The organism is Sphaerisporangium sp. NBC_01403 (assembly GCF_045040145.1).
GTDB classification, from domain to species: Bacteria; Actinomycetota; Actinomycetes; order Streptosporangiales; family Streptosporangiaceae; genus Sphaerisporangium; species Sphaerisporangium viridialbum.
This window is the reverse complement of record NZ_CP109534.1, coordinates 5945588-6406960: the sequence shown is the minus strand read 5'-3', so window position 1 is coordinate 6406960 and position 461373 is coordinate 5945588. Positions and strand designations below refer to the sequence as shown.

396 protein-coding genes, 4 tRNA genes, 3 rRNA genes, 7 pseudogenes, 3 CRISPR repeat arrays and 3 riboswitches (2 of these 416 only partly in view) are annotated in these 461373 nt (G+C 69.9%); of the genes and pseudogenes, 223 read left to right on the top strand and 187 right to left on the bottom strand.

What is annotated here, in order from left to right; translation table 11 throughout:
• Together OG589_RS28525 and OG589_RS28520 are read left to right on the top strand one after the other, a co-directional pair.
• Window positions 1–570 carry the 3' portion of an FAD-dependent monooxygenase gene (locus tag OG589_RS28525; protein ID WP_405140865.1) on the top strand. It extends 543 nt beyond the left edge of the window, so 570 of the gene's 1113 nt are visible here — the last part of the coding sequence; its start codon lies beyond the left edge, outside the window; the stop codon is at window positions 568–570.
• Between the two features lie 39 nt (window positions 571–609).
• Window positions 610–1110: a DUF523 domain-containing protein gene (locus OG589_RS28520; RefSeq protein WP_405140864.1), complete on the top strand. Its 501-nt coding sequence runs from the start codon at window positions 610–612 to the stop codon at window positions 1108–1110.
• A gap of 1 nt (window position 1111) precedes the next feature.
• On the opposite strand, the gene OG589_RS28515 is transcribed toward OG589_RS28520, so the two are convergent.
• The gene (locus tag OG589_RS28515; protein ID WP_405140863.1) at window positions 1112–2335 is read right to left on the bottom strand and encodes a DUF4032 domain-containing protein; all 1224 of its coding nucleotides are present in this window, start codon (window positions 2333–2335) and stop codon (window positions 1112–1114) included.
• 509 nt (window positions 2336–2844) lie between these two features.
• On the opposite strand from OG589_RS28515, the gene ngcE reads away from it, so the two are divergent.
• From ngcE to OG589_RS28500, 3 genes are read left to right on the top strand one after another with little or no spacing between them, the layout of a single operon-like run.
• Window positions 2845–4296 (top strand): N-acetylglucosamine/diacetylchitobiose ABC transporter substrate-binding protein, encoded by a 1452-nt coding sequence (gene ngcE / locus OG589_RS28510; protein ID WP_405140862.1) that lies wholly within the window; start codon window positions 2845–2847, stop codon window positions 4294–4296.
• 6 nt (window positions 4297–4302) lie between these two features.
• Complete coding sequence (locus OG589_RS28505) at window positions 4303–5256, top strand: carbohydrate ABC transporter permease (RefSeq protein WP_405140861.1); 954 nt, start codon at window positions 4303–4305, stop codon at window positions 5254–5256.
• The gene (locus tag OG589_RS28500; protein ID WP_405140860.1) at window positions 5256–6164 is read left to right on the top strand and encodes a carbohydrate ABC transporter permease; all 909 of its coding nucleotides are present in this window, start codon (window positions 5256–5258) and stop codon (window positions 6162–6164) included. Before OG589_RS28505 ends, OG589_RS28500 begins: the two co-directional genes overlap by 1 nt.
• A 3-nt stretch (window positions 6165–6167) precedes the next feature.
• Here the strand turns inward: OG589_RS28500 and OG589_RS28495 are convergent, their stop codons facing one another.
• Window positions 6168–7349, bottom strand: coding sequence for a PucR family transcriptional regulator (locus tag OG589_RS28495; protein ID WP_405140859.1), 1182 nt, complete (start codon window positions 7347–7349; stop codon window positions 6168–6170).
• Window positions 7350–7547: 198 nt separating this feature from the next.
• Between OG589_RS28495 and OG589_RS28490 the strand changes: the two genes are divergently transcribed.
• The 4 genes from OG589_RS28490 (at window position 7548) to OG589_RS28475 (ending at window position 11545) form a co-directional block, all read left to right on the top strand.
• Window positions 7548–9599 carry a M6 family metalloprotease domain-containing protein gene (locus tag OG589_RS28490; protein WP_405140858.1) on the top strand — a complete coding sequence of 684 codons (2052 nt, stop codon included), beginning with the start codon at window positions 7548–7550 and terminating at the stop codon, window positions 9597–9599.
• A 189-nt stretch (window positions 9600–9788) separates the two neighbouring features.
• Window positions 9789–10340: a carboxymuconolactone decarboxylase family protein gene (locus tag OG589_RS28485; protein ID WP_405140857.1), complete on the top strand. Its 552-nt coding sequence runs from the start codon at window positions 9789–9791 to the stop codon at window positions 10338–10340.
• Window positions 10341–10430: 90 nt separating this feature from the next.
• Window positions 10431–10724, top strand: a complete 294-nt coding sequence (locus tag OG589_RS28480; RefSeq protein WP_405140856.1) for a 4a-hydroxytetrahydrobiopterin dehydratase — start codon at window positions 10431–10433, stop codon at window positions 10722–10724.
• 41 nt (window positions 10725–10765) lie between these two features.
• Window positions 10766–11545, top strand: a complete 780-nt coding sequence (locus tag OG589_RS28475) for an acyl-CoA thioesterase domain-containing protein (protein WP_405140855.1) — start codon at window positions 10766–10768, stop codon at window positions 11543–11545.
• A gap of 149 nt (window positions 11546–11694) precedes the next feature.
• Here the strand turns inward: OG589_RS28475 and OG589_RS28470 are convergent, their stop codons facing one another.
• On the bottom strand, window positions 11695–12267 hold the full coding sequence (locus OG589_RS28470; protein ID WP_405140854.1) for a hypothetical protein: 573 nt from the start codon (window positions 12265–12267) through the stop codon (window positions 11695–11697).
• Window positions 12268–12759: 492 nt separating this feature from the next.
• Between OG589_RS28470 and OG589_RS28465 the strand changes: the two genes are divergently transcribed.
• Window positions 12760–13551, top strand: coding sequence for a class II aldolase/adducin family protein (locus OG589_RS28465; protein WP_405140853.1), 792 nt, complete (start codon window positions 12760–12762; stop codon window positions 13549–13551).
• Window positions 13552–13567: 16 nt separating this feature from the next.
• On the opposite strand, the gene OG589_RS28460 is transcribed toward OG589_RS28465, so the two are convergent.
• Entirely contained in the window at window positions 13568–14431 is an 864-nt protein-coding gene (locus tag OG589_RS28460) for a spermidine synthase (protein ID WP_405140852.1), read from the bottom strand.
• Between the two features lie 51 nt (window positions 14432–14482).
• Between OG589_RS28460 and OG589_RS28455 the strand changes: the two genes are divergently transcribed.
• Together OG589_RS28455 and OG589_RS28450 are read left to right on the top strand one after the other, a co-directional pair.
• Window positions 14483–15826, top strand: coding sequence for a penicillin-binding transpeptidase domain-containing protein (locus OG589_RS28455; protein ID WP_405140851.1), 1344 nt, complete (start codon window positions 14483–14485; stop codon window positions 15824–15826).
• A 76-nt stretch (window positions 15827–15902) separates the two neighbouring features.
• Window positions 15903–16574 (top strand): hemolysin III family protein, encoded by a 672-nt coding sequence (locus OG589_RS28450; RefSeq protein ID WP_405152143.1) that lies wholly within the window; start codon window positions 15903–15905, stop codon window positions 16572–16574.
• Here the strand turns inward: OG589_RS28450 and OG589_RS28445 are convergent.
• Window positions 16548–17768, bottom strand: coding sequence for a M20 family metallopeptidase (locus OG589_RS28445; RefSeq protein ID WP_405140850.1), 1221 nt, complete (start codon window positions 17766–17768; stop codon window positions 16548–16550). The two genes, OG589_RS28450 and OG589_RS28445, sit on opposite strands and share 27 nt — an antisense overlap.
• A gap of 223 nt (window positions 17769–17991) precedes the next feature.
• Between OG589_RS28445 and OG589_RS28440 the strand changes: the two genes are divergently transcribed.
• Together OG589_RS28440 and lat are read left to right on the top strand one after the other, a co-directional pair.
• Window positions 17992–18570 (top strand): HdeD family acid-resistance protein, encoded by a 579-nt coding sequence (locus tag OG589_RS28440; RefSeq protein ID WP_405140849.1) that lies wholly within the window; start codon window positions 17992–17994, stop codon window positions 18568–18570.
• Between the two features lie 119 nt (window positions 18571–18689).
• Complete coding sequence (gene lat / locus OG589_RS28435; RefSeq protein WP_405140848.1) at window positions 18690–19988, top strand: L-lysine 6-transaminase; 1299 nt, start codon at window positions 18690–18692, stop codon at window positions 19986–19988.
• A gap of 27 nt (window positions 19989–20015) precedes the next feature.
• On the opposite strand, the gene OG589_RS28430 is transcribed toward lat, so the two are convergent.
• From OG589_RS28430 to OG589_RS28400, 7 genes are all read right to left on the bottom strand, one after another.
• Entirely contained in the window at window positions 20016–20246 is a 231-nt protein-coding gene (locus tag OG589_RS28430) for a LuxR C-terminal-related transcriptional regulator (RefSeq protein WP_405140847.1), read from the bottom strand.
• 196 nt (window positions 20247–20442) lie between these two features.
• A tRNA-His gene (locus tag OG589_RS28425) sits at window positions 20443–20518 on the bottom strand.
• Window positions 20519–20591: 73 nt separating this feature from the next.
• Window positions 20592–21188 (bottom strand): oligoribonuclease, encoded by a 597-nt coding sequence (orn, locus tag OG589_RS28420; RefSeq protein ID WP_358555820.1) that lies wholly within the window; start codon window positions 21186–21188, stop codon window positions 20592–20594.
• A 21-nt stretch (window positions 21189–21209) separates the two neighbouring features.
• On the bottom strand, window positions 21210–22643 hold the full coding sequence (locus tag OG589_RS28415) for a DUF2510 domain-containing protein (protein WP_405140846.1): 1434 nt from the start codon (window positions 22641–22643) through the stop codon (window positions 21210–21212).
• 104 nt (window positions 22644–22747) lie between these two features.
• Window positions 22748–24238, bottom strand: a complete 1491-nt coding sequence (locus OG589_RS28410) for a hypothetical protein (protein ID WP_405140845.1) — start codon at window positions 24236–24238, stop codon at window positions 22748–22750.
• Window positions 24239–25876 carry a protein kinase domain-containing protein gene (locus tag OG589_RS28405; RefSeq protein ID WP_405140844.1) on the bottom strand — a complete coding sequence of 546 codons (1638 nt, stop codon included), beginning with the start codon at window positions 25874–25876 and terminating at the stop codon, window positions 24239–24241.
• A gap of 113 nt (window positions 25877–25989) precedes the next feature.
• Window positions 25990–26661 carry a pyridoxamine 5'-phosphate oxidase family protein gene (locus OG589_RS28400; protein ID WP_405140843.1) on the bottom strand — a complete coding sequence of 224 codons (672 nt, stop codon included), beginning with the start codon at window positions 26659–26661 and terminating at the stop codon, window positions 25990–25992.
• 67 nt (window positions 26662–26728) lie between these two features.
• Here OG589_RS28400 and OG589_RS28395 point away from each other — a divergent pair, with 67 nt between their 5' ends.
• The gene (locus OG589_RS28395) at window positions 26729–28132 is read left to right on the top strand and encodes a PLP-dependent aminotransferase family protein (RefSeq protein WP_405140842.1); all 1404 of its coding nucleotides are present in this window, start codon (window positions 26729–26731) and stop codon (window positions 28130–28132) included.
• Window positions 28133–28198: 66 nt separating this feature from the next.
• Here OG589_RS28395 and OG589_RS28390 read toward each other — a convergent pair whose 3' ends face one another.
• From OG589_RS28390 to OG589_RS28380, 3 genes are all read right to left on the bottom strand, one after another.
• A complete protein-coding gene (locus OG589_RS28390; RefSeq protein ID WP_405140841.1) occupies window positions 28199–29350 on the bottom strand; it encodes a DegT/DnrJ/EryC1/StrS family aminotransferase in 1152 nt (383 codons plus the stop codon).
• Window positions 29351–29427: 77 nt separating this feature from the next.
• Window positions 29428–30510: a GNAT family N-acetyltransferase gene (locus OG589_RS28385; RefSeq protein WP_405140840.1), complete on the bottom strand. Its 1083-nt coding sequence runs from the start codon at window positions 30508–30510 to the stop codon at window positions 29428–29430.
• Window positions 30511–30634: 124 nt separating this feature from the next.
• Window positions 30635–31168 (bottom strand): hypothetical protein, encoded by a 534-nt coding sequence (locus OG589_RS28380; protein WP_405140839.1) that lies wholly within the window; start codon window positions 31166–31168, stop codon window positions 30635–30637.
• 323 nt (window positions 31169–31491) lie between these two features.
• Here OG589_RS28380 and OG589_RS28375 point away from each other — a divergent pair, with 323 nt between their 5' ends.
• Window positions 31492–32877, top strand: coding sequence for a GH39 family glycosyl hydrolase (locus OG589_RS28375; RefSeq protein ID WP_405140838.1), 1386 nt, complete (start codon window positions 31492–31494; stop codon window positions 32875–32877).
• 75 nt (window positions 32878–32952) lie between these two features.
• Here the strand turns inward: OG589_RS28375 and OG589_RS28370 are convergent, their stop codons facing one another.
• The 9 genes from OG589_RS28370 to OG589_RS28330 all read right to left on the bottom strand — a co-directional run bounded on the left by OG589_RS28370 (window position 32953) and on the right by OG589_RS28330 (window position 46645).
• Window positions 32953–35694 (bottom strand): hypothetical protein, encoded by a 2742-nt coding sequence (locus OG589_RS28370; protein WP_405140837.1) that lies wholly within the window; start codon window positions 35692–35694, stop codon window positions 32953–32955.
• Window positions 35691–37082: a lipopolysaccharide biosynthesis protein gene (locus tag OG589_RS28365; protein ID WP_405140836.1), complete on the bottom strand. Its 1392-nt coding sequence runs from the start codon at window positions 37080–37082 to the stop codon at window positions 35691–35693. The genes OG589_RS28370 and OG589_RS28365 overlap by 4 nt, the downstream gene beginning before the upstream one ends.
• A gap of 49 nt (window positions 37083–37131) precedes the next feature.
• Window positions 37132–37932, bottom strand: a complete 801-nt coding sequence (locus OG589_RS28360) for a polysaccharide deacetylase family protein (RefSeq protein WP_405140835.1) — start codon at window positions 37930–37932, stop codon at window positions 37132–37134.
• A gap of 4 nt (window positions 37933–37936) precedes the next feature.
• Window positions 37937–38923 (bottom strand): glycosyltransferase family 2 protein, encoded by a 987-nt coding sequence (locus tag OG589_RS28355; protein ID WP_405140834.1) that lies wholly within the window; start codon window positions 38921–38923, stop codon window positions 37937–37939.
• Between the two features lie 5 nt (window positions 38924–38928).
• The gene (locus OG589_RS28350) at window positions 38929–39762 is read right to left on the bottom strand and encodes a glycosyltransferase family 2 protein (RefSeq protein WP_405140833.1); all 834 of its coding nucleotides are present in this window, start codon (window positions 39760–39762) and stop codon (window positions 38929–38931) included.
• A gap of 131 nt (window positions 39763–39893) precedes the next feature.
• Window positions 39894–41012 (bottom strand): GNAT family N-acetyltransferase, encoded by a 1119-nt coding sequence (locus tag OG589_RS28345; RefSeq protein ID WP_405140832.1) that lies wholly within the window; start codon window positions 41010–41012, stop codon window positions 39894–39896.
• A 627-nt stretch (window positions 41013–41639) separates the two neighbouring features.
• Window positions 41640–43277 carry an RNA polymerase sigma factor gene (locus OG589_RS28340; RefSeq protein ID WP_405140831.1) on the bottom strand — a complete coding sequence of 546 codons (1638 nt, stop codon included), beginning with the start codon at window positions 43275–43277 and terminating at the stop codon, window positions 41640–41642.
• Between the two features lie 339 nt (window positions 43278–43616).
• Window positions 43617–45422 carry a substrate-binding and VWA domain-containing protein gene (locus OG589_RS28335; RefSeq protein ID WP_405140830.1) on the bottom strand — a complete coding sequence of 602 codons (1806 nt, stop codon included), beginning with the start codon at window positions 45420–45422 and terminating at the stop codon, window positions 43617–43619.
• Between the two features lie 584 nt (window positions 45423–46006).
• A complete protein-coding gene (locus OG589_RS28330) occupies window positions 46007–46645 on the bottom strand; it encodes a hypothetical protein (protein WP_405140829.1) in 639 nt (212 codons plus the stop codon).
• A gap of 126 nt (window positions 46646–46771) precedes the next feature.
• On the opposite strand from OG589_RS28330, the gene OG589_RS28325 reads away from it, so the two are divergent.
• A complete protein-coding gene (locus tag OG589_RS28325; RefSeq protein WP_405140828.1) occupies window positions 46772–47545 on the top strand; it encodes a DUF4184 family protein in 774 nt (257 codons plus the stop codon).
• On the top strand, window positions 47538–48350 hold the full coding sequence (locus tag OG589_RS28320; RefSeq protein WP_405140827.1) for a TrmH family RNA methyltransferase: 813 nt from the start codon (window positions 47538–47540) through the stop codon (window positions 48348–48350). The genes OG589_RS28325 and OG589_RS28320 overlap by 8 nt, the downstream gene beginning before the upstream one ends.
• A 9-nt stretch (window positions 48351–48359) precedes the next feature.
• Here OG589_RS28320 and OG589_RS28315 read toward each other — a convergent pair whose 3' ends face one another.
• Window positions 48360–48650 (bottom strand): hypothetical protein, encoded by a 291-nt coding sequence (locus OG589_RS28315; protein ID WP_405140826.1) that lies wholly within the window; start codon window positions 48648–48650, stop codon window positions 48360–48362.
• A gap of 80 nt (window positions 48651–48730) precedes the next feature.
• Here OG589_RS28315 and OG589_RS28310 point away from each other — a divergent pair, with 80 nt between their 5' ends.
• Entirely contained in the window at window positions 48731–50032 is a 1302-nt protein-coding gene (locus OG589_RS28310; RefSeq protein WP_405140825.1) for an alpha/beta fold hydrolase, read from the top strand.
• On the opposite strand, the gene OG589_RS28305 is transcribed toward OG589_RS28310, so the two are convergent.
• On the bottom strand, window positions 49999–50547 hold the full coding sequence (locus OG589_RS28305; RefSeq protein WP_405140824.1) for a hypothetical protein: 549 nt from the start codon (window positions 50545–50547) through the stop codon (window positions 49999–50001). The two genes, OG589_RS28310 and OG589_RS28305, sit on opposite strands and share 34 nt — an antisense overlap.
• Between OG589_RS28305 and OG589_RS28300 the strand changes: the two genes are divergently transcribed.
• Window positions 50450–51133: an alpha/beta hydrolase gene (locus OG589_RS28300; protein WP_405140823.1), complete on the top strand. Its 684-nt coding sequence runs from the start codon at window positions 50450–50452 to the stop codon at window positions 51131–51133. The two genes, OG589_RS28305 and OG589_RS28300, sit on opposite strands and share 98 nt — an antisense overlap.
• Here the strand turns inward: OG589_RS28300 and OG589_RS28295 are convergent.
• Window positions 51123–51335: a DUF397 domain-containing protein gene (locus OG589_RS28295; protein WP_405140822.1), complete on the bottom strand. Its 213-nt coding sequence runs from the start codon at window positions 51333–51335 to the stop codon at window positions 51123–51125. The two genes, OG589_RS28300 and OG589_RS28295, sit on opposite strands and share 11 nt — an antisense overlap.
• Before the next feature lie 275 nt (window positions 51336–51610).
• Here OG589_RS28295 and OG589_RS28290 point away from each other — a divergent pair, with 275 nt between their 5' ends.
• Window positions 51611–52759: a DUF418 domain-containing protein gene (locus OG589_RS28290; RefSeq protein ID WP_405140821.1), complete on the top strand. Its 1149-nt coding sequence runs from the start codon at window positions 51611–51613 to the stop codon at window positions 52757–52759.
• Between the two features lie 369 nt (window positions 52760–53128).
• Window positions 53129–55300, top strand: coding sequence for a DUF222 domain-containing protein (locus tag OG589_RS28285; protein ID WP_405140820.1), 2172 nt, complete (start codon window positions 53129–53131; stop codon window positions 55298–55300).
• Window positions 55301–55495: 195 nt separating this feature from the next.
• On the opposite strand, the gene atzF is transcribed toward OG589_RS28285, so the two are convergent.
• The 5 genes from atzF to OG589_RS28260 all read right to left on the bottom strand — a co-directional run bounded on the left by atzF (window position 55496) and on the right by OG589_RS28260 (window position 61665).
• Window positions 55496–57475, bottom strand: a complete 1980-nt coding sequence (gene atzF, locus OG589_RS28280; protein ID WP_405140819.1) for an allophanate hydrolase — start codon at window positions 57473–57475, stop codon at window positions 55496–55498.
• Between the two features lie 285 nt (window positions 57476–57760).
• Complete coding sequence (locus OG589_RS28275) at window positions 57761–59341, bottom strand: hypothetical protein (RefSeq protein ID WP_405140818.1); 1581 nt, start codon at window positions 59339–59341, stop codon at window positions 57761–57763.
• 3 nt (window positions 59342–59344) lie between these two features.
• Window positions 59345–60025, bottom strand: a complete 681-nt coding sequence (locus OG589_RS28270) for a cysteine hydrolase family protein (RefSeq protein WP_405140817.1) — start codon at window positions 60023–60025, stop codon at window positions 59345–59347.
• Between the two features lie 114 nt (window positions 60026–60139).
• Window positions 60140–60787, bottom strand: coding sequence for a GntR family transcriptional regulator (locus tag OG589_RS28265; RefSeq protein ID WP_405140816.1), 648 nt, complete (start codon window positions 60785–60787; stop codon window positions 60140–60142).
• Between the two features lie 47 nt (window positions 60788–60834).
• The gene (locus OG589_RS28260) at window positions 60835–61665 is read right to left on the bottom strand and encodes a D-alanyl-D-alanine carboxypeptidase family protein (protein WP_405140815.1); all 831 of its coding nucleotides are present in this window, start codon (window positions 61663–61665) and stop codon (window positions 60835–60837) included.
• Window positions 61666–61778: 113 nt separating this feature from the next.
• Between OG589_RS28260 and OG589_RS28255 the strand changes: the two genes are divergently transcribed.
• Window positions 61779–62318, top strand: coding sequence for a hypothetical protein (locus OG589_RS28255; protein WP_405140814.1), 540 nt, complete (start codon window positions 61779–61781; stop codon window positions 62316–62318).
• Window positions 62319–62339: 21 nt separating this feature from the next.
• On the opposite strand, the gene OG589_RS28250 is transcribed toward OG589_RS28255, so the two are convergent.
• The 3 genes from OG589_RS28250 to OG589_RS28240 all read right to left on the bottom strand — a co-directional run bounded on the left by OG589_RS28250 (window position 62340) and on the right by OG589_RS28240 (window position 67826).
• On the bottom strand, window positions 62340–65708 hold the full coding sequence (locus OG589_RS28250) for a BTAD domain-containing putative transcriptional regulator (protein ID WP_405140813.1): 3369 nt from the start codon (window positions 65706–65708) through the stop codon (window positions 62340–62342).
• A gap of 126 nt (window positions 65709–65834) precedes the next feature.
• Window positions 65835–66899, bottom strand: coding sequence for a YbhN family protein (locus tag OG589_RS28245; protein ID WP_405140812.1), 1065 nt, complete (start codon window positions 66897–66899; stop codon window positions 65835–65837).
• Window positions 66900–66998: 99 nt separating this feature from the next.
• Window positions 66999–67826 (bottom strand): PIG-L deacetylase family protein, encoded by an 828-nt coding sequence (locus OG589_RS28240; RefSeq protein WP_405140811.1) that lies wholly within the window; start codon window positions 67824–67826, stop codon window positions 66999–67001.
• A 148-nt stretch (window positions 67827–67974) separates the two neighbouring features.
• On the opposite strand from OG589_RS28240, the gene OG589_RS28235 reads away from it, so the two are divergent.
• Window positions 67975–69108, top strand: coding sequence for a glycosyltransferase family 4 protein (locus OG589_RS28235; protein WP_405140810.1), 1134 nt, complete (start codon window positions 67975–67977; stop codon window positions 69106–69108).
• Between the two features lie 1110 nt (window positions 69109–70218).
• Here OG589_RS28235 and OG589_RS28230 read toward each other — a convergent pair.
• Complete coding sequence (locus OG589_RS28230; RefSeq protein WP_405140809.1) at window positions 70219–70602, bottom strand: hypothetical protein; 384 nt, start codon at window positions 70600–70602, stop codon at window positions 70219–70221.
• 789 nt (window positions 70603–71391) lie between these two features.
• On the opposite strand from OG589_RS28230, the gene OG589_RS28225 reads away from it, so the two are divergent.
• A complete protein-coding gene (locus OG589_RS28225; RefSeq protein ID WP_405140808.1) occupies window positions 71392–72996 on the top strand; it encodes a serine/threonine protein kinase in 1605 nt (534 codons plus the stop codon).
• Between the two features lie 23 nt (window positions 72997–73019).
• Here OG589_RS28225 and OG589_RS28220 read toward each other — a convergent pair whose 3' ends face one another.
• A complete protein-coding gene (locus tag OG589_RS28220; protein WP_405140807.1) occupies window positions 73020–73784 on the bottom strand; it encodes a TetR/AcrR family transcriptional regulator in 765 nt (254 codons plus the stop codon).
• A gap of 100 nt (window positions 73785–73884) precedes the next feature.
• Between OG589_RS28220 and OG589_RS28215 the strand changes: the two genes are divergently transcribed.
• On the top strand, window positions 73885–74634 hold the full coding sequence (locus tag OG589_RS28215) for a DUF2306 domain-containing protein (protein ID WP_405140806.1): 750 nt from the start codon (window positions 73885–73887) through the stop codon (window positions 74632–74634).
• A gap of 64 nt (window positions 74635–74698) precedes the next feature.
• On the opposite strand, the gene OG589_RS28210 is transcribed toward OG589_RS28215, so the two are convergent.
• Window positions 74699–75301, bottom strand: a complete 603-nt coding sequence (locus OG589_RS28210; RefSeq protein ID WP_405140805.1) for a Pycsar system effector family protein — start codon at window positions 75299–75301, stop codon at window positions 74699–74701.
• Between the two features lie 214 nt (window positions 75302–75515).
• On the opposite strand from OG589_RS28210, the gene OG589_RS28205 reads away from it, so the two are divergent.
• Entirely contained in the window at window positions 75516–76232 is a 717-nt protein-coding gene (locus tag OG589_RS28205) for a hypothetical protein (RefSeq protein WP_405140804.1), read from the top strand.
• A 32-nt stretch (window positions 76233–76264) separates the two neighbouring features.
• Here OG589_RS28205 and OG589_RS28200 read toward each other — a convergent pair whose 3' ends face one another.
• The 3 genes from OG589_RS28200 to OG589_RS28190 form a co-directional block, all read right to left on the bottom strand.
• Entirely contained in the window at window positions 76265–78373 is a 2109-nt protein-coding gene (locus OG589_RS28200) for a prolyl oligopeptidase family serine peptidase (protein WP_405140803.1), read from the bottom strand.
• Window positions 78374–78432: 59 nt separating this feature from the next.
• On the bottom strand, window positions 78433–79647 hold the full coding sequence (locus OG589_RS28195; RefSeq protein ID WP_405140802.1) for a hypothetical protein: 1215 nt from the start codon (window positions 79645–79647) through the stop codon (window positions 78433–78435).
• A 63-nt stretch (window positions 79648–79710) separates the two neighbouring features.
• Window positions 79711–80643: a nucleoside hydrolase gene (locus OG589_RS28190; RefSeq protein ID WP_405140801.1), complete on the bottom strand. Its 933-nt coding sequence runs from the start codon at window positions 80641–80643 to the stop codon at window positions 79711–79713.
• A 74-nt stretch (window positions 80644–80717) separates the two neighbouring features.
• On the opposite strand from OG589_RS28190, the gene OG589_RS28185 reads away from it, so the two are divergent.
• A complete protein-coding gene (locus tag OG589_RS28185; protein WP_405140800.1) occupies window positions 80718–81446 on the top strand; it encodes a DUF427 domain-containing protein in 729 nt (242 codons plus the stop codon).
• 69 nt (window positions 81447–81515) lie between these two features.
• Here OG589_RS28185 and OG589_RS28180 read toward each other — a convergent pair whose 3' ends face one another.
• Window positions 81516–81815, bottom strand: coding sequence for a hypothetical protein (locus tag OG589_RS28180; protein ID WP_405140799.1), 300 nt, complete (start codon window positions 81813–81815; stop codon window positions 81516–81518).
• A gap of 296 nt (window positions 81816–82111) precedes the next feature.
• Here OG589_RS28180 and OG589_RS28175 point away from each other — a divergent pair, with 296 nt between their 5' ends.
• From OG589_RS28175 to OG589_RS28145, 7 genes and pseudogenes are all read left to right on the top strand, one after another.
• On the top strand, window positions 82112–83536 hold the full coding sequence (locus OG589_RS28175; RefSeq protein ID WP_405140798.1) for a helix-turn-helix domain-containing protein: 1425 nt from the start codon (window positions 82112–82114) through the stop codon (window positions 83534–83536).
• Window positions 83533–84429, top strand: coding sequence for a phosphotransferase enzyme family protein (locus OG589_RS28170; RefSeq protein ID WP_405140797.1), 897 nt, complete (start codon window positions 83533–83535; stop codon window positions 84427–84429). The genes OG589_RS28175 and OG589_RS28170 overlap by 4 nt, the downstream gene beginning before the upstream one ends.
• A gap of 72 nt (window positions 84430–84501) precedes the next feature.
• Entirely contained in the window at window positions 84502–85659 is a 1158-nt protein-coding gene (gene pcaB, locus OG589_RS28165; protein ID WP_405140796.1) for a 3-carboxy-cis,cis-muconate cycloisomerase, read from the top strand.
• Between the two features lie 52 nt (window positions 85660–85711).
• Window positions 85712–86806, top strand: coding sequence for a 4-carboxymuconolactone decarboxylase (gene pcaC / locus OG589_RS28160; RefSeq protein WP_405140795.1), 1095 nt, complete (start codon window positions 85712–85714; stop codon window positions 86804–86806).
• 319 nt (window positions 86807–87125) lie between these two features.
• A complete protein-coding gene (locus tag OG589_RS28155) occupies window positions 87126–87329 on the top strand; it encodes a cold-shock protein (RefSeq protein ID WP_358548954.1) in 204 nt (67 codons plus the stop codon).
• A gap of 119 nt (window positions 87330–87448) precedes the next feature.
• A complete protein-coding gene (locus OG589_RS28150; protein WP_405140794.1) occupies window positions 87449–89182 on the top strand; it encodes an alpha-amylase family protein in 1734 nt (577 codons plus the stop codon).
• Between the two features lie 145 nt (window positions 89183–89327).
• A pseudogene (locus OG589_RS28145) lies at window positions 89328–89858 on the top strand (DUF998 domain-containing protein); the annotation flags it as partial.
• Window positions 89859–89918: 60 nt separating this feature from the next.
• On the opposite strand, the gene OG589_RS28140 reads toward OG589_RS28145, so the two are convergent.
• The 3 genes from OG589_RS28140 to OG589_RS28130 all read right to left on the bottom strand — a co-directional run bounded on the left by OG589_RS28140 (window position 89919) and on the right by OG589_RS28130 (window position 94523).
• A complete protein-coding gene (locus tag OG589_RS28140; protein ID WP_405140793.1) occupies window positions 89919–90917 on the bottom strand; it encodes a hypothetical protein in 999 nt (332 codons plus the stop codon).
• A 122-nt stretch (window positions 90918–91039) separates the two neighbouring features.
• Window positions 91040–92026 carry a malate dehydrogenase gene (locus OG589_RS28135; protein ID WP_405140792.1) on the bottom strand — a complete coding sequence of 329 codons (987 nt, stop codon included), beginning with the start codon at window positions 92024–92026 and terminating at the stop codon, window positions 91040–91042.
• A 151-nt stretch (window positions 92027–92177) separates the two neighbouring features.
• Window positions 92178–94523, bottom strand: a complete 2346-nt coding sequence (locus OG589_RS28130) for a Tex family protein (protein WP_405140791.1) — start codon at window positions 94521–94523, stop codon at window positions 92178–92180.
• A gap of 259 nt (window positions 94524–94782) precedes the next feature.
• Between OG589_RS28130 and OG589_RS28125 the strand changes: the two genes are divergently transcribed.
• On the top strand, window positions 94783–94986 hold the full coding sequence (locus tag OG589_RS28125; RefSeq protein WP_405140790.1) for an SHOCT domain-containing protein: 204 nt from the start codon (window positions 94783–94785) through the stop codon (window positions 94984–94986).
• Between the two features lie 30 nt (window positions 94987–95016).
• Here OG589_RS28125 and OG589_RS28120 read toward each other — a convergent pair whose 3' ends face one another.
• A complete protein-coding gene (locus OG589_RS28120; protein ID WP_405140789.1) occupies window positions 95017–96486 on the bottom strand; it encodes a condensation domain-containing protein in 1470 nt (489 codons plus the stop codon).
• A gap of 448 nt (window positions 96487–96934) precedes the next feature.
• On the opposite strand from OG589_RS28120, the gene OG589_RS28115 reads away from it, so the two are divergent.
• Genes OG589_RS28115 through OG589_RS28100 form a run of 4 tightly spaced genes read left to right on the top strand, consistent with a single transcriptional unit; the run spans window position 96935 to window position 103194 of the window.
• A complete protein-coding gene (locus tag OG589_RS28115) occupies window positions 96935–98470 on the top strand; it encodes a class I adenylate-forming enzyme family protein (protein WP_405140788.1) in 1536 nt (511 codons plus the stop codon).
• A complete protein-coding gene (locus OG589_RS28110; protein WP_405140787.1) occupies window positions 98451–101531 on the top strand; it encodes a non-ribosomal peptide synthetase in 3081 nt (1026 codons plus the stop codon). The genes OG589_RS28115 and OG589_RS28110 overlap by 20 nt, the downstream gene beginning before the upstream one ends.
• The gene (locus OG589_RS28105; protein ID WP_405140786.1) at window positions 101528–101830 is read left to right on the top strand and encodes a phosphopantetheine-binding protein; all 303 of its coding nucleotides are present in this window, start codon (window positions 101528–101530) and stop codon (window positions 101828–101830) included. Before OG589_RS28110 ends, OG589_RS28105 begins: the two co-directional genes overlap by 4 nt.
• Complete coding sequence (locus OG589_RS28100; protein ID WP_405140785.1) at window positions 101827–103194, top strand: condensation domain-containing protein; 1368 nt, start codon at window positions 101827–101829, stop codon at window positions 103192–103194. Before OG589_RS28105 ends, OG589_RS28100 begins: the two co-directional genes overlap by 4 nt.
• 64 nt (window positions 103195–103258) lie before the next feature.
• On the opposite strand, the gene OG589_RS28095 is transcribed toward OG589_RS28100, so the two are convergent.
• A complete protein-coding gene (locus tag OG589_RS28095; RefSeq protein WP_405140784.1) occupies window positions 103259–105232 on the bottom strand; it encodes a glycosyl hydrolase family 18 protein in 1974 nt (657 codons plus the stop codon).
• Between the two features lie 480 nt (window positions 105233–105712).
• Here OG589_RS28095 and OG589_RS28090 point away from each other — a divergent pair, with 480 nt between their 5' ends.
• Together OG589_RS28090 and OG589_RS28085 are read left to right on the top strand one after the other, a co-directional pair.
• Entirely contained in the window at window positions 105713–106495 is a 783-nt protein-coding gene (locus OG589_RS28090; RefSeq protein ID WP_405140783.1) for a maleylpyruvate isomerase family mycothiol-dependent enzyme, read from the top strand.
• 38 nt (window positions 106496–106533) lie between these two features.
• Entirely contained in the window at window positions 106534–107667 is a 1134-nt protein-coding gene (locus tag OG589_RS28085; protein ID WP_405140782.1) for a M20 family metallopeptidase, read from the top strand.
• Window positions 107668–107684: 17 nt separating this feature from the next.
• Here the strand turns inward: OG589_RS28085 and OG589_RS28080 are convergent, their stop codons facing one another.
• The 5 genes from OG589_RS28080 to OG589_RS28060 form a co-directional block, all read right to left on the bottom strand.
• Complete coding sequence (locus OG589_RS28080; protein ID WP_405140781.1) at window positions 107685–107882, bottom strand: hypothetical protein; 198 nt, start codon at window positions 107880–107882, stop codon at window positions 107685–107687.
• Window positions 107883–107968: 86 nt separating this feature from the next.
• Window positions 107969–108865, bottom strand: a complete 897-nt coding sequence (locus OG589_RS28075) for a hypothetical protein (protein WP_405140780.1) — start codon at window positions 108863–108865, stop codon at window positions 107969–107971.
• 16 nt (window positions 108866–108881) lie between these two features.
• Window positions 108882–109469 (bottom strand): hypothetical protein, encoded by a 588-nt coding sequence (locus OG589_RS28070; RefSeq protein ID WP_405140779.1) that lies wholly within the window; start codon window positions 109467–109469, stop codon window positions 108882–108884.
• 60 nt (window positions 109470–109529) lie between these two features.
• Window positions 109530–110684 (bottom strand): hypothetical protein, encoded by a 1155-nt coding sequence (locus OG589_RS28065; RefSeq protein WP_405140778.1) that lies wholly within the window; start codon window positions 110682–110684, stop codon window positions 109530–109532.
• Window positions 110674–111099, bottom strand: coding sequence for a hypothetical protein (locus tag OG589_RS28060; protein ID WP_405140777.1), 426 nt, complete (start codon window positions 111097–111099; stop codon window positions 110674–110676). The genes OG589_RS28065 and OG589_RS28060 overlap by 11 nt, the downstream gene beginning before the upstream one ends.
• A 520-nt stretch (window positions 111100–111619) precedes the next feature.
• On the opposite strand from OG589_RS28060, the gene OG589_RS28055 reads away from it, so the two are divergent.
• On the top strand, window positions 111620–112873 hold the full coding sequence (locus OG589_RS28055; protein ID WP_405140776.1) for a serine hydrolase domain-containing protein: 1254 nt from the start codon (window positions 111620–111622) through the stop codon (window positions 112871–112873).
• Here the strand turns inward: OG589_RS28055 and OG589_RS28050 are convergent.
• The 4 genes from OG589_RS28050 to OG589_RS28035 all read right to left on the bottom strand — a co-directional run bounded on the left by OG589_RS28050 (window position 112861) and on the right by OG589_RS28035 (window position 115989).
• On the bottom strand, window positions 112861–113202 hold the full coding sequence (locus OG589_RS28050; RefSeq protein WP_405140775.1) for a hypothetical protein: 342 nt from the start codon (window positions 113200–113202) through the stop codon (window positions 112861–112863). The two genes, OG589_RS28055 and OG589_RS28050, sit on opposite strands and share 13 nt — an antisense overlap.
• A gap of 114 nt (window positions 113203–113316) precedes the next feature.
• Complete coding sequence (locus OG589_RS28045) at window positions 113317–113700, bottom strand: MmcQ/YjbR family DNA-binding protein (RefSeq protein ID WP_405140774.1); 384 nt, start codon at window positions 113698–113700, stop codon at window positions 113317–113319.
• Window positions 113697–114158 carry a VOC family protein gene (locus tag OG589_RS28040; protein WP_405140773.1) on the bottom strand — a complete coding sequence of 154 codons (462 nt, stop codon included), beginning with the start codon at window positions 114156–114158 and terminating at the stop codon, window positions 113697–113699. The genes OG589_RS28045 and OG589_RS28040 overlap by 4 nt, the downstream gene beginning before the upstream one ends.
• Before the next feature lie 88 nt (window positions 114159–114246).
• Window positions 114247–115989 carry a SpoIIE family protein phosphatase gene (locus OG589_RS28035; RefSeq protein ID WP_405140772.1) on the bottom strand — a complete coding sequence of 581 codons (1743 nt, stop codon included), beginning with the start codon at window positions 115987–115989 and terminating at the stop codon, window positions 114247–114249.
• Window positions 115990–116428: 439 nt separating this feature from the next.
• Between OG589_RS28035 and OG589_RS28030 the strand changes: the two genes are divergently transcribed.
• From OG589_RS28030 to OG589_RS28020, 3 genes are read left to right on the top strand one after another with little or no spacing between them, the layout of a single operon-like run.
• Entirely contained in the window at window positions 116429–117385 is a 957-nt protein-coding gene (locus OG589_RS28030) for a methionine ABC transporter ATP-binding protein (RefSeq protein ID WP_405140771.1), read from the top strand.
• Window positions 117382–118038, top strand: coding sequence for a methionine ABC transporter permease (locus OG589_RS28025; protein ID WP_405140770.1), 657 nt, complete (start codon window positions 117382–117384; stop codon window positions 118036–118038). The genes OG589_RS28030 and OG589_RS28025 overlap by 4 nt, the downstream gene beginning before the upstream one ends.
• Before the next feature lie 53 nt (window positions 118039–118091).
• The gene (locus OG589_RS28020) at window positions 118092–118916 is read left to right on the top strand and encodes a MetQ/NlpA family ABC transporter substrate-binding protein (protein ID WP_405140769.1); all 825 of its coding nucleotides are present in this window, start codon (window positions 118092–118094) and stop codon (window positions 118914–118916) included.
• Here OG589_RS28020 and OG589_RS28015 read toward each other — a convergent pair whose 3' ends face one another.
• Window positions 118917–119540 carry a TetR/AcrR family transcriptional regulator gene (locus tag OG589_RS28015; protein ID WP_405140768.1) on the bottom strand — a complete coding sequence of 208 codons (624 nt, stop codon included), beginning with the start codon at window positions 119538–119540 and terminating at the stop codon, window positions 118917–118919.
• A 228-nt stretch (window positions 119541–119768) separates the two neighbouring features.
• Here OG589_RS28015 and paaZ point away from each other — a divergent pair, with 228 nt between their 5' ends.
• From paaZ to paaE, 6 genes are all read left to right on the top strand, one after another.
• Window positions 119769–121802, top strand: a complete 2034-nt coding sequence (paaZ, locus tag OG589_RS28010; RefSeq protein WP_405140767.1) for a phenylacetic acid degradation bifunctional protein PaaZ — start codon at window positions 119769–119771, stop codon at window positions 121800–121802.
• Between the two features lie 84 nt (window positions 121803–121886).
• Entirely contained in the window at window positions 121887–122849 is a 963-nt protein-coding gene (gene paaA / locus OG589_RS28005; RefSeq protein WP_405140766.1) for a 1,2-phenylacetyl-CoA epoxidase subunit PaaA, read from the top strand.
• On the top strand, window positions 122846–123127 hold the full coding sequence (gene paaB / locus OG589_RS28000) for a 1,2-phenylacetyl-CoA epoxidase subunit PaaB (protein ID WP_405140765.1): 282 nt from the start codon (window positions 122846–122848) through the stop codon (window positions 123125–123127). Before paaA ends, paaB begins: the two co-directional genes overlap by 4 nt.
• A 7-nt stretch (window positions 123128–123134) precedes the next feature.
• Window positions 123135–124034: a 1,2-phenylacetyl-CoA epoxidase subunit PaaC gene (gene paaC / locus OG589_RS27995; RefSeq protein ID WP_405140764.1), complete on the top strand. Its 900-nt coding sequence runs from the start codon at window positions 123135–123137 to the stop codon at window positions 124032–124034.
• Window positions 124028–124522 carry a 1,2-phenylacetyl-CoA epoxidase subunit PaaD gene (paaD, locus tag OG589_RS27990; protein WP_405140763.1) on the top strand — a complete coding sequence of 165 codons (495 nt, stop codon included), beginning with the start codon at window positions 124028–124030 and terminating at the stop codon, window positions 124520–124522. Before paaC ends, paaD begins: the two co-directional genes overlap by 7 nt.
• 7 nt (window positions 124523–124529) lie before the next feature.
• Entirely contained in the window at window positions 124530–125612 is a 1083-nt protein-coding gene (paaE, locus tag OG589_RS27985; protein WP_405152142.1) for a 1,2-phenylacetyl-CoA epoxidase subunit PaaE, read from the top strand.
• An 8-nt stretch (window positions 125613–125620) separates the two neighbouring features.
• On the opposite strand, the gene OG589_RS27980 is transcribed toward paaE, so the two are convergent.
• Window positions 125621–126187: a histidine phosphatase family protein gene (locus OG589_RS27980; RefSeq protein WP_405140762.1), complete on the bottom strand. Its 567-nt coding sequence runs from the start codon at window positions 126185–126187 to the stop codon at window positions 125621–125623.
• A gap of 81 nt (window positions 126188–126268) precedes the next feature.
• Window positions 126269–126382: riboswitch (cobalamin riboswitch) on the top strand.
• A gap of 34 nt (window positions 126383–126416) precedes the next feature.
• Here OG589_RS27980 and OG589_RS27975 point away from each other — a divergent pair.
• From OG589_RS27975 to OG589_RS27935, 9 genes are all read left to right on the top strand, one after another.
• Window positions 126417–126629, top strand: coding sequence for a CbtB domain-containing protein (locus OG589_RS27975; protein WP_405140761.1), 213 nt, complete (start codon window positions 126417–126419; stop codon window positions 126627–126629).
• 19 nt (window positions 126630–126648) lie between these two features.
• Window positions 126649–127410: a CbtA family protein gene (locus OG589_RS27970; RefSeq protein ID WP_405140760.1), complete on the top strand. Its 762-nt coding sequence runs from the start codon at window positions 126649–126651 to the stop codon at window positions 127408–127410.
• Window positions 127411–127455: 45 nt separating this feature from the next.
• Window positions 127456–129573, top strand: coding sequence for a putative cobaltochelatase (locus tag OG589_RS27965; protein WP_405140759.1), 2118 nt, complete (start codon window positions 127456–127458; stop codon window positions 129571–129573).
• Between the two features lie 33 nt (window positions 129574–129606).
• On the top strand, window positions 129607–130209 hold the full coding sequence (gene cobO / locus OG589_RS27960) for a cob(I)yrinic acid a,c-diamide adenosyltransferase (RefSeq protein WP_405140758.1): 603 nt from the start codon (window positions 129607–129609) through the stop codon (window positions 130207–130209).
• Window positions 130210–130273: 64 nt separating this feature from the next.
• Window positions 130274–131680: a cobyrinate a,c-diamide synthase gene (locus OG589_RS27955; RefSeq protein WP_405140757.1), complete on the top strand. Its 1407-nt coding sequence runs from the start codon at window positions 130274–130276 to the stop codon at window positions 131678–131680.
• Entirely contained in the window at window positions 131677–132897 is a 1221-nt protein-coding gene (gene cbiE, locus OG589_RS27950; RefSeq protein WP_405140756.1) for a precorrin-6y C5,15-methyltransferase (decarboxylating) subunit CbiE, read from the top strand. Before OG589_RS27955 ends, cbiE begins: the two co-directional genes overlap by 4 nt.
• Before the next feature lies 1 nt (window position 132898).
• Window positions 132899–133642 (top strand): precorrin-4 C(11)-methyltransferase, encoded by a 744-nt coding sequence (gene cobM / locus OG589_RS27945; protein ID WP_405140755.1) that lies wholly within the window; start codon window positions 132899–132901, stop codon window positions 133640–133642.
• A gap of 28 nt (window positions 133643–133670) precedes the next feature.
• The gene (locus OG589_RS27940; RefSeq protein ID WP_405140754.1) at window positions 133671–134297 is read left to right on the top strand and encodes a precorrin-8X methylmutase; all 627 of its coding nucleotides are present in this window, start codon (window positions 133671–133673) and stop codon (window positions 134295–134297) included.
• The gene (locus tag OG589_RS27935) at window positions 134294–135844 is read left to right on the top strand and encodes a precorrin-2 C(20)-methyltransferase (RefSeq protein ID WP_405140753.1); all 1551 of its coding nucleotides are present in this window, start codon (window positions 134294–134296) and stop codon (window positions 135842–135844) included. Before OG589_RS27940 ends, OG589_RS27935 begins: the two co-directional genes overlap by 4 nt.
• A gap of 4 nt (window positions 135845–135848) precedes the next feature.
• Here OG589_RS27935 and OG589_RS27930 read toward each other — a convergent pair whose 3' ends face one another.
• The gene (locus OG589_RS27930) at window positions 135849–136589 is read right to left on the bottom strand and encodes a cobalt-precorrin-6A reductase (RefSeq protein ID WP_405140752.1); all 741 of its coding nucleotides are present in this window, start codon (window positions 136587–136589) and stop codon (window positions 135849–135851) included.
• 176 nt (window positions 136590–136765) lie between these two features.
• Here OG589_RS27930 and OG589_RS27925 point away from each other — a divergent pair, with 176 nt between their 5' ends.
• Window positions 136766–137854 (top strand): cobalt-precorrin-5B (C(1))-methyltransferase, encoded by a 1089-nt coding sequence (locus tag OG589_RS27925; protein ID WP_405140751.1) that lies wholly within the window; start codon window positions 136766–136768, stop codon window positions 137852–137854.
• 24 nt (window positions 137855–137878) lie between these two features.
• Here the strand turns inward: OG589_RS27925 and cobG are convergent, their stop codons facing one another.
• Window positions 137879–139258 carry a precorrin-3B synthase gene (gene cobG, locus OG589_RS27920; RefSeq protein ID WP_405140750.1) on the bottom strand — a complete coding sequence of 460 codons (1380 nt, stop codon included), beginning with the start codon at window positions 139256–139258 and terminating at the stop codon, window positions 137879–137881.
• Between the two features lie 17 nt (window positions 139259–139275).
• Window positions 139276–139475: riboswitch (cobalamin riboswitch) on the top strand.
• A 33-nt stretch (window positions 139476–139508) separates the two neighbouring features.
• Between cobG and cobN the strand changes: the two genes are divergently transcribed.
• Together cobN and OG589_RS27910 are read left to right on the top strand one after the other, a co-directional pair.
• The gene (gene cobN / locus OG589_RS27915; RefSeq protein WP_405140749.1) at window positions 139509–143147 is read left to right on the top strand and encodes a cobaltochelatase subunit CobN; all 3639 of its coding nucleotides are present in this window, start codon (window positions 139509–139511) and stop codon (window positions 143145–143147) included.
• An 88-nt stretch (window positions 143148–143235) separates the two neighbouring features.
• Entirely contained in the window at window positions 143236–143847 is a 612-nt protein-coding gene (locus OG589_RS27910) for a nucleotidyltransferase domain-containing protein (RefSeq protein WP_405140748.1), read from the top strand.
• Here OG589_RS27910 and OG589_RS27905 read toward each other — a convergent pair whose 3' ends face one another.
• Window positions 143848–145110: an MFS transporter gene (locus tag OG589_RS27905; protein ID WP_405140747.1), complete on the bottom strand. Its 1263-nt coding sequence runs from the start codon at window positions 145108–145110 to the stop codon at window positions 143848–143850.
• Window positions 145111–145191: 81 nt separating this feature from the next.
• Between OG589_RS27905 and OG589_RS27900 the strand changes: the two genes are divergently transcribed.
• Window positions 145192–146064: a LysR family transcriptional regulator gene (locus OG589_RS27900; RefSeq protein WP_405140746.1), complete on the top strand. Its 873-nt coding sequence runs from the start codon at window positions 145192–145194 to the stop codon at window positions 146062–146064.
• Between the two features lie 9 nt (window positions 146065–146073).
• Here OG589_RS27900 and OG589_RS27895 read toward each other — a convergent pair whose 3' ends face one another.
• The 5 genes from OG589_RS27895 to OG589_RS27875 all read right to left on the bottom strand — a co-directional run bounded on the left by OG589_RS27895 (window position 146074) and on the right by OG589_RS27875 (window position 149723).
• Window positions 146074–146985: a transglutaminase-like domain-containing protein gene (locus OG589_RS27895; protein WP_405140745.1), complete on the bottom strand. Its 912-nt coding sequence runs from the start codon at window positions 146983–146985 to the stop codon at window positions 146074–146076.
• A 123-nt stretch (window positions 146986–147108) separates the two neighbouring features.
• The gene (locus OG589_RS27890) at window positions 147109–148110 is read right to left on the bottom strand and encodes a cation diffusion facilitator family transporter (RefSeq protein ID WP_405140744.1); all 1002 of its coding nucleotides are present in this window, start codon (window positions 148108–148110) and stop codon (window positions 147109–147111) included.
• Window positions 148103–148507: an ArsR/SmtB family transcription factor gene (locus tag OG589_RS27885; protein ID WP_405140743.1), complete on the bottom strand. Its 405-nt coding sequence runs from the start codon at window positions 148505–148507 to the stop codon at window positions 148103–148105. The genes OG589_RS27890 and OG589_RS27885 overlap by 8 nt, the downstream gene beginning before the upstream one ends.
• 136 nt (window positions 148508–148643) lie before the next feature.
• Window positions 148644–149228 carry a carbonic anhydrase gene (locus OG589_RS27880; RefSeq protein ID WP_405140742.1) on the bottom strand — a complete coding sequence of 195 codons (585 nt, stop codon included), beginning with the start codon at window positions 149226–149228 and terminating at the stop codon, window positions 148644–148646.
• 99 nt (window positions 149229–149327) lie between these two features.
• Entirely contained in the window at window positions 149328–149723 is a 396-nt protein-coding gene (locus OG589_RS27875; RefSeq protein WP_405140741.1) for a hypothetical protein, read from the bottom strand.
• A gap of 226 nt (window positions 149724–149949) precedes the next feature.
• Between OG589_RS27875 and OG589_RS27870 the strand changes: the two genes are divergently transcribed.
• Entirely contained in the window at window positions 149950–151176 is a 1227-nt protein-coding gene (locus tag OG589_RS27870) for an esterase-like activity of phytase family protein (RefSeq protein ID WP_405140740.1), read from the top strand.
• Window positions 151177–151277: 101 nt separating this feature from the next.
• Here OG589_RS27870 and OG589_RS27865 read toward each other — a convergent pair whose 3' ends face one another.
• Window positions 151278–153506, bottom strand: coding sequence for a sialidase family protein (locus tag OG589_RS27865; RefSeq protein WP_405140739.1), 2229 nt, complete (start codon window positions 153504–153506; stop codon window positions 151278–151280).
• Between the two features lie 99 nt (window positions 153507–153605).
• Window positions 153606–154730 (bottom strand): lytic polysaccharide monooxygenase, encoded by a 1125-nt coding sequence (locus OG589_RS27860; RefSeq protein ID WP_405140738.1) that lies wholly within the window; start codon window positions 154728–154730, stop codon window positions 153606–153608.
• A 388-nt stretch (window positions 154731–155118) separates the two neighbouring features.
• Between OG589_RS27860 and OG589_RS27855 the strand changes: the two genes are divergently transcribed.
• Both OG589_RS27855 and asnB read left to right on the top strand, forming a co-directional pair.
• On the top strand, window positions 155119–155745 hold the full coding sequence (locus OG589_RS27855) for a uridine kinase (protein ID WP_405140737.1): 627 nt from the start codon (window positions 155119–155121) through the stop codon (window positions 155743–155745).
• 106 nt (window positions 155746–155851) lie between these two features.
• Window positions 155852–157714 carry an asparagine synthase (glutamine-hydrolyzing) gene (asnB, locus tag OG589_RS27850; protein WP_405140736.1) on the top strand — a complete coding sequence of 621 codons (1863 nt, stop codon included), beginning with the start codon at window positions 155852–155854 and terminating at the stop codon, window positions 157712–157714.
• 15 nt (window positions 157715–157729) lie between these two features.
• Here asnB and OG589_RS27845 read toward each other — a convergent pair whose 3' ends face one another.
• The 3 genes from OG589_RS27845 to OG589_RS27835 form a co-directional block, all read right to left on the bottom strand.
• A complete protein-coding gene (locus tag OG589_RS27845; RefSeq protein WP_405140735.1) occupies window positions 157730–158155 on the bottom strand; it encodes a hypothetical protein in 426 nt (141 codons plus the stop codon).
• A 72-nt stretch (window positions 158156–158227) separates the two neighbouring features.
• Entirely contained in the window at window positions 158228–158878 is a 651-nt protein-coding gene (locus tag OG589_RS27840; protein WP_405140734.1) for a hemerythrin domain-containing protein, read from the bottom strand.
• A gap of 101 nt (window positions 158879–158979) precedes the next feature.
• Complete coding sequence (locus OG589_RS27835; RefSeq protein WP_405140733.1) at window positions 158980–159438, bottom strand: Fur family transcriptional regulator; 459 nt, start codon at window positions 159436–159438, stop codon at window positions 158980–158982.
• Window positions 159439–159640: 202 nt separating this feature from the next.
• Between OG589_RS27835 and OG589_RS27830 the strand changes: the two genes are divergently transcribed.
• Window positions 159641–160120 carry a hypothetical protein gene (locus OG589_RS27830; RefSeq protein ID WP_405140732.1) on the top strand — a complete coding sequence of 160 codons (480 nt, stop codon included), beginning with the start codon at window positions 159641–159643 and terminating at the stop codon, window positions 160118–160120.
• Window positions 160121–160211: 91 nt separating this feature from the next.
• Here the strand turns inward: OG589_RS27830 and OG589_RS27825 are convergent, their stop codons facing one another.
• Window positions 160212–160847 (bottom strand): DUF6461 domain-containing protein, encoded by a 636-nt coding sequence (locus OG589_RS27825; RefSeq protein ID WP_405140731.1) that lies wholly within the window; start codon window positions 160845–160847, stop codon window positions 160212–160214.
• Window positions 160848–161104: 257 nt separating this feature from the next.
• Between OG589_RS27825 and lysS the strand changes: the two genes are divergently transcribed.
• A complete protein-coding gene (gene lysS / locus OG589_RS27820; protein WP_405152141.1) occupies window positions 161105–162823 on the top strand; it encodes a lysine--tRNA ligase in 1719 nt (572 codons plus the stop codon).
• Between the two features lie 108 nt (window positions 162824–162931).
• Here lysS and OG589_RS27815 read toward each other — a convergent pair.
• Window positions 162932–163012 (bottom strand): annotated as a pseudogene (locus tag OG589_RS27815) (DUF397 domain-containing protein); the annotation flags it as partial.
• A 53-nt stretch (window positions 163013–163065) separates the two neighbouring features.
• Between OG589_RS27815 and OG589_RS27810 the strand changes: the two are divergent.
• From OG589_RS27810 to murQ, 10 genes are all read left to right on the top strand, one after another.
• Window positions 163066–163476 carry a VOC family protein gene (locus tag OG589_RS27810; protein WP_405140730.1) on the top strand — a complete coding sequence of 137 codons (411 nt, stop codon included), beginning with the start codon at window positions 163066–163068 and terminating at the stop codon, window positions 163474–163476.
• Window positions 163477–163594: 118 nt separating this feature from the next.
• A complete protein-coding gene (locus OG589_RS27805) occupies window positions 163595–164059 on the top strand; it encodes a helix-turn-helix transcriptional regulator (protein ID WP_405140729.1) in 465 nt (154 codons plus the stop codon).
• Window positions 164060–164206: 147 nt separating this feature from the next.
• Window positions 164207–165013 carry an SAM-dependent methyltransferase gene (locus OG589_RS27800; RefSeq protein WP_405140728.1) on the top strand — a complete coding sequence of 269 codons (807 nt, stop codon included), beginning with the start codon at window positions 164207–164209 and terminating at the stop codon, window positions 165011–165013.
• Between the two features lie 208 nt (window positions 165014–165221).
• Window positions 165222–167015, top strand: a complete 1794-nt coding sequence (locus tag OG589_RS27795) for an ABC transporter substrate-binding protein (protein ID WP_405140727.1) — start codon at window positions 165222–165224, stop codon at window positions 167013–167015.
• A complete protein-coding gene (locus OG589_RS27790; protein WP_405140726.1) occupies window positions 167012–168049 on the top strand; it encodes an ABC transporter permease in 1038 nt (345 codons plus the stop codon). Before OG589_RS27795 ends, OG589_RS27790 begins: the two co-directional genes overlap by 4 nt.
• The gene (locus tag OG589_RS27785; protein ID WP_405140725.1) at window positions 168046–168969 is read left to right on the top strand and encodes an ABC transporter permease; all 924 of its coding nucleotides are present in this window, start codon (window positions 168046–168048) and stop codon (window positions 168967–168969) included. The genes OG589_RS27790 and OG589_RS27785 overlap by 4 nt, the downstream gene beginning before the upstream one ends.
• Before the next feature lie 4 nt (window positions 168970–168973).
• Window positions 168974–170029 (top strand): ABC transporter ATP-binding protein, encoded by a 1056-nt coding sequence (locus tag OG589_RS27780; protein ID WP_405140724.1) that lies wholly within the window; start codon window positions 168974–168976, stop codon window positions 170027–170029.
• Complete coding sequence (locus tag OG589_RS27775; RefSeq protein WP_405140723.1) at window positions 170026–171033, top strand: ABC transporter ATP-binding protein; 1008 nt, start codon at window positions 170026–170028, stop codon at window positions 171031–171033. The genes OG589_RS27780 and OG589_RS27775 overlap by 4 nt, the downstream gene beginning before the upstream one ends.
• Entirely contained in the window at window positions 171030–171941 is a 912-nt protein-coding gene (locus OG589_RS27770; protein WP_405140722.1) for a GNAT family N-acetyltransferase, read from the top strand. The genes OG589_RS27775 and OG589_RS27770 overlap by 4 nt, the downstream gene beginning before the upstream one ends.
• Before the next feature lie 83 nt (window positions 171942–172024).
• Window positions 172025–172939, top strand: coding sequence for an N-acetylmuramic acid 6-phosphate etherase (gene murQ / locus OG589_RS27765; RefSeq protein WP_405140721.1), 915 nt, complete (start codon window positions 172025–172027; stop codon window positions 172937–172939).
• Window positions 172940–173067: 128 nt separating this feature from the next.
• Here murQ and OG589_RS27760 read toward each other — a convergent pair whose 3' ends face one another.
• The gene (locus tag OG589_RS27760; RefSeq protein ID WP_405140720.1) at window positions 173068–174249 is read right to left on the bottom strand and encodes an NAD(P)/FAD-dependent oxidoreductase; all 1182 of its coding nucleotides are present in this window, start codon (window positions 174247–174249) and stop codon (window positions 173068–173070) included.
• 168 nt (window positions 174250–174417) lie between these two features.
• On the opposite strand from OG589_RS27760, the gene OG589_RS27755 reads away from it, so the two are divergent.
• The 6 genes from OG589_RS27755 to OG589_RS27730 all read left to right on the top strand — a co-directional run bounded on the left by OG589_RS27755 (window position 174418) and on the right by OG589_RS27730 (window position 178559).
• Window positions 174418–175023, top strand: coding sequence for a GNAT family N-acetyltransferase (locus OG589_RS27755; protein WP_405140719.1), 606 nt, complete (start codon window positions 174418–174420; stop codon window positions 175021–175023).
• A 78-nt stretch (window positions 175024–175101) separates the two neighbouring features.
• The gene (locus OG589_RS27750) at window positions 175102–175464 is read left to right on the top strand and encodes a DUF488 domain-containing protein (RefSeq protein WP_405140718.1); all 363 of its coding nucleotides are present in this window, start codon (window positions 175102–175104) and stop codon (window positions 175462–175464) included.
• Between the two features lie 271 nt (window positions 175465–175735).
• Window positions 175736–176554, top strand: coding sequence for an SGNH/GDSL hydrolase family protein (locus OG589_RS27745; protein ID WP_405140717.1), 819 nt, complete (start codon window positions 175736–175738; stop codon window positions 176552–176554).
• A 176-nt stretch (window positions 176555–176730) separates the two neighbouring features.
• Window positions 176731–177093 carry a hypothetical protein gene (locus OG589_RS27740; RefSeq protein WP_405140716.1) on the top strand — a complete coding sequence of 121 codons (363 nt, stop codon included), beginning with the start codon at window positions 176731–176733 and terminating at the stop codon, window positions 177091–177093.
• 124 nt (window positions 177094–177217) lie between these two features.
• Window positions 177218–177772 (top strand): carboxymuconolactone decarboxylase family protein, encoded by a 555-nt coding sequence (locus OG589_RS27735; protein WP_405140715.1) that lies wholly within the window; start codon window positions 177218–177220, stop codon window positions 177770–177772.
• A 223-nt stretch (window positions 177773–177995) separates the two neighbouring features.
• Window positions 177996–178559, top strand: a complete 564-nt coding sequence (locus tag OG589_RS27730; protein WP_405140714.1) for a hemerythrin domain-containing protein — start codon at window positions 177996–177998, stop codon at window positions 178557–178559.
• Window positions 178560–178607: 48 nt separating this feature from the next.
• Here OG589_RS27730 and OG589_RS27725 read toward each other — a convergent pair whose 3' ends face one another.
• Entirely contained in the window at window positions 178608–179564 is a 957-nt protein-coding gene (locus tag OG589_RS27725) for a YbgA family protein (RefSeq protein WP_405140713.1), read from the bottom strand.
• Complete coding sequence (locus tag OG589_RS27720) at window positions 179561–179716, bottom strand: hypothetical protein (RefSeq protein WP_405140712.1); 156 nt, start codon at window positions 179714–179716, stop codon at window positions 179561–179563. Before OG589_RS27720 ends, OG589_RS27725 begins: the two co-directional genes overlap by 4 nt.
• Before the next feature lie 146 nt (window positions 179717–179862).
• Between OG589_RS27720 and crtI the strand changes: the two genes are divergently transcribed.
• A complete protein-coding gene (crtI, locus tag OG589_RS27715; protein WP_405140711.1) occupies window positions 179863–181326 on the top strand; it encodes a phytoene desaturase family protein in 1464 nt (487 codons plus the stop codon).
• A gap of 43 nt (window positions 181327–181369) precedes the next feature.
• A complete protein-coding gene (locus tag OG589_RS27710; RefSeq protein ID WP_405140710.1) occupies window positions 181370–182533 on the top strand; it encodes a lactate 2-monooxygenase in 1164 nt (387 codons plus the stop codon).
• A 36-nt stretch (window positions 182534–182569) separates the two neighbouring features.
• On the opposite strand, the gene OG589_RS27705 is transcribed toward OG589_RS27710, so the two are convergent.
• Window positions 182570–183193, bottom strand: a complete 624-nt coding sequence (locus OG589_RS27705) for a histidine phosphatase family protein (RefSeq protein ID WP_405140709.1) — start codon at window positions 183191–183193, stop codon at window positions 182570–182572.
• A gap of 684 nt (window positions 183194–183877) precedes the next feature.
• Between OG589_RS27705 and OG589_RS27700 the strand changes: the two genes are divergently transcribed.
• Complete coding sequence (locus OG589_RS27700; protein ID WP_405140708.1) at window positions 183878–184537, top strand: LuxR C-terminal-related transcriptional regulator; 660 nt, start codon at window positions 183878–183880, stop codon at window positions 184535–184537.
• A 207-nt stretch (window positions 184538–184744) separates the two neighbouring features.
• Here OG589_RS27700 and OG589_RS27695 read toward each other — a convergent pair whose 3' ends face one another.
• The 4 genes from OG589_RS27695 to OG589_RS27680 form a co-directional block, all read right to left on the bottom strand.
• A complete protein-coding gene (locus OG589_RS27695; protein ID WP_405140707.1) occupies window positions 184745–186211 on the bottom strand; it encodes a DUF1996 domain-containing protein in 1467 nt (488 codons plus the stop codon).
• A 363-nt stretch (window positions 186212–186574) separates the two neighbouring features.
• A complete protein-coding gene (locus tag OG589_RS27690; RefSeq protein ID WP_405140706.1) occupies window positions 186575–187519 on the bottom strand; it encodes an acyltransferase domain-containing protein in 945 nt (314 codons plus the stop codon).
• Between the two features lie 330 nt (window positions 187520–187849).
• Window positions 187850–188557 carry a creatininase family protein gene (locus tag OG589_RS27685; protein WP_405140705.1) on the bottom strand — a complete coding sequence of 236 codons (708 nt, stop codon included), beginning with the start codon at window positions 188555–188557 and terminating at the stop codon, window positions 187850–187852.
• A complete protein-coding gene (locus OG589_RS27680) occupies window positions 188554–189900 on the bottom strand; it encodes a helix-turn-helix domain-containing protein (protein WP_405140704.1) in 1347 nt (448 codons plus the stop codon). Before OG589_RS27680 ends, OG589_RS27685 begins: the two co-directional genes overlap by 4 nt.
• Window positions 189901–190050: 150 nt before the next feature.
• Between OG589_RS27680 and OG589_RS27675 the strand changes: the two genes are divergently transcribed.
• The 6 genes from OG589_RS27675 to OG589_RS27650 all read left to right on the top strand — a co-directional run bounded on the left by OG589_RS27675 (window position 190051) and on the right by OG589_RS27650 (window position 193748).
• Complete coding sequence (locus OG589_RS27675; protein ID WP_405140703.1) at window positions 190051–190611, top strand: hypothetical protein; 561 nt, start codon at window positions 190051–190053, stop codon at window positions 190609–190611.
• Window positions 190612–190746: 135 nt separating this feature from the next.
• Window positions 190747–190881 carry a hypothetical protein gene (locus tag OG589_RS27670; RefSeq protein WP_405140702.1) on the top strand — a complete coding sequence of 45 codons (135 nt, stop codon included), beginning with the start codon at window positions 190747–190749 and terminating at the stop codon, window positions 190879–190881.
• Between the two features lie 35 nt (window positions 190882–190916).
• Window positions 190917–191216, top strand: coding sequence for a hypothetical protein (locus OG589_RS27665; protein WP_405140701.1), 300 nt, complete (start codon window positions 190917–190919; stop codon window positions 191214–191216).
• Between the two features lie 12 nt (window positions 191217–191228).
• Window positions 191229–191741: an aspartyl/asparaginyl beta-hydroxylase domain-containing protein gene (locus OG589_RS27660; protein WP_405152140.1), complete on the top strand. Its 513-nt coding sequence runs from the start codon at window positions 191229–191231 to the stop codon at window positions 191739–191741.
• 13 nt (window positions 191742–191754) lie between these two features.
• A complete protein-coding gene (locus OG589_RS27655; protein WP_405140700.1) occupies window positions 191755–192633 on the top strand; it encodes a hypothetical protein in 879 nt (292 codons plus the stop codon).
• Window positions 192634–192779: 146 nt separating this feature from the next.
• On the top strand, window positions 192780–193748 hold the full coding sequence (locus OG589_RS27650; RefSeq protein ID WP_405140699.1) for a phosphotransferase family protein: 969 nt from the start codon (window positions 192780–192782) through the stop codon (window positions 193746–193748).
• Between the two features lie 107 nt (window positions 193749–193855).
• Here OG589_RS27650 and OG589_RS27645 read toward each other — a convergent pair whose 3' ends face one another.
• The 3 genes from OG589_RS27645 to OG589_RS27635 all read right to left on the bottom strand — a co-directional run bounded on the left by OG589_RS27645 (window position 193856) and on the right by OG589_RS27635 (window position 196120).
• A complete protein-coding gene (locus OG589_RS27645; RefSeq protein WP_405140698.1) occupies window positions 193856–194494 on the bottom strand; it encodes a plasmid pRiA4b ORF-3 family protein in 639 nt (212 codons plus the stop codon).
• 431 nt (window positions 194495–194925) lie between these two features.
• Complete coding sequence (locus tag OG589_RS27640; RefSeq protein WP_405140697.1) at window positions 194926–195804, bottom strand: hypothetical protein; 879 nt, start codon at window positions 195802–195804, stop codon at window positions 194926–194928.
• 4 nt (window positions 195805–195808) lie between these two features.
• The gene (locus OG589_RS27635) at window positions 195809–196120 is read right to left on the bottom strand and encodes a hypothetical protein (RefSeq protein WP_405152139.1); all 312 of its coding nucleotides are present in this window, start codon (window positions 196118–196120) and stop codon (window positions 195809–195811) included.
• Between the two features lie 101 nt (window positions 196121–196221).
• On the opposite strand from OG589_RS27635, the gene OG589_RS27630 reads away from it, so the two are divergent.
• Window positions 196222–196476 carry a hypothetical protein gene (locus OG589_RS27630; RefSeq protein WP_405140696.1) on the top strand — a complete coding sequence of 85 codons (255 nt, stop codon included), beginning with the start codon at window positions 196222–196224 and terminating at the stop codon, window positions 196474–196476.
• Window positions 196477–196506: 30 nt separating this feature from the next.
• Here OG589_RS27630 and OG589_RS27625 read toward each other — a convergent pair whose 3' ends face one another.
• From OG589_RS27625 to OG589_RS27600, 6 genes are all read right to left on the bottom strand, one after another.
• The gene (locus OG589_RS27625; RefSeq protein ID WP_405140695.1) at window positions 196507–197088 is read right to left on the bottom strand and encodes an NUDIX hydrolase; all 582 of its coding nucleotides are present in this window, start codon (window positions 197086–197088) and stop codon (window positions 196507–196509) included.
• A 3-nt stretch (window positions 197089–197091) separates the two neighbouring features.
• Window positions 197092–198207 carry an adenosylhomocysteinase gene (locus tag OG589_RS27620; protein ID WP_405140694.1) on the bottom strand — a complete coding sequence of 372 codons (1116 nt, stop codon included), beginning with the start codon at window positions 198205–198207 and terminating at the stop codon, window positions 197092–197094.
• 179 nt (window positions 198208–198386) lie between these two features.
• Window positions 198387–198620: a hypothetical protein gene (locus tag OG589_RS27615; protein WP_405140693.1), complete on the bottom strand. Its 234-nt coding sequence runs from the start codon at window positions 198618–198620 to the stop codon at window positions 198387–198389.
• Window positions 198617–199111 (bottom strand): ATP-binding protein, encoded by a 495-nt coding sequence (locus OG589_RS27610; protein WP_405140692.1) that lies wholly within the window; start codon window positions 199109–199111, stop codon window positions 198617–198619. Before OG589_RS27610 ends, OG589_RS27615 begins: the two co-directional genes overlap by 4 nt.
• A 186-nt stretch (window positions 199112–199297) precedes the next feature.
• Complete coding sequence (locus OG589_RS27605; protein WP_405140691.1) at window positions 199298–200065, bottom strand: GntR family transcriptional regulator; 768 nt, start codon at window positions 200063–200065, stop codon at window positions 199298–199300.
• Between the two features lie 3 nt (window positions 200066–200068).
• Entirely contained in the window at window positions 200069–200614 is a 546-nt protein-coding gene (locus OG589_RS27600; RefSeq protein ID WP_405140690.1) for a UTRA domain-containing protein, read from the bottom strand.
• Between the two features lie 267 nt (window positions 200615–200881).
• Here OG589_RS27600 and OG589_RS27595 point away from each other — a divergent pair, with 267 nt between their 5' ends.
• Window positions 200882–202255, top strand: a complete 1374-nt coding sequence (locus OG589_RS27595) for an IS1380 family transposase (protein ID WP_405140689.1) — start codon at window positions 200882–200884, stop codon at window positions 202253–202255.
• Between the two features lie 375 nt (window positions 202256–202630).
• The gene (locus OG589_RS27590; protein ID WP_405140688.1) at window positions 202631–203047 is read left to right on the top strand and encodes a TOTE conflict system archaeo-eukaryotic primase domain-containing protein; all 417 of its coding nucleotides are present in this window, start codon (window positions 202631–202633) and stop codon (window positions 203045–203047) included.
• Between the two features lie 373 nt (window positions 203048–203420).
• On the opposite strand, the gene OG589_RS27585 is transcribed toward OG589_RS27590, so the two are convergent.
• The 3 genes from OG589_RS27585 to OG589_RS27575 all read right to left on the bottom strand — a co-directional run bounded on the left by OG589_RS27585 (window position 203421) and on the right by OG589_RS27575 (window position 210183).
• Window positions 203421–204395: a NaeI family type II restriction endonuclease gene (locus OG589_RS27585; RefSeq protein ID WP_405140687.1), complete on the bottom strand. Its 975-nt coding sequence runs from the start codon at window positions 204393–204395 to the stop codon at window positions 203421–203423.
• Window positions 204396–204628: 233 nt separating this feature from the next.
• A complete protein-coding gene (locus OG589_RS27580) occupies window positions 204629–204889 on the bottom strand; it encodes an HNH endonuclease (RefSeq protein WP_405140686.1) in 261 nt (86 codons plus the stop codon).
• Window positions 204865–210183, bottom strand: a complete 5319-nt coding sequence (locus tag OG589_RS27575) for a sacsin N-terminal ATP-binding-like domain-containing protein (RefSeq protein WP_405140685.1) — start codon at window positions 210181–210183, stop codon at window positions 204865–204867. The genes OG589_RS27580 and OG589_RS27575 overlap by 25 nt, the downstream gene beginning before the upstream one ends.
• A 571-nt stretch (window positions 210184–210754) precedes the next feature.
• Here OG589_RS27575 and OG589_RS27570 point away from each other — a divergent pair.
• Window positions 210755–213022, top strand: coding sequence for an AAA family ATPase (locus tag OG589_RS27570; protein ID WP_405140684.1), 2268 nt, complete (start codon window positions 210755–210757; stop codon window positions 213020–213022).
• 66 nt (window positions 213023–213088) lie between these two features.
• Here the strand turns inward: OG589_RS27570 and OG589_RS27565 are convergent.
• From OG589_RS27565 to OG589_RS27545, 5 genes and pseudogenes are all read right to left on the bottom strand, one after another.
• Window positions 213089–213235: pseudogene (locus tag OG589_RS27565) on the bottom strand (DDE-type integrase/transposase/recombinase); the annotation flags it as partial.
• An 85-nt stretch (window positions 213236–213320) separates the two neighbouring features.
• Complete coding sequence (locus OG589_RS27560) at window positions 213321–218531, bottom strand: FtsK/SpoIIIE domain-containing protein (protein ID WP_405140683.1); 5211 nt, start codon at window positions 218529–218531, stop codon at window positions 213321–213323.
• A complete protein-coding gene (locus tag OG589_RS27555) occupies window positions 218512–220101 on the bottom strand; it encodes a hypothetical protein (protein ID WP_405140682.1) in 1590 nt (529 codons plus the stop codon). Before OG589_RS27555 ends, OG589_RS27560 begins: the two co-directional genes overlap by 20 nt.
• Window positions 220098–221909, bottom strand: coding sequence for a hypothetical protein (locus tag OG589_RS27550; RefSeq protein WP_405140681.1), 1812 nt, complete (start codon window positions 221907–221909; stop codon window positions 220098–220100). The genes OG589_RS27555 and OG589_RS27550 overlap by 4 nt, the downstream gene beginning before the upstream one ends.
• Before the next feature lie 62 nt (window positions 221910–221971).
• Window positions 221972–222778: a helix-turn-helix domain-containing protein gene (locus OG589_RS27545; protein ID WP_405140680.1), complete on the bottom strand. Its 807-nt coding sequence runs from the start codon at window positions 222776–222778 to the stop codon at window positions 221972–221974.
• 414 nt (window positions 222779–223192) lie between these two features.
• Here OG589_RS27545 and OG589_RS27540 point away from each other — a divergent pair, with 414 nt between their 5' ends.
• Window positions 223193–224122, top strand: a complete 930-nt coding sequence (locus tag OG589_RS27540) for a hypothetical protein (RefSeq protein ID WP_405140679.1) — start codon at window positions 223193–223195, stop codon at window positions 224120–224122.
• Window positions 224123–224565: 443 nt separating this feature from the next.
• Here the strand turns inward: OG589_RS27540 and OG589_RS27535 are convergent, their stop codons facing one another.
• From OG589_RS27535 to OG589_RS27525, 3 genes are all read right to left on the bottom strand, one after another.
• Complete coding sequence (locus tag OG589_RS27535; protein WP_405140678.1) at window positions 224566–225024, bottom strand: hypothetical protein; 459 nt, start codon at window positions 225022–225024, stop codon at window positions 224566–224568.
• Window positions 225025–225316: 292 nt separating this feature from the next.
• Window positions 225317–225523 carry a hypothetical protein gene (locus OG589_RS27530; RefSeq protein ID WP_405140677.1) on the bottom strand — a complete coding sequence of 69 codons (207 nt, stop codon included), beginning with the start codon at window positions 225521–225523 and terminating at the stop codon, window positions 225317–225319.
• A 786-nt stretch (window positions 225524–226309) separates the two neighbouring features.
• Window positions 226310–226567 carry a hypothetical protein gene (locus tag OG589_RS27525; RefSeq protein WP_405140676.1) on the bottom strand — a complete coding sequence of 86 codons (258 nt, stop codon included), beginning with the start codon at window positions 226565–226567 and terminating at the stop codon, window positions 226310–226312.
• Between the two features lie 306 nt (window positions 226568–226873).
• On the opposite strand from OG589_RS27525, the gene OG589_RS27520 reads away from it, so the two are divergent.
• Window positions 226874–227341, top strand: coding sequence for a hypothetical protein (locus tag OG589_RS27520; protein ID WP_405140675.1), 468 nt, complete (start codon window positions 226874–226876; stop codon window positions 227339–227341).
• Between the two features lie 125 nt (window positions 227342–227466).
• Here the strand turns inward: OG589_RS27520 and OG589_RS27515 are convergent, their stop codons facing one another.
• The 3 genes from OG589_RS27515 to OG589_RS27505 form a co-directional block, all read right to left on the bottom strand.
• Window positions 227467–227787 carry a hypothetical protein gene (locus tag OG589_RS27515; protein ID WP_405140674.1) on the bottom strand — a complete coding sequence of 107 codons (321 nt, stop codon included), beginning with the start codon at window positions 227785–227787 and terminating at the stop codon, window positions 227467–227469.
• Between the two features lie 501 nt (window positions 227788–228288).
• Window positions 228289–228543, bottom strand: coding sequence for a hypothetical protein (locus OG589_RS27510; protein ID WP_405152254.1), 255 nt, complete (start codon window positions 228541–228543; stop codon window positions 228289–228291).
• Window positions 228480–228998 carry an HAD family hydrolase gene (locus tag OG589_RS27505; RefSeq protein ID WP_405140673.1) on the bottom strand — a complete coding sequence of 173 codons (519 nt, stop codon included), beginning with the start codon at window positions 228996–228998 and terminating at the stop codon, window positions 228480–228482. Before OG589_RS27505 ends, OG589_RS27510 begins: the two co-directional genes overlap by 64 nt.
• Window positions 228999–229347: 349 nt before the next feature.
• Window positions 229348–230719: a CRISPR direct-repeat array (repeat unit 28 nt; unit sequence GGATCATCCCCGCAGGCGCGGGGTCGAC).
• Between the two features lie 158 nt (window positions 230720–230877).
• Between OG589_RS27505 and cas3 the strand changes: the two genes are divergently transcribed.
• The 9 genes from cas3 to cas2e all read left to right on the top strand — a co-directional run bounded on the left by cas3 (window position 230878) and on the right by cas2e (window position 240938).
• Window positions 230878–233709, top strand: coding sequence for a CRISPR-associated helicase Cas3' (cas3, locus tag OG589_RS27500; RefSeq protein ID WP_405140672.1), 2832 nt, complete (start codon window positions 230878–230880; stop codon window positions 233707–233709).
• An 84-nt stretch (window positions 233710–233793) separates the two neighbouring features.
• Window positions 233794–234246: a transposase gene (locus OG589_RS27495; protein WP_405140671.1), complete on the top strand. Its 453-nt coding sequence runs from the start codon at window positions 233794–233796 to the stop codon at window positions 234244–234246.
• A gap of 359 nt (window positions 234247–234605) precedes the next feature.
• Window positions 234606–236234, top strand: coding sequence for a type I-E CRISPR-associated protein Cse1/CasA (gene casA, locus OG589_RS27490; RefSeq protein WP_405140670.1), 1629 nt, complete (start codon window positions 234606–234608; stop codon window positions 236232–236234).
• 50 nt (window positions 236235–236284) lie between these two features.
• Window positions 236285–236878, top strand: a complete 594-nt coding sequence (casB, locus tag OG589_RS27485) for a type I-E CRISPR-associated protein Cse2/CasB (protein ID WP_405140669.1) — start codon at window positions 236285–236287, stop codon at window positions 236876–236878.
• Between the two features lie 36 nt (window positions 236879–236914).
• The gene (cas7e, locus tag OG589_RS27480) at window positions 236915–238036 is read left to right on the top strand and encodes a type I-E CRISPR-associated protein Cas7/Cse4/CasC (RefSeq protein WP_405140668.1); all 1122 of its coding nucleotides are present in this window, start codon (window positions 236915–236917) and stop codon (window positions 238034–238036) included.
• Complete coding sequence (gene cas5e, locus OG589_RS27475) at window positions 238021–238836, top strand: type I-E CRISPR-associated protein Cas5/CasD (protein WP_405140667.1); 816 nt, start codon at window positions 238021–238023, stop codon at window positions 238834–238836. Before cas7e ends, cas5e begins: the two co-directional genes overlap by 16 nt.
• 6 nt (window positions 238837–238842) lie before the next feature.
• The gene (cas6e, locus tag OG589_RS27470; RefSeq protein WP_405140666.1) at window positions 238843–239595 is read left to right on the top strand and encodes a type I-E CRISPR-associated protein Cas6/Cse3/CasE; all 753 of its coding nucleotides are present in this window, start codon (window positions 238843–238845) and stop codon (window positions 239593–239595) included.
• A gap of 6 nt (window positions 239596–239601) precedes the next feature.
• Window positions 239602–240633, top strand: coding sequence for a type I-E CRISPR-associated endonuclease Cas1e (gene cas1e / locus OG589_RS27465; RefSeq protein WP_405140665.1), 1032 nt, complete (start codon window positions 239602–239604; stop codon window positions 240631–240633).
• On the top strand, window positions 240630–240938 hold the full coding sequence (gene cas2e / locus OG589_RS27460) for a type I-E CRISPR-associated endoribonuclease Cas2e (RefSeq protein ID WP_405140664.1): 309 nt from the start codon (window positions 240630–240632) through the stop codon (window positions 240936–240938). The genes cas1e and cas2e overlap by 4 nt, the downstream gene beginning before the upstream one ends.
• An 18-nt stretch (window positions 240939–240956) precedes the next feature.
• A CRISPR array of direct repeats spans window positions 240957–242937; the repeat unit is 28 nt; unit sequence CTCGCCCCCGCGCACGCGGGGATGCTCC.
• A gap of 73 nt (window positions 242938–243010) precedes the next feature.
• Window positions 243011–244138: direct repeats of the CRISPR family, unit length 28 nt; unit sequence CTCGCCCCCGCGCACGCGGGGATGCTCC.
• 230 nt (window positions 244139–244368) lie between these two features.
• On the opposite strand, the gene OG589_RS27455 is transcribed toward cas2e, so the two are convergent.
• The 3 genes from OG589_RS27455 to OG589_RS27445 form a co-directional block, all read right to left on the bottom strand.
• The gene (locus OG589_RS27455; protein ID WP_405140663.1) at window positions 244369–244557 is read right to left on the bottom strand and encodes an HAD hydrolase-like protein; all 189 of its coding nucleotides are present in this window, start codon (window positions 244555–244557) and stop codon (window positions 244369–244371) included.
• Window positions 244554–244886 carry an HAD family hydrolase gene (locus OG589_RS27450; RefSeq protein WP_405140662.1) on the bottom strand — a complete coding sequence of 111 codons (333 nt, stop codon included), beginning with the start codon at window positions 244884–244886 and terminating at the stop codon, window positions 244554–244556. Before OG589_RS27450 ends, OG589_RS27455 begins: the two co-directional genes overlap by 4 nt.
• Before the next feature lie 650 nt (window positions 244887–245536).
• Window positions 245537–245845: a GntR family transcriptional regulator gene (locus OG589_RS27445; protein WP_405140661.1), complete on the bottom strand. Its 309-nt coding sequence runs from the start codon at window positions 245843–245845 to the stop codon at window positions 245537–245539.
• Window positions 245846–245952: 107 nt separating this feature from the next.
• Here OG589_RS27445 and OG589_RS27440 point away from each other — a divergent pair, with 107 nt between their 5' ends.
• Together OG589_RS27440 and OG589_RS27435 are read left to right on the top strand one after the other, a co-directional pair.
• Window positions 245953–246774, top strand: a complete 822-nt coding sequence (locus OG589_RS27440; RefSeq protein WP_405140660.1) for an SAM-dependent methyltransferase — start codon at window positions 245953–245955, stop codon at window positions 246772–246774.
• Window positions 246775–247113: 339 nt separating this feature from the next.
• A complete protein-coding gene (locus OG589_RS27435; RefSeq protein ID WP_405140659.1) occupies window positions 247114–247407 on the top strand; it encodes a hypothetical protein in 294 nt (97 codons plus the stop codon).
• Window positions 247408–247602: 195 nt separating this feature from the next.
• Here OG589_RS27435 and OG589_RS27430 read toward each other — a convergent pair whose 3' ends face one another.
• The 3 genes from OG589_RS27430 to OG589_RS27420 all read right to left on the bottom strand — a co-directional run bounded on the left by OG589_RS27430 (window position 247603) and on the right by OG589_RS27420 (window position 249905).
• The gene (locus OG589_RS27430) at window positions 247603–248190 is read right to left on the bottom strand and encodes a guanylate kinase (RefSeq protein ID WP_405140658.1); all 588 of its coding nucleotides are present in this window, start codon (window positions 248188–248190) and stop codon (window positions 247603–247605) included.
• A 20-nt stretch (window positions 248191–248210) separates the two neighbouring features.
• Window positions 248211–248951 (bottom strand): AAA family ATPase, encoded by a 741-nt coding sequence (locus tag OG589_RS27425; protein ID WP_405140657.1) that lies wholly within the window; start codon window positions 248949–248951, stop codon window positions 248211–248213.
• Between the two features lie 552 nt (window positions 248952–249503).
• Complete coding sequence (locus tag OG589_RS27420) at window positions 249504–249905, bottom strand: winged helix-turn-helix domain-containing protein (protein ID WP_405140656.1); 402 nt, start codon at window positions 249903–249905, stop codon at window positions 249504–249506.
• 138 nt (window positions 249906–250043) lie between these two features.
• Here OG589_RS27420 and OG589_RS27415 point away from each other — a divergent pair, with 138 nt between their 5' ends.
• The 10 genes from OG589_RS27415 (at window position 250044) to OG589_RS27370 (ending at window position 256459) form a co-directional block, all read left to right on the top strand.
• A complete protein-coding gene (locus OG589_RS27415; RefSeq protein WP_405140655.1) occupies window positions 250044–250394 on the top strand; it encodes a hypothetical protein in 351 nt (116 codons plus the stop codon).
• Entirely contained in the window at window positions 250394–251776 is a 1383-nt protein-coding gene (locus OG589_RS27410; protein ID WP_405140654.1) for an FtsK/SpoIIIE domain-containing protein, read from the top strand. Before OG589_RS27415 ends, OG589_RS27410 begins: the two co-directional genes overlap by 1 nt.
• 14 nt (window positions 251777–251790) lie before the next feature.
• A complete protein-coding gene (locus OG589_RS27405) occupies window positions 251791–252543 on the top strand; it encodes a DUF2637 domain-containing protein (RefSeq protein ID WP_405140653.1) in 753 nt (250 codons plus the stop codon).
• A 17-nt stretch (window positions 252544–252560) separates the two neighbouring features.
• Window positions 252561–252923, top strand: a complete 363-nt coding sequence (locus OG589_RS27400; RefSeq protein ID WP_405140652.1) for a hypothetical protein — start codon at window positions 252561–252563, stop codon at window positions 252921–252923.
• Between the two features lie 13 nt (window positions 252924–252936).
• Window positions 252937–253107: a hypothetical protein gene (locus OG589_RS27395; RefSeq protein WP_405140651.1), complete on the top strand. Its 171-nt coding sequence runs from the start codon at window positions 252937–252939 to the stop codon at window positions 253105–253107.
• Between the two features lie 4 nt (window positions 253108–253111).
• Window positions 253112–253234 (top strand): hypothetical protein, encoded by a 123-nt coding sequence (locus tag OG589_RS27390; protein ID WP_405140650.1) that lies wholly within the window; start codon window positions 253112–253114, stop codon window positions 253232–253234.
• A 138-nt stretch (window positions 253235–253372) separates the two neighbouring features.
• Window positions 253373–254725 carry a replication initiator gene (locus tag OG589_RS27385; RefSeq protein WP_405140649.1) on the top strand — a complete coding sequence of 451 codons (1353 nt, stop codon included), beginning with the start codon at window positions 253373–253375 and terminating at the stop codon, window positions 254723–254725.
• Window positions 254722–254913, top strand: a complete 192-nt coding sequence (locus OG589_RS27380; protein WP_405140648.1) for a helix-turn-helix transcriptional regulator — start codon at window positions 254722–254724, stop codon at window positions 254911–254913. The genes OG589_RS27385 and OG589_RS27380 overlap by 4 nt, the downstream gene beginning before the upstream one ends.
• On the top strand, window positions 254910–255101 hold the full coding sequence (locus OG589_RS27375) for a helix-turn-helix transcriptional regulator (protein ID WP_405140647.1): 192 nt from the start codon (window positions 254910–254912) through the stop codon (window positions 255099–255101). Before OG589_RS27380 ends, OG589_RS27375 begins: the two co-directional genes overlap by 4 nt.
• Before the next feature lie 14 nt (window positions 255102–255115).
• Window positions 255116–256459, top strand: coding sequence for a tyrosine-type recombinase/integrase (locus tag OG589_RS27370; RefSeq protein ID WP_405140646.1), 1344 nt, complete (start codon window positions 255116–255118; stop codon window positions 256457–256459).
• A 207-nt stretch (window positions 256460–256666) separates the two neighbouring features.
• Here OG589_RS27370 and OG589_RS27365 read toward each other — a convergent pair.
• The 3 genes from OG589_RS27365 to OG589_RS27355 form a co-directional block, all read right to left on the bottom strand.
• Window positions 256667–256740 (bottom strand) — tRNA-Arg (locus OG589_RS27365).
• Window positions 256741–256824: 84 nt separating this feature from the next.
• Window positions 256825–257568 (bottom strand): ZIP family metal transporter, encoded by a 744-nt coding sequence (locus OG589_RS27360; RefSeq protein ID WP_405140645.1) that lies wholly within the window; start codon window positions 257566–257568, stop codon window positions 256825–256827.
• A 50-nt stretch (window positions 257569–257618) separates the two neighbouring features.
• Window positions 257619–258602, bottom strand: a complete 984-nt coding sequence (locus tag OG589_RS27355; RefSeq protein ID WP_405140644.1) for a Gfo/Idh/MocA family protein — start codon at window positions 258600–258602, stop codon at window positions 257619–257621.
• 440 nt (window positions 258603–259042) lie between these two features.
• Here OG589_RS27355 and OG589_RS27350 point away from each other — a divergent pair, with 440 nt between their 5' ends.
• The 4 genes from OG589_RS27350 to OG589_RS27335 all read left to right on the top strand — a co-directional run bounded on the left by OG589_RS27350 (window position 259043) and on the right by OG589_RS27335 (window position 263349).
• Window positions 259043–259780 (top strand): phosphotransferase, encoded by a 738-nt coding sequence (locus OG589_RS27350; protein WP_405140643.1) that lies wholly within the window; start codon window positions 259043–259045, stop codon window positions 259778–259780.
• 366 nt (window positions 259781–260146) lie between these two features.
• Window positions 260147–261115, top strand: coding sequence for a cobalamin biosynthesis protein (locus OG589_RS27345; RefSeq protein ID WP_405140642.1), 969 nt, complete (start codon window positions 260147–260149; stop codon window positions 261113–261115).
• Between the two features lie 240 nt (window positions 261116–261355).
• Entirely contained in the window at window positions 261356–262852 is a 1497-nt protein-coding gene (locus OG589_RS27340; RefSeq protein ID WP_405140641.1) for a cobyric acid synthase, read from the top strand.
• A 113-nt stretch (window positions 262853–262965) separates the two neighbouring features.
• Entirely contained in the window at window positions 262966–263349 is a 384-nt protein-coding gene (locus OG589_RS27335; RefSeq protein ID WP_405140640.1) for a thiol-disulfide oxidoreductase DCC family protein, read from the top strand.
• 27 nt (window positions 263350–263376) lie between these two features.
• Here OG589_RS27335 and OG589_RS27330 read toward each other — a convergent pair whose 3' ends face one another.
• Entirely contained in the window at window positions 263377–264129 is a 753-nt protein-coding gene (locus tag OG589_RS27330; protein WP_405140639.1) for a haloacid dehalogenase type II, read from the bottom strand.
• Between the two features lie 494 nt (window positions 264130–264623).
• On the opposite strand from OG589_RS27330, the gene OG589_RS27325 reads away from it, so the two are divergent.
• From OG589_RS27325 to OG589_RS27305, 5 genes are all read left to right on the top strand, one after another.
• Entirely contained in the window at window positions 264624–265937 is a 1314-nt protein-coding gene (locus OG589_RS27325) for a sensor histidine kinase (protein WP_405140638.1), read from the top strand.
• Window positions 265938–266242: 305 nt separating this feature from the next.
• Window positions 266243–267148 carry an ABC transporter ATP-binding protein gene (locus OG589_RS27320; RefSeq protein ID WP_405140637.1) on the top strand — a complete coding sequence of 302 codons (906 nt, stop codon included), beginning with the start codon at window positions 266243–266245 and terminating at the stop codon, window positions 267146–267148.
• Entirely contained in the window at window positions 267129–267929 is an 801-nt protein-coding gene (locus OG589_RS27315) for an ABC transporter permease subunit (RefSeq protein WP_405140636.1), read from the top strand. Before OG589_RS27320 ends, OG589_RS27315 begins: the two co-directional genes overlap by 20 nt.
• Window positions 267929–268999, top strand: coding sequence for a PucR family transcriptional regulator (locus OG589_RS27310; RefSeq protein ID WP_405140635.1), 1071 nt, complete (start codon window positions 267929–267931; stop codon window positions 268997–268999). The genes OG589_RS27315 and OG589_RS27310 overlap by 1 nt, the downstream gene beginning before the upstream one ends.
• Before the next feature lie 174 nt (window positions 269000–269173).
• The gene (locus OG589_RS27305; RefSeq protein ID WP_405140634.1) at window positions 269174–269887 is read left to right on the top strand and encodes an SHOCT domain-containing protein; all 714 of its coding nucleotides are present in this window, start codon (window positions 269174–269176) and stop codon (window positions 269885–269887) included.
• A 144-nt stretch (window positions 269888–270031) separates the two neighbouring features.
• Here the strand turns inward: OG589_RS27305 and OG589_RS27300 are convergent, their stop codons facing one another.
• Window positions 270032–270994, bottom strand: coding sequence for a quinone oxidoreductase family protein (locus OG589_RS27300; RefSeq protein ID WP_405140633.1), 963 nt, complete (start codon window positions 270992–270994; stop codon window positions 270032–270034).
• Between the two features lie 200 nt (window positions 270995–271194).
• Here OG589_RS27300 and OG589_RS27295 point away from each other — a divergent pair, with 200 nt between their 5' ends.
• From OG589_RS27295 to OG589_RS27255, 9 genes and pseudogenes are all read left to right on the top strand, one after another.
• Window positions 271195–273660, top strand: coding sequence for a GH1 family beta-glucosidase (locus OG589_RS27295; RefSeq protein ID WP_405140632.1), 2466 nt, complete (start codon window positions 271195–271197; stop codon window positions 273658–273660).
• A gap of 234 nt (window positions 273661–273894) precedes the next feature.
• Complete coding sequence (locus OG589_RS27290) at window positions 273895–274143, top strand: hypothetical protein (protein WP_405140631.1); 249 nt, start codon at window positions 273895–273897, stop codon at window positions 274141–274143.
• Window positions 274140–274541 (top strand): DNA-binding protein, encoded by a 402-nt coding sequence (locus OG589_RS27285; RefSeq protein WP_405140630.1) that lies wholly within the window; start codon window positions 274140–274142, stop codon window positions 274539–274541. Before OG589_RS27290 ends, OG589_RS27285 begins: the two co-directional genes overlap by 4 nt.
• A gap of 151 nt (window positions 274542–274692) precedes the next feature.
• Window positions 274693–274833 carry a Scr1 family TA system antitoxin-like transcriptional regulator gene (locus OG589_RS27280; RefSeq protein WP_405140629.1) on the top strand — a complete coding sequence of 47 codons (141 nt, stop codon included), beginning with the start codon at window positions 274693–274695 and terminating at the stop codon, window positions 274831–274833.
• Between the two features lie 13 nt (window positions 274834–274846).
• Window positions 274847–275122 (top strand): hypothetical protein, encoded by a 276-nt coding sequence (locus tag OG589_RS27275; protein ID WP_405140628.1) that lies wholly within the window; start codon window positions 274847–274849, stop codon window positions 275120–275122.
• An 18-nt stretch (window positions 275123–275140) separates the two neighbouring features.
• Window positions 275141–275254 (top strand): annotated as a pseudogene (locus OG589_RS27270) (hypothetical protein); the annotation flags it as partial.
• A 210-nt stretch (window positions 275255–275464) separates the two neighbouring features.
• On the top strand, window positions 275465–275746 hold the full coding sequence (locus OG589_RS27265) for a hypothetical protein (protein ID WP_405140627.1): 282 nt from the start codon (window positions 275465–275467) through the stop codon (window positions 275744–275746).
• Between the two features lie 70 nt (window positions 275747–275816).
• Window positions 275817–276545, top strand: a complete 729-nt coding sequence (locus tag OG589_RS27260) for a Mut7-C RNAse domain-containing protein (RefSeq protein ID WP_405140626.1) — start codon at window positions 275817–275819, stop codon at window positions 276543–276545.
• A gap of 369 nt (window positions 276546–276914) precedes the next feature.
• On the top strand, window positions 276915–278261 hold the full coding sequence (locus OG589_RS27255; RefSeq protein WP_405140625.1) for an MFS transporter: 1347 nt from the start codon (window positions 276915–276917) through the stop codon (window positions 278259–278261).
• A 24-nt stretch (window positions 278262–278285) separates the two neighbouring features.
• On the opposite strand, the gene OG589_RS27250 is transcribed toward OG589_RS27255, so the two are convergent.
• From OG589_RS27250 to OG589_RS27230, 5 genes are all read right to left on the bottom strand, one after another.
• Window positions 278286–280190 (bottom strand): protein kinase domain-containing protein, encoded by a 1905-nt coding sequence (locus OG589_RS27250; protein WP_405140624.1) that lies wholly within the window; start codon window positions 280188–280190, stop codon window positions 278286–278288.
• Window positions 280191–280259: 69 nt separating this feature from the next.
• On the bottom strand, window positions 280260–281336 hold the full coding sequence (locus OG589_RS27245) for an ABC transporter ATP-binding protein (protein ID WP_405140623.1): 1077 nt from the start codon (window positions 281334–281336) through the stop codon (window positions 280260–280262).
• The gene (locus tag OG589_RS27240) at window positions 281333–282202 is read right to left on the bottom strand and encodes an ABC transporter permease (RefSeq protein ID WP_405140622.1); all 870 of its coding nucleotides are present in this window, start codon (window positions 282200–282202) and stop codon (window positions 281333–281335) included. Before OG589_RS27240 ends, OG589_RS27245 begins: the two co-directional genes overlap by 4 nt.
• Window positions 282203–282233: 31 nt before the next feature.
• Complete coding sequence (locus tag OG589_RS27235) at window positions 282234–283127, bottom strand: ABC transporter permease (protein ID WP_405140621.1); 894 nt, start codon at window positions 283125–283127, stop codon at window positions 282234–282236.
• Between the two features lie 11 nt (window positions 283128–283138).
• Window positions 283139–284260, bottom strand: coding sequence for an ABC transporter substrate-binding protein (locus OG589_RS27230; RefSeq protein WP_405140620.1), 1122 nt, complete (start codon window positions 284258–284260; stop codon window positions 283139–283141).
• A gap of 333 nt (window positions 284261–284593) precedes the next feature.
• Between OG589_RS27230 and OG589_RS27225 the strand changes: the two genes are divergently transcribed.
• Both OG589_RS27225 and OG589_RS27220 read left to right on the top strand, forming a co-directional pair.
• Window positions 284594–284860 carry a DUF6504 family protein gene (locus OG589_RS27225; RefSeq protein WP_405140619.1) on the top strand — a complete coding sequence of 89 codons (267 nt, stop codon included), beginning with the start codon at window positions 284594–284596 and terminating at the stop codon, window positions 284858–284860.
• Window positions 284860–288570, top strand: coding sequence for a DNA polymerase III subunit alpha (locus OG589_RS27220; RefSeq protein ID WP_405152138.1), 3711 nt, complete (start codon window positions 284860–284862; stop codon window positions 288568–288570). Before OG589_RS27225 ends, OG589_RS27220 begins: the two co-directional genes overlap by 1 nt.
• Here the strand turns inward: OG589_RS27220 and OG589_RS27215 are convergent.
• Together OG589_RS27215 and OG589_RS27210 are read right to left on the bottom strand one after the other, a co-directional pair.
• Window positions 288464–289141, bottom strand: a complete 678-nt coding sequence (locus OG589_RS27215; RefSeq protein WP_405140618.1) for a DUF4328 domain-containing protein — start codon at window positions 289139–289141, stop codon at window positions 288464–288466. The genes OG589_RS27220 and OG589_RS27215 overlap by 107 nt on opposite strands.
• Window positions 289142–289379: 238 nt before the next feature.
• The gene (locus tag OG589_RS27210; RefSeq protein ID WP_405140617.1) at window positions 289380–290024 is read right to left on the bottom strand and encodes a response regulator; all 645 of its coding nucleotides are present in this window, start codon (window positions 290022–290024) and stop codon (window positions 289380–289382) included.
• A gap of 190 nt (window positions 290025–290214) precedes the next feature.
• On the opposite strand from OG589_RS27210, the gene OG589_RS27205 reads away from it, so the two are divergent.
• Both OG589_RS27205 and OG589_RS27200 read left to right on the top strand, forming a co-directional pair.
• Window positions 290215–290967 carry an ABC transporter ATP-binding protein gene (locus OG589_RS27205; RefSeq protein ID WP_405140616.1) on the top strand — a complete coding sequence of 251 codons (753 nt, stop codon included), beginning with the start codon at window positions 290215–290217 and terminating at the stop codon, window positions 290965–290967.
• Window positions 290964–292694 (top strand): FtsX-like permease family protein, encoded by a 1731-nt coding sequence (locus tag OG589_RS27200; protein ID WP_405140615.1) that lies wholly within the window; start codon window positions 290964–290966, stop codon window positions 292692–292694. The genes OG589_RS27205 and OG589_RS27200 overlap by 4 nt, the downstream gene beginning before the upstream one ends.
• 44 nt (window positions 292695–292738) lie before the next feature.
• Here OG589_RS27200 and OG589_RS27195 read toward each other — a convergent pair whose 3' ends face one another.
• The gene (locus tag OG589_RS27195; protein ID WP_405140614.1) at window positions 292739–293590 is read right to left on the bottom strand and encodes a LysR family transcriptional regulator; all 852 of its coding nucleotides are present in this window, start codon (window positions 293588–293590) and stop codon (window positions 292739–292741) included.
• 82 nt (window positions 293591–293672) lie between these two features.
• Here OG589_RS27195 and OG589_RS27190 point away from each other — a divergent pair, with 82 nt between their 5' ends.
• Window positions 293673–294566: an MBL fold metallo-hydrolase gene (locus tag OG589_RS27190; RefSeq protein ID WP_405140613.1), complete on the top strand. Its 894-nt coding sequence runs from the start codon at window positions 293673–293675 to the stop codon at window positions 294564–294566.
• A gap of 81 nt (window positions 294567–294647) precedes the next feature.
• Here OG589_RS27190 and OG589_RS27185 read toward each other — a convergent pair whose 3' ends face one another.
• Window positions 294648–295553 carry an MvdC/MvdD family ATP grasp protein gene (locus OG589_RS27185; protein ID WP_405140612.1) on the bottom strand — a complete coding sequence of 302 codons (906 nt, stop codon included), beginning with the start codon at window positions 295551–295553 and terminating at the stop codon, window positions 294648–294650.
• Window positions 295554–295766: 213 nt separating this feature from the next.
• Between OG589_RS27185 and OG589_RS27180 the strand changes: the two genes are divergently transcribed.
• The 3 genes from OG589_RS27180 (at window position 295767) to OG589_RS27170 (ending at window position 298246) form a co-directional block, all read left to right on the top strand.
• Entirely contained in the window at window positions 295767–295940 is a 174-nt protein-coding gene (locus tag OG589_RS27180; RefSeq protein WP_405140611.1) for a putative leader peptide, read from the top strand.
• Window positions 295882–297033 (top strand): ABC transporter substrate-binding protein, encoded by a 1152-nt coding sequence (locus OG589_RS27175; RefSeq protein ID WP_405140610.1) that lies wholly within the window; start codon window positions 295882–295884, stop codon window positions 297031–297033. The genes OG589_RS27180 and OG589_RS27175 overlap by 59 nt, the downstream gene beginning before the upstream one ends.
• A 220-nt stretch (window positions 297034–297253) precedes the next feature.
• Window positions 297254–298246, top strand: coding sequence for an ABC transporter substrate-binding protein (locus OG589_RS27170; RefSeq protein WP_405140609.1), 993 nt, complete (start codon window positions 297254–297256; stop codon window positions 298244–298246).
• An 89-nt stretch (window positions 298247–298335) separates the two neighbouring features.
• On the opposite strand, the gene OG589_RS27165 is transcribed toward OG589_RS27170, so the two are convergent.
• The 6 genes from OG589_RS27165 to OG589_RS27140 form a co-directional block, all read right to left on the bottom strand.
• Entirely contained in the window at window positions 298336–298749 is a 414-nt protein-coding gene (locus tag OG589_RS27165) for a hypothetical protein (protein WP_405152137.1), read from the bottom strand.
• A 105-nt stretch (window positions 298750–298854) separates the two neighbouring features.
• Window positions 298855–299241 carry a YchJ family protein gene (locus OG589_RS27160; RefSeq protein WP_405140608.1) on the bottom strand — a complete coding sequence of 129 codons (387 nt, stop codon included), beginning with the start codon at window positions 299239–299241 and terminating at the stop codon, window positions 298855–298857.
• A gap of 139 nt (window positions 299242–299380) precedes the next feature.
• Window positions 299381–299617, bottom strand: coding sequence for a hypothetical protein (locus tag OG589_RS27155; RefSeq protein WP_405140607.1), 237 nt, complete (start codon window positions 299615–299617; stop codon window positions 299381–299383).
• 541 nt (window positions 299618–300158) lie between these two features.
• Window positions 300159–302012 carry a DUF262 domain-containing protein gene (locus OG589_RS27150; RefSeq protein ID WP_405140606.1) on the bottom strand — a complete coding sequence of 618 codons (1854 nt, stop codon included), beginning with the start codon at window positions 302010–302012 and terminating at the stop codon, window positions 300159–300161.
• Between the two features lie 459 nt (window positions 302013–302471).
• Window positions 302472–303491, bottom strand: a complete 1020-nt coding sequence (locus tag OG589_RS27145; RefSeq protein ID WP_405140605.1) for an LLM class F420-dependent oxidoreductase — start codon at window positions 303489–303491, stop codon at window positions 302472–302474.
• 70 nt (window positions 303492–303561) lie between these two features.
• Window positions 303562–304257: a FadR/GntR family transcriptional regulator gene (locus OG589_RS27140; protein WP_405140604.1), complete on the bottom strand. Its 696-nt coding sequence runs from the start codon at window positions 304255–304257 to the stop codon at window positions 303562–303564.
• A gap of 88 nt (window positions 304258–304345) precedes the next feature.
• Here OG589_RS27140 and OG589_RS27135 point away from each other — a divergent pair, with 88 nt between their 5' ends.
• From OG589_RS27135 to ettA, 17 genes are all read left to right on the top strand, one after another.
• Window positions 304346–305122: a (Fe-S)-binding protein gene (locus OG589_RS27135; RefSeq protein ID WP_405140603.1), complete on the top strand. Its 777-nt coding sequence runs from the start codon at window positions 304346–304348 to the stop codon at window positions 305120–305122.
• 19 nt (window positions 305123–305141) lie between these two features.
• Complete coding sequence (locus tag OG589_RS27130) at window positions 305142–306557, top strand: lactate utilization protein B (RefSeq protein ID WP_405140602.1); 1416 nt, start codon at window positions 305142–305144, stop codon at window positions 306555–306557.
• Entirely contained in the window at window positions 306554–307198 is a 645-nt protein-coding gene (locus OG589_RS27125) for a lactate utilization protein C (protein WP_405140601.1), read from the top strand. Before OG589_RS27130 ends, OG589_RS27125 begins: the two co-directional genes overlap by 4 nt.
• A 133-nt stretch (window positions 307199–307331) precedes the next feature.
• The gene (locus OG589_RS27120; protein WP_405140600.1) at window positions 307332–307772 is read left to right on the top strand and encodes a hypothetical protein; all 441 of its coding nucleotides are present in this window, start codon (window positions 307332–307334) and stop codon (window positions 307770–307772) included.
• Window positions 307769–308086: a winged helix-turn-helix domain-containing protein gene (locus OG589_RS27115; RefSeq protein ID WP_405140599.1), complete on the top strand. Its 318-nt coding sequence runs from the start codon at window positions 307769–307771 to the stop codon at window positions 308084–308086. The genes OG589_RS27120 and OG589_RS27115 overlap by 4 nt, the downstream gene beginning before the upstream one ends.
• The gene (locus tag OG589_RS27110; RefSeq protein ID WP_405140598.1) at window positions 308079–309005 is read left to right on the top strand and encodes an ABC transporter ATP-binding protein; all 927 of its coding nucleotides are present in this window, start codon (window positions 308079–308081) and stop codon (window positions 309003–309005) included. Before OG589_RS27115 ends, OG589_RS27110 begins: the two co-directional genes overlap by 8 nt.
• Window positions 309002–310174, top strand: a complete 1173-nt coding sequence (locus OG589_RS27105) for an ABC transporter permease (protein WP_405140597.1) — start codon at window positions 309002–309004, stop codon at window positions 310172–310174. The genes OG589_RS27110 and OG589_RS27105 overlap by 4 nt, the downstream gene beginning before the upstream one ends.
• A 205-nt stretch (window positions 310175–310379) precedes the next feature.
• Complete coding sequence (locus OG589_RS27100) at window positions 310380–311468, top strand: GNAT family N-acetyltransferase (RefSeq protein ID WP_405140596.1); 1089 nt, start codon at window positions 310380–310382, stop codon at window positions 311466–311468.
• 161 nt (window positions 311469–311629) lie between these two features.
• A complete protein-coding gene (locus tag OG589_RS27095; RefSeq protein WP_405140595.1) occupies window positions 311630–312739 on the top strand; it encodes a sirohydrochlorin chelatase in 1110 nt (369 codons plus the stop codon).
• A gap of 9 nt (window positions 312740–312748) precedes the next feature.
• Entirely contained in the window at window positions 312749–313873 is a 1125-nt protein-coding gene (gene cobT / locus OG589_RS27090) for a nicotinate-nucleotide--dimethylbenzimidazole phosphoribosyltransferase (RefSeq protein WP_405152136.1), read from the top strand.
• 143 nt (window positions 313874–314016) lie between these two features.
• Entirely contained in the window at window positions 314017–315042 is a 1026-nt protein-coding gene (gene speB, locus OG589_RS27085) for an agmatinase (RefSeq protein ID WP_405140594.1), read from the top strand.
• A gap of 55 nt (window positions 315043–315097) precedes the next feature.
• Window positions 315098–316333, top strand: a complete 1236-nt coding sequence (gene cobA / locus OG589_RS27080) for a uroporphyrinogen-III C-methyltransferase (RefSeq protein ID WP_405140593.1) — start codon at window positions 315098–315100, stop codon at window positions 316331–316333.
• Complete coding sequence (locus tag OG589_RS27075) at window positions 316330–319107, top strand: GTPase (RefSeq protein ID WP_405140592.1); 2778 nt, start codon at window positions 316330–316332, stop codon at window positions 319105–319107. Before cobA ends, OG589_RS27075 begins: the two co-directional genes overlap by 4 nt.
• Complete coding sequence (locus OG589_RS27070) at window positions 319104–320753, top strand: GTPase (RefSeq protein ID WP_405140591.1); 1650 nt, start codon at window positions 319104–319106, stop codon at window positions 320751–320753. Before OG589_RS27075 ends, OG589_RS27070 begins: the two co-directional genes overlap by 4 nt.
• A gap of 228 nt (window positions 320754–320981) precedes the next feature.
• Window positions 320982–322007, top strand: coding sequence for a single-stranded DNA-binding protein (locus OG589_RS27065; protein WP_405140590.1), 1026 nt, complete (start codon window positions 320982–320984; stop codon window positions 322005–322007).
• 658 nt (window positions 322008–322665) lie between these two features.
• Window positions 322666–323970: a GGDEF domain-containing protein gene (locus tag OG589_RS27060; protein ID WP_405140589.1), complete on the top strand. Its 1305-nt coding sequence runs from the start codon at window positions 322666–322668 to the stop codon at window positions 323968–323970.
• Between the two features lie 10 nt (window positions 323971–323980).
• A complete protein-coding gene (gene ettA, locus OG589_RS27055; protein WP_405140588.1) occupies window positions 323981–325645 on the top strand; it encodes an energy-dependent translational throttle protein EttA in 1665 nt (554 codons plus the stop codon).
• A 63-nt stretch (window positions 325646–325708) separates the two neighbouring features.
• Here the strand turns inward: ettA and OG589_RS27050 are convergent, their stop codons facing one another.
• The 4 genes from OG589_RS27050 to OG589_RS27035 form a co-directional block, all read right to left on the bottom strand.
• Entirely contained in the window at window positions 325709–327250 is a 1542-nt protein-coding gene (locus OG589_RS27050; RefSeq protein WP_405140587.1) for a glycoside hydrolase family 13 protein, read from the bottom strand.
• A 30-nt stretch (window positions 327251–327280) separates the two neighbouring features.
• Window positions 327281–327670: a globin gene (locus OG589_RS27045; protein ID WP_405140586.1), complete on the bottom strand. Its 390-nt coding sequence runs from the start codon at window positions 327668–327670 to the stop codon at window positions 327281–327283.
• Between the two features lie 13 nt (window positions 327671–327683).
• Window positions 327684–328694 carry a mechanosensitive ion channel family protein gene (locus OG589_RS27040; protein WP_405140585.1) on the bottom strand — a complete coding sequence of 337 codons (1011 nt, stop codon included), beginning with the start codon at window positions 328692–328694 and terminating at the stop codon, window positions 327684–327686.
• A gap of 442 nt (window positions 328695–329136) precedes the next feature.
• Window positions 329137–329406, bottom strand: a complete 270-nt coding sequence (locus OG589_RS27035; RefSeq protein ID WP_405140584.1) for a hypothetical protein — start codon at window positions 329404–329406, stop codon at window positions 329137–329139.
• A gap of 513 nt (window positions 329407–329919) precedes the next feature.
• Here OG589_RS27035 and OG589_RS27030 point away from each other — a divergent pair.
• The 3 genes from OG589_RS27030 to OG589_RS27020 all read left to right on the top strand — a co-directional run bounded on the left by OG589_RS27030 (window position 329920) and on the right by OG589_RS27020 (window position 333977).
• Window positions 329920–331293 (top strand): XRE family transcriptional regulator, encoded by a 1374-nt coding sequence (locus OG589_RS27030; RefSeq protein ID WP_405140583.1) that lies wholly within the window; start codon window positions 329920–329922, stop codon window positions 331291–331293.
• Complete coding sequence (locus tag OG589_RS27025) at window positions 331290–331787, top strand: GNAT family N-acetyltransferase (protein ID WP_405140582.1); 498 nt, start codon at window positions 331290–331292, stop codon at window positions 331785–331787. Before OG589_RS27030 ends, OG589_RS27025 begins: the two co-directional genes overlap by 4 nt.
• A gap of 168 nt (window positions 331788–331955) precedes the next feature.
• The gene (locus OG589_RS27020) at window positions 331956–333977 is read left to right on the top strand and encodes a tetratricopeptide repeat protein (RefSeq protein WP_405140581.1); all 2022 of its coding nucleotides are present in this window, start codon (window positions 331956–331958) and stop codon (window positions 333975–333977) included.
• Window positions 333978–333979: 2 nt separating this feature from the next.
• Here the strand turns inward: OG589_RS27020 and OG589_RS27015 are convergent, their stop codons facing one another.
• The 3 genes from OG589_RS27015 to OG589_RS27005 all read right to left on the bottom strand — a co-directional run bounded on the left by OG589_RS27015 (window position 333980) and on the right by OG589_RS27005 (window position 335214).
• Window positions 333980–334423 carry an NUDIX hydrolase gene (locus tag OG589_RS27015; protein ID WP_405152135.1) on the bottom strand — a complete coding sequence of 148 codons (444 nt, stop codon included), beginning with the start codon at window positions 334421–334423 and terminating at the stop codon, window positions 333980–333982.
• A gap of 71 nt (window positions 334424–334494) precedes the next feature.
• Window positions 334495–334956, bottom strand: coding sequence for a hypothetical protein (locus OG589_RS27010; protein ID WP_405140580.1), 462 nt, complete (start codon window positions 334954–334956; stop codon window positions 334495–334497).
• A gap of 96 nt (window positions 334957–335052) precedes the next feature.
• Complete coding sequence (locus tag OG589_RS27005) at window positions 335053–335214, bottom strand: hypothetical protein (protein WP_405140579.1); 162 nt, start codon at window positions 335212–335214, stop codon at window positions 335053–335055.
• 244 nt (window positions 335215–335458) lie between these two features.
• Between OG589_RS27005 and purU the strand changes: the two genes are divergently transcribed.
• Complete coding sequence (purU, locus tag OG589_RS27000; RefSeq protein ID WP_405140578.1) at window positions 335459–336307, top strand: formyltetrahydrofolate deformylase; 849 nt, start codon at window positions 335459–335461, stop codon at window positions 336305–336307.
• A 30-nt stretch (window positions 336308–336337) separates the two neighbouring features.
• Here purU and OG589_RS26995 read toward each other — a convergent pair whose 3' ends face one another.
• The gene (locus OG589_RS26995; RefSeq protein ID WP_405140577.1) at window positions 336338–338410 is read right to left on the bottom strand and encodes a prolyl oligopeptidase family protein; all 2073 of its coding nucleotides are present in this window, start codon (window positions 338408–338410) and stop codon (window positions 336338–336340) included.
• Between the two features lie 386 nt (window positions 338411–338796).
• On the opposite strand from OG589_RS26995, the gene OG589_RS26990 reads away from it, so the two are divergent.
• Both OG589_RS26990 and OG589_RS26985 read left to right on the top strand, forming a co-directional pair.
• On the top strand, window positions 338797–339306 hold the full coding sequence (locus tag OG589_RS26990) for an HNH endonuclease (protein ID WP_405152134.1): 510 nt from the start codon (window positions 338797–338799) through the stop codon (window positions 339304–339306).
• Window positions 339307–339562: 256 nt separating this feature from the next.
• Entirely contained in the window at window positions 339563–339775 is a 213-nt protein-coding gene (locus OG589_RS26985; protein WP_405140576.1) for a zinc ribbon domain-containing protein, read from the top strand.
• A gap of 36 nt (window positions 339776–339811) precedes the next feature.
• Here OG589_RS26985 and OG589_RS26980 read toward each other — a convergent pair whose 3' ends face one another.
• The 3 genes from OG589_RS26980 to OG589_RS26970 form a co-directional block, all read right to left on the bottom strand.
• Complete coding sequence (locus OG589_RS26980) at window positions 339812–340339, bottom strand: helix-turn-helix transcriptional regulator (RefSeq protein ID WP_405140575.1); 528 nt, start codon at window positions 340337–340339, stop codon at window positions 339812–339814.
• A gap of 184 nt (window positions 340340–340523) precedes the next feature.
• Window positions 340524–342365, bottom strand: coding sequence for a dihydroxy-acid dehydratase (ilvD, locus tag OG589_RS26975; protein WP_405140574.1), 1842 nt, complete (start codon window positions 342363–342365; stop codon window positions 340524–340526).
• Window positions 342366–342548: 183 nt separating this feature from the next.
• On the bottom strand, window positions 342549–343316 hold the full coding sequence (locus tag OG589_RS26970; protein WP_405140573.1) for a nuclease-related domain-containing protein: 768 nt from the start codon (window positions 343314–343316) through the stop codon (window positions 342549–342551).
• Between the two features lie 205 nt (window positions 343317–343521).
• On the opposite strand from OG589_RS26970, the gene OG589_RS26965 reads away from it, so the two are divergent.
• The gene (locus tag OG589_RS26965) at window positions 343522–344940 is read left to right on the top strand and encodes an amidase (RefSeq protein WP_405140572.1); all 1419 of its coding nucleotides are present in this window, start codon (window positions 343522–343524) and stop codon (window positions 344938–344940) included.
• Between the two features lie 7 nt (window positions 344941–344947).
• Here the strand turns inward: OG589_RS26965 and OG589_RS26960 are convergent, their stop codons facing one another.
• From OG589_RS26960 to pepN, 4 genes are all read right to left on the bottom strand, one after another.
• Window positions 344948–345940 (bottom strand): hypothetical protein, encoded by a 993-nt coding sequence (locus tag OG589_RS26960; RefSeq protein ID WP_405140571.1) that lies wholly within the window; start codon window positions 345938–345940, stop codon window positions 344948–344950.
• A gap of 12 nt (window positions 345941–345952) precedes the next feature.
• Window positions 345953–347812 (bottom strand): DUF2207 family protein, encoded by a 1860-nt coding sequence (locus OG589_RS26955; RefSeq protein WP_405140570.1) that lies wholly within the window; start codon window positions 347810–347812, stop codon window positions 345953–345955.
• Between the two features lie 12 nt (window positions 347813–347824).
• Window positions 347825–348376 (bottom strand): LemA family protein, encoded by a 552-nt coding sequence (locus tag OG589_RS26950; RefSeq protein ID WP_405140569.1) that lies wholly within the window; start codon window positions 348374–348376, stop codon window positions 347825–347827.
• Window positions 348377–348647: 271 nt separating this feature from the next.
• The gene (gene pepN, locus OG589_RS26945) at window positions 348648–351215 is read right to left on the bottom strand and encodes an aminopeptidase N (protein ID WP_405140568.1); all 2568 of its coding nucleotides are present in this window, start codon (window positions 351213–351215) and stop codon (window positions 348648–348650) included.
• A 252-nt stretch (window positions 351216–351467) separates the two neighbouring features.
• On the opposite strand from pepN, the gene OG589_RS26940 reads away from it, so the two are divergent.
• From OG589_RS26940 to OG589_RS26930, 3 genes are all read left to right on the top strand, one after another.
• Window positions 351468–352115: a disulfide bond formation protein DsbA gene (locus OG589_RS26940; protein ID WP_405140567.1), complete on the top strand. Its 648-nt coding sequence runs from the start codon at window positions 351468–351470 to the stop codon at window positions 352113–352115.
• A gap of 231 nt (window positions 352116–352346) precedes the next feature.
• Window positions 352347–353753 (top strand): aldehyde dehydrogenase family protein, encoded by a 1407-nt coding sequence (locus tag OG589_RS26935; RefSeq protein WP_405140566.1) that lies wholly within the window; start codon window positions 352347–352349, stop codon window positions 353751–353753.
• A gap of 21 nt (window positions 353754–353774) precedes the next feature.
• A complete protein-coding gene (locus OG589_RS26930) occupies window positions 353775–354272 on the top strand; it encodes a hypothetical protein (protein WP_405140565.1) in 498 nt (165 codons plus the stop codon).
• 94 nt (window positions 354273–354366) lie between these two features.
• Here the strand turns inward: OG589_RS26930 and def are convergent, their stop codons facing one another.
• Complete coding sequence (def, locus tag OG589_RS26925) at window positions 354367–354855, bottom strand: peptide deformylase (protein WP_405140564.1); 489 nt, start codon at window positions 354853–354855, stop codon at window positions 354367–354369.
• A gap of 134 nt (window positions 354856–354989) precedes the next feature.
• On the opposite strand from def, the gene OG589_RS26920 reads away from it, so the two are divergent.
• The gene (locus OG589_RS26920; protein ID WP_405140563.1) at window positions 354990–355460 is read left to right on the top strand and encodes a ribose-5-phosphate isomerase; all 471 of its coding nucleotides are present in this window, start codon (window positions 354990–354992) and stop codon (window positions 355458–355460) included.
• A 25-nt stretch (window positions 355461–355485) separates the two neighbouring features.
• Here the strand turns inward: OG589_RS26920 and OG589_RS26915 are convergent, their stop codons facing one another.
• Both OG589_RS26915 and OG589_RS26910 read right to left on the bottom strand, forming a co-directional pair.
• Complete coding sequence (locus tag OG589_RS26915) at window positions 355486–355677, bottom strand: hypothetical protein (RefSeq protein ID WP_405140562.1); 192 nt, start codon at window positions 355675–355677, stop codon at window positions 355486–355488.
• 42 nt (window positions 355678–355719) lie between these two features.
• The gene (locus OG589_RS26910; RefSeq protein ID WP_405140561.1) at window positions 355720–356961 is read right to left on the bottom strand and encodes a GNAT family N-acetyltransferase; all 1242 of its coding nucleotides are present in this window, start codon (window positions 356959–356961) and stop codon (window positions 355720–355722) included.
• 119 nt (window positions 356962–357080) lie between these two features.
• Here OG589_RS26910 and OG589_RS26905 point away from each other — a divergent pair, with 119 nt between their 5' ends.
• Complete coding sequence (locus OG589_RS26905) at window positions 357081–358199, top strand: PP2C family protein-serine/threonine phosphatase (RefSeq protein WP_405140560.1); 1119 nt, start codon at window positions 357081–357083, stop codon at window positions 358197–358199.
• A 12-nt stretch (window positions 358200–358211) separates the two neighbouring features.
• On the opposite strand, the gene OG589_RS26900 is transcribed toward OG589_RS26905, so the two are convergent.
• The gene (locus OG589_RS26900; RefSeq protein ID WP_405140559.1) at window positions 358212–358817 is read right to left on the bottom strand and encodes a LuxR C-terminal-related transcriptional regulator; all 606 of its coding nucleotides are present in this window, start codon (window positions 358815–358817) and stop codon (window positions 358212–358214) included.
• Between the two features lie 250 nt (window positions 358818–359067).
• Here OG589_RS26900 and OG589_RS26895 point away from each other — a divergent pair, with 250 nt between their 5' ends.
• Window positions 359068–360375: a M50 family metallopeptidase gene (locus OG589_RS26895; RefSeq protein WP_405140558.1), complete on the top strand. Its 1308-nt coding sequence runs from the start codon at window positions 359068–359070 to the stop codon at window positions 360373–360375.
• 68 nt (window positions 360376–360443) lie between these two features.
• Here the strand turns inward: OG589_RS26895 and OG589_RS26890 are convergent, their stop codons facing one another.
• The 3 genes from OG589_RS26890 to OG589_RS26880 all read right to left on the bottom strand — a co-directional run bounded on the left by OG589_RS26890 (window position 360444) and on the right by OG589_RS26880 (window position 363498).
• Window positions 360444–361364 (bottom strand): coiled-coil domain-containing protein, encoded by a 921-nt coding sequence (locus OG589_RS26890; RefSeq protein ID WP_405140557.1) that lies wholly within the window; start codon window positions 361362–361364, stop codon window positions 360444–360446.
• 55 nt (window positions 361365–361419) lie between these two features.
• A riboswitch (cyclic di-AMP (ydaO/yuaA leader) is annotated at window positions 361420–361555 on the bottom strand.
• A gap of 63 nt (window positions 361556–361618) precedes the next feature.
• Complete coding sequence (gene galT, locus OG589_RS26885; RefSeq protein ID WP_405140556.1) at window positions 361619–362701, bottom strand: galactose-1-phosphate uridylyltransferase; 1083 nt, start codon at window positions 362699–362701, stop codon at window positions 361619–361621.
• Window positions 362698–363498: a DeoR/GlpR family DNA-binding transcription regulator gene (locus tag OG589_RS26880; RefSeq protein ID WP_405140555.1), complete on the bottom strand. Its 801-nt coding sequence runs from the start codon at window positions 363496–363498 to the stop codon at window positions 362698–362700. The genes galT and OG589_RS26880 overlap by 4 nt, the downstream gene beginning before the upstream one ends.
• Window positions 363499–363565: 67 nt before the next feature.
• Between OG589_RS26880 and OG589_RS26875 the strand changes: the two genes are divergently transcribed.
• Window positions 363566–363766 (top strand): 50S ribosomal protein bL37, encoded by a 201-nt coding sequence (locus tag OG589_RS26875; RefSeq protein ID WP_405140554.1) that lies wholly within the window; start codon window positions 363566–363568, stop codon window positions 363764–363766.
• Here OG589_RS26875 and OG589_RS26870 read toward each other — a convergent pair.
• The 3 genes and pseudogenes from OG589_RS26870 to OG589_RS26860 all read right to left on the bottom strand — a co-directional run.
• Window positions 363704–363991: pseudogene (locus tag OG589_RS26870) on the bottom strand (maleylpyruvate isomerase N-terminal domain-containing protein); the annotation flags it as partial. The gene OG589_RS26875 and the pseudogene OG589_RS26870 sit on opposite strands and share 63 nt — an antisense overlap.
• Before the next feature lie 111 nt (window positions 363992–364102).
• The gene (locus OG589_RS26865) at window positions 364103–365458 is read right to left on the bottom strand and encodes a dihydrolipoyl dehydrogenase family protein (protein ID WP_405140553.1); all 1356 of its coding nucleotides are present in this window, start codon (window positions 365456–365458) and stop codon (window positions 364103–364105) included.
• A 303-nt stretch (window positions 365459–365761) separates the two neighbouring features.
• Complete coding sequence (locus OG589_RS26860) at window positions 365762–366703, bottom strand: sulfotransferase domain-containing protein (RefSeq protein WP_405140552.1); 942 nt, start codon at window positions 366701–366703, stop codon at window positions 365762–365764.
• Window positions 366704–366829: 126 nt separating this feature from the next.
• Between OG589_RS26860 and OG589_RS26855 the strand changes: the two genes are divergently transcribed.
• The 3 genes from OG589_RS26855 to OG589_RS26845 all read left to right on the top strand — a co-directional run bounded on the left by OG589_RS26855 (window position 366830) and on the right by OG589_RS26845 (window position 368189).
• Window positions 366830–367366: a GNAT family N-acetyltransferase gene (locus tag OG589_RS26855; protein ID WP_405140551.1), complete on the top strand. Its 537-nt coding sequence runs from the start codon at window positions 366830–366832 to the stop codon at window positions 367364–367366.
• Window positions 367367–367558: 192 nt separating this feature from the next.
• On the top strand, window positions 367559–367783 hold the full coding sequence (locus tag OG589_RS26850; protein WP_405140550.1) for a hypothetical protein: 225 nt from the start codon (window positions 367559–367561) through the stop codon (window positions 367781–367783).
• A gap of 7 nt (window positions 367784–367790) precedes the next feature.
• Entirely contained in the window at window positions 367791–368189 is a 399-nt protein-coding gene (locus OG589_RS26845) for a hypothetical protein (RefSeq protein WP_405140549.1), read from the top strand.
• Between the two features lie 351 nt (window positions 368190–368540).
• Here OG589_RS26845 and OG589_RS26840 read toward each other — a convergent pair.
• A tRNA-Gly gene (locus tag OG589_RS26840) sits at window positions 368541–368611 on the bottom strand.
• Between the two features lie 90 nt (window positions 368612–368701).
• Between OG589_RS26840 and OG589_RS26835 the strand changes: the two genes are divergently transcribed.
• Window positions 368702–368775: transfer RNA gene (locus OG589_RS26835), tRNA-Pro, on the top strand.
• Between the two features lie 163 nt (window positions 368776–368938).
• Here the strand turns inward: OG589_RS26835 and OG589_RS26830 are convergent.
• A complete protein-coding gene (locus tag OG589_RS26830; RefSeq protein ID WP_405152133.1) occupies window positions 368939–369319 on the bottom strand; it encodes an ATP-binding protein in 381 nt (126 codons plus the stop codon).
• Between the two features lie 395 nt (window positions 369320–369714).
• Here OG589_RS26830 and OG589_RS26825 point away from each other — a divergent pair, with 395 nt between their 5' ends.
• The 10 genes from OG589_RS26825 to rrf all read left to right on the top strand — a co-directional run bounded on the left by OG589_RS26825 (window position 369715) and on the right by rrf (window position 385857).
• Window positions 369715–370584 (top strand): helix-turn-helix domain-containing protein, encoded by an 870-nt coding sequence (locus tag OG589_RS26825; protein WP_405140548.1) that lies wholly within the window; start codon window positions 369715–369717, stop codon window positions 370582–370584.
• Between the two features lie 208 nt (window positions 370585–370792).
• Entirely contained in the window at window positions 370793–372166 is a 1374-nt protein-coding gene (tig, locus tag OG589_RS26820; RefSeq protein ID WP_405140547.1) for a trigger factor, read from the top strand.
• Window positions 372167–372415: 249 nt separating this feature from the next.
• The gene (locus tag OG589_RS26815) at window positions 372416–373984 is read left to right on the top strand and encodes a Na+/H+ antiporter (protein WP_405140546.1); all 1569 of its coding nucleotides are present in this window, start codon (window positions 372416–372418) and stop codon (window positions 373982–373984) included.
• Between the two features lie 117 nt (window positions 373985–374101).
• Window positions 374102–374746: a ClpP family protease gene (locus OG589_RS26810; protein WP_405140545.1), complete on the top strand. Its 645-nt coding sequence runs from the start codon at window positions 374102–374104 to the stop codon at window positions 374744–374746.
• An 11-nt stretch (window positions 374747–374757) separates the two neighbouring features.
• The gene (locus tag OG589_RS26805) at window positions 374758–375402 is read left to right on the top strand and encodes an ATP-dependent Clp protease proteolytic subunit (protein WP_405140544.1); all 645 of its coding nucleotides are present in this window, start codon (window positions 374758–374760) and stop codon (window positions 375400–375402) included.
• A 180-nt stretch (window positions 375403–375582) separates the two neighbouring features.
• Window positions 375583–376866 carry an ATP-dependent Clp protease ATP-binding subunit ClpX gene (gene clpX / locus OG589_RS26800; protein WP_392838701.1) on the top strand — a complete coding sequence of 428 codons (1284 nt, stop codon included), beginning with the start codon at window positions 375583–375585 and terminating at the stop codon, window positions 376864–376866.
• A gap of 280 nt (window positions 376867–377146) precedes the next feature.
• Complete coding sequence (locus OG589_RS26795; RefSeq protein WP_405140543.1) at window positions 377147–379747, top strand: valine--tRNA ligase; 2601 nt, start codon at window positions 377147–377149, stop codon at window positions 379745–379747.
• Window positions 379748–380415: 668 nt separating this feature from the next.
• Window positions 380416–381937, top strand: a 16S ribosomal RNA gene (locus tag OG589_RS26790).
• A gap of 480 nt (window positions 381938–382417) precedes the next feature.
• Window positions 382418–385554, top strand: a 23S ribosomal RNA gene (locus OG589_RS26785).
• A gap of 186 nt (window positions 385555–385740) precedes the next feature.
• Window positions 385741–385857 (top strand): 5S ribosomal RNA (rrf, locus tag OG589_RS26780).
• Together the 16S, 23S and 5S rRNA genes form the textbook arrangement of a ribosomal RNA operon.
• A gap of 501 nt (window positions 385858–386358) precedes the next feature.
• Here rrf and OG589_RS26775 read toward each other — a convergent pair.
• Window positions 386359–386988 carry a TetR/AcrR family transcriptional regulator gene (locus OG589_RS26775; RefSeq protein ID WP_405140542.1) on the bottom strand — a complete coding sequence of 210 codons (630 nt, stop codon included), beginning with the start codon at window positions 386986–386988 and terminating at the stop codon, window positions 386359–386361.
• Between the two features lie 102 nt (window positions 386989–387090).
• On the opposite strand from OG589_RS26775, the gene OG589_RS26770 reads away from it, so the two are divergent.
• Window positions 387091–388053: an oxidoreductase gene (locus OG589_RS26770; protein ID WP_405140541.1), complete on the top strand. Its 963-nt coding sequence runs from the start codon at window positions 387091–387093 to the stop codon at window positions 388051–388053.
• A gap of 534 nt (window positions 388054–388587) precedes the next feature.
• On the opposite strand, the gene OG589_RS26765 is transcribed toward OG589_RS26770, so the two are convergent.
• The 4 genes from OG589_RS26765 to OG589_RS26750 all read right to left on the bottom strand — a co-directional run bounded on the left by OG589_RS26765 (window position 388588) and on the right by OG589_RS26750 (window position 394093).
• Entirely contained in the window at window positions 388588–390054 is a 1467-nt protein-coding gene (locus OG589_RS26765) for a phosphodiester glycosidase family protein (protein ID WP_405140540.1), read from the bottom strand.
• Window positions 390055–390594: 540 nt separating this feature from the next.
• Entirely contained in the window at window positions 390595–391695 is a 1101-nt protein-coding gene (locus tag OG589_RS26760; RefSeq protein ID WP_405140539.1) for a P1 family peptidase, read from the bottom strand.
• On the bottom strand, window positions 391692–393302 hold the full coding sequence (locus OG589_RS26755) for a PucR family transcriptional regulator (protein ID WP_405140538.1): 1611 nt from the start codon (window positions 393300–393302) through the stop codon (window positions 391692–391694). Before OG589_RS26755 ends, OG589_RS26760 begins: the two co-directional genes overlap by 4 nt.
• Window positions 393303–393364: 62 nt before the next feature.
• The gene (locus tag OG589_RS26750) at window positions 393365–394093 is read right to left on the bottom strand and encodes a TetR/AcrR family transcriptional regulator C-terminal domain-containing protein (protein ID WP_405140537.1); all 729 of its coding nucleotides are present in this window, start codon (window positions 394091–394093) and stop codon (window positions 393365–393367) included.
• Between the two features lie 73 nt (window positions 394094–394166).
• Here OG589_RS26750 and OG589_RS26745 point away from each other — a divergent pair, with 73 nt between their 5' ends.
• From OG589_RS26745 to OG589_RS26725, 5 genes are all read left to right on the top strand, one after another.
• On the top strand, window positions 394167–395687 hold the full coding sequence (locus OG589_RS26745) for an MFS transporter (RefSeq protein WP_405140536.1): 1521 nt from the start codon (window positions 394167–394169) through the stop codon (window positions 395685–395687).
• A 194-nt stretch (window positions 395688–395881) separates the two neighbouring features.
• Window positions 395882–397180 (top strand): aspartate aminotransferase family protein, encoded by a 1299-nt coding sequence (locus OG589_RS26740; RefSeq protein ID WP_405140535.1) that lies wholly within the window; start codon window positions 395882–395884, stop codon window positions 397178–397180.
• Window positions 397177–398685, top strand: a complete 1509-nt coding sequence (locus OG589_RS26735) for a CoA-acylating methylmalonate-semialdehyde dehydrogenase (RefSeq protein WP_405140534.1) — start codon at window positions 397177–397179, stop codon at window positions 398683–398685. The genes OG589_RS26740 and OG589_RS26735 overlap by 4 nt, the downstream gene beginning before the upstream one ends.
• A gap of 1894 nt (window positions 398686–400579) precedes the next feature.
• A complete protein-coding gene (locus OG589_RS26730) occupies window positions 400580–401860 on the top strand; it encodes an extracellular solute-binding protein (RefSeq protein WP_405140533.1) in 1281 nt (426 codons plus the stop codon).
• A 283-nt stretch (window positions 401861–402143) separates the two neighbouring features.
• Window positions 402144–403382: a saccharopine dehydrogenase family protein gene (locus OG589_RS26725; protein ID WP_405140532.1), complete on the top strand. Its 1239-nt coding sequence runs from the start codon at window positions 402144–402146 to the stop codon at window positions 403380–403382.
• 66 nt (window positions 403383–403448) lie between these two features.
• Here OG589_RS26725 and OG589_RS26720 read toward each other — a convergent pair whose 3' ends face one another.
• Both OG589_RS26720 and gabT read right to left on the bottom strand, forming a co-directional pair.
• On the bottom strand, window positions 403449–403697 hold the full coding sequence (locus tag OG589_RS26720) for a hypothetical protein (protein WP_405140531.1): 249 nt from the start codon (window positions 403695–403697) through the stop codon (window positions 403449–403451).
• Between the two features lie 171 nt (window positions 403698–403868).
• Window positions 403869–405266, bottom strand: coding sequence for a 4-aminobutyrate--2-oxoglutarate transaminase (gene gabT, locus OG589_RS26715; protein ID WP_405140530.1), 1398 nt, complete (start codon window positions 405264–405266; stop codon window positions 403869–403871).
• A 109-nt stretch (window positions 405267–405375) separates the two neighbouring features.
• Here gabT and OG589_RS26710 point away from each other — a divergent pair, with 109 nt between their 5' ends.
• On the top strand, window positions 405376–406854 hold the full coding sequence (locus OG589_RS26710) for a PucR family transcriptional regulator (RefSeq protein WP_405140529.1): 1479 nt from the start codon (window positions 405376–405378) through the stop codon (window positions 406852–406854).
• On the opposite strand, the gene OG589_RS26705 is transcribed toward OG589_RS26710, so the two are convergent.
• Window positions 406851–407453: a TetR/AcrR family transcriptional regulator gene (locus OG589_RS26705; protein ID WP_405140528.1), complete on the bottom strand. Its 603-nt coding sequence runs from the start codon at window positions 407451–407453 to the stop codon at window positions 406851–406853. The two genes, OG589_RS26710 and OG589_RS26705, sit on opposite strands and share 4 nt — an antisense overlap.
• 270 nt (window positions 407454–407723) lie before the next feature.
• On the opposite strand from OG589_RS26705, the gene OG589_RS26700 reads away from it, so the two are divergent.
• Window positions 407724–409151, top strand: coding sequence for an aldehyde dehydrogenase family protein (locus OG589_RS26700; RefSeq protein WP_405140527.1), 1428 nt, complete (start codon window positions 407724–407726; stop codon window positions 409149–409151).
• A 73-nt stretch (window positions 409152–409224) separates the two neighbouring features.
• Here OG589_RS26700 and OG589_RS26695 read toward each other — a convergent pair whose 3' ends face one another.
• Window positions 409225–410364 (bottom strand): trypsin-like serine peptidase, encoded by a 1140-nt coding sequence (locus tag OG589_RS26695; protein WP_405140526.1) that lies wholly within the window; start codon window positions 410362–410364, stop codon window positions 409225–409227.
• Between the two features lie 51 nt (window positions 410365–410415).
• The gene (locus OG589_RS26690; protein ID WP_405140525.1) at window positions 410416–411543 is read right to left on the bottom strand and encodes a trypsin-like serine peptidase; all 1128 of its coding nucleotides are present in this window, start codon (window positions 411541–411543) and stop codon (window positions 410416–410418) included.
• A 324-nt stretch (window positions 411544–411867) separates the two neighbouring features.
• Between OG589_RS26690 and dxr the strand changes: the two genes are divergently transcribed.
• The 7 genes from dxr to OG589_RS26655 all read left to right on the top strand — a co-directional run bounded on the left by dxr (window position 411868) and on the right by OG589_RS26655 (window position 419455).
• Window positions 411868–413115: a 1-deoxy-D-xylulose-5-phosphate reductoisomerase gene (gene dxr, locus OG589_RS26685; protein ID WP_405140524.1), complete on the top strand. Its 1248-nt coding sequence runs from the start codon at window positions 411868–411870 to the stop codon at window positions 413113–413115.
• Between the two features lie 136 nt (window positions 413116–413251).
• Window positions 413252–414421, top strand: a complete 1170-nt coding sequence (gene ispG / locus OG589_RS26680; protein WP_405140523.1) for a flavodoxin-dependent (E)-4-hydroxy-3-methylbut-2-enyl-diphosphate synthase — start codon at window positions 413252–413254, stop codon at window positions 414419–414421.
• Window positions 414422–414580: 159 nt separating this feature from the next.
• Window positions 414581–415630, top strand: coding sequence for a PP2C family protein-serine/threonine phosphatase (locus OG589_RS26675; protein ID WP_405140522.1), 1050 nt, complete (start codon window positions 414581–414583; stop codon window positions 415628–415630).
• 341 nt (window positions 415631–415971) lie between these two features.
• Entirely contained in the window at window positions 415972–417387 is a 1416-nt protein-coding gene (locus OG589_RS26670) for an alpha/beta hydrolase (protein WP_405140521.1), read from the top strand.
• Between the two features lie 47 nt (window positions 417388–417434).
• Window positions 417435–418277, top strand: a complete 843-nt coding sequence (locus OG589_RS26665) for a GNAT family N-acetyltransferase (RefSeq protein ID WP_405152132.1) — start codon at window positions 417435–417437, stop codon at window positions 418275–418277.
• Between the two features lie 33 nt (window positions 418278–418310).
• A complete protein-coding gene (locus tag OG589_RS26660) occupies window positions 418311–419063 on the top strand; it encodes a HipA family kinase (RefSeq protein WP_405140520.1) in 753 nt (250 codons plus the stop codon).
• Complete coding sequence (locus tag OG589_RS26655) at window positions 419060–419455, top strand: DUF3037 domain-containing protein (RefSeq protein ID WP_405140519.1); 396 nt, start codon at window positions 419060–419062, stop codon at window positions 419453–419455. Before OG589_RS26660 ends, OG589_RS26655 begins: the two co-directional genes overlap by 4 nt.
• On the opposite strand, the gene OG589_RS26650 is transcribed toward OG589_RS26655, so the two are convergent.
• From OG589_RS26650 to OG589_RS26640, 3 genes are read right to left on the bottom strand one after another with little or no spacing between them, the layout of a single operon-like run.
• Window positions 419439–420323 (bottom strand): TIGR03619 family F420-dependent LLM class oxidoreductase, encoded by an 885-nt coding sequence (locus OG589_RS26650; protein ID WP_405140518.1) that lies wholly within the window; start codon window positions 420321–420323, stop codon window positions 419439–419441. The genes OG589_RS26655 and OG589_RS26650 overlap by 17 nt on opposite strands.
• A gap of 12 nt (window positions 420324–420335) precedes the next feature.
• A complete protein-coding gene (locus tag OG589_RS26645; protein ID WP_405140517.1) occupies window positions 420336–421583 on the bottom strand; it encodes an LLM class flavin-dependent oxidoreductase in 1248 nt (415 codons plus the stop codon).
• 13 nt (window positions 421584–421596) lie between these two features.
• Window positions 421597–422430: an alpha/beta fold hydrolase gene (locus tag OG589_RS26640; RefSeq protein ID WP_405140516.1), complete on the bottom strand. Its 834-nt coding sequence runs from the start codon at window positions 422428–422430 to the stop codon at window positions 421597–421599.
• A gap of 107 nt (window positions 422431–422537) precedes the next feature.
• Between OG589_RS26640 and OG589_RS26635 the strand changes: the two genes are divergently transcribed.
• Window positions 422538–423365 (top strand): LLM class F420-dependent oxidoreductase, encoded by an 828-nt coding sequence (locus tag OG589_RS26635; protein WP_405140515.1) that lies wholly within the window; start codon window positions 422538–422540, stop codon window positions 423363–423365.
• Here the strand turns inward: OG589_RS26635 and OG589_RS26630 are convergent.
• Together OG589_RS26630 and OG589_RS26625 are read right to left on the bottom strand one after the other, a co-directional pair.
• A complete protein-coding gene (locus OG589_RS26630) occupies window positions 423347–424678 on the bottom strand; it encodes an alkyl sulfatase dimerization domain-containing protein (protein WP_405140514.1) in 1332 nt (443 codons plus the stop codon). The two genes, OG589_RS26635 and OG589_RS26630, sit on opposite strands and share 19 nt — an antisense overlap.
• A 122-nt stretch (window positions 424679–424800) precedes the next feature.
• Window positions 424801–425214 (bottom strand): VOC family protein, encoded by a 414-nt coding sequence (locus tag OG589_RS26625; protein WP_405140513.1) that lies wholly within the window; start codon window positions 425212–425214, stop codon window positions 424801–424803.
• An 84-nt stretch (window positions 425215–425298) separates the two neighbouring features.
• On the opposite strand from OG589_RS26625, the gene OG589_RS26620 reads away from it, so the two are divergent.
• Together OG589_RS26620 and OG589_RS26615 are read left to right on the top strand one after the other, a co-directional pair.
• On the top strand, window positions 425299–426381 hold the full coding sequence (locus tag OG589_RS26620; protein WP_405140512.1) for a helix-turn-helix transcriptional regulator: 1083 nt from the start codon (window positions 425299–425301) through the stop codon (window positions 426379–426381).
• 617 nt (window positions 426382–426998) lie between these two features.
• Window positions 426999–428399 (top strand): DUF222 domain-containing protein, encoded by a 1401-nt coding sequence (locus OG589_RS26615; protein ID WP_405140511.1) that lies wholly within the window; start codon window positions 426999–427001, stop codon window positions 428397–428399.
• Between the two features lie 58 nt (window positions 428400–428457).
• Here the strand turns inward: OG589_RS26615 and murJ are convergent, their stop codons facing one another.
• Complete coding sequence (gene murJ / locus OG589_RS26610) at window positions 428458–430065, bottom strand: murein biosynthesis integral membrane protein MurJ (RefSeq protein ID WP_405140510.1); 1608 nt, start codon at window positions 430063–430065, stop codon at window positions 428458–428460.
• Between the two features lie 162 nt (window positions 430066–430227).
• On the opposite strand from murJ, the gene OG589_RS26605 reads away from it, so the two are divergent.
• Window positions 430228–431022, top strand: a complete 795-nt coding sequence (locus OG589_RS26605; RefSeq protein ID WP_405140509.1) for a hypothetical protein — start codon at window positions 430228–430230, stop codon at window positions 431020–431022.
• Between the two features lie 10 nt (window positions 431023–431032).
• On the opposite strand, the gene OG589_RS26600 is transcribed toward OG589_RS26605, so the two are convergent.
• Together OG589_RS26600 and OG589_RS26595 are read right to left on the bottom strand one after the other, a co-directional pair.
• On the bottom strand, window positions 431033–433738 hold the full coding sequence (locus tag OG589_RS26600) for a LuxR C-terminal-related transcriptional regulator (RefSeq protein WP_405140508.1): 2706 nt from the start codon (window positions 433736–433738) through the stop codon (window positions 431033–431035).
• A gap of 3 nt (window positions 433739–433741) precedes the next feature.
• On the bottom strand, window positions 433742–434308 hold the full coding sequence (locus OG589_RS26595) for a TetR/AcrR family transcriptional regulator (RefSeq protein ID WP_405140507.1): 567 nt from the start codon (window positions 434306–434308) through the stop codon (window positions 433742–433744).
• Window positions 434309–434445: 137 nt separating this feature from the next.
• Here OG589_RS26595 and OG589_RS26590 point away from each other — a divergent pair, with 137 nt between their 5' ends.
• On the top strand, window positions 434446–436701 hold the full coding sequence (locus OG589_RS26590) for an MMPL family transporter (RefSeq protein WP_405140506.1): 2256 nt from the start codon (window positions 434446–434448) through the stop codon (window positions 436699–436701).
• Between the two features lie 95 nt (window positions 436702–436796).
• Here OG589_RS26590 and OG589_RS26585 read toward each other — a convergent pair whose 3' ends face one another.
• The 3 genes from OG589_RS26585 to OG589_RS26575 all read right to left on the bottom strand — a co-directional run bounded on the left by OG589_RS26585 (window position 436797) and on the right by OG589_RS26575 (window position 439607).
• Complete coding sequence (locus OG589_RS26585; protein ID WP_405140505.1) at window positions 436797–437078, bottom strand: hypothetical protein; 282 nt, start codon at window positions 437076–437078, stop codon at window positions 436797–436799.
• A 104-nt stretch (window positions 437079–437182) separates the two neighbouring features.
• Window positions 437183–438286, bottom strand: a complete 1104-nt coding sequence (locus OG589_RS26580; protein ID WP_405140504.1) for an alcohol dehydrogenase catalytic domain-containing protein — start codon at window positions 438284–438286, stop codon at window positions 437183–437185.
• 85 nt (window positions 438287–438371) lie between these two features.
• Window positions 438372–439607, bottom strand: a complete 1236-nt coding sequence (locus OG589_RS26575) for an MFS transporter (RefSeq protein WP_405140503.1) — start codon at window positions 439605–439607, stop codon at window positions 438372–438374.
• A gap of 188 nt (window positions 439608–439795) precedes the next feature.
• On the opposite strand from OG589_RS26575, the gene OG589_RS26570 reads away from it, so the two are divergent.
• Genes OG589_RS26570 through OG589_RS26560 form a run of 3 tightly spaced genes read left to right on the top strand, consistent with a single transcriptional unit; the run spans window position 439796 to window position 442822 of the window.
• Window positions 439796–440941, top strand: a complete 1146-nt coding sequence (locus OG589_RS26570) for an acyl-CoA dehydrogenase family protein (RefSeq protein WP_405140502.1) — start codon at window positions 439796–439798, stop codon at window positions 440939–440941.
• The gene (locus OG589_RS26565) at window positions 440938–441948 is read left to right on the top strand and encodes an acyl-CoA dehydrogenase family protein (RefSeq protein ID WP_405140501.1); all 1011 of its coding nucleotides are present in this window, start codon (window positions 440938–440940) and stop codon (window positions 441946–441948) included. Before OG589_RS26570 ends, OG589_RS26565 begins: the two co-directional genes overlap by 4 nt.
• A 16-nt stretch (window positions 441949–441964) precedes the next feature.
• Window positions 441965–442822, top strand: a complete 858-nt coding sequence (locus OG589_RS26560; RefSeq protein WP_405140500.1) for a TIGR03619 family F420-dependent LLM class oxidoreductase — start codon at window positions 441965–441967, stop codon at window positions 442820–442822.
• A gap of 323 nt (window positions 442823–443145) precedes the next feature.
• On the opposite strand, the pseudogene OG589_RS26555 reads toward OG589_RS26560, so the two are convergent.
• Window positions 443146–443514, bottom strand: a pseudogene (locus OG589_RS26555) (CHAP domain-containing protein); the annotation flags it as partial.
• A gap of 288 nt (window positions 443515–443802) precedes the next feature.
• On the opposite strand from OG589_RS26555, the gene OG589_RS26550 reads away from it, so the two are divergent.
• Complete coding sequence (locus tag OG589_RS26550) at window positions 443803–444462, top strand: PaaI family thioesterase (RefSeq protein ID WP_405140499.1); 660 nt, start codon at window positions 443803–443805, stop codon at window positions 444460–444462.
• A 45-nt stretch (window positions 444463–444507) separates the two neighbouring features.
• Here OG589_RS26550 and OG589_RS26545 read toward each other — a convergent pair whose 3' ends face one another.
• A complete protein-coding gene (locus tag OG589_RS26545) occupies window positions 444508–445575 on the bottom strand; it encodes an alpha/beta hydrolase (protein WP_405140498.1) in 1068 nt (355 codons plus the stop codon).
• A gap of 274 nt (window positions 445576–445849) precedes the next feature.
• Between OG589_RS26545 and OG589_RS26540 the strand changes: the two genes are divergently transcribed.
• Together OG589_RS26540 and OG589_RS26535 are read left to right on the top strand one after the other, a co-directional pair.
• A complete protein-coding gene (locus OG589_RS26540) occupies window positions 445850–447658 on the top strand; it encodes a phosphatidylglycerol lysyltransferase domain-containing protein (protein ID WP_405140497.1) in 1809 nt (602 codons plus the stop codon).
• A 584-nt stretch (window positions 447659–448242) separates the two neighbouring features.
• The gene (locus OG589_RS26535; protein WP_405140496.1) at window positions 448243–449733 is read left to right on the top strand and encodes a hypothetical protein; all 1491 of its coding nucleotides are present in this window, start codon (window positions 448243–448245) and stop codon (window positions 449731–449733) included.
• Here OG589_RS26535 and OG589_RS26530 read toward each other — a convergent pair.
• Window positions 449723–451285 carry a hypothetical protein gene (locus OG589_RS26530; protein WP_405140495.1) on the bottom strand — a complete coding sequence of 521 codons (1563 nt, stop codon included), beginning with the start codon at window positions 451283–451285 and terminating at the stop codon, window positions 449723–449725. The two genes, OG589_RS26535 and OG589_RS26530, sit on opposite strands and share 11 nt — an antisense overlap.
• 334 nt (window positions 451286–451619) lie before the next feature.
• Here OG589_RS26530 and OG589_RS26525 point away from each other — a divergent pair, with 334 nt between their 5' ends.
• The gene (locus OG589_RS26525) at window positions 451620–452051 is read left to right on the top strand and encodes an ATP-binding protein (RefSeq protein ID WP_405140494.1); all 432 of its coding nucleotides are present in this window, start codon (window positions 451620–451622) and stop codon (window positions 452049–452051) included.
• Here the strand turns inward: OG589_RS26525 and OG589_RS26520 are convergent.
• From OG589_RS26520 to OG589_RS26500, 5 genes are read right to left on the bottom strand one after another with little or no spacing between them, the layout of a single operon-like run.
• Window positions 452045–452791, bottom strand: coding sequence for a glucose 1-dehydrogenase (locus OG589_RS26520; RefSeq protein WP_405140493.1), 747 nt, complete (start codon window positions 452789–452791; stop codon window positions 452045–452047). The two genes, OG589_RS26525 and OG589_RS26520, sit on opposite strands and share 7 nt — an antisense overlap.
• A 59-nt stretch (window positions 452792–452850) precedes the next feature.
• Complete coding sequence (locus OG589_RS26515) at window positions 452851–454962, bottom strand: acetate--CoA ligase family protein (protein ID WP_405140492.1); 2112 nt, start codon at window positions 454960–454962, stop codon at window positions 452851–452853.
• Window positions 454959–456548: a class I adenylate-forming enzyme family protein gene (locus OG589_RS26510; protein ID WP_405140491.1), complete on the bottom strand. Its 1590-nt coding sequence runs from the start codon at window positions 456546–456548 to the stop codon at window positions 454959–454961. Before OG589_RS26510 ends, OG589_RS26515 begins: the two co-directional genes overlap by 4 nt.
• Window positions 456549–456594: 46 nt before the next feature.
• On the bottom strand, window positions 456595–456948 hold the full coding sequence (locus tag OG589_RS26505) for a VOC family protein (protein ID WP_405140490.1): 354 nt from the start codon (window positions 456946–456948) through the stop codon (window positions 456595–456597).
• A complete protein-coding gene (locus tag OG589_RS26500) occupies window positions 456945–457310 on the bottom strand; it encodes a Zn-ribbon domain-containing OB-fold protein (RefSeq protein ID WP_405140489.1) in 366 nt (121 codons plus the stop codon). The genes OG589_RS26505 and OG589_RS26500 overlap by 4 nt, the downstream gene beginning before the upstream one ends.
• Before the next feature lie 78 nt (window positions 457311–457388).
• Between OG589_RS26500 and OG589_RS26495 the strand changes: the two genes are divergently transcribed.
• Window positions 457389–457628, top strand: coding sequence for a glycine zipper domain-containing protein (locus OG589_RS26495; RefSeq protein ID WP_405152131.1), 240 nt, complete (start codon window positions 457389–457391; stop codon window positions 457626–457628).
• Between the two features lie 1406 nt (window positions 457629–459034).
• On the opposite strand, the pseudogene OG589_RS26490 reads toward OG589_RS26495, so the two are convergent.
• Window positions 459035–459769 (bottom strand): annotated as a pseudogene (locus tag OG589_RS26490) (serine/threonine-protein kinase); the annotation flags it as partial.
• 192 nt (window positions 459770–459961) lie between these two features.
• On the opposite strand from OG589_RS26490, the gene OG589_RS26485 reads away from it, so the two are divergent.
• On the top strand, window positions 459962–460609 hold the full coding sequence (locus OG589_RS26485; protein ID WP_405140488.1) for an isochorismatase family cysteine hydrolase: 648 nt from the start codon (window positions 459962–459964) through the stop codon (window positions 460607–460609).
• A 17-nt stretch (window positions 460610–460626) separates the two neighbouring features.
• Window positions 460627–461373, top strand: the 5' portion of a protein-coding gene (locus OG589_RS26480; protein ID WP_405152130.1) for an SDR family NAD(P)-dependent oxidoreductase. 9 nt of this gene lie beyond the right edge of the window; 747 of the gene's 756 nt are visible here — the first part of the coding sequence; the start codon lies at window positions 460627–460629; its stop codon lies off the right edge, out of view.

Sequence of the window (461373 nt, the reverse complement as noted above, 5' to 3'; positions counted from 1 at the left end):
GCGATCTTCAGCGCGGACAACTTCCTGAACCTGGACAACTGGCAGGTCTGGTACAGGGAGGGCGACGCGGGCTACGGCATCTACCCGGTGCGCGGCAACACCGAGATCAGGGTCACGCTCGGCTTCGCGTCCGAGCCGCCCGGCCACGACTACGGCGACGCCGAGCGGCAGAAGAGGCTCGTCGCCGAGCGGCTGTCGGGCCTGCGCTGGGAGACCCCGAGGCTGCTGAAGGCCATGTGGGAGGCGCCGGACTTCTACTTCGACGCGATGGCCCAGATCCGCGCCGGCCGCTGGACGAAGGGCAGGGTGGCGCTGCTCGGCGACGCCGGCTACTGTCCCTCGCCGCTGTCCGGCCAGGGGACCAGCCTGGCGCTGGTGGGCGCCTACGTACTGGCCCAGGAGCTCGGCCGGGCGGGCGGTGACCACACCAAGGCGTTCGCCCGCTACGAGGAGCGCATGCGCCCGTTCGCCGACCTCAACCAGGCGCTCGCCACCGAGAACCCCGGCGGGGCCGCGTCCGAGGAGTCGATCGACCGTGCCAAGAACGCGATCTCGCTCGACGCCGGGTGAGCCTGCGTCCGGTACGGCCCTGCGAGCTAACGTGAAGGGATGGAGCGGATCCTCGTGAGCGCGTGCCTGATGGGGCGGCCGGTTCGCTTCGACGGGCGCGCGAAGACCGTCGACGACGCGCTGCTCGCGGGCTGGCGTGCCGAGGGGCGGCTGGTGCCGTTCTGCCCGGAGGTCGAGGGCGGGCTGCCCGTGCCGAGGCCGCCCGCGGAGATCGAGGGCGGCGTCGGCGGCGCGGCCGTGCTGGCCGGCGCGGCGCGCATCCTCACGCCCGACGGCTCCGACGTCACGCGGCACTTCCTCTCCGGGGCCTACTCCGCCCTCGCCCTGGCTCGCTCCATGGGCATCAGGATCGCCCTGCTGAAGGACGGAAGCCCGTCCTGCGGCAGCCTGCGCATCCACGACGGCACTTTCCGGGGAAGGGTCACCCCCGGCGCCGGGGTGACCGCGGCCCTGCTGGAGTCCGACGGCATCCGCGTGTACGGCGAGGACCGCATCGCGGAGGCCGCGGAGTACCTCGGCGAGCTGGAGGCCACCGTTTAGATCAGGGGCTCACCGGGTCCGCGGTGGAGTCGTCGCCGATGATGGCCTTCTCGTCCGGCTTGTACACCAGCACTGTGTCGACGTACGACCGCAGGGCCGCGTCCAGGCCGACGTCGCGGCCCTCGGCCTCTGACATGAACCACCGGTGGTCGAGCACCTCGTGGAAGAGCTGCGCGGGCTCCAGCTTGCCGCGCAGCTCCTGCGGGATCGCGTGCACCGTCGGCTGGAAGGTCTCGGCGAGCCAGCGGTGGGCGACGATCGCCTCGTCCTCGTGGCGGAGCCCCTTGGCCACCCGGAAGGAGTCGAGGTCGTTGAGCAGCCGTCTGGCCTGGTTCTCCTCGACGTCGAGCCCGGTGAGGCGGAGCAGGCGGCGCTGGTGGTGCCCGGCGTCCACGACCTTCGGCCGCACGATCAGCCGGGCGGTGCCCGCCTTGCGCCTGACCATCATCTCGGCGACGTCGAAGCCCAGCGAGTTCAGCCGCCGGATCCGCTGGTCGATGAGATGCCACTCGACGTCCTCGACGATCTCCTCCTGCGTGAGCTCGTCCCAGAGCCGGCGGTAGCGCTCGCAGAGCTGGTCGGCGAACGCGAGGGGGTCGATCGAGGGGTGCAGGAACCCGCCCGCCTCCAGGTCCAGCATCTCGCCATAAATGTTGACGTAGGCGACTTCGATGTCGTGGTTGCGCTGGCCCTCGCTGATCACCGGGTGCAGCTCGCCGGTCTCCGCGTCCACCAGGTACGCCGCGAACGCTCCCGCGTCCCGCCTGAAGAGGGTGTTGCTCAGCGAGCAGTCGCCCCAGTAGAACCCGGCCAGGTGCAGCCGTACGAGCAGCACGGCCAGCGCGTCCAGCAGGCGGATCAGCGTGTCGGGCCGCAGCGTGCCGGAGAGCATCGCCCGGTAGGGGAGCGAGAACTGCAGGTGCCGGGTGATCAGCGCCGAGTCCAGCGGCTCGCCGGCGGCATCCGTCCTGCCGGTGACGACGGCCACGGGCTCGACGGACGGGGTGTCGAGGCGGCTCAGGTCCCACAGGAGCTGGTACTCCCGCTTGGCGTACCGCTCGCTGATCTCCTTGATCGCGTAGACCCGTCCGGACAGCCGGGCGAACCGGACGACGTGCCGGGAGATGCCGCGCGGCAGCGTCACGAGGTGGTGCTCGGGCCAGTTCTCCAGGGGAAGGTCCCAAGGCAGACGGATGAGGTCGGGATCGCTGGGAGCGCCAGTCATCTGGAGCGGCAACCCTTTGCTCCTCGAATGTCGGAGATGTTGGGTTCGACGCTAGCCGCTCGGCACGTTCCGCCGCAGCCAGGTCCGCTCCGTGGACATCTCCGTGGACATCCGGGTCTCGCGTGGATGCCGAGGTCCCGCGCCCGCCGCCGACGCTGCGCGCTCGCGCCCTCACTTTCGGCGACCGGGCGGACCGGCCGGAGGGGCTGCCGACCGGACCTCTGACGGCATGACGGGCCGCCCCGACTTCACTGGTCTAGACCGGGTCAAAGGGGTGTCGATTCGGCTTCAATTTGTGCCATCATCGGCCGGTGACCTGTGCCGTTGTTAGGTTACGGAGGAGTTTCGCAAGGTGTCGGACGTCCCCCTTTGTCGCGGGTCGTTTGCTGGTCGGCTACAGCTCGATCACGGGTTGGCCCATACCACTTGACGCTGTACTGGGATGGACGTACGTTCCTCAAACGTTTAGGAAACTTTCCTAATTGATTGCCCCATTCCTGGAGGGTTGCATGTCCAACTCCGCCGGCACGCCCCGAGAGATCACCCGGCGGCAGATGCTCCGCCGGATCGGCCTCACCGCACTCGTCGCAGGTCCGGCGGCGAGCATGCTGAGCGCCTGCGCGACCAGCGGAGGCAGCTCCGCGGCCTCCCCGACCGCCGCGGGCAGCGGCGCCGCGACCTCGGCTGCCAACCCCTTCGGGGTCAAGGCGGACGCCCCCCTCGAAGTGGTCATCTTCAAGGGCGGTCTCGGCGACAGCTACGCCACCGACGTGCACGAGCCGCTGTACACGAAGGAGTTCCCGAAGGCCTCCGTCAAGCACGTCGCCACGCAGCAGATCGCCCAGACGCTGCAGCCCCGCTTCGCCAGCGGCGACGTCCCCGACTTCATCGCCAACTCCGGCTCCGACCTGATGGACAACGGCGCCCTGCAGACCGAGGGCCAGCTGCTCGACCTCACCCAGCTGTTCGACGCCCCCTCGCTCGACGACCCGAGCAAGAAGGTCAGGGACACGCTGATCCCCGGCACCGTCGAGTCCGGCCTCATCGCCGGCAAGCCGTACATCCTCAACTACGTCTCCAGCGGCTACGGCCTCTGGTACAACGGCAAGCTCTTCAAGGAGAAGGGCTGGACCCCGCCGAAGACGTTCGACGAGTTCAAGACCCTCTGCGAGACCATCAAGAAGGCCGGCATCACGCCGTACGCCTACGCGGGCAAGAACGCCTCCTACTACCAGTACTGGATGATCCTCATCACGGCGGCGAAGATCGAGGGCAACCAGCTCCTGATCGACATCGACAACCTCGAAGACGGCGCCTGGACCCGTGACTCCGTGAAGCAGTCGGCCGCCGCGTGGGCCGAAATAGGCAAGTACATGGACAAGAGCTACGAGGGCCTCATCCACACCGAGGTCCAGACCCGGCAGAACCAGGACAAGGTCGCTCTGTACCCGTCCGGCTCCTGGCTGGAGAACGAGCAGAAGAGCAACACGCCCGACACCTTCGAGTACGCCGTGACGCCGACCCCGAGCCTCACGCCGTCCGACAAGATGCCGTTCGAGGCCATCCGCTCCGCCGCGGGCGAGCCGTACATCATCCCCGCGAAGGGCAAGAACACCCCCGGCGCCCTCGAGTACGCCCGCATCATGCTCTCCAAGGAGGGTGCCAAGGGCTTCACCGAGAAGTCCGGCAGCCTCACCGTCGTCGTCGGCGCCGCCGAGGGCCTCTCGCTGTCCCCGGGCCTCAAGAGCATCAACGACGCCCAGACGGCCGCGGGCGCCAACATCGTCACCTACAGCAGCTTCGAGAACTGGTACAAGGAGCTGGAGACCGAGCTGCGCAAGCAGACCAACTCGCTGATGTTCGGCCGCATCTCCGCCGAGGAGTTCTGCGCCAAGATGCAGAAGAAGGCCGACGCGGTCAAGGCCGACTCCTCCACCACCAAGCAGAACCGGACGGTGTAGTAGATCATGCGGCAAGGCGACGGCGGGCTCGCCGGGAGGCTGCTCAACGCGAAGGCCAGGAAGTACGGGTTCATCTTCTCGTTCCTCGTGATCCCGTTGATCCTCTATGTGGTCTTCGTGATCAGCCCCTACGCGCAGGCGTTCTACATCTCGCTGACCAACTGGCGGGGGATCTCCGCGAATCCGCAGTTCATCGGGTTCGAGAACTTCACCCGCCTGCTGGACGACGACGTCTTCTGGGCGGCCGTGCGCCACCACGGGCTCCTGCTGCTCGCCATGCCGCTGATCACCATCGCGATCGCGCTGTTCTTCTCGTTCCTGCTGAACCTCGGAGGGGGCAGCAGGGGCGGGAGGATGACCGGGGTCTGGGGGTCGAAGTTCTACCGGGTGGTCTACTTCTTCCCCCAGGTCCTGGCCGTGGCCGTCGTGGGCGTCCTGTTCCAGGCGATCTACCGTCCCGACCAGACCGGCGTGCTGAACGGCATCCTGAAGTGGGTGGGCCTCAACCCGGTCGGCTGGCTGATCAACACCGACCTCGCCCTCTGGTCGATCATGGGCGTGGTGGTCTGGCAGTCCGTCGGCTTCTACGTCGTGCTGTTCTCCGCGGGGATGTCGGCCATCCCGAGCGACGTCTTCGAGGCGGCGGCCCTCGACGGGGCCGGCCGGTTCCGGCTCTTCTTCAGCATCACGCTCCCGCTGATCTGGGACACGATCCAGGTCGGCTGGGTATACCTCGGCATCGCGGCCTTCGACTGCTTCGCCCTGGTCCAGGTGCTCTCGGTCGATCGGGGCGGTCCCGACAACGCCACCACGGTCCTGCCCCTGGAGATCTGGCGCACGGCGTTCACCTTCTCCAAGTTCGGCTACGCCTCCGCGATGGGCGTGGCCCTGTTCTTCCTGACCATCACGTTCGCCGCGCTCAGCCTGCGCGTGACGCGCCGCGAGAGGATCGAGCTCTGATGATGGCGACCCAAACCGACGCGGTCCGGGTGGCCAACGCCTCGCACGCGGCCTCCCGGCGCCGGCGGAAGAACCCGGCGGGCGTCTTCGGGGCGCTCTCCCACGTCGCGCTGATCGTGTGGACGATCCTGGTCGTCGGCCCGATCCTGTGGACGTTCCTCGCGTCCTTCAAGACCAACCCCGAGATCGTCGGCGACGCGCCGCTCGCTCTGCCCGAGAGCTTCAGCTGGGCCTCCTGGGGCCGGGCCTGGGAGAAGGCCCACATCGGGCGGTACATGCTGAACACGGTCTTCGTGGTCGGCGTGAGCACGCTCTTCACGATGCTGTTCGGGTCGATGGCGGCGTACGTGCTGGCGCGCTACAGGTTCTTCGGCAACCGGGCGATCTACTACCTGTTCGTGTCGGGGCTGTCCTTCCCGGTGTTCCTGGCGCTGGTGCCGCTGTTCTTCGTGGTGCGGAACCTCGGCCTGATCGACACCCACCTCGGCGTGATCCTGGTCTACATCGCCTACTCGCTGCCGTTCACGGTGTTCTTCCTGACGGCGTTCTTCAAGACCCTGCCCAACTCGGTGGCGGAGGCGGCCATGATGGACGGCGCCTCGCACACCCGCACGTTCTTCCAGATCATGGTGCCGATGGCCAAGCCCGGCCTGATCAGCATCACGATCTTCAACATCCTCGGCCAGTGGAACCAGTACCTCCTGCCGATCGTGCTGCTGTCGGGCAGCGTCGAGGACAAGTGGGTGATCACCCAGGGCATCGCCAACATCAACACCACCGCCGGCTACGAGGCCGACTGGCCCGGCCTGTTCGCGGCGCTGAGCATGGCGATCATCCCGATGCTGATCGTCTACATCATCTTCCAGCGGCAGATCCAGTCCGGCCTCACCGCTGGAGCCGTCAAGTAGCCGTCAGGTGGCCGTACCTCGGCCGTGCGCCCGCGGGTAGCGGCCGAGGAGGCGGGCGAGCTTCAGGCTCAGGTGCAGCGTGAGCCGCTCGCCGCCGTCCCTGAGATCGGTGCCCGCCAGCTCCTCCACCCGCCGCAGGCGGTAGTAGAGCGAGGTCCTGTGCAGCCGGAGCCGTTCCGAGGTGGCGTGCGCGCTGCCGGCGAGGTCGAGGTAGACCTCCAGCGTCTCCAGCAGGGGCCGGTGGGTCTCGTCGGCGAGCAGGCGTTCGAGTCCTTCGTGGAGCTTCAGCGTGGCGGGCGGGAGCTGGGTCAGCAGCCGGTAGACGCCCAGGCGTGACCACTCGGCCGACGGCCCGAGGGCGGGCATCCGCGCCGCCACCTCGGCGGCCCGCGCGGCCTCCACGTACGACCCGGAGGCCTGGTCGAGGCGCGGCCGGGGCTCGCCCGTGCCCACCACCACAGGGAACTCCATCGCCGCGTGGATCTGCTCGGGGCGGGCGGCGCCTGAGAAGATCAGCACGGCATGGTCGTACCGTACGAGATGCAGCGTGCGCCTCGGCCCGAGCCTGTGCCGCACGGTCAGCAGGGCCCGTTCCATCGCCTCGCGCAACGGCTCGTCCACCTGGCCGTCCAGAAGGGGACGGGCGACCGCCACGGTGACCGGCTCGGACTGCGGGAAGCTGCCCGCCTCGATCAGGCTCCGCGCGCCCTCCTCCGCCGCGCCCGGGGTGCCGAGCAGCACGCTGGTGACCGCGTCCAGCTCCCGGTGCGCGGCGAGCCCGATGGCGAGGCTCTCGTGGAAGAGCGCGACCCCGACGGCCGAGGCCACCTCGGCCACGACGCCGATCTCCTCCTCCGACATCGGCGGGCCTGCGTCGATGAACCACAGGAAGCCGAGCAGCCGTCCGCCGTGCCGGGCGGGGACGCACACGCGGGGCAGCAGCCCGAGAGCGGCCGCGCCCGGCGTGCGGATGGGGCCCTGCGCATCGAAGATGCCGGCGGCGCGCAGCCACTCGCGTACCTCGGGAGTCGTCTCGCGGCGCAGGATGGAGTCGCGCCGTATGTCGTCGAGCGGCTCCTTCTGCCGGCTGTAGGCGAGCACGTGCTGTAACCGGTCCTCCAGCATTACGGCCCGGCCCAGTTGGACGGCCAGACCGTCCACAACGCGTTGCAGCCCGCTGGCCATCGAGAACCTCCTGAGCGGCGGGTTTCATCACCTGTAGGACAAACCCCCGCAACAGTCCCTACAGGTGACGGATGATCTCCGTCAATAGCGTCTGTAGCGTCACCCGCTGAGTGCCGGCCCAGACTTAGGGGTGACGCCGTGACCGAGTCGTCAATTCACCGCAGGAAAAGACGGCTGTCCGTATTGTTGTTAGCCATCGTGCTGGGTCCGGTAGGACTGGCAGCGGTCCCCGCCTCGGCGGAGCCGTCGCCCGACCCCGCGCACCCGTGGCAGGCCGATCACTGGCCGCAGCGCCAGCCCTGGCAGGAGCAGGAGCCGGCGGCCCTGTTCAAGGGCAAGCCCGGCGGCCCGACGCCGATCGACCCGCAGAACTGGAAGAACCCGGACCACATGACCTGGGAGGACGACTACAAGGGCGTCCCGGGCACCAACTGGTCCGATCCCGCGGGCAAGGGTTCCAAGCGCACGTTCAAGGGCGCGCTGGTGCTGCTCGACTACCCGAACCAGCCGTTCGTCGTCACCCAGCCGGCGAAGTCCACGGTGTTCGGCAACCCGAGCAACGAGGCGCACGACATCCCCCGTGACCAGGTGGCCAAGTTCTACCAGGACTTCCTCAACACCCCCGGAAAGCTGAACCGGGGTCACACCATCCACGAGTACTGGATGGAGGACTCCGGCGGCCGGTACGGCGTCGAGCTCAACGCCTTCGGGCCCTACAAGATGCCCGGCAAGTCCCACGAGTACGCCATGGAGTTCCAGGGCGGCACCGGCTGCCCGGCCGGGGACACCTGCAACCGCAACATCCGCACCGACGGGCGCGCCGCCTGGGCCACCGACGCCGGTGAGGCGGAGCTGAGCAAGTTCGACTTCGTCTTCTACCTCAGCGCGGGGCAGGACGAGTCGTCGACCTGGCAGGAGTTCGGGCCGATCAAGTTCCCCACGAAGGAGGAGGTGACCGACGACTTCGGGCCGCCGGACCCGAACCTCCCCAACTGGGCGAAGACGCGGTACGTGGACTGGACCTCCTGGGCCGCGGCGTCCACCATCTGGCCCAACGCCGGCGGTGGCTCCTCCACGCAGGCCGAGAGCTCCGGACAGGGCGTGTACGCCCACGAGTTCAGCCACATCCTGGGCATCGGCGACAACTACAACAACCCGTTCGGCGTGCCGCCGCGCCGCGCGTACACCGGCATCTGGGAGATGCTCAGCCGGGGCAGCTTCAACGGTCCCGGCGGCCCGCACAGCCGGTGGACGATCCCGCCCACCGGAGGCGGCTCGATGGGCGCCCAGCACATGCTCCGTAACAAGATCAAGCTGGAGATGGTGGACGAGCAGAACGTCTTGCGGCTCTCGCGGGAGGCGCTGGCCGACTCCGGCCTCGTCGTCGCCCGGGTGACGGCGCGTGAGGTGCAGCCCGGCAAGACCGATCTGTCCGGCGTGAACATCACCCTCGGCACCGGCGACCTCAGCCCGGCGTGCAGCACTCAGACCGACCCGCTGTGCGACGGCCGCGGCTACCAGAACTACACGATCGAGGTCGTGGACCGGGTCGGCTCCGACTCCTTCACGCCCGACTCCGGAGTGCTGCTGGCCAAGACCAAGAACCAGGACCAGGCGCCGTTCGAGTGGGTCATCGACGCCAACCCGCAGGACATCGGCATGACCGACTACGTCCTGCCGGACGGCACGCGGGTCCCGATCACGATCGGCGACTACCGGCAGCTGTCGGACGCCCTCTTCCACGCGGGCACCGACTCCGGCAGCGAGTACGAGTACGTCGACGAGGCCAACCGCCTGCACTTCTACGTGCTCGACCTCCAGCGCGACAAGAAGGGCACGCTGTCGTACACCGTCGCCGTCCGCTCCCTGGACGGTGCCGGTCCCCAGAAGCGGGGCGTCAGGGTGCTGCCCAGCGCCACGATCGCCAAGGGCACCGAGTGGGCGTCCTGCAGCTTCCCGATCACGAACACCGGCAAGGCCGCGACGCCCGCGGGCCAGCATCCCGAGGATGTCGGCTCGTACCTCAAGTCGGACGTCTACCGCCTCGCCACCACGGTGAGCGGCAAGGGCTGGACCACCTGGGTGCCCAACCAGCTCTCCACCCTTGAGTTCGGCAAGACGGCGCTCGTGCCGGTCTACGCCCAGCGCGCCAAGGGCGGCGACCACCTGGCGAAGCTGAAGCTCACCGCCACCTCCGAGAGCGACCCCTCCAAGAAGGCCACCGCCACCTGCCAGCTGGTGGGCATCTGACCATCTCCCTCCCTGACGACCCCGGTGGGTACGGCCTGACGTACCCACCGGGGTCGCCTTATGCCGGCACTTCCCCGTTCCGGGTGGATGGGTGAAGATGGGGCGAAGCTGATCGTCTAGGGTCGTGCGCCGGCGCGCCCACCGGCCGGGCTTTCCGGTGTGCCGCCCGCCTGGCCAGGGAAGGCTCACATGCCGCACATCGAGCTGGGGAACGACGCTCCGGGTATCCGTGGCCTGATGCAGTACCGCCCAGAGACGGGCAGGGTGCTGAGCGAGCTCGCGGAGACCCTGCTGCGCGACGACAACACGTTGTCGCGGGGCGAGCGCGAGCTCATCGCCTCCTACGTCTCCACTCTCAACCAGTGCAAGTTCTGCTCGGCCTCGCACTCGGCCTTCGCGGCGGCGCAGCTGCCCGGCGGCATGGAGACCGTCGTCCACGCCTGCTCGGACGTCGACGGCGCCCCGGTCTCCGGCAAGCTCAAGGCGCTGCTCCACATCGCGGGGGCGGTCCAGCGGCTCGGCACCGAGGTGACCGAGGACCACGTCGCCGCCGCCCGCGAGGCCGGCGCCACCGACGTGGAGATCCACGACACCGTGCTCATCGCCGCCGCCTTCTGCATGTACAACCGCTACGTGGACGGCCTTGGCACCTACGCCCCCGACGCCCCCGCCGCGTACGCCCACATGGCCGAGCAGATCGTCACCGACGGCTACCTGGCCCGCCTGTCCCCGCGGGGCTGAGCCGCACGCGCCGGAACGGCCGGACGCGCGAAACGCACCGGCCGTTCCGGACAGGCGACAACCCCGCCGGTCGCGTGAAAAACTCGTCCCATGGACAGGTTGGACGACGCGGCGATTTCCACCCGGCTCGACGAGATGCCCGAATGGCGCAGGGAGGGCGACGAGATCCGGCGCACGGTGGTCGCCCCCGACTTCCCGACGGCGATCGCCATCGTGAACGACGTGGCCGAGCAGGCCGAGCACCTCAACCACCATCCGGACATCGACATCCGGTGGCGGCGCCTGCACATCGCCCTCATGACCCACGACGCCGGCGGCCTCACCGACATGGACTTCAAGCTCGCCGCCCGCATCGACGCCATCGCCGCCGACCACGGCGCCTAGCAGCCGCTTGCCGTCGAGGGGTGACACTAGAATCTCGTTCTATGTCAGACGACAGGGCGTTTTTCGCGCTCAAGAACGGTGAGCTGGTCCCCGCTCCTCATGCCCGTAGCCCCTGGTCGGCGGACATGTTGCATGGACGTCTGCTCGGCGGTTTGGCCGCCCGGGCGCTTGAGGTGGAGTACGGCGATCCGGACTTCCACTTCGCCCGGCTGACCGTCGACCTGTTCCGCAACAGCCCCCTGCTGCCGCTGACCGTGGAGACGGTCCAGGTCAGGGAGGGGCGCAGGATCCGCGTAGCCGACGCCACCGTGCGTACCGGGCAGGGTGTGGTCGCGCGGGCCAGTGCGGTGCTCCTGCGCAAGGGTGAGCAGCCGCCGGGAGAGACGTGGCGGACTCCGGCCTGGGACGTGCCCGCTCCGGCCGAGCTGGGCCCGCCCCCGCTCGCCGAGTGGACGCCGCCCTTCGATCTCTGGCGGCTGACCGAATGGGCCGAGCCGGGGTCCAACCGGGCGTGGCTCAGGGAGACCCATCCCCTGGTCGAGGGCGAGGCGCTCTCACCTCTTGTACGCGTCGCGCTGGCCGCCGACTTCGCCAGCCCCCTCGGCAACTCCGGCACGGCCGGCCTGCACTTCATCAACGCGGACTACACGCTCACCCTCAGCCGCCTGCCACTCGGCGAGGACGTGGGCATGGAGTCGAACGGGCACCTCAGCGACGAGGGCATCGCGACCGCCCACTGCACGCTGCACGACACGGCGGGCCCGATCGGCTACTGCCTGGTAACCGCCGTGACCAACCCGGGAAGCCTCCTCGGCGGGTAGCCCAGTGGCCGACGGCTGGCGAAGGGCCCGATAAAAAGCGGCAAACCTGTGGGTTCACGCCGACGTGCCGGTGTCGTACGCTCTACGGGCGCCGGTCCTGGGTGGCAGCCGAGAGGCCGCCACCCAGAACCGGTATCCCTCGGTGGGGTTCAGCAGATCTGACCAGGACCCCGTTGGACGTCCACCGAGTCTGTTATCGCACTACCGGGGGGCATCGTCGGCGATATCCACCTGGATCTGCCGACGCTGCCCCCCACCGATTCCAGGTAGTCGGCCAGCTTGGTGGAGAGCACCACCGACCGGACGCGGAACCAGCTGTCCTCCGGTCCTTCCAGTGGCACGGTGATCTGCCACTCCTCGCCGACGATCCGGACGTCGGTGAAGAACGTGATCGCGCTGTCCGTCGCGTCGGTCTGTTGTACCGCTATCACCTGCTTCGTACCGGGCCGTGAGGTGCCGTGCCCGCTCACCCTCAGGCAGGGTGTGACCTTCGCGTGGGAGCCGTGCAGCGGGACGTCGATGCTTATCTCGTCGACGCCCGAGGGCCAGGTCTTGATCGCCTGAAGGACGAGGGCGGCCGTGACGGCGACCGCGACCCCGCTGCTGAATCCGAGGAGATGCCTGCCCGCCGCTCTTATGGCGCGATTCCCCCGTGTCGCCGGCGGAGCGGGCGAAGGCCCTTCTGCAGATGGTTCTGGACTTAAATGGTCGGTTAGTGTCATATCCCGCTGTGCCTCCATAATAGCGTTGATCCAACTGAGGCCACAGCGTAGGGCATGTAGATGGGGCAGCAGCAACTATGGCGGATATTTCATGAAAGATCATCGCTATACGTCTCTGAGCTGCACGGACATTAATTGGAATGGTGTTCGGGATGGTCGCCACAGAGCCGAGAATCGGGAGAAATGACCGGTTTGATCTGATTATCCTGATTCTTATCGACGGTCACGGGTGGCGTGGGTGACATGCGGAACATGCACTTGGAATCTGCAAATGCACGTGCAGATGTACGTGAAAGTGCCGGGTCCCTTAGGGGCGTAGCTCTTGATGAGGAAAGGCGTCTTACCAGATCCGCTAATCAAGCGTCAGGCGGGTTGAAGTGCTTATTGGGCGCTACGGACGCGGGTGTTCGATGATCACGTCTCTTCACCTATGCGGAGGCGCGGGGCATACTCGTGGGTAACCGACAGAAGTTCGGCAACGAGGAGACCCCCATGAGCCTCTCGGACCTGCGACCCGTGCCCGCCGAGCAGTTGACCTTCCGCCTTCCCCCGAAGTTCGAGAACGTGGCGGACGAGCGGCGCCACCGCCAGGAGCGGCTGGCCGCGGCGCTGCGGCTGTTCGGCCGGTTCGGCTTCGAGGAGGGCGTGGCCGGCCACATCACCGCCCGCGACCCCGAGCACCCCGACCACTTCTGGGTCAACCCCTTCGGGATGAGCTTCAAGCACGTCAAGGTGAGCGACCTGATCCTGGTGAACCATCGCGGGGAGGTCGTCGAGGGCCGCTACCACGTCAACCAGGCGGCGTTCGCCATCCACGCCATGGTCCACCAGGCCCGCCCGGACGCCGTGGCCGCCGCGCACAGCCACTCGGTGTACGGAAAGGCGCTCTCGTCACTCGGGCAGTGGCTCGAACCGCTGACCCAGGACGCGTGCGCGTTCTACGAGGACCACGGCCTGTTCGACGACTACACCGGCGTGGTGCTGGAGACCGAGGAGGGCCGGCGGATCGCCGGGGCCCTCGGCTCCCACAAGGCCGTCATCCTCCGCAACCACGGCCTGCTGACGGTCGGCGACTCGGTGGACGCCGCCGCCTGGTGGTTCATCACCATGGAGCGCTCGTCCCAGGCGCAGCTGCTGGCCAAGGCGGCCGGCCAGGTGGTGCCGATCTCACACGAGAACGCCAAGCTCACCCACGGCCAGATCGGTAACGACCTGGTGGGCTGGATCAACTTCCAGCCGCTCTACGACCAGATCACCGGCGCGGAGCCCGACCTGTTCGACTGAGCAGGCAGGGCCCGGCTCACTCGAACAGGGCGGCCGGGGGCACCGGGGAGACCACGGAGTCGCCGTCCCTGATCGGGGCCGCGCCCGCGACGAAGTTCACCAGCCCGTCCTCGTAGACGCACCGGGCCTGCGTCAGGCCGCCCGCCGCCTTCCTGATCAGGTCCTGGAGGGGCAGCGGCGCAGGGGAGGCGGCCACGATGAGGTTCCCGAACCGCCGCCCGCGCAGGACGCCGGGGTCGGCCATCAGCGCCACGTGGCGGAATGTGCCGCGCACGGTCGCGACGACGCGGCGCGCGAAGGCCAGCCCCTTGCCGTCGGCGATGTTGACCAGCAGCGTGCCGGAGTCCTTGAGCACGCGGGCGACGTCGCCCATGTACTCGGCCGTCGCGAGGTCGAGCGGCATGATCGCGCCGCTGAACGCGTCCAGGATGAACAGGTCGGCCGAGGCGTCGTGCAGGCCCGCGGCGGCCGAGCGGCCGTCGGCCACCCGCACCTTCAGCCGGGGCACGGACCGCAGGTGGAGCTGGTCCCTGACGAGCTGCACGAGCATGGCGTCGGGCTCGACCACGATGTGACGGGAGCCGGGCCTGACCGCCGCGATGTACCGGGGGAGCGTGCACGCCCCGGCGCCCACGTGGACGACGTCCAGCGGGCCGTCCTCGATCGCGTCGATGACGTCGGCCATGAGCCGGACGTACTCGAAGTCCAGATAGGTGGGATCCTCGAGGTCCACGTACGACTGGGGGACCCCCGCCATGCTGAGCAGCCAGCCGTTCGGCCGGTCCAGGTCGCGCAGGAGCTCCACCTCGCCCGAGTCCACCGGGTAGCGGCCGGGCAGGGGAGTCGCCTCCGCCTTGCGCTTGCCCACACGATCTCCCATTGCTTCTGATATATCGGGATGTGCCATACCCGGCACTCTTGGGAGAACCGTATGCGCCGCCGAGGACTGCTCGCTCTGGTCGTGGTGAGTCTCGTCATCGTCGCGGCGGCACTCGTGGCTCTGGTCGTCGACTCGCGCCGGGTCACGGGAAGCCCCCAGGCGACCGGCCAGGCGTACCTCGACGCCTGGGCGGCCGAGAACCTCGCCGAGATGCGCAAGCTGGTCGCGTCCCCGCCCCCCGACTTCCTGGACCAGCACCGGCGCCTCAGCACCGACCTGCAGATCCTGTCCATCAGGCTGACGCCCGGGGCGGTCGTGCGGCGGAGCGAGCAGTCCGCCGACATGCCGTTCGACGGGGCGAGGCAGATCGGGGAACTGGGACAGTGGAGGTTCTCCTCCGTGCTGCACCTCGCGGTCAGGGACGGCGGGTGGAAGGTCGTCTGGACGCCCGACACCCTCCACCCCGGGCTCGCGGCGAACGAGCGGCTGCGCATGACCGAGATCCCCGTGCCGGGGACCGACCTGCTCACCCGGCAGGGCAAGCCGCTGCCCCACGACAGCGGGGCCGAGAGGTACTTCCAGGATCTCACCGGCAAGGTCGACGACCTGTACGTGGATCCGCCGACGGGGTGGGCGATCGAGGCGGTGTCCTCCACGGGGAAGTCCCGGAGGCTCGTGGTGTTCCGCCAGGCCGCAGTGCGGACGTTCCGCACGACCCTCGACTGGTGGACGCAGGCCGCGGCGGCGCGGGCCATGGACGGCATCGCCGATCCCGCCGCCATCGTCGCGGTCAGGCCGTCCACGGGGGAGGTGCTGGCCGTGGCCGACCGGCTGCCGGGCCAGGGCGCCTTCTACAAGCCCTATCCGCCGGGTGCCGCCTTCGAGAGGCTCGGGCAGGAGGCGGAGGAGTTCGGGTTCGGGGGGAAGCTGAAGTCCGGCCTCGGCGGGGTCTGCGGCACCGTGCGGCGGGCCGGGGTCGGAGACGCGCCCGGCGCGGACGCCATCGGGCGGAACTCCGTGCGGGCCACCCCGCTGTGCATGGCGCTGGCCGCCGCCGCCGTCCAGAACGGCACATGGCGCCCGCCGAGGCTGATGTCGGAGGACGCCGTCGGACGGCTGGAGACCGACGGGCGTCCCAAGCCGAGAAAGCTGCCGCCGCAGGTGCTCGCCCCGTTGCGCTCGATGATGACGGCGGTCGTGACGGACGGGACGGCGGCCCCGTCGGGGCTGCCCGAGGGCGTCTCGGGCACGACCGGCACCGCGCCGGCCGCCTCGGGGCAGGACCACGCCTGGTTCGTCGGCTACCGGGGCGACCTCGCCTTCGCGGTGCTCGTCGAGCACGGCGGCGCGGGAGCCGCTGCCCCCATCGCCGCGCGCTTCCTCGACGCCCTTTGAGCGCGTGATCGAACTCACAACCTACGGCGGCGTAAGTTACGCTAGCGTAGGTTGTGAGGAGGTTGAGATGACCACAATGACCGCCGCCCCCGCCGTCTCCCCCGATCGAACGGTTCCCCCGCCGAAGCTGCGCGGCTGGCTGCACGCCGGGGCGTTGCCCGCGACGCTGATCGCCGGGTTCGTCCTCGTGGCCCTCGGGCCGACCCTGCAGGCCCGCCTCGCCGCCGCGATCTACGCGGTGACCTCGGGCCTGCTCTTCGGCGTCTCCGCGACCTACCACCGCGGCCGCCAGGCCTCCCGCCTGGCCGAGGTCCTGCGGCGGCTCGACCACGCCAACATCTACCTGATCATCGCGGGCACCTACACGCCCCTCGCGCTGCTCGCGCTGGACGGGCCGGTGCGGGTCGCCGTGCTCTCGGTGATCTGGGCGGGAGCCGTCGCCGGGGTCGTCTTCCGCTCGGTGTGGATGGGGGCGCCCCGCTGGCTCTACACGGCGCTCTACGTCGCGCTGGGCTGGACCGCCGTCTTCGTGATGCCCCAGCTGGTCGACGGCGCGGGGGTGGCCGCGGTCGTGCTCGTCATCGTGGGCGGCGTCCTCTACAGCCTCGGCGGCCTCGTCTACGGCCTGCGCCGCCCTGACCCCTCGCCGCGCTGGTTCGGCTTCCACGAGGTGTTCCACGCCTTCACCCTGGCCGCCTACGTGGCGCAGTACGTCGCGGTCTCACTGGTGGTCTACGCCGCCGGCTGAGGCCTCCCGGGCGAGCCTGCGGGCGGCCAGCTCGGCGTAGAGCGCCGCGCCGTCGGCCAGCACGGCGTCGTCGAAGGCCGCCTCCGGCGCGTGGTTGTAGGCGGCCTTCGACGGGTCGGCCCCCGTCGGGCAGGCGCCGAGGGCCACGAAAGCCGACGGCACCTCCTCGCAGACGAACGAGAAGTCCTCGGAGCCGGTGAACGGCTGGGGCGCCCTGACGAACCGCCGCTCGTCGAACACCTCACGTACGGTGGCGCCGACGAAGTCCGCCTCGGCCGCGCTGTTGACGGTGACGGGATAGCTCACGTCGTAGTCGGCCTCGACCTCCAGGCCGTGCGCGGCGGCGATGCCCCGCACGAGCGCCAGGACGCGCTCCTGGACGCGGCCGTGGGCCGCCTCGGAGAACGATCTGATCGTGGCCTCGAAGCGGGCCTCACCGGGGATGACGTTGTCGGCGGTGCCGGCGTGGAAGCTCCCCACGGTGACCACCACCGGATCGAACACGTCGAAGCCCCGCGTGACCATGGTCTGCAGCGCGGTGACCATCTCGCACGCGGCGGGGATCGGGTCGTTGGCCAGGTGCGGGGTCGAGCCGTGCCCGCCCGAGCCGCGCACGGTCACGACCAGCCGGTCCGCCGCCGCCATGATGGGGCCGCCCCTGCTGACGAAGACGCCCTGCGGAAGCAGCGAGCTGATCACGTGCAGGGCGTACGCGGCGACGGGACGGCGGCCGGAGGCGTCCAGCACGCCCTCCTCGATCATGATCTTCGCGCCGCCCGCGCCCTCCTCGCCGGGCTGGAACATGAAGACCACGTCGCCGGCCAGCCGGTCGCGCCGGGCGGCGAGCAGGTGCGCGGCGCCGGCCAGCATGGCGGTGTGCAGGTCGTGCCCGCAGGCGTGCATGCGCCCGGCCAGCTCGGAGACCACGGGGGAGCCGCTCCGCTCGGTCACGGGCAGCGCGTCCATGTCGCCGCGGAGCAGTACGGTCGGGCCGGGCTCCGCGCCGCGCAGCACGGCGGTGACCGAGCTCAGCCGCTCGCCGGTGGACACCTCGAGGGGCAGTCCCGCCAGCGCGCCGAGCACCTTCTCCTGGGTTCTCGGCAGGTCCAGGCCGAGCTCGGGCTCGCGGTGCAGCGCGTGGCGCAGCCGTACGAGCTCGCTGCTGATGTCTTCGGCGGCTTCGCGAAGTGACACCGACGTCCCTCCAAGGTCTCGTCCCTGACATGTCCACATATCAGCGGACTTCACACGATATTGCCGGGCTTGATAGGTGCTGGACAGCATTTGACGTCGATTTGGTCTGGTAACACCTCCTTTCCGGATATGAACGGAAACGTGGGGCTGGAGGTGGTCTTCGTGCCATGAGCGGATTGCCGATCATGGAGCCCTCGTCCCCGGCGCGACCTAGGAGGACGATATGCAAGATGTGCGGGCCGAGGTAGGCCACCACTGGTGGGTGCTCGCGGTGCGCGGTGCCTGCGCGATCCTGTTCGGCATCCTGGCCATCGTGTGGCCCCTGATCACGCTGGTCACCCTGGTGATCCTCTTCGGCGCCTTCGCGATCGTCAACGGGGTCTTCTCGCTCATCGGGGCGTTCCGGGGCGCCCATCCCGGCGAGTCGAGGATCTGGATGATCGTCTCGGGCGTCCTCGGCATCCTGGCCGGCATCGTCGCCTGGGTCTGGCCCGGGATCACGACGCTCGCGCTGCTCCTGCTGATCGCCGCCTACGCGGTCGTCATCGGCGCAGCGGAGATCATCGCGGCGATCAGGCGCAGGACGGCCGGCGACACAGACTGGACGCACGTGGTCAGCGGCGTGCTCGCGGTGATCTTCGGAATCCTGCTGTTCGCCTGGCCCGCGTCCGGCGCGCTCGCGCTGACCTGGCTGATCGGCATCTTCGCGATCGTGTACGGCGCCTCGCTGCTGTTCCTGGCCTTCCGGGTCAGAGACGTCGGCCACCGTGGGACCGCGGGGACGGCCGCGCACGTCGTCTAGAGCGCCGGCACAGAGAAAAGAATTAGTGCGACAGAGCCGAAGTGCCGGAAAGTATGAACATATGTGCCCGAGTAACGGGGAATAATCTGGCGTAAGTCCAGCTCCTCATGGGAGGGCACATGAGCGTCCTCGACCGTCTGGCCCGCCACCTCCTCGTCGACGGCTACCGTCTGGAGCTCGACCTCGAACGTAGCGGCGGATCATGGCTCGTGGACGCCGGCACCGGCCGCCGCTACCTCGACTTCTACACGTTCTTCGCCTCGGCCCCGCTCGGCGTGAACCCGTTCGACGACGATCCGGAGTTCCTGTCGCTGCTGGGCCGGATCGCCGCGAACAAGCCGGCGAACTCCGACCTCTACACGGTGCACCTCGCCGACTTCGCCGACACCTTCGCCCGGGTGCTCGGCGACCCGGAGCTGCCCCACCTGTTCTTCGTCGAGGGCGGCGCGCTGGCCGTCGAGAACGCCCTCAAATGCGCCTTCGACTGGAAGAGCCGCCTCAACGAGGCCGGCGGACGTCCCCGCGAGCTCGGGACCAAGGTGCTGCACCTCACGCGCGCCTTCCACGGCCGCAGCGGGTACACCCTGTCGCTGACCAACACCGAGCCGGCCAAGACCGACCGCTTCCCCGTCTTCGACTGGCCCAGGATCGAGGTGCCCGCGATCCACTTCGGCGACGTGGAGGCCGCCGAGGAGCGGTCGCTGGCCCAGGCCAGGGAGGCCTTCGACCGCCACCCCCACGACATCGCGTGCTTCATCGCCGAGCCCATCCAGGGCGAGGGCGGGGACAACCACATGCGTCCCGAGTTCCTGCGGGCCGTACAGGACCTGTGCCACGAGCGGGACGCGCTGTTCGTCCTGGACGAGGTGCAGACCGGCGCCGGCCTCACCGGCACGCCCTGGGCCTACCAGCAGCTCGGCCTGGCGCCCGACATCGTGGCCTTCGCCAAGAAGGTGCAGGTCGGCGGCATCATGGCCGGCCGCAGGGTGGACGAGGTCGAGGGCAACGTGTTCCAGGTGAGCGGACGGATCAACTCCACGTGGGGCGGCGGCCTCGTCGACATGGTGCGTTCGCGCAGGATGCTGGAGATCATCGAGCACGACGGGCTGATCGCCCGCGCGGGAGTGCTCGGGAAGAGCCTGCTCGACGGGCTGAGGGCGCTGGAGGAGGCGTTCCCCGGCCTGGTGCGCAACAGCAGGGGGAGGGGCCTCATGTGCGCCTTCGACGTCTGCTCAGGCAGGGACCGGCTGATAACCGCGCTCCGTGAAGACGAGGGGGTGCTCGTCCTGCCCTGCGGGGAGAAGTCCGTACGGCTGCGGCCCGCGCTCTCGGTCACCGCCGAGGAGATCGGCCACGGCCTCGCGGCGCTGGGCCGTGCGCTCACGGCCGTGCGGGACGCGGCGCCCGTGCCCGCCTGACGGCCGCCCGTGCTCGCGCACCCGCCCTCACCCGGACGCGTTTCCCCTCCACAGGCCGATGGCGGTCCCCCTGGAGTCCGCGCCCAGCTTGGAGTAGATGCGGTTGACGTGGTTCTTCACCGTCTTCTCGCTGAGGAACAACCGTTGTGCGATCTCTCCGTTCGAGTGGCCCGTCGCGATCAGCTCCATCACCTCGGCCTCGCGTTTGCTCAACCCGGTGTGCGCGTGCTCGTTGTACGTGGCGTCATCGACACTCATCCGGCCTCCGGTGGCACGAATCATTGTCAGATCGCCGAGCCCCCCGCGCTGGCGGCGTAGCGGTTCTGTGCGAGCATAGCCCGCCATTTCCATCTTTGGGGGACAAGCCGCCCGAAAAGGGCTGCTTTCCAGCTCAAGCAGGGGGTGTGCCGGAAAAGCACGATGGCCGGTCCGTCTGGACCGGCCATCGCCCGCTTGGGGTGAGTGATGGGACTTGAACCCACGACATCCAGGACCACAACCTGGCGCTCTGCCAACTGAGCTACACCCACCATGCCCCGCGGTCAGCACCGCGGCACAGGGAAAAGTGTAGCGGGCTTTGGGAGGTTCTGACGCCGTGGCGCGTCAAGATCCGGCGATGGCTTCGGCGACTTCGCGTGCGGTGGCCGAGTCGGGGCCCGGCTGGGGGACGAAGACGGCGGCGCGGTAGTACCTCATCTCCTGGACGCTCTCGGTGATGTCGGCCAGCGCGCGGTGGCCGCCCTGCTTGGCCGGGGAGGCGAAGTAGACGCGGGGATACCAGCGGCGGACCAGTTCCTTGACCGAGGAGACGTCGACCATGCGGTAGTGCAGGTAGGCGTCCACAGCGGGCATGTCACGGGCGATGAACGAACGGTCCGTCGAGATGGAGTTGCCGCACAGCGGCGCCTTCTTGGGCTCGGGAACATGCCGCCGGATGTACTCCAGCACCATGGACTCGGCCTCGGCGAGCGTCACGCCGTCGCCGAGGGCGGTGAGCAGGCCCGAGGAGGTGTGCATCTGGCGCACGACCTCCGACATCTGCTCCAGGGCCTCCCGCGGCGGCTTGATGACAACGTCCACGCCCTCGTCCAGCTGGTTCAGCTCGCCGTCGGTCACGACACACGCGACCTCGACCAGCGCGTCACGGCCGAGATCGAGCCCGGTCATCTCACAGTCGATCCAGACCAACAGGTCACTCATAATGCTCAGCGTAGTGCCCGGTCACGAGGCCTTGAGAGAGTCCAGTACGCGATCGATCACCGAGGTGTCCAAATTGTCCGGTACGGAGGCGTAAAGCATGGAAGGTCGCTGTCCGGAACCCTGGTCCACCAGAAGGATCATGCCCTCTTCCTTCCTGAACTTGTAGCCCGCCTTCTTGGCCTGGTCGGTGAAGTCCATCTCGAACCGCAGGATCCAGGCCTTCTTGCCGCTGACGTCGAGCGCGGCGTCCTTGATGATCTTTTTCTTGTGCGGAAGGCTGTAGAAGAACTTCCCGTAGTTCGTCAGGACGGTGCCGGCCACGTTGCGAAGATCCTGGGGCCCGGAGTAGTCGAAGACCTCCGGCAGCCGGCAGGTCAGGACCTGGCCGACCCAGTTGTTGTCCTGGCCGTCGAAGTTCTCCTGCGAGACGGCCTCGTAGCCGCTGGTCCACTGCGGGAAGTTCGGGTCGGCACGGCCGTTCCCGTTCAGGTCGGACCACTTCGGCACCGTCCACTCCGAGCCGGGGTAGGCGTACGACAGGCCCGTGCGGGGGTCGCTGATGATGTTGCCCTTGGGCTGCGGCAGCTCGGCCGGGAGGTCCGTGGTGCTCGGGTCCGGGGTGGGCGTGGTCTCCAGCGGCGGGGTGATCTGCGGGTCCGAGGGCTCGACGCTGGTGCTCGGCGCCGGGGTCTCCGCGGCGATCGGGGTGCTGTCACGGTTGACGACGCTGATGCCGATCACCAGGGCCACGACCAGGAGGATCACCACGGCGCCGCCGCCGATCACCCACGGCATCACGCTCTTCTTCGGCGGGGGACCCTGTGGGCCGAACTCCGGCACAGGGAACTGGGCCGTGCCGCCCTGGCCGCCCCACGGCTGCGGTCCCGTGGGGCCGCCGTACGGGCTGCCCGGCGCGCCGAGCGGTGTCGTCCCCTGCTGCGCGGGCGGGGCGAACTGGGCCGGCCCCTGCTGCGGGTACGGCCCCTGGGGCGGACCGGGCTGGGGATGCGGCCCCGTGCCGGGCTGAGGATGCGAGCCCGTGCCCATCTGCGGGTTCTGCCCCGTGCCGGGCTGAGGGTTCTGTCCTGTGCCGGGCTGGGGGTTCTGCGGGTAGGCCCCCGTGCCCGGCTGGAACTGCGGTCCCGTGCCCGGCTGGAACTGCGGTCCCGTGCCCGGCTGGAACTGGGGTCCCGTGCCCGGCTGGAACTGCGGGCCGGTCCCCGGCTGCGGCTGGGCTCCCGTGCCGGGCTGCGGGTGCTGTCCCGTCCCCGGCTGTCCCGTGCCGGGCTGCGTCCCGGCGCCGGGCTGTGCCCACTGGCCGGTGGTCACGGGCGCGCTCTGACCCGCCGGGCTCTCCAGCGGATGGGTGGCGTCGGTCCACTGCGTGCCGTCCCACCAACGCAGTTGGGGGCTTCCGTATGGGTCGGGGTACCAGCCGGCGGGGGTCTGCGTCATGCCCGTCAGAATAGTGACATTGCCGCTTATTGCGCATTTGGAGCGCAATGCTGGTCGTCATCCCCCGAACGCGTCAGGAATACCCGGTCCGGACGGTGAACGGGTCAGCACTTGTAGGTGAACGACGCTTTGTCCTCCAGGCGGGTGCCCGCGGCGACCGGCGAGAGCACGCGGAGCCGGGCCGTGAGCTTCTTGGTCCCACGGCCGCCCACGTCCCACTTGAGGCTGACCTGGTGGGTGGACTGCCCGGACGGCACGGAGTCGGTGTGCCTGACCGGCTGCTCGCCGCTGGGCAGCCACTCGTAGGACACCTGCCCCGCCGACCCGTTCGTGGTGATCACGCCGATGACGTTGACCGTGATGTCGCAGCCCTTGGCCTTCGGCGTCTTCACGTCGACCGCCGTGACCGCGAGCGGCTCGCCGCGCTGGAACCACAGGAAGAGCGCGGCCGCGATGATCAGCACGAAGAGCACGCCGGACCAGAGGGTGCCGCGCCTGCGGCGCCTGGGGGCCCGCCTCAGCCGCTCCTTGGCGGGCACGGTGACCTGCTCGCGCCCGGCCCGCCAGATCTGGGCGGCCGTCGTGTCGGCGGGCACCCCCGGGCCGAAGCGCATCTCACCGCTCCGCGCCGCCTCCGTGGGGCCGGTCGAGCCCACAGGCGGAGCCGTGCCGGCGGGCGCCCCGTCATACCCGGCCGCCGCGATCCCGGCGGCGCCCGCGACGGCGGCACCGCCCGCGGCCGCCGTGCCTGCCGTGCCCGCGTACTCTCCGGTGCCGGGCGTGTAGAGCAGGGTCACGACCTCGCCGCTCTCGGCGCCGTAGGGAGCGGACGGGCGCGGAGGCTCCTGGGTCGGCACGTCGCTCGCCGACCACCACTGGATGGTCCGTACGAGCCGCTCGCGGGTGATGAATCCCGTGGGAAGCAGGTCGCGCCCGCTGAGCAGGGCGTCGCGGGCGGCGCTGAGCCCGTGGGTGAGGGCGGTGGCCGCCGCCCGGTCGAACAGTTGCGCCGCGCGCGGGTCGCCCGCCGCCCAGCCGGCGGCGAGGCCCCGGGCCAGTGACGCCCACGCCGTGAGGTCGCGGTCGGGCGAGGGCTCCTCGCCCCTCAGGGCGAGGAGCAGCCCGCGCTCGGCCAGGACCGCGGTGCCGTCCTCGCCGATCACCACCGTGCCCGCGTGCAGGGCCCCGTGCGCGAGACCGGCCGCGTGGACGGCCAGCAGGGTCTGGGCGGTCTCCACCAGAACGGTGGCCGCGCTCCCGGAGTCCGGCGGGGAGACGCCGGGCCGTCCGGTCATCAGCTCGGCCAGGGACGGCGTGGCGGGGCGGCCGGCGAGCAGCCAGACCTCCCCACGCGCGGCCACGAGGTCGGCGATGGGCATCAGCCCCGTGAGGCCGCTCTGCGCCAGCCGCCGGTCCGCGGTGACCGCGGCGACGACCCGTTCTCTGGCGCCGGGGGCGGACATGGATCGCGGATCGAGCATGAGAGCCCCGCCGCGGGTGCCGTCAGGGCCGATCGCGTCGATCCACGTGCCCACCTCGCCCATGCGGGACCGGCCCGTGAGCCGGTATCCCGCGATGCTGTCGCCATCAGGCATCTACTGCCGCCTCCGGTGCCGTCCCGCCATGCGCTGTCTCAACGCAAGTGTGGCGGGTACGGCGGCGGCCGTCATCAGCCCGGCGGCGAAGGCGCCCTTGGGGTTCCTCTCCGGTGTCGACTCCGGCGAGGGCGTGTCGCCCCTCCCCGTCGGGGTGTTGGTCGGAGTCTGCTCGGGGTCGGGGGTCCTGCTCGGAGGGGCGGGCGAGGGAGTGGTGGCCGTCGGCGTCGGGGTGGGCTTCGGCTTCGGCTTGCCGGAGGGCAGCGGGTCGTCGACCTTCGGATCGGACTGGTCAGACTCGGACGGCGAGGGGCTGGGCGAGCCGGAGGGGGAGGCCTTGGGCGGCTTGGTGGGCTTCTTGCTCGGGGAGGGCTTCGGCGAGGCCGGCTTCTTGGTGGGGGGCGCGACCGTCGGGGCGGCGCCGGTGGTCTTGGTCGGCGCGGCCGAGGTGGGGTCCTCCGAGGGGGTCTCCGCCGGGTCCTCCGAGGGGGTCTCCACGGGGGAGTCGGCGATGGCGGGCTCGGGGGAGCCGGACTCCTCGCCGGTGTCCAGCGGGCTCGCGGAGGGCGTGGCGACCGTCGTCTGGGCCTGGAGCTTGGTGTCGCCGAGCGACCCCACCAGTACGGCGGTGATCGCTGAGATGACGGCCAGGCCGACCGCGCCCACCGCGATCTTGACGCTCAGCTTCTTCATGCCCCGTGCGGCGCCGCCGCCGAGGTCGGTGTCGGCGAGGGAGGTGCCGGCCGCGGGTGACTCGCCCGCGAGCGGGAACAGCAGCGCGAGGAGCCCCGCCAGGGCCGCCAGCCTGCGGCGCCCGCGGTCCTCCCAGTCCGGCCCGTACGCGTCGGCGGCGACCCTCTCCAGCTCGGCGAGGAACGAGTCGGCGCTCGCCGGACGGTCGGCGGGATGCTTGGCCAGCCCGCGCTCGACGAGGCCACGCAGCGGCGCGGGCACCTGGTCGACCGGGGGAGGCATCGACTGGTGCTGGCGGGCGAGCACCGCGATGTTCTGCGACTGGAAGGGGCGGGTGCCGGTGAGGCACTCGAAGAAGACGATGGTCGCGGCGTAGACGTCGGTGCTCGGACCGGCGGGGGCGCCCGCCCACTGCTCGGGCGCCATGTACGGCGGCGTGCCCGCGCCGCTCACGCCGTCGCCCGAGCGGACGGCGATGCCGAAGTCGATCAGCTTGCTGTGGCCGGTGCCCTCGATGACGACGTTCTCGGGCTTGAAGTCGCGGTGGACGACCCCGCTCATGTGCGCGGCGGCCAGCCCGAGCAGGGCGCCCTTGAGCAGGACGAGCGCCGCCTCGGCGCCGGTCGGCCCCTCGGAGCGCAGCATCGCGCGGAGCGAGACCCCGTCGACGAGCTCCATGACGATGGCCGCGCCGCCGTCGTTCTCGATGTACTCGTAGAACCGCGCCGCGTGGGCGCTGTCCATCAGTTCCAGCAGGCGTGCTTCGTGCCGGAAGCGGATGATGAATCCCGGATCGGCGCAGAGCTCGTCCGACAGATACTTGATCGCGACGTACGACTGGTCAGCTTCGTAGCGTGCCATGACGACACGTCCCGAGCCCCCGCTTCCGAGATCTCGGATCTCGGTATATCCGGGGACTCGCCATGCCCCCGTGTGGCCGTCCATGCGGTCTCCTTTTGTGGCCGGGCCCCCACCCATGACGCGAGAACGAATCCTAACGATGGCGTGGCTGATCCGTGATGTTTAAAAGGATATTCCGCATATTGTCGACACCATTGTCAGTATTTTCCGGCCGTCCCATCTCGGAGTCGTACTACCCGGCCGCGCTCGGCGATGTGGGCGGGCACGGGGATCCCCGGGGCGAGCGCGGGGTCGGGCTCGGGAGTGCCCCAGCTCACCTGGAGCGGCAGCACGCCCGCCCACACGGGCAGCGCGTAGTCCTCGTCGTCGTCCACGGGCGGGCCCTGGCGCACCTTGACCGACGCCTCGGACAGGGAGATCGCCAGCACGGCGGTGGCGGCCATCTCCTTGGCGACCGGCCGCCGCACGGTGTCCCACTGGCCGGGGGCCAGTTGCTCGGTGATCGCCCGCAGCGCGGCCAGCCGCTCGTCCGCGTCCTGCACGGCCCGCGCCGTGCCGTAGATCATGGCCGAGCGGTAGTTGACCGAGTGGTGGAAGGCCGAGCGGGCGAGCACGATGCCGTCGAGATGGGTCACGGTCACGCAGACCTCGCCGGCCGCGCGCAGCGAGGTGGCGCCCGTAGACCCGTGCAGGTAGAGCGTGTCGCCGATCCTGCCGTACCCCGTCGGGACCACCATCGGTGACCCGTCGACCACGACCCCGAGGTGGCAGATCAGCCCGGCGTCGAGGATGGCGTGGAGCTCGGAGCGGTCCGTGCGGCCCCGCCCCTTCGAACGGTTGAGGGCGGTGCGAGGAGTCGTGGAGAGCATGCCGCTAACGTAAGCACCAAGTGGACTGGTGGTGTATGTCCACTCGCGATCACTTCTGGGAGACCACTTGCGCGGCCATGTCGACCTTCCCCTCGCCCTCGACCGGGAAGCGCCGGTCCCGCTGGCCGTGCAGCTCGGCGACCAGCTGAGGGACGGCATGCGGGCGGGCGCGCTGAAGTCCGGCGAGCGCCTGCCGTCCAGCCGGGGGCTCGCCCGGCTGCTGGGCGTCAGCCGCACCGTCGTCACCGAGGCCTTCCAGCAGCTGTACGCCGAGGGGTGGCTGGAGGGACGGCACGGCTCCGGCACCTATGTGGCCGACTTCTCCCGCTTCACGACCACCTCCCGGAGCGCCGGGCACCCCGGCGCGAAGGCGCTTCCAACGGACGCGGAGGGCGAGGCGGCGCCGGGCGTTCCTGGCAGGGGGACGATCGACCTGCGTCCCGGGCGGCCGTGGGTGCTCGACTACGACCGAGCGGCCTGGCGGCGTGCCTGGCGCCGCGCGGCGGACCGGCCGCCCTCCGACGTCGTCGACCCCTACGGGCACCCGCGCCTGCGCGAACTGCTGGCCGACCACCTGCGCAGGGCGCGAGGGGTGCCCGTGGGCCCTGAGAACGTGCTGGTCACCCGGGGCACCGGCCATGGCATCGACCTGATCGCGGCCACCGTCCTGCGGCCGGGGGACGGCGCGGGGGTGGAGGAGCCGGGCTACCGCTCCGCCCGGCACGTCTTCGCGGCCAGGGGCGGCCGCATCGTGCCCTGCCCGGTGGACGAGCAGGGTGTCGTCCCCGCCGACCTCCCGGGCGACCTCCGCGTGCTCTACACCACCCCCGCGCACCAGTTCCCGCTGGGCGGGAGGCTGCCGATCCCCCGCAGGGAAGGTCTGCTGGCGTGGGCCCGCCGTACCGGGGCCCTGGTCGTGGAGGACGACTACGACGCCGAGTTCCGCTACGACGTGGCGCCGCTCCCGGCCCTGTACGGCCTCGACCCCGAGCGGGTCGTGCTGCTCGGCACGCTGTCGAAGTCGCTGGCTCCCGACGTGGGCATCGGCTGGCTGGTCGCCACGCCCGGCCTGCTCGCCGAGATCGCCCGCACGCGCAAGAGGCTGGCGGACCGTACGTCCGGGCCGGTCCAGGAGGCGGTCTCGGTGCTGCTCGAGGGCGGCGACCTCGACCGCCACCTGCGGCGCATGCGGCTGGAGTACGCGCGCCGCCGGGCCGCCATCGTCGAGATCCTCGGGCCGCTGGTGAGCGGAGACTCGGCCGGGCTCCACGTCTTCCTCAGGCTCCCGGAGGCGGCCGTCGGCCCCCTGGTCGCCGAGGCGGCCGCGCGCGGGGTGCTCCTGGACACGACGGTGCGGCACCACCACGGTCCGCCGCGCCACCACGGGCTGGTCATCGGGTACGGCTCGGCGTCCCTGGGCGAGGTGCGGAAGGCCTGCGCCGTCATCGCCGACCTCACCGCGAACGCGTGAGCCGCCGAGCACGGCGGCGTGATCCAACGAGGTGCGGCTCAGACGGCGGGGTTCAGGAGGTGCGGCTCAGGCGGCGTGGTCGAGGAGGCGGTCGCCCGGGGGCGGCGCCGGCCGCAGCGACTCGACGACCGGCAGGGCGCGCTCGGCGTACAGCGGGTCGACCGGGAGCACGTGCCGGGCCCACCACCGCGCGGCCTCGCGGTCGGGCGACGGTTCGACGAACGGCTCGGCGTAGTCGTCGTACGGCGGGTCGTAGAGGTAGCCCGTCGGGACGCCCCGGCGCTCCAGCGCGGCGATGGCCACGTCGCGGTCGGAGACGAGCAGCGGCACGCGGAAGAGCGGCTGGTCCACGTGGTCGAGCACCCCCCGCGCCACGGTGGGCAGCTCGGCCAGCCTGGCGACGCCCGCCAGCCTTCTCGCGCGCTCTCCCTGGAGGCGGGCCAGGCGCCGCCCCTGGTACCACCGCGCGACGGCGCCGCGTGAGCTTCGGTAGTCGTGCAGGTCGGCCTGGACCCAGGCGTCGAGCGCGGGCAGGCCTGGCGCCTGCGCGACCGCCGCGCGCAGCTCGTCCGGCCGCAGGGCGATGCGGTAGCCGTCGCGGGGCTCCTGGAGGCCCATGATCTGTGCGACGCGCATGGCGGGGCGGGCCATGTCGAGCTTGAGGGCGAGGCGGCGGCCGACGGAGGTGGCGACGCCGAAGAGGTCCTTGCGGAGGGCGCCGGGCTGGAGCAGCAGGTCGCGCTCGCGCTCCAGCGCTCGCCGGTCGGCGGCGCCGTCGACCACCAGCACGCCCCCTGACCCGGCCCCGGCGTGCTTGGAGAGGCTGAAGACCCCGGCGACGCCGAACGTGCCCACTGGCCTGCCGTCGACCGAGGTCTCGGCCGCGTGCGCGGCGTCCTCGATGACCACCAGCCCCGCCATGCCGAGCACGTCGTCCGGCAGGCCGTACAGGTTGGTGGTGAGCACCGCGTCGATGGTGCCCAGCAGGGCGCGCGCCATCTCGATGTTGCCGTCGAGGACGGAGATCGGCGCGATCACCGGGATGAGCCCGGCCGCGAGCACCAGGAAGAGGATCTCGTCGGCCGAGATGGGGGACATGAGCAGCCGCTGGCCGGGCGTGCACCAGTGCCGGAGGGCGAGATAGAGCCCCAGCCGGTTCGACGGCAGGTAGACGCTTTCGCGACCGGTACGGGCCGCGAGGAGTTTCTCGGGGCTCACTGCTCCTCTTTTCGCCGCCTCGCCCTTCGGCCGCCTGGACGGCCAGAGCAGCAAGGTAGCGCATGGCAGCCGCCCCGTTACGACGCGATGGAGGTACGGATCTTCCCGTAGGTCTTCAGTGCCAGGTCAGCGGTCTCCCGGAGCATCGAGTTGGCGAGGACCGTTCCACGTGCCTTCCGGACGGGCACGCGGACCAGCCAGTGAACTCCGGCCCCCGCGGTGGGCCGGGCGATGCGGCCCTCGGTGACCCAGAGCTCCCCGGTCTTGAGCTTCTCCTTGTACTCCTTCTCGCCGCGTCCCATGTCGATCAGGCGGATGCCGCTGCCGGCCGCGCGCTCGGCCATCGCGAGATGGTGGATCAGACCGGGGGAGTACTTGGCGAAGGCCGGGTCGTAGGCGGGGAACCAGCCGGCGAGGGTCGTCTTGGTGCGCAACCCGAAATGTCCGGCGACCGGGCGGCCGTCGACGTAGATCATGTCCAGCGAGCCGCCGAAGTGCTCGGTGTCGATCTGGAGAAGGCTCTCGACCAGGCGCAGGATCCACGGCCGCGAGAACCTGTCGGCGCGGCCGGTGCGGCGGTACTGGCCGGTCTTCCAGTCGATGAGGGTGCGCAGCACGGATCCGTCGGAGACCCCGTAGTCGTGGCGCAGCTCGCCGAAGTCGCGCTGGAGCTTGCGCGACTTGTACGCCGTGGACTTGTAGGTCTTGCCGGACACCTGCTTGAGCGTCTCGACGTACGCCTCGTAGCCGTCGGACAGGTCGATGACCGGCGACGGGTGGCGGGTGTGCTTGGCGGGGACCAGCGGCTGGCCCGACTGGAGGTGGTCGAACTCGAACACCGCGAGCCCGCAGGCCTTCATCAGCTCCTGCGGGTCGAGCTCGATGTCCTTGGCGTGGACCATGCCCTGAGCGTCGGTCAGCCCCGCCGCCATCGGCTTGCCGATGCCGAGCTGGTGGCGCTCGAAGGGGAAGAAGCCCACGATGTCGGCCCCGTCGCTCAGAACGGCCACGCGCGCCTGCTCCCGCACGCGGCCGGTCTCGATCGTGAACTCGGGGGAGAGGAAGGGGCTGTCCAACGCGGGATCGCCGCTTTGGAGCGCCCGCCACCGGGCCGCCTCGGTCGGGCCGAGTTCCCGAGGATGGACGACGGAGATGCGCATGGGCTCCTACTGGGTGGCGATGTGAGACGAGAGCGAGGCCCGCGCCTTTTACCCAGCTTGGTGCCTGGGATGTAATAGTACGATAAAGATCAGATCACGGTGCTGTCAGTGATCGCTGAAACCTCTATCGCTCTACTTTCTCCGAAGCGCATTCCTGGCCCATCTCCTGGCGGGGTCGCGGCACCTCCAGGGGCGGCACCTGCCCGCCCACGATGCGGTGGACGTCGATCGGCCCGGGGTCCCCCTCAGAGGTGCCCGGCACCTGGGAGTTCCCGAAGTGCCCGCCTCTGGCCCACACCCGGCGGCTGCCCTGCGCCGCCACCGAGTGCGGATAGGGGAGTGGGGGCCCGGCCGGCCAGCGGCGCGGGACCTCCCAGGAGTCCAGCCAGGCCAGGATGTCGTCCAGCCCGTCCAGCTTGGTCTCGGTGAAGGGCTCCTCCACCGACCCGAGCACGCGGATCTGCACGCAGATCCGGCCGTGCCGGTTGAGATCGCCCGGCAGGCCGCTCGCCGCCCGCGTGGGGGAGAGGGACTGCATGATCTGCCCGGTGACGGGATTCCACACCAGGTGGGCGGGACGTTTGATCTGTACGAGCCGCTGGGCCACGGATCTGGCCGAAACCCGATGGGGATCGGTCGGCCAAAGAAACCAGACCACCCGGGGAGCTCCTCCGAGCATGGGGCCGGAGTCCTCGAGAGCGGGAATTCGACTGGCGACGGGCAGCCATGCCTGGGCCACTGTGCCCCCTCAAATCCTCGGTCGCCGGGCTTTATACCCCTTTTGCGAAGCGGTTGACACCTAGTGATCTTGATTATTAGTTGAACGCCTGTGCGCGGACTTGGTTTCCGGGCTCCTTTTGGGGCAGTCTGCTGCCGTACGGTGGCCGTGACCTGGGGGCGGGATGACGGCGAGCCGATGTTCGTCGGCCGACATCAGAACCAATCAAGGGTTCTGCAAGCCTTAGTGGATACGGTGACTGAGTGTTGGAGAACAGCGGTCGGCACGCGAGGAGCCGCTACGTCCCCCGTGGGCCGGTCGCCGTCGGCGCCGGCCTCCTCGCCCTGGCCATGGTGGTCGGGCTCCTGGCCATCGCCGCCCACCGGGGCGGAGGCCGCTCCGACGGCGTGGCCGCCACGATCTTCGCCACGCCCGAGCCGCCTCCCACCCTGGAGCAGCCGCCCGTCGTGGACACCTGGCCGCGCTGGGGCGTCACCCACACGCAGTACAGCGCCGACAACGAGACCGAGCGTGTGCGCACGCGCGTGAGCGACCTGTTCTCCCGGGTCCCCATGCTCCAGAACCAGCACATCATGGGCTGGGGAGCCGGCAACCCCGAGCCCGCGCCGGGCAAGTACGACTTCCGCGACCTCGACCGCCGGGTCAAGCTCATGGCCGCCACCAAGTCGCAGCCGGTGCTGACGCTGTGCTGCGCCCCCGACTGGATGAAGGGCGGCGCCGAGGGCCGCACCAGCTGGGGCAAGATCGAGGTCGCCCCGCAGCGCGACCACTTCGACGACTTCGCCAGGCTCGCCGGCACGGTCGCCAAGCGCTACCCGACCGTCACGCACTTCATGGTCTGGAACGAGTTCAAGGGCTTCTGGGACGACGCGCACGCCAACTGGGATGTCGAGGCCTACACCGACCTCTACAACCGCGTCTACGACGCGGTGAAGGCCGCCAACCCCAAGGCGCAGGTCGGTGGCCCGTACATCCCGGTCGACAGCCACGTCTCCGCCACCAACGCCTCGAACGTCAGGGGGCCCTGGGGGGCGGTCGACAGCAAGACGCTCGACAGCGTCGAGTACTGGCTCAAGCACAAGAGGGGCGCCGACTTCATCGTGGTCGACGCCTCCTCGGCCACCAACGACCGCGGCCTGGTCCCCGACGAGTTCACGGCCGTCAAGAAGTTCTCCGCGGTCACCACCTGGCTGCGGCAGAAGAGCGGCGACCTGCCCGTCTGGTGGGCCGAGTGGTACGTCGCGCCCGACAGCATCGACTGGGACGAGCAGCACCGCACGGCGGTGCAGACGGTGGCCATGATGGAGTTCGCCAGGAGCGGGGCCGCCACGGCGCTCTACTGGAACCCCCAGCGCCAGGCGGGCGACGACTGCCCCGGCTGCCTGTGGTCGCCCGGCGAGGGCGAGGAGATGCCCATGGCCGGCGTGCTGAGCGGCTTCACCCGGTGGTTCCCCGCCGGAGCCCGGCTCGTCGACGTCCAGGTGTCCGACCCGAGGGTCCAGGTGCTCGCCGTCGACAACCAGATGATCATGGTGAACACGACGGACGGCCCGCTGTCCGTCGACGTCGACGGCAAGGCGTTCCAGCTCAACCGGTACGACGTCAGGTGGAGCGACCGAGGGCAGTGAGGCTACCCCCGGTACGGCATGCGTGAGGTTTCCCCCGGTATGACGTGAGCGACCGCGGTCGCTCACGTCAGCCCGTCAGCCCGTCAGGGTCACGAACCGCTCCACGATGACCGCCATCGCGGCCAGGGTCATGACGATGCCCAGGATGACCAGCTTCCGCCTGCCCTTCGGGGCGCGCTCGGTGCCGCGCAGCCTCGACAGCTCCGCCGCGAAGAGGGTGAAGACGGCCAGGGCCAGGGCGACCAGGCCGAGCGGCGTCCACGGCGTGGAGCGGTCGCCCACCATCGTCGCCGGCACGGGCGGCGGGATCTCCGACCCCTTCGGGTACGAGCGCAGCGTGTAGATGGCGGCGTCGGTGTTGGAGTAGACCCGCTTGAGGCTCGGTGAGGCGTCGAGCGCCGCGCGGAAACGCTCGCCCCACCCGGCCGGGAACCCGTGGTTCAGCTCCAGGTACGCCGCCTGGCCACGGCTGGTCATCAGGAAGCTGTTGGGCGGCTTGGCGCGCAACGCGGTCAGCACGCCGCTGAGGTCGGCGGAGTTCTCGTTGACGAGCGCCTGGTAGTACTCCACGCGGTCGATGTCGCGCTCGCGCCACGGGATCGTGGGGGTGACCTCCTCGCCGAGGATGGGGACCAGGTAGAACAGCCGGGCGCTCGGTCTGTCGTGGTCGTAGACGTAGTGCATGGCCGCGGCCTCGCCGGTCGTGACCCGCTCGAACTTCTCGTTGCCGTAGCGCGCCACCAGGAACGCGACCGACAGCGCCAGCGCGGTCACCGCCGCGAGCACCGCGGAGACGCGCCGCGTCGTCGCCGGATCGAACCGCAGGGGCCGTGGACGTCGCCTGACGGGCACGGTCTCGCCCTCGCGGGCGTCGCTGGTCTGCGCGGGAAGGTTCGGGAAGAAGGCGTACGCGCCCAGGATGCAGGCGGCGGGCAGGGCGAACATGTAGACGCGCAGCCCGATCTCGCCGCCGTAACTCTGCAGGCCGAGCGCCAGCACTGGCACGCACAGCAGCACCGCGGCGGTGCGGTCGCCGACGCCGCGCCGCAGCCGGCGCAGCAGGCCGATGGCGGCCAACAGCAGGATCACCCCGCAGATGGCGAGCCGCACCTTGAGCACGATGGCGTGCTGCGGGTCGGTGCCGACCAGCCGGTCTCCGGTGTTCTCCTGCAGGTTGGCGAAGATCTTGCCGATGCCGCCGAACAGCTCGTTGATCCGGCCGCTCCAGAACGGCGTCGCCTGGTAGTTGATCCAGGCGATCACGATCAGGCCGAGGAACACCGGGAGGGCGAGTGACAGGGTGCTGCGCCGCAGCAGGATCAGGCCGGTCAGCGCCCCCAGCATCATGAACGGCGTGATCTGGTGGGTCGCCGTGGTGGCCACGAACAGCCCAACGAGCAGCGTCAGCAGCACCACCCGGTCGGTCACGGTCGTCGGCCGCGCCGGCAGCTCGCCGGGCGACAGCCGGTCGAGCCTGGCCAGCATGCGCCGTACGAACCCCTTGGCGGGCAGCGGCGCGGTCCTCGGCTCCGCGCGGCCGAACCAGCGCATCAGGATCGCGATGAAGACCAGGTAGAGCGCGTAGGTGAAGCCCTGAGGCGAGAAGTAGTCCTGCCCGATCCACTGGACCAGGATGAACAGCAGCGCGGCGAACCACCGGGCCCTGGTGGTGGCCACGAGCTGGCGCAGGATCAGCACGAACGGCAGCAGGTAGAGCAGGTTCGAGACGAACGGCGTCCACTGCAGCACGGTCGAGGGGTCCTGGACGCCGGCGGCGCGCAGGACGAACCCGAACAGCGCGAAGAACCCGGGCCAGGCGAAGCGGGCGTCGAGGCCCGGCAGCGCCTCGCCGGCCCGGCCGATGTACTCGGCGAAGCCCGCGTGCACCCACGCGGTCGGGAAGCGCGGCTCGGCCTCGATGAGCGCCGCCGCCCCGTGCAGGGTGAACGTGATCGCCGCGAGCTGGAACAGCAGCAGGCCCTTGCGGTCGGTGTTCTGCGTCAGCGTCACGAAGAACGACACGATGATCAGGGCGATCGCCGCGAAGGCCGTCACCGGGAGCACCGAGACCAGCCCCAGGCCCTCGATCTTGTCGAGGTCGACGCCGCGCATGATGCCGTGCGGCACGCGCAGCGCCAGCACGTACATGACCAGGCCCTCGACGGTCAGCAGCGGCGGCAGCCACGAGGACGCGCTCGCCGCCAGCCGCGTGACCCGGGACGGCGCCACCTCGCCCCCGCGCGAAGCCGCCGTCTCCGGCGCGGCCTCCGCCGCCACGGCCACCGGCTCGGCCGTGGCCGTGGCCGTGGCCGTGGCCGTGGGTACGGGCGCGGGCTCGGCGGGGAGGGGCTTCGGAAGGACCGGAAGGGCCTGGGCCACGGCCGGCGTCGTGTCGAGAGTCTCGCGCTTCGGCTCGGCGGGCTCGCGCGGCTCGGCGGGCTTGTGTGGCTTGTCCGTCTTGCCGGGAGGCTGGGGCTTCGGCTCGGCCGTCTTGCGTGGCTCGGCCGTCTTGCGAGGAGGCTCGGGCTTCCGCTCGGCGGGTTTGGCGGGTTTGTCGAGTTTCAGGGGCTTCTCGGGTGCGGGGGAGGGTTGCACCGCCGGAGCGACGCTCGCCGGGAGCGGAAGCTGGATCACCTGGGTGGCGTCCTCGTCGTACGCCTCCTCCTCCGCCGCGCCCTTCTCGTCCCCGGAGGGAAGGATCGGCAGGGACACCGGGCGGGTCATCTCGGATGTGGTGTCGACGTCCACTTCCATGTCGTCGTCGGCGACCTTCGCCGCCGTCTCCTTTTTCACCTCGTTGCCCGTCCGTTGACTCACGTAGACCATGATGCGGCCTCGGGCGCCTCCCGCGCGCTCGCCGATTCCGGCGTTTCCCGGTGATTGAGAATCTCGCGGAGCCCACCGAAGATCAACAAGGCGACCAGGACCTCGCTGAACAGCAGCCCGTACCCGACCGAGGTGATGCCCGTCACCGGCAGCAGGATGAGCGAGGAGGACAGCACCAGGACCGCCAGGCCGATCTGGACCAGGGCGAGCTTGCGCGCCTGGCTGCGGGCGCGCAGCCCGCTCAGATAGATCTCGATGAGCACGCGGGGGAGCACGGCGAGGGCCATCAGCCGGAGCAGCGGCGTGCCGTGCTCGGAGAAGCCCGGTCCGAAGACCGAGAGGATCAGCGGTGCGGCGGCGAACGTGACGGCCGACACGGGCCCGATGATCAGGTACGAGCGGCGTAATGCCTGGCGGCAGTTCGCGGCCAGCCGTGACCGGTCGGTGGAGCCCTCCACGGTGAGGGAGGTGGCCATGTTGATGGCCAGCAGCTCGATCATCGCGCCCAGGGTCTGCGCCATGGCGAAGTAGCCGAACAGCTCCCCGCTGACCCGCGAGGCGACGTACACCGGGAGGAAGTAGACGATGGCCAGGATGGAGAACGCGCCCGGGTAGTCCCCCGCCAGGAAGCGGCCGACCTCGCGGAACCTCGGCGGCTTGGAGCCCTCGGGCGCCATCCGCGCGTGACGGGGCACGAGCACGCCGAAGATGAACAGGTTGATCGGGATCAGGGCGAGAGCGGTGGGGATGATCCACGAGACGTAGATGCCGTCGTCCGGCAGGGCTCCCGCCAGCGCGACCAGCAGCCCCATCTTCACCACGCCGAAGCACAGGCTGTTGACCGGCACCCACACGGCCTTGCGCATCCCGGCCAGCGCGACGTCCTGGAGGGTGAAGACCGACCAGACGGCCACCGAGGCGAGGAAGAACAGCCCGGGGCCCGCACCGGCCAGCGTGGAGTAGTTCTCCCCCCAGAACGGCAGCGTCAGCAGGAACCCACCCGCCGCCACGACGGCCGTGAGGGTGGCGACGAGGTAGCCCCGGCCGATCAGCGCGCCCGTGCGCCTGCCCGCCACGGGGATGAACCTGGCGAGGGCGCCGGTCAGGCCGAGCGCTATGAGCCCGGCGAACAGCCGCATCGCGGTGATCAGCGCCTGGCTGCGCCCGAAGTCCTCCGGGGTGTACAGCCGGGCGGCGAGCAGCCAGTAGCCCATGCCGAGGATCGCCGTGACGCCCGTGTTGGCCATCAGGGCGTACCCGTTGAGGAAGAGCGGGTTGCGCAGGTCGCGCAGGAGCCGCCGCCACAGGGCCGCCAGCCTTCCGGCGCCCTTGTCCGCGTCCGGCTGCTTCGGCCTGTCGCCGGCCACTGTGGTGTTCATGGTCGCGTCACCCCCCTCTTCGACGCGCGGCGTCTTCCCCGCGGTTACTTCACTCACGCCCGACCACGTGGCGCAGGCCGTACCGTGTGCGGCGCACCATCGCGTAACCCTTGGTCAGCGCGTGTTCCTTGAGATAGATCAGCGGCACGCCGCGCCCCTCGACGGCCCGGCGGAAGCGGTCCATGGTGGTGGACCGGCCCACGGTGAGCCGGGGCAGCGCCATCACGTCGCCTGAGTCGGCCGCGAGCGTGTTGGCCACGGCGCAGGCCGCCCAGTAGCCGGCCTTGCGCACCTCCCTGCGCACGCGGGTGCTGGAGTAGCCGTACGGGTAGGCCATCGTGGCGACCGGGCGCCCCACCTTGTCCTCCAGCAGGGCCTTGTTGCGCCGCAGCTCCTGGCGCAGCGCCGCGTCGGGGAGCTGGTCGAGCTGGGGGTGGCTGTGACTGTGCCCGGCGATCTCGATGCCGCAGGACACGGCCTCGCGCGCCTGGCTCCAGCACAGCATGCGGTCGAGGGGCTTGCCCGCCGCGTCGCCGCCCGCGTCGCTCACCCACCCGCTGGTCAGGAAGACCGTCGCGGGGAAACCCAGCTGCGCGAGGATCGGCAGGGCCTCGCCGTGGAAGTCGGCGTACCCGTCGTCGAAGGTCACGACCACGGGACGCTCGGGGGCCGGGGCGCCCCCCGTGCCGTACAGGGAGGCGACCAGGTCTCCCAGGGTCAGGGGGGTGAACCCGCGGTCCTTGAGGTAGGTCATCTGGGACTCGAACACCGAGGGACGTACCGCCAGCGGCCGGGTCGCGTTGTTCGGGCGATCGGTCACGGAGTGGTACATCAGGATCGGCACGCGCATGTGGTCACCGTTCGTGTTGGATGGATCGTCCCGCACGGTTCCCGCGCAGGCGCAGCCTGGCGGAGCCCACGGCGTACCCCCACGTCGTCCAGGCCAGACCGGTGACGATCGCCCCCGCTCTGGCCAGGCCGGCGAGATCGCCCCGCAGGGCGTCTCCCACGCCGCGAAGAGCGCCCATCGGCAGCGTCTTCATGGCGTGGGCGCGCTCGCTCGACAGCCCGTCGCCCGCGCCGACCTCCTGCGCGACCAGCGCCTTGGAGAGCCCTTCCGCGTAGCACCGGGAACGGAAATAGCGGAACGTGGCCCGCGACGCGGGCACTCGATGGCCGATGACCGCCCGGGGCTCGAACATCATGATCGAGCCCGGCCTGCGCTGGGAGAGCCGGATGCAGAACTCGGTCTCCTCGCAGCCCAGCGGGCGGCTCTTGCGACCTTGGACACTGCGGCCGATGCCGGAGTGGAACCCTCCGACCTCGCCCACCACCTCCCTGCGGAAGGCGGCGTTCCCCCCCATCACGTTGCGGATCGGCTTCCTCTCGGCCGGCAGGCCGCGATAGGTGCACCCGATGGTCCAGTCGAACTCCTCGGGGAACCATCGCGGCCGGTCGCCGTTGTCCCAAAGTGGTCTGGTCAACCCGCCGACCCCCACGACGGCCGGGGTGCCACCCCGCTCGACTGACATGGCATCCTCGAACGCGGCGAGCCACTCGGCGTCCGCGACGGCGTCATCGTCCAGGAAGGCCACGACGTCGCCGGAGGCGGTCGCCACCCCGGTGTTCTTGCCGCCGGACAGACCCCGCTCGTGGGAGTTCTCCACGACGATCGCGTCGGCGTACTCCCGCTTGAGCCTGAGGTGCAGGTCGGGGTTGTAGTCGACGACGAGGATCAGTTCGTACGGCTGACGCCTCTGGCTGCGCACCGACTGAACGGCGGCCCTGATGTCGTCCCACCGGTCTTCGGTGTAGACGCAGATGACGACGGAGATGTTCATCTCGGTTATGCCGCGCCCTGGTCGGCGGCCGGCTGGGCCGTGGGGGCGGGGGCGGCCTCGGTCATGGGACGGCGCCACTCACGCATGATCGTCTTGAGCACGCGCCAGCCGTCCCGCACGACGCGGAGGTTACTCTCGCCGTGGATGCGGCATCTCTCGTGGCTCGGCACCTCGTGCACGCGCAGCCCCGCTCTGGCCGCGCGGATGTTCAGCACCGTCTCCACCTCGAAGCCTTCGCAGTCGAGGTCGAGCACGTCGAGGTGACGCGCCCAGAAGGCGTTGTAGCCGTAGCACAGGTCGGTGTACCGGGTGCCGTAGATCCAGTTGACCAGCGTGCGCAGCACGCTGTTGCCGAGACGGCGGCTGACCGTGAGGTCGTCGCTGCCGCCACCGCTGGCGTACCGCGAGCCCTTGACGAAGTCGGCCCCGGTGACCAGCGCGCCGACGAAGTGGATGATCTCCCGGCCGTCGGTCGAGCCGTCGGCGTCGATCATCACGATGATGTCGCCGGTGCACTCGGCGAACCCGGTGCGGAGGGCGTCACCCTTGCCCTTGCCGCGCTGCTGGATCACGCGGAGGTTCGGGCGCAGGCGGCGGGCCACCGCCACGGTGTCGTCCGTGGAGTTGCCGTCGACGAGGACGATCTCGTGGATCCAGTGGGGCAGCGTGGCGAAAACGTGCGGAAGGTTCTCCGCTTCGTTCATGGCCGGTACGACCACGCTGACGGTCGGGGAAATGGCCAGGTGCGGTGTGAGAGGGGTGAAACGGTCCACTGCCGGCAGTGGCCTCAGGCTGTGAAGCTGAGGTTTCCCGTTGTGCTTGGTGATCTCGGGACTCATTTTGAGGGATGTCCTTCCGGGCGGTCTGACATCGGCGGCGACTGCCAATAGGACCGGCGCGACTGGACGGAGAGGGGTTTCTCCGCCCCGGTCAGATCAATAGAGGGTTTGTGCTCTTTTCGGGGAAGACTTCAGCTCGCCCCCGAAGGTTCCTTTTGTATGTTCTCGGGATGGATGGAGGTGCGGACCCGCCCGAACCCCTTCAGCAGGCGGTCGGCCAGCCGGTAGAGCGATGGACGGTCAACCACGATGTTGCGGGCCTTGTTCACAGGCGTCCGCCCCATCCAGTGGACGGCGGCCGTCGCCGACGGACGGGAGACCCGGCCCTCGGAGACGTGGATGACGCCGTTCTTGAGCCAGCCCTTGTACTCCCGGCCCCCCTTGCCCATGTCGACCTGGCCCAGGCCGTGAGAAGCGGCCTGCTCCGCCATGTGCAGGTGGTGCATTATGCCGGGGGAGTAGCGGGCGAACTCGGGGTCGTAGGCCGGGAACCACCCGACCAGCGTGTTGTGGGTGCGCAGGCCGAAATGACCCGCCACCGGGGTGTCCCCGGCGTAGAGCATGGTGAGCACGCCGCCGAACGACGGCGTGTCGGTGCCGTGCATCTCTTCGAGCAGCTCGACGATCCACGGCTGGGCGAACCGGTCGACCCGCCCGGTGCGGCGGTACTGGTCGGACTTCCAGCCGGTGAGGGTGTGCATCGACTCGGGGTCGGCCGCGCACCACTCCAGCCGGATCTCACCGTGCTCGCGGGCGAGCTTGCGCTCCTTGTATCGCACCGTCTTGTAGTTCTTGGGTGAGTTGGCGCGGACGTACTCGATGTAGGTGTCGAACCCGCCGGTGAGGTCCATCATCGGCACCGGGCGCACCGCCGACTCGTGCGGCGCCCAGGTGGGCTGGTCCGCGACCATGTGATCGAAGTCGAAGACCGAGAGGCCGCACGCCCGCAGGAGCTCACGGGCGGAGATGTCGAGGCCGGGGACCGAGATGAGCCCGTGGCAGGTGGTCAGCCAGCTGCCGAGGGGCTTGCCGATGGCGAAGGCGTGCCGCTCGAACGGGAGGAAGCCGACCACCTTGGCGTCGTCCTCGATGACGGCGACGCGCACGTACGAGCGGAGCCGGCCCAGGGCCAGCGCGAACTCGACCGAGAGAAAGGGGTTGTCCAGTGACGGAGCCGCGTGCTGTAGTTCACGCCAGCGGGTGAGCTCCGGCTCTCCGAGCTCCCCCGGCCGAACGACCGTGACTTTCACCTTGACCCGGCCCCCTGTTCGGTGTGCGCACTGCCGTTCCCCCGGTACAGAGACCGAAGAACCCACATGAATCCACCGAGCACCGCGACGGTGGCCACTCCCGCGCGAGGAGACCAAGCGTCGAACATAAGCATGGCCTCGGCTAACAGAACGTTTATAACGAGACTCGCGGCGGCGCCCACCGTTAGAGCCGCGAGAGGGTCACGATCACGCAACAGTCCTACGACCGATGCCCCCGGCACCACCAAAAGGAACAGAGGTGTCAGAATCAGGCGTGCCGGAGTATGGATATCGGCGAGCGCGATCACCGCTCCCGCGGCGCACGCGACCGCCAGCACCCATGTGAGCACTGCTCTGTTCGTACGCATCTCTCCTGGCTCCGCTGGTCAAGGCCGACTAAAGACATGGTTGATCGCTGCTCTCATATGACCAACCACGCTATGCGATCGTCAATGCCGACGCCCTACCCCGGTCAATGGTTTACCTAGACGAGGGTAAGAACCGTTGTGTAGTCAACCACGTCAGGCACGCCAACGACTGATGCCCCCGAGACCATTGGGGCGCCAGGGACCGGAGGGTCTTCAAAGGTACCCCTGGTTTGCCCCGGATGCGCGGTCGAGCCGGAATTCAGGTGGGTCCTCCGCTCGATTCCTCGCTCGGCGTGCCGGACGCGGACGGCTCAGGCGTGGGTGACTGGTCAGGCGGCGGATCGGAGGCGGGCGGCGGGTCCTGACCGTCCCATGACAGGTGACACGAGGCGCGGCCGGACGCGGAAGTCAAGGTCACAGTGCCCTCTCCCGCCTCTCCCGGCTCTCCGACGGCGACCGAGAGCCTTTCCTTCACGCCAGACTTGAGTACGCCCTGGCCGGGCGTCACGGCCAGGCCCCCCGTGGTGGTAGCCGTCCAGGAGACGGTCGCGTTACGCGCGGAGACAAGGATCACACCACCGCCCTCCGCGCCGAGCGCCCCCGGGCACGAGACGACGAGCTTGGCCGCGGGCGCGGGCGGCCGGGTGGGCGTGTTCGAGGGAGGGCGCGGCCTGCCGGTGGACGCGGCGGGGGCGGCGGCCGCGCTCCGGGTCGGTGACCTCTTCGCGGGGGTCGCGGTGGCGGGTGTGGGCGGCGGCGGCTCCGACGGGGACGGGGTGTCGTCGGGGTCGGGCCCGTAGCTGATCTGCAGTTCGCCGGGCGTCTGGCTCGGGAAGCGCAGGGTCTGCGTCAGCCCGTCCGGGGATGAGGGGCCCTGCCCGGTGGCGACGACCATGGCCCCGGTCGCCACCAGCACGCAGGCGACGGTGGCGAAGACGGGCGTCCTCCGGGAGGTCCTGCGGGCGTGCGCGACCCCGGTCCCGTACCGGGGGGTCTCCTGCTCGGGGGACGCGCGGTGGTCCTCCCGGGCTTCCCTGCCCCTGGACCGGCGCTCGGCTCCCACCGGGGGGAATCCGCTCTTGTCGAACCGGTCGGCCACCGCCATGATCGCCGTCCGTCCGGCGTCGCGCTCGGACTTGGCGCAGGTCTCGGCGACCCGGCGGCGCAGCGACAGGGGAGGGAAGGCCACGGGGATGGTGTCGAGCAGGCGCTCGGCCGACACCCGGCGGCGCCGCCCTTCCGTGCATTCCTTGCAGCCGATGATGTGCCTGGTGAGGCGCCGCCTCAGCTGCTGCGGGAGCGGGCCCTCGACGGAGTCGAGCAGCGCGGACAGATCGGGGCAGTGCGCGCGGCCGGTCCTGGCGAGGATGACCGCCGCGGCGGCGTTCTCCAGGTGGTCGCGGGCGCGGGCGAGACGGGTGCCGGTCTGCCGCGAGGTGAGGCCGAGCACGGCCCCGATCTCCGAGACGGTGAGCTCGTGCCGCAGCGCGAGGAGCAGGACGTCCCGCTCCTTGTGCCCCAGCTCCGCCAGGCCCTCGCGCACGATCGCCGCGAGCTCCGGATCCTCCTCGTCCCCTTCCAGGAACAGCTCCGGCGTGGTGCCGTGCGCGGGGGTGCGCCCGCGACGGGTGGTGCACTGGAAACGCGTCAGCGCGTACAGCCAGGCACGCGTGCGCGCCGGCTCGCGCAGCGCTCCTGCGCGGCCGTGGGCGGTGACGAGCGCGTCGTGCACGGAGTCCGCGGCGGCGTCGGTGTCGTGGAGCAGTGAATAGGCGTAGTCGTTGAGTCGGTCGGCATAAGCGTCGTAGAGGCCGTCAGCCGCGCGGCCGTCCGCTCGGCGCAGGGCCTCCAACATTCGCTGGTCGTCGGCACGGCCGACGGTCGGCCATCCGGGCACTGATCTTCCTCCCCGCAGGACGGGTACCTGGCATTTCGGTCGCGCACGCTCGCGAGAATTACCCCTGCCCGCGCCAGGCCCACACGCGTAGGACGTCCGTTCCCCTCGCCCGGTTCACCCGGGATTGTTTGATAATCATCGGGTATGACCTGGGAAAACAGGGTCGGATGGGACTGCTGAAACGGATGTTTCCTGGCGCGATAACTGAGGTGATGATCGGTGACGCGGGTAGGCGTCCACGGTGACACACCGCGATTCACTTCCGACAGGGGTAAAAGTAAAACGCCCGACTCCGGGCCCGTTAAAGGCCGGAATCGGGCGCTCGCGCGCGGGGCGCGTTTACTGCTGGGACGTGCTCCCATTGCAGTTGGGGGCGCACAGGCGGCGCGAGATGCCCTCCAGGAAGACCTTGCGGATCTCCAGGGCGTTGTTCGGGAAGAACGCCTGGCCCTGCGTGGCCTTGGCGATGGCCTGCATCTGCCGGCGGCCGGCCGCGTCGTTGGCGCCGAGGGCCACGATGATCACGCTGATCGGCTGCGTCTCGTCGAACTCCGTGCGGAGCTTCTTGAGGATCGCGGCGTTGGAGATGCCGCCCTCGGGGTCGTCGTTGCCCACGCCGTCGGTGAAGACCAGGATCGTATTGATCTTGTCGGCCTCGTACTCGGCCTTCATCTTGTCGTAGGCGGCGGCGAGCGTGTCGTTCAGACCGGTGTCCCCGGTGGCCTTCGCCTTTATCCGCGAGAGGGACTGGCCGATGACTTCCCGGCGGGTGGCACCGTTGATCTTGGCGCCGATGGGCCCGACGGGCACGACCTCGCGGTAGTCGACGCCCTTGCCGTTCAGGTTGGTGGAGAAGACCCAGGTGCCGATCTCGGTCTTGTCGGGGAAGAGCTTCAGTCCCTCGATCGCGGTCTGGGCGATCAGGTTCATGCGGTCGCCGGGGGCGCCGACGGCCGGCAGCGCCATGGTGCCGGAGATGTCCAGCAGGGCGAGGAGCCGGCCGCCCAGCTTGAGGCGGGACCACGCCTGCGAGAGCTTGGTCACCGAGGCCGCCTCGGGGACCTTGATGGCGCGCGGCGTCGCCGGGTTGAGCCCGTTCGCCTGGCTGATCACGCTCCCGCCCTTGCCGTCCGGGGTGCGGAAGCCGTACTGGCGGATGGTCTTCTTGGCCTCGGCGCCGGACAGCGCGGCGGCGAAGGTCTTGGCCGCGTCGCGGGTGGCCTGGTCCTTGGCGGTCACGACGACCGGGTAGTCGAGGCTGATCGTGCCCTCGGCCGGGTAGAGCGCGACGATCTCGCCCGGCTTGGTCTTGGCGTTGAACGCCCAGATGCCCTGCTCGGAGGCGATGCCGATCGGGACGCGGGACGACTGCTTCGCCATGGTGGCGAACATGTTCGCCGGGCTGTTCACGGCGTTCTCGGAGAGCTGCCTGAGCACTCCCACCAACTGGTCCTCGCCGGCGCCCGACGCCTGGAGGATGCCGGACCCGGCGAGCAGTGCGCTCAGCCCGGCGGCGTTGAGGGTGGGGTCGAGCGGAAGGACGCGGATCTTGCTCGCCAGGCCCTCGGGGTTCGCGGCGTTGGCGGCCGACATCAGGCCGCTCCAGCTCGGCTCGCCGAAGGCGCTCTGCAGCTTCTCGACGGCGGGCTTGGGAGCCGCCAGCACCACCGGCGAGCGGGCGATCGAGCCGACGGGCGCGGAGATGCCCGACCCCTTGGGCGTGGAGCGCAGCTTGGCGACCCACAGGCTGGAGTCCGGGATCCACAGGTCGGCGTCGAACTTGCCGGCGGTCGCGCCCGACCCGGCGATGGCGTTGGTGACGCCGGCGGGATCGCTCTCCTTGACCGTGACCGCGAAGCACTTGCCGTTCACGGGGGTGGTGTTCTTGGAGAAGTCGGCCGCGATCTTGCTGATGGCGGGCTCGATGTCGGGGGAGGCCACGACCTGGAGTGCGACCGGGCTGTCGCCGCAGGTCTTGTCACGGCTCATGATCACGTAAGCCGCGACGCCCAGCAGCACGGCGAGCGCCACGGCGCCCGCGAGGGGCACCAGCACCTTGCCCCGGCCCGCGCGACGGCGGCCGGACGGCTCGTGATAAGGGTTGTAGCCGCCCTCAAGCTCGTCTGTGCGGTGGCGTCCGCCCACGGTGTCCTCTTAAAGTGTCGATCTTTTCCGAACGTGGCGCGCTCTGCAGCGACCATATAGGGAGATCCCGGGTAATGCTTACGGAACCATAGCGTCAAGCCGGATACCGGCAAAACCGATCATTTCGTGCAGTGATTACCGTACGTACGAGTAACTTATGGCTGTGCTGTCCTCTCGCGATACATCTTGACAGTCGCCTGACGCGATGTATCGTGACGCAAAAGATCGCGACATTTCGCGCTTCGGTGTGGAATGCGGGTGTCGTACTCGGCTGGCAGGGGGTAGCGGCTCGTGTCGATGGTCATCGAGGGCCGCGACGCGGGGACGCACGGCCCCGCGACGGGGGTTGAGGGGTCCGTTCCGCTCCGAGGCGGCAGGAGCGAGAAGCGCCCGGACCTGCTGCTCATCGAGCTGGACGGGCACGGCTGCCCAGCGGAGGTCAGGCGGGCGCTCAGGGAGTCGGACTGCGTGCGCGAGGTGGTGATCGCCGGGCGCGTGTGCCGCGCGCTGGCGGACCCCGGCACCGCGCCCCGGGTGGCGGTCGCGCTGCGGGCTCAGGGGCTCGAACTCGCCGTGGTCATCCTTCAGTGGTGGCAGGAGTGGCCGCGCCAGGCGCTGCGGCCCTCGCGGACGGCCACGGCCGCCAGCATGAGCGCCACCGCCGGATCGAGCCACCACCAGCCGAACGAGGTGGCGGTCAGCCCCGCCAGCACGCCCCCGGCGAGCAGGGCGCAGAGCAGGTTCTGGGTGCCCTCGCCGGTCGTGGCGACCGAGCCGAGGCGGGCGCCGAGCCTGCGCTTGGCCACCCCGAGGAGCGGCATGCTCACCAGGCTGATCGTGGTGACGACGACGCCCAGCACCGTGGGCACCGACCGCTGACCCGACCCGAGGTCGTAGGCGACGTGAAGCACCAGATAGGGCGCGAGCAGCCAGAAGCTGACCGCCACGGCCTTCTGCGCCCGGTGCTCGGCGGTCGCGGAGTGGAGCCTGCGCCCGGTGAAGCGCCAGATGACGATCAGGCTCGCCAGCGCCTCCACGAGCGACGACCAGCCCCAGCCGATCAGGGCCACCGAATGGGCGGACAGGCCCGCCGCCAGCCCAAGGGAGCTCTCGGCGCCGAGCCAGACCAGCGTCGCGAACGAGAGCGTCCTGGCCAGGCGCGCGTCGCGAATCCACTGCGCCGGCGGGGCCGAGGGGCGCGCGTACGTACCTTGATCTGGCACGATGGCCCCCGATCGATCGAACCTGGCCCTGACAGCGGTGAGTAGCCTACCCGTTACAGATAGCGTCACGTCCCCGCCCGCGTAAAGCTGTGGACGGGCGGCGCGGGCCCCAAGCAAGGAGAGCCCGTGCCGTTCACGCCGAGCCACGTCGCGGCGGTGATCCCGCTCATTTCCTCGGCCCGGGTGCGCAAGGTGCTCGATCCCTGGGCGCTCGGCGTGGGCGCGATGGTGCCCGACCTGCCGATGTTCCTGCCCTACCTGGACGCCTACACCCGGTGGCACTCGCCCATCGGAGTGGTCACCGACGACGTGGTGGCGGTGTTCGTGCTGCTGGCGCTCCTGCAGTTCGTGTTCCGCGACCCGCTCACCGCGCTGCTGCCGCAGTCGCTCGCGGCGCGCATCGCCGCCCTGCCGGGGCCCGGCTGGCGGAGGTTCCCCGCCATCGCGCTCGGCGCCGCGGCGGGCGCGGCCACCCACGTCTTCTGGGACTCGTTCACCCACGACTGGGGCGCGCGGTTCTGGGGCTGGGCCTGGCTGACGGCCCCGGTGGCGGGATTCGTGAACGGCTACCGGCTCCTGCAGTACGGCTCGTCGGCGGTGGGCCTGGCCCTGGTCGGCTGGTGGCTGCTCCGCGCGCTGCGCCCCTCCGCCGGCAAACCGCTGCCGGCCCGGCTCGCGCTCCCGGGCCCGGTGCGCTGGGGCGTTCTGGCCTGTACGGGCCTCGGCGCCTGCTTGGCGGCCGCCGTATGGAGCTTCGTCGACCCGCCCAACCCCGTCTTCGGCTGGGCCGGGGTCATCACCAAGACCGGGGTCGGCCTGGTGGTGGGGTTCTGCGCCGTGCTCACCGTCTACGCGCTGCTCTGGCAGCTCGGGCGGGTCATACGCTTGTCCCGTGCCTGAGCTCATCCCCGTTTCCGACGCCGCCGACCCCCGGCTGGCCGACTACGTGCGGCTGCGCGACGTCGAGCTGCGCAAGAGCCTGGAGGCCGAGCGCGGCCTGTTCGTGGCGGAGGGCGAGAAGGTCATCCGGCGGGCCGTCGCGACCGGATACCCCGTCAGGTCGGTGCTGACGACACGCCGCTGGCTCCCCGGCCTGGAAGACGTGCTGGGCGACGCGCGGGTCTACCTGGTCTCGGACGAGGTGATGGAGGGCATAGCCGGCTTCGCCGTCCACCGGGGCGCCCTGGCGTCCATGGCGCGGCTGGAGCTTCCATCGGTGAAGACCCTGCTGGGGCAGGGGCCGCCGCGCCGGATCCTCGTCCTGGAAGACCTGGTGGACCACGGCAACGTCGGGGCGATCTTCAGGTGCGCGGCGGCTCTGGGCGTCGAGGCCGTGATCCTCTCGCCCCGGTGCGCCGACCCGCTGTACAGGAGATCGGTCAAGGTCTCGATGGGCGCGGTGTTCGCCGTGCCGTACGCGCGCATGGCCAACTGGTACGACGGGCTGGCCGAGCTGCGGGCCCTCGGCTTCCAGACCCTCGCCCTGACGCCCGACCAGTCGGTCGTTCCCATCGAGAAGGTCTCCATGGGGGAGCGGGTGGCGCTCATGCTCGGGTCCGAGGGCGACGGGCTGTCCTCGCGGTGGCTCCACGAGGCCGATCACGCCGTGTGCATCGCCATGAGCCCGGCGGCCATGGACCTCGGCGTCGACTCCCTCAACGTGGTCGCGGCGGCGGCGATCGCCTGCCACAGCCTCATGCGCTGACCCGGCTGGTTACCTTTTCCGGTATTCGGTGGCGTAGTAGAGGCCCGCGCCGAAAATGTTCAGGAAAAGGAGTATCGCCAGCCAGGTGTACCGCGCCTGCGGGTACAAGGTCGGATTTGCCGCCATATCGCGTGCCATCCATGCCCAGAAGACGAGGAGCGGCATGATTGCTATGAGCGGGATCAGCGGCATCAGTTGATTCATCGCGCACCCCGTTTCATGACTGATACTCTCATCGTGGCGAACGCTAACATCATTGAGGGCGGTCATGCCATGGCAACTGTTGACCTGCAGTCGCATCCAGTTCGTCGTGCGTGACGGGGTCGGCCACGGCCTCGCCGAGGCGGGCTCTCGCAAGGCCAGATCATGAGGAACACGTGATGTCGACAGAGCCGACGCCCACGGGCATGGCAGTCCTCGAAATGGCGCGGGCGGGACGCTTCGCGGAGATCCGCGACATGTTCGCGCCCCAGTTACGGGCGCTGGTGTCGGCCGAGGCGCTCCAGCTCGCCTGGGCGGCCGAGCTCGGCCGGCAGGGCCCGATCTCCTCCGTCGGCACGCCGGTGAGCGAGCCGGCCGGGCCGGGGACGGTCGTGGTCAAGATCCCCGTGACGTTCGAGCAGGGCGAGCTGACGGTGGTCGTATCGGTCGACGACGCCGGCCGGCTGACCGGGCTCCAGCTCGCGCCCGCCAGTGCCGCCAAGCCTGTCGAGCCGTGGGTGCCACCGGCGTACGCCGACCCCGGGACCTTCGACGAGCAGGACGTGACGGTCGGCTCCGGACCGCTCGCGGTGCCGGGCACCCTCACCCTGCCACGCCGGCCGGGACCGTACCCCGCCGTGGTGCTGCTCGCCGGTTCGGGGCCGGGAGACCGCGACGAGACGATCGGGCGGAACAAGCCGTTCAAGGACCTCGCGTGGGGGCTCGCCGGCCGGGGCATCGCCGTACTGCGCTTCGACAAGGTCACGTACGTCCACCGCGGTGTGGTCGCCGAGAATCCCGGCTTCACGCTCGAAGACGAGTACGTCCACCACGCGGTCGCGGCCGTCGAGCTGCTCCGGCGCCGGTCGGCGGTGGACCCCGCGCGGGTCTTCGTGCTCGGCCACAGCCTGGGCGGCACCGTCGCCCCGCGGGTGGCGGCCGGCGAGCCGTCCGTCGCCGGGCTGGTCATCCTGGCCGGCGGCACCCAGCCCCTGCACTGGGCCGCCGTCCGGCAGGTCCGCTACCTCGCGTCGCTGGACCCCGGCACGGCCGCCGCGGCGCAGCCCGCCGTCGAGGCGATGACCGCGCAGGCGAGGATGGTCGACAGCCCCGGCCTCTCCCCGTCGACACCGGCCGGTGAGCTGCCGTTCGGCGTGCCCGCGCCCTACTGGCTGGACCTGCGCGACTACGACCCGGTCGCGGTCGCCGCGACGCTGGACAGGCCGATGCTCATCCTCCAGGGCGGCCGCGACTACCAGGCGACCGTCGCCGACGACCTGGCCGGCTGGAAGGCCGGCCTCGCCCACCGCCCGGATGTCACCATCCGGGTGTACGACGCCGGCAACCACCTGTTCTTCCCCGGCACCGGCCCGTCGACGCCGGCGGAGTACGAGCCGGTGCAGCACGTGGACCCGGAGGTCGTCACCGACATAGCCGACTGGCTGCCTCAAAAGTCCGCGTTCGACGGCTCCGGACACTGACCGTAGACCGCGTCAAGGAGGTCGCGGGCGAACCGGCCGAGGTCGTCCAGCCCGGTGGCGGCCAGGGTGTCGTGGCCGCCTGACAGCAGGTGCGGGATGGCGGCATGCAGGGCCAGCGTGACGGCCGTGGCACGTTGCGGGGTGACGGGGAGCCCGGCGGCGCGCTGGGCGTGCTCGAATTCGGCGAAGTCGGCGGCGGCGATGGCGTCGAGTATGGCCGCCAGCCATGGCTTGCGCGCCGCTTCCGACTGGAGCTCCGAGTAGGCGAGCAGGCGAGGGCGGCCGGGCCCCGCGACGTTCTCGAGAAGCGTGCGCAGCATGGTCACCAGGCCGTCTCGATCGGCAGGCGCCTGTCTCGGCACTTCGCGGTACAGCTCGGCGCAGCGCTCGGCGATCGCCCGTAACAGGGCGTCTCTGGTGGGGGCGGCCGAGCACGCCCTGGCCGAGGGGCTGGGCGCGGGCTGGCGGTCCGCCCTCGACGTACGGCCGCGCCATCGCCTGCCGCTCGCCCGCATCCTGCTCAGGCCGGTCTTCACCCGCCGCCGAGACGTCGAGCGCGTCGCGGACATCGCTTACGGCGAGGCCGGTAGGAGGAACCTGCTCGACGTCTACCGGCACCGTTCCCGTCCGTCGGGTGGGCCCGTGCTGATCCACCTGCACGGAGGCCGGTACTACCGGGGCCGCAAGGACAGCCAGTCGCTGCCCCTGCTCTACCGGCTCGCCGGCCAGGGCTGGGTGTGCGTCAGCGCGAACTACCGCCTGCGGCCGGCCGCGCGGCATCCTGACCACCTGATAGACGTCAAGAGAGTGATCGCCTGGGTGCGCGAGCACGGCCGCGAGTACGGCGCCGATCCGGCGATGCTGTTCGTTTCCGGCAGCTCGGCAGGCGGGCACCGTGGAGAGCGCTCGGCTCTTCGCCGCCTCGTTGCGGAGCACCTCGGCCAATCCCGTCGTCTACGTCGAACTTCCAGGCGCTCAGCACGCGTTCGACCTGTTCCACTCGGTCCGGTTCGAGACGGTCGTGGACGCGGTGGAGGACTTCGCCGCCTGGGTGAGATCGCGCGAGAAGACGCGCCGGACGTAGCCTCGCTCAGGCGGTGAGGTCGCCGTCCTTCAGGCTGGTGCGGAAGGCGTTCCACTCGGCGGTGGTGAAACGTAGCACCGGGCCGTACGGGCGCTTGCTGTCGCGTACGGCTATTCGACTGCCGGACAACGCTGCGAGTTCCACGCAGTCGCCGCCGTTGCCACCGCTGTGTGAGGACTTCACCCAGTTGGCGTTGGTCAGGTCATCCATCATCCGCATCCATCGCCATGTACATGGCACCTTTTCGTCGTGTACGTGGCACCTTGGCTCGGAAGGGCCCGGAACCTTCCCGACGGCGCCATCCCCGGCACGCAGTGACCAGCACGTACCTCCAGACGCCCGCCCGCCGCTTGCGCGGGTCCGGCGACTCGAGCAGCGCCGGAAAGGCCGCGGCCCCCAACGGCGAATCTGGCATGAGAAGGACCGCCTTTGGTCGGCTTACATCGAGACCAAGGTTGGATGTGGGGTGCCGGAGCCTTTCCTAGCGTCGGATCATGACGGAAACCTTGACGCCACCCGCAAGCCGTGTCCACGAGGTCGACGCGGTGCGCGGCTTCGCACTGGCGGGCATCCTGGTGGCGAACATCGGCTTCCTCGCCGACCCTGGCTACGCGATGACGGGCACCATGCCCATCCCGGACGGGCCGGTGGCCATCGCCATCACCACCTTGGTCCTGACGAAGTTCTACATCATCTTCTCGTTCGTGTTCGGCTACTCGTTCACACTCCAAATGCGGGCCGCGGAGCGGGCGGGGGCGAGCGTGAAGGCCCGCACCCTGCGCCGGTGCCTGGGCCTGTTCGTGATCGGCGTGGTCCATGGGCTTCTGTTGTGGATCGGCGACATCCTTACCCTCTACGCCGTGCTTGGCCTGATTCTGCTGGCGTTCCGGAACATCAGGCCCAAGACCGCCGTCATCGTCGGATCGTCCATCATCGGCGTGTTGACGGTGTTCTGGCTGCTGCTGGCCTGGCTGAGCACCCTTGATCCCGCCGGCTCGCAGTCTCCGCCCGCGGACCCGGCCGAGGCCGCCCGGGTACTGGCGATGGCCACCAACGGGCCGCTGGAGTTCCTCAGGTTGCAGCTTGAGCTGTATCCGGGGTTGGCGGGCACAGTCTGGGTCTTCCAGGGCCCCATGGCGCTGGCACTGTTCCTGTTCGGCCTGGCGGCGGGCAAGGCGCGGCTGCTGGAGCAGCCCGAGCGCTGGTCACGCCTGCTCCCCGGCCTCCAGTGGCTCGGCTTCGGACTCGGCGTCCCCGGCGGGATCCTCTTCGCCTGGACGTCCGGCTCTGAGGGGCCGCTGGAGCTGGTCGGCATCGCGGTGAACAACATCACGTCGCTGCTGCTCGCCGCCGCCTACGTCGCCACCCTGCTGCGAGTGATCAAACGCTTCCCATCCGTGAGGCACGTGCTGGCCCCGGCGGGCCGGGTGGCCGCCTCCAACTACATCGGGCAGTCGGTGCTCACCTGTCTGGTCTTCACCGGCTACGGCCTGGCGCTGGCGGGCCGGCTGTCGCCGATCGCCGTGATGGGCGTCGCCCTCCTGATCTATACGGTCCTGCTGTGGCTCAGCGCGTGGTGGCTGCGGACTCACCGTTATGGACCTGTGGAGTATGGTCTGCGCCGCCTCACCAACTGGACCTGATCACAGCAGGCCGGCTGAATGGCGCAGCCAGCATCATGCCGTCCGAAGGGCACTAAGCCTGGTATTACGCTCGCCACCAGATCAAACTCAAGGCCGATTCAGCGTCGACGTGCTCGCCGGATAATCATCAGCGTGCGCACTGTGATGGCCTAGAGCCGCCTAGCGTTCGTAGCCATAGAGGCCAAAATCCGCTGCAAACTCCATTGGTTACGATAATTCTGGAGCTTTCCCAGATCGGGCAAACCGGCGAATCTCTGGATTTCAGCCTACCTAACGATCGTGCAATGGGGTGGGCCCGGGAATTGTCGGTGGGGGGCGATAGGTTGGTGACGGTTCTTGTTTTCCGATGAAATGGGGAGGTGCCTGGCGATGGCGACGGAAGCTGGGCAGATTTCCCTCGTGTCGGCGCTCTCGGCCGATACGCGAAAGGCGACAGGAGAGAACGCGCTCAGCGGATCAAGCCAGTGCACGATTCCGCAGGGCGCCGTCCGCGCCGGTGACAAGGCGTCGGCACGGGGGGTGCCGGTCGCGCCGGAGGCCTTGTTCGCGGACCTGTCCGGTGCCGAGCTGGCGGCGGCGCTGGCGGCGCTGGATGCCGGTGCGCTGCCCCGTGACGAGTTGGTCCATGCGGTGGCCGCCTGGCGTCGGCTGGCCTCGTGGGTCAAGGCGCGGGAGCTGGCTCTGGTCAATCTGCTTGCCGATCGGTTCGTCACCGACGGCCGTTATGGCCAGTCGTGGCGCGAGTGGTTGGAGGCGGAGCTGAGCTTGGGGCTGACCTTGACCGACTGGTCGGCCTCGGCTCTGGTCGAAACGGCCGCGACACTGCGAGACCGGCTCCCCGGCACGATGGCATCCCTGCTCGCCGGAGCGCTTGACGAGCCGCGAGTACGGGTGATCACAGAAGGCGTGAAGGGGCTGTCGGAGGCCGCTTGCGGCCGGGTAGAGGACGCCATTCTCGAACGTGCGCCCATGTTGACCACCGCCCAGTTGCGCAAGCTCGTGGCCGCCACGGTCGAAAGGGTCGCGGCCGAGGAGGCCGCCGCTCGGCGTAAGGCTTCCGAGCGGTCCCGGCGGGTGGAGTTCCGCAACGACGGTCAGGGCACCGCCGAGATCTTCGGGCTCAGTCTCCCGGCCGGGCCCGCGACCGCCGCCTATGACCGCGTGGACGCGATCGCGCGCGCGGCAAAACGAGCCGGCGACTCCCGCACGACCGACCAGTTGCGGAGCGACGTCTTCCTGGCCCTGCAGCTCGGTCTCCTCACCCCAGGTTCGTCCGAGGTCCCCAACTCAGCCGCCCTAGCCACCCTCAATCCCGATCATGACCATGACCATGTTCAGAGCGGCAGCGGGCGAGGCAGCGGGGTAGGAAACGGGCCAGGCAGCGGCGTTGGGAACGGCGCGGGCAGCGGGGCCAGCGGCCAGGCGGTCGTCTTCGCCGGCCCGCTGGACGAGGAAGGCATCCCTGTCCAGGCTCCGCCCGCCGACGACGCCGACATCCCAGCCCCCGACGAGCACCACATCGTCTACGAGCCTGATCGACAGGGCCTCCACGACCAGCGGAGCAAGCAAGCCCCGCCAGCCATGGCCCTCCCCAGGAAGGCCCCCGCAGGCCCAGCCCCCGGCGCCGAGGCCGAAATCAAACCCTGCTCCGGGGCCGAAGGGGAACGCTGGTCCGGGACCGAAGGCGAACGCTGGTCCGGGACCGAAGGCGAACGCTGGTCCGGGACCGAAGGCGAACGCTGGTCCGGGACCGGAGGTGGACGCTGGTCCAAGAGCGGGAACGCACGCTCGGGTGGCACCGGAGATGAAGGCTGGTCCGGGAGTGGAGGCGGCCACGGGGATGAGGGCGAAGGCAGACCCTGGCCCGAAACAAGGGACGGGCGCTGCTCCGGACCCGAACCCGAACCCGGACCTCGACCCGAACCTCGATCTGGAGCCGGACCTGAACCTGGACCTTTGTCCGAGGACGGGTTTCAGCCCAGCGGGTGGGGTGGCGTGCCCACGCCTCAGGGGTTGTTGGAGGCTGCCGCGCGCCAGTTGGGCGGTCCGCACCTGGTTGTCGGGCTGGACACCCTGCTAGGGCTGGCCGAGAAGCCCGGAGAGCTGGGCCGGTATGGATCACTGGTGGCGGACATCGCCCGGCAGATCGCCGATGACAGCATCCACACCGGTGTGAAGGTCTGCTGGACCGTCACCAACGACAACGGCGAGGCCGTCCACCACGGTGAGACGCGCTATCGGCCCGGCACGGTGCTGCGAAAACTCGTCAACGCGCGAGATCGCACTTGCAGGTTCCCCCGTTGCCGAAGACCGGCCTCCCGATGCGATCTTGACCACACCCTGGCCCACGACCAGGGCGGTGCCACCTGCCCATGCAATCTGGCCCCGCTCTGCCGGCGACATCACCGGCTCAAGCAGCTCGACGGCTGGGCTCTCATCCAGCCCCAGCCGGGCCTCATGGCGTGGATAACTCCATCGGGGCGCACGCATGTGGTGCACCCCGACACCTACGACACCTACGACGTCTCCGACACCGGATGATCCGCCACGGCCCGGGCCTCCGGCCCGCTACGACCACTACGACCACTCCCGGCACTCAGCACCAAGCGCCAATCATCGACCGCATCAGCGGGGTTCCGGTTGAGATCCCGGTGCGCGTATTTCTTGGTGCCAGGGTGCGCGCGAGGCCGTAGCCATGGGTTCAGTTCGTTCAGGGGGCGGTATCCGCTGCCTCGGTTATCGGGCGCCGCGCTCTGGTGAGAGGAGGTAGTCCGGCCAGCTGCCGTATTTGCTGATGTCGGCCGCTTCCTCGGTGGCGTAGGACTCGCAGAGGAAGCCGTGCACCTGGCGCCCGTCCGCGAGGCTGATCCAGCCGAGGCTGAGGGGCGGCATGATCTGGGTCAGCAGGGTGCCCAGCGCCGATGGGCTCAGGGCGTACAGCTCCACCTCGACCGATACGCCACCGTCCACGGAGCGGACCAGGCCGGGGCGTGGCGGTTCGCCCCCGCTCAAGGCGTACAGGCGGTAGAGCGGGGCGGTCTGGGCCGTACCGAGGTCGACGGCCCCCAGCGAGGTGAGCTGCCCGTGTAGCGGCTGCCCGGCACGATGCGCGCCCACGACGGCGAGTACCGCCCGCGGGTCGGCGATGCCCCCGGGCCGTACGGGGAGCACGGAGCGCCCTTCGCCCTCCGCCTGGACGGCTGGGCTGCCGGTATACGTATGGCTGCCGGTGTAGGGATGGAATGGGGCGGCGAGGGCGGCGAGGAGTTCGTCCGAACCTGCTGGGCCCAGGAGGGTGATGCCGTGTGGGCGCCCCGCCGACGTCGTGCCGGCGGGTACGGACACGCCGGCGAGGTCGAGCAGGTTGGTGAAGGTCGTGTAGTGACCGAGGACGGTGTTGCGGTCGATCGGGCTCTCCACCATCTCCGCGATGGTGTAGGTCGTGGGCACGGTCGGAACCACCAGCGCGTCCATCGACTCCCAGGCCTGCCGAGTCTCGGCGCGCAGCGCCCGCAGCTTGTAGAGCCCCTGGAAGGCGTCCACCGCGCTGAGTCCGGTGCCGTTGCTGAGTACCTTGCGGGTGACCGGGTGGACTTCGTCCGGGTTCCGCGCCGCGAACTCGCCGACTGCGGCGAGCCGTTCGGCGATCCACGGTCCCTCGTACAGCAGCCGCCCCGCGGCGAGGAACGGGTCGAGATCGACTGGGACCAACTGGTGCCCGAGACCCGCGAGCCGTTCCACCGCCTCCTCGAATCCGGCGGCAGCGGCGTCGTCGCCGTAGAACTCCGGGCGCTGCGGCACGCCGATGCGGAGCGCTCCCACGACGGGCGGCTCAGGAGAGGGCACGGGGAGCGGGCGCGACCAGGGGTCGGCGGGCTCGTACCCGGCGATGACCGACAGCACGGCCGCCCCGTCGGCGACCGACCGGGCGAAGACGCTCGGGCAGTCGAGTGACGCGCACGCGGGCACCAGGCCGAGCGTGCTGACCAGCCCCCGGCTCGGCTTGATCCCGACGGTGCCGGTGAGCGCGGCGGGCACCCGGCCCGAGCCGGCGGTGTCCGTGCCGATCGCGAAGGCGACCAGCCCGGCGGCCACCGCCACCGCCGACCCGGAGCTGGACCCGCCGGAGATCAGCCCCGGCACCAGCGGCGACTCGCACACGCCGTACGGGCTGCGCGTGCCGGAAAGGCCGGTGGCGAACTGGTCGAGGTTGGTCTTGCCGACGAGCAGGGCACCCGCCGCGAGCAGCCGGTCGACCAGCGGCGCGCTCCGCTCCGGTACGTACGCGTACGCGGGGCAGGCCGCGGTGGTGGGCAGCCCGGCCACGTCCACGTTGTCCTTGACGGCGAAGGGCACCCCGTACAGCGGTGGGCGCGAGCCGGGGTCGGGCCAGCGGCGGGCCAGCTCGGCGGCGTCGGCGAGCAGGACGGCGGCGGGCCGCGGGGTGATCCACACGTGGTCGTCACCGCGCGCGGAGATCCGCCTGAGCACCTCCTCGGCGACGTCGGATGGGCAGGCCGCCCCGTCACGGTAGCGGCGAGCCAGGCTGTCCAGGTCGAGGCGGGACGGGTCCAGGTGGCCCAGGTCGAGGCGGGAGGGGTCGGCGTGGGAGGGGTCGGGGCGGGAGGGGTCGGGGTGGCAGGGGTCGGGGTGTGACGGGCCGAGGTGGGACGGGTCGAGGTGGGCTGAGCTGTCCAGGTCAAGAGGAGTGTCCATCTGCCTTCCCTGCACGGGCTGAGGGCCCGTGGCTGATGTTCATGGTGCGTCTTCGTGCTGGTCGGCGGCCCGTGACATGCGCCCTGCCGGCCACGGCGCCCGCCACGGCGCCCGCCACGGCGCCCGCCACGGCGCCCGCCACGGCGCCCGCCACAGCGCCGGTGGAGTGCTCTGTCCGCTGATACGGGCCCGTGGCCGGCGGTTCGGTGTCCGGATCGGGCCCGTGGCCGGGGCCTCCGTACCCAGGCACGGGAGTCCGTGCCCGGGGCGGTTCGCGGGGTTTGGTTATGAGGCCGCGGGGACCTCCGCGGGGGTGGGGGCGCCGGTGGTCTCGGGCTGGTCCGCCGCCTTGGCCGTGCTGGGGCGCAGGAAGGCGAAGGCCACGAGGACCAGGCCGGCGAAGAGATAGCCCAGTGCGACCTGGCTGTTGGCGTTCCACTCGACCTTCACGCCGTGGATCAGGCCGATGAACGACAACACCGCTCCGCCGAACGCGTACCCGGCGCCCCACAGGAAGGACCGGTCGATGATGAAGGCGGTGATCGAGCCGAGGATCAGCCCGGCCAGCACCGCCCCGCCGCCGAGCAGGGCGGTCCCCTCGTAAACGGTGCCGCTCTGCGCGATCGCGGCGTACCCGACCTTCTGCGCGGTGGTGCCCGCCGCGGCCAGCGCGTTGTCCATGTAGCCCTGCGCCCAGGACGCGATGTTGGGGATGATGGCCATCACCACGGCCACCGCGTGGGCCTTCGGCACCGACTGGAACGCCTGGAGCCCGATGTACAGCAGGATCGGCACGATGGCCGGTGTGGGCAGCACCGCTCCGAGCAGGGCGAACATGCCGAGGAAGCAGAACAGCGCGATCACGACGCCACTGGCCATCGAGTAGCTGCTGCGACCGCCCGCGGACTTCCAGCCCGGGTGGCCGATGTAGACGGCGGGCGGGAACGGCGAGCCCAGCATCGAGCCGACCACCGCGCCGGCTCCGTCCGCCAGCAGCACCGACCGCAGGTTGTACGAGTCGCCCGCGGCGGCGGCGCTCTCGACGTTGCTCATGCCCTCGGTGAAGTTGTAGATGCCCAGAGGGATGGCGGTGGCCAGCAGCGGCGAGACCTCTCTGAGCCCGTCGACCAGCCGGTCGATGTTCAGCGACGGGAGGCTGACCGCGATGTTCTCGGCGGCGGCGCCGACGTCGGCGGGGTTCATGTAGCCGCCGATCCAGGCGATCGCCGTGCCGACCAGGAGGGCGGCCAGGCCGACCGGGATGTTGCCGGGAAGCTTCAGGTCGGTGAAGAAGCCGACGAGGATGATCACGAGCACCGGCAGCGCGATCCAGGCGGCCTCCCACATCTGCGCGGCCGGCCGCATCGAGATGAAGGCGATCGAGATGCCCGCCAGGGTGCCGAGCATGGCCGCCCTCGGCGTGAAGCGGCGGATGTACGGCCCGACGAACGCGCCGATCAGCACGATGATGCCGATGATGAAGCACCAGGCCAGCCCCGCCGCCCAGGCCTGCAGGGGGTTCTTGGTGGCCAGGTAGGTGGGCAGCATGATCACGAAGACGACGATGAACATGTGGGGCACGCTGGGCCCGTACGGCATCGCGCACACGTCGGTGCGGCCCTCGCGGCGGGCCAGCCGCCGCGCGAGGTAGGTGTAGTACACGTTGCCGATCAGGAGCTGGATGCCCATCGCGGGGAGGATGACGCCGAAGACGTCCGAGCCGGGCAGGTGGACGACCCCGAGGCAGAGGCCACTCAGCACCAGCACGTTCACCATCACGTTGAAGCCGAGTCCGAAGAAGGCGTTGGTGTCCCCGCTGACCCACCAGGGGAGTTTGAGCGTGGCGGGGTCGGTTGTCGTGGTCATTGGTCAGCTCCGCGCTTCGAGTGCCTTGAGATAGTTGACGGAGGGGGCGACCCAGCCGAAGATGCCGCCCTGGGCGGCGATCATTTCGAGCCCGTACCGCTGGAACTCGGCGAAATACGAGCCCACGCAGTCGGACAGCACCAGGCACTCGTAGCCGCGGTCGTTCGCCTCGCGCACGGTGGTGTGCACGCACACCTCGGTCGTGACGCCGGTGACGACGAGGCTGCGGATGTCCCCGGCCCGCAGCACCTGACCGAGGTCGGTGGCGTAGAAGGCGCCCTTGCCCGGCTTGTCGAGGACGAGCTCGCCCTCGATGGGGGCCAGTTCGTCGATGATGTCGTGGCCGTACTCGCCCCGGATGAGGATGCGGCCCTTCGGCCCCGGCTCCCCGATGCGCATGGAAGGCGCTCCGCGGCCGAGCTTGGCGGGTGGGCAGTCGGACAGATCGGGCACGTGCCCCTCGCGGGTGTGGATGACGGTCATCCCGGCCTTGCGGGTGGCGGCCAGCACCTCCTGGAGGGGTGGGATCACCTGCCGGAGCATGGTGACGTCGTTGCCGAGGGTCTCCCCGAATCCCCCGGGCTCGACGAAGTCCCGTTGCATGTCGATGAGAAGCAGTGCTGTATGTGCCGGGTCGAACCCGTATGTGTACGGCTCGGCCTCGACAAGAAGCGGATCGGACACGTGGACTCCGTTCCTCGGATCCTCCTTTGTCGATTGTCGACAGAATTGTGTCCGCGGCCGTTCCGTCCGGTTACGCTTCTGTTAGCTCGGTGATCGGTCCTGTGTGCTGTGTGATCAGCCGATGTAGGTGCGGGCGCCGTGCCTGGCCAGGGCGTCGAGGGCCGTGGCCGGGTCTCCGGAGGCGATGGCGTCGAAGAGCCGCCGGTGCCGCTCCACTCCTTCGGACGGGGCGCGCTGCTCGGCCTCCCTGCGCAGGTTGGCGGCCATGTAGAGCTGGAGCTTCAGGATCACCGGCTCGTACACCAGCAGCAGCTGGCGATGGCCCGCGAGCGCGACCAGCGCGACGTGGAAGCGCCGGTGCGCCTCGTTCTCGCTGAGCGGGTCGTCCGCCTCGACCGCCGCCGCCATGCCGTCGAGGGTCTTGGCCAGCCCCGTCAGGTCCTGCGCGCCGGAAGGGGGCAGCGCCAGCTCGACCGCGTAGCGCTCCAGTACGTCACGCAGCCCGAACAGCTCGTCCACGTCCTCGCTGGACAGCTCGGCGACGCGGACCCCGCGCCGTGGCAGGTGCTCCACCAGCCCTTGCTGCCCGAGGGACCGCAGCGCCTCGCGCAGCGGCGCCCTGCTGGTGCCGAACCGCTGGGTGAGCTGCTCCTCGATCAGGCGCTCTCCGGGTGCGAGCGCACCGCTGAGAATCTCGTGGCGGATGCGCCGCATCGAGAGCTCGACAAGGCTTGGGGGTTCCAGCACCCCGTCCGGTTCCACCTGTCCACCTCCTCTCGCCGTTGGGACAAACTCTGTCAGACCAACCGTCAGGCGGCGGTGGCGGCCGCGGTCGCGTCGAGCAGCCTGCGGGCGCTGCGGTAGCGGGCCGCGTCGCCGGTGTCACCGAGGAGCACCCCGACCATGGTGTGCCCGCCGATCACGGACGCGAACATCAGGCAGTAGCCGGCCGCCTTGGTGTAGCCCGTCTTCAGGCCCTGTGCCTCGCTCGGCAGCAGCCTGTTGGTGTTGTGCCAGACGTGGGCGCGGTGCACGGCCGTCTTGCTCACCGTGTGCCTCTCGGTGCGGACGATCGTGGCGATGACCGGGTCCTTCAGCACCGCCTGGGCGAGGGTGACCTGGTCCTTCGCGGTGGAGTGGTCGCCGCCGGTCTGGGGGAGCCCGTCGGGGTTGGTGTACAGCGTGTCGCGCAGGCCGAGGGTCCGCGCCGCCTGGTTCATCCTGGCCACGAAACGCTTCACGCCCGGTCCGTACCGCCGTGCCAGCGCGTTGGAGGCGTCGGCCCCCGACGGCAGCAGTACGCCGTACAGCAACTCGCGCACGGTGAGCCGCTCCCCGGCCTTGAGGCCCGCGTGGGTCCCGCCGTTCGCCGCCGCGTGCTTCACGTCGGCCTTGGAGATCGTGACGACGTCGTCCAGTGACCCCACGCGCCGCACGACGTACGCCGTCATGATCTTCGTCAGGCTGGCCACGGGCACCCGCCGGGTCTCGCGCTTGGCGAACTGGACCGTTCCGGCCGTGGCGTCGACCAGGTAGACCTCCTTCGCGGTGACCTGTGGAGCGGACCGGGCGTGCACCGGGCCGGCCAGGCCGAGAATGGCCAGGACCGCCGCCAGAAGAGAGATCATCACCATACGCATCCGGTTATGATCCCATGTCCGCCATTGTGGGCATGAGAGTTGACTGCAAGCGGACGGCAAGCAGGGCGCAACCGCCCCCGCGTACACCTGAGGGTGAACGAAAGGGGAGGGTCATGGGAGCGCGAAGCGGTCTGGAACCGGTGGGCGGCCTGGTGCCGATCATGGCAAGCGGTACGGCCACCGTGTTCAAGCTGCTGGTCGCCACGCTCGCCGTCTGCGGGGCCTATTTCGGGGTCGCCCACGGCGCCACCGGCCCTGAGCACACCGCGGCCGACGGCCCGTACGTCAAGACCGTGGTCCTGTCGGCGCAGTCGCTTCCGATCGAGGCCAGGCACATCCCCGAGGCCGGCATGGTGACGGTGGGAGCGGCCGCCGCCGGCGACTCCTGCGAGCGCACGTACCACGCGCAGAGCGTGATCGACCCCGGCGCCTCGGGCGACCCCGTGGACTACGACTGGCGCCTGGTCCGCTGGAGCCCCCGGGCGCACGCCTGGAAGCCGTACCTCTACTCCGAGACCGCCGGCTTCATGGGCGCGCAGCGCACCGTGGAGTGGCACCCCCGCGTCGTCGACAACCCCGGCTGGTACCGCGTCGAACTCGCGGTGTCGGGCAAGGGCGTCGTCGTCAGCGAGAAGTTCCAGATCAGCTGCTGACCGGCCGTACGGCCGCGCGGGTCACAGGTTGGCGAGGGCCTGCCGCGCCGCCGCCACCCACCGGGGGATGCCCACCCGCTCGGCGACCGCCAGCGCCTTGTCGTAGTGCTTGCGGCCCTCCTCGGGCTGCCCCAGGTGTATGGCGAGGTCGCCGAGCGTCTGGGCCACCGGCCACAGCGCCACCACCCCGGTGCCCGCCCCCGCGATGCGGTCGGAGAACGGCCCGAGCGTGGAGTAGGCGTCCTGCATCCGGTCGCGGTCGCCGAGGAGCATGCCCGCCAGCGCCCGCCACGTCATGGCCAGCTCGTACAGGAAGTCGGGACGTACGGGCGTCCTGGTGGCCGCGATCGCGCGGGCGTCCTTGATGTGGCCGGCGGAGGAGAGCGCGACGGCGTAGGCGTCGAGGGTCCACTTGGCCCCGCGCCGGTGCGCCTCCTCCAGCGACTCCACCATGTCGGCGGCCTTGCCGTCGACCAGGCGCAGGCAGAACGTGGTGATCAGCGGGAGGTCCTGGCGCCCTTCGAGCATGCCCGCCCGCGCGGTGAGCCGCGCGGCGTTCCGGTACGCGCGCTCGGCTCCTGCGTAGTCGCCTGTGATCATCATGCGCATGCCGGCGTACCAGGCGCCCACCGCCGTCGGCGCCGGCAGGTCGTACTGCCTGGCGAGCCGCTCGGCCGCGCGGATCTGGACGTCGGCCTCGGCGAAGTCGCCGCGCGCCGCCGCGCACTCCATGAGCACCAGGTGGGCCAGCGCCTGTACGGCGATCTGCCCGGAGGCGGCCCCGACCTCCAGCAGCTCGCGGCCGATGGCCTCGCGCTCGTCGACGACCGTGATGACGTACGACTGGCGCAGCCGCCCGCTCAGCGCGACCGCGAGCAGCGCGGGGTCGCCGCTCTGCCGCGCCAGCTCCTCGGCCTCCAGGGACGCTTCGTACCCGCGGCCGGTGGCGGAGCCCTCCAGCTCCAGCGCCAGGGTCGCGAGCAGGCTGGCGCGCAGCGACTGCTCGCCCGGCGGCAGCTCGATCAGCGCCCGTTCGGTGACGTCGACGATCTCCCACGCCGTGCGGGTGAGGTCGCGGGCGATGCCCTTGTACGGCACGGCCACCGACGCGGCGATGCGCGCGGTCATCTCCAGGTCGCCCAGCGGCAGCGCGGCGTCCATCGCCTCCCGGCGGCGGGCCCGCGCGGCGGCCATGTCACCGCAGAGCGCGAGCGCCTTGATCAGCCGTAGCTGCAGCAGCAGGCGCTCCTTGGGCGGCCCGCCGAGGGGGTGGGCCCGGTCGAAGGCGGTGATGGCGCGCTCCCACAGCGTCGCCGCCTCACGGTGGGCGAACCGCCGCTCCGCCTGCTCGGCGGCCAGGCCCGCGTAGTGGACGGCCTTCGCGGCGGTCTCGACCGTTCCCGCGGAGTCATAGTGGTGGGCGAGCGCCGCGACGTCGGACGCCGACCGGCTCTCGATGACCGACGCGACGGCGGCGTGCAGGCGCGACCTGCGCAGCCGCGAGGCGTCGGAGTACAGCGTGTCGCGTACCAGGTCGTGGTCGAAGCGGAGCATCCCCGGCCCAGGCTCGGTGACCAGGCCCGCCAGCAGCCCGGCCTCCACGGCGTCGACGACGGCGTCCTCGTCGCCCGAGACGTCCACCAGCACGTCGATGTCGACGTCGCGGCCGATCACCGCCGCCTGTAACAGGATCTGCTGGGCGGTCACCGGCAGGCGGGTGATCCGGCGGCGCAGCACGTCGCGCACGCCGGACGGCACCTCGGAGATGACCTCGGCGGCGGTGGCGCGGTCGCGGGTGGCCTCGGAGTCGAGCAGCCGGACCGTCTCGCGGACGAAGAACGGGTTGCCGCCCGTGCGCTCGATGATCGTGCTGACGGCGTCCTCGTCGACCTCGCGGACGCACGTGGCCCGTACGAGCTCGGCCACCGCCTCCTCGTCGAGCCCTTCCAGGCCGACCCGCACCGGGCCGAGCCGGGCGAGCGCCGCGAGCACGTCGGACTGCTGGTCGTTGAGCTCGCCGTCACGGCAGGTCACGACCAGCAGCACCCGGCTCGTCGCCAGCAGGCTGGGCAGGGCGCGGAGCAGGGCGAGGGTCTGGTCGTCGGCCCAGTGAAGATCCTCAAGGGTCAGCAGCACGGGGGCCTCGCGCGCGATGCCCGCGATGTAGCCGCCGACCGCGCGGTGCAGCCGGAAGCCGCCCGACGCCTGGTCGTCCTCGTCGGCGGGGGCGGCGTCGTCCAGCAACGGCGCCAGCAGCGGGCCGTACTCACCCGTCCCCCGGACGGCGACGAGAGTGCGCAGGACCTCCACCCAGGCCCAGCCGGGCGGGGTGGCGCTGCTGTCGGGGCAGCCGCCGGACGCGGTGATCCAGCCCTGCCGGGAGAGCTCCAGCCCGAGCTGCCGTACCAGGGTGGTCTTGCCCGCGCCGGGATCGCCGCCGACCACCGCGGCGGTGAAGCGCCCGGCGAGGGCGTGCGGCGCCGCGCCGGTCAGCCGGGCCAGCTCGGCGTCCCTGCCGACGAACGGTTCCGGCGACAGCGGGGGAAGGTCGGCCGTCTGGCTCTCGGGACGCGGCGGCCAGGTGCCGGCGATCTCGCTGAAGCGGGGGCGCTGGGGAAGCGTGAGGTCGAGGGCCGGGTCCTGGGAGAGGATGTCCGACTCCATCTTGCGCAGCGCGGGGCCCGGGTCGATGCCGAGCTCGTCGGCCAGGGTCGTGCGGGCCCGGCGCAGGGCGGCGAGGGCGTCGCCCTGCCTGCCGCAGCGGTAGAGGCCGAGGGCCAGCAGCCGCCAGCCCTCCTCGCGCAGAGGATTCTCGCCGGTGAGGGCTTCGAGGTCGGGCACGGTCTCGGCGTGCAGGCCGAATCGCAGCCCCGCGTCGGCGTGCCGCTCGCGCGCCACCAGGCGCAGCTCGGCGAGCCTGCTCACCTCGGCCTCGGCCCACTGCTGCTCGGCGAAGTCGGAGTAGGGGGTGCCGCGCCAGAGCCCGAGCGCGGTCTCAAGGCCCATGCGCGCCGGCTCGGGGTCGTCGTTGTCGAGGTGCTTGCCCGCCGACCTGACCATGGCCTCGAAGCGCAGGGCGTCGACCTGGTCGGGCGCGGTGCGCAGGGCGTACCCGGAGGCGACGGTGACGAGCAGCCGGTTGGGGCCGCCGCGCGGCCGGCCGGGCTCGAGCACGCGGCGCAGGCGGGAGATGTAGACCTGGAGCCCCGACTGGGCGCCCTTGGCACCCTCGTCGGTCCACAGGTCGAACAGCAGCGTATCCACGGGCACGACCTGGCCGCGCGCGACGAGTAATCGCGCGAGCACGGCCCGTTGCCGTAGCCCGCCGAGGTCGACCTCGCCGTCGTCGTCGTACGCCTCGACCGGTCCAAGAACGCGGAACGTCACCATGTCAGCCGCCACGCTATGCGGGCCCGTCGAGCACGCACAAGGTATTCGCCAAGGCCCGCCTTCCTTCCGTGGGTGTCACGAGGCTACAGGTACCGGAGTGCCTGTGCTGACGACTACGGATGCGGCTCAGGCGTGGGAGGCGGGCTCCGGGGAGCGGTGGTCGTTCGAGGCGCCGCGCCGCCGCAGCAGGGACCACGCCCCGAGGGCGAGGCCGCCCCACGGGATCTCGATCGTGTAGGTCCAGAAGCCGAACAGGATGGCGGCGGCAAGCGCGGCGCCCGGGGGCTGGCCGAAGGCGATCAGCAGCGCGGCAGTGCCGCCCTCCATGATCCCCGCGCCGCTCGGGGTGATCAGCGCGCTGGTGAGCACCCGGCTGACGGCGAACACCGCCACGGTCTCCGCCGGGCCGGGGTAGGAGCCGGTGGCGACCAGGCAGCACGCCATGATCAGGCACTGAAGGGTCAGGAAGGCCACCATGCCGAAGGACAGGCCGCGCCACCGCCTGTGCACGATCTCGGCGGTGTCGGCGCGCACCCGGTGGATGGCGTCCGAGGCGTAGCGCTCGGGCGGGCGGATCCGGCGGGGCAGCACACCGAGCAGCGTGTCGAGGACGCGGCCGAGCAGGTCGGCGGCCCGTTCCCAGTAGAGCGCGGCGGCCACCACGGCGACCAGTACGAGGATGGAGACCACGCCGCCCCACGCCGCGTTGGTGACCCTGGAGTCGGGGATGCGCCCGGCGACGAGCAGCGCGATGATGCCGACGGCGGGCAGGATGAAGCGGAACAACGTGTTCCAGATGCCGGTGACCAGCGTGTACACCACGACGGAACGGGTCGCGAACCCCCAGCCCTTGGTCATCGCGAAGGTGACCGCCACGCCGGCCGCGCCGCCGAAGGGCAGCAGGTTGCTCACCGCGCTCCCCGCGGCGTTCAGCGTCAGCGCCTGCACATGGGTGAGCCCGGGCAGCGCCGAGGTCATCACGTAGGTGTAGGCCCACAGGCTGGCCAGCCACAGGGCGGCCATCAGCAGGATCATCGACCAGCTCAGCTTGCGGAACTGCGCGCCGATCTCGCTCCAGCTGACCTCGGCCCCGGTGAGCGCGTGCACGATCTGCGGCAGGTACACCACGAGCAGGACGGCAAGGGCCAGGGAGGCCGCTGACAGGCCTGCCTGAACCCACTTGTTCCTCACCGTGATACCCCCATCGTTTCTCCCCGCGCGGACGCCGCCCGACCATCCTGCCCCGGTGGCCGCCGGGTGGATCTCATCCTCCAGAACGAAATCACCCCTCTACCCGGTCTCCTCCGGAAGGTCGTCGAAGGGGTGCGTGCGCCGGGTGCCCGGGGGCAGGTCGCGCCGGACGTACCACTCGGTGCCGAAGATCAACCGGTACAGGGGCCCGGGGATCCTGAGCATCACCGCGAGCGTGCGGTCGCCGTCGCCGCCCGAGGCCTGGGAGGTGTGGGCGGCCATGCTGGCTCGCTTGACCTTCGCGAACCTGCGGACGTTGACGCGGTGGGTGATGTCCTCGCCGGGGGAGTAGGCGCGCTCGAAGGAGCGCACGTCGAACTCCGGGGGGAACTTGTAGAAGCGCTGGGCGAGCCGGAGGCCCCTCAGCAGGGGGTCGCGGTTGACCGTGGCCTCCAGCAGGATGGGCGTGCCCGCGATGTCCGCCGCGCGCTGCCCCACCCGGTAGACCTGCACGTGGTCCGGATGGCCGTACCCGCCGGCCGGATCGTAGATCGTCAGCAGGTCGGCGCTCTCCTCCTTGAGCACCGCCGCCAGCCGCTGGGCGGCCTCTTCGATGTCGGCGTCGATGAAGGCGTTCTCCGGCCGGTCGTCCCCGACGCCCCCATCGCCCTCGCCGAGCCCCGAGTCGCCGTAGCCGAGCAGCACCACGCGGGCGACGCCGAGGGCGGCGGCCGACTCGTACAGCTCGGCGGTGCGCGCCTCCGCGAGCTCGTCGCCGTGGGGCAGGTCGGCGAGGCCGCGCTCGCCCGCGGTCGCCACGACGAGGACGACGCGATGGCCCTCGGACGCCAGCATCGCCATGGTCCCGGCGGTCAGCAGCGCTTCGTCATCGGGATGGGCGTGGAAGAAGACCGCGGTACGTGCCACGCCGCCATGATTCCACGTGGCGAATCCCCGAGTCCCCGGCGCCTCCCCGGGAGGGGTTCGAGAAGCCTTCCCGAACCGTTCAAGAACCCGTGGCCCGGGGGAGGTGGTCCCGTTTGAAGCGGGTCGCGGGCTCTGCCAGGCTGGCGGGGTGCGGATCCTTCACGTCAGTGACTGTTACCTGCCACGGCTCGGCGGCATCGAGGTGCAGGTGGCCGATCTGGTGCGGTCGCAGTCCGAGGCCGGTCACGAGGTCGAGGTGGCCACCGCGACCCCCGGCGAGCGCATCTCCGGGGTCCACCGCGTCGTCGCCCGCCTGCCCTTCGACCTGCCCGTCCACCCTCGCGGGGGCGGGCACCTGCTCCGGCTGATGACCTCCCGGCGTCCCGATGTGGTGCACGTCCACACCGGGGCCGTTTCGCCGTTCGCCTGGATGGGGGTACGTGCCGCCGTACGCGCGGGCCTGCCGGTGGTGGTCACCGTGCACAGCATGTGGGACCCGCTGACGCGCGCGCTCTACCGCGTCCTCGACGCGCTGTTCGGGTGGAGCCGGTGGGGCATGGTCGTCACCGCGGTCAGCCACGCCGCCGCCCGGCACATCCGCGCCGTCGCGGGCAGGCGGGTTCCGGTCGACGTCGTGTCCAACGGCCTCGACGTCTCCGCCTGGCGTCCCGCCCTTGACGTACGGCCCGGCGAGCCCGGCGGCGGGACCGGTGGCGCGGGCGGCGCCGGTGACGTGCACATCGTGGCGGTGGGACGCCTGGCCCCGCGCAAGCAGCCGGTGCGGCTGCTCAAGCTGCTGCTGGAGGCCAGGCGCAGGGTCCCGAGGAACATCGCGATGCGGGCCACCCTGGTGGGGGACGGGCCCGCGCGCGGTTCGATGGAGCGTTTCGTGCGTGCTCACGGCATGGAGGGGTGGGTGTCGCTGCCCGGCCGCTACACCCGTGACCAGATCCGCGAGCTGCTGGCCTCGGCCGACGTGTTCGTGGCCCCCGCGCCGAGGGAGTCGTTCGGCATCGCGGCCCTGGAGGCCAGGGCCGCCGGGGTCCCGGTGGTCGCCAGGGCGCAGAGCGGGGTCGCCGACTTCGTGCGCCCCGGCAAGGAGGGCCTGCTCGGCCGCACGTTCGACGAGCTGGTCCAGTCGGTCGCGCGGCTCACCCGCGACCGGGAGCTGCGAGAGCTGATCGCCCTGCACAACCGCGAGACCGAGCTCACCCGTTGTGCCTGGCCGGCCGTGCTCGAAGGCTTCGAGCGCAGCTACGCGCTCGCGGCGGCCAGAGCCTGACGCTCTTGGTCTCGGTCAGATGTTCGGCCTGGGCGGGCGTGGCGGCGAGGGTGCTCAGGGCGATTGTCGCGGAAATGGCGACCGCAATGAGTGAAGATTTCCCGCTCTCTCGCGAGGCCGGCCGGATCCTGAGATCACCCAAGAGTCGTCCCCTGGGACCGGTGCGGCAGTTCTCGGCGGTGACGGAAATGAAGACGTTAATCGCGGTCCGTCAACGGCTGACGGTGTCGCCGTCCGGAGTTCAATCCTGTCGAGCCGTCTGGGCGCATGTGCAGAAGACTTTGACCAATCCGCGCTGCGAACCTTCGATCAGTTCACGTGCCTGACCTAGGCCTTTGAAGCTTTTCCAGTCGAGGAAGCGCCGCCCCTTCCGGGGGTGGAACTATACGTCCGAAGATTGGCTCGACAGGCTGGAGTGGCACACATGCCAGGCCGTGCGATATACCCGGGCCGGCTGGGATTGCGCCTCCTGTGCTGGCGGGCTGCGCTGATTCTCTCGCCCGGTCTTACTTCGCTCGCCAAGGAAAAGACGGTCACGCCGGCCCCCTGTCGATAGGCTCAGTTCGTCACTCGCAAATCGAGGAGAAGTTCTTTGCGTCTATTCAGTGCAGCGGCACTCTCATTGTTATTGACCGCAGGGGCGGTGGCTGTCGCCCCGCCGGCCCTGGCCGCCGGCATGGTCTGCTCTGGCGTTGTTTCGGCGCGCCTGGATTCGGGTGGCGGAAGTCCGAATTACATCACTGTGGAAAACTGTGGCACCGCGACAGCGTCATGGCGATACAACCTGAACAACAGAGGTTGGACGTACGTCTCAATCGGAGGCGGCAAGCAGAAGACAACGAACTTCCCCGCGAGCTGGGCAAAGCTCGACATCCAATTCACCTGGTAAGTATGACGGCGCGCTCGGGTGCGTTCGGCGTCGCCGGTGAACGCCGCCGATAGGCGGCCCTGGCCTTGTGCGGCCGACCGTCACCATCGGGGATCTCGCCGATGGTGACGGTCAGATGGATCATGAGACGGTCCGCGCGGGCGGCCTGACCACGGTCGTCATGGCGGCGTACTCATCGGTGCCCAGGCGTGCGTCCCGGGCGGCATTGTGTCGCCGGGTGGTCAGGAGCAGTTCAGGGCGAGCTTCTGAGTGGCCTCGGTGGCCTTCGTGGCCAGCTTCGGCAGCTCGGTCGCCGCCGCGCCGGGGTTCGAGGTGTCGATCTTGATTCCGCCCAGCGACGTGGACAGGTCGGTGAGCGTGGTCTTGAGGTCGCCGTCGGCCTTGCCCGACAGGTCCTTGAGCTTGGTGGCCAGATCGGCGGACGCCTTGTTGAAGCCGTCCAGGTTGCCCGCGCTGGCCGCTGCTTGCGTGCTGTAGTCCTGGATCGCCTTCACCGCGTCGTCGCAGACGGCCTTGGTGCTTCCGCCGCCGCAGGCGGAGGAGAGCGAGACAAGGACGGACGCCGCGGACACGGCGAGAATACGGCGGGTAAGGGTGATGTTCATTGTGTGCCTTTCCTAGTGATCTGTCGCGATGGACAAACTAGGGAGGGCACCTTGCGGATCACTTTCACCGTGCCTGCACGGCGAGACGGGGAACTTTCACCCTGGTGACACGCCTGTTCGAAGGCGCGTGAAGGCACCTTCTCGGGTCACGGGCCGGGGTCGGGAGCGGCCGGCCTCGGAGAGCTAGAAGGGGAGCGCCCGGCCAGAGGGGCTGCGAAGATCAAGGGGGAGGGGCTGGCGTGGGGGCTTGGGCCGTGGCGTGATGAGAATCCGCTTCATGTCCTTCTCCTTCGGTACGGGCTCACACTTCCCTCGTCACTCGTCGGCGGACAGGTCCTGTGCCTCATCGGTGATCCCACGGCCGGGCGAGGTGCGCGGACCCGACCTCACCTCCTGTTTACCCTTTCCAGGGCTGCCGCAGACGCTTCCGACCTCAGTTTCTCTGATCTTGATTTGCCACGGTACCCCTAGGGGCCCCCAGGTGAGAGGGCCGCGCGCGTGCCCGCGGAGCCCGTCTCCGGGGGCATGTGACGGCGTGGACATGTCTGAAGGCTAAAAACGTAATGTTTCCGCTGGCGCCCTCGTTTGTTGCAAGCTCACGCCTCCGTAAACGATGAAGATAGCCCGGACAAGCCGGACACGGGGCCGGAGGCGATGCTCGGTCAGGGACTCGTGGGTGACCCGGTCGGTGAGGATGCGCCGGGCGAGCCCCGTGTAGCCGGTCGTCCGCGCGGAGGGGTGTTGGGTCGTTAGAGTTTCTGGCAAATCCCCCCACCCGCCGGAGAGCCCATGCCGGACGTCCAGCCCCTGGAGCCGAGCGACCCCGTACGACTCGGTGCCTTCCGCATCGTCGGCAGGATCGGGGAGGGGGGTCAGGGTGTCGTGTACCTGGGTGAGACGGACTCCGGCGGCCTGGTGGCCGTCAAGCTCTTCCACGCCCGGCTCGGGCACGATCCCGCCCTGGCCGACAGCTTCATGCGCGAGCTCGACGTCGCCAAGCGGGTCGCCCGATTCTGCACGGCACAGGTCCTCGACTCCGGCATGACGGGCAGCCGCCCGTACATCGTGAGCGAGTACGTGCCCGGCCCCTCCCTCAGCGAGGTCGTGGCCGCGCAGGGGCCGCGCTCGGGCAGCGCCCTCGAACGCCTCGCGATCGGCACCGCCACCGCTCTGGTCTCGCTGCACGACGCCGGCATCATCCACCGCGATCTCAAACCGCACAACGTGCTGATCGGGCCGGACGGGCCGAGGGTCATCGACTTCGGCATCGCCCGCGCCCTCGCCGGCACCAGCACGGTGACCAGCCAGGTCGTCGGCACGCCCGCCTACATGGCGCCCGAGCAGCTGACCGCCGGAGAGGTCGGCCGGGCCCTGGACGTGTTCGCCTGGGCGTCCACGATCGCGTACGCGGCCACGGGGCGCCCGCCGTTCGGCAACGACTCCATCCCCGCGATCATCAACAGGATCCTCAACCAGGATCCCGACCTCGGGGAGACCGAGGAGCCGCTGAGGGGCCTGCTGGCCGAGTGCCTCTCCAAGGACCCGTCCCGCCGGCCGGCCGCCCCGCGGATCCTCGACCGCCTGGTACGCGGAACGGGCGACGCCTCGGCCGTGGCTCCATCGGGCCTTCCAGGCGCTCTGGCCGTTCCCCGTGCCGGCGACGACCCGGCCTCGACGGGAGCCGGCTCCTCTGGCAGGTCCACCACCCCGGGTGCGTTGGGGCCGGGTAATGGGGGCGGCGCCTCGGGGGTGGACCCGGCGAAGAGGCGCCAGGGGAGACGGCTGGCGGTCGTCTCCATCGTCGTCGCCGTGGCGATCTCCGGAGTCATCGCCGCGCTCTTCACGATGCTGCCGGAGCAGCGTGTGTCCGCGTTGAAGTCGGGCACCGTCAGGAGCTCGCAGGCGGGGGCCGCCACGGCGACGCCGACGGAGGAGCCCGCCGACCCCGGCTCGGAGACCCCGGCCGCCTCCACCGTTTCACCGGCCCTGTCCCACACGACCACTCCGAGCGCCGGCGTCCGCCCGGTCAGGAGGTCCAAGACGGGCACGCCCACCCGCGAGCCGAGCAGTTCGTCCAAGCCCGCGCCGACCCGGGTGGAGCCCACGGCCACCGAGCCCCCGCCGTCCGGCACTTCCTCGCCCAAGCCTCCGCTTCCCAAGCTGACCGAGCTGGGCCCCGGGCACTTCACGGCCTACTGCCAGTCGCTCGGCTGGGAGTGGGATGAGTACCGCGAGACTCCCAAGCCCGGCTCCTACTGCATCAAGCGCAAGGGCGACGAGACCATGTACCTCAGCGCGGGCCGGCGCGACGCGGGCTGCCAGTGGCGCTACAAGACGCCGAAGGCCTTCCACCGCTTCAAGGGCAAGTCCAACTGGTGCTACATCTACCGGTGAGGTGCCCGCGGACGGCGTGGGCGCTAGCTCGGCCCTGAGGCGACGGCGCGCTCCCGCACCAGCATCTCGACACCGTCGAGGATCCGTTCCAGCCCGAACGTGAAGTCGGCGCCGGCGTCTTCGCCCGCCTGCTCGGCGAAGACGCCGGCGCCGACGGCCTCGGCGAGGGCCGGGAAGCGCCGCGCGTCGACCAGGAGGGCGAGCAACTCCCCGTACCGCCGTGCCAGATCGAGGGCCTCGGCGTCGGGGTTGCCCCGGAGCAGGTTCGCCGAGATCTGCGCCTCACCCCGGACGTAGTGCATCACCAGCAGGATCACGGAGAACCTGTCCCGCGGCCCGAGCGCGGTGCCGCCGAGAGCGCGCAGCCCGGCGTCCACCCAGGCGAGCTGCCCCGGATCCAGCGGCGGACCGACGGCCACCTGCAGGATCCACGGATGCCGGTGGTAGACGGCGAGCAGCTCCGTGGCCCATCGCGCCAGCTCGGCACGCCAGTCGCACGGTGCGAGCTCGATCTCCGGGGGTTTTCCCGGTGCGGCGTCCAGCATGAACGTCTGCAGCTCGTCCTTGTTCGCGACGTGCCGGTACAGGGACATGGTCGCGCAGCCGAGCCGCTCGGCGAGGCGCGCCATGGAGAGCGCCGCCAGCCCCTCGCCGTCGGCGATGGAGATCGCCGCCGCCACGATGCGCTCCAGGCTCAGAGCCTGCGCCCGGCCCGTGGTCCGGCGTTCCGAGCGCCCCCAGAGGAACTCGAGCGCGTGGGGCAGCCGGCTGCCGCTGTTCTCACTCATCGGCTTCATTCTAGTGACGTGCGTATTCCATACGCTTAGCGTATCAAGTACGCTCAGCGTATCGAATACGCACTCAATCGCCGGTCAGATCGGAGCCCCCATGGCCACCACCACAGGAACCCCGCCGTCCCCGCCCGCCACCGGGCCCTCGGTGCCCACCGCTCCGCGTCGCCGGTGGTGGCGGCGGCCGTGGATCGCGCCGCTCGCCTTCGTGACCGTCGTGTTCATCGCGTTCTCGCTGCCGCCGTACCTCACCGGCGATCCCGCCACGTCGCGGATCCCGCAGCCTGAAGGGTTCCCTGCGCACTACCCGCTGCTGGTCGCCCACGTCCTGTTCGCCTCGGTGGCGATGCTGACCTGCTTCTTTCAGGTGTGGCCGTGGTTCCGCGGGCGTTATCCGGTCGTCCACCGGTACACCGGCCGCGTCTACGTCTTCGCAGGAGTGCTCCCGGCAGGCCTCACCGGGCTGGTCATCGGCGCGGGCACGCCGTTCGGCCCGGTGCAGGCGGCCAGCAATGTCATGCTGGCGCTCCTCTGGCTGGGGTTCACCGCCGCCGGCTACCGCATGGCGAGGCAGCGGCGGTTCGTCGAGCACCGGCGCTGGATGCTGCGCAGCTTCGCGCTGACCTTCTCCATCATCACGAACCGGATCTGGGGCGTGATCGTGTTCCTCGTGCTGAGCCCGCAGCTCGACACCACGTTCCAGGGCAACGAGACGATGCTGAGCTGGACCGTGGCCAGCCTCGGCGGCTGGCTGGGGTGGACCGTGCCGCTGCTGATCAGCCAGTGGTGGCTCGATCGCGGCGACGCGGCCAAGCGCCGCGCCCGCCTCCGGTCACGCCCCTCCTGATCACGCTCATCGGCCCGGTCGGATCCCGGCACGGCTCACGTACGTCCCGACGACGCTCACCGGATCAGCCGGGCAGGATCAGGCCGAGGATGACCGCGATGACCGTCGCCGCCACCGCGCCCGAGAGCAGCCAGAAGCCCCAGCGGATCAGCGTGTACTTACGGCCGACGATGCCGCTCATGCGGCGGACCTGGTCGGAGATCCGGCGAAGGTCCGGCCTGGAGGCGATCAGCAGGGCATTGGCCAGCGCCTGCGCCGAATCGAACCGCATGACGTCGCCGTAGTACGCGACGATCTTCGGATCCTTGACGTCCGAACGGCCGGTCCTGGGGTAGACGGCTCCCGCCAGGCAGGCCAGGGCGGCGATGGCCGCGGCCGTGCCGGTCCACCACAGCCACTCGATGGAGTTCGGCAGCGTGAACGGCGACCAGCTTCCCGCGATCAGACCACCCGCGACGGCGCCGAGCCCGACGCCGGCGACCCCCAGCAGCACCTGCGCCTTGGCATCGGCCTTGTTGACCTCCTCGCGCGTCTCGGCGAGCAGCTTGGCCGCATAGGCGATCGCGGCCGTCTCCGCCTCGGCCCGCCCCACCTGCGTGCCCCGCTCGACCTGCCTGCCCCGCTCATCCCGCCAGACGGTCAGGGCCCTTCCCAGACGACATAACACGCTCAGGTTTCCACCCTCCGGACGGCCCCCGTCAACCGGCGACAGCTACGAGACGAACCGCACTTGTTCCGGGCGAGCATGCCACGCCACCCCGACAGCCGTACAGGAACAAATACGCACTCACAACCCCGGCGCTTTCGGGGCCAACATAAGAGGGCTACTTGGCATCTAAGTGAACATGGAACTGAGAATCGCTGTAAGGGTTCTGGTCTCGGTGGCCGCGATCGCCGCCGCGATGACGCCTCTGACCTCGACACCCGCTCTCGCCGCGACCGCGTCGATCCCGGCCTTCGGTACCGCTACCTCTGAAGAGGAGCCCGTGTGCGCCCGCGTCAGGGGCGCGGCGGCGTGCGTGGGAGCGGACGAGAGCGACCGGCCGGGGATCTCGATCGAGGACACGGAGCCCGACAAGCTCCACGCCACTGTCGAGTACTACCTGAACGGCTACCTGGGCACGAAGTACGTCATCCACAATCTGGCAGGCGACGGCCAGATCCGGGGAAGTCGCCAAATCGGCAAGACCATAACGTTCAGAGCCGCGATATACAAAGGAAACCATCGGATCAAGGTCAGCCGATGGAAGACGGTTCGCAGTCTCACCAAATATCCTGTGAAACGAGAAACACGTGTCACCCCGTCCACCGCGCGGGCGCGGTCCGAGGTGTGCACCTCGACGAAGGGCGTCGCCAGCACGTGTTTCGCCGAGAAGGCCACGTTCGTCTTCGCGTGCGACACGGGTGCCGACGGACGTCAGGCCCGTGCGGAATACTTCGTGGAGGGCGACCCGACGGCCCGTTTCGAGATCCATCAACTGGCCGGATACAACACCTGCGGGAAAGCCCAACATGGTGACCTCGCCATAAGCAAGTACCGCGCCTCGGTCTTCGACCAGAACCACCGGGTCGCCACCAGGCTGTACAAGTACAACTGACGGAGAGGCCACCACTGGGCGTCGATCGTCTGCTACCAGAGGCCGAGGGAGCGTTTGAGGAAGTCCACCTGGAGGTGGAGGAGGTTCTCCGCGACGGCTTCCTGGGGGGCCATGTGGGTTACGCCCGGCAGGGGGAGGACGGTGTGGGGGCGGCCGGCGGCGGTCAGGGCGGCCGAGAAGCGCAGGGTGTGGGCGGCGATCACGTTGTCGTCGGCCAGGCCCTGGATCAGCATGAGGGGACGCCGCAGGTCGGCCGCCTCGTGGATGATCGAGTTCCGCGTGTAGTTGTCCGGCTCCTCATCCGGGTGGCCGAGGAAGCGCTCCTTCCAGTGGGTGTCGTAGAGCCGCTGGTCGGTGGGGGCGGCTCCGGCGACGGCGGCGTGGAAGACGTCGGGGCGTCGCAGCACGGCCAGCGCGGCGAGGAAGCCTCCGAACGACCAGCCGCGGATCGCCACCCGGGAGAGGTCCAGGTCGGGGTACCGCTCGGCCGCCGCGTGCAGCGCCGAGACCTGGTCCTCCAGTACGGGAGCGGCGACGTCGCCCCAGATCGACTTCTCCCACGCGGGCCCACGGCCTGGAGTGCCGCAGCCGTCGGCGACCACCACCGCGAACCCCTGCTCGGCGAACCACTGGGAGACCAGGAACGTCCAGCCGCGGGCGGCCACCACGAGCTGGTGCCCCGGTCCGCCGTAGGGGTCCATGAGCACGGGAAGCTTCCCGGAGCCCGGCTCATGCCAGGACGGCAGCAGCACGGCCGTACGCAGCTCGCGCTCACCGGCCCGCATCAGCTCGACCCGGGGCGTGAGCACGGGCTTCTCGGCGCGGGACGCGATCTCGGCGACCGGCTCGCCGTGGCGGTGGACGGTCACCAGCGTCCCGTCGTGGTCGAGCGACCGCGCGGTCACCACCGCGGTGCCCCCGGCCAGCGACCCCCCGTACACGCCGGGCGCATGGCTGAGCCGCCGAAGCCCGAGGTCTGGGAGGCCATAGGTCCAGAGGTGGGTTTCTGTGGGTTCTTCGGAGGCGGTGAAGAGGATCGTGTCGCCGTCGACGTCCAGTACCGCGCGTACCTGGAGACCGGGCGGGGTCACCGGCTCGCCGTCGACGAGCAGGCGGCGCGTGTCGTCCTGGTCGGCGGTCCACACGAGCGCGCCGGACGCCGTCGTCGCGGGCAGGCCCGGCACGATCTCCACCCAGAGGGCGTCGTGATCCTCCCGGCGGACCGTGGTGGCACCGGTCTCCGGGTCGACCTCAAGGAGTCGCAGGATCCGCTGGTCGCGAGTCTGCACCGACACCAGGAGCGTCGCCCCCCAGTGCACCGCGACGACGTACTCGAACGCGGCCCGGTCCCACTCGACGGCCACCCTAGAGCCGTCGAGCCCGATCAGCCACAGGGAGACGTCCGCGTTGGCGGTGCCCGCGGCGGGATAGGCGATCTGCCGGGGTGGGTTCGCGGGGTTCGCGGGGTCCGATATCCACCACCGCTGCACAGGGGAGGTGTCGACCCGCGCGACGAGCAGGCGGGAGCCGTCGGGTGCCCACCAGTGGCCGCGATCCCTTCCCATCTCCTCGGCCGCGACGTGCTCCGCCAGGCCGTACCCCACCTCGGGGCCGTCGGGCTCCGCCAGCGCCCGGTCACCGCCGCCGTCGGCGCCCACGACCCGCAGCGCGCCCCGCGCCACGTACGCGATGCGGGCGCCCGAGGGGTCGGGACGGGGATCGATCACCGGCCCGGATGCGTCCAGCTCACGGACCGTGCTCGCGGGCTGGTCCGCGGTGGTGCCGGCGTCGAGGCGGGCGGTGAACAGGCGGCCTGAGAGGGTGAACACGGCCAGACGTCCTTGGGCGTCGGTGGCGTAGCCGACGATTCCGGCGGACTGCTCGCGCGACCGCTCGCGGCGGGCCTTCTCCTCGTCCGGGACCTCTTCGTCTCCTTCCTGGAGTGTGAGGGGGTCCACGACGAGCCGCTCCCGGCCGGTGGCGACGTCGAGCGTCCACAGGCACGTCACCGGATCGTCCCCGCCGCGCGATCTGAGGAACGCCACCCGGTCGCCGCCGGGCGAGACGCCGAACAGGCGGGGCACGCCGAGGCTGAACCGTCGGGTGCGGGCGAACTGGCGGGGGAAGTTCCGTTCGGTCATGCTCGACATGCTGCCAAGGGCACCGCGTTTCCGCTCACGATTAAACGCCCGGACGCCGGTCAGTCGTGGCGGAGGATGAAGTCGGCTTCGGCGTCGCCCCAGCCTACGGAGCCCACGGCCCAGAGCCGGGAGGAGCCGGGTACCCGCGTGATGCCGGTTCTGCCGATGTCGTCGGACTGCGGGTACTGCTGGTCCTCCCGCTCCCGCCGGAGCAGCGGCCCGTACGACGGGGTCCACTTCCGGCCGTCGAAGTGGAGGAAGAGCACCTGGCCAGAGTGGTCGGCGTCGATGCCGCTGATCCACACGTCGCCGGACCCGGCGGCCGTGACGCCGTCGAGCTTCCCCCGGGAGACCGGGACCTGGACCTGCTTCCACGAGGCGCCGTCCCAGTGGAGGACGAGCGGGACCTCGGCCGTGCCGCCAGGGGGTGACACGCTGCCCACCGCCCACACGTCGGACGGTGTGACCATCCAGACCTTGCGCAGCACGCCTCCGGCGATCTCGGGTGTCCGGCCGCGCTGCCACGACTGGATGTCCGGCCCCGACACGGCGGTGCCGTGCCAGACCATCGGCGTGCCGGGCGTGACGGAGGCGCCCGGTGGGGCGTCGGTGCCGACCGCCCACACGTGGCCCGGTTCGGCGGTGACCGCCGTGAAGTACCCGTCGGCGCGCAGGGCGTTGCGGAACCGCCGCCCCGTCCACTCCATGATCACCCCTTGCGAGGGGGTGCGGCCGACGAGCCAGGCGTGCCCTCCGGTGGCGGCGACGCCGGTCAGGGAGTAGTCGTCGGCCACCCCGAACGGGTGCCATCCGGTCCAGCGGGTGCCGTCCCAGTGGGCGGTGTAGGCGTTGCCGGCGTTGCCGACGATCCACACGTCGTCGGGGCCGCCCGCGCTGACGCCGACCAGGTGCCAGGCGTCCGAGGGAGAGATCGTCTTCTGGGTCCAGCGGGTGCCGTCCCAGTGCTGGAGGGCAGGGGTGCCCTCGCGGTCCTCCGCGCTGTCCTTGTACCCCACCGCCCAGGCGTCGCGCGGGCCGGTCGCCGCCACGTCGAGGAGCGCCGCGCTCCCCGCGAGCTTCGCGCCCGCGACCGGCTTCCAGTTGGGCGAGACCGCCGTCTCGCCCGTCGCGGCGGCGGCGGGAGCGGTCGACGCGTGGCCAGGTGAGGGGAGGGTCGTCGCCGCCGGCCCCGGCGCGGCCGTACGGCCGCCGCCGCACGCCGTCACCAGAGCCAGGCAGGTGATCGCGATCGGCCACCGCCGCTTGTTCCCCATGGCACGGCATGCTTCCAGGAAGCGTCCCGGCCACGCCACCGATCCGCCCCTAACGCGCCCCCGCTAGTCGATCCGGCGGGCGACGTCCTCGTACACGGAAAGGACAAGGTCCCAGAAGCGGGACACGTTGAGCGAGGTGCCGACCATGGCGTTGGGCACGCGGCCGGCGAGGTCGAAGTCGGTCACGGTCATCCCCGAGGTGAACCGGCCGGCCGTCTCGACCTGGACGACCGCGGGTTCGAGCGTGACGAGCGAGGGGTCGATCAGGTACGCGATCGTGCAGGCGTCGTGGATCGCGGGGCCCTCGTCGGCCGTGACCATGCCGTAGAACTCCACGCAGGGCACGAGCAGGTCGGCGCCGAGTCGGCCCATGGCCCGCATGCGGTCGACCACCTTCCCGACGGCCAGGGCCTGGCGGCTCACGTCCAGGCCGAGCATCGTGACCGTCCATCCGGCGCCGAACGCGATCGCGGCGGCCTCGGGGTCGGCGGCGATGTTGAACTCGGCGGCGGGGGAGAAGTTGCCCCGGGTGTACGAGCCGCCGAGGATGGCGAACTCGCGGGCCCACTCGGCGATCCTCGGCTCCTTGAGCAGGGCGAGGGCCACGTTGGTGAGCGGGCCGATCGCGACCAGGGTGATCTCGCCGGGGGCGGCCCTGAGCGTCTCGATGATGAAGTCGGCGGCGTGCCCGTCGCGCGGCGGCAGCGTGGCCTCGGGCAGCCGGGCCTCGCCGAGGCCGTACTGGCCGTGGACGTCCGCCGCGTCCACCGGAACGCGCAGCAGCGCGCCCGCGCTGCCGGCCGTCACAGGGACGCCGGGGAAGCCGAGGAACTCCCGCAGCCGCAGCGCGTTGCCTGTCGTGTACGCGAGGTTGACGTTGCCGCCGACCGTGGTGATGCCCACGATCTCCAGGTCCGGGCTCCCGTGCGCGAGCGTGATGGCCAGCGCGTCGTCGATGCCGGGGTCGCAGTCGATGATGATCTTCTTGGGCGCCACCCACCCAGCTTGGAGGACGGCGCGACATACCGGCAAATCGGAATAAGGACCACAGCCGCTCGGTTGCCCGGACCATGGAGCCGACCAAGCGTGGCCGGGTAAGGGTTGAGCCCACCGCCAAGCGTGTCCGCGCGTACATCGGAGGGCGGCCGGTGGCCGACACCTCCCGCGCGTTGCTGGTGTGGGAGATCCCCTACTACCCGACGTACTACTTCCCGACGGACGACGTCGACATGGAGCGCCTCACGGCGACGGGGCGCACCGACCACTCGCCGAGCCGGGGCGACGGCGACGTCCACGACATCGAGGGCCGATCCGGCGCCGCCACCGTCTACGGCGACTCGCCCATCGATGAGCTCAAGGGCAGGGTGCGGTTCGACTGGGCCGCCATGGACGCCTGGTTCGAGGAGGACGAGGAGGTCTACGTGCACGCCCGCGACCCGTACACCCGGGTCGACATCCTGGCGAGCCAGCGGCACGTGCGCGTCGAGGTGGACGGCGTGACGGTGGCGGACTCGCGCGGCGCGCGCATCCTCTTCGAGACCGGCCTGCCGCCGAGGTACTACCTGCCCAAGACCGACGTCCGCTTCGACCTGCTGGAGCACACCGACACGGTGACGCACTGCCCGTACAAGGGCCAGGCGGAGTACTGGTCGGTCGGCGGCAACAAGGACATCGTCTGGTCCTACCGGTCGCCGCTCTGGGAGTCGCAGAAGATCGCGGGCCTGGTCGCCTTCTACAACGAGAAGGTCGACACCTACGTCGACGGCGTCCTGCAGGACCGTCCCGCCACCCACTTCTAGGTGGTTCCGCACGCGTACGGCTCGCGCGTCGTGCCTCGCGCGAGCCGTACGGAATCGCCGGAGGAAAGGTCAGCGCCGGATGACGTGCAGGACGCTGGCGATGCGCTCCGCCGCCGTGACGATGTCGGAGGCGTGGCCGATGCGGCCGGCCCACGACAGCCAGAACCACCACTCGCCGTCCGCGGCGTTGGCGGCGAGCACGTCTTCGGTGACGGCCGGGGCCATCGGGTTGATCACACGGAGGCGCGGATAGAGTCCGGTGCGCGCCGTGAGGCGCACCTGGAAGGCGTGGGCCTCCAACTGCGCGGCGAGTCGCTCCAGGTGGTCGATGGCCTCGGCCGACTGGACGCTTGGTTCTGCCGTCTTCATGGTGGTCTCCAGCGGGGACAAGGTGGGACCGGTTGGGGACCAGACTGAACCCGCGGGCGCCTAGCGGCAATCAGAGCAAATCCACTGATAAGTGGAATACCGTCGGTTGGGCGCCAGGTTTACGTGGAAACCACGCGGGTGCCCAGGCATCAGTCCCATAACGCTGTAGGCCTTTAGGTGCTGGCTGGTTAACATCTGGGAAACATCCGTAAGGCGGAACACTCCAGTGGCGGAGGGCGGAAATGGCCCGTGGAGAGCATTCCCCGGCGTGCGCGCGGCGCTGGAGGGAGCAGGCCGTGGCTCGGCAGTGGAGCCCATGGCAGACGGCCCAGGCCATCAACAGCTGCTGCGGCGTGAGCCTTCTCAAGGCCCACCGCCTGGCCCGCGGGTGGTCGGCGCGCCAGGCGATCGAGGAGCTCGAGCGGCTCTGTGAGACGCACTCGCTCGGCCTGCCCCGCGCCAGCATCGACCTGCTGAACGCCTGGGAGAACAACCGGGCGCGTCCCCGGCCGCAGACGATCGACCAGATCGCCCGGCTCTACTCCGCCAACGCCGTGCGCCTTGGCCTGGCGGCCGACTACTGCGACGACGGAGACAGCCCCAACGTCGTGGTCGTCACCCCGGCCCACGCCGTCCCCACCGAGGACTCCCTGCCGCATTCCCGCGTCCCCACGCTGGACCCCGACGACGAGGCCGAGCGCAGGGCGCTGTTCCACCACGCCCTGCTGAGCTCCGGCCTTCCCCTGAACGGCCGCCTGCTGGCCGAGGTCGAGCGCACCCGCCAGGACATGGATCGCACGCTGGCCACCGGCACGGTCAGCGAGGACCAGCTCGACCGGCTCGACGAGCAGGTGCTGCGCTACCGCCGCGAGTACATCAAGAGCGCCCCGCTGCCGATGCTCTACCGGCTCATGCTGGAGATCGCCGACGTCCGCAGGCTCGTGTCGTCCCGGCAGCCCGCGGTCACCCAGCGCCGCCTGCTGAACGCCACCACCATGCTGGCCCTGCTCTCCGCCGACGCGCTCATGAAGCTCGGCGACACCCGCCAGGCCCACGCCTGGTACGGCACGGCGCGGGCGGCCTCCGACGACATGGGAGAGGTCAGGCTGCGCGCCCTCGTGCGGGCGCAGGAGGCCATGCTGCCGTACTACTACGGCGACCTCACCGAGACCGTACGGCTCGCGCGCGAGGCCCGGATGCTCGCCGGGAGCGCTCCAAGTTCGCCCGCGGCGCTCGGCGCGGCGGCCGAGGCGAGGGCGCTGGCGCGCATGGGCGAGCACCAGGCCGCCCGCGTCGCGCTGGCCGAGGCCGAGCGCATCTTCTCCCGCATGCCCCGCGAAGGGGCCGACCACCTGGCGTTCCGATTCTCCGAGCGGCGGCTGCAGTTCTACCGCATGGGCACCCTCATCGAGCTGGGCGAGGCCGAGCAGGTGCAGGAGTGGATCTCCAGGCCTTCCAGCCCCTACACGATCGACCCGGCGCTCGTCCTGCTCGACCAGGCGGCGCACGTCGCCAGGGACGGCGGGTACGAGGAGGCCTGCCGGCTGGCCGAGCAGGCCCTCACCCAGGTGCCGCCGGAGCACCGCACCTCCATCGTCGTCACCCGGGCCCGAGCCCTGCTGTCCATCGTGCCGCGCGGGGAGCGGCGGACGCCCGCCGCCCGACATCTGCACGACCTGCTGGCGGAGGCGGGCCCGCAGCTCGCGCTGGAACGCCCATGAGCATGCTGGCGGACGAGGCCGCCGCGATCCTCGTGGAGGTGTGCGAGAGCGTCGGCCTCGACGCCCGGGACGCGCAGCTGCTCCGCGTGCGGAGCAACGCGGTCTTCAAGCTCCGCGACGAGATCGTCGTCCGCATCGCCACCGCGCCGGACGCCCTCACCCGCCTGCCCGTCGTGCTGGCCGTGGCCAGGTGGCTCGCCCAGCAGGGCTTCCCGACGGTCCGCCCGGCCGACGAGCTGTGCGAGCAGCCCCTGGTGTACGACGGGCGCGTGGTGACCTTCTGGCACTACGTTCCCGCGAGCGGGCGGCCGACGACCACGCAGCTCGGGAACATCCTGCGCAGCCTCCACCTGCTGCCGGTGCCGCCGTTCCCGCTGAAGCGGCTGTCCGACCCGCTGGCGGAGGTGCGCGACTCCGTGGAGCACCGCAAGGAGGTGCTGACCCCCTGCCAGCGGGCCTGGCTGCGCGACCGGGTCGCCGAGCTGACCACCCGGTGGGCCGAGCTGGACACGGCCGAGCCTCCGGTGCTGCTGCACGGGGACGCGTGGATCGACAACCTGCTGCGCTGCCAGGACGGGCACGCCGTGCTCTGCGACTGGGACGGGGTCGCCGTGGGGCCCCGCGAGTGGGATCTCGTGCACACCTACCACGGGCAGCGGCGGTTCGGCCTGACGGCGGCGGACGTCGACGACTTCGCCGGGGCGTACGGCTCCGACCTGCGCGCGTGGCACGGCTACCCGACGCTCATGGAGATCAGGGACATGTACGCCGTGGGCATCCACATCCGCAACGCGACCCGCGACCCCTTCTCCCGCAAGGAGCTGCCGCGCCGGCTCGACTCGCTCACGCGCGGTGACGGCCAGGCCCGCTGGTACCTCGCCGAGCCGGCCTGATCGCGACCATGCAAAATAGGCACTGGGTCCGGTGTGCCCGGTCGCTGGTTTCGAGCAGGCAGGGGAGGCAGAGTGATCTCCGACCGCCCGCCCTTGGACGCGGGGCTGCTCTCGCCCGTACGGGCGGGCTCGGCCGTGGAGTCGGTGACCTCTGACGAGGCGTTCCTGCGGGGCATGCTCGACGCCGAGGCCGCGCTGGCCCGGGCGCAGGCGCGCCTCGGCATCGTGCCGTCGTCGGCGGCGGAGGCCGTCACCGAGCTGTGCGGCAAGATCGAGATCGACGTGGTGGAGCTGGCGCGCCGCGCCAGGGGCGCGGGGAATCCCGTGGTGCCGATGCTGGCGGAGCTGCGCGCGGCTGATCACTCCTTGAGTGGATTTATCCACCGTGGGGCGACAAGTCAGGACATTGTGGACTCGGCGCTCATGCTGATGGCGGCGCGAGCACGCGCGGTGATCGTGGCCGACCTCGGCCGCACGCTCGACGCCCTCGCCGGCCTCGCCGCCGAGCACCGGGACACCCCGATGGCCGGGCGCACGCTCGGGCAGCACGCCGTGCCCGTGACGTTCGGCCTCAAGGCGGCGGGCTGGCTGCTGCTGGTCCTCGACGCCCGGTCGGCCGTGCTCGGGGCGTCCCTTCCCGCCCAGCTCGGCGGGGCCGCCGGCACCCTGGAAGGGCTCGGCCCGGCCGGGCTGATGGACGTCTTCGCCGACGAGCTGGGCCTGGCGCGGGCCGTACAGCCGTGGCACTCGCGCAGGACGGCCGTGGCGGGGCTCGGCGCGGCGCTGGCCACGACGGCGGGGGCGCTCGGGAAGATCGCGGGCGACGTCGTCCTGCTGGCGCAGAACGAGGTGGGGGAGGTGGCCGAGCTGGCCGCCCCCGGGCGGGGAGGGTCGTCGGCGATGGCGCACAAGCGCAATCCCGTGCTCTCCATCCTGGTCAGGTCGGCCGCCTCGCAGGTGCCCGCCCTCGCCCAGATCCTCCAGTCGTCGCTGGTGTCCGAGCACGAGCGGGCGACGGGAGCCTGGCACGCCGAGTGGATGCCGTTCCGCGAGTGCCTGCGCCTCACCGGAGGGGCGGCGGAGCTGGCGGCCGAGCTGTGCGCCGGCCTCGTGATCTCTCCCGGGCGCATGCGTGCCAACCTCGCCGTCACGGGGGAGCTGTCGGGCGGGCTCGGCGCGTCAGGGGACCTTGTCGACCGCGCGCTGGAGGCGTACCGCGCGAGCCGGTGAGCGGCGAACGTGACAGGCCGGAACGGCCGATCACTGGAGGAGGAGAGACGACGTGGAACTGCGATACGAGGTGACCGGGCCGGACGACGGGCCGCTGCTGGTGCTGGGGCCGTCGCTCGGCACCACGAGGCACCTGTGGGAGCCCCAGACGGCCGAGCTGAGCCGTTCGTGGCGGGTGCTGCGCTACGACCTGCCGGGGCACGGTGCCTCTCCTGTGGCCAAGGGCGAGTTCTCCATCGAGGACCTGGCGAGGGACGTCCTCGCGCTCGCGGACACCGAGCGGTTCGCGGTGGGTGGCGTGTCCCTCGGCGGGGCGGTCGCGATGGCCGTCGCGGCGCTGGCCCCCGAGCGGATCTCCGAGCTGGTGCTCTGCTGCACCTCGGCGCGGTTCGGGGACCCGGGGCCGTGGCTCGAGCGCGCGGCGCGGGTGCGGGCCGAGGGCACGGGGTGGCTGGCGGGCATGGTGACCGCCCGGTGGTTCACGCTCGGGGTCGATCCCGAGCTGGCCGAGCCGGTGCAGACGACACTGCTCGGCACCGACCCGGAGTCCTACGCGCTGGCCTGCGAGGCGATCGCGGCCTTCGACCTGCGCGACCGGCTGCCGCGGATCACGGCGCGCACGCTGGTGATCGCCGGCGACCAGGACCCGTCGACCCCCGTGGAGCACGCCGAGACCATCGCCGAGGGCATTCCCGGCGCACGCCTGGCCGTGGTGGCCGAGGCGGCCCATTTGGCCAACCTCGAACACGCCGACATCGTGTCCGGGCTGATGTCGCGGTTCCTCGGCCACGGCAGGGGCCTCAAGGTGCGGCGGGAGGTGCTCGGCGAGGCCCACGTCGAGAGGGCCCTGGTCGACGCCACCGACTTCACGGCCGACTTCCAGGACTTCATCACCCGGTACGCGTGGGGGGAGATCTGGACGCGTCCCGGCCTCGACCGCAGGACGCGGAGCTGTGTCACGCTCACGGCGCTGGTCGCCCACGGGCACCTGGACGAGCTCGCCATGCACGTGCGGGCGGCGCTGCGCAACGGGCTCACCCCCGACGAGATCAAGGAAGTGCTGCTCCAGACGGCCATCTACTGTGGCGTGCCGGCGGCGAACGCGGCCTTTGTGGTCGCCCAGCGGGTGCTCAGGGAGGACGGCTGACCCGCCTGCTCGACCTGGCCCAGCGTCACTCTATGTAACGAAATATCGGTATTTTTTGTGCTGTCCCAGGTGCATATGCGGGACCGGCTCGCGACACGCGTGATTCGTTTGTGATTCGGCGGGACAGCCGGTAAGGTCGACCCTGTTGCAGTCGTAGTTTCCTCGAACGTCTTTTCCTTAAAAGCGCCCGCGGGAAGTTTCCTGACAGCGGTCGTTCTGCTTCTTCAGCGGTTTCGTGGATGCAGGGTATGGTCCGCTACGCAGCCCCGTTCCGCCGACCTGGCGGCACGGTGAAGGCTCCTAAAAAGGAGAAGCAGAGTTGTCTGAAGGCACCGTCAAGTGGTTCAACGCCGAAAAGGGCTTTGGCTTCATCGCTCCGGACGACGGTACTGCCGATGTGTTCGTGCACTACTCGGCGATCACCTCCGGTGGCTACCGCAGCCTGGATGAGAACCAGCGAGTCACCTATGTGACCGTGCAGGGGGCCAAGGGCCCGCAGGCCGAGCAGGTTACCGTCATCTGACGACAGCCTTTCTCATCTGGGCCCGTACCGCATCACCGGTACGGGCCCTAAAGCTTTTCCGGGCACCCTCGTTCCGCCTTGGCAGATAGTTTGCCGTCCCTTGGGGTAGAGGCGGGCGGGTGAGACTTACCCGTACCTCAGACCTGTGGTGGAAGAACGCCGTCGTCTACTGCCTCGACGTCGAGACGTTCGCCGACGGCAACGGCGACGGCATCGGCGACTTCCGCGGCGCCACCGAGCACATCGACCACCTCGAACGGCTCGGAGTGACCTGCGTCTGGCTGATGCCGTTCTTCCCGAGCCCCGACCGTGACGACGGATACGACATCACGGACTTCTACGGCGTGGATCCCCGGCTGGGCACGCTCGGGGAGTTCGTCGAGTTCATGCGCACCGCGCGCGACCGGGGGATCCGCGTCATCGCCGACCTGGTCGTCAACCACACCTCCGACGAGCACCCGTGGTTCAAGGACGCGAGGTCGTCCCGCGACTCGCGCTACCGCGACTGGTACATCTGGTCCGACACTCCCGAGCCCGACGACCCCAAGGGCGTGGTCTTCCCCGACAAGGAGGACAGCCTCTGGGAGTACGACAAGGGCAGCGAGCAGTATTACTACCACCGCTTCTACCGTTTCCAGCCCGACCTCAACGTCGCCAATCCCGAGGTGCGCGACGAGATCGCCAGGATCCTCGGGTTCTGGATGGAGCTCGGGCTTTCCGGATTCCGCGTCGACGCCGTCCCGTTCCTGGTGGAGGACGTCTCCAAGAAGGAGGACACCAAGAAGGCCGAGGCAGAGGGACAGGACGGCAAGCTCCCCGACGTCCACGAGTTCCTGCGCGACATGCGGGCGTTCATGAACCGCAGGGACGGCAGCGCCGCGCTCCTCGGCGAGGTCAACCTCGAATACCCGGACCTGCTGAAGTACTTCGGCAACGATCTCGGCGACGAGGTCACGATGTGCTTCGACTTCATCGGCATGCAGCGCATGTACCTCGCGCTGGCCAGGGGCGACGCGAGCCCGCTCGCCGGCTCGCTGAGGGAGCGCCCGGCCCCGCCGAGGGACAGCCACTGGGCCACGTTCGTCCGCAACCACGACGAGCTCACGCTGGACAAGCTGACCGAGGCGGAGCGCCAGGAGGTCTTCAAGGCGTTCGGCCCCGACAAGGACATGCAGCTGTACGGCCGGGGGCTGCGCCGCCGCCTGCCGCCCATGCTGGACGGCGACCAGCGGAAGATCAGGATGGTGTACAGCCTGCTCTTCTCGCTGCCGGGCACGCCCGTGCTCTTCTACGGCGAGGAGATCGGCATGGGGGAGAACCTCCAGGTCGAGGGCCGGGAGGCCGTGCGGACGCCGATGCAGTGGACGCCCCACAAGAACGGCGGCTTCTCCACCGCGGACCCGAAGTCGTTCCGCAACCCCATGGTCGAGGGCAGGTACGGCCCCGAGCACGTCAACGTCAGCGCCCAGCGGCGCGACCCCGGCTCGCTGCTCATGTGGATCACCAAGCTGATCGAGCAGTACCGGGGCTGTCCGGAGCTGGCCTGGGGTGAGTACACGGTGCTGGACACCGGGGAGCCCGCCGTGCTGGCCCACCGCGCGGACATCGACGGGGCCACCGTGATCGCCCTGCACAACTTCGCGGACCAGGAGGTCTCCTTCGAGCTCACCCTCGACGACCTCGACGACGGGCAGGTGCTGACCGACCTGCTGGTCGACGGCACCGAGAAGATCTCGTCCGACGGCAGGGTGAAGATCGTGCTGGATCCGTACGGCAGCCGGTGGCTCCGTGCCTCCGAGCCCGAGCTGGCCCCCGCCGACTCCGCCGACGTGGCCGAGTCAGAGGGCCGGTGACCCTGACCGGGGGCCGTCTGGGGTCGTTTTACCTGGTGGACGCGCATCGACCCTGAGCTCGGGCCGCGTCGGGGCGTGCGGACGTCGGGGTCGGGCCGGGGGTGCTCCAGGGCTCGATCCGGTCGATCTCCGATGCCTCTATGTCATGCCGGCCGCCAAAGTCAAGTGCATGACGAATCGTTTGACGGCCGGCGGGTTCGCCGCCATCGCCGGGGGCGCCGCCGCCATGGTCACCGTCCATCTGACCTCCGACCTGGACCCGCTCCGGGGGATGATCAGCGAGTACGCCTTCCACCCGCACGGGTGGCTGCTGGCGGCCTCGCTGACGCTGTTCGCCGTGGGGTCGGCGCTGTTCGCCATCGAGATGTCGCGGCAAGGCGGAGAGCGTGCCACGGTGGCGCTGGTGGGCGTGTGGGGCTGCTGCATGTTGATGATCGCGGCGTTCCCCACGGACCGGCCGGGGATGTCGTTGTCGATGTCAGGGGGCATCCACCGTTACGCCGCCTTCGCCGCGTTCGTGGCCATGCCCGCGGCGGGGCTGGTGGTGGCGTCGCGCGGGGGCGAGCGGGCCCGCCTGTTGAGATGGCTGAGCCTCGCCGCCGCCTGCTTCCTGGTCCTGGTGCTCCTGCCCTACGCCGTGCGGATGTTCGGCGCCGACCCCGGTGCCGTCCCCGCCGGGCTGACCCAGCGGCTGGTGGTGGTCACCGAGGTCGTGATCCTCGCCCTGATCGGGCTGTCAGCCGCCGCACGCCGCGAAGGTGAACGCGTTCTTGATCTTGTAGGAGTCGCGGACCTTGACGGCGCCGGTACCCGGATCGATCCGCAGGATGGTCATGGTGTCCGGCTTGCCGTCGCCGGACTGGAGGACGTGCGCGGTGACCTCGCGGGTGCCCGTCCAGTCGATCATCTGGGGCACCTCGTCGCCCGGCAGCCGCACGCGGGTGCTCCCCACCACGGTGTCGGACGCAAGGTCGTAGACCTTCAGGGTGCGCGTTCCCGGTGAGTAGAACGCGACGGAGCGACCGTCGGCGTGCAGCGCGAGCGCCTGGTCCTGCGCCACGACCTGCGGCGGCTCCCGGCGCGCCACCTCGTTCCCCTGGAGGTCGTAGGTGATGAGCATCGTGGTGTTCTCGTCGGTGGTCTGCGTGGTGAGCACCTCGTCCTCGTCCGCGCTGAAGCCCGCGAAGGCCCGGTGCGCGGGGATGGCGCCGAGCGCCTTCCCGGACGCGACGTCGAACAGGCGGATGAACCTCTGGTCGCCGTCCTCCACGGCCAGGCCGGCTCCCGTGGGGGACAGGCCGAGCGTCACCCCGGCCATGTTCGTACCCCTGGGCATCGCGTCCACCGGCATGACGTGGACCTTCCCGGTGAGCTCCCGTACCACCAGGCGATCGTCACGCTCGCGGACGTAGGCGACGTAGCGGCCGTCGCCGCTGACCGCCACGGGGGCGGGCACGTCCTTGACGACCTTGCCGCGCGCGTCGCGGGGGTGGATCCGGGCGCCGGCCAGGGCGACCGTCCTGCCGCTGTGCAGGTAGAGCTGCCAGGGCCCGCAGGGGACCTCGTCCTTGTTCTTGTTCACGCACCTCTTGAGCGAGGCGTACCGGATGGAGTCGGAGTGCTCACCGTGCTCGGCGTGCCGGGCGGCGGGCGTCGTGGTCGCGGCGGCCGTACCAGCCGGTGCGGCTGTCGCCGCGAGGACCAGGACGAGCGCACCCAGGGCTTTCAACGTCATGATTTTTCTCCCTTCGCCCGGTTAGACCACCGTGCGGGCGAAGAGGTTCACGCCGTCGCCGCCCCGGGATCCGGAAAGATCCCGGGGCCGGGCTCCGGCGCGCCGGACCGCTGAGGGGCGGCTCAGATGAGCCCGAGCTCCTTGACCGCGTCGCGCTCCTCGCCGAGCTCGCGCACCGAGGCGTCGACGCGCTCCCGGGAGAACTGGTTGTGCGACAGGCCCTGGACGATCTCCCAGCGGCCCCCGCGGGAGACGGCCGGGAACGACGAGATCAGGCCCTCGGGCACGCCGTACGAGCCGTCGGACGGGAGCGCCACGGAGGTCCAGTCACCCTCGGGGGTGCCGTTCACCCAGTCGTGGACGTGGTCGATGGCCGCGTTCGCCGCCGAGGCGGCCGAGGACGCGCCGCGCGCCTCGATGATCGCGGCGCCGCGCTTGGCGACCGTGGGGATGAAGGTGTCGCGCAGCCATCCCTCGTCGACCTGCTCGGCGGCGATCTTGCCGTTGACCTCGGCGTTGTAGAGGTCGGGGTACTGCGTGGCGGAGTGGTTGCCCCAGATGGTCATCTTGGTGATGGCCGTCACAGGGACGTCGAGCTTGGTGGCGAGCTGAGAGAGCGCGCGGTTGTGGTCGAGCCTGGTCATCGCCGTGAACCGCTCGGCGGGGACGTCGGGCGCGTGCGACTGGGCGATCAGCGCGTTGGTGTTGGCGGGGTTGCCGACGACCAGGACGCGCACGTCGTCGGCCGCGTGGTCGTTGATCGCCTTGCCCTGCGGCCCGAAGATGCCGCCGTTGGCCTGTAGCAGGTCGCCCCGCTCCATGCCGGCGGTGCGCGGCCGGGCGCCTACGAGGAGCGCGATGTTGGCGCCCTCGAAGGCCACGTTGGCGTCGTCGCTGATGTCGATGCCCTGGAGCAGCGGGAACGCGCAGTCGTTGAGCTCCATGGCGGTGCCTTCCGCGGCCTTGACGGCCTGCGGGATCTCAAGGAGGCTCAGCCGCACCGGCACGTCCGGGCCGAGCAGGTGGCCTGAGGCGATGCGGAAGAGCAGCGCGTAGCCGATCTGGCCGGCGGCGCCGGTGACGGTGACCTTGACGGGAGCCTGCGACATGACGTTCCCCTACGTGGGCGGTTGACGGTTTCACGAACAGCCGAAGGGTATCCGTTCGATTCTCCGCCTTCCGAACGCAGGTCCTCCCTGCGGCCTCGCCGGTACGCCCGGACCCGCCGGGCGTACCGATTCTCCGGACGCCTGCCGCGAGTTACTTGATGCCCTTGTCGAGGCCGGCCTTGCGGAGGGCCTCGGCCAGGGCGCCGCCGCCGGCCGGTGCGGCCCGGTCCTGCCTCGGCCGGCCTCCGCCGCGCTGCCCCTGCCCGGGCTTCCTGCCGCCCCTGCGGTCGCGGTCGCCGTCCGCGGCCGGAGCGTTCTGGGCGGTCTCGTCTTCGAGGCGGAGGGTGAGGGAGATGCGCTTGCGGGGGATGTCGACGTCGAGCACCTTGACGCGGACGATGTCGCCCGGCTTCACGACCTCGCGCGGGTCCTTCACGAAGGTCCTGGACATGGCGGACACGTGGACGAGGCCGTCCTGGTGGACGCCCACGTCGACGAACGCGCCGAAGGCGGCGACGTTGGTGACCACGCCTTCCAGCAGCATGCCGGGCGACAGGTCGGAGATCTTGTCCACGCCCTCCTTGAAGGTAGCGGCCTTGAAGGCGGGTCGCGGGTCGCGGCCCGGCTTCTCCAGCTCCTTGAGGATGTCGGTGACGGTCGGCAGGCCGAAGGTCTCGTCGGCGAACTGCGCCGGCTTCAGTGAGCGCAGCACCGCGCCGTTGCCGATCAGGGTCTTCAGGTCGCCGCTGGTGGCGTCGATGATGCGCCGCACCACCGGGTACGCCTCCGGGTGCACGCTGGAGGAGTCGAGGGGGTCGTCCCCGCCGGGGATGCGCAGGAAGCCGGCGCACTGCTCGAACGCCTTCGGGCCGAGCCGGGGCACGTCCTTGAGCGCGCGGCGCGACCGGAACGGCCCGTTGGCGTCGCGGTGCAGCACGATGTTCTCCGCGAGCCCGGAGCCGATGCCGGAGACGCGGGTCAGCAGCGGCGCGGAGGCGGTGTTGACGTCCACGCCGACGGCGTTCACGCAGTCCTCCACCACGGCGTCGAGCGAGCGCGAGAGCTTGGTCTCGGACAGGTCGTGCTGGTACTGCCCGACGCCGATCGACTTGGGGTCGATCTTGACCAGCTCGGCGAGGGGGTCCTGGAGCCTGCGGGCGATGGACACCGCGCCGCGCAGGGAGACGTCCAGACCGGGAAGCTCCTGCGAGGCGTAGGCGGAGGCGGAGTAGACCGAGGCCCCGGCCTCCGAGACGACGATCTTGGTGAGCTTGAGGTCGGGCTGCTGCTTGATGAGATCGCCGGCGAGCTTGTCGGTCTCGCGGGAGGCGGTGCCGTTGCCGATCGCGATCAGCTCGACGCCGTGCTCGCGGGCCAGTCGCGCGAGGACCGCGATCGACTCGTCCCAGCGGCGCCTCGGCTCGTGCGGGTAGATCGTCTCGGTGGCGACGACCTTGCCGGTGGCGTCCACGACGGCGACCTTCACGCCCGTACGCAGGCCGGGGTCGAGGCCCATGGTCGGCCGGGTGCCCGCGGGGGCGGCGAGCAGCAGGTCGCGCAGGTTGGTGGCGAACACCCGCACCGCCTCCTCCTCGGCGGCCTGCCACAGGCGCATGCGCAGGTCGATGCCGAGATGGACGAGCACGCGGGTGCGCCAGGCCCAGCGCACGGTGTCGAGCAGCCAGCGGTCGGCCGGCCTGCCCCGGTCGGCGACGTCGAAGCGCCGCGCGATGCGCTGCTCGTAGGTGTTGGGGCCGTCCTCGGCGGGCGCCTCCTCGGGCTCCAGCGTGAGGGTGAGGACCTCCTCCTTCTCGCCGCGGAACATCGCCAGGATGCGGTGCGAGGGCAGCTTGGTGAAGGGCTCGGCGAAGTCGAAGTAGTCGGAGAACTTGGCGCCCGCCTCCTGCTTGTCGTCGCGGACCCGCGCGACGAGGCGGCCACGCGACCACATCTGCTCGCGCAGGCCGCCGATGAGGTCGGCGTCCTCGGCGAAGCGCTCGATCAGGATGGCCCGCGCGCCCTCCAGCGCGGCGGCGGCGTCCGCGACGCCCTTCTCGGCGTCGACGAAGGCCGCCGCGGCCGCCTGCGGGTCGACCGAGGGGTCGGCGAGCAGCCCGTCGGCGAGCGGCTCCAGCCCCGCCTCCCGGGCGATCTGCGCCTTGGTGCGGCGCTTGGGCTTGTACGGGAGGTAGATGTCCTCCAGGCGCGCTTTGGAGTCGGCCGCCATGATCTGCGCTTCCAGCGCCTCATCGAGCTTGCCCTGGGAGCGGATCGACTCCAGGATCGCCGTGCGCCGCTCCTCCAGCTCGCGCAGGTAGCGCAACCGGTCTTCGAGCGTGCGCAGCTGCGCGTCGTCGAGCATCTCGGTCGCTTCCTTGCGGTAGCGGGCGATGAACGGCACGGTGGCGCCGCCGTCGAGCAGCTCGACGGCCGCCTTCACCTGGCGCTCGCGCACGCCGAGCTCGTCGGCGATCTGCTGATGAATGGAGATCGTCACGATCCTGATCCGCCTTCGCATTGAGGTTCGGGGTCGATTGTGCATGCTCCGCACACCGATTGTCGCGCGGAGGCGCCCCGGCTCCCCCCTTGGCGTCGGTCGTCGTCCTCCCACATCCTTAGTTGAATGCTCAAGTATTACTATACGCTCACGAAGCTGCGAGACTGGGAGCGCGCGACCTGGGTACCGGGGCTTGTCGCGCCCGGTGAGCACGGGAGCGTCGTGACGGCCCTGCTATCGCAGGGAATGGGAGGCTGGCGTGAAAACCGTGCTGCTGCTCTTCGGGCTGATCATCATCATCGCGTGTGTGCTCATGCTGCTGCGCACCTCGGCACCCAGGCGTGCGGCCGAGCCGCCCGCCGCCGACAACCCCAAGGAGATCCTCAAGCGGCGGTACGCCGCCGGGGAGATCGACGAGGACGAGTACCTCCGGCGGATGTCCGGCATCTCCCAGGACTGGTGACGCCGAGCCGCAGGTGTACCTGACGTTGGCCTAGGCGCCGCGCTCGTCCGGCGGCAGGAACGCCGGCCGCGAGACCCGCTGAGCGGGATCCGTGACGACCGACCTCAGCACCGTCTCGTAGTGACGGGCCAGGCGGGCGATGGTCGGGGCGTCGAACAGGTCGGTGTTGTAGGTGAAGGCGACGAACAGGCCGTCGGCGTCACGGGTGACGTCCAGCGACAGGTCCATCTTGCTGTACCGGAAGCCCGGGTCGAAGGGCTCCACCTCAAGGCCGGCGAGCGCCAGCCGTCCGTGGCCGGCGTCCGCCTGGTTCTGCTGGATGAACATCGTCTGGAACAGCGGGGTGCGGCTGAGGTCGCGGGGGACCCGCAGCTCTGTCAGCAGCCGCTCGAACGGCACCGCCTGGTGGCCGAAGGCGCCCAGCGCGTCCTTGCGCACCCTGCGCAGGAGGTCGGCGAACGGCGGGTCCCCGCCGAGGTCGGCGCGGAGCACCAGCGTGCTGGAGAAGAACCCGATCACGGGCTCCAGGTCGGGATCGGCGCGGCCGGCGATCGAGGACCCGACGGCGAAGTCGGCCTGGCCGGTATGGCGGGAGAGCAGCACCTCATAGGCGGCGAGCAGAGTCATGAACGGCGTGCAGCGATGCGCGCGCGCGACCCGTTCGACGCCCTCGGCCACCTCCAGGGGCACCCGCAGGACGTGGACGTCGCCGCGTGAGCTCCGCACCGCGGGCCGGGGCCGGTCGGCGGGCAGGTCGAGCGTGGGCAGGCCGGCGAGCCGTTCCTTCCAGTACGCAAGGCCGGCCTCTTCGTCGTCCCGTGGAGCGCGCACGTGGTCGGCGTACTGGAGGGGAAGCTCCGGGAGCGGCGACGGCCCGCCCTCGCGGAAGGCCTCGTACAGCGTGGCCAGCTCGCGGTACAGCACGGTCAGCGACCACCCGTCGGCCACGATGTGGTGGACGACCAGGCAGAGCACGTGTTCCAGGGCCGAGAGGCGGAGGAGGGAGACCCGCAGCAGCGGCGCCCGGCCGAGGTCGAACGGCCTGTTCGTACGCTCGGCCACCAGCTCCCGCGCCCGCCTCTCGCGGTCGGCGGCGGGGAGCGCCGAGAGGTCCAGATGCTCGACGGCGAGCGGCGCCGGGGCCATCACCTGCTGGACGGGACGGCCGTCGCCGCGGAAGCGGGTGCGAAGCGCGCCGTGCCGGGCGACGATCGCGTCCACTGCCCGGCCGAGGGCGCCGGCGTCCAAGGGCCCGCGCAGGCGTTCTGTGACGAAGATGTTGAACGACGCGTCGGCGGGGTCGAACCGCTGGAGGAACCACACCCGTTCCTGGCCCGCCGTCAGCGGGACCTCGTCGATCGGCGGCGCGGTGTCCTCCGGGCTCCGGGTGCCTTCCGCGACGGGCGGCCGGTAGGTGAGCCGTCGTGCGAGCAGGGACCGGCGGACGGACGACAGGGAGATGCCGTCGCCGGGGTCCTCGGGAGTCGATGTTGCGGGCATGGTGAACCCGTCTTTCGAAGTCCGGTTCCTCGTCGGTGGAGGCGGTTGAGGTCGGCTGACATGCGGCTATATCGCGTCGGCGGCGCTGCGCGAGGAAAATCTACATATCGCGGCACTGATCAATGGACCGTACGCTATGAAGGGGAAATGCGAATTGTCAATAGCACCCCGCCGGGGACATCTGATGCGAGAAGCCACTGGATAAAGGGGTTTCCGCCGAAGCGGCCTTGACAGGGCGGCGGCGCGGGAAGCAATATGCAAGCGCTCCCAACCAGGTCTCTCCATGGCCGGAAAAGACCGCGTAACGCGGTGCGAGCCTCGGGTTCCACTGGTCGGGGGCTTCGGGGAATCAATCGTTCCACCCAGGGGAAACAGTCGTTCTTTGATTAGGCGCGCCGGCCCGGGCGTCGCCGTGATTCTGCACGCGCCCATTCGTCGGAGGTGCACAGTGCGTGCCGTACAACCGGGCTCGGCTCCCGGCCGGTCCGCTCCGCTGACGGTTCCGGGCCTGCTGTCCGCTCGTGCCGCGACCGACCCCGGCGCGGTCGCGCTGACCGTCCACGGTGCCGGTTCACTGACGTTCGGGGAATGGGCCCGCCGCTCGGACGCCGCCGCGCTGGGCCTGCTCGCACGGGGGGTGCGGCCGGGGGACCGGGTCGGCCTGGTCTTCGGCGAGAACGAGTGGGTCGATTACGCCGTCGCCTACTGCGCCGCGCAGAAGGCCGGCGGCGTCGCCGTGCCGCTGTCCGCCGGTCTGCCGCCCGCCGAGCTCCACCGGCTCCTGTCGCACAGCTCCGCCGTGTGCGCCGTCCACGGCGCCGGCAGAAGCGTGCCGCCCGCGGGGCTCTGGACGGCGACCCTCACGGACCTGGCGGATCCCGGCGGGCTCACGCGCCCGGGCGCCGGCGTGCCCGTCCAGCCGGGCGATCCCGGCCAGATCCTCTACACCTCGGGCACCACCGGGGAGCCGAAGGGCGTGGTGGCGAGCCACGCGAACCTCACCTTCGGTTGCTCACGCGACGCCCGCCATCGCCCGCTCGCCCACTCGCGCCACTTCCTCCACGCCTTCCCGATCGGCACCAACGCGGCGCAGACGATGCTGGTCAACGCGCTCGACGCCCGTCCGGGCGCGCTGACCCTGCCGCGCTTCACGGCCGCCCGCTTCGCCCGCCTCATCGAGTCCTACCGGGCCGGCACCGTGTTCCTCGTGCCGTCCATGGCGATCGAGCTGCTCAACGCGAGGGTCCCGGAGAAGTACGACCTGTCGAGCGTGCTGCTGCTGGGATCGACGGCCGCGGCGCTGGCCCCGTCCGTCGCCATCGCGCTCACGGCGGCCTTCCCCCGGGCGACGATCGTGAACTACTACACCTCGACCGAGGCCGCCCCCGCCCAGACGACCATGGTCTTCGACCCCGAGCGCCCCCACTCGGTGGGCCGCCCGGCGTCCGGCGGCGCGCTCATGATCTCGGACGGCGAGGGCCCCGTCCCGCCGGGGACGGCCGGGGAGGTCTGGCTCCGCTCACCGGCCGCGCCGCGCGGCTACCACCGGGACGCCGACGCCCCGGGCGCGGTGTTCCGCGACGGATGGGTGCGCATGGGCGACATCGGCTATCTGGACGACGACGGGTACCTCTACCTGCTCGACAGGGAGAGCGACATCGTCAAGTCGGGCGCGTTCAAGATCTCGACGCTGCGCGTCGAGGCCGCGCTTCACGAGCACCCGGCGGTGGTCGAGGCCGCCGTGTTCGGGGTGCCGCATCCGGTGATGGGTTCCGCCGTCGCGGCGGCCCTCGTCTGCCGCCACGAGACCTCACCCGTCGAGCTGCGGGCCTTCCTCACGGGCCGGCTCGCCAACCACGAACTGCCGACCCGATGGACGGTCCTCCCGTCCCTGCCCAAGAACACCGCGGGGAAGGTACTCAAGCGCGAGCTGCGTACGCTCCTCGGCACCCCGGAAGGCGACGATGCAGCGGACTCCCCTTGACACCCATCTCCCCGCCTCGCCCGCCCAGCACGGGATATGGATCACCGAGCGGACGGGCATGGCCGGCGCCGCGTACCGCATGCCCCTGGTCATCACGTTCGAGGGCGGCCTCGACGTGGCGGCGATGCGCGGCGCGTGTGAGGCGGTGCTCGCCCGCCATCCCGTTCTCGGTGCCGTGCCGGCCGAGGTGGACGGCGAGCTTCGCCTCGTCCCCGCCGAGGTCCCCCCGTCCGTCGTGCTCGACGACCTCTCCGGGGACCGCGAGGCCGTACGGGGGCACATCGAGCGGTCCTTCGACCTGGCACGGGGGCCCCTGGCCGGCTTCGCGGTCATCACGCTGAGCCCGGTGCGCCACCAGGTCGTCTTCACCGCCCACCACCTGGTCTTCGACGGCGTCTCCAAGGACGTGCTGGTACGCGACCTCGCCGCCTGCTACCGGGAGCGCGTCACCGGCACGCCCGCGGGACTTCCCGAACTCGCGTACTCCTACGGCGAGCACGTCGAGCGGGAGCGCGAAGAGGTCGCCGCGATCCTGGACGAGGCCACCGCCTTCTGGCGGCAACGCTGGACGGACCCGCCGCGGCCGATCCTGCCCGGCCCCGCGCGCGCCATGCGGGCGGCGGAGCCCGGGCAGGTGATCGAGGTCGTCCTGGACGACATCGCCCGCGCCGCCACCTCCCTCGGAGTGACCGGCTTCGAGTTCCTGCTCGCCTGCCTGCACGCGCTGCTGCGCCGGTACGGCAACGAGCAGGTCGTCGTCGCGGTGGACGTGTCGACCCGGACCCCCGCGTCCCGCGACCAGGTGGGCCTGTTCGTGAACGAGCTCCCGCTCGTGACGCGGCCCGCGCCGGACATGCCGTTCGCCGAGTTCGTCCAGGACGTCCGCGATGAGCTGCGGCGGATGTACCGGTTCCGCCGCGTGCCCCTCACCCAGGCCGTCGGCGGGATCTCGCCGCGCGCCGCGCTCGCCCCCATCTCGCTCAGCTACCGCGAACGCGACCCCGACCCCGTCTTCCCCGAGCTCGACGTCACCGTCGACTGGACGGTGTTCAGCGGCGCGGCCCGGAACACCCTGCACATCCAGGCGGTCGACTCCTCCGAGGGGCTTGCCCTGGGCTTCCAGTTCAGCCCGGACGCCGTCGCCGCCCGCACCGTGGAGGCGCTCGCGGGCCACTTCAGGACCCTCGTCGACGGCGTCACGTCCGACGCCGGCCTCCGCCTCGCGGACCTGCCGGTCCTCACCCCGGACGAGCGGCGGGCGCTGGACGGGTGGAACGCCACGGACAGGCCCGTTCCGGCGGTCACTGTCACCCAGCTGTTCGAGGAGCGTGCCCGGACGACCCCGGACGCCGTCGCCGTCGTCTGCGGCGAGCGCGAGGTGACCTATGCCGAGCTGGACGCGGCGGCCGACCGGCTCGCCGGACTGCTGCGCGAGCGAGGGACGGGCCCCGGCGCGCTGGTCGCGGTCCACATCGAACGCTCGCCGGAGATGGTCGCCGCCGTGCTCGCCGTGCTCAAGGCGGGCGGCGCCTACCTCCCGCTCGACCCGGGGTACCCCGAGGAGCGGCTCGCCTTCGTCCTGCAAGACGCGAGGGTCGCCCTGGTCCTCGGGCGCGAGCGGTTCCCCGACCCGCCCTGCGTCACCGGGGTCCCGGACCTCCCCTGGGGTGCGGTCCCGGTGCTGGGGCTCGGCGATCTGGCGTCGTGGCCCGGCGCGGCCGTACGGCTCGCGCCCCCGGCGCCCGGCGACCTCGCGTACGTCATCTACACCTCCGGGTCCACCGGGCGTCCCAAGGGCGTCGAGGTGGAGCACCACTCGCTGACCAACCTGCTGCTGGCGATGCGCGACGAGCTGGGGGCGGGCGACGGCGACGTGTGGCTCGGCCTGACCACCCTGGCGTTCGACATCTCGGCGCTGGAGCTCCTGCTGCCGCTCATCACGGGCGGGCGGGTCGTCGTCGTGCCGGAGGCGAGCACGAGGGACGGCGCCGCGCTGCGGCGGCTGATCGGGGAACGCTCCGTCTCCCACGTGCAGGCCACCCCGTCGAGCTGGCGGCTCCTGCTGGACGCGGGCCTGGACGAGCCGGGCCTCGTGGCGCTCACCGGAGGGGAGCCGTTGCCGTTGCCGCTGGCACGGGAGCTGCGCGCCCGGGTGGGCCGCCTGGTCAACGTCTACGGCCCGACGGAGACCACCGTGTGGTCGGCGATCGCCGAGATCACCGAGGAGCCGGACGAGGTCACGATCGGCGTCCCGCTCGCCAACACCCGGATCCACATCCTCGACGAGCGGCTCGTGCCCGTACCCGCCGGGGTGCCGGGCGAGATCTGCGTCGGGGGAGCGGGGGTGGCGCGCGGGTACCTGGACCGCCCGGAGCTGACGGCCGAGCGCTTCCTCGCGGACCCGTACGGGCCGCCGGGCTCGCGCCTCTACCGCACTGGTGATCTCGGCAGGAGGCGGCCGGACGGGCTGATCGAGTTCCTCGGCAGGGCCGACGGTCAGGTCAAGATCCGCGGACACCGCGTGGAGCTGGGCGAGATCGAGGCCAGGCTGCTTACGCATCCGCACGTCGCCGAGGCCGCCGTGGTCCTGCGCCCCGAGGACCAGCGCCTGGTCGCCTACGTCGTGCCGAAGTCCGAGCCGGGCGTCCCGCTGGAGACCGCGAGCGTGCGGGAGCATCTCGCGCGTGCCCTTCCGGGCGTCATGGTGCCGGGCGTCTACGTCCACCTCGATCGCCTGCCGCTGACACCGGCGCGCAAGCTCGACCGCGCGGCCCTCCCCGATCCGCCCTCGCGAGCCGAGGAGGCCTCCCCGCCACCGGCCGAGACCGATCCGCTGGTCGCCGAGGTCACCCGCATCTGGGAGGAGGTGCTCAGGATCGACGGCATTCGTCCTGACGAGGACCTGTTCGACCTCGGCGGCCACTCGCTGACCGTGACCCAGATCGCCGGCCGTATCCGCAAGCACCTCGGCGTGGACGTCGAGCTGGACGTCTTCTTCGACACCCCCACCATCGACGGCGTGGTCGAGGCGATCAGGCTGCTACGCGCGGAGGCGACATGACGGATATGACGGACGTGACGCGGGGCGACTCCGACGCCGCCGCGATGAGGCGGCGCGTCGCCGGCATGGTGGCGGTCGCCTCGGACGGCGAGATCAGCGTGGAGGAGGTGCTCCGGTCGGGCGGCTCGTTCACCGCGCTCGGCGTGACCTCGCTGACAACCCTGCGGCTCCTCGACGCGATCGAGGAGGAGCTCGGCGTGGAGATCGACCTCGGCGGCGACGTGGACTTCCTCGACGGCCTGGACTCCCTGGCCGGCCACATCCTCGGCGTCCTGGCCGCGCGGCCGGTGAGCGGATGAGGATGGAGTTCCGGTTCGAGGGCGAGCGTTCGGGCACCGCCCCGCTCGCCTGGGGCCAGCGGTCGATATGGCTGGCCATCTGCCGCACGATGCCGAGCGATCACTACTTCAACTTCGGCAGGATCATCGCGATCTCACCGCGCTCACCGCGGGACGTGCTGGACGCGCTGGCGAAGCTCGTCGCCCGGCACGAGTCCCTGCGTACGAGGCTCCGCGACGTCGACGGCGACGTGCACCAGGACGTGGCGCGCTCCGGGGTCCTCGAAGCCGAGGTGGTGGAGTGCCCCGCTCCGGACCTCAAGCGGGCCGCCGAAGACCTGCGCGACCGGCTCGCCGGGCCCACCTTCGACTACCGCGCCGAATGGCCGCTGCGGATCGGCCTGGTGACCTGCGAGGGCGACGTCCGCTCCGTGGTGCTCGTCTTCTGCCACCTGGCCGCGGACGGCCACGGCGCCGACGTCGCCGTACGGGACCTGCGGCTGCTCCTGCGCCGGGGCGCCGTTTCCGGCCCGCCGCCGCGCCAGCCGCTGGACCTCGCCCGCGAGCAGCTCTCGCCGGCCGGCTCGCGCGTCTCGTCCTCGGCGCTGGCCTTCTGGGACCGGGAGTACCGCCGCATCCCGCCCTCGATGTTCGGCACCCCCGCGGGCCCGCCCCTGGCGCCGAGATTCTGGCGGGCGGCGATGACGTCCAGGGCCGTGGACACCGCGGTCCAGGTCATCTCCGGCCGGCACCGCGTGAGCGGTACGACCGCGCTGCTCGCGGGCGCGGCGGCCATGGTGGGGCAGGTGACCGGGCACGGTACGTGCGCCATGCTGCCCGTCGTCAACAACCGCTTCCACGTCCGCGACCGGGACGTGGTGACGCCGCTCGCGCAGGACGGCCTGTTCGTCCTCGGCCTCGGCGAGGAGACCTTCGAGGGCCTGCTGCGCTCGGCGTGGGCGTCGTCTCTGCGCGCCTACAAGCACACGAGGTTCGACCCGCTGGAGCTGCGGCGGGTCGTCGAGTCCGCGAGCGGCGACCGGGGGACCACGATCCACCCGTACTGCTGCTTCAACGACCAGCGGTTCGCGGAGCAGCCGCGCATCGTGCCCGTCGAGCACGACGAGGCCACGACGCGGGCCCTCCTGGACGAGACCACCGTGACGTGGCCCGTCAAGCTCGATCAGCTGAACTGCCGTTTCTGCCTGCACGTTACCGACGAGCCCGGCGGGCTCGGGATCTCCCTCACCGCGGACACGGCCTTCCTCCCGCCCGAGGCCATGGAAGGCTACCTTCGCGGTCTCGAGCTGCTGCTCGTGGAGGCGGCCTGCCGGGAGGTCCGGCTCACGGAGCTGCCCGCCCTCATCGGCAAGGCGTCCGCCTGACCCCGTGGACGCCGAAGGCCGGGGAGACGGGCCCGTGCCCGCGCTCCCCGGCCTCCCGCCGGGCTTAGCCCAGGCCGTTCTTCATGGCGGTGATCAGCTCACCGCCGGTGGTGTCACCGGTGAGCTCCCAGAAGAAGGAGCCGCCGAGACCCTGGCTCTTGGCGTAGCTCATCTTCCCCCCGATGGTGCTCGGGGTGTCGTAGCTCCACCACTGGTTGCCGCAGAAGGCGTAGGCCGTGCCCGCCACGGTGCCCGTCGCGGGGCATCGGGTCTTCAGGACCTTGTAGTCCTCGATGCCCTGCTCGTACGTGCCGGGCGCGGCGCCGGTGGCCGTGCCTCCCGGAGCGCTCTGCGTGACGCCGGTCCACCCTCGGCCGTAGAAGCCGATGCCGAGGAGCAGCTTGCTGGACGGGACGCCCTTGCTCTTGAGCTTCTGGATGGCAGCGTCGGAGTAGAAGCCCGGGGTCGGGATGCCGGTGTAGGAGTTCAGCGGCGAGTGCGGCGCGGTCGGCCCGGCCGCCGCCCACGCGCCGAAGTAGTCGTAGGTCATGACGTTGTACCAGTCGACGTACTGCGAGGCGCCTCCGTAGTCGGCGGCGTCGATCTTGCCGCCCGAGGTGCCGTCGGCGGTGATGGCCGCGGTGACCAGGTTGTTCGAGCCGAAGCGGGTGCGCAGCGCGGACATCAGGTTCTTGAACGAGGCCGCGCCGCTGGTGTCACAGCTCAGGCCGCAGGCGTTGGGGTACTCCCAGTCGATGTCGATGCCGTCGAACACGTCGGCCCAGCGCGGGTCCTCGACCAGGTTGTAGCAGGAGTTGGCGAAGGCCGTCGGGTTGGCCGCGGCCTGGGCGAAGCCGCCCGACCAGGTCCAGCCGCCGAAGGACCAGATCACCTTGAGGCCGGGGTGCTTGGCCTTGAGCTTGCGCAGCTGGTTGAAGCTGCCGCGCAGGGCGCCGGCGTCCCAGGTGTCCGCCACGCCGTCCACGCTCTCGGCGGCGCTGTAGGCGCGGTCGTAGTCGGCGTAGCTGTCGCCGATCGCGCACTGGCCGTTGGTCACGTTGCCGAAGGCGTAGTTGATGTAGCCGAGCTTGGACGCCGAGCCGCTCGTCTCGATGTTCTTGACGTGGTAGTTGCGCCCGTAGATGCCCCACTCGACGAAGTAGCCGAGCAGCTTGTTCCCGCCGCCGCCACCGCCGCCGGTCTGCGTGGTGACGCTGATCTGGTTGCTGGCGGCCGACAGGTTCCCCGCCGCGTCGCGTGCGCGGACGGTGTAGGTGTAGGCGGTGCCGGCCGCCAGCCCGCCGTCGGTGTAGGTGGTGCCGGTGGCGGTGGTCACCAGGGTGCCGCCGCGGTAGACGTTGTAGCCGGTGACGCCGACGTTGTCGGTGGAGGCGTTCCAGGCCAGCGAGACGCTGGAGGACGTGGTCGCCGTGGACCGCAGGTTGCCGGGCGTGCTCGGCGCGGTCGTGTCACCGCCGCCACCGCCGGGGGTGGTGACGTTGAGGGTGTTGCTGGCCGCCGAGAGGTTGCCCGCGGCGTCGCGCGCCTTCACCGTGTAGGAGTACGCCGTGCCGGCCGTGAGGCCGCTGTCGGTGTAGGTGGTGCCGGTGGCGGTGGTCACCAGGGTGGTGCCCCGGTAGACGTTGTAGCCGGTGACGCCGACGTTGTCGGTGGAGGCGTTCCAGGCCAGCGAGACGCTGGTGGAGGTGGTCGCCGTGGACCGCAGGTTGCCGGGCGCGCTGGGCGCGGTGGTGTCACCGCCGCCGCCGGTCACCGGCGTCCAGAGCGCGGGGACGTTCGGCGGCTCCCAGCCGACCAGTGAGGTGTGGCTCTGGACGCACTTGTAGTCAACGCCGTTGTAGGAGACCAATTGGCCTACGGTGTACGCGGTGTTCGGCGCCCAGGCGGGGGCCGCGAGGGCGACGCGGCTCGTGGCGGTGACCGTGGCAGAGGCGCTGGGGCCGTACACCACCGCTGTGCTGAGCGGGAGAAGCAGCGCGCCCGCTGCTATCAGGACTTTGGCGAACCTGTGTTTCATGTGTGTGTGCTCCACGTCCATCGGGCGGATGCGAGAGGGGGGTCGATCTGGACGTATCTACTGAGCCGGCGTGCCTCTGGAAGCGAGAGGCGGCGGTGCCGGCCGGTCGCCGGGAGTTCCCGGCGGCGGGGCGGTCACGAGAGGAGTGGGGGGGATCGCGACACGGCGGCGACCTTCCTACCTCGGGGTTGCAGCGTTACTTTTAGGAAGCTTTCCTTTTAATTAGCTGTGAACCTACCCGGCGGTGCTTGCCCAGTCAATGACCTCTGACCAACCCGGTCGACCCCTCAGGGCGTGCCGCGGGAGAAGAGGTCGCGGGGAAACGGGACCCGACCTGTGTCGCGACGGCCACTGTGTACGTAAAGTGAGATCCCACTTTCTGGGGCGCAAAAACGAAACTTGGGGAGTAGTGTCAAAACTCCCACGCAGGTCAGAACGCTGTAGCCACCGGCGGGCGGAGCACGGTCTACGCTCCCGGGTATGAGCGTGGAGATCGAAGGTCGCTGGTCGCACGAAGACTACTGTTCGGCTCTCGAGGCCGAGCTGGGCCGGTTCGCCGGGGCGGTGGAGGGCGCCGACCCGGCCGCGGAGGTGCCCACCTGTCCGGGATGGACCCTCACCAAACTACTCAAGCATGTCGGGATCACGCAGCGGTGGGCCGAGCACCTCGTGCGTCACCGCGTCCGCGAGCGGCTGCCGTCCCGCGACGTGCCGGTCACCCTGCCGGACGACGACAAGGGCTATCCGGGCTGGCTGGCGGCCGGGGGCGCGACCCTGGTCGCCACGCTGCGGGAGGCGGGTGCGGGCGCCGAGGTGTGGTCGTGGGGCGCCGACCAGCATGCGCACTTCTGGTCCAGGCGGATGCTCCACGAGTGCACCGTCCACCGGGCCGACGCCGAGATCGCCCTGGGACGCGAGCCGAGGGTCGATGCCAGGGTGGCGGCGGACGGCGTGGACGAGCTCCTCGACAACCTGACGGCGGCCACCTGGGTGGCCGACGCCCTGAAGGAGCTCGGGGAAGGCGGCGAGATCCTGCACTTCCACGCCACGGACGTCGACGAGGGCGGGGAATGGACCGTGACGCTGGGACCGGAGGGCTTCTCCTGGGAGCACGGACACGGCAAGGGCGACGTCGCCGTGCGGGGCACCGCGAGCGACCTCCTGCTCCTCGTCTACGGCCGCCTCAAGCCCGCCGACGCCCGTTTCGAGGTGTTCGGCGACCGGGACCTGCTCGCCCGCTGGCAGCGGAAGACGGCCCTCTGACCCGCCTGGGGGTGGGCCGGGGACGAGACGATTGATCCGTGGACGCCGAACCCTTTCCCGCCACGGGCGGGGAACCGCCCGAGTCCTTTCTCGCCATGACGGAGGAACTGCTCGCCGTTCCGTCGACGGGCGACCGGCCGGGCGAGCTGCGCCGGGCGCTCGATCTCGTGCTGGACTTCGTCGGGCCCGGTTTCACGGTGGAGCGGTTCGAGTCCAACGGCAAGCTGAGCGCGCTGGTGTACCCCGGCGCGGCACGACCGCGCTTCGAGGTCATCCTCAACGCCCATCTCGATGTCGTGCCCGCTCCGCCGGACCAGTTCCGCCCCCGCCGCGAGGGCACCCGCCTGTACGCCCGGGGCGCCCAGGACATGAAGGTGTCGGCGCTGGTGCAGGCCCAGGTCTTCCGGGAACTGGCCGCCGGCCTGCCGTACCCGGTGGCGCTGCAGCTCGTCACCGACGAGGAGGTCGGCGGGCGCGACGGCACGCGGCACCAGCTGGAACAGGGCGTCACCGGCGACTTCGTCATCATCGGCGAGGGCAGCGGGCTGCGCATCGTCACCGACTCAAAGGGCATGGTGGCCGCGAACCTCACGGCCGTCGGCCGGAGCGCCCACGGCGCCTACCCGTGGCTCGGCGACAACGCCCTGCTCAAGCTCCTGCGCAGCCTGGACAAGGTGCTGGCACGGTATCCCGTCGCCACCGAGGAGGCCTGGCGCACCACCGTCAACGTCGCGCGCGTCGAGACCCCAGACGCGATCCGCAACCAGGTGCCCGCCGCGGCGGAGGCGTGGCTCGACATCCGCTTCCCGCCCGAGGACGCGGACCTCGGCGGCAGGACCGTCCACGAGATCACCGCGTACCTGCGGACCTTCTGCGAGCCCGGCGTGACGCCCGTCGTCGGCCACGTCGACGCGCCGCACCACGCCGATCGGGACAATCCCAAGGTGCGCGGGCTCCAGCGGGCCGCGCGGAACCAGGGCTACGACGCGGGCTTCCTGCGCAAGCACGGCGCCGCGGACGGCCGCTTCTACTACCAGCGGGGCGTCGACGCCGTCATCTTCGGCGTCGGGGGCGACGGCCAGCACGGACCGGACGAGCACGTGGACATCACCACGATCGTGCCGTACTACCGGGCGCTCAGGGAGTTCCTGTGTGAGCCCCGGCCCTCGTGATCAGCTGGGACGCCCATTCAAAGGCAGCGGCCCGCCTCACCCCAGCGGCGGGCGTCGAACGCCTGCTCGGGGACGTCGTGGGGATGGCCGGTCTCGACCTCCTCGATCATCTCGCTTGGCAGGACGCGTGCCGGCAGCTCGCCGAACCTGGCGTAGCGCAGAAAGGCGTACTCCTCGTCGGTGAACCGCTCCGTCGATGCGCCGCTCTCAGCCATCGGCGACCTCCTTAGCCGGTTTCCATTGTCGCCAGCCGTTCACCGCGCCGCAATGCGCGGCAGGTGCCGGGTGGATGAATGTGACATCACAGGGCATCGCGTGAATGGATGATGTTCTTCCAGCCGGGCCCGAGGGCGTCCGCGTACGCCGCGCGCTCGTGGGCGAGCTCGGCCCAGTTCTCCGGCCTCTCGGCGACCGCCAGGCAGTCGCTGCCATGCAGGCCCCACACCTCCGCCTCGACCCAGCACAGCCGCCGGTACTTGCGCGGCGCCATGACCTGCGAGCCGAAGTCCCACCCCACGGCCGAGACCGGCTTCCCTGAGAACTGCCTGGCGGCCCTGTCGACGTACGCCTGCCTGGTGACCGTCCCGGGATGCAGGAACGAGAGGTCGAATCCGTTGAGACCGAGGCCGAAGGCGGCGAGGCCGTAGAGGAACGTCGACCGTATGCCCCTTCGCGCGCAGAAGGCGGCGATGCGCTCCGCTCCCGCGCGGGTCCCGGCGTACGACAGGACGTACAGCCGCTTCAGCGGGTGGGTCTCCAGGTAGCGGCCGACCGCCGCGACGATCGTCGCCCCGGAGGCCACGGTGTCCCCGACCAGCAGAGTGCACGCGGGCGCCTCGATCTGCGCGTACGACACCTCGACCCGGGCGGACTCCGCTGACACGGCCACCCGCGAGGTGGCGACCAAGTTCAGCGGCAGGTTGTGACCGCTCTGCCGGGCCATTGCGTCACCGAGCTGGTACACCAGCCCCTTGCTCAGGATCATCAGCTCGGCCGTGTCGCCGGGGTGGAGCTCGTCGGCCAGATGGCCGAAGAAGTGGCGGCTCGACGCAAGGCACGCCCGGCGGAAGTCCGTTCCGACGAGGTTGCGGTCGAAGAGCATTCGTTCAAGAGCGCTGTTGCGCACCACGTACAACCGGGACGCGTGCGTCCCCGCCTCGATGAGCTCCGCGGTGCTGTCCTCGGCTTCGAGGATCACCTGGTCCTCCTGTCGGTCATCCGGGGATTAGGTCGAGCTGCCGCAACGCCTCCAGCATGGGTAGGTCGGCTCCGAGGACGTTGTCGCGGTATTCGTCGATCGCCCTCCCGAGCCAGCCGGGCACGTGCGAGAGCCCCGGCAGGGCGTTGGCGTCCACGATGCGCGCCAGCTCTTCGCCCGCGGCGAGGAAGTCGTCGGCGATGGCCGCGGAGAGCGCGGCGACGTGCGGATGGACGTAGTCGTGAACGGTGACGCCTCGGTATTCGAGCGTGTCGGCCCGGTACTTGGAGTTCGGCGGCGCCACGACGATGACGGGCGTGCCGAAGGTGCCCGCCGCCGCCATCTCGACGCCGATGCCGAGGCCGCGCCTCTCTCGCGCGTCCACGATCACCGCCGTCGCGACCATGACCTGATACATGTCTCGACCAAACTGCCCAAGGGTGTTGTGCGGGTCGGTGATGGGGTCGTCGGGATTGAGGAAGACGACCTCGTGGGGTGCGGCTCCTTTGGCGACCTCCATCCTCTCGGTGTCGGACCAGGTGAGCTTCCCGGTGTCGGAGGCTCCCTTCGCGATGGACCCGGAGCAGTACACCGAAAGCTTCATTGGTGTTCCCTCGCCGTTCGTTCCGCCCGCGACGGACCTCGCGCGGGGTGGGTGGAACGGTCAGCCGAGCATCCGGGCCAGCTGGTCGGCCACGACCGCCACGTTGGACAGTGCGTCCCCACAGGTGGCGGCGGGACCGAAGTGCCGAGACCTACTGGCGCCGATGATCGCGAGCCTGAATGCGTTCGCCGAGCCGCTCCCATATAGCAACGACGTAATCATGCCGAACTCGGCGCTGGATCTCAGAAGAACGAGCTCCTTCCAGGTGGCCCCACGGTGGACGAAGTGGTCGACGCGCAGCCAGTGCAGCGCGAGGTCGAGGCGCCGGTACGAGAGGACCCGTCCCTTCATGTCCTCCATCGAGTCGTTCAGCTCGCACGACAGCGGCCCTATCGGCAGGTCGGTGAGGATCGCGGTGTCCAGGTCGCGCACGTAGCTGCGCAGGTAGGCGGCCGACAGGAACAGGCCGAGGAGGCTGTCCGCGTCGCCCGGCATCGGGCCGGGCAGGGTGCGCTCGACGAAGCGCTTGACGAACGCCTGCCCTTCCAGCCGCTCGGGCGACCTGGCCATGGCCCTCTCCACGCGCCCGTACGGGCGGTGCAACGCGCGCGCGACCGCGTGAACCACGCCCGAGAGGCCGCCGTCCGGAGTCAGCGCCCGGCTCCACAGCTCGGCGATGCCCACGGACGTGGGCTTTCCGGAATGCGGATACCACACAAGATCGGGCTCGATGTGGAACCGTTGCGACGTCGAATATGGATTGTTCTCGTCGCGGCGATACTCCCGGACTTTCATGTCCCGGTACGCCGTCAGCTCGGGGGTGGTGGACGTATGGCGGATCAGCCCCTCGTGGATCAGCGGCTCGACGGCCCGGAGGAAAACGCCGAACCACGGCAGCTCGAACATGTAGGACGAGGGGAACAGGAGATAGGCGTCCGTCAGCAGCACCGCCAGCCGGGTGGCCCTGAGCGACTGTTCCAGGATCCGGCCGACGTCGCCTCTGGTCACGTCCTTTCCGTAACAGGCCAGAATCTCGGGGTTGACGTACTGGATGAACAGCGAACGCTCGCGCCGGTAGGAGCCCCCGACGGCCGGCTCGGGCCGCCGCTCGTCCAGCAGGATGTTCACGTAGAGGTCGCGTGCCGCGGTGAAGGCGTCGCGCCGTGCCATCACCCGCTGGACCAGCTCCCCGCGGGACTCCGGCTCAGCGCTCATCGTCGTCGTCCACACCCGGGAACAGGTGCTGGTCGCGTCCGGCGGTGTAGGAGTCGCGTCCGGCGGTGATCTGCTGCACCACGTTGAAGGAGTCACGCGCGGCGAGTTGCCGCACGTCGTGGACGAAGTCCTGCAGTTCGGGAGCCGCCTCGGCGTGCTGGGCGAGGAAGGCGGCCAGGAGCGTCGCCCAGCGTCGCCGCTCGTCCTCCACGGCCGGCTCCAGCGGGCCGGAGGGCGATCGGAGGCGCTGCTCGCTCGCCTCCAGCTCGCGTTCCAGCTCGGCGGGGTCGACCTCGGCGTGGCGGCTGAAGATCGTGGAGAAGCGCGCCTTGACCGCTTCCCAGCTGTCTCTGGTCATGGCCTGGACCAGTGCTGTTCCCGCGGCGCCGGCGAGGGTGACCAGGGCGGGGTCCATCGCGGATACTCCTTCGCTGCGATGCGTTCCCCACTGGACGGCTTGATTGTCAGGCTAGTATGCCGCGCCGTGTGGTGCTTTTCCAGGCCTTCTTAAATCGCGTTTGTCGGCGTTTTCGTGATCTGCCGTCGTACGCTGGTCAATGGCCGGTTAGGGATGCCCGATAACCCGTTTTCTCAGGGCTACGGACGATATATCGCGATTAATGGCTTCCAGTCGCCCAGGTATGTACGAGGGGTTTGCTCAGCGGCGTGCTCGGCGGTCAGCCGCGGCCTGTTCTCGGGCACCGGCCGTGCGGCTCCGGGGCCGAAATTCCTGTGCTCGCCGAATCTCGCGTCCTGCCGGAGCTCATGTCCACGTACGGCGTGGCGGCGTCGACGCCGGAGGGTAGGTCCCCGCGGCCGTAGCAGCCCAGGAGCCGGTGTCAATAGTCTCCCGCCGTGTCGAAACCCCGTGCGGCGGGGCCGGTTCCCGTAAGATCCGCTTTTGCTATTACTTCACCGCGATCGGGGGATCTGGGATGCTCACTCGCAGGGACACGTTCCGGCTGCTGACGGGCGCCGCGGCGGCCGGGTTCGCCGCCACGAAGACGGGACCGGCCATCGCCGAGACCTCCGCCGCCCGCGTCTGGCGGGTCACCGGCCAGGCCGCCTCCGGCCTGGCGTCGTTCGACAGCACTCTCAAGAGCTTCATGCAGGCGCGCACCATCCCGCACGCGTCGCTGGCCGTCGTGCGCAAGGGCAAGCTGGTGCTGGCCCGCGGCTACAACTGGACCGCGGACACGTCGTTCCATGCGGGCCCCACCTCGCTGTTCCGCGTGGCCAGCGTGAGCAAGCCCGTCACGGCGACCGCCGTGATGAAGCTCGTCCAGGACGGAAAGCTGAGCCTGACCGCCCGGGTGGCGCCCCTGCTCGGCCTGAGCACGACCGCCGACGCCCGGCTCGGCAACGTCACCGTGCTCCACCTGTTGCAGCACCTGGGCGGCTGGGACCGCTCGGTCTCGCCCGACCCGATGTTCCAGGACCGCGCGGTCGCCAAGCTGCTCGGCGTTCCGCTGCCGGTGAGCCAGGCGCACGTCATGGACTACACGTCACGGCTCCCGCTCGACCTCGCGCCGGGGACGAAGTACGCGTACTCGAACTACGGCTACCTGCTGCTCGGGAAGATCATCGAGAAGGTGAGCGGCATGTCGTACGCCGCCTACGTGCAGCAGAAGGTGCTCGCGCCGGTGAAGATCAAGCGGATGGTGCTCGGCAGGTCCGCCAAGGCCCTGCGGCGGCCGACCGAGGCCCCGTACTTCGCCGCGGGGACCGGGACGACGGTCATCGACACCTCCGGGACGGTCGTCCCCGCTGCGTACGGCAGCTTCAACATCGAGAACATGGCCGCCCACGGAGGCTGGCTCTCGTCGGCCGTCGACCTGGCGAAGTTCACCACGATCTCCGACGCCGCCGGGGTGCTCACCTCGGCGTCCATCACGAAGATGTTCGCCAAGCCCTCCATCGGAGTCAACTCCGAGGGCTGGTACTACGGCATGGGCTGGATGGTGCGCCCGGTGACCGGCGGCCTGAACACCTGGCACAACGGCTCGCTGCCCGGCACCTCGACCCTCATGGTGCGCCGGTTCGACGGGCTGAGCTGGGTGGTGCTCTTCGACCAGCGCGAGGACCCGTCGGGGCTCAACTACGGCGACATCGACGGCCTGCTCCACAAGGCCGCGAACGCCGTCAAGACCTGGCCGACGACCAACCTCTTCCCGACCTACGCCCTCTGACCCGAGACGCCCGCCGAAGTGATCGCCTGTTCATCCGCCCCGCTCACACGCTGAGGCGCCGGCGGGTGAGCAGGAGCGTGCCGAGGGGGTCGCCCCGATCGATCATGGCGAGCCTGGCTCTCTCTCCTGTGGAGGGCGAGCAGCGCCACAGCGATGACGACGGCGGCCACGGCGAGCGTCGTGACCAGGAGCCACGGCGACGACGCGCGCACGAACCCCACCGTCGCGTTCATGACGGGGACCGCCACCACGAGCCCCACCATCGCCAGCATGATGCCGTCGCCGCCGGAGCGGCGCCCCCCACGCCGGGCCGGCCGTCGTCGCGCCATCGGGAACCTCCTTGGGATGAGGTGGTCACACCGACGAGTGTGAACTCGGGCACCGACAAAATCGTGTGCCAGGTGGCCGGGCGGTCGCCGTGGGAGCGCGCGACCGCCGGTCGATCACCGCTCAGACGGCCGCCCGGACGGCGCCGAGAGCTGCTCCTGCTCCTGGAAGTACGCGGCCGCGACCCGCTTGGGCACGGCCATGCGCCACGACTCCAGGACGAGCTCGCGCATCTCGGCCTCGTCGATCGCCGCCAGCCGGACCCGGACCCAGTTGTACCGCTCGTCGGACGGGATCGGCATGAGGAACTTGCCGGGCTCCGCCGCGACCAGCGCCGCACGCTCCTCCTTGGGGAAGCCGAACCCCATCAGCGTCTCGTCGGGGGACAGGGAGAGAAAGACGATGCGGCCGACCCGGAACTTGACCCGGTCACGGATCAGCTTCTCCTCGGAGCGGGGCAGGGTGCGCGCCAGCCGCCGCACGTCGTCGGCCGTGGTCACCGCCCCGCCCCCTTGAGCTGGACGGCGACGATCACGTTGCCGAGCGGGTCGCGGAAGTGCAGCGACCGGCTGCCCGGATCGTCGCGCTCGTCCCACACCGGGCAGCCGTGGGCGAGCAGGCGCTCGCGGGCGTGGTCGAAGTGGTCGGTGTAGAGGACCAGCAGCGGCTGGTCTCCCGACTGGCGGCCGACCATGCGCCGGTCGTGCTCGGTGGTCGCGGGCATCAGCCACAGCCCGGCGGGCTGCTGCCCGGGAAGACCGATGTGCAGGTAGCGGAAGCCGTCGGTCTCCTGGTCGTGCAGGACGGCGAAACCCAGCACCTCCCGGTAGAAGGCGAGCGTCGCATCGGCGTCGTCCACCAGCAGCACCGTGCGCCCGAGCGAGGCGAAGGGGGCCATCGGCGGGCCGGCGTCCTGCGCGGGAGGGACGGCGGAGAGGGAGACATCGGGGATCGTCACACGGCGTACGTTAGCCGCGGGCACCGACATTCCGAGGATCCGCCGTCCACGGTCAACGGCTACACCCACGGGCCGCGCCTTCTGGCGATCATTGATCTGCCGGGCGGCGCGCAGGAGCCGAGGCCGCGTCGGTGGTGCGGGTGAGGAGGAGGGCCACGTCGTCGTATTGCCTGGGGAGGGCGGCGATGATGGCGTCGCAGGTGGACTCCAGGGTGTCGCGGGGGGAGCCGAGCGCCTCCTGGAGGGCCGCGATGCCGCTGTCGATGTCCTGCTCGCGGCTCTCCACCAGGCCGTCGGTGTAGAGGGCGAGCGTGCTCCCGACCGGGATCGTCACCTCGGTCGTGGTGAAGGCCCCGGAGAAGGTGGGGTCGCCGAGGCCGAGGGCGAGCCCCGACGGCAGGGAGAGCACGGAGGCGGTGCCGTCGGGGTGGACCAGGATCGGCGGCGGATGCCCCGCGCGGGACAGGGCGCAGGTGCGGGTGGCGAGGTCGACGGTGGCGTAGAGGCAGGTGGCGCACTGGATGGACTCGATGTCCTCCGCCATGCGGTCGAGCCGGCGCAGCACCTGGTCGGGCTGCAGGTCGAAGCCGGCGAGCGCGCGTACGGCCGCGCGGAGCTGGCCCATCGCCCCGGCCGCCACCGCCCCGTGGCCCATGGCGTCGCCGATCACCAGCGCGATGCGGGTCTCGGACAGCGAGATCACGTCGTACCAGTCGCCGCCCACCGTCATGGCGCTCGCGGGCAGGTAGCGGTGCGCGACCTCCAGGCCGGGCGGGACGGTGAGCGTGCGCGGCGCGAGGTCCTGCTGGAGCGCGTGGGCCGTGCGGCGCTCGCGGCAGTAGAGCCGGGCGTTGTCGATGCAGATGGCCGCCCGGGTGGCGAGATCCTCGGCCAGGGTTCTGTCGTGGTCGTCGAAGCGGGGACGGTCGGCGGTGCGGCTGAACGCGATGAACCCCAGCACGATGCCCCGCGCCGTCAGCGGCGCCGCGAGGAACGAGGTCTTCGAAAGGACGCTGATCGCCGACTCGCCCAGCATGCCGGTGATCCTGTCGAGCTCGCTGATCTCGAGGTCGGCCATGGTGTAGAGGATGGCGGTGTCGCCGGTCATGCAGCGGTTGGCCGGGTGCCGCGCGCCGTAGTTGACGATCTCGTTGGCCGGGAAGACGGCGCGCCACTCGTCCGCGCCCGCGGGGCGCTCGCCGGTGCGGCGGGGGCCGAAGCGGATGGCCAGCCGCCGCACCCTGACCGACCCGTCGGCCGCGAGATCGGGATAGAGCTCGTCCCTCAGCAGGCCCTCGACGACATAGAGGCTCGCCGCGTCGGCGAACCTCGGCACGGCGATGTCCATGAAGTCCTCGGCGGCCTGCCGAGGGTCGAGCGTGGCGCCGACGTGGGCGCTCAGCTCGTGCAGCAGGGCCAGGCGGTCACCGGCGGAGGCGCCGGCGTCGGCGGGGGAGGGCAGGGAGGTGTCCGTGGCGGTGACCATCACCGCGCCCCACGCGCCGGGACGGGCCAGGGGCTCCCAGACGAACGCCACGTCGTGGACCTGGCCGTCGGCGCGCGCGACGGAGAGGATGTCGCTCCACCGCGCCCCAGCGGCCACCTGGGCGAGGACTCGCCTCACCGTGTCGCGACGGGTGCCGCCCAGCAGCAGGTCGCAGATGTCGCGGCCCAGGGCCTTCTCGCGGGAGTGGCCGAACAGGCGGGTGGCGCCGCCACCCCACTCGGTGACGCACCCCTGCCTGTCGAGCACCAGGGCGGCGAACCCCACCAGGTGCGCCATGCCCGGGCGTGAACCCCACGGGTCGTCGACCGGTGACCCCGATCTCACCGCACCCGCCACCAGACCCCCCTGGGAAGAGATGGGACATCGTGTCCGGGCCGCTTGACGGCGCGGGGGCTCCTTCCCGGCCAGGTCCGCACCCATCCGCGGCTACCGTCAGTAAAGTAGCATCTACTCTTAGCCGTCTTTCGCGAAAACTCCTCAAAGTCGGCGGCCGGGCAGCTTGGCGCGACGCGGTTCCCCGGCCACGCAGCGGTTTTCCGTGCCCGAGAACGGCCAGATCCGGTCAGTGGCCCGGATCACACTTCCGATCGGGAATGGTGAGAACGCGTGGGGCGGTTGGCCTCAGCATGACGCTTGCCCCGCCTTTGACCTGGTCGTTGCCCTTGGCCGACCGGTCGATCCGCGGGTGCCGCGGCCGTCTCTGAAGGGGGATCTCCCTTACCCGGCCGTCCTGCCCGCCTCCAATTTCGGATATAACCTACCTGTGATACATGTTTCTGGCCTGCGAAAGGTCTACGGCACCGGCGTCGTCGCGCTCGACGGTGTCGACCTCGACGTGCGGGAAGGCGAGATCTTCGGTGTGCTCGGGCAGAGCGGCGCCGGCAAGAGCACGCTGCTGCGCTGCGTGAACCTGCTGGAGCGCCCGACGAGTGGCACCGTGACCGTCGCGGGCCAGGAGCTCACCTCGCTCGACCTCGCGGGGCTGCGCCGCGCCAGGCAGGGAATCGGCATGATCCACCAGCACTTCGCGCTGCTCTCCTCCCGCACGGTCGCGGGCAACGTCGCCTTCCCGCTGGAGGTGGCCGGGGTGCCGCGCCGGGAGCGCGGCGCGCGCGTGGGCGAGCTCCTGGAGCTGGTGGGGCTCCAGGGCAAGGCCTCGGCTTACCCCGCCCAGCTCTCCGGCGGCCAGAAGCAGCGCGTCGGCATCGCCCGCGCCCTCGCCGCGCGTCCCAAGGTGCTCCTCTCGGACGAGGCGACCAGCGCGCTCGACCCGGGGACCACGCAGTCGATCCTCGCCCTGCTCAAGCGGCTCAACGAGGAGCTCGGCCTGACGATCCTGCTGATCACCCACGAGATGCACGTCATCAAGAGCGTCTGCGACTCGGCGGCGATCATGCGCGACGGCCGCGTCGAGGAGTCCGGTACGGTCGCGGAGCTCATCGCCAGGCCTGGGTCGCTTCTCACCCGCGAGATCTTCCCGCTCCCCGAGCCCGCCCCGCCCGGCAGCGTCACCGTGACCTTCGCCGGGCAGTCGGGCGAGCCGGTCGTGTCGAGCCTGGTCCGCAAGTTCGACGTGGACGTCGACATCCTCGGCGGATCCCTGGAGGAGCTCGCGGGCGTGCCGGTCGGGCGCCTGCGGGTCAGGCTCGAAGGAAGGAACAGCGCCGAGGCCCTCGCCTACCTGCGCGAGCGCGGCCTGATCCTGGAGGAGGCCCGATGAGCGGCGACGACCTGCTGCAGGCGCTCACGCAGGCCACCGGCGAGACGGCCCAGATGGTGTTCTGGTCGGCGCTGCTCACGCTGGTGCTCGGCCTGCCACTCGGCGTGCTGCTGGTCGCCACCGACCGCGGCGGCCTCATCCCCGCCCCCGCCGTCAAGGCCGTGCTCGGGGCGATCGTCAACGTCGGGCGCTCGCTGCCGTTCATCGTGCTGATGGTCGCGATCCTCCCGTTCACGCGCCTGGTCACCGGCACCACGATCGGGACGGTCGCCGCGATCGTCCCGCTCACGCTCGGAGCCGTCCCCTTCTTCGCCCGGCTGGTGGAGACCGCGCTGCGCGGGGTCGAGCGGGAGCTCGTCGAGGCCGCCCAGGCGATGGGCGCGAGCCGTACGAGGGTCGTGGCGAGGGTCCTGCTCCCCGAGGCCCTGCCCGGGCTCGTCGCCGGGCTGACCGTGACGATCGTGGCGCTGATCGGGTACTCCGCGATGGCCGGGGCGATCGGCGGCGGTGGCCTCGGCGACCTCGCGATCAGGTACGGCTACCAGCGCTTCGACACCACGGTGATGATCGTCACGGTCGTGCTGCTCGTCGTGGTGGTGCAGCTCGTGCAGAGCCTCGGCGACCTCCTCGCCCGCCGGCTCTCTCACAGGTAGCCATTCCCAGGGCTTTCCCCCAATGGCAATAGACGGAGAAAAGGAGATATGACGTGCGCAAGTTGATCGGGGCAGTGGCCGCCGCCACGCTGGCACTGGTGCTCACGGGCTGCGGAGGATCGGGCTCGGAGCCGGCCGCCGCCAAGGACGACGTGCTCAAGGTCGGTGTCAGCCCGGTGCCCCACGGGGAGATCCTCAAGTTCGTCAAGGACAAGCTGGCCCCCGCCGCCGGGCTCAAGCTGGACATCGTGGAGTTCACCGACTACGTGCAGCCGAACGTCCAGCTCCAGGAGGGCCAGCTCGACGCGAACTACTTCCAGCACCGCCCCTACCTGGCCGACTTCCTCAAGTCCAAGGGTGGCAAGGAGCTGGCCTTCGTGCAGGCGGTGCACCTGGAGCCCCTCGGCCTGTATTCCAAGAAGGTCAAGAGCGTCGGCGAGCTGGCCGACGGCGCGACCGTGGCCGTCCCGAACGACGCCACCAACCTCGGACGCGGCCTGAAGCTGCTGGAGGACAACGGCGTGATCAAGCTCAAGCCGGGCGTCGGCACCGCCGCCACCGAGCGGGATGTCGCGGAGAACCCCAAGAACCTCCAGTTCAAGCCGCTTGAGGCCGCACAGCTGCCGCGCTCGCTCGAAGACGTGGACGCGGCCGTCATCAACGGCAACTACGCGCTGGAGGCGCAGCTCAAGCCCGCCTCCGACGCCCTGGTGCTGGAGAAGGCCGAGGCCAACCCGTACGCCAACGGTCTCGTGGTGCTCAAGGGCCAGGAGGGCGACCCGCAGGTCAAGAAGCTGGCCGAGCTGCTGGCCGGCCCCGAGGTGAAGAAGTTCATCGAGGACACCTACCAGGGCTCGGTGATCTCCGCCACGTCCTAGTCAGGAGCCGCCTTCGACGGTCTCCTGGCGGAGACCGTCGAAGGCGATCTTGCAGACGGTGTCGGCGAGGGCGTCGGCGCCCATGCCGCCGCGCGGCCGGTACCACTCGGTCAGCGAGTTGACGAGCCCGAAGACGAGGCGGCTCGCGACGGCGGGATCCACGTCGGGACGTACGTCGCCCTCGGCCTCGGCCTGCTGGACCAGCTCGCTCACCATGTGGTCGAACCGGCGGCGGCGGGCCAGCGCCTGGCGCTCCACCTTGGTGTTGCCCCGCACCCGGAGCAGGAGGGTGACGAAGGGGAGCCGCTCGACCAGCACGTGCACGCTGCGCCGCACGAGGTGCTCCAGCTTGTCGATGGCGCGGCCGTCCATGGCGGCGGCCTCGTCCGCGACCTCGAACAGGCCGTCCAGGGCGCGGTCGACGGCCAGGCGGAGCAGCTCGTCCTTGCCGGTGATGTGGTGGTAGATCGCCGACTTGGTGATGCCGAGCCTGCGGGAGAGGTCCTCCATGCTGGTGGCCTCGTAACCCCGCTCGTTGAAGACCTTGACCGCGACGGCGAGCAGCGACTCGAGGTCGTAGCCGGGGCGGCCTCGTCGCGGAGGTGTGACGCGGGCGGTGGTCATCGCAGGAGTATCCCAGCCCTCCCTCCACGGGGTGTCACGCGCCTTGCATACTGACCGAACGGCCGGTTAATAATGATTTGTCGCCAGTTAAGGGTCGTGGTTCCGCCGCTGTCAAGGGCACGCCCTGGAAGCCGGCGAAAACGGGTAGGAGCGGAGAGGCGCACCAGATGGACGGGCGCCTGTCCGGACGAACGGCCGGTATGTGATTCCTCGATGGGGAGGTCCGCGATGGCCCCGCTCAGCAGCTACGTCAACGGTTCCTGGCAGGTCCCGGACGACGAGGGAGCCCCGCTGCACGACGCGGTCACGGGGGAGGAGGTCGCCAGGATCTCCTCCGCGGGGGTCGACTTCGGCGCCGCCCTTGCGTACGGGCGCCGCACCGGCGGTGCGGAGCTGCGCGCCCTGACCTTCCCGCAGCGCGCCGCGCTGCTCAAGGCGCTGGCCTCCCACCTGCGCGAGCACCGCGAGGAGCTGTACGAGCTGTCGCTGCGCACGGGGGCCACGCTGGGCGACTCGAAGTTCGACGTCGACGGCGGCATCGGGGTGCTGTTCTCGTACTCCAGCAAGGGCAGGCGCGAGCTGCCCGGCGACACGGTCTACCTCGACGGCGGTGTGGAGCCGCTCGGCAAGGGCGGGTCGTTCGCGGGCCAGCACCTCTACACGTCCATGCGGGGCGTCGCCGTGCAGATCAACGCGTTCAACTTCCCCGTCTGGGGGCCGCTGGAGAAGCTCGCGCCAGCGTTCCTGGCCGGGATGCCGTCGCTGGTCAAGCCGGCGAGCCAGACCGCGTACGTGACCGCGCGGCTGGTGGAGCTGATCGCCGGGTCGGGCATCCTGCCCGAGGGCGCGCTGCAGCTGGTCTGCGGGAGCGCGGGCGATCTGTTCGAGCACCTGACCGAGCAGGATCTCGTGGCCTTCACCGGCTCGGCGTCCACGGCCCAGAAGCTCCGCACCCACCCGGTCGTCGTGTCCCGTTCCGTGCGCTTCAACGCCGAGGCCGACTCGCTGAACTGCTCCATCCTCGGCCCGGACGCCGTCCCGGGCACCCCGGAGTTCGAGCTGTTCGTCAAGCAGCTCGTGACCGAGATGACGGTCAAGGCCGGGCAGAAGTGCACGGCGATCAGGCGCGCGTTCGTCCCGGCGGACCTGCTCGGCGAGGTGGCGGAGGCCGCCGCCGCCCGGCTGGCCAAGGTCACGGTGGGAAACCCGGCCGATCCGTCCGTGCGGATGGGGGCGCTGGCCGGCCTCGGGCAGCGTGAGGAGGTCCGCCGCGCGCTCAAGGCGCTGATCCCGGCGGGCTCGGTGGTGTACGGAGACCCGGAGCGGGTGGAGGTCGTCGGCGCCGACGCCGAGCGGGGGGCGTTCGTCTCGCCGGTGCTCCTGCGCGTGGACGACCCCGACCGGCCGGAGCCGCACGAGGTGGAGGCGTTCGGCCCGTTCAGCGCGCTCATGCCGTACACCTCGGCCGAGCGGGTGATCGAGCTGGCCGCGCGGGGCCAGGGCAGCCTGGTGGGTTCGATCGTCACCGGGGACCCCGCCTTCGCCCGCGAGGTGGTGCTCGGCACCGCTCCCTGGCACGGCCGCCTGCTGGTGCTGGACGCGGAGGCCGCCAAGGAGTCCACCGGGCACGGCTCCCCGCTGCCCGTGCTCGTGCACGGTGGCCCCGGCCGAGCCGGGGGCGGGGAGGAGATGGGCGGCATCCGCGGCGTGCTGCACCACATGAACCGCACCGCCGTCCAGGGAAGCCCGGCGATGCTCTCGGCGATCACCGGCCGGTGGGTCCCCGGCAGCGAGCGCACCGTGACCGAGGTCCACCCCTTCCGCAGGCACCTGGAGGACCTCAGGCCCGGTGACACCGTGGTCGCGGGACCCCGCCGGGTGAGCCTTGAGGACATCGAGCACTTCGCGGAGTTCACCGGCGACACCTTCTACGCCCACATGGACGAGGAGGCGGCGAGGGCCAACCCGTTCTTCGACGGCAGGGTGGCCCACGGCTACCTGATCGTCTCGCTGGCGGCCGGGCTGTTCGTGGACCCCGACCCGGGGCCGGTGCTCGCCAACTACGGGCTGGAGAACCTCCGGTTCCTCACGCCGGTCTACCCGGGGGACGAGCTGTCGGTCACGCTCACCGCCAAGCACGTCGACCCGCGCGAGGGCGCCCCGTACGGGGAGGTCCGCTGGGACGCCGACGTGACCAAGCAGGACGGGTCCTCGGTGGCGAAGTACGACGTGCTGACCCTGGTCGCAAGGCGCGAGACGTGACCTGGGACGTACGGACTTGCGCCGGGACAGGTCGCGGAGCGAGACTGATAACTGACCGAATGTTCGGTAAAGGGGTGGCGGTGTATGGCTGACCTCGAAGGGTATTTCGACCGCACGATCGAGCGGGACCAGCGCGTCGAGCCGCGCGACTGGATGCCCGACGGCTACCGCGCGACGATGGTGCGGCAGATCGCCCAGCACGCCCACTCGGAGATCATCGGGATGCAGCCCGAGGGCGAGTGGATCACCAGGGCGCCCACGCTGCGCCGCAAGGCGATCCTGCTCGCCAAGGTGCAGGACGAGGCCGGGCACGGGCTCTACCTCTACTCCGCCGCCGAGACGCTGGGCGCCGACCGCGCCGAGCTGACCGCGATGCTCATCGAGGGGCGGCAGAAGTACTCCTCGATCTTCAACTACCCGACCCTGACGTACGCCGACGTGGGCGTGATCGGATGGCTGGTCGACGGTGCCGCCATCTGCAACCAGGTGCCGCTCTGCCGCAGCTCCTACGGGCCGTACGCGCGGGCGATGATCCGCATCTGCAAGGAGGAGTCCTTCCACCAGCGGCAGGGGTACGAGCTGCTGATGACGATGATGAGGGGCACGGAGGCGCAGCGGGCGATGGTCCAGGACGCCGTGAACCGCTGGTGGTGGCCGTCGCTCATGATGTTCGGCCCGCCCGACGACGCCTCGCCGAACACCGCCCGGTCGATGGCGTGGAAGATCAAGCGGCACACCAACGACGAGCTGCGCCAGCGGTTCGTGGACATGAGCGTGCCCCAGGCCGAGGTGCTCGGGGTGACGCTCCCCGATCCCGATCTGCGCTGGAACGACGAGCGGGGGCACCACGACTTCGGCCAGATCGACTGGTCGGAGCTCAAGCGGGTGATCAGCGGCGACGGCCCCTGCAACGCCCGCCGCATCGCCGTACGCCGCGCCGCGCACGAGAACGGCGACTGGGTCCGCGAGGCGGCTACCGCCCACGCGCGCAAGGCCGAGGCCCGCGAGGCGGGCGCCGTCGTGGCGGGCGCGGGGGCGGTCGCATGAGCGCCTGGCCGTTGTACGAGGTGTTCGTGCGGAGCAAGCGGGGGCTCAACCACGTGCACGTGGGCTCGCTGCACGCCGCCGACGACGAGACCGCTCTGCGCCACGCCCGCGACCTCTACACGCGCCGCAACGAGGGCGTGAGCATCTGGGTGGTGCGCTCCGACCACATCGCCGCCACCAGCCCCGACGAGAAGGACTCGTTCTTCGCGCCCAGCGGCGACAAGGTCTACCGGCATCCGACCTTCTACACCATCCCCGACGACGTCCCGCACATGTGAGGCCACCATGCCTTCCTCGGACGACCTTCACGAAACCGGCAACGCCTACGAGGCGCTCAACGAGGGCGACGACCCCCGCTGGGCGTACGGCACCGGGTTCGCCGACCCGCTGGACGGGGTGGACACGCGGGTGCCCGAGGGCGTGGACGGCGCCGACCTCGCGGCCTATTGCCTGATGCTCGGCGACGACGCGCTGATCATGTCCCACCGCCTGCAGGAGTGGTGCACGCGCGCCCCGGAGCTGGAGGAGGAGGTCGCGCTGGCCAACATCGCGCTCGACCTGCTCGGACAGGCACGGCTGCTGCTCTCGCGCGCGGGGGCGGCCGACGGGCCGGGCCGCGACGAGGACGATCTGGCGTTCCTCCGCGAGGCGGGCGGGTTCCGCAACGTGCGGCTGGCCGAGGTGGAGAACGGCGACTTCGGCCAGGCGGTGGCCCGCCTGCTGGTCTTCTCGACCTGGCGGCTGGCGCTGCTCGACCGGCTGACCGGCTCGCGTGACCCGGTGCTGGCCGCGGTGGCGGTCAAGGGCCTCAAGGAGGTCGCCTACCACCGTGACTACGCCGCCGGCTGGGTCGTGCGGCTCGGCGACGGCACGCCGTACTCGCGGGAGCGCGTGGCAGAGGGGCTCGCGTCGGTGTGGCCGCTCGTGGCGGAGCTGTTCACTCCGCACGAGGTGGAGCTGCGCCTGGCGGGGTTGGGTGCCGGGGTCGACCCGGCCGGTCTGCGGGAGGAGTTCGACGCCGTCATCGGCCAGGTGCTGTCCGCCGCGACCCTCACCCGGCCCGGCGACCTCGCACCGGACCTCACCGCGCCCTCGGGGCGCTCCGGCGTTCACACCCCTGCGCTGACCGAGCTCCTGGCCGAGATGCAGAGCGTCGCGCGTGCCCACCCGGGGGCGGCATGGTGACCGCGCGCGAGGTGGCCGAGAGGGTGGCCGATCCCGAGCTGCCCATGATGACCCTCGCCGACCTCGGCATCCTGCGCGACGTCTCGGAGACCGAGGGCGGCGGCGTGGTCGTCACGATCACCCCGACCTACAGCGGGTGCCCGGCGATGGCGGCCATCCGCGCTGATCTCTCCACGGCCCTGCGCGCGGCCGGGTACGCCGACGTGCGGGTCCGCACCGTGCTGTCGCCGGCGTGGACCACCGACTGGATCAGCGAGCGGGGCCGCAGGAAGCTGGCCGAGGCCGGCATCGCCCCGCCGGGCCCGGCCCCGGTACGGCCGCGCGGGCCGGTGCCCGTGACGCTCGGCCCGAGCCGCAGGCGGCCGAGCTGTCCCCGCTGCGGGTCGGACGACACCGAGGAGACCTCCCGGTTCGGCGCCACCGCGTGCAAGGCCCTGTGGCGCTGCCGCGCCTGCCGCGAACCGTTCGAGCACGTCAAGGAGCTGTGACATGACCATGGCGGGGGTAGGGGCGCGGCGGCGCGCGGAGTTCGCCTCGTTGCGCGTGGCGCGGGTGGACCGGCTGTGCGAGGACGCCACCGCGATCACCCTCGACGTGCCGGACGCGCTGGCCGAGGACTTCGCGTTCCTGCCCGGCCAGTCGCTCACGCTCCGGGCGATCGTGGACGGCCGCGACGAGCGGCGGTCCTACTCCATCTGCGCTCCGGCGGGCGGTCCCCTGCGCATCGGCGTCCGGGAGATCCCCGGCGGGCTGTTCTCCACGTGGCTGGTGCGCCATCTGCGGCCGGGGGACCATGTCGCGGTGCTGCCGCCCGGCGGGACCTTCACCGCCGACCTCGGCACTCCCGCCCACCATGTGTTCATCGCGGCCGGGTCGGGCATCACGCCCGTCCTGTCGATCGCCTCCTCGGCGCTCGCGGCGACCCCCGGAAGCCGGGTGACGCTGTTCTACGGCAACCGAAGCACCCGCACCGTGATGTTCGCCGAGGAGCTGGCCGACCTGAAGGACACCGCGCCCGCCCGAGTCGAGCTGGTCCACGTGCTGTCCAGGGAGCCGCGCGAGCCCGAGCTGTTCACCGGCAGGCTCGACGCCGCCAAGCTGCGCGTGCTGCTCCCCGCTCTGACGTCGGTGCCCGATGTCGGCCACTGGTGGCTGTGCGGGCCGTACGGGATGGTGCTGGACGCGCGGGAGGTGCTCGCGGAGCTGGGCGTTCCCCGGGAGCGCGTGCACAAGGAGCTGTTCTACGTGGACGAGCCGCCACCCGAGCCGGTTCGCCCCGAGCCGGGGCCGGGAGCGGGGGCCACCGCCGAGGTCACCGTGATCCTCGACGGCCGGGCCACCTCGACCGTGCTCCCGCGTGACGTCACCATCCTTGAGGGGGCGCAGCGGGTGCGGCCCGACCTGCCTTTCGCCTGCAAGGGCGGTGTGTGCGGCACCTGCCGCGCGCGCGTGGCCGGCGGTGAGGTGAGGATGCGGCGCAACTTCGCGCTGGAGCCCGCCGAGGTGCGAGCCGGATATGTGCTGACCTGCCAGTCGGTGCCGGTGTCCGACCAGGTCACCGTGGACTTCGACGTGTGAGCGGGCGTTCAGGAGGCGGGCGAGAGGCGGAGCCGCCAGCGCCCGCCGTGGGCGGTGAGCCGCACCTGCGAGAGGGGCTCCGCGTCGATCCTCCAGAACGCCTCCGGAGGCGTGCCCAGGACGTGGACGACGGCCGCCCTCATCACGGCCGGATGGGTGACCGCCACCACCTTCCCGCCCTCTTGGTGGCGCCTCTCCAGCCACGCGGCGACGCGGCCGACCAGGGTGAGCACCGACTCCCCGCCGTGGGGGGCGGCCGAGGGGTTGGTGAGCCAGGCCATCATGCCCTCGGGGTCCTGTCCTTGCAGGTCGGCCAGGGTACGGCCCGCCCAGTGGCCGTTGTCGCAGTCGCGCAGGCCCTCGTCGGGCTCGGCGGCGAGGCCGAGACCCGCCGCCGTCTGGCGGCAGCGCAGCGACGGCCCGCACAGCGACCGTCCGGAGCCGGTGCCGAAGAGACGCGCGGCGTCGGCGACCTGCCGCCGGCCCTGCTCGTCCAGACCCTCGTCGAGGGGAAAGGCGGCCCGGTGCAGCGCCTCGGTAGAACCATGACAAACCATGACAATTCTCGCCGTCACCTGTATCCCCCTCTGTGGGGCGAGAGGGGTAATTGTCACCCTTCGCCCCCATTGACGGACTAGTGGTTCACACCGTAGCGTCCAAGCGACATTGTTGACGGTGTGGGGAATCCAGCGAGACTCTGGTACGGCCGCGCCACTGTGACCGGTCCTTCGGGCCCGGGAGTCAGACCCTCCGTCGTCACCGCCAGCCCGCATGGGACGCGTGATCCCGAGGAGGCAACACCCCATGGCCCAAGCCGCCGTTCCGCATTCCCAGCCCGCCCCCATCAGCATTCCCGTTCGCGAATTGCTGCCCTGGGCGGTGTTCGCCGGCGTTCTCGCTCTCGTCCTCATCTACTTCGTGGGTGCGGAGCAGGGCGCCACCTCGCTGATCTCCGGCGACCTCGTGCACGAGTTCCTGCACGACGGGCGTCACCTGCTCGGCTTCCCCTGCCACTGACGCGGGGGACTGTCACAGCATGGTGAGAAACCTGCTGGTCCGCGGCATGCTCGCGGGCCTCATCGCCGCCGCCCTCGCCCTGGTGTTCGCCTGGATCTTCGGCGAGCCCCAGGTGGGAGCGGCCATCGCGCTCGAAGGACACGCCGGGCACGCGGCACACGCCACGGAGGCCGCCGCGGAGGCCGTCGCGGCGGAGCCCGAGCCGGTCAGCCGCGGCGTACAGTCGACCGTGGGCCTCGCGACGGCGGTCGGCGTCTACGGCGTCGCGGTCGGCGGCGTCTTCGCGCTCGTGTTCGCCTTCGTCTACGGACGGCTCGGCGCCTTCGGCGCCCGGGCCACCTCGGTCCTGATCGCCCTGGGCGCCTTCGTCACGGTCGAGCTGGTGCCGTTCCTGAAGTACCCGGCCAACCCGCCCGCCGTGGGCGACCCCGGCACGATCGGCCGCCGTACGGTCGTGTACTTCGCCCTCGTCCTGATCTCCGTGCTCCTCGCGGTCGCGGCGCTGTACGTGGGCCGCCGGCTGGCCCCCCGGTACGGGAACTGGAACGCGACGCTGCTCGCGCTCGCCGGGTTCCTCGCCGCCGTGGTCGTGGTGTGCCTGCTCATGCCCGTGGTCGACGAGGTGCCGGCGGGCTTCCCCGCCGCCCTGCTGTGGAAGTTCCGGCTCGCCTCGCTCGGCACGCAGGCCGTCCTGTGGAGCGGCATCGGGCTCGCCTTCGGCACGCTGGCGGAGCGAGCGTTCTCCCCCTACCGCGCACCGGTGTCCTCATCCGCCGTCTGAGCAGGTCACCCGCGGTCGCGAGCCGCGGCGAAAGGACATCGACACATGCTTGACCGGCCCGTGAAGGCCGTACGCCACTACCCGTTCACCGCCGTCGTGGGGCTCGACAGCCTCAAGCTGGCGCTGATACTCAACGCGGTCTCCCCGCGTGCCGGTGGCGTGCTCATCCGAGGGGAGAAGGGCACGGCGAAGTCGACGATCGTCCGGGCACTGGCGGCGCTGCTGCCCCCGGTCGCCGTCGTCCCCGGGTGCCGCTTCTCCTGCGACCCGGCCGCTCCCGATCCCGAGTGCCCGGACGGTCCGCACGGCGCGGAACCCGCCGCGGCCGTACGGCCCGCGAGGCTGGCCGAGCTGCCCGTCGGGGCCTCGGAGGACCGGCTGATCGGCTCGCTGGACCTGGAACGGGCGCTGACCGAGGGCGTGAAGGCCTTCGACCCCGGCCTGCTCGCCGCCGCGCACCGGGGCGTCCTGTACGTGGACGAGGTCAACCTGCTGCACGACCACCTCGTGGACCTGCTCCTCGACGCCGCCGCGCTCGGCACGTGCTACGTCGAGCGCGACGCCGTGTCCGTGCGGCACGCGGCGCGGTTCATCCTGGTCGGCACGATGAACCCCGAGGAGGGCGAGCTGCGGCCCCAGCTCCTCGACCGGTTCGGGCTCACCGTGGAGGTCACGGCCTCGCGCGACCCGGACGAGCGTGCCGAGGTGGTGCGCAGGAGGCTGTCCTTCGAGGACGACCCCGAGGGCTTCGCCGCCCGCTGGGCGGGGGAGGAGAAGGACCTCGCCGCGCGCATAGCCGAGGCGCGCGGCCGGCTGCGCGAGGTGGTCCTCTCCGACGCCGCACTGCGTAAGATCGCCACGGTCTGCGCCGCGTTCGGGGTGGACGGGATGCGGGCCGACCTCATCACCGCGCACGCCGCCGTGGCGCACGCCGCGTGGCGGGGCGGGGCGGAGGTCACGGCCGAGGACATCAGGGAGGCCGTGCGGCTCGCCCTGCCGCACCGCCGCAGGCGTGACCCCTTCGACGCGCCCGGCCTTTCCGAGTCGGAGCTCGACGACCTGCTCGGCGGCCCGGACGAGGACCCCGACCCCGACCCCGGCCATGACCCGGATTCGGGTTCTGATCCCGATTCTTCGAGCGGGGGAGCGGGGGATCCGGGCCAGCGCTCGAACCCGGCGCGGGACCGTGCGTCCGACCCGCGTGATGACCGGTCAAACCCGCGCGGCGACGCGTCCGACCCGCGTGATGACCGGTCAAACCCGCGCGGCGACGCGTCCGACCCGCCTGGGACGGATGGCGAGCCCGGCGGGCGGAGCGGGACGGCGGGCACGGGCACACCGGCCGCACAGCAGCCGGCCGCACAGCCGGGCGAGCCCTACCGGGTGCGCCCGCTGGCCGTCCCCGGGCTCGGCACGGGAAGTCCGGGACGGCGGTCGCGAGCCCGCACGTCGTACGGCCGGATCTCGGGGTCGCGGGTGCCGCTCGGGCGGCTCACCTCGCCCCATCTGACGGCCACGCTCCGAGCGGCGGCCCCGTACCAGCGGGAACGCGGCAGGACCGGGCCCGGCCTGGTCGTGCGGGCCGGTGACCTGCGCGAGGCGGTGCGCGAGGGGCGCGAGGGCAACCTCGTCCTGTTCGTCGTGGACGCGAGCGGCTCGATGGCGGCGCGGCAGCGCATGGGCGCGGTGAAGGGCGCGGTGCTGAGCCTGCTCCTCGACGCCTACCAGCGCCGCGACAAGGTCGGCCTGGTGACGTTCCGGGGGGCGGGCGCGGAGCTGGTGCTGCCGCCGACCTCGTCGGTGGAGGCCGGCGCGGCGCGCCTGCGCGCCCTGCCCACCGGCGGGCGCACCCCGCTCGCCGAGGGGCTGCGGCGGGCGGCCGAGGTGGTGCGCGTGGAACGGCTCCGCGACCCCTCCCGCAGGCCGCTGCTGGTCGTGGTCACCGACGGGCGCGCGACCTCCGGCACGGACGCCGACGTGCTCCGGGCCGCGGCGCTGCTCAGGGACGTCGCCGCCGTGGTGGTCGACTGCGAGAGCGGCCCGGTGCGGCTCGGCCTCGCCGTACGCCTGGCGGCCCGGCTGGGCGGCGAGGCCGTACGGCTGGACCGGCTGGCCGCCGGCGGTCTGCGCGACCTGGTCCACGACCACAGAAGGGCGGCCTGACATGCCGCTGGGAACGGGAAAGGCGGTCTAGACGTGCCTCAGGGGAAGCCGGCGGAGGTGCCGGACGACGGCCTGACCACCCGGCAGCGGCGCACCCGGCCTCTGGTGCTCGTCCACACCGGCCCGGGCAAGGGCAAGTCCACCGCGGCCTTCGGGCTGGCACTGCGGGCATGGAACCAGGGCTGGCCGGTCGGGGTGTTCCAGTTCGTCAAGTCGGCCAAGTGGCGCGTGGGCGAGGAACGGGCCCTCACGGTGCTCGGGGAGTCCGGCGAGGGCGGCACGGTGACCTGGCACAAGATGGGCGAGGGCTGGTCCTGGATCAAGAAGCCGGGAACCGATGAGGACCACGCGGCGGACGCCCGCGAGGGGTGGGAGCAGATCAAGCGCGACCTGGCGGCGGAGAGCTACCGGCTGTACGTGCTGGACGAGTTCACCTATCCCCTCAAGTGGGGGTGGATCGACGTCGAGGACGTGGTCGCCGCCCTGGCCGGGCGTCCGGGCACGCAGCACGTCGTGATCACCGGCAGGGACGCCCACCCGCGCCTGCTGGAGGTCGCGGACCTGGTCACCGAGATGGCCAAGGTCAGGCACCCGATGGACACCGGCCAGAAGGGCCAGAAGGGCATCGAATGGTAACCACCGACCGCACTGCGGGTACGGCGGCGTATGCCCTGGGCACAGCGGTTGGGCTGGGCGAGCGGTGAGTGAGCTCCCGCGCCTCGTCGTCGCCGCTCCCTCCTCGGGGGCGGGCAAGACCACGGTGGCCACCGGCCTCATGGCGGCGCTGACCGCCAAGGGGTTCGCGGTGTCCCCGCACAAGGTCGGGCCCGACTACATCGACCCCGGCTACCACGCGCTCGCTTCCGGCCGTCCCGGACGGAACCTCGACCCCTGGCTGGCCGGGGAGGAACTGATCGTGCCCCTGCTCGCCCATGGCGCCGCCGGGGCGGACATCGCCGTCATCGAGGGCGTGATGGGCCTCTTCGACGGCGCCGCCGGTCCGGGGGTGGGGGCGTCTCGCGGGGGTGACCTCGCTTCCACCGCGCATGTCGCACGCCTGCTGGACGCGCCGGTCGTGCTGGTCATCGACGTCTCCGGCCAGGGGAGGTCGGTCGCCGCGCTGGTCCACGGGTTCATGTCGTACGACACCCGCGTGCGCGTCGGCGGGGTGATCCTCAACCGGGTGGGATCCCCGCGACACGAACGGATCTGCCGCGACGCGCTCGACGAGATGGGGATCGCGGTCTTCGGCGCCATCCCGCGCAGCGAGGTGGCCGTGACGCCGTCCCGCCATCTCGGCCTGATCCCGCCCGCGGAGCGCAGCGCGCAGGCCGTGGACGCGGTGGCCGGGATGGGAGAACTGGTGGCGGCCACCTGCGACCTGGAGGCCCTCGTCCGGCTCGCCCGGAGCGCGTCCCCGCTCGCCGGGCCCGCCTGGAGCGCCCGTCAGGCCGTCGGCGACCCCGTCGGCGCGGACGTCGTGGTGGCGGTGGCCGGGGGCAAGGCGTTCACCTTCGGCTACGCCGAGCAGGCGGAGCTGATCGAGGCGGCCGGCGGCACGGTGGCCGTCTTCGACCCGTTGAGCGAGGAGAGCCTGCCCGCCGGGGCGCGTGCCCTGGTGCTGCCCGGCGGCTTCCCCGAGGTGTACGCGGCGGAGCTGTCGGCCAACGAGCCCCTCCGCCGGCAGGTCGCGGCCTTCGGCGGTCCCATCGTCGCCGAGTGCGCGGGGCTGCTCTACCTCTGCCGGGAGCTGGACGGACGTCCGATGTGCGGGGTCGTCGACGCGACCGCCGCCATGACCGGCAAGCTCACGCTGGGGTACCGGAGCGCCGTGGCCGTACGCGACTCGGTTCTGACCCGCGAGGGCGAGCGGTACCACGGGCACGAGTTCCACCGCACGCGCGTCACCCCGTCCGGAGAGGCCGGGCCGCTGTACCGCTGGCGCGACGGTGGCGCCGACGGGTACGGCGGGCCGAAGCTTGCCGCGTCCTACCTGCACCTTCACTGGGCCGGCAGCCCCGAACTGGCCACGAGACTGGTAAGCGGCGCCGGAAACGCACCCGGACCGGCCGCCGGGCGCGAGCTTTCACAGCATGGTCGGACATGAGCGGGCCGGTGGTCGTCGTCGGCATAGGCGCCGACGGCTGGGACGGGCTGTCCGCCTCCGCGCGGCGGGAGATCGGTGCCGCCGAGGTGCTCATGGGCAGTTCTCGTCAGCTCGCCCTGGTGCCGGACACGGGCGCCGAACGGGTCGAGTGGCCCTCGCCGATGATCCCGGCCCTGCGCGGCCTCCTCGCCGAGCACGCGGGCAGGGCCGTATGCGTGCTGGCCAGCGGCGACCCCATGTTCCACGGCCTCGGAACGACGCTGGTCAGGCTGCTCGGCCCGGAGCGGGTCCGCGTGCTGCCGCATCCGTCGTCGGTCTCGCTGGCCTGCGCCCGGATGGGCTGGCCGGTCGAGGACACGACGGTCGTCAGCATGGTCGGACGTCCGGTGGAGCTGCTGAACCGCGTGCTGCGACCGGGACGCCGGGTGCTGGCGCTGAGCGCGGACGCCGCCACGCCGGGCCTGGTCGCGGCGCTGGCGACCTCAAGGGGTTACGGCGCGAGCGCGATGACCGTGCTCGAACAGCTCGGCGGCCCGAAGGAGCGCCTGGTGAGCGCCGTGGCCGAGCGTTGGGACGCGGTCGTCGACCCGCTGAACATCGTGGCCCTGGAATGCCGCGCCGATCCGGAAACGGCGGACCTGGCCTGCGTACCCGGCCTGCCGGACGACGCGTTCGAGCACGACGGTCAGCTGACCAAGCGCGAGGTCCGCGCGGTGACGCTTTCCCGGCTGGCGCCGGTACCCGGTGAGCTGCTCTGGGACGTGGGCGCGGGAGCGGGCAGCATCGCGATCGAGTGGATGCGTACCGACCCGGCCTGCCGGGCGGTCGCCGTCGAGAGCCGTCCCGAGCGGGCCGCCCGCATCGGGCGCAACGCGGCGGCGCTCGGCGTGCCCGGGCTGCGGGTGGTCACCGGGACGGCCCCGGCGGCTCTGGCGGGCCTCGAACCACCCGACGCGGTGTTCGTCGGCGGCGGGAGCACGGCGCCGGACACCGTCGAGACCTGCTGGAACGCGCTACGCCCGGGCGGGCGGCTGGTGGTCAACGCGGTGACCGTGGAGTCCGAGGCGGTCGTGGCGGCCTGGCACGCCAAGGCCGGCGGCGACCTGCTGCGAATCGCGGTCCACCGGGCCGGCCCGGTGGGCGGCTTCACCGCATGGCGCCCGTCGATGCCGGTGACGGTATGGACGGCGACCCGGCCTGAGACCAGGGAGGCATGACGTGGCGGTGCATTTCATCGGGGCGGGGCCGGGAGCGGCCGATCTCATCACCGTGCGCGGGCGCGACCTGATCGCCGCCTCGCCGGTCTGCCTGTACGCCGGTTCGCTGGTGCCGAAGGAGCTGCTGGACTACGCGCCGGCGGGCGCGCGGCTGGTGGACACCGCGCGGATGACACTGGACGAGATCGTGGCGGAGATGCTCGCCGCGCACGCGGCCGGGCACGACGTGGCGCGGTTGCAGTCGGGCGACCCGTCCATCTTCAGCGCCATGGCCGAGCAGATGCGCCGCCTGGACGCCGCCGGCGTCCCGTACGACGTGACGCCCGGCGTTCCCGCGTTCGCGGCGGCGGCCGCCTCGCTGGGCCGCGAGCTGACCGTGCCGGGAGTGGGCCAGACGGTGGTGCTGACCCGCACGTCCGCCCGCGCCACCGCGATGCCCGACGGCGAGGACCTCGGCACGCTGGGCCTCAGCCGTTCGACGATGGTGCTGCACCTGGCCGTCCAGCGGATCGAGGCGCTGGTCGCGGAGCTGACGCCGAACTACGGCGCCGGCTGCCCGGTCGCCGTGGTGGCACGTGCGAGCCGTGACGACGAGGTCGTCCTGCGGGGCACCCTGGCCGACATCGCCGGACAGGTCCACGAGGCGGGCGTGGTCCGCACCGCCGTGGTCATCGTCGGCGGAGTGCTGACCGCCTCGGAGTTCCCCGACAGCCACCTGTACTCGGCCACCCGCCGGCGCGACTAATGGGCCGGCACCTGTACCTGAGGAGTTCGTGATCGACTACATCCGAGACGGGGCGGAGATCTACCGCCGGTCTTTCGCCACCATCCGGGCGGAGGCCGATCTCGCGGGTCTGCCGGACGACATCGCGAGAGTGGCCGTCCGGATGATCCACGCCTGCGGCATGGTCGACCTGGTCACCGACCTCGCCTGGTCGCCCGGCGTGGTGTCCGCCGCGCGGAAGGCCCTGCGGTCGGGGGCGCCGGTGCTGTGCGACGCGAACATGGTGGCGTCCGGGGTGACCCGCGGCCGCCTTCCCGCGGGGAACGACGTGCTCTGCATGCTGGGTGACCCCCGGGTGCCGGACCTGGCGCGCAGGCTCGGCACCACTCGCAGCGCGGCGGCGCTGGAGCTGTGGCGCGACCGGCTCGACGGCGCCGTGGTGGCCGTCGGCAACGCGCCCACGGCCCTGTTCCGGCTGCTGGAGCTGGTCAGGGAGGGCGCGGGCAGGCCCGCCGCCGTGCTCGGCGTCCCTGTGGGGTTCATCGGCGCCGCCGAGTCCAAGCATGCCCTGGCCGCGTACGGCGACGGCCTCGAACACCTGGTGGTACACGGCCGCCGTGGCGGGAGCGCGCTGGCCGCGGCAGCCGTCAACGCGATCGCGAGCGAGGAAGAATGAGCGACGACATGAGCGACCCGGCCCCTGAGCGGGGCCGGTCCGGACGTTTGCGGGGGGTCGGGCTCGGGCCCGGGGATCCGGAGCTGGTCACGGTGAAGGCCGCGCGGCTCGTACGTGAGGCTGACGTGATCGCCTACCACAGCGCCCGGCACGGGCGGAGCATCGCCCGCACGGTCGCCGGGCCGTACCTGCGCGGCGACCAGATCGAGGAAGCGCTGATCTACCCCGTCACCACCGAGACCACCGACCACCCCGGCGGCTACCGGGGCGCGATCGACGCGTTCTACGCGACCTGCGCCGAACGGCTGGCCGCCCACCTCGACGCCGGACGTGACGTGGTCGTGCTGTGCGAGGGCGACCCGCTCTTCTACGGCTCCTACATGCACCTCCACAAGCGGCTGGCGCACCGCTACCCGACCGAGGTCGTCCCCGGGGTGACCTCGGTGAGCGCCGCGTCGGCCGTGCTGGGCCGCCCGCTGGTCGAGCGTGAGGAGACCCTGACCATTCTCCCGGGCACCCTGCCGCCGGAGGAACTCGCGGAGCGGCTGGCCACCACGGACTCGGCGGCGATCCTCAAGCTCGGCCGCACGTTCACGTCCGTACGCGAGGCACTGGACCGGGCCGGCCGCCTGGAGGAGGCCTGGTACGTCGAGCGGGCGACCACCGACAGGCAGCGCACCGCCCCGCTGGCCGAGGTAGACCCGGACGAGGTGCCGTACTTCTCCCTCGCCATCCTCCCCAGCCGAATGACCACCCGGATCACCACCTCCGAGGTGGGGCGAGCGGTCGAGCCGGAGGCCGGCGTGGGGGAGGTCGTCGTGGTGGGGCTCGGGCCGGCGGGGCGGCCCTGGCTGACACCGGAGGCCCAGGACGCCCTGGCGACCGCCGATGACCTCGTCGGCTACGGCCCGTACCTGAACCGGGTGGCTCAGAACCCGCGCCAGCGCAGGCACCCGACGGACAACCGCGTCGAGGCGGAGCGGGCCGCGCACGCGCTGGAGCTGGCGAAGGCGGGCTCCCGCGTCGCGGTGGTGTCCTCGGGCGACCCCGGAGTGTTCGCGATGGCCAGCGCCGTGCTGGAGGTGGCGTGCGAGCCGAGGTTCGCCGGGGTGCCGGTGCGCGTGGTGCCGGGGCTGACGGCCGCACACGCCGTCGCCGCGCGGGCCGGCGCGCCGCTCGGGCACGACTACTGCGTGCTCTCCCTGTCCGACCAGCTCAAGCCGTGGGACGTCATCGCCGCGCGCATCACCGCCGCCGCCCGTGCCGATCTGGTGCTGGCGATCTACAACCCGGCGTCGCGGACCCGTACGTGGCAGGTGGCCACGGCGCGGGACCTCCTGCTGGAGCACCGCGCCCCGGACACGCCCGTGGTCATCGGACGGGACGTCGGCGGCCCCGAGGAGAGCCTGCGCGTCACCACCCTGGCCAAGCTGGACCCGGCCGACGTCGACATGCGCTGCCTGCTGGTCATCGGCTCCTCGACCACCCGCACGGAGGACCGGAACGGCCACCCCGTCGTCTTCACCCCACGCCGCTACCCGGCCTGACGGCTCATGCGAGGTGCTGGAGCCAGGTGAGGGCCTCTTCCGTGGTCCGCACCGTGGGGGCCTCCGGTAGCGGCGGGCGGCGGACCACGACGACGGGGAGGCCGAGCTCACGTGCGGCGGCGAGCTTGGCCATGGTCATCGTTCCGCCGCTGTCCTTGGTGACCAGCACGTCGACGCGGTGGTGGCGCATCAGCGCGCGCTCGCCGTCCAGCGTGTACGGACCCCGGTCACGCAGGAGGTGGGAACGGCGTGGAAGCGGCGGATCGGGTGGGTCGACCGTACGGATCAGGAACCACAGGTCGTCAAGGCCGGCGAAGGCGGACAGCCCCTGACGCCCGGAGGTGAGGAAGACCCGCCGTCCGAGCCCCGGCAGTGACGCTGCGGCTTCCGGCAGGGATGACGTCCAGTGCCAGTCGTCTCCGGCTTCCTGCCGCCATCCGGGCCGCCGCAGGATGAGCAGGGGTACCCCCGCCGCGGCGGTGGCGCGTACGGCGGAGGCGGTGATCCGCTCGGCGAACGGGTGAGTGGCGTCGACCACGGCCTGGATGCCCTGCTCGCGCAGCCAGTCCGCCAGGCGTTCCGGCCCGCCGAACCCCCCGACGCGCACCTCTCCCTCGGGAAGGCGGGGATCGGTCACCCGGCCCGCGAGCGAGGAGATCACGCGGACCTCGGGACGGCCGGCGAGCGCCGCCGCCAGCGCCCGCGCCTCCCCGGTCCCCCCGAGAACGAGGACGCCTGCCTTCACCAGCCGCTCCTGCCGTGTACCAAGAAGTGTGCCCTCATCGAGGGATCCTTCCGGATATTAGGACGTCCACCCTCATGGGCGCCCCGCCGGATACCGGGATGCCGTGCGGCCTGGGTGGATGCCAGCACGCCTGACCTCGTCGGGTTGTCCGGTTTCGCGTGGTACATCCTTGACGCATGAGCACTGCCCTGCGACATGGCTGGACCACCGGTGCGTGTGCCACGGCGGCCACCACGGCCGCGTACACGGCGTTGCTCACCGGGGCGTTCCCCGACCCCGTGGAGATCCTGCTGCCACGGGGGCAGCGCCCGGCGTTCGCGCTCGCCACCGAGGAGCTCACCGGCCCCCTGACCGGCTCGGCCATGGCCCGGGCCGGAGTGGTCAAGGACGCGGGGGACGATCCGGACGTCACCCACGGTGCGCTGATCTTCTCGACCGTACGGCACGGCGCGCCGGGGACCGGTGTCGCATTCCGCGCGGGGCCCGGGGTGGGCACGGTCACCAAGCCCGGGCTGCCACTGGAGGTGGGGGAGCCGGCGATCAACCCGGTGCCCCGGCAGATGATGCGCGAGCACGTCGAACGGGTCGCCGCCAGGTGCGGCGGTAGCGGCGACGTCGTCGTGGAGCTCTCGGTGGAGCACGGCGAGGAGCTGGCCCGGCGCACGTGGAATCCCCGCCTGGGCATCCTCGGCGGCCTGTCCATCCTCGGCACCACCGGGGTCGTGGTCCCCTACTCGTGCTCGGCCTGGATCGACAGCATCAGGCGCGGCATCGACGTCGCCCGCGCCGCCGGGCACACGCACGTCGCCGCGTGCACGGGCAGCACGTCGGAGCGGGTCGCCGCCGGGCTGTACGGGCTTCCGGACGACGCGCTACTGGACATGGGCGACTTCGCCGGGGCCGTGCTGAAGTACCTGCGCAGGCATCCGGTCCCTCGGCTGACGGTCGCCGGGGGCATCGGCAAGCTGTCCAAGCTCGCCGACGGCCATCTCGACCTGCACTCGGGCCGCTCGCAGGTCAGCACCGAGGCGCTCGCCACGCTGGTCCGGGAGGCGGGCGGCAGCGTCGACCTGGCTGATCGGGTGCTGCACGCGAACACCGCGTTACAGGCGCTGCAACTCTGTCAGCAGGAGAACCTGCCCCTCGGGGACCTGGTGGCCGAGCGGGCCAGGGTGGCGTCGGCCGGAGTGCTGCGTGGAGCTCCCGTACAGGTGGACGTCGTGGTCATCGACCGCGCGGGCACCATCGTCGGCCGCGCCGGCTGACACTCCCTGACGGGCGAACCCTGTTCAGCCGGTCCTCCTGGCCGTGGCGACCGCGGCGGCCGTCTCCTCGATGTCCTGGTAGTGCAGGCTCCGGCCGTCCGCGTCGACGCGGTATCCGTTGCCGGTGCCCACCACGAGTACGGCCCGTCCGGTGGGCCGTCCGCACCGGCGCTCGCACCCGGCCCAGTGCACGGGCAGTACGCCGGCCGTCTGGGCGCCGATCAGGGGAAGGCCGGCGCGGGCCGTCGAGCTTGCGGCGTCAGCCTGGACATCGGACAGTGACTTCGCGCAGCCGGGTCGTCCGGTGCAGGCGGTGACCCCGGTCCACGCGGAGGCGGGATCGGTCACCAGCCCGGTGGCCGCCAGCCTGCACAGCCAGGAATCCGCGTCCGCTCCGCTGATGCCGGGCACGATGGCGCCACGCCACGGGGTCAGCCGGATCTCGCCATCTCCCGCCTCCGCCGCCGTCGCGAGCGCGTACGCCTGGGCGGTCGTCAACCGGCCGAGCGGCGGCATGACGACCAGCGTTGCCCGCCTTCCGGGCCGGGACACCAGGCCAAGCGGCGGCGGTGCCGACATATCCGACAAGTCCGGCACGGGGGTGCGGTGGCCGGGTGGTGTGACGCCGGCGAAGTCGCCGAGGCGGGTGGCGATGGTGGCGGGGCCGTCGTCGAGTTCGGCCATGCGCCAGGCCGTCGAGTTCTGGGCGGTACGTTCGGCGAGGAAGGCCTCGGCCGCCGCCATCATGGCGGGTACCGCTCGCGTCAGGGCGATGCGTAGTCCCCGGTCCTCACCAGCCAGGAGCAGCGCCCCCTCGACCTCCTCGCCACCGGCCGGCGCGGGGATCGGGACGAAGGCGACGTCGGCCCCGAGGGCGGTCATGTCGCCTCTGCCGTCGTCGAGGGCGAACAGGAACCGGCCGGGCAGTCCCGCGAGGGCGGGGCGGGCGCAGAGGGCGTGGTCCAGCTCGCGTACGAGCGGCGCCACCTCGATCAGGCCGCGACCGTCGAGCCCGGCCATCGGGGAGGCCAGGATGTTGCGCACCCGCTCGTGGGTGGCGGAGGGCAATAGGCCGGCGGCGGCCATGCCGGAGGCGAACGCGGCCTCTCCCTCGGCGTCCAGCCCCCGTACCTGCACGTTGGCGCGGGACGTCAGCTCGATCACCCCGGAGCCCAGGGCAGTGGCCGCGGCGCCGAGCTCGCGCAGCTGGGCGGCGGTCAGGATGCCCCCCGGCACCCGGATACGGGCGACGGCGCCGTCCGCGGCCGGATGCGTCTGCAACGCACCGGGACAGGCGTCCGGCCGCGACCTGCCGGGAGATCCGTGGAGGTCGTTGCCTGACGTGCTGGGGGATCCCTGGGCGTTGGCGCGCGATGAAAGACCCGGAAGGTCGGCAACTGCCACGTTCAGGATGTTAACCCTACTTGTCGCAATAAGTCGGACTCCGTGATCTGATAGGGGAGCGACGGCACAAGGAGGAAGCCGGTGTGAATCCGGCGCGGTCCCGCCACTGTCACCGGGGAGCGAACCCCACCAGAAGGCCACGGCCCGGCAACGGGCGGGAAGGCCGGGGTGAGCGTCGATCCGGAAGCCAGGAGACTCCAGGCCGTGTGGACCGACGACCCGGGGCGCGGACCCCGAGTGAGGATGTGCCGTGCGCCATCTCCCCGTACTTCTGCTGTCGACCTCCGACACCGACCTGCTGAGCGCGCGCGCGAGTGGCGCCCCGTACCGGCTGGGCAACCCGGCCCGGCTCGCCGTCGAGGACCTCTCCCCGCTGCTCGACGGCGTGGAGCTGGTCGTCGTCCGGCTGCTCGGCGGGCGCCGGGTGTGGGAGGAGGGGCTGGACCTCCTGCTGGCCGGGCCCCGCCCCGTCATCGTCCTCGGGGGCGAGCAGGCTCCCGACGCCGAGCTGATGGAGCTGTCCACCGTCCCCGGAGGGGTGTGCGCGGAGGCGCACGCGTACCTCGCGCACGGCGGCCCCGCCAACCTGGCCGAGCTGCACAGGTTCGTGTCCGACACCGTGCTGCTCACCGGGCACGGCTTCGCCGCCCCGGAGGCCACGCCCGCCTGGGGCATCCTGGACCGCGAGAGCGCCGAGGCATCAGAGGAAAGCGCTGGGCGGCCGGTCGTGGGGGTGCTGTACTACCGGGCGCATCACGTCGCGGGGAACACCGGGTTCGTCGAGGCGCTGTGCGCCGCGATCGAGAATGCCGGGGGACGGGCGCTGCCCGTCTACTGCGCGTCGCTGCGCACCGCCGAGCCCGCCCTGATGGAAGTGCTCGGCGAAGTGGACGCGCTGGTCGTCACCGTGCTCGCGGCGGGCGGCACCCGTCCCGCCACCGCCTCGGCGGGCGGTGACGACGAGGCCTGGGACGTGGGCGCGCTCGCCCGGCTCGACGTTCCCATCCTCCAGGGCCTGTGCCTGACGGGAGACCGGGAGACCTGGGCGGCGAGCGACGACGGGTTGTCCCCCCTGGACGCCGCTTCCCAGGTGGCCATCCCGGAGTTCGACGGGCGGATCATCACCGTGCCGTTCTCCTTCAAGGAGGTCGACGAGGAGGGGCTGACCGTCTACGTGGCGGACCCCGAGCGCGCGGCCCGGGTCGCCGGCATCGCCGTACGGCACGCCACCCTGCGGCACGTGCCCCCGGGGGACAGGCGGATCGCGGTGATGCTGTCGGCCTACCCGACCAAGCACGCGCGCATCGGCAACGCGGTGGGCCTGGACACGCCCGTCAGCGTGGTCCGCCTGCTGGCCGCCATGCGCGCGAGCGGGTACGACATCGGGCCCGAGGGCGAGGGCGGCCTGCCGGGCGTGGACGCCCAGGACGGTGACGCGCTCATCCACGCGCTCATCGCCGCGGGCGGTCAGGACCAGGACTGGCTCACCGAGGAGCAGCTCTCCGGCAACCCGGTACGCATCTCCGCCGCCCGTTACCGGGCCTGGTACGCCACGCTCCCCGATGACCTCCGCGCGGGGATGGAGCGGCACTGGGGGCCGCCGCCCGGCGAGCTGTTCGTCGACCGGTCGCGCGACCCCGAGGGGGAGATCGTGCTGGCGGCCCTGCGCGCCGGGAACATCGTGGTGATGGTGCAGCCGCCGCGCGGGTTCGGCGAGAACCCCATCGCGATCTACCATGACCCCGACCTGCCGCCGAGTCACCACTACCTGGCCGCCTACCGCTGGCTCCAGGACGGGTTCGGGGCGCACGCCGTGGTGCACGTCGGCAAGCACGGCAACCTGGAGTGGCTGCCCGGCAAGTCCGCCGGGATGTCCGCCTCCTGCGGCCCGGACGCCGCGCTCGGCGACCTGCCGCTGATCTACCCGTTCCTGGTGAACGACCCCGGCGAGGGCACCCAGGCCAAGCGCCGCGCCCACGCCACCCTGGTCGACCACCTGGTGCCGCCCATGGCCCGCGCCGACACCTACGGCGACATGGCGCGGCTGGAGCAGCTCCTCGACGAGCACGCCTCCATCGCGGCCATGGACCCCGCCAAGCTGCCCGCGATCCGCGCCCAGATCTGGACCCTCATCCAGGCCGCGAGGCTCGACCACGATCTCGGGCTGGACGACAGGCCGCACGACGCGGAGTTCGACGACTTCCTGCTGCACGTCGACGGCTGGCTGTGCGAGGTCAAGGACGTGCAGATCCGCGACGGCCTGCACGTGCTCGGCCAGGCGCCCGTGGGACAGGCCAGAAGCGACCTGGTGCTGGCGATGCTGCGCGCCCGGCAGATGTGGGCGGGGGCCGAGGCGCTGCCCGGCCTTCGCGAGGCGCTCGGCCTGGCGGAGGACGGCACCGCCGGGCGGGCCGGCACCGACGAGGCCGAGACGGTCGCGGCGGCGCTCGTCCACGGCATGGAGGAGCGCGACTGGGACCCCGGCGCGGTGGAGGAGGTCTGCGCGGCCGTGCTCGGCGCGGCCGTACCGCCGCAGGTCGGGCGGATCCTGGACTTCGCGGCCACCGAGATCGTCCCCCGGCTGGCCAGGACCACCGACGAGATCGGCGCGGTGCTGCACGCCCTCGACGGCGGGTACGTGCCGGCGGGGCCGAGCGGGTCGCCGCTGCGCGGGCTGGTCAACGTGCTGCCGACCGGGCGCAACTTCTACTCCGTGGACCCCAAGGCCGTGCCGAGCCGCCTGGCCTGGGAGACCGGGCAGGCGATGGCCGAGTCCCTGCTCGCCCGCTACCGCGCCGACACCGGCGACTGGCCGCGCTCGGTGGGCCTGTCGATCTGGGGGACCAGCGCCATGCGCACCTCGGGCGACGACGTGGCCGAGGTGCTCGCGCTCCTCGGCGTGCGGCCGGTGTGGGATGAGGCGTCCCGCCGGGTCACCGGCCTCGCGCCGATCCCCCACGAGGAGCTGGGCCGGCCCCGCGTGGACGTCACCGTCCGGATCAGCGGCTTCTTCCGCGACGCGTTCCCCCACGTGGTCGTGATGCTGGACGACGCGGTGCGGCTGGTCGCCGGGCTGGAGGAGCCGGAGGAGGCCAACTTCGTACGGGCGCACGTGGTGGCCGACCGCGCGGCCCACGGCGACGAGCGGCGGGCCACCACCCGCGTCTTCGGCTCCCGCCCCGGCGCGTACGGCGCGGGGCTGCTGCCGCTGATCGACAGCAGGAACTGGCGCGACGACGCCGACCTCGCCGAGGTGTACGCGGTGTGGGGCGGCTTCGCCTACGGCAGGGACATGGACGGCACGCCCGCGCGGGAGGACATGGAGGCCGCCTACCGGCGCATCGCCGTGGCCGCCAAGAACGTCGACACCCGCGAGCACGACATCGCCGACTCCGACGACTACTTCCAGTACCACGGCGGCATGATCGCCACCGTGCGCGCCCTGACCGGCAGGGCGCCCGCCGCCTACATCGGCGACAGCACCCGCCCGGACGCGGTCCGCACCCGCACCCTCTCGGAGGAGACGGCGCGCGTCTTCCGCGCCCGGGTGGTGAACCCCCGCTGGGTGTCGGCGATGCGGCGCCACGGATACAAGGGGGCGTTCGAGCTGGCGGCGACGGTCGACTACCTGTTCGGCTACGACGCGACCACCGGCGTGGTCGCCGACTGGATGTACGACAAGCTCGCCGCCACCTACGTCCTGGACCCGGAGAACCAGAGCTTCCTCGCCGAGTCCAACCCATGGGCCCTGCACGGCATGGCGGAGCGCCTGCTGGAGGCGGCGGGGCGGGGAATGTGGGAGCACCCGGACCCCGAGATCCTGCGCGACCTGCAGGAGGTCTACCTCAAGGTCGAGGGCGACATCGAGGGCGGCGCCGAGGATCTGTGAGGTGCCGAACGGCCGTCAATGGCACAGGATGCCAGCTGATTCTGAAAGATCCCGACAAGGATGGTGATCACGCGCGAAGATGGCGGGCATGATCCGCCGGGAGACGCCGTGGGGAACCTGGGATCCCGCGCCGCTTTCAGATGTCGCCGCGCTCTTCTCGATCCTGCCGGAACCCTGGTGGGTCGCGGGCGGTTACGCCATCGAGCTGGCGCTGGGCCGTTCGTTCCGTGAGCACGCGGACATCGACGTCCTGCTGCTCCGCCGTGATCAGCTCGCCGCGCAGCGGGCGCTGCGGCGCTGGGAGTGGTGGGCTGCCGATCCGCCTGGGGTGCTGCGCCTGTGGGCGCCCGGCGAGTTCCTGCCGGAGACGGTCCGCGACATCTGGTGCCGCCCCGGGCCCGCCGAGCCGTGGCGCATCCAGGTGATGCTCGACGAGTCCGACGGCGACGAGTGGGTCTCGCGGCGCGACGCCCGGGTGCGGTGCCCCGTCGACCGGCTGGGCCTGGTCTCGCCGGACGGCATTCCGTACCTGGCGCCCGAGGTCCAGCTCTTCTACAAGGCCAAGCGGCCCAGGGCCAAGGACGAGCAGGACTTCACCGAGACCCTGCGCGTGCTGGACGAGCACCAGCGCCGCTGGCTGGCACGTGCCATCGCGGAGGTGTACGGCGAGCATCCGTGGACCGTCCGTCTCGGCGGCTGATCACCGGGCCGGGCCGCGCCGGGCGGCGGGGTCGAAGCGGCGGGCCAGGAGCACGAGCACCCCGGCCCCCGCGGTGAGCGCCGATGACACGGCGATCACGTCGAGCCAGCCGCCGGCCTGCCACCGGTGGGTCGCGATCGCCCCGAACACCGAGCTGCCGAGGTAGTAGGCCAGCAGGTAGAGCCCGGAGGCCTGCCCGACGCCGACGCCGACCCGGTGGGCCCTGCCCGCGACCCACCCGCTCGCCAGCGAGTGGGTGCCGAGGAACGCGAAGGTCAGCACGCCGAGCCCGGCGACGACCACGGCGAGCTGGGCCGGGATGGTCAGCAGCACCCCGGCGAGCAGGAGACCGACGCCGATGAGGGCGGCGGGGCCGCGTCCGAGCCTGGCCGCGACCCGTCCCGCGGCGTGCGGCGCGAACAGGCCCACGGGGTAGGCCAGGAACACCAGCACCGCCGCGCTGCCCAGCAGGTACGGCGCGGCCTCCAGCCGGAACGCCATCGCGTTGTACAGGCCGACGAACGCGCCCATGATCGCCGCACCCACCAGGCACAGCATGACGAGGGCGGGATCCCGCAGGGTCAGCCAGGTGTTGCGCAGGATGCTCGCCGGCCGGGGGCTGGACCGCACGAAGCGCCGGGACGGCGGCACCAGGGCCCAGAGCCCGGCGGTGGACGCCACGGTCAGCAGCCCGACGGCGAGCGCGGCGCCCTGCCACCCCCACAGGGCGTTGACCGGCCCGGGGAGCAGCCGTCCCGCGGCACCGCCCACCGCCGTGCCCGTGATGTACGCGGCGTTGGCGCGCAGGTGCGCCCCGCTGTGGATCTCCTCGCCCAGGTAGGCCATCGCCACGGCGGGCAGCCCGGCCAGCGCGACGCCTTCGAGGCCCCTGATGACCAGGAGGCTGTGCCAGGTGGGCGCGAAGGCGGCGGCGATGCCGAGCACGGCCGAACCGGCGAGGGAGATCCGCATGATGGCCACGCGCCCGACGACGTCCGAGATGGGCCCGACGAACAGCAGCGTGCCCGCCATGGTGATCGTGGTCAGCGACAGCACCGCCGCCGACGACGACGCCGACACCTGGAAGTTCCTGGCGACGCTCGGGAGCAGCGGCTGGACGTAGTACAGCGCCATGAAGTTCGCGAACCCGCCCAGCATCAGCCCGTACATGATCCGCCGGTAGGCGCGGTCGCCCGGCCGGTACCCGTCGTGGGCGGCGGGGCGCGCGAGGGGTCGGGGCAGGGCGGGGAGGGTCGTCGTCACCCGGCCGATGCTGCTCCTGCCGCGCTGATGCTCAAAATGCAGATTTTGACACTGCTGATGCGTGAGCGGCATCATCGCTGGATGGACCTGCAAACGCTGCGCTGGTTCCTGTCGCTGTGTGACACAGAGAACATGCGTGACACCGCCGCCGTCGAGAGGGTCAACCAGTCGACGCTGTCACGGTCGCTGGCCCGGCTGGAGGCCGATCTCGGGGTGGAGCTGTTCCACCGGCACGGGCGCAGGCTGGCCGTCAACCGGTTCGGCGCGCTGTTCCGCGACCATGCCCGCCGGGCGGTCGCCGACCTTGAGACGGCACGCCGGCGCATCGGCGCCCTGGCCAACCCCGACACCGGCCTGATCCGGCTCGGCTTCCTGCACTCGGTGGGCCGCTGGCTCGTCCCCGAGCTCCTGCGCGACTACCGCGCCGTCACCCCGGGCATCCGGTTCGAGCTCCACCAGGGCTTCACGCGCGAGCTGTTCGCCTGGCTGCGCAACGGGGACATCGACGCGGCACTGGTCACCCCGCCCCGTGACGGCACCGACGCGCGCTGGCACCGGCTGCGCGACCAGCAGCTCTGCGTCGCCCTGGCCGCCGACCACCCGCTCGCGGGCGTGCCGGGGCTCACGCTCCGGGACGTGCGCGGCGAGCCGTTCATCGCCTTCGCCCAGACCACGGACATGCGCCGGGTGATCGACCGGCTGTGCCAGGACGCCGGGTTCGAGCCGGTGATCGCGTTCGAGAGCGAGGAGGTCGCCACGGTGCGGGGGCTCATCGGCGCCGGGCTCGGCGTCGGCATCCTGCCGCGCCCGGACGTGCTCGAACACGACGACCCCGTGTACCGCCCGCTCACCCCTGAGCAGCGGCGGCCGATCGGCCTGGCCTGGCACCCGAGCCCGGCGCCCACGGCGGCGACCGCGGGGTTCATCGAGCACCTGCGCGGGACGCCCGCGTGAAGGAAGAGGTCAGGAACGCAGGGAGACGGTCCTGGTGCCCGCGTAGGTGGTGTGGGAGATGACGGCGGACGGCGTGCGCAGGCCGGGGTTGGCGAGGAACAGGTTCCGCAGCCGGGGGAACGGGCCGCCGTCGCTCTCGGCCTCGGCGACCGTGTCCAGCAGCTTCATCTCGGCGTCGTGCAGGTCCTTGTGGAACCTCTCGGCGAGGTCCCAGCCGTCCCACGGCAGCACCTCGACCTTGTTCAGGGCGGCCAGGTCGCGCACGACGTTGCTCTGGACGAAGTCCATGCCGGACAGGTTGATGTACGACACCCCGAACTTCTCCGGGTCGGAGCGCCCGGCCCGGCAGGCCCGCCAGGCCTCGCCCGCCACGAGGAACTCGTCCCTGGGCACGTCCATCGGGTCGAACGAGATCTTGAACGCCTCCATCAGCTCCGGAGCGGGGAGCTGGGAGTCGACCAGGGTCCACCCGCGCCCGGGGCTCCAGTACTCGGCGACCCAGTGGTCCTCGTGGAGCCCGGCGGTGAAGTAGGAGGCGAAGCCGCACCGGATGCGGGCGGGCGTGCCCGTGCTCCGCAGCAGCGAGCACAGCAGGAGCGCGAAGTCGCGGCAGGTTCCGGCGAACCGTTTCTCGGGCGGGCGGGCCACCGTCAGCGGTTCGCCGTCCCGCTCGGTGATGATGCTCAGGATGGCGGAGACGTAACGGGTCTCCGCCTCGTTCTTGCGGTTCTCCGGGAGCGTGAAGCCGAAGAACGGCGTCTCCTCCCGGTGGATGAGGAGGTTCCGGACGATCAGCGCCAGCTCGGACGGGTCGCTGGGAACGCCTTCCAGCCTGCCGAGGTCCCCGGGGTCGCTGAACACGCTGTGGGCGAGATAGAAGGCCTGCTCTTCGGCTTCGAGAGTGTGACGTGCGTCGGTCATTGTGCCTTCCCTCGCTGTAGACCGGAACCGCGCGGCCTTAGCTTGACGGGAATGAACGGCAAATGTCCACAATATCGTTTGTAAATTCGGCGCAACCAGAACATGGTCACTCCGGGACCCGGATCAGTGCCGCTTCGGATGGATCGGGGCGGGTGAGTCGCGCCGGTGCGTGGGGCCGTGCGGATCGGCGCAGTGCGCGTCGGCCCGGCCGATGGCGAGGAGCTCGTGCGACGCGTGGTCGACCTGCAGGGTGGTGTGCCCGATGCCGTACTCGTCGTGCACCAGGCGCTCGGCGGCCACCCGTACGGCATGGCAGTTCGCGCCCGGCATCACCAGGATGTGCGCGGACAGGGCCGCGTACCCGGAGGTCACCTCCCAGATGTGCAGGTCGTGCACCTCCACGACGTGGTCGAGCGCGGCCGTCCTCCTGCCGATCTCGGCGGGGTTCATTCCGGCGGGCGCGGCCTCCATGAAGACCCTGCCCGAGTCGCGGACCAGCCCCCACCCGGCCTTGAGCATCAGCGCGGCCACCACCAGGGCGGCGATCGCGTCGGCCCGGCTCCAGCCGGTGAGCCAGATGACCAGACCGGCGATCGTCGTGGCCACGAAGGCGTACAGGTCGTTGAGTATGTGCTGGAAGGCGCCCTCGACGTTGAGGCTCGACCGGTTCGCCCTGCTGAGCATCCAGGTGGCGGCGATGTTGACGGCGATGCCGGCCAGTCCGGTGGCGACGACGTACACTCCCTCGACCGAGGGGGGCGTGATCAGGCGCCCGATCCCCTCGTACACGAAGTAGGCGCTCAGCAGGAGCAGCGTGATGCCGTTGATCTGTGCGGAGATGATCTCGGCGCGTTTGAGCCCGTAGGTGAAGCCGCCCTGTGGCGGGCGCTGGGCGATGCGCATCGCGACCAGCGCGAACACGATGGCGATGGCGTCGGTCAGCATGTGGCCGGCGTCGGAGATCAGCGCCAGCGACTGGGCGATGAAGCCGATGACCACCTCGACGGCCATGAAGCCCACGATGAGCGCGAGCGCGCCGGTCAGGTAGCGCCGGTCGGCCTCCGGGCTCACGCCGTGCCCGTGCCCGTGTCCGTGGCCGTGCCCCGTGCCGTGTGCGTCACCCATCGCCCGGCTCCCCTTCGGTGTGTCTGGCGTGGGTGATGGCGAGGTCGAAGAGCATGCGCACGTGGGAGTCGGCGAGTTGGTAGTAGGCCATCCGCCCGGACCGGCGCACCTTGACGACCCGGCGCATCCGGAGCAGCCTCAGCGCGTGGGAGGCGCCCGACATGCTCTGGCCGGTCGCGGCGGCGAGGTCGCACACGCACATCTCTCCGCCCTCCAGCAGGGCGGCCATCATCCGCAGCCTGCCCGGGTCCGCGAGCAGGCCGAACACCTGGGCGAGATCCTGCACGGTCTCCTCGGAGGGGAGTGTCCGGCGGACCGACCCCACGCGCTCGGCGTCCACCACCGGGACGGAGCACGCGTCGGGGTCCAACGTTGCGACGCTTGAACGATCCTTCATATATCGAAGTGTAGGAAACCGGCACCCGGCTGTCGACTCCGCGAAAGCGCCGGACGACGCCGTGCCGTACCGGAGTCGGGCGGTACGGCACGGCGGGCGGGGGGAGGCGGTCAGCCGGTCATGATCGGGCGGGGGGTCACAGGGGCGTGAAAGCCCCGGTCTCCGGCTGGTAGTTGGACACCACGCCGGTGTGCACTTCGTAGAACCAGCCGTGCAGGCGCAGCCGCCCGCCGGCGAGGCGCCTGGCCACCCGGGGGTAGCGGCGCAGCTTGTCGAGCTGGGCGATCAGATGGGCGCGCCCGGGCTCCTCGTCCCCGGTCACCCGCGCCTCCCGCCACCGGTGGGTCTGGAGCAGCCACCAGCGGGTGGTCGGGGCCGAGCGGAGCGTCCAGGAGCGGACCCGGCCCTGGACGGCGCCGCAGTGGGTGTGGCCGCAGACGATCAGATCCTCCACGCCCAGGATGTTGACCGCGTACTCGATGGTGGCGGCCTCGGCCGTGAGCCGGCCGAGGCGGTAGGGCGGGATGACGTTCCCCGCGGTGCGCAGCTCGAACAGCTCCCCGGGCCGGGCCCCGGTGATCAGCGAGGGGATGACCTGCGCGTCGGAGCAGGTGATGAACATCGCCTGGGGCGAGGCGCCCTCCCTCAGGGTGGCCGCCTGTTCTCGGTCCCCGCGGACCCTCTTGTGGAAGGTGCGGGCATGGTCGATCAACGACTGCATGGAAGTGGACTCCTTCGTGCTGATGGCGGGCATGGAAGACCGGCCGGACGTGCGCGCGGCACGCCCGGTCCCCGCGTCGTACGCGGGAGAGCCCTCTGATCAGCAGCGGAAGATCGGCAGTCGTGGCCCCGACGCCCGCGTCCATCGCAGGGCGGAGGCGCCCGCGCCGTAGGGCTCCGCCGGAGAGGCCGCTCTGCCGAGGACTCTGCGCGGGTGCCCGTTGCGTGACGGAGGCTGGGGAGGCTTGACCCATCCGGCGGCGCAGGGATGCCCCGCCGGCTTCGGGCAGCCGTCGTGGTCGGTGTCCTCGGGGACCTGTGGCGGGGCGGTGTCCGGCGGTTGCCCGGCCGAGGGGGCCGTCGGCCCCGTCTGTGCGGCCAGCGGGCCGCCGAAGTGACCGCCGTGCGGAGCGATGCCGTGGACGAGCAGGATGACGGCCGCCACGGCCACGAAGGTGCGAAGAGCCGCCCGCACCCGAGATCGTCGCTCCGTCAACGCATCGCTCCACTACTTATAGCATGCAGTTGACTACTGATAGTAATCGAAGCGGTGTGTTCCGTACATCGGCCGTTTGGCAAAGATGCTGGTCACGCCGTTGGCCAGGTGCGAACCCCCTTATTCCACGGGATTCCGCGAGCACGGGCTTCCCGATCACGACACGGCACCTGCGGGCCATCCGGTGTTGTGCCGCCGGTCACGGGGCATCTCTAGCGTGACGGCCATGAAGAGAACCATGATCGGCCTGAGCGCCGCAGTCCTGGCGCTGAGCCTTTCCGCTCCGGCCTTCGCCGACCACGGGCACGACGGCCACGACGGCCGCCCCGGTCACGGCGACGGCAAGTTCGGCCGCGCGACGCTGACCGGCTTCGCGTCCCTGCCCGCCGAGACCTACGTTCCCGGCAGCGAGCCGTCGGGCTTCAAGCTCGGCACGGCCCCGGTCAACGGCATCACCGCGCCGTTCCCCGGCCAGCCCGTGCAGGGCTTCAGCGGTGTCCTCCGCCGTGGCGACGGCAGCTTCGACGTGCTGTCCGACAACGGGTACGGGAACAAGGCCAACAGCTCCGACTTCCTCCTGCGGATCCAGCGGCTCAAGCCCGACTTCCGGTCCGGCGCCGTCAAGGTCACGGGCGGCATCAACCTGAGCGACCCCGACCGCCGCGTCCCCTTCCCGCTGACCCGCCAGGACCGCACGCTCACGGGCTCCGACTTCGACGTCGAGTCGATCGTCGGGAGCTCCGACGGCACGTACTGGATCGGCGACGAGTTCGGCCCGTTCCTGCTGCACTTCTCCTCGACCGGCAAGCTGCTCGAAGCCCCGATCGCCCTTCCGGGGGTGCAGGCTCCCGAGAACCCGTACCTCAACGGCGCCCAGCCCAACCTGGGCGGCAGCAAGGGCTTCGAGGGCATGGCGCGCTCGGTCGACGGCCGCAAGCTCTACCCGATGCTCGAAGGCACCGTGGCGGGCGACCCCGCGGGCTCGCTCCGGATCAACGAGTTCGACGTGCGCAAGCGCTCCTACACCGGCCGCAAGTGGATCTACCAGCTCGAAGCGCCGGGCAACGCCATCGGTGACATGATCACGGTGGACGAGAACCGCTTCCTGGTCATCGAGCGGGACAACGAGCAGGGCGACGCCGCGAAGCTGAAGAAGATCTACCTGATCGACGTCCGCGACCGCGACCGCGACGGCAAGGTCGACAAGACCCAGGTGGCCGACCTCCTCGACCTGGCCAACCCCAAGCGCCTCGGCGGCTTCGGCACGACCTTCCGCTTCCCGTTCGTGACCATCGAGGACGTCGTCATCCTCGACGACTCGACGCTCGGCGTGCTGAACGACAACAACTTCCCCGGCTCCTCCGGCCGCACGCCCGGCAAGGCCGACAACAACGAGTTCATCACCGTACGGCTGTCGCGCTCCCTCGACGCCGACCCCCGCGCCACCCGCTGATTTCGCACTCCCCCGCCGGCTCGATCAGCCGGCGGGGGAGGTGGCGGTGACGCGGGTCCACTCGATGCGGGCTTCGGCCGCGTTGCCGCGCGAGGTACCCGTCACCCAGTGCATGACCTGCGGGTTCTCGCGACTGTTCTGCACCGCCCAGGTGCGCCCGTGTCGGCGCCGTCGCGGTGGAGCCGGGCCACCCCCGCGCTGTCGACCGTGACCTTCCAGGTCGACGGCGCCGGGGACGTGGCAGAGGAGTAGACCTTCTCCCACACCGAGGAGCCCTTCCTCATCGTCCAGACCCCGCTCTTCTGCACTGCCAGCATCAGCCGCACGTAACCGTTGGCGACCTTGGTCCCGAGGCTGACGCCCTCCCCGGTGGCGGGGTCCAGGGCGCTGTCGTCGTCCACCCGGCCCCGGAACTCCAGCGTGAAGTCGCAGCCCCTGGTGACGTCGAGCCCGATGGAGGCCTTCGACACCTTCTGGCCGGTGCTGCGCAGCCGCAGGGCGCCGCCGGTCACCTCGGCCGTGCCTCCCGAGGGGTCGAGGGTCCAGTCCCCGAACGCGTCCCACGTGCTGCTCGCCACGTCGTCGGCCACCTCGACCAGGTCGACCAGGGCCCCGGCGGGGGCGGCGGCGGTGCCCGAGCACCACACCGACACCTGCGGGGCCTCCCCGGAGGCGGCGACGACCCAGCGGGCCCCGGTCTCGGCGCCGTCGCGGTACAGGGCGGCGTTCCCCCTGGCGTCGACCGCCACCTGCCACAGGTGCGCGCCCGCGCCGCCCGCCGTCGCGTGCACGCGGCTCCACCCCGGCGTGCCCTGGACGAACGCGTACACGCCGTCGGGCTGGAGGCAGAGCATGAGCCTCCTGGCCCCCGTGGCGACCTTCAGCGCGAGGCCGGCGCCCGCCCCGGTGGCGGGGTCCAGCCGGGAGTACGAGGTGACCTCGGCCTTGATCGTCGCGACGAACCCGCTGGAGGGGCCGTACCGCTGGGTGACCCCGGAGAACCCCGCCCCGGTGGCCGAGGCGTTCGCCAGGCGCAGGCGGCCCGGCCCGTCGACCTCCACGGTGCCGCCGCCGCTCGCGACCGTCCAGGCGGCCAGGTCGCCCCACCCCGGGCCGACTCCGGTGAACGCCCCGGAGACGTCGAGCCGCGCCACCTTGATGTTGGTCTGGTTGTGCTCCCAGACGACGAAGAAGCGGCCGGGCTCGTACTCGTCCGCGCTGGCGTACACGTCCCAGCCCCGGGCCGCGCCCTTCGTCAGCCGCGCGCCGTCGGCGAAGAGCCGTCCCGGGCCCCAGGGGGCGTGCGGCCGCTTGACCTTGTAGCAGAGCACCTCGCGGTACTGGTCGGGCTTGTCCGCGCCCGCGCCGGTGAACGGACCGGCGAGCGTGTTGTAGATCGTGAGGTACTGGTCGTTCGCGTCCTTGGCGAAGAACCCTTTGACGTAATAATTCGGGATATTGGGGTCGAGGGTCATCGGGGACCAGGTGAGGCCCCCGTCCGTGCTGGTGGCGGTCGCGGCGTACGAGGCGTGGGTGCGGTAGAAGGCGTCCCTCGCGGCGGCCGAGGTGCCCCCCGTGAGGTTCAGCGTGCGCGCCACCATCAGCAGCGTGCCCGGATCGTCGTGCGAGACGACGAGCTGCGGCTCCTCGATGCCGATGCCGGGCGGGTTCGCGGCGAGCGCCCCCGAGGTCCAGGTCCTGAGGTCCGCCGAGCGCAGCACGCCCGCCCGGGTGGCGCCCCCGGCCTCCCGCCAGTACGGGATCAGCCAGGTCCCGTCGTGCCTGAGCGGCTTGCCCGCCACCACGACGCCCCTGCCGTTGGCGGGAACGTCCACGGAGATGGGGAAGTCGGCCCACGTGCGGCCGCCGTCGGCGCTCTTCTTCGCCACCATGGCCACCGGGAAGCCGTCCACCTCGCCCCGCGCGTCCCGGTCGGCGGACGTGGTGATCCTGCCGAGGAGCGCGTACAGCGTGCCGCCGTCGTTCAGGAAGATCACGTAGTGGTAGCGGTGGGTGGAGGTCGCCGCCGCCAGCGTGCCGGTCGTCCAGGTGGCGCCCCCGTCGGCCGACCTGGCGTACAGGATGGAGCCCTGGTCGGTCGGCGCCGGGTCGCGGGCGTCGCGCACCCCCGCCCGCCACGCGGCCACGACGTGCCGGGCGTCGAGCGCGACGACGTCGGGGACGCGGTTGCCCTCGTGCGCCAGCTCGCCGTGGGAGTCGGTCTCGACCGTCCGGTAGACGGTGACGGGGGCGCTGACCGCGGGCCCGACGACGTCGGCGTCCGGCCAGGAGGGCGCGCGGTTCCGGTCCGGGGGGACGGTCGGGCTCATGGATCACAGCGAACATGACCCGGCTCGCGCGGCGCAGGAACTCCACCGCGCTTTCACCTGGTGTTCACCGCTTCCCGCCGCCCCCTCACCGGGTTCCTCCTATGGGCTGGTGCAGGTGAGCGCCGGAGTCCCGGCCGTCCCCGACGCCACGTACCCGAAGGCGGTGGTGCCGTTACCCGCGATGGTGCGGTTGTAGTCGGCGTTCTTGACCGTGATGGCCGATCCGCTGACGGTGTACGTGCCGTTCCACAGGCTGTTGATCGTCGTGCCGCTCGGCAGGGTCCACTTGACCGTCCAGCCGTTGATCGAGGCGCTGCCGGTGTTCTTCACCGTCACCTCGCCCTGGTAGCCGCCGGACCACGAGCCCGTGGTCGCGAAGGTGGCCGAGCAGCCCGGCGTGCCGTTGCCGCCGGTGGGGGTCGGGGTGGGAGTGGGGGTCACCGTGGGGGTGGGCGTGGGGGTCGGGGTCACCGTCGGGGTGGGGGTGGGAGTCGGGCTGGGCCCTCCGCCGCCCGGGCCGATGCCGGTGACCTGCCCGCTGCCGCCGTCGAAGACCACGTCCGAGCAGCCGTAGAAGGTCTCCTGGCTGTCCGAGCGCTGCCACACCGAGTAGATGATGTGCCGCCCGCTCTTGCCGGACGGGAGCGTCGCGTTCCAGTAGTAGTAGGAGTCCGCGTTGCCGGGCGATCCCACGCTCGGCGGGTCGGGGGCGGTGTAGAACGGTGTGGCCTCCAGGTCGCTCCAAGCCAGCGGGCGGGTGGGGCTCCAGCTGTCCTTGGTGATGTAGGTGCGGAAGGACCCCGGGTGCGCGGCCCACTTGTTGTACCGGAACTGGATGTTGGCCCCGGCGGTCAGGTGGGTCACCGGCCAGTCGTTGCGGGCGAGGTCGAAGCCGTTGAAGTCGTACACCACCGCGCCGCCGCTGCACAGCTTGCCGTCGGGGATGAAGCCGCTCATGCGTCCCGCGCCGTCGGAGCGCAGCACGGCGAACCAGTTGTACAGGGAGTTCGGACCGCTCTGCGCGACCGCCGCCGCGCAGGCCGGGTTGTTGGGCACGATGGCGCCGTTGGGGGTCAGCCCGTCCTTCCAGCAGAGGTAGGTGCGGCTGCCGGGCATCATCATCGCCCCGTGCGCCGACGCCGTGCCGGGGAACAACGCGACCACCAGCAGGGTCGCTATGGCCGCGGCGGCGCCGGCGAGCGTGATCTTTCGTCGCTTTCTCATGGAACACCTTTCGAGGGGTTACGACGTAGGCCCCCGGCGCACGCCTGTGACGTCCATGGCGGCAGCATGTCCGGCACGCTCGAGCACGTCACGGACATCAAGCACGTCAAAGAGTCACCGAGGACCTGGTGAAGTAACCGGTCGTCACCGTGGGGCGAACAAGCCGTCGACTACCGACCAGCGATGCGAAAGCGCTCACGCGTAACGAACTGTAGGCGGCCGCCGCTGGGGTGGGAATCGGCCCGGGACGCGGCCGGCCGCGCTCTCGGGGCCCCGGCGCTCCCGTCGCAGCTAGCGGCCATGATCCGCGCCGGACCGTGCCGTAAGCCGGATGAAACAGGATGAAATTTTCGCGAGACCCGGCTCGGAGATCGGTCAGGATGGTGGAGTGGACGTACGCCCCATCTCACCCTCGGCGCTCGTCGAGGAACTCGCCGATCGCATAGCCGGAGCCCCGGCGGACACCTGGGTGCGGGTCGCGCTGGACGGTGCTCCGGCGGCACGCCCGGGGGAGCTGGCAGGAGCGCTGGTCGCCCCGCTGCGCGTCCGCGGCCGCGAGGTCCTCCGCGTCTCCGCGGCCGACTTCCTGCGCCCGGCGTCGCTCCGCTTCGAGTACGGCCGCACCGATCCCGACGCGTTCTACGACGACTGGCTCGACCACGGCGCCCTGTCGCGCGAGGTGCTGAACCCCCTCGAACCCGGCGGCTCGGGCAAGGTGCTGCCCACGCTCTGGGACACCACGATCGACCGCGCCACGCGGGCGTCCTACGTGACCATGCCGCGCGGCGGGGTGCTGCTCGTGGACGGAGCCCTGCTGCTCGGCCGGTGGCTGCCGTTCGACGTGACCGTGCACCTGTGGCTCTCGCCCGGCGCGCTCGCCCGGCGCACGGCCGAGGACCAGCGGTGGACCCTGCCGGCCTACGCGAGGTACGAGGCCGAGGCCGAGCCGCTGGAGACCGCCGACGTGGTGGTCCGCCTCGATGATCCCCGGCATCCCGCGATCGTCACTTGTTAGCCGGATGGGCAGGGTTGCGGGGGGCCGGGGCCGGGCATACAGGGGGCCAGGCGACGGTTTGACCAGGTAAAACGTGCCTTTTCCGACGAGACGTGGGGTCGTCGAGATGTGCGGAATCTGTGGGTGGGTGGACTTCGAGAGCGATCTCCGGGAGTCACGGAACACGCTGCGGGACATGACGGAGACCATGGCCTGCCGGGGGCCGGACGACGAGGGGACGTGGGTCTCTCCGCACGGGGCGCTGGGGCACCGGCGGCTCGCGATCATCGACATCGAGGGCGGGCGCCAGCCCATGATCGCCGAGGAGGACGGCGAGGTGCTCGCCGTCCTGACCTACAGCGGCGAGGTGTACAACTTCCAGGAGCTGCGCGACGAGCTCGCCGCGCGCGGTCACCGGTTCCGCACCCGCAGCGACACCGAGGTCGTCCTGCACGCCTATCTCGAATGGGGGGCCGATCTCGGCAGCCGCCTGAACGGCATGTACGCCTTCGGCATCTGGGACGTGCGCAAGGACGAGCTGGTGCTCGTGCGCGACCGGCTCGGGATCAAGCCGCTCTACTACTACCCGACCTCGGCGGGCGTGCTGTTCGGCTCCGAGCCCAAGGCGATCCTCGCCAACCCGCTGTCCCGGCCGCCCGTGGTCGACGCCGATGGGCTCAGGGAGCTGCTCGCCTTCGTCAAGACCCCGGAATGCGCGATCTACCAGGGAATGTACGAGGTGCGCCCGGGCAGCGTCGTCACGGTGAGCCGGGACGGAGTGGCCAAGGACCGCTACTGGCGGCTGGAGGCCCGCGAGCACACCGACGACCTGCAGACCACCGTCCACACCATTCGCGGGCTGCTGGACGACATCATCGAACGCCAGCTGATCTCCGACGTCCCGCTGTGCACGCTGCTGTCCGGTGGCCTGGACTCCAGTGCTGTCACCGCGCTCGCCGCGAAGGCCCTGCGAGCCCACGGCCAGGGCAAGCTCCGCTCGTTCTCGGTCGACTTCGTCGGCTACACCGAGAACTTCAGCCCCGACGAGATGCGCGACACCCCCGACACGCCGTACGTCCACGACCTGGTCCGGCACCTGGAGGACCTCGGCGTCGAGCACACCGACATCGTCCTCAACTCCGGCGAGCTCATGGACCCGAAGGTACGGGCCGCCGTGCTGCGGGCCCGCGATCTCCCCATGGGCATCGGCGACATGGACACCTCGCTCTACCTGCTGTTCAAGGCGATCAGGGCCTATTCGACGGTCGCGCTCTCGGGCGAGTCGGCCGACGAGGTCTTCGGCGGCTACCGCTGGTTCCACGACCCGAAGGCCGTCAACTCCGGCACGTTCCCGTGGCTGGCGGCCGAGGGGGGCGCGCGGTTCACCGCCCTGGAGGAGGTGCTCGCCCCCGAGCTGGTGCGCAAACTCGACATCCCCGGCTACCGCGCCCAGCGCTACCGCCAGGCGCTCGACGAGGTGCCCAGGCTGCCGGGGGAGAGCGGGCTGCAGGAACGCATGCGGGAGATCAGCTACCTGCACCTGTCGCGGTTCGTGCAGATCCTGCTCGACCGCAAGGACAGGATGAGCATGGCCGTGGGCCTGGAGGTGCGCGTCCCGTTCTGCGACCACCGGCTGGTGGAGTACGTCTTCAACACCCCCTGGTCGATGAAGACCTTCGACGGGCACGAGAAGAGCCTGCTCCGCGCCGCCGTGGCCGACGTGCTGCCGCGTTCCGTCCTGGAGCGCCGCAAGAGCCCGTACCCCTCGACGCAGGACCCCGCCTACGAGAAGGCCCTGCGGGAGGAGGCGGCCCGCCTGCTTGAGAGCGGGCGCCTGGTAGCGGAGCCGATGGTCGACGTCGCCAAGGTCAGGGCCATGCTGGAGCAGCCGCAGGGCACGGTCAGCCGCCACGACGTGCGGGCCGCGCTGGAGGGCCTCCTGCAGTTCAACGCCTGGCTGGAGCGCTACCAGGTGCGGATCACCGTGTGACGGCGGCGGCCGGGGTCAGCGGCTCACGCGATCGAGGCCGTCGGCGATGCCCCGCCTGAGCATGTCGCCGTAGGGCCCCCTCGGGAGGTCGCCGGCGTGGTCGGCCGCCAGGCGGAAGTAGCGCGCGGCCTCGGCCTGGTCGCCGAGGAGCTCGTGCGAGGCCCCCATGTTGAGGTAGAGCGAGGGGTAGAACTCAAGGACCCGCTCGTCGGCCGTGGCGTTCGCGTGGTGCAGCGAGACGGCGTTCCACAGGAGGGTCTCCTCCGGGGAGTCCTGCTGCCGGGCGACGTAGTGCGCGGCCACGCAGGCGTCGAAGTCGTCGGCCCGCTCGGCCCACGCCTGGTCGAACAGCCGGCGGGCGTCCTCCGGCCTGCCCTCGGACTCGGCCCGCATGCCGTCGGCGCACAGCCTGACGACCGCATTGTCGAGATCGAGATTCACGGCTACCTCCCCTTGTCTGCGTCCTCAGCAGCCTAAGCCGTGGCTCCGACAATGTTCAGCCCACTGGGTGGCTCACCTGAACACCTGGGCCGCGCGGTGCTCGTACGCGCTCCGCCAGGAGAGCCGGTAGAGCAGCCGCAGGACGAAGGGCGCGGTCCTGAAGATGTGCTCGCGAGCCCCGTGGTCCGCCGCGTCGATGGTCCAGGCGACCATCATCGGCAGGTCCCGGCCGTGGCCTCTGGCGGCCACCTTGCTCACCTTCTCCCACCACGCCGCGCTCACGTGCTCGGTGATCAGCGGCACGACCTCCGACTCCTCCAGGTCGAGGTGCGTCTTCAGCATGCCGTGGAACCGGCGGAGGTCGTCGGCCTGCTCCCGGGCGGGCCTGCCGGTGACCGTCAGCCGCTCGACCAGCGCGTCCAACTCCTGGTGGTCGGCCTCCAGCCGGTCGAGGACGGGACCGGCCTCGGGTACGAGCCCACGGAGCACCGGCCAGATGTCCTCGTTCTCGCGGGTGTGATGGTGGTGCAGGCCGCGCAGCATCAACGCCGTGTGCTCGTCGATCAGGGCACGCCTGAGCGTGTCACCAGGGGGGCACCTGTCGACGGCGTCGGCCAGGCGCAGGAAGTCGCGGCGCAGGCCGGCGTGGAAGGCCAGGACCGTGACGAGGTCGGGGGCGGGTTCGCCCGCTCGGCGCCGGGAGGCGTGGGCAGCGGTTGTCATGCCCTACACCATGCGGTCCGCGACTTCACGGCGACTTAACGCGTACTTGGAAGCCACTCCCGCGAGGCCTTAAGGCCGCACGCCCGGAGAGCTCGCGCGGGTCAGGGAGAGGGGCTGCCGGTGGCGCAGCCGGGGCACACGCCGAAGATCTCCACGGTGTGGTCGACGTCGACGAAGCCCGCCTCGGCCGCCACGCGGTCGGCCCAGCGCTCGACGGCCTTGCCCTCGACCTCGACGCTGCGCCCGCACGAGCGGCAGGTCACGTGGTGGTGGTGGCCGCCGGTCGCGCAGCGGCGGTAGAGCGTCTCGCCGCTCTCGTCGCGGATGGCGTCGACGACCTCGTCCTCGCTGAGGACCTGCAGGTGACGGTAGACCGTGGTCAGGCCGACACGCTCACCCCGGCGGCGCAGCTCGGCGTGGATCTCCTGGGCGCTGTGGAACCCCGAGAGCTTGCCGAGGACCGACACCAGCGCCTCGGCCTGCCGGGTGCCCCTGACCCGGGTGCCCCGAGTCGGGGGCCGATCGAGCTGTGGCGCGGGTTGGGTCGATTGCGACGTCATGCTGAGCCCTCCCACCCGTCGTCCGCGTGCATCCGCGTACGGCCTCCGTCGCTGTGAACACTACCAACCGGCCCGGTCTTCCCATCGCTTACGAAGCGCGGGGGGTTCGCGCGGCAGAGGGAACCCGTCCAGAGTTGATTACTGGGGGGAGGAGGGGCCGTGGCATGCTGGCCTGCCGAGCCCGACGAAGGAGCCGATGAGCGTGTCCTGGCGTCATTTGCCCAAGCCCGCGCGGGTCATCGCCGAGACGGCCGCCGGCGCCGTGGCGGCGGCGCGGTCGCGCGACCTTGCGGTGTTCCAGCGGGAGGCGGCACGGCTCGGCGCGCTCGACTCCGAGCACGTCGGCCTCGTGCTCGGCGCCGTGGTGCGTGCCTCGTTGGAGGAGCTGCATCCCGACGGGCTCACCGCCGACGACGTTCAGGCGATGGTCGGACGCTGCGTGCGGTCGGCCGCGGCCTGGTTCCCCGACGTCGACCCGCACGTGCTGGTGATGCTGGTCGCCGGGGCCCTCGGCCTGCACCAGCACGAGACCGAGTCCCTCAGGCTCGACGCGATGGACGTCGCCCGGCACGCGCCGCTGCTCGTCGCCGACCTGCTGGCGCTCTCCGGCCGCCCGCTGGACGCCTGCCTCGCGGCCGCCTTCGGCGACATCCAGCGGACCCGGGCGGCCGAGACGCCGTAGCGGCGGGGCCGTACACGCGGGCGCTTGGTACAGGTGCGCGGCGGGGTCCTGAACGCGGGTGCTCACTACAAGGCGCGCGGCGGACCGGCGCTCAGTACAGGTGTGCGGCGGAGCCCACGAGCGCCGGCCTGGCGAGGTGGGCCGCCGTCACCCGCACGCCGGTGGCCCGCTCCGCGAGGGCCACCGCGGCGATGACGGGGTCGTCGGCGCCCGCGTCCGTGCTCTCGTCGCTCTCGTCGTGCCCGTCGTTCCTGCCGTCGTCGTCTTGTTGGTCGTGGAGCTCGTCTTCGCCGGTGGGCATGCCCAGCTCGCGCATGTGCGCGAGGAGCCGGTCGGGGTGGCGGCCCCAGCGCAGGTAGGGGGCGTCCGGCTCGAATCCGGTGACCAACTGGCCGTCGGCGGCGTAGACGAACTGCGGGTCGAGGCCTCGGTGCACGGCCGCCGTCACCGTGCCCTCCGAGAGGCGTCGTGTCACCTCCGCCAGCGTCCCCGCGTACCCGCCGGTTTCGACCAGGACGGTGCCGCCGATCGCGGCGCAGGCGGCGATGGGGCGGTCGAGGGAGGGTCCGAAGGGATCCCCCGCCCGTTCGGCGGGGGTGACGCCGATCCGGCGGAACGCCTCCTCGGGGGACAGGTCGTGGACGAAGGTGACGCAGAACCCGGAGTCGCCTGAATAGCCGTCGTAATCGCCTAACCAGGCGTAGTCCGCCGCGGTCGCACCGCTCATCGCTCGATCCCTTCTGACGGCGCTCGAAGGCATCATGATCTTGTCAAAGGCGACCGACATTATGGGCGTCCGCGGCGATCTACCGGGCTTCACTTTTCGGGAAATGTCGTGTGATGTCCGGCTGCGCGGAAGATGGTAGGCATCGGGCTTCTGGTTCGCCCGCACCGGCCGGCTGGGGACGGTTGCACGGGCCACTTCGGCGGTCCGGGAGAATGGAGGCGTCAGGCTTTCCTAGGAAGGATGTGCCCATCGTGGCTATGAGCGCTGAGGCCGACTGGGTCTCACGGTTCGCGGACGAGGTCATTGCCGAGGCGGAGCGCCGCGCCCCGGGCAAACCCATCGTCTGCGCCTCGGGCCTCAGCCCCTCTGGCCCCATCCACCTCGGCAACCTTCGCGAGGTCATGACGCCCCACCTGGTCGCCGACGAGATCAGGCGGCGGGGCCACGAGGTCGTCCACATCATCTCCTGGGACGACTACGACCGGTTCCGCAAGGTCCCCGTGGGCATCGACTCGTCCTGGTCCGAGCACATCGGCAAGCCGCTGAGCTCCGTGCCCGCGCCCCCCGGCAGCGCTTATCCCAACTGGGCCGAGCACTTCAAGGCGCCGATGATCGCGGCGCTGGCCGAGATGGGCGTCGAGTTCCGCGGCATCGACCAGACCGCGCAGTACACCTCCGGCGCCTACCGCGAGCAGATCCTGTTCGCCATGCGCGAGCGCGAGCGCATCGACGCGATCCTCGACCGCTACCGCACCAAGGACAAGCCGGCCGCGGCCAAGAAGTCCCAGCAGAAGCTCGACGAGGCCGACGCCGCCGCCGCGGAGGCGGCGGCCGAGGGCTCTGGGGCCGCTGAGGAGGATGACGGCAAGGCCGCGGCGGGTTACTTCCCGTACAAGCCCTACTGCTCGGTCTGCGAGCGCGACCTCACCACCGTCACCGCGTACGACGACGTCACCACCGAGCTGTCCTACACCTGCGTCTGCGGCCACGCCGAAACCGTGCTGCTGTCGGAGCACAACCGAGGCAAGCTCGTGTGGAAGGTCGACTGGCCGATGCGCTGGGCGTACGAGGGCGTCGTCTTCGAGCCCTCGGGCGTCGACCACAGCTCGCCGGGGTCGTCGTTCGTGGTCGGCGGGCAGATCGTCAAGGAGGTCTTCGGCGGAGATCAGCCGATCGGGCCGATGTACGCCTTCGTCGGCATCAGCGGCATGGCCAAGATGAGCAGCTCCAAGGGCGGCGTGCCCACCCCGGCCGACGCCCTTGAGATCATGGAGGCCCCGCTGCTGCGCTGGCTGTACGCGCGGCGCAAGCCGAACCAGTCGTTCAAGATCGCCTTCGACCAGGAGATCCAGCGGCTGTACGACGAGTGGGACGCCCTGGAGCGCAAGATCAATGACGGCACTGCGCTGCCCGCCGACGTGGCCGCGTACAGCCGCGCCACCGGCACCGCCGCCGGGCCGCTACCGGCCACGCCGAGGCCGCTGCCCTACCGCACGCTGGCCTCGATCGTCGACATCACCACCGGCCACAGCGAGCAGACCCTGCGCATCCTGCGCGACCTCGACCCCGAGCACCCCATCACCTCCCTGGACGAGACCCGGCCCCGGCTCGACCGCGCGGAGCGGTGGATCACCACCCAGGTCCCGGCCGAGCAGCGCACCCGCGTGCGCGACGAGCCCGACAGTGGGCTGCTCGCCTCCCTCGGCGACACCGAGCGCGAGTCGCTCGGGCTGCTGCTCGACGGGCTCGACGAGCACTGGTCGCTCGACGGGCTCACCACGCTCGTGTACGGCGTGCCGAAGGTCCAGGCGGGTCTGGCCCCCGACGCCAAGCCCACCCCGGAGCTCAAGGTCGCGCAGCGCGAGTTCTTCGCCCTGCTCTACAAGCTGCTGGTCGGCCGTGACACCGGGCCGCGTCTGCCCACGCTCCTGCTCGCCGTCGGCACCGACCGCGTACGCAAACTGCTGGGCGGCTGATCCGGCCTGTACGAGAGATCTGTGTTCTTGCCGTGAACGCGAGAGAGCCCTCGTCGTAGCGAGGGCTCTCGGGTCTGACGTCTGGCCAGGTTGCCGGCCGGCAGGGGCTCAGGCGTCGAATTCGCCGATCTTGACGCCGCTCAGAAACGCCGACCACTCGCCAGGGGTGAAGATCAGCGCTGGGCCGGACCGATCAGGATTCGAGAAGCACCGGTCACCGAGCCGCGGATAACGTGACGGCCATGGACATCACCATTCACACAAGCTCCCTCCCGCATGACGACCCGGACGCCTCCCTGGCCTTCTACCGCGACATCCTCGGCTTCGAGGTACGCAGCGACGTCGGACACGGCAAGATGCGCTGGATCACGGTCGGCCCAGTCGACCAGCCCGGCACGTCCATCCTCCTGGCGCCGCCGGCCGCCGATCCCGGCATCACCGAGGACGAGCGCCACACCATCATCGAGATGATGGCCAAGGGCACCTACGGCTGGATCCTGCTGGCCACCCGGGACCTCGACGGCACCTTCGAGAAGCTGCAGGCGGGCGACGCCGAGGTCGTCCAGGAGCCGACGGAGCAGCCGTACGGCATCCGCGACTGCGCCTTCCGCGATCCCGCGGGCAACCTGGTCCGCATCCAGGAGCTTCGCTGAGCCGTCCAGTGATCGATTTGGCCCCCCGCCGACCTCGCCGCCGCCGGCTCCACCCTCACCGGCGAGCACCTCGCCATGTAGCCCAGGTGCTCGCGCACATCGATGAAGGAGTTCTCTCATGTGTCATCCCGCATGGGGGCGCGCACTTACTGCGAAACAGCGCCTGAACGACCTCGCGCGGCTGCGGCGCGTCCGCGATCGGATCGACCGGGAGTACGCGCAGCCGCTGGACGTCGAGGCGCTGGCGCGCGGGGTGAACATGTCGGCCGGGCATCTCAGCCGCCAGTTCCGGCTCGCGTACGGTGAGTCGCCGTACGCCTATCTGATGACGCGGCGTATCGAGCGGGCGATGGCGCTGCTGCGTCGTGGCGATCTCAGCGTCACCGAGGTCTGCTTCGCGGTCGGCTGCTCGTCGCTGGGCACCTTCAGCACCCGCTTCACCGAACTGGCCGGCATGCCGCCCAGCGCCTACCGGCGCCGCGCGGCGGGCGCTGCGGCGGGGCTGCCGTCGTGCGTGGCCAAACAGGTGACGAGACCGGTCAGGAATCGACAAGTGCCGGTCACCGAGCCGCAACCAGCGTGACGGCCATGACTCGCGGACGTGGCCGCGGGCAGGCGGTTCTACGTTGACCGCGGCCTGGTCGTGACGAAGAGCTTTGGCCGCAAGATCTGAAAAACGCCGGAGATCGCTTACCATCCTGGATGTACGGGGAAGCGGGCGAGGAGCGGCGTGAGCGAGTTCGAGACACCATCTGGCGTAGATCCCTTCACGCCCAGCGTCGCGCGGATCTACGACTACTACCTCGGAGGCAAGGACAACTTCGCCTCCGACCGCGAAGCGGCCGAGAAGATCATCGAGCTCCTCCCGAACGTGCGCGACGTCGCGCGGGAGAACCGTGAGTTCCTGGTCCGCACGGTGACCTATCTCACCGAGCTGGGCGTGCGGCAGTTCCTCGACATCGGGGCGGGGCTGCCGACCCAGCGCAACGTCCACCAGGTCGCGCAGGAGCTGGCGCCGGAGTCCCGGATCGTCTATGTCGACAACGACCCCATCGTGCTCACCCACGCCCGGGCGCTGCTCGCCGAGAACGACCGTGTGATGGTCGTCGGCGCCGACATGCGCGGCGCGCAGGCGCTTCTGGACCATCCCGACGTCCGGGCCCATCTCGACTTCTCCCGGCCCGTGGCGATCCTCATGCTGGGCGTCCTGCACTTCATCCCGGACGACGACGAGGCCATGAAGATCGTCGCGACGTTCCGGTCGGCGCTCGGGCCGGGCGGCCACCTGGTCATCTCGCACGGCTCCATCGGCGACCTGAGCGAGGACAAGGGCGCCGAGGGGCATAAGGTCTTCAGCCGCACCTCCGCCCCCGGGGTCACTTCGCGGTCGCCCGCGCAGGTGCTGGCGTTCTTCGAGGGGCTCGACCTGGTGGACCCCGGGGTCGTCCCCCTGCGCGACTGGCGGCCCGAGGTGGGCTTCTCGATTGTCAAGGAGGGGGAGGCGGGCGCCGTCGGCGGCGTCGGCAGGCTCCCCTGACCCGACCTCTCCCACGCGTGCGAAAGGGCCCCGGCTGGACGCCGGGGCCCTTTCGCGTGTCCGGGTCGCCGACAGGCCTAGACGATGTCTTTGCAGGTGAGAGGCTTAGGTAAAGAATAACTTCATGCTAGTGTGTGCGGAAGAAAAAAATTGACCACCCTGCCCTGGCGCCCGTATGGTCCTGGCAATCGGGGACCTGGAGCACTTCATGAAGCGACTCGCAGCGATCGCGGCCCTGGCGGCGGTCGCCACAGCCACTGCCGCATGCGGCACCACGGAGACCGGCGTCTCCACCGGTTCGGGAGGCATCTACACCACGATCGACGGCGCTAAGCAGATCGACGCGACCGCGCCCATCAACCCGTTCAACCCGCAAGGCAGCACGTTCGTCGGCTACGACGCGATGTCGCTGGCCTGGCCCAAGAACGACCTGATGGACCCGAACCAGTTCTACCCGGGTCTCGCCGCGAGCTGGACCGCCACGCCCGACCAGGGCGAGGTCGTCATCCACCTGCAGCCGGACGCCCGCTGGTCCGACGGCAAGCCCGTCACCAGCGAGGACATCCGCGTGTCCATCGGCCTTGCCTACACGCAGGGCGGCAGCGCGTACACCGTGAACGCGGGGGCGGCCGGCGCGGCGGCGGACATCCAGATCGTGGACGCCAAGACCGTCAAGATCGTCCAGGGGGCGAACCGCAGCAACGCGTTCCTCCGCAACGTGCTGTCCACGGTCGTCGTTCCCGCCCATGTGTACGGCTCGGTGCTGCCCGCCGGCTTCTGGACGACGCTGACGGCAGCCAGGGGCACCGGTCCCGCGGCCGAGAAGGCCAAGACCGAGATCACCGGGCTGTCGCAGCAGGTCATCGCCTTCGCGCCGCGCGAGGACGTCTCCGCGGGCCCGTTCGTGCTGGAGCGGGTCAACCCCGGCGCGGCCCTGCTGAAGAAGAACCCGTACTTCTACGACGCCGCCAAGATCGTGCCCGACAAGGTGAAGGTCCTCAACTACACCGGCAACGAGCAGATCTGGAACTACCTGGTCTCCGGCAAGCTGGACAGCGCCCCCTTCACGGCCGTGCCCGCCGCGGTCATGAAGCGCATCAAGGAGACCCCGGGCAACGACATCCGCAAGGGCTACTCCCCGGTGGCGGCGTCCCTGGCGTTCAACCAGGCGCGCAAGCCGTACGACAACGTGCACGTGCGGCGCGCCCTCGCGTACCTGATCGACAGGAGACAGGTCACGAAGATCGCCTCGCCGGAGGCGGGCACGCCGTCGGTCACCACGACCGGCATCCACGGCAGCTCCGCCAAGGCCTGGCTGGGCGACCAGCTCGGCACCCTCGACCAGTACAAGGTCGACCCCGCCAAGGCGGACCAGGAGCTGAGGGCCGCCGGTATGGTCAAGAAGGGCGGCACGTGGGCGATGCCGGACGGCAAGCCCTGGAAGGTGCAGCTCAACGTGCCCGCGTCGTTCTCCGACTGGGTGGCGGCGGCCAAGTCGATCACCAGCCAGCTCAACGACCACGGCATCGACGCCACCGTGGTCACCTCGGCCGACTACATCCTCTACCTGGACGAGCTGGCCTCGGGCAAGTTCGACATCGGGTTCTGGCTGATGGCCCTCGGGCCCTCGCCGTACAACATCTACCAGCGCCTCTACGGCTCGGCCAACGGCTGGTCGCTGCTCGCCGGGCGGCTCAAGCACTCGCCGCCGGGCAAGGACGGCAACTGGATGGGCGGCCCCGAGAAGATCGACGGGGTGAACCCGGGAGAGCTGACCAACAAGCTCAACCTGGCGTCCCCCGAGGAGCAGAAGAAGATCGTCGGCACGCTGGCCAGGCTGACGAACGAGCAGCTCCCCGTGATCCAGATCTACGACTACGTCAACACCCAGTTCGTCAACACGACCCGCTACACCGGCTGGCCGGAGGCGGGGAGCGAGGCGCTGCGGCTGCCCGCCGGCGTGTGGATGCAACTTGGGATGATCAAGAAAAGTAGCCTATGAAGCTCTTCGCGGTCCGGGGCGGTCCCCGGAAGAACGCGGTACCCCGAAGGCTCGCGGGTCATCTGGTCCGCGGCCTCGTCATGATCTGGGTGGTCACCACGATCAGCTTCGTGATCATCCGCAACATCCCCGGCAACCCGGTGCTCGGGCAGTACGAGACGCTGATCGAGCGGGGGATGTCCCCTGACCAGGCCGAGCGCGCGACGGCGGCGCTCTACGGGTTCCTGCCCACCGGCAGCCTGTGGGAGCAGTACGTCGGCTACATGAAGGCGCTGCTCCACCTCGACCTCGGCCAGTCGCTCAGCACGCCGGGCACCGAGGTCGTCACGCTGATCGCCTCGGCGACGAAGTGGACCGTGCTGCCCGTGCTCGGGGGCACGCTGCTGAGCTTCGTGCTCGGCGTGACTCTCGGGGTCTACGCGGGCATCAAGCGGTCGGGCAAGCTCGGCGACATGCTGTCGATCTCCGGCTCGCTGCTGCACGGCGTGCCGCAGTACGTCATCGGGCTGCTCGTCCTGGCGATCTTCACGACCCTGTGGCCGATCTTCCCCGCCGGAGGCCCGGTCGATGTCGAGTTCGTACCCGGCTTCAACGCCGGCTATCTGGCCTCGCTTATTCACCACGCCACCCTGCCCGTGCTGACGTACGCGCTGGCCAGCTACGGCGGGTGGGTGCTGGCGATGAAGTCCAGCGTGGCGACCGTGCTCGGCGACGACTTCATCCTGGCCGCCGAACTGCGCGGGCTCTCCAGGGGAGTCCTGTTCAGGTACGTGGCGCGCAACGCGATCCTGCCGCTCTTCACGATCCTCGCGCTCTCGCTCGGCATGCTGTTCGGCGGCGCGATCTTCATCGAGCGCATCTTCAACTATCCGGGGCTCGGGCTGCTGCTCGTCAACAGCATCGGCGCCCGCGACTACGCGCTGATGGGCGGCACCTTCCTGGTGACCACGATGGCGATCATCGTTGCCAACATCGCGGCTGACCTGCTGTACGCCGTGATCGACCCCCGCGTGCGGACCGGAGGCACGGCATGACGGCGACGACACTCCTGCCCGGGGGCAGCAGCCAGGGCCCGGGGGGCATGCGCGCGACCCTGCGGCGCAACTTCTGGCGCGGTGTCGGGCGCGTGCTGCGCCGCAAGCCGAGCCGCATCCTGGGCGTCGCCATCGTCGCGCTGTTCGCGATCATGGCCGTCGCCGGGCCGATGCTCTACCCCGCCCACCTCCCGCGCGACGACAACGCGCTCTACGCCGCGCCCAGCCTGGCCCACCCGTTCGGCACGGACTTCGAGGGCACGGACGTGCTCGCGCTGGTCGTCACCGGCTCGCGGTACGTCATCCTCACCGGCCTCGCCACCGCGGTCATCACGGTCGCGCTGGGCACGGCGCTCGGCCTGCTCGCCGGCTTCCACCGGGGGCGCTGGGACACCGTGCTCATGCGGATCACCGACCTGCAGCTCACGATCCCGGGCCTCCCGCTGCTGCTGGTGCTGTCGACCGTGTGGAAGTTCAACAGCCCGCTGGAGATGGGCCTGGTCCTCGGCCTGCTCGGCTGGGGCGGCGTGGCGCGGGCCGTGCGGTCGCAGACCCTGTCGCTGCGCGAGCGCGGCTTCATCGAGGCCGCCAAGGGCCTCGGCCTGTCCACCAGGCACATCGTCGCCCGCGAGCTGCTGCCCAGCATGGCGCCGTACATCGCGATGAACGTGCTCATCGCCGTGACCGGCGCGATCTACGCCCAGGTGGGACTGTTCTTCCTCGGCGTCCTGCCGTTCGACTCCAACAACTGGGGCGTGATGCTGAACCTCGCCGTCTTCGGCGGCGGGGCCCTGACCAGCACGGCCGCGCTGCCGTACCTGCTGGCGCCGCTGCTCGCCATCCTGCTGCTCACGCTGGGCATCGTGCTCATCGTCGACGCGATGGACGAGATCTTCAACCCACGGCTGCGTGAGGAGTAACCAGGTGACCACCACCGCATCTCCCGGCCCCGGCGGCCTGGTCGCGGGGCCCGGCGCGAGCACGGCCCCCGGCGTCCGCGTCCGCGACCTCACGGTCGTCTACAAGACCCCTCTGGGCGAGCTGCCCGCGCTCGGGGGCGTCAGCCTCACGATCGAGCCGGGCACCATCACCGGCATCGTGGGGGAGTCCGGCTCGGGCAAGTCCACGCTGGCGCTCTCGCTGCTGAACGCCGTGCAGTCGCCCGGCCGCGTCAAGAGCGGCAGCGTCGAGATCGACGGTCTCGGAGACGTCCTTGAGCTGGCGGGGAACGAACTGCGCGAGGCACGCGGCCGTCACCTCGGGTACGTCTTCCAGGCCGCGCAGAACTCCCTCAACCCGCTCAAGACGGTCGGCAAGCAGCTGCTCGACCTCGGCCGTTCCCACGGCGTCGAGGACCAGCGCGCGCTCGTACGGGACGCCAAGGAGCTGCTGGAGCGCATGGGCCTGGACGGCGCCCGCGTGCTCGACTCCCACCAGCACGAGCTGTCGGGAGGGATGCGCCAGCGCGTCGGCATCATGCTCGCCCTGGTGCTCAACGCGCAGCTCGTCATCCTGGACGAGCCGACCACGGCGCTCGACATGATCACGCAGGCCACCATCCTGCGCATCGTCCGCGAGGTCCACAAGGAGCGCGGGCTCACCACCCTGCTGGTGACCCACGACATCGGCGTCGCGGCCGAGGTCACCGACCACCTCGCCGTGATGTACGGCGGGCGCGTGGTCGAGCACGGCCCCACCATGGAGGTGCTGGGCTCGCCCAGCCACCCCTACACCAGGGGCCTGATCAGGGCGATCCCGCGCCTGTCCGGCGACACCGCCGAGGCCCGGGCGCTGCCCGGGCGACCCCCCACGCTCGGCACCCTGCCGGCGCGGGGATGCGTCTTCCGGGAGCGCTGCCCGCTGCGCATGGACATCTGCGAGACGGTGGACCCGCGCCCGCTGAACCACGACGCGAGGATCGTCGCGTGCCACGCGGTCGAGCGGCCGGGCTCCACGGCCGGACAGGAGGAGTACGCGTGATCACAGGCACCGGCGTCACCAAGACCTACAAACAGCGCGGCGACGTCCTCGGAGGCCGCGACGTGCGGGCCCTGCGCGGGGTCGACTTCGCCATCGAGAAGGGCGGAGCGGTCTCGTTCATCGGCGAGTCCGGGTGCGGCAAGACCACGCTCGGCCGGATCATCGCCGGGCTGGAGACCTACGACTCCGGCGAGATCGTCATCGACGGCGTCCCGATGTCCTCCCTGCGGCACCGGCGGCGGCAGCCGTACTTCCGCAGGATCCAGCTCATCCACCAGGACCCGTACTCGGCGCTCAACCCGACCCGCACGATCCACCAGACCCTCCAGGCGCCGCTCACGCTGCGCGCGCGCCAGACGGGCCGCTCGAAGGGCTGGGTGGACGACCGCGCGGAGGAGCTGCTCTCCCTGGTGGGCATCGACCCCGGGTACGTGCTCGGCCGGTACCCCCACCAGCTCTCCGGCGGCATGCGCCAGCGCGTCGTCATCGCCCGCGCGCTGACCGTGGACCCCGAGATGCTCGTCGCCGACGAGTCGGTCTCGATGATCGACGTGTCGATGCGGCTGAGCATCCTCGCGCTGCTCAAGGACCTGCGCGAGCGGCTCGGGGTCAGCGTGCTGTTCATCACCCACGACATCGCCACCGCCAGGTACATCGGCGACGAGGGCGAGCTGTACGTGCTCTACCGGGGGCAGGTCGTGGAGCGCGGGCTCACCGAGACCGTCATCTCCGGCCCGACACACCCGTACACACAGTCGCTGCTGTCGGCGATCCCCGTCCTGCACGGGCTGGAGCAGCCCGGGCCGGAGCGGGTGGTGCCCACCGAGGCGCTGGACGAGCGTCACGCGGACGGGGGATGCCTGTTCGCCCGCAGGTGCCCGTTCCGCACCGAGCGCTGCGAGAAGGAGCTGCCCTCGCTGGTGCCGGGCGCGGACGCGTCCCACGAGCACGCGTGCTTCCACCCGCAGCGCCGGAGCGTGATCCCGGTGGAGGCGGTCGCGTGAGCGGCGGCGCTCCCGATGAGCGCACGGGCATCCGCCCGGCCGTCCCCGCCGAGCTGCCCGCGATCGGCGAGCTGGCGCGCGCCGCGCTGACGCTGGACGCCCCGGAGGCGCCGGAGATCGTCTCACGGCTGTCGAACCCGCCCGAGGGCCGTGACGCGGCGGCCCTGGTGACGCCCGGCCTCGACGGGGTCGTGTTCGTCTCGTCCTCCGCCACCGAGGGCGTCGGGCATGTCGACCTGCTGGCCGTCCACCCGTCCGCGCAGGGCAGGGGGACGGGCCGGGCGCTGGTGGCCGCGGCCGAGAGGTGGCTGCGGGAGCGGGGAGCCCGCGAGGCGCGCCTCGCCGGGAACCCTCCCTGCTACGCCTGGCCGGGCATCGACGTCCGCTACACCCCGGCGGTCTGCCTGGCCGAGAGCCTCGGCTACGAGAGGTACCGCACCGCCTGGAACATGACCGCCGACCTCACCGGGTACCTGCCCGGCGACCGTACGGACGCCGGCGCGGGGGACGACCTCGCCCGGCTGGCCTCGGCCGGGGTCGCCCTGCACTCGGCGCCCCCCGGCGCGCGCTCCGAGGTGATCGCGTTCGTCCGCGAGCACTGGAACGACGCGTGGGCCTGGGAGGTCGCCCAGGCCGCCGGGTGCCACTACGCCACCCGGCAGGGCGAGATCCTGGGCTTCGCCGCCTGGGGAGCCAGGCCGAGGTGGTTCGGCCCGATGGGCACCGCCGAGGCCGCCCGGGGGCTCGGGGTCGGCGGCGTCCTCCTGCGGCGGTGCCTCGAAGAGCAGGCGGCGGCGGGCCAGCGCAGCACGCAGATCGGCTGGGTGGGGCCGGTGCGCTTCTACGCCAAGGCCGTGGGCGCCCGCGTGGAGCGGGTCTTCTGGCTCTACCGCCGCTCCCTCGCCTGACGCGCCTCCGGCCGAGCACGCGCCTGCGGCCGGGCAGCCGGCCCCGGCGAACCACTTGTCAACGCCCTGGAATACGAGGAGTCATGGCCCAACCACTTGCGCTGTCCACGACGGAACAGAGCGACCCCCGCTACCGCCAGATCGACAGGCTGCCGACCGACGAGATCGCCCGCCTCATGAACGCGGCGGACTCCACCGTCCCCGCCGCGGTGGCGAGGGCGATCCCGCGGATCTCCGCCGCGATCGACGACATCGCCGCGCGCATGCAGGACGGCGGGCGGCTGCTCTACGTGGGAGCGGGCACGTCCGGGCGGCTGGCCGTGCTGGACGCCTCGGAGTGCCCGCCGACCTTCGGCACCGACCCCGAGGTGGTGCGCGGCATCATCGCGGGCGGGGTGCCGGCGCTGACCCGGTCTGTCGAGGGCGCCGAGGACGACGCGGAGGCCGGCGCCGCCGCCATCCGCGAGCAGGGCGCGGGACCGCTGGACTCCGTGGTGGGGATCTCCGCCAGCGGCCGGGCGCCGTTCGTGGTGGCCGCGGTCAAGGAGGCCCGCAGGCTGGGCGCCCTCACGGTGGGGCTCTCCTGCAACGCGGGGGTGCCGCTCTCGCGGGCCGCCCACCACGCTGTCGAGGTGATCGTCGGGCCCGAGGTGGTGACCGGCTCGACGCGGCTGAAGGCCGGCACGGCGCAGAAGCTGGTGCTCAACATGATCTCGACGATCTCGATGGTCAAGTGCGGCCGGACCTTCGGGAACTACATGGTCGAGGTCTCCGCGAGCAACACCAAGCTCGTGGACCGGGCCGCCCGCATCGTGGGCGACATCACCGGTGCGGACCTCTCCGCCGCCCGCCGCGCCCTGGAGGCCGCGGGACACCAGGTCAAGACCGCTGTCGTGATGATCGAGCGCCGGCTCGACCCGGACGAGGCGCGCCTGCTGCTCGCGGCCTACGGCGACCGGCTCGAAAGCGCGCTCGAAGCCGGCCGCCAGGACCTGTGAGGCGCGGCTGGTAGACCTCGTGAGGCGCGGCCCGTGAGGCGCGGCCGTTAGGCCTCGTGAGGCGCGTCACGCGCTTGTGAGGCACTTAACCGGGCTTGTGAGACCTCTCGCGGAGCTTGTGAAACCCTTCACGCGCGACGCGCTCCGAGGAGGGCGGCCGGTATGGCGAGGCGGCGGCTCATCCGGTAGGTGACGGGCGGGCTGCCGCTCACCAGCTCCTTGTAGACGGTGGCCGGCCTGCCGGCCAGCCACAGCCGGCGCGGGGTGTCGTCGGCGTGGGTGAACTGGATCACGGCGTCCCCCCGTCCCAGGCTGACCGGCTGGTGGATGTAGCCGAAGCGGAACGGCCTCGGCTCCCTGCCCCGCAGCGTCCGCGCGATCGAGTCGGCGGCGTGGGCCGCGCTGGGGATGCCGCTCTGGCAGGTGCCGTGCAGGACGCCGAAGTCCTGGCGGATCGCGGCGCTGTCGCCGACCGCGTAGACCGAGGGGTGCGAGACCGACCGCAGGGCGGCGTCGACCACGACCCGGCCGCGCCCGTCCACGGTGAGGCCGGAGTCCGCCGCCAGCGGCGAGGCCTCGAACCCGGTGGTCCACAGGCACGCGTCGGCCTGGACCGGCTCGCCCCCGGCGAGCTCCACGGCGTCCGGCAGCACCTTGACGATCTCCGCACCGGTGCGGGTCTCGACGCCCAGGCGCGCGAGGGCCCGGTCGAGGTGGGCGCGGGCCCGCTCGCCCATCATGCTGCCGGGCCGGTCGCGGCCGACGAGCACGACCCGCAGTCCGGGGAACGACTCGGCGATCTCCGTCGCGGCCTCGACGCCGGTCAGGCCGTTGCCGCACACCGCCACGGTGCCTCCGGTGGGGGCGAGCTCCCTCAGCCGCTCCGCGAGCCGTACGGCCGCACCGGGGGTGTCGAGCGTGTGGGCGTGGTCCGCGACGCCGGGCACCTCACCCGTGACGGTCACGCTCCCGATGGCGTACACGAGCGTGTCGTAGCCGAGCACGCGCTCGCCCTCGGTCGCGCTCACGGTGACCCGCCGCAGCGCGGGGTCGATGCGGGTGGCCCGGCCCTGGACGAACTCGATGCCGGTGCCGCCGACCATCTCGGGGATCCGGTGGTCGGCGAGCCGCGTGCCCGCCGCGATCTGGTGCATCCGCAGCCGCTCGGTGAACCGCGGCGAGGGGTTCACCAGGACGACGTGCCCGCCGTGGCGGCGGGTGCGCCGCGCAGCGCGGATCGCGGCCATCATGCCGGTGTAGCCCGCGCCGAGTACCACGATGCGGTGCGGAGCGGTGCTCATGTCCTTCATGCCGTCCTCCTCTGTCGGCGCCCTCTTCAGTGGGGCGTGCGACCACGAGGACGGCTCCGGTCCCCGGCGCCGTGACATCCGGGAGCCGTGATGTGGGTCACAGGGCGGCCGGTTGCTCACAGCCCCCGCCTGGAGCGGTGTGGTTGTGAGCATGGATAATTCACATCCATGTCTCCCCGCATCGATCTGGTGTGGCCCACCGAGGCCGACGAAGCCCTGCGCGAAGAGGTCCAGCGCGTCATGCACGCCGTCGTCGAGCTGGGCGGCGCGGTCGGCTACCTGAGACCGCCCGGCCGGGACGAGACCGACCCCTTCCTGGACGGCGTCCTCGCCGACGTCCGTATCGGCCGCGCGGCCCTGGCGCTGGCACGGGTGGACGGCGTGGTCAAGGCGACGGGGCTGTGGAGGCGGGTGCCGGGACCGGTCTTCGAGCACTCGGCCGAGCTCGGAAAGATCATGGCGCATCCCTCGGCGCGAGGGCTGCGGCTAGGCCGGCTGGTCGTCGCCGCCCTCGTCGAGGACGCCCGTGCCGCCGGCGTCGAGACGCTGACCCTCGGCGTGCGTGGCAACAACCACGGCGCGATCGAGCTCTACGAGGAGCTCGGCTTCCGCGAGTGGGGCCGGCTTCCCAACGTCATCGAGGTGGGCCACGAGCGCTTCGACGAGGTCCACATGTACCTGGAGCTGGGCAGGGACCCGAAGATCGTGCTGAGGGGGTCGGCCCAGGGCGGCCCGGGCTCCTCGCCGCGGCGGTCCCGGGGGCCCGTGGCCTGAAGATCTCGGGGTCAGGCCCGCTGAACTGGGCATACTTTCGGTGACCACGGGATGACGCACGACGGACGGGGGAGCGACATGTCACCTCTCGCATCGGTGCGCCGCGTTTATGACGCTCCCTCTCCCGGCGATGGCACGCGCGTGCTCGTCGACCGCCTGTGGCCGCGCGGCCTGGCCAAGGAGGACGCGCACGTGGACGAGTGGCTCAAGGACGTCGCGCCGTCCAACGAGCTGCGCACCTGGTACGGCCACGACCCCGCCAGGTTCCAGGAGTTCCGGAGCCGGTACCTCGCCGAGCTGGAGGCCCCCGCGCGGCGGTCGGCCCTGGACCGGCTGCGCGGGCTGCTCGAAGCCGGGCCGGTGACCCTGCTCACCGCCACCAAGGACGTCGAGCACAGCAACGCCGCCATCCTGGCCGAGCTGCTGCGCCAGTCGATCTGAGCGCCCGTTTTGCCCGGATGGCTCCGGTCTCTCGTGAAGTGTGCCGGGCTACGGCCGCGAAAGTGGGCCGGGATCGCCGGCAAAGCCTGAGGGCGGACCCGCGAGGGGAGTAGCTTCTCTCAGCGTGTCTTCAGGGCGTACTCACCAGGCACTCAGCGGCGTGCGGCACCATAGAATCATGCGTTCTCTACCTATGGGCGACATAAGTCCTCATAACCGGCATTCCGGGCGGCTCTTCGGGGCCGTGCGCCGGACGCGGTTCAGGGTGGGCGTGACGCTGCTGTTCATGGTGGCCACCCTCGGCGTCACGCTCGACGCCGTCTCCGCGGCGGGCGCGCCGGCCCGCGATCCCGTGTCGATCGCCACCCCGCCCGCGGGTCCAGGCTCGGAAAGGGCCCTACCGGCTCCGCCGGGGGCGGTGGGCATGGTCGTGGGGCTGGGCGACTCGGTGCCGGCCGGTTCCGCGTGCGACTGCGACACCTACGTCTCGCTGATAGGCCAGACCCTGGCGGCGAGGCAGGGAACTCCGGTCGTCAGCAAGAACCTCGCCGCCGCCGGGCTCACCACCCAGGGCCTGCTGGACCAGCTCGCGGACGACGCGGCCGAGGAGACCGTGGTGGAGGCCGACGTGACGATCATCACGATCGGCGCGAACGACTTCGACAGCGCCACCGTCGAGGACGACGCCTGCGGCCCGGGCGCGGACCTGGCCTGCTACAAGGAGGATCTGGCGCGGCTGCGGGCCAACATGGACGCGATCCTGAGGAAGGTCCGCGCGCTGGAGAAGCGCGACGGAAGCCGGATCATCGTGACCGGCTACTGGAACGTCTTCATGGACGGCGCCGTCGGGCGCGCCCAGGGCCCGGCGTACGTCACCACCAGCGACAGGCTCACGCTGGCCGTGAACGAGACCCTCGCGGCCTCGGCCGCCGCGGCGGGCGCGCGGTACGTCGACCTCTACGCGCCGTTCAAGGGCCACGACGGGACGCTGGACGACACGAGGCTGCTGGCGGACGACGGCGACCACCCCGACGCCACCGGGCACCGGCTCATCGCGGGCACGGTGCTCTCCGCCCTGTACGACGTCTGAGACCTAACCCCCGTTAGGTGCAAATTGGTCTTTCGCTGGAATTAACGTGACGCCGGGTTAAGCGGGCCGAAAGCCGTTTTCTCCCTGCTGGGAGCATACGGTCGTGATGGAACAAATGTCCCCCGGCGGCCGAGTCGTGAGATGTTGCGAGTTATCGTGGAGCCCAGGGGGAGAGCATGATGAAGCGAATATTCGCCGCGACCTTGCTGCTCGTGGTCATGGCGGCGGGATTCCTCGTCACCGGGGGCACGGCTCAGGCGGCGTCGAGGATATCGGTGAGCAGGGCGCAGTACAGGATCCTGTTCCACCAGTGCCGGTACGCCAACACCAAGAAGCTGCGCAACCAGTGCAGGCTGGCGGTGAGCAGGCGCTACCGCATCGGCAGGTGGAATCCATACCTCGACTGCCGCACCTATTCCGGCATCACCGTGTGCGGCAAGCTGAAGCTGAGCCGTGCGGAGCGCCGCTGCGTCACCCTTTCGGTGCGGGCGGGCCTGACGCGCCGCCGTGCCGAGGTGGAGTGCTACGCGTTCGCCTAGTAAATCGGGATATTTCCGGTGAAACGGTCGCCGGAGAGGCCTCGTCCCCGGCGTGGAGGAGCGGTCTCAAGGGAGATCGCGACGCGCTGTTGACATGGTCATTTCGTAAGCCAAAATCGGGATCATGCCCCATATCTCGCTCAACAATGACGCGCCCGGCATTGTCGGCCCCATGCTCTATCGCCCCGAGACGGCCGCCCCCCTCAACGACCTGACCGACCTGCTCCTGCGCGGGCCCAGCACGCTTTCCCGGGGCGAGCGCGAGCTGATCGCCGCGTACGTCTCCCGGCTCAACGACTGCGACTTCTGCGGCTCGATCCACGGGGCGGTCGCGGCCGAGCAACTCCCCGGCGGGATGGAGCAGGTCACGGGTGCCTGCGCCAGTCCGGAGACCGCCGACGTGTCGCCGAAGGTGCGCAAGCTGCTCGTCATCGCGGCGCAGGTGCGGGAGAGCGGCCGGGCCGTCACCGCCGAGGCCGTCGCCGCGGCGCGCGAGGTGGGCGCCACCGATCTGGAGATCCACGACACCGTGCTCATCGCCGCCGCGTTCTGCATGTTCAACCGCTACGTCGACGGCCTGGCGACCCTCGCGCCGCCGGACCCGGGGGCCTACCAGCCCATGGCCAAGCAGATCGTCGCCGAGGGGTACTCCGGCGTGATCCACGCCTTCGGCGGCTAGGCCTTCGGCGGCTAGGCCTTCGGCGGCTAGGCCTTCGGCGGCTAGGCCTTCGGCGGCCGGCCGAATGCGCGGAACCCCTGGAAACAGGGGCATCGTCTCTCTCCGCTTCTCTCACGGGCAGGACCGACCGGGGGTGAGCCGCAGGTCACCATGTTTCCCACCGATTTCACCGGGTAACGCCGTGCGCACTTGGGCCGCTCACGCCGAGGAGGAGACAGTCCCCATGATGGAGCACGACGGCGACGTCATCACCGTGCTGACCACCGATCACCGTGAGGTGGAGCAGATGTTCGCCGAGCTGGAGATGTCGCGTGGTGACGACGAACGCCGCAGGCGGCTGACGGAGAAGGTCATCATCGAGCTCGTCAGGCACTCGGTCGCGGAGGAGGCCTATCTCTACCCGGCGACGCGCAGGCTCATCCCCGGAGGCGACGAGCTGGCCGACCGTGAGATCGCCGAGCACGCGGAGGCCGAGCGCCTGATGAAGGAGCTGGAGCGCACCGACCCCGGCGACCCCGCCTTCGACCACCTGCTGGACAGGTTCATGGCCACCGTGCGCGAGCACGTGCGGGAGGAGGAGAGCCGGCTGTTCCCCGAGCTGGTCAAGTACGCCGGCGCGGAGGAGCTGCACGCGATCGGCAAGAAGATCCGGGCCATCAAGAAGATCGCTCCCACGCGGCCGCACCCCGCCGTGCCGGACAATCCGTTGGCCGGCAAGCTCCTCGCCCCCGGCACGGGCCTGGTCGACCGGATCCGCGACCTGGTCACCGGGCGGGGTAAGGACTGAGGCGAGGCCGGTTCCGGCGGTGCCGCCACGGCCGCCGCCGGAACCGGGTCAGGCAGGGACGTGGTTGCGCAGGCGCAGCTCGTCCGGGTAGGGGAAGAAGTACGTCTGGTCCCGCAGGTACGTGGCTCCCGCGCCCCTGATGTGGTGGCGCAGCAGGGCCAGCGGCACGCTGAGGGGCACGTGGCGGGCCTGGTACGACTGGATCACCTCGACGAGGTCGGCGCGGCGCGCCGGGTCCAGGTGGTCGCTGATCATGCCGAGGCAGTGCTGCAGCACGTTGACGTTGCGGCCGATCGTCCCCCTGACGGCGAGAGCCGTACGGAAGGCGTGGCCGTAGCCGGCGGCGAGCCGGTCCCTCTGGCACGTGCCCGCCTCGGCGACGAGCCGTCCGATCCGGCGGTAGGCGCCGGGGTCGTGGGCGAGGATCTGCATCTTGTGCCGGGAGTGGAAGGCCACCAGGTCGCGGGGCCGCCAGTCGCCCTCGAAGAGCGCCCTCAGGCGGGCGTGGGCGAAGATCCGCTCGACGAACGCCTCGCGCAGCACCTCATCGTGCAGCCGCCCCTCGTCCTCCACCGGCAGCAGCGGGTGGGCGTTCATGATCCCGTCCGCGTACAGGCCCCGGTCGCGCCGGTCCGCGGACGCCTCGCCGGTGTGGACGGGGACGCCGTGGATCCCGCAGCTCGGGCTCTTGGCCTTGAAGACGTAGCCGTCCACGCGCAGCACCGCCGCGCGTTCCGTCGCCAGGGCCTTCATCGGCGCGGTCAGGTCCCTGCGGGTCCTGCGGGTCACCAGGCGCGGCCCGTCCGGGGAGCGTTCGAGGCGGAGCGTCTCGCGCGGGGTGCCGAGGCCGAGGTCCATCTCCGGGCACATCGGCACCCAGTCCACGTGGTCCGACAGCGCGTCGGAGAGGAACCTGTCACGGCTGTGACCGCCGTTGAACCGCACCGCCGCGCCGAGCAGGCAGCTCGACACCGCCACCCGCGGCCGTACGCGCTCGCCGCTCATCCGGCAGCCACGTCCAGCAGCTCCAGCAGCGAGGACAGGCGGTGCAGGCCGCGTGTCGTGCGCGCCTTGATGGTGCCGAGGGGCGCCTGGAGACGCTCCGCGATCTCCGCCTTGCGGGCATCCAGGGCGCGCAGCGCTGCCATTGCTGGCATTTCTTCCCTGATGGGATCCATGTCTTGTTCTTCGTTGCCCCGGCCCGGCATGGATGCGTCCACGGGGGAGCGAGCCACCTGTGCATCCGGAAGCCCCGCCACCGCCGAAAGGGTTAGCAGCGATCAAAGGAGCTGCACCTATGGTGATGGCGAGGCGAGGCCCGGCCGTGGTCATCGGAGCGGGTCTGGGCGGCCTCTCCGCCGCGATCCGGCTCGCCGCGGCGAGGCGTGACGTGACGGTGGTCGAGGCCAGGGACGTGCCGGGAGGCTGCTGCGGCACCGCGAGCCTCGGCGGTTACCGCTTCGACACCGGGCCGTCCGTCCTGACCATGCCCGGCGTGCTGGCCGACCTGTTCGCCTCGGCGGGCGAGGACATGGAGCACTGGCTGCGGCTGCGCAGGCTCGACCCGTACTACCGGCTCAGGTACCACGACGGCTCCCACCTGGACATCGTGGCGGGGGAGGAGGCGATGACCGAGCAGGTGCGCACCCTGTGCGGGCCCGCCGAGGCCGTGCGCTACCGGAAGTTCCGGCGGCTCCTCGGCGAGATGTTCGAGGCGGAGTGGCCCGCGTTCATCGACCGCGACATGACCCGGCTCAGGAGCCTGGCCCAGCCGTACGCGCTGTCGCGGCTCGCCGCGCTCGGCGGATTCCGGCGGCTCGACCGGCTCGTCAGGCGGCACCTCACCGACGACAGGCTGATCAGGGCCCACACCTTCCAGGCGCTCTACGTGGGTCTGTCGCCCCGGCGGGCGCTCGGCATCTACGCCGTGGTGGCGCACCTGGACACCGTCGGCGGCGTCTACTTCCCCCGCGAGGGCGGCATGCACGCCGTCCCGAGGGCCATGGCCGCCGTCGCGGTGAAGGCGGGAGCGGTGTTCCGCTACGGCGTGCGCGCGACGAAGATCGAGACGGACGCGTTCGGCGTCGCCGCCGTACGGCTGGACACCGGCGAGCGCCTCACGGCGGGCGACGTGGTGGTCGCCTGCGACCTGCCCAAGGCCCACGCGGGCCTGCTGCCGGACGGCGCCGGGGACTGGCGGCTGCGGCGCCCGAGGTTCTCGCCGTCGTGCCTGGTGCTGCACTTCGGCCTCGACAGGCGGCTGCCAGGCCAGGCGCACCACACCCTGCACTTCGGCGAGGAGTGGGACTCCACCTTCACGGCCCTGTCCGCCGGCAGGCCACTGCCCGATCCGAACCTGCTGGTGACCTACCCCGAGTCCGACACGGGCGCGGCGCCGGCCGGGCACGCCACCCTCGCCGTGCTGCAGCCCACCCCCAACCTGCTCGACGGCGGCGACTGGGACCGGCTGACGCCCCGGCTGGAGGACCGCCTGCTACGCCGGCTCGCCGACCTCGGCTACGGCGACCTGTGGGCGGCGCCCCGGCTCACCCTGGACCCGCCCGAGTGGGAACGGCGCGGCCACACGGCGGGCACCCCCTTCGCCCTGGACCACCGCTTCACCCAGACCGCCTGGTTCAGGCCGTCGGGAACCGCGGGACGCATCCCGGGGCTGCACTTCGCGGGCATGCACACCGCTCCAGGGGTTGGGGTGCCACCGGTGCTGATCTCCGGCCGACTGGCCGCCGAAAGGATCCTGGATTGCTAGAATGATCGTCTAGCGATTGGTGCGGTCAGGCAGAAGGGTGATCATGGGTTCGCTCGCCGACTTCCAGAACGAGATCTACCTGAACGGGCTCGGCGACGTCCTGCCGGAGCTGCCCACCGACCTCACCGCGCTCGAACACCTCGCGCGGCAGCGGCTCACCCCCGAGGCGTTCGGTTACGTCGCCGGCTCCGCCGGCACCGAGTCGACGGCGCGAGCCAACCGGGAGGCCTTCGAGCGCAGGCGCATCGTGCCCCGCATGCTGCGCGACGTGGCCGTACGGGACCTGTCGGTCGAGCTCTTCGGACAGACGCTGCCCTCCCCGGTGCTGCTGGGCCCCATCGGCGTCCTGACGATCGTGCACCCCGAAGGAGAGCTCGCCGTGGCGCGGGCGGCGGCGGCGCAGGGGGTGCCGATGGTCCTGAGCACCGCCGCCTCGCACTCGATGGAGCAGGTCGCCGACGCGAACGGCGACGGACCTCGCTGGTTCCAGCTCTACTGGTCCAAGGACCGCGACGTCGTGGCGAGCTTCCTCGCGCGCGCGAAGGCCTCCGGTTACACGGCCCTGGTCGTCACGCTGGACACGCACACGCTCGGCTGGCGTCCGCGCGACCTCGACAAGGCCTACCTGCCGTTCCTGCGCGGCATCGGCGTCGCCAACTACTTCACCGACCCCGCGTTCCAGAAGGCGGTCGGTGGCTCGATCGACGACTCCAACCGTGACGCCGCGATCCTGCGCTGGGCCACCACGTTCGGGGACCCCTCGCTCAGCTGGGACGACCTGGCATTCCTGAGGGACTACTGGGACGGCCCGATCCTGCTCAAGGGCATCCAGCACCCGGACGACGCGTGGCGGGCCGTGGACGCGGGCATGGACGGCGTCGTCGTCTCCAACCACGGTGGCCGCCAGGTCGACGGCGCCATCGGTTCGCTGGACGCGCTGCCCGGCGTGGTCGGAGCCGTCGGCGACCGGACCACGGTGCTGTTCGACAGCGGCATCCGCACGGGCCCCGACGTCATCAAGGCCCTGGCGCTCGGCGCGCAGGCCGTACTGCTGGCCCGCCCGTACGCCTACGGCCTCGCCCTCGCCGGGGAAGCCGGCGTCCGCCACGTCATCCGCTGCCTCCTCGCCGAACTAGAAATAGCCATGGCCCTAACCGGCACCACCCGCCTCTCAGAACTGACCCCCGACCTACTGGCATCTGGGTAAGCCCTTTGGCTCTCTGGGTGGTGGGAGGCCAAGCACTTACACATGCAGCTCAGGTGGGTACCCGGTCCAGCGAAGTTCGGCGGGTAGATGCGCCATGTCGTTGTAGATGAGTACGGAGGGGGGCCGGCCGGGTGCGTACCGGATGACCGTCAGGGCCGCGTTGCAATGGTTCAGACCCAGCCAACGCCACTTCGGGGCGTCCAGCGCGGCCCGGACCAGCCATCCAACGAGAAAGTTGTGGGTGACGACCAGCTCGTGGCGAGTTTCGTCGCCCGGTGCCGAGCCGGTGAACCGCTCCAGCGCCTCGCGGGCCAGCAGAGTGCCGCGCTCGTGCTCCTCCGCCGGAAACTGGGCGAGGAACCGGAGCAGGTAGTCGGCCGACTCCGGCGGTAGCTCCTCTCGTCCGGGCATATAGGGCACGTAGTCTCCGGCGATCTCTGAAACGCGCACGGGAACGCCGTCCAGTTGCTCGCCGATCAGCTGTGCTGTCTGCGCGGCCCGGGGCAACGGGCCGTGGTGGATCATCGAGATAGGGATGTCCCGGAGTCGCTTGCCAAGCAGTACGGCCTGCCTGCGACCCCTTTCCGTCAGTTCGCTCTCATCCGCCGAAGCCTCACCGTGCCGGGTGACATACAGATAACGGGTCGCTGCTTCAGCCATGCCCTACCTCTCCGGTCAGCACTGAGAATCTCGTTCATCGCCCCGACGAGCGCCAGGCGTTCTTAATCATGACGCATAGGTACGAAACCGGGGGTAGGGGCTCTTCTATCCCCACCCGTGAGCCACGCGACGGGTGATCCACTTGACACCCACCCAGGCCGTTACCTGCCGGGCCGGGTAGGCGGATGTGACGCTGTAGCCGGGACCTCGAATACCTGGATGCGACCGCAGATCCGGGTCTACGGTCCTCTATCTCGGCCACCTGCGATCCTCCTCGACTGCGCTGCCGTTGTGATCACCTCGGGTAGCGAGAGGTGTGCCCTTCCGGTGCCCCGTCGATACCGAAGGACAGCAGGCGCTCTCCCTGTGCGGGCGATGGCTGTTCCCCGGGCCATGGACCGCGTTGATCAGCCCGCCCAGGCTGTCACCTACGCGAAGCGGAGCGACCGCCAGCCGACCGTCTACCGCCTGAACGTTCTCCTCAGCAAATCAGTTCTCTTCACAAGAAGTGTTGACATGTGATCGAACGCGGATGCACCCTTCAACCGGGAGAGCGCTCTCCCCTTCCTCGCGTCGCAGTCCTGGCAGGGCGTCCCCATTTCGAGGAGAAGCAGTGCATCGGTCCCGTCTGGGCCTTCCGGTCGCGGTGCGCTGTGCATACCCGATGTTCACCCGGAGCCCGTCATGATCGGCGTGCTGGTCGTCGACGACAACCCCATCGTCCGTTCGGCGTTGCGCGGCTTCCTCGACGCCACCGACGACGTACGGGTCATCGGCGAGGCCGCCGACGGCCGCGAAGCGGTCGCCATCGCCCAATTCGTCCAGCCGACCGTGACCCTGCTCGACCCCCGGATGCCGGTCGCCGACGGCCTGTCCGTGCTCGGCGAGTTGAGCCGGCACACCAGTGTTCTGGCTCTCACCGTCGACGCCGACCCGAATCTCATCGCGCGGATGCTGCGCGGCGGGGCCCGCGGTTACCTGGTCCACGGCGAGTTCGACCCCGGTGAACTGCGGCGCGCGATCATCGCCGTCGCCGCGGGCCACGGATGGCTGTCGCCGATCGCGGCGGCCGTCGCCACCGCGACCGTCCGCGACCACGGCGTCCACGAACAGGCCCAGCACGACCTCGCCGAGCGACAGCGCGAAGCCCGCTCCCGCTACGCGCTCACCCAACGCGAACAGGACGTCCTGGCATTGCTGTCCGAAGGACTGTCCAACGCGGCCATCGCCCACCGGTTGCTGCTCACCGAGAAGACCGTGAAGAACCACCTTCACCACATCTTCGCCAAGCTGGGCGTGAACAGCCGTATAGAGGCTGTCCTGCGGTGGATCGGTCACACGTAGCCCCGCAGGGCAGTTCGGCGACTGGCCGAGAGCGCCCGCGATGCTCGGCTCGCCCCGAAACGACGCATGCCGTCGCGGGCCGATCCCGAACGTAGACGTGGAGTGACACAGGCAGGTGGCCCTGGCACCCGATGCCAGGGCCACGTCTGCGCGCCGGAGGAGCGGCGACCCGTCACGCCGCGTGCGGATCTTCGACCGGCGGAAGGATCAGAACTGACCGGCGGTGTTGCACTTGGCTTTCTGGACGACGCAGTTCTTGACCCGGTGGCCTTGGGCGTCGTTGTCCCAGGCGATGAACACATCGCCGTGCATGGACGAGGCCATGCCCGAGGACAGGGTGAAGCCGTCGGCGCTACCACTGGTCGGGTAGGCGATGACGAACGAGATCGACGGGATGGCGACCGGGAACGCGCCGCCGCACTTGCCGTCGTAGGTGTAGGAGACGTGCGACTTGTGATCGAGGCTGTCGAGGTGGACGCCGTCCCAGCAGTCCTGGAACACCAGCTGGAACATCAGGGTGGCACCCGGGGCGCACAGCGGCCAGTTGCCGTCGGCGCTACGGCCGATCTCACCGCCGGGGCCGGCGCAGTAGAACTGGTTGACCGACCCGGCAGGAGTGGGCGTCTGGAGCTTGGCGTTGCCGGCGATCATGCGGAAGCCCTGGGGGAAGGGCACCGTCGGCGTCGGGTCCGTCAGGCGCGAGCCGTAGTACACCACGACACTCTTGGGCTCGACCGCCTTGCCGTGCTCGTACACGGTGGGGATCCAGTACGCCGACAGGTCCGCCGGGGCGGGCGCGCAGCTTGTGCCGGTGTTGGCGAACAGGGTGCCGGTCGTCGTGTTCGCGTCGGTGCTGTGGTTGCCGAAGAAGCTGTGCATGTGCGACGCGCCGGGCAGGCCTGGGAAGATGATCGGGTCGTCGGGCTTCGAGTGACTGTAGGTGCACAACGCGTTGAACTCCGGGACTCGCACGGCGTTGGCGGGCGCCGGGTCCATCGGCATCGCCCGGAACGCGGCGAGCTGAGCGTTCCACTTGGCCTGGTCGATGGTGATCCAGCCGGGACTGGGGGTGGGGGTGCCGGTGCCCCCGCCGCTGAACGAGAACCAGTTGATGTTCACGAAATCGCCGGAACCGGCGGTGGCCCGCATGACGGCGAAGACCGTCTGGGCGCCAGTGGGATGGGTGGTGGCGGCGGTCGCGGTCTGGGTGACCCAGGACTGCCAGCCCCCCGTCCCCGTGACGGCGAACTGTGCGAGGATCGGCCCCGTCAGCGACCCGGTGCGCAGCTCGATCGTGCCCGATCCGCCGGTGACCGCGGACGCGACTCTCGCCGAGACCGTCAGCGGGCCGGCGGTGCCGAGGTCGACACCGTCGTACCGCATCCAGTCACCGCCGGAGAGATAGCCGACGGCCTGGCCGCCGCCCGTGTCGACGGTCGGCTCTACCTGCGCGCCGGACTGCGCGGCGAAAGACTCCGCCTGGACGGTCAGATCCTGGGTGGCCGCGTTCGCCATGGGCGTCACGATGGCGGCGACCAGCGCGAGCGCGACCGCCGCCGCGCCGCTGATGAGCGTGTTGACCGCTCGCCGGCGTCCGCGGTGCCGTATCGCTGTGACCGCGTAGCGCGACCGTAGGGGCTCGATCTGGCGCGGTGTTCCGATGCCTTCTGGCATGGATTCCTCCTGACTGCGTGCGCGTGGGGTCGGCGGACCGGGCCTGGCCATCCGCCGGCGTTCCCACACGGACACATAGGGGGACGGTCACTGCCGGAGAGGCGGCCTGGACATCGGCTACGCCCGATCCGATGTCGCTCGTACGACCATTACGGATGCGTTTCACGATAGTTGCCACACTGTGTCAGCACATGAGTCAAAAGTCCCGCCGGAGAGCGCTTTCAGTGGCCCCGCCAGGAGGGTTCGGAAGCCGCCATCGACTATGAGACCCCCTTGAACTGCGGTGCCTCAGAATCGGTGCGACGAATCGATGAAGTCACGTCTCATTGATCATGAGGCAGATCTGTGGATGTCTCGGCGCGGTTAGATCGGGAAGCGGCCGCGGCGCCAGTGCCAGTGGCGGCCGGCCTTCAGGTGGTCGACGATCGCGCGCTGGAGCACGGTGCGGCGCGGCAGCTGGTCGAGCGGCGTGGTCAGGGTGCGGAACACGAACCGCAGCACCTCGACGTCGGCGTCCAGCCCTTCCGGCTCCTCGTAGGGCTCCAGCTCGAACCTCCGCTGGAACCGGACGATGTTGGAGTCCCCGGGCAGGTACTCCAGCAGTTGCGGGTCGAGCAGCCACGAGCCGCAGGAGAACGCCGTGTAGCGCTCGTCGGGAAAGTGGCGCGGGAAGAACGCGCGGGCCTCGTCGAGCGACGCCGCGACGGCCTCCGGGGTCATCGGCCCCGAATCGGGGATGTGCAGGTCGATGGCGGTGCCGCCGCGCTGGTGCTGCAGCCGGCCCAGCTCGTAGACTCCGCCGCGCGCGTGCAGTGTCAGCCAGCTCTGCATGACCGGCCAGCCCTCGCGGTGCATCCGCCGGTCGATCGCGAGGTTGCGGCCCAGGTCCGCGAGGGTCACCCACGGCACGGCACCGGTGATGCCGTGGTCGCGGTGGTACCCCATGACGACGTCGACCAGGGCCAGGTACGCGTACACGTAGAGATGCCGCCAGGCGGGGCCCCGTTCGCGCGGCAGCTCAGGACCGGGCGACAGCCAGCCGTGGCCCCCGAGATCGGCGCGGACCAGGGCGATCGAGCGGTCGAGCAGCCAACGCAGCTCCGGAGTCCACAGTGGAGAGTCGGGGTCGGGCCAGCCCGCCATGATCTCGGCGGCGTCGTCCGGCCGCACCGCGAGCCGGTCGAGGATCGCGGGCGCGTCGGCCTTGGCCGGCAGCGGAGCCGACGGCCGGTCCCCGGCGAGCCGGTGCGCGCGCTCGACGTCCTCGACGGATACCCCGAGCCGGGCGGCGGTGTCGTCCAGATCCACGCGGACGATCCTACGTACCTCGTGTCCTGTTTTGTTGGTCTCTGCTCTCCTCGGCACGAGAGGACCGCGAGCAGGGTCACCAAGTGCCCCAAGCCGGTAAGACGGCTGAGGGGCCGAGATCATGCCGGATACCGGAATCTATTGTCTCGGCGCGGCTGACTGAAGCTCCGCGTACTGGTCGAGAGCATCGAAACGTGCGGGGATGGGCACAGAGATTTCTTCCCCCACCCGTGACCCGCTTGACGGGTGAGCCAATTGACGCCCACCCAGGCCGTTACCAACGCAAAGCGGCGGCCAGTAGTGCAGATATGAGTGGCGCGATGCCCAGCATTACTCGAAAAGACGAACGACCCCGGAAAAACTACGAGTGAGCGACTCGATTACGGCCTTGCCCTTGTCCGCCGTGCCCAGAGACGGGAGCCCGACGACTCCGCTTGTGGTGTACGCCTGCATCCCGGACGTCAGTAGATGGCGCCTGTCGCCTGCCGTCCAGTCAGCTGACTCGTATCCATCGCGTACCAGGTCTGGATAGGCATACAGCAGAATGGAGGTCTCAAGCTCTCCCGCATGCATGTCCTCGTGCATGGACGACGAGAGCTGGGCGGCGGCTCTGGCCTCGTTCCAGTCTTCCTTCGCAGGGAACAACGCCATGCTCCGACCCTTGGCGTTGGCTTCCTGCACGACATTGCTGAGAACGTAATTACCGCCATGCCCGTTCACGAGCACGACAGTCGCGATTCCACTACGGGTCACTGAGTCGTAGACATCGCTGACGATCGAATAGAGCGTCTGTGCTGAAATGCTGACAGTGCCGGGCCACTCACTATGTTCGTGCGAACAGGAAATGGTCACGGGAGGAAGAAGAAGGACGCGATACGCGCCGGCCAACTCTCGTGCGATCACGGACGCGACAACCGTGTCCGTGGTGAGAGGAAGATAGCTGCCGTGTTGTTCGAAGCTGCCAATCGGGAGAATCGCCATTGACGCACTGCGGTCTCGTTCGTCCGTCGTGGTCGCTGTGGTCAGCAGGTGGTTCACCAGGTTCCTTCCGGCGTGGACGGCGAAGATTGAGACGCAGTGGTCACGATGTCCAACCTTGCGATCGAGTCTGCCACATCGTGGTGGTTGGACCATCTGCTCAAACAGCGGCGAAGAGCCTTGAGCTGCGACAGCACCCGGCCCGAACCAAGTACATGGGTCAGCGCGATGGCGTCATCGGTTACCTGGCAGGCTTGCTCCGGGTGGTCGGCCACGGCATACGCGGTCGCGAGGCGCGCCAGGCACAGAGCCCGGTCACGGACCTGACCTGGGTCCGCCCACCGGGACCGGCTGTCCTCGAACATCGGCAGGGCTCGGGAGGCGCGTCCGAGTAGCACCCAGGATGCGCCCGCTTCCATTTCGATATACGAGGGCGTGCAGTACGGGGCACGGTCAGTCTCCACCTGGTCGATGCCTGCCGTGGCCTCGGCGAGTGCGGTCTCGGAATCTTCAGCGAAGCTATCTAGCTCGCCGAGATGCGCGTGGGCGTTCGCGCGAGCCCGGAGTAATACGGCCCTGAGTCGTGGCGTCAGAACGCTGGACTTGGACAAGGCCGCATTGGCCAAACCTAGCCCGTGAGCATAGTCGCCCGACTCTGCGGCGATGTTGCTCTTACGCATGAGGATATATGAGATGACATGTTGATCCCCAGCCTCCATTGCGTAGTCCAGCGCCTTGTTGGTCCAAAACATGGCTTCTACGAAGTTGCCAGAATCCTGGTGCAGCCAACCGAAGAATTCGAGGAACTCGCTGCCGATATCGAGTGCCTCGGCTCGGTCGACCCCCTTGGCGACTTGGCATACTCGTTCGATGATGGGAACTTGCCCATGGACGCCTCTGATGAGCAGCCGCGGCCCCATCATCGCCTCCGCCTCGATCTGCGCAGTGAGAATGCGACGGAGTCCGGCCACGATAGGTGGAGTTGTAGCGCTGGTGAGACCTCCCAAGCTGAGATGCTGCGCCGTCGCGCCCGTACTGGCCGGCGGTTCTTGGCCGGAAAGATTATCCAGTGAAGCGCCGACAGGTTGGCCGGAAGGGGACGTATCGGAGAAGTCAGGGGCAAGTCCAAGCGCGGTACGTGCGGCGCCCGGCATGCCCAGGCCGCTGGCGATCCGCTCGAAGACGTCCAGTCTGGTTACCTGGACGGACCCTTTCATGATTTCACTGACTTTGCCCTGGCTGAGACCTGTCGCGCTGCCGATAGCCGTTTGGCTCATCCCGGCGTACTGGCGTACCAGCCGGAAGACATGCCCTATGTCGCGTACACGCAGGGCCGCGAGCATCGCAGGTAGCTGCCAGACGGAGGCGGGGACCTTGACGGGGTCTGCCGAGCCTACGGGCATGCGGTGACTTCCTCTCAGGTCGAATCGGTATCCACCGGGCATTTATGACGATGTGCACTGACGCTCTATCCCGTCCCGGGATACCAGCATGCCTTCTCTGGATACCGGCGCGGGATGGGTTGCGCTGCCTCGCTTATCCATCCTGATGCCATGCCTGTCGACGAAGAGCGAAATCGACGAAACTGCCCGGCCTACCGAGAGGCAGGATCGCCCTTCATGCAGGTTAATCGCGTGAAAGCCGAATTGCGCCTGGCTGACCGCCGATGGTCCCTCTCTTCGAGTCCTTCGACGGTGTGGAAGTGCCGGCGTGACGGTTCCGTACTGATCAACCGTGCGAAGGGAGCCGACCCCGTGTCGATCACATGTGACCCCGTACCTCAGTCCACCGCAGCACATTATGGTGCTCTGCTCGGCGGGCTCAATGACGCCCTCAAGATGCATGGCGTCTACGGCCGTGAGGTCAGGGTCATACGGCTCCGCTTGCGCTTCAATGAATACACGGCATCCACCTACATGCCTCCCGAACTGGAGATCCGAGGAGCGGACTGCCGACTGCGGGCGACAGTGACGATCGTTCGGGGGCACTGTGAGCTGGCCTACTGTGTTCGCCCGATGGGCGATGACCTCCATTTCGTGTTCCCGGTCAATGAGGGAGCCGAAGCGCTGGCCTTCCTGGTAGGCCGGGCGCGGGACTGGCAGACGGCGCTGTGAGCGCTCCTACGCTCGCGCAGCTCCAGCAACGCCACCGGCCGTACCTGGCAGATCCTCGACTTCCACGGCGGCCGGATCGCCTACCGGCGCCATTCGTGGTCGGCTCAAGCGGAGAGATTCGGCATCTCTAACGTCTTGGGCGCCGACACTCTCGCCGATCTCGCAGTTCGGCTCATGTCCACGGGCGACGTCGCCGCGCTGGTCCTGGTCGGCGCCTTCGTGGTCGCGTGCCTGGTACTGGCTTGGCAGGAGCACCGGCGTCGCGATTGACCCCCTGTCACCCCGAGAAGAACGGAGAACCCTCTATGCCAACCCCGCTGATACAGCAAGTCGCCTGCGCTGACACCATCGACCTCGACCTGCTGGATCGCGTCCGCCACGAGACGCTGACCATCCCCGACCGCTGGGTCACCGAGTACGGCGAATACCAGTCCGGCGGCTGGGGCACGCTGTCGCTTCTGAACCAGACCGGTACCGCCACCGACGTGACCATCACCGACTGCGAACCGGTCGCGACCGACCTGCTGGCCGCGATGCCGACCACCCGTCAGCTCCTGTCCGACCTCGGCCTCCGCTACATGTGGGTCCGCATCGCCCGATTTTAGCCAGGGTCGTTCCTGTGGGAGCACCGCGACTACGGCGAGCTGAAGTCGGTCGAGCGACACCGGCTCCACATCCCCCTGGCCACCAGTAGCGCGGCCTACATGGTCTTGGGCGGCTCGGCCGTACACCTGTCGGCGGGTCGGCTGTGGCGGCTCACCCCAACTCACGCGCACGGCGCGTGCAACCGGTACGGCCCACCCCGGCTGCACCTGATCCTGGACTGCTACTCCAGCCCAGAACTGGCCGAGCTGACCAACGGCCAGCACCTCCCCGACGACGCCGTACGCCCGCTGCTACCACTGACCGACGAGCTGGCCCACCAACAGGTCGAGCAGGCCCTGACCCTGGCTCGGCTCGGCTACCACGACGCCGCGGAGCAGCACCTGTTGCAGCTCTACTTCACCCACAAGCTGCGCGAGGGGCAGGTCTACGACCTGCTCCACGACCTGCACGACACACTCGGCGACACCGGCACCGCCCAAAAGTGGCGCCACCGGAAATCCGTCTTGCTCGGCACCGCCTCATAGGGAGGACTGTCCCATGTCCGCGATTCTCGACGCCGCCATTGATGATCTCGTGGTGGTCAACCGGCCCGCCCAGATCGCGATCCTTGAGCGCGTCTCCGGCCTGCTGGCCACCAGCCCCGCTGTCACGGACCTGCTCGTCCGCGGCTCCTTCGCCAGTGGTGACTCCGACCGCTTGTCGGACGTGGACCTCGTCATCGGCGTCTGCCCGCCGACTTTCTCCGAGTTCGTGGGCGCCCATCATGCTTTGGCCGCCACACAGTTGGGCGCGATCCTGCCCGGCTGGAGCGACACCATCGTGCCCAGAATGGGCGGGCTCGGCTATGTCCACCTGATAGAGCACGACGGCAAGCTCTGCCAGCTGGACCTGTACCTCGCCCCGGCCGACCGCATCGACCACATCGCCGCGGTCACCAGGGGCCGCGCCATCTACACCGCGCCGTACGGCGGTGACCGACTACCTGACCGCGCCGCCGCGGCGTTCGTCGCCGACCGTCTCGCCGCAGCGCCCACCTGCGAGCAGCTCTTCGTGGAGACACTCGTGCTCACCTGGATGATCCACAAGCGCATCTTGCGAGGCCAGCAGTTCATGGCCTACGCCGAGACTCATATGCTCCACACCGCTGCCCGCAGCCTGATCCGCACCGCGCTCACCCCCGAGCGGGCCCAGTACGGCTGGTACCACCTCGACACCGAGATCGGCCGCACACCGATCGGCCGCTGGTGCCTGGCCCAGTTGGACGCGCTCATCAGCAGCCCGCCCGTGCCGACCATGCGTTCCCTGGCCGAGTCCCTGGAACGCATCCTGACCCTCGCCCACCGCACCGTACCGGACATGATGGCGGCGCTGGGCCCGGCCATCGACGCCTACCGCTACCACCTCGACCTCGACTGAGCCGGCTCAAGCGATACGGTTGTGAGGTGCCCCTTCACGTCGAACGGCGAGCTACCAGCGCCGAGCAGGAGTAGACGAGACACCTTCTCGGCCCCTGCTCGGCGTGGTTGCCGCAGCCATCCCAACACCTTGAGGGGCCTTTCACCGTGCCATCCGATCTGTTCGACCATCCGCCGCTCGGCTTCACAGCGGCACGCCCGTCCTGGAGCGATCTCCCCAGCGAACTACGCGACCTCATCACCACTCGCCTCGGCTCGGCCGTCGTCACCGCCGACGTGCAGGGCGGCGGCTTCTCGCCAGGGGCTGCCGCGCGTCTCGGCCTGGCCGGCGGCGACCGGGCGTTCGTCAAGGCCATCCCGGCTGATCACGTCCTGGCGGGAAAGTACCAGGTCGAGGCAGAAACCGCCGACCGGCTTCCCTCTGCCATACCAGCGCCGCGCCTGCGATGGCACGGCACGTCGGCCGGATGGATCGTCCTGATCTTCGACGACATCGAAGGACGTCACCCTGATCTGTCGCCCGGCTCAGCGGACATCCCCACCGTCGTGCCAGCCGTCTCCGACATGGTCGAACTGCTGACGCCGTCCCCCCTGTCCGGTCTTCCGCAGGCCTCCGCCGGCCGAGTCCGCTGGCTGCACGGCTGGCGCGAACTGGCCGACTCACCACCGTCCGACCTTGGCGGCTGGGAACAACAGCACCTGCACGAGCTCGCCGACCTGGAAACCCTCTGGGGGCGGCATGCCGACGGCACCACCTTGGTCCATGGGGACATCCGGCCCGACAACCTGCTCATCACCACGAGCAACAGAACCGGGTTCGTCGTGGACTGGGCGCAACCATGCCAGGGCGCCGCCTGGCAGGACCTCACAGACCTCGTTCCTCACCTGATCATGGCCGGAAACACTCCGGGAGCCGCCGAAAAGGCGCTGGTCGGCGCCCGGGCCTGGGATCTCGTTCCATCAGATGTGATCACCAGTTACGCGGCCGCATACGCCGGCTACTGGACTCGCATGAGCCGCCAGCCCGCACCGCCAGGCGTACCGAACCTACGCAACTACCAGCGCCGGGCAGCAGCCGCCGCCATCGCTTGGACGAGGTACCGCACTGGATGGTAGGACCGGTCACCTGCTCTCCGAAGATCTGGTGCTGGACTGCTCGAACCGAGTCAGCGGCTCATCGATCTTCGTGGTGGACGTGCCCAGCAGCGTGGCACCGATGGTGGCTACGCGACATCGGCCCGTACGAAGCGCGTTGCGAGCTGCTTGTTGATGGCGTCCTGGTCGAAAGGAACGGGGTCTTCCGGGTACTCGGGATCGTAGTGCTCGATCGGGTTGTCACCTCTGCCAGCGACGCAGACGGGGTGGGTGACTTCGTCGTCACGAACCTTCTCCAGGAGGATCTCGTGCCGCCAGGTGTCACCAAGGTCGTAAACATAAGTGATCTTCGAGTGAGGCGACGGAAGTGCCCGGTTAATCCGGTAGGTGTACTCGTCGCCGCACTCCTCCAGCCGGTGGAACGGATCGGCGTACCTGCGCTTGGCGGTGCTGAACACATGCAGATGATCGTCGCCCCAGCCGAACAGGTCACTGATCACTCCGTGCAGGTGCCCCAAGGTCAGGTTCTCGGGGACCAGTACGCGCCGCCACAGCCCGCCGTACAGAGAGATCTTGAGCTGGTAGACCGGGATCGGCGGCGGGGTTAGTGGCAGCGCGGCCAGCAGCCTGACAGCGTCAGGATGGCCACTGTCACGCACGGCGTCGTGAACGTCGCCGTCGACCGCGTCCAGCAGGATGTACCAGGCGTCGGTGGCGCCGTGTCGGTCCAGCGCTGCCAGGGCATGGTCGACCGCGACCCAGTGCATGTCCTGCTCCACGGGCACGGGCCCGCTGTCCAGGTCGGCGAGAGCGCACCGGGCATGCGCGCTGCCGGACCTTGGGCGGGCACGGCGCGCTCAGCGCCGTGGCGGCCTGCGGAACCAGCGCGGGTTTGAGCGCACCGCCGGGGGTGACGGCTCGTCCAGCCCCCACCCACGCAGAGAGCATGCGGGCGGTGGTGACGGCCTCGCACTGGCGAACGCTATGGGAAAGCTGGAGGGACACGCGCGTGATGGTATCGAGCCAAGCCCTGCTCAGACGGGGAATCGTGCCAGCAGGCAGGCCAACGAGTGAGCGTCGCTCGCCTGTTCGACGATTGTCGAGCTTGCCCAGCTTGGCGGGGTTGAGACCGAGCTCCCTGGCCATCTGCACCTGGGGGTGGGTGCGCCGGTGCCGCTCGCGGCGAGCCTCTATCTGGTCACGCTTGGCCGCCGCGCGGTGTTCGCGTTCTTTGACGGTGTTCCGCCGCGGCGTCCAGCAGTTGGGCCACGGTACGCCTGGGAACGTCACCGGCCTCGATCTTGGGTTCGCCGCGGAACCGGCGCATCAGTTCCATCCGTACCTGGGCCGCCTGGTCCTGGACGACCCGCAGCAGCAACTCGTCCTTCTCGCCCTGGGGAAGTTTCGTGAGCCACCCGGCCAGCTCTCGCGGATCATCCTGAACGATGACCTGGAGCGGACTGCCCTCGGCCGCGACCGCGAGCAGATCGGGGTCGAGACGCAGGAAGTCGGCCAGGGCCTGCTGCGGCGCACTCAGCGTGCCGAGCCCCGGCGGCACCGGCGGTTCGAGCGCGTCCTCCTCCTCGTAGTCGAAGGCGTCCTCATCGCGTTCCCACACGCCGTAGGCCGACAGCCATGCCAGGTAGAGCGGCCGCAGGTCCCCAGCGGCGAGTTCGGCACGTACGCCGACGATGGACGACAGCGAGTCCTCCTCGTCCCCTACCCATTCAACCTCCTCGTCCTCGCTGGTCAGGTCGAGGATGAGGTGCTCGCCGGAAGTCCAAGCCGCCACCTGGTCTCCCACGCAGTACTGCTCGGCGACGTCCAGCTCGAGGAGCGTTCGGGGCAGGCGAAGCATCACCCGATGGGTGCCCCAGTTGGCCAGGTACAGGTGGGCGTCGTAGTAGCGCTCCATCATCCGGTTCGGGTCGCCGTGGAAATCACCCCAGTGGTACTCATTGGTGAAGCTGGTGGCGGTGATCCGGGCGCGGGTGGACAGCGCCCGGACCTCAGCCTGCTGCCGGGTGTCCAGCGGACGGTCAACCGCGAGGAACTCGTAGTACTGGTACTCACTCATCCGGTCACGGACCCCAGTGACGGTAGGCGTCGATCCATTCGGAGCCTTCGGGTGGTGGTGTGGGCAGCGGAAGGTCGAGGATGCCGATCGCCTGCCGGTGCGGCCCGCGCCCGCAGATCGCGGCGATCCCGCTTCCCGGGAGCAAGTCGATCTTCTTGACCGTCACCTCGACGCCGAGGACCGTCGTCTTGAACGGCACGGCCAGGTGTTCCTCCAGCATGACGTGAAAGCCGGAAATCTGCTCGCCCTCGTCATAGGCGTCGACGGTGGTCTGTTCGACCAGCGGCTCCAGTTCCGCCTTGCTCAGTCCGGCCATGGCGAGCAAGCGTAACCAAGATGGGGCGTGCCGAAATCACTTTCGCGGACACGTCTGGTGGTCGCTTGGCTGCGTGGGGGGAATCCCGCAGGATAGTGGCTGTGGACAGATGGGCCGAATGGAACGACCCGGTCGAACTTCGAATCCGCCTGGACATGGCCCTGGCCGAGATCGCCGAGCTCCGCCAGGAGAACGACCGCCTCCGCACACTGCTGGCGTGCCGGCGTGCCGATGATCGAACCAGTCTGCCGCCCCTGCCCGCGCGCCAGTCCGGGTTGCCGTACGCGGACGCCTCATCGTCGCCGGCGGAGAAGCTGGCGATCGCGACTCTTCCTCCCCCCACAGTCACGACCTGATCCGGAGGGCCTCCGCCCGTGCGCAACTGATCAGGTGTCCATTTTCTCGAACCCCTCTTCGGCCTCGGCTATCTGCTGGGCCATTGTGAGCGAGAGGCGTAGGTACTGGTCGGCGAGGCTATCGGCGGGGCGCCAGGTGGCGGCGGTCACTTCTTCCGTTTGCAGTTCGGCGATGTCGGCCGTCGTGTGGAACAGGAAGCGAAAGTCGAAGTGCCGGTGTTCCGGTTCGCCCTTGGCGTCGTTGGCGGGGATGGGGTGCACGTCGATGTGGAGCGGCCCGTCTCCCATCGAGGTCACGGCGCCGGCCGGGATGCCGGTCTCTTCGGAGAGTTCCCGCAGGGCCGCGCCGAGCAGGGTCTCATCGGTGTCTTCGAGGTGTCCGCCGGGGAGCAGCCAGGCGCCGAGGGCCCGGTGGTGGACGTGGAGGATGAGCCCCAGGTCGTTGACGAGAACGGCTCCGGCGGTGACGTGCCCTCGGAACTCCTTGCGGGTGGCGATGTCGGCTCCGGTGTCCAGGAGGTCGAGTACGGGCGTGAGCGCCGCGGTCTCGTCCGGGTGGGCGGCGAGGTAGCCGGTCAGGGTGTCGCGGATGTGCCGCGCCGTGATGGTCATGGATCACCTGTCGAAGTAGTTGAGCCAGGTCGCCGCGATCGCGGCTCTGTCGGTGGCGCTGACTTCGTGCATCCCGGGGGCGAGGTCGCCCCGGCTGAGCATGTGCATCCCGGCGACTATCTCAGCCTGTACGAGATAGATGAACGGTCCCACACTGGCGCCGTGCAGGAAGTTGACGGCGTTGCCCTCGTTGAGCAGGTAGAAGTAGTGCCCGGTTGTCTGGTAACGGGTGATGTGCTCGCCGGCGTCGGCCCGGCTGTACACGTTCGGGAGACCATCGAGCTCGTCCTCGCTGCTGGTGACGGTGGCGACGTAGGCGCCATTGCGCAGGTGGGGGAAGTCCTCGCCCCGCAGTGACAGCGCACCCGTGGCGCACAGCACGAGGCCGGCTCCCGCCAGCGCCGTCTCGCGGTCGCGGGCCACGGCGAATCCCTGACTGAGCGCCTGGGCACGCCGCACGGGGTCGATGTCGAACACCGTGACGTGCACACCCTTAGCATGCAGGAGCCGGGCTATGGAGCTGCCGAGTTTGCCGAAGCCGACGACCAGGGCCGGTCGGCCGGACGGGATGTCCCCCCGGCCGCGCAGCAGAGCCTCGGTGGAGAACACGACGGACTGCCCGACAAGGAAATCTTCGGGATCCTTGAGCGGGGATCGGGCGACGGAGACGACCGGACAGGCCAGATCGGCGAGCCCGGCGTAGCGGCGATGCCCGTTCTCGGTATCCTCCACCACGCCGAGGACGGACCCGGAGAACCGCTCGCACAGCGCGGCCAGGGACGGCGCGAAGTAGCCGCCGACGTCCAGGAGCACGAGTGACTCGCCGGCCGCACGCGATTCGAAGTAGTCCAGGGCCGCCTCGGGCGTCCCGAACAGCTCGCGGGACAGGGTGTCGCAGGGGATCAGGCGCTCGACCTCGCGCCGCGCAGTGGAGTCGATCGACTTCGGCTTGGGCAGCACCGCGCGCAACCGGGAGACGGAGGCGACGGCCTGGACGAAGCTCGGGCGCTCGGACAGCAGGTGCGTGACCATGAAACACGTCGGCCGCGTGGCGGGTGCGAGCTGTGCGCCGATCTTGCCGAAGTACGCGTCGAGCCGGGCCCGTTCGAATGACTCCATGTAGTTCTCTCTCGGGGGACGAGGGGCGGAATGCGCCTGGCGTTTGTGCGGTGAGGGGTCGAGCGGGGTAACCGCCGGCCCAGATACGGCCGGAGGGGTCGCCGGTGTGTCCGTGAACGGTGGGCATCGGCGACCTCGCTGGAACCCGGCTCATCGGCCGGGCTACGCGGCATGAATGTTCACGTGCTTCTCGGGGTCGAGACCGGCCGGGTGGTTCGAGTCTCGGCTTCGACCTGGCGTATCAGGACGAGGAGTCGTTCCGGGGTGGTGGCTTCCACGATTACGCCGGTCGGGTGGATCAGACCCGAGAAGGCGCAGAACCTCCTCCGCCAGGTTCCCCACATGACGACCCACCCGGCGTTCTCCCGCTGGAGCGCCGAGGCGGCCTGATGCAGGTCCGCTTCACGTCTCACGATGGGCCTCTTCTGGGCTCGCATTCGAACGCCACGGGTGACTCGCCGAGCTTGAATACCGACCATACGATCTTGCCGAAGGGCTGCCGATCTTCGATGCCCCAGTCATCGGACAGGACAGTGATCAGGAGCAGTCCTCGCCCGGATGTGTCGGTGTCTTCGGGCTCGCGAAGCTCAGGACGACAACTGCTGCTGTCGTGCACTTCGATGCGAAGCATGCCGGGTGCAGCCTTCATCTGGACGACAAACCCCTGGCCGGCCACAGTGCCGTGAGCCAGGGCATTGGTCGTGAGTTCAGAAACGCAGAGGCGTATGTCTTCGACGCGCGCCGTCACTCCCCAAGCTCTCAAGGTGTGGGTCGCGAAGTCCCTTGCCTCTTTGACCGTCATGAGATGGTTTTCAAATGCTTTGATACTGGTCCTGTGGGCGGGCGTCTTGCGAGAAGCTTCGATCCCTCGGGGCACATCGTGCGGGTTAGCCTGTTCTTGCATCAGAGCTCCTTTGGTGAGGTTGGGCTGATGCGCGGGCCTCGGCGGAGAGTGGTGTTGGCGCACCCCTCATTGATCCCGCCGAGGCCTCTTCATGACAGGAGGTCCTTACCTCCTTAGCCGCTAATGTAGCAAGGTGGTCCACATGTGTGTGCGGCTTTCTTCGCACGATGTAGTCGGCGGTGTAACTCAGTTCCCAAGCAGATGCTGCTGATAGACCAGTTCGTAGAGATGGCCACCCTTGATCAGGATTTGTGCTTCGATCGGCTGGTTATCAGCGGTGTAAACCGTGCGAAATGTGCGTATTACGGGCACATCATCGGGAAGCTCCAAGCTCTCCAGCTCGTCGGTGGTAGGAAGCCGAACGGAAAGCTTGTCCACCCAGTGATGTGGTGGGAGCCCCAGCTCGGAGAGCAGCCGCGGCGAGCCACCAGGAATCCTGCGACGTTCCATTAGCGCAGTGCCCGTGGCGATGGAGAGCGGATGATAGATCCACGCGAGCTCGGTGGGTGCGTCGTTGAGCAGCAGGAGCTGGTGGCGGACCGAGACAAGATCGTCCTCGGTGAGGTCGAACGTCTCGGTGACAGCTGTGGGAGGCTTCACCTCGGCTACATCCAGAAGCTTCACGGCTCCCCGGAGTGATCGCTTGGCCGCCTCGGTCATCCAGGGATAAGCCTCATCGTCACGGCGTGGAGGCATGTAGGAAGCGGGAATGATCGCCAACGCCGGCTCGGCGCGCACGAAGACTCCCACGCCGGCCCGGCCTACGATGAAGCCCTCGTCTTTCAGCACGTTCAGGGTCCGCTGCACGGTCTGACTGGTCACGCTGTACTGTGCCATCAGTTGCTGAGTCGTCGGCAAACGCATGCCGGGCAGCAGGTCCCCCGACATGATCAGGGCGCGAATCTCCGCCGCGATCTGCTGGTGTCTGGGCCGGGGGTCTGTCTTCTTGGTCATGGATCATCTCACTTTGAACTGGTAACGGAAACGGCGACCTTCGGGAAGCATCGTCATCACCGAAGCCTCGAACGGCACCCGTCCCGCCGCGAAGACAACCCTGAACAGCACAACGACCAGCGTGCCAACCTCCACGTCGAGAAGTGCGGCCTCCTCCTCCATGGCCCGACTGATGGAGATGTCCTCGTACACCTCGTCAGGGACATAGCCGAGTTCCGTCAGAAGAGTAGACGCTCCACCAGGGATCTTGCGGGCCTCGGCAAGCCGTGTGCCGGCGGCGACCGCTGCCGGGTAGTACGAATCGGTGAGCTCAACCGGCCGCTCATCCACAAGCATCACTCGGCGGCGAACGATGGCGATGCCACCCTCTTCGATCCGCAGAGCCTGGGCCACCGGGGCGGGTGGCGCGACCTCGGTCACCTCACGAAGGCGCTGGGAGCCGGACCTGCCCGTTTCGGAAAGTTCCTCCGACCAGGCATCCGCCTGCCCCGGCGCGCGTGGGGACAGGTATGACTCCGAACTGCCGATCCAGCCTCCAAAATCGTCCATGGAGAACCCCGAGTGGCTTAGGTGGCAAGGTAGTAAGGCCGGTCTCACTCTACCGGCCACTGTCCCCCCCATCACGACCGCGTGAAGGGAACGCCACGGTGTGTTGAGCGTGGGACGTACGGCGCCGCTGCTCTGTTCCCTCTAGCCTGCGGCTTTCGCGGCGAATTTGAGTCATCTTGATCGTTTACATGAGAAAAGTGCCTTTGAGCTGGGAGGATAGGGCTTGTCTAGGGTCCAATCCGCGCCAGTTCAGAAGGCACTTTTCACGTGAAGACTATCGTCTCTCAGCGCAAGATCGTGGTGTCCGCCGACGGTTCGGGGCTCATCTCGCAGGCCGGCGGGCTGCTGCTGTTGGAGACGTTGCGCATCACCGGTCTGCAGCGGGCGCTATCGGATCGGTTGGAGCGGTGGCGGCCGACGCGGGCGGTCCACGATCCCGGCAAGGTCATCGCTGATCTGGCTGTCACTTTGGCGCTGGGCGGGGACTGCCTGGCCGACATCGCGATGCTGCGCGCTCAGCCCGAGTTGTTCGGCCCCGTGGCCTCCGATCCCACCGTCTCGCGGCTGATCGACCGACTGGCCGCCGACCCGATGCGGGCGCTGAAGGCCATCCGCGTAGCCCGTGCCGCCGCCCGTGAGCGGGCCTGGGCCCTGGCCGGGCATGATGCGCCCGGCGCAGAGGGCGAACTGATCCCGCTGGACATCGACGCCACCATCGTCATCGCCCACTCCGACAAACAGCAGGCCACACCAACCTGGAAGAAGACCTTCGGCTTTCACCCGATGACGGCCTTCGCCGACCACGGCCCCGGCGCTGCCGGTGAACCATTGGCCATCATGCTGCGCGCGGGCAATGCCGGGTCCAACACCGCCGCCGACCACATCGACACCACCACTTTGGCCCTGGCCCAGCTTCCCAAGAACCGCCGTCGCCGTGTGCTGATCCGCACCGACTCCGGCGGCGGCACCCATGGGTTCCTCACCTGGCTGACCCGGCCCGGCCGCCGACTGCCCTACTCGATCGGGTTCACCCTCACCGACGACATCGGCGCCGCGATCCTGGCCCTGCCCGCCAGTGCCTGGACGCCGGCCTACGACGCCGACCGGCAGGTGCGGCCCGGCGCCTGGGTCGCCGAGCTCACCGGCATGCTGGATTTGTCGGCCTGGCCGAAGGGGATGCGCCTCATCGTTCGCAAGGAACGCCCGCACCCGGGGGCGCAACTGCGGTTCACCGATATCGATGGGCACCGCTTCACCTGCTTTGTCACCAACACCCCAGCCGGTCAGCTCGCCGATCTGGAGCTACGCCACCGCCGCCGCGCCCGCTGCGAGGACCGTATCCGAGCCGCCAAGGACACCGGCCTGCGTAACCTCCCGCTGCATGACTTCGCCCAGAACCAGATCTGGCTGGAGATCGTCGCGCTGGCCTGCGAACTGCTGGCCTGGATGCAGATGCTCGCCCTGGAGGGGCACGCCCGCCGGTATGAACCCAAACGCCTTCGGCTACGCCTGTTCGCCGTCGCCGCCCGCCTTGTCCGCGGCGGCCGCAGGCTACGACTGCGCCTGCCCGCGCGCTGGCCCTGGGCCGGCCAGCTCACCGCCGCCATCGCCCGGCTACAAGCACTACCCGCACCAACCTGACCACCACAAAACCGCCCCAACAAGCACGAAAGGAGCCCGTCGGGCCCGTGGAACCCCGCCCACCCGGCGCGACAGCCGGGCCACTGGGCTGACCACAACGGCGAATTCAACTCCCAGCCGAACCGCTCAGCCGACCAAACGAAGATCGCGAAAGATCGAGGCTAGAACAATGTGCCCTCCGACGGGAACAGGCCGTCATCGAAGACTTGCTGTGCGGCGCCGGTTTCCGTAGGGGGAGCGGATTGTTGTGATGAGGTTGGGGCCGAGGCGCCCGGGGACGGCGAGTTACGGCTTGCGCCTGCCTTCTTGGATTCGACCCCTTCCTTGTTGTCCTTCATTATCTCTCGTCGATAATGATCGAGCTCTCCGCCGATATTGCTGTTTCGAGCACTGTTCGCCGGCCGGACCGACGTCTACGCCACCCGCTACCTCAGCCGCAAGACCGGCAAGCACGCGTGGAGCCCCGCGGAAAAGGAGTACTGGACGAGGAGAAGTGATGCCGAGCGGGAGTTCCTCCCGCTGACCGACGAGGTGCTCACCCGGCATCTGAGCCGGACTTCCGGCCGTGAAGTGCACGTCGGGTTGTATCCCATGCTGCCCGACGACACCTGCGACAACCGGCCGCAGATCCTCGGCGACGGCCGGGGCACAGCCCGACAGCAACAAATAGCCAAGGGCCATGAAACCGCTGTTCAGGGGCTCTTTTGGCTGACTGTGAGAGGCGCGCCCTGCAGGGATTCGAACCGTCGGATTAGAAGTGGACTGCCGCCCTCCGCCCCATTGTCCCTCTGACCTGCACCGTAACCTCTTGGCAAACGATCGGTCGGTGGCTCCATCCCGCGCATATCCCGCAACGTCGTCAAGCCGCGCGGCCCGGCGGGAGTCGCCTGGTGGCGGTAAAAGGAGCGATCAGTATTGCACCTTAGTCAACCATGGCCCCATGCTGGCCCATCTAGTGATCAACATGGCTTGATCTCCCGGTTGAGGCGAGGATTGTCGCTTAGAGGATGGAAGGCTCTCCGCGCGGTTCGGTCGGCCTGTGCGATCCCAAGCTTGTCGAGCACCGCGCCGCTTTGGAGGCCGACGCCGACCGGCCCCTTTACTGGTGAGCCCCGCATGCCGTGCGCACGATCGCCATGTCCATCACCAGTGAAGCGCCAGGCTCCTACTCGCCCGTGCCATACCGGGCCTGAATGGCACAGGGCTCCTCGTCTGGTCGTGCAACTACGTAGTACGAGCCTCTGATCATTGCTGCAGGGCGGCGATCGGTCTGAGGGCGAGGAATCACCCGGATACTGATCCACTCGCTTTGCTTGGGAACTGGGAGTCCAAGATCGCGTGCTATCTCTGGGTGCCCATCGCGGTAGCCCAGAATCAAGATGCCTTGATCGCAGAGAGCGAGCCGTGCATCGCGGGCCCGCTTGGGCCCGTCCTGTTGCTGCGCAACCGTTACCAGCGTCCTCCGGTTGATCATTTCGCCCTGCACCAGCTCGAACAGTGTGTTGACTCGCTCTTGCTTCGATAGGCGCCGGTCGAAGATTGCCTGAAGTATATGCTCTGGCATGTGGAGAAGCTGGTTATTGGGTAGCCGTCCTTCCCGCACTAGCCATCGGACGTGTGCTCGCCCGGCAAAGCTTATGGTCTTCTTGCTGTCCTGATTATCGCTAGGGTTGAGAATAGCTGGCGTTACACGGACAAGCCCGACTGAGAAGCATTCCTTCTTGTCGGATGCGTACATGATCAGGCAGATGTGTCCCATAGCTTCGCGCGGGATCGCTTGTCTGAAGAGTGCTATCATCGAAAATTTTGCATCTACCTCATGACCGGCAACTAAGTAGTCCATCCTACGCCCGCGGTGCAGCTGAAACTCGTCCTGAAAGATGATCTCTACTTTGGTTCCGAGATAGGTGCGCTCGGTCTTAGTCACACTTGCAGCGTAAATGTCGAAGCGGCTAGTTCGCTGCCCATCTAAGACCTCATCTATAGATTGACGGAAGACTTTACCGAAGCGTTCCTGCATCTTCGTCTGGCTACGGAACCATGACTCGACAAGGTCAAGGGCCAGGTCATCACTACCGACGCCATTACTCATGTGAGGAACCGAAGGTTCCGGGAACTCAAGGTCCAGGAAATCAGTCATGAGCAGGACTCTAGAGTTGACAGGTGTCAGTTGTGTCTCCGGCCGCCCTCAGATGGGCAACGACCCTTCAAGGCAAACCACGCAGTGTGGCCATGGGACTAGAGTCGTTCATGAACAGCCTGCTGTGAATGAGTGGAGAAGCAGAGCAGTTGAGTTGAGAAAGAAATCAGGCACCTTCGCTATTAGTCTACATGGCGGCTTTGGATTAGTGCTCGCAGCTCGGACGGGGCGGGCTATGGTGTGCGTCGATGGATCATACGGTGACAGTTTGCACAGATAAGGGCTAGGTCGGCGAGTTTGGTGAGTCCTTCGCCCGCTTGATGGAGAGGGATGACGTGGTGGCATTCGATATAACCGGCACCGCAGTCGCCGTATGGCCGCTCGAAGTCGCGCCGATGTAGCGGCGTTTGCCCCGCCGCTCTCCGGCCCGGCAGGGCAAACGCTGTGGCGCCTGGTCGGCAGGGTTCGCCTATCCGCTTTCCAGTGGACCGCATTCGTAGCGCAGGCCGCGCCCGGCGACCCGGAACCGCCCCCGTCCCTTGGCAGAGAATGGGCTGGGCAGTTCGTATATCCGGCGGCTCGACGGGTCCAGCACAGACGTGATCAGCAAGATCCGATACCGGTTACTATTGGCACGTTCTTGAGCGGCGCGCACCTCGGACTCGCCCATCTCGAACTCGATCAGTTCCCCTGGCAGGTTGGTTAGTGCCTTCACCTCGTAGAGGAGCGAGGTGTTACGCCAGGGGATTTCGAAGTCGTAGCCATGGCCGTCTGACGCATCGGGGTCAGCGTTGAGGATGGCCGCATACCCTGACCGCCACCGGACTTCGCCGTATCGGCGCGCCAGCCACGCGCGGGCGATCACCTCGCCGATGAGCCCAACAGCGCTGCGCTGGTCCTCGCTCATCCGCGCCATCCGGACCGCCACGGTCCTGGGCGTTTGCGAACCCGGCGGGCGTTGGGTGCGGTCGCCCGACTGTTCATTGAGGAGCACTGTGCCGGGCTGGGACAGAAAGGCTTCATCGACCGTCTGAGAGGCAAGGTCAGCGATTTCGGCAAGATGGGCATTGCCCACCATGATCATGGTGTTGCCGACGTTGATCGTGGAGCGGTCTGGGCTATTCACTGAACCGCCGGGCGTTTGTACGTTGCGCACTACGAGGTCGCCGGACGCCAGCCCGAGTACATCCGTATTCGCGGTGCGTGGCATGCCTAGTGGCCACCCGACGCTGTCGGCCACGACGTTAAGCAGCCGTGGTTCGTCAAGACGCAGAAGGTCGGACAGGCCGGAGTGGTGCAGTGCCGCTTTGACATCGGTAAGCGGGGAACCGGCCCATCCAGCCGGCACGACCGCGCCCCTCAGGCGGCACCAGGCGGAGATCAATGACAGCAGGGTCGGCACAAGGGAGTCCAGACGCGTCGCATTCCACGCCCGGGTCCTTTCCACGGGTTCCAGGGCGCTGGGTCGGACAAGATCATCCTGTGCGCCGTGCTGCCGAAGCCAGGCGCCTACCGTGGCCCGCATCTCGTGCTGAGGCGGGACGCGGAACTCCAGTAACCACGCGGGATCGGGGACCAAGCCATCAAGACGGCGGGCGTCGGTATACCCAGAGACGTCCTCACCGCGGGCGGCCAGCGGTGAATAGTGTTCCCGCAGGCGGTCGAGCACAACGGGCGCGTGTGCTCGGACGTATTCGTCGAAGATCTGGTCGTGTGCGTCGGGATAGACGATCGGTGTGTACGGGGGTCCCAGGACGGATAGGACGACGTTGAACTGACCGAAGTCCAGCCCCAGATCGTCTCGGAATTCGGCGAGTGAACGGCACCGGCGTGCGCTGACGATGATCTCCGAAACGTCGTGGGGAAGTGAGCTTCCCCAGGTGCTTATCGCCTCCCGGAGAACATTCTCGGAGTTCGCGCGGGCCAGGGCTTGGTCGATCGCATCGAGGTCACCGACGCCCGAGGCGCAAATGAGCACTGGGCGCAGCAGGTGGACCAGGTCGGTTAGCTCGCCGGTGAGGCCGCGCCGTAGCTCGCCAACTCTCGACTCCGTCGTGTCGAGCGCGCTCGCTAGCGTTTGGTCGTCGATGTGGTTGATCGGGTCGTCGCCGAGGATTCGGTGGAGTTTGACGAACGCCAGCTCCAGGGCGTCCTGCAGTGAGGGCTGGCCGAGTAGCTGCGAGAGCGCCGGTGCACATGCCTGGAGCTCGTCCCAGACACCGTCGCTGTTCCAGACCACGACCGTCGGATGGTGCAGATCGGGCAGAGGCAGGCTGCGTGTGGTCTTTGACGGTTCCGCCCGTACCCGGTCGAGGAGAATTTCGACCTCGCCCGCGCGGGCAATTCGGGTTCCGCGCAGCCGGTCCAGTAATGCGCGGATGCCGCGTTCGCTGCGACGTATGAAGGCTCCTGACTTTAGTTCGAGGACAAGTGCAACGACCGTCGTGAGCCAGGCCTTGCCCTCCGTCAGCAACGGGTGGTCGGAGGACGCGACGATGAGGGTTTCGCCGTCGAGGACCTTCACCTCCGTCTCGGAGAGTCGTGCGACCCCGATGCCGTTGGCCTCGAGCATCTGGGCGACGGCTTCGCCGGCGTCGGACTCCGTGATCAGGACGGGGTGGCCGGCCAGCGCTACCAGTGACTCCTTGAGTGGAGCCGCCTCGTCCGTGACATACACCTCCTGCTGGCCGGAAGCGGTGATCGCTGTGAGGGTGGCCCCATAGTCGACAGCGAGCCGTACCGGTTCACCCACCGTCCACGGCCATGCTGAGAGCCGGGCCGCGTCCGTCCATGCCCTGGCATAGTGTCTTTTGAATGAAATGCTGAGGTGTTCCGATACCGCGTCCTCAGCCAGGATCGAACCGAGTTCCTTGACGACCGCACCGGACTGGTGAGGATCCTCCCATATCCGCAGGCCGGCCTGTCGGAGGCGGGCGAGCGGCTGGTCCTGTGCTAGCAGGCGACGGATCGACAACGGTATGCCCGGGATGAACGCCGGAAGCTCGCTGTCGCGACTGAACCAGGCCTGGCTTGGCGGGACGAATGTGAGGCTGCCGGACTCGCTGTCCTCGACGGGCAGCCATGGCAGGTGGCGAAGGTAGGACGCGAACGGTGTCGGCCAGATGTGCGGGTCCTGTTGCGAAAGCGGGCGGCCTGGTCGGCGTACGGTGACCGAGAAGACGTGGTCCCCCCACGAGCGCAACCCGAGAAGGATCAGCTCAGCGAACTGGCGTCGAGCAGGCGCGCTGAGCGTCTCGACGGCGGGTGCGCCCGGTAGATAGACCAACTGCTGGCTAAACGTGTAGGTCGTCCATGGGTGCGCCCCGCCGCTCCAGTTCGCCTCTACGTCCGCTGCCCAGCTCTGCGCCAGCCGGTCGTCGAGGTGAAACTGCTGCGCGAGGGCGCGGGGCTTGAGGTCCACGCCATTGCGCTCGCTGAGGCGCGTGCCGAGGTTGAACAACAGCAGTCCGTCTCGCACGCCGATGCTACGCAGGAACTCACGATAGGCCTCCGTGTCACGCACTTGGGCAGGCCATTGGTCAGGTGAGGTGATCCATCGCTGAGGCAGTGCCGCCAACGGTGGCACCGCCGACCCGCCTTCGGCTAGGAACTGTTCTAGCCGCAGGGCGCCCTCAGTGCCCCACGCAGGGGAAAACAGGGATTCCGACGCTTTGGCCCAGGTGCCGTCCGCCTTTGGGACAAAGAAGCCGATTCGGGCCAGGTTGGTGCGCTGCGTCTTGTTGAGGGTGACGAACTGGCCAAAGGCGAAGTTGAGGGCATCGCGGCGCAACGGGTCGGAGGTGGTGGCCGCGAGGAGGTCCTTGATCGCATCGAAGACACGATCGGTTCGGTATTCGCGGACAAGCTGGTGGCTTTCCAGGAATCCGCGCCCCGGGCGGCGCCACGGGATTTGTGGGTGGGTGAAGCTGATTCGTCGCCGCAACGCCCGTAGATCATGCGGGACACGGGAGACCGCGTCGTCGTCCTCGGCGGGGGATAAGAAGATGGTCCGGTCATGTTGTCCGGGTTGTGATGGCCCGCCGAGAGCGGGTCTCAGATCTCCGTCCCGGTCCAGGATGATCTTTCTGCCATGTAGTGCGTCGGGCTTGTGTCGGAACGCCTGTTCGAGGTCGTCGTAGAAATCCGCCCATGCCCGAAATGCCTCTGTCTCGCTGGCTGGGCGCATCCGGGCGGCGACGCGTTCTGCCCAGTCTGCTACCACCTCCAAGGGTGGGCGCATCGGGGTCTTGAATAGTGCCTGGTGGAGATCGACGGTTCGTTTGCTGCGGCTGTGACCCACCGACGGGTCGAGCAACTTCACCCCGACCTGCGCCAGGGCATCCGTCGTAAGCGCTCCCCACGGCCTGGGTTCATTCGCCCAGGTGTAGGACTCTTCTAGAGTGCCCCAGCGGGTCCCCCCGCCGAGTGGCACAATCGGCTCTTGCCCGAGTTGGCTACCGAAGGCGTCGTTCAGTCGGCCCGGCGGATCCCAGCACACTAGGTCAAGGACGAGTCGGGCAGCGACATCGTGGGGCGCTTCCACACGAAGGCGGCGGGACAGGTTCATGGATAGCGTGGCAAGCTGTCCAAGCAGATAGTCGTTGAGGGCGACGCTTTCGCTGAGGTCCAAGCGAGCGAGTTTGGTAAAAAACGGGGCGTGGGCGTGTGCGCACAGCGGCGCTTTAGCGCCCTCCGACATTGGCAAGAACGTGTACAGCCGCCCGTACCGCATCTCCGCGTCGAGCCGCAACCCCACCCCTACCCAAGCCTCGCCGCTCCAGCTCCGCCACCGGTCGTCAATTTCGCGCGCCTCGACGCTCCGCTCGATCGCGTCGTTCAGCTCGTCAACGGGAAGCAGGCGGCGGGCTAGGAGGTACCGCCCCGCGGCCCCGAGGTCAACCTCGCTCACCCAGTCGTGCGTCTGCTCCGCAACCAGATCGGATCGGCCCTCCGACCGGGTGAGCACGTGACGCTTAGCCCGCCCTTCGCCGTCGCGGACCTCCACCGTCAATGCCGCAATACGGTCGAGGAAGAGCAACAGCGGCGCCTCGTTGGCAGCCAGAGCCTTTGCCTGGGAAATCGCGGCAGCGGCGGCCACCGCGTTGCGAAGCGGCAGTCGCATGACTGTGACGAACCCGGCTTCCGCGAACTCTGCCAGGACTGGGTCAACAGGCTGAGCCGGGACCGGAAGCGCCAGTGGCGACACCTGCTCCGCGACCCGCGCAGCCAGGCCGGCATCATCGACAATCGCAGAGAGATCATCTGGTGTGGCGAACCGGAAGCAGTATCCGTCGAAGGCCGCCGAGGAGGTGTTGGCCTTCGAGTAGACCTCCGGCCAGTCCGTCAGTTGCAAGACGCTACGGAAGCCGAGTCCCTTGTTGCCGATGCCCTCGCCGGGACCTTTGTCCGAGAGCGCGAACTCCGTGATGGACCTGAAGTTTCCTTCGGTGAACGACGCTCCTTCATTTGCGACGTAGAGGACCGATTGTTCTGCCTGTAGATCAACCAAGACTGTAATCCTTCCCGGCTGGTCCGGGTGCAGGGCATCGTGGCCATTCTGGACGAGCTCCAAGACTGCCCGGCCCGCATACTCCTGGGCGGTGTCCTCGCTGATCGACTTCAAGCTTTCGGCGAAGCGCCAGTCGTCTCCCGCCTGGCTGAACAGTTCGATGCGGCGTTGGGTCCGCTCCAGGACCGTTGTCTTGGCGGCATGGGCGAAACTCGGGCCGGAAGGTGGCAGGTCCGGCGGCTGGCTCGCATTTTCGATGCCGCGGTTGCTGGCGGTCACTGCGTCAACATCATTTTTGCTTGGCATCAATCCACCATGATCGGTAGCCTGCAGGAGACAAGTCCCATCCACCACTGCGGTATCGCCGTCGGTGTTGGGATGAGATCATCCCCAGAGTCTTGCAGGTCCCTAACTGAAGTTGCCCCGGTTTGGCAGATGTCCCGTCCGGGTGAACCCTTTCGATTTCGAATCTAGGTTTAGGGCGGTGGTGTCACGTTTGGATTAAGGCCTCCACCTCATGCTGAGCGCCGATTCAATATCACTGGGAAATCCCGGACGCAAGCGGATCGATGACCGCAAAGCGTTGTGCAGGATCTTGTTCGTGCTCTACACCGCCACCCGCAGGAGCTCCTGCCCCAAGAGCTAGGCTCCGGCTCGGGGGATGACCTGTTGGAGACGGCTACGCGATGATCCGCGCCGGGATTGATGGAGGCTCTGATGTTCCCGCTGCGCGCGGACGAGTTCCTTCTCCTGCTCACCTTGGCCAAATAATCCGCGGTCAGCTGCTCCCACTGCCCGCTACGACCCGCGACTGTTAACGTGACTTCCAGCAATTTTCTGTGGAGGCTTGGTGCGAGTCATCGCAGCGCTCGTCGCCGACTACAAGTCAATCCGTACGGCCGAGATCCCCCTCGGAGGTCTGACCGTCCTTCTCGGTCCGAACGGATCGGGTAAGACGAACCTTATCGAGGCGATTGGCGCCCATGATCCCGTTGCCCGGAAGGCTCTCCGCCGCTCCGACGGTCGCGACGCCACACGCCACGCCCGTCTGGGCCTTGTGGTCAAGCTCGACATCGATTCCACTGGGCATGGCGCCGACAGCGAAGTGCTGAGGCAGATGATGGCCTGGCCCTGGCAAGAAGGCCGCGGCCCGCTCGAGATCACCGACGGGGTCGGCGCGTACTGCGGCAGCGCCTGGTGGTTGTACGGAGGAGACTTGTACGACCCGGGTGACCGGTCGACGCTGAAGGGCTGTTACGACGTCGTCCGGCGGTCGCTGACCCACGGGGTCCGTGGATCGGCGGCCGCGGATGCGCATCGGCTGGTGGACCTCCTGCTCGTGGAACCAGTTCTGATCGTGCAGGAAGACTTCATGGTCGAGCTCGCCTGCGACCGATCCTCCGCGTCCGGTCGAGAGGCCGCCGAGCTCGCACGCCGGATGCAGCCGTTACTGACCGAGGGGGCGCTCAGCGACATCGTCGGCGTGCTGGAGTCGTGGACCGGCCGATGGCCGCCCTTGACCGCCTTCACTCGTGGACCGTCGAGTGACTCACCGGGCATCCCCGCTGGTTTCGAGTGGGTCGCCGGCAGGCTGGGCGGTGTACGCGTGGTCGATGGCGATGCGGTGGCCGTGGAACGCTACCTGGACAGGGCGCTCGAGACCGTTCATGACCGGTTGTTCCATCGGCCGGAGGCCGGCGACGGGATGCGCGCTGAGGACTTGTTCTGCGACCGCTGCCTCCACCCGGACCATGCGGGCCGGGTCGACCCGTCCGACTACGCTATGGACGAAGCCCATGCGGTCGAAGACATCTTCGTATATCCCGGTAGCCCCCAGTGGTTGGAACAGAACAACGAGTGGCTACGGGTTCGCCCGGAACTGCGCCTGGCACTCAGCGTTGTCGAGCACGAAGCGAACCGCCGCCTGATTCCGTTCGTCGCCGGCCAGGGCAAGGTCCGCCTGGAGATTCGGCCCGTGCCGGAGTGGGACGCATCGGCGAGCCGATGCCGCATCACGTTCCAGCATCATGCCGACGAAGCCGGTCCGATCGAGGCGGACTGGGGCGGGCCGGTTGGCGTCGCAGGGCACGACTATCCGGAGGAAGATCCCGGCGTTGCCATACCCCTGGCGGACCTGGGTGCGGGGATACGAAGGTGGGTCGCGACCGCCGTACGGCTCTCGGCGGATTCCTGTGCTGAGGGCGAGACGGATCCTAAACCGCGGATCCTGCTCATCGACGAGCCCGAACAGCACCTGCATCCCGCCGCTCAGACAGAGGTGGCCGTCTGGTGCCTGGACCAGGCTCGGCAGCACCAATCCGTCGTCGTCGCCACCCACTCGCCCGTCTTCGTCGCGCTCTCCCCTCATGAAGTGGCCACTTGCCAGGTCACGAAGAGAGGCGCCACCACGCAGGTCCGGCCATTGCCGCCCGTCCACGGCGCCGATGTCGGCGTCCGTGCCCGCGAACTGGGTTTCGAGCTGGGACTCGGGCGTGATGCACTCGCTCAACTGACTCGCGCCATCGCGGTCGTAGAAGGGGACTGGGACCGCCGCCTCCTACACCACTTCTACGGCCCGCAGCTCGCGCAACAGCGCGTACTGGTCGTGCCGTTGCAGGGTTCGAACGAGTTGGGCGGCCTGGCGGACGCCGCCGTCATTCCCGCGCTCGGTCTGCCGGTTGTGGCCTTCCTGGACGAGGTTCGGGGTTGCTCCCGCGAGAACCTGGAGGCCCTTGACCCTCCCCTGAGCAAGGCGGAGCGAGCCCTTCTCGACCTCTCGAGACACCTTGGTGACGCCCTTCGGTTCGTCCGCTATGACCATCCGGACATCATCTGTGCCCTGCCAGAGAGCGCCGTCCGCCGTGCCTTTCCCGAGGCGACGTTTCCGGGCTGGGACGACCTGCTCCAGCAATGGGAGGAAGAACAGACCACGACTCAGACACCCGCTTCGTTCAAGAAGTGGGCACTTAGGGCCATGGGATTGCCGAAAGCGAAGAGGTTCCCGACGGCGTTCTTCAGCGAGGTGATCGCGGAGTGCAGGACGGAGGATCTCCCCCACCCGCAGTTCCGACGCGCGGCCGAGCACCTTCTCGATCTGGTGGATCCGGCTTCGCCGTAGAGCCCAGGCGGGCATACGACACTGACCGTCAGGCGGATGTTGTTGCCTGGTGGCGCGGGCAGCCCCACCGTTGGGAGGACATTGATGGATCGCCATCGCTAGCGCGTCAGTGACCAAACCGGTGCTCATGTGATCGGCCATCGCCCAGCCGACGATCCGCCGAGAGAACACATCCATCACAACGGCTAGGTAGAGCAATCCCTGCCAAGTCGGTGGCACCACTTAAAACCGCCGAAGTTAGGGCCCCTCCTGCGGTGCCTGCATTAGAGGTGTCAGCGGTGTGGGGCCCGGCGTGCTGCTACCTCAGGACTGCTCGTACGTCCGAGAGGTTGGTGAGGGGAGCCTGCAGTCTCTCTACCTTGCCGTTGCGGTAGAAGAGCAGGTCGCCGTCGCCGAGCAGGCTCTCTGCTCCGCCTTGGTCTAGGACGGTCATCGAGTCGCGGGCACTGGGCAGGGAGAAGGCGATCCGGGCGCTGAGGTTCGCCTTGATGCTCCCAGTGATGACATCGACGCTGGGGCGCTGGGTCGCGAGGACGAGGAAGATCCCGTAGGCGCGCGTGAGCTGCGCGTATCGCTGGATGAGCTCGCTGAACGCCTTGCGGTCGCTCCCGGACAGGACTATGTCGGCGAACTCATCGACCAGGATGACCAGTTGCGGCAGCTCCTCCAGTGTGCCGCCGGATTCGTAGAACTCCGAGGCAGAACTCACCCCCGCAGCCTCCAGGATGGGCTGGCGGCGCTCGAGTTCGCTATCCAGGGTGCTGCGCAGGATCTCCAGCGCCGCATCGGGGTCGCTGATGATCTGGCCGTTGCGGACGTGAGGCGCCTTCGCGAAGGGCGCGAAGTCCAGCCTCTTGGGGTCCACGATAACCAGTTCGAGCTGGGCCGACGTGCGCGCGCGCAGCAGCTCGACCAGGAGGCCTCTGAGGAACACAGACTTCCCAGACCCGGTGGCGCCGGCGACGAGCAGATGCGGGAGTCGGGAGAGGTCGGCAACATGCACCGATCCGCTGGGAGCTACGCCGGCGATGAAGGACAGGGCTCCCGGCTTCATGGGTCGGTCGAGCTCCCCCAGAACCTCGGCCAAGGGGACGGACCGCCGGTTCTGCCGGGGCACGTCGATGGTCACATACCCCGGTTCGTGGCCAACGGCGATTTCGCCTACCGCGGCAACCTCCCTGCTGATGTCTCTGGCCCGCCGCTCGATATCGGTGATGGAGAGCTTGCCTAGCGTGCGGGTCCGGAAGCGGATGACGCTGGGACCGGAGTAGGCCAGAGAAGTGTCGAACGGCTCGACAGCCAGGCCGTACTTGGCGAAGGCGCTGTCCAGGTGGCGCGCGGCGGCGGCAACCTCTTCGTGCTGCTCCTGGGAGGACTGCCGCTCCTGCGGGAGGGCCGATATCTGGCCGTCGTCGGCGGCCGGGCGGTTCTGCGGCCCGGGCGGATCCGGTTTTGTTGAGGCCAGGTCAAAGTCGCCAGGGTCGGCAGGTGTGGGCTGGGGCGGTCCCGTTGGAGGCACGGGGTCAAGACAGGGCCAGGTTTCGGGGGCCTGGATCGGGTCCGCACGCATGGCGCTGCGGACGGCTTGGCCGCGGATGCTCACGATGTCGACTGGTCCGTCGGCACCGTTGAGCTGCGTCAGTGACAGGCTGCCGGGTGCGTTCCTCTCAACGGAGACGACGAGTCCCCGGCGGTAGGAGCCGTTGCGCCAGTGGCCGAAGCCGAGCTCGTAGCCGCCTTCCGCGATTCTGTGTAGCAGGTCTTCAGCGTAAGCGGGGGCTGCGTCGGCGAGTCCGAACGCGGTGTTGCGCGCTGCGGCGGAGCGGATGAGCTCGGCCAGTTCACAACCTCTGAGGTCCTTGAGCGGGCCGGGGTCCTGGAACCTGCGGGCGAGCCACCGGATGCTCTCCTCGACCTGGGCGGCAGCGGCGCTGTAGTCCGGCGCCTCGCTCCAGAATTTGATCTCAGCGACGCTCATCTGGACAAGGGGAGGCTGGTCGTCGCGGGGGATAACGCACACGAGCAGGAGGTCGTCGCACATCGCGTCCCGGTTCCTGCGGGTTGCGGCGAGTCGGCGCGGTATCCCAGCCTGAGGGAAGGACGGGATGAGTTCTTCGAGTGAGACGACAGCCCGGAGGCCGGGCGTGTAGTCGAGTGCCCTTTCTGCCGTCTGCGCGTATCGGATGGCACACGCGGTCCCTGCGCGTTCGAGGACCTTGTTCTGGGGGCGCTGGACAATCTGCAGGGCCCACCTGCCGGAAACGCTCTCCAGCAGGGACATCAAGGAGCGAGTTTGCTCCTCGTTGGGGGTTGCGATGCCGTCCAGTGCCCTGTTGAGCGCGGCGACGTAGGGGCTCAGGTACTCGGTGCCGGTAATGCCGTCGTAGCCGTAGGTGCCTGGGTCGGCTCCTTCCTCGTACTCCAGGAGGGTGCGCCTCGCTTCGTCTGAATGGGTGAAGGCCTCCAGACCGATAAGGCGGTCCAGATGGACGACCCAGGCGGACCTGCTGTACCACTCGGACAGGTCCTTATCAGAGGTGCGTACAGTGACCATGCGTGTCTGCCCCGGGACGAGGTTTTCGCCGCCCTGCCCCCCGACGAGTTCCAGGCACCGGTACTGGATGGCTTCGAGATCTGACGCCCCGCTTCTGGGTTCAGGGGCGAAGACGCCGGTGGCGAATACCGGGTCGGCTTCGGGGATAACGACGCGGCCCGGCGAGCAGGCCAGAGCGCGGGCGTAGGCGGTTCCTGCGCGGTGGTGCAGGCTGACTGGCCGGACTCTGCGCTCGCCGGGACTGCGGAAGAGGAAGGTCAGGTGGGAGAAATCCTCATTGCTCTCTTCGGTGTCTTCGCTTTGTGCGGGGCGGTGGCGGATGACCGAGCGGGTGCACACCAGGCGGTCGAGCGGGTCCGAGGCTGCGGAGGCCACCAGAGCGCCGACCTCATGGTGGGTGTCCTCGTCCCCTCCGGCTAGCACCACCTGGAGTTTGGGGCGGGTGTAGGCCTGGCCGGTCAGATCCTTGCGGTAGAAGTCTCGGAGCGCATCCAGGGCTGGCCGGGCGCCAGGGTTGGCGAAGGTGACGGCCACTGTGGTGTCGCGGGTGTTCAGTCCCGGGTGGACGTCGAGGAAGAAGGCGATGCGGCCGGCGATGAAAGAGCTGTTGCGCTCCAACGCGCCGGGGGTGCTGCCGTCCAGCGGGCGGTACCGCCTCCACAGGAAGGCTGTGCCGCTCGGGGCGGCCTCGTGCCAGCCGCTGTCCGCCTTGAGCAGGGGAAGCAGGTACTGGGGCGAGAAGGCCTTGATGTCGGCTCTGTCGAGTGCTTCTGCGCCGTCTGCGGCGAGTGCAGCGAAGCGGTCGGCCAATGAGGCGTAGTAGGCGACGCTGAGCGGGTTGGTGGGAGCGATGAGCAGATCGGGGATGCCGGCGATCTCGGTCGTGTCGATCGACAGGATCTGCTCGTATTCGGTGCGGGAGACCCCGGTGCGGGGCAGGGCTGCCAGGAGGGCCCGGTACGCGCTGGTGTAGGCGCGTGCCTGTGGGAGGCGGGGGTCAAGGGCGAAGACGCTGCCGATGGAGGCGGCAAGCTTGAAGAACACGCGCCTAGCTTCGGTGAACGCCTGCATCTCTGCCTTCCAGCCGGATTCTGGCTGCGGGAGGGCCTGTATGACCTCGATGTCCTGGTCGTGGATGCGATAGGAGGTCGCGTGGGGGTGCTGCAGGATCAGCTGCTCGGGGAGGAGCAGGTTGGTCTTGCCCAGCCGGGGGCGCACCACCAGGCGCTGGGCGCCGTATCTTGCCGTGACGACGGTCTCCTGGAAGGTGTCGCCGCTTTCGGGAATGGATGCGTGCTCCGGCCAGTTGGGCTGGCGGAAGGCCAGCATGGCGTGGGCCAGGGTGGGCTGCTCATGGTCGGCCAGTGGTACCTCGCCGCGGCCGTGCGCCTGTTGGTTCAGCAGCGGGTCCTGCTCCTGTCCGGCAGGGTTGTCGTCGGTTCCGCTGGACTCGTCGTTGGCAGGGGAGGGGCTGGGGCCCCCGGCGGGATCTTCGGTGTCCAACGGCTCGTCCTGGTCCGCGTCGCCTTCTTCGGCTCTGCGGGGCAGGACCGGGACCGGTCCGACGGGGGTGCCCTGCCACGTGCCGGTGACAAGCTCGGGGCCGTTGCTGTCTGCGGCTGTTTCTGGACCGGTGAGCTTCGCCGAACCGAGTTCCTTGCCGCTGGCCTCCCAAACGCTGATCTGTGGCTGGTCGGCGCATATGAATCCGCCAGCATCCGGGTCGATCACCAGGGCCTGCTCGAATCCTGCGATGTCGCCGCTGCTGAAGAACACGGCTAGGTGGACCGGCTGGGCCCCGCTGGGAGAGACCAGCTCCACGGTGCCGAACAGCCACCGTCCCCCTGCCGGAGGGGCGATGCTGGCCACCGCTTTTCGGCCGCTGACTTCAAGGGAGTGGTATCGGTCGTGCTGCCAGCGGATGCGCACCTGCTCGCCGGGCGCCAGGGGGCGGGTGAGGGTGAGATGAAGTTCGCCTCCGTCTGCGGGTAGCCATACGGCAAGGCTGTGCTGGCCCTTTAGCGCTACACGCGGCTCGGCGACGGGACGCACGGGGTCGAGGCCCAGAAGCGTTCCTCCGCTGCCGGGCGCGAGATCATCGAGGGTGAATTTGCTGTAGTCCAGGCCTCGCAGGCCGTGAGCCTGGACGACCTTGCTGGCGCCTTCGGCGGAGATCCGCTTGGAGGCGAGCTTTCGTGCCAGCTCTGCTGAGGGGGAGGCGACCCAATCGTCCAGGTCGCGCCGCCAGTCGGCGCACTTGGCCAGGCGCCGGACGGTGGGGCTTGTGTCGGCGATGTAGAAGCCGAGGTCCGGCAGGGCCAGGCCAATCTCCCGATCCGGCTGGTCTTTGCAGGCCGCAACCCAGGCCTGCAGTCGCTCAGCCTCCCGCCAGGAGGTGCGGGCGTCCTGCGCGCACCTGGTGAGGTAGTCCTCCATTACGGCTTGGATGAGTGCAGGCAGCGAGGGGGCGGCCGAAGCGGCTGCCTGTCGGGCGAGGGCTGGCCATGCAAGTTCGTCCAACTCTGTAGCGTCTTCGGTGGTGGACAGTACCGTCTCTGGCGGCTGCTGATCCAAGATGAGCAGGATCCTCGGCTCGGTGGCGCCGGCGAGGAAGTGGGTGCGCAGCGCGGCTGCGAAGCCGTCTCCTCCAGTGTTGGGTGTCGCCGTGGAGGTAGAGGGGGCGACGAGGTAGGGGATGAGTAGCGATCCGTCCGCGAAGTGGATCACTTTGATGGTGTGCGGGGCTCCGCGCGGGCCGTCGGGGTAGACCGTTGCCATGGTCGTTGCAGCACTCAGGAGGGCGGGCAGGAGGTCGGCAGGTACCAGGCCATGCAGGCCGCGCAGAAGCAGGCGGCGGCCTGCCCACTGCGGCTTGGCCAGGGCCTTCTGGAGTGCTTCGACAGCCAGTGCAGCGAAGCGCTGCCGGGCTGCGGTGTCAGAGGATGTGGCGGACATACAGTGCCTCCCCGGCATCGCTGTAGCGTTCAAGCAGTCCCAGTCGGCCCAGCGCCTGGGAAAGGAGCTCTTCTTCTGTGGCGCTCTGCGGGGCCAGGCCGTACTTCCGCAAGGCGGGTAAGAAGTCCTTGCGGAAGGCCAGCTGGTGCCGTTGCGAGCTGGCAAGGATGAGCTTGACGAGGAGGAAAATGACCTGCTCGTCCAGTTCAAAGAATCGGACACGCCCGCGAACACGCTTCAGTTCGCCTCCGAATCCGCCGACGAGCGTGTTCACGATGTCGCGTCCGCGCTGCTTAAGGCTGCTGCGGCTGCGGAAGGAGGCGAGCACCGTCTCACGCAGCGCGTACCCTCCGGTGCCGGGCTCGTCGGCGCCAGGGTCCAGCTGGCCGCTTTGCACAATTGCTGCTGAGGCTGCGCATAGGAGGTCGGTCAAGACCGCACCGACCCGATCTGCGGCCAGAGCCTGCGCGCACGCGTAAGGATCGGGTATAGGCCCGCAATCGACACCGCTGGCCTGCGCTGCCTCGTGGAGCAGGTTCGCCGAGACCATGCTGGCCGGCAGGGCCAGCAGGTGCTGCTCGTCCAGGTCCCACCACGATCGGGCGCAGGGGTCGGATGCGCGGACCGGCCGGTCGCCTGCGCTGCCGACTCGGAAGAAAATTCGCCCATGGAAGTCGGGACGGTCCGGCAACTCTTGCCCGTCCAGTACCTGCGCTGCGGAGCGCAGGCCTTCACCCAGTCGGTAGGCGAGCCGGTAGTAGTACAGGGCGATGTGGAGGCTGAAGACCACAATGAGGGCGTGCGCCTTCTCGTGGCGGGGCAGTTCGAGACCCACGACAGTCCGCAGGTCGCGGCGGATGCGGTCCAGCCCTTCCTGGTCGAAAGCCCCCTGGGCGAAGTCCTTCCTCAAGGAGGCGCCGAACTGCTGCACCAGACGCTCCGGATCAGCTGCGGCAGCTGTCTCCAGACCGGCAAGGCCGCGTGCGGCGGTCAGGAATGCCCGGTCCAGGGGGTTAAGGCCGTCGTCGCTGCCGAGGAAATTGATGATTTCCGAGGGGAGCGCGAGGTCAAAGTCCTCACCGTCCCAGCACAGGAACAGCAGGAGGCTGCCGCGAAAGGATTTATATCGGCCCTGGTAACTGAAGCTGCCGGGCAGGTCGCTATGGAAGGGCGCCAGGAACGGTCGTGTACCGCCCGAGGCCACGCTTGGGTGGATCCAGTACTGCTTCTCCGCGACGCCTGCGAGGACCTGCCGGTGGTTCGGGTCGGCGGGCAGCAGGTTGGCGAGCGCCTCCCGGAGCGCGGAGTCTCTGATGCGGGACTCCGGCTGCCCAACCATGTCCTGGAGGATGTTGTAGAGCGTCTTCTCGCGCACATCGCCGCGGGCGCGTGAAGGCAGGGCGCCGGGGATGCTGGCGCGGCTGTCAAGGTCGGCGCTGTCGACGGGCAGATTGAACTGCGCCGTGCGGCCGCTGTACGCAGCGTTCACGGTCAGGCCGTCTACACGTGCTGTCGCACCCCTTGCCGCAGCAGCTGCCGAAACAGCCTCGGCCACTTCTCGGGGCGTCATTCGGTCACCATCCTGGCACTGAGGGTCTGCTTTCCAGTGAAGCTGCGCTTCGGCTCGATGATGTAGCGGCATCCCGACCCGGGGTCGTCTACGAGCATGAAGACATCGGACCGGGTGGCTGCGAGCCGGGCCAGCGTGCCGGCCGCCCGGCGCAGGGCATAGACCCGCTCGGCGTCGCCGCTGCTGGCCATGCCACGTTTCGCGGCACTGAGAATCCGGTAGGAGGGCAGGTCGACTGCGATCTCCGTGCTGGGTCGGCCGTTTTGTGCCTTCTCCAGGCGCAGGGTGACAGCCATCGGCCGATAACCGACCCGGCGTGCCCCGTCGGGATTGGTGCTGGACGGCAAGTCCAGCATCGGTGGGGTGTCCTGATTTAGCGAGAGTTCGAACTTCACGTAGGCCCGGGTCTGCTCGCGGGCATCGTAGTTGTGCACAGGCAGGTAAGTGTCACTGACCGCTCGGGCGCCAAACAGGGCAGCGAAGCCCTCCGCCAGCTCTGCGACCATTGACCCCACTGCCGCCTCCATCTCTTGCAGCACCGCTGGGTCGTCCGCACTGTCAGCGAGCTCGGCCGCCTGCCAACGTTCATAGGCCTCCAGCGCGCGGAAGAACTGCTGCTCTTCACCTTTCTGGGGATCCGGCAGCTCATCTAGGAAGTAGAGGGAGCCGAGCACCGTGTGCGCCACCAGGTCGCGCCATGCCCGCTCCTGGGAAGAATCGGCACCGTTGAAGCCCCTCTCCAGGGCCTGAGCCGCTGTCTGCAGGGCAGGAGCATCCAGCCCGGCCTCCTGTACTGCCTGCAACAGGCGCCGCACCGGTGCGGCGTCCTCGGCAGGGAGCAGACCTGCGCTGGCGAACGCCTTGTAGGCCTGCCTGGTGGGTGCGAAGGCCGGTGCCTGCGTGGCGATGCGAGGTCCCACCTCACCTTTAGCGGTGAACGCGGTGACAGGGAGCAGGCCGGCGAGAACGAATCTGGTGTCGTCGCTGCGGTAAGCCCGCACGCTAGCCTCGCACGGGTCGGGGAAGCGGTCGTACAGGTCAGACGGCAGGACCACTCGGCTGATTAGGTCCCACAGCGCCCGGGGTGTGTCGCTGCGCCCGCGCTCGACGGCAGCGCGGCGCGCGAGCTGGTCGAACCCGGAGGCGGCGACGGACGACAGCAGAACGGCGTTGGCGTGCGCTGGGCAGTGGGAGATCGCCGGGCAGCTGCCGCACGCCCCGGCATCCAACAGGCTCCCGGGTGCGCCGGGAGACAGGCGCTGCAGCATGGAGGCCAGCAGGCCACCGTCGCCGGACGTCCGACGGTGGTCGAGGTTCAGCACCACGATTTTCAGCGGCAGCTCAGTCGGCGCGGCCGACTCGGCAGTTGGCAGCCCCAGGCGGGTGAACAGCTGGTGTACGAGGGCCGCGAACTTGTAGCCGCGCTCCTCCCACATTGGGGCGAGCTGGATCAGCATGCCGATGTTCGCGGCGACCAGCAGGGGAGCACTGGGCCGCTGGTGCGCGTCGTCGGCGAGGGCGGCGAGCCGACGTGCCAGGCTGTCTGCCTGGTCCTCCCCAGGGCTGTCCGCGTGCGTGGCGTCTTCCACTATCGCGCTGAACAGGCCCTCGTGCTCCTGGCGCTGGTACTCGAGTGCACCACTCTTGCCTCCTCCCGCGCTCCCGGTCACGAAGATGGCGTGGGGCCGGTGTGGCGCAGATGCCAGCTCGGTAATCGCCGCATCGACGGGGCCGTGGACGTACGCCGTGGCCTGCGAGCCCGTCTGGCTCCCCACCGCGACGACGGCGTCCTGTGAGTCGGCTCTCATTTGGCGGATCACGGTTAGCGGGCTAGGGGGTTGGTCCCTTACCGGATGGGGTTGTGCGTTCATCACCAGGGAAGCTCTCCAATCCTGTCTTCTGTCAGCCGTGCCGCCGCCCAACTGGCGGGGGCATGGAACCGGGAGGCCATCCGCTCCAGGGCGGCGGTGAAAGCGACAGCGGGCGCCGATGCAGGGAGCGGGTCCTTCCTTAGCTCGGCCGCCAGCAGCGGCCGAGGCACCAGCACGTGGGCGGCCACATAAGTCGCTTCGCGCTCCTCCTCGGTGCTCAGGGCACCCGGTCGGCATTCCGGCGCGCTGCCACTGTCGCCGGCTATCAGCCGATGCGCTATGCCGCGCGCGATCCAGGACCTCTGCGAGACGTGGTTGCCTGCCGCGGCAGGTATCCGATACGTCGCCCCGCCGCAGTCGAACCCCGCCCCAGTACGGCAGGCCACCAACTCGAGACCGACTTGCTTCGCTGCCATGCGCATGTCGACCGGGCGCCCGGCTCCCAGGCTCGCGGAGAACTCCGATGCGAGTTCGCGGAGGTGCTCTCGGCGCAGAGCGCTTAACGCGTCCGGGCTGAGCCGTCCTGCTGTCAGGGCGCGCCTGATACCTGGATCTGCGAGTTGGATGGCGCCCCCGCGGGCGAGCGGACCGGCCAGCCGCAGCACCTCGCGCTCCCCGAGGCCGACCTTTCGCGCAACGGCCATGGCCACGTCCAGGGACGGTGCTGTTCCCCGGCCGTTCTCGATCCTGGACAGGGTCGAGTAGGAGATTCCGGTCCCGTGCGCCGCGGCGCGGAGGGTAAGGCCGGCGCGGCGACGCGCCTGCCGGAGCGCTGCACCGAGTGGCCCGTGGACCGCTGGTTCCATCACAGCAGGAGCGTCCCACCAGGTGCATGCCCGATCAAGATGCTTTGCATGTTGCGCAACAGCAACAGACGAAGGGATAGTAAGCGCCCTCCTGCCGCTGCTTTGCCGCAGTTTCAGCTCGCGATGCCTGGGTTATCGAGGTAGCGATAAACTCCTCGGCGAGATGCGGACCTACGTCGAGAGGGGAAGGCTCCAGGGAGCACCGCAAACCTGCTCCCAGACGCGCCAGGCGCGGGTCAGGCTAGCAGCCGATTCCTTGCGATGGAGCGCATGACCGCGAGTCGAGCAGCTAGTTCGTCATGTACTGTCTACGGTGCGATACTGATCACCTTGCTGTGGCTCATCAGCCTTACCCGCTCACCGCCGCAGCGCCTGCTTCGCTTCTTCGGAAGCGCAAAGTGAGGACTTCACTCAATGAGCAAGATCGCGTATGTTTACGTCCCCCGCAACTCGATCACCAATTTCACCATCGGGATCGACAACGGCATCTGGGGATGGCATTCCGCCACGCTGGACAAGGCTCAGGGCCGGGAGACCGTCGCCTCCCTCGAGACAGGCGACTACCTCCTGTTTGGACATCGCGGTCCCAACAGCCGCGTCGCCGTAGACGGATGGCGCGACGCGCATCTCCAGCGGGTCGTCGTTGGTCAGATCACTCGACCGTTGTATGTCGACGATTCACGAGTCTGGCCTGATGACCTCTATCCGGAACGGGTGGATGTCGACATTCTCAGCGACGACACCGATGTGACCGGATCCATGCTGGCGCCTGACGCGATGGAGGCGCTTCGGATGTCGGCCAACAAGCAGGGAGCCGCTGTTCTCAGCAGCTCGGACGCCCTGCTGGCGCTTGCGGCAACGCGCCAGGAAACCGATCCGGAGGACACCTGGGAGCTCGGTGAGCCTCTGACGATCGACGGCTCCACCGACGTGGTGAGGATGATGCTCGGCCGGCGCGAGCAGCAGAAGCTGCGCCGGACGAAGTTCGGCACGCGGACCCTGCTGACCTGCGCGCTGTGCGGGCGCACTCTGCCCCGGCAACTGATGCGCCTCGCACACATCAAGCTTCGCTCGCGAGCCAGCCACACGGAGCGGCTGGACTTGAACAACGTGATGGGCGCCTGCCTGGCGGGATGCGACGCATTGTTCGAGTATGGCTACGTCTACGTCGACAGCGAGGGCGTCATCCGCTCATCAATACCGGAGACCGATCTATCGGATGTGGGAAAGCTCGCTCGAGAGCTGGCCGGTCGGCGATGCGCCGAGCACAGTGAGGATAGCGACAAGTACTTCGCCTTTCACCGGGCCGAGACCGTCAAGAGCTCTCCCCTTCCCCGCTCATAGCTGGTCGCGCGGTAGTCGCCGGTACGGATCTGCCCCACGCCTTTTGTGGGATCCCCTGTCTTCGGTCATCTGAGGGACCACCCATGCTTATGCCATCGTCGCGTTGGCAGCGCACGCTCATCGTTGCCGTTCTCGTCCTGCCTCTGCTGCTGATCATCTTGCTGTCCTTGCCCGTGTGGCTTTATCTGCCATTCCGGGAGCCGGGGAGAGCGTTCATCCTGGAGCTCGTCCGAGAGTTCACGAAGTGGATCAAGGCCGCTAAGGGCGAGTAGGAAGGACGCCCACCTAGGACCGGCTCGGCGTGTTGAGACGTGAAACAGAACGGCCCCGCTCGGTGGCGGCGTGATGGTTCTAGCTGAGCACAGAGTGGCGTTCGCGCTGATCAGTGAAGTCGTACCGGGCACAAGAGCCGGCGGTCCGCTCACAATTAGCTCAAAGACGCTTCATCTGATCGCAGAACGCTTTCCGCTGCTCCGGGCCCACCCCGATTCATAGTAAGCCGACTCGGGGTCACATCCCCGTACCCAGCGCCTGAAGATCTCGGCCTCGTCGCCCTCACGGTCGATTGACTTGCCAGCGACCAGCAGTGTCGTCACATCGACACGGCCGCGGGCGTCGAACCGGTTCTCCCGCGCGGCCTCGTACACGCCGTAGCTTCTGATGTCGTGACTCGACATGCGGCCAGCGCGGCCGAAGACGAGCGCGGGTTCGAGATTTTCGAAGAACACCCAAGTCTGGGGGATACTGCCTCCCATGCCGACCGCGTAGCCGTGCCGGATGATATGGCTGTCGGTGTGCTTGGCTGGAGGTAGGACCTCGGCGGCGTGGATGTGGTCGTAGTTGGCGTGGTGTCCACGCATCCACATGTGGTTGTCGCACTCGGGACACACGTCAGTGCTCATGGTCCGACCTCACCTCTCGACGTACCTTCGTCCAGTCCTCCAGTATGGCGATGAACGCCACCGTGAGCGGCAGGAATGCATCACAAGCGCCTGCTGGTGCTCTATCCAGCATCCTCGCTACCGTCGCGCACTCGGTGGATTCAGCCCTTGACATTTCGCGGCGAGCCTAACGCGACCCATGGTGGCCAGTGCCCTAGATCGCCGCTCGCCCAATCCCGTTGGGCGAGCGGCAGGCCCCCGACCAGCCGCTCGCGCAGACCAGGATGCGGCCGCCGGGTGATCGGTCGCTCGGCTACGGCGACTTACGGCGATTTGCCAGGGAGACGACCTCGACCAGATCCGCCAGGTCGACGTGCTCTCGAAGCTCAGAGACCGTCTTGCAGTAGGCGATCACGTGCCGGTTCCGACCATCGGCCCAGGAGACTCGGAGCCTCGGCCGGCCGTTGAGCACGATGCGCTCCACCTCGATGCCGTTGGTACCGACGAACCGCGCTGTCACGCCGCGCAGGATAAGAAACCGCAGGTCAACAGCTAGCAAAGAACCTTGCGGCGATGCTGATCTCGGTCGGCAGCACTTAACCCGCAGGTGACGCTTCAGCCCGAGCGGGGCGGTTCTCCACACGTGGGCAACCCGGCCGGCCGGGCTTCATGGATGACGACCACCCATCCCGATCAAAGGAGTCTCCAGGTGCGTCCTCCTCCTCGCCCCCGCATCCGCATTGACCCTCATCACAGACCCTGGCCGTACCCCTGGTCGCGGCCAGTCCAGCGTCCGCTGCGGCGTGCAGCCAGGCATTTCTGCCGCTCCCGGACGCTAAGTGCCAGCCGGGTGCGTTCAATCCGGCCGTCACGCAGGCGACGATCCACAGCACGATCTGAGTGTCCGGTTACAGCAAACGGATCCGGCCGCCGGCGTCCTACACCAGGAGCCTGAAAGGAGACAGATCGCCGAGTACGGGTACAAGGACACCAACCTGGCGCACTACGAGGAAGACCACCTGGTGAACCTGTCCCTCGGCGGAGATCCCCGGAGTCCCCCAGAACCTATGGCCTGAACCCCGGTACTCGGCTGGTGGTAAGACGGCCGCCGCTAAGAATGAGGTGGAGTTCAAGCTTTACCGTGAGGTGTGTGACGGCCGGGTCCGGCTCGACCCGGCCAGACAGGCAATCCCCCGGAACTGGACGACAGCCTTGGCCGCGGTCGGGTTGCCGTAGCGCACCAGCAGAAACACAAAGCGGCCTCGCGCCTTCCCGGGGTGGGGCCGCTTTCGCGCGTTACGGAGGACTACGGTTTCAGCCACCGCCACCGGGGCGAGGAGGACTTGCACCGATACTTCTTCCCGGTCACCTTCGCGTAGCCGTACTTGCCATGAGCGTCAGCCGGGCAGAACGCCCCCGGAGTGATGCAGTTCCAGTGGTTCCCGGATTGCTTGTACTGGCACGCCGCGGCGGTCGTGGAAGCATCAGCGGCGCCGAAAGCGAGAGGGGCGACCAGCATGCCGCCAGCCAAGACGCCGGCGCAGAGCAGGGAACGGACGCGCAAGGGGACTCCTTTTGAGAATTATGAGGCACAGGTGGGACGGATCGGCCGAAGGCCAGGTTGTCGCTACGTCCTCTTCTGGACAGAGAAAATGCCAGGCCAGCCGGGCTCCTCATGCCCATCTGCCCCGAGTGCGCCGTGCCTTCGTAGATTTGGGTGATCTCCGATGCGTGATCAGGGCACCTGCGAAAACAGCTCGATCATGGGGATGAGCAGCGGTTACGCTTGCGGGCATCTCGCGTCACTTCTCGCTGCTTTTGGTACTTCCACGGAACAGCGACGGAACAGAGCAGAAGCTTGGAGGCGCCTGTGGCGATGCCCAGGAAGGGCTCACGGCTCATCAACGTCGACGGCACCGCCTTCCGCTGGCGGATCCGGCACAGGCCCACCTACTGCCAGGGCAACGGCTGGAGTCCCCTCACCGTCACTGTTGAGCGGACCGCGGAGCCGGGGTGTGTTCTCGTGGTATCACTTCCCTGCGCTCGGCCGGACAATTGGCTCGGAGAACGGACGATCGCGGTCCGCCCCGCCCTCGTCGCCGGATGCATCCGGCGGGCCATCGAACAGGGATGGAACCCTGGGCAACCGGGCTCGGCATTCACCCTCACCGTCACCGAGGACGAACTAGCCGTGCTCCTGGGCGAACCGCCTCAGTACCTGATCCCCTTCCTCTGGGGCATGATCCCCGAAGGCGGGGGCATCAAGGACCTCCCTCGATGCGCCGAAATCTGGAGCCGGGACAAGGGGAACACCAGCCAGGCACCTTCTGATCCGTAGCCAGTTATCGTGTACTCGCGTCTCTCGACGTCTCTCCTCCCCTGCTCAGAGACCTATGCGCTTGATCGACTTCCACCGGTGTCTACGTGCGTCTCGGGGCGTTGTTAGCATTGACGTTAGCAAGATCACCAGTCGTCGGAGTTGAAGGTCTCGGGGTCATGGGCGCTGTTCCAGATCGCTTCGTCGGTCTTGGCGGCCTCGCGTTGACGCTGACGATTGAGATATTCGGGGGTGCCCGGAGTCTTGGACCTGACACGCATAAACTTGCCTTGCTTCGCCCGTAGCTCTCGCTCCTCCTGGCTGACCTTCAGCTTCCGTCCCTGTTTCTCAGCCTCGGCCCGCTGGGCATCCTGCTTCCCCAGCTTCCGACGAATCTCAAGCTCTTCGACGCTTGGCTTTGCGGGATCCGGCTTGGCGGGCTGGCGCCGCTTCTGAGACTTCCCCATGCCCGTCATCGTGAAGAGACCACAGGCCGGTGACGAGGCATCGTCAGGCGCTTGTGGCGCATCGGTAAGCGGGTTTGAACTTCTCGGTCACCCGCCCTTCCGCAGGATCTCCATCGCCTGGAGTACATCCGTAACCACGTGGTCCGCCGCCGGGAGGTCGAGCTGAATGAGCGGTCTACGCCGTCTGTAGCTTTCAGGCAACTACGGTTTACAAGCCGGAAGAGGACCGTCTACTCACGTCTCTCTGCGTCCTGCGCTGCTGCTCAGAGCGCTGGGTTACTTGACCTTCTTCCACCGACGTCTACGGCCGTCTCGGGACGCAGTTAGCATCCGCGTTAGCAAGATCACGCGCCTTGCTGCCCTTCGATGCGAACTGTGGGGGCCAATGTCAACACCTTGTCGGCCTGCACAAGCATGCGATGAGACTGGTCGAACGATACGGGCGCTGGCCGATCTTCCCATTCGGGCGTCGTCGACACCCAGACCATGATTCTGCAAGTGTCAGGATCGCTCGGCCCGGGCGACGTCTTCTTCGTCCGCTTTCTGGAGAGGCACATCCTCAAGGAGTGTGAGCTCCCAACTGTCGGTATAGGAACCCGTCAGATTGCTGTCTGGTGAGGTGTAGTTGGCGACTCTTACGCCCAAGCCGAGCGTCTCCGCGCCGCGGAGCATCTCGATCAGCTCATTTAGGCTCATCCCAGACATCTTCTTGATAACGGGAGGGTCGGTATCGTAGCCGTCCTCGTTGATGACCATAAGCGCATCGTAGAACCACCACGTTGCATTCGAGGCTTTTGCCAACAGTGGGAGGCGGACCTCCTTGGGGGCTCACGGGTGTTCTGATCAGGACGGCAACTGCGGAACCGATGCTCGCCCGAGGCGCCCGATGCCAGCGCCCTGACCATCACCTCGACCCGTACGGACGACTCGTACAGCCATTTTCCTCTCTCGATCCAGATGGTGCACAGCCCCGCCGCGCGCCCGCCAGCCACATCGGCAGTCGGATTGTCCTCGATCATCCAGCCGCCCCGATTGAGAGTGACACCGCAGCGCTGAGCCGCGATCTCGAATATCGGTCCTTGAGCGGTGGTCTGGCGACTTCCCGTTCTGGACCGTCGAGCAGGGTGAGTTCTTCCTGGCGGTTCCCCACCTCCCGACGCCGGAGAGGATAGGAGCCGTAGTGTGGGGCGACAGATCGGAAGAGACGTCACCGATGACGATCTGTCGCTGGCCTTGGCGGACTCGGCCGAAGCGATCGAGGCGCATCTGACCTCTGACGATGAGCCTCATGCGCCAGGCAGTCTCCGCGTCACAGCTGACGATGTGGTCATCGACCCCGTCCGCGAACGACCTGCGGAGACGCGTTCGAGATCGTCCCCCACATGTCCCCGATCATTGACCTACGGCTGCATATGACGGCACTCGCCGGGCCGGGGAGTCGCGCAAAGCATCCCCGCGGGGGCGAGGGCGAGGTCCACTGGTCCCTCCGCGGCCTGATGGGAGCATCCTCGCATACACGGGATCGACCGAATGGAGCCGGTGAGAGTGGAGATCCAGAACGGATCATCCCCGCAGGCGCGGGGTCGACGCGGTCAACGGCCTGGACACGGGCGTGTACGTGGGATCATCCCCGCAGGCGCGGGGTCAACAGGATGACGCCCTCCGGCGGGCGGCCGTTGAGCGGATCATCCCCGCAGGCGCGGGGTCGACGGCCGCTTCCCTCGAAGGGGCGATGAGGAGTGCGGATCATCCCCGCAGGCGCGGGGTCGACATGCGCTGTGGTTCTCCCATGTGTTCCTCCTCGGGATCATCCCCGCAGGCGCGGGGTCGACGTCACCGACGTAGAGGAGCTGGTGCAGCAGGGTCGGATCATCCCCGCAGGCGCGGGGTCGACCTCCCCGACGAGCTGTACGAGGTCCGCACACCGGGATCATCCCCGCAGGCGCGGGGTCGACGAACCCCCGCGTGGGGGTGTCATGCAACGGAGGGGATCATCCCCGCAGGCGCGGGGTCGACGGGTTCGCGCTGTCGTAGGACCGCAGGACGATGGGATCATCCCCGCAGGCGCGGGGTCGACCATAGTCGCCGGCAATTCCCACGCCATACCGGAGGATCATCCCCGCAGGCGCGGGGTCGACGCGATAGTCCAGACCGGGACACCGGAAAGTCCGGGATCATCCCCGCAGGCGCGGGGTCGACGACTTGGACCACGCCATCAGGCACCTCCGGGGGGGATCATCCCCGCAGGCGCGGGGTCGACGACAAGCCACGGATCTTGTCGACGCTGCCCTCGGGATCATCCCCGCAGGCGCGGGGTCGACTTCGTCCACCCCACCACCGGGGAGCGGGCCGCGGGATCATCCCCGCAGGCGCGGGGTCGACCAGAAAAGGCGATCAGATGCAGCTTACGGAGTCGGATCATCCCCGCAGGCGCGGGGTCGACGCTGGCCCTTTACCTCCTGCACACCACGGGCGGGGATCATCCCCGCAGGCGCGGGGTCGACGCTCCTCGCGATCGGCGGCGGGCTCGCCATCGCGGATCATCCCCGCAGGCGCGGGGTCGACGTCAGCGTGGCCTGCTCGGCGACCTTGACGCCGGGATCATCCCCGCAGGCGCGGGGTCGACTGCCATGGGACACCCCCCGCCCGTGATCCGTGGGGATCATCCCCGCAGGCGCGGGGTCGACTCCGCCAGTGCGCTGGACGGGTCGATGTCGACGTGGATCATCCCCGCAGGCGCGGGGTCGACCAATCAGCGCCATGCCTCGGAGGCGAAACACAGGGATCATCCCCGCAGGCGCGGGGTCGACACGTCCACCAGGCGGTCGTCGGCCCCGGCGGGAGGATCATCCCCGCAGGCGCGGGGTCGACCTGCGGGCGTTGTCCCGCCACTCGTTGCGCAACGGATCATCCCCGCAGGCGCGGGGTCGACACTGACCTGTGGGTTTGCTGGTCTAGGCCCCGTTTTCCATTCAGTTCGTTTGGCCCCGGATCTCGCGCCGACCCTATACGACATACGACGATCGCCACGCCTTTGTCGGTGGTGACTTCTAGTGTTGCTGCCTGGTCGGCAATGCCCAGGAGGCGGTCTTGGACGGTCATGAGCTCGGGTTCCTCAAAGATCCGGACCTGGTGCGGCAGTTGGGTGTCTTGTGGGGGAAATCGGCTGTGAAGGCAGCGGGACGCATGAATCTGCTGATGTGCCATCTCCTGGATACAGCTGCGGTCTCTGAGCAGATCTGGGATCGATATCTGGCCCCGTCAACGAAGGCGCTGCTGGACGATGTGGCTGGAGGCCATGGGCGTGGACGCCGGTTCTTCGCATGGGTCTGCGGCGTTCACGACTGCGGGAAGGCGACCCCGGCATTTCAGCAATTGGACGAGGTTGGGGCGCAGGCCGTCCGGCAAGCAGGCCTCACCTGGATGTCCACGGGGGGGCAACGCTGGCGGCATGACCGGGCCGGCGGGAAGCTCATCCGGGACGTGCTGCGCGGAGCCGGGTGGCCGGATGACCAGATTTCGTGGATATGGCCGTTGGTCGCTGGGCACCACGGGAAGTTTCCTTCTTCGGGGGGATTGATCGAGCCTGTCCGCGCGCGGGGTCATCTGCATGGCAAGGGCCTCGGATGGCGCCGGGTGCAGTCGGCGGTTGTCGAAGTCTTCACTCGCCAGTTGGGGTTCGACGGTCTGAAGGACGTTCAGCCTGTACGGGTGCCCAGCCGAGCCGATCAGCTGCACCTGAGTGGTCTGGTGGTGATGGCCGACTGGATCGCTAGCGATGAACGTTATTTCCCGGGGGTGGATGATCTGCGGGATGTGAGCCTGGCGGCGTCCCGTGAGCGTGCCGCCGGGGCTTGGGAGAAGTTGGGGTTGCGGGGCGGCTGGGGCAGGCTTGGAGTTCCTGGTGTCGAGGCCTTCCAAGACCGTTTTGGGGAGAAGCCGCGTCGTTCGCAGGTGATGGTGACGGACGCCGCTCGACGCATGGCAGGCCCGGGGCTTTTGATCTTCGAGGCGCCGATGGGTGAGGGCAAGACCAAGACCGCGCTGTTGGTGGCGGAGATCCTGGCTGGCCGGTTCGGGGCGGATGGGGTGTTCATCGGCATGCCGACCCAGGCGACCAGCGACCCGATTTTCTCCCGGGTACGCGCCTGGGCGGGAAAGGTGTTGCCCGGGCTGGAATCACAGGTGGCGCTGTTACATGGCAAGCGCCGTTTCAACCGAGAATGGCAGGAGCTCCTAGAGGAGGTCGGGGATAGTCCTGATGACATTTATGGGACGGTCGACGAGGACGCTCTGTATGGGATTTCTTCATTCAGTGCCGGGGAGGCCCCCGAGCGGCGTGCCCCCGCAGAATGGTTTCTGGGGAGCAAACGCGGACTATTGACCCCGCTGGTCGTGGGAACGATCGATCAGCTGCTGTTCGCCGCGACCCGCACCAAGCACGTGATGCTGCGGATGGCCGGACTCGCGGGGAAGATCGTGATTTTGGACGAGGTGCATGCGGCTGACGTCTACATGTCCCAGTTCTTGCTCGAAGGGTTGCGCTGGTTAGGACAGGCGCGTGTCCCGGTCGTGCTCCTCTCCGCGACCCTGTCGCTCGCTCAGCGGCGTGCCCTGGTCGACGCCTATCTCGCGGGCGCTTCGTCACGCGAGGAACCACCGGCACTGAACCTGCCCGCCACCGGCGGCTACCCGAACGTCACCGCGGTCTGGGTCGACGATGCGGGGCCGCGCGCGCTCGTCGACCACTGCTCGTCCTGGCGCGATGATCTCGACGTACGGGTCGAGGTGCTCGCCGAGTCGCCTCGTGCGGGGTCCGAGCCGTTAAGTAGCACGCATGCTGATGTCGTCGCGGTCCTAGCCGAGCGTCTGAGAGACGGCGGGTGCGCCTTGGTGATCCGCAACACCGTCGATCGCGCGCAAGACACCTACCAGGCGCTACGTGCCCACTTCGGAGAAGCTGACGTCTGTCTCCTGCACGGGCGGTTGCATGCCAGCCACCGAGCAGACCGAACGGAGGAGGCTCTGGCCCGGCTCGGACCATCGACCAATCGTCGCCCCCGCACCATCCTCGTCGCTACGCAGATCGCCGAACAGTCGTTCGATGTCGATGCCGACCTCCTGATCACTGATCTGGCCCCGATTGACCTGCTTCTCCAGCGGATCGGCCGGCTCCATCGCCATGACGGTGTCCCGCGCCCCGCACGGGTCCGCGAACCCTGTGTCGTCATCACGGGAGTCGGCGCCTGCGACAAGGGTGCTCCTTGGATCCTCCCGGCCAGCGATGCGATCTACGGCCGCTATCTGCTGCTGCGAACGTCCGCGCTTGTATGCGCAGCCGACAACTCGCACTGGAAGATCCCCGGGCAGGTCCCCGCTCTGGTCGCGGCCGTCTATGGCGAGGAGACGGTCGTCCCAGAAGCATGGGCACAGGCAGAAGGCGCGGCGTTCGCCACATGGGAAGCAGAGCAGCGGGCTCGCGCCAAAAGCGCCGAGAAGTTCCTGTTGACCCGCTTCAAAGAACACGAGAACAAGACTTTGGAGGGCCTGCACTACGCGGAGACGAAGGCAGCTGAGGAGATCGTCCACGCCATCGTCCGCGACGGGGAGCCCAGCGTCGAGGTCGTCATCGTCCTCGAGGACGATGACGGCTACGCCTCCTGGACGGGGAGGCGTCTTGGACCCAACGGCGAGGTGCCCGCCCACCTCGTTGACGAGGTTCTCGGCGGTACGGTGCGCCTTCCGGCGAAGCTCGCCGCGGCGGCCGAGAGCGAGCTCCAACCGTTGGCGGGCTGGCGGGGACATCCGTGGCTTCGCTACAGCCGGGCCCTGAAACTCGATGCCCAAAGCCAGGCGAGGCTCGACCGATTCAGGATCTGCTACGACAACGACCTGGGGCTGGTCCTCGACAATCCCCAGTAGCGACCTGGGTTCGAAGAGCCATCAAACTGCCTTGGCCGGGCGTAACGCGAGTGCGAAGCGAAGCGACCGGCAGAGCACACGAGCATGTGCGGGCCCCTCTGTGAGCGTCACTTGACGCTCACAGAGGAACCGGCTGGCGATCCCCGCGCACGCGGGGCCGACGGCGCAGACCGGGCGAATCGTTCTGCAATCGAGGCTCCTGCCGCTCAAGGGAAGGAAGTCATGTCCGGTAAATCCCGTTCTTCGCGTCCCTCTCCACGTCGGTACCCGCCGGAGCTGAAGGACCAGGCTGTCCGGATGGTCCAGGAAGCCATCGAAAGATCCGGAAAGCCCAATGGAGTGATCGCCCAGGTGGCACGCCAGTTCGGTATCGGCCCGGGAACTGTGCGGAACTGGTGCCGGAATGCCGACAGCGGTAGTTCCTGGTGGCGGGGGTCCGCGGGCGATGACGTGGGGCGCATCGCCGAACTGGAGCGTGAGGTGCGAGAACTGCGCAGGGACAACGAAATCCTCAAGGGGCATCTACCTTCTTGGTGAGCCAGCTCAGTTCCGCAACGACGCCGCGTTGATATCAGCGGAATCCATGTGGGCGACCCTTTCGGGGGCGCACATGCTCAGGTTGTGAAGATCTGGCGCTCTGGAGGTAGTGCGTCGCTGGCGTCGTCGGATGGAGTCCGCGCGTCTCGCTTGCCGGTGGCTTCGGTCTTCATCGCTCGGGCACTGTGCTCGGCTCGTGAACGGATCGGCTGACGACCTTGAGCCTTCGGTTTATGTGTGCCCGAAACCATGATATTCGGACCGTGAAATATCGGTGCGGCGGAAAACGTCGGTGCCCGCCTCTACGCTCACACCTGACTTTGTTCTCTGGTAGGCCACTTCCCCTGAGGCAGGCCATTGTGGATCAGCTCGACCTGGTATGCGACGGATGGCTGCCGCTTCGGCGGCGCAATGATGGCGCTCTGCTTGAGGTGGGGATCGAGAGGGCTCTGACAGAGGCGAACGCGTTCGCTGAACTGGTCGTCGAGCTTGCGACGCAGGTTCCCGCGCTGCTGAGGCAGGTGCTGTTGCCGATCGTCGCGGATGCCGTGGGCTTGCCTGCCGATCGAGCGGAGTGGCTAAAGCGCTTCGAAGCTAGGGCGTTCAATGAGAGTGAGCGTGACCAGATTCGGCAATATCTGGCGAAGAATGGCCCCCGGTTTCAGGCCTTCGGTGAGACCCCGTTCGCCCAGGCGGGGGAGTTGGAGGCGGCGAGCGGGGAGACCAAGGGGGCGGGGCTGCTGGTGGCGACGGAGTTCACCGGCAACAACGTGCCGCTGTTCGGGTCGCGGACCGAGGCTGAGCCGCCTGCGTTGACGCCGGCTGAGGCGATGCGGTGGCTGGTTCACGCACACTGCTGGGACACGGCGGCGATCAAGACCGGCGCGAAAGGCGACGGCAAGGTCAAGGCCGGCAAGACGACGGGCAACCCCACGGGTCCGCTGGGTCAGCTCGGCGTTCTCATCCCCACCGGCCGCACGTTGTATGAGACGCTGCTTTTGAACCTGCCCATCGGACCAAGGGCGGCGCTCGGCACCCCGCAGTGGCGGCGTCCCCCGGCCGGTCCGGACTGGGACGCCGTCGGCTACCCGGACGGACTCCTCGGTCTATGGACATGGCAGTCTCGCCGAATCCGTCTCATACCGGAACAGACGCCACAGGGTGTGCGTGTTAGGCGCGTGATTCTGGCAGCGGGGGACCGCATGCGAGAGCTCCCGGAGTGGGAGCCACACACGGCGTGGAAGTACGACAAACCCGTCGGCAAGTCCAAGGCCGCCGACCGCAAACCACGTCGGCACGTCCCGGGGAAGGCGATATGGCGCGGCCTGGAAGCGCTGCTGGCCGTCCACCAAAGTGACCTGGAAAGCGGCTCGGTCGAGACGAGCAGTCTGCTCAGGCAGGCCGCGGACCTCCGCTCGGATGGAACGCTCCCGGAGGATTACCCGTTGCGTGTCGAGGCGTTCGGGATGACCTATGGGACCCAGTCGGCCGTCATCGACGACATCTACCATGATCTGATCCCGTTGCCGGTGAACGCGCTGCAGGCAGACGCTGAGGTGTACGGCGTACTGGTGGAGATGACCAGTCAGGCAGAGCAGCTCTCCCGGGCGATCAATCACCTCTCGGCCGATCTGCGACGGGCCGCGGGGCTGGATCCGATTCCATGGGACAAGGGCCAGCGCCCCGGAGAGCAGCTTCTCCACTTGCTGGACCCCGTCGTTCGCCGTGTCCTCGGTCACGCGGGCGGGCTCGATGACCAGCGGCTGGAAGCGGTGTTGCTGGCCTGGGAGCAGGTCGCGTACCGGATCACGCGCGAGGTCGCCGACACAGTGTTCGCCGCGGTGCCGGAGTCGGTGTTCGCCGGTCGCCGCACCGGTGGCGAGGCAGAGTCCGGTTCGCCTTCAGGTCTGGGGGACGTGGAGCGGCGGCTGCGGCGCAACCTATCCACCATCCTGCAGCGCGCCGCCGCCCAATGGCGTGCGCCCTGACGGGCTGACCCGGTACTTCCCCCAATGGCTGATGGAGCGTGAACAAATCGATGGCGACCCGCTACTGGAATCGTGTGGCATCGGACGGGACCTGGTTGACGGACAAACGGACCAAGCGTCCGATCGGCCCGCCGCCCGGAGAGGACCTGGCGGCGATGCGTGCCGGACTCGGTCGGCAGTTCGGCGAGGTACCGAAACTGTGGCCGCACTACACCTGCGAGATTGATGATGAGCTGGCTCGACGCGGCGAGGCGTCCATCGAGCAGCGGGCCGAGCACGCGGCGCTCGCCCTGTACGGGCTGCATCAGCAGTCCAAGAGCGTCTCGATGCACCGGCCGGACGTCCGGCTCGGCAGGGCCCTGTCGCAGTTGCGCAACAGCGACAGGTTCAGCCCGAAAGCGATCGACGATCGGGTAGAAGCGGCTGCCACGACCACTACTTTCGATGCGCTGCTGATCCGCCTGCGGGGCCTGGTCGATCTGCTGCGCACCATCAATCAGCCTCTCGACTACGACCACCTGATGCGGCTCGTTCACGACTGGCATTACGACGACGGTCGACGAGCCGCGCGCCGCCAATGGGCCATGGACTACCAGGTCTGGAAGCACAAGTCGCCAGGCGACGAGCCATCGGCCGAATCCTGAAACACATCCCCCTTTTCGAGATCAGCGGAGAAAACGATGTCTAAGCGCCAGTACGTCGACATCCACATCATTCAGACGGTTCCCCCGGCTAACTTGAATCGGGATGATCAGGGCAATCCGAAGGACGCCAAGTTCGGCGGGGTACGCCGGGCCCGGGTTTCGTCCCAGGCGTGGAAGCGCGCCACCCGGCGCGCCTTCGATGAGAAGTTGCCCGAGGCTGACCAGAGCACCCGCACCAAGCGAATCGCTGGGCAACTGGCCGAGCGGGTCGTGCTGCGGACGGGTGTCGAGCCCGAAGCCGCTCAGCGGATCGCCGGGGCGCTGCTGGAACCGCTGGGCATCAAGGCTGGCAAGAAGGCAGGGAACACCGCTTACCTGCTGTTCTTCGGCTACCAGCAGTTGGACGAGATTGTCGGTCTGATCGCCGACCAGGCCAAGGACCTGGCCGAACTGGACGACGAGCAGCTCAAGGCGGCGACGAAGGATCTAGCGGTCGCGGAGCGGCTGAAGACTGGCCACCCGATCGGCGTGGCCCTGTTCGGCCGGATGGTCGCCGACATCCCGTCGCTGAATGTGGACGCGGCCACGCAGGTAGCCCACGCCATCTCCACTCACGCGGCCGAGATCGAGTCGGACTACTACACGGCCGTCGATGACGAGAACGAGGCTGATGAGTCCGGTGCCGGGATGCTCGGGAACATCGGGTTCAACGCCGCGACGCTCTACCGGTACGCCACGGTCGGCGTTCACCAGTTGGCAACCAACCTCGGCAGTGTCGACGCCGCAATCGAGACAGTCACACGGTTCGCCGAGGCGTTCGCGTTGTCAATGCCGACCGGCCATATCAACTCCTTCGCTCACCGGACCCGGCCCAGCCTTGTCGCGGTCGTGGTCCGCGACGACCAGCCCGTCAACCTCGTGTCGGCCTTCGAACGTCCGGTCAGGGAGAGCGACGGGATCGCCGCCGCCTCAGCAGTGCGGCTGGCGAAGGAGTACGCGCGGTCCAGCAGACAGTGGGGCGACGAGCCCACACACGTCACGGTCTCCCACGCCTTCGAGGACGACACCCTCGCCGAGGCATTCGGCGCCAACCAGACGTTCAGCGAACTGCTGTCCGGCCTGAACGACGCCCTGACCGCCTCGTGGAAGACAAACTGATGGCCGGACCCGACCCCATCCAGGCCGTCCTATTGCTGAGGCTGGCCGGGCCGATGCAGTCCTGGGGCGATCAGAGTGTGTTCAACCGGCGCGACACACGGCCGCAGCCGACCAAGTCCGGAGTGATCGGACTGCTCGCCGCCGCCGCAGGTCACCCGCGTGAGGAGCCGCTCGGCGACCTGCTCGGCCTGACCATGGGAGTCCGCGTCGATCAGGAGGGCACGCTGCTGCGGGACTACCACACCGTCAGCGACTACCAGGATCGGCCGCTGCCCCAGGCAGGGGTATCGGCCAAAGGCATTCAAAAGCCGACCTCACCCGCCAAATACACACATGTAACCCAGCGCTTCTATCTCCAGGACGCGGTGTTCGTCGCCGCCGTCGCGGGTCCGGCACCATTGGTGCACTCCCTGGCCAACGCCGTCACTCACCCCGCGTTCCCCCTGGCGCTGGGCCGGCGCTCCTGCGTCCCTTCCCAGCCCATCCTGCTCGGGATCAAGAACGACTCGATTCTGGAGGCGCTGACCAGCCAACCGTGGCAGGCCGGCGGCCATGCCCGGGGCGCGTTCGAAAAAAGACACGGACGGCTGGCGCGCATCGATCGGATGGTGACCATTGAGGCGGCCGACGGGGATCACGTCCTGCACGATGAGCCCGTGTCGTTTCACCCGCGTGATCGGCGCTACGCCACTCGTCGTGTCACGCATCTTTGGCGGTCGATCCCCACCGGTTTCCCCGACCCCGTCCCGCCTGCCGACGCCTCCTCGGCACACGATCCTTTCGCTCTGCTGGGCTGGTGACCTTCGATGAGCTATCTGTCTCGCATCAGGATCAACCCGCTCCGCGCCCAAAGCCGCGCCATGCTCGCCAGCCCCAGAGTCATGCACTCCTACATCTGCGCCGGAATCCCTGGAACACCTGACAGCGAGCGGATCCTCTGGCGGCTGGACGCCGACAACCCATACCGCCCCCTGCTTTTCGTCCTCACACAATCCAAACCCGATTGGGCTCACATCGTCGAAGCGGCGGGCTGGCCGGACGGAGCCGGCGAGCACTTCGCCATCGCTGACTACGCGCCACTGCTCGCCCGGATCACCCCCGGCCGAGAGTTCGCGTTCCGGCTGACAGCAAACCCGGTCCAGAACACCAACCACCCCGAAAAGCCGACCCCGGCTCAGGCCGCGCGCATCGCAGCCGGCGACCGCAGATCGTTCCGGCTAGCCCACCGCACCGCCAACGCCCAACTCGGCTGGCTCCTGGACCGTACGGCGCGATGCGGCTTCGAGATCGCCGTAGCCCGTACCGACCCCGCCATTCCCAGCCTCGCCGACGACAAGGCCGTGCCCGCCCCCGACGTCCGGCTCATCGCCCGAGACCGTCGCACGTTCACCAGGGGCGTCCGGGGTAAGCAGATCATCCTTCATACCGCGACTTTCGAGGGTCGGCTGCGCGTCACTGACAATGCTCTACTCACCAGCGCGCTGCTGGGGGGCATCGGCCCGTCCAAGGCCTACGGGTGCGGACTGCTCACCCTCGCCCCTCTGCCGACCGGCCAGTGAGGCGAGATGGCCGACATCTGGTGGAAAGCCCACCCCCACGACCTGCACCGCGTCTCCGACCGTGTCTCCAGCGTCTACGTCGAGCGCAGTCACATCGACCGTGACGAGAACGCCGTGGTCATCATCAACAAGCGCGAGACCGTCCGCGTCCCCGCCGCGATGGTCGCAGTCATGTTGATGGGCCCGGGAACCCGTGTCACTCACGGCGCGATCCGCCTGCTCGCCGATTCCGGCACCACCGTGTGCTGGGTCGGCGAACAGGGCGTCCGAATGTACGCCGCCGGACTGGGCCCCGCACGCGGTGCCGGGCTCCTACACCGCCAAGCCTGGCTCGTCACCCGCACCAAGGAACGACTGAACGTCGCCCGCGCCATGTACGGGATGCGCTTCCCCGGAGAGGACGTCTCCACCGCCACCATGCAGCAACTACGCGGACGTGAAGGATCACGCATCCGCAAGCTCTACCAGGCGCACTCACAGCGCACCGGCGTCGCCTGGAACCGCCGCGAATATCGCGCCGGCGACGCCCACGCCGCAGGTGACGACCTCAACCGCCTTCTATCGGCCGCCAATGCCGCCCTCTACGGCATCTGCCACGCCGTCATCGTCGGCATCGGAGCCAGCCCTGGCCTCGGATTCGTCCACACCGGTTCCGCCATCTCGTTCGTCCTGGACGTTGCCGACCTCTACAAAGCCGACTACACCATCCCGCTGGCCTTCGACCTCGCTGCCAAAGGCCTCACCGAAGAACGAGACGCCCGCATCGGCCTGCGCGACCGTATCGCTCAGACCCGGCTCCTCAATCGCATCGTCACCGACATCAAAACCCTCCTCGCCCCCGAAGGTTCAGATCTCCCCGACGAGGATCTGAACCAACTCTGGGACGAACAACTCGGCACCGTCGCAGGCGGCACCAACTGGGCCGATGAATCCGACCTGGCCATCAACCTCGGCCTCAACCTCGTCCAACCAACAATGGGCGAAGACCACATCGCTATCATCGGCCCCGAATTCGACACTCCCGGCCCCACCTCATGACCGTCATCGTCCTGATCGCCGCTCCCGAAGGACTCCGCGGCCACCTCACGCGCTGGATGATCGAAGTCAACGCCGGAGTCTTCGTCGGTAACCCCAGCCGTCGTATCCGCGACCGCCTATGGGACCTGCTGTCCACTCGCATCGGAGACGGCCAAGCCATCCTCGTCGAGCCCGCCAACAACGAACAAGGCTGGACTGTCCGCACCGCAGGCACAGACCGTTGGCACCCCACCGACTACGACGGCCTCATCCTATCGGCCCGCCGCCGAATCCAACCGAATGAAAACCGCCTCCCCACCACCTAATTGCCCAGCTCAGCAAGCCTCGCCCCCGCGCACGCGGGGATGCTCCCTGTCTAACTCTCTAACTGTCGTGCGTTCTAACCTCGCCCCCGCGCACGCGGGGATGCTCCCTCGCCGACACGACCCCGTGTTGGTACGACCACCTCGCCCCCGCGCACGCGGGGATGCTCCGCTGACTCAGAGGGACCTGGGGAAGCACGTGAGCTCGCCCCCGCGCACGCGGGGATGCTCCGCCATGGGACACCCCCGACCGTGATCTCTGTGGCTCGCCCCCGCGCACGCGGGGATGCTCCGCGTTCGACAGGGAGGGAAGCCCCGACCTGGCGCTCGCCCCCGCGCACGCGGGGATGCTCCCCCACGCCCGAGCAGCGGCAGGCCGCCCGCCAGCTCGCCCCCGCGCACGCGGGGATGCTCCCGCCGCTACGAGATCCGGGCGGGCCGGGCCCGCCTCGCCCCCGCGCACGCGGGGATGCTCCCCACCTGCGCGAGCTGGCGGTCGCGGCGAACGGCTCGCCCCCGCGCACGCGGGGATGCTCCCGGCGACCTCGTACTCCAAATCGCCGGGTCCACCTCGCCCCCGCGCACGCGGGGATGCTCCTCAGCGTCGCGGGACACCGGTATGCCGCAGCGGCTCGCCCCCGCGCACGCGGGGATGCTCCCCCACCTGTGCGTCCCGCCCGCGGCAACGGACGCTCGCCCCCGCGCACGCGGGGATGCTCCCGGTCCGGCGCGCGACATCGGCATCCACCCCTCCTCGCCCCCGCGCACGCGGGGATGCTCCCGCCTCGGCGACAGCGCGCTGGAGGTCGTCCTCCTCGCCCCCGCGCACGCGGGGATGCTCCCTTCACAGTGACGCAGGACGCCAGACTTTGGCACTCGCCCCCGCGCACGCGGGGATGCTCCTTTGACAGGGCAGAGGGTCAAGCAACACCTCTCCTCGCCCCCGCGCACGCGGGGATGCTCCCCGTCAGCCGTGGGACCTGGAGCTGCTGCTGAACTCGCCCCCGCGCACGCGGGGATGCTCCCCTAGGCATACATCCTTGGGATCGTTAAGAGCGCTCGCCCCCGCGCACGCGGGGATGCTCCGTACAGTGGGCAGACTCTCGTATGAGGATGCACCTCGCCCCCGCGCACGCGGGGATGCTCCGCGGTCAGACATTGGTCTCTCTTCCGTTGACGACTCGCCCCCGCGCACGCGGGGATGCTCCCGCCGACTGGGAGGGCGAGGTCACCTACACCGCCTCGCCCCCGCGCACGCGGGGATGCTCCGTCGTACTTGAACTTGTTGCCGGACACGGTGAGCTCGCCCCCGCGCACGCGGGGATGCTCCCGCGGGCTCGCTGCTCAAGGCCGCCGGCCAGGCCTCGCCCCCGCGCACGCGGGGATGCTCCTCTTCTGGCAAGAGCCGCATGTCCGGGGTCGGCCTCGCCCCCGCGCACGCGGGGATGCTCCCAGGTCACCGGTCGAGTGATCGGTGATGGTCAGCTCGCCCCCGCGCACGCGGGGATGCTCCGTTCCGGTTCCGCACCGTGCTGGTGCTGGTGGCCTCGCCCCCGCGCACGCGGGGATGCTCCGTTCCGGTTCCGCACCGTGCTGGTGCTGGTGGCCTCGCCCCCGCGCACGCGGGGATGCTCCCCAGCGGAGTAGCCTCATAGGACTTGTCGCTAGCTCGCCCCCGCGCACGCGGGGATGCTCCGTCGCTGGCGCAGTCACAAGCGGACGCGCTGTCCTCGCCCCCGCGCACGCGGGGATGCTCCTCTCGCCATGTCGGCCAACCCCATTCGGTTGGTCTCGCCCCCGCGCACGCGGGGATGCTCCCTCCTTGGTGTAGGTCAGCGCGTTGCCGTAGACCTCGCCCCCGCGCACGCGGGGATGCTCCGGAGATGGCCGTGCTCGCGGGCATGGTGCAGGGCTCGCCCCCGCGCACGCGGGGATGCTCCCCGCCTGTTCCGTGACACGTTCGCGAACTACGGCCTCGCCCCCGCGCACGCGGGGATGCTCCCACCAGGACGGGAGTCTGCTGCATTACTGAGGCCTCGCCCCCGCGCACGCGGGGATGCTCCTGAGCCCCGCCCTCTCGCCCCCGCGCACGCGGGGATGCTCCCCTAGAGGTAACCATCAGTGTGTGAATGGTGTGCTCGCCCCCGCGCACGCGGGGATGCTCCGGAGCTGCCCAAGGACAAGAAGAAAAAGGACGCCTCGCCCCCGCGCACGCGGGGATGCTCCGGAGTACAGCCACATCATCCCGGCGCTTCTGAACTCGCCCCCGCGCACGCGGGGATGCTCCGCCGGGGCCATCTGGAAAAGCTTGTAGGCCAGTCTCGCCCCCGCGCACGCGGGGATGCTCCCCACGCCATGGTGCTCAGCATGACCGCCAGGCCCTCGCCCCCGCGCACGCGGGGATGCTCCGTAGGGGATGCCGCCCTCCTGTGGATCCACGGGCTCGCCCCCCGCGCACGCGGGGATGCTCCGTGGACCGTCTAACACGCGGTGGGCCCGGAGTCCTCGCCCCCGCGCACGCGGGGATGCTCCCGCCAGGCGGATCGCGTGTGCGGGCTCGTCGGGCTCGCCCCCGCGCACGCGGGGATGCTCCTGCCCGCTCGTACAGGGCATGGTCTACACGATTCTCGCCCCCGCGCACGCGGGGATGCTCCGGTCCGAGCCTGGGCCAGGGCGAGCGGCATACCCTCGCCCCCGCGCACGCGGGGATGCTCCCTCCGCGCATCACCTTTTGCTGGCGTGGGAGCCCTCGCCCCCGCGCACGCGGGGATGCTCCCGGCAGGAACGCGTCGATCACCCCGGCGATGCCCTCGCCCCCGCGCACGCGGGGATGATCCCTGGGGTGCCACCTGCGGCAGGACCGCGAGCAGCTCGCCCCCGCGCACGCGGGGATGCTCCACGCCCGTCCGGGGTGGTGCACCTTCCGCGCCACTCGCCCCCGCGCACGCGGGGATGCTCCGCCTGCGGGGACGGCGACGGTCTTGTGCGTGGTCTCGCCCCCGCGCACGCGGGGATGCTCCGGCCCTGAGATTTCTACTACGCCACGTTTTTGGCTCGCCCTCGCGCACGCGGGGATGCTCCCTCTACGAAAGGGCTGGCATTCCTTGGACGGAACTCGCCCCCGCGCACGCGGGGATGCTCCGTGTTCGACCGGGCGACCCGAGCCCGCGCGGTGCTCGCCCCCGCGCACGCGGGGATGCTCCCTCCCACGTGGTGGCGGACACGTCGAGCTCGACCTCGCCCCCGCGCACGGTGGACGGCAGTAGCCAGTCAGCCGAGAGTTCTGGGCGGTGTCGTGGTGCAGGGTGCGGCGCGCTAGCTTGTGGTGTGGCGGTGTGCGGACGCGGTCCGGAGCACCGCCGTCGGGCGGAACAGCCCAGTCGGATGCCCTGAGGGCCGACGTGTGATTCGCTGCTGTACGCGCTCGTGCTGTTCAGCTACCTTGCTTACGCAAGATCTCAATCGCATGAGTCACATCCGGGACGACGTGATCGGCGTTGTGCTCTACAGCGGGCCATGTTCCTCGGTCGATCCAGATGGTGCGCAGACCTGCGGCGCGTCCGCCGGCCACATCGGCGATCAGGTTGTCTCCAATCACCCAGCCGCCTCCGTCGAGTGTCACACCGGAACGGCGTGGGGCTTGCGAATGCCCTCGACGCCGGAGAGCGCATAGGCGTCCACGACATCAGCCAAGCCAGTGTTGCAGATCTTGCCGAGCTGGTTGTTGGCCATGCCGTTCGTCACGATCGCCACCAGCCACCCCGACGCTCGTAGCCGGGTGAGCCCGTGTAGGACGTCGGGACGGCAGCAGACGAGATGGGGCATGCGCTTGCGGTATTGGCTCCACAACTCGTCGACCGAATCTGGCAGGGCGAAGTACTCGCAGACCTTGGTAAAGAACTCTTCTCGATGCGGATGACCTGCCCGGTCCAACTCGATGAACCACTCCACCGCTTTCCCCCGAGACTGCGCTCATTGACGAGCTCCTCAACCCACCTTCGGAACGCCTGGTCCAGGTTGATAAGGGTGTTGTCCAGGTCGAAGAGCGCAAGCCGTTGCACAGCCGCACATCCTACGGGGCCTGGTCCCTGGCGACAGCAGAGTACACACGCGCACCCTGGTCGCTCGGCGGGCCGGGGCAAAGGCCCGGACCTTCGATCGCCCTCAGCTCTGTGCGGTGACCAGCCACAACGCGATCGAAACCTGTATCGGTGTGATGGCCTACCCCTAGCCAGCCACGACGACGGGCACTTACTGGAACCACCGAGCACGGGGATGTTCTCGACGTGCCGTAGTCAAGTGATCTCCGTGACAGCGGCCAGCGGGACAGGTAGCAGGTGGCCGACTGCCCGTTGGCATGACGAGGACCGAAGGGAGCGACTCTCATTGTCTTACTGGCGGCTTCTGCCGGCCTCACGGGGCACGCGGGGCGGTGCGTGCCCGGACCGGCCGAAGAGCCGCAGCCGGGCACGCTTGCCGACCGGCGCGCCCCGGCGGGTCGCGAAGCGGGCCGCCTTTAAAGACGAGAAGAAAGTCCTCATCCGGGTGTCGTCGAGGTCGCTGACCGAGGGTGCTTCAGTCGGTCGATGTTGCCGAGTGGTTCACTGGGACGAGGCTGATGGCTCGTCGTCCTGGTCGGTGTCGTCTTCCGGGGTGATCTGCTCGGGTGGCTGGCCTGTCGAGGGATCGGCGGCGAAGGTGCCGATGTTCTTGACCGTGTAGATCAGACCCTCGTCCAAGAGTGCGTTGATCACCTTGCGGGCTGTCCGGCGTGCGATGCCGAACTCTTGGGCCATGCGCGGTTCGCCAGGGATGGGATGTCCGGGCTTGTAGACGCCTGCTTTGATACGGCGTCGCATCTCGGTCAGTACCTGCTCTGACTTGGGCTGATCAGGCCGGAAGTCGATCACACCTATGACGATAGGAAGCGGTCGGTAGGGGCGGGTCATGAGACGTTACGGGGCGTACCGATCGGCAGGGGTAGGCAAGAGTAGTCAGGGCTGTTTATCCTGGGCGCATGGAAGCACCGGACCGGGACTCCCGTGAGGGGTCGGAGTGGGTTCTGCCTGGCCAGCTGGATGTGAGTAGGCCCAGCGTGGCGCGGATGTATGACTACTACTTGGGCGGTAAGGACAACTTCGAGGTTGATCGGCGGCATGCCGAGGAGGTGATCCGGCGGTCTCCGCATGTTCCGTTGATGGCTCGGGCCAATCGGGAGTTCCTGGGCCGTGCGGTGCGGTTCCTGGCCGGTGAGGCCGGTATCCGGCAGTTCATCGACATCGGGACCGGTCTGCCGACGCGAGAGAACGTCCATCAGGTGGCCCAGAGGACCGATCCGCGGGTGCGGGTGGTCTATGTGGACAATGACCCGCACGTGTTGTCGCATGCTCGGGCGCTGCTGGCTGACAACCCGAACACGCACGCGATGGGCGGTGACCTGCGCCGGCCGTGGGAGATCTTGGGTGATCCGCACGTGCGGGGGGTGATCGACTTCTCCGAGCCGGTGGCGGTGCTGCTGTGTGCGGTCTTGCATTTCATCGCCGATCGTGAGGACCCGTACGGGATCGTCTCGACGTTGATCAGGGCGATGGCCCCGGGGTCGTATCTGGTGGTTTCCCATGCGGAGCGGCACAGGGAGCTGGCAGGGGTGGCCGATTCCTACCGCGGTGCGAGCGCTCCGGCGGTGCTGCGTTCGTGTGTGGAGATCGCCGAGTTCTTCGACGGCTTGGAGTTGCTCACCCCTGGGGTGGTGTATCTGCCGTTGTGGCGGCCGGACGGGCCGGTGTTCTTGGAGGACAGCCGTGTGCTGGCCTATGGCGGGATAGGACGCAAGCGGTGACCGCTCCTGGGCCGGCGGGCGCACAGGTTCCGGTCGTCGGCGGGCTCTCGGCGGTGCGGCGTTCCCCGGCCACGGTGGCCGTGCTGCGGTTGAGCCGGGAGTTGGAGTCCTTGGGGATCACCGCTGACCCGCACGAGGGGGATCAGGTGGCGGCGCTGTCGGTGTGGGAGGGCTTGGTGGTCTGGTGCGAGATCGGTACTGCCGGCCTGCATTACCGCTGGTGGACCGGCCGGGTATCCGAGCGTACGGGGCGGTGGGTCTACACCTGGTGTCCCATTCGTGACCCCTCAACGGCGGCACGACGCATAGCCGCCCGTTACCGGGAGCTGCGGGGGCTCAATGCTGAGAGCGGGTCTGGTCGTGGCTGAGCTGGAGATCGTCTGGGTGACGTCGGCGAAGGTGCACGCCTTGAGACATGGGATGGTCGGCGGGGTGCGGGCCTTCACCTTGAACATGATCTGCCGGCCTTACGAGCTGCGCTGCAAGCTCCCCGGTCCGAAGGGGGCCCAGGAGATCGAGAGGTTCGCCAGCGAGGAAGCCGCCTACGCGCGAGCGCGCGACAAGGTCGCCGAGTTCCTGCAACTGTTCGGCCAGGTGCTCCCTGCCGCCGCCTCGGCACAAGGCGGGCCATGACCGCGCCGATCGCTCACCAGGACCGTGCCGTTGTGAACGCTTCTCAACGGCCGTTGCCGTTGAGTGAGCCCGATCGCCGAGAGCGCAGCGACTGTGCGCACCTGCGGGTGCGCTGGACGTGGATCTGGCCCTACGTCGGCCACCTGCCCGGCGGCGCCACCTGCGGGGACTGCGGCACCTGGTGGCGACTGGACCTCATCCCGCCGGCCGTGCTTGAGCGTCTTCCGCAAGCGGACGCCCCGCGTGAGATGGCGAGGTGAGGGTGTGAAACGCGTCGGCGATCTCGCGGGCCGCCTGGTCGGGGCCGATGCGGTCGGTATGGAGGCGCAGATGAAAGAAACCCTCGTCGCTACCGGTCTCCAGGTCGGTGAGCGTCTCTTCCCACGCGGCCAGGCGCTGCGCGGTGTCGACGTCCCCGCGGTGGCGCGACCGTTGCTCGCAGACCTCACGCGGGACCCACAGCAGGACGCGCAACCAGGGGTCTCGGTCGACGAGGCGGCGCAGGTCGGCGATGTTGCCGATGTGGGCGACCGGGATAAGCCCGGCTTGGCCCATGTCGTCGATCTCGGCGCGGTCGATGGCGTAGGTGTTGCCGTACCGGTAGGTCTCGGCGAGCGTGCGGCCGGCCTGGCGCAGCTCGTCGAGTCGGGCGGCGGTGACGAGGTGGTATTCCTCGGCTCGCCCGGTGCCGACCTTGAGCTTGCGCAGCAGCCGAAACCGGGGGTCGAGCCGGTGCAGGGCCTGGGTGGTGGTGCTCTTGCCGCTGGTGGGCGGGCCGTACAAGACGACTCCTGTTGGTGGCGTCACGCGAGGATGCGCTTGAGCGCGTCGCGGGTCTGGTCGGCAAGGCTGATGGCCGAACCTAGCCGGTTGTCGACGGTGAGGTGTGCGGTGGGCGGGGCCTTGTCGGTGTCCAGGCCGGCGACGTACTGGTCCCAGTTGGCCAGCTTCCACGCGTCCCGTGCGGCTCCCCGGAATTCGATGTACTCGCGCATGGACTCCGGGTCGCAGCGAACCCAGATCGCGGCGACGTCGATGCCCTTGGCCGCGCACCGGTTCTCCAGCCGGGTGAACCATGCCTCGTCGCGCAGTTCGGTGATGAACGGCGCCGAGAGGATCGCCGAGGTCCCGCAGTTGAGGTTGTCCCATGCCGATTCCATCAGGCACCGGTACTCCAGTGGCCGTACCTCGGTGAGGTACAGCTCGGTGTGCCGGTCGTTGGCGTCGCTGCCAAGGGAGATGAGCAGCCGTTCGGCCATGGACCGGGTGAGGGAGTCCTTGTCCAGGAACGCCCAGCCGGTGATGTCGGACAGGAACCGGGAGAACTCGGTCTTGCCCGATCCGGCATATCCGCCCACGAGAACGAGGATGGGCTTGGGGCTTCCTCCGCCGTGGCGCCGGCGCCAGGCGTCGACCACGCGGGCACGTAGAGCGGCCTGGGGAGAGCTGTCGCTCTGGATGCCGTCGACAGAGACTTTGGTGAACGCCTCCTCGATGACCAGGGCGGCGGCGTTGTCGGCGGCAGGGTCGACGGGCGCAGGCAATTCGGAAATCACAATTTCCGCTTTCTGTGATTCGCCGGGCAACGGCAGACGAAATCCAAGCTCGGGTTCGGTGGCCTGATACAGCAGGCAGTACGCGCGGCGGTAGTGCGGGCCTGGGTAAATGGTCCCGTTCTCATGTCCCCAGATGGTCTGGAAGTTGGCCGCCGGCACGGTGAGGCCGTGGCGCTCGGCCGTCTGTCGTAGCTTGTCGCCTGCTCCTTCGAGGGTCAGGCCGTGGGCTTCGCGATGCTCCCGAAGCTTGGCGGGGGTCCAGCCTTGGCGCTGGGTCGTCTTCAAGTGCGTCCCTTCACGTTCACGCTCGGGGGAAGCGGGCAGTTTCGGCGGTGCATGTGAAAACGCTCGTGTAAACCGCTGATGAGACGGCGTGAAGAAGCTTAACTAGAGCCGCGTGATACAGAAAAGCCCGTAATCACGGTGAACTTGAGGCATCCCACAGAGACGTAACCCCGGGCAGGGAGGCCACCGTGAACACCGGCACGCAACAGCGAATCGCCGACGAGCTAGCCGGCATCGCCGCGGAACTCGACGAGCTCAGTCGCCGCGTCCATGAGATCGCTTCGGCTCTTGGAAGACCGCCGATTCAAGATCGGCAAGCCGGTTCCCCAGATCCCCCAGAGTCTCCCGAATCTGGCTGATCTGCTTCAAGATCTGCTCGTTGGTGTCCTCGGCGGGCTCGCTGCGGCCCCTAGGCTGCGCGTCCACCTCTGCCGGGTCGCGGACGAACACGCCCTTGCCTTGCTGGCCGATCACGAACCCTTCGGTTCGCAGCACGCTGATCGCTGACTTCACCACGCTGGCCGAGACCTCGTAGCGCTGGCAGAGCTGGGCGATCGACGGCAACGCCTGCCCCGGCGGCAAGGCGCCGGATCGGATCTGCCCGCGCAGCTCGTCGGCTATCTGCAAGTAGCCGGGCCGGCCGGTGTTCTGCACCATCGCTCGCTCCTTCGCTCCTGCCAAGTTCACCACGCGACGACTCCCATGCCAACCAAGCGCCCATAGAACTCCTTGACAACTTAGAATTCCAAGTGTTCCATGAGGCCTAAGAATCCCATTTGAGAGGAACCCGCGACCATGCGCACCATCCCGATCCCCGTCGACACCAACAAGCTTCAGTTCACCTGCGTCAAGGCCGCACGGCCCCGCCTGGTCAACAAGGAGACCGGCGAGATCAAGAAGGACAAGAACGGCAACATCGTCTACGAGGTCACGGTGACGGTCGAAGACGACTTCGGCCGCCTGGAACTCCTCAAGATCGGCACCTCGGCCGAGCCGGACATCTCCCCCGGCGACGAGATCACCCCGGTCGGCCTCATCGGCTACGTGTGGGAGCAGACCATCCAGGGGGCGAATCGCTGGGGCATCTCCTACAAGGCCACTTCGTTCGTCCAGGCCGCCTCGGGCATGCCTGCGGGGGTGGCGTGATGAGCATCCTCGACGTCATCCCCCCTCCGCTGTTCATCGCCCTCGGCGTGCTGGTCGCCCTGCGCTTGTGGCGGCGCGTGGCGCCGGTGTCGTTCTGGTACCTGGTCGGGTTTCCGCTCAAGGCGGTACGGCTGCGCTGGACCTGGCGGCACGTCGCCTCCGGGTGCGGGCTCACCAAGAAGCGTCACCGCTGGTGGTTCACCGTCGTCCCCAACATGGTCGCCTCGACCGGCGTCGTCCGGGTCAAGCGGCGCTTTCAGCGGGTCGCGGTCGACACCAAACCGTGGATGAAGCTGCCCCGGCTGGTACGGCACGGGTGGCGCGTCACCTTCCACCTGCTCGACGGCCAGATCCCTGAGGACTATGCCAAGGTGTGCGAGCGGCTCGCGCACGCCTGGCGGGTGGAAGCGGTCCGGGTGGTCGGCTCGCGGCCTGGCCGCGTCACCTTACAGGCGACCACACGCGACCCTTTAGCCCACGTCATGCCGGCCACGCCTGCCGATGATCCGGAGTCGGGCTGGACGGCTGCCGACCTGCTGCGACCGGTGGTCGGCGTGTTGGAGACCGGCGCCCCCTGGCATCTGGACTTCCGGCTCATCCCGCACTGGATGAATGTCGGCGCCACCCAATCGGGCAAATCCAACCTGATCAACGCGCTGCTCGTGGCGCTCGCCCGCCAACCCGTCGCGATCATCGGCTTTGACCTCAAAGGCGGGGTCGAGCTGTCTCCCTACGCGCCGCGGTTGTCGGCCCTGGTGACGACCAGAGCCGACGCGGTGAGACTCCTGGCTGAGCTGATCGGGGTGATGGGCGCCCGGATGCTGGCCTGTCGCCGGCACGGCACCCGCGACATCTGGCAGCTTCCCGACGCGCTGCGGCCGATCCCGATCCTGCTGCTGGTCGACGAGCTGGCTGAGCTGTTCCTGACCGCCGACAAGGCCGAGAAGGACGAGGTCACCAAGACCGCGACCGCGCTGCTGCGGATCGCCCAGCTCGGGCGGGCCTTCGGTATCCACCTGGTGCTGTCGGGGCAGCGGATCGGCTCCGACCTCGGCCCCGGGGTGACCGCGCTGCGCGCCCAGATCGGCGGGCGGGTTTGCCACCGGGTCAACGATCCCGAAACCGCCGTGATGACCCTGGGCGACCTCGACCCAGACGCCCTGGTCGCCGCCCGGTCGATCCCGCCGGAGATGCCCGGCGTGGCGGTGGTGACCGGCGCCGATGGCCGCTGGACCCGTGCCCGGTCCGGCTACGTCTCCACCACGGCGGCCGAACAGGCCGCCCAGACCTTCGCCGATCGGGCTCCGTCCTGGGAGCAGGTCAAGGCCAGCGGCCTGGGCCACGAGCTGGACAGCGGCGCACACCCCGAGATCGCGGCCTGAAAGGAGAGGTTCCGATGGGCACAACGCGCGGACGTGCGGCCGATCTGGCCGGGTGGTTGCTGGACTCCGGGCCGGTGGCCGTGGTGGCCCTGATCGCCGGCGCGGGCTCCTTCACCCACATCCGCGACACCGCCACCCAGTACGGGCAAACCGGCTGGATGGCCTGGGCCGTGGCAGTCTGCGTCGACCTCACCTGCGTCATGGCCGCCCGCGAACGGCAACGCGACAAGAAGACCGGCCGCGTACGGTCCGGCCTGGTGTCCTGGCCCACCCTCGTCCTCGTCGGCGGGATCGTGTTGTCCCTGGCCGCGAACCTGGCACAGGCCGACACCTCGGTCTGGGGCTGGGTCACCGCGGCGACCCCGGCCGTGGCGTTCCTGGTCGCGGTCTCCATGCTCGAACGCCGCGCCGTCCCAGGACCGTCCTCGTCCTCATCTCCCGTCCCCGCGTCGGTCCCCGTCCCCGGCTCGTCCCCGCGCCCCGTCCCCGATCCGATCCCTTCGACGGCGCTCGTCCCTGCCTCCGTCCCGCCCGTCCCCGTGGCTGCTGCGTCCGTCCCTGTCCAGGGCGGCGACACCGCAGGGCAGGACGACACCTCGCCTGCCTCTGGTGGGCTGCTCGACTACGCCCGGCGCGTCGCGGCCGAACATCACGCCCGGCACGGCAGACCGATCACTCGCGACACCTTACGCGCTCGGCTCGGTGTCTCCAACCAGCTCGCCACCGAGCTATTGCGGCAACTGCGCAACATCCCCGATCCCGCATGACCTGGAAGGGACCTCTCGTGATGGTTCGCACCCCCGGCCGCCTGGCCGTCATCAACGGCCTGCGCGACCTGGCCGATTTCCTGGACACCAACCCCGATGTCCCCGCCCCTTGGGGGCCGATCTCCATCTACTTCTACCCCCTCGGTACCGACGAGGAGATCCGCGCCCAGGTCGACCACGTCGCCCGGCTGCTCGGCTCCGACGTGGACGCCGACGAGCTCGCGGTGGGCCACTACTCGACGGGGATCACGTTCGGCATCGCCGAGTACAAGGCGGTGGGCCTGCTCGCCGCCTCCCGAGCCCGATGGGCCGCCCGCAGGAGCTACGAGGACTCCATCACCCTCGACACCGACCCCACCAACGCCGCCCCCGGCGCCTGAACGGAGAACTTCCATGCGTATCCGCCTCGACGGCTCCCGCTCCGAGATCTCTTACGCGCTCTACCAGCTCCGCAAGATCTTCCGGGTCACCTCGGTCTCCAACCCGCACCCCAACCGCGGTCGACGGTCGGACTTCCGGCTCTACGCCCAGATCAACCCTCGCGACATGCGGGACTGGAGGTAAGGGCGTGGACGACGAATTCACCGTGATCCGCTACCGCTGCGCCACCTGCGGCGGGACCGGCGTCGACAGCCTGGCCGACACCTGCGCCGACTGCGACGGAACCGGAGCAGACAACCACGGGGCCTAGCCCCGGCGCCCCCGGCGTGACCGCACAACCGCCAAGTCACACGCCACGTCGGGGGCCATCCCCACACCGAACCTCGAAGACCCGGAAGGGACACGCCCCATCATGCCCAACACCACCAACTCACACACGGTAGCCGGGATGATCGCCCGACTCCACGACCCCCAATATGGCCGGTGGGCCGCTCAGATCCGCGCGACCGGCGGATGCCGCCAGCCGATCCATCTACGCGGGAGGGTCCGGCACATCGACGCCGCGACCGGCCAAGTCCTCCACACCTACAGCACCAGCCGGGAACCCGGCGGCGTGCTCCGCGTGCAGTGCAAGACCCGGCGGGCCTCGCGATGCCCGGCCTGCGCCGAGATCTACCGCGCCGACACCTACCAGCTCATCCGCGCGGGCTTGGCTGGCGGCAAGGGCGTCCCCGAAACCGTCAGCGCTCACCCGGCGCTGTTTGTCACCCTTACCGCGCCCTCGTTCGGCGCCGTTCACACCCGACGGGAGCAGGGTGGCAAGGTTCTGCCCTGCCACCCTCGGCGCGACGCCGGGACCTGTCCCCACGGGCGTCCTCTGTCCTGCACCGCCCGGCACGGCGACGAGGAGAGCTACCTTGGCGAACCGCTCTGCCCGGAGTGTTACGACTACGCCGGTAGCGTGCTGTTCAACGCCCTGGCCCCCGAACTGTGGCGCCGCTTCACCCTCGCCCTGCGTCGGCACTTGGCCAAACTCCACGGCCTGACGGTCAAGGACCTGGGCGGACACCTGGTCATCTCGTTCGCCAAGGTCGCTGAGTACCAACGGCGCGGCGTCGTCCACTTCCATGCCGTTATCCGCCTCGATGGGCCCGGCGGGCCCGACACCCCTCCTCCCGCCTGGGTCGGCCGTGACGCCCTGGCGCAAGCCGTCCAACACGCGGCCGGCGCGGTCAGCGTCCCCGTTCCTGCCCTGACCGGTGAGCCTGCCCGTGTCCTGCGCTGGGGCGCACAGCTCGACGTTCAACCCATCACCATGCACGGAGAAGTGACAGAGCAGGCGGTCGCCGGATACATCGCCAAGTACGCCACCAAGGCCGCGGAATGCGTCGGCACCGTCGACCGGCGCATCAACTCACCCGACGAGGTAGCCGGCCTGGGCCTGCGTGACCACGCCCGGCGGCTGATCGCCGAGTGCTTCCGCCTGGCCGAACTCGACCGGCTCAACGAGCTACGGCTCGCCCAATGGGCACACATGCTCGGCTTCCGCGGCCACTTCTCCACCAAATCCCGCCGCTACTCCACAACCCTCGGCGCCCTGCGCGCCGCCCGCGTCGACCACATGCGGGACGAGGAGATCAGCACCGGACGCCTGCCCCTGTTCGACGAGGACACCGTTCTCGTGGTCGCGCATTGGGAGTACGCCGGCCGCGGCCTGTCCGCCGGGGAACAGGCCCTCGCCGCGTTCCTGACCGGGCGGTCTGAGCCTGCTACGTCGGCACTTGTGGAGGTTGGCCCATGAGCCGCCGCGACGAACTCATGCCTCTGTCCCAGGTCCTCGAAGAGCTGGGCGGCATCTCTCGCCGGACGTTCTACCGCTGGCATGAGCTGGGCCGCGCACCCGTCGCCGTGAAGCTGCCGAACGGCGATCTTTTCGTCTGGCGCAGCGATCCCACCGTGTGGCTTGAGTCCCGGCGGGAGGCCGCGTGAGGAAGCGAGACGAGCTGATGACCGTTCCAGACATCCTCGAAGAACTGGGCGGAATCTCGGTCCGCACCTTCTATCGATGGCGGGAGATCGACAAGGCCCCTAGAAGCTTCAAGCTTCCCAACGGAGAGATCCGGGTCTACCGCAGCGACTTCGAAGCCTGGATCGAATCTCTCCGGGAGGCGGCGTGAACACCAGCTATGACGTGAAGTTCTGGGACATCCGCCGTAACACGTCCAGTAAGACCGCCTCATTCGAGGTGCGCTGGAAGGTTGGCCGGCGGGGGAAGTCCAAGAGCTTTCGAACCAAGGCCCTGGCCGAGAGCTTCCTATCCGACATGCGACAGGCGGCCAAGCGGGGCGAGGCGTTCGATCTGGAGACTGGCCTGCCCGAGTCGATGGTCAAGGCGAAGAACGCGCGGACCTGGCTGCAGTTCGCGCAGGCGTACATCCTGGCCAAGTGGCCTCACTCCGCGGCTAAGTCCCGTGAGGGTATGACGGACAGCCTGACCGGCGTCACGCTCGCGCTCCTGCACGACCGTCCGGGCAAGCCCGATACCGGAACGCTGCGGGCGGTCCTTCGCGGGCATGTCTTCCTGCCCGATGACCGGCGGGCGCCCCTCGATTCTGAGCAGGCGGCGGCGATGCGCTGGCTCACTGCGGCGTCGCTGCCTGTCATCGAGCTGGAGGAGGCCAAGACCGCGCGTGCCGCGTTGGAGGCGATATCTGTCACCCTCGACGGCACGCGGGCGGCTGACTCCACCTTCCGGCGCAAGCGGGCGGTGTTCCATCACGCGCTGGAGTACGCGGTCGAGCTGGGGGAGCTTTCGGCAAATCCGCTCGACCGGGTGAACTGGAAGCCTGCCAAGGTCTCGGGCGAGGTAGATCGGCGCGTGGTGGTCAATCCGGCGCAGGCCCGAGAGCTACTTGTGGCGGTCACCTATGTGGGCCGGACCCGTGGAGCGATGCTGGCTGGGATGTTCGCCTGCATGTACTTCGCCGGCCTGCGGCCTGCTGAGGCGGCGGGGCTCCGCGAGAAGGACTGCCACCTGCCCGAAACCGGGTGGGGCCTGCTGACCTTGGAGGAGACTCGCCCGGAGAGTGGACGGCGGTTCTCCGACTCCGGTAAGACGCATGATGTTCGCGGGCTCAAGCAGCGTCGGCACAAGGCCATACGGGACGTGCCGATCCCGCCGGAGCTGGTGAAGATCCTCCGGGTGCACATCGAGCGGCATGGCACCGCGGCTGACGGCCGGCTGTTCCGTACTGCCACCGGCGGCGTCTTCTCCACGACGGCGTACGCCAAGGTCTGGAAGGAAGCACGAACTTACGCGCTCACGCCTGATCAGGTCGTGTCGCCCCTGGCCGGCAGGCCGTACGACCTGCGGCACGCGGCCGTCTCGCTCTGGCTCAACTCTGGGGTGCCGGCGCCTGACGTGGCCGAGCGGGCTGGGCACAGTGTTGACGTGCTGCTCCGGGTCTACGCCAAGTGCATCCATGGGCAACGCGAGATCGCCAACCAGCGAATATCGGACGCGCTGACGGTATGAAGACGATCAATCCTCGAAGGGCCACGGTCATCCCGTGGCCCTTCGATTTTGTGTGCCTGACCTGGGCAAACGGTGCAGTTTTCATCCCGCATATATCCCGCAAGCACCCGCCTGGGGCTGCATACGGTGGCATGTGGCTGCAGGTGGCGGTGATCGCCGATCAAGAGAAAAGACCAGGTCAACGGCTAGATGACCTGGTCTCTGCAGCGCACCCTGCAGGATTCGAACCTGCGACCGTCGGATTAGAAGTCCGATGCTCTATCCAGCTGAGCTAAGGGTGCTCTCGGATAATTGTGCATGATCTGGGGAGCGTACGTGCACCGGTTGGGGGCGCGTCCGCTCGGTGTGGATGTTCACCACGGAGTCTATGGCCGGTGGGCGGTGAGGCCGATGACCAGCCACATGAACAGGGTGCCCCCGATGGTCGCCAGGAGGGTGGCTCGCGTGGGGTGGTCGGTGGTGTGGGCTTCGGGGAGGATGTCGGCGGTGGCGAGGTAGAGCAGGAAGCCTCCGAAGAAGCCCAGGTAGGCGGCCAGCACCGGCTCTGGGATGTGGATCAGGAAGGTCAGCGAGGCGCCGGCGATGGGAGCCACGGCGTCCAGGAGCACCAGCGTCGCGGCCCGCCGCCGGGCGTTGCCGTACAGGGTCGTGAGCGTGAAGGTGTTGAAGCCGTCGGTGAAGTCGTGCGCGATCACCGCGATGGCCACCACGAAGCCGAGCTCGCTCCCCGTCTGGAACGCGGCGCCGATCGCCGTGCCGTCGATCAGGCTGTGGACGACCAGGGCCGACCCGGCGCCGAGGCCGACGGCGGCGTGCCGGTGGCTGTGGCTGGCGTAGTGACCTTCCTGCACCTCGTGGACGGCCAGGGATCGTTCGATGACGTGGATCGTGAGGAAGCCGAGTGCGAGCGTGAGCATCGGCACTGGCACGCCCAGCAGCCGGTACGGCGCGAGTTCGAGACCTTCGGGGATGAGGTCGAAGGCCACCACGCCCAGCATCACTCCGGCCGCCGCGCCGAGCACCATGTGCCGCCTGTCCTGGACGCGCTGGGCCACGATGCCGCCCAGGAGGGTCATGACGAAGGCGGCGAAGGCCAGCACGATCGGCATGAGGCCACCGTAGACACCTAAGACGGTACCGAGCCGGGCAACACGCAAGATCAGGCTGGGTAGGGGGTGCCGCGGAGGGGGAGGCCGGCCTTGCGGTAGATGTCGTCGATCACCGTCATGTTGGCGATCGAGTCCTCGGGTGGAGTGAGGGGAGGGGTGCCGTTGTCGACGGCTGCCGCGAATGCGCGGAGTTGGTAGGTGTAGGTGGCTTCGCCCGGTACGCGTTCGCGCCGCCGCAGCCCGTCGACCGTCACGGTGACGCGGTGGAAGTACTGCGGGGCCGCGTAGTTGGTGATGTGCAGCGTGCCGCGCGTGCCTTGGACGCGGGCGGCGATCTTGAGCAGCCGGCCGGACCACATCGAGGCGTTGATACGGCCTGTGGCGCCCGTGGGGAAGCGGAGATCGGCGGTCATGGCCCGATCGACCCCTGGGGATTGGAGCAGGGCCGATGCTGAGACGACGGAGGGTTCGCCCGGGCCGAGAGTGCGAAGGCAGTGCACCGCGTAGCAGCCCGCGTCCATGAGCGCCCCGCCGCCGAGCTCCAGTGAGTACCGGATGTCGGAGAAGCGGGGGAGTGGGAAGCACATCCAGGTCTCGACGTGCCTGATCTCGCCGAGCTCGGTGCGGACGATCTCCAGCGCCCGTTCCACCAGCGGGTGGTAGCGGTAGTGGAAGGCTTCCATGGCGACCAGCCCGGACTTCTCGGCCGCCTCCGCGACGGTCCTGGCCTCGTCGGCGTTGGACGTGAAGGGCTTCTCGCAGAGGACGTGCTTGCCCGCTTGCAGCGCGCGCAGCGTCCATTCGGCGTGCAGCGCGTTCGGCAGGGGGTTGTAGACGGCGTCGATGGACGGGTCGGTGACCAGGGCCTCGTACGAGTCGTGGACGACGGGGATGCCGTGTTTGGCGGCGAAGGCTTCGGCACGTGGGCGGTCTCGGGCGGCGACGGCCGCCACTTCTACCGTGTCGACGGATCGGGCCGGCTTGATCAGCGCGCTGGGGGTGATCCGGGCTGCCCCAAGAGTCCCGATTCGCATGATCGCATCATGCCAGACGGAGTGCCGGATCTATGCCCGCGCCCTGAGTCCATCGTGCGGAGTTCGCGAACGTTCGCCGGTTGCCCGACGTATGGGGCGCCGGCATCGCCGTACCTCTTCTCGCCGTCGCGGCGCCGAATGGACACGCACCACACCGGGCGGTAGGGGTAGGCCGCCCGCCGACGGTTGGTCGCCGTGCTGTTCGGCACGGCGGGGCGCACAGCTTCTCCTTGTCGGCCTGGTGGCGGATGCGTGAGCGCTGGGCCGGGTGGGATGGAACGCCGTCTGGTAAGGCGGGTGGTCGCCGGAGTAGGGGTACCCGGGAGTGCCTGGGGAAGGGTCCCGTGGTCAGTGGGGTGGGACTAAGATTTTGGGCCATGTTCGTCGGCACGGCTTCTCCTGAGATCTCACTGAATGGCGGTGATGTGACGGAGGGTGTCGTGCGCGTAGGCGACACCGTGCGGCGGCCGATGAGTGCGTCCAGCCCGGCCGTGCATGCTCTGCTCGAGCACCTTGAGGCGGTGGGGTTCGAGGGCGCGCCACGCGTGCTCGGCATCGACGAGCGGGGCCGCCAGATCCTTTCCTACATCCCCGGCAGCGCGGCGACCCGTCCTCTCCAGCCGCACGCGGTGAGCGATGAGGCTCTGGCCGACCTCGCCTTGCTGGTACGGCGGTTCCACGACGCCGCCGAGAGCTTCGTGCCTCCGCCGGATGCCGTGTGGGAGGGAGGCTCCGCCGACGACGCGGCGCCGGAGCTGATCGGTCATTGCGATATCACTCCCGAGAACGTGATATTTCGCGGGAAAAGGCCTGTGGCGCTGATCGACTTTGACCTGGCCCGCCCGACGACCCGGCTGTTCGACGTCGTGACCGCCTTGCGGCACTGGGCGCCGATCGCGGATCCCCTTGATCGCGACCCTCTGCAGTGTGATCTCGACGTCGGCGCGCGGCTCAGGCTGTTCTGCGACGCGTACGGCTTCGGGGCGCGCGATCGGCGCCGGCTGCTGGAGGTGAGCCGCCTTCGCTTCGACCGCTCGTACGTCGCCATGCGCACGCGGGCGATGACGAAGGGCGGTGGCTGGGCCCGCATGTGGGAAGGTGGCGCCGGTGAGCGCATCCGCCGGGCTTCGGCCTGGCTCGACACCCACTGGGACGACCTCGACGCCCACCTTCACTGAACGAACCACGCAGAACCAAGGATGTAGGACGGAACGTGTAGGACGCAGCGCGCAAGCACCGGCCTGATGCGCAGCTTGTTCACAACCGTCGAGCGCCTCGGCTACGTCGATCCCTTCTTCTGGAAAGTCTGAACGATCACACGCATTGGGAAGTCGAAGACAGCCACCTCAGGGAACATCCGGGCATTCGTGCAGCCGGGGAATCCCGGGAAGCCGTTCATGAAGGCAGGGAACCCTCGGAAGCCGTTTGCGAATCCGGGGAGCGCAGGGAACCCCGGGAAGTCGTTGGCGAATTCGGGGAGCGCGAGGAACCCGGCGAAGCTCGGAACAGTGAGTCGGCCGGCGAAGCCAGGAAAGAGCCGGGCCGTGGGGTGGAGTGGGCGGGCGGTCGGGCTGCTCGCCGGGGTGGCGCTCGACGCGGTTCTTGCCGATCCGCAGAATCGCGCCCACCCGGTCGCGCTGTTCGGCCGCGCCGCCGCCGCGCTGGAAAGCCGCCTGTACGGGAAGGCGCGCGCGAGAGGCGTGGCCCACGTGGGGCTGTGCGTCGGCTCGGCGGTGGTCCTCGGGGTGGCGGCCGAGCGGCTGACCAGGCGTTCGGCGCCCGCTCGCGTGGCCGTCACCGCCGTGGCCACCTGGGCGGTGCTCGGCGGTACGACCCTGGCCCGCGAAGGGGCGTACATGGCGAGTGCCCTCGAATCGGGCGATGTCGCCGCCGCGCGCGCGAGGCTGCCCCACCTGTGCGGACGTGATCCGTCCGGCCTGTCCGAGGCTGAGCTGGCCCGCGCGACCGTCGAGTCGATCGCAGAGAACACCTCGGACGCCGTGGTCGCCCCGCTGGCCTGGGGCGCGGTGGCGGGCGTGCCCGGCCTGCTGGCCTACCGGGCGATCAACACGCTGGACGCGATGATCGGTCACCGCTCCGAGCGGTACGAGAGATTCGGCTGGGCCGCCGCGCGCCTGGACGACGTGGCGAACTACGTCCCGGCCCGGGTCACCGGAGTACTGGCCTGCGTGCTCGCTCCGCTGGTCGGCGGGTCGCCCCGTGCGGCTGCGGCCGTACTACGCAGGGACGGTCACCGGCATCCCAGCCCCAACTCGGGCCGGTGCGAGGCTGCGTTCGCGGGCGCGCTCGGGGTCCAGTTGGGAGGCCGCAACGACTACGGCGGCCGGGTGGAGCACCGCCCTGAACTCGGCGACGGCCCCCGTCCCGCCGTAGGCGACATTTCCAGATCCGTACGGCTCGCGCGCGCGGTGAACGTCTCCTCCGTCGCACTCGCGGTCGCCTCGGCGTGGGCGCTGCGAGGCCGGCGCGGCAGGCGGCGATCGAGCATCTGATAGGCCGTCATCGAACTGTCCGCGAAAGAAAGTGACCCCCTGGGCATCTCTCCAGAAAGAGCCCCCCTGGGCATCTCTCCAGAAGGAGATCCCCAGGGGCATCTCTCCGCGAATCCGGCTTCGTCGAGGTCTGAAGCTCCCTACCCCGGCGGACTCCCGTACAAGGAAGGTCTCCTGGGCGCCTGGGTGCGGATTTGTGGGGTCTGGCATCTTTGGGGGGTGGTCAAAGGGACGATTCTGGTGGCGGGGACGACTTCGGACGCGGGCAAGAGCGTCGTCACGGCGGGCATCTGCCGATGGCTGGCCCGCCGTGGAGTTCGCGTGGCGCCGTTCAAGGCGCAGAACATGTCGCTCAACTCGTACGTGACCGCGGACGGGGCCGAGATCGGACGGGCGCAGGTCGCGCAGGCGCAGGCGGCCGGCATCGAGCCCATCGCCGATATGAACCCGATCCTGCTCAAGCCCGGCAGCGACCGCCGTAGCCAGGTCGTCGTGCTCGGCAAGCCGCTCGCCGACGTGGACGCGATGGAGTACGGCGCTTACAAGGACCATCTCAGGACGGTCGCCCTGGAGTCGCTCAACCGGCTCCGCTCGGTGTACGACGTGGTGGTGTGCGAGGGGGCCGGCAGTCCCACGGAGATCAACCTCCGCAAGGGGGACATCGCCAACATGGGGCTGGCCCGCGCCGTCGGCATCCCCGTGATCGTCGTCGGGGACATCGACAGGGGCGGTGTCTTCGCCTCGCTGTACGGCACGCTGGCCCTGCTCGACGCGGGAGATCAGGCGCTCATAAGCGGTTTTCTGATCAACAAGTTCAGAGGGGCGCCTGAGCTGCTCGAACCCGGGCTGGACATGCTGCGGGAGCTCACCGGGCGTCCGGTGTACGGGGTGCTGCCCTGGCTCGGCGGGCTCTGGATGGACCTGGAGGACTCCCTCGCGCTGGACAACCGCCCGGCCGACTTCGCCGCCGCGCAGCCGGGGGCGTCGGGGAGCCTGCGGGTGGCGGTGGTGCGGTACCCGAGGATCTCCAACTTCACCGACGTGGACGCCCTCGCGGCCGAGCCCGGCGTGGTGGTCCGGTTCGTCGCCTCGGCCGGCGACGTCGCCGAGATCAGGGAGGCTGACCTGGTCATCCTGCCCGGGTCTCGTGCCACGGTCTCCGACCTCGAATGGCTTCGCCGTACGGGCCTGGCGTCCGCGCTGCTCGACCGGCGGGGCCCCATCCTCGGGATCTGCGGCGGCTACCAGATGCTCGCGCGCTCGATCCGCGACGACGTGGAATCCGGCGCCGGGCTGGTCGAAGGGCTCGGGCTGCTCCCCGCGACCGTGGAGTTCGCCCGGGACAAGACCCTTTCCCGGCCGATCGGCGAGGCGTACGGCTGCCGCGTCGCCGCCTACGAGATCCACCACGGACTCGTGACCCTCGACGGCCGAGCCGGCAGGGAACTCGAGCCGTTTCTCGATGGCTGCCGGGTGGGCGCGGTGTGGGGGACCACCTGGCATGGGGCGCTGGAGAACGACGGCTTCCGTCGCGCCTTCCTGGCAGACGTCGCCGCGAGGGCGGGTAAGGAGGACTTCGCTCCCGCGCCCGGCGTCTCGTTCGCGGCGCTCAGGGAACGGCATCTGGACGCGCTCGGCGATCTGATCGAGCGCCATGTCGACACCGACGCGCTGCTCGCCCTCATCGAGAAGGGCGCCCCGGTGGGCCTACCGGCGCTACCTCCCGGAGCGAAGTAGCTCTGCCCGCGCTGTTCGGGTCTGCCGTGCGGAGTCCGGAAGGACCGTAGGCCTGGCCGTGCCGCCTCCCGGGAGGGCCGTAGGCGTGCTGTGCTGCCTGCCGGAGGTGGGTGATGGTCGTGTGGGAGAATCATCGCGTGCTGGTATATGACGGCGATTGCGGGTTCTGCCAGCGTTGTATCGACTTCGGGCGCAGGCATCTTCCCGTGATGCCGCGGGTGAGCCGATGGCAGGAGCTCGACCTGGGCGACCACGGGCTCACCTTCGACGAGGTGACCCGGTCCGTACAGCTGCTCGGTCCCAACGGTCTTCGCGCCTCGGGTGCCCGTGCCGTCGCGCTGCTGCTCGCCGTACAACCTGTGGCCTGGTGGCGCGCGATCGGGAAGATCATGCTCGTGCCCCCGGTGAGCTGGGCCGCGGAGGCGGTCTACCGCCTGGTCGCCCGCAACCGCCACCGGCTCCCGGGCAGCACCGGCACCTGCGCCGCCGGCCGCTGACCGCCCTCCGATCTGGTCGAATCGTCGTCAGGAGGGCCGCCAGCGCCGGATGAGCTGATCGGCGAGGTCCGGCAGGTCTTGTGCGACGAGGTTCGGCTGCGGCAGGGAGTCGACGGGCAGGGGAGCGTTGCCCGGCCGGGTGACGAGGCCCGCGGTGTAGCCGACGCTCTGCGCTCCCACCGTGTCCCAGACGTGTGCCGCGACCATGAAGCACGTGGTCGGCGGCACCCTCAGGCTCTGGGTCACCAGGTGGTAGGCGTGCGGGGCGGGCTTGTAGGCGCGGGTGGTCTCGATGGTGAACTGCCGCTCGAAGAAGTGCGCCAGTCCGGCGTGTTCCAGCGGGCTCCGCCCTTGTGGGTTGGACGGCGAGTTCGTCAGCGTCACCATGCGGAAGCCCGCGTCCTTCAGCCGGCTCAGGCCCGGTTCCACGTCCGGATGGGCGGGCATCGTGAGCATGCCCGTCCTGAGCTCCTCGATGTCGGCGTCGGTGACCCGCACCCCATGGATCTCGCCCACCATCCGCAACAACCCTTGGCCCAGGGTGAAGAACCCCTCGTAGAGACCCGAGAGGGTGATCGTCATCGAATACATGATCAGGTGACCGAGCCACTCGCGCATGACGCGCCTGTCGCCGAAGATCCTCTCGAAGAGCGGGCTCATCGACTCGAAGTCGATGAGCGTCTCGTTGACGTCGAACACGAGGACCGAAGGTTCTCCACCGATCCACTCGGCGGACCCTGAGGTCTGCCGGGCTCCGGATGTTCCCAGGTCATGGTTCATCGGTCTCGTCCCCCTTCTGCGCACGTGATCTCGACCGGCCGCACACGGCCACAGGATCGCCCCGCCCGATCCGCGAGTCGACGATCACTGGCCGAAGGATCACAGCACCGCCGCCGCGGCCCCCGGTGCCACGCCTTGATCTGCGGAAGCTTGTACATCTATGGAGGCAATCGGTCCGGCCCGGCAAACCGATCGTGATCCGGCCGCCTCCCCCAGGAGTGCCATGCCTGCACGCTGACCCCGGGACGCTTCGACACAGGTCGAATCGACGACGCCAGGCCGCCACGGCCAAGGCGGCGATCACCCGACGGCTGTTCCCGTCAGACCCAAGACCGCGATGCAGGGGTCCGCCTTATGCCTGGCTTTGTCTAGCGGATAGGTTGAATAGATAGCTTGACCTGCGCCTTCACCGCAAATGAGATCATTTGGGGGGGATCATGACAGGAAGGCTCAGACCGTCCTCGATACGGGCCCGCTACACGGTCACTACGGCCGTGCTGTTTCTGATCACCTTCGCGCTGATCGCGTTCGGCATCGACTACACGGTCCGGCTCAGGATCGAGGCCACCACCTTCATGGAGACGGAGCGCGTGGCCACCGACTGGATCGCGTCGCTGCGGCCCGGCAGTATCCAGCCGACCCCCACGGGCTACGTGAACCTTCTCCAGCTCGTCGACTCCCAGGGCCGGGTCGTGGAAGCCAGCGCGCCACTGGCGGGCAGGCCGCCTCTGAGCTCGGTACGGCCCGCCGTCGACGACCGGATCCTCAACCGCGTCGAATGCTCCGCGTACGACGGGTGCGTCATGCTCACCGCGGTCCGCGTCCCTCCCCAGGTCGCCCGCCAGATCTGGGGCGGGGAGACCCACATCGTCTACGCGGGGACATCTCAGCCGCGCATCCTGGCGGAGCACCACCTGGAGCTCACCGCCGCCGCCGGCGCCCTGCTGGCCACGGTCCTCGCGGCGTGGACGACCTGGATCGTCGTGGGCCGGACGCTGCGTCCCATCAAGGCCATCCGCGAGAAGACCTCCGAGATCACGGTGACCGACCTGAGCCTGCGGGTGCCCCAGCCCCCCGGCAGGGACGAGATCGCCCAACTCGCCCGCGCCTCCAACCAGACCCTCGCCCAGCTCGAAACGGCTGTGCGGCAGCTACGCCAGTTCGCCTCCCTGGTCACCCACGAGCTCAGGTCCCCGATCGCCGGCCTGCGCGCCCAGCTGGAGGAGGCGCTGCTGTACCCGGGGGAGGCGGATCCGCGCAGCACCATCCAGACCGCGCTCGCGACCACCGAGCGGTGCGAGGCGATCATCAACGAGGTGCTCACCTACGCCCACATCAGGACCGCCGTGCCCGCGCCGCACGAGCGCGTCGACCTCGGCGCGCTGGTGCGGCAGGAGGTGGCGGCCCGCGTCAGGGGCGTGCCGGTGCGCGCCTACGTCAACCACGACGTGCAGGTCATCGGCAACCCGCTGCACCTGACCGGGCTCCTGAGCAACCTGCTGGTCAACGCGCAGCGGCACGCCGCCACCGAGGTCGAGGTCACCGTCGACCACTCCGACGGCCAGGCCGTGGTCACCGTGACCGACGACGGCGACGGCATCGCACCGGAAGATCGTGAACGGGTCTTCGAACCCTTCATCAGACTCAAGGACGGCCGGCGCCGCGATCCCAACGGCAGCGGGCTCGGCCTCGCCATCTGCCGCGAGACCGCCGGCAGCCACCACGGAACCCTCCGGATCGAGGACTCGCCCAAAGGCGCCAGGTTCGTCCTCCGGCTGCCCGCCGTCAACGAACCACCCGGCCCATGACCAGCCGTCGACAAATCACCCGGTCCATGACCAGCCGTCAACGAACCACCCGGTCCATGACCAGCCGTCAACGAACCACCCGGTCCATGACCAGCCGTCGACGAACCGCCCGGTCCATGACCAGCCGTCGACGAACCGCCCGGTCCATGACCCGGCCGAGCCGTCAGAGCCGCCGCGTCCCTGCCGGCGTACGTCGGTAGAGCTTCCTTTGCCCGGACGTTGCCGGTTCCGGGAAACGAAGGGGTGCCCAACTGTCCATGTCCGGTCCTACCGGGGCACCGGGCAGCGGCGCCAGGATTCGACGCATGACAGCAGTGGTGGAAACCGAGGGGCTGACCAAGTTCTACGGTAAGCGCCGGGGGCTGGAGGATCTCACCCTGGAGATCCGTCCCGGCGAGGTGTTCGGGTACCTCGGCCCGAACGGCGCCGGCAAGACGACGACGATCCGCCTGCTCCTCGACGTGATCCGTCCCACGCGCGGCGCCGTCCGCGTGCTCGGCGCCGACCCCCGTGACGCGTCCGTCCGGAGCCGCATCGGCTACCTCCCCGGCGAGCTGGCCCTCGAAGGCCGGGAGAAGGCGAGCGAATACCTCCACTTCCTGGCGGGAGTGCGGGGCGGCGTGCCCAAGGGAAGCATCGACGTGCTGGCCGAGCGGCTGGAGGCCGACATCTCCGTGCGGATGGGCCAGCTCTCCAAGGGCAACAAGCAGAAGGTCGGCCTGATCCAGGCGTTCATGCACGAGCCCGAGTTCCTGATCCTCGACGAGCCGACCAGCGGTCTCGACCCCCTCGTCCAGCAGGAGTTCCTCTCGATGGTCCGCGAGGTCCGCACGGCGGGGCGTACGGTGCTCATGTCGTCCCACGTCCTCGCGGAGGTCGAGCACGTCTCCGACCGGGTGGGCATCGTCAGGGGCGGCAGGCTCGTCGCCGTGGAGGACGTCGCCGCGCTGCGCGAGAAGGCCGTGCGCCGGGTGGAGTTCCACTTCGACGCCCCGGTGCCCGAGGAGGCGTTCCGTGACCTGCCGGGAGTGCGTGACCTCAAGGTCACGGGCGCGAGCGTGAGCTGCACCATCGACGGCCGTCCCGACGCGCTGATCAAGGCGGCGGCGCGGTTCACCGTCGTCCACATGGTCAGCGCGGAACCCGACCTGGAAGAGATCTTCCTCACCTACTACAGCGAGGACGTGCACCATGCCCACGTTGGTGCGTAAGACCCTGCGCGACTACCGTCGCGCGATCATCGGCTGGGCGGTCGGCATCTGCGTCTTCGTGGGGTTGTACACCTCTTTCTTCCCCCAGATGCACGCGAACCCCGACTTCTACAGCCAGGCGGCGATCGCGAAGTACCCCGACAGCGTGCGGAAGCTGATGGGCGGGCTGGAGAACATCACCAGCGGCGTCGGCTTCCTCCAGGCCGTCGTCTACCAGCTGTTGGTACCCCTGCTCTTCATCATGTGCGCGGTGATCCTCGGCAACAAGGCCATCGCGGCACCCGAGGAGTCCGGCACGCTGGAGCTGACCCTCACACTGCCGCTGGACCGCAAGCGGCTCGTGCTGGAGCGCTTCGCCGCGCTGGCCATCGGGCTGCTCGGCGTCGCGATCGCCTCGCTCGCCGTGATCGTCGTCCTCGGGTCGGCGGTGGACCTCGGGGTGCCCTTCGGAAGGATCCTCGCGGCGCACACCGGCCTGTACCTGCTGGTCCTGCTCTTCGGGGCGCTCGCGGTGGCCGTGGGCGCGGCGACCGGCCGCAAGGCCCTCGCCATGTCGGTCGCGGGCGCGTACGCGGTGGCGGGGTACGTGGTGAACGCGCTGGCCGCCGACGTCGAGGCGATGAGATGGCTGAGCCGGCTCTCGCCGTTCCACTACTACAGTGAGGGGAATCCGCTGGTCAACGGCTTCCCGGTGGGCGACTACCTGGTGCTGCTCGCCGCGACCGCCGTGCTGGTGCTGACCTCGGTGCTCTCCTTCGACCGGCGTGACGTAGGAGTCTGATGGACGTTCTCGCTCACGTGAGCGAGGCCACCGGGGTGCCCGCCGACCTGCTCGGCGGGTACCTCTCGGTGCTCACGGCCGCCTCCTCCACGGGCCGCTTACCCGGCCGTGACGCCATAGAGGGGCTGCGCGCGCTCGGGACGGCCGCCGCCGAGCGCGGCGTGCCGATGCGCTCGCTCACCGACGCGTGCCTGCTCGCCTGGGAGCTCACCTCCCGCCCCGCCGACGCCCCCGTCCTCGGAGCGGTACGCCGGGCCGTGGCGGCGTACTTCGACGGGTACGAGGAAGCGCAGCTCCAGGCGATCCGGCAGGAGGACGAGGCCCGGCGGGAGTTCATCGGCGACCTGCTGCAGGGACGGGCGGACCGGCTGGCCGAGCGTGCCGAGCACTTCGGGCTCCGGCTGGCCGAGGCGTACGTGGTGGCCGTGGCCAGGGACGTCAAGCCGATCGCGGACGGCGACCCGCTCATCCGCCGGATCGAGCAGGCGCTCATCGCCCGGTTCGGCTCGCACAACGTCCTGATCGCGGCCCGCGACGGGCTGCTGGTCTGCGTGGCGCCCGCCACCCTGACGGCGGCCACCGGCGAGTTCACCCACCACGTGCGCGGGAGCCTCGACGCCGGCTGGCGGGTGGGCATCGGCCGTCCGCACCGCGGCCCGGGAGGCGTGGTGACGTCCTTTCGCGAGGCGAGCGACGCGATCGGGCTGGGGGAGAGGCTCGGCCTGCGGCCCCAGGTCCTCAAGGCGGCCGACCTGCTGGTCTTCCCGGTACTGCTGCGCGACCGCGACGCCATCGAGGACCTCGTCGCGACCGTGCTGAACCCGCTGCTGCACGCGCGCGGCGGCCCCGAGCCCCTGCTGGAGACGCTGGACGCGGTCTTCGGCGCCCAGGGCAACCAGACCGCCGCCGCCCGCAGGCTCGGCATCAGCACCCGGGCGGTCACCTACCGCCTGGAGCGCATCCGGCGGCTCACCGGCTTCTCTCCTGACGACCCGACCCAGCGCTTCACGCTGGAGACCGCCGTCCTCGGAGCCCGCCTCCTCGGCTGGCCGCAGGACACCGGTTCCTAGACGTCCCGCGCCGCGGCGGTACGTAGGAGATGACAGTGGTTTACCGGCTTTGTAAGCTCTGTCCGGGAATGGGAAGCGTGGCCTACCATACGGAGCGTGATCACCCCCCTCCGCCTGGTCCGCAGGTCTATCGGGACCCTTGTGGGGTTGGGCGGCGTCACATGCTGCCTGACCATGCTCTTCCTGAGTTCCCGCCTTCTCATGGACATCGGAGGGAGCTGCGCCTCAGGTGGGCCGTACGTGGTGGCCACGCCGTGTCCGGACGCGATCGGGTGGATCATGCCGGTGTCCATCGTCGGCGGGCTCGCGGCGGTGGGGATCTACGCCGTCAGCCTCCTCCCGGTGGGCCCCCGGCTGATCCCGCTGGCCTGGCCCGCGCTGTTCCTCAGCCTCGGCTGGAACTTCCTGGATTCCTCGCTCGAAGGGCCCGGCGTCGAGGTCGCCTTCCTGATCTGCGCCGTGGTCTTCGCGTTCATGGGCGGCGTGCCGCTCTTCTTCATGCTCAACCGGGACGGGTTGCGCATGCTGTTCTGGGGACCGTCGCCGAAGCGCGCGCCCACGCCTCCCAAGGGAGGGGTGCGGTGGACGACCTCGGTCGTGCTGCCCGGAGAGAACGGCCGGCCCGGCGACGACCGGCGCGTCCAGGACGACCTGCCCGGTGCGGGCGACCCGTTCGGTGCCGGCGACCGGCCGAGGGACGCACCCGTACACCTGGCGCCCGCCGGGCCGCGCTTCGTCGAGCTGACCCCGCAGGACGCCATGACGGGCGACGGCTCCGGCGACCTGGTCGGCCAGCTCGAACGGCTGGCGGTACTGCACGAGACCGGCAGGCTCGACGACGACGAGTACGCCGCCGCCAAGGCCCGCCTGCTGAACGGCTCCCGGTGACCCCCGAGCCGGTCCTTGCCAAGGGAGCACGATGAACAACGAGACCGCGCTGCGCGCCTGGGCGATCGCGCTCAGCCTGATCGCGATCGCCGGGGGCGTCTACCTGGGCGTTCTCATCTTCGATCTCGCGACGTCCGGCTGACCTCAGGGGATCAGCAGGAGCTTGCCCGTCGTACGGCGGCCTTCGAGGTCGTCATGGGCCTTGCCCGCGTCGGCCAGGGGGTACTTGTTCGAGATGTGGACCTTGAGGGCGCCGGAGGCGACCCAGCCGAGCACGTCCCGCGCCCGCCCGAGCAGTTCCTCGCGCGTGGCGGCGTAGTGGGCGAGGGTGGGCCTGGTCAGGAACAGCGAGCCGCCCTGGTTCAGCCGCTGCGGGTCGAACGGCGGCACCGGGCCGCTCGCCGCCCCGTACAGGGCCAGCATGCCGCGCGGCCGCAGTGAGGCCAGGCTCCCCTCGAAGGTCGCCGCGCCGACGCCGTCGTAGACGACGTGCACGCCCTGGTCGCCGGTCAGCTCGCGCACCGCCTCGGCGGAACCCTCGTACGGGATCACGTCGTCGGCGCCGGCCTCCCTGGCCAGCTTGGCCTTCTCCTCGGTCGAGACCGTGCCGATCACCCGGCCTCCCCGGAGCTTGACCATCTGGGTGAGGAGCAGCCCCATGCCGCCCGCCGCCGCGTGGACGAGCACGTCGTCCCCGGTCTGCACGGCGTACGTCGAGTGAGTGAGGTAGTGGGCGGTGAGCCCCTGGAGGATCACGGCCGCCGCCAGCTCGAAGGACAGATCATCAGGAAGCGGGATCGCCCGGGCGGCGGGGACGGCGACCTTCTCCGCGTAGCTGCCCAGCACCCCCTGCCAGCCCACCCGGTCGCCGACCGCGACATCCGTGACGTTCGCCCCCACCGCCGCCACGGTGCCCGCGCCCTCGGACCCGACGCCGAACGGAGCCTGGAGCGGGTAACGGCCCTCGCGGTGGTAGACGTCGATGAAGTTGACGCCGCTCGCCGCCACGTCGACCAGCACGTCATCGGGCCCTGGCACGGGATCGGGCACCTCGGTGTACTCGAGCGCGGACGACCCACCAGGGCTGGAGACGACGATGGCATGCATGACGCTGGACTCCTTCGCGAGCAGACGGTGCCTTGCTCGTGCCCAACCCCAGGTGCCCTATGCCTTGTTCCCTCCGGGCCACCTTTGCGGGACCATGCCCGCGGGGCCAGGATTGTCGGGGGGAACCTCCGCCGGACAGGCGTGTTCCGGCCACAACAGAAGTTTCGGCCAGCAGAAGAAAAGACGGGAGCTGTCGAAGGATGACTGCGACGACCATCGCGACTCGGGGGCAGACGCTGACCTTTCCCGACGGCTTCATCTGGGGAGCCGCCACCGCCGCCTACCAGGTGGAGGGCGCCGCGGCGGAGGACGGCCGGGGCGCGTCCATCTGGGACACCTTCACCCGCACCCCCGGAGCGGTCTTCGAGGGGCACACCGGTGACACGGCCTGCGACCACTACCACCGGTACCCGGGCGACGTGCGGATGATGAAGGAGCTCGGGCTGGAGGTCTACCGGTTCTCGGTGGCCTGGCCGCGCGTCCAGCCCGGTGGCTCCGGCCCCGCCAACGCCGCGGGTCTCGACTTCTACGAGCGGCTGGTGGACGAGCTGCTCGCGGCCGACATCGCCCCGTACGTGACGCTCTACCACTGGGACCTACCGCAGGCGCTGGAGGAGGCGGGCGGCTGGACAAACCGCGACACCGCCTACCGGTTCGCCGACTTCACCCAGATGGTGCACGACCGGCTCGGCGACCGGGTCGGCACGTGGATGACCATCAACGAGCCCTGGGTGCAGGCCTTCCTCGGATACGGCATCGGCGTGCACGCTCCGGGCCGTACGTCGCCGGCGGACGCCTTCCGCGCGGCCCACCACCTGCTCCTCGCCCACGGGCTGGGCGTCCAGACGCTGCGCGGCGCGGGCGCGCGGGAGATCGCCCTCACGCTGAACCTCGTCCCCGTGGTCACCCCCGCCCAGGTGAACGACCCGGAGCTCGCGCTGTCCGCCGAGGACGCCGAGGCGGTGGACCGGGTGGACTGCCTCATCAACCGGCAGTTCCTCGACCCGGCGCTGCGCGGCGAGTACCCCGGCAAGGTGCTGTCGATCGTCGACCGCCACGCCGGCCTCGGCCACATCCACGACGGTGACCTCGCGACCATCAACCAGCCGATCGACCTGCTCGGCATCAACTACTACACCCCATGCGTCGTACGGTCGGGGCCGGGCGAGCCGGCCAACCCGGCCTACCCCGGCACCGAGGACGTCGAGTTCACCGGCGCGTACGCCCCGACGACCGCTACCGGCTGGGCCATCGTCCCGACCGGCCTTTCCCAGCTCCTCGTACGGCTCGCGCGTGACTACCCCGAGGTCGGCCTGCTCGTCACGGAGAACGGCGCCGCGTTCGACGACGTGGTGTCGGGCGAGCGCGTGCACGACGCCGACCGCACCGCCTTCCTGGAGGGCCACCTGCGGGCCGCGCACGCCGCCATCGAGGCCGGGGCGGACCTGCGGGGGTACCTCGTCTGGTCGCTACTGGACAACTTCGAGTGGGCCGAGGGCTACAACAAGCGCTTCGGCATCGTGCACGTCGACTTCACGACGCAGCGGCGCCTGCTCAAGGACAGCGCGCGGTGGTACCGCGAGGTGATCCAGCGCAACGGGCTGTGGAGGGAACGCACCCGGCGCCCCACGCTCGAAGAGGTGGCGGCCCGGGCCGGGGTGTCCAGGTCGACCGTCTCGCGGGTGATCAACGGGCAGGCCACGGTCAGCGACGAGTTCCGGGCGACCGTCATGCACGCGGTCAACGAGCTCGGCTACGTGCCGAACTCGGCCGCCCGCAGCCTCGTCACCCAGCGCACGGACACGATCGGCCTGGTGGTCCTCGACTCGCCCACCCTGCCCTCCCGTGCCGCCTCCCCGACCGACCCCCGCCCCGGGACAGTGGACGGCTTCCGTGCCGGAGACGATCCGCTGTTCTCCTCGGTCGTGCGGACGGCCGTCCACGCGCTGGAGGAGCAGGGCAAGCAGGTCACGCTCATGCTCGCCGGTTCCGCGCGCAGCCGGCTCCGGGTGGAGCAGTATGTCGCGGCGGGGCACGTGGACGGGGTCGTGGTCGTCTCCACGCGCGGCGCCGACCCGCTGCTCGGCGCGCTCGCCCGTACGGGCATCCCCACCGTGTCGCTGGGCAGGCCGGCGGTTCCCATGGCCCTGCCGTACATCGACAGCGACGACGTCGGCGGGGCCGTAGCGGCGGTCACCCACCTGCTCGGCACGGGACGGCGGCGCATCGCCATGATCTGCGGCCCGCTGGACAGCGTCGCGGCGCAGTCGCGGCTGGAGGGCTACCGGGACACCCTGCGCGACGGCGGACGCCGGTCGATCGTCGCGATCGGCGACTTCACCCGCGCGTCGGGAGCGGTCGCGATGCGTCAACTCCTCCAGGACGACCCGTCGCTGGACGCCGTCTTCGCCGCCAACGACCTGATGGCGATCGGAGCCCTGAGCGTGCTGCACGAAACAGGGCGCAAGGTCCCCGAAGACGTCGCCGTCGTCGGTTTCGACGACATCGAGGCCGCCTCCTACACCATCCCCCCGCTCACCACGGTGAACAGCCTCAGAGAGGACCAGGCCCTGGCGGCGGTCCGCCTCCTCCTCCGCCACATCGACGGCGGCCCCGTCTCCGCCACAATCCTCCCCACCGAACTCATCATCCGTAAATCCAGCTGAGTCTCGACCGGATCAGATCTCACGGAGTTCGACGGCCTGGCGCTGTGGGCGGCTGACACACGTGCCTACGCGGCGCGGGGTTTTTGGGTGGGCATCAGATGGGTGCCCACCCAAGTGGGTGACGGGTGGGTCGAATCGGGCCCCGCCGAACCCGGGAATCCACGTAGCGGCCCGGTGCTCCGCTCAGCGGGGTGCGGACGTGCCATGCGGCGCATACCACGGTATGCTTGCCCCATGTCCGGTACCACGCGTATCACGGTCACCCTTCCCACCGAGCAGGTGGCCGAGCTCCGGAAGCTCACCGACAATGTCTCCGGCTACGTCGCCGAGGCGGTGGCGCGACAGATCCGGCACCAACTCCTGGGTGAGGATCTCCGTCGCCATCAGGAGGCCCACGGCGCCTTCACGGAAGAGGAGTTGTCCGAGGCTCGAGCCAAGATCCTTGGTGCCGCTCGTCCCGCAGGGCGGACGGACGTCGCGTGACCGAGCACTTCGAGACCGTCGTTCTGGACTCTCAGGGTTTGTCTGCATGGATTGCCGAGGACCGCAAGTTCCTTGCGATGTTGCAGCTGTTCCACGAGACGGCGGCTGATCTCGTCGTCGGCGCCAACACCATCGTTGAAGTCAGCCACCCCCGGGTGAACATGCCCCGGTTGCGTTGGACGCTGTCTCGGGTCAAGGTCGAGCCGGTGACCGAAGACGCGGCGAAGGCCTCGGCGGAGTTGCTCAAAGCCGCGGGTTTGCACGGCCACAAGTATGCGATCGACGCAACCGTGGCAGAGACGGCACTGCGCCAGCCTGGTCCGGTTGCGATAGTGACCTCCGACATCGACGACATGGCCAGGCTGTGCGGTGGTCGCGTACGCCTCATCGGTCTCTAAAACGCAGCGTAGTCGCCCGCCTGGCAGTCCTCGCCTTCGGCTCGGGCAGCGCCTCCCAGGGGGCCTACCGGCCCCCTTCGACCCCCCAACGCTCCGCCTACCTATATGCCTTTCCACCTGGAAAGATGATGATCGTTTGCCCCGCCTCCGTATGGGCGGAAACTTGTACATGCAGCGACCGGATCAGATCTCACGGTTCAGGATGATGTTCGGCCGCCTCCAAGCGATAGCCCTCGATCCACGCGAGTCCCTACACCTCATCCGGACTGCCGCCGAGGAGATGCGATCATGAGTTCGCTGATTTTGTGCTGATGACGCTTCCGGAAGTGGCTCGAAAGCATATGGAGGTATTGATGGCCGTGGGAACCTACGAGTACCAGAGCGACTTCGCGAAGAAATACGTCGCCGAGGGAAAAGCAGAGGGTCGGGCTGGTGCAATCTTCATAATTCTGTCCGGTCGCGGCATCTCGATCTCGGATGAAACGCGTAGCCGTATTCTGGCTTGCGAGGATCTGGCACAGCTCGATGCCTGGATCCAGCGGGCCGTGACCGCCGTGGTTATCGAGGACCTCTTCTCCTGACGGTCTGTTGCCGTACGTCCCAGTCGCAAGCCTGATGCTCAGGTCATCCGTTACACCGCCTTCAAGTGGGACTGCTTCCTTGATGGCGTGAGGAACGGCGAGTTCGACGCCCCTGGCGCTGTGGGCGGCTGACACACGTTCCGGTGCTGGTGCGGGGTTTGGGTGGGCATCAAGTGGGTGCCCCGGTCAAGTGGGCGACGGGTGGGGCGAATAGAGCCGACGCCTTCGGCCGGTTCTCGTTCTCCCGCCCGGCCTCCCCAGTCGACCCCGCCCAGGCACCTGCGGCGACTCCCATCCGGAGTTCACGCGCACAGCGGGCTCGCTCTACCTAATTTGCCGCTGATGACGCCGCCCGAGGTGGCTGGGATGCATATGGAGGTATTGATGGATGCGGGAACCTACGAGTACCAGAGCGACTTCGCGAAGAAATACGTCGCCGCGGGAAAGGCGGAGGGCAGGGTCGAGGGAAAGGCGGAAGCGCTCTGCATCGTCCTGTCTGGTCGAGGGGTCCTGATTTCGGATGAAACGCGGAGTCGCATCCTCGCCCACAAGGATCTGGCGCAGCTTGATGCCTGGATCCAGCGCGCCGCGACCGCCGTGGTGATCGAGGACCTCTTCTCCTGACGACCCGTAGTTTGCGGTCGGGGTAGCCGGGGCTCATAGGCGGTAGCGACTGACCTGGCATGCTGAGGGTGTGGGGGTGGGATTGCGGGTTGAGGGGGCTTTGTGGGGGTTTCTGGCGGCGCGGCATCGGTGTGATGAGGTGTGGGTGCGCCATGACGGGACTTCGTCGCTGGGGCATGTGGTGGAGTCGCTCGGGGTGCCGTTGCCGGAGGTGGGGCGTCTGGTCGTCGGCGGGCGGGAGGTGACGCCGTCGTACCGGCCGGAAGCGGGTGAGGTCGTGAGGGTTCTCGCGGTGCGGCGGCCGCAGGTGGTTCCCTCTCAGCGGTTTCTCCTTGACGTGCACCTTGGGACGCTCGCGCGGCGGCTGCGGCTGGTAGGGGTCGACACCGCCTACGAGAACGATCTCGATGACGACGCTCTGATCGTCCGGGCGAACGCCGAGCGGCGGGTGCTGCTCACCCAGGACCGTGGCCTGCTGCGCCGGAGAAGCCTCTGGCTGGGCGCGTACGTCAGGGGCGCGCGGCCGGAGGAGCAGTTCACCGACGTGCTGGAGCGTTTCGCGCCCTCGCTCGCGCCCTGGACCAGGTGCCCGGCGTGCAACGGCCCGGTGGCCCCGGTGGAGAAGGACGAGGTGGAGGGCCGTCTGCGGCCGGGCACTCGCCGGAGCTATGACACGTTCGCACGGTGCCTCGTGTGTGATCACGTTTACTGGCGCGGTGCGCACGGAGCCCACCTGGAGGCGATCGTCGAGGAGGCGGAGCGCATCGTCGCCGCCGCCGCGCTTCCACAGGCGAAGTAGCACTGCCGCGACCTCGGCGTGGGCTCGCGTGTGGCGTTACCGGCCGCGATGGGCTCCCAGGTGGCGCCGGCGGTCGCGAGCCGGATGTGGTGGTACCCGCTGGGTTATTTCCAGGTATGCGGCGATAGAGGGATTAAATGCTGGAGCCGTGGGCCCGCGCCCGCCAGTTGGGGTGTACCCCTATCGGTCGGCGAAAAGGTTCGCTTGCCGCCCTGTTCTGCAATCATGACTATTTGTAGCCCCACATGTCGAAATGGGAGAAATCGGCCTGATGTTATACGCGGCTACGCCCGTCAAGCAGGCGTGACACGGGCTCCCACGCTGGACCACGCCACCTGCGACCTTGGATGCATAAGGGACTGAGCGCCGGTGAGCGAGAAGCTGATAGAGGTCGAGAGCGAGGCCGCGCCGAAGAAGCCGAGGGATACGGACACGCGCGATGCCGCCGTGGCCGATCGGCCGGCGACGTTCCGGGAGGTTTTCGGGGTCGCCGAGTACCGTGCGCTGTTCGGCGCGGCGGTCCTGTCGTGGGTGGGCGACTACTTCGCCAAGGTGGCGGTGACCTTCCTGGTCTTCCGCGACACCGGTTCCGTGCTCCTGTCGGCCATCGGCTTCGCGATCAGCTACCTGCCCTGGGTCGCCGGGGGGCCGGTGCTCGCCGCGCTCGCCGAGCGCTACCCGTACCGGCGGGTCATGATCATCTGTGACGTGGCCCGGATGCTGATCCTGGGCATGATGGCCCTTCCCGGCATGCCGCTTCCCGCCCTGCTCCTGCTGCTGCTCGGTGCCTCGCTCCTCACGCCGCCGTTCCAGGCGGCCCGCTCGGCGATGGTGGCGCAGCTGCTGACGGGGGACAGGTACGTGGTCGGCCTCTCGTTCCAGAACATGGCGGGCCAGGCAGCGCAGGTGGCCGGGTACGCGGTGGGGGGCGTGGTGACCGCCATCGACGGGCACAGCGCGCTGCTCGTCAACGCCGCCACGTTCGGCGCCTCGACGCTGCTGCTCTGGCGCGGCGTGCGGCCGAGGCCGCTGCCCGTGAACCAGCAGGTCGGCCGGCGGTCGCTGCTCAGGGAGACCGGCGACGGCCTGCGGCTGGTCTTCGGGCACCGGGTGATGAGACCGACCGCCCTCGTGGTGTTCAGCGTGGTGGCGATCCTCATCGTCCCGGAGGGTCTCGCGGCGGCCTGGGCGCCCGAGTTCGGGGGCGGCTCCGAGATCACCGGCCTGCTGATGGCGGCCCTCCCGATCGGGGCCGTCATCGGGGCGTGCGTGACGCGGGTGACGGGCCCGGAACGGCGGCTCAAGCTGCTCAAGCCGCTCCTGGTGGCGGGCCCGCTGCTGCTCGTGCCGGTGCTCGCCGTGCCGCCGTTCGGGGTGGTGCTCCTTCTGGTGCTGCTCGCGGCCTGCGCGGTCAACACGGTGCTCGTGCCGCTGAACGGGCTGTTCGTCCAGATGCTTCCGAACGCCTACCGGGCCAGGGCCTTCGGGATCATGCAAGGGGGGATCCAGCTCACGCACGCGGGAGCGGTGCTCGCCGCCGGGGCGTTCGCGGAGAGGTTCCCCGTGGCGGTCGTGATCGGAACCTGGTCCCTGTGCGGGCTGGTCCTCATGGGGGTCGCCGTCACCAGGTGGCCGGGGCGCGAGGTCATCAGGGAGGAGATCGCCCACGCCGCCGAGCTCAACCGCGCGCCCTCGGCGGTCCAGGCGAGGTCATAAAGGCGAGGTCATAAAGAGGGGGCGTCAGCTCGACCTGGGGACGGCGTCGGCGGGACCCTCCACCGTGAAGTCGTCGAAGGACGTCTTGAGGGAGGCCCCGGACTTCTCGGGGACCCGCGCGAGGAAACCGACGTCGCCGTTGGGGAGGCTCCGCGGGCTTCCTGAGTTGTCGACGAAAGACTGCAACAGCTCGCCGTTCACCCACATCCTGAGCCGCACGCCTTCGGTGGTGGCGGCGCACTCCGCCTGGAGCCTGGCGGGAGCGCCCTTGGAGACGTCGGCCGCCGCGGGCGCGGTGAGGTTGCCGCCCGTGCCCTTCGTGACCCGCCGGATACGCGCCTGACCGTCCTGGGTGAGCAGGAACTCGTACCGGCTCTGCCGGTACTCCTCGTCGGCCCGGCAGTACAGCCCGTACTCCCCGGTGCCCTTGAAGTCCCTCATCGTCGTGGTCACCGTGAGGAGCAACTGCTCGGGCGTCGTCGGGGTCGGGGTCGCGGACGGATTCGGGGTCGCCGGCTGGCGGGGAACGAAGGGAAGGGGAGCCTTTTCCATCCGCTCGGCGCCCTCTTCGTTCACGTCGACGGCGTAGAACCCGCCCGGCGCGTATCCGTACATGCCGTACTGCGCGCCGGTGTACTCGCTGCCGCCCCAGCCGGTGCCGCTCTCGTTGAAGTCGTCCCGGTAGAGCGAGCTCAGGTCGGCAGGCGGGCCGGACGGCGCCAGCAGCGCGCGCAGGCCGAGCCCTGCCCCGGCGACCAGGACCACTCCCGCCACGCCGAGCCCGATGAGCCGCTTGCGGCGGGCCGCGGGGTCCGCCGGCCGCTGGTACCGCGCCGGATCCTGTCCCACGCCGGTCGGCACCTGGCCCTGGTAGGCCGGCGCCTGGTATGTGGGGGCCTGTCCCTGGTAGGCCGAGGCCTGTCCGGGGACGGTCGGCGGCGGGCCCTGGTATGTGGGGGCCTGTCCCTGGTACGTCGGAGCCTGTCCGGGGAGGGTCGATGGCGGGCCCTGGTAGGGCGGGTTCTGGTACGCCGGGGCCGGGCCGGGAATCGTCGGCGCCTGTCCCTGGAGGGTCGGGGACCGCTGCCACGCCTGGACCACCGAGTGCTCGGCGCGTTCCGGGGTCGTACGGCCGACCATCTGGTCGAGGATCTGCTGGGCCGTGGGCCTGCGCAGCGGGTCCTTGTCCAGCGTCGCGGCCACCAGCGTCCGCAGGGCGGGCTCCATCCCCTCCAGCGAGGGCTCGGTGTTGAGCACCTGGTAGACGATCGAGGGAAGCGACTCCCCGCCGAACGGAGCCCGCCCGCTGGCCGCGAAGGCCACCAGGCAGCCCCAGGAGAACACGTCGCACGCCGGCGAGGCGGGGTCGCCGCGGAGCACCTCGGGCGCCATGTACCGGGGCGTCCCCATGAGCTCGCCGGTGCCGGTGATCCCGCTGAGCGTGTCCAGCGCCCGGGCGATGCCGAAGTCGATCACCCGGGGGCCGACCGGGGAGAGCAGGACGTTGGACGGTTTGAGGTCGCGGTGCACGATGCCCGCGCTGTGGATCGCGGTCAGCGCGGTGGCGACGCCGACGGCCAGCGCGTCCAGGCTGGAGCCGCGCAGCGGCCCCGAGGACTGGATGGCCTCGTGCAGGTTGGGGCCGTCGACGTACTCGGTGACGACGTACAGCTGGTCGCCGTCGAGGTCGGCGTCCAGGACCGCCGCCGTGCAGAAGCGGCGGACCCGGCGGGCGGACTCGGCCTCGCGGCGGAAGCGGACGCGGAACTGCTCGTGCTGGCTGTACTCCGCGTTGATCACCTTGATGGCGACCCGTTGCCCGGTGTGGTCCTGGCCGAGATAGACCGTGCCCATCCCGCCGCGGCCCAGCCGGCCGAGCAGCCGGTAGTGGCCGATCTGAGAGGGTTCGCTCGGACTTAGGTTGTTCACCACGTCGCCTTACCGCTATACACCTGTATGCGAGCGCCACCCTATCGAGATCGAAGCCCGAGGTCCCTCTTACCCGGCCGCGGGCAGGATGTCCGCGGGGACCGGGGCCGTGCGCTCGGCGACGAGGACCGGCCGCTCCACGAGCCGCACCGAGGCCCGGCCGCCGGGCGCGAGCCGGGCGGCGTCGTGTCCCGGCAGGTCGGCGAGGATCTCCGTCCCGTCGTCGAGGCGCAGGCGCAGCCGTACGGACGCACCCCGGAACGACGAGGTGACGACCAGCGCCTGCCCGTCCTCAGCGGGGGTGACCAGCACGGTCTCGGGGCGCACGAGCACGTCGACGTCGGCGGTGTCCGGCCGTTGGCCGTGCACGGGCAGGCGCTGCCCGATGACCTCGACGTCGTCCCCGCTGAGCCGGCCGGGGAGGTGGTTCATGGTGCCCACGAACTCGGCCACGAACGGCGTCGCGGGACGGTCGTAGATGTCGGCGGGAGGCCCGGACTGCTCCAGCCTGCCCTCCTTGAGCACCGCGACGTGGTCGGCGATCGAGAGCGCCTCCTCCTGGTCGTGGGTCACGAAGATCGTGGTGATGCCCAGCGAGAGCTGCAGCCGCCGGATCTCCTCGCGCAGCGAGACCCGCACCTTGGCGTCGAGCGCGGACAGCGGCTCGTCCAGCAGCAGCACGCGCGGCTCCAGCGCCAGCGCGCGGGCCAGCGCGACCCGCTGCTGCTGGCCGCCGGAGAGCTGGTGCGGGTAGCGGTCGCCGTGGGACGGCAGCCCGACCAGTTCGAGCAGCTCGGCCGCGCGGGCGTGCCGCTTGGCCGTGGGCGCCTTGCGCACCCGCAGCCCGAACGCCACGTTGTCGCGGGCGTTCAGGTTGGGGAAGAGGCTGTAGGACTGGAAGACCATCCCCGCGTCGCGGCGGTTGGCGGGGACGCGCGTGATGTCCTCGCCGTCGACCAGCACGGCGCCCTGGTCGGGGGTCTCGAAGCCCGCGACGCAGCGCAGCGCGGTGGTCTTGCCGCAGCCCGACGGGCCCAGCAGGGCGATCAGCTCGCCCGGCTCGACGGTCAGGTCAAGGCCGTCGAGGGCGACGGCGGTGCCGAAGGTACGGCGAAGCCCTCGGAACTCCACCCGAGCCCCGTTCACGAACCACTCCTTTGCCTGGTGCCGGCGGTGGAAAGGACAAGCAGCAACAGCCAGGTGAGCAGCAGGCTGAAGATCGATACGGCGACCGACATGGCGGCGTTCGCACCGGAGATCGTGACGATCCACACGGAGAACGGCTGGAAGCCGAGCAGCCGCGCGACGGTGTACTCCCCGAGCACGAGCGCGAGGGTCAGGAACGACGCGCTCGCGAGGCCCGCCTTCAGGTTGGGGACGACGACCCGGAACATCACGTGCGGCCAGGACGCCCCGCAGTTCCTGGCGGCCTCCACCAGCGTGCGGACGTCCATCGCGCCGAGCCCGGAGTCCAGTGCCCGATAGACGAACGGCAGCGCCAGCACGACGTCGGCGATGACCAGGACCACGGGGAACGACGGGTTCTGGATGGCGATGACCGTCTGGTAGAACGGCGTGGTCGCGAGGTAGTCGGGCCCCCAGCGCAGCACCGTGCTGATGCCGGCCACGAACGTGATGGGCGGCACCACCAGCGGCAGGGTGCAGATCACCTCCATCACCGGCCGCAGCCTCGGCGCGCTGAGCCGCACGGCCAGCATCGCCGGGAGCGTGAGCGCCAGCACGACGACGATCGTCGCGACGGCCAGCCCGAGCGAGAGCAGCAGGCTCTGGACGAAGCCCTCCGCGGAGAAGATCTCCAGGTAGGCGTCGAGCGTGAAGCCCTTGGCCGGGTCGTTGACGGTGAAGACGAACGACGCCAGCAGGGGCGCCAGGAAGTACACCGCGGCGAGCACCAGCACCACGCCGCGCCAGACGCGTACGCGCCGGGGACGGCCGGCGGGGGTGGCGGGCGCGCCGACATCGGGGAGCACCGTGGGCGTCAGCGCGGCCATCGTGCGCTCCTGTACTCGGGACGTGCGGGCGTCAGCGCAGCCATCGGGCACTCCTGCGCTGGAGGGGCAGGTAGACCGCCATGACCAGGCCGGCCACCACGATCATGTCGAAGCTGAGCGCGAGCGCGACGTTCTCGTGACCGATCAGCACGTTGCCGGTCAGCGCGTCGGCGATCTGGAGGGTGACCAGCGGGACGACCGTGCCGACCATGGCCGCGGCGGTCGCGTACGCGGCGAAGGCGCCGCCGAACAGCAGCACCACCCCGCCGAGCAGGCTGGGCGTGAGCACGGGGATGCCGACGTACCGCCAGAACTGCCAGGCGCTCGCGCCGTTGTTCTGGGCCGCCTCGCGCCACTGCGGGCGCAGCCCGTCGAGGGCGGGTACGACGACCAGCACCATCAGCGGCACCGAGAAGTAGAGGTACACAAGGGCGAGGCCCCAGAAGCTGTAGAGGCTCCAGCCGTGGTCGCCGAGGCCGAGCCGGGTGGTCAGCACGCCGGAGTTGCCGAGCGTGGCGATCCAGGCGAAGGCCAGCGGGACGCCGCCGAAGTTGGCGAGCACCCCCGAGGCCGTCAGCACGGCCTCGCGCAGCGCGCGGAAGCGCGAGGTGACCACGGCCTGGGCGAGGAAGGTGCCGAGGACGGCCCCCACCACCGCGACGAGCGCGGACAGCTTCACGCTGCCGATCAGCGCGGTGAGGTAGGCGCCCTGGAGGGACGCGGTGAGGTTCGCGGTGCTGGGCGAGCCGTTCGAGGTGAACGCCCCGCCGAGAAGCGCGACCGCCGGGATTCCGAAGGCGAGGGCCACGAACAGCAGCAGGGGAAGCGCCGCGGTCCATCCCTTCGAGCGGGTACGGCTCCCGCCTCCCCGGGCCGGGTTCGCCCGGGGGAGGTTCGCGGGAGCCGTCGCGTGTGTCTCGGCCATGTGAGCGGAGGTCAGCCGGAGACCGCGGCGCCCCAGCCGGTGGCCAGGACTTCCTTGGCCTTGGTGACCTGGGCGTCGCTGGCGAACTCGGGTGTGCCGTCGACCTTGGGGAGCTGGTCGACCAGGGCCGCGTCGGCCGTGCCGTCGGTCTGCATGGCGGGCAGCAGCACGGCGCGGGCGTACCCCTTCAGGTAGAGGTTCTGGCCCTCGGGGCTGTAGAGGAACTCCTGCCACAGCCGCGCGGCGGCCGGGTGGGGGGCGTCCTTGTTGATCGCCTGGGCGTAGTACTGCGCGTACTTGCCGTCGGAGGGCACCGTGACCTTCCAGTCGACGCCCTTGGCGGCGAACTGCTCGGTGTATCCGGCGTTGAGGTAGTCCCAGTCGATGCTGATCGGCGTCTCGCCGTTCTGCACGGTCGCGGGGGTCGACTCGACCGGGTTGAAGTTGCCGGCGGCCTTGAGCTTCTTGAAGTAGTCCAGGCCGGGCTGGATGTCGTCGAAGGAGCCGCCGTTGGCCAGCGAGGCGGCGAACACGCCGGCGAAGGCGGAGCCCGCCTTGGTCGGGTTGCCGTTCAGCGCGACCTTGCCCTTGTACTCGGGCTTCAGCAGGTCGGCGAAGGTCTGCGGGCACTCCTTGATGCGCTTGGCGTCGCAGCCGATGGAGACGTAGCCGCCGTAGTCGTTGTACCAGGTGCCGTTCGCGTCCTTCTGGCCCTCGGGGATCTTGTCCCAGGTCTGGACCTTGTACGGGGCGAACAGGCCCTCCGCCGCGCCGCTGAGCGCGAAGGCGGTGCCGAGGTCGAGCACGTCCGGAGCGCGGTCCTGGCCCTTGCGGGTCTTGACGGCGTTGATCTCGTCGGAGCTGGAACCGTCGGGGTTCTCGCTGTTGACCTTGATGCCGTACTTGGTGGTGAACGCCTGGATGATCTCGCCGTAGTTCGCCCAGTCCGGGGGAAGGGCGATGACGTTGAGCTGGCCTTCCTTCTTGGCCGCCTCGACGAGCTTGTCGAGACCGCCGAAGTCGGTGGCGGAGGTCGCGGTCTTGGCGACGCTCCCGCCGGAAGCCTCGGTCTGAGAGCCGGTCGTCGGAGCGGCACCACACGCCGCGCCCAGGGATGTAGCAACGGTAAGCACGGCCGCCAGGCCGACGATACGCGTTCGGGGTGAATACACGCTTTTGCTCCCACTTTCGGAGGTGTGGGGAAAACATAAATGAGCCGGGACAACAACTTGCATCCACTTGGCTGCGTTCCGGTGTAGTTATGTGAACAAAAGGTGAAGTAGCTGGCCTGCGGTGGTTCACCAAGATCTTGGCCGGACGCCTCGTCCGTCCCAGTGGTCCCGTACGGCACGTGCGGGCTGTGGTGATTTGCCCTCCGGGCTCTGAGAACATATGTTCGATGTAGCACCGCCCGTCTTCCCCCGGGTGCCCGCGAAGTCCCAACAGGCCCAGGGAGAAGAAGCGCCTTGAGCAGAATCTACGGCGATCCCATCGAGGTGTGGACCCGCGATGACGAGCCCGCCCGTTTCGTGTGGCGCGACCGGCTCTACGTCGTCCACCGGATCCTCGACCACTGGGTGACCTCCCGCGAGTGGTGGAAGGTCTCGGAGAACGATCCGGGCGAACGCCGGTTCTGGCGGGTCGAGGCGAGCCCGTCCAAGGAGGTCGGCTCCTACGAGCTGCGGTTCGACACCGCGAGCGGCGGCTGGCTGTTGCTCAGGGCGTGGGACTGATGTTCCCCCACCTGCACGTCGCCTCCGCCTACTCGATGCGGTACGGCTCGGCGTTCCCCCGCGAGCTGGTCCAGCGGGCGGCCGGCCACGAGATGGACATCCTCGCGCTGACCGACCGCGACGGCATGTACGGCGCGGTGAAGCACGTCCAGGCGTGCGCCGACGTCGGCGTCAGGCCGGTCGTCGGCGTCGACCTGGTGCTCCTGAGCCCCGGAGACGACCCGGCGCCGCGCGGCGGCCGGGCGGCCAAGGGCGGGGGTGACGGCGAGGTCCGCGTCACCGTGCTGGCGCGCACCGGCGGGTGGGCGCACCTGTGCCGGCTCACCACCGCCGCCCACTACGCGGGGGAGCGGGGCGCGCCCCGGGTGACCCGTGACCTGGTCGCCCAGCACGCGAGCGGGCTGCTGGTCATGCTCGGCCCGAGGTCCGACGTCGGCCGGGCGCTGGCCGCGCGCCGCGACCAGCACGCCCGCGCGCTGCTCCTAGCATGGCGGGCGGCGGTTCCGGACGTGGTGGTCGAGGTCGTCGACCAGTACGGCTACCGGGAGGCGAACGCCGCCCTGCGCATGCTCGCGCTGGCGGAGTCGGCGGGCGTGCCCGCCGTGCTGACCAACGCCGTGCGCCATCTCGACCCGGGGGACTACCGGGTCGGCAACGTGCTCGACGCCACGCGCAAGCTCGTACCCCTGCACCCGAGGCACCTGGAGCACTCCGCCTCGCACGCCTATCTCAAGAGCGGCAAGGAGATGTGGCAGGTGGCCTCGCGGATCTGCGAGGGTGACCTCGACCGGGCGCGCGGGCTGTTCGCCCGCACGAGGGAGGTCGCGGAGCGGTGCGTGCTCGACCCCCTGGAGATCCTGGCGCTGCGCGGCGGCCAGGAGCGGCTCCACCTCCCGGAGGTCGGCGGAGACCCCGTCCCGCTGCTGCGCCACCTGTGTGAGGACGGGCTGTACGACCGTGGGCTGGAACGGTCCAGCGACGCGCGGGAGCGCCTGGAGAACGAGCTGCGCATCATCGAGAAAAAGCAGCTATCCGGATATTTCGTAGTTGTGTCTGGCATCACGGACATGATTCGCGAGATGGGCGTGCGCTGCGCGATCAGGGGTTCGGGGGCGGGCAGCCTCGTCAACTACCTCATCCGCATCGGCGAGGTGAACCCGCTCGACCATGGCCTCCTCATGGAGCGCTTCCTGTCCGAGGGCCGCAAGGGGCTGCCCGACATCGACGTGGACGTGGAGTCGGCGCGGCGGCTCGACTGCTACCGGGCCATCCTCGACCGGTACGGCGAGAGCCGGGTGGCCTGCGTGTCCATGATGGAGACCTACCGGGCGCGCAGCGCCATCCGCGACGTCGGGGCGGCCATGGGCCTGCCGCCGCACGAGACCGACGTCATCGCCAAGGCGTTCCCGCACATCAGGGCCAGGCAGATACGCTCCGCTCTTTCCGACCTGCCCGAGCTGCGCGACAGCGGCCTCAACGACCGGGCGCTCGAGACGATGTTCCGGCTCGCGGAGAAGCTCGACGGGCTGCCCCGGCACATCGCCCTGCACCCGTGCGGCGTGCTCGTCGGCAACTCCGGGCTGCGTGACCGCACCCCCGTCGAGCGCAGCCTGCTGGAGTTCCCGATGAGCCAGTTCGACAAGGACGACGTCGAGGAGGCGGGGATGCTCAAGCTCGACGTGCTCGGCGTGCGCATGCAGTCGGCGATGGCGTACGCGCTCAGCGAGGTCAAGCGGGTGGACGGCCAGGACATCGACCTCGACAGAGGCGTCCCGCAGGACGACCAGGCGACGTACGACATGATCTGCACCGGCCGCACGCTCGGCTGCTTCCAGATCGAGTCGCCCGGCCAGCGTGAGCTGGTGGCCAAGCTGGAGCCCCGCACGATGCACGACCTGATCGTGGACATCTCGCTGTTCCGGCCGGGCCCGGTCAACTCCGACATGGTCACCCCGTACCTGGAGGCCAGGCACGGCTGGCGCGAGCCGCACTACCCCCATCCGAAGCTCAGGGCGGCGCTGCTGGAGACCCACGGCGTCGTCGTCTTCCACGAGCAGGTCCTGAAGGTCGTCGACGTCATGACCGGCTGCGGGCTGTCGAAGGCCGAGGAGATCCGCCGCGACCTCGGCACTCCCGAGGGCCGCGACCGGGTGCTGGCGTGGTGGGAGGGCGAGGTGCTCCCCGAGTTCGACCGCGAGACCACCGACCGGGCGTGGAAGGTGCTCGACGCGTTCGGCGCGTTCGGGTTCTGCAAGGCGCACGCGGCGGCGTTCGCGATGCCCACCTACCAGTCGTCCTGGCTCAAACGGCACCACGCGGCCGCGTTCTTCGCCGGGGTGCTCACGCACGAGCCCGGCATGTACCCCAACCGGGTGATCCTCGACGAGGCCCGCCACTGCGGGGTGGAGGTCCTGCCGCTGGACGTCAACCACTCCGGCAGGCACTGGCTCGTCGAACGCCGCACGGAGCCCGCGGGGTACGGCCTGCGGGTGCCGTTCTCGTCGGTCAAGGGCATCAGCGAGGCCGAGGTGGAGCGCATGGTCGCGGGCCGGCCGTACACCTCGCTGGCCGACTTCTGGGAGCGCGCTCGTCCGGGAAGGCCGGTCGCCGAGCGCATCGTGCAGGTCGGCGGCGTCGACGCGCTGTACGGGCTGCACCCCGGCGGCCCGCGCTGGCGTCCGGGGGAGCTGACCAGGCGTGACCTGCTCGCCCAGGTCGGCGCCCTGGACCGGGCGTCCTCCACCGGCGTGACGGCGGGAAGGAGGCGCCGAGCCGGTTCCCGCTCACGCTCGCGGTACGGCGAGCCGCGTCCGGGCGGGCCCGCCGGCGATTCCCCTCCCCCGTACGGCGAGGCGGCGCGGGCCGTGGCGGAGCGGGAAACGGCTCCGGCCGTGCAGATCCCGATGGGGTTCACCGAGCGCATCGAGCCCGGCGAGCTCCCGGAGATGACCGAGGCGGAGGCCGTGGAGGCCGAGCTGGAGATCCTCGGCATGGACGTCAGCCGGCACGTGATCGGCTTCCACGAGGAGCTGCTCGACGCGATCGGCGTCGTCAGGTCCAGCGAGCTGCTCAGGATGCGCAACGGCGCCGAGATCCTGGTCGCCGGGGTGAAGGTCGCCACGCAGACCCCGGCGGTGCGCTCGGGGCAGCGGGTCGTCTTCACCACGCTGGACGACTCGACGGGCCCGATCGACCTGACCTTCTTCGAGTCGGTGCAGGGGCACTGCGCCGCCACGATCTTCGGGTCGTGGCTGATGGTCGCCAAGGGCGTCGTACGGCGGGTCGGCGCGCGTGCGGTGTCCCTGCGCGCCCTGGACTGCTGGAACCTCGTCGAGGTGGACGAGGCCTGGCGCACCGGAGGCATGGGCGCGGTGTGGGCCATGCTGGGCGTCGTCCGCGAGGAGAAGGGGGGCGTCGGCGGGCGTCCCATCGAGTACGGCAACGGCTACCGGCTGTCCCCCTACGCCGACAACGGCGCCCCGCCCGGCCTGCGGATCCCGCCGCGCAAGCTCTGGCACGCCAGCCCGGGCAGCTCGGGCCCGATGGCGTTCACCCCTCGAAGGGACACGATGGACGTCACCACGGAGGGGGAGGCGCGGGAGGTCAGTCCCCGGCCGGATAGGTATGCCGGGGAAGCGAGCGCAGCGCGGGCAGCAGCTTCAGGCGGGGCGCGATCCCCGAAGGGCGGGCGGTCATCCGGGCCTCGGTGACCTCCCTGACGGTCGCCGCGCAGAGCAGGGCGGCGAGCACCGCGACCACGAGCTCGGAAGGGCCGAGCCCGGTGAGGTCCTTCCCTTGCGGCGAGTGCGTGACCGGCAGCCGTATGAGGATGAGGAACACCATGGCCAGCCAGCACGCCCACCACGCGGCGAGCAGGGCGAGCCAGGCGCGCCGGCGGCCCTCGCGCAGGCCGGCGTCCTCACGCAGGGCGTGCACGAGCAGCGCCGGCGCCGCGAGGTTGAGCACGGGCACGAACCACGCGATGGCGATCATGCGCGGGGTCGCCCCCGCCTGGCGGAGCCAAGCGAAGTACGAGCAGCCGGCGGCGACCGTCGCGCAGGCGACCAGGAGTATGAGCACGGCGAACCACGTCACCGCGCCGACGACGGCCTCGGCGCCCGGCGCGTGGGGGTTGCTGCCCAGCACCGCGACCTGCCGCGCGAGCAGCTTGCCCCGGGCCTCCTCGAAGACGACCAGGCACGTAAGGGTGGCGATCTGGGCGGCGAGCGCCAGGTAGACGCCGATCGCCGACCTGCTCACTGCGGATCGGGAATAGCGCATGTTTGTCTCCCCCCGGCATGCGCTGATTGGTCGTCTTTCGTCTGGGACGTAGCGCGACGCCTGCCTCAGTCCTATCCAGGAGACCTCTCCGCTAATCGGCGAGGCGAGGGAGAAGATCCTGTATATACGCGAGATGATCTGAGGTTTATCCGCACCCGGGGGAGCGCGCGTGAAAGCTTGATCGACGCATGTCCATAGCACCCGTTCGCCCCGGTTGGCGCGAGGCTCGCGGTGGCGCTCAGCGCACGATGCCGGACTCCCACGCCCATGCCGCGACCTCGACGCGGTTGCGGGCGCCGAGCTTCGCCTGGATGCTGCCGAGGTGCGTCTTCACCGTGGACAGGGAGACGAACAGCTCCCCGCCGACCTCCTGGTTCGTGCGGCCCCGGGCCACCAGGCGTACGACGTCCAGCTCGCGCTCGGTCAGCGGCTCCCTCGGGGCCCTGGCCGGCACGGCCGCGGGCCTCGCGAGGTGCGCGAGCAGCCGCACCGTGACCGAGGGCGAGACCAGCGCGTCACCGTTGGCGGCGGCGCGCACCGCCTCGATCAGCAGCGTGGGCCCGCTGTCCTTGAGCAGGAACCCGCAGGCGCCCGCCCGCAACGCGCCGTAGACGTACTCGTCGACGTCGAACGTCGTGACGATCACCACGCGCATCGGGTCGGGCACGCCGGGACCGGCCAGGATCCTGGTGACCTCCAGGCCGTCGAGCCGGGGCATCCGGATGTCCAGCAGGCAGACGTCGGGCCGGAGGCGGCGGGCCTGCTCGACCGCCGAGGCCCCGTCGGCGACGGCCGCGACCACCTCGATGTCCGGCTGGGCGTCGAGGATCATCTGGAATCCGGTACGCACGAGCTCCTGGTCGTCCGCGACGAGTACCCTCACCCGCCCGATTCTGCCAGCAAGCGGGCGAGCCGCCGCCCGGTTCGTCCAGTGCGGGCGGGGCTCCGGCCGCAGAACTCGGCCCCCCTGCGGTCGTCCTCCTCGGAGATCGGCCTTTCGGCCGATGGCAGGGCGTGGGGATCGGACGGGTGGCCGATCCGCCGGTCACCGCCTGCGAGGGAGGCTCGTCGCCATGTCCTCGCACAGTGTTCTCGAAGGCCGGGGCCTGAAGAAGAGCTTCGGGCCCACGGTCGCCCTCGCCGGAGTCGACCTGACGATCCATCGCGGCGAGGCCGTCGCCATCATGGGTCCGAGCGGCTCGGGGAAGTCGACCCTGCTCCACTGCCTGGCCGGCATCATGAGGCCGGACTCCGGTGAGGTCCACCTGCTGGGGGACCGGATCGACACGCTGGGGGAGCGCCGGCGCAGCGCGCTCCGCCGCACCCGCTTCGGGTTCGTCTTCCAGTTCGGCCAGCTCCTGCCCGAACTGCCCGCCGAGGAGAACGTCGCGCTGCCGCTCATGCTCGGCGACGTCTCGCGCCGGCAGGCCGTGCTGCAGGCCAGGTCCTGGTTCGGCCCGCTCGGCCTCGGGGGCATGGAGGGGCGGCGGCCGGGGGAGCTGTCCGGCGGGCAGGCCCAGCGCGTGGCGATCGCCCGGGCCCTCGTGACCCGGCCCGCCGTGGTGTTCGCGGACGAGCCCACCGGTGCGCTGGACCAGGCCACAGGGCACGACACGATGCGCATCCTGGTCGAGGCGACCAAGCACAACGAGGCCTCCCTCGTCGTCGTCACCCACGACCCGCACGTCGCCGGCTGGTGCGACCGCGTGGTCGAGGTGCGGGACGGCTTCATCCTCACAGGCCCGCTGCCGGCCCAGACGTCCGGCCAGACGTCCGGATGGGCGTCCGGCTGGGCGTCCGGCTGGGCTCAGGAGGGTTCGCGATGAGCAACCTGCTGGAGCTCAGCTGGCGGCTGCTGAAGGGCGGCGGTCGCCGCGGCCTGCTGGGATCATCCCTGATGATCGCGGCGGTCGCCGTCTCCACCGCGCTGCTGATCTTCGCCGTGGTGGTGAACTTCGCCTTCGACGGCCGCGCCGAGCGCGGTGCCTGGCATAACCCGGTGCCGGCCGGGAACACCGCCGGCGCGCCCGCTGGTACGGCACGCGCGGTCGAGGCGGTGCGTACTGAGTTCGTGCGCGGGCGGCCGGTCACCGTGGTGGACGTGGCGGTGCTCGTGAAGGACGTCCCCCCTCCTCCGGGGCTGTCGCGCCTGCCGGGGCCGGGGGAGCTCGTGATGTCTCCCGCGCTGGCGGCGCTCGCGAGGGAGCCGGCGGTGGGCGCACTCCTCCCGGGGAAGGTCGTGGGGACGATCGGGGACGAGGGCCTGGTCCACCCCGGTGAGCTGGTCGCCGTCGCCGGGCACGCACCCGGCGACCCCGCCGTCAACGGCGAATGGAAGGGCGACTACCGGCTCGGCGTGTCGGCGACGAAGGTGGCCGGCTTCGAGGGAAGGCCGACGTCGAGCGCCAACGGATACCGGGCGCTGGCGCTGCTCGCGAGCGTGTTCATGGTCGTGCCGCTGCTCGTTTTCGGGGGCGCGGCGGCACGGCTGACGGTCGCCCGCCGCGACCAGCGCCTGGCCTCCCTGCGCCTGGTCGGCGCGACCCCCGGCCAGGTGGTCGCGATGACCGTCGCGGAGGCCTTCATCACCGCGTTCGGGGGTGCGGTGCTGGGGTTGGTGCTGTACGCGGTGGCGATCCCGCCGCTGAGCCGGGTCGAGATCACCGGAGGCACGTGGTTCGCCTCCGACATGTGGCCGGGGGTGCTTCCCATCGCCGCCGTGCTGGTGGCGGTGCCCCTCCTGGTCGGCCTGTCGGCGGTGGTGGGACTGCGCAGGGTCGTCGTCAGCCCGCTGGGCGTGGCCAGGCGGGAGACCCCGCCCGCGATGCGGTTCGTACGGGTGGTCGTGATGCTGGGGACGCTCGCGGTGGTCCCGACCATCGGGCTCGGGGCGGGCGCGGGGACGATCGCGGTCGTGCTCGCCCTGGCGTTCCTGGCCCTCAACCTCGTCGGCCCCTGGGTGGTCGGGGTGATCGGCCGCGTCACCGCCCGTACGGCCAAGGGGCCGGGGCGCCTGCTGGCCGGGCGGCGTCTGGTGGACGATCCGAGGTCGGCCTGGCGCACGGTGAGCGGGGTGGCGCTCACCGGGTTCGTCGCGGGGTTCATCGGGCTGCTCACCCCGAGCTCGTCGCTCGCCGTGAAGGGAGACGTGGCGACGGCATGGCTTCTCCAGGACATCAGGACGGGCACGGTGATCGTACTGGCGGTGTCCTTCCTGGTGGCCATCGCGAGCGCGGGCATCACGGCAGCGTCCTCGATCCTCGACCGGCGGCAGAACTACGCGCTGCTGCGCCTGGCCGGCACCCCGCTGGAGGTGCTCGACAGGGCCAGGCGCCTGGAGACGCTCATCCCGCTCACCGTCATGGGCGGCGGGTCGATCGCCACAGGGATGTTCTGCGCCGCCCCGTTCGCCAGGTTCGCCATGAGCTCGACCGGAGTGCTCACGCTGCTCGGCTGCGTCGTCGCGGGCTTCGCCGGGGTCATCGGGGCGGGCGCCCTGAGCAGGCCGCTGCTCCGCTCGGTCACCACCGACCCGGCTCCCCGTCCCGACTAGGGCGTGTGCAAGCCCGCGCGGTGCATTCGCCGGCCGCGAGGCGCTCAGTCGCGGTAGGCGGCCGTCGCGATCTGGACGAACGACCGGATCAGCGGGTTCACGTCGCCCTCGTTCCACGCCGCCACCACGCGGCTCGGCGCCATGTCGATCAGCGGTACCACGGCCAGCTCCTCGGGTGGGTCGTGCCCGAGCGGGGTCATCCCGACCGTGCCGTTCCAGAGCACGGCCTGCAGGCACTCCTGGACGGCGCGCACCACCGGACCCTCGCGAGCCTCGCCGCCGTTCCAGTACGACCGCCAGATCGGGTCGGTGCCGTCCGGGAACTGGAACCAGCGCCGGTCGGCCAGGTCGGCCAGTTTCAAGCGGTCGCGGCGGGCCAGCGGATCGTCGGCGCGCAGCACCGCGCCCACCGGGTCGGCGCGCAGCTCGTGCACCGTCAGGCCGGTCTCGTCGAACGGCCCGCGGGTCAGGGCGACGTCGACCAGTCCGGTGCGCAGCCCGCAGGTCGGATCGGTCAGGTCGGTATCGCGGATGCGGACCTCGACGCCCGGGTGCCGCCGGCGGTACGCGGCGGCCAGCCGCGTACCGCCCCGGTCGGTGCTGTCGCCCAGGATGCCGACGGTGATGGTCGCGGCGCCGGCCGCCGCGGCCACGCGCACGCGTACCCGGTCGGCCTGGTCGAGCAGGGTACGCGCCTCGTCCAGCAGCGCCGCCCCAGCCGGGGTGAGCGTGACGCCTGCGGCGGAGCGGTGCAACAGAACGGCACCGACGTCGGTCTCCAGGTGCTTGATCGCCCGGCTCAGCGGCGGCTGGCTCATGTGCAGCCGGGCGGCGGCCCGGCCGAAGTGGAGTTCCTCGGCGACGGCCACGAAATAGCGCAGCGTGCGTAGCTCCATGACCGGCGACGATACCCGTACGGTATCGGCACCACCTAATAGGTCTTGGACGGCCGCGACGCCCGGGCGGTGGAATCGGAGCATGACCAACGAACCGATGACCGACCCCGCCGTGCGGGTCGCCGGCGCCCGGGAGATCGCCCCCGACCTGCTTGTGATCCCGAACCACCGGGTCGCGCTGGTACCCAACATCGGCATCATCGGCGGTTCGCAGGCCGTACTGGTCGTCGAGACGGGCATCGGCACCGCCAACGCCGAGCAGGTCCTCGCCTTCGCGTCCGAGGTGGCGAAGGGCCGTCGGTTGTACCTGACCACGACGCACTTCCACCCCGAGCACGCTTTCGGCGCGCAGGTGTTCGCCGGCCAGGCCACGTACCTGGTCAACCGCGCCCAGGCGGACGACCTGAAGACGAAGGGGCCGGGCTACCTGGAGATGTTCCGGGGCTTCGGCGGGTCGATCGCCCGCCGCCTCGACGGTGTCCGGTTGCCCACCCCTGATGCGGTCTACGACGACGGGTACGACCTGGACCTCGGCGGCCGGACCGTACGGCTGCGGTCCACCGGCCGGGGCCACACGAAGGGTGACCAGGTGGTCGAGGTGCCGGACGCCGGCGTGCTGTTCACCGGGGATCTTGCCGAGACCGGGCAGTTCGCCATCTTCCCGTGGTTTCCGCCGTACGACACGGACGTCTCCGGCGTGCGCTGGCTGGCGGTGCTGGACCGGCTGGCCGCCACCGGACCCCGGGTGGTGGTTCCCGGTCACGGTGACCTCGGCGGCCCGCAGGTGCTCGCCGGCGTCCGCGACTACCTGCGCGAGCTGCGCGACGAGACCTGGCGGCGGCGTGACTCCGCGATGGGCGAGGCCGAGATCGTGGCCGAGGTCCGGGCGTTGCTGATCGAACGGCATCCCGAGTGGGTCGGCCAGGAGTGGATCGAGCGGGGCGTCGGGTGCCTGTGCACCGAGCACGCCGCATGACCCTCGTCCCGCCATGCCTGAATGCTGGTTGCCTCGAGCGGGCGACCGGCTATGAGGGCCAGTTCTTTCACAGCCTAGGGGCTATGCCGGGGACGCCGGCAGGAGCAGGTCGCACAGGGCCTCGGTGACGGGCATGCCGGTGATCTCCTCGATCAGCAGGAAGCCGCCTCCGGGGTTCACCTCCAGGAACACGTACCGGCCCTCGGGGGTCAGGGTCAGGTCGATAGTCCCGAAGGACAGGCCGAGGGCGTGCATGAGGTTCTGGCAGCGCAGCCGCACGTCGTCGGGCAGGACGTGCGGGCGCAGCCGCCGTACGCTCGTCGGCGAGTGGATCTCGGCGGCGAACACCTGGGAGCCGGTGACGACCACCCGCAAGGCGAGCCTGCGCAGCACCTGTGCCTGCGCGACCAGAGGGAACGGCCCGGTGCCCTTCGGGTCGGTCAGCGTCGGCACCTCCTCCTGCGGGTTCCGCTCGGTGATGGCCCACGGGCGGTTGAGCACCCGGGTGACGATCTGCCCCTGGTGGGCGAGGTAGAAGTCCAGCAGCTCGTCGTGGTCGGTGCTGATCAGCGTGGAGGGCAGCTCGAAGCCCAGCCGGCCCGCGGCGGAGAGCTGGTAGAGCTTCCGCTGGGCGCGCTGGATCACCGCACGCGACGCGGGCACGGCGAGGCAGTCGAGCGTGTCCCACACGTCGGAGGCGAGCCCGTTCTGCTGCACGGGGCCGTCGTCGGCCGGATCGCCCAGCGGCGGGCCCGGGCGCCGGAACCACACCGACGTGAGCCGGTCGAGGTCGACGCGCCGCTCGTCGGTGAGGAGCGTCCGCCGGGCCGACCCGGAGGGGTCCAGGGCGACGGAGATCCGGGCGACGCCGGGGAACCATCCGGGGTCGAGGACGAGCGTGTCGGCTCCTCGCCCCGCCAGAGCGCGGGCGACGTGCCGCGCCTGGGTGTCGCCATCCTCGGTGAGGATGAGCACCGTGCTGCTCATTGATGCTTTCTCCACTCGTGCGTGGGCACGGCCGGCCCCCCTCGCCCGCCGCCGCGGCGTCGCCGATCCCCTGGACGTTCCACGATGACGTGGATCACTTGATCGCAGCTTGTCGGCGGAACGGCTGACTTGTGGATGGCTTGGAAAGCCTATTTCAGAGTAAACAAGTAGGGATAGTTGTAAAACCCGTAGAGAGCGTTTACCGTAAGAGATGTGGACCGCTCAGCCTTTCTGACTTCCCGTCGGCACGTCGATCTGTGCAGGGTCACCGGGGCTCTCTGTCGCGCCGAGACGCTCGCCGGCCGATCGACCACGACAGGAGAAGACAGTGCAGGAGCTGTGGTACCACCGCCGCCCCGGGCCCACCGCCACCGGGATCGCCGCTGATCTCGGCTGGCTCGACGACGAGTTCACCCCCGAAGGCATCGCCGTACGCCACCTCGTGCCGGAGGGGCGCCGCCACGAGCGCACGCTCAGGACGCTGTTCCGCGACGACGGCAACGTACCGGCGCTGTGGGCGCGCTCGCGCGGTGCCGGCACCCGGCTCATCGGCCTGACCTGGGTCGAGGAGCGCCAGGCCATCCTCACGCGGCCCTACGTGACCATCCGCGACCCCGAGGACCTGCGGGGACGGCGTCTCGCCCTGCCCCTGCGCAGGGGCGTCCCCGTCGACGTCCGCCGGGCGACGGCCCTGCGGGGCTTCCAAGGCGCCCTCTGGGCGGGAGGGCTCACCCTCAACGACGCCCACCTGGTCGACATCCCGGTCACCTCCATCCCCGGCCGGCGGCTCTCCGGCCCCGGCGCCCGGCAGCGGGCTTCGGGCTCGCCCGGGCCTGGCATCCGGCCGGGGACTTCGGATTCCCCCGGGCCTGGAGCCCGGCCGGGGACTCCGGGCTCCCCTGGGCCTGGCACCCGGCAGCGGGCTTCCGGCCCCGCCGGGCTTCCCAGGCCCGACACCCGGCAGTGGGAGCCGGAGCTCGAAGCGCTCGCCAGGGGCGACGTCGACGCCGTGTACGTGAAGGGAGCCGCGGCAGTGGAGGCCGCCGGCCGGTACGGCCTGCACGTCGCGATCGACCTCGACGGCCACCCCGACCGGCGGGTCAGGATCAACGACGGCACGGTCAGGCCGCTCACCGTCGACCAGTTGCTGCTGGACGTCCGCCCGGACGTCGTCGCGCGGTTCCTGCGGGTGCTGCTGGACGCCGCCGAGTGGGCCACCGCCCATCCCGACCAGGCCCTGAGCCTGTCGGAGGACGCACTGCCGCCGGGCCCGCACCGCCTGCCCGACCTGACGATCGACCTGCCCGACCTGACGATCGACCTGTCCGCCGAGCGGCTCGGCCTTCTCGCCGAGCAGGAGCGCTTCCTGCGGGCCCACGGCTTCCTGGAGTCCGCCGTGGACGTGGCCTCTTGGGCCGACCACACCCCGCTCTTGAGCGCCCACGCCCACCGGCGAACGCCCCAGGAGCAGCCGGTATGAACGCACGGGCGAACGTACCGGGGGCAGCCGGCATGAACGCGGCGTCGGACGTACCGGGGGCAGAGAACTCTCAAGAGGTCACAAGCGGGATACGGCGAAGAGCGGGGCGCGCTCGCGAGGATGGCCGCCGTATCCGGAGGCACCGGAGGCGGAGGGCGTTAAGGGGTTGGCAGCCCTCCCCTCCGGTGTCCATCCTGATACGAGACTTGGGAGTTCACCGGTGACCATTCGAATAGGCGTGCACAACGGCAATCCGTCCCTGTTCTTCCTCTCGCGCCTCGACCACGTCCTGGACACCTTCGAAGAACCCCTGGAGCTGTACTTCTACGCCGACGGCACGCGGACCGGCGAGCTGCTGGCCGAGGGCGCGATCGACTTCGGCGGCACCGGATCGACCCCGCCCCTGACCGCCCAGGCCGCCGGGCTGCCCATCGTCTACGTGGCGGCATCCGCCCCTCGCCCCGGCCACGGAGCCCTCCTGGTCGCCACCCCCGACCCGGAAGAGACGGCACCTCGATCAAGTCCCGTCCGGTCGATAGCCGATCTCGCGGGCAGGCCGGTCGCCTTCGGTGTCGGCTCCTGGCAGACGCACTTCCTGGCCAAGCTGCTCGCCGGGGCCGGCCTCTCGTACCAGGACATCGAGCCCCGCGCGGTCGGGCGTGAGGCCGTCCGATGGCTCCGCACGGGCGAGATCGCCGCCTGGGTCGCCCAGGGAGCCGACCTGGTGAAGGCGGAGACGTCGGGGAAGACCGTGACCCTCGCAGGCACGGCAGGGGTGATCTCGAACCGGTCGGTCTTCTTCACCCGGCGCGACTTCGCCGAGACCCGCCCGGGCGCGGTCGCCGCCTTTGTCAGAGCGCTCCAGCAGGCCGACGACTGGGCGAGGGCCAATCCGAGGGAGGCGGCCCACCTCATGGTGGAGGCGGTCGGCGGCTCGGTGGACGCCTGGGAGATCGCCCTCGCCCGCCTGCCCTGGCGGCTGGAGCCCGCCGGCGCGGAGTTCCTCGCCGAGCAACAGGAGGCGGCCGACATCCTGTACGCGGCCGACTACCTCCGCCGCCCGGTAGACATCTCCAACGCGACCACCCCCGACCTGGAACCCGTGGTCTCCACCGCCCTGACAACGCCCGAGCCGCGCAAGCGGGAACCCACCAGGCCCGAGCCCCTCAGGATCGGAACCGCCAGGCCCCACCTCAGCAAGGCAGCGGTCTGACGACCCCATCCCGGCCCCCATACACAGGCCCTATCCCCGCACCCATGGGCCCATCCCCGGCGGCCATAGGAGGGGCCGGGGCAGGCGTGTCAGAGGCCGGGGAACATGTAGTCGGTCTTGATGCGGCCGTCCTCGTCGAGGACGAGGATCTCCAGGCCGCCGCCCGCCACCGCACCGCCGTCGGTGGGCACCATCTCCCAGTGGAACTTGACGATGTCGTGGAGGCGGACGGCGGCGTCCCCGGGCCGGAAGGTGAACTGCCCGGGGGCGACGAACTCCTCGTAGCTGCGGGTCACCCGCACCTCGAACGCGTCGTACCCGCGAGCTTCAAGGGTGGTCGAGTCGAAGCCCAGCGCTGCGGCGATGTCGCGCATCTCTCGCGGCGGCTGGAGGATGTGCGCACCGTCCTCCGCCCACAGCTCCTCGATGGCCTTGCGGCGCGACTCCGCGTCTGGCTCGTTCCAGAGCGCGACATACCGGCTCGCCAGGTCCCGGGCATGCATATCGGTCACTGCTTCTCCTCGGCTGATGCGTCCGTGTTCCCTCCCACCTTGCGAGAAGCCCCACAGACCGACAATTCCCCAAAGGGAATAGCCGAGGCATGGCGGTTATACGGCGCCCGTGTAGACCCAGTGGCCGTTGAGGCGGGTGAAGTGGCTGTTCTCTTCCATGTGGCCCGGGCGTCCGTGATCGACGTAGTGGGCGCGGAACCGGACAGTTCCTTCGGTATGGAAGGCGGTGCCCCCGGTGGAGTCCAGGATCTCCAAATGGGTCCAGCGCAGACCCTTGTCGAAGCCGATGTGGGGCGGCCGGTCGGCCGGATGCCAGGTGCGCAGCAGGTACGCCTTGTCGCCGACGCCGAACGCGCTGAACCGGGAGCGCATGAGCTGCTCCGCCGTGGACGCGGTACCTTCGCCGCGGTGGAGCCGCCCGCAGCAGTCCTGGTACGACGCGGGGAGGCCGCAGGGACAGGCGGCGGGTTCGCGACGAGGCATGTCCTCTATTGTGCCCCCGTACGGCCGGCTCGCCGTGCCGCCGTACGGCAGGCCTGCTGTGCCCCCAACGACAGGCCTGCTGCGCCTCAGCACGGCGGGGTCGCGCCCGCCTTCAGTCCTGGGCCGGCGGATGAGTGGGTCACGCGTAGAGGAACCAGAAGCCGTACGGCGGCGTGCTGGACCCGTTGCTGACGAAGGTGCAGGTGTACGAGGTCCATAGACCGTTCTGGACGCCGTAACTCCCGTATCGGTAGCAGTCGGATGAGTCGTAGTAGACGTTCCGGAGTGTGGCGGCCTGCGCAGGCATCGCCCCAAGGGAGACCGCCAGACCACTGGCAAGGGCGACCGTGAGGAGCAGATTTCGTACCTTGTGCATGAATCCTCCTGCGGAGTGACAGAAGCCGGAACCGCTTCGGACTGGGTAGCACAGGAAGCGTCGCATCACCGGCCCCTCGAAGACAGTCCGCGCCTACTGCCCGCCGGCTCCGGCGGATCTGACCTGGGCCGCTCCCGAAGACAGGCGCTATGAGCCTGAAACGTTCAGGGCCCTCTAGCGAGGAACGCGGAGCGTTCACGTCAGGGCTGAGAAGCTGACATAACGATCCGGTCGATCCCGCAGGATAGAAGCGGTTACAGGCACCTCTTCGTTCACGCACACAGCCCGGGAGCATGATCCCATGTGGAGTTGATCTTCGACTCTACGCGTGCTGTTGGCGACCTCGGCTTCTCGGGAGCATTCAGCCGGTACCCGACATCCAGTGGATCTTCACCCGCAGGGGAGAGGTCCTCGCTCTGCTCGCCGACCGGAGGACGGACGGATCGACATGCCGGGGCTTCCCAGTGCGTCCGACGCGTAGCGAACCTGAAGGCCATCCCGCTGGTCGACTCTGCGGGCATAGAGTCTTCTACTGTCGCGTTTAATCAGCAGAGTCTAGGTTCTCGATCAGGCGGTCGGCGGCCGGCCATACAAGTGCGGCGAATTTGGCAAGCAAACGCGCGCGGCTTTCTATCGTCGTTTCGTTCCAGATCTCGGTGATCGCGAAGCCGGCACTGATCTGCAGCTTGGCGTGAGTCGCCAATGCGTTCCTCTTGACGCCCCAGGCCAGATTTGAGACATCCTGATTGAAGTCGGAGGTCACCAGAGTGAGGTTGCCCATGCGGTGCACCCATTGCTCTCGTTGCTGAGCGTCCAATAGACGCAGCTCCTCGTTTGGTGAGTCAAGGGCCCAGTGATCTCGCCACGATTGAGGCATCACATGCTCGATTTGCAGACGGTCGTAGTCGAACTCTGCGGGCTCGGTCCTTGGGTTGTCGTGCTGCATCCGCTCATCGATGGCACCGAGTAGCATCCTGATCCGCTCCTGGGTGAGCACACCATAGAACGGCCTGTTGACGAAATTGTCCTCCAGTTCGCTGTCCTCCGGCCAACCAAGACCGGCGGGGGCGGCATGCAACGCGGTCACGATCGCATGGGCGATCGATTCCTCCGGGTTGGAGGCCGCTGACCTGACGGCCTTGAGTACCTCAAGGAACGCCTTCCCATATGTGCGGGTGTTCGCGCCAGTGATCACGCGTCTGACGGCCCACGATTCGAGAGCGAGTACGGCGAGCTCGTGATCCCTCTCGGAAAGGCGTTCGGGCGGCTGGGTGCGTAGCCAAATGAGCAATGGGGTGACCGTGACGAGTTCCAAGCGGTCGAAGCGTTGGTATGACTGTCGAAGTCGCATCGTGCCGCGGCCCGTCGCGCTGTAGACGTCTCGGTAGGCGGCGCCGTATTCCCGCAGCTCTGCCAGTACATCTGGAGTCTGGCGGTCAGCGGCGTCGAGATAGCGGCGTACTTCGCTGTACAGGTGGCCGATGTTCGCCTCGTCTGCGGACACGGCCGTGAGCCAGCTGGAGAGCAGGATGTCACGACGCCCACGCGCCGCATGACCACGTCCCTTGTTGATCTTCCACCAGTCGTCATCGAAGGGAGACCAGAAACGGTCGTACAAATCCTCGAGATGCTTCTCATCACGCAACTCTGCACGCAGAAACAGCAGGTTCTTCACAAGATCAGTAGCGGACAGCGGTGTCTGGCGGCCATTGAGTACTTCGAAGATGACCTGAGCGTCGTCGTTGTCCTCGAGGTCGATCACGACGAGCTTGAACAGATCAAGCAGTGCGTCAACTACCACGTCGGTGAGGTCTTGGCCGTTCAAACCGACCACTGCTGTGCGAGCGCGCTTAGCGAAGTAGGCCCTGGCTTGCAGATAGCCGTGGCCAACCGAGGTCGTAACCTCGTCGGACATCACGACCGGCCACATATCTCGATCCTTACGCCGTGGCCATAGCTTGTAGCGCTCGTGGTCTGCGGCGATGATGTCGGACGGGTTCTGGAGTAGACGCCTCACCTGTTGAGCACGCGAGGATTCCTTCTCGATCAGCACATCCAGGACGCCTCGCAGCAATAACTGAAGTGTGGTCAGGCGCTGCTGGCCGTCGATGATCGCACGGAGATCAAGACCGCCTGCGGGAGCTGACAATTGATCAAGCACGACCGCGCCAAGGAAATGGGGGGTCACCTGCCGATCAGCCTTGGATAGCGATTGCCCGGTGAGTTCCGCGTTCATACGTGCCTCGAACAAGCGGTCTGTCACTGCCTCGAGATCGTCGAACAGGAGCTCCCACTGCCCTTCGAGAGTCCATTCGTAGTCCCGCTGGAACGTCGGCACGACAAACCGCCGTTCCTGGGCGAGGATCTGCTTCAGCGAGTAGGTGTTGGCGTCCACAGCCCTCCATCTTTGTCTATTTCGCCTCTCCGCGCAGAGAAAACTGCGATGGACCTACCTGTCGAAGCGTTCGCGGACCAAAGACGGCAAGGCTGAAGCTTTGCAGGGTTGTCTGTCCCTTAGCAATGCTGACGAGCGGCTTCCAGATGTTCCGCTGGCAGTCGTCCGTGACCGACGTGCGCACGAGCGAGATCTACGCCATTTTGGAGCGGGACGGCCGGACGTAACCCACTCAGTGCCCGTCGGCGTCGACGCTCACCATGCGGGAGGCGCCGGTGGACGCGCCGGGCGTCGAGGGCGTCACCCTGCTGTTATCGCTGACCGCTCCGTCGACGATCCCCACACCCTGCTCCAGACCCGGCCTCGCCGCTGGATCGGGAACGAACGCAGGGGTGATCGGCCGTTCGTCGCTGGACTGCTGATCTGCGCATAGTGCGCACGTGGGCGCTGGGGGAGCGGTCAGCCGAGTACCAGGTCGCGGATGGAGCGGAGGGTGGGCTCGTCGCGGGGGCCCATGACGAGGAGGTTGGTGACCGGGCTGTCGCGCCAGAGTTCGAGGCGTTCGCGGATGCGGCCGGCCGGGCCGACCAGGGAGATGCCGTCCGCCAGTTCGTCCGGGATCGCCTCGAAGGCCTCGTCCCTGCGTCCGGCGAGGTAGAGCTCCTGGATCTTCTGGGCCGCGTCGGCGAAGCCCATGCGGCCGACGATGTCGGCGTGGAAGTTGCGGCTCTTGGCGCCCATGCCGCCGATGTACAGCGTGAGCATCATCTTCACGCCGTTCAGCGCGGCCTGGATGTCGTCGGTGATCACCACGAGCACCATCGCCGCGATGTCGAAGCCGGGCCTGGCGCCCGCCAGCGCCTCGCTGTACATGCTCTCGATCTTCTCGGGGAAGACGAACAGCGGCAGCCAGCCGTCGGTGATCTCGGTGGCCAGCGCGACGTTCTTGGGCCCCTCCGCGCCGAGGTAGATCGGGATCTCCGGCCGCAGGGGATGGGTGATCAGCTTGAGCGGCTTGCCGAGCTCGGCCCCGCCGGGGTACGGCAGCGGGTAGTGCGGGCCGTCGCTGGTAACCGGTTCTTCCCTGCGCCACACCTTGCGCATGATGTCGACGTACTCGCGGGTGCGGGCGAGCGGCCGGGGGAACGGCCGGCCGTACCAGCCCTCCACGACCTGCGGACCGGACGCGCCGATGCCCAGCAGCAGCCGGCCTCCGGTGAGGTGGTCGAGCGTCATCGCGGTCATCGCGGTGGTGACCGGCGCCCGCGCCGAGATCTGCGCGACGCTGGTGCCGAGCTTGATCCTGCTGGTCCGGGCGCCGTACCACGCCAGAGGGGTGAAGGCGTCTGACCCGTACGCCTCGGCCGTCCACACCGAGTCGTACCCGAGCCGCTCGGCCGTCTGGACCACCTCGGTGGCGTCGTCGGCGTTCCGCTGCCAGTAGCCGACGTTCAGCCCGAGCTTCAGGTCACCGCTCATGTCCAGACCTCCTGGGAGTACGGCCCATCGCCTCGCAATTAGAACACGTTCTAGCTCTACCGGTCGAGAGTCAGAAGAGCTCGGGGTAGGCGTGGGCGAGGTGCGCGGTCACGGCCTCGACGGCCGCCGTCGCGTCGCCCGAGGTGATCGCGGCGTGGATCCGCAGGTGGTCCTCCCGCAGCACGCCGGTGTCGCCGAGGCCCTCGACGGCCTCGATGGCGTACCGGCGCATCGCGTCGCGCAGGGCCCGCATCACGGCCGCGACCAGCCTGTTGCCGGAGGCCTCGGCGATGGCCACGTGGAACGCGATGTCGTGCTCGACGAACTCCTCGGCGGTCGCCGCCGCCTCCATGGCCCGTATGGCCGCCGCCATCGCGTCGGGAGCCTCGGGAGCGGGGGAGGGTGCGCGGGCCGCGTGCTCTGCGGACCAGCGTTCGATCATCAGCCGGGTGTCGATGACCTCGCGCAGTGACAGGCTGGACAGGCCGAGGCTGAGGCGGAGCAGGTCGGTGAGCGCGCTGTCGGGGCGCGAGGTGAGGACCGCTCCCGCGTCCGGTCCCCGGCCGGCCTGCGACGACACCACGCCCAGCGTTTCGAGCACGCGGAGCGCCTCGCGCACCGAGGCCCGGCTGACCTGGAGCTGCTCGGCGAGCTGCCGCTCGCCGGGGAGGCGGTCTCCCACCCTGAGCCCGTCGTCGGCGATGCGCCGCTCGACCTGGAGGAGCACCTCCTCGAACGCGCGTGTCCGCCGCGCCTTGCCCGCCACGTGACCCTCCTTCTGCCCTGGAGTATGGTCTGACCATACTCGGTTTCACCACTCCACTCCGGCCGGAGTGACGCAAGGAAGGGGTCCGATGCGGGTAGCCCTGTTCGTCACGTGTGTCAACGACACGCTCTTCCCGGGCACGGGGAAGGCGGTCGTGACACTGCTGCGCCGCCTCGGTTGCGAGGTGGAGTTCCCCACGGCCCAGACCTGCTGTGGTCAGATGCACGTCAACACCGGATACCGCGACGAGGGGGTACGGCTGGCGCGGCACTTCCTGGACGTCTTCCGCGGCTACGACGCCGTGGTCGCCCCGTCGGGTTCGTGCGCCGCGATGGTCCGCGAGCAGTACCCGAAGCTGGCGGCGGGCATGGGCGCGACACGGGCGGGGGCGTTCGCGGGCGCGCACGGCGGGCACTCCCCGTTCGCGGAGGAGGTGGCCGAGGTCGCCCCGAAGGTGTACGACCTGTCGGAGTTCCTGGTGGACGTGCTCGGCGTCACCGACGTAGGCGCATATTTCCCACACCGGGTGACATATCACCCGACCTGCCACTCGCTCCGCGGCCTCCGCGTAGGCGACAAGCCCACCCGGCTGCTCCAGAGCGTACGAGGGCTGGAGCTCACGCCCCTTCCCGGCGCGGAGGAGTGCTGCGGCTTCGGCGGCACCTTCGCGGTGAAGAACGCGGCGGTCTCGGCCGCCATGTGTGCCGACAAAGTCGGAAATATCGTCTCTACGGGCGCCGAAGTGCTCTGCGCCGCCGACAACTCCTGCCTGATGCACATCGGCGGCACGCTCAGCCGCATGCGCGCCGGCGTGCGGGTCATGCACCTGGCCGAGATCCTCGCCTCGACGGAGGCGGACCAGTGACCCGCGAAGGAGAGGCACGATGACCGGCCCCGGCACCTTCCTCGGCATGCCCGCCTTCCCGGAGAACGCCGAGGAGGCACTCCAGGACTCCCAGCTCAGGTACAACCTCCGCAAGGCGACGCACACGATCCGCGCCAAGCGGGCGTCCGTGGTCGAGGAGCTGCCCGACTGGGCCGAGCTGCGCGCGGCGGGCAAGGCGATCAAGGACGACGCGCTGCGCAACCTCGACCGCTACCTGCTCCAGGTCGAGGAGGCGGTCACCGGCGCGGGCGGCCACGTGCACTGGGCGTCGGACGCCGCCGAGGCCAACGAGATCGTGACCGGCCTGGTCAGAGCCACCGGCGAGACCGAGGTGGTCAAGGTCAAGTCGATGGCCACCCAGGAGATCGGCCTCAACGAGGCGCTGGCCGAGGCCGGGATCACCGCCTACGAGACCGACCTCGCCGAGCTGATCGTGCAGCTCGGCGACGACTGGCCGTCCCACATCCTGGTTCCGGCCATCCACCGCAACCGCTCGGAGATCCGGGAGATCTTCCGCGAGCACATGGCCGAATGGGGACGCCCCGCGCCCGAGAGCCTGAGCGACGACCCGAGGGCCCTGGCCGAGGCCGCGCGCCTGCACCTTCGCGAGCGGTTCCTCGCCACCAAGGTCGGCATCTCCGGGGCCAACTTCGTGGTCGCCGAGACCGGCACCCTGGTGGTGCTGGAGTCCGAGGGCAACGGCCGCATGTGCCTGACCGTGCCCGAGACGCTGATCAGCGTGGTCGGCATCGAGAAGGTCCTGCCCACCTGGCGCGACCTGGAGGTGTTCCTGCAGCTGCTGCCGAGGAGCTCGACCGGCGAGCGGATGAACCCCTACACCTCCATGTGGACGGGCGCCACCGAGGGCCAGGAGTTCCACCTCGTGCTCCTCGACAACGGCAGGACCAAGGTGCTGGCCGACGAGATCGGGCGCCAGGCGCTGCGCTGCATCCGCTGCTCCGCCTGCCTCAACGTCTGCCCGGTGTACGAGCGCGTCGGCGGCCACGCGTACGGCTCGGTCTATCCGGGGCCGATCGGGGCCATCCTCACCCCGCAGCTTCGCGGGATGGCCTCCGAGCTCGACGCCTCGCTGCCGTACGCCTCCAGCCTGTGCGGCGCGTGCTACGACGTGTGCCCGGTCGCGATCGACATCCCCGAGGTGCTCGTCCACCTGCGGTCCAGGGCGCCGCACGGCCCGGCCGAGCGGTTCGGGCTGAAGGCCGCGGGATGGGTGCTCGGCACGCCGGTACGGCTGGAGCGCGCACAGCGCCTGGCGAGCCGGTTCAGGAAGCTCGTGCCGAAGAGGCGCCTGCCGGGCCCCGGCGCGGCGTGGACGGACACCAGGGACGTCCCGCCGGTGCCGGAGGAGTCGTTCCGCGACTGGTGGGACCGCACCGAGGGAGGCCACCGATGAGCCGTCCGTCCGAGACGCGGAGCTCCCGCGACCAGATCCTCTCCCGGATCCGCGCGGCCGTCGCGGGAGCGCCCGAGGTGGAGATCCCCCGCCGCTACCGGACGAGTGGCCACGTGTCCGGCCCCCCAGAGCTGTTCGCCGAGCGGGTCCGCGACTACCGGGCGATCGTCCATGTCGTACCGGAGAACGAGGTCGCCGCCGCCGTCGCCGTGGCGCTGTCAGGCAGAGGCGTGCGGCGGGTGGTCGTGCCGGACGGGCTGCCGGAGGAGTGGCTGGCCGCCGCGCCCGGCCTGGAGCGGCTCGTGGACGATCCGCCGCTCGGCGCCGCCCGTCTCGAAACGGCGGACGGCGTGATCACCGGTTGCGCGGTCGGGATCGCCGAGACCGGCACGATCGTGCTCGACGCCGGTCCCGGCCAGGGACGCAGGGCTCTGACCCTCGTGCCGGACTACCACCTGTGCGTGGTGCGGGCCGGGCAGGTGGTGGGCGGTGTGCCGGAGGCGGTCGCCCGCCTCGACCCGGTACGGCCCCTGACGTGGATCAGCGGGCCCTCGGCGACCAGCGACATCGAGCTGAATCGCGTCGAGGGCGTGCACGGCCCCCGCACGCTGGAAGTGATCATCGCGGAGACCCTCCCGTAGCCCGGCGAGGCGACACCCCGGCATGGCTCGTACGGCCGTGCCGGGGTTCGTCATTTCTGGAACCAGAAGACACCACTTGAATGGGAGTTGAGTACTTGCTACTGTTTTGAACGCATGAAGGAGGGAGAAGCCCATGGACACCAGCGACGATCTGGGCGCGGACGCCGCGCTCAAGGAGATCGGCCGCATGCGGCAGCAGATCGGGCGGTCCGCGAAATGGGCCGGGCGCATGTATCTCGTCTGGGGTGTCGCGACCGTCTTCTACTGGTCGGCGATGTTCTTCGGCCCGCTGACCCTCCGCATCGTCGCCATGATCGCCTGGGTGGCCATGACGGCACTGTCGCTGGTCTACGTCTACATGCAGCGGGTGCACGGCCGGGGCATCTCCCGCTTCCAGTTCCTGGTGGCGCTTCCGTGGGGGGCCGTGATGGTCGGCGCGGCGTTCTTCGCCTCCCTCGTCCCCAAGAGCCCCTCCGGCTGGTGGTTGCCGGCGGGTATCGCCGTCGCGGTCGTCGCGGCGACGCCCGTGCTGTACGCGGGCTGGCGCCTGCACACATGGGAACGCGACAGGTGACCGGTAACGGAGCCCACCCCCGGCACCACCTCGACCCGCTCATCCACACGCCCGTGCGGCTGTCGATCATGGCGGCGCTGGCCGCCGCCGAGAACGTCGAGTTCCGGTTCCTGCGCGACACGATCGAGGTCAGCGACTCCCTGCTGTCCAAGCACATGCTGACCCTCGAAGAGGCCGGTTACGTCAAGGTCAAGAAGGCCTTCGTCAGCAAGAAGCCCGGCACGTGGTTCTCGCTCACCCCCAAGGGACGCGAGGCCTTCCAGGAGTACGTCTCCGTACTCGAAAAGATCATGAAGGGATCCCCCCATGCTTGAGGTGGACGGGCTCAGGAAACGGTATGGCGACACGGTGGCCCTCGACGGTGTGAGCCTCACCGTGGGCCCCGGCGAGATGTTCGGCTTCGTCGGCGCCAACGGCGCGGGCAAGACGACGACGATGCGCATCGTGATGGGCGTGCTCGCCGCCGACGGCGGCGAGGTCCGGTGGAAGGGCAGGCGGGCGGGCTTCGAGACCCGCCGCAGGTTCGGCTACATGCCGGAGGAGCGCGGGCTGTACGCCAAGATGCGCGTCGCCGAGCAGATCGAGTACTTCGGCATGCTCGGCGGCATGGGCGCGGAGGCCGCGCGGCGGTCGTCGGAGGCTCTGATCGAGCGGCTCGGGCTCACCGAGCGGCGCGGCGACGACGTGGACAGCCTGTCGCTGGGCAACCAGCAGCGCGTGCAGCTCGCGGTGGCGCTCATCCACGAGCCCGAGGTGCTGGTGCTCGACGAGCCGTTCTCCGGCCTCGACCCCATCGCGGTCGACGCCCTGGCCGGAGTGCTCGCCGAGCGTACGGCCGCGGGGGTGCCGGTCGTGTTCTCCAGCCACCAGCTCGACCTGGTGGAACGGTTGTGCGACTCGGTCGGCATCATCAAGGCCGGCCGCATGATCGCCGGAGGCACCGTGGCGGAGCTGCGCGCACGGGAGTCGCGCAAGCGCCTGCGCATCATCGTGACCGGCGCCGAGGCCGGGTGGACCGACCGGCTGCCCGGAGAGATCATCGCCAAGACCGACCGGCCGCCCCACGGCGATCCCGCCCAGGCGGGCATGGCCGAGGAGCGCTACGACGAGGTGATCCTCACGCCGGTCGACGACCAGGAGGCGCTGCGCGCCGCCTCGGCCGCGGGCCGCGTCCAGCACTTCGGATGGCAGGAGCCATCGCTCGCCGAGATCTTCCGTGAGGTGGTCGCGTGAACGCCATTGCCCTGGTCGCCCGGCGCGAGATCAGCGTGAGGGGCCGCACGAAGGGATACCGCTACGGCCTGATCGTCACGGCGGTGCTGGTCGCCGTGCTCGCCGCCCTTCCGAAGCTGTTCGGCGGCGGTTCCGACTACACCGTGGGCCTGGTGGGCGCGCAGGCCGACCGGCTCCAGGCGGCGCTCACCGCGCAGGTCACGCCCGGGGACGACCTCACCGTCAAGATCACCCGCTACGCGGACGAGGCGGCGGCGCGCAAGGCCGTCGCGGACGGCGACGTCGAGGCGGCGGTCGTGGGGAACGCGACGGTGATCTCCAAGACCGTGGTCGACCGGGGTCTGTCGGTGATCCTCGACACCGCCCACCGCACGGTGGCCACCGAGGAGAACCTCACCGCCGCCGGCCTCGATCCCGCCAAGGTCGGGCAGGCTCTGCGGGTGCCGCCCATGAAGGAGGTGACCCTCAAAGGCAGCGGTGAGGACGCGACGGTCCGCAGCGTGATCGCGATGGTCATCGTCGTCATCCTGTTCATGCTGCTCATCCAGATCTGCACCTGGGTGGCCATGGGCGTGGTGGAGGAGAAGGGCAGCAGGATTGTGGAGATCCTCCTCACCGCCGTGCGCCCGTGGCAGCTCCTGGGCGGCAAGGTCATCGGCCTCGGCGTGCTGGGTCTGTCGCAGATCGTGGTGATCGCCGGTGTGGGTCTCGCCGCCGCCCAGGTCACCGGCGCGGTGCCGAACCTGCCCGACGGCACGTACGGCGTGGTGGCGAGCGCGATCGTGTGGTTCCTGCTCGGCTACGCCTTCTACGCGGCGATGTTCGCGGCGATCGCCTCGCTGGTGTCGCGTCAGGAGGAGCTCAGCGGCGTGCTCACCCCCGCGACGATGCTGCTCATGGCGAGCTACCTGATCGGGTTCGTCGCGGTCCAGTCGCCGGACGGGACGCTGACGCACGTGCTGTCGCTCGTCCCGCCGTTCTCCGCCATGGTCATGCCGGTGAGGTCCGCGGTCATCGAGGTGCCGCTCTGGGAGACGGGCCTGGCGATGGGCCTGATGGTCCTCGCGGCTGCGGCCGTGCTGTACGCCGGCGGCCGCATCTATCAGCGCGCGGTGCTGCGTACGGGCGCGCGGGTGCGGTGGCGGGAGGCGCTGAGGACCGCCTCCTAGTGCCTTCGACGTGCCTTCGACGGATGTGCCGCCCGGGTGGTGAGTCGTCTGCCGGGACGGCTGTGACGTGAGAAAATCGGGTCCTTGGGGGTCGGCCGACCTTGTCCCTCCACCAAGGGCCCGTCAAGTTGCGGACAACCCCCGATGTGCGGTGAGCTGATATGTCCGTACAAGGGGGATTGAATTGACCGGTTTCGATCAGCACTTGACGATCACCACGAGGCGGCTGGTCATACGGCCCTTCGGTCCCCGCGACGCCGACCGGGTTCGTGCGATCATCGAGTCCGAGGCGCGGTTCCTCCCGCCCGGCGTGCCCGGCCACGTGTCCGGCGTGGCCCAGTGGCTGTCGTACGGAGTCCACGAGCTGTGGCGGTCCGGGCAGGGCATCCACCTGGCGATGGTCGCCGAGGGCACGATCGTCGGGGCCGTCAGCCTGTTCAAGACCGTCTGGGGCGCCGCCACCGCCGAGATCGGCTACGGCGTGCACCCCGCGCACCGCGGCCGTGGCTACGCCCCCGAGGCCGTCAGCGGGCTGACCGAGTGGATGCTCACCAAGGGCGGCCTGCGCCGGGTGGAGCTCCGCGCCAACCTCGACAACACCGCCTCGCTCCGGGTCGCCGAGAAGTCCGGCTTCACCCGTGAAGGCGTGCTGCGCGGCGCGGGCTTCGAGGACGACGGCCCGCACGACCTGGTGGTCTTCGGGCTGCTCTCCCGCGACATCATCATGGGGCCACCCACGATGAACGGCCGGGGCTTCGGCACCGGGGTCCGGCTCGAGAGCGAGCGCCTCATCCTGCGCCCCTTCACCGGCACCGACGCCAGGGACGTCTTCGCCGCCGTCGACGGCGACCCCGAGATCCACCGCTGGATGCCGTGGGCCGAGGGGTACGACCTCCAGCGCGCGTACGACTGGTGCACCAGGTTCGCCCACGCCGACTCCGTGAACGGCGTGCAGTTCGCCATCGAGCCCAAGGCCGGAGGCCGCCTCGCCGGGTCCGCCGGCGTGCAGCGGGCCGACTGGGAGCGGGGGGACGTCGAGGTCGGCTACTGGATCTCGCCGTGGGCCCGGCGCCAGGGCTTCGCCCGGGAGGCGACGCGCGCGGTCACCACCTTCCTCATGATGCGCGGCTTCCACCGCGTCACGCTGCTCGCCGCCGTCGGAAACGTCGCCAGCCAGGGCGTCGCGCGCAAGGCCGGGTTCGTCGAGGAGGGAGTGCTCCGGCGGGCCCTGCCCGTGTCAGGGGGCATCTCCGACGCCGTGCTGTTCAGCTTGCTCAAGGGCGACACAGCCTGAGGTAAGACCGGCGGCCACGCGCTCCCGCCGACCCAGATCACGATGAACGGTCGGTCTTGTCTTGACCAAATGCTCCGCAAAGCGATGTCCATGGATTGACAGATTCGGATATCCTCTCGGCCCGACCAACATATCCGCAGGTCAAAGTATCGGAGATCCACATGAAGCCGCCGCTCCTTCTCATAGGGCACGGCGCCCACGACGACACCGGTGCAGCAGAGTTCGGCCGTTTCGTCCACCGGCTGCGGTGCCGGCTCGACCAGTTAGTGGCGGATGTGTCAGGTGGGTTCGTCGCCAAGGGACGCCCGTCGCTGAGTGACTCCGTCGCCTCGCTGGTCGCCCGGGGTCACCACCGCCTGGTGGCGGTTCCCCTGGCGCTCGGCGACAGCGAGGACGTCCCCGCCGCGATCGCGCGGGCGCGCGTGGTCCATCCGACCCTCGCCTGCGACCAGGGCAGGGCTCTCGGCGCCTCGCCCCAGGTGCTCGCGCTGATGGCCGAGCGCCTCGCCGACGCGCTGGCCGAGATGCCCCGCCTCGCGTCGGTCTCCATGACCGACGAGCACGGCGACGTGCCGTGGGAGCCGGTGTCGCCCGCCGAGACCGCCGTCGTGCTGGTCGGCCACGGGTCCGCCGACACCGGGGCGAACGCCGAGGTGCACCGCGTCTCGCGGCTGTTCTGGGAGACGCACGCGCCCGAGCTGCTGACCGTCGAGACGGCCTACGTCGCGGACGCCCCGCCGAGTGTCGCCCAGGGCATCGAGCGCTGCCGCCGCCTGGGCGCCAAGCGGGTCGTCGTGCTCCCCTACCTGCTGTTCGCCGGGGGAGTGCTCGAACGCATCTGGGCCGAGGCCCTGGCCTACGCCGCCGGGCACATCGACCTCGATGTGCGCTGCGCCGAGGTGATCGGAGACTGCGAGGGTCTCGCCGACCTGATCATCGAGCGGTACGAGGAGGTGCTGGAGGCGACCGACCCCTCCGGGCGCCCGCCCGGCCACGACTGCGCCGAGCCCGTGGTCGACTCCGAGGACGAGCCCATGGGCGCCGCCGACCTGTGGCCGCTGGAGGACGCCGAGGAACGCGTTCTGGGCATTGCGGAGCCGCTCGTTTCAGGCGAGGCTGGGGACGAGCTTCTGGAGAAGGTGGGCGTGCAGTTGTCCCTTGACGGTGTCGAGGCCCTGGACGAGGGCGGTCAGGACGTCATCCGCGTGGGCCGGCCCAGGGTGCGGATGCTTCCCCGTGACGAGGCCGCGATGGTCGACGGGCTGGTCTGACCGATGAGCATGGAGATCCTCCGGCAGACCCTGGCGGCGATCAGGCCGGCCGACCGGCAGGCCATGGCCGACGCGCGGGCACACCAAGACCGCCTGACCAAGCCGCGTGGCGCGCTGGGCGTGCTGGAGGAGGTCGCGGTGCGGCTCGCGGGCGTCGCGGGCGTCTGCCCGCCGCCGCTTCCCACGCCCGCCGCCCTGGCCATCTTCGCGGCCGACCACGGCGTGCACGCCCAGGGGGTCAGTCCCTGGCCGCAGGAGGTCACCACCCAGATGGTGACGAACTTCCTCGCGGGCGGCGCCGTGGCCAACGCCTTCGCCGCCCAGGTCGGCACGTCGGTGACCGTGGTGGACGTCGGCGTCGCCTCCGACCTGCCCGAGGCGCCCGGCCTGGTCTCCCGCAAGGTCGCGTACGGCACGGCCGACCTGTCACGCGGCCCGGCCATGACCGCGGCCCAGGCCGTGGCGGCGATCGAAGCCGGCATCTCCGTGGCCCGCGACCTCATCGGGGCCGGCGCGGTCTGTCTGATCACCGGTGACATGGGCATCGCGAACACCACCGCGTCCGCCGCCCTCATCTGCGCCTTCACGGGCGCCGACGCGGCGGAGACCACCGGCAGGGGCACCGGCGCCGACGCCGCGACCCTCACCCGCAAGATCGAGATCGTCCGCCAGGGCCTCCAGGTCAACGGCATCTCCGAGGGCATGGCACCGGTCGAGCACGGTTCTCCGTCCGGGGCGGTGGAGGACGCGCTGCGCAGGCTGGCGGCGGTGGGCGGGCTTGAGCACGCCGCGATCGCCGGGTTCGTCCTCGGTGCCGCCGCCGCACGGGTGCCGGTCATCCTCGACGGGGTGATCGCCGGATCCGCCGCGCTGGCCGCCGCCGCGCTGGCACCCGGCGCCGTCGGCTACTGCGTGGCGGGGCACCGCTCGGCCGAGCCCGGGCACGCCATCGCGCTCGACCATCTCGGCCTCCGCCCCCTGGTCGACCTGGAGCTCCGGCTCGGCGAGGGCACGGGTGCCCTGCTGGCGTACCCGCTGGTGAGCGCGGCCGTCCGGGTCATGCACGACGTGGCCACCTTCGACTCCGCGGGCGTAACCGACAAGGACGCCCAGGCCGCCCTCGACGAGATCTAGTCCCTGCCCCTCAGGCCGGGCGGCGGACCCGGGGTCCGGGGCATCTCGCGCCGTAGGCGGCTTCGATTGCATTCTGTGCGAATGCGGTTAAATGGTGACATTCTGCTACAGAGCATGATTGGACCCTGATGCGCTACGGCCCGATGTTCGGACCCGACATCACCTTCCTCGGTGTGGAACGCTGCGACCTCGGCGATCCGGACAGCTTCGCGGGAGCGGACGTCGTGATCGTCGGAGCCCCCTTCGACGGGGGCACCAGCAACCGGCCGGGCGCGCGTTTCGGCCCGATGGCTCTGCGGCAGGCCTGCTACCTGCCCCACGACGGTTCCCGGCCGAGCATGGCCCTGCGCGTGGACGCCCTGCAGGATCTCAAGGTCCTGGACGCCGGTGACGTGGAGTGCTACTCCGGCGACATCGAAGGCTCGATCAGGAACATCGAGGAGGCCGTCTACACGATCTCCGCGTCCGGGGCGATCCCGCTGGTCCTCGGCGGCGACCACACCGTCGCGCTGCCCGACGCCCGCGGCGTGGCACGCCACCACGGGTTCGGACGCGTATCCATGATCCACTTCGACGCGCATGCCGACACCGGCGACATCGAGTTCGGTCACCTGTACGGGCACGGCCAGCCGATGCGGCGGCTCATCGAGTCCGAGGCGATCCGGGGGGACAGGTTCCTGCAGATCGGCCTGCGCGGCTACTGGCCGGGTCCGAAGATCCTCGGCTGGATGGCCCGGCAGAACATGCGCTCGTACGAGATGACCGAGATCGTCGAGCGTGGGCTCACCGAGTGCCTGACCGAGGCCTTCGCCATCGCCACCGACGACTGCGACGGCGTGTTCCTCTCCGTGGACATCGACGTGTGCGACCCCGCCCACGCGCCGGGCACGGGCACCCCCGAGCCCGGTGGCCTGTCCGCGCGGCAGCTTCTCGACTCGGTCCGGCGCATCTGTTACGAGCTGCCGGTGGTGGGCCTGGAAGTGGTCGAGGTCGCCCCGCCGTACGACCACGCGGAGATCACCGCCTACCTCGGGAACCGCGTCATCCTCGAGGCCCTGTCGGCGATCGCGCGCAAGCGTGAGGTCGAGGCGGGAGGCGAGCCGTGGGATCCGCGCAAGCCCCTTCTGGAGGGAAGGCTGGCTGCGCCTCCTACGGCGGAAGGCCTGTAGGTTTACCCCACGGACAACGGGTTTTGCCTCTTCCCGGGAAAGGGAACACCGTCCCATGTCGTCGCCCTACCTGCTCGGTCTTCGGCTCAACGGCAGGCGCGTGCTCGTCGTCGGCGGCGGGCGCGTGGCCCAGCGCAGAGTCCCCACCCTGCTGGACGCGGGTGCGTCGGTCACCCTCGTGTCCCCGAGCGTCACGCCGGCTCTCGACGATCTCATCGCCGACGGCCTCATCACGTGGGAACGCCGCTCCTACCAGGTCGGTGACTGCGACGGCTCGTGGCTGGTCCAGGCGTGCACCGACAGCCGATCCGTCAACGCGGCCATCGCCGCCGAGGCCGAGGCCAAGCGCATCTGGTGCGTGCGCGCCGACGACCGCGACGCCTCCGCCGCCTGGACCCCCGCCAGCGGGCAGGTCGACGAGATCAGCGTGGCCGTCACCGCGGGGGGCGACCCGCGCCGCGCCGCAGGCATCCGGGACGCCGTGGTGGGCGCCCTGCGCGACGGCACGGTCGACGCCCGGCGCAACCGCACCAAGCCCGTCGGCGTCGCGCTGGTCGGCGGCGGCCCGGGCGACCCTGGCCTGATCACCGTGCGCGGGCGCCAGCTCCTGGCCCAGGCCGACGTGGTCGTGGCCGACCGCCTCGCACCCCGCGCCCTGCTGGACGAGCTGGCGCCCGACGTCGAGCTGATCGACGCCGCGAAGATCCCGTACGGCCGCTACCTCGCGCAGGAGAAGATCAACGAGCTGCTGATCGAGCACGCGAGGCAGGGCAGGTTCGTCGTCCGGCTGAAGGGGGGCGACCCCTTCGTCTTCGGCCGGGGTGGCGAAGAGATGCTCGCGTGCGCGCGGGCCGGCATCCCTGTCGTGGTGGTGCCCGGGGTCACGAGCGCGGTGGCCGTGCCCGCCGCCGCCGGGGTGCCGGTGACCCACCGGGGAGTGAGCCAGGAGTTCCACGTCATCTCCGTTCACGTGGCGCCGGACGATCCGAAATCAACTGTTGACTGGGCGGGACTGGCGAGATCACCGGGAACCCTGGTACTTCTGATGGCTGTTGAACGAATAGCCATGATCGCCGACACACTCATACGAGACGGACGTTCGCCGGAAACCCCCGTGATGGTGGTACAGGACGGTACTCTTCCGACCCAGCGAGCTCTTTACGCCAGCCTTTCCACGGTGGCGGAGCGCGTGATCGCCGCTGGGACGCGGCCGCCGGCGATCGTGGTCGTCGGTGACGTCGTCAGGGTCGGCCAGGAGATCGAGATGGTTCGAGCGGAGCGGGTTCCGTGAAATCGACTGCGAAGAAGACGGAGTGCGCCGATGAGCACACCGAGCAGTCAGGTGACGCGGTGATCGAGGGGAAGGGCAGCACCCCCGAGACCCCAGAGGAGCAGACGATAACGTTCCAGGCGATCGGAGCCGGCGACGACGACCCCCGTCACGCCGAGACCACCGCCGCCCGCGACGCGTCATCCGCCCAGGCCGGTGCCCCGGAAACCCCCGTCACCGACCACGGTCCGGTGGATGACGCCGGGCCCGTTCCGGCCGCGTTCGATGTGTTCGCCCCGGTCAGGGCTCAGGCCGCCGGGGTGGCGACCGGTGACACCGGCACGAGTGACGCCGCCCCCGAGCAGCCGGCGTTCAATGCTTTCGCTCCCATCAAGGCTCAGACCACTCAATCAGCGCAGGACCACCCCTCTGGCGAGGAGCAGGACGTCTCCTCGATGCCGGAGGGCGTTCCCACCGAGGAGCAGGACGTCTCCTCGACCACGGGGGTTGTTTCCGCTGACCCGCCGGACGTCTTACCCGTGCGGCAGGACGTCCCCGCCGAGCAGAAGGACGCTCCCGCTGGTCCGGAGGACGTCTCGGCCGTACGTGAGGACGTCTTCACAGGTCCCGAGGACGTCCCGGCCGTGCTTGATGAGCACGTCTCGGCGGATTCCGCGGACGTCCCGGTCGTTCGAGAGGACCTTTCCGCCGATCTTGAGGAGGGCTCGGCGGCGCTGGAGGACGTCCCTGCTGGTTCGGGGGGCGTTTCGGCCAGTTCTGAGGACGTTTCCGCTGGTCTTGAGAACGTCTCGGTCGTCCCGGAAGGTGTTTCCGCTGACGCCGAGGATGACGCGGCCGTACAGGAGGACGTCTCAGCCGACCGCCAGGACGTCCTACCCGTGCAGGAAGGCGTCTCCTTCGACCCGTTCAAGGAGACGCATTCCCAGAGCGCCCACGGTGAGTCGCAGTCGGGCGCCGGGGACACCGGGTCGCGCGGGGTGTGGGAGCCCGCCGGGGCCGTCCAGGCGGCCGACGCCGACGCCGACGGCTCCGATGAGGATGAGCAGGACGAAGAGGGTTTCCAGACCTCCGAGCACGTACGAGAGGTGCCGCTGCCCAAGCCCGTCTCGCGGGCGCTGACGTCGGCGCTGTCCGGGCTGCGGGACAGCGTCACCGGACTGCGGCTCGGCCTGGACGTCCCCGGGGTCGAGGAGGCCCGCAAGGCCCAGGTCGAGATCCTCGCCCAGATCGAGGACTACGTGATCCCGCGCGTGCACATGAGCACCGCGCCGGCTCTCATCGCCGTCGTCGGTTCCACTGGGGCCGGCAAGTCGACCCTGGTCAACACCCTCGCCGCCGCGAAGGTCAGCTCCACGGGCGTGCGCCGTCCCACCACGGGCACGCCCGTACTGGCCTGCCACCCCGACGACCGCGAGTGGTTCGCCAAGGGCGAGGTGCTCGGCGGCATGATCCGCGTCGACAGGCCGGGCAACGACGGCTCTCTCGACACCCTCGTCCTCGCCACGACCGAGCGGCTTCCCCAGGGGGTGGCCCTGCTCGACACCCCGGACATCGACTCTGTGGTGGAGACCCACCACGAGGTCGCCCACCGCATGCTCGACGCCGCCGACCTGTGGGTCTTCGTCACCACGGCGACACGCTACGCCGACGCGCCCGCGTGGAACCTGTTACGCCTCGCCAAGGAGCGCGGCGCCCGCCTGGCCATCGTGCTCTCGCGCGTGCCCGTGAGGTCGCGAGAGGTGATCGACAAGCACTTCTCCCGCATGCTCCAGGAGTACGGTCTCGGCGACGTCGAGCGGTTCGTCATCAACGAGTCGACCGTCACCGCGGGGCGCCTTCCCGAGGAGGAGGTCGCCGAGCTGCGCATGTGGCTGACCGAGCTGTCGGTCGACGACCAGCGCCGCTCGCAGGCCGTCCAGGCGACCCTCGACGGCGTCCTGAACAGCTTCCGCGTCCGCGTCCCCGCGCTGGCCCGGCACCTGGAGGCCCAGGTCGCCTTCCGGGCGGAGCTCCGCACCGACGTGGACGCCGCTTACATGGGCGCGCTGGCGGAGATCGACGAGGTGACGACCGACGGATCGCTGCTGCGGGGCGAGGTCCTCGCCCGCTGGCAGGATTTCGCGGGCTCCGGCGACCTGATGAAGACCCTCCACCTGCGCCGTCCCGGCCGTATGGCCACCAAGACGAGCCATCAGGCCCCCGCGCGGCTGCGCGCCTTCAAGGCGGCGCTCCGCTCCGGGCTCGAATCCGTGATCGTCTCCGCCGGGCAGCGGGCCGCCGAGGAGGTCGTCGTCAGGTGGCGCCAGCGCGACGGCGTCGGAAACGGCCTCGCCGCCGCCCCCGGCCTCGGCCGCCCGTCGGACGAGTTCGTGCGCCGGGTCGGCCGTACGATCGGCGCCTGGCAGGAGCACGTGGTGGCGCTGATCCACTCGGGCGCCGTGACCAAGCGATCGGTCGCCAAGCTGGTCGCCTTCGACGAGGAGTCGCTCTCGCTGGTCTTCATGATCGGGCTGCTCGGCTACGGAAGCTCCGATGTCGCCGCCTCCTCCGGCACCGGCACCCTGCCCGAGCGCCTGCTGCGAGGGGTGCTCGGCGCCGAGTCGCTGCGCGGCATCGGCACCAGGGCGCGCAGCGACCTGCGAGCCCGCATCAGCGTGCTCTTCGACGAGGAGACGCTGCGGTACGTCCAGGTGCTCGACGAGGCGGGGATCCCCGACGAGGCCGCCGCCAAGCGGCTCTACCAGGCAACGTACAACCTTGAGGTCGCCCGATGAGTGTCAGCGGCGCGCGTGCCGGGACGATGGATACGCGGAACGACTTGGGCCACCGGCTCGCGGCTCTCGCGAGGATCGTGGAGCTCGGCCCCGGCAGGGTCGACCCCGCGTTGATCGCCGAGGCCGGGCAGTTGCTGCTCCGCGCGGGCGACCGTCTCAAGCTCTCCGGCGATCACACCGTGGTGGCCCTCGCCGGTGGCACGGGTAGCGGCAAATCCTCCCTGTTCAACCGCATCTCCGGGCTGGAGCTGTCTCCGACGGGCGTGCGCCGGCCGACGACCGCGCGTACGCACGCGTGCGTCTGGGGTCTGGACGGCGCCGGGCCGCTCCTCGACTGGCTCCAGATCCAGTGGCGGCACCGCTTCGCCCGTGCCAGCGCCCTGGACAGGGGAGAGAGCCAGCTCCACGGCCTGATCCTGCTCGACCTGCCCGACCACGACTCGATCAGGGCCATCACCGACCACGAGGCCGACCGCCTGATCCAGGTGGTCGACCTGATCGTCTGGGTGCTCGACCCCCAGAAGTACGCCGACGCCGCCACGCACAGCAAGTACGTCGCGGAGCTTGCCGGGCACGAGGCGATCACCGTGTTCGCGCTCAACCAGGCCGACCGGCTGGCCCCAGAGGAGCTGGCCGAGTGCGTCGTCGACCTTTCCGACCTGCTGAAGCGTGAAGGCGTGCAGCACCCGCGCATCGTGCCCACGTCTGCCACCACCGGCAGGGGCGTGAACAGCCTCAAGAGCGTGCTCGCCGAGTCCGTCGGCAACCGGCGGGCCGCCGTGCAGCGTCTGGAGGCCGATCTCGACCGCATCATGGGCAAGCTGACCAAGGTGATGCCCGCGCCCGATGCCATGGTCGTGCAGCCCACCGTCGACCTCGCCAGGCAGGAAGGGCTGACCGACTCCCTGTGCGACGCGGTCGGCGTGCCGGCCGTGGGGGAGGCGATGGAGAACGTCTACGGCGTGCGCTCCATCGACTGGGTCGGCTGGCCGTACGCCCGCTGGGCCTCGCGGCTGCGTCCCGACCCCATGAACAGCCTTCGCCTCGGCAACGTGCGCGACGAGATCAAGGCCGTGACCGCGGCCTCGGTCAGCGCCCAGCCCGCCGAGGTCGAGACCGCCGTGCAGGCGCTGGCCGACGGTCTGAGCTCCGGGATGCCGGAGGCATGGCAGAACGGTGTCCGCGACGCCGCGCGCTCGCAGCTGAACAAGCTGCCGCAGGTCCTCTCCGGAGAGCTGACCGAGATCGCCCCGCGCCTCGACCGCGTGCCCGGGTGGTGGTGGCTGCTGAAGATCTGGCAGTACCTCCTGGTCGTGCTGTTCGCCGCCGGGGTCGGCTGGGCGGGGGCGATCCTGCTGTACGGGGTCTTCAAGGTGGGCCGCGAGCCCTCCGACCTGCTGGGCGACGTCTCGGCGCTGCCCTGGCTGGGGCTGATGATGGTCAGCGTGCTCGGGCTGGGCTTACTGTCGGCCATCGCCAGCCGCAACTTCGTGGTGCTGGGCGCCGGCAAGGAGCGCGACCAGCTCGAACGGGAGATGCGCCGGCGGATCTCGGCGGTGTCCAAGGACATGGTCATCAAGCCGGTGGAGCACGAGCTCAGGCGCTACAACGAATTCTTCGCGGCCCTGACCACCGGCCGCCGCTGACTCCCGCCGTCCGTACGCCTTTCGCCGCCGCCTGTACGGTCCGGCGGCTCGCCGGTCCTGACGGGCAGCGACGTACATCTGCTTCGAGAGGTTTCCACTCCGTTTCGAGGCCCGGCCGCCGCGGTGAGGCCGGGGTTTTCCACAGGCCGGGAGTGTGGCGCGGTGGGAAATCCACAGAACGCGGTTCGAGGGGTCGGGGCTGGTGGCGGGCCGGACAAGCTGGCTTCCATGTCGGCGGAGAACGTCCGCCGGTCCGCCATGGGAGGCACGATGAACGACATCTACATCACGCTGAACGGCAACGTCGCCGCCGACCCCCGGCAGTACCACTTCGATGACGGCACCCGAGTCACATCGCTGCGGCTCGCCTCGACGCGACGCGTGTTCGACAAGGCGTCCCAGTCGTGGCACGACGGCGAGACCACCTTCTACGCCGTCCGGTGCTATCGGATCCTGGCAGAGAACGTCGCCCAGTCGATCAAGCTCGGGCAGCCGATCGTCGTCCACGGCAAGCTGCGCATCCGCTCGTACGAGCGTGACGGCGAGCGGCGGTTCCTCGCCGAGGTCGAGGCCACATCGGTCGGCCACGACCTGAGGCGTGGCGTCAGCCGCTTCGAGAAGGCCCAGCGCGGCGCCTCGACCCCCGCGTTCGACGACCTCGCGCGAGAGCGACTCGCCTCCAGCACCCGCGATTGGGAGCTCGTCGGCCCGATCAGTGAGGCCGACGGCTCGGCCGCAGGGGCCTCGCGATTCGCTCTCACCGGTTCCTCCACCCCCGGAGACGCCGATGGCTCCTTCGCGGGCCCAGCCGCATTCGATTTCACCGACGGTGACCCGACCGGAATCCAGCCCTCCCGCGACGAGCCCTCCCGCGACGAGCCCTCCGGAGGCGAGCCCTCCGGAGGCGAGCTCTTCCGGGACGAGCCCTCCCGCCACGAGCCCCTCCGGGACGAGCCTTCCCGGGGCGGGCCGCTCCGTGACGAGCCCCTTGGAGACGAGCTTCGCCGAGGCGAGCCTTTCCGCCACGAGCCTCTCCGGGGTGAGCCCTCCCGAGAGGAGGCCGCCGGGCCGGATCTCGCCCTCGCGGGATCCGACGAGGCCGGTCTCTCGGTCAGGGGATCAGCCGAAGACGGTGGTTCCCGGCGCGCTCGCGCGAAGGCCGCTCGCACAAAGGCCGGGAGCGACTCGGTGGAAGACCCTGCCGGCTCCGAGTCGTGGCCCGAAGGCGAGGCTGCCCGACGTCTCGCCGCCTGAGCGCTCACCTGGCGAGGCTGCCCCGACGTCTCGCCGCCTGAGCGCTCACCTGGGCGAGGCTGCCCCGGCGTCTCGCCGCCTGAGCGCTCGTCAGCTTGGGCTCTCATCCAGCGGAAACGTGTCGGCTGCGCCCCGCATCTCCAGCGCGGCCGACGCACCCACTGCGGTGGCTTCGAGCCGTGTGGCGCGGTTGGCGTGTGGCCGCTGGGAGGTCTCGAGCAGAGGGTTCGTGGGCCGCGGTGGGCCTGAGTGGGTTCGCGGGCCGCGGTGGGCCGAGTGGTTCACGGGCCGTGGTGAGCCCGAGTGGGTTCGCGGGGCGCGGCGCTGCTTGAGCTGGATGTTCGGGCACCGGCGTGGTGCGGCGCGGCTTGGGGGTGGTGGTGGGTGTTCGGGCACCGGCGTGGCGGCGGTTGGGGTGGGTGTTCGGGCACCTGATCAGGTCCAGATGATGCCTCGCACCATGGCTGCTCCTTTCCCGCAGGGGGGCCGCTCAACAGGGAGCGGTCACGTCATGGCCAACGGACGGAGATGGCCGCAGTGCACAACGTAGCGGTTCCCATCGCGAGCCGCACACTCCGCGACTATTGTGTTACACATCGTGAGACGTAGAGTCGAGACAGCGAACCAGTCCCGATGGAAGTGCGCGTTGGGGGATGTGATGACGGCGTCCGGTGAAATCTCGGTCGAGCCACGCGGCGGCATGCTCTCGCTAGCCGATCGATGGCCGCTGCTGGCGCAGCCCGCCGCCCTGGTCGTCTATCTGTGCGCCACCGTGGGGCTCGCCCTGTCCGCGGCGGGGTTCCTCGCCACGAAGACCGAGTTCCGCTGGTCGGAGTTCCTGACCTTCGTGGCGCTGATGGCATGTGGAGCGGTCTGCATCGAGGCGACCCGTCGTCTGGGCATGCCGGCAGGTGTGTCCCGCGACCTGCTCTCGGCGTGGTGGCTTCCGGTCGCCTTACTGCTCCCGCCGGTCTATGCCCTGCTGGCCCCCCTGCCCCTGCAGCTCCTGCTGCAGATCCGGGTCAGGGCGACCGTGGTCTACCGCCGGGTGTTCAGCGCCGCGGCCATCGGTCTCGCGGCCGGTGTGGCCTCTGTGGTGTTCCACTCGCTCGTGCGAGATCCCACGGGCCGGTCATTCGGGTCGGGCGGGCCGTTGGCGCTCGCGGTGGGGTGCGCGGTGCTGTTCACCGTGCTCAACACCGCCCTGATCGCCATCGCGCTTCACATGGCCGATCCCGACACCCGCTGGCGCGATGTCCTGTGGGACCGCGAGAGGGTCCTCCTCGACGTCGTCGAGCTGTGCCTCGGGGTGCTGGTCGCCATCGCGTGCGGGCTGAGCCCGGTTCTGCTGGTGGTGACGCTCCCTCCGGTGGTGCTCCTGCAACGCAGCCTGCTGCACGCCCAGCTCAAGGCCGCCGCCCGCACCGACGCCAAGACCGGTTTGCTCAACGCCACGGCCTGGCAGCGGGAGGCCGACACCGAGATCGTCCGCGCCCGTCGCACGGGCGAGACGCTCGCCCTCCTGATCGTCGACATCGACCACTTCAAGCGGGTCAACGACACCTACGGCCACCTGGTCGGCGACCAGGTCCTCGCGGGCGTCGCCACCTCCCTCCGCAGCCAGCTCCGTGACTACGACGTCGTCGGCAGGTTCGGCGGCGAGGAGTTCGTGGTGCTGCTGCCGCGCGCCGACATCACCGAGGCTCGCAGGGTCGCCGAGCGCCTGCGTTCCCGTGTCGGCCGCATGGCCATCCCGGTGGACGACGCGTTGATCACGGTGACGATCTCCGCCGGAGTGGCGATCATGAGCGTTCACGGCGACGACCTCATCGAGCTGCTCGCCGCGGCCGACCTGGCCCTCTACCGGGCCAAGGAGCTCGGCCGCGACCGCATCTGCCTCCCGGTGGCACCGCCCCCCGGGCCTCGTGCGGTAGCGGACAACTCCGACGGCGCTATCCCCTAGTCTTAGGAGCATGCCCGAGTACATCTATACGATGCAGCGCGTGCGCAAGGCGCACGGCGACAAGGTCGTCCTCGACGACGTCACGCTGCATTTCCTGCCCGGAGCCAAGATTGGTGTGCTGGGCCCCAATGGCACTGGTAAGTCGACGCTTCTCAAGATGATGGCCGGCCTGGAGCAGCCGTCCAACGGTGACGCCCGGCTCATGCCCGGCTTCACGGTCGGCATGCTGCAGCAGGAGCCCCCGCTCAACGAGTCCAAGACCGTGCTGGGCAACGTCCAGGAGGGGGTCGCCGAGACCCTCGCCATGCGCGCCCGGTTCGAAGAGATCGCCGAGCTCATGGCGACCGACTACAGCGACGAGCTGCTCGCCGAGATGGGCAAGCTGCAGGACGCGCTGGACCACCGCAACGGGTGGGATGTCGACAGCCAGCTCGAACAGGCGATGGACGCCCTCCGCTGCCCGCCGCCGGATGCCGACGTGACCAAGCTGTCGGGTGGTGAGCGCCGCCGGGTCGCGCTCTGCAAGCTGCTGCTGGAACAGCCCGACCTGCTGCTGCTCGACGAGCCCACCAACCACCTCGACGCCGAGAGCGTCCAGTGGCTGGAGCAGCACCTGGAGAAGTACCCCGGCACCGTCCTCGCCGTCACCCACGACCGCTACTTCCTCGACAGGGTCGCGACGTGGATCCTCGAGCTCGACCGTGGCCGCTGCCACGTCTACGAGGGCAACTACTCCACCTACCTGGAGCAGAAGGCGGACCGCCTCAAGGTCGAGGGCCAGAAAGACGCCAAGCGCAAGAAGCGCCTGGAGGAGGAGCTCGAGTGGGTGCGCTCCAACGCCCGGGCCCGCCAGACCAAGAGCCGGGCGCGTCTCCAGCGCTACGAGGAGATGGCCGCCGAGGCCGACAAGTTCCGCAAGCTCGACTTCGAAGAGATCCAGATCCCGCCGGGGCCCCGGCTCGGCACCACGGTCATCCGGTCCACCGGCCTCGGCAAGGGGTTCGGCGACCGGCTGCTCATGGAGGATCTCTCCTTCGACCTGCCCCGTAACGGCATCGTCGGCATCATCGGTCCCAACGGCGTGGGCAAGACCACCCTGTTCCGCATGATCATGAGCAACGAGACGCCCGACACCGGTGACATCACGATCGGCGAGACCGTCAAGATCTCGTACGTCGACCAGGGCCGGAGCAACATCGACCCGGCGAAGAACGTCTGGCAGGTCGTCTCCGACGGGCTCGACCACATCAAGGTCGGCCATGTCGAGATGCCCTCCCGCGCCTACATCGCGGCGTTCGGCTTCAAGGGCCCCGACCAGCAGAAGCCCGCGGGTGTCCTGTCCGGTGGAGAGCGCAACCGGCTCAACCTCGCTCTCACGCTCAAGCAGGGCGGCAACGTCCTCCTGCTCGACGAGCCCACCAACGACCTCGACACCGAGACGCTGTCCAGCCTTGAGAACGCCCTGCTGGAGTTCCCGGGCTGCGCGGTGATCACCTCGCACGACCGGTGGTTCCTCGACCGCATCGCCACGCACATCCTCGCGTGGGAGGGCGGCTCCAGCTGGTTCTGGTTCGAGGGCAACTTCGCCGACTACGAGAAGAACAAGATCGACCGGCTGGGCGCCGACGCGGCACGTCCGCACCGCGTGACCTACCGCAAGCTCACCCGCGACTGATCGAGCGCATCGAGAGGGCGGGCACGGCGACCGTGCCCGCCCTCTGCGTTTCCGGCCGGGGCGCTAGACGGCCCGAAGCCAGACGGCCGTGTTCGGGGCCAGGGATGTCTCGTCCGGCTTCCCGCTGGAGATCAGGACCCCGCCGTGGGGCGGCAGCGGTACGGGCTCCTCGCCGCAGTTGATCGCGCAGATCAGCTCGCCGCGTGAGAAGCCCAGGGCGTCGCCAGGAGAGTCGAGCCAGGTGACCGAGCCGGGCAGGGACGCCCGCAGCGACCGGCGCAGTGCCAGCGCCCGGCGGTAGAACGACAGTGTTGAGCCGGGGTCGCCGGCCTGGTGCTCGGCGGTCAGCGAGGCCCACGCCGCCGGCTGGGGCAGCCAGGGACGCGTGCCCTCCGGGGAGAACCCGTACGGCTCGGCGGTGCCGGACCAGGGGATCGGCACGCGGCACCCGTCACGCCCCGGCAGCTCGCCCTTGGAGCGCTTGAAGATCGGATCCTGCCGCGCCTCCGGGGGAAGATCCTTCACCTCGGGGAGGCCCAGTTCCTCTCCCTGGTAGAGATATGCCGACCCGGGCAGGGCGAGCATGGTCAGCAGGGCGGCACAGCCGCGTGCGAGCCCGGCCCCCGGATCCAGGGAGCCCTCGCCGTACCGGGTGACGTGGCGCACGACGTCATGGTTGGACAGCACCCATGTCGGCGCCGTGACGGCGGCCAGCGTGTCCTCGATGATCTTACGGAAGGCCGTCGCGGACCACGGGGCCTCCAGCCAGGCGAAGTTGAAGCTCTGGTGCAGCTCGTCGGGCCGTACGTAGAGGGCGAGGTCTTCCGGCGTGTCGGTCCACACCTCTCCCACGGCGGCGCGGTCCCCGGGGTATGAGTCGAGCACCTTGCGCCACTCGCGGTAGACCTCGTGCACCTCCGGCTGGCTCCAGATGGGGGATCGGGACATGAACCCCTCGCCCGAGGGGGGAACGTCGGCGAGCTCGGCGTCCTTGTACAGGCCCATCGCGACGTCGATGCGGAACCCGTCGACGCCCCGGTCGAGCCAGAACCGCAGGACGTCGAGGAACTCCTGGTGCACCTCCGGGTTGCGCCAGTTGAAGTCCGGCTGCTCGGGCGCGAACAGGTGGAGGTACCACTGGCCGTCGGGCAGGCGGCTCCACGCCGGCCCGCTGAACACCGAGGTCCAGTTGTTGGGCGGTGCCTCGCCGTCCCGGAAGATGTAACGGTCGCGCTCGGGGCTGCCGGGCGGCGAGTCGAGGGCCGCCCGGAACCACGGATGGGCCGACGAGCTGTGGTTGGGCACGATGTCGACGATCAGCCGCAGGCCGTGGGAGTGGGCGTCCGCGACCAGCGCGTCGAAGTCGGCGAGCGTGCCGAAGAGCGGCTCGACGCCGCGGTAGTCGGCGACGTCGTACCCGCCGTCGGCCATGGGGGAGGGTTGGAAGGGGGTCAGCCAGACCGCGTCCACGCCCAGCTCCGCTAGGTAGGGCAGGCGGGAACGGATCCCCTGGAGGTCGCCGACGCCGTCTCCCGAGGCGTCGGCGAAGCTGCGAACGTAGATCTCGTAAACGACGGCGTCACGCCACCATGGGGAGCTATTCACAAATCCTTGGCTGCCCCCTGATCCGGGGACTTATGCGTTCAGGAGGCTCTGGGCCGCGTAGTGCAGGTAGGTCCAGAGCTTGGTCTCCAGCTCCTCGGGGAGCTCCAGCGACTCGACGGCGTCACGCATGTGCTTCAGCCACGCGTCGCGCTCGGCCTCGCCGATGACGAAAGGCGCGTGCCGCATGCGCAGCCGGGGGTGACCACGCTGCTGGCCGTAGGTGTTCGGGCCACCCCAGTACTGGATGAGGAACATGCGCAGCCGTTCCTCGGCCCCGTGGAGGTCCTCCTCGGGGTAGAGCGGGCGCAGCAGGGGATCCTCCGCCACGCCCTGATAGAAGCGGTGCACGAGGCGCTCGAAGGCCTCTGAGCCGCCCACGGCGTCGTAGAAGGACAGGGATTCCGGAGGAGTAGCGGACACGTTCCCAGCCTACTCAGACCCCGGCGAGCGCGACGCCCGCCCGGTCGAGCGCCGACTTGACCCGCAGGCGCAGCTCCCTGGCCACCTCGGCCTGGTGCGCGGGGACGGTCTTCACGGTGATCCTGAAGATCATCGCCTTGTCCGAGATCTGCTCCAGGCCGTACACCTGGGGCTCCTCGACCATCGCGACGTCCCGGAAGTCGGGGTCTTCCCACAGCTCCTCGGCGACCTTCTTGAGCAGGTCGCGGATGCCGGAGATGTCGGCGTTGTAGGCCACGGGGACGTCGACCAGCGCCCGGGACCAGCCCTGGGACTCGTTGCCGATGCGGGTGATGGTGCCGTTGCGGACGTACCAGACCCGGCCGTCGGCGTCCCGCAGGCGGGTGATGCGCAGGGTGACGGCCTCGACGGTGCCGATGGCCGCCCCCGTGTCGATCAGGTCGCCCACGCCGTACTGGTCCTCCATGAGCATGAACATGCCGGCGATGAAGTCCTTGACCAGCTCCTGGGCGCCGAAGCCCACCGCCACGCCGAGGATGCCCACGCTGGTCAGCACGGGGGCGAGGTCCATGCCGAAGCGCCCGAGGATCATCAGCGCGGCCGTACCGAAGATCACCACGGAGATGAGGCTGCTGAGCACCGAGCCGAGCGTCTCGGCGCGCTGGCGGCGGCGCTCGCTGAGCACGGCCGAGGTGCCGTCGAAGATCGTGACGGTCTTGACGCGCAGGCGCTCGGGCATCACCCCGTCGGCGGCCCGCCGGATCACCCGGCCTATCAGCCGGTGCAGGATCGCGCGCACGATGAGCGCGGCGACCACGATGAGGACCAGGCTGATCACCCAGGCCACCGGCGACGCCCAGCCCGCGGGGAGCACGTTCGACAGCGTCACGCACAGCACGTCGTCCTTGCCGTTGGGCCCGCTGCACGTGGCCATCATGGCGCTCGCGGCCTGGTCGGCGATGTCGGACAGACCGGTGGGCTCCGGCGTGGGTGTGGGCGTGGGATCAAGGACGGACAGGAACACTCGATGATCCCCTTCGGATCGGGTCGGTCGGCGGACACAATTATCGGTACTTGACCTAGACGGAACGGTACTTGACCTAACTGAGTCCGCCGACCGGCCCGGCCGTCGTCACGTTACGCCGGGGAAGACGGGAGTGCCCGGGCCCGGGGCCGCGGAGGGCGGACCCGGACACCCCGGTGACGAACGGCCCGGGACGGGACACGCACCCGGAAGCGTGTCCCGCACCGTTTCCGATCGGGGATGTCCCCGATCACCACCGAACCCGGACGAGGTCCGGGCCAGGTGGCTGTTCATGTGCGGAGCCGGCGGGGTGCCCAGCGCCCGGGCGGTCGTGTCTCCACGAGGCCTGAGCGCTCCGCACCGGTCACCCCGCCGGCTCCGGAGAGCCGCGGTGGACACGGGCGGACACGGTGACTGCGCTGCACCGTGTCCGCCGCGTGCCTTACTCGCTCACCGCGGCCAGCACTCGGGCGACCTTGGTCGCCGCTCCCGCCGGGTCGTCGACCTGGTGCATGCGCTCACCCCACGACCACCAGTAGTAGGCGGGGGTCGCTTGCGGCCGGCAGGTGACGTTCTCGGCGAGACTGGTGGCGTTCGGGTTGATCACGCGGACGAACACCCGTCCTGACTGTGTGTGCACCACCCGGGCGAGCAGCCCCCGAGCGTCGAGCTCGTCGACCAGTCGTTCCAGGTGTTGGAAGCCGTCGTCCACTTCGAGCCTTCCTCTAGTCCGATTCGCCGGCGATGGTGCCGGTGAATCGGTGGTGGTTGGCCAAATCTGACTCACCCGGCCCGACGCGGTCAACGAACGTTAGGGGCGGCTCGGGTGCGCGGATATTTCAAGTGGGTTGAAAGAACGCCCCCGGCGGGGGACGATTCTATGCCAGCAGCTCCAATAGTCCATTCACGTCTCGTCTTAACTGGTCCATCATTCTCAATAGACGCAGCCTAGCGCGAGCGCGAGCCGCGTCGGCGCAGGTGGGACCGGTCGGATACATGACCAGGACGAGCCGCTGGCCACGAGAGAGGGGCCGGTATGTCCGGCAGACAGCACAAGGAAACGGAGTTAGCTCGGCGAACCCGGGCGCGTGGCCTGGCGGTCGGGCGAAGTACTCCCCGAATCGCCGAAGAGATTTTTGAAGAGTGCACTCCCCATTTCGGGACAACTCGAATCAAATCTCACCGTCTCGCCCATGGCATCGCTCTTGCTGACGTCATCGAACAGGTGCGCGCCTTGTTCGAACGGGACGGCAAACCGGCGCCCGGCATCGGGGAAACGCTTTTGAGCGCCTACGAGAGCGGGCTGAAGCGCCCCGGCCCCGAGTACCTCCACTACCTGTGTTCCGTCTACCGGGTCGAACCGGCCGCCATCGGATACGACGGCCCGTGCATCTGTGGTCACGGCCACAGGATGCCGGGCGTCGTGCGAGGCGGCCTCCAAGAGGTCAAATCCGACAGTCCCCCCGAATCGCGCGAGCTGTGGATCAAGCAGCCCAGCGACCCCTCTGTGGACGGGGGTGAGGAGGAGGACGAGAACGTGTTACGTAGGACGCTGCTGCAGCTAATCGCGGGCAACACCGTGCTGATGAACGAGTCGGTGCTGGGTGCCGCCGACAGCATCCGCAGGCGCATGGACGAGACCCTGGTGTCGACCACCGTTTCCCCCGCCATGCTCGATCACTGGGAAGAGGCCGCGGCCTCTTTCGGCCGGCAGTACATGAACACGCCGCCGCTGCGGCAACTGTGCGACGTGCTCCTGGAGTTCAGCACGGTGCGCCAGGCGATGGAGCGCCATCAGCCGATAGATCTTCAGGAGCGCCTCTGCGCGCTCGCGGCCCGCCTGTCCGGCCTGGCCGGCATCATCATGATCGATCTCGGGGACCAGCGGATGGCCCGCTCGTTCTTCCGCACGTCGCGCTCGGCCGCCGACGAGACCGGCGACCGCGCGCTGCGCGCCTGGGTCACGGCCCGCGAGGCCCTCGTGCCCCTGTTCTACGGCGACCCCCGCGAGGCGCTCAACCTCGCCAAGAAGAGCCGCGACATGGCCGGGCAGACGCCGTGCGCGGCCAAGGCCATGGCCCCGGTCGTGGAAGCCCGCGCGCTGTCCATGCTCGCGAACTCCGGAGGCAAGAAGGACGTCGTCGACCAGGCCAAGCGGGCGCTGTCACGGGCGCGGGCCGCGTTCGCCCAGATGACCCCCGCCCAGCAGGAGGACACGGTCTTCGGCTACACCGAGCGCCAGCTCTACTTCCACCAGGGCGACGCGCTCACCCGGCTCGGCCAGACCATAGAGGCCGACCTGATCCTCGAACAGGCGCTGGAGAAGTACGAGGGCGACCTGCTCGACCAGACGCTCATCCGGTTCGACCAGGCGCAGTGCAGGCTGCTGGAGGGCGACGGCGAGGAGGCCCTGCGCATGGGCCTCGCGGCGGTGCGGCAGGTCGGGGGGGACTTCCGCACGGACATCATCACGCGCCGCGCCGACGCCCTCGGCAAGGCGATCAAGTCCAAATACGGTGATCTCCCCGGTCTCCAGGAGCTGACGGAATTACTGGCCGCTCCGGCCCCCGCCGCTCCGGCGCCGGAGGTCGATGTATGACGCTTCTGCTCAGGCGGTATCGCTGGTCGGATCGGGAAGCCGTCTGGGAGCTGCACCGCACATGCCTCGCGCAGGTCGGTATCACCCATGGTGACGGGGTCTACTACGAGGACGACATCCCGCGCATCAACCAGATCTACCTCGCCGACCGGGGAGAGTTCCTGGTCGGCGAGGTGGACGGCTCCGGCATCGTGGCCATGGGGGGTTTACGGCGCATCGACGACGAGACGGCGGAGATGTGCCGGCTGAGGGTCCATCCGGACTTCCAGCGGCGCGGGTTCGGCACCCTGATCATCGACGCCCTGGAGGCGGCCGCGGTCAAGCTCGGCTATCGCAGGCTCCGGGGTGACACCACCCTGGCGCAGGGTGCCGCTCTCGAGCTCTATCGCAAGTACGGCTGGCGCGAACTTCGCAGGGAGGGCAGAGGGGGGCTTGTCGTTGTTTACGGGGAGAAGCAGCTGGTTGACGAACCGTCGTCGCAACTCCTCCGTTAGAGCCAATATGTGGCACAATCAACGTTCAATGCTTGCGGATTATCGATTTGTCCGAATAATTAGGTCTTTGTAGCTGAAGACCCGAGGAGGCAAAGCGATGAAGAAGATCACCGTCCGCAAGCCTGGCATGGTACACCTGACGGGTACCGCCAGTGCGATCCACAAGGGGTGATCGTCCGCCCTGACCACCTCTGGGTCCACGGGGGATGTTCGGAGGACCGCCTGAACGTTCTCGCCGGGCTGGGCCTTCCCTCCTGGCCGGCTCCCGTCTTCGACGCGCACCGTCGTCTGCGGGGGCCGTACACCTTTGGTGGAGCCGTTCTAAGCGCTCTGGTTCCCGAGGCGTTGGAGCGCTCCCCTGACGTGGTCGCGGAGCACGACATCGAGATCAGAGCGGCGGCACCCGATCTTCGCGATCGGGTGCCCGCCCGCCGCGAACCCATCGACGAGCGCCTTTCCGAGGACGAGCGGATCCTGGTGCCCGCGCCCCGCCGCACCCTGCGGATCGCCAACGGAATCACCGAATTCATCCGCGACTGCGGGGTGGCGCCCAGGGCAATCGTCGTCGGCGACGTCGACGAGGCCGACGAGACGGATCGCGAACTTCTCGCCACGCTTGTACGCCGTTTCGACCCACAGCGTTTGACAATTGTGGCACTATCCAGTAAAGCCCCACATGATTCCTTTGATGGTCAGATCATAAAGGCCGAATTATCAACTTCGGGGGAGCCGGAAAACCTCGCGGTCCGTTATGTCGCCTCCGACGGCACCCTCGACGATCCCCGCGCGCTCGACGCTTACCTCGCGCTGCCGTCCGCCGAGCGGGCCCGGATGCACGACCGGCGAGCCGGCGAGCTGGCCGCCACAGGGCTGCCGCACTGGTCCTTCGGCGCCATTCCGTACCACAGGGAGCACGGGAGCGACCCGTCGGGCGCCGGGGTCGAGGCGCTCTGGACCGCGCTCGACCACTGCATGCGCGAGGGGTTCCTGGAGGCTGCGGCCGACTTCGGCCTGCGCGGCCTGCGCCTGGTCGCGCCGGACGCGGGGCGGTGGTGGAACCTCATCCAGGGCACGGCGACGGCGCTGGCGGGGCTGGGCCGCAGGGAAGAGGCCCGGGAGCTGTACGAGCGGGCCCGCCGCACCAGCCTGGACGCGGAGGTGCACTCGGCCTCGGCGTACGGGACGGCCATGCTGGACGCGCGTCACCCCGACCCCGCCAAGCGCGACCTCGGCCGGGCCCAGGGCTGGATCAACGAGGCGATCGCCATCTCCACCCTGTTGCCCGACCGCTCCGTCCGCGCGTTCAAGCTGGGCTTCGACCTCAACGGCAAGGCCCTCATCGAGATGCGCGGCGGCCACGCCGACCGGGCGCTCGCCCTGGTGGAGTCGGCGATCGAGCTCGCGGACGCCGATCTTCCACCGGGACGGCACCTGATCCACCGCATGGTCCTGCGGGCGAACCGCGCGCAGCTCCTCGGCGTGCTGGGAAATCCCCAGGAGGCGCTGGCCGACCTGAACGCCGCGATCGCGATCGACCCGGCCTATCCCGACTACCACCTGGACCGGGGCAACCTGCTGTTCCAGATGGGACGGCCGGAGGCGGCGCTCGCCGACTACGAGCGGGCGCTGCGGCTGAGCCCCCCGCTTCCCGAGGGGTACTACAACCGCGCCCAGCTCCTGCTCGCCATGGGGGACCTCGAAGCGGCCAAGGCCGACCTCGACCATGTGATCGAGCTCGATCCGGGCTATCTGGACGCCTACATCAACCGGGCCGGCCTGCTCGCGCAGTTCGGCCTCGACGAGCAGGCACGGGCCGACGTGGACGCGGGGCTGGTCCTCGCCCCCGGAAATCCCCACCTGTCGTGCGTGCTCGGCCAGCTGGAGACCTCCGCGGGACGCTACGAGGAGGCGAGGGCGGCGTTCGACGTGGCGCTGTCCGGGGCGCCCAGCCTCGTGCCCGCCTGGGCCAGCCGGGCGAGCCTCCGGTACGAGACCGGCGACCTCCAGGGAGCCGTCGCGGACCTCACGCACGCCATAGGGCTGGGGGAGGACGCGGCCCTCTACTTCAACCGGGCGACCGCGCTCACGGCCCTGGGCAGGATCGCCGAAGCCATGGACGACCTCCACCGCGCCCATGCCCTCGACCCCGAGGACCCGGACATCGTCAAGGCCCTCCACGAGGCGACCTGAGCTCACGCCTGGGCGAGGAGGGCGATCACCTCGGCCATCGCGGGCGGCTCCACCGGGTCGGCAAGGGCCGCCAGCTCGGCCGGGGTGAACCACGCGTGACCGAGAAAGGTGTCGCGCTCCTCGTCGGTGAGCGTGGCGGGGAGGATCTCGGGGGTCCCGGCGAAGCGCGCGAGGTAGAACGGCTCGACCTTCACATAGTGGACGCCGAGCCAGTGGTAGTCCCGCTCGACGGGGACCCATATGTCGGACACCGCGTCGCCGGGCAGGCCGGTCTCCTCGTACAGCTCACGGCGCGCGGCCGCAAGCGGGGTCTCGCCGGGGTCGACGCCGCCGCCCGGCGGCTCCCAGAAGACCACGCCGCTGACCAGGTCGCGCCAGCGCATGAGCAGGACGCGGCCCTCGCCGTCCACGCAGACCACCCGGGCGGCGGGCCTGTCACTGATCATCGTCACGGAGTTCCTCGTACGGCCGCGCGGCCGGCGGACCGCCGCACCGGGCCAAGCCCGCGGGCACGGGTCTACGTCTCGGGCTCTTCGGGCTTCTTCGGGGGCTCGGGGAGTTCGGGCCCGAGGGCGGTGTCCGGCTCGTCGAAGCCCTCGGGCCAGGTGTTGGCGTTGACGATCTGCCAGAACTCGTCGGGCCGGCGGGTGGTCTGGTGCATGCTCTGCTCCTGCAGCTCGGCGGCGATGGCACGCTGCTCCTCGTAGGCGCCCTTCATCGCGTCCAGCCACTCCACGGGGTCGACGCCCGCCTCCTCGGCCGACCTGAGCGCCATGTCGGCGTACTGCTCGGGTGTCGCGTTGAACGCCCAGCCCGTCAGCTCCATCAACTGCTCGTCGGTGAGCTCGCCACGCTGCCAGGCGATCGCCTCCGCCAGGTGCTCGGCCACGAACACGGCGTTGACGTACCCGGGGAGCATCGCGGCGAGCGCGACCGCCGCCCGCTTCTCCTCCGGTGACAATGTGTCCCACTTGAGCACCCGCCGGCTCCTCTCCGCTCGTCCGGGCGCCACTGTACTTCCCGTCCCCGTACGTCCGGCCGGAGCACCGCCGGGATTTCCGTGTCCAGTCGGTCCTCAGTCGGTGACCACGAGGTCGGCGAGGTCCAGATGCCGCGAGAGCTCGGTGACATCCGTGTAGTAGGCCACGTACTCATGCCCTCTGCGCACCCGCAGCCAGGGATGGTTGCCGAGGACGAGCGCCTCGACCTCAAATCCTCTGCTGTCAACCCATTTCACGTCATAGAGGCTATGAAGCGGCAGGTCAACAGGGGGCAACAGGGGCAAATGCATTGCGTCTCCGTACCGTCGGCCGACCGTAATGCCTTCGCATGGGGTCACACCCGCCCGTTCATCAAGCCGTCAGGCCGGCCCCGGGGGCGGACGCCCGCGAAGCGGCCCGGGTCCAACCTGTGGAAGGTGGGTCGCGAGGCCGTCGTGGAGCGGTAACCTGCCTCAACGCGAGCGAAGGGGTGAGTAGTCGGTGAGCTCCGAATACGTGCTGACCTTGTCCTGCCCGGACAAGCCCGGCGTGGTCGCGGCCGTCTCCGGCCTGCTGGCCGTGCGGGGCTGCAACATCACCGAGAGCCAGCAGTTCGGCGATCCGGTCGCCGGGCGCTTCTTCATGCGCGTGCAGTTCACCGCCGCCCTCCCCGAGGACGAGCTGCGCGGGGCGTTCACCGCCCTCGCCCCGGAGTTCGCCATGGAGTTCCGGCTGCACGACCTCGCCGTCAGGCCGAGGGTGCTCGTGATGGTCAGCAAGCTCGGCCACTGCCTCAACGATCTGCTCTACCGCATGCGCTCGGGGCTGCTGGAGATCGACATCGTCGCCGTCGTCTCCAACCATCCCGACCTGCGGCCTCTCACCCAGTCGTACGGCATCGACTACCACCACCTGCCGGTGACCCCGGAGACCAAGCCCCGCCAGGAGGCGGAGGTCCTCACGCTGGTGGAGCACTATCGCGCCGAGCTCGTGGTGCTGGCCCGCTACATGCAGGTGCTCTCGGAGGACCTGTGCGCCAAGCTGTCCGGCAAGGTGATCAACATCCACCACTCGTTCCTGCCGTCCTTCAAGGGCGCCAAGCCGTACCACCAGGCGCACTCACGGGGCGTGAAGCTGATCGGCGCGACCGCCCACTATGTGACGGCCGACCTCGACGAGGGCCCGATCATCGAGCAGGAGGTGGCCAGGGTCAACCACACCCACTCCGCCGACGACCTGGCCGCCATGGGCCGCGACGTGGAGCGCCTGGCGCTGGCGCGGGCCGTGCGGTGGCACGCCGAGCAGCGCGTGCTGCTCGACGGCCACAAGACGGTCGTCTTCCCCCGCTAGCTCACAGGGCAGGCCATTTGGGCCGCCGCCTCAGCGGGCGAGGCCGGTGTGCTGGGCGAGGAAGGCGAGCTGGTCGGCCATGAGCTCGACCGAGCGGCTGACCGCCCGGGCCCCGTGGCCCACCTCGCTCTCGTTGCGCAGCAGGATGGGCCGGTCGTCGGATGCCTGGGCGTGCTGGAGCGCGGCGCACATCTTCCAGGCGTGCAGGGGATGCACCCGGGTGTCGGAGCCGAAGACCATGAACAGCGTCGCGGGGTAGTCGACGCCCTCGCGCACGTGGTGGTACGGGGAGTAGCCCCGCAGCCAGGCGAACTCCTCCGGGACGTCCGCCGAGCCGTACTCGACGTTCCAGGTGGCGCCGAGGCCGAACTTCTCGTACCGGATCATGTCGAGGAGCGGTGCCGAGCAGGCCACCGCCGCGTACAGCTCGGGCCGCTGGGTGAGGGCGGCCCCCACCAGCAGCCCGCCGTTGGACCCTCCGGAGATCGCGAGCTGCCCGGGCGTGGTGACGCCGGTGGCGATCAGGTGCTCGGCCGCGGCGTGCAGGTCGTCGAAGACGTTCTGCTTGTCGCCGAGCATGCCCGCGCGGTGCCACTCCTCGCCCTGCTCGCCGCCGCCGCGCAGCTGCGCGACCGCGTAGACCCCGCCGGCCTCCACCCACGACAGGATCGAGGCGGAGAACCCCGGGGTCATCGACACCCCGAAGCCGCCGTAGCCGTACAGGATCGTCGGCCGGGGGCCGTCGCCCGGCCTGGAGACCACGATCATGTGGACCTCGGTGCCGTCGGTGGAGCGGTAGACCACCTGCTCGGTGCTCACCTCGGGGACCTCGACGGCGCCGGGCGAGGCCGCCCAGAGCGTGGTCTGGCCGGTGCGGGCGTCGTAGCGCTGGATGCTCGCCGGGGTGGTGTTGTCGGTGTAGCCGAACCAGGCCTCGTGGCCGCCCTCGGGGCGCTCGGTGATGCCGCCGATCGTGCCGAGCCCGGGGGTCGGCACCTCGCCGATCTTCTCTCCGCTGACCAGGTCGTGGACGGAGATCTCGCTGATGGCGTGGCGGGTCCAGCCGACGAGCATGACCGGGCGGTCGAGGTCGTCGAGGATCGCAAAGTCGGACAGCACCGCCTCGGGGTCCTCGGGGATGAGGTCGCGCCAGCTGTCGTACTCGGGACGGTCGGGGGAGGTGACGCAGACGCGGGCGCGCGGGGCGTCGCGGTCGGTGAAGATGTAGAGCAGCCCGTCGCGGCCGAAAAGGAGCCCGCTCTGCGCGTCGACATCCTGCTGGACGGTGACCAGCTCGGGCGCGTCGAGGGAGGAGGCGGAAAGATCGGCCATCCACAGGTCGTTGCGCGGAGCCGTGCCACGCGAGGCGGAGATCGTGAGCCACCGGCCGTCCCTGGAGACCGAGACGCCGTAGTAGTTGGTCTTCTCCAGGCCCTCGCCGAAGATCATGACGTCCTGCTCGGTGGGCGTGCCGACGCGGTGCAGGTAGACGCGGCGGTGGAACTGCTCCTCGCCCTCGGGCACCTCGCTCGCCGAAAGCCTGCGCACGTAGTAGAACGCCTCGCCGCCGGGCAGCCACGCGATGGGGGAGTAGCGGCACCGGTCGATCGGCCCGTCGAGCCGCTCGCCGCTCACGACGTCGATGACGTGGAGCTGGGACTCCTCGTCTCCGCCCACCGAGATCTGGTAGGCGAGCAGGCGGCCTTCCTTGTCGGGCTGCCAGGAGTCGACGGTCGTCAGCCCGGAGGAGTCCATCGCCATGGGGTCGAGGAGCACGTGCTCGGTCTCGTCGGGGCCGACGGTGTAGAGCACGGCGTGCTCCTCGTCGGGGGTGCGGCGCATGAAGAATCGCCGGTCTCCACGCCACGCCGGGGCGCCGACCGTGCCCGATCGCACCAGCTCGGCGATGCGGTCGCGGAAGCCCTCGCGGATGGGGGACGCGGCCATCGCCTTGGTGAACAGCTCGCCCTGCGCGTCGAGCCATTCCTTCACCGCGGGCTGCTCTGCGTCCTCAAGCCAGCGGTACGGGTCGGGCACCGGCGTGCCGTGGTAGTCGTCCACCACGTCGTCGCGGCGTGCGTTCGGGTACGGCTCTCGCGTCATGTAGGCGAGCTTATGGCACCCCCGTTACCAGTCGTGAGACATCGTTTTGGCCAACCCTTCGCTTGTGGCGGAAGCGGCAGATCATCTCGGTTCGAGAGTGATCTTTGCCTAATAGGTTTGCTAAGCGGGGTGAACCGGACATAAACCGGAAGGCGGGGTCTGGAAGACACGACCGTTAATTGGGGTGGCGGGAGAGTCGTCCGAAAGGCCACACTTGCTGAAGGGCGGTGCCGTGGAACCCATCCGCTGGGCCGTCCGGCGGAGGTCCACGTGACGGAAGCATCTGGAGCCCAAGACGACGGGCCGCAAACCGGGGTGTGCCGCGGCGCATCCCCTTCTATGACCTGCATGCCTGCTACGACCTGCACGGCGGGAAAGGCCCGCTGATGCGCCAGGTCCTGTTGCTCAACGCCACTTTCGAACCGCTCACCACTCTCAACCTGCATCGCGCCGTGGTGCTGGTGATCAGGGAGAAGGCCGACGTCGTGCATCGCGACGGCCGGGGAGCGGTGCTGCGCTCGGCTACGCGCACGGTGGACGTGCCGTCGGTCATCCGGCTCCGGCGCTACGTCCGCATCCCTTACCGCTCGCGCATCCCGCTCACCAGGGCCGCGCTCATGCGCAGGGACGACTACCGCTGTGCCTACTGCGGCCAGCGCGCCGAGACCATCGACCACGTGCTGCCCCGCTCGCGAGGCGGGCTGCACACCTGGGAGAACTGCGTCGCGTCCTGCATGCCCTGCAACCATCGCAAGGCCGATCGGCTGCTGGACGAGCTCGGGTGGTCGCTCCGCGTCACCCCGGTGGTGCCGCACGGCGTCCACTGGCGGCTCATCGGCGCGCAGTTCGACGGCGACCCCCAATGGGCCCCCTACCTGGAGGAAACAGCCGCCTGACACCGCCCCCCGCCGGCGCCGCCCGATCCTGGGCCGCACCGGGGGAGTGGCGGTGGCTCGCGACGGGCGCCCACCTTGGTCGCGGCCTCACGGCCCTCGACTCGCCATTCACCGGCCCCGTACGGCCTCGGCCGTACGGGGCCGGTGTGCCATGAGTCGCTTTGACCGGCCCTGGCCCGTACGGGGCCGGTGTGCTGTGACCCGGCTTTGACCGGCCCTAGACCTGAGGGGGCCGGCACGCCGTACCCTTGATGGCATGCCTCGTTATGACTATCGCTGCCGCGCCTGCGGATCGACGTTCGAGCTCTCCCGGCCCATGGCGGCCTCCAGCGAGGCCGCCCCCTGCCCGGAGGGGCACGAGGACACCGTGAAGCTCCTGTCCACGGTCGCCGTCACGGGCGGCGCCTCGGCCCCACGCCCCAGCGGCGGTGGCGGCGGGGGTTGCTGCGGTGGCGGCTGCTGCGGCTGACGCCCACCCGCCACCGCCCGGCCCCACCCGCCGTGGTCAGGCGGTGCGGCGGTCGGTCACGTGGGCGGGAGTGCGGCTGAGGTGGCGGTCGGGGGCCTTCCTTCGCTGGAAGGGGAGGTAACGCTCGGCGCGGTGCGCACGGGCGGGCACCAGCGTGGGCTCGACCGCCACGATGCGGTCGAAGCGGAACGCGCGGATGCCGACCTTGGTGCGGCACCACCCCACCAGATACCAGTGATCGCGGTGGACGAGGCAGGTGACCGGCTCGACGTCACGGGACGTGACCCGGCCGCCGGCGTCGCGGTAATGAAGCCGCACCACCTGCCTGCTGGTCACGGCGCCCGCGATCGTGCGGGCACGCCTCGCCACATCGGGCGGCAACGGCGTGGTCAGGGTGTCGAGGGTCGCGGCGACGACGTCGTCGCCGAAGTCGAGGTTTTCGAACACGTTGCGCAGGCCCCTGCGAGCGGTGACGGCCTGCGGGCCCTCCCCCAAATGGGCCAGAGACAGGGCGAGAGCGGCGATTTCGGCGGTCGTCAGGAGCGGAGTGGTGACGTTGGCCATACAAGAAGACTACCCGCCGCCACCGACATTTTTCGAACACCAGATCTTGGCAGGGTCATCCGCGAGGCGACTGTTCTTTACCTACGGGTGACGGCCTCCTGTCCCCCCGTAACAGCCGCCGCGGGCCCAGGAGTGAAGTGAGGGGTACGGCTCACGCGGAGCCGTACCCCTCAGGGAACGATGATCAGCGAGAGAGCTGGGACAGGTCGCGCGAGGCGCCGGTGGAGGCCGAGGTCGTCAGCGCGGCGTAGGCCTGCAGGGCGGCGCTGACCGGCCGGTCGCGGTCGCGCGGGCGGTAGCGGCCGAGGTCGGCCAGCAGCCGCTCGCGGCGGGCCGCCAGGTCGGCCTCCGCGACCTTGAGCTCGATGCCGCGGCCGGGGATGTCGATCTCGATCAGGTCGCCGTTCTCGACCAGGGCGATGACGCCGCCCTCGGCCGCCTCGGGGGAGGCGTGCCCGATCGAGAGGCCGGAGGTGCCGCCGGAGAACCGGCCGTCGGTGACCAGCGCGCAGGCCTTGCCGAGGCCCTTGCCCTTGAGGAAGCTCGTGGGGTAGAGCATCTCCTGCATGCCGGGGCCGCCCTTGGGGCCCTCGTAGCGGATGACCACGACGTCGCCGGCCGAGACCTTGTTGCCGAGGATGCCCTCGACGGCCTCCTCCTGCGACTCGAACACCACGGCCGGACCGCTGAACCTCCACACCGACTCGTCGACGCCCGCGGTCTTGACGATGCAGCCCTCGGGCGCGATGTTGCCGTAGAGCACGGCCAGGCCGCCGTCACGGGTGTAGGCGTGCTCCATGTCGCGGACGCAACCCTCGGCGCGGTCGAGGTCGAGCGACTCCCACTGGGCGTTCTGGGAGTAGGCCTTGACCGTGCGCATGTTGCCGGGCGCGGCGTGCCAGAGCTCCAGGGCCTCCTCGGTCACGCCGGGGGACTTGGGGTCCCACGCGTTGAGGAACTCGGTGAGCGAGGCCGCGTGCACGCTGTGGGTGTCGCGGTTGAGCAGCCCCGCCCGGTCGAGCTCGCCGAGGATCGCCGGGATGCCACCCGCGCGGTGGACGTCCTCCACGTGGTACTTCGCCGTGGCGGGCGCCACCTTGCACAGGCACGGCACGCGCAGGGAGACCTCGTTGATCTCCTTCAGCCCGAAGTCGACGCCGGCCTCGCGGGCCGCCGCCAGCAGGTGGAGGATGGTGTTCGTCGAGCCGCCCATGGCCACGTCGAGCGCCATGGCGTTCTCGAAGGCGTCGCGGGTGGCGATGCTGCGCGGCAGCACCGACTCGTCGTCCTGCTCGTAGTAGCGCCTGGTGATCTCGACGATCTGGCGCCCGGCCTTCTCGAACAGCGCCTTGCGGGCCTTGTGGGTGGCGAGCGTGGTGCCGTTGCCCGGGAGCCCGAGGCCGATCGCCTCGGCGAGGCAGTTCATCGAGTTGGCGGTGAACATGCCGCTGCAGGAGCCGCAGGTGGGGCAGGCGGCCTCCTCCATCTCGAGCAGCTCGGCGTCGGAGACGCTGTCGTCCGCCGCGGCGACCATCGGGTCGATCAGGTCGAGCTTGCGGCCCGACGTCGTCTTGCCGGCCTCCATGGGGCCGCCGGAGACGAAGAGGGTGGGGATGTTGAGCCGGAACGCGGCGAGCAGCATGCCGGGCGTGATCTTGTCGCAGTTGGAGACGCAGATCAGCGCGTCGGCGCAGTGGGCGTTGACCATGTACTCGACCGCGTCGGCGATCAGCTCGCGGGAGGGCAGCGAGTAGAGCATGCCGCCGTGGCCCATGGCGATGCCGTCGTCGACGGCGATGGTGTTGAACTCGCGCGGGATGGCCCCCGCCTCGCGGACGCCGCCCGCCACCACCTCCGCCACCTCGCGAAGGTGGACGTGCCCGGGGACGAACTGGGTGAAGCTGTTGGCCACCGCGATGATCGGCTTGCCGAAGTCCTCACCGGCTACCCCCGTGGCGCGGAGGAGGGCACGAGCCCCGACCATGTTCCTGCCATGAGTGACCGTACGAGATCTGAGGGCCGGCATGACCGTTCTCCCATCCGACGACGCTGAGTCTTCAAATGGTACGGCCACCGCCCGCCTGGCGAGACCCGCGGTCCACAGCGTGGACAGGTGGGGGCCCGGCCAGGGCGGCGGGTGCTGGATCCTTCGGGATTCCCGGGGGCAGTGGTGAACGGTGACGGGAACCCCGAAGGACCTTTTCGGCGGTCAGCTCTCGGGGTAGCGCGCCGGGAGGACCTGCTCCGCGGCGGCGTAGATCTCCTCGACTTCGTCGCTGGTCAGCGAGCGCTCCCGGTTGGTGATCCACTTGCGCACGCGGCTGCCGTCGAAGACGTCGACCTCGCGGATGTTGAGGATCTTCCACGGGATCGCCGGGCCGTAGATGGCGAGGGACGGCACCACGGTGACCTCGCGGCCGAGCTCCCTGGTGATCAACTCGCTCGCCTGGGACGCCTCCCAGCGGGCCTCGTCGAGGCGCGGCTTCTGGTTGAACGGCCCGTGGAAGAGCTTGCGGTGCGACTGCACGCGCACCGGGAGCCGCTTGTCCCACTTCTCGGAGTCGACGGCGTACACCCCGGTCGGGCCGACGACCAGGTGGTCGATCTGGGCGTCGCTGTCGGGGATGGCGCGCGCGTGCAGCGTGAGGTAGCCGTTTCTTTCGAGCTTCCTCAGCTGGGCCTCGGTGCGCCGCTCGGCGGCCGAGGCGCGGCGCCAGGGCGCGACCGTCGAGGCCGTACGGGCGCGGTAGACGGTGTCGGCGATCGCGGCGATGATCGCCGCGACCAGGCCGAGCCGCCAGCTCCACAGCGGGATGCCGACGACCAGAGCCGCACCGGCGGCGATCAGGGCGCGCACCCGGAGATGCCGGTATCTGGGCTGCTGGAGCAGCCCGAGCAGCGAAGCGCGCTCGATCGGCGCGTACGTTGCCTCAGGGGCTGGGGGCCGAGATTTCGGCTCCGAGGGACGCTCACTCACCCATATGGGTGACGTATTGTGACCGTCATCAGGTTCTAGACCGGAATCCACGTAACTCACGGTAGTTGACGCCCAAGGGCATGCCTAGTGTTGGCTAGTTCACATTTTTGTGGCCGTCTCTTCCCGCATTGTAAGGCGAAAAGCCGGGTATCTAACTCTTTTCTCTCTAGATAACCGGTGCTCAAAGGCCCTACTGTGCGGAAGCGTGGCGCACATACATGATCTTACAGCCCTGGAGCAGGCCGAGGCCGTGCGATCCCTGGAGCTGTCTCCGGTAGAGATCACCAAGCACTATCTGGAGCGCATCGAGCGGCTCGATCCCGAGGTGGGGGCGTTCGTCACGCTGACCGCCGACCGCGCGCTCGACGAGGCGCGAAGGGCGGAGGCACTCGCCCTGGAGGGCGCCGATCTTCCGCCGCTGCTCGGCGTGCCCATCCCGATCAAGGACCTCAACCTCGTCAAGGACGTGCCGATCCACTTCGGCTCCGCCACCTACGAGGGCTTCGTCGCGCCGGTCGACGACAGCGTGGTCGAGCGGCTGCGCGACGCCGGCACGATCATGATCGGCAAGACCGCGACCCCCGAGTTCGGCCTCCCCTGCTACACCGAGACGTACGTGTCGCCCCCCTCACGCACCCCCTGGGACCTCACCCGGTCGGCCGGGGGGTCGAGCGGGGGAGCCGCCGCGGCGGTCGCGGCCGGGCTTGCCCCCGCCGCGCAAGGCAGCGACGGGGCGGGCTCCATCCGCATCCCGGCCTCGGTCTGCGGCCTCTACGGCATCAAGCCGACCCGCGGGCGCATCTCCTTCGCGCCGATCGTCCCCGACCTGGCGGGCCTGTCGACCAACGGCCCCATCGCCCGCACGGTGGCCGACGCCGCCGCGCTGCTTTCGGTCATGGCCCACAACCAGCCCGGTGACCTGTACATCGCGCCGCCGTCCCCGGTCGGCTTCACCGAGGCGGTCACCCGCGAGCCCGGCCGGCTCAAGATCGGCAGGAACGCCACGCCCGTGGTGCCGGGGTCCGAGGTGCATCCGGACGTCATGGCCGCCTACGAGAAGGCCTCGGCGTTGCTGGAGTCGCTCGGTCACGAGGTCGTCGACATGCCGCCGCCGTTCGACCCGTCCATCGTGACCGAGTTCGAGAAGCTGTGGTTCTGCTTCGCGTGCATGCACCCGGTCGACCCCTCGCTGGAGCCCAGGCTGCGCCCCCTCACCAGGTGGCTGCGTGCTCGGGGCTTCGCGACCACGGCCCCGGAGTTCCTCCAGGCCCAGGCCACGCTGCAGACGGCGACGCGCTTCGGGTTCCTGGTCATGAACGAGTACGACGCGGTCCTCACCCCCACCGTCACCCAGCCGCCGGTGCCCGTCGGCTGGTTCGAGGACGTCGAGGACCCCGAGGAGACCTTCCACCGCATGGAGCGGTTCGCGCCGTTCGCCGCGATCTACAACGTCAGCGGCCAGCCCGCCGTCAACCTTCCCCTGCACTGGACCGACGGGGGCCTTCCGATCGGTGTCATGCTCGCCGGCCGGTTCGGCGACGAGGCCACGCTCATCTCGGTCTCCGCGCAGGTCGAGGCGGCGGTCGGCGGGTTCTGGGGAGATCGGCGGCCCGCCCTCTGGTGACCCGCCGTCACGACGCGGCGCCGCGCGCCGCCGGGCCCTCGATCAGCGCGACCAGCTGCGCGGCGACGTCCGACAGGAGCGTCGAGGGCTCGATCACCGTGCCCGCGATCGCCGAGAACAGGCTGGGCAGGCCCGGCAGGGGAAAGCCGTCGTCGCGGGTGGCGCGGTGGCCCACGCCGTTCTTGTCCAGGTGCGCCCGGCTCCGCGCCCAGGCGTCGAGCACCTCCTCGGGCGAGGGCACGCCGAACCCATGACCCACCGGCGCGGCGTGGCGCAGCCGTACCAGCGGGGTGTCGGCGTACGCGAGCGCGACCTTGCAGCGCAGGGCGAGGCTCTCGCGGGCCTCGGCGGCGATCCAGCCCATGGCCGTGCACGGCCTGCGGCACTTGGCGACGCAGGTCGCCATCGCCCCCGCCAGCTGGCTGTGCTGGCGGTCGAAGTACGTCCGCCAGCCCTCGGGCGGCTCGTGGGCCACCCGCAGCGTGCGCTCGGCGGCGGACTTCTCGGGCTTGGTGTGGTCGCACTCCCGGTCGCCGATCACCCCGAACCTGCTGCCTTCGGCGCGCAGCCCCTCGGGCCAGCGCGCCGGGTCGCCGGCGTGCCCGAGCACCGGCTCGAAGGCCAGCAGCGGAAGGTACTCGCCGGCGATGTGCAGGGCCGCCATCACCGAGCTGAGCTCGCGCCGCTCCCAGCGCACCCGGATCACCTCCAGCAGCAGCCCGTAGGCGGGCCTGAGGGAGGCGAGGGCGCCACGCGGCTGCTCTCGGGGCGTCTGGGGCATGTGGCAGTCGCGCGCGCGGCGTCTCAGGGCGCTGGGGACGGTTTTCGCGTCGACCTCGGTGGCGAAGTCCTCCGCGTCGAGCGTGAGCAGCCGCTGGCCGAACTCGCAGAGCGCCGGGATCAGCACGGCGTCCGGCATGACCTTGGGAGCCAGGGCTCCAAGGTCACCGAAGGCGTGCCGCCGGGCGAGCTCGGTGAGAAGATCGAGGGGCGATTTCACCTGGTAACCCTCTCACGCGACCGGTGATCTCCCCTCCATGCGTGCCGCCGCGGTGAGCGCCAGGTCGACCAGGGCGTCCTCGGGCGGCGGGCCGGCGGGGGAGTGCACGTGGATCGCGAAGGTGCCCTCGCTCGTCCGCGCCGCGACCACCCCCGGGTACAGCATGGCGCCGGTGCCCACCCCGGAGACCTGGCGCCCCTCGACGCGGGTCAGCAGGTGCCCGAGAACCATCAGGTAGCCGCCCCGCGCCCCGGACGCGGCATGCACGTCCACGGTGACCGGCGTCCCGCCGGTCGTCTCGTAGCGGCACGACCGCACGGCCAGCCACGCGGGCGTGGGCAGCCGCTCCGGGTACGGCCCGGCGGAGCCGGTCGTGATGCCGAGCGCCCGCCGCAGGTCGTCCGGGGTGACCAGAGCGGCCGTGCGGCCGTCCACGCCCTCGGCGGGGGTCTGGCCCGGGCGGGCGAGGACCGGTACCTCGCCGAGGTTCTCCGGAGCGTTGAGGAGCAGCTCGCCGGTGTCGTCGTACGACGCCGCGTCACGGTGCCGTGAGCGGTCCAGGACCTCGATCTCGTGGACCCAGCCGATCCTCCGGAAGACGCGCGCCCGCACCCGGTCGCCTTCGGCCAGCCGGTTCCACTTGCCCTCCTCGACGCAGAAGGCCTTGACGTCACGCAGATGCCCGTCGTCCAGCGCCACCCAGTAGGCGTACTTGGGCTGGTCGTTGCCGTTGGAGCCGACCTGGATCGCGCGCAGCCGCACGATCTGGCCCTCCATCTCGGTCTTGCCGGTCAGGTCCGCCACGGCGAAGGCGATCGGCACGGCGGCCGCGGCGGCGGCGCCCAGGTAGGCCACCGGCGTGACCAGCCCGTGCGGCCAGTCCAGAAGCGCCTGGGCGACGATGCCGAGCAACCAGAGCCAGAACCCGGTCGCGAGCCCGGCGACCAGGCCGCGCCCGATCGTGGGCCAGGGCGGACGGCCCCACATGATGCGCCGCGGGTAGCGGACGTTGACGACGTGCCACATGCCGCCGTAGTCGGACCAGGCCCGCTTGTCGTCGGCGGGGACGCTGATCGGCAGGCTGGTCACCGCGCGCCTCGCCAGGCCGAGGGCCGCCGCGTAGGCCAGGTGCCGCCCCCAGATGGTGACGGCCGCGGCCGGCTGCTCGGCGAACCCCTGGTTGGCGGCCAGATGCGCGCGCACCCCCATCCAGTAGCCCGCCACCCTGGCTCCCTCGGCGGTGCCGCGCTCGCCGTTCAGCTTCCCCATCAGCGAGGTCAGCAGGGCGAAGCCGACGATGGCCGCGCCGAAGCCCCCGTCCTTGTGGCCGTTGTCCGCCGTCGCGGCGACGGCGACGCCGAGGGCGACGGCAGGCACCACCGCGGCCACGGTCAGCAGAGCCGCCTGGGCGGTGCTCCAGCGGGCCCGCGACAGGCCCTTCTCGCGCGCCTCCGCGATCACCTTCCTGCGGAAGCTCTTCCACCACCGGCCGAGGTTCCTCGCGCCCTCGGCCAGGGCGCCGGTGGCCACGACCCCGTCGGTGGCGAGGGACCGCACGTGGTCGTGCACCAGCTTCTCGTACGCCGTGAGCGCCGTGCGGGGCTCACGCAGCCGTACGAGGGACAGCTCGGGACCGATCTCCTCGATCTGGACCGCGCCCTTCGCGGCCAGGTCGAGCAGGGTGGCGGAGGTCGCCTCGTCGCAGAGGCGCCAGTTGCCGGTGATCAGGTCCACCAGCGCGGGTGACTCGTCGCGCAGCTCGCTGGTGGGCGGTCCCGGGTCGATGCCGGGGTTGCGCGTGGAGAAGGCCAGCGTGGCCAGCAGGAGCAGCCAGAGGCCGAGGGCGGCCACGGCGACGAGTACGTAGATCATCGCGGGGCGGCGTCAGAACCGGACCTGGACCGGGCCGCGCTCCTCGCCCGGCGCCTGGAAGTACTCGCGCTGCTGGAAGCCGGTCATGCCCGCCACGATGTTCGCCGGGACCGTCTGGATGCCGTTGTTGTACGCCAGCACGGCGTCGTTGTAGTACTGCCGGGAGTAGGCGATGCGGTTCTCGCTGGTCGCGAGCTCCTCCTGCAGCGCGGCGAAGTTCTGGTTGGCCTTCAGGTCGGGGTAGGCCTCCGACAGGGCGAACAGGTTCTTCAGGGCGCCCGAGAGCATGTTCTCCGCGGCCGCCTGGTCGTGCGGGCCCCGGGCGGCCACGGCCTGCTGCCGGGCGGCGACGACCGCTTCGAGGGTCTGGCGCTCATGGGAGGCGTACCCCTTCACGGTCTCGACGAGGTTCGGGATCAGGTCGTGGCGCCGCTTGAGCTGCACGTCGATCTGCGCCCAGGCGTTGTCCACCGCCCCGCGCCTGCGAACCAGCCCGTTGTAGGTCGTGACGGTGACGAGGATCAGGACGAGGGCGAGGACGCCGACGGCGACGAGGGTGATCAAGGGGGGCCTCCCTGACGTACGGTGACAGCGCGCACAGTAGACCCGAGGTGGCCTGCTGTAAACGGGTGCTGCCGGGCTCTGGCCCCAATATCACCGCGCGGTGCTTGCAACGCGCTTACAGCGCCGTTGAAGCCGACCGGCCCGCCTGACGTCCAACCGGACTTGGACATCGGGCGGGCCGGGCCTCAAGGAGGGTGTTCCTCGGGCGGGCAGGCCGGGCCCGGCCACGTGGGGCTCGGGCCGGCCTGCGGGATGTGGCGGGAGGCGGGCCTCAGGCGGCCGAGGCGTCCTTGGCCCGGGCTCGCAGGGCCCGGCTGATGCCGTCGGCGCCCTCCAGCAGGAGCCGGCGCAGCGCGTGCGGAGGCTCGGAGGAGGAGATGTAGTCCTGCGTCTTGGCCACCGTGCCCGTGTCGATCAGCAGCGCGGGGTAGCACCCGGTCGCGAAGCGCTGGGCGCTGTCGGAGGTCCAGCCCTTCCAGATGCGGCCGACCTCCTCGAAGAAGCGCTCGCCGTACGGCTGGAGCAGGTCGGCGTGGTTGGGGTCCATGAACCCGACGACGGTCGAGCGCAGGACCGCGCCGCTCAGGGCGCCTCCGGTGATCGCGGCCCACGCCTCGGCCTTGCCCTCGGCGGTGGGGATCGCCGCCTGGCACAGGGCCGCCGACCGCTCGCCGGTGGCCGTCGGGTCGCGCCGGAGCTCCTCGGCGATGTCGCCGGCGGTGAACACCCCGCCCGACACCAGCGCGTGGATCAGCGTCCAGCGCAGGTCGGCGTCCACGGTCAGGCCCTCGGGAACGGAGGTGCCGTCGAGGATGGCCTTGACGAACGCCAGGTCGCCGGGGGCGGTGGCGCCCGCGGTGAAGGCGTTGACGTACGCCAGCTGGTGGTCGGAGCCGGGCGCGGCCGAGCCGATCAGGCCGCGCAGGGCCGCCGACAGCTCGGCGAGGCCGGTGTCGCGCCAGGCCGGGTCGGCGTACTGCTGCGCGGCGAGGCGCGCCTGGCGTATCACCGTCTGCAGCACCGTCATGTCGGTGACCGAGTGGATGCCCGAGGTGACCAGCCGGACGTAGTCGCGCGTCGCCATCTCGGCGTCGCGCGTCATGTCCCACGCGGCCGACCAGCACAGGGCGCGCGGCAGCGACTCGGTGAAGCCCGCGATGCCGCCGTCGACCAGGGTGCGCAGGGAGCGCTCGTCGAGCCGGATCTTGGCGTAGGTGAGGTCGTCGTCGTTGATCAGGATCAGGTCGGGCTGGACCTCGCCGACCAGCTCCTGGACCGCGGTGCGGGCGCCGACGACGTCGAGCTCGACGCGCTTCACGCGGACCAGGGCGCCGTCGGCCCGGGAGTAGAGCCCGATGGCGACGCGGTGGGACCGCAGGGTCGGGTAGTCGGCCGGGGCCTCCTGCAGGACCTCGAAGTTCAGGAACCTGCCCTCGGGATCCACGGTGAAGGACGGGCGCAGCGTGTTGACCCAGGCGGTCTCCAGCCACTCCTTCGACCAGGACGACAGGTCGCGGCCCGAGGTGCGCTCCAGGGCCGTCAGAAGGTCCTTCAGCTCGGTGTTGCCCCAGGCGTGCTCGCCGAAGTAGTCGCGGACGCCGGCCAGGAAGTTGTCGAGCCCGACGTAGGCCACGAGCTGCTTGAGAACCGAGGCGCCCTTGGCGTAGGTGATGCCGTCGAAGTTGACCTCGACGGCCTGCATGTCGGGGATGTCGGCGGCGATCGGGTGCGTGGAGGGAAGCTGGTCCTGCCGGTAGGCCCAGGACTTCTCGACGTTGGCGAAGGTGGTCCACGCCGTCTGGCCCCAGCGGGTGGCCTCGGCCTGGCACAGCACCGACATGTAGGTCGCGAACGACTCGTTCAGCCACAGGTCGTCCCACCAGCGCATGGTGACCAGGTCGCCGAACCACATGTGGGCCATCTCGTGCAGGATCGTCTCGGCGCGGCGCTCCACGACGGCGTCGGTGACGCGCGAGCGGAAGATGTAGTCCTCCAGGAGGGTGACCGCCCCGGCGTTCTCCATCGCGCCCGCGTTGAACTCCGGCACGAACAGCTGGTCGTACTTGCCGAAGGGGTAGCGGACGCCGAAGACCCTGTGGAAGAAGTCGAAGCCCTGCTTGGTGACCTCGATGACGTTGCCGGCGTCGAGGTGCTCGGCCAGCGAGGCCCGGCAGAAGACGCCGAGGGGGATGCCGTCGTGCTCGTCGCGCACCACGGCGTACGGCCCGGCGATCAGGGCCGTGATGTAGGTCGACATGACCGGCGTGGGCGGGAAGTGCCAGCGCTTGGCGGTCTGGAGCGTGCCGTGGCGGCCGCGGTGCTCCTCCAGCTCCTCCACGGAGTCGGGGGCGGCGTTGGAGACGACCTCCCAGTCGGCGGGCACGAGCGTCGTGAGCTCGAAGGCCGCCTTGAGGTCGGGCTGGTCGAAGCAGGCGTACATGCGGTGGGCGTCGGCCGTCTCGAACTGCGAGTGGAGGTAGACCTTCTGGTCCACGGGGTCGACGAACCGGTGGAGGCCCTCGCCGGTGCGCATGTAGGTGCAGTCGGCGTCGATCTGGAGCTCGTTGCTCGCCCAGAGGCCGGAAAGGGGCAGTCGGCCCTTCTCCGGGTCGTAGGCGGTCACGTCGATCTCCGCGCCGTTCAGGACGGCCCTGCGGACCTTGGCCTCGGCCAGGTCGATGAACGTGCTCGCCCCGGGCTCGGCGCAGGAGAATCGGACCGTAGTGATGCTCTCGAACCGCTCGTCGCCTTCGGTCAGATCGAGCTCGACCGCGTAGGAGTCCACCTTCAGCAGTCGGGCCCGCTCCCGGGCTTCGTCACGGGTCAGGTTGCCTGCCACATCCGCTCCTCATCACGACTCTCCCCCGCCCCTTCGCGAGAGGGATGCATGAATCCTGCCACGTCGGGCGCCCTGATGGCGCACCGGAACATCGGGATCGAGGGCCCGCGCGGCGGATGAGGGGGGCCATAGGTGGAGACGGCATCTTGACCGATTCCTATCGGAATACAAAGGAATATAAGCCGCCGCGGAGCCGGTTGTGGCTGCCGTGGCATTGGGACCACTTCGAAACCACGATCAGGGAAGCTGGCCATGACTGAACGAACCCCGGTGGACTTCTGGTTCGACCCGTTCTGCCCATGGGCGTGGATGACATCCCGCTGGCTACTGGAAGTGCAGGCCGTACGGCCCGTCGAACCGCGCTGGCACATCATGAGCCTCGCCGTGCTCAACGAGGACAAGGACATCCCCGACGCCTACCGCGAGATGCTCAAGAACGCCATGGGGCCGGTCCGCGTGCTCCAGGCCGCCGCCGACAAGTACGGCACCGACATCCTCGGCACCCTCTACACCGAGCTGGGCGTCCGCATCCACAACCAGGGACGCCTCAAGCCGAGCGACCCCGAGCAGGAGTTCGACACGGCGCTGGCCATACGCGAGGTGCTCGCGGAGGGCCTTTCGGCGGCGGGGCTCGACCCGCAGCTGGTCGACGCCGTCGACTCCACCGAGTTCGACGAGGCCGTGCGGCGGTCGCACAACAAGGGCATCGAGCTGGTCGGCCAGGAGGTCGGCACGCCGGTCATCGCCGTCGACGGCGTGGCCTTCTTCGGCCCGGTGATCTCCCCCGACCCCAAGGGCGAGGACGCCGGCAAGCTCTGGGACGGCGTGCTCCTGGTCGCGAGCACCGACGGCTTCTTCGAGCTGAAGCGCTCCCGCACCCGCGACCCCATCTTCGACTGATCGGCTGAGCTGCGGTCCGGTGGTGGCCAGAGGGTTGCGACCTTGTGGACAACCATGGTCAACTCAAGCCGTTCCCCTGGCTTGACCGTACTGTCAATGGGGAAGGCGAAGGGTGTTGGCGACCGCGCGGGACCACATCCGCTGGACGCGCACCCGCCGGGCGGTGGACGGACACCGCCCGGCGGCGCGACTCCTCGCCGCCGGGCACTCCGCGTGCAGGGATTGAGGGGTATGCGCCAGCTTTACGTGCAAGGAGCCTGGGTGCCGTCCTCGTCGGGTGAGGGCATCGACGTGGTCAATCCCGCGACGGAAGAGGTCGTCGACCGGGTGCCCGCCGGCTCGGCGGAGGACGTCGGCAGGGCCGTCTCCGCGGCTCGCGACGCGTTCCACGAGTGGTCGGTCACGGCTCCCGCCGAGCGCGGCAAGATCCTCCGCGCGGCGGCCGACCTGCTGAAGGCCCGCGCAGAGGAGATCGCGCGGATCATCGCCGTCGACATGGGCGCGCCGTACGCCCTGGCGCTGAAGGTGCAGACCCTGATGCCCGCCGGGGTGCTCGCCGAGTACGCCCGGCTGGCCGAGGAGCGCGGCGAGTCCGAGAGGCGCGTGGGCAACTCCCTGATCCTGCGGGAGCCGGTCGGCGTCGTGGGCGCCATCACCCCGTGGAACTACCCGCTGCACCAGGTCGTGTGCAAGGTCGCCCCCGCGCTCGCCGCCGGCTGCACGGTCGTGCTCAAGCCGAGCGAGGTCGCGCCGCTCGCCGCCTACGCCCTGGCCGAGATCCTCCACGAGGCGGGCCTGCCCGCCGGCGTGTTCAACATGGTGAGCGGCCACGGGCCGGTCGTGGGGGAGGCGATCGCCGCCCATCCGGACGTCGACATGGTTTCCTTCACCGGGTCGACCCGGGCGGGCAGGCGGGTGTCGGAGCTCGCCGCCCGCACGGTGAAGCGCGTCGCGCTGGAGCTCGGGGGCAAGTCCGCCAACGTCATCCTCCCGGACGCCGACCTGGGCACGGCCGTGAAGGCCGGGGTGGCGAACGCCTTCGTCAACTCCGGGCAGACGTGCTCGGCCTGGACCCGCATGCTCGTGCACCGCGACCAGTACGACGGCGTCGTCAGGCAGGCGGTGGCCGCCGCCTCCTCCTACACCGTCGGCGACCCCTTCGACAAGGCCACGCGCCTCGGCCCCCTGGTCTCGGCCGCCCAGCGCGACCGGGTGGTCCGCTACATCAACACCGGCCAGGAGGAAGGCGCGCGCCTGGTGGCCGGCGGCTCCGACCGGCCGCTCGAACGCGGCTACTACGTCGAGCCCACCGTCTTCGCCGGGGTCGCGCCCGGCATGGCGATCGAGCAGGAGGAGATCTTCGGCCCCGTCCTGTCGATCATCCCCTACACCTCGGTCGACGAGGCGGTGGAGATCGCCAACGGCACCCCGTACGGCCTGGCGGGCGCGGTGTGGGCGGCGAGCGAGGAGACCGCGGTGGCGGTGGCGCGCAGGCTGCGCACCGGCCAGGTGGCGATCAACGGCGGCCGGTTCAACCCCTCGGCTCCGTTCGGCGGCTACAAGCAGTCGGGCAACGGGCGCGAGCTCGGAGAGTTCGGGCTGGAGGAGTTCCTCGAGGTCAAGTCCCTGCAGATGTGATCAGAAGGGCGGGTGCCCCCCATGAAGCCGTCCGGTACACCGGCTCGCCGGGTCAGCGTGTTCGACATCGCACTGGCGCTCGGCGGGCTGCTACTCATCCTGCTGGCCGTCCAGAACGCCCGCCCCGCCCTCGCGGCCCTTCGCGCCGACGGGGTCCAGGGCACCTTCACCGCGCAGCGGCTCGACTGCATCGAGCATCCCGGCCACGAGCAGTGCAACTGGGTCGGCGCGTTCCGGTCCGGCGACGGCAAGGTCGTGCGGGAGGGCATCGCGTTCTACGGAAGCGAGCGGAGCACCTTCACGCCGGGGGCGACGTCCCCCGCCTTCGACACCGGCAGGCTCGGTCACGTGTACGGCCCGGGCGGGTCCAACGAGTGGGTCGTCGTCGCCGCCCTGCTGCTCGTGGGTCTCGGGCTGGCGTTGCGGCCCCTGCTGCGGTTGCGCCGGCGCCCGCCCCGCCCCGAGGCCCCGGTGCGGCCTTCCGGCGGCCTGGAGCAGGCCGCCGAGGGATCGGTATAGACCTGTAAGCCGCTGAAACGGCCGCCGGACGCTCTGAAGCGGGTTGGCGAGGGAGATTTACGGGTTACGGCCGCATTTCGGCTGTGACGCGGTCTCAGGGGGCCTGCAGCAGGATCTTCCGCGCCGCGTCCTTCGCCAGGCGGTCGACGTAGAGGATGCCGTCGAGATGGTCGTTCTCGTGCTGGAAGCAACGGGCCAGCAGCCCCCGTGCCTTGACCTTCACCGGGCGCCCGAGCCGGTCGAACCCGCTGATGGTCACCCCCGCCGCCCTGGGCGTCCTGGCGTACAGCGGCTTGCCGGTGTCGCGGCCGGGCACCGACAGGCACCCTTCCTCGTCCAGGACCTCCTCGGCGTCGTCCACGACGAGCCGGGGATTGACGACGTGGCCCTTGCGACCGCTCGCGTCGTACACGAACAGCTTCTTGGACACCCCGATCTGGGGAGCCGCGAGGCCGACGCCGTCGGCGGCGTACATCGCGTCCATCATCTCGTCGATCAGGCGGCGCAGCTCCCTGTCGAAGTCCGTGACCGGCTCGGTGGGGGTGCGCAGGACCGGGTCACCGATCACGCGGATCTCACGCATGAAGCTCTCCTGTAAGGGGTCATCTGGCTAGCCGCCTCTTACTGTAACGGAATCCGCGCCCCTGACCCCGGCGAGTGCCCACATGCGGCGCGGCCCGTTGGACCGGCGGTGCGCGCGGCTGCGACAATGGCCCCGTGCGCGTCTACATCGCCGCCGACCACGCCGGCTACGAACTCAAGAACCACCTGGTCTCCTGGCTGAAGGATCACGGCCACGAGGTCGTCGACGACGGTGCCTTCGTCTACGACGCCGAGGACGACTACCCCACCTTCGTCTTCCGCGCCGCCGAGGCCGTCTCCCACGACCCGGGCAGCTTCGGCGTGGTGATCGGCGGTTCCGGCAACGGCGAGCAGATCGCGGCCAACAAGGTGCGCGGCATCCGCGCCGCCCTGGCCTGGAGCGAGGAGACCGCCTCGCTCGCGCGCATGCACAACGACGCCAACGTCATCAGCCTCGGCGCGCGCATGCACTCGGTGGAGGAGGCCACGCGCTTCGTCGAGGTCTTCCTGGGCACGCCCTTCTCGGGCGACGAGCGGCACAGGCGCCGCATCGCCCAGATCTTCGCCTACGAGACCACCGGCGAGATCCCGCCCCTGCCGGTCTGACCGGCGGGGCTCCTGGCCGTCCCCGCTACCCGCCTCTGTGGCGGCGGGGGTCCGCCTTGCGCTGGGGCTCGGGCTTGCGCGCGGCCTCCGCCTTGCGGGGCGCCTCGTCACGCAGGGGTCGTCTGTCGGCGGTGTCCTGGTGGTCGGGAGTCGGGCGCGAGACGTCTCGCGCCCTCATCGCCGTGATCGCGGTGATCTGCAAGCTCTGCAGTGCCATGCCCGGATCCTAGAACGCGGGCCGCGGTTCCGCTGAGGACGCTCAGAAGACGAGCCCGCCCCAGGGCTTGGTCTCCCACGACATCGCGGCCGACAGCGCCCGTATCGCGCCCGCCCGGCCCTCGCGGATGACGCCGGCCGCCTCGTACGCTCCGAGCGTCCGCCCGCCGAGGTAGGCCGCGCCGAGCACGTTGACGGGAAGCTCGATGTCGGCGGAGTCGTTCGTACGGGCGCAGGTCGCCCCGGTCGCGTCGGCGGACAGCCGCCAGCGTCCCGCGTTCCAGGGGCATACGGCGTCCGCGACGTCGATGACCACGTCCACGGGCGCCGAGTAGGCCCGGTCGGGCAGGGCCCTGCCGGCGTCCACCACCCGCACCCACAACTCGTCGAGCCAGCCCGCGTTCAGCATGCGGGGCTCGGCGAGCAGGTGCATGATCGGGTCGTCGGCGGGGCGGCTCGACGCGTACACGTGGGAGCACAGGTCGCGGTCGAGCACCTGCCTCCACAGCAGGGCGTAGGCGGCCGGGTCGAGGCCGAACAGGTCTTTCAGCTGGACCTCGCCGTCGGGCACGTCGTGGTCGGTGTAGTCCGCCTTGAGCCGGAAGAGCGCGTATCCCCTCGGGCCCGCGTCGTCCTCCACGATCAGGCAGCGCAGCGTGCTGGCCCCGCGGCGGGCGCTCTCGTCGTCGGCCAGCATCGCGTTCCACCGCGCCGGAGTCCGGGCGTACAGGCCCGGGCGGGTCGCGAGGACGGCGTCGAACACCTTCTCGATGTCGGCCCGCGCCGCCGCGGGCCGTACGGTCCGCAGCCTCAGCGAGGGGTCGGACGGCGCGTTCCGCACGAACTGGGAGCCACGCTTGGGGATGTTGAGGAACAGGTTGTCGGCGGCCCTGCCATAGCCGAACCGGCCGTAGATCGCGGCCTCGGAGGCGTACAGCGCCGCGACCGCCTCACCGTTCTCGTGGAGATCGGCCAGCTGCCGTCGCATAAGCGCGGACAGGACGCCCATGCGCCGATGGGAGGGCAGCACCGCGACGCCCGTCACGCCGCACACCGGCCTCGGGCCGCCCGGGACGGTCATGGTGAAGGTCAGCCCCAGGGTGCTGCCGACCAGCCGGTCGCCGTCGAAGGCGCCGAGGGATCTGCCCCACTCGATGAGGGCCCTGTATCGCTCGGCCCGGGGCCCCGCGGTGTCCTCCGCGAACGCCTCTTCGTCGAGCTCAAGCCACTCGCCCCACTCTGAGTCCTTGATCGGGCGGATGGCCGGGCTTGGTTCCGTGTTCATCCGATTAACGTTATGGCCGGGCAAACCGGATCGGCCACCTAATATCCCCGTTTAATGATCAAGGTCTTGGTCAAGTCGGCTGCCTAAAGTGCAGACGGGCAGATAGAGTCGGGTGCATCATGACTTCCCGTCCGGCGCCGCTGATCCCCCCACGGCTCCGCGCGATCCTGGTACGCATCCCGTTCCTGGTGCGGATCGTGCGATTCCTCCGCAGGGGACCGCTGGCGCGTGACCGGAATCTCCTCATCACTCTCAGTGTGCTCACCCTGGTGCTCGGCGGCCTCGCCACGAGGGTGTCGACCGAGTGGTTCTCCCCGAGCCTGTTCATCCTGGTCACCCTGGTGGGCGGCCTGCAGCTCCGGCTGCGCAGCCTGGTCGTCCTGGTCGGGGCCGTGGGCGTCGCCCTCGGCTACATCGCCGCCGTCCTCGGCGTCAGGTCCGTGGGCGCGGGGCTGCTCGTGACGGTCGGGTTCACCACGGTCCTCGCGTTCCTGATGGCCCGCACCCGCGGGAAGCTCGGCGTGCAGGGCCTGCGCGGCGACGTCATGCTCCTGGAGCTCAGAGACCGGCTCAAGAGGCAGGGAGAGCTGCCGCAGCTCCCCGCCAAAGACTGGGGCTCGCGCGTCGTGCTCAAGCAGGCGGGCGGCTCGTCGTTCGGCGGCGACTTCCTGGTCTCCATGCGCCACGGCGACATCCTGGAGATCGCGCTGGTCGATGTGTCCGGCAAGGGAGTGGACGCCGGCACCCGCGCGCTCATGCTCTCGGGCACCTTCGGGGGGCTGCTCGGGTCGGTCGACTCGTTCCTGCCCGCCTGCAACGCCTATCTCCACCGCCAGCCCGAGGGGGAGGGCTTCGTCACGGCCGTCCACCTGAGGCTCGACCTGTCCACCGGGGCGTACGACATCACCTCGGCCGGTCACCCGCCCGTGGTCAAGTTCGACGCGGGCACCGGCACGTGGCAGGTCTCCGCCGCCAAGGGCGTGGTGCTGGGCGTCGTCCCCGACCTGCACTGCGAGCCCGACAGCGGCGTGCTCCACAAGGGCGACGCGCTCATGCTGTACACCGACGGCCTGATCGAGCAGCCCGGCCGCGACATCGACTCAGGGCTCGACCGGCTCCTCGGCGAGGCCGAGCGCCTCGTGCCCTCCGGCTTCCACGACGGCGCGCGGCCGCTGGTCAACTCCATGTCGGCCGGGCACAACGACGACTGCGCGCTGATCCTCATCTGGCGCCCATAGCGTTCCGCGCCGTTACAGCCAGCCCGCCTCGGCCGCGATGCGCACCGCGTCGGCCCGGTTGCGCGCTCCCGTCTTGCAGATGATGCGCGACAGGTGGTTTCGGACCGTTCCTACGGACAGATAGAGCTTCGCGGCGATCTCCTTGGAGGCGGCACCCTGCGCCGCGATGCGGAGCACGTCCAGCTCGCGGGGGGTCAGCGGGTTGTCCGCCGATGTCAGCGCCGCGATGGCGAGATCGGAGTCCACGGCCTTGCGCCCGGCGGCGACCCGCCGGATGCCGTCCGCGAGGTGCTCAGGCGCCACGTCGATGCTGAGGAAGCCGAGGGCGTGCGCGGCGAACGCCTTTCGCACCTGCCCGGGGCTGGGCTGCGCGGACAGCAGGAGCACCTTGCATCGCGGAGCCTTCTCGTGCAGACGGGCGGCGGCGGTGAGGCCGTCGACGTCGGGAAGGTCCACGTCGATCACGGCCGCGTCCGGATTGAGCTCCAGGGCCGCCGGTACGATGTACTCGCCGGAGGCGACGTCGGCGATCACCCTGAGGTCCTTCTCCCCGTTCAGCGATGCCACCAGCCCTCGGCGAACGAGCGGGAGATGTTCGGCGACCAGGATGCGTATCAAGGTGCTCCCTTGGGTGGCCTTGGAACAGATCCGGCAAATAGCGCTTAGCCGATTCATATCCCACGGTGTCTACATGATTGCTTACCGTCAATGCAGTCTCCCGATTCGGTCCACCTCGCGCAAGTCACTCCTACGGTTGGTCGTTGATAGGTGATTTCGCGGCGCGGCAGGAGTCGCCGCCGAGTTCGGTTACTCTCAGACGGGGCAATGTAAACAGAAGGCATCTTCTCCGCAGGTGGGGGTAGTACCTATGAGCTGGCTCATCGTGGCCGGGTTTCTCATCTTCTTCCTCGGGATGGCCTTGTCCATTGGCCTGCACGAGCTGGGGCACCTCGTCCCCGCCAAGATCTTCGGGGTCAAGGTCACGCAGTACATGGTGGGTTTCGGGCCCACCATGTGGTCGCGGCGCCGCGGTGAAACCGAATACGGCATGAAGTGGATTCCGCTGGGCGGCTACATCCGCATGGTCGGCATGCTTCCTCCGAAGCCCAACGCCGACCCGACCAAGCTGCGCACCATGTCCACCGGGCCGTGGCAGGGGCTCATCGAGACGGCCCGCCAGGCGTCGCTGGAGGAGATCAAGCCGGGTGACGGCGACCGGGTCTTCTATCGCAAGCCCTGGTGGCAGAAGGTCATCATCATGGCCGGCGGCCCCGCCATGAACTTCCTGCTGGCCTTCGGCCTATTCGCCGTCGTGATCATGGGCTTCGGCATCCCGGTCAGCAAGCCGATCGTGTCCGTGGTCTCCGAGTGCGTCATGACCCAGGCCGAGCAGGCGAAGGGCCAGGAGTGCACTCCCGCCCACCCGCCGACCCCCGCGGCACTCGCGGGCCTGAAGACGGACGACAAGATCGTCTCCCTCGCCGGCAAGCCGGTGACCACCTGGGAGGAGGCGACGAGGGTCATCCGGGCGCACGGCGCAGGGCCCATCGCCATCGGCATCGAGCGTGGCGGCAAGCCCATGACGCTCAACGCGAACCTCGTCGCACAGGACCGCCCGTCGATCGACGACCCGACCAAGATCGACAAGGGCGCGGGCTTCCTGGGCGTGAGCGCCACCGTCGTCATGGAGAAGCAGGGCTTCGGCTATGCCGCCGGTGTCATGTGGGACCTGACCAAGCGCAGCGCCGAGGCCATCACGAGGTTCCCCCAGAAGATCGTCGGGGTGTGGCAGGCGGCCTTCGGCGGCGGCGAGCGTGATGTCACCAGCCCGATGAGCGTCGTCGGCGCGGGCCGCATCGGCGGCGAGATCGCGGCGGCCCCCGTCCCGGTGGAGAACAAGATCGTCGGGCTGCTCCAGCTCCTCGCCGGGGTGAACCTCGCGGTGGGCCTGTTCAACCTGATCCCGCTGCTGCCCCTCGACGGCGGCCAGATCGCCGGAGGGCTCTGGGAGGGGCTCAAGCGGGGGTACGCCCGGGTGCGCCGGCGTCCCGCCCCCGGCCATGTGGACATCGCCAAGGCCCTGCCCCTGACGTACGCGATGGCGGCCGTGCTCCTGGTGATGGGCACCCTGCTCATCTACGCCGACATCGTCAACCCGATCCGCCTGTCAGGCTGACCGGCGCCTCCAGTGCGGCCGCCGCCCGGCTCGGCCGCCGCCCGGCTCGGCCGGCGGCCGGTCGGTGGCTAGTACATCGAGACGTGCACGTGGTCGAAGTGGTTCGCGGTGACGCCGCCGCGGTTGGACATGGCCCGCCACCCGGGGAAGCCCAGGTTGTAGATCCGCTGCTTGTAGATGACGTACTTCACGCCCAGCTTGCGGCCGTTCTTGATGGCCCACGCGGCGACCTGGTCTCCCAGCGCGGCCTGCGCGGCCGAGGGCATCGCGCCGCCGGAGCTGAGCATGAAGTCGCATGCCCGGCCCAGCGGGTGCTCGCCGCCGTCGTTCTCGGCGCGGTAGCAGCCGACCGGGAAGCTGAGGGAGAAGTGGCTCTTCACCTCGGCCCGCATCAGCCGCGTCCTCGGAGTGATGTTGTCGCTGCCGGTGGGAAGCTCCGGCGCCCATGACCCGTTCGCCTTCTTGCCCGGCGCGGTCGGGATGAGCTGGTCGAGCTTGTCCTTGATCTGCCCGATCAGCTTCTCGGCGTCCTTGCGCTGGGCCGTCACCTGGACGACGTCGTCGCGGAGCTGCGCGGTCAGCTTGGTGGCGTCGTCGGCGGCCTTCTTGCGGGCGTTCCTGGCGGAGGTGAACCCCGACAGCTTGGCCGACTGCTCGGCCTGGAGCTGCTGGAGCATGGCGGCGTCACCGTATCCGGGGGACATGAGCTCGCCCACCATGCCGAGGCCGCCGGCCTGGTAGCGGAGCTGGGCGATGTCGCCGACCTGGTTCTCCGCCGCCTTGAGGTCGGTCTCGGCGCTCGCCAGCCGCTCACGGGCGGACTTCTCGGCGGCCTTGGCCTTGGCGACGGCGACGCGCTTGGCGTTGTACTCGCCGATCAGCTTGTCGACCTTCTTGCCGAGGGAGGCGAGCTGAGACTTGAGCTGTTTCTCTGTGGGTTTGGGGGCGGCGTTTCCCGCCGTCGCCTGGCCGAGCATGAGCCCGGCCACGGTAAGGAAGCTGGCGGCCGCATAGGCGTAGCGGCCCGAAGTCGGGGGCAGAGCCCACTCCTCTCCATCTGCCGACCGGGTTAGCTGACGGGTTCGGGCCGGAGACGCCCTACCACGAAGTGGATTCACCCCAAGAACCAATGGGTCCCCGGTTCCCAGGCGGGGCACCTGGGATTAGGCGCACCGACCGATACGGCCGGTGTGCGATGGATGGTAGTGGTAAAGGCCTGGTTATGGCGACTCTTGGGCCTAAATCACCCCAGGTCATCCTGCGACCGGAGCAGCCTGGCCGCCTCCTCGGGGAGGACGTCGTTCACGAAGGCGCCCATCGCGGACTCCGAACCGGCCAGATACTTGAGCTTCCGCTCGGCTCGCCGGATGCTGAACAGCTGGAGGTGCAGGTAGGCCAGGTCGCGCCCGGTGCGCACCGGGGCCTGGTGCCAGGCCGCGACATAGGGCATCGGCACGCCGAACAGCCCGTCCAGCCGCCGGAGCACATCGGTGTAGAGGGGGCCGAAGGCGGCACGCTCCTCGGCGTCCAGCGAGCACAGGTCGGGCACCTGGCGGTTCAGGTAGACGTGCACCTCGAACGGCCACCGGGCCGCGGCGGGGACGAACGCCGTCCAGTGGTCGTTCGACGCCACCAGGCGCGTCTCGGCCTTCCGCTCGGCCGCCAGCACGTCGGCGAACAGGTTGGCGCCCGTCCGCTCCCGGTATCGCCCGGCGGAGGCCAGCATCTGCCGGGTCCGCGGCGTCACGTAGGGATAGGCGTAGATCTGGCCGTGCGGGTGCCCCAGCGTGATGCCGATCTCGGCGCCGCGGTTCTCGAAGCAGAACACCTGCTCCACGCCGGGCAGCGCCGCGAGCTCCGCGGTGCGGTCGGCCCAGGCCGTGAGGACCAGGTCGACCTGGCCGGGGGAGAGCGCGGCGAACGACGACCCGTGCTCGGAGGTGAAGCACACCACCTCGCAGCGGCCGAGGCCGGGCCGTACCTCGCTCAGGCCGCCGACCTGCTCGTAGTCGCCCTCGTGGAAGCTGAAGGACGGGAACCGGTTCTCGAAGACGGCGACGTCGTACTCCGCGGCCGGGATCTCGGTCGCCCGGCCCGGCGCCGAGGGACACAGGGGGCACTCGTCGGCGGGCGGCAGGAACGTACGGCTCTGCCGGTGACCGGCGACCGCGACCCACTCGTCCATGACCGGGTCGTGGCGCAGCTCGGAGGCCGGAGGACGCGGGGGCAGCTCGCGGGTGTCGGGCGCGCCACGGTCGGCGTCGTCGCGGCGGTCGAAGTAGATCAGCTCGCGGCCGTCGGCGAGACGGGTGGCCGTGCGCTTCACTGGGCCACCACCTGCGGGGCCCCGGCGGGATCGGTGATGATCAGCGTGCCGACCTGGTCGGACAGCGCCGACCTGGCCTCCTCGGGCAGGCCCGTGTCGCTGATCACGACATGGGCCTCCTCCAGTTTGGCGATCGTGCTGATGCCCACCGTGCCCCACTTGGTGTGGTCGGCGAGCACGACCAGCTGCTGCGCGGCGGCGACCAGCTCGCGGTTGGTCTCGGCCTCCAGCAGGTTGGGAGTCGTGAACCCCGCCCTGGGGTTCATGCCGTGCACGCCCAGCATCAGCGTGTCGACGTTCAGCTGGCGGATGGCAGCCACGGCGACCGGGCCCACCAGCGCGTCCGACGGAGTGCGCACTCCTCCGGTGAGCACCACGGTCTGGTCGGCGCGCCCGGACCGGTGGAAGACGTCGGCGACCTGCACCGAGTTGGTGATGACGGTCAGCTCGGGGATGTCGGCCAGGTGGTGGGCGAGCGTCCAGGTGGTCGTGCCGGCCGACAGCGCCACGGCGGTGCCCGGGCGTACGAGCTCGGCGGCCTGGCGCGCGATGGCCTCCTTCTCGGCCTGCTGGCGCACGGACTTGGCCGCGAACCCCGGCTCCTCTGTCGACCCGGCGCCCGTGGCGGTGGCGCCGCCGTGCACCTTCTCGATCAGCCCGCGCTCGGCCAGGACCTCCAGGTCGCGGCGGATGGTCATATCGGATACCCCGAGCTCGCGGACCAGGTCGGCGACCCGTGCCGCGCCGTTCCTGCGAACGCGCTCGAGGATCGCCTGCTGCCGTTGCTGGGCCAGCATCGTCTCTCCTCTTCAACAGATTCCAACAAATTATCGCACGTTGCTAACGATCCAATGTTGAAACTTGATGGCGGAGAGCTCCCAACGGGAACCACACGCGTATGACGCGATCTTTGACCTTTGGGCCTTGTACGGCTCCGGCCCCAGGAGCAGTGTGGTTGGACGAGCCGCACGGGAAGGGGACCGCGAGATGGGCAGACGCGCGCGCAAGGGCAAGGCCCGCAGGAAGAAGAAGGCCAACCACGGCAAGCGGCCGGTGTCCCGCTGACCGCCGGAGCACCCGCGGTATCAGCCGCCGCGTCCCCACGCGGCGAGCAGGCGTGTCTGCGGGTCGGCTTCCTCGGGTAAGGGTCTCGCCCACGAGGTGGTCGACCAGGGTGCGCACGTCCCAGCCGCCGCACGCGGTGGGAAGCCGCCACTGGTGTGCCCTCACCCGGTGCACCTGCGCGCCGAAACAGTCGAGAGCCCTCCGGTAGGCCTCCCGGATGTCCATCGTCATCATGCCCCTCCCGCGTCGTCCAACCGACGGTAACCCGCCCGAAAGATCCCGTCAGGGGGAGCGACGGGCGGGTCCACGTCACCGCGCCGGTGAGGACACGAAGGGTCAGTCGAGCTGCCGGAGGGTGTCCTCGATCGCCCGGTGAAATGTCGGATATGCGTAGATCATGGTCTTGAGCTGCTCGATCGGCACCCGCGAGTGGACGGCCAGGGTCAGCATGCTCAGCATCTCGCCCGCGTACGGCCCGGCGGTCGTCGCGCCGACCAGCAAACGCCCGACCGCCACCAGCTTGACGAAGCCCTCGGCCCGGTGGATCCAGCCACGGGCGGACGAGGAGAGCCGGGTGAACGCGGTTCGCGCGGCGAGGCCCTTCTCGCGCGCCTCGCGCTCGGTCATCCCCACCGCCGCCACCTCCGGATCGGTGAAGGTCACCCTCGGGACGGCGTGATAGGACGCGGCCGGCCCGCGCTCGCCCAGGATGTCCGTCAGCGCGATCTCCGCCTGGTACATCGACATGTGGGTGAACGCGCCCTTGCCCGTCACGTCGCCGACCGCCCAGACTCCCTCCCCGGCGCGCATGTGCTCGTCGACCTTGATCGCGTGCGCGGACTCGTCGAGCCCGATCGCGCCGACGCCGAGCGCGGCGAGGTCGGACCTGCGCCCGGTGGCGATCAGCAGCCTCTCGGCACGGTGGCTGCCGTCCTCGGTCATCACGGTGAAGGCGGCCCCGTGGTGGTCCACCCGCGTGACCTCGGTGCCGGTGCGGACCGTCATCCCCTCGTCGGCGAAGACCTTCGCGACCAGCTCGCACGCCTCCGGCTCCTCGGGGCCGAGGAGCCGCTCGGCGGCCTCGATCACGGTGACCTCGGCGCCGAAACGGGCGAACACCTGGGCCAGTTCGGCCCCGATGGCGCCCCCGCCGAGCACGACGAGCGACTCCGGCACCTGCTCGGTCTCGATCGCGTCGTGGTTGGTCCAGTAGGGCGTGCCCGCGAGCCCCGCGATGGGCGGGACGGCGGCCTGGGAGCCGATGGAGATGACCACGCCGCGGCGGGCGCGCAGCGTGCGCGCGCCGTCGACCGTGACCTCTTTCGGCCCGGTGATCCTGCCACGGCCTCGTACCAGTGTGCCGCCCTTGTCGGTGAACCTGGCGGCGGCGACCTTGTCGTTCCAGTTGTCCGTCGCCTCCTCACGGATGCGACGGGCCACAGGAGCCCAGTCGGATGTGACGGCGGCCCCGCCCGCCATCCCGGGAATCCGCCTGCCCTCGGCGAGCAGGCCGGCCGCCCGGATCATCATTTTGGACGGGACGCATCCCCAGTAAGGACACTCGCCACCCACCAGGTTGGCCTCCACCCCGGCGACCGCCAGGCCCGCCTCCGCCAGGCGCCCGGCGACGTCCTCGCCGCCCGGCCCGAGACCCACGACGATGACGTCGAACTCTTCCACTTCCGCAGCCATGGACTCCCCCTGCCCTGGGGATACCGGGTCAACACGGACGCCGCCGAGATCCTCTGGGCGTCGTGCGGGCGGTGCCTCAGGCGCCGATCGGGCCGCCGTGCCAGGCCGGCATGGGCCGATGGCCGACGGCGACGTCGAAGGCGGCACGCGCCAGAAGGCGGGTCGAGTCCAGTGTGGTAAAGGGGGACACGGGCGTGACCAGCAGTGGGATCTCCGTGCACGCCAGGGCCACGTCGGTGCGGCGCAGCCTTACCGTACGGCTCTCGTCAGCAAGATCATTGCACCCATATCGCACAAGCGCGGTTAGTCAGCGGTTTCCGCTTCCCGCTGTTGGAGCCAGGCCACCAGATCTGTCGGCGCCAGCGACCGTAATAGCTGGTCATAGGCGTCGAGATCGTGGTCGGTGAGCGTCGTACGCCACTGTTGGGACTTGCCGGAGCGGAAGAAGGTATGGCTGTCGGTGAACAGGCCGAGCTGCTCGTCGGGAACAAGGTCAGCAGCCCGTGCACTCATCCGACCGAATGTGGCTGCCTGGATCAGTGTGGGCCAGAGTTTCTGCGGGACGGTGATGCCGAGTCGTTCGGCCAGCTGTCTCATCTGGCCTTGCAGATCGTGTGACAGGTCAGCGTGGTGCACGAGGATAACCGCAGGATCATGCCGACGGGCCCAGGCGCCGCCAAGGTGCCACACCACGCCCCGCAACGAATCAAGGTTCGCGGCGGGTGGCCGCTCGTCATGAATCCACTGCAGTAAGCGCTCCCGCTGACTCGCCGGCCGGGTGGGGCGAACCGCGGCAGCCCGTTCTTCGGATGTCTCGTGGTCGGAGGTCTGTGCCAAGAGCCTCTCGATGACGTCGCGGTCGAGGTTGGCGCGGTGGTGGTCCATCGACACCGCGACATCGCGCGGGTCGCGTCCCACTGTCAGGTACGAGACGCCCCCAGCGTCGGGCAGGCCGTCCAACGGAGTATGGGTCTTGATGAAACGGCGATGCTTTTGGGCATCGAGCACACGCAGGACATCGTCAATGGGGCGCAGTCGCATGTCCAGCCACGGTGACAGCGTGGTCAGCGCAGCAGGCAACTCGGTGCTTTGGAAGATCAGTAATGCGCAGATCATCTGCATCCACGTCGTCCCGCACTTCGACGGTGTACTGATGACGATGTCACCGGGCCGGAACGTGAACCGCTTCCACCGGCCGCTGTCGGTGAGCCCGCTGCGGTAAATAACAGGCGTGGTGCCGAACATCGCTAGATCCTAGCGATCCACCCTGAACGCCACTGGATCACCCTGAACTGCAACCCAAATTGCAACCGGGCGACCCTAGCGCCGCATCAGGCAACGTCCGCCCCGTTCTGAGTCGGTCAGCATGCTTTGCGGTTGTGCGGGCACGTTGCGAGGCTCGACTCATGTCGATTTTTAATCAGGGCTGCCGAGCGTGGGGACGTGCCCTCGCTCGTCCGCCTGCGTCTCGCGAACGCCGAAAGGCATGTCCAACTCGATCCGGTCATCTACCGCGTGCCCGACATCGAGGCCATGCGCAGGCACTGCGAGGAGGTGCTTTCGGCGGAGTCCAAGGTGCTGATCTTGATCGCTGAGGTGGCAGGCGAGGTGGTGGGCAGGGTGGAGGTGGTCTTGCTGGCAGATCCCCCGGAGCATTCGATCCTCATTCCGCGCCGCGCGGCCGAGATCCACACTGTCGTCCTGGACGGGCATCGCGGCAAGAGTGTGGGGTCGGCCTTGGTGATGGCGGCGGAGCAAGCTGCCGCAGAGCGCGGTGCCTCGATCCTCTATGCCGGAATCTTCACGCCGAACAAGGAAGCCGTCCGCTTCTACTCCTCGGCCGGCTTCGGAGCGCGTGGGACCTTGCTCAGCAAGGAGCCCGGCGTACCCGTTCAGCCACCCGCATAGCTTGGCGGCTCACGCCGCTCGAACGGTCACCCGGGCAGCGCGCACATCACAACAGGGCGAACGTTGCCTGATGCAGCACGCTTGGCTTCGCGATCGAGCGGGGGGTTGGGGTCCGACATAGATGGTCTCCGTAGTCGCCGGAGACCCAGGTGTCAACGATGTCTGTCAATTTTGGAAGTCCGAACGGAAGGGTTGTATCGGAGCCTGCTCAAGAACCACCTCGCCCCGACTTTCGGCAACTACAACGTGTGCGACATCAAGGAGGCCGACGTACGGCGCTGGCGCAAGGAACGCCTCGGCGCGGTTGGACAGTCGACCGTGGCCAAGGCGTACCAGCTCCTCAAGTCGATCACGAGTACGGCCGTAGAGGATGAACCCATGCCGGATCAAAGGGGCCGGCACCCCGGACACCCCTGAGCGGCGGATGATCCCGCTGGCGAAGGTTCTGGAGATCCTCGGCAAGGTGCCAGAGCGATACCGGGCGCTCGTGCTCCTCGGCACGTTCACGAGCCTTCGCTGGGGTGAGCTGGCCGGCCTGCGCCGTCCGAACCTCGACCTGGACGAGGGGGTCGTACGGGTCGTGAGTGAGCTGGCCGAACTCGACGGCGGCAAGCTCATGGAGGACACCCCCAAGTCTCGGGCGGGTCGTCGGGTCGTCTCCATCCCTGAAGAGATCATCCCGGAGCTTCGCCACCACCTCGACCAGTTCGCGGAACCGGGGGAGAACGGGCGAGTGTTCATCGGTCCCAAGGGGGCATGGCTGCGCCGTTCGGGGCTTCCGCCGGATCTGGAACACGGTTCGCGCGGATGTGGGGCTCCCTGATCTCCACTTCCGTGATCTTCGTCACGTCGGCAACACGCTCGCGGCGGCATCGGGTGCAAGCCTCAAGGAGCTGATGGTGAGGATGGGCCACGCGAGCCCCCGAGCGGCGCTGATCTACCAGCACGCGACGCAGGACCGGGACAAGGTCATCGCGGAGGCACTCGGCCAGGCGCTCAAGGTCGCTCGTGAGGGCACGCCAGAGAAGCGGCGGAAGTCGGCGACGGGGAACGGGCACGCTCGTCGGTCCGAAAAGGGGACGGGCACGCGACGGGCACGACACCAAAAGTAAGTCGTGAAAGAGTTAAGGCCCGGGCTGAGGATCATGTCCTCTACCTGGGCCTTTATCGTGAGAGCGGACGACGGGAATCGAACCCGCGTAGCCAGTTTGGAAGACTGGGGCTCTACCATTGAGCTACGTCCGCGCGAGCCGGTCGCCGTCTGGTCTAGACTTCATCCGGTCGTCAGGACGTAAGCGTACCGGAGATTGCGAGTGCGCGAGCGACCCGACGTTCCGGGGTGTAGCGCAGCTTGGTAGCGCGCCTGCTTTGGGTGCAGGAGATCATCGGTTCAAATCCGGTCACCCCGACGCGCCGGTATCCGGCTCCGCCTACGCGGGGAGCCGGCGGCGGAGTTCCGTCGATTCAGCGGGCGCTCGCGCCCGTTCGTCGGCGCTCAGAGCCCGGCACCGGGGGCAACGGTCGCGGGCCGCCAGGGCCGGGGCGAGCGTCGCTCAGTGGTCGGCGCGGAAATCAGCGGTCGGCGCGGAAGAGGGCCCAGACGGCCTTGCCGCCATCGTCCAGCGCGTCCCAGCCCCAGCAATTGCTGTAGGTCTCGACGATGTACAGGCCGCGCCCGTGCTCCGAGATGAAGTCCGGCTCCTTGGGCGTGGGCACCTCGTCGCTGGGGTCCGACACCGCGAGCAGTACATGCGGCGAAAGGCGCAGGAGCATCAGCGTGATCGGGTGCTCGACGTAGCGCCGCGCGGAGTAGCTCGCGTAGCGGACGGCGTTGGTGACCAGTTCGGACACCACGAGCGCCGCGTCGTCGCCGAGTTCCGGAAGTCCCCATCCCTTGAGGGTGGTCCGGGTCACGTCGCGGGCCGTTTTCACCGAATCGGCCTGGGGGCGCAACGGGCAGGTGGTGGCGTCCTCGCGACCGCTCGACCGCAACAGCCTTTGAAATCCCACTTCACGGGTTGCTTCGAGGCAGCGGGCCGCGGATACGGGCTCCAGCATCCTGCTGATACCTCCCGCTGTCATTGTCAGTCTCCGCAGCCTGTCGTCTCTTTTACGAGTTAGTGCACCTTTAACCCAATATGCACTAGGCCATCATGGGTCAGTATTGCGGCTCGGTGCAAGACCCAAATGCACGTGCAGTTGCGCCGTGCAGACGCATGAGCTCGTACGGATGGGACGTCTGAGTCGTGACGACGCGACAGGTGATAGGGACGCGCGGACCAGACCTTGTCACGGGGGCCGGAAGTGGTGACACTGTGTTGGCTGGCCTGAGTAGAGAAGGAGGCCGAATGACGCTGTTCCAGCCTGGATCCGGTCCCACGGCCCTCCGCATCCTCCTGGGCTCCCAGCTGCGTCGCCTCCGCGAGCAAAAGGGCATTTCGCGCGAGGAGGCAGGTCATCTGATCCGAGGTTCCGAATCCAAGATCAGCAGGATGGAGCTGGGCCGGGTCGGATTCAAGGAACGCGATGTGGCGGACCTGCTCACCTTTTACGGAGTCGCGGACGGAGAGGCCAGGTCGGCCGTCATGGACCTCCTGGACAGAGCGAACGAACCAGGCTGGTGGCACCGTTTCAACGATCTCCTGCCCTCCTGGTTCCAGGCGTACGTCGGCCTGGAAGAGGCCACATCGCGCATTCGCACCTACGAGGTGCAGTTCATCCCCGGCCTGCTGCAGACCAAGGAGTACGCCCGCGCCGTCATCACCGCGGGCGCGGCCGGTGTCGGCCCCGCGGAGATCGCGCGCCGCGTCGACCTGCGGGTGGAGCGCCAGCGCGTCCTCGACCGCGCCGACGGGCCGGTCTTCTGGGCGGTGATCGACGAGGCCGCGCTGCGGAGGCCGATCGGCGGCGCCGATGTGATGCGTGGACAGCTGGAGCACCTGCTTGAGCTCATGCGCCAGCCGAACATCACGATTCAGGTCATGCCGTTCAGTTTCGGCGGGCACAGCGCCGAGGGCGGCGCCTTCAGCATCCTGCGTTTCGAGGACAGCGAGCTTCCCGACGTGGTATACGTCGAGCAGCTTGCTAGCGCGCTCTACCTGGACAAACGCGAGGAAGTGGACCGTTACAGCGAGGTGATGGAGCGGCTGTGTGCCGTGAGCACCACTCCGGACGCGACGGTCGATATTCTTCAGAAGATCATCTCTGATAGATTCTGACGCCTGTCGATGACGCCGAAGGTGCCCGCCTGCCCTAGACTGGCATGCGGCGCTGGACACCCGCCACAGTTGAGCACGCCCAGATAGTTCGTGCCCGTTGGCCTGTGCACTGAGCCGCCCATGTGGGCGCGGCGCGCGAGCATGTCGCGGTAGCCGTACGGCATGACGCGCCCGCGATCACCAGAAGCTTGATCAAGGAGACCACCCCGTGAAGACCGCTGTCGAGGAGCTCAGCCCGACCCGGGTGAAGCTCACCGTCGAGGTGCCGTTCGAGGAGCTCGAGACGAGCATGCAGGCGGCGTACAAGAAGGTCGCGCAGCAGGTGCGCGTGCCCGGCTTCCGCCCCGGCAAGGTTCCCGCCCGCATCATCGAGCAGCGCTTCGGCCGCGCGGTGGTTCTGGAAGAGACCCTCAACGACGCCCTGCCGAAGCTGTACGGCCAGGCCGTCGACGAGAGCGACGTCTTCCCCGTGAGCCAGCCCGAGATCGAGGTCACCAAGATCGACGATGGCAAGGAGGTGGAGTTCACCGCGGAGGTGGACGTCCGCCCGGCCTTCGACATCCCGGCCTACGAAGGCCTTGAGGTGACCGTTCCCTCGGCCGAGGTCTCCGATGAGGACATCGACACCCAGATCGACGCGCTGCGCCAGCGGTTCGCGACGCTGACCGGGGTCGAGCGCCCTGCCGGCAACGGCGACTACGTCGTGATGGACCTCTCCGCCACGATCGACGGAAAGAACATCGAGGAGCAGCAGGCCTCGGACGTCTCCTACGAGGTCGGCGCCGGCTCGGTGCTGGAAGGCCTCGACGACGCCCTGGTCGGCATGGGCGCCGGCGACGAGAAGACCTTCACCACGACGCTCGTGGGCGGTGAGAACGCCGGCGAGGAAGCCGACGTCACCATCAACGTCAAGAGCGTCAAGGAGAAGGTCCTCCCTGAGCTCGACGACGAGTTCGCCGGCCTCGCCAGCGAGTTCGACACCCTCGAGGAGCTGCGCGACAGCATCCGCGAGCAGGCCCGCCGCAACAAGCTCGTCGACCAGGTCGTGCAGGCCCGCGAGAACGCGCTGGCCACCCTGCTCGACCAGCTCGACATCCCGCTCCCCGACAGCGCGCTGAAGGCCGAGCTCGACGCCCGCAAGCACAATCTCGAGCACCAGATCGGCGAGAGCGGCCTCAGCCGCGAGGCGTTCTTCCGGCTCTACCAGACCACCGAGGAAGAGCGGTTCGCCGAGTTCGACGAGAACTCCCGCAAGGCGATCAAGACCGGCTTCCTGCTCGACAAGATCGTCAAGCAGGAGGACCTCGGGGTCAACGAGCAGGAGCTCACCAACTTCGTGGTGCGCCGCGCCATGCAGATGGGCGTCGCCCCGAACACCCTCGCCCAGCACCTCGCCGACAACGACCAGCTCACGCTGGCGATGGTCGAGATCGTCCGTGACAAGGCCAAGACCGTCATCGGCGACGCGGCCAAGGTGACCGACGATGCGGGCAACGAGGTCGACCTCAAGGCCATCTACACCGAGCTCAACGAGGCCGACGAGGCCGCCGCCGCCGAGAGCGCCGCCCAGCCGGCCGAGTGACGCTCCGGTTCGCCTGACATCAGCGCCCGAATCACCGTTCAGGCGTTGACGGGGCCTTCCGGCTGCCCGGTTCACATCGAGCCGTGCTGGAAGGCGATGCATTCTCTGTACGACGCCCCCGCCGCGATCTCGCGGCGGGGGCGTCGTCGTCTCACCTCTAGAGGCATGCACGCTTAGGCGAAGTTTGGGGTGATTCTTGCCGATTGCGGGGCAGCTCCCGACTGTGTGCGCAGGCAATCGGGGGAGCCGATGATCGAGGGTTACCTCATCGTCGCCGTGTTCATCGCCGTGATCATGCTGGTCGGGCGGGGGTTGGCGCGGCATTTCGGCATACCGCAGGCGATACCGCTGGTCCTGCTGGGAGTGGCCGCGAGCCTGCTGCCCGGCATGTCCAAGGCCGCGGTGGCGCCCGAGGTCATCCTGAACATCTACCTGCCGCTGCTGGTCTACCGCGCTGCGTTCCTGACCGCGCCTCGCGAGACCAAGGAGGACGCGGTCCCCATCTCGGTGATGGCCTTCGGCCTCACGTGCGTGACCGCCTTCGCCGTCATGGTGGCGGTGCACCTGGCCGTGCCCCAGGTGGGCTGGCCGGTCGCCCTCGCGCTCGGCGCGGCGGTCTCGCCGACCGACCCGGTGTCGGCGACTTCGATCATGCAGCGCCTCGGCGCCCCGCGCCGCCTGGTGACGATCCTGGAGGGTGAGAGCCTCGTCAACGACGCCGTGGCCCTCACCCTGTTCGGCCTGGCGCTCACCGCGATCTCCGAGCCGGTCACGCTGGCCGGCGGTGCCTGGCTGATGGTCCGCGTCGTCGTGGGCGCGGTGCTGTACGGCCTGGTCGTCGGATGGCTCGTGGCCCGGCTCCGCCTCTGGATCAAGGATGGCGGCGCGCAGATCGTGGTCTCCCTGATCACGCCGTTCCTCGCCTACCTCCCTGCGGAGCATTTCGGGCTTTCCGGGGTGCTCGCCACCATCACCACCGGCTTCTACCTCGGCATGCGCGCTCACGGGCTGCTCCAGCCCGCCTCCAGGCTCACCGGCAACGCGTTCTGGGACGTCCTGGTCTTCCTGCTGGAATCCAGCCTGTTCGTCCTGCTCGGGCTGGAGATCCGCCAGGTGATCACCGGGGTGTCGAGCTACTCGGCGGCCTCGCTGGCGGGGACGGCCCTGATCGTCCTCGCCGTCATCGTGCTGCTCAGGCTGCTGTGGACAGTGGTGGTGTTCCCGCTGGCCAAGTGGCTGCCGGGCAGGCACCTGTCGTTCGACCGCGTCGCCAGGGCCGAGCGGGTCGTCATGGGCTGGGCGGGGATGCGCGGCGCGATCACCCTCGCCGTCGCCCTGTCGATCCCGCTGACCGTGCCGAACCGGCCATTGATGATCTTCCTGGCCGCCGTCGTGGTCCTCGTCACCCTTCTCGGTCAGGCCACCACTCTGGCGCCGCTGCTGCGCCGCCTCGGCCTGGGGGAGTCCAAGAAGTCCGTCATCGAGGAGGCCACCGCCCGGGAGGCCACGATGGAGGCCGCCCTGGCGCGGCTCGACCGGCTCAGCTCCGACGGCCAGGTGGACGACCACATGGCCGACGTCTTCCGCCAGCTGCTCGAACTGCGGCTCGATCGCGTACGGGCGATCCTCGACGACGACGTGGAAGAAGGGGCGTCCGGTCAGTCCGAGACCCGTTGGCTGCGCAAGCAACTCGCCCATGCCCAGCGGGAGAAACTGGACGAGCTGTACTCGAAGGGCAAGATCAGCGCGGGGACGCAGCGTCATCTCATCCACGAGCTCGACCTCGAAGATCGCCGCCGCGCGTCGGGCCCCCACTGAGCCCCTAGGCACCTGCGCCGTCAGCGAACAGTGTGGAGACGGGGTCTGACCGGTCGGTGCCGCGCGTTAAGGTCACAAGCAAAGCCCATCGATTACGACGCATCGGAAGGTGACGCTGTGACCAGCCCGCCGACCTCTTTCCAGCCCACCAGCTTCGGGCCGGAGTCGCGTGGCCGTGAGAACGGCTCGTTCCGGCTCGAGGACCAGCTATACAACCGTCTGCTGCGTGAGCGCATCGTGGTGCTCGGCACCCAGGTGGACGACGAGGTCGCCAACCGCATCTGCGCAGAGCTGCTGCTCCTGGCCGCCGACGACTCCGACCGTGACATCTGGCTCTACATCAACTCTCCTGGCGGTTCGGTGACCGCCGGCATGGCGATTTACGACATGATGGAGTATGTGCCGAACGATGTCTGCACGGTCGCCATGGGTCTCGCCGCCTCGATGGGGCAGTTCCTGCTGTGCGCCGGGGCCACAGGCAAGCGTTACGCGCTGCCGCACGCTCGCATCATGATGCACCAGCCTTCCGGCGGCATCGGCGGCACGGCCGCGGACATCGCGATCCAGGCCGAGCAGATGCTCTACGTCAAGAAGACCTTGGCGGAGCGCATCGCCCACCACACGGGCCAGCCGCTCGACCAGATCGAGAGGGACTCCGATCGGGACCGCTGGTTCACGGCAGAGGAGGCCAAGGACTACGGCTTCATCGACAATGTCGTGCGCAGCGCGCGGCAGGTGCCCTCTGAGGGCGCCGTCTCCTGAAGGGGCAACTCGTGAGTGATCTGATCCGGCCGGGAGACATCAACGGCCGCTACATCATCCCTTCGTTCGTCGAACGCACCACGTACGGCGTCAAGGAGATGAACCCTTACAACAAGCTTTTCGAGGATCGCATCATCTTCCTCGGGGTGCAGATCGATGACGCGTCGGCGAACGACGTGATGGCCCAGCTGCTGACCCTGGAGTCACTCGATCCCGACCGTGACATCAGCATCTACATCAACTCCCCGGGTGGCTCGTTCACCGCGATGACGGCGATCTACGACACCATGCAGTTCGTCCGTCCGGAGATCCAGACGGTCTGCCTCGGCCAGGCGGCATCCGCCGCGGCCGTGCTGCTGGCCGGCGGCACTCCGGGCAAGCGCTTCGCGCTGCCGAATGCCCGTGTCCTGATCCACCAGCCGTCCACCGAGGGTGGCGGCCAGGGAAGCGACATCGAGATCCAGGCGCGCGAGATCCTGCGGATGCGCTCGCTGCTGGAGGAGATCGTCGCCCGTCATTCGGGCAAGACGCAGGAAGAGGTCCGTCGCGACATCGAGCGCGACAAGATCCTCAATGCCGATGAGGCCAAGGACTATGGCCTGATCGACGACATCATCCCCTCACGGAAGAAACGCGCCCAAGCCGTGGCTTCCTGAGGACGCGGATCGCACCGGAACGGTGCCCAATTGGGCACGTTCCGGTGCGACTCACCGCTAGGGGGCGCACTGAGGGCCCAGAAGACGGTAACGTCGAAACCTGAGCGGGATGACTTTTCGGACCGAGTCCGCAAGATTCGGATCGCGGAGCAGGCGGTCCCACGCAAAGGAGTATCTGGGGTGGCACGCATCGGCGACGGCGGAGACCTGCTGAAGTGCTCGTTCTGCGGGAAGAGCCAGAAGCAAGTCAAGAAGCTCATCGCCGGACCAGGCGTCTACATCTGCGATGAGTGCATCGATCTCTGCAACGAGATCATCGAGGAGGAACTCTCCGAGTCCTCCGAGCTCAAGTGGGACAGTCTTCCCAAGCCGAGAGAGATCTACGAGTTCCTCGACGCCTACGTCATCGGTCAGGACAAGGCGAAGCGGGCCCTCTCGGTGGCGGTCTACAACCACTACAAGCGGGTGCAGTCCGGCGAACGCGGCCGAGACGACGGTCTTGAGCTGGGAAAGTCCAACATTCTGTTGCTCGGCCCGACCGGTTCGGGCAAGACCCTGCTCGCGCAGACTCTCGCGAAGATGCTGAACGTGCCGTTCGCCATCGCGGACGCCACGGCGCTCACGGAGGCGGGCTACGTCGGCGAGGATGTCGAGAACATCCTGCTCAAGCTGATCCAGGCCGCCGACTACGACGTCAAGAAGGCCGAGACGGGCATCATCTACATCGACGAGGTCGACAAGATAGCCCGCAAGAGCGAGAACCCCTCGATCACCCGTGACGTCTCGGGCGAGGGCGTGCAGCAGGCGCTGCTGAAGATCCTCGAAGGCACGACCGCCTCGGTCCCGCCGCAGGGCGGCCGCAAGCACCCGCACCAGGAGTTCATCCAGATCGACACCACCAACGTGCTGTTCATCTGCGGTGGCGCCTTCGCCGGCCTCGAAAAGATCATCGAGTCGCGCATCGGCAAGAAGGGCATCGGGTTCAACGCGATCATCCACTCCAAGGATGAGATCGACGCGTCCGACATCTTCGCCGACGTCATGCCGGAGGACCTACTGAAGTTCGGCATGATCCCCGAGTTCGTCGGCCGTCTTCCGATCATCACCAGCGTGCACAACCTCGACCGCGAGGCGCTCATCCAGATCCTCACCGAGCCGAGGAACGCCCTGGTCAAGCAGTACCGCCGGCTGTTCGAGCTCGACAACGTCGAGCTGGAGTTCACCGACGACGCGCTGGAGGCCATCGCCGACCAGGCGATCCTGCGCGGCACCGGAGCCCGCGGGCTGCGCGCCATCATGGAAGAGGTCCTCCTCTCGGTGATGTACGAAGTGCCCTCCCGGCAGGATGTGGCCCGCGTCGTCATCACCAGGGAGTCGGTCCTGGAGCACGTCAACCCCACCCTGGTCCCTCGCGACCAGCTGAACGCCAAGCAGCAGCGCACTCCCCGGGAGAAGTCCGCCTGATCGGGCGATCACTCCGACGACGCTGACGCCACCTGATCGCGAGCGGCCACCCGGCCGCCCGCGATCACGGCTTTCCAGCGGAAAACGGCCGCGATTCAGGACATTTCCGGGCCCAGGTCCGTATCTCTGGCGCGCTGCGGAGACCCCGGCGATGTAACTCACCGTAATGTCGTCATACTTATAGTCATGCCCAATATGGTTTTTGGGCGGCTTATGTCCGTATATCGGGTAAGGGGCGGCCTGTGGTTAGGACACGGGCAAGGTGCGGGCCTCCCTACAATTGGTGACTGTGACAACGCCTGAGCTGCCAACCCAGTACGCACCCGCTGACGTCGAGACCCAGAGCTACGAGCGCTGGGTGGCGGAGGGCTACTTCACTGCGGATGTAGGCAGCGGGCGCGAGCCGTACAGCATCGTCCTGCCGCCGCCCAACGTCACCGGTGTCCTCCACATCGGCCACGCCCTCGACCACTCCATCCAGGACGCCCTCAGCCGGCGGGCCCGCATGCGCGGGTTCGAGACCTTGTGGCTCCCCGGCATGGACCACGCCGGCATCGCCACGCAGAACGTCGTCGAGCGCGAGCTGGCCAAGGAGGGCCTGTCCCGGCACGACCTCGGGCGCGAGGCGTTCGTCGAGCGGGTCTGGCAGTGGAAGGAAGAGTCGGGCGGCCGCATCCTCGGTCAGATGACCAAGCTTGGTGACAGCGTCGACTGGTCGCGCGAGCGGTTCACCATGGACGAAGGCCTCTCCCGGGCCGTCCAGACGATCTTCAAGCGGCTCTTCGACGACGGCCTGATCTACCGCGCCGAGCGCATCATCAACTGGTGCCCGCGCTGCCTCACCGCGCTCTCCGACATCGAGGTCGACCACACCGACGACGAAGGCGAGCTGGTCTCGATCCGCTACGGCGAGGGCGAGTCGTCCATCGTCGTCGCCACCACCCGGGCCGAGACGATGCTCGGAGACACGGCCGTCGCCGTGCACCCCGCAGACGAGCGTTATGCCCACCTGATCGGCACGTCGGTGGAGGTGCCGCTCACCGGGCGCCTGATCCCGATCGTGGCGGACGAGCACGTCGACCCGGCGTTCGGCACCGGCGCGGTCAAGGTCACCCCCGCCCACGACCCCAACGACTTCGAGATCGGCCGGCGCCACGGGCTGCCGTCGCTCGCGGTCATGGATGAGCGGGGCGTCATCACCGCCCACGGTCCCTTCCAGGGGCTAGACCGCTTCGAGGCCAGGCCCGCCGTGGTCGCCGCGCTGCGCGCCGAGGGGCGCGTGGTCGCCGAGCGGCGTCCGTACCTCCACGCCGTCGGCCACTGCTCCCGCTGCAAGACCGTGGTCGAGCCGAGGTTGTCCCTGCAGTGGTTCGTGAACGTCCAGCCCCTGGCGAAGGCCGCGGGGGACGCCGTGCGCGACGGCCGCACCCGCATCCAGCCGCCTGAGCTGGCCAAGCGCTACTTCGACTGGGTCGACGACATGCACGACTGGTGCATCTCCCGCCAGCTGTGGTGGGGCCACCGCATCCCGGTCTGGTACGGCCCGGAGGGCGAGGTGCTGTGCGTCGGCCCCGACGAGGAGCCTCCCGCCGGGTACGTGCAGGACCCCGACGTGCTCGACACCTGGTTCTCCTCGGCCCTGTGGCCCTTCTCCACCCTCGGCTGGCCGGAGCGCACGCGCGAGCTGGAGCGCTTCTACCCCACGACGGTCCTGGTGACGGGGTACGACATCCTGTTCTTCTGGGTCGCGCGGATGATGATGTTCGGGCTCTACGCCATGGACGGCACGCCGCCGTTCCAGACGGTCGCGCTCCACGGCATGGTCCGCGACCAGTACGGCAAGAAGATGTCGAAGTCGTTCGGAAACGTCGTCGACCCGCTCGACTGGATCTTCCGGTACGGCGCGGACGCGACCCGCTTCACCCTGCTGCGGGGCGCCGGCCCGGGGTCGGACGTGGCGATCAGTGAAGACTGGGCCGCGGGCTCCCGCAACTTCTGCAACAAGATCTGGAACGCCACCCGGTTCGCGCTGATGAACGGCGCGACGGTCTCGGCCCCACTGCCCGACCCCGGCGACCTGACCGTCGCCGACCGGTGGATCCTGTCCCGCCTGCGGTCGGTCGTCGCCGCGGTGGACACGGGCTACGAGGACTTCGAGTTCGCCAAGATCTCCGATCACCTCTACCACTTCGCGTGGGATGAGGTCTGCGACTGGTACGTCGAACTGGCCAAGATCCAGATCGCGTCGGGCGGTGAGGTGGCCGACCGCACCCGCCTGGTGCTGGGGCACGTGTTCGACGCGCTGCTCCGGCTGCTGCATCCTCTCGTGCCGTTCGTCAGCGAGGAGCTGTGGCGGGCGCTCACCGGGGGGCCGTCCATCACGGTCGCCTCCTGGCCGGTCACCGACGCGCGGTACGCCGATCAGGCGGCCGAGGGGGAGATCCTCTCTCTGCAGGAGCTCATCACCGAGGTCCGCCGCTTCAGATCCGACCAGGGGCTGAAGCCCGGCCAGCGGGTCGCCGCCAGGCTCTCACTCGACGGTACGGCGCTCGCCGCCCATGAGACCGCCATTCGCACCCTGCTGCGGCTGGACGACCCCGCAGAGTCGTTCACGGCCACGGCACGGCTCACCGTGGGCCCGGCCGTCGTCGAGATCGACACCGCCGGAGCCATCGACGTGGCCGCCGAGCGGCGGCGCATGGACAAGGATCTCGCCGCCGCGCGCAAGGAGGCGGCCCAGTCGGCCGCCAAGCTGGCGAACGAGCAGTTCATGTCCAAGGCACCGGAGGATGTCGTGGTCAAGGTCCGCGCCAGGGCGGCGCAGGCGGACGCCGACATCGCCAGGCTAGAGGCCCAGCTGGCGGCGCTGCCGGCGAGTTGAGACACCCTTCTGGGAGCCCGTGACCACGATGGTCGCGGGCTCCTGCGCGTCGATCCACAAGGGGCCTGTGCGCTTCGGTCCGTAAGGGTCCGAAGCGGAAGGTTTGGGCGTTCGCGACCCGGGAATAACCAGGGGCTGACCCAAGTTGTTCATGACACGGTCGCACCGATGCTAGAGTTCTTCTCGCAGGGCGCGCCACACTCCGCTCGATCTGAACGGAGACTCCGGGAATCATTCGACTCCCAGAGGTGTTAGGCTCTCCTGCACTCCCGCAAGACCTACCTGGCTTTGAAGCGCAACGTCAGTACTTGACGAGGCTCTCCGGACCTGGTAAGTTAGTGGAGTTGCCCTGGAGACGGGGCGGTCTGAATCCTAGTGGGTTCGGATGGCTGGAAGTCAAGTGCCTGCAAAGGCGCGGTTTGCTCCCGGTCAAACGGCCTTGTAAGATGAAGACATACGAGATGGAAGCCCCGGAGTTCGGGTCCACGTGGTGGGTTCGGGTGATGGTGTACGCGTCCGTTTCTTGAGAACTCAACAGTGTGTTAAAAGCCAGTGCATGAATATGCATACCTCCGTCTTCCATGCGCTCTTGTGGGTGTGTGGGGATGGTTTCCTTTGGTTGACATCGCACATGTGTGTGTGGTGTTCGCCGGGATTTCTTCAGACATTGTTTGGAGAGTTTGATCCTGGCTCAGGACGAACGCTGGCGGCGTGCTTAACACATGCAAGTCGAGCGGAAAGGCCCTTCGGGGTACTCGAGCGGCGAACGGGTGAGTAACACGTGAGTAACCTGCCCCTGACTTTGGGATAAGCCCGGGAAACTGGGTCTAATACCGGATACGACCAGCCTTGGCATCGGGTGCTGGTGGAAAGTTTTTTCGGTTGGGGATGGACTCGCGGCCTATCAGCTTGTTGGTGGGGTAGTGGCCTACCAAGGCGACGACGGGTAGCCGGCCTGAGAGGGCGACCGGCCACACTGGGACTGAGACACGGCCCAGACTCCTACGGGAGGCAGCAGTGGGGAATATTGCGCAATGGGCGAAAGCCTGACGCAGCGACGCCGCGTGGGGGATGACGGCCTTCGGGTTGTAAACCTCTTTCAGCAGGGACGAAGTTGACGTGTACCTGCAGAAGAAGCGCCGGCTAACTACGTGCCAGCAGCCGCGGTAATACGTAGGGCGCAAGCGTTGTCCGGAATTATTGGGCGTAAAGAGCTCGTAGGTGGCTTGTCGCGTCTGCCGTGAAAGCCCATGGCTTAACTGTGGGTCTGCGGTGGATACGGGCTGGCTAGAGGTAGGTAGGGGCAAGCGGAATTCCTGGTGTAGCGGTGAAATGCGCAGATATCAGGAGGAACACCGGTGGCGAAGGCGGCTTGCTGGGCCTTACCTGACGCTGAGGAGCGAAAGCGTGGGGAGCGAACAGGATTAGATACCCTGGTAGTCCACGCTGTAAACGTTGGGCGCTAGGTGTGGGGTCCTTCCACGGATTCCGTGCCGTAGCTAACGCATTAAGCGCCCCGCCTGGGGAGTACGGCCGCAAGGCTAAAACTCAAAGGAATTGACGGGGGCCCGCACAAGCGGCGGAGCATGTTGCTTAATTCGACGCAACGCGAAGAACCTTACCAAGGCTTGACATCGCCCGGAAAGCTCTGGAGACAGAGCCCTCTTCGGACTGGGTGACAGGTGGTGCATGGCTGTCGTCAGCTCGTGTCGTGAGATGTTGGGTTAAGTCCCGCAACGAGCGCAACCCTTGTTCCATGTTGCCAGCACGCCCTTTGGGGTGGTGGGGACTCATGGGAGACTGCCGGGGTCAACTCGGAGGAAGGTGGGGATGACGTCAAGTCATCATGCCCCTTATGTCTTGGGCTGCAAACATGCTACAATGGCCGGTACAGAGGGTTGCGATGCCGTGAGGTGGAGCGAATCCCTAAAAGCCGGTCTCAGTTCGGATTGGGGTCTGCAACTCGACCCCATGAAGTCGGAGTCGCTAGTAATCGCAGATCAGCAACGCTGCGGTGAATACGTTCCCGGGCCTTGTACACACCGCCCGTCACGTCACGAAAGTCGGCAACACCCGAAGCCCGTGGCCCAACCAGCTTGCTGGGGGGAGCGGTCGAAGGTGGGGCTGGCGATTGGGACGAAGTCGTAACAAGGTAGCCGTACCGGAAGGTGCGGCTGGATCACCTCCTTTCTAAGGAGCATCTGGCTGAGCTCGCGGGTGCGTCGCAAGGTCGTCGCATCGGGGTTTGGTCCATGGTCGTGTTCGCAAGCGTTCGTCTTGTGCGCGACCTGCTCATTAGTGGAGCACTGGCTAGTCGGATCGTCGGGGTCGTCCCGGCGGCTGGTACCGCCGTGAGTCTCCTCCTTGTGAGGGGGGTTGCGGAGTGGGAACGCTGTCGTGGGGGTTCGGGTGGTTCGAACACACTGTTGGGTCCTGAGGAAACGGGCCAACGCGCGGGGCCGCTGTCGCAGCTGTTGCTGTGGGGTTGCGGTCTCGTTGCTTGTTGGGTCTGTTCCTTGTTTGCGGGGCCAGCCTTCCGTCATACCGGTTCGCATCGTGGCTTGAGAGATGTTGTGTCTTTCGGGTTGGTGGTGTGGGTGTCTGGTGGTGGGTGGGGTTGGTGGCCTGTTTGTTGTTTGTGAATTGCATAGTGGACGCGAGCATCTTTGTGGCCAAGTTTTTTAGGGCACACGGTGGATGCCTTGGCATCAGGAGCCGATGAAGGACGTGGGAGGCTGCGTTAAGCCTCGGGGAGTCGCCAACCAGACGTTGATCCGGGGATGTCCGAATGGGGAAACCTAGCACCAGTCATGTGGTGTTGCCGCCGTCTGAATGTATAGGGCGGTTGGTGGTAACGCGGGGAAGTGAAACATCTCAGTACCCGTAGGAAGAGAAAACAATAGTGATTCCGTGAGTAGTGGTGAGCGAAAGCGGATGAGGCTAAACCATGCGCGTGTGATAGCCGGCAGGTGTTGCGTGTGTGGGGTTGTGGGACCCTCTTGGAGGAGCTGCCGTTCTTCCGAACAGTGATAAATCGATGGGGTAGTCGAAGCTTCTGGGAAGTTGCGCCGTAGACCGTGAGAGTCGGGTAGGCGAAACCTTGTCGACTGTTTGAGGGGATCCCAAGTAGCACGGGGCTCGAGGAATCCTGTGTGAATCTGCCAGGACCACCTGGTAAGCCTAAATACTCCCTGATGACCGATAGTGAACAAGTACCGTGAGGGAAAGGTGAAAAGCGCCCCGGTGAGGGGTCGTGAAATAGTACCTGAAACCGTGTGCCTACAAGCCGTAGGAGCTTGGACGAGGCTTGCCTTGTCCGTGATGTGACTGCGTGCCTTTTGAAGAATGAGCCTGCGAGTTATGGTGTGTGGCGAGGTTAACCCGTGTGGGGGAGCCGTAGCGAAAGCGAGTCTGAATAGGGCGTTTGAGTCGCATGCTGTAGACCCGAAGCGGAGTGATCTACGCATGGGCAGGTTGAAGCGCGGGTAAGACCGTGTGGAGGACCGAACCCACCAGGGTTGAAAACCTGGGGGATGACCTGTGTGTAGGGGTGAAAGGCCAATCAAACTCCGTGATAGCTGGTTCTCCCCGAAATGCATTTAGGTGCAGCGTCACGTGTTTCTTGCCGGAGGTAGAGCACTGGATGGCTGATGGGCCTTACCGGGTTACTGACGTCAGCCAAACTCCGAATGCCGGTAAGTGAGAGCGTGGCAGTGAGACTGCGGGGGATAAGCTCCGTAGTCGAGAGGGAAACAGCCCAGACCACCGACTAAGGCCCCTAAGCGTGTGCTAAGTGGGAAAGGATGTGGAGTCGCAGTGACAACCAGGAGGTTGGCTTAGAAGCAGCCATCCTTGAAAGAGTGCGTAATAGCTCACTGGTCAAGTGATTCCGCGCCGATAATGTAGCGGGGCTCAAGTACACCGCCGAAGTCGTGGCATTCACGCGTTAAGCCCGGTGTGATGTGAGTCACATCTAGGTGTGTGGATGGGTAGGGGAGCGTCGTGCGGCCGGCGAAGCAGCCGAGTGATCGAGTTGTGGAGGCCGTGCGAGTGAGAATGCAGGCATGAGTAGCGAATCAGAAGTGAGAAACTTCTGCGCCGGATGACCAAGGGTTCCTGGGCTAGGCTAATCCGCCCAGGGTAAGTCGGGACCTAAGGCGAGGCCGACAGGCGTAGTCGATGGACAACGGGTTGATATTCCCGTACCCGCTAGCACGCGCCCATATCGAATCCAGTGATACTAAGGGTCCTTAAGCCCCTGTTGTCCTTCGGGACTTGGTGAGGCTGAACGCCTGGCCTGATCTGGTAGTAGGTAAGCGATGGGGTGACGCAGGAGGGTAGCCCATCCCAGGCGATGGTTGTTCCTGGGGTAAGCATGTAGCCCGTGGCATAGGTAAATCCGTGCCACACGTAGGGTGAGATGTGATGCCGAGCCGATTGTGGTGAAGTGGGTGATCCCATGCTGCCGAGAAAAGCCTCTAGTGAGTGTGCCGGCGGCCCGTACCCTAAACCGACTCAGGTGGTCAGGTAGAGAATACCAAGGCGATCGGGTGAACTGTGGTTAAGGAACTCGGCAAATTGCCCCCGTAACTTCGGGAGAAGGGGGACCCTTGCTGGTGATGAGTCTTGCACTCGGAGCTGGTGGGGGTCGCAGTGGCCAGGGGGAAGCGACTGTTTACTAAAAACACAGGTCCGTGCGAAGTCGTAAGACGATGTATACGGACTGACGCCTGCCCGGTGCCGGAACGTTAAGGGGACCGGTTAGTGCGCTTTCGGGCGTGCGAAGCTGAGAACTTAAGCGCCGGTAAACGGCGGTGGTAACTATAACCATCCTAAGGTAGCGAAATTCCTTGTCGGGTAAGTTCCGACCTGCACGAATGGCGTAACGACTTCCCCGCTGTCTCAACCACAGACCCGGCGAAATTGCACTACGAGTAAAGATGCTCGTTACGCGCAGCAGGACGGAAAGACCCCGGGACCTTCACTACAGCTTGACATTGGTGTTTGGGACGGCTTGTGTAGGATAGGTGGGAGACGGTGAAGCTCGGACGCTAGTTCGGGTGGAGTCATTGGTGAAATACCACTCTGGTCGTTTTGGATGTCTAACCCGCGCCCGTGTATCCGGGTGGGGGACAGTGTCTGGTGGGTAGTTTAACTGGGGCGGTTGCCTCCTAAAGGGTAACGGAGGCGCCCAAAGGTTCCCTCAGCCTGGTTGGCAATCAGGTGTTGAGTGTAAGTGCACAAGGGGGCTTGACTGTGAGACCGACAGGTCGAGCAGGAGCGAAAGCTGGGACTAGTGATCCGGCGGTGGCATGTGGAAGCGCCGTCGCTCAACGGCTAAAAGGTACCCCGGGGATAACAGGCTGATCTTCCCCAAGAGTCCATATCGACGGGATGGTTTGGCACCTCGATGTCGGCTCGTCGCATCCTGGGGCTGGAGTAGGTCCCAAGGGTTGGGCTGTTCGCCCATTAAAGCGGTACGCGAGCTGGGTTTAGAACGTCGCGAGACAGTTCGGTCCCTATCCGCTGCGCGCGCAGGAGACTTGAAAGGGGCTGTCCCTAGTACGAGAGGACCGGGACGGACGAACCTCTGGTGTGCCAGTTGTTCTGCCAAGAGCACGGCTGGTTGGCTACGTTCGGGAGGGATAACCGCTGAAAGCATCTAAGCGGGAAGCCTGCCTTGAGATGAGGTCTCCCACCTGGAAACAGGGTAAGGCTCCCAGGAGACGACTGGGTTGATAGGCCGGAGGTGGAAGCATCGTGAGGTGTGGAGCTGACCGGTACTAATAGGCCGAGGACTTGACCACAAAGCTAATGTTCCCCTGCGTGGTCAAAGTGTGTGATGGTGTGCTGCGGCCCCGGTTCTCTTCGCCGGGTCCCGGGTGCATGCGCAACCGTCACATGATTCCCTAGCAGGGGGCATCTTGCTCGCGTCCACTATGTAACTCAGAAACAACAAACTGGGGTGACCCGGGTTGTATGTTTCAAGGGGTTACGGCGGTCATAGCGGAAGGGAAACACCCGGTTACATTCCGAACCCGGAAGTTAAGCTTTCCAGCGCCGATGGTACTGCACCGGGGACGGTGTGGGAGAGTAGGACACCGCCGGACAAATATTGTGTTGGTAGGAGAGCCATCCACTTTGTGGATGGCTTTCCTGCGTTTTGGGGTATTTCCCGCTGGCCGCCTGACCCGCTGGCCGCCTGACCCGCTGGCCGCCTGACCCTCTGGACACGTGACTATCTAGCTCGTCCGTTCCCCAGCTCCCTCCGTCCTCTACGACCGTCCACTCCCACTACTCCGTCCACGGGTTCCCTGCCCCCGGAGCCATTGGGGAAGTGGTCCGCGGCGGGTTCGGGGATCGGACTCCTCCGCCGGCCAGGTGCCCCGCCCTCGGTCCCTTCGATGGTCGTTCGCCGTAGATTCGGCGCCGGCACCGCCGCACCACATCCCATGTCGGCGTACGGGTCCATGTGCAGAGTCAGGTACAGGCGAACGTGCAGAGTTGAAGGAGACCTCTCCGCTGGAGAAAACTCGCGTCGGTGTTCGCGCCCGGCAGCACGCACCGCCCGCATACCGGGGCCGGGGCACGCATGCTCGGCATCAGCATCCTCACCCGGTAGCCGGCTCGCTGGCGTGCGCCAGTCGCAAGGCGCCAGCGCGCGCGGCCGCCAGCGTCACCCGCACCGCCTGGTCGGCGGTCGCCTCGTGGACCGGATCGGCAGTGATAAGCAGGCGTAGGTAGATCGGCGCGGCAAGAGTCTTGAAGAGCTCGGCAGGATCGGTATCCCCGGGCAGTTCGCCGCGCTCGATGGCGCGCGTCACCACCGGTTCGGCTCTGGTGAGCCGGTCATCGAACACGTGACGCCTGGCTGCGGCGATCTCCGGAAGGTGGGCTGCCCCGGTGAACATGGCGGCGAGGATGGCCTGCCCGGCCGGGCTGGCGAACGACTGGACGAGCGAGCGCGCCAGCGCCCGCAGGTCGGTCTCGATCGCTCCGGTGTCGGGAACGGGGATGTCCATCGCCATGTGCTCGGCCAGGGCGTCGGTGAGCAGGCTCTCTCGATCCTCCCACCGCCGGTAGACCGTCGTCTTGTGGACTCCGGCGCGCTGGGCGACGTTCTCGACGCTCAATGCGGCGTAGCCCTTATCCACGAGCTCGGCGAGTGTGGCGGCGTGGACGGCGGCGCGTACTTTGGCGCCGCGGCCGACCGGCCGGGCAGCGGAATGATCAGACTGCATTGCAACTCCAAGTTGCGATATTCGCGGGCCGGCTGACAGGATGAATGTATCGCAACTCGGAGTTGCGATACATTCATCCTGTATCCCCTGAGGTGGTACATCATGCGGAACTCCCCCGCTTGGACCCTCCATGCCGTCCCCGACCAATCCGGACGAGTTGCGGTGGTGACCGGAGCCAACAGCGGCATCGGCTACGTCACCGCCCGCGAACTGGCCCGCCGCGGCGCGCACGTCGTGCTGGCCTGCCGCGACCCCGAACGCGGCCAGGCCGCGCTCGCCCGCATGCAGGGCGAGGTGTCCGGCGCTCACCTGGAACTGCGCCAGATGGACCTGGGCAGCTTAGCCTCCATCCGAGCATTCGCCGCCGGGTGGGACCGCGGCTCGCTCGATCTGTTGGTGAACAACGCCGGAGTGGCGATGGTGCCCTACGCTCAGACCGCCGACGGGTTCGAGTCGCAGTTCGGCATCAACCACCTGGGCGCCTTCGCCATGACCGGCCTGCTGCTGCCTTGTCTGCTTGCCGCGCCGGACCCGCGGGTGGTCACCGTCAGCAGCGAAGGCCAGCGCTTCGCCCGCTTCGACCTGGGCAACCTCAACGCCGAGCGCACCTACCAGACAGCCTTCGCCTACGTGCAGTCCAAACGGGCCAACCTCTACTTCGCCATGGAACTGCAGCGTCGGGCCGACGCCGCAGGGCTGAAGCTGCGCAGCATGGCCGTCGCGCCCGGACTGACCCGCACCAACGTGCTCACCGGCGGTGCCAACAGCGGCAGAGGACGCTTGTACGGGACCGTCACGCGCCTGCTCGTGCGCGCGTTCTTCCGCCCCACTCCGGAAGGGGCGAAGACCTCCCTGTACGCGGCGACCGTGCCTGACCTGCCAGGGGGCAGCTACATCGTTCCCGACGGACCACTGCAACTGCGCGGTGAACCCACGCGTCGTTCCCATGAGCGCGCCATCCGCGACACCGCCACAGCCGCCCGCCTGTGGCAGCTCTCCGAACGCCTCACCGGCGTCACCTACGAGCTGCCCGCCGCCACAGACACACGCCTGCCGTACGTATGACGAGGGCGTGGTTGTGCGAGGGCAGCTGAGCGTGGACTTTCCCAGCACCTCGCCTTCCCTCGGCGTGAGCATGGGTGGTTCCAGGAATGGGTCTTGGATCTTACTTGTCACCGGTGAAACCGCCAGACGGCCGAACCGGGCGCAACTCCCGTGACAGCTCTGCACGTTTACGCGTACTCACCTCTGCATATCAAGGAGTACGCCGACATCCCACCGCTTCGGCGCCTCAAGGCTGGACACAAGACCGGCGCAGACTGGACACAAGACCGGCGCAGAGGGGTGACAGGTGCGCTTCGGCGCCTAAAAGCTGGAGACCAGACCGGCGTAGAGGGGGGTGGGTGAGGTGCGGAGGTACACGGGTGACCTTCTTCGGGAGGGATCACGGTAGACCCTAAGAAGAGGATCACGGTGACAGGATCACGGGTGGTCTTAAGAGAGGTCCATGGGTGGCCTCGAGAGTGGCCTCGAGAGAGGGGACCGGGTGGTCTTAAGGGAGGTCCGTGGGTGGTCTTAAGAACGGGGCGCGGGTGTCTGTTAGGGGAGGATTAGGAGGGCGTCGCCTACGCCGCGTTCGGTGCCGTCGGAGGGGTGGTTGACGACCTTGCCCTTGACGACCATCGCGCTCGACCCGCCGCCGTCCAGGTTGATGGCCTGGCGGGCGCCGAGCCAGAGCATCAGCTGCGCGGCCTCCACCATCGAGGCTCCGACGGTGACGCCGGGCTTGCGGCCGTCGACCGTGACGAGGATGAGCTTGCCGGACTTGGTGACACCCGCCATCGTGCGGGGGTGCCGGCGAAGGATCATGTTGATGTTCGCCTGCCCGTCGGCCTTCGCGGTGATGTGCTCGCGGCCGTCGCGGACCAGGCCGACCCCGCCGCCGATGATGCTGGTCTGCGGGGTGAGGGGGATGCCCTTGCCGGAGCGCATGTCGGTGACCTTGGTGGTGACGTTCAGCGTCCACTTCTCCCAGGCGTGGGCCCAGATCCAGTCCGACATGATGCCGGTGCCGTGCAGCACGCGGGTGCCGCGCGCCACCTTCCCGCCCGCGGGGCGAAGGGTCAGCACCTGGCCCTTGTCGTCCAGGACGGCCTCGGCTCCCTCGTCGGAGGGGGTCTTCGCGCCGAACTCCTCGGTGTAGAGCACCAGTTCGTCCGGTTGAGCCGCGCGGTTGACGCCGTTGATGGTGGTTCTCTCGCCGTCGGGCGAGGTCGCCGTGACCGTGGTCTTCACCTCGGTGATGCGCGCGCTGCGGTCCTTGAGGATCAGGGCGCTGCGGCCGGCGACCGCCTCGCTGAGCAGGCGGCCGTCGACCACGGAGACGCCCACGGGCTCGCCCCGGAGGTTCTTGTCCGTGTGGATGTTGAAGAATCCGCCGTTGACCGCGGCGACCGCGCCCTGTCGCTTGGCCATGGACGAGGGGGTCTCGCGCTTGGCGACGGTGGCTCCGATGCTGGAGTGGTAAGAGCCGGTGAAGGAGCGGGGGTCGACGGTGAGCACCCGCATGTCCCAGGGGCCGGTGGTCTGCAGCCCGTCATCTCCGAGGAAATCCACCTTCGCGGAGATACCTGCCTCTTTGAGCTTCTTAACTACCTTTTCGGCCTCATTGCGCTCTTTCAGCGTCCAAAGCCCGATGCGTACCGTGTAACCGACTCCCTGGGGGAAGTCGGCGACGCCGGGGCGGGTGAACTGCTGGATGCTCGCCTCGAATCCGGCGTTGAGGGCTGATTCCGCCGCCGCCTCGGCACTGGCCTGGGAGCCGTAGTCCTTGCCGTTCATGAGCACCGACACGGTGTATCCATCGGTCGGGGTGCCATGGAGAACCGTGAACAGGTCGATGCCCGCCGCGACCGCTTTCTGCTTCTGTGTGGCGGCGCCGGGTTGCCCGAGCGGGAAGTTCGCCGACGGCAGACCCGATCGTAGCGATTCGGCGATCGCCGGTGCGGGGGCGGTGGCCGCGAGGAAGGAAAGCGCGGCAAGACCGGCGATGAGGCGACGTGGCATCAAGGGCTCCCGTGGGTGATCTACTCCTTGGTGCACCATGGTCTTGGTAGCGACACGCCAAGCGCCCGTAAACACGCCAACGTCTACGAGAATGTAACCGGCTGTCTTTCCGGATGCTGAAATAGGCGGGCATGACGGGAATCCGGCCAGCTCGCGCCATCACACGCGGTTGCCGCGCGCGCGTGTCCGCCACGGGGCCGAACAGGGAACGCGAGGTGTCCGTAAGGGGCCACGTAAATCGGGTCAATACCCTGGTCAATATGGGTGAGCCCTCGGCGACGGGCTGCGGCGGCGCGCGATGCGGCGTTACGGTTTCCTAGGCCGCGTACACCGAGCGAGCGGCACACCTTCCTCGAGAGGCACCCGTCATGGGGCTCAACGTTCTGTTTCCGATAATCCTGGCGAGCATGATCCTTGGCTTCATCATCGGAGTCGTCATGGCCCGGCCCCGCCGGTGGGACGCCTACGTCTGCGTCGACGACTCGGTCCACGCGGAAGCCCGCGACGGCGGCACGTGACCCGGCCGTGCCGCCCAGCGCCTCACACCACGGTCACCAGCCCCGCCAGGCGCTTCCCGTCGAGGCCGTGGACGGTGACGCCGTCGGCGCCGGTCATGGTCTCCCCGGCGACCAGGGCGTTGACGATGGCCTCCTCGGTCGCCTCGATCACGGCGTAGAAGAGCGGGTCGATGTGGTCATCGGCGAGCACGGTCACGTCGAAGGTGCGTGGCGGGTCGGCGTCGAGCGCGTTGGCCGGAAGGTTGCGGTTGGCGGTGGAGAAGCACAGGAAGCCGTCCCCGCTGGAGTTCTCGCCCGCGCCGCCCGTGCGCGCGACGCCGAGCCCGGCCCGCTGGGCGAGCCTGCGGCACTGGTGGGGGAGCAGCGGCGCGTCGGTGGCGACGATGCCGATGATCGAACCGGCGCCTTCGAACTTCGGCGGTGTGGGCCTCGGCACGTCGTGGAGGCTCCGGCCGACCGGGAAGCCGTTGACGGTCAGGCGCTCGCGCGATCCGTGGTTGGCCTGGACGAGCACGCCCACGGAGTAGCCCCCCTCACTCTCGCCGAGCACGCGGGAGGCGGTGCCGATGCCGCCCTTGAACCCGTGGCAGATCATGCCGGTGCCGCCGCCGACGCCGCCCTCGGCCACCGGCCCGGCCGACGCCGTGCGGTAGGCCTCCTTGACGTGCTCGGGCTTGACGTGCTGGCCGTCGATGTCGTTCAGCGTGCCGTCCCAGGTCTCGCCGACTACGGGCAGGGACCAGGCCTGGCGGCCCCTGCCGAGGGACGCCACCTCGATCTCCACGAGCGTGTCCCGCACCACCCCGACGGAGGCGGTGTTCGTGAGCCCGATCGGCGAGCCGAGCATGCCGAACTCGTCGAGGAAGGCCATGCCGGTGATCTCGCCGTTGCCGTTCAGCCAGTGGTAGCCCGCGTACACGGGCTCGTCGAACGCCGAGCCGCCGTGCGGCAGCACCACCGTGACGCCGGTGCGCACCGGGCCCCCGCCCACCACGCGGGCGCCCTCGCCGCGTACCAGAGTGGTGTGGCCGACCCTGACCCCCGCGACGTCGGTGATGGCGTTGTACGGCCCGGGGGTGCCGGTGCCTATCACGATGCCATGGTCGCGTGCCCGAGGGCTCAACGGATCTCCCTTCGGAACGACTCCAGCGCCAGCAGGGCGACGTGGAGTGACAGGCACGACTCGACGTCGTCGAGGTCGGTGTCGAGGATGCGCTCCAGGCGGCGGAGCCGGTCGTAGAACGCCGGCCGCGACAGGTGGGCGCGCTGGGCGGCCACGGCCTTGTTGCGCCCCGCGTCCAGATAGGTGCGCAGGATGCCGGTCAGGTCGCCGCCGCGGTGGGCGTCGTGGGCGAGCAGCGGGCCCAGTTCGCGCTCGGCGAAGGTCTGCAGCCTGGCGTCGTCCCGCAGGAGGTGGAGCAGGCCGCGCAGCCGCAGGTCGGGCAGCCGGTAGAACGGGCGCCTGTCGGGCTGGCGGGCGGCGGCCTCGGCGACCTGCTCGGCTTCGAGGAAGCTGCGGCGCACGTCCCTGATGGACTCGACGACGGAGCCCGCGGCGAGGACGAAGGGCGTGGCGAAGGCCGTGCGCAGCCGTTCGGCGAGGGCGGTGAGCGCGCCCTCGGCGAGCGTGCGGGGAGGCAGGGGGAGCAGGACCCCGACGCGGTTCTGGTCGAGGGCGCCGACCAGGGCGGGCAGCTTGGCCTCACGGCAGGCGGCGGCCGTGGCCTCCGCCAGCTCGCCGAGCTGCGCCTGGAGGTTGAGCGCCGTATCGGTCGGGTCGGTGAGCCGGAGCACCACGCTGATGAGCTTGCGGCCGGTGAGCGGGACCCCGACCGCCCGGGCGCGGGCCGCCGCCTCCTCGGGGTCGGCGTACGCGTGGGTCAGGATGCCGGTGATGATCGTGCCGTGGGCCTGGCGTTCCAGGCTCTCCTGGTGACGCTCCAGCAGCCGGCCCAGGGCGAGCGTGGTGGCGGCGCGCTCGGCGAGGACGATCTCGCGCGGGCCGGGCGGGGACTCGCAGATGAGGATCAGCCGTCCCCAGTCGTGGCCGCGCGCGCCGACCATGGTGACCAGCCAGCCGGACGAGGGGTCGTAGGCGGTGCGCTCGCGCGGGGCCACCGCCCGCGACCGCGCCTCCCAGTTGGCGAGCAGGATGCCGGTGTCGCGCCCGGTGGACTCGCAGGCGAGCACCTGGTGGGCGAGGTTCTCCAGGATCGTGGGACGGGCCGACAGGCGCGACACCTGGGTGAGCACCTCCGCCGGCGACGCGCCCTCGACCGACAGCTCGGTGAACACCTCGTGGAGGTGCTCGGAGGCGCGGAGCTCCTCGAGCTGGATGTCGATGATGCGGGCGTGCACCGACTCGGTGATCTGCACGAAGGGCGTCTCGCGGGCCAGCGTGACGAGCGGGAGGCCGTGGGTCTCCGCCGACTCGACGACGGCGCGCGGCAGTTCGCGGATGAACCTGCGGCCCAGCTCGACGATCAGGCCGGACGCGCCCACGGCGGCGAGGTCGGCGATGTAGTCGGCCAGCTTGTCGGGCTCGTCGGGGAGCGCGACGCCGGTGGTGAGGATGAGCTCGCCGCCGCGGAGCAGGTGGGCGATGTCGCTGACCTCGCCGACGTGCACCCAGCGCACGCGCGTGTCCAGCCGGTCGGCGCCCGCGACCACGCGCGGGTTGCCTCGGCGGACGGCGTCCAGTGCGAGGACGTCGGCCAGGGTCGGTAGCATAGGTCCGAGCCTAGCCGATCACCCTGTAAGACCGACCACTCACTACCTGACACACTGTTCACTCAGGACTGGCGGAGGCGGGCCTCCAGGCCGTCGAGTATGGCCAGCAGGCCGAAGTCGAAGGCCAGGTGCCGGGCCCTGGTGACGTCGATCTTCTCGAAGTCGTGGTAGCGGGCGAGCAGGTCGGGGTAGTCGGCGGCGGCGACCTCCATCTGGGGACGCATCGCCTTCCTCCACTCCTCGGCGTCCGCGCTCGACCGGCCGACGGTGTTCAGCCAGCTGACCTCGGGAACCGTGGCGCCGAGGGTGTAGGAGACGACGGCGGAGGAGGCGTAGTCGAGGGTCATGCCGGTGAAGCCGGCGAGCTGGAAGGCGTCCATCAGCGTCGCGCTGACGGCCATGGCGTTCGGCCCGAGGCTCGGCATGGTGCCGATGAGCGTGACCGACCAGGGGTGCTGGAGGATCGCGTTGCGCATGCCGTAAGCGAACGCGGCGGCCGCGTCGCGCCAGCCGGTCACCGCGGGGTCGGGGATGTGAGCCTGGCCGTAGACCTCGTCGAGCACGAGCTCCAGCAGCTCTTCCTTGTTGGCGACGTACCAGTAGATGCTGGTGGCCCCGGAGCCGAGCCTGGCCCCGAGCTTGCGCATGCTGAGGGCTTCCATGCCTTCGGTGTCGAGGAGCTCCATCGCCGCCCGGACGATCTGCTCGCGGCTCAGCGAGGGCTGCTCCCGCGGGCGCTTCCCGGACGCCTCGCGGGCCCAGACCGAGGTGAACCGCGTCTTGCTCGGCAAGGGTGACTCTCCTTCTTCCGCTCAAAGGATAATTCACTCGCACGCTGTACGAGCTTCATCGTACGCTGTGCGAGTGAACTCGAACGCTGTACGAGAAGAGCACGGAGTGGCACCGGAGAAGAACCCCCGGCGCTGGTGGATCCTCGGAGTGCTGTGCCTGAGCCTGCTGGTGCTCGTCGTGGACAACACTGTGCTGAACCTCGCCATCCCCTCGCTCATCCGCGATCTCGGCGCGAGCCCGGCGGACATCCAGTGGATCATCGACGCCTATGTCCTGGTCTTCGCCGGCCTGCTGCTGACCGCGGGAAGCCTGTCCGACCGGTACGGCCGGCGCCGCTTCCTGGTCATCGGGCTGCTGGTGTTCGGCGGGGCCTCGGTGGTGGCGATGCTGGCCCAGGAGCCGTGGCAGCTGATCGGCGCCCGCGCGCTCATGGGCGTGGGCGGGTCCTTCCTGATGCCGAGCACCCTGTCGATCCTGATCACGGTCTTCGACGACTCCGAGCGCCGCAAGGCCTTCGCCGCCTGGAGCGCGGTCGCCATGGTCGGGGTGATCGCCGGGCCGACCCTGGGCGGTTTCCTGCTGGAGCACTACTGGTGGGGCTCGGTGTTCCTGCTGAACGTGCCGATCGCCGCCGTCGCCATCCTCGCGGCCGTCCTGCTGATGCCCGAGTCCCGCGCGCCTGCCCGTCCCACGGATCCCCTCGGCGCGCTGCTGTCGACGGCGGGCATGACCGCGCTGGTCTACATGGTGATCGACGCGCCCCGCGAGGGCTGGACCTCGGCCCGCTCGCTGACGGCGATCGCCGTGGCCGTGGTGGCGCTCGGGGGCTTCGTGCTCTGGGAGCGGCGGACCGAGCATCCGATGCTGCCGCTCTCGCTGTTCCGCGACAGGAACTTCAGCGGCTCGTCGTTCTCCATCGTGCTGATGTCGTTCGGCACCGGGGCGCTGCTGCTGATGCTCACCCAGTACCTCCAGTTCGTGCTGGCGTACGGGCCGATGAAGGCGGGCCTCGCGCTGCTGCCGTACGCGGCCGCGGCGGCCGTGTTCAACGGCGTGGGCGCCGGGCTCGGGCAGCGGGTCAGCAACCGGGTGCTGATCGCGGTGGGCATGCTGGTGATGGCCGGAGGGTTCCTGGTGCTGGCGCTCATCGGGCCGTCCGACGGGTACGGCCGGCTCATCACCGGTCTGCTGATCATGGGCATGGGCGGCGGTCTCGCGGGGCCCGCGGCCTACGCGACGCTTATGGGCGCCGTCCCGCCCGACCACGCGGGCGTCGGCTCGGCGCTCAACGACACCGTGCAGCAGGTCGGCATGGCGCTGAGCGTGGCCGTCCTCGGCAGCGTGCTCGCCGGGGTCTACACCGCGCGGATGCCGGAGACCGCTCCGGCGGCGGCGAGGGACTCGATCGGCGCCGCGCTCCAACTGGGGGACGCGGGGCTCGCGCGGACGGCAAGGGAGGCGTTCGTGTCGGCGATGTCGTTCGGCTCCTGGGTCGGTGTGGCGTTCGCCGTCGCTTCGGCCGCGCTCGCCTTCGCGGTCCTGCGCCCCCGTACGGTGCCTGCGCCCGAGCCGCAACCCGAGCCGGTGGCCTGACCGGAAGCCGAGCCCAGGCGCCCACGGGCGGCACGTGGTGAGGCCGCCCGTGGGCGCCTGGGATATGTCAGGACATCAGGTCCAAGTGACTTCAGGACGTTAGAAGCTTGAGGGTGGCAGCATGTAAGGTGAATTCGCAGTACGCCGACACCTTGGAGGTGGGAGCGATGCCGATAAATCGACATAATCGAACTATGTCGGACCTTCTTCCGCGCCACCGTGCGGTCATGCCCAACTGGTTGTCCCTCTATTACGACGAGCCGATCGAGATCGTACGGGGGAAGGGCAACCGCGTCGTCGACGCCGAGGGCCGCACCTACCTCGACTTCTTCGCCGGCATCCTCACCAACATGATCGGGTACGACGTGCCCGAGGTCCGTGAGGCGGTCGAGCGCCAGCTCGCCACCGGGGTCGTGCACACCAGCACCGTCTACCTGCTGCGGGCGCAGGTGGAGCTGGCCGAGAAGATCGCCAGGCTGTCGGGCATCGAGAACGCGAAGGTCTTCTTCACCAACTCCGGCACCGAGGCCAACGAGACGGCCCTGCTGCTCGCGACGTACGCCCGCAAGTCCGACCAGGTGCTGGCCATGCGGCAGAGCTACCACGGCAGGAGCTTCGGCGCGCTGTCGGTCACGAGCAACCGCGGTTGGAAGAACAACTCGCTCTCCCCGCTGAACGTCCACTTCCTGCACGGCGCCGACCGGCATCTCCCGCAGTTCAGCGGCCTGTCCGACGCCGACTACATCAAGGTCTGCGTCGAGGACCTGCGCCACGTGCTCGCCACCGCGGTCGGCGGCGACGTCGCCGCGCTGATCGCCGAGCCGATCCAGGGCGTCGGCGGCTTCACCATGGCCCCCGACGGGCTGTTCGGCGCCTACAAGGAGGTGCTGGACGAGGAGGGCATCCTCTTCATCTCCGACGAGGTGCAGACCGGCTGGGGCCGCACGGGCTCGGCGTTCTTCGGCATCCAGAACCACGGGATGACGCCGGACATGATGACCTTCGCCAAGGGGCTCGGCAACGGCTTCGCGGTCGGGGGCGTGGTGGCCCGGGGCGACCTGATGGACGCCCCGCACGCCATCGGCCTTGCCACCTTCGGCGGCAACCCGATCTCCATGGCCGCCGCCAACGCGACCCTCGACTACGTGCTCGACCACGACCTCCAGTCGCGTGCCGCCGTCACCGGCACGATCCTCATCGACGGCCTGCGCGAGGCGCGGGGCCGCCTGCCGATCCTCGGGGACGTCCGGGGGAAGGGCCTGATGTTCGCCCTGGAGCTGGTAGACCCCGCCACCGGGGCCCCGGCGCCGGCGCTCGCCTCCCGCTTCATGGAGGAGACCAAGAAGCTCGGCCTGCTGGCCGGCAAGGGCGGGCTCTACGGCAACGTGCTCCGCATGGCCCCGCCGCTGACGCTCACCGACGACGAGGCGCGCGAGGGCCTGGGCATCATCCTCACGGCACTTCAGACCATCAACGAGGAGATTGCCAAGTGAAGCGGGTCACGCACTGGATCGGCGGCGCGGAGGCGGAGGGCACCTCGGGCCGGCAGGCGGAGATCTTCAACCCCGCGACCGGCGAGGTGGCCGGCCACGTGGACCTCGCGGGTCCCGAGGACGTCGACGCGGCGGTGGCCGCCGCCACGGCCGCGTTCCCCGCGTGGCGGGACGCCTCGCTGGTGAAGCGGGCGCAGGTGCTGTTCCGGTTCCGCGAGCTGATGTACGGCCACCGCGACGAGCTGGCCGCGCTGATCAGCGCCGAGCACGGCAAGGTGCACTCCGACGCGCTCGGCGAGGTGGCGCGGGGGCTGGAGGTCGTGGAGTTCGCGTGCGGCATCCCCCATCTGCTCAAGGGCGGCTTCTCTGAGAACGTCTCGACGAACGTCGACTCCTTCTCGATCAGGCAGCCGCTGGGAGTGGTCGCGGGGATCACGCCGTTCAACTTCCCGGCCATGGTGCCGATGTGGATGTATCCCGTCGCGATCGCCTGCGGCAACACCTTCGTGCTGAAGCCCTCCGAGCGCGACCCGTCGGCGTCGCTGCTGATGGCGTCGCTGTGGCGGCAGGCCGGCCTGCCCGACGGCGTGTTCAACGTCGTCCAGGGCGACAAGGTCGCCGTCGACCGGCTGCTGGAGCACCCCGGCGTGCGCGCGGTGTCCTTCGTCGGCTCCACGCCCATCGCCCGGTACGTCTACGAGACCGGCACCCGGCACGGCAAGCGCGTGCAGGCGCTCGGCGGGGCCAAGAACCACATGCTCGTGCTGCCCGACGCCGACCTCGACCTGGTGGCCGACGCCGCGGTGAACGCCGGCTTCGGCTCGGCGGGCGAGCGCTGCATGGCGATCTCGGTCGTGCTCGCGGTCGACCCGGTCGGCGACGAACTGGTCGACAAGATCGTCCAGCGCGTGGGCACGCTGACCATCGGCCCAGGCGACGACCCCGACTCGCAGATGGGCCCCCTGGTCACGCGGGCGCACCGCGACAAGGTGGCCTCCTACCTCGACACCGCGCTCGCGGAGGGCGCCAAGTTGGTCGTGGACGGGCGGGAGACCCCGGTGAAGGGCGGCACGACCGCCGCGGAGACCGCGGGCTTCTGGCTCGGGCCCACGGTCATCGACCAGGTCACGCCGGGTTCGGCCGTCCACCGGGACGAGATCTTCGGCCCGGTGCTGTCGGTGGTCAGGGTCTCCTCCTACGAGGAGGGCCTGAAGATCATCAACGACGTGGAGTACGGCAACGGCACCGCCATCTTCACCAACGACGGGGGCGCCGCCCGCCGCTTCCAGAACGAGGTGGAGGTCGGCATGGTGGGCATCAACGTGCCGATCCCCGTGCCCATGGCCTTCTACAGCTTCGGCGGCTGGAAGTCCTCGCTCTTCGGCGACACGCACGTCCACGGCACCGAGGGCGTCCACTTCTACACGCGGGGCAAGGTGGTCACCTCGCGCTGGCTCGACCCGAGCCACGGCGGCGTGAACCTCGGGTTCCCCACCAACAAGTAACCCGCTCGTCCCGATCCGCCGACGACCCCGTCCGAGTTCTCTTCTCGGGCGGGGTCGTCGTGTCCGGGGGCCCGCTCACCGCGCCGGAACATCCTGAAGCGCCTCCGCTTCCTTCCGGACGGCGTGTCGGGCCCTGGGTAAGCCAGTTATCCGATTAATTGTGGTGAATGCCTTCAGCTGTATTGATAGTGCCTTTTCGGCGGCCATTCCGGGGGCGCCTGGCAAAGAACTCCACGACGCCGGGCAGGCATGTTGATCAGATGGGAAAAAGGTCTGCCCAGACCTCCCGGGCCTGTCAAAGAGTTTCTCCCGGGCGTGACTTCAGGAGGGGCCGGGGGAGAGAATGAAGAGTGGCTACTTTTATGAAACGGACTCTGGCGGGCAGTGTGCTCGCTGGAGCCGTTCTCGTTTACTCTCCTGCTCCTGCAGGTGCTGAGGCAAGAACTGCCTGGACGGGCGACCAGGCGGTTACCGGTAACGCGATGGGCGGCGCGACTTCTGGAACGTCGGCTGATGTACTTAATTTCACCCCAAGGCAATCTAAGGCGCTCGATTACTGTACGCCTATCTTTTGCCCGATTCCGCCGATTCCGCCGAGCACGACCATTCAGTCGATTGCCTGGCCCCAATCCGTCCCAGTAGCGCCCAACACCATCCCGCTGTGCAGATTCTTTGGCCTGCCGCAATCGCTCTGCAAGGTCCCGCCGGCACCCGCGGGCCCGCCCGGCCCGGCCGGCCCCCAGGGACCGGCAGGACCTCCCGGGGTCGACGGTGCTCCCGGCCCGGCGGGCCCGGCAGGTCCTCCCGGTATCGACGGTGCTCCCGGTCCGGCAGGTCCGGCTGGTCCGGTCGGCCTTCAGGGTCCGCCCGGAGTCGAGGGCGCTCCCGGTGCTCCGGGGATCGACGGCGCTCCCGGCCCGGCGGGTCCCGCGGGGCCGGCAGGTCCGGCGGGTCCCGCAGGTCCTCAGGGGCTTCCTGGCATCGACGGCGCTCCCGGCGCACCGGGTATCGACGGTGCTCCCGGTCCCGTTGGCCCGCAGGGTCCCCCCGGGGTCGACGGCGCTCCCGGTCCGGCAGGTTCTCCCGGGGTCGATGGTGCTCCCGGTCCGGCAGGTCCGGCTGGTCCGGTCGGCCTTCAGGGTCCGCCCGGAGTCGACGGTGCTCCGGGGATCGACGGTGCTCCCGGCATCGACGGTCCTCCCGGTCCCGCCGGCCCGCAGGGTCCGCCCGGGATCGACGGTGCTCCCGGCATCGACGGTGTCGACGGTGCTCCCGGTCCCGTTGGCCCGCAGGGCCCGCCCGGAGTCGACGGTGCTCCCGGTCCCGTAGGACCGGCAGGTCCGCCCGGGATCGATGGCGCTCCCGGTGCTCCGGGGATCGACGGTGTTCCCGGTCCGGCAGGCCCGGCAGGACCGCAGGGTCCGCCCGGGATCGATGGCGCTCCCGGTGCTCCGGGGATCGACGGTGCTCCCGGTCCCGCAGGTCCGCAGGGTCCGGCCGGACCGGCAGGACCGCAGGGCCCCGCTGGTCCTCCCGGACCGCCCGCTCCCACCACGACCGGCCAGGCGACCGGGGGACCGAGCATCGGTGTCCCGACTCCCCAGGCGCCCCCGACCGGCGGCCTTGTGCCGATCGTGGGTCTCCCGGCCGGTCTCGTCGTTCCGCTCACCGCGGTCCCGGCATCGCCGTGCGGCGGAGCTTCGGGCTACGGCTACCCGGTCGTCTACTCCGTCTGCGGCGGCTGATCGCCTCTGACGTCCGGCGGATGAGATAGACCGGAGGGGTGTGCGCAGCATGCGGCGCGCACCCCTTCAGCCGTATGGGCTCATGGCAGGCCCCCGGCCGGCGCGGGCCGGTAGGCTCGCGGAGGAGACGGTGAAGGCGAGGGGCTGGCGTGATCAAGTTGGGGCGATCTCGGGCCGGTCTCGCGGGTGCCTTCTCCTCGGCACTCGTGGCGCTCGCCGCGTGTGCCGCGCCCGGGGGCGTGTCCCGGTCCGCCGAGATCGCCGCCGTGCCCACGGCTCCGAGCACGGCCGCGAGGTCGCAGGCGCCGGTCGCCTCCCCGTCGCCGACCCCCACCCCCGCGCCGACCCCCTCGCGCAGGGCCCTCGGGCCGGGCGAGGGCGCGGTCACGGTGCTGACGTTGCGCGGGTACGCCGAGTACGGCGGGAGCGACCCCGCGTTCGACTGGGTGGGGCCCTTCGAGGACGACACGGGCTGCCGCGTGAACCTCCGCTTCCCCCAGACCGGCGACCAGCTCGACAAGCTGCTCGCCCAGACCTCCTACGACGTCGTGTCCGCGCCTCCCGAGCTGGCGGGGCGGCTGATCGCCGAGAGGAAGGTCGCGCCCCTCACCACCTCGCTCGTGCCGCACTACGACGACATTCCCGAGTGGCTGCGGTCCCAGCGCTCCGTCGTCGACGGCGACAAGGTGTACGGCGTCCCGTACTTGTGGGGGTCGTACGTCACGCTCTACGACGGCGCCACGGGTCGGCCGGCGAAGGGGGACGCGCTCTACTCTGATCCCGGCCCCATCATGCTGAGGGACAGCCCGCTCTCCATCGCGGACGCGGCTCTCGCGCTGAGGAAACGGCGGCCCGCGCTGGGCGTCAAGAACCCGTTCGAGCTCACCCCCGCCCAGCTCGACGCGGCGGTCGCGCTCGTCGGCGGTCGAGGCCACGGTGCGCGTACGTACTGGAAGGACCCGATCGACGCGTTGCAGGGCTTCGCCGGGGCGTCCGTGCGGCTCGGGCGCGCACTGCCGTACCAGCTCGACATCCTGCGCAGGGCCGGCCGGCCGTTGAAGGCGGTGGGCGGCGAGCCGACCACCGGCTGGGTGGACTCCTGGATGCTCTCCGCGCAGGCCGCCGCCCCGAACTGCGCCTACCGGTGGCTCGACTGGATCAGCTCGCCGGCGGCGCAGCAGCAGGCCGCCGCGTGGAACGGCCTCGCCCCCGCCAACCCCTCGGCGTGCGGCTACCGCGGCGACGAGTCCCGCAAGTACAGCCACGCCGAACGGGCCAGGAGGGTGTGCGACGCCTACCGGGTGAAGGACAAGGCGTGGATCAAAAAGATCAGCTTTGCCGTTCGCCCGGCGAGGGATTGCGGAGGCGGGCACGGGGAATGCACTGACTATGCCGAGTGGGCCGCCAGGTGGCAGCAGCTCGTGCGTTAGCCGGGGTGATCTTCAGTCTGCGGTGAAGAGCCGCGGGCGCACCCGTCCCCCCGCTGGGTGGCGCCCGCGAGGGGCGCTCCGGATGCTCCCCCCGACTCCGGAGCGCCTCCTCTTCTGTCTCACCCGCCTCTGACAGCCGTCCGCCGATCCGAAGCCGCGACGGACATCGGCCATCGTTCTCGCCAGGGTCAGGTGACTCTCGCAACGGATTCCGTGCAGGAAACCCGGTTTTCCCGCGCCCCCATGTTGAATGGTCGACCAGTCAATTGGTACGGTCGCTGGCATGCGCATCCTGCTTGTAGGCGCTGGTGGCGTGGGCTCCGCTGTGGTCCCGATCGCCGCCCGCCGAGACTTCTTCGAACACATCGTCGTCGCCGACTATGACCGCTCACGTGCCGAGGCCGTGGTGTCCAAACAGGTGTCCGAACAGGTCGCGTCCGGGGGTGACGCGCGGTTCAGCGCGATCGGCCTCGACGCCTCCGACCAGGACGCGGTGGAGGCCGCGCTCCGCGAGCACGGCTGCGACGTCCTCTTCAACGCCGTCGACCCCCTGTTCGACATGCCCCTGTTCCGGGCCGCGCTGAACGCGGGGGCGCACTACCTCGACATGGCGATGTCCCTGTCCAGGCCGCATCCTTCCCGGCCGTACGAGCTGACCGGCGTCAAGCTCGGCGACGAGCAGTTCGCGATGTCGCCCGAGTGGCAGGCCAAGGGAAGGGTCGCCCTGGTCGGCATGGGGGTCGAGCCCGGCCTCGCCGACGTCTTCGCCAGGTACGCTGCCGACCACCTCTTCTCGGCCATCGACGAGGTCGGCGTCCGCGACGGTGCGAACCTCGTGGTCGAGGGCCCGGACGGTCAGGAGGCCTTCGCGCCCACGTTCTCCATCTGGACGACCATCGAGGAGTGCCTCAACCCGCCCGTCATCTGGGAGGACGGCGACTGGCACACCACCGAGCCGTTCAGCGAGCCGGAGGTCTTCGACTTCCCCGAAGGCATCGGCCCGGTGGAGTGCGTCAACGTCGAGCACGAGGAGGTGCTCCTTGTGCCGCGCTGGGTGAACGCCCGGCGCGTGACGTTCAAGTACGGCCTCGGCGAGGAGTTCATCGGGGTCCTCAGGACGCTCCACAAGCTCGGCCTCGACTCGACCGAGCCCATGAGGGTCAAGGGCGTGGAGGTCTCGCCGCGCGACGTCGTGGCGGCGGCCCTGCCCGACCCCGCGACCCTCGGCGACCGCATGCGCGGCAAGACCTGCGCAGGCACGTGGGTCAAGGGCACCGGCAAGGACGGCCGGCCCCGCGAGGTCTACCTCTACCACGTGGTCGACAACGAGTGGTCGATGCGGGAGTACGGCTGCCAGGCCGTCGTGTGGCAGACGGCGGTCCATCCCGTCGTCGCGCTGGAACTGCTCGCGCGCGGAGCCTGGAAGGGCGAGGGCGTGCTCGGCCCCGAGGCGTTCGACCCGGTGCCGTTCCTGGACCTGCTGAACGAGTACGGCTCGCCCTGGGGCATGCGCGAGCAGTGACCCCGGTGACCGCCGGCCGCGCCGGACGGCGGTCCACGACGGGTGGACCGCCCGCCGGGGTGGCGCTCAGGGAAGGGTCGCTCTCCTCGCGGAGGGCTTGCGCCGGGGTGCGGGGGGCGCGGGGAGCAGCGCCTCGGCGCACTCCTCGCAGGCCATGACGGGGGCGTCGTCGGGAAGCCTGCCGACACGGACCCGAGGTCGGGGCCACTTCTTGTGGCACACCACGCAGGCGTCCCCGTCGCGCTGCGGGCCGGTGAGATCTTCTGGGTCGAACGTCAGGTTGAGCCGTGCCGCTCCGGTCGGATCCCAGCTCATCACGCTCCTGTTGGTGATCGAGTGTCTCGTACCCGAACCGTTATAGCCCCATTACCGCCTGTGATCGACTAGGCCGATGTCAAGGACGGGTTAAATCGCCGGCATCGGGCGCGCCGTACAACAACAAAAGGGACACCCAGCAGCAAGCCGGGTGCCCCTTTTGGGATGTTCCTAAACGGAGGAGATGGCCTTCTCCAGGATGGACAGGCCCTCTTCCAGCAGGTTGTCGGGGATGGAGAGCGGGGGCAGGAAGCGCAGCACGTTGCCGTAGGTGCCCGCCGTCAGCACGACCAGGCCCTCCGCGTGGCACCGCTTGACGATCTCCCCGGTGAGGGCGGTGTCGGGCTCCTTGGTGCCGGGCACGACCAGCTCGATCGCGATCATGGCTCCGCGTCCCCGGACGTCGCCGATGGCGTCGAAGCGCTCGGCGAGGGCCCGGAGCCGGGGCAGCATGATGTCCCCGATCTGCCTGGCCCGCTCGACCAGGTTCTCGGCCTCGATGGTGTCGAGCACGGCGAGCGCGGCCTCGCAGGCCAGCGGGTTGCCGCCGTAGGTGCCGCCGAGGCCGCCGACGTGGACGGCGTCGAGCAGCTCGGCCCTGCCGGTCACGGCCGCCAGCGGCAGGCCGCCCGCGATGCCCTTGGCCGTGCAGATGATGTCGGGCACGACGCCCTCGTCCTCGCACGCGAACAGGTGGCCGGTGCGGGCGAATCCGGTCTGCACCTCGTCGGCGATGAAGACGATGCCGTTGGCCCTCGCGTACTCCACCAGGGCGGGCATGAAGCCGCGGGCCGGCTCGATGAAGCCGCCCTCGCCCTGGATCGGCTCGATCACGATGGCGGCGACGTTCTCCGCGCCGATCTGCTTGTTGATCATGTCGATGGCCTGCGCCGCGGCCTCTTCGGCGCAGTTCTCCGGGCCGGTGGGCCACCGGAAGGGGTACGCCATGGGCATCCGGTACACCTCGGGGGCGTACGGGCCGAAGCGGTGCTTGTACGGCATGTTCTTCGCCGTCAGCGTCATGGTGAGCAGCGTGCGGCCGTGGTAGCCGTGGTCGAACACCACGACGGCCTGCCGGCCGGTCGCGTGCCTGGCCACCTTGACGGCGTTCTCCACGGCCTCGGCGCCGGAGTTGACCAGGAACGAGCGCTTCTCGTGGTCGCCGGGGGTGAGCCGGTTGAGCTTCTCGCAGACCTCGACGTACGACTCGTACGGCGTGACCATGAAGCAGGTGTGGGTGAAGTCGGCGACCTGCCGCTGGACCCGCTCGACCACGCGCGGCGCGGCGTTGCCCACGGTGGTCACCGCGATGCCGGAGCCGAAGTCGATGAGCGAGTTGCCGTCCGCGTCCACGACCACGCCGCCGCCCGCGTGGGTCACGAAGACCGGCAGCGTGGTGCCGATGCCCGGCGGTATGGCGGACCGCTTGCGCGCGAACATCTCCCGCGACTTGGGGCCAGGGATCTCGGTGACCAGGCGGCGCTCCTGCGGAAGCGAGGGACCGCCTCGCGTGATGGGCTGGTGCTCGGCCACGCCCGGCTGCTCGTGTACGTCACGCTCGATGCTCATGCCTGCGACGCTACGGCCACCGCGCCCGGCTGCCGACCTGGCGACATGGCACAATATGGCCATCCTGCTTGTCCAGGATGTACAAGTACCGACTGTCCTGGGGGCTGGAATGGCTCCGACCTTACGGCGTGTGGTGGCGCTGGCGCCGCTGCGCCTGCGGGTGCGCGCCGGGGAGGGCGCGATGGACCGGCCGGTGCGCTGGGTGGCGGTCAGCGAGCTGGAGGATCCCACGCCCTTCCTTGAGGGCGACGAGCTGGTGCTGACCACCGGCATGCGGCTCGGCCCGCGGGACGCGCGGCCGTACGTCTCCAGGCTCGTCGCCAGGGGGGTGGCCGGGCTCGGGTTCGGCGTCGGGCTCGGGCATGACAGCGTGCCGCCCGAATTCACCGAGGCCGCCGCGGAGGCCGGGCTTCCCCTGGTCGAGGTGCCCAGGGAGACTCCGTTCATCGCGATCGGCAAGGCCGTCAGCGAGTTGCTCGCCGCCGAGAGGTACGACGAGCTCAGCAACGCCTTCGCCGCGCAGGGACGGCTGACGCGCGCGGCGCTCCAGGCCGGTGGCATGGGGGCGGTGGTCGAGCGGCTGGCCAGGGAGATCCACGGCTGGGCCGTGCTGCTGGACGAGGCCGGAGCGGTGATCCACGCGGCGGGCGCGGGCGCCGTCGAGGGCACGCACCTGGCGGGGCGTGAGCTCGGCCGGCTGCGGGCCACCGGCTCGCCCGCGAGCCTCGCGCTTTCCGGGCCGTACGAGCACGTCATCGTGCAGCCGCTCGGGGACCAGCGGGGCATCAGGGGGTTCTTCGCCGTCGGCTCTGAGCGGCCGTTCTCGCCCGTCGGGCACACCGTGGTCAACACCGCGAACTCGCTGCTCACCCTCTCCCTCGAACAGGGCAGGGACCGGCTCGCCGCCGTGCGGCAGGTGCGCTCGGCCGTGCTGCGCCTGCTGCTGGCGGGGGAGCGGCAGGCCGCCGAGGGGGTTCTCGCGGCAATCGGCGGCGGGCTGCCCGCCGGGCCCGTCGTGGTGCTGGCCTGCGAGCCGCGCGACGCGGAGGCGCTCCAGGACCTGCTGCCGGGCTTCACGGCTCCGTGGGGCACGCGCGTGATCGCCCTCGCGGCGGTGGAGGACGCCGACCGCCTCGCCGAGACGGCCGCCGGGGCCGGGCGGGTGGGGATGGGCGGGCCGGTCGGGCTCGCGGAGCTGGCCACCGGTCTCGACCAGGCGGAGCGGGCCCTCGCGTCGGCCGCCCCGCTCATGCGGTTCGCCGACCTCGCGGGTCAGGGGCTGGTCTCGCTGGTCGACCCGGCGGTGCTGTCCGCCTTCTCGACCTCGCTGCTCGCCCCGCTCAGGGAGTACGGCTCACGGGCCGACCTGGTGGAGTCCCTGCGCGCGTACCTCGCGTGCAACGGGCACTGGGACGCCGCCGCGCAACGGCTCGGCATCCACCGGCACACCCTGCGCTACCGCATGCGGCGGGTGGGCGAACTGCTCGGGCGCGACCTGGACGACCCGGCCTCACGTGCCGAGCTGTGGATCGCCCTGTCGGCGGGCTCGGCGGGCGGCTCCACCGGGTCGCCGGCCGCCGGCCGCTAGAGGGTCATCGGAATGGAGTCCTTGCTCACCAGGTAGCGGCTGATGGCGGCCATGGTGACCGACGCGTAGATGCGGTCGTCCCTGAGATGGCCGGCGCGTTCGAGGCTGACGGCGCCGTGGGCGGCGGCCCACAGGCAGTCGGCGATCTTGCGGGGCTGCGTGGGCACCAGGTAGCCGGCGGAGATGCAGTCGGCGATGGCCCGGTCGAGGACGTTGACCGCCGCCCTCGCCAGCGTGCGCGCCCGCTCGCTCGGCTCGAAGCCCGGTATCGCCTTCTCGAACATCACGCTGTAGTAGCCGGGCTCGGCCAGGCAGGCGTCGCGGTACGCCGGGCCGAGGGAGGTGAGGTACTCCAGGGGGTCGGGGTGGCGTGGGACCGCGGCCAGCCTGCGCCGGAAGCGCTCGAAGCCCTCCAGGTAGAGCGCCTCCGCCAGGCCCTCCTTGTTGCCGAACATGGTGTACACGACCGTGGTCGAACACCCTGCCTCGGTGGCGATGCGCCGCACGGTGAGGCTGTCGGGCCCGTCGGTGAGCAGAAGCTCTCCGGCCACGTTGATGAGACGGCCGCGCAGCTCGTCCTGGGAAGTCTGGCTCCCCAATGCGTACGCCCCTTGGAGGCCAAGCGGCGCCGGCGAACCCATGAGCTACCTAGCCCCTTCTCCCCAAAGGATCCCGCTTGGACCCCATGGTGACTTAACCACGTGCGGAGTCCTTCAAACCGTCCCGCACCAGAAAACATCCCGAAATTGCGGCATGTCCGTTACAGAAAGGGGAAAATAGGTGCCTTATGCGGAATGTAGCGGTGGGGGCCGCCGCTTGTCCGTACTGGAGTAGCGCCCCCGGCGACCTGGTGGCATACGGTCGGGGACATGGACGTACGCCCCTTCTGGCTCGCCGGTTCGCCCGCCACGGGCGAGGCAGAGCTCACGGTGACCAACCCCCATGACGGCCGTGTCGTCGGCATCGGCTCGGTGCCCTCCCCCGACCAGGTCGAGCAGGCCGTGGCCGCCGCGCACGCGGTGCGCAAGGAGGCCGCCGCCCTGCCGATCCACGTGCGCGCGGAGGCGCTGGCCCACGTCTCGCGGCGCCTGTCCGAGCGCGCCGAGGAGATCGCCCGGCTGATCAGCGCCGAGAACGGCAAGCCGATCTTCTGGGCGCGAGGCGAGGTCGGCCGCGCGGTCGCGACCTTCCGCTTCGCCGCCGAGGAGACCCGGCGCTTCAGCGGCGACGTCCAGCGGCTCGACACCGAGGCCGCCGCGAACGGCCGTCTTGCGTACGTGTCGCGCCAGCCGTACGGGCCGGTGCTGGCCGTCACGCCGTTCAACTTCCCGCTCAACCTCGTGGCCCACAAGGTCGCCCCGGCGATCGCGGTCGGCGCGCCCGTGATCGTCAAGCCCGCCCCCGCGACCCCGCTCTCGTCGCTGCTGCTCGGCGAGATCCTCGCCGAGACGGCCCTGCCCGCAGGCATGTTCTCGGTGCTGCCGGTGCCGAACGACCGCGCGGGCGCGCTGGTCGAGGACCCTCGCCTTCCTGTCGTGTCGTTCACCGGCTCGGGGCCGGTCGGGTACGCCATCAAGGACCAGGTGCCGCGCAAGCACGTCACGCTGGAGCTCGGCGGCAACGCCGCCGCGGTAGTGCTCGCCGACGCCGACCTCGACTGGGCGGCCACGCGGGTCGCCTTGTTCTCCAACTACCAGGCCGGGCAGAGCTGCATCGCCGTCCAGCGGGTGATCGTCGAGGAGTCCGTGGTCGAGGCGTTCACCGCCAAGCTCGTGGCCGCCGTCGAGAGCCTCGTCGTCGGCGACCCGGCCGATGACAAGACGCAGGTCGGGCCGCTGGTGTCGGTGGAGGCGGCCGAGCGGGTGGAGCAGTGGGTCGCCGAGGCCGTTGCCGGCGGCGCCCGGCTGCTCGCCGGGGGCGCCAGGGACGGCGCCACCGTCGCGCCGACCGTGCTCGCGGACGTGCCGGACGACGCCAAGGTCATCAGGGAGGAGGTGTTCGGCCCGGTGCTCGTGATCCAGCCGGTCGCCTCGGTGGACGAGGCGTTCACCGCGGTCAACGACTCGAAGTACGGCCTGCAGGCCGGGGTGTTCACGCGCGACATCGACGTCGCCTTCCGCGCCGCCAAGGAGCTGGAGGTCGGCGGGGTCATCATCGGCGACGTGCCGTCGTACCGCGCCGACCAGATGCCCTACGGGGGAGTCAAGGAGTCGGGCATCGGCCGCGAGGGCCTGCGCTCGGCCATGGAGGACTTCACCTACGAGAAGGTGATGGTGCTCACCGGGCTCACCCTGTAGGTGCCGCGCGGGGCTCTCCTCGCGGTCACCCGTCGCTGACCGCCTGGAGAGCTCTCGGCCGGCTCGGCTCCCCTCACGCGCGCTGGGCCGTGTCGAAGAGCCGCTTGGCCTGGTCGCCGAAGTACGGGCCGTACATCGTGCCGTCGTCGTCGCTGTACTTGAAGCTGCTGACCGAGGTCAGCACGCCCTGGCCGGTGGCGGGGTCGAACGAGCTCAGCCACGGGCCGCCGCTCGACCCGGCCGTGAGGTCGCACCGCATGCCCTGGTCGCGGGTCTGGCTGTGCGGGTCGTGGTGGAGGTCGCCCGCGCAGTAGATCAGGCGCCGGCCGTCGTACGGCGGGTCGGCGGGGAAGCCGAATCCGAAGGCGCGCCCGCCGCGCGGCACGTTGAAGCCGATCTCCTGGCCGCCGACCGCCTCGTTCAGATGGCTCCCGCCGGAGGGGTTGACCGCGACCATGCCCAGGTCGTAGCTGTCGTCGCCGCTCTCTGACCAGGGCTCGGGGACGAACATGCGCCGCGCGGTGAACACGCCGTACGGCTGGCGCCCCGGCTCGTAGGCCGGCACGAAGGTCCAGTTCTCCGCCCAGGTGCCTGAGCCGTCCTTGGCGCAGTGGCCCGCGGTGACGACGACGTCCTGGTTGCGGCTGCGCACCGCGCTCGCCGAGCACACGTAGTCGACGCCGCGCAGGGTGAGGAACACCCGGCCGGTGGTGCGCTTCACCGCGCCCCCGGCCGCCCACCGCGCGCCGCTGGTGTTCATGCCGGGCGCGCTCGCGCCCGAGGCGGAGGAGGCCCGGACCGCCGATGGCGCCCGGCCGGCGGACGAGGGCGGCGGCACGGGCGCCACCGTGGAACCGGAGGACGCCGTGGAGCTGGGCGCCACCGTGGAGCCGCGCGTGGCCGTGACGCGCAGGGGCAGCACGCCGGACGCCAGCTCGGCGACCTTCGTGACGGAGCCCAGCGCCCCGCCGGGCAGTGCCCGCGCCATGCGCCCGGCGGTCCAGTAGCCGAGCACCCGGCGCTGCTCGGCCACCGTGCGGGCGGCCACGTGCTGGACGACGCCGGTCGACGTGAGAGACGACGTGAGAGACGGGGTCTCGTTCCTCGTGACGGCTTGGCCGGCTCCGCTTGCCGCCATCGAGCCGGAGGGCATGACGCCCACCAGCCCGGCGACGAGCGGTACGGCGGCGATCAGGGGGAGGATCGGGGTCATGGCTCCCGAGTCTGGACTACCGAACGTGGCCTCGCGGATACTTTCGGTAAATCAGGTGGCGTCCTGGTTCTGGGCGGAGGTGTAGACCGCCTGGGCCTCCGGCCCGAAGTACGGACCGAACATCCAGTACGGGGCGAAGTTGTACTTGAAGCTGTTCACGGAGTTCAGCGTGCCCGCGCCGGTGCTCCGGTTGAAGCCCGTGAACCAGCCGCCCCCGCTGGATCCGCCGGTCATGTCACAGCTGAGCCCCTGGTCGGTGGAGATCAGGTAGTCGTCGAACACCCTGCCGCCGCAGTAGATCAGCTTCGACCCGTCGTACGGGCTCGCGGCCGGGTACCCGAAGGCGTACATCTGCTGCCCGCGCGCCTGGTTGAAGGCGATGCCCTGGCCGCCCACGACGTCGACGAGGCGCTCGCCGTTCAGCGGGGCCACGACGGCCGCGGCCACGTCGTAGTTCATGTCCTCACTGGCGTTCCACTGAGTCGTGGTGAGCAGGTTGGTGGCCACCCAGGTGCCGTACGGGCGGCTGCCGGCGCTGTAGCCGGGGACGAAGACCCAGTTGGTGTGGAAGGCGCCACCGAGCTTCACGCAGTGCCCCGCGGTGAGGACGACGCTCTTGTTGGCGCTGGTGACCGCGGTGCCCGAGCAGGAGGCGCTGCGTCCCTGGTAGGTGAAGAAGACGCGTCCCTCCGTCTTGACGATGGTGCCGCCTCCCGTCCAGGGGGCGCCCGTCGAGCGGGCCGCGAGCGCGGGGGTGGCCGGGGTGGCGGCCGGGGAGGCCGAGGGGCTGGGGGAGGCCGAGGGGCTGGGGGAGGGGGTGGGCGAGCCCGACACCACGGGCGGGGGCGGGGTGGTGGGCGCGGCGTCGGCGCGCTTCACGGCGTTGGCGCCGGGGGTCAGGGGCTTGACGGTGAGCCCGCCCCCGCTCGGCGCGGTGGTCGTGCGCCCGGCGCGCGACCTGACCAGGTCGAGGGGTTTGGCGGCGGCCATCTTCGCGGGGGTCCAGAACTGCTTCACGACGCGCTGCTCGGTCTTGGTGTCGGCCGCGTCGTGGACGACGGGCCGCGGCGCGGCCGGCGGCTTCGCGGCCTCGGCTGTGGGGGCGTTCAGCAGGATCCCCGCCGCCGCCAGGGGCGATATGGCCAGGATGGGGAAGAGACGTCGTGCCTTGCGATGCATGCGGTCCTCCGTGCTCGTCGCGGCTCACCGGGCACGCGCCGACGGGGGCCGTTCGTGCCCGTGGGGTGGCGCGCTGGGTGCTTGCTCGTGCCCGGCTCCCGCTGTGATCGGGTGCCATGTCCTGACGCGGGAAGGTAGTAGGGCCGAATGCCGCATTTCTCGCGATTCGCAGAGACCGGTATGGCGGGATTCGGGCATTTAGCTGCTGCTTTCCCACCCGTCGCTGTGGTGACGGAAACCGGCCCGCGAGCGGGTGGCGCGTACGGACGGGGCCGGACGGGCGGGCGCACGGCGGGGGGAGCCGGCCGCCGCGATAATGGGGGCATGCAGACCCCTCTCGCAGACGCGGCCGACCTGGCGGGCACCGCCGGCCCCGCGGATCTCGTGGGCCCGGTGTCACTCCCCGGCCCGGCCGAGCCGCGATCGATCGTCGTGCTCGGCTCCACAGGATCGGTGGGCACGCAGGCGCTCGACGTCATCGAGCGCGACCCGGGGCACTTCCGCGTGGCCGGGCTGGTGGCGGGCGGCGGGCAGGTCGACCTGCTCGCGCGCCAGGTCGAGCGGTTCCGCCCGGAGGTGGTCGCCGTCGCCGACGAGCGGGCCGTTCCCGCGCTGCGCGAGGCGATCGGGCCGGTGCGCATCCTGGCGGGCTCCGAGGGAGTCGCCGAGGCCGCCGCCTGGCCCTGTGACATCGTCCTCAACGGCATCACCGGAGCGGTCGGGCTCACCTCGACGCTCGCCGCGCTGGAGGCCGGGCGAGTGCTGGCGCTGGCGAACAAGGAGTCGCTCATCATTGGCGGCCCGCTGGTGAAGCGGCTGGCCGGTCCCGGCCAGATCCTGCCGGTCGACTCCGAGCACTCGGCGCTCGCGCAGTGCCTGTGGGCCGCCGGCCCGTCCGGGTACGACCCGGAGGCGGTGCGGCGGCTCGTCGTCACGGCGAGCGGCGGGCCCTTCCGCGGCCGCAGGCGGGCCGAACTGGGGGAGGTCACCCCCGAGCAGGCGCTCAAGCACCCCACGTGGGACATGGGCACGGTGATCACGCTCAACTCGGCGACGCTGGTCAACAAGGGCCTTGAGGTCATCGAGGCCAACCTGCTGTTCGACATCCCCTTCGAGCGGATCACCGTGGTGGTCCACCCGCAGTCCGTCATCCACTCGATGGTGGAGTTCGTGGACGGCTCGACCATCGCGCAGGCCAGCCCGCCCGACATGCGGCTGCCGATCTCGCTCACCCTCGGCTGGCCTTCGCGGGTGCCGGGCGCGGCCAAGGCCGTCGACTGGACCACCGCCCACACCTGGACCTTCGAGCCCCTGGATGAGGAGGCGTTCCCGGCGGTGGCGCTGGCCCGGCACGTCGGCTCCCAGGGCGGCACGGCTCCGGCCGTCTACAACGCGGCGAACGAGGTCTGCGTGGAGGCCTTCCTGGCGGGGAGGCTGCCGTTCCTCGGCATCGTCGACACCATCGCGGCCGTCGTCGGCAAGCACACCGTGTCGCCCGCCGGCTCGGTGGCCGAGGTGCTCGACGCAGACGCCTGGGCCCGCGCGAGGGCCCGGGAGCTGACGGCCGGGTAAGGGCGGCGGCGGGCTGGGCGCCAGCTTGTCGTGATCCGGTAAACGGCTTTCTCGACATCCGTAACTCGATGGTGGGCGCGGTTACCTAGACTGGGTAGGTCTGAGCGCGTCGCCGAACACCAAGGTGCTGGAAAATATGACATCTGTTGATCTGGGGATTCCCTCGGTACGGAGCAAGCCGATCGCCGAGCGGCGGATGTCGCGGCAGATCATGGTGGGCTCGGTCCCGGTGGGCGGGGACGCGCCGGTTTCGGTTCAGTCCATGACCACGACGCTCACCTCCGACGTGAACGCCACGCTGCAGCAGATCGCCGAGCTGACGGCGTCGGGCTGCCAGATCGTCCGGGTGGCGGTGCCCTCGCAGGACGACGCCGACGCGCTGCCGGCCATCGCGCGCAAGTCACAGATCCCGGTGATCGCCGACATCCACTTCCAGCCGAAGTACGTCTTCGCGGCGATCGAGGCGGGCTGCGCGGCCGTCCGGGTGAACCCCGGCAACATCAAGAAGTTCGACGACAAGGTCGGCGAGATCGCCCGGGCCGCGGCCGACACCGGCACCCCGATCCGCATCGGCGTGAACGCCGGCTCCCTCGACCCCCGCCTGCTGGCCAAGTACGGCAAGGCGACGCCCGAGGCGCTGGTGGAGTCCGCGCTGTGGGAGTGCTCGCTGTTCGAGGAGCACGGCTTCCGTGACATCAAGATCTCGGTCAAGCACCACGACCCTGTGGTCATGATCCAGGCCTACCGCCAGCTCGCCGCGCAGTGCGACTACCCCCTGCACCTGGGCGTCACCGAGGCGGGCCCGGCGTTCCAGGGCACGATCAAGTCGGCGGTGGCGTTCGGGGCCCTGCTGGCCGAGGGCATCGGAGACACGATCCGGGTCTCGCTGTCCGCGCCTCCGGTCGAGGAGGTCAAGGTCGGCATCGGCATCCTTGAGTCCCTCAACCTCCGCAAGCGCGGGCTGGAGATCGTGTCCTGCCCGTCCTGCGGGCGGGCCCAGGTCGACGTGTACACCTTGGCCGAGCAGGTGCACGCGGGGCTCGACGGCCTCAAGGTGCCGCTGCGGGTGGCCGTGATGGGGTGTGTCGTCAACGGCCCCGGTGAGGCCCGCGAGGCCGATCTGGGCGTGGCCTCGGGCAACGGCAAGGGCCAGATCTTCGTCAAGGGCGAGGTCGTCAAGACCGTGCCCGAGTCCCAGATCGTGGAGACCCTGATCGAGGAGGCCCTGCGCCTGGCCGAGGAGATGGGCGTGGACGTCGATCTCGACGACGAGGACGCTCCGGGCCCGGAGGTCGTCGTCCGCTGACCCGCCGGTCCTCGGGGCCGGATGCTGTGGGGAGTGTCTCGCCCGGTAGGGGAGGGAGTGCTCTTCCTGGGCGGGGATGTGTGGGTGTATGCAGGAAGAGTGCCATTTCGGCGGAGTCTGTCGGATCCGCACCAGTCGCGATGGCCTGGCAACGCACTGGTGGCGATACCACTCGCGCTGATCGCGGTGATCTCCCTCGCCGACATCCTCACCCCGCGAGAGATCTCGCTGAGCCCGCTTCTGGTCACGGCCCCCGCGATCACGGCCTCGTTCGCGGGTCCCTGGCTCACCGGCCTGGTGAGCATCATCACCATCGCGGACGAGGTGCTGCTCGGCCTGAATAGTGAGATGCTGGCCACACGGGCCATGCAGACGCAGCTGATGGCCCTGGTCGTGGTCTCGGCCTTCCTGGTGATCTTCTCCTTCGTGCGCGACCGGCACCGGGAGGAGCTGATCCGGGTGCGCTCGGTCTCGGAGGCCGCGCAGCGGGCCCTGCTGCGGCCCCTGCCGCCGGGCCTCGGGTCGCTCCGGCTCGCCTCCATGTACCTCGCCGCCGAGGAGGAGGCCCAGATCGGCGGCGACCTGTACGCGGCCGCCCGTACGCACTCGGGGGTCCGCGTCGTCATCGGCGACGTGCGGGGCAAGGGCCTTCCCTCGGTGTCGGACGCCGCCCTGCTCCTGGGCGCCTTCAGGGAGGCCGCCCGGCGGCACGCGACCCTGCCCGACGTCGTGCTCTACCTGGACGAGAGCGTGCGGGCCGATCTGGAGGAGCACGCGGAGGAGTGCCAGGACGCCTGCGAGAACTTCATCACCGCGGCCGTGCTGGAGATTCCCGACCACCGGCCGGTGGTCGAGGTGATCGACTGCGGCCACCCCCCGCCGCTGCTGCTCCGCGACCGCCAGGTCACGACCCTCCAGGTCGCCCAGCCCGCGCCCCCGCTGGGCCTCGGGGAGCTCTCAGACCGCGCCTACCAGGTCGAGGTGTTCGACTTCAAGCCGGGCGACACCCTCCTGCTCTACACCGACGGCGTCATCGAGGCCCGCGACCGCGCCGGCGTCTTCTACCCGCTGGCCGAGCGGGTGATGACGTGGCCGGGGGACGGCCCGGAGACCCTGGTCGAGCACGTGCGCGACGACCTCCTCGCCTACGTCGGCGGGCGGCTCGGCGACGACGCCGCCATGGTCGCGATCCAGCGCCTGCACGACTGAGACCCGGGCCCCGGCCGGGTGAACCGGCACTGAAGCGGTGATCATCACGGCCCCCACGACGGCTCGCCCGATCCCACGTTCCGCAATCGGACGACTACGGATCGGTAAACATTGGGCCGGGTCGCCGGTGGCCGGACGGTCCGATCCGGAAGCATCACCCTCTGCCACAAGAGCAGAGGGAGTGACGTGTGAAGCGGGTTTTCGGCGTATCGGCGATTATGACGGTGCTGGTCACCGGGCTGACAGGAGGGGCCAGTGGGGCGTACGCCGCTCCACGTGACGGCGTGACCTGGGGGGCGTGCCCGGGTCCGAAGCCGATAATGGCGGTGGAGTGCGCGACCGTGAGGGTGCCGCTCGACCACTCGAAGCCGGGCGGGCCGACCCTCGGGCTGGCGCTCAACCGGATCAAGGGTTCGGCGTCCCACGGTCACGTGCTGCTGGTCAACCCGGGCGGGCCGGGGGCCTCGGGCCTGGGCCTGGCCCGGTACGTCGCCGCCGCGCTCCCCAAGGACGTCGCGGCGAAGTACGACGTGATCGGGTTCGACCCGCGGGGGGTGGGGAGCAGCGAGCCGGCGCTGACCTGTGCCGACCCCAAGCAGCACTTCGCCGCTCCCCGCATCGACCAGGTGCCGAGGAACGACGCGCAGGAGTCCGCGCTGCTCGCGCGGGCCAAGGAGTACGCCGAGGCGTGCGGCAGTCGCTGGTCGTGGCTGCTCCCGCACCTCACCACCGAGAACTCCGCCCGTGACATGGACACGATCAGGCAGGCGCTCGGCCAGCAGAAGATCAGCTACCTCGGCTACTCGTACGGCACCTACCTCGGCGCCGTCTACGCGACGCTGTTCCCGACCAGGGTCAGGCGGCTGGTGCTGGACAGCGTGGTGGACCCCGAGGGCGTGTGGTACGACTCCAACATCGCCCAGGACTACGCCTTCGACCGGCGGCACCGCGACTTCCTGGCCTGGGTGTCCCGGCACAACGACGTCTACCACCTCGGCCGCACGGAGACCGAGGTCTCGGCCGCCTGGTACGGCATGCGCGATCACCTCGGCCAGCGGCCGGCGGGCGGCCTCGTCGGGCCGAGCGAGCTGGACGACATCTTCACCGTCGGCGGGTACACCAACGCGGTCTGGCCGCAGTTCGCGGGCGCGTTCGCCAACTACGTGAAGAAGGGCAAGCCCGACGGCCTGGTGACCGCCTACAACCAGCACGTGGATCACGACGCGGCGGCCGAGAACAACTACGCCGTCTACCTGGCGGTCCAGTGCCGCGACGCCGAGTGGCCGCGCGACTGGTCGCGCTGGTGGGCCGACACGCTCAAGGTGAACGCCAAGGCGCCGTTCATGGCCTGGGCCAACGCCTGGTACAACGCGCCCTGCGCCTTCTGGCCAGAGAAGGGCGGGACACCGGTCCACGTCGGTGACGTCGCCCACCTGCCCTCGGTGCTGCTCATCCAGTCCAAGCAGGACGCGGCCACGCCGTACCCCGGGGCGCTGCGCGTGCGCGACCGGTTCCCGAGCTCGCGGCTGCTCGTCGAGGGCGGCGGCAACCACGGGGTGTCGCTCGGGGGCAACACCTGCGTCGACCGGTACCTCGCCGGGTACCTCAGGGACGGAAGCGTTCCCGGCGGCGCGGCGCAGGCCGCGGGGCGCCAGGCCGACGCGACCTGCCAGGCCGCGCCCGAGCCCCGGCCGATCGTGCCGATGTCGTCGGGGTCCGGGCACCTTAGGCTGACGAAGGTGATTCTCGGCCAGTAGGGTCGGTTCGTTCCAAAATCGGGGCGGTCGCGTAGGCTAAGCCCGTGATGCTGCGAACATCGGCGTCGCGCGTGCTCGACGATCAGGACCGCGAAGAGGTGCTCTCGATACTCGACGCGGACCCCGTCGCCAACGTCTTCGTCGCCTCCCGGGTGCGGTCCGTCGGGCTGAGCCCGGCCCGGCTCGGCGGACAGATGTGGGGATTCGGCCCGCGCGGCGGGCTGACCTCACTGTGCTACGCCGGGGCCAACCTGGTCCCGGTCAACGCCGGGCCCGAGGCCGTGCAGGCCTTCGCCGACCGTGCCCGCAGGCAGGGCCGCCGCTGCTCGTCCATCGTCGGCCCCGCCGAGGCCGTCGAGAGGATCTGGGAGCGGCTGGAGCCCTTCTGGGGCCCGGCGCGGGCCATCCGCTGGGCCCAGCCGGTCATGGCCACCTCCTCGCGGTCGCCCGTCCCCCCTGATCCGCTCGTACGCCAGGTACGCCCGGACGAGTTCGCCACGCTGCTCCCCGCATGCGTGGCGATGTTCACCGAGGAGGTCGGCATCTCCCCGGATCTCGGGGACGGCGGCGCGCTCTACCGGTCGCGGGTGGCGGAGCTGATCCGCATCGGGCGCTCGTTCGCCCGCATCGAGGACGGCCAGGTGGTCTTCAAGGCCGAGGTCGGGGCGGTGACCCCGCAGGTCTGCCAGATACAGGGCGTGTGGGTGCATCCGGACCGGCGCGGGCGCGGGCACGCCGTGGCCGGCATGGCCGCCGTCGTCGACCAGACCCTGCGGCACTTCGCGCCGACGGTGACCCTTTACGTGAACGACTTCAACGTGCCCGCGCGGGCGGCGTATCGCAGGGTGGGCTTCAAAGAGGTCGACACGTTCATGTCCGTCCTGTTCTGATTCCGCGCTCGCCGGCGTCGGTACCCTGGGCGAGTGCTCGAACAGGTGACCGCTACGCGCTATGTGACCCCGCTCCGGGAGGGCGGGTCGCTCCCGGGCGTCGTCGAAGCAGATGACCTCGGGACCTATGTCGTGAAATTTCGTGGTGCGGGGCAGGGGCGGCGGGTGCTCGTCGCCGAGATCATCTGTGCCGAGCTGGCACGCAGGATCGACCTGCGCACCCCCGATCTCACGATCGTCGATCTCGACCCGCAGATCGGGGCCAGGGAGCCCGACCAGGAGATCCAGGACCTGCTGAACGCCAGTGAGGGCCACAATCTCGGGGTGGACTTCCTCCCCGGCGCGCTCGGCTTCGACCCGCTCGCCTGGACCCCCGACGCGGCGTTCGCCTCGCGGGTGCTGTGGTTCGACGCGCTGATCCACAACGTCGACCGCAGCTGGCGCAACCCGAACCTGCTGGTCTGGCACGGGAACACCTGGCTGATCGACCACGGCGCCGCCCTGTGGTTCCACCACAACTGGCGCACCGCCGACCCGCAGCGTCCCTTCGACGCCCGCGACCACGTGCTGGCGCCGTTCGCGACGCGCGTCGAGGAGGCCGACGCCGAGCTTCCCGGCCTGATCACCGAGGACCTGCTCCGCGCGGTCGTCGGCCTCGTCCCCGACGAGTGGCTCGACGGCGAGCCCGGCTTCGAGGACGCGTCAGCCGTGCGCCGGGCCTACGTCGACCACCTGCTCGCCCGCGCCCACGGGCCGCGCGCCTGGCTCCCGGCGGTGGCGCGATGAGCGAGCTGCAGGTCTACGAGTACGCCGTGATCCGGGTCGTGCCGTGCGTGGTCAGGGGCGAGCTGATCAACGCCGGGGTGATCGTCTACTCCCAGCCGTGCGGCTACCTGTGCGCCCGTACGGAGCTGGACGAGGCACGGCTGCGCGCGCTCGACGAAGGGGTGGACCTCGGGGGCCTCAGGCTGGCGCTGGCCGCCTACGAGCGCGCGTGCTCGGAGGACTCCGGGCCGCTGCGCGGGGAGCCGCTCGGCAGCAGGTTCCGCTGGCTCACCGCGCCTCGCAGCACGATCGTCCAGACCGGGCCCGTGCACGCGGGGCTGACCGCCGACCCCGCCGCCGAGCTGGAATCCCTGCTCGACCGGCTCGTGCGCAGGGTCACATCCGCGCGATGACCTCCTCGGCGAAGCGCTCCATGGTGGCGATCTTGAGGTCGAGGGTGGCCTCGCCGTGCCTGGCCTTCTCCTCGGGGGTGGCGAGCCACCAGGGGGCGGCCAGGGTGCCGGTGACGCCCTTCCCGGCGATCCTGCGGTAGGTCTCCGGGTCCGGCATCACGGCGAGCGCGGCGATGATCTCCAGGTCGTCCTCCGGTCTGCCGTACTCCTTCAGGTAGGCGCGGAGGTGGGCGAGCACGACGTCCAGCTCCGCCTCGGAGTACACGCGGTTGCCGATCCAGCCGTCCCCGGCGCGGGCCGCCCTGCGCAGCGCGGCCTCGCTGTCACCGCCGACCAGGAACGGCACCGGGCGCGAGGGCACCGGGGCGATCGACAGCGGGCCGAAGTCGAAGTGCGTGCCGTGGTGCTCGACCGTGCCGCCGGTCCACAGCTCGCGCAGGACGGGGATCATCTCGTCCAGGCGCCTGCCCCTGGTGTGGAAGTCCTGCCCAGTCTGCAGGAACTCGTCCTCGCACCAGCCGACCCCCACGCCGAACGAGACCCGGTCGCCGGACAGCACCGCGGCCGTGGACACCTGCTTGGCCACGGTGAACAGGTCGCGGGCGGGGGCGATGTAGACGTTTGGGGCGAAGCGCAGGCGCTCGGTGACCGCGGCCATCGCCCCGATGGTGACCCAGACGTCGGGCCAGTGCGTCGCGGCGTTCCAGCGCGGCGCACCGCTGCGCGAGTAGGGGTACGGCGAGCGGTAGTCGGCGAAGAAGATGTGGTCGGAGAGGGTGAGGGTGTCCATGCCGCACCGTTCGGACGCCTTGGCCAGCTCGATGAACTGGTCGGTGTCGGTGAACGACGCACCCAGCCAGAAGCGCATGCGGTCCCGTTCTCAGCCGGCGAACTCGGGGATGACCTTGGTGGCGAACATCTCCAGGTTGCGCTTGACCGTGTCGAGCGGGAGCACGCCCTGCTGGCCCTGCATGAACAGGCCGAACCACTCCAGGTCGGGCATGCGGTCGAGCATGCGCTGGATGCCGCGCTTGACGTCGTCGGGCGTGCCCAGCAGGGCCAGCTCGACCTCGTTCATGCGCTTGTAGTCGCCCTTCTCCGGGGAGATCGGCTTGTGCCGGTCGTCCTCCTGCTTGCGCAGGACCTCCAGGTAGCCGAAGGGGCCGAAGAAGGCGGCGAAGTCCTTCTGCATCGGGCCGTACGTCGCGATGGCCTCCTCACGGGTGTCGGCCATGCCGACGACCTTCAGGATGCCGGTGTGCTCGCCCAGCTTGTAGTCGCGGCCGCACTTGGCCGACTCCTCCTGGTAGAGCCTGGCCTTGGCGGCGTGCTCGTCCGGGTTCGGGGTGAACATCCACGGCAGGATGTTCTCCTGCGCGGCTCTGATCACCGACCGGTCGCTGATCGTGAACGGCTGCCACAGCTCGGGGTAGGGGTCCTGGTACGGCCGGGGGCTCACCGAGACGGCCTGCAGTTTGCCGTCCTCCGACACCTCGCCGGGGGCGCCGAAGGTCTTGGTCCACTCCAGCGCCGGCCAGCCCTCGATGCCGTCGTAGGGCGAGGGCACCTCGTAGTCGAGCATCTCGCTCTTGTAGCGCAGGGTCTCCTGGGTCCACGCCAGCTTCATGATGTGCAGGATCTCGCCGAACACGTCGAAGTTGCGGTTGTCGGACGCCGAGCCGTCCGACCGCGCCGCCGACGCGTGCCAGCGCTGGCCGAGGACGTTCATCCACCGGTTCTGGTAGCCGCGCGCGACCCCCAGCCGGAGCCGTCCCTTGCAGAACTGGTCGAGCAGCGCCACGTCCTCCGCCGCGCGAATGGGGTCCCAGGCGGGCAGCACGAGGCCGAGGGGCGCCAGCAGGATGCGCTCGGTGCGCGCCGCGAGGTCGGTGAGGACCATCAGCGGGTTGACCGAGAACTCGAAGCCCTCCGAGTGGAAGTGGTGCTCGGTCATCATGAGGGCGTCGAAGCCGATCTGGTCGGCGTGGACGGCGATCTCGCGCACCTCGTGCAGCAGCTTCTGGTACGACTCGGTGTCCCGGCCGATCGGGCGCCTCGCCCGGGCGTTCTCCTCCTGGCTGTACCCGGAGCCGGGGATCTGCGGGTTGAGCATTATGGAAAATTTCACGGCAAACGTCTCCTCACGCGCGAGCGCCGGCGAGCGCCTTCAGCCAGTTGTGAACGACGAGGAGGAACTCCGCCGGGCGTTCCTCGTGCAGCCGGTGGCCGCTGCCCTCCCAGACCACGGTCCGCGAGCGGGGGTCCTTGAACAGGCCGGACTCCCAGGCGGCCTGGCCGGGGTCGAACCAGAAGCTCAGCACTGGGCAGCCCCTGCGTGCCAGGTAGCCGTCGGAGTTGGGCCGCACCCCGATCGCGCCCGGCACCGCGAACATCGCTTCGAACGCCTCCACGAGCACGTGGGGCGGCGTGGCCAGCGTGCGCCTGCGGTGCCACTCCCTGATGAGGGCGGGGGTGGCGGGCGTGTACGACCAGCGGTCGATCTCGACGGCCACGGCGCCCGTGTCGCCGTCGCGCAGGGCCGCCACCATCGCGGGGAAGCCAGAGGCGACCGGCTCGGCGAATCCGTACCCGGGGTCGACCGCCACCAGCGCGCGCACCGCCTCGGGGTGCTCCACGGCCAGGTGGGAGACCACCTGGCCGCCCATGGAGTGGCCGACGGCGACGACCGGGCCCGTGCCGAGCCCGGCGAGCAGCTCGGCGAGGTCCGCGGCCATCCTGCGCGGGGTGTTGCCGGTGTCGCGGGAGGAGGAGTATCCATGTCCTCGGAGGTCGACGGCGATGACGCGGTGCCGCTCGCGGAGCTTCGGGATGTGGTGGGACCACTCGTGGGAGTCCGAACCCCATCCGTGGACGAGCAGCAGCACCGAGCCGTCGCTGGTGTCGTCCTTGGCATCTGTGTCATCTGTGTCATCTGTGTAGAACAGCCGCACGCCGTCGACATCGGCGAATGCCATGAGCGCCCTTCCTATGAGGACTTCCCGCCAGGCAAGCTACCCTAGGAATGCTAACCGAGCAATCGCTTGTTTAGCCACGCGGGGTTCGTCACGGAGAGGACGGCGTCATGCGGCTGGGCGTCACGATGTTCACCACCGATCAGGCTATGCCCGTCGCCGATCTGGCACGAGCGGCCGAGGAGCGCGGTTTCGCGTCGCTTTACGTGCCGGAGCACACCCACATCCCCATCTCCCGCAGGACGCCGCCCGCCGCCGGGCAGGACGTGCTGCCGGAGGAGTACAAGCGGACCCTCGACCCGCTGGTCGCCCTCGCCTACGCGGCGGCCGTGACCGAGCGCCTCACCATCGGCACGGGCATCATGCTGGCGGCCCAGCGCGACCCCATCGTCACGGCCAAGGCCGTCGCCACCCTGGACCACCTCTCCGGCGGGCGCTTCGTGCTCAGTGTCGGGTTCGGGTGGAACGTCGAGGAGATGGAGGACCACGGCGTTCCGTACGGCTCACGCCGTGACGTGGCCCGCGAGCACGTGCTGGCCATGAAGGAGCTGTGGAGCAGGGAGGTCGCCGGCTTCGAGGGGCGGCACGTGCGCTTCGAGCCGTCCTGGTCGTGGCCGAAGCCGGTCGCGGGCCCGCCGGTCTACATCGGGGGCGCGGCGGGCCCGAAGATGTTCGCGCACGTCGCGGAGTACGCCGACGGCTGGATACCGATAGGCGGCAAGGGCGTGAAGGACGCGCTGCCGGCCCTTCGCGAGGCGTACGAGAAGGCCGGACGTGACCCGGCGACGGTCAGGGTGATCCCGTTCGGCACCGTGCCGAGCCGGGGGAAGCTCGACTACTACGCCGGCCTCGGCATCGAGGAGGTCGTGTGCAGCCTCCCGGCCGCGCCCGCCGACGCCGTGCTGCCGGTGCTCGACGGCTACTCCTCGCTGCTCTGAGCCCTGGGCATCCACCACATCTGCCCGCTCGCGATCTCGTGGTACACGTCGAGCAGGTCCTTGTGGGTGGTGACGCTCCTCGACTCGGCGGCGGCCCAGGTGTAGACCCCGCGCGACATGGTCGAGGTCTCCCGCTGCACGCGGAGCGTGTAGACGCGCGCCCGTATCTCGTGCACCTTGTGGTCGCCCGGGTCGGCCTGCATGGCCAGCTCGGCGAGCTGGCACGCCAGCCGCAGGTCCCCGTCCGCCGCCGCGGTGGCGGCTCGCGCGGCGAGAACGGGGGCGCCTCCGGCCAGCTCGGCGAGGGCCGAGGCCAGCACCGCGTCCGGCGCGGGCTTGAGGTGCGCGGGGTTGCCGTCGTGCCAGCCGCCGTACAGCCGCCAGACGTTGCGCACGACGAACTCCGGCTCGTCGTAGTGCGGCTGCAGGTAAGGACGGCCGGCCAGCGCCTCCGGGGGTTTCACGGTGTGGATGATCTCGTCGAGGCGGGCGCCCGCGTTCATCATCTCCAGCGTCTGCTCGACCAGGCTGTCCAGGTAGTCCGCCGTGTCGGTCAGCGCCTGCCGTACTCTGCCCGCCCCGGCGATGGGCAGGCCGTGGCCGGGCAGCAGCACCTCCGCGTCCAGGGCGGCCATCTTCCGCAGCGCGACCGCCCACTCGTCGGGGTACCGCTGCACCTTCTGCGGGTTTCCGGCGTTCGGGGTGACCCAGATGAACAGGTCACCGGTCAGCAGCACGCCGCGCTCCGGCAGGAACGCCCAGGTGGCGTCGTCGGTCTCGCCGCGCGCGTGGTGCATCTCGAAGGTGACGTCGCCGAGCGAGACCCGCATCTCGTCGCGGTACGTAAGGTCGGGCTGCCGGTAGGCCGTCGGCCACGTCAGGCTGGTGAAGCCGAACTGCCGCTGGTTGATCACCGTGTTGTAGCCCGCCGTCCGGGCATACCGGGTGAACCGGGCGGCGACGTTCTCGTGCGCGATGACGCTCGGGCGGGGGCCGTCCTCGGCGTCGAAGGGGTCCATGCCCGCGACGTGGTCGAAGTGCCCGTGGGAGAAGACGGCGTAGCGGACTGGCTCATCCCACCAGGCCCTCATGGCCGCGTGCATGTTCCGCGCGTCCACGTTGTTGCCGGTGTCGAACAGAGCCAGGCCGCCATCGCCCCGGATGCCGTAGACGTTGCCGAACGCGGGCCACATGACCACGCGGTCGGCCACCTCCTGCACCCCCCTCGAGCGCAGGTCCCGCAGCGGCACCTCCTGCGGGGTCACCGACCCGCCCCAAACACTGTCCGCATGGTCGAGGATCGGCGTTGTCATGGGCCAAGCCTGTCGCGTACGGCGCCGCCAGAGCAGTAGGGAGTTCCCTACTCCTTGGATCTTTACCGTCTCCGGACCGTCGGACGACCACCGGGTCGCTCTTCGGGAACCCGGCCGCACGACTAAGGCCGGGAGCCCAGAACCTCCAGGTAGTGCGCGTTGTACATGATGCCCAGGATGTTCCCGAAGGGATCGACCACGGAGGCGGTGACGAACCCCGGGCCGCGCTCGGTGGGAGCCTCGTGGTCCTTCGCCCCCATGGAACGCAGCCTGTCCAGAGCCGCCGTCAGGTCGTCGACGTGCCAGTACATGATGACACCGGCCGGTCCGGCCGCCGGTCCGCTTGGCGAGTAGCGGCTGTCGACGATGCCCAGCTCGTGCTGGTAGTCGCCGATCCGGAACTCGATGTACGCCGGCCGTCCGTCCGGTCCCGGGCGGTTGAAGTACGGCTCGACGCCCAGCAACTCGGCGTACCACTTGGCCGCCGCCGCCACATCGTCGGCCCAGTAGTTCACGGTGGTGAGTCCTCGCAGCATGTGTGCTCCCTTGTCGGTGTACATCGGACACGTTAGGAGCCGTTGAGGAACGTACGGTTCCTCAATGGCTGGGAGAATCGGAGAATGCTGGAGACCTCGGTACGGCTACTGCGGTTGCTGTCATTGCTCCAGGCGCGGCCCGACTGGTCAGGTGCCGACCTGGCCGGTCGGCTCGGCGTCACCACCAGGACCGTCCGCAACGACATCGAACGCCTGCGCATCCTCGGCTACCAGATCCATTCGACGACCGGGACGGCGGGCGGGTACCGGCTCGGCGCGGGCGCGGCCCTGCCGCCGCTGCTCCTCGACGACGAGGAGGCGGTCGCGGTCGCCGTCAGCCTGCACGCCGCCGCCGGCGGCACCGTGACGGGCATCGAGGAGACCTCGCTGCGCGCGCTCACCAAGCTTGAGCAGCTGCTGCCCTCACGGCTGCGCCACCGCATCGACGCGCTGCGCGCGGCCACGGTCTCGGTGACCAGGCGCGGCCCCACCGTGGACGCGGAGACCCTGACCGCCATCGCCACCGCCACCCGCGACCACGAACGGCTGCGCTTCGACTACCTCGACCACGACGGGACGGGCACCGCCCGCGTGGTCGAGCCGCACCGCCTCGTCCACACCGGCCGCCGCTGGTACCTGCTCGCCTGGGACTGCGACCGCCGCGACTGGCGCACCTTCCGCGCCGACCGCATCCGTCCCCGCACCCCGAACGGCCCCCGCTTCACACCACGCGAGGCACCGGGCGGCGACGCCGCCGCGCACGTGATGCGCGGTGTGGGCTCGACCGCCTGGAAGCATCAGGCCCGCATACGGCTGCACGCCCCCGTCGAGACGATGGGCGAACGCATCACACCGTCGGCCGGGCTGCTGAGTGCCGACGGCGAGCACGGCTGCGTCCTTGCGACCGGGACCGACACCCTCCACGACCTCGCGGCCTTCCTGGGCACCCTGGACGTCCCCTTCACCGTCATCGACCCCCCAGAACTCCGCACCCTCCTCAACACCCTCGCCAACCGCTACAAATCCGCCGCCGTAGAGGTAGGTGATGCTAAGCGTCCGGTGCCCGGTTCAGAACGTGCCGCAGCCGGATTCCCAGCTGGCGAGGTGCCGCCGCGAGTGGCCGACGAGTTCAAGCTTGTCCCATTCGCCCGCGCGGATGACGTTTAGCGGTGGTGATGCTTGTTCAGGTGTGGCGATGCCGCTGGTCAGCCGTGGATGAATCGGTCAGATCCCGCTAATATCCTGCATTTAATCACTTCGCAATCTTTGGAATTTATATCGCATTTGGGCTATTTATTCTTGCCGGGAATCGGTTGTGGACCACTCGAGAATATGAAAACATTCGTACAGGCTTTCGAATTGACGAGGGGTGATGGCGGATGGCGGATGTGTACAGCTTCGGTCGAGCGCGGTCACACCCGTCCTCGCACCCGCGCTCTGGCTCGGGGGGCGGGGATGTGTTTGGCCCTGAGTGGTGGGCGGCGGTGGTGGCGCGTTCCTCGCGCTGGTCCTGTGACGGCTCCGCCGCACACGACTTCGACCCCCTGAGCGACCCGCACACCGAGAGTTCGCATCCCGAGACCCCGGAAGGGCTGGACCGGGATGACCTGAAGCCACATGCCGACAGGCCCGACGGGCCGGAGTCGGCTGACATAAACCGGGGCGACCGGGACGACCCGGGTAACCCGGGTAACCCGGGTAGCTCAGGTAACCGGGGTGGCCGGGGTGACCGGGATGACCAGGAATCGGCGGGCGGTCGGGCGTCGTGGGCGTTGGTGGGGCGTGTGCGGGAGGCGGCGGAGGCGTTGGCGTTGGCGGGGGTGCCGGAGTCGGCGGCGGTCTGTGCTGCTGAGGTGGAGGAGTTGGTGGTGGCGCGCGATCGGCTGGTTTCGGCGATCGCGGGCCGGGTGGGCCGGGTGCATGCGGCGGGCGAGGCCAGGAGCAGGGGTCATGCCTCGACCAAGACGTGGTTGCGGTCGGGGTGCGGGATGAGCATGCCCGGGGCGGGGCATCTGGTAGGGCTCGCGGTGGAGCTGGGGCGGTTGCCGGTGGTGCGGGATCGGTTCGCGTCGGGGAGGTTGGCCGAGGGGATGGTGTCGGCCATCTGCGCGGCCACCGCGCGGCTGAGTGATGAGCAGGCGCGACTCGCCGAGCCGATCCTGGTCGTGCTGGCCGATCAGGCGACACCGGTCGAGGTCGCCCGGGCGGGCCGCTATCTGAGCGAGGTGCTGGTCCCCGATGGAGTGGCCGGGGAGGTGGAGGCCGATCACGCGGCTCGGTTCCTCATCGTGCGTGCGAGTGCTTCGGGTGGGATGGAGGGAGAGTTCCGGCTGCCGCGTGAGGCGGCTGCCCGGTTGAGGACGTTTCTGGATGCCTACGCCAGGCCCCGGGCTGAGGGTGATGATCGTCCGCTGCGTGTACGCAATGCTGATGCGTTCATGGCATTGCTGGAGCAGAAGATCACCACCGAGCTGCTGGTACTGGTCAACGCCGGCTCCCTCCCCGACGACAACGACGGCCATCCCGTTCCCCCGTCCACCGCCCACAGCACCGCCGCGGACAGCACCGCCGCGGACAGCACCACCCGAGACAGCGTCCCGGCTGGTGGCATGCCCGGCCACAGCGTCCCCGCGGACGGCGCCACCCGCCTCGACGTCCCGGCGGGTGGCGGTGTTCGCGACACGAGGTCTGTGGGGTCTGCCGCGTCTTTCGGAGGTGGTGCCGAGGGGTGTGGGACGTGCGGGTATCGGGGTGATCGGTGGTTTCCTGGTCTGCTGGCGGCTACCGGGCAGTTGTTGCCGGTGGGTGATGTGCACCGGTTGGCGCGTACGTCGGCGTTGGTGCGGATCGTGGTCGACGCCCAGGGGCAGGTGCTGGACATGGGTCGCAAGGTACGGCTCGCCACACCGGCCCAGCGGCGGGCGGTGATCGCCCGGTATGCGACCTGCTGGGTGGACGGGTGTCCGCTGCCGGCCACCATGTGCCAGATCGACCATGCCGACGGCTGGGCCGACGGCTGGGCCGACGGCGGGCCGACCGACCTGGCCAACCTCGGACCGGCCTGCCAGTTCCACAACCGCGACCGCTACCGCCACCCCGACCGTTACCAACGCCACCGCACCGGAAAGGACCGCTGGGCCTACACCTACCTCGGACACCGCCCCCGCCCACACCCTCGAACATGAAACTTCCCCGCCAGGTCTTACAGGTGTTCGCGGGCTTGGAGCCCGATTCCGGCCGTCGTCAGCTGTGGCCGGTTCTCAGTGCGGAGGTGAGCGTGGTGAACTCGGTGATGCGGAGGCCGCGTGCGGCGAGTGCGTACAGGCATGCCCCGACGGCGCTCGCGGTGAGAACCGTGAGGAGTGAGCCGGACCAGGCGGGGCCGGTGGCGGGGTCGGTGGCGGGGCCGAGAAGGTGGACCACACCGGCGGCGGAGGCCGCTGCCAGGAACGCGGCGGCGAGCATTCGAGTGTGCGAGCGGAGGAGGCGGTGCCCGTCGACGCGGCCGATCCGGCGGCGTAGTAGCTGGGCGGTGAGAAGGAGGCCGGCCGCGTAGGCGATGGCGGTGCAGAGGGCGAGCGCGATGACCAGATTCGGGCCCTGCGTGAGCTTCGTGGCCAGCAGGCATGCCGCGATGGTGACGCCCGAGACCGCGACGCTGATCAGCGCGGGTGTCCGGGTGTCGCCGAGGGCGTAGAAGGCGCGCAGCATGATCTGGTAGGCGGCGAACGGGACCAGGGCGAGCCCGTAGGCGGCCAGCACCGATCCGGTCAGCTGCGCCGCGGCCGGCGAGGCGTTGCCGTGGGCGAACAGCAGCGTGGTCAGCCGCGGGCCGAGGACGATGGTGCCCGCGGCGATGGGCACCAGCAGCACTCCGGTGAGCCGCAGGCTCTGGGAAAGGTCGGCGGTGACCTGGGTGAGATCGCGTTCGGCGGCCGCCCGGCTCAGCCTTGGCAGTACGCCGGTGATGACCGTGACCGCGATGACGGCGTAGGGCAGTTGGAACAGCGTGTAGGCGTTGGAGTAGACGCTCACCGCGCCAGGGCCCGCTCGCGAAGCGAGGCGGGTCACCACGGAGAACACGGCCTGGGCGGCGATCACCGACGCGATCGTCCATCCGGCCATGGCGGCGATCCGGCGGACTCCTATGCCACGGGGGTCGGCGCGCAGCCGTACCCGCAACCCGGCCCGCCGGCTCGCGAGGGCGAGTGTGATCATCTGAGCGGCGACTCCGGCGCTGGTGCCGATCGACAGCAGCATCGTCTGCGCAGGCGTGAGCGAGTCCAGCCGTCCGGTGCCGCCGATCAGGAGGAACACCACTGCGGTGGCGATGACGACGAGGTTGTTGACCACTGGGGCCCACATCGGTGAGGTGAAGCGGCTGCGGGCGTTCAACACCGCCGCCAGGGTGGCGCTCACCCCGTAGAAGAGGATCTGAGGCAGGAAGAACCGGGTGAAGACGATCGCCACGTGCCGTTGCCCGGGGCTGAACCCGGGCGCGTAGAAGTCGACGATGACCGGCGCCACCACGATCGTGGTCATCACGACCACGGCGAGGCCGTAGACCACCAATGACAGGAGCCGCTGGGCGAACAGGTCCCCGTCGACGCTGTCGTCGGTGGCGGTGCGCACCAGCAGGGGGACCATGACGCTGGCCAGCGCCCCGCCGAACACCAGCTCATAGATCGTGTTCGGGGTGACGTTGGCGACCGTGTAGGCGTCCAGCAGCCGTGTTCCCAGCCCGAGCGCGGCGACCAGGGCGAGTGTCCGGACGAATCCGGTCAGCCGGGATACCAGGGTGGCCACCGCCATGGCCCGGCCGGTCCGCATCAGCGGCGGCTGCTCCGCCATCGATGAACGCCTCCTCTTTCAGGATGTCCTGGAGAGTATGTCCGGCTTCCGGGCGCCGCGTCGGTGTGAATGACTCCGGAACAAGGACTCGATGGGCCTGCCTATGAGCCCTGCCTGGATAACCCGTTGCCCGCGCCCCGTGGGGAGTGCTGGAGTTGTGGGGTGACCGGTTCGTCGGCGGGGGAGGAGTTCGCTGCGCTGGTTGCCCGGGTCAGGGCTGACCCTGCCGTCGTGGGGGCCGTCCTGAGTGGGTCGCAGGCGCGGCGGGGTATGGCCACGGGGCGGTCCGACTATGACGTCTATCTGGTCACCGCCGATGGAGGGACGTCCATCGAGGAGCGCCGCGATTCCCGGTTGGACATCGTGGTCATGCCTTTGGAGGAGTTCCGTGCGCACGCGCTGCCGGGATCCGGGTGCGAGTGGAACAGGTACTCCTTCACTTACGCCCGTGTCCTCAAGGATCGGGCGGACGGCCTGATCGGTGAGCTGGTGTCCGCCAAGGGGGCGCTGTCACGCGAGGAAGCCCTCGGGATGGTGGCCGCGTCCCTCGGCGAGTTCGTCAACGCCGCCTACCGCTGGCTGAAGAACCACAGGGACGGGCGCGGCACCGAAGCCCGCCTGGACGCGGCTGAGAGCATTCCTCCCTTCCTGACCTGCGTGTTCGCCCTGCACCAGCGGGTCCGCCCCTACAACAAGTACCTCGGCTGGGAGCTGCGGCACCATCCCCTCGGCCCGCCTTCGTGGAGCCACGACAGGTTGCCGCCGCTCCTTGCGACAGTGCTGTCGCACGGAGCTCCGCAGACCGCCCGGCGGCTCTTCCTCGACCTGGAACCACACGTACGCGCCGCCGGCCACAGCGCCGTACTGGACGCCTGGGGCGAGGACCTCCTGCTCCTGCGGCAGGGCGAACCGCCGGAGGACCTGGAGCTGCGGCGGCCCGAACCGCCGGTTCGATAGACCGAGGTGGTCACACCTCGCCGCGTTCGTACGCGAGGGCCAGTTCGACGCGGGAGTGCAGGCCGGTCTTCGCGTACACGCGGGACAGGTAGACCTCCACCGTCTTGCGGCTGTAGTGCAGCTCGTCGGCGATCTGGGGGTTGGACAGGCCGCCCGCGACCAGTTCGATGACGCGTCGCTCGACCGGCGTGAGCACGGGAACGGGGGACGGGATGATACCGGCGTCCCTGAGGCGGCGGGCCGTGCGTTCGCGCCACGGCGCCGCGCCGAGGTCGGTGAAGATCCCGTGCGCCCGTACGAGCTGGGCGCCGTCGCCGAGGGCTCCGAGTACGAGGCGTGCCCGGCCCTCCTCGAACTTCAGGCCGTCCGCCCTGGCCGCCTCCAGTACGGCTTCGGCCCGGGTCGCGTCGTGGAAGACGCCCGCCGCCGCCAGCTCGGCGGTGATGCGCGCCCGGGGAGTGCCGGTGCGCGCGACCTCGGCCAGCGCGACGGCCGCCTCGCGGGCCGGCTCCAGCTCTCCCGCGAAGCCGTGCATGGCCACGCGGATGGTCAGGACGCGATGCGCGACGTCCGGCGGGCCGCCTGCCATGGCCTCGTCCAGCAGCCGGGCGGCCGTCGCGCGGTCTCCGAGGCCGAGCGCCCGCCTGGCCTTGAACATGGCGCGCAGCGACAGCTGCAGGACGCAGTTGGGCGGCGGGTCGGCGAGCAGCGGCTCGGCCTCGTCGTAGCGTCCCTGGTCGAGCAGGATGTCGAGCTCGATGTTGCGCAGCAGCGCCACGTTCTCCCAGAGCCCGGCCTCGGTGAGGGCGACGGCGTCCGAGCGGATGTCGCGCAGGGCGTGCTCCCACTCGCCGCCGAGGCGCCGGACCACCGCCATGGTGCGGACGTGCTGGCCCGCGATGTTGTGCCAGCCGAGCCCCCGGTAGATCGCCTCGGCCTCGGACAGCAGCCCGAGGGTACGGGTGCGGACGCCGGCGCTGGCGAGGATGTGCGCCGCCGACTCCAGCGCGGCCAGCCGTCCGGCCGGGGGCAGCGCGGCCGAGGCCGACAGCAGGGTGTCCAGCGCGCGTTCGGTCTCCTCCCACCGTCCCTTGATGATCGCGTCGCCCGCCAGAGCGCTGAGGGCGATCACCAGGTCCTCGGAAGGGCACCCGGGGAGGGCCCGCCAGCTCTGCTCCACGAGCTTGGCGGAGTCGATCCCGAGCTGGGTGCTGATCACGGCCCGCTGGGCGAGCAGGGCGGCGGGATCGTCGGCGAAGGGAAGCTGCTCGGTGGCGATGGACACCGCCGTCTCGTACTGGCCCATGGAGTGCGCGGCGTTGACCATCGTGTGCGCGGTGCGGGTGTGCCGGCGTCCCGGGGGCAGCACGGCGAGGGCCGCCCGTCCGGCGCGCAGCGCGTCCACGGGGCGGGAGCCCTTCCAGTACGACAGCGCCTGCCTGGCCAGCAGCACGCCGCGCTCCCCGGGCGGGGCCAGCTCGGCGGCCCTGCCGTACCAGTGGCCGGCGGACAGCGGTGCGGTCCAGCGGGTCAGCTCGGCGGCGCGGAGCATGGCGGGCAGCGCCTGGGCGCTCGTGCCGCCCTCGGCGAGGTGGGTGGCCCACTCCAGGACCCGGCGCGTCCCGCTGAGGCCCTGCCGGTGCAGCAGCCCGGCGATGCGGGTGTGGACCCGGCGCCGTTCGGCCGGGCCGAGGTCGGCGTACAGGGCCTCGGCGACCAGCGGGTGGGCGAACTCGTAGGTGCCGTCGCCGGTGTCCACGACCAGGCCGTCCCGCACCAGCCCGTCGAACGCGCGTTCCGCCTCGCCGGTGTCGAGCCCGGCGACCTCGGCCAGCGCGTCGAGGTCCGCCATGCCGGCCGGGCGGGTACGGCGCAGCGCGGCGAGCACCTTGGCGAGGTTCCTGCCGCCCTGGTCGCGCTGGAACAGGCGGCTCAGTATGGCGCCCCTGCGAGGGCCGGGGTAGGCCGACTGGACCGCGCCGCCCTGCACGAGCGTCAGCACCGCCTCGCGGACGAACCACGGGTTGCCCCGGCTCTCGTCGTGGACGCGGCGCAGGGTCGACTCGCTCGGGGTACGGCCGAGCAGGCCGGTGACCAGCTCGGTCACCTCGTCGAGTGACAGCGGGCTGAGCCGCACGGCCAGGTCGGCGTCCATCGCGGGCAGGCGTCGCGCCGTGCCGGCGACGGCCAGGCCGCGCACGCGGCGGGGGAGGTAGGACAGCACGCCGAGGGTGTCGGCGTCGGCCAGGTGCAGATCGTCGATGGCGAGGAACGTACGGCCCGGCAGTCCCTCCAGCAGGTTGGCGGTGCGGACGGCCGGGGCGGCGCCGGTGATGCCGAGCGCGGCCTGGTCGATGGCGTCCAGCAGCTCCTTGAGCGGCTCGCGCGCGGCCGGGTCGGCGTGGAGGGGGCCCAGCGCGTCGGCGAGCGAGGCGAAGGCGAGGCCGCTGCCGAAGTCGCGCGCCTGGCCGTGGAGCACGCGGTAGCCCATGGACCTGGCGAGCGCCTCGGTCTCGGCCAGCAGGTGGGTCTTGCCGATGCCGGCCTCGCCGTGGATCAGCAGCGTCACGGGCGGGCGCAGCAGCGCGGCCTCCAACTGGCGCAGGACCGCCGGGCGGTCGGCGGGGTCCGGGGCGGCGGATTCCGGCCGGTACTCGGTGCCGAAGGTGGATCCGGGTCGTTCAGGGGGGTCCGCGGGGGTGGGGGGCTTGTCCACGCGTCACCGGCCCTGGTCGCCGGCCAGGGCCGCTTCGTGGACGGCGAGGGCGGCGGCGAGGAGCAGCCCTCGCACGGTCTCCTGCGGGAGGTCCATGGTCTTCACCACGGCGAACTGCAGGGAGCCCATGACCGCCCATGCGCGGATGCGGGCGGCGCTGTCGGGTGACGGCCCGGCGAGCCGGTCGTAGATCTCGTCGCGGAAGGCGCGGATGGTCTCTCCCGGGGAACCGGGTGGGGCGTCGTCGGCTCCGCCGATATCTTCCATTAGCAGCCTTATCACCGCCCGGTGGCGTACCACGAAATCCGTCAGCGGCTCGATGAATTCGCGCGGATCGGTGCCGAAATCGCCGCCGAGCAGCGCGAGAAGGTCGTCGGCCGCCGGTGCGATCAGCTCGGCGGCCAGCTTGTCCTTGGGGTGGAAGTGGTAGGCCACCGCCGTCTTGGTCAGCCCGACGCGGGCGGCGATGTCGGCGAGGGATGTGGCGGCGTAGCCGCGCTCGGCGAACAGCTGGCGCGCGGCGGCGAGGATCCGGCTACGGGTGTCACTGCCACGGTCGAATGTGGTCATGGTCTCACTTCTCAGCGCGATGGAGCATTTCAGGATAATCGCGCCTAAGCTCTTAAACGGACGTCCTGCACGGCCGTACAGAACCGGACGTTTCGCGTATGTTCCGAATTAATCAATAGTGTCTGGGACGGTCACCGATGGCTAGCTTGCTTGGTCGATTGGGTGGTTGGTGCGCGCGCCACGGCCGCGTCGTGCTCGCGGTGTGGATCATCCTGGCGGGAACGCTCACGCTGAGCACGGTGGTGTTCGGCCGTCCCGTCAACAGCAACGCCTCCATCCCGGGGACGGACGCCCAGCGCGCCCACGACCTCATGCGCGACGGCTTCGGCCCGGGCTACGACCCCGGCGGCACCGTGCAGCTCGTCCTGTACTCCAAGGACGGCTCGCTGCTGGCCCCCGAGCGGAAGAGCGCGGTCGAGAGGGCCGCGGCCGAGGTCCGGCGGGTGCCCCATGTGGTCCAGGTGGACACGCCGTACCGCGCGGGCGGGATCTCGTCCAACCTGGTGATCGGCCTCATCACGGTCCGGCTCTCCGGCAACGATTCGAGCAAGCTGGGGGAGACCTCGCGGCAGATCTCCGAGGCGGCGCAGCCCGTTCGGGAGATCGGCATCGAGGCGGTGCCCGCCGACAACTCGACCCCCGCCGACAAGGAGATCAAGACCGGGTCCAGCGAGATCATCGGCGTCGCCTGCGCCCTGCTGGTGCTGCTCCTGGCGTTCGGCACGCTCGTCGCCGCACTGGTGCCCGTCTTCACCGCGATCATCAGCCTCGGCGTGGGCCTCGGCGTGATCGGTGTGCTCGGCCACATCGTGGACGTGCCCAAGCAGGCGTCGGTCATGGCATCCATGATCGGGCTCGGCGTGGGCATCGACTACGCCCTGTTCCTGCTGTCACGGCACCGCAAGCTGCTCGCCGACGGCGTGCCCGTCGAGGAGTCCGTCCGCCGCACGACCGCGGGCGCGGGCGGGGCCGTGCTGTTCGCCGGGGGCACCGTCGTGATCGCGCTCACCGCGCTCATGCTCGCGGGCTTCCCGATGCTCCGCACGCTCGGCTGGATCACCGGCATCTCGGTGGTGTGCGCGGTGCTCACCTCGCTCACCCTGGTGCCCGCGCTGCTCGGCCTCCTCGGTCATCGCATCAACGCGCTGCGCCTGCCGTTCGTCGGTCCCCGGCGCCGCAGCGCGCACTCCCCGGAGAACGGCTGGGCCGGGCTCGGCACCTGGGTCGCGCGACGCCCGTGGCGGGTGCTCGCGGTGTCCGCTGTCGTGCTCGGCGCGCTCGCCGCCCCGGCCCTCGCGCTCAAGCTCGGCACCGTGGACGACGGCTACGCCGATCGCGGGCAGCCCGCCCGGCGGGCGTACGAGCTGATGCAGACCGGGTTCGGCCCGGGGAGCAACGGCCCGCTGATCGTCGTCGGCGAACTGGACGCCAAGGTGGCGGCCGGCGACCCGCCCGCCCCCGTGGTCAGGGACCTGAAGAACCGGCTGACGTACGTCCCCGGCGTCGCGCACGTGGCGCCCGAGAAGATCAACTCCTCGGGGACGTCCGTGCTGTTCCAGGTGGTGACCGAGTACGCCCCGAGTGACCCGCGGGCGGGTGACGTGGTGCGCGCGGTCCGCGGCCTGGACGTGCCCGGAGCGCGGCTGCACGTCGGCGGCGAGGTCGCGGGCATGGCCGACGCGAGCGACCGCATCGCCGAGCGCACCCCGGCCGTGATCGGCGTCGTCGTGCTGCTCAGCGCGCTGCTCCTGCTGCTCGCCTTCCGCGCGCCTCTGGTCGCGGCCAAGGCGGCGCTGATGAACCTCATCTCGCTCGGCGCGGCGTTCGGCGCGCTGGCGATCGTCTTCTCCTACGGGCTCGGCAGCGGGCTGGTCGGCATGGACCCGCCCGTGTCGATGGACGGCTCGTTCCTGACGACGCTCTTCTTCACCGTGCCCATCGACTCCTACGTGCCGCTCATGCTGTTCGCCGTGCTGTTCGGGCTGTCCATGGACTACGAGGTCTTCCTGCTGACCTCGGTCCGCCAGGCGTACCTGCGCTCGGGGGACAACCGGCGCGCGGTCGCCGAGGGACTCGGCGCGACGGGCCGGGTCATCACGTCCGCCGCGCTGATCATGGTGGTGGTGTTCGTCGCGTTCATCGCCTACCCGGACCCGCTGGTCAAGGTGTTCGGCGTCGGGCTCGCGGTCGCGATCGCCGTGGACGCCACCGTCATCCGCGGGCTGCTCGTCCCCGCCACGATGGTGCTCCTCGGCAGGCTCAACTGGTGGTGCCCGGCGTGGCTCGACCGGATCCTGCCCAACCTGTCCATCGCCGACCACGCCGAGGACGACGACGAGCGCCCGGTGACGCCCGGCCACGGCAAGGAGCTCGTGACCACAGGCGGCACCTGAGCCGAGGCGGGGGCTCGCGTGACGCCCGCCCGGGTGGCTTCCGTACGGCCGGCATACAACGCGGCCCGGCCGCTCGGGCTCTGACGTCCTCGCCGTTACGGGACGTCCGTACGGTCGCGGGCCGCGATGGCCAGGGCGATGAACTCACGGAAACCGGCGAACTGCTCGGAGTCCATCCGGAGCCGCACCCCGTTGATGATGTCGTCTCCGTTCTTGGCGCCGAGACGCACCCTGAACTCGTCGCCGCGCGGTTGCACGTCGACTCCGAGGAACGCCACGTGATAGCGCATGCTCTCGGACAGCGTGCGGTGGAAGACCTCGAGGGTCCTGCCGTCCTGCACCAGGATGTAGTCGCCGAGCTCGAACTCCGCCGCCATGGCACCCGCTTCCCGCCCGCCTAACCGATGCCCGACAGTACCGGCCCTGGGTGCGTCACGGCGAGGGGGCCGCCCACCTGGCAGGCGGGTCCGGCGCCGCGGCCTCAGTCGAAGACGATGACGCTGCGGGCGACGGCGCCCCGGCGTACGTGCTCGACGGCCTCGTTGATCTGGTCGAGGGGGACGCGCTCGCTGACCAGGCCGTCCAGGTCGAGACGGCCCCTGAGGTACTGCTCGGCCAGCATCGGCAGGTCCCTGACGGGGGCCGCGTCACCGCCCTGGGTGCCCATGAGGCGGCGGGAGGCGAACAGCAGCGAGGCCTCGACGCCGACAGAGCTTCCCGCGGGAGGGCTGCCCACCATGACCGTCGTGCCCCCTGGCCTGGTGGCCGCGAACGCCGTGCCGAGCACGCCCGCCACGCCGGTGACGTCGAAGGCGTAGTCGACGCCGCCCCGCACGATGCCGCGCACCCGCCCTGGCAGGTCGTCGGCCAGGATCGTGTGGGTCGCGCCGAACCTGCCCGCGAGCCCGAGCTTCGGCTCGGCGACGTCCGCCGCGATGATCGTCGTGGCCCCGGCGAGGACGGCGCCCTGGATGACGTTGAGCCCGACGCCGCCGCAGCCGACCACCAGGACGCTGGACCCCGGCCGCACCTCGGCGACGTTGAGCACCGCGCCGACCCCGGTGACCACCGCGCAGGCGAGCAGGCACATCACGTCCATCGGCGCGTCCTCGCCGATCTTGACGCACATGCGCTCGCCGACCACGGCGTACTCGGCGAAGGAGCCGATGCCGATCATCGTCCTGGCGGGGGTGCCGTCGACGCTCAGGCGGGTGGTGCCGTCGCCCATCGTGCCCATGATGGCGGCCATCCGGGCCGGATCCCCGCACAGGTGGAACCGGCCGGCGCCGCACTCGCGGCAGCGCCCGCAGGGCCCGTTCATCGCGACGATGACGTGGTCGCCCGGCCGGACGGCGGTCACGCCCGCGCCGACGCTCTCGACCACGCCCGCGCTCTCGTGGCCGAGGACGAAGGGCGGGCGCCGCACGACGGGGCTCTTGCCGTCCAGGGCCTTGATGTCGGAGCCGCACACGCCGGAGGCCGCGATCTTGACCCGCACCTCGCCCGGGCCGGGGGCGGCGATCTCGATGTCGCGGATCTCCATCTCGGCCCCGAACGCGGTCAGTACGGCTGCGCGCATCAACATCCGCCGGGCTCCGTCCTTGGCTCCATGGCTGTGGTGCGAACGCTAGCGAGGCGCGTTGATCAAAGCAAGCAATTGCTTGGCAGCGCTACTCGCGACTCCTCGCGAGCCCTACGCGGCCCCGCCGGACCGCCGCCGAGTGCCGGTCGAGTAGGGCCGCGAGGGCCGTCAGCATGACCATCGCGGCTCCGGCGGCGAGAAGCGCTCGCGGGCCGTGGCCGATCGCGGCGCCCGCCGCCGCGGCGCCGGCCGAGGCCATCGTCATCTTGAAGGCGGCCATGGACACGAACACCTGCGCGCGGGCCCTCGGCTCGGAGTAGAGCGAGCGCGCGGCCAGGGAGGCGGTGAAGAGCGGTGCGTTGCACGCGCCCGTCACCGCGAACGCCACCACGGCAGTGAGGTAGGTGGGCGCGAGGGCGCACACCCCGAAGGCCACCGCCATGATGACCGCGTGGCGTATGGCGAGGGTCTCGGGCTCGCCCCGCAGGGGGAAGGCGGTCACGGCGAGCGAGCCGGCGAGGTTGCCGAAGCCGAACGCCGCGGCGAGTGCCGCACCCGCTCCCGGCCGGGCGCTCAGCTGTGACCCGAACACCACCGCGACGAGGGACAGCGCGCCGACGCAGAACGCCGGAAACGCGGCCGCGATCGTGACCCGGCGGAGGGGGCCGGTGGCGAGCATCATGCGCAGTGCGGCGCGCACCGCCGGCACGTCCTCGGGTGAGGAACGCCGCGCGGTGTCGCGAGGCAGCGTCATGGTGATCGCGGCGGCGGTGACCGCCGCGCCGCCGAGCAGCAGCATCGCGACAAGGGGCGTCGTCATCGCCGCCGTACCCGCGACGGCGGCAGGACCGGCCGTGTTGCCGAGGCCGTAGCTGACGGCGTCCAGCCCCTCCGCGCGCCGCTGGGACCGCGCCTCCGGGCCGGCGATGGCCGAAAGGCGGCTGCTCAGGCCGCCGGTGAGCAGCGGGCCGCTCAGCCCGGCGAGCCCGATCAGAACGGCGACGAGCGGCAGTGAGGCGTGGCCGACCAGGGCCGCGCCGCCGGCCAGCGCGATCCCGTACCCGGCGAAGGACATCGCCAGGAAGCGCCGCCCGTCGCGGGCCCGGTCGAGCCGGCGGGCCGTCCACGGTCCCAGCAGGTGCGGGGCGGTGAGGACGGCGGCGAGGACGCCGCCGACGGCGGCTCCGTCGCGCAGATGGACGGCCGCGAGCGTCACCAGTCCCACCGCGGCGCCGCCGTCGGCGCCCCGCGCGAGGGTGGCCGCGGCCACGTACCTGGCCAGGGCGCCGAGGTCCCTCGCCGCCGTGAAGTGCTTGGCGCTCACACCGACCACCCCGTATCCCCGCTGGAGCGCGCGGCGGCCGCTCCGATCAGTTCTGTAGCTAACCGAAGAATCGGTAACTAGTCAACGAAATTTAGACAGTTACCTGATGGGCAGGGCGCCTCGGCCCGCTCTGGCAGGGAGACCAAGCGTGCGCTAGTTTTGTTGGGCGCGCGAGCTACGGAGGACACGTGGATCTGGACTTCACGCGGGCGGAGCAGGACTTCAGGGCCGAGGTGCGCGGCTGGCTGGCGGCGCACGTGCCCGACCCCCCGCTCCCCTCCATGGACACCGCCGAGGGCTTCGAGGCGCACCGGGAGTGGGAGCGCCTGCTGGCCGCCGAGCGCTACTCGGTCGTCAGCTGGCCACGCGAGTACGGCGGGCGGGGCGCGTCCCTGGTGGAGTGGCTGATCTTCGAGGAGGAGTACTGGGCGGCGGGCGCGCCCGGCAGGGTGGGCCAGAACGGCATCTTCCTGCTCGCGCCCACCCTGTTCACGACCGGGACCGCCGCCCAGCGCGAGAGGTTCCTCGGCAGGATGGCCCGGGCCGACGACGTCTGGGCCCAGGCCTGGTCGGAGCCCGAGGCCGGCAGCGACCTGGCCTCGCTCCGCTCGCGCGCCGAGCGCGTGGACGGCGGTTGGCGGCTGTACGGGCAGAAGACCTGGAGCTCCCGGGCCGGGTACGCCGACTGGGGCTTCGGCCTGTTCAGGTCGGACCCCGGGTCGGCCCGCCACCGGGGCCTGACGTACTTCATGTTCCCGCTCAAGGACGTCACCGTCCGCCCGATCGCCCAGCTCGACGGCGAGCACGGGTTCGCCGAGCTGTTCTTCGACGGCGTCTTCGTCCCGGACGACCAGGTGCTCGGCGCGCCGGGGGAGGGCTGGCGCATCGCCATGGCCACGACCTCCTCCGAGCGCGGCCTCACCCTGCGGAGCCCCGGCCGCTTCCTGGCCACCGCCGACCGCCTCGTACGGCTGGCGCGCACGCTCAACCCCGATCCCGTGCTCGCCGACCAGGTGGCGCGGGCCTGGCTCGACGCCGAGGCCTACCGGCTGCACACCTTCGGCACCGCCCGCAGGCTCGCCGCGGGAGAGGAGATCGGCTCGGCGTCCAGCATGGGGAAGGTCTTCTGGTCCGAGCTGGACGTGCGCATGCACACCCTCGCCCTCCAGCTCCTCGGCCAGCGCGGGCTGCTCTCCGGCGGCGCCCCCGACTGCGCGGACGGCGGGCGGTGGCTTGACGGTTTCCTGTTCTCCCTCGCCGGCCCGATCTACGCGGGCACCAACGAGATCCAGCGGAACATCATCGCCGAGCGCGTCCTCGGGCTGCCGCGATGAACTTCGCGTTCAGCGACGACCAGCTCGCGCTCGCGGCCACCGTCAGGGACGTGCTGCGGGCCCACTGCCCTCCACGGGCCGTGCGGGACGCGGGGCTGGACGGCGACCGTACGCCCGCCTGGCCGCACCTGGCGAAGGCCGGGCTGTTCGGGATGCTGGTGCCGGAACGCCACGACGGGATGGGGCTCGGGGTGACCGACGCGGTGCTGGCCTTCGAGGAGACCGGAAGGGCCGCACTGCCCGGCCCGGTGGCCGAGACCGTCGCCGCCGCGCCCGTACTCCTGGCCGCCGGCCCGGCCGCGGCCTCGTCCGCGCTGCCGGGGGTCGCGGCCGGCACGACGATCGTGAGCGTGCGCCTCGGCGACCAGGTGTACGCCCCGGACGCCGACCTCGCGCACCTGCTGATCCTCGAAGAGGACGGCGAGGTGTACGCGGTGCCGGCGGCCGGTGTGCGGCTCACGCCCCAGCCAGGTGTGGACCCGGTCCGCAGGCTGTTCGCCGTCGCCTTCGACCCCTCGCCGGGCACCCGCCTGGCGCACGCCGTGCCCGGCGCCCTGCGTGGGGTGACGGTCGCGGTCGCGGCGCAGCTCATCGGGCTGGCCCGGCACCTGCTGGAGACGACGGTCGCGTACGCGAGGACGCGCAGGCAGTTCGGCGCGGCCGTCGGGACGTTCCAGGCGGTGAAGCACCAGCTCGCCGACGTGGCCATCGCGATCGACTTCGCCGCGCCGCTCGTCTACGCGGCGGCGCTCGCCACCGACCGCGACCTGCCCTCGGCCGACCGGGACGTCAGCGCGGCCAAGGCGGCCGCGGGCGAGGCGGCCGACCGTGCCGCCCGGGTGGCGCTCCAGGTCCACGGGGCCGTCGGCTACACCGACGAGCTCGACCTGCGGCTGTGGCTCGCCCGGGTCTGGTCGCTCGCGTCGGCCTACGGGAACACGGGCCTGCACCGCTCGCGCCTCAGGTCGGCGATCCTCGGCACGCCGGAGCTGCGGAGATGGCCGTGACCGCGGGGGCGGGCCCGTGAGGTTCGGCGTCCCGCTCGGGCTGCTGCACCCGGCGGCCTGGAAGGACGTGGCCGTGGCCGCCGACGAGCTGGGGTTCGAGTCGGTCTGGCTGCCCGAGCACCTCGTCTTCGCCACGGACCTGTCGCTCGCCGTCTATCCCGGCACCGACAGGCCGGGCATCTCGCCGGTCACACCGCTCTTCGACGCGCCCGCGTACCTGTGCTGGCTGGCCGGCCTCACCTCACGGGTGAGGCTCGGCACGGCGGTGCACCTGTACGCCCTGCGGCACCCGTTCGTCTCTGCCCGCGCCTTCGCCACCCTCGACCTGGTCTCGGGCGGCCGGGCGATCTGCGGGGTGGGCGCCGGGTGGTACCCGGGGGAGTGGCTGGCGGCGGGCGTGGACTTCGCGACGCGCGGGCCGAGGCTGGACGAGGCCATCGAGGTGACCAGGCAGCTCTGGTCGGAGCCGGTAGTGGCCCACAGCGGGAGGTTCTTCGCGTTTCCCGAGGTCGCCTTCGAGCCCAAGCCCGTCCAGGAGCGGCTGCCCATCCTCGCGGGGGGTGAGTCGGCGGCGGCGCTGCGCCGGGCCGCGACCCTGTGCGACGGCTGGATCAGCATGCCGCACACGCTTCCGTCCATCCGTCCCCGGCTCGACCGGCTCGCGGCCCTGCGGAGCGCCCACGACTCGGCGGACCCGTTCTCGGTCACCGTGCACGCCTACTCGCTGGCGGGGCCAGAGGAGGTCGGCGGCTGGGAATCGCTCGGCGTGGACCGCATGATCGTCCGGCCCTGGAAGCGGGGGCGCGACGCGGTGGCGAGGCTCGCGGAGTTCGCCGGCCGGTACGGCATCGGTGACCGGGCCGTCGTGGACTGAGATCCCGGGCCTCGCCGGGTCACGGCGAGCGCCAGCCGTACGGAGGCGCGGGTGACCTTGAAGTAGGCGATCAGGACCAGCGCGGCGATCAGCATGGGGGCCACCAGGGAGGCGGTGCCGAGGTCGGCCTGGTGGGAGGGCGCCGCCACCTGGGACTCCGCCGCCGTCAGCTTCACCCTGAGCGCCTCGCCGGTGAGCGAGACCTTATCCGCCACGGGGTCGGCCATCTCGGCCTGGACCTTGTCGGGATAGCCGTAGCCGACGACCGAGCTCTGGTCCCTGACCTTCTCGCGGACGAACTGGCCGTCGACGTTGCCCTCGATCGTGTGGATGGTGTCACCGTCGACGGAGGTGACCATGCCCACGTGGTCGATGTTGTCCACGACGTGGGAGCCTCCCCAGTCGAAGAACACCACGGCGCCCGGCTTGGGGGTGGTGCCCCAGGCGTCGTGGTCGATGAACCACTTCGCGTGGTCGACGGTGTAGGCGAACTGGCCGAACCACTTCTCGTACCCGAGCTTGTGGGCCGCCCACGACAGGAACATGTCACACCAGGGCTGGGCCGAGTAGTCGGAGTCGAACTCGACCGTGTTGCCGTACCAGTCTCCGAACTTGGTGTAACCGCCTCCCTGCTCGCTGTAGCCGAGCTGGGTATGGAGCAGGTCAAGGATCTTCTGAACTTCAGGCGACATAGGAAGTGAGGGACCTTCCGCTTGTTCGACCGGCGCTGGGGCACGCCGGGTGGTTCCGTTGTGGTGGAGGACGTTAGTCAGGAAAAGCCCAGGTCAAAAGGGGGTCAACTTGACCCTTGCCCGGTGTCATGACAGCCGTCGTGCGCCCGGAAACCCCGTGCCGCGCGGGGTTTCCGTCCCCGTACGGTCCGTCGGCGGACCATTCCTCGATTGGGATTCCTTTACCCAAACATGACTAAAACGGTCAGATTCGAACGTCATTCGGTGACGCGTCCTAGAATCGGCGTCATGATGCCCGATCTCGCGACGCCCCAGGAGTCCGACGGCGAAGCCCGCCTGGCGGCCCTCGCCGTACTCGCCCAGCAGGTGCGGGACCTCGTCGACGCGGTCGTGCTGACGGACGTGCCCGAGGACGAGCTGACGGCGGTGACCGCCGACCTGGTGGCGCTGACCGAGCGGCTGAACGCCACCCGGCGCGCGGCCCCGCTGCCGCATGAGTTCGGCCCCGACGGCCGCTTCAGGCACCTGGGCAACGCCGTCACCGGCGAGTGCAACCCGCACGCGCTCCCGCTCGTCATCGCCAGGCCCGCCGGGGGCGGCTCCAGGGCCGAGGTGGTCTTCCGGCCGGCCCATGAGGGCCCGCCCGGCTCCGTGCACGGCGGCGTGACCGCCATGATCCTCGACCACCTGCTGGGGGACGCGGTCGCCACGTCCGGCAGGGCGGGGGTGACGGGCACGCTGAGCATCAGGTACCGGCGGCCCGCGCCCTACGGCGAGCCGCTGGTGGCCTCCGCGGCCGTCTCGCGCGCCGAGGGGCGCAAGACCTGGGCCGAGGGCACGATCGCCGCACCGGACGGTACGACCCTCGTGGAGGCCACGGGCCTGTTCATCACGCCCTCCCAGTGGGCGAACGGCGGCGAGCCCGTGGAGGGGGCCGTCAACGCCTGACGCGGGGGGCGCCGACCCCCGCCCCCCTCAGGTGTGCCCCAGGTGTCAGGAGGCCGGCGAGGCGGACGCGCTGGGCGTGGCGGGCGTCTCGCCGACCGGCACGTGCAACTGCTGCGCCAGCCACGGCAGGGCCTGCGGGACTTCGCGGTTCCATGTGTTGAAGTTGTGCCCGCCGCTCGGCAGGATCAGCGAGGACGCCTGCATCGGAGGCTTCACGGCCGCAAGGAACGCCAGCGTCGTCTTGTAGTTGGACTCGCCCTTCTTGCTGCTGGTCACCAGCACGGAGATCGGCGGCTGGGGGAGGTTCGCCAGGCGCCACATCAGGTCGTTCTCGTCCTGGAGCTTCGCGCTGCCGCCGAACAGGTCGCCGGTCGTGGCGTCGATCGGCGCCTTGTAGTAGCCCGAGAGCGACACCGCGCTGGAGAACGCCTCCGGGTGGCGCATGCTCATCTTCAGCGCGCAGTATCCGCCGGTGGAACCGCCGAGAACGCCCCAGTTGGCGGCGTCCGTGCCCACGCGGAACGCGCCGGCCATCGACTCGCGGAGATCCTTGGTGAAGTACGTCTCGACCTGTGGGCCGCCGGGCACGTCCATGCACTCGGTGTCGCGGGGCGGCGCCACGGTCGGGCGCATCAGCACCATGATCGTCGGCACCATCTCGTTGCGGTCGATCGCCTTGGCGGCCACGGTCGGGATGTTCATGCGGGTGACCAGGTTGCGGGCGTCGCCGGGGTAGCCGGTCAGCGCGAGGATCGCCGGGAAGCGCGTGTTGGCGAACCTCTTCTCGAAGTACTGCGGCGGCAGGTACACGTACGCGGGGGAGCTCAGCCTGGACGTGGCCCCCGAGATGACGACCTGCTCCAGCCTGCCCCCTGAGTGGCCCTTCCTGGTGGTGATCAACGGCACGTGCGCGCTGCCGATGATCTGGACGCCCTTCGACGACGGCGTGCCCGGGTCCCCCTGCCCGGCCTCGGCGTCGGTCACGATGGCGGCGGCGGAGCTGCCTTCGGTGCCGAAAAGGTCGCTCCAACTACTGTAGAAGCCGAAATAGTTGTTCATGACGAGCGCCAGCGCGAAAAGGGTGAGAACCTGGTTTCCCAGAAGAACTCCCACACGCCCGAGAATGGCCTGCCACGTGCGCGCGCTCAGCCTCGGCCATATCCACCAGACTGACGCGGCGAGGCCTGCCACTGCGAGCAGGCCCACCAGAAGCTCCAGCTTTGTCGCTGTGAGTCCCAATCTAACTCTCCCCCGGTCTTGGTCCCACTCCCAGCATCTTTTAGGGTAGTGCCCAGCAAAAGTTACTCAATCGATATAAGGCCAGGGTAAGGATGTATCACTTCGCGGATGCACAACGCACGGACCTCAACCTCTAGTGTGTCTTGACGTGAGGGATCGGACACGCCTTTCGCGCATGCTGGCGTCGCGCTCATGGGTTCCGGCGGCGGCCGGATACGCCGCGCTCGCCATCGGGATACTCGACATCGTCAGGGGCGTGGTCCCGCATTTCCGCCAGAGCCGCGTCAGTGCCATAGCCGGCATCCTGCCGGGCACGGTCACCACCCTGGCGGCGGCGGCCTCGATCCTGGTCGGCGTGCTGCTCGTCATGCTCGCCCACGCCCTGCGCCGCCGTAAGGTGCGGGCGTGGCAGGCCGTGGTGGTGCTCCTGCCCCTCGGAGCGCTGGTGGAGGTGCTGCGCTGGCGGCACTCCGCCACCGCCGCCATCAGCCTGGTGCTGTTCATCGTTCTCCTGATCAATCGGCGTGAGTTCCATGCCCTGTCGGATCCCCGGTCACGCTGGCGCGCCCTGTGGAACTTCATCGCGCTCGGGCTGCTCGACATCGTGATCGGCTGGGTCATCGTCGGCGCGCACCCGGCGCTCCTGGTGGGCGAGCCGACGAGCGGCGAGCGGCTCCAGCATGTGCTCCTCGGTCTCTTCGGCATGGAGGGGCCGGTCCAATACTCCCTCGACCGTACCGCTGACCTGGTGTATTACTCGCTGGCCGGACTCGGCGCGCTCACCGCGATCACGACGCTGTACCTCGCGCTCCGTCCGGAAAGGCCCGTGGCGGCGCTCAGCGCCGACGACGAGAAACGGGTGCGCGGCCTGCTCTCGCGCCACGGCGAGCTCGACTCGCTGGGCTACTTCGCGCTGCGGCGCGACAAGAGCGTGATCTTCTCCCCGTCGGGCAAGGCGCTGATCGCCTACCGCGTCGTCGCGGGCGTGATGCTCGCCAGCGGCGACCCCGTTGGCGACATCGAGGCATGGCCCGGAGCGATCAAACGCTTCATGGAGGAGGTCGGGCGGCACGCCTGGGTCCCCGCGGTCATCGGGTGCAGCGAGGCGGGCGGCGAGATCTGGACCCGCGAGGCGGGGCTGTCGGCGCTGGAGATCGGCGACGAGGCGGTCGTCGAGGTCGCCGACTTCACCCTCGAAGGGCGCACCATGCGCAACGTCCGCCAGATGGTCAACCGCACCGAGCGGGCGGGCTACAAATGCCTGGTCAGGCGGGTCCGCGACCTCAGCGAGGAGGAGAAGGAGCAGATCCGCACGGCCGCCGACTCCTGGCGTGGCACCGAGACCGAGCGCGGCTTCTCGATGGCACTCGGCCGCTTCGGAGACCCCGCCGACGGCGACTGCGTCGTCGTCACGGCGCACAAGGCCTGCGAGGACGGCAGGAGCCTGCCGGGAGGCGACATCCGGGCGATCCTCCACTTCGTCCCCTGGGGCGCCGGTGGCATCTCGCTCGACCTGATGCGCCGCGACCGCGACGCCGACCCCGGGCTCAACGAGCTGCTGATCGTCAAGGCCCTGCAGGCCGCGCCCGCCATGGGCATCACCAGGGTCTCCCTGAACTTCGCCATGTTCCGCTCGGCGCTCGCCCGGGGCGAGCGGCTCGGCGCGGGCCCTGTGCTGCGGGCCTGGCGCGGCCTGCTGGTCTTCCTGTCGCGGTGGTTCCAGATCGAGTCGCTGTACAAGTTCAACGCCAAGTTCCGGCCCTACTGGCAGCCGAGGTTCCTGGTGTACCCCACGGCCCGCGACCTGCCGCGCATCGGCATCTCGGCGCTCCAGGCCGAGGCGTTCCTCACCGTCGGCATGCCGAAGCTGCCCTTCCGGAGGAAGCGCCGCTCAGGGAGCGGATCGACCCCGCACGGACCCGCCGCGTCCGGGGGTCCGCTACCGGTTTCGCCGTAAAAATCGGGGAAAAATTCGTTTATTGCGGGCTTGCTTGATGGTTACAGTTCGCGTACGGCCATAAATCCACGGGAAACCTCGCGCGTTACGCTTCGGTCGCCGTAAGGCGGCACTTCTTCCGCGATAACAATCTGAAAACGAAACCCCGACTTCAATTACATGAGTGTCACCCAGCCCGTCCGGCCGAAATGACGGCCTCCGGCGTTAGCCGAGCGCTAACCAAAGTTAACCCGCCGCTGACATGTTCGGCCGCGCGAAACGCGCGGTAAAGGAAGCGTCCCGCCTTCAACTGAACTGTGTCGATCACGATGCTACCGCTTCTCCCTTGGGTCACGGACCATCAACTCAACGGGGCATCATCTCGGGCGATCTTCGCTTAAGGTAAGCATCACGCTAATGCCGCGCCAAGCTGCCGATGACCCGGCTGCTTTTACCGTGAGATGAGCGATCCGGTCGCATCTCGGTAGGAGCCGAACCATGGGGCAGATCCGGCGAGCGTGCCGTCTCGCGGCCCGGTCGCGACGGCGTGACCATCGTGGTAGCTCCCCCTGGAGGATTGGCCGGTGCCGACGTCGGTTCGACCCGTGTCCCGACCGCCGATGACCGGGCGGCAGGGTCCCGCCCTCCCGTCCGGGCGCGCGCGCCTGGCCGGGTACGCCGGGCTCGCCCTGATCGCCGGCGCGGTCGCGGTCATGCTGGCCGTCGCCCTGCTCGGCACCTCCGCGGCGGTGCCCGAGCTCGGCGGCGGCGATCCGCCGTGGTCCTTCCGGGCCGCGCCCTCCGACGGGCTGGTGATCCTGCTCTGCTGGACGGTCGTGATCGCGGGCGGGCTCGGCGTCGGCGTCGCGCTGTACGGGCTCGGCCGAGGGTGGCGGCCCGCGCGCGGGGTGCTGCTCGCCGGCACGGTGGTCTCCGTCGCCGCCCTCGCGCTCGTACCGCCCGCCGGGTCGACGGACGTGCTCAACTACGCGGTGTACGGACGCATCGCCTCCCTCGGGCAGGACCCTTACGTGACCGCCCCGGCGTGGCTGCACAAGATCGGCGACCCGGTCGGCGAGCTGGCGCCCCTCGCCTGGCGCCACGCCCCCTCGGTGTACGGGCCGCTGGCCACGTGGGCGCAGCTCGCCGCCTCGCGGCTGGGCGGCGGCTCGATGGCGGGCACCGTGCTGGTGCTCAAGCTCATGACAGCGCTCGCGTTCCTGCTGTCCGCGCTCCTGCTCGACCGGCTGGCGGGCCCCGGCCGGGAGCGGCGCGTCCGCGTCCACCTGCTGTGGAGCCTGAACCCGCTGATGCTGTGGCATGTGGTGCTGGGCGGTCACATCGACGGCCTCGGAGTGCTCCCGCTGCTCGCGGCCTTCCTCGTCCTGCGCCGGGGCGGGGTGGCCGCGGGCCTTCTGTCCGGGGTGCTGCTCGGCGCGGCGGCGGCCGTCAAGGCGCCGTTCATCCTGGCAGGGGCGGGCCTGGCGTGGGCGGCCCGCCGGTCGGCGACCACGTTCCTCGGCATGGTCATGGGCGTGGTCGCCGCGCTGGTCGGGGCGTACGCGACGCAGGGGCCGGAGGCCCTCGGCAACGTGGCGGGCAAGATCGGGGCGCACTCGCTCGCGGACCCCTGGCGCGTGGTCACCGACGCGCTCGGGCTCGGAGCGGAGCCGTCGGTCCTGGAGGGGCGGCTCACGCTCGGCGCCGCCCTCCTCATCGGCCTCCTGCTGTGCTGGCGGCTTCCCTCCGGGCCGCCGGACCTGCCCTCCGTGCGACCGGCGCTCGCGTGGTGCCTTTGCTGGCTGCTCACCTCACCGGTGCAGCACCCCTGGTACGACGCGCTGCTGTTCCCCCTGCTGGCTCTGATGCCGGCCTGCCGGCTCGACGGGCTGCTGATCGCGCGCGGGGTGGTGACCAGCCTCATCTACCTGCCCGGGGCGTCCGGCCTCCTCGAGCCCACCGCGATGACCCGGTGGATCTCCGAGACCTACCGCCCGTGGGTCGCCCCGCTGGCCGCGGACCTCATCATCGTCTGCGTGATCGCGCTGAGCCTCGCGGGCGCCCTGCGCCCCCGGCCGCCGGTGGTCAGGCGATGAGGCGGGCGGCGTGCAGGCGCTCGTCCAGGGCCGCCACGCTGCGGGTGCGGTGCCACGGGCTGAGCTTCTCGCGGGTCTCCACGACCGAGCGCACCAGGCGCGGGGAGGTGTTGTGCCCGGCCAGGCGCGCCGCCTCGCCGAGCTCCTCACAGGCCTTCTCGATGTCGCGCAGCTGGAGATGGGCCTGCGCGGTCTTCAGGCGGATGTAGGCGACGTTGCGGACGAACGTGGGGTCGATGCCGGCCGCCGCGGTGGCGGCCACCTGGAGCGCCTGCGCCGGGTCGCCCGTGTCGAGCAGGCAGCCGGTCTTGGTCGAAAGGTACTGGCCCTCCCCATAGAAGGGGACGAGCCTGGCGCCTGGATCGCCGGCGTCGGCTCCGTGGAGCTCCCGCTGGGCCTGGTCCACCGACCGGAAGCAGCGTGTGTGGTCCTTGCGGCGCTCGCCCTTGGCGGAACGCCTGACCACGGCGGCGTAGGCGCGGGCGCCGACGTCGCAGGCGTAGGCGGTGAGCAGCTTGCTGCCCGCCCGCTGGCCCCAGGCCAGGGCGCCCAGCGCGTGCTCGACCCCGAGGCGCGGATCGCCCCGCCAGGTGGCGAGCTGGCTCCAGTTCGCGAGGACCATGCTGCACATCGCGTCGTCGTCGGCCTGGTGCGCGGCGTTCCGCGCCTGCGAGTAGTAGTAGTCGGCGCCCTTGAAGTCGTTGAGGTTGAACAGCATCCACGCGTTGCAGCGCCGGATGTCGGCCAGCAGCGAGAGTAACTTCGACCGCATCCGCGCAGGCGCCCCCGACGAGAGCAGCGAGACGACGAGGTGCTCCTGGGCGAGCACGGTGGCCACGGTCACCTGGGGCCCGAGCGCGTCCTCCTGGCGCATGCAGTGCCGCAGCACCGCGTCGATGTGGCCGATCGTCGCGTCGTCGACCCTGGTCGGGCCGGCCGCCGCCATGGTCACGCGCTGCGACTCGTCGGCGTCGAGCCGGTCGAGGACCGGAGAGGCGTAGGCGGAGGTGGCGGCCGCTCCGATCAGGGCGAGAACGTCACGTCGATTCATCTGCGTTGCCCAATCCGTGAAGGCGTGGACGAGCTGCTCGAACTCCCGATCACGCAGTTCTCCTGGAGACATAGGCCCACGGAGCGGCTGAATGGGCAAGATGCCCTTTATGTCGCTGAATGTGAGGCTAACGGTGGTATGTGCGGGCGGGACATGCCGCCTGCGGGGGACATTCGCGTTCTGGTCGCGCTGCGTGTGGTCCTCGCCGTCGACGAGGTCGCACGCACGGCACCCGTAGATGCGGGCCAGCCGGTTGAGCCCGGCGACCGGAGGCTCGTTGCCGGTGATGCCCGGCCACGCCTCCCACGAGCCGAGCTTGCGCACGCTGAACGGCTCGGAGGGCCACAGCGCCTTCCACTCGTCCACGACGCGGTCCTGCGTGAAGCGATGGGCCTCCCGGAAGGCCTGCCGGGAGTTGAGCCGGTAGCGCCGCTGGTACTCCCGGGCGATCTCGGCCCAGGTCGACCCCCTTTCGCGAAGCTCGGCGGTAAGGCGGTCCATCTCCTCTTTGAGGCTGCGTGGCTTACGTGGCATCGCGTACCCTCCGACCCCCGTGGATGCGTATTGCCGACACCGAGAGTAGCCAAGGCGGTGAATTGACTACTGAGGGTTGTCAGGAATCGGCGGGCAGAGCGCCGGTTTCTGTCGCCACAGGGTTTCCCGGCGCGGAAGCCCGCCGCGGGCCCTACAGACGCACCCCTTCGGAACGCCTGTTGAGGCGCCCGCCGCCCGCCCGAAGGTAAAGGTCCGCCCCGTTACCCGGATCCCGCCGATCCCGCGCGGGGGCCGTCACGAGGCCGATGCATCCCCAAGGCGAAAGGCCAGGAGATTCGTGATGACCAGCGTCCCGTCCTGCCCCTGTGAGGCCCGCTGGGAGCTGCCCGCCGACCCGAGCGTCACGGCGAAGTGCCGCGCGATGGTCCGTGAGGCGCTCACCGAGTGGAATCTGAACGATCTCGCCGACGACGTGGTGGTCGTCGTCACCGAGTTACTTGGGAACGCCCTCATCCACGGCGCTCCCCCCATCCACCTGGCTCTCCGGGCGGGCCCGGGCACCCTGACCGGCGCCGTGACCGACGGCGGCGACGGATGGCCCCGCGTCCGCGCCGCAGGGACCGACCTGGAGCACGGGCGCGGCCTGCGGATCGTCACCGCGCTCACCGACGTCTGGGGCGTCGAGTCCGTCCCCGCGGGAGCAGGCAAGACCATCTGGTTCACGTGCGGCTCGCGGCGGCCGGAGAGCGCGGGGCCGCCGCCGGATCAGTAGCCCGCGCCGGTGAGCAGGCCGCCGTCGACCGTGAACTCGCTGCCGTTGCAGTAGCTGGACCGGTCGGAGGCGAGGAACGCCACCACGTGGGAGACCTCGACCGGCTTGGCGAAGCGTTTGATCACCATGGCCCTGACGAAGGCCTCGCCGTCCACCTCGGCCAGCTCGGGGTTCGCGACCATGGGGGTGTTGATGGCCCCCGGGTGCACCGAGTTGACGCGGATCTTCGCCCCGGCCAGCTCGCGGGCGGCCGACTTGGTCACCCCGCGTACGCCGAACTTCGAGGCCGCGTAGGCCGACATCCCCTCCGCCCCGATGAAGCCCTCGACCGACGAGATGTTGACGATCGAGCCGCGCCCGGCGGCCTTCATGGGCTCGATCACCGACTTCACGCCGAGCCAGGTGCCCTTGAGATTCACGTCGAGGACGCGCTCGTACTCCTCGACGGTCATGTCGGCGATGCGCCGGAACCTCAGGATCCCGGCGTTGTTGACCAGCACGTCCAGCTTTCCGTAGGTGCCGGTGGCGACCGACACGGCGTGGGCCCACTCCTCGGGCCTGGTCACGTCGTGCCGCACGTACACCGCGCCGGTCTCCTCGGCCAGCGACTTCCCCTCCTCTTCGAGCACGTCGCCGAAGACCACCCGCGCCCCCTCCGCGAGGAACAGGCGGACGTGGGAGGCGCCCATGCCCCGTGCCCCGCCCGTGATGAGGGCGACCTTCCCGTCGAGTATCCCCATGAGGTTCCTCCGGAGTTCGAAGTGCGGAGCCCGGCGCCGGCGGTCCGGACGCGGGCGGTTCAGGGTTCGGTGGCCGGCGGGGGGCCGTCCATGACGCCGGTACGGGCGCGCGCGAACCGCTTGCCCGCCGCTATGGCGACGGCCGCCCCCTCCACGGAGCGGTACACGGGGATGCCGGCGCCGGATGCGATGGCCCGCACCTCGTCCTCGACGCCCGGCGGGGCGCACTCGCCGTTGCGGGTCACCAGCGTCACGCGGGTGCCGGGCAGCAGGGTCTGCGCCTCCGCCAGGTGCCGCGCGTAGGCGTAGAGCGGCTCGGCGGCGTCGCCGTAGGTGAAGAAGCTCTGCACGTTCACGTGCGCCACCACGTCCGGGTACGGCCGCCGCGACACGATCGCGCCGATCGCGTCCCGCACCAGCTCGGCGGGCGCCCGGGGCCCGACGGGAATCTCCAATGGGTTCGCGAGGGAGCTTCCCACCCCCACGCCGAGCGCGGTGAGAGCCTCCCGTGCCCGCTCGGGGAGCGGGCCGAGCGCGAGGCCCGCCCCGTCGAGGACGTCCGCCGCCAGCACGTTCGCCCCGCCGCTCGGCCCGATGACCAGCACCCCCGGATCCCCTGGCACGGCGCGTGCCGCGTGGGCCTGGAAGAACGCCAGCGCGCCGATCAGGTCGTCCTGCCCGGTCACCAGCGCCGCCCCGCTCTGGCCGGCGACGGCCCGCCACACGCGGCCGTCCCCGGCGAGCCCCCCGGTGTGGGAGGCGGCGGCGCGCCGCCCCTGCGCGCTGCGGCCCCCGACCAGCATCGCCACCGGCATCCGCCCGCGTACCGCCATGAGCGCCTCGAACAGCGCCCGGCCGCCGCGCGGGTCCTCCAGGTACAGGCCCGCCGCCGAGGTCTCGGGGTCGGCCGCCAGCCAGCGGAGCAGCTCGGCCGGGGTGACGTCGGCGGAGTTGCCCACGGTCACGACCCGGCTGAACGCCAGGCCGCGGCGCTCGCCGACCTTGATGACCTCTCCGGCCAGGCCGCCGCTCTGGGAGATGACGGCCACGCTCCCCGGCGGCCCCTGCCGCCCGCCGACGAACGTCTGCCCGCCGCGCGGGCTGTACACGCCCATGCAGTTGGGCCCGAGGAGGCGCGTCCCGGCCTCGCGGGCGGCTTCGGTCAGCTCCTCCTCCAGGTCAGGACGGCCCAGCTCGCCGAACCCGCCGCTCATCACCTGGACGAACGGGATGCCCGTCGCCTGCCGTACGACCCCGGCGCACCGCGCGGCGGGCACCGCGACCAGGGCGTAGTCGGCGCCGGTGTCCGCGGCCGTCCGCACGGCGGGCACGCCGGCGATGTGGTCCGCCTCCGGGTGCACCGCGACGACGGGGACGCCCGTGAGCTTGTAGAACTCCAGGAACATGTTGCCGAAGCCGGGCCGGGTGGTGGACGCGCCGACCACGGCGACCTTCCTCGGCTCGAAGAGCGCGGTGAAGTCGGTGGGCTCGCCCGGCGTGCCCGCCGGCCGCGCGTCCGGGCCGGCGTCCCCCGGGACGTACCGCGCGTCCACGGCGACCACCCCGTCAGCGGAGGCGATCACCGGGTTCAGCTCGAACTCGCCGAGGTCGAGATCCTCCCAGAGCCCGCCGTCGCCGCCCAGCCGTACCAGGAGCTCGACCAGGGAGTCCATGTCCACGCCAGGGGCGCCCCTGTGGCCGGTGAGCAGGGGATGGCCGCGCAGCGACGCCAGCATCTCGCGCGCGCCGTCCCGGTCGATCGGGCAGAGCCGCAGAGCGGTGTCCCGCAGCACCTCGGTCCACACCCCGCCGAGCCCGGCGAGGACCACCGGCCCGAACCCGGGGTCGAGCACGAGCCCGAAGATCAGCTCCACGCCGGGGGCCGCCTGTTCCTCGACCAGGAACCCCTCCGGCGTGATCCCGCGCGCGGCCAGGCGCTCGCGCATCTCCCCGGCCGCGACCGCCGCCTCCGCCGCCGACCCCAGGCCCAGCCGTACGGCCCCGGCGTCCGACTTGTGCAGCAGGCCGGGGCCGTGGGCCTTCAGGACCAGCGGGGGAGCGAGCCCTCGCGCGGCCTCGGCGATCTCCCGGGGACCCGAGGCCGTCACGCCGTCCGGCACGGTCACGCCGATGCCGCGCAGCAGGGCCTTGACCTCGTGCTCAGGGATCACGCCTGGTCCACGAGGTGCTGGTAGCGCTCGCGGATCTCCCGCCGCAGCAGCTTGCCCGGCCCGCCAGAGGCGTCCTGGAAGTGCGGCAGCTCGTCGGCGACCACGATGTGGTCGGGCCGCTGGTGCTCGGGAAGCGTCGTGGCAAGGGCGGCGGCGAGCTTCTCGGCGTCCAGGGAGTGCCCGGCCCTGGCGACCACGGCGAGGATGATCCGCTGCGGTGCCGCGTCCTGCCCCTCCTCGTGGGCGGGCACGCCGACCGCGCCCGCCTCCGCCACCTCGTCCACGGCGACGGCCGCCTCCTCCACGGTGGCGGGCTGGCTCCACCGCCCGCCCTTGAGGATGGCGTCCTCGCGGCGGCCCAGCACGGTGAGGACGCCGTCCTCGGAGACGACGCCGAGGTCGCCGCCGACGTACCAGCCGTCGCGCAGCACCTCGGCGGTCCTGCCGGGGAGCCTGTCGTAGCCGGCCATGCGGTGCGGCCCCGCGAGGTTGATCTCGCCGGTCCGGCCGACGACGGCGTCACCGTCCGGGCCGGTGACGCGCACCGCGCAGCCCGTCCTCGCGCGGCCGGACGAGCCGAGCGGGGTGCCGCCGTCGTCCACCCGGCCGAAGCAGCTGTACGGCGCCTCGGTCTGGCCGTAGTAGCTGTAGACGCCCGCGTCCGGCAGGCGCTCCTTCATGCGGGCGAGCAGTGCGGCGGTCAGCGGTTCGCCGCCCAGCATGATCACCCGGAGCGTGGACAGGTCGGCGCCCGCGTGGTCGTCGCCGGCGAGCAGCGCGGCGTAGAAGGAGGGGATCTGCGAGACGTGCGTGACCCGCTCCCTCGGGACCACCCGCAGGAAGTTGGCCGGGCCCCAGTCCTGCTCCAGCACCAGGCGCATGCCGGTGTAGAGGGCGGGGCCGACGATCGCGGGGAAGCCGATGCCCCAGATGATCGCGCCGGTGCCGAACACCGACCCGGGGTTGCGCGGCACGTCCAGCCAGATCTGCGCCGTGGCGAGCGAGGAGGCGTGCGTGTGGACGACGGCCTTCGGCAGGCCGGTCGTGCCTGAGGTGTAGTAGAGCGCCAGCGGGTCGTCCCAGAACCCGCCCAGCTCTGGCTCGTCCTCGGCGGCGCCGGAGGTGAGGGCGTCCAGATCGACCACGCCGGGCTCGGCCGAGGGGCCGCCCACCTTGATCCAGGTGGTCACGCCCGGCAGGCCGGGCCGGATCCGCGCGACCGCCTCCTCCACCGTCGCGTCGTACACGAACGCCGTGCACTCGGAGTGCGCCACGACCGCCCGCAGCGTCTCCTCCGGCCAGTACGGGTTGAGCGCGGAGGTCAGCGCGCCCAGCTTGGCCTGCGCCAGGTACACCTCGGCGACCTTCAGCGTCTCGTTCAGCAGGACGGCGACCCGCCGGCCCGCCTCGACGCCGGACGCGAGCAGTGCGTGGGCGCGCCGGTTGACCAGCCGGTTCAGCTCGTCGTAGGTGAAGCTCTGTTCACCGCAGTAGGTCAGCGCGGCCCTGTCCGGGGTGCGCAGCGCGTTCGCGGTGAGCAGCGCGTGTCCGTAGTTGCCGTAGGGGGTGCCATGCGGTCGTGCCATGGGAACGGCCTCCACAAAGGGTGACGCTCTGGGCGGCTGGGTCAGGTCATAGAGCCGAGTAGAGGACGAGGACGTTGCCCGAGGGGTCGCGCAGTACGGCCCTGATCTCGTGCGGGCCGGTCTCGGGGCCGCTGACCAGCTCCGCGCCCGCGGCCGTCAGGTCGCGTACGGCCTCGGCGACGTCGCCGACCTTGTACGACGGCGCGGTGACGGCGCCCGCGACCTGCTCGGCCTGGGCGGCGAGCGCGATCGTGACACCTCCCGCGTCCAGCGCGGCGAAACGGTCGCCGTCCTTGAACTTCAGCGTCAGGCCGAGGACCTCCGTGTAGAAGGTCACGGCCTTGTCCAGGTCGCTTACGGGGATCAGAACGTTGCCGAGCTTCTGGGCGTGCGCGCTCACTCCGGCCTCCACTGGGGTAGATCGTCTTGATCGAAAGTAAGCCGGACGGGCATGCCGATGCGCACCCGCTCGGGTGCGCAGTCCACGATCCGCCCGAACGCGCGCGCGCCCTCCCGGAGGTCGACCCAGGCCAGCACGTACGGCTCGCGCCCGCGGAAGGCCGGGACGAAGGCGCGGTGCACGACCGTGAACGTGTGCACGACGGCCTCTCCTGAGACGGGCGCGAAGGAGAGGCCGGCCGACCCGCAGCGCGGGCACTCGGCGGCGGGCAGGTGCACGCGCTCGCCGCAGGCCGCGCAGGCCTGGACCACCAGCTCGTGGCGGCGGCAGGCGTCCCAGTAGGGAGAGGCGTCACCGGTCATCGCTAGCCAAGCTAGCGCACGCTTGGTTGGGTGACAAGGGACTCACCGGGACGGTGATCCAGGGGTGGGACCTACCTGATGACGGGGCCGTCGCTCTGGTCGCCGGACGGGCCGGGGCTCGGCTCCTCGGTGGGCCCCCTCGTGGGCTCCCTGGTCGGCTCCTTGGTGGGTTCCTTCGTCGGTTCCTTGGTGGGCTCCCTCGTCGGCTCCTTGGTCGGCTCGGCGCAGGGGTCGCCCTTGCGGGCCGACCTCGCGCTGTCGCTGGCCGTGCCGAGCGCGGAGCTGACGTTCACCGTGACCCGCCTGGCGTCGCTGTAGCCGCACGCCGGAGTCGCGAACCGCACCGTGTAGACCCGGTCGTACGCGGTGTCCCCCGACAGCGTGGCCTGCCGGGCGGCCGTGCGGGTGACGGTGCGCTCGCCCACGCTGAGCGTCTGCTCGAAGGCGGCCGAGAGCTTGACCGGGTCGGCCGTCGCGTTCTTGACGCGGACCGTGAGCGTGCTGCCGTCCCACGAGGTGATCGAGACCGTCGGCGGCGCGCACTTGGGCCCGCTGACCCGGACCTCCTTGAACTGCGTGCCGTTGGCGGCCGCGGGCTCGGTGGTCACCCTCGCCCCGAAGTAGGCGGTCGTGCCGCACGCGACGTCGCCGAGCGCGCCGCGCAGCGAGAGGTTGTACGAGGTGCCGCCCGTGAGGGTGCGGCTCGCGCGGTCCACCACCTTGGCGGACCCCTCTGCCTCCCTGCGGGTGAACTCCGCCGCCAGGCGGACCGGGCCGGGCCCGCCGGCCCGCACTCCGACGTCGGCGGTGCGGCCGTTCCAGTCGAGGGACACGCTGCCGACCGTGGGGGGCGGGCACGGGTCGCCCTTCACCGTGACGACCTTGCTCTCGTTCGACCCGTCCGCCGCCTTGGGCGTGGTGGACACCGTGGCCTGCCGGTAGACGGTCTGGCCGCAGGCGGGCGGGGTGAACCCTCCGTCGACGGGCTGCGTGTAGGAGGTGGAGCCCGCCAGCACGAAGGTCTTCGGGCTGCCCGCGGTGAGCTTGGAGGCGGACGGCCCCTGGGCGAACCGCACGGTGAGGGTGACGTTCTGCGGGGTCGAGGTCCGCACCCGCACCGTGGCCGTCCGCCCGTCGAACGCGACGACCGTCAGGTCGCTCACCGAGAGCGGGGAGGGCGTGGGAGTCGGGGTCGGGGTCGGGGTGGGCTTCTGGGTCGGGGTGGGCGAGGGGTCGGAGCCGGGCTCAGAGCTCGCCGAGGGGCTGCTCCGCGGGGTCGCCGGGGTCACGGGCACGACCTGGGACGACTTCGGCGACCCGGAGACCGACGGACCAGGGCTCGCCGTCACCGGCTTCTTCGTCAGCGGCTGCGCCGGGTCGTCCGTCGGCGCGACGAGGCCAGCCCGCACCGTCGGCTTGGGGGAGGTCGTCAGGGCGACGTCGCGCACGGTGGAGTGGCGGTTGGCGGCGAGCACCGCGATCACCACACCGGCCACCACGATGCCGCTCCCGATCAGCACGCGGGAGGTCTGGCGCAGCGGCCTGCGCAGCACCGTCTGCGCCAGGCTGGTGCTCGCCTGCGGCGCCGGCTCCGCCAGGGGGAAGAACAGCGCGAGAAGGGCGGCGAGCTCGGCCAGGTGACGGCGCCCGCGGTCCTCCCAGTCGGGGCCGTAGGCGGCGGCCGCCGCGCGCTCCAGCTCGACGACGAACAACCTCGCCGTCGGGGGACGGTCGGCGGGGTTCTTCGCGAGGCCGCGGGCCACCAGCGAGCGCACCGAGCCCGGCACGGCGTCCACGGGGATCGGCGCGGTCTGGTGCTGGTGCCTGAGGGCCGCCGGGTGGTCGGCGTGGTACGGCTTGCGCCCGGTCAGGCACTCGAAGAAGACGCAGGTGGCGGCGTAGACGTCGGTCGCGGGGCTGGCCGGGGCGCCGTTCCACTGCTCGGGCGCCATGTAGGGCGGGGTGCCGGAGGGCAGGCCGGGCCGGCCGGTCGGGGTGGCTATGCCGAAGTCCGCGAGCTTGCTGAACCCGTCGGCCTGGACCAGGACGTTCTCCGGCTTGTAGTCGCGGTGGACGATGCCTCCGGCGTGCGCTGCGGACAGGCCGAGCAGCGAGCCCTTCAGCACGACCAGCGCGGCCTCGGGGCTGGTGGTGCCGTTCTCGTGGAGGATCCTGCGGAGCGAGACCCCGTCGACGAGCTCCATGACGATGGCCGCGCCGAGGGGGCTCTCGACGTACTCGTAGAAGCGCACGACGTTCGGGTCGCCGATCTCGACCATCGTGCGGGCCTCTTCGCGGAACGCGGCGAGGAAGTGGGGGTCGGCTCTGAGCTCGTCGCTGAGGTACTTGATCGCCACGTGGGCGCCGGTGCCGCTGTAGGTCGCGAGGACGACCCGCCCGCTCCCTCCGGAGCCGAGCACGCGTTCTTCCCGGTATCCCGGAACGGACCAGGCGTTCATCGTTGTCCCCTCGGAGGTGATGATGCTCCCGTATCCCCAGTTGAAGGTCTCACCCGATACGCCAATTGTCACGGGATTGGTAGATCATCAGTGTGACGATTCGATTACGGAAGGTATGCCGATTCAGCATATGTCAAGGTGTTAGCCTATATTTCGCCAAACCAAGCAAATGCTCGGTCAAGGGGGTTTCCTGTGCCTCTGGACCTCGCGTCGATGGCGGCGCCGGGCCGTACGGCCGTTCTGGTCATGGAGATGCAGCGGGGTGTCGTCGGCGACAGGACGAGATTTCCCGACCTGGTGGCGGCCTGCGACCGCCACGCCGTGATCCCGAACGCGCGCGTCCTGCTCGGCGCCGCCCGCGCGGCGGGCGTGCCGGTCGTCCACTGCACCGCCGCCTTCCGTGCCGACCGCGCGGGGTCGCACGAGGGCAACAGCCCGTTCATCACCGCCCTGCTCAGGGACCCCGGGCACATGCTGGAGGGCACCGGTGCGGTCGAGGTGGTCCCCGAGCTGTGGGACCCGGCCGACCTGGAGTCGCGGCGCGGGCACGGGTTCTCGCCGTTCACCGGAACGTCCCTGGACACGCTGCTGCGCACCCTGGGCGTCTCCACCGTCGTGGCGGCGGGGGTCTCGCTCAACCTCGGCATCCCCGGGCTGGCGCTGGAGGCGGTGAACCTCGGCTACCGGGTCGCGGTGGTGGTGGACGCGGTGGCGGGCGTCCCCGAGGAGTACGCCACGGCCGTTCTGGAGAACACGATCAGCCTTCTCGCCGCCAGGGTCGGCACCGCGGACCTGGTGGCGGCGTGGGCGTCTCGCGCTGGCCAAGCAAGTGCTAGGTAGATATGCTTCGCCGGGTGATGGAGGGCATGCGCCTCGACGGGCGCACCGCCGTGGTGACGGGGGGAGCGGGCGCCATCGGATCGGCCATCTGCGCCGACCTGGCCTCGCTCGGCGCCCGCGTGGTGGTGGCCGACCTGGACGGGGGCGCCGCGCTGAGGGTCGCCTCCGGACTGCGCTCTCCCGAGGCCGGACCGCGTGCGGTCGCCATGAGGGTCGACCTGTCCGATCCCGAGGCCATCCGCGAGTTCTGCGAGGACATCGGCCCGGTGGACATCGTGGTGCACAACGCCGGGGTGTCCGTCGTGGAGCCGTTCGTGACCAGCGACCCGGCCGGATGGGACCTGATGTGGGCGGTCAACCTGCGCGCGCCCATGCTGCTCACGCGGCTGCTGCTCCCCGGGATGCTCTCCCGCTCGTGGGGGAGGCTGGTCTTCATCTCCTCCGACGGGGCACGGGCCGGTTCGGGCGGCGAGGGGGCCTACGCCGCGACCAAGGCGGGGCTGTTCGGGCTGGCGAAGACGCTGGCCAGGGAGGCGGCACGCGGCCAGGTGACGAGCAACGTCGTCTGCCCTGGGCCGACCGACACCCCGATGCTCCGGAGGGTGGACGCCGAGCGGCCCGGCCTGGTCGACAAGATCGCGAAAGGCATACCGCTGCGGCGCCTCGGAGCCCCCGCCGACGTCGCCGGGCTGGTCGCGTACCTGTGCACCGAGCGGGCCGCCTACATCACCGGCCAGACCCTGTCCGTCAGCGGCGGAATCACG

Coding starts and splice junctions, on each gene's coding strand:
- OG589_RS26895 (WP_405140558.1), top strand. CDS start 359,068: ATGAGCTGGCTCATCGTGGCCGGGTTTCTCATCTTCTTCCTCGGGATG.
- OG589_RS28195 (WP_405140802.1), bottom strand. CDS start 79,647: ATGGGGAACAAGCGGCGGTGGCCGATCGCGATCACCTGCCTGGCTCTG.
- OG589_RS28050 (WP_405140775.1), bottom strand. CDS start 113,202: ATGGCGCGACGACGGCCGGCCCGGCGTGGGGGGCGCCGCTCCGGCGGC.
- OG589_RS28450 (WP_405152143.1), top strand. CDS start 15,903: ATGACCGCCGCCCCCGCCGTCTCCCCCGATCGAACGGTTCCCCCGCCG.
- OG589_RS26865 (WP_405140553.1), bottom strand. CDS start 365,458: ATGGCTGCGGAAGTGGAAGAGTTCGACGTCATCGTCGTGGGTCTCGGG.
- OG589_RS27200 (WP_405140615.1), top strand. CDS start 290,964: ATGAGCAACCTGCTGGAGCTCAGCTGGCGGCTGCTGAAGGGCGGCGGT.
- OG589_RS26880 (WP_405140555.1), bottom strand. CDS start 363,498: ATGCTGGCCCAGCAACGGCAGCAGGCGATCCTCGAGCGCGTTCGCAGG.
- cas1e (WP_405140665.1), top strand. CDS start 239,602: ATGGCCGACATCTGGTGGAAAGCCCACCCCCACGACCTGCACCGCGTC.
- OG589_RS27625 (WP_405140695.1), bottom strand. CDS start 197,088: ATGACCATCACGGCGCGGCACATCCGCGACACCCTGACCGGCTACCTC.
- OG589_RS26775 (WP_405140542.1), bottom strand. CDS start 386,988: ATGCAGTCTGATCATTCCGCTGCCCGGCCGGTCGGCCGCGGCGCCAAA.
- OG589_RS28180 (WP_405140799.1), bottom strand. CDS start 81,815: ATGAAGACGGCAGAACCAAGCGTCCAGTCGGCCGAGGCCATCGACCAC.
- OG589_RS27135 (WP_405140603.1), top strand. CDS start 304,346: ATGCGGGTAGCCCTGTTCGTCACGTGTGTCAACGACACGCTCTTCCCG.
- OG589_RS27835 (WP_405140733.1), bottom strand. CDS start 159,438: ATGACGTCGCAATCGACCCAACCCGCGCCACAGCTCGATCGGCCCCCG.
- OG589_RS26755 (WP_405140538.1), bottom strand. CDS start 393,302: ATGCTACCGACCCTGGCCGACGTCCTCGCACTGGACGCCGTCCGCCGA.
- OG589_RS28055 (WP_405140776.1), top strand. CDS start 111,620: ATGCTCACTCGCAGGGACACGTTCCGGCTGCTGACGGGCGCCGCGGCG.
- OG589_RS26980 (WP_405140575.1), bottom strand. CDS start 340,339: ATGGCCAACGTCACCACTCCGCTCCTGACGACCGCCGAAATCGCCGCT.
- OG589_RS28355 (WP_405140834.1), bottom strand. CDS start 38,923: ATGAACATCTCCGTCGTCATCTGCGTCTACACCGAAGACCGGTGGGAC.
- OG589_RS27280 (WP_405140629.1), top strand. CDS start 274,693: ATGGGCGGAAACTTGTACATGCAGCGACCGGATCAGATCTCACGGTTC.
- OG589_RS26635 (WP_405140515.1), top strand. CDS start 422,538: ATGCGGCTGGGCGTCACGATGTTCACCACCGATCAGGCTATGCCCGTC.
- OG589_RS28070 (WP_405140779.1), bottom strand. CDS start 109,469: ATGAAGCTTTCGGTGTACTGCTCCGGGTCCATCGCGAAGGGAGCCTCC.
- OG589_RS27380 (WP_405140648.1), top strand. CDS start 254,722: ATGAGCCGCCGCGACGAACTCATGCCTCTGTCCCAGGTCCTCGAAGAG.
- OG589_RS27740 (WP_405140716.1), top strand. CDS start 176,731: ATGATGAAGCGAATATTCGCCGCGACCTTGCTGCTCGTGGTCATGGCG.
- paaZ (WP_405140767.1), top strand. CDS start 119,769: ATGGCCCCGCTCAGCAGCTACGTCAACGGTTCCTGGCAGGTCCCGGAC.
- OG589_RS27560 (WP_405140683.1), bottom strand. CDS start 218,531: ATGTCCGCCACATCCTCTGACACCGCAGCCCGGCAGCGCTTCGCTGCA.
- OG589_RS27885 (WP_405140743.1), bottom strand. CDS start 148,507: ATGAAGGATCGTTCAAGCGTCGCAACGTTGGACCCCGACGCGTGCTCC.
- OG589_RS26510 (WP_405140491.1), bottom strand. CDS start 456,548: ATGGCACGACCGCATGGCACCCCCTACGGCAACTACGGACACGCGCTG.
- OG589_RS28105 (WP_405140786.1), top strand. CDS start 101,528: ATGACGGATATGACGGACGTGACGCGGGGCGACTCCGACGCCGCCGCG.
- OG589_RS28090 (WP_405140783.1), top strand. CDS start 105,713: ATGAGCGTGGAGATCGAAGGTCGCTGGTCGCACGAAGACTACTGTTCG.
- OG589_RS26565 (WP_405140501.1), top strand. CDS start 440,938: ATGAACTTCGCGTTCAGCGACGACCAGCTCGCGCTCGCGGCCACCGTC.
- OG589_RS28430 (WP_405140847.1), bottom strand. CDS start 20,246: ATGAGTGTCGATGACGCCACGTACAACGAGCACGCGCACACCGGGTTG.
- OG589_RS27130 (WP_405140602.1), top strand. CDS start 305,142: ATGACCGGCCCCGGCACCTTCCTCGGCATGCCCGCCTTCCCGGAGAAC.
- OG589_RS27545 (WP_405140680.1), bottom strand. CDS start 222,778: ATGGAACCAGCGGTCCACGGGCCACTCGGTGCAGCGCTCCGGCAGGCG.
- OG589_RS28200 (WP_405140803.1), bottom strand. CDS start 78,373: ATGACCGAACGGAACTTCCCCCGCCAGTTCGCCCGCACCCGACGGTTC.
- OG589_RS27095 (WP_405140595.1), top strand. CDS start 311,630: ATGAAGCCGCCGCTCCTTCTCATAGGGCACGGCGCCCACGACGACACC.
- OG589_RS26845 (WP_405140549.1), top strand. CDS start 367,791: ATGATCCCGCTGGCGAAGGTTCTGGAGATCCTCGGCAAGGTGCCAGAG.
- OG589_RS26955 (WP_405140570.1), bottom strand. CDS start 347,812: ATGATCTACGTACTCGTCGCCGTGGCCGCCCTCGGCCTCTGGCTGCTC.
- OG589_RS27840 (WP_405140734.1), bottom strand. CDS start 158,878: ATGACAACCGCTGCCCACGCCTCCCGGCGCCGAGCGGGCGAACCCGCC.
- OG589_RS27540 (WP_405140679.1), top strand. CDS start 223,193: ATGAGCAAGATCGCGTATGTTTACGTCCCCCGCAACTCGATCACCAAT.
- OG589_RS27220 (WP_405152138.1), top strand. CDS start 284,860: ATGTTCCCCCACCTGCACGTCGCCTCCGCCTACTCGATGCGGTACGGC.
- OG589_RS26930 (WP_405140565.1), top strand. CDS start 353,775: ATGAAGCCGTCCGGTACACCGGCTCGCCGGGTCAGCGTGTTCGACATC.
- OG589_RS28140 (WP_405140793.1), bottom strand. CDS start 90,917: ATGACGTTGAAAGCCCTGGGTGCGCTCGTCCTGGTCCTCGCGGCGACA.
- OG589_RS27155 (WP_405140607.1), bottom strand. CDS start 299,617: ATGCACAAGGTACGAAATCTGCTCCTCACGGTCGCCCTTGCCAGTGGT.
- OG589_RS27880 (WP_405140742.1), bottom strand. CDS start 149,228: ATGCAGTCGTTGATCGACCATGCCCGCACCTTCCACAAGAGGGTCCGC.
- OG589_RS28385 (WP_405140840.1), bottom strand. CDS start 30,510: ATGCGCATCTCCGTCGTCCATCCTCGGGAACTCGGCCCGACCGAGGCG.
- OG589_RS28025 (WP_405140770.1), top strand. CDS start 117,382: ATGAGCGGCGACGACCTGCTGCAGGCGCTCACGCAGGCCACCGGCGAG.
- OG589_RS27730 (WP_405140714.1), top strand. CDS start 177,996: ATGATGGAGCACGACGGCGACGTCATCACCGTGCTGACCACCGATCAC.
- OG589_RS27720 (WP_405140712.1), bottom strand. CDS start 179,716: ATGCCAGCAATGGCAGCGCTGCGCGCCCTGGATGCCCGCAAGGCGGAG.
- lat (WP_405140848.1), top strand. CDS start 18,690: ATGAGCGTCCTCGACCGTCTGGCCCGCCACCTCCTCGTCGACGGCTAC.
- OG589_RS28060 (WP_405140777.1), bottom strand. CDS start 111,099: ATGGACCCCGCCCTGGTCACCCTCGCCGGCGCCGCGGGAACAGCACTG.
- OG589_RS27330 (WP_405140639.1), bottom strand. CDS start 264,129: ATGAACCATGACCTGGGAACATCCGGAGCCCGGCAGACCTCAGGGTCC.
- paaC (WP_405140764.1), top strand. CDS start 123,135: ATGCCTTCCTCGGACGACCTTCACGAAACCGGCAACGCCTACGAGGCG.
- OG589_RS26630 (WP_405140514.1), bottom strand. CDS start 424,678: ATGACAACGCCGATCCTCGACCATGCGGACAGTGTTTGGGGCGGGTCG.
- OG589_RS28520 (WP_405140864.1), top strand. CDS start 610: ATGGAGCGGATCCTCGTGAGCGCGTGCCTGATGGGGCGGCCGGTTCGC.
- OG589_RS27785 (WP_405140725.1), top strand. CDS start 168,046: ATGACGGCGACGACACTCCTGCCCGGGGGCAGCAGCCAGGGCCCGGGG.
- OG589_RS27160 (WP_405140608.1), bottom strand. CDS start 299,241: ATGCCTCGTCGCGAACCCGCCGCCTGTCCCTGCGGCCTCCCCGCGTCG.
- atzF (WP_405140819.1), bottom strand. CDS start 57,475: ATGGACACTCCTCTTGACCTGGACAGCTCAGCCCACCTCGACCCGTCC.
- OG589_RS28475 (WP_405140855.1), top strand. CDS start 10,766: ATGTCAGACGACAGGGCGTTTTTCGCGCTCAAGAACGGTGAGCTGGTC.
- OG589_RS27120 (WP_405140600.1), top strand. CDS start 307,332: ATGGACACCAGCGACGATCTGGGCGCGGACGCCGCGCTCAAGGAGATC.
- OG589_RS27515 (WP_405140674.1), bottom strand. CDS start 227,787: ATGGGGAAGTCTCAGAAGCGGCGCCAGCCCGCCAAGCCGGATCCCGCA.
- OG589_RS27620 (WP_405140694.1), bottom strand. CDS start 198,207: ATGGAGTCATTCGAACGGGCCCGGCTCGACGCGTACTTCGGCAAGATC.
- speB (WP_405140594.1), top strand. CDS start 314,017: ATGTTCGGACCCGACATCACCTTCCTCGGTGTGGAACGCTGCGACCTC.
- OG589_RS26935 (WP_405140566.1), top strand. CDS start 352,347: ATGCGCCAGCTTTACGTGCAAGGAGCCTGGGTGCCGTCCTCGTCGGGT.
- murJ (WP_405140510.1), bottom strand. CDS start 430,065: ATGGCGGAGCAGCCGCCGCTGATGCGGACCGGCCGGGCCATGGCGGTG.
- OG589_RS27975 (WP_405140761.1), top strand. CDS start 126,417: ATGGCCCAAGCCGCCGTTCCGCATTCCCAGCCCGCCCCCATCAGCATT.
- OG589_RS27750 (WP_405140718.1), top strand. CDS start 175,102: ATGTCACCTCTCGCATCGGTGCGCCGCGTTTATGACGCTCCCTCTCCC.
- OG589_RS27700 (WP_405140708.1), top strand. CDS start 183,878: ATGATCGGCGTGCTGGTCGTCGACGACAACCCCATCGTCCGTTCGGCG.
- OG589_RS28415 (WP_405140846.1), bottom strand. CDS start 22,643: ATGACGCAGACCCCCGCCGGCTGGTACCCCGACCCATACGGAAGCCCC.
- OG589_RS26620 (WP_405140512.1), top strand. CDS start 425,299: ATGCTGGAGACCTCGGTACGGCTACTGCGGTTGCTGTCATTGCTCCAG.
- OG589_RS26550 (WP_405140499.1), top strand. CDS start 443,803: ATGATGCCCGATCTCGCGACGCCCCAGGAGTCCGACGGCGAAGCCCGC.
- OG589_RS27025 (WP_405140582.1), top strand. CDS start 331,290: ATGACGCTTCTGCTCAGGCGGTATCGCTGGTCGGATCGGGAAGCCGTC.
- OG589_RS27315 (WP_405140636.1), top strand. CDS start 267,129: ATGCCCACGTTGGTGCGTAAGACCCTGCGCGACTACCGTCGCGCGATC.
- OG589_RS27300 (WP_405140633.1), bottom strand. CDS start 270,994: ATGCATGCCATCGTCGTCTCCAGCCCTGGTGGGTCGTCCGCGCTCGAG.
- OG589_RS27860 (WP_405140738.1), bottom strand. CDS start 154,730: ATGAGAAAGCGACGAAAGATCACGCTCGCCGGCGCCGCCGCGGCCATA.
- OG589_RS27070 (WP_405140591.1), top strand. CDS start 319,104: ATGAGTGTCAGCGGCGCGCGTGCCGGGACGATGGATACGCGGAACGAC.
- OG589_RS27145 (WP_405140605.1), bottom strand. CDS start 303,491: ATGAGCGGTGACCTGAAGCTCGGGCTGAACGTCGGCTACTGGCAGCGG.
- OG589_RS27205 (WP_405140616.1), top strand. CDS start 290,215: ATGTCCTCGCACAGTGTTCTCGAAGGCCGGGGCCTGAAGAAGAGCTTC.
- OG589_RS27725 (WP_405140713.1), bottom strand. CDS start 179,564: ATGAGCGGCGAGCGCGTACGGCCGCGGGTGGCGGTGTCGAGCTGCCTG.
- OG589_RS27645 (WP_405140698.1), bottom strand. CDS start 194,494: ATGCACTGGGTCGCGGTCGACCATGCCCTGGCAGCGCTGGACCGACAC.
- OG589_RS27805 (WP_405140729.1), top strand. CDS start 163,595: ATGTGTCATCCCGCATGGGGGCGCGCACTTACTGCGAAACAGCGCCTG.
- OG589_RS26595 (WP_405140507.1), bottom strand. CDS start 434,308: ATGACCACATTCGACCGTGGCAGTGACACCCGTAGCCGGATCCTCGCC.
- ngcE (WP_405140862.1), top strand. CDS start 2,845: ATGTCCAACTCCGCCGGCACGCCCCGAGAGATCACCCGGCGGCAGATG.
- OG589_RS28485 (WP_405140857.1), top strand. CDS start 9,789: ATGCCGCACATCGAGCTGGGGAACGACGCTCCGGGTATCCGTGGCCTG.
- OG589_RS27060 (WP_405140589.1), top strand. CDS start 322,666: ATGACGGCGTCCGGTGAAATCTCGGTCGAGCCACGCGGCGGCATGCTC.
- OG589_RS26690 (WP_405140525.1), bottom strand. CDS start 411,543: ATGCATCGCAAGGCACGACGTCTCTTCCCCATCCTGGCCATATCGCCC.
- OG589_RS27535 (WP_405140678.1), bottom strand. CDS start 225,024: ATGAGCACTGACGTGTGTCCCGAGTGCGACAACCACATGTGGATGCGT.
- casB (WP_405140669.1), top strand. CDS start 236,285: ATGGCGACCCGCTACTGGAATCGTGTGGCATCGGACGGGACCTGGTTG.
- OG589_RS27655 (WP_405140700.1), top strand. CDS start 191,755: ATGTCCGCGATTCTCGACGCCGCCATTGATGATCTCGTGGTGGTCAAC.
- OG589_RS28120 (WP_405140789.1), bottom strand. CDS start 96,486: ATGCCCGCAACATCGACTCCCGAGGACCCCGGCGACGGCATCTCCCTG.
- OG589_RS27495 (WP_405140671.1), top strand. CDS start 233,794: ATGTGCGGGCCCCTCTGTGAGCGTCACTTGACGCTCACAGAGGAACCG.
- OG589_RS28080 (WP_405140781.1), bottom strand. CDS start 107,882: ATGGCTGAGAGCGGCGCATCGACGGAGCGGTTCACCGACGAGGAGTAC.
- OG589_RS27195 (WP_405140614.1), bottom strand. CDS start 293,590: ATGGAGCTACGCACGCTGCGCTATTTCGTGGCCGTCGCCGAGGAACTC.
- dxr (WP_405140524.1), top strand. CDS start 411,868: ATGCAGACCCCTCTCGCAGACGCGGCCGACCTGGCGGGCACCGCCGGC.
- OG589_RS28515 (WP_405140863.1), bottom strand. CDS start 2,335: ATGACTGGCGCTCCCAGCGATCCCGACCTCATCCGTCTGCCTTGGGAC.
- OG589_RS28500 (WP_405140860.1), top strand. CDS start 5,256: ATGATGGCGACCCAAACCGACGCGGTCCGGGTGGCCAACGCCTCGCAC.
- OG589_RS27640 (WP_405140697.1), bottom strand. CDS start 195,804: ATGAGTGAGTACCAGTACTACGAGTTCCTCGCGGTTGACCGTCCGCTG.
- OG589_RS26860 (WP_405140552.1), bottom strand. CDS start 366,703: ATGTTCGGCACCACGCCTGTTATTTACCGCAGCGGGCTCACCGACAGC.
- OG589_RS26655 (WP_405140519.1), top strand. CDS start 419,060: ATGAGCGAGCTGCAGGTCTACGAGTACGCCGTGATCCGGGTCGTGCCG.
- OG589_RS28100 (WP_405140785.1), top strand. CDS start 101,827: ATGAGGATGGAGTTCCGGTTCGAGGGCGAGCGTTCGGGCACCGCCCCG.
- OG589_RS27825 (WP_405140731.1), bottom strand. CDS start 160,847: ATGAGCGGTGCGACCGCGGCGGACTACGCCTGGTTAGGCGATTACGAC.
- OG589_RS26940 (WP_405140567.1), top strand. CDS start 351,468: ATGACTGAACGAACCCCGGTGGACTTCTGGTTCGACCCGTTCTGCCCA.
- OG589_RS28065 (WP_405140778.1), bottom strand. CDS start 110,684: ATGAGCGCTGAGCCGGAGTCCCGCGGGGAGCTGGTCCAGCGGGTGATG.
- OG589_RS26520 (WP_405140493.1), bottom strand. CDS start 452,791: ATGGGGATACTCGACGGGAAGGTCGCCCTCATCACGGGCGGGGCACGG.
- OG589_RS27290 (WP_405140631.1), top strand. CDS start 273,895: ATGTCCGGTACCACGCGTATCACGGTCACCCTTCCCACCGAGCAGGTG.
- OG589_RS27605 (WP_405140691.1), bottom strand. CDS start 200,065: ATGACCAAGAAGACAGACCCCCGGCCCAGACACCAGCAGATCGCGGCG.
- OG589_RS26625 (WP_405140513.1), bottom strand. CDS start 425,214: ATGCTGCGAGGACTCACCACCGTGAACTACTGGGCCGACGATGTGGCG.
- OG589_RS27585 (WP_405140687.1), bottom strand. CDS start 204,395: ATGACTGATTTCCTGGACCTTGAGTTCCCGGAACCTTCGGTTCCTCAC.
- paaE (WP_405152142.1), top strand. CDS start 124,530: ATGGCGGGGGTAGGGGCGCGGCGGCGCGCGGAGTTCGCCTCGTTGCGC.
- OG589_RS27710 (WP_405140710.1), top strand. CDS start 181,370: ATGGGTTCGCTCGCCGACTTCCAGAACGAGATCTACCTGAACGGGCTC.
- OG589_RS27190 (WP_405140613.1), top strand. CDS start 293,673: ATGACCAACGAACCGATGACCGACCCCGCCGTGCGGGTCGCCGGCGCC.
- OG589_RS27935 (WP_405140753.1), top strand. CDS start 134,294: ATGAGCGACGACATGAGCGACCCGGCCCCTGAGCGGGGCCGGTCCGGA.
- cobA (WP_405140593.1), top strand. CDS start 315,098: ATGTCGTCGCCCTACCTGCTCGGTCTTCGGCTCAACGGCAGGCGCGTG.
- OG589_RS28410 (WP_405140845.1), bottom strand. CDS start 24,238: ATGCCTGATGGCGACAGCATCGCGGGATACCGGCTCACGGGCCGGTCC.
- OG589_RS27015 (WP_405152135.1), bottom strand. CDS start 334,423: ATGATCAGTGACAGGCCCGCCGCCCGGGTGGTCTGCGTGGACGGCGAG.
- cbiE (WP_405140756.1), top strand. CDS start 131,677: ATGAGCGGGCCGGTGGTCGTCGTCGGCATAGGCGCCGACGGCTGGGAC.
- OG589_RS27795 (WP_405140727.1), top strand. CDS start 165,222: ATGAAGCGACTCGCAGCGATCGCGGCCCTGGCGGCGGTCGCCACAGCC.
- OG589_RS26910 (WP_405140561.1), bottom strand. CDS start 356,961: ATGAACACGGAACCAAGCCCGGCCATCCGCCCGATCAAGGACTCAGAG.
- ettA (WP_405140588.1), top strand. CDS start 323,981: ATGCCCGAGTACATCTATACGATGCAGCGCGTGCGCAAGGCGCACGGC.
- crtI (WP_405140711.1), top strand. CDS start 179,863: ATGGCGAGGCGAGGCCCGGCCGTGGTCATCGGAGCGGGTCTGGGCGGC.
- OG589_RS27240 (WP_405140622.1), bottom strand. CDS start 282,202: ATGGCCGCGCTGACGCCCACGGTGCTCCCCGATGTCGGCGCGCCCGCC.
- OG589_RS28440 (WP_405140849.1), top strand. CDS start 17,992: ATGCAAGATGTGCGGGCCGAGGTAGGCCACCACTGGTGGGTGCTCGCG.
- ilvD (WP_405140574.1), bottom strand. CDS start 342,365: ATGCCGGCCCTCAGATCTCGTACGGTCACTCATGGCAGGAACATGGTC.
- OG589_RS27385 (WP_405140649.1), top strand. CDS start 253,373: ATGATCGCCCGACTCCACGACCCCCAATATGGCCGGTGGGCCGCTCAG.
- OG589_RS26695 (WP_405140526.1), bottom strand. CDS start 410,364: ATGACCCCGATCCTCCCCCTGATCGCCGCCGTACCGCTCGTCGCCGGG.
- OG589_RS28310 (WP_405140825.1), top strand. CDS start 48,731: ATGTCGACAGAGCCGACGCCCACGGGCATGGCAGTCCTCGAAATGGCG.
- OG589_RS28185 (WP_405140800.1), top strand. CDS start 80,718: ATGGAGCCGACCAAGCGTGGCCGGGTAAGGGTTGAGCCCACCGCCAAG.
- def (WP_405140564.1), bottom strand. CDS start 354,855: ATGCGTGAGATCCGCGTGATCGGTGACCCGGTCCTGCGCACCCCCACC.
- OG589_RS26770 (WP_405140541.1), top strand. CDS start 387,091: ATGCGGAACTCCCCCGCTTGGACCCTCCATGCCGTCCCCGACCAATCC.
- OG589_RS26825 (WP_405140548.1), top strand. CDS start 369,715: ATGACGCTGTTCCAGCCTGGATCCGGTCCCACGGCCCTCCGCATCCTC.
- OG589_RS27600 (WP_405140690.1), bottom strand. CDS start 200,614: ATGGACGATTTTGGAGGCTGGATCGGCAGTTCGGAGTCATACCTGTCC.
- OG589_RS28275 (WP_405140818.1), bottom strand. CDS start 59,341: ATGACCACGACAACCGACCCCGCCACGCTCAAACTCCCCTGGTGGGTC.
- OG589_RS26905 (WP_405140560.1), top strand. CDS start 357,081: ATGACTTCCCGTCCGGCGCCGCTGATCCCCCCACGGCTCCGCGCGATC.
- OG589_RS27415 (WP_405140655.1), top strand. CDS start 250,044: ATGCGCACCATCCCGATCCCCGTCGACACCAACAAGCTTCAGTTCACC.
- OG589_RS27440 (WP_405140660.1), top strand. CDS start 245,953: ATGGAAGCACCGGACCGGGACTCCCGTGAGGGGTCGGAGTGGGTTCTG.
- OG589_RS27790 (WP_405140726.1), top strand. CDS start 167,012: ATGAAGCTCTTCGCGGTCCGGGGCGGTCCCCGGAAGAACGCGGTACCC.
- OG589_RS28315 (WP_405140826.1), bottom strand. CDS start 48,650: ATGCGACTGCAGGTCAACAGTTGCCATGGCATGACCGCCCTCAATGAT.
- OG589_RS27735 (WP_405140715.1), top strand. CDS start 177,218: ATGCCCCATATCTCGCTCAACAATGACGCGCCCGGCATTGTCGGCCCC.
- OG589_RS28460 (WP_405140852.1), bottom strand. CDS start 14,431: ATGGGAGATCGTGTGGGCAAGCGCAAGGCGGAGGCGACTCCCCTGCCC.
- OG589_RS26710 (WP_405140529.1), top strand. CDS start 405,376: ATGGCTCCGACCTTACGGCGTGTGGTGGCGCTGGCGCCGCTGCGCCTG.
- OG589_RS27125 (WP_405140601.1), top strand. CDS start 306,554: ATGAGCCGTCCGTCCGAGACGCGGAGCTCCCGCGACCAGATCCTCTCC.
- OG589_RS26530 (WP_405140495.1), bottom strand. CDS start 451,285: ATGGACCGCCTTACCGCCGAGCTTCGCGAAAGGGGGTCGACCTGGGCC.
- OG589_RS27810 (WP_405140730.1), top strand. CDS start 163,066: ATGGACATCACCATTCACACAAGCTCCCTCCCGCATGACGACCCGGAC.
- paaB (WP_405140765.1), top strand. CDS start 122,846: ATGAGCGCCTGGCCGTTGTACGAGGTGTTCGTGCGGAGCAAGCGGGGG.
- OG589_RS27320 (WP_405140637.1), top strand. CDS start 266,243: ATGACAGCAGTGGTGGAAACCGAGGGGCTGACCAAGTTCTACGGTAAG.
- OG589_RS28260 (WP_405140815.1), bottom strand. CDS start 61,665: ATGCGTATGGTGATGATCTCTCTTCTGGCGGCGGTCCTGGCCATTCTC.
- OG589_RS27675 (WP_405140703.1), top strand. CDS start 190,051: ATGCCTGTCGACGAAGAGCGAAATCGACGAAACTGCCCGGCCTACCGA.
- OG589_RS26495 (WP_405152131.1), top strand. CDS start 457,389: ATGACGGGGCCGTCGCTCTGGTCGCCGGACGGGCCGGGGCTCGGCTCC.
- OG589_RS27895 (WP_405140745.1), bottom strand. CDS start 146,985: ATGACCGACGCACGTCACACTCTCGAAGCCGAAGAGCAGGCCTTCTAT.
- OG589_RS26875 (WP_405140554.1), top strand. CDS start 363,566: ATGGCGGAGAGCTCCCAACGGGAACCACACGCGTATGACGCGATCTTT.
- OG589_RS28505 (WP_405140861.1), top strand. CDS start 4,303: ATGCGGCAAGGCGACGGCGGGCTCGCCGGGAGGCTGCTCAACGCGAAG.
- OG589_RS27900 (WP_405140746.1), top strand. CDS start 145,192: ATGGACCTGCAAACGCTGCGCTGGTTCCTGTCGCTGTGTGACACAGAG.
- OG589_RS27215 (WP_405140618.1), bottom strand. CDS start 289,141: ATGCGCTATTCCCGATCCGCAGTGAGCAGGTCGGCGATCGGCGTCTAC.
- OG589_RS27870 (WP_405140740.1), top strand. CDS start 149,950: ATGAAGAGAACCATGATCGGCCTGAGCGCCGCAGTCCTGGCGCTGAGC.
- OG589_RS27410 (WP_405140654.1), top strand. CDS start 250,394: ATGAGCATCCTCGACGTCATCCCCCCTCCGCTGTTCATCGCCCTCGGC.
- OG589_RS26580 (WP_405140504.1), bottom strand. CDS start 438,286: ATGTTGATGCGCGCAGCCGTACTGACCGCGTTCGGGGCCGAGATGGAG.
- OG589_RS27925 (WP_405140751.1), top strand. CDS start 136,766: ATGAGCACTGCCCTGCGACATGGCTGGACCACCGGTGCGTGTGCCACG.
- cas7e (WP_405140668.1), top strand. CDS start 236,915: ATGTCTAAGCGCCAGTACGTCGACATCCACATCATTCAGACGGTTCCC.
- OG589_RS26990 (WP_405152134.1), top strand. CDS start 338,797: ATGCGCCAGGTCCTGTTGCTCAACGCCACTTTCGAACCGCTCACCACT.
- OG589_RS28110 (WP_405140787.1), top strand. CDS start 98,451: ATGCAGCGGACTCCCCTTGACACCCATCTCCCCGCCTCGCCCGCCCAG.
- OG589_RS28365 (WP_405140836.1), bottom strand. CDS start 37,082: ATGAACACCACAGTGGCCGGCGACAGGCCGAAGCAGCCGGACGCGGAC.
- OG589_RS27265 (WP_405140627.1), top strand. CDS start 275,465: ATGACGCCGCCCGAGGTGGCTGGGATGCATATGGAGGTATTGATGGAT.
- OG589_RS27965 (WP_405140759.1), top strand. CDS start 127,456: ATGCTTGACCGGCCCGTGAAGGCCGTACGCCACTACCCGTTCACCGCC.
- murQ (WP_405140721.1), top strand. CDS start 172,025: ATGGCCCAACCACTTGCGCTGTCCACGACGGAACAGAGCGACCCCCGC.
- OG589_RS27420 (WP_405140656.1), bottom strand. CDS start 249,905: ATGGTGCAGAACACCGGCCGGCCCGGCTACTTGCAGATAGCCGACGAG.
- OG589_RS27235 (WP_405140621.1), bottom strand. CDS start 283,127: ATGGCCGAGACACACGCGACGGCTCCCGCGAACCTCCCCCGGGCGAAC.
- OG589_RS26700 (WP_405140527.1), top strand. CDS start 407,724: ATGGACGTACGCCCCTTCTGGCTCGCCGGTTCGCCCGCCACGGGCGAG.
- OG589_RS26915 (WP_405140562.1), bottom strand. CDS start 355,677: ATGGCACTGCAGAGCTTGCAGATCACCGCGATCACGGCGATGAGGGCG.
- OG589_RS28455 (WP_405140851.1), top strand. CDS start 14,483: ATGCGCCGCCGAGGACTGCTCGCTCTGGTCGTGGTGAGTCTCGTCATC.
- OG589_RS28215 (WP_405140806.1), top strand. CDS start 73,885: ATGGCCACCACCACAGGAACCCCGCCGTCCCCGCCCGCCACCGGGCCC.
- OG589_RS27910 (WP_405140748.1), top strand. CDS start 143,236: ATGATCCGCCGGGAGACGCCGTGGGGAACCTGGGATCCCGCGCCGCTT.
- OG589_RS27305 (WP_405140634.1), top strand. CDS start 269,174: ATGCTCTTCCTGAGTTCCCGCCTTCTCATGGACATCGGAGGGAGCTGC.
- OG589_RS28250 (WP_405140813.1), bottom strand. CDS start 65,708: ATGGTGACGTTCCGCGTTCTTGGACCGGTCGAGGCGTACGACGACGAC.
- OG589_RS27890 (WP_405140744.1), bottom strand. CDS start 148,110: ATGGGTGACGCACACGGCACGGGGCACGGCCACGGACACGGGCACGGG.
- OG589_RS28400 (WP_405140843.1), bottom strand. CDS start 26,661: ATGCTCTCCACGACTCCTCGCACCGCCCTCAACCGTTCGAAGGGGCGG.
- OG589_RS28465 (WP_405140853.1), top strand. CDS start 12,760: ATGAGCCTCTCGGACCTGCGACCCGTGCCCGCCGAGCAGTTGACCTTC.
- paaD (WP_405140763.1), top strand. CDS start 124,028: ATGGTGACCGCGCGCGAGGTGGCCGAGAGGGTGGCCGATCCCGAGCTG.
- OG589_RS27310 (WP_405140635.1), top strand. CDS start 267,929: ATGGACGTTCTCGCTCACGTGAGCGAGGCCACCGGGGTGCCCGCCGAC.
- OG589_RS28230 (WP_405140809.1), bottom strand. CDS start 70,602: ATGAACATCACCCTTACCCGCCGTATTCTCGCCGTGTCCGCGGCGTCC.
- OG589_RS28170 (WP_405140797.1), top strand. CDS start 83,533: ATGAGCATGCTGGCGGACGAGGCCGCCGCGATCCTCGTGGAGGTGTGC.
- OG589_RS27760 (WP_405140720.1), bottom strand. CDS start 174,249: ATGAAGGACATGAGCACCGCTCCGCACCGCATCGTGGTACTCGGCGCG.
- OG589_RS27550 (WP_405140681.1), bottom strand. CDS start 221,909: ATGAGAGCCGACTCACAGGACGCCGTCGTCGCGGTGGGGAGCCAGACG.
- OG589_RS27665 (WP_405140701.1), top strand. CDS start 190,917: ATGCCAACCCCGCTGATACAGCAAGTCGCCTGCGCTGACACCATCGAC.
- asnB (WP_405140736.1), top strand. CDS start 155,852: ATGTGCGGAATCTGTGGGTGGGTGGACTTCGAGAGCGATCTCCGGGAG.
- OG589_RS28290 (WP_405140821.1), top strand. CDS start 51,611: ATGACGGAAACCTTGACGCCACCCGCAAGCCGTGTCCACGAGGTCGAC.
- OG589_RS26995 (WP_405140577.1), bottom strand. CDS start 338,410: ATGACGCGAGAGCCGTACCCGAACGCACGCCGCGACGACGTGGTGGAC.
- OG589_RS27865 (WP_405140739.1), bottom strand. CDS start 153,506: ATGAGCCCGACCGTCCCCCCGGACCGGAACCGCGCGCCCTCCTGGCCG.
- OG589_RS26765 (WP_405140540.1), bottom strand. CDS start 390,054: ATGCCACGTCGCCTCATCGCCGGTCTTGCCGCGCTTTCCTTCCTCGCG.
- OG589_RS27635 (WP_405152139.1), bottom strand. CDS start 196,120: ATGGCCGGACTGAGCAAGGCGGAACTGGAGCCGCTGGTCGAACAGACC.
- OG589_RS26720 (WP_405140531.1), bottom strand. CDS start 403,697: ATGAGCTGGGATCCGACCGGAGCGGCACGGCTCAACCTGACGTTCGAC.
- OG589_RS27295 (WP_405140632.1), top strand. CDS start 271,195: ATGACTGCGACGACCATCGCGACTCGGGGGCAGACGCTGACCTTTCCC.
- OG589_RS28095 (WP_405140784.1), bottom strand. CDS start 105,232: ATGAAACACAGGTTCGCCAAAGTCCTGATAGCAGCGGGCGCGCTGCTT.
- OG589_RS27405 (WP_405140653.1), top strand. CDS start 251,791: ATGGGCACAACGCGCGGACGTGCGGCCGATCTGGCCGGGTGGTTGCTG.
- OG589_RS28360 (WP_405140835.1), bottom strand. CDS start 37,932: ATGCGCGTGCCGATCCTGATGTACCACTCCGTGACCGATCGCCCGAAC.
- OG589_RS28255 (WP_405140814.1), top strand. CDS start 61,779: ATGGGAGCGCGAAGCGGTCTGGAACCGGTGGGCGGCCTGGTGCCGATC.
- OG589_RS27395 (WP_405140651.1), top strand. CDS start 252,937: ATGCGTATCCGCCTCGACGGCTCCCGCTCCGAGATCTCTTACGCGCTC.
- OG589_RS26725 (WP_405140532.1), top strand. CDS start 402,144: ATGCGCATCCTGCTTGTAGGCGCTGGTGGCGTGGGCTCCGCTGTGGTC.
- ispG (WP_405140523.1), top strand. CDS start 413,252: ATGACATCTGTTGATCTGGGGATTCCCTCGGTACGGAGCAAGCCGATC.
- OG589_RS27355 (WP_405140644.1), bottom strand. CDS start 258,602: ATGCGAATCGGGACTCTTGGGGCAGCCCGGATCACCCCCAGCGCGCTG.
- paaA (WP_405140766.1), top strand. CDS start 121,887: ATGGCTGACCTCGAAGGGTATTTCGACCGCACGATCGAGCGGGACCAG.
- OG589_RS27185 (WP_405140612.1), bottom strand. CDS start 295,553: ATGAGCAGCACGGTGCTCATCCTCACCGAGGATGGCGACACCCAGGCG.
- OG589_RS28495 (WP_405140859.1), bottom strand. CDS start 7,349: ATGGCCAGCGGGCTGCAACGCGTTGTGGACGGTCTGGCCGTCCAACTG.
- OG589_RS26985 (WP_405140576.1), top strand. CDS start 339,563: ATGCCTCGTTATGACTATCGCTGCCGCGCCTGCGGATCGACGTTCGAG.
- OG589_RS26590 (WP_405140506.1), top strand. CDS start 434,446: ATGGCTAGCTTGCTTGGTCGATTGGGTGGTTGGTGCGCGCGCCACGGC.
- OG589_RS28405 (WP_405140844.1), bottom strand. CDS start 25,876: ATGGACGGCCACACGGGGGCATGGCGAGTCCCCGGATATACCGAGATC.
- OG589_RS27065 (WP_405140590.1), top strand. CDS start 320,982: ATGTCGGCGGAGAACGTCCGCCGGTCCGCCATGGGAGGCACGATGAAC.
- OG589_RS28285 (WP_405140820.1), top strand. CDS start 53,129: ATGGCGACGGAAGCTGGGCAGATTTCCCTCGTGTCGGCGCTCTCGGCC.
- OG589_RS27970 (WP_405140760.1), top strand. CDS start 126,649: ATGGTGAGAAACCTGCTGGTCCGCGGCATGCTCGCGGGCCTCATCGCC.
- OG589_RS27580 (WP_405140686.1), bottom strand. CDS start 204,889: ATGCGGTCCACTGGAAAGCGGATAGGCGAACCCTGCCGACCAGGCGCC.
- OG589_RS26740 (WP_405140535.1), top strand. CDS start 395,882: ATGTCGGACCTTCTTCCGCGCCACCGTGCGGTCATGCCCAACTGGTTG.
- OG589_RS28305 (WP_405140824.1), bottom strand. CDS start 50,547: ATGCGGGCGAGCGGCAGGCGATGGCGCGGCCGTACGTCGAGGGCGGAC.
- OG589_RS28135 (WP_405140792.1), bottom strand. CDS start 92,026: ATGTCGCAGGCTCCCGTCAAGGTCACCGTCACCGGCGCCGCCGGCCAG.
- OG589_RS26500 (WP_405140489.1), bottom strand. CDS start 457,310: ATGACCGGTGACGCCTCTCCCTACTGGGACGCCTGCCGCCGCCACGAG.
- OG589_RS27695 (WP_405140707.1), bottom strand. CDS start 186,211: ATGCCAGAAGGCATCGGAACACCGCGCCAGATCGAGCCCCTACGGTCG.
- gabT (WP_405140530.1), bottom strand. CDS start 405,266: ATGAGCATCGAGCGTGACGTACACGAGCAGCCGGGCGTGGCCGAGCAC.
- OG589_RS27705 (WP_405140709.1), bottom strand. CDS start 183,193: ATGGCTGAAGCAGCGACCCGTTATCTGTATGTCACCCGGCACGGTGAG.
- OG589_RS28480 (WP_405140856.1), top strand. CDS start 10,431: ATGGACAGGTTGGACGACGCGGCGATTTCCACCCGGCTCGACGAGATG.
- OG589_RS28350 (WP_405140833.1), bottom strand. CDS start 39,762: ATGAGTCCCGAGATCACCAAGCACAACGGGAAACCTCAGCTTCACAGC.
- OG589_RS27435 (WP_405140659.1), top strand. CDS start 247,114: ATGCTGAGAGCGGGTCTGGTCGTGGCTGAGCTGGAGATCGTCTGGGTG.
- OG589_RS27165 (WP_405152137.1), bottom strand. CDS start 298,749: ATGCATGCCCGGGACCTGGCGAGCCGGTATGTCGCGCTCTGGAACGAG.
- OG589_RS26815 (WP_405140546.1), top strand. CDS start 372,416: ATGATCGAGGGTTACCTCATCGTCGCCGTGTTCATCGCCGTGATCATG.
- cas6e (WP_405140666.1), top strand. CDS start 238,843: ATGAGCTATCTGTCTCGCATCAGGATCAACCCGCTCCGCGCCCAAAGC.
- OG589_RS28015 (WP_405140768.1), bottom strand. CDS start 119,540: ATGACCACCGCCCGCGTCACACCTCCGCGACGAGGCCGCCCCGGCTAC.
- lysS (WP_405152141.1), top strand. CDS start 161,105: ATGAGCGCTGAGGCCGACTGGGTCTCACGGTTCGCGGACGAGGTCATT.
- OG589_RS26640 (WP_405140516.1), bottom strand. CDS start 422,430: ATGGCATTCGCCGATGTCGACGGCGTGCGGCTGTTCTACACAGATGAC.
- OG589_RS26650 (WP_405140518.1), bottom strand. CDS start 420,323: ATGCGCTTCTGGCTGGGTGCGTCGTTCACCGACACCGACCAGTTCATC.
- OG589_RS27680 (WP_405140704.1), bottom strand. CDS start 189,900: ATGCCCGTAGGCTCGGCAGACCCCGTCAAGGTCCCCGCCTCCGTCTGG.
- OG589_RS28225 (WP_405140808.1), top strand. CDS start 71,392: ATGCCGGACGTCCAGCCCCTGGAGCCGAGCGACCCCGTACGACTCGGT.
- OG589_RS27360 (WP_405140645.1), bottom strand. CDS start 257,568: ATGCCGATCGTGCTGGCCTTCGCCGCCTTCGTCATGACCCTCCTGGGC.
- cobT (WP_405152136.1), top strand. CDS start 312,749: ATGGAGATCCTCCGGCAGACCCTGGCGGCGATCAGGCCGGCCGACCGG.
- cas2e (WP_405140664.1), top strand. CDS start 240,630: ATGACCGTCATCGTCCTGATCGCCGCTCCCGAAGGACTCCGCGGCCAC.
- OG589_RS26585 (WP_405140505.1), bottom strand. CDS start 437,078: ATGGCGGCGGAGTTCGAGCTCGGCGACTACATCCTGGTGCAGGACGGC.
- OG589_RS26665 (WP_405152132.1), top strand. CDS start 417,435: ATGCTGCGAACATCGGCGTCGCGCGTGCTCGACGATCAGGACCGCGAA.
- OG589_RS28220 (WP_405140807.1), bottom strand. CDS start 73,784: ATGAGTGAGAACAGCGGCAGCCGGCTGCCCCACGCGCTCGAGTTCCTC.
- OG589_RS28470 (WP_405140854.1), bottom strand. CDS start 12,267: ATGACACTAACCGACCATTTAAGTCCAGAACCATCTGCAGAAGGGCCT.
- OG589_RS27110 (WP_405140598.1), top strand. CDS start 308,079: ATGCTTGAGGTGGACGGGCTCAGGAAACGGTATGGCGACACGGTGGCC.
- orn (WP_358555820.1), bottom strand. CDS start 21,188: ATGAGTGACCTGTTGGTCTGGATCGACTGTGAGATGACCGGGCTCGAT.
- OG589_RS26525 (WP_405140494.1), top strand. CDS start 451,620: ATGACCAGCGTCCCGTCCTGCCCCTGTGAGGCCCGCTGGGAGCTGCCC.
- OG589_RS27335 (WP_405140640.1), top strand. CDS start 262,966: ATGGTCGTGTGGGAGAATCATCGCGTGCTGGTATATGACGGCGATTGC.
- OG589_RS27555 (WP_405140682.1), bottom strand. CDS start 220,101: ATGACGCCCCGAGAAGTGGCCGAGGCTGTTTCGGCAGCTGCTGCGGCA.
- OG589_RS27755 (WP_405140719.1), top strand. CDS start 174,418: ATGTCTCCCCGCATCGATCTGGTGTGGCCCACCGAGGCCGACGAAGCC.
- OG589_RS27510 (WP_405152254.1), bottom strand. CDS start 228,543: ATGGTCATCAACGAGGACGGCTACGATACCGACCCTCCCGTTATCAAG.
- OG589_RS27610 (WP_405140692.1), bottom strand. CDS start 199,111: ATGCAAGAACAGGCTAACCCGCACGATGTGCCCCGAGGGATCGAAGCT.
- OG589_RS28295 (WP_405140822.1), bottom strand. CDS start 51,335: ATGCGGATGATGGATGACCTGACCAACGCCAACTGGGTGAAGTCCTCA.